This window comes from Sphingomonas sp. (assembly GCF_017304635.1).
In the GTDB taxonomy this organism is placed as follows: domain Bacteria; phylum Pseudomonadota; class Alphaproteobacteria; order Sphingomonadales; family Sphingomonadaceae; genus Sphingomonas.
Genome location: NZ_JAFKMA010000001.1, coordinates 449,197 through 899,181 on the forward strand (window position 1 = coordinate 449,197; position 449,985 = coordinate 899,181).

453 protein-coding genes, 10 tRNA genes and 4 pseudogenes (2 of these 467 cut by a window edge) are annotated in these 449,985 nt (G+C 67.3%); 255 read left to right on the forward strand and 212 right to left on the reverse strand.

The features are described from left to right. On the reverse strand, positions 1-1,919 hold the 5' portion of the coding sequence (purL, locus tag J0I47_RS02235; protein WP_294044810.1) for a phosphoribosylformylglycinamidine synthase subunit PurL. Its footprint begins 295 nt before the window's first position; 1,919 of the gene's 2,214 nt are visible here — the first part of the coding sequence; its start codon is at positions 1,917-1,919; the stop codon falls past the left edge of the window. An 89-nt stretch (positions 1,920-2,008) separates the two neighbouring features. Here purL and J0I47_RS02240 point away from each other — a divergent pair, with 89 nt between their 5' ends. Then, positions 2,009-2,770 carry an energy transducer TonB gene (locus J0I47_RS02240; RefSeq protein WP_294044811.1) on the forward strand — a complete coding sequence of 254 codons (762 nt, stop codon included), beginning with the start codon at positions 2,009-2,011 and terminating at the stop codon, positions 2,768-2,770. A 70-nt stretch (positions 2,771-2,840) separates the two neighbouring features. Continuing rightward, on the forward strand, positions 2,841-3,536 hold the full coding sequence (locus J0I47_RS02245) for a hypothetical protein (protein WP_294044812.1): 696 nt from the start codon (positions 2,841-2,843) through the stop codon (positions 3,534-3,536). A 24-nt stretch (positions 3,537-3,560) separates the two neighbouring features. Here J0I47_RS02245 and J0I47_RS02250 read toward each other — a convergent pair whose 3' ends face one another. The 6 genes from J0I47_RS02250 to aroQ all read right to left on the reverse strand — a co-directional run bounded on the left by J0I47_RS02250 (position 3,561) and on the right by aroQ (position 8,499). Next, complete coding sequence (locus tag J0I47_RS02250; protein ID WP_294044813.1) at positions 3,561-3,899, reverse strand: arsenate reductase family protein; 339 nt, start codon at positions 3,897-3,899, stop codon at positions 3,561-3,563. Next, entirely contained in the window at positions 3,896-5,122 is a 1,227-nt protein-coding gene (locus J0I47_RS02255; RefSeq protein WP_294044814.1) for an MFS transporter, read from the reverse strand. The genes J0I47_RS02250 and J0I47_RS02255 overlap by 4 nt, the downstream gene beginning before the upstream one ends. Before the next feature lie 373 nt (positions 5,123-5,495). Beyond that, complete coding sequence (locus tag J0I47_RS02260) at positions 5,496-5,990, reverse strand: DUF983 domain-containing protein (protein WP_294044815.1); 495 nt, start codon at positions 5,988-5,990, stop codon at positions 5,496-5,498. A 60-nt stretch (positions 5,991-6,050) separates the two neighbouring features. Beyond that, positions 6,051-7,418 carry an acetyl-CoA carboxylase biotin carboxylase subunit gene (gene accC, locus J0I47_RS02265; protein ID WP_294044816.1) on the reverse strand — a complete coding sequence of 456 codons (1,368 nt, stop codon included), beginning with the start codon at positions 7,416-7,418 and terminating at the stop codon, positions 6,051-6,053. A 111-nt stretch (positions 7,419-7,529) separates the two neighbouring features. Then, complete coding sequence (accB, locus tag J0I47_RS02270) at positions 7,530-8,015, reverse strand: acetyl-CoA carboxylase biotin carboxyl carrier protein (protein ID WP_294044817.1); 486 nt, start codon at positions 8,013-8,015, stop codon at positions 7,530-7,532. Positions 8,016-8,064: 49 nt separating this feature from the next. Then, positions 8,065-8,499, reverse strand: a complete 435-nt coding sequence (gene aroQ, locus J0I47_RS02275; protein ID WP_294044818.1) for a type II 3-dehydroquinate dehydratase — start codon at positions 8,497-8,499, stop codon at positions 8,065-8,067. 63 nt (positions 8,500-8,562) lie between these two features. Here aroQ and thiS point away from each other — a divergent pair. The 26 genes and pseudogenes from thiS to J0I47_RS02405 form a co-directional block, all read left to right on the forward strand. After that, positions 8,563-8,778, forward strand: a pseudogene (gene thiS / locus J0I47_RS02280) (sulfur carrier protein ThiS); the annotation flags it as partial. Between the two features lie 113 nt (positions 8,779-8,891). Further along, positions 8,892-9,692 (forward strand): bifunctional sulfur carrier protein/thiazole synthase protein, encoded by an 801-nt coding sequence (locus J0I47_RS02285; RefSeq protein ID WP_294044819.1) that lies wholly within the window; start codon positions 8,892-8,894, stop codon positions 9,690-9,692. Positions 9,693-9,718: 26 nt separating this feature from the next. Continuing rightward, positions 9,719-10,540, forward strand: a complete 822-nt coding sequence (locus J0I47_RS02290) for an alpha/beta hydrolase (protein WP_294044820.1) — start codon at positions 9,719-9,721, stop codon at positions 10,538-10,540. A gap of 94 nt (positions 10,541-10,634) precedes the next feature. Then, positions 10,635-10,817, forward strand: a complete 183-nt coding sequence (locus tag J0I47_RS02295) for a CsbD family protein (protein WP_294044821.1) — start codon at positions 10,635-10,637, stop codon at positions 10,815-10,817. Between the two features lie 184 nt (positions 10,818-11,001). Then, the gene (locus J0I47_RS02300) at positions 11,002-11,922 is read left to right on the forward strand and encodes an SMP-30/gluconolactonase/LRE family protein (RefSeq protein WP_294044822.1); all 921 of its coding nucleotides are present in this window, start codon (positions 11,002-11,004) and stop codon (positions 11,920-11,922) included. Beyond that, a complete protein-coding gene (locus J0I47_RS02305; protein WP_294044823.1) occupies positions 11,915-12,364 on the forward strand; it encodes a GNAT family N-acetyltransferase in 450 nt (149 codons plus the stop codon). Before J0I47_RS02300 ends, J0I47_RS02305 begins: the two co-directional genes overlap by 8 nt. Then, positions 12,361-13,017 carry an HAD-IA family hydrolase gene (locus J0I47_RS02310; RefSeq protein WP_294044824.1) on the forward strand — a complete coding sequence of 219 codons (657 nt, stop codon included), beginning with the start codon at positions 12,361-12,363 and terminating at the stop codon, positions 13,015-13,017. Before J0I47_RS02305 ends, J0I47_RS02310 begins: the two co-directional genes overlap by 4 nt. Before the next feature lie 258 nt (positions 13,018-13,275). Then, complete coding sequence (locus tag J0I47_RS02315; RefSeq protein ID WP_294044825.1) at positions 13,276-13,983, forward strand: CoA transferase subunit A; 708 nt, start codon at positions 13,276-13,278, stop codon at positions 13,981-13,983. 42 nt (positions 13,984-14,025) lie between these two features. Next, on the forward strand, positions 14,026-15,075 hold the full coding sequence (locus J0I47_RS02320; RefSeq protein WP_294044826.1) for an HAD family acid phosphatase: 1,050 nt from the start codon (positions 14,026-14,028) through the stop codon (positions 15,073-15,075). Beyond that, positions 15,072-15,398 carry a DUF5076 domain-containing protein gene (locus J0I47_RS02325; protein ID WP_294044827.1) on the forward strand — a complete coding sequence of 109 codons (327 nt, stop codon included), beginning with the start codon at positions 15,072-15,074 and terminating at the stop codon, positions 15,396-15,398. The genes J0I47_RS02320 and J0I47_RS02325 overlap by 4 nt, the downstream gene beginning before the upstream one ends. After that, positions 15,398-16,045, forward strand: coding sequence for a 3-oxoacid CoA-transferase subunit B (locus J0I47_RS02330; RefSeq protein WP_294044828.1), 648 nt, complete (start codon positions 15,398-15,400; stop codon positions 16,043-16,045). Before J0I47_RS02325 ends, J0I47_RS02330 begins: the two co-directional genes overlap by 1 nt. A 53-nt stretch (positions 16,046-16,098) precedes the next feature. After that, a complete protein-coding gene (locus J0I47_RS02335) occupies positions 16,099-16,776 on the forward strand; it encodes a ferritin-like domain-containing protein (RefSeq protein ID WP_294044829.1) in 678 nt (225 codons plus the stop codon). Positions 16,777-16,861: 85 nt separating this feature from the next. Beyond that, a complete protein-coding gene (locus tag J0I47_RS02340; RefSeq protein WP_294044830.1) occupies positions 16,862-17,821 on the forward strand; it encodes an NAD(P)-dependent oxidoreductase in 960 nt (319 codons plus the stop codon). Positions 17,822-18,304: 483 nt separating this feature from the next. Beyond that, a complete protein-coding gene (locus tag J0I47_RS02345) occupies positions 18,305-19,306 on the forward strand; it encodes an NADPH:quinone oxidoreductase family protein (RefSeq protein WP_294044831.1) in 1,002 nt (333 codons plus the stop codon). 154 nt (positions 19,307-19,460) lie between these two features. Further along, positions 19,461-19,784 carry a DUF1476 domain-containing protein gene (locus tag J0I47_RS02350; protein WP_294044832.1) on the forward strand — a complete coding sequence of 108 codons (324 nt, stop codon included), beginning with the start codon at positions 19,461-19,463 and terminating at the stop codon, positions 19,782-19,784. Between the two features lies 1 nt (position 19,785). Then, positions 19,786-20,016 (forward strand): BolA family transcriptional regulator, encoded by a 231-nt coding sequence (locus J0I47_RS02355; RefSeq protein WP_294044833.1) that lies wholly within the window; start codon positions 19,786-19,788, stop codon positions 20,014-20,016. 10 nt (positions 20,017-20,026) lie between these two features. Continuing rightward, positions 20,027-20,356, forward strand: coding sequence for a Grx4 family monothiol glutaredoxin (gene grxD, locus J0I47_RS02360; RefSeq protein ID WP_294044834.1), 330 nt, complete (start codon positions 20,027-20,029; stop codon positions 20,354-20,356). Positions 20,357-20,425: 69 nt separating this feature from the next. Next, positions 20,426-21,658, forward strand: a complete 1,233-nt coding sequence (locus J0I47_RS02365; RefSeq protein ID WP_294044835.1) for a glycosyltransferase — start codon at positions 20,426-20,428, stop codon at positions 21,656-21,658. Between the two features lie 399 nt (positions 21,659-22,057). Beyond that, positions 22,058-22,426 carry a BlaI/MecI/CopY family transcriptional regulator gene (locus J0I47_RS02370; RefSeq protein WP_294044836.1) on the forward strand — a complete coding sequence of 123 codons (369 nt, stop codon included), beginning with the start codon at positions 22,058-22,060 and terminating at the stop codon, positions 22,424-22,426. After that, positions 22,423-24,072, forward strand: coding sequence for a M56 family metallopeptidase (locus J0I47_RS02375; RefSeq protein ID WP_294044837.1), 1,650 nt, complete (start codon positions 22,423-22,425; stop codon positions 24,070-24,072). The genes J0I47_RS02370 and J0I47_RS02375 overlap by 4 nt, the downstream gene beginning before the upstream one ends. 135 nt (positions 24,073-24,207) lie before the next feature. Further along, on the forward strand, positions 24,208-25,077 hold the full coding sequence (locus J0I47_RS02380; protein WP_294044838.1) for an MBL fold metallo-hydrolase: 870 nt from the start codon (positions 24,208-24,210) through the stop codon (positions 25,075-25,077). Next, positions 25,059-25,769, forward strand: coding sequence for a DUF4230 domain-containing protein (locus J0I47_RS02385; protein WP_294044839.1), 711 nt, complete (start codon positions 25,059-25,061; stop codon positions 25,767-25,769). The genes J0I47_RS02380 and J0I47_RS02385 overlap by 19 nt, the downstream gene beginning before the upstream one ends. 57 nt (positions 25,770-25,826) lie before the next feature. Continuing rightward, on the forward strand, positions 25,827-26,549 hold the full coding sequence (locus J0I47_RS02390; RefSeq protein WP_294044840.1) for a hypothetical protein: 723 nt from the start codon (positions 25,827-25,829) through the stop codon (positions 26,547-26,549). A gap of 31 nt (positions 26,550-26,580) precedes the next feature. Further along, positions 26,581-27,579: a quinolinate synthase NadA gene (gene nadA, locus J0I47_RS02395; protein ID WP_294044841.1), complete on the forward strand. Its 999-nt coding sequence runs from the start codon at positions 26,581-26,583 to the stop codon at positions 27,577-27,579. Positions 27,580-27,584: 5 nt separating this feature from the next. Beyond that, on the forward strand, positions 27,585-28,961 hold the full coding sequence (locus J0I47_RS02400) for a glycoside hydrolase family 47 protein (RefSeq protein ID WP_294044842.1): 1,377 nt from the start codon (positions 27,585-27,587) through the stop codon (positions 28,959-28,961). 50 nt (positions 28,962-29,011) lie between these two features. Beyond that, positions 29,012-29,668 carry a glycoside hydrolase family 19 protein gene (locus J0I47_RS02405; protein WP_294044843.1) on the forward strand — a complete coding sequence of 219 codons (657 nt, stop codon included), beginning with the start codon at positions 29,012-29,014 and terminating at the stop codon, positions 29,666-29,668. Here J0I47_RS02405 and J0I47_RS02410 read toward each other — a convergent pair. Further along, positions 29,665-30,189 carry a DUF1697 domain-containing protein gene (locus tag J0I47_RS02410; protein WP_294044844.1) on the reverse strand — a complete coding sequence of 175 codons (525 nt, stop codon included), beginning with the start codon at positions 30,187-30,189 and terminating at the stop codon, positions 29,665-29,667. The two genes, J0I47_RS02405 and J0I47_RS02410, sit on opposite strands and share 4 nt — an antisense overlap. 63 nt (positions 30,190-30,252) lie before the next feature. On the opposite strand from J0I47_RS02410, the gene nadC reads away from it, so the two are divergent. Then, entirely contained in the window at positions 30,253-31,098 is an 846-nt protein-coding gene (gene nadC, locus J0I47_RS02415) for a carboxylating nicotinate-nucleotide diphosphorylase (protein WP_294045836.1), read from the forward strand. A 62-nt stretch (positions 31,099-31,160) separates the two neighbouring features. Further along, entirely contained in the window at positions 31,161-31,868 is a 708-nt protein-coding gene (locus tag J0I47_RS02420) for a ribonuclease T (RefSeq protein WP_294044845.1), read from the forward strand. A gap of 176 nt (positions 31,869-32,044) precedes the next feature. Here J0I47_RS02420 and J0I47_RS02425 read toward each other — a convergent pair whose 3' ends face one another. Together J0I47_RS02425 and J0I47_RS02430 are read right to left on the reverse strand one after the other, a co-directional pair. Continuing rightward, positions 32,045-32,464 (reverse strand): DUF4112 domain-containing protein, encoded by a 420-nt coding sequence (locus J0I47_RS02425; protein WP_294044846.1) that lies wholly within the window; start codon positions 32,462-32,464, stop codon positions 32,045-32,047. Positions 32,465-32,472: 8 nt separating this feature from the next. Continuing rightward, positions 32,473-33,948, reverse strand: a complete 1,476-nt coding sequence (locus J0I47_RS02430; RefSeq protein ID WP_294044847.1) for an ABC transporter substrate-binding protein — start codon at positions 33,946-33,948, stop codon at positions 32,473-32,475. 184 nt (positions 33,949-34,132) lie between these two features. On the opposite strand from J0I47_RS02430, the gene J0I47_RS02435 reads away from it, so the two are divergent. The 4 genes from J0I47_RS02435 (at position 34,133) to J0I47_RS02450 (ending at position 38,273) form a co-directional block, all read left to right on the forward strand. Beyond that, the gene (locus J0I47_RS02435) at positions 34,133-35,092 is read left to right on the forward strand and encodes a DUF459 domain-containing protein (RefSeq protein ID WP_294044848.1); all 960 of its coding nucleotides are present in this window, start codon (positions 34,133-34,135) and stop codon (positions 35,090-35,092) included. A 2-nt stretch (positions 35,093-35,094) separates the two neighbouring features. Further along, positions 35,095-36,387, forward strand: coding sequence for a GDSL-type esterase/lipase family protein (locus tag J0I47_RS02440; RefSeq protein WP_294044849.1), 1,293 nt, complete (start codon positions 35,095-35,097; stop codon positions 36,385-36,387). Positions 36,388-36,534: 147 nt separating this feature from the next. After that, complete coding sequence (locus J0I47_RS02445) at positions 36,535-37,941, forward strand: MBOAT family protein (RefSeq protein WP_294044850.1); 1,407 nt, start codon at positions 36,535-36,537, stop codon at positions 37,939-37,941. A gap of 14 nt (positions 37,942-37,955) precedes the next feature. Beyond that, positions 37,956-38,273, forward strand: a complete 318-nt coding sequence (locus J0I47_RS02450; RefSeq protein WP_294044851.1) for a hypothetical protein — start codon at positions 37,956-37,958, stop codon at positions 38,271-38,273. Between the two features lie 111 nt (positions 38,274-38,384). Here J0I47_RS02450 and J0I47_RS02455 read toward each other — a convergent pair whose 3' ends face one another. Continuing rightward, positions 38,385-38,936: a cell wall hydrolase gene (locus tag J0I47_RS02455; protein WP_294044852.1), complete on the reverse strand. Its 552-nt coding sequence runs from the start codon at positions 38,934-38,936 to the stop codon at positions 38,385-38,387. A gap of 338 nt (positions 38,937-39,274) precedes the next feature. Between J0I47_RS02455 and J0I47_RS02460 the strand changes: the two genes are divergently transcribed. Then, positions 39,275-39,360 (forward strand) — tRNA-Leu (locus J0I47_RS02460). A 135-nt stretch (positions 39,361-39,495) separates the two neighbouring features. Here J0I47_RS02460 and J0I47_RS02465 read toward each other — a convergent pair. The 5 genes and pseudogenes from J0I47_RS02465 to aroA all read right to left on the reverse strand — a co-directional run bounded on the left by J0I47_RS02465 (position 39,496) and on the right by aroA (position 46,312). Further along, positions 39,496-39,774, reverse strand: coding sequence for an integration host factor subunit beta (locus tag J0I47_RS02465; protein ID WP_294044853.1), 279 nt, complete (start codon positions 39,772-39,774; stop codon positions 39,496-39,498). A gap of 152 nt (positions 39,775-39,926) precedes the next feature. After that, positions 39,927-41,550: pseudogene (locus J0I47_RS15755) on the reverse strand (30S ribosomal protein S1). Between the two features lie 254 nt (positions 41,551-41,804). Further along, entirely contained in the window at positions 41,805-44,189 is a 2,385-nt protein-coding gene (locus J0I47_RS02480) for an HAD family hydrolase (RefSeq protein ID WP_294044856.1), read from the reverse strand. A gap of 75 nt (positions 44,190-44,264) precedes the next feature. Continuing rightward, positions 44,265-44,906, reverse strand: a complete 642-nt coding sequence (gene cmk / locus J0I47_RS02485; RefSeq protein ID WP_294044857.1) for a (d)CMP kinase — start codon at positions 44,904-44,906, stop codon at positions 44,265-44,267. Between the two features lie 62 nt (positions 44,907-44,968). Continuing rightward, positions 44,969-46,312, reverse strand: coding sequence for a 3-phosphoshikimate 1-carboxyvinyltransferase (aroA, locus tag J0I47_RS02490; RefSeq protein ID WP_294044858.1), 1,344 nt, complete (start codon positions 46,310-46,312; stop codon positions 44,969-44,971). 99 nt (positions 46,313-46,411) lie between these two features. Between aroA and J0I47_RS02495 the strand changes: the two genes are divergently transcribed. From J0I47_RS02495 to J0I47_RS02505, 4 genes are all read left to right on the forward strand, one after another. Beyond that, positions 46,412-46,726, forward strand: coding sequence for a TIGR02300 family protein (locus tag J0I47_RS02495; protein WP_294044859.1), 315 nt, complete (start codon positions 46,412-46,414; stop codon positions 46,724-46,726). A 99-nt stretch (positions 46,727-46,825) separates the two neighbouring features. Next, positions 46,826-46,901, forward strand: a tRNA-Ala gene (locus J0I47_RS02500). Positions 46,902-47,203: 302 nt separating this feature from the next. After that, positions 47,204-47,311 (forward strand): hypothetical protein, encoded by a 108-nt coding sequence (locus J0I47_RS15760; RefSeq protein WP_366809653.1) that lies wholly within the window; start codon positions 47,204-47,206, stop codon positions 47,309-47,311. A 206-nt stretch (positions 47,312-47,517) separates the two neighbouring features. After that, positions 47,518-49,227, forward strand: coding sequence for a hypothetical protein (locus tag J0I47_RS02505; RefSeq protein ID WP_294044860.1), 1,710 nt, complete (start codon positions 47,518-47,520; stop codon positions 49,225-49,227). 265 nt (positions 49,228-49,492) lie between these two features. On the opposite strand, the gene J0I47_RS02510 is transcribed toward J0I47_RS02505, so the two are convergent. After that, a complete protein-coding gene (locus tag J0I47_RS02510) occupies positions 49,493-51,679 on the reverse strand; it encodes a M3 family metallopeptidase (RefSeq protein WP_294044861.1) in 2,187 nt (728 codons plus the stop codon). Positions 51,680-51,876: 197 nt separating this feature from the next. Between J0I47_RS02510 and J0I47_RS02515 the strand changes: the two genes are divergently transcribed. The 6 genes from J0I47_RS02515 to J0I47_RS02540 all read left to right on the forward strand — a co-directional run bounded on the left by J0I47_RS02515 (position 51,877) and on the right by J0I47_RS02540 (position 60,600). After that, a complete protein-coding gene (locus tag J0I47_RS02515; protein WP_294044862.1) occupies positions 51,877-52,935 on the forward strand; it encodes an alpha/beta hydrolase fold domain-containing protein in 1,059 nt (352 codons plus the stop codon). A gap of 155 nt (positions 52,936-53,090) precedes the next feature. Continuing rightward, positions 53,091-55,442 (forward strand): TonB-dependent receptor, encoded by a 2,352-nt coding sequence (locus tag J0I47_RS02520; protein WP_294044863.1) that lies wholly within the window; start codon positions 53,091-53,093, stop codon positions 55,440-55,442. Positions 55,443-55,534: 92 nt separating this feature from the next. Then, positions 55,535-56,557 carry a substrate-binding domain-containing protein gene (locus tag J0I47_RS02525; RefSeq protein WP_294044864.1) on the forward strand — a complete coding sequence of 341 codons (1,023 nt, stop codon included), beginning with the start codon at positions 55,535-55,537 and terminating at the stop codon, positions 56,555-56,557. 206 nt (positions 56,558-56,763) lie between these two features. Continuing rightward, the gene (gene treF / locus J0I47_RS02530; RefSeq protein WP_294044865.1) at positions 56,764-58,296 is read left to right on the forward strand and encodes an alpha,alpha-trehalase TreF; all 1,533 of its coding nucleotides are present in this window, start codon (positions 56,764-56,766) and stop codon (positions 58,294-58,296) included. Then, a complete protein-coding gene (locus tag J0I47_RS02535) occupies positions 58,293-59,318 on the forward strand; it encodes an alpha/beta hydrolase fold domain-containing protein (RefSeq protein WP_294044866.1) in 1,026 nt (341 codons plus the stop codon). Before treF ends, J0I47_RS02535 begins: the two co-directional genes overlap by 4 nt. Before the next feature lie 10 nt (positions 59,319-59,328). Then, the gene (locus J0I47_RS02540) at positions 59,329-60,600 is read left to right on the forward strand and encodes an MFS transporter (RefSeq protein WP_294044867.1); all 1,272 of its coding nucleotides are present in this window, start codon (positions 59,329-59,331) and stop codon (positions 60,598-60,600) included. Here the strand turns inward: J0I47_RS02540 and J0I47_RS02545 are convergent. From J0I47_RS02545 to J0I47_RS02560, 4 genes are all read right to left on the reverse strand, one after another. Next, on the reverse strand, positions 60,597-61,550 hold the full coding sequence (locus J0I47_RS02545; RefSeq protein WP_294044868.1) for a Gfo/Idh/MocA family oxidoreductase: 954 nt from the start codon (positions 61,548-61,550) through the stop codon (positions 60,597-60,599). The genes J0I47_RS02540 and J0I47_RS02545 overlap by 4 nt on opposite strands. A gap of 19 nt (positions 61,551-61,569) precedes the next feature. Beyond that, positions 61,570-62,637: an MBL fold metallo-hydrolase gene (locus tag J0I47_RS02550; RefSeq protein ID WP_294044869.1), complete on the reverse strand. Its 1,068-nt coding sequence runs from the start codon at positions 62,635-62,637 to the stop codon at positions 61,570-61,572. A 66-nt stretch (positions 62,638-62,703) separates the two neighbouring features. Next, complete coding sequence (locus J0I47_RS02555) at positions 62,704-65,598, reverse strand: glycosyl hydrolase (protein ID WP_294044870.1); 2,895 nt, start codon at positions 65,596-65,598, stop codon at positions 62,704-62,706. Between the two features lie 18 nt (positions 65,599-65,616). Continuing rightward, positions 65,617-66,147 (reverse strand): cell division protein ZapA, encoded by a 531-nt coding sequence (locus tag J0I47_RS02560; RefSeq protein ID WP_294044871.1) that lies wholly within the window; start codon positions 66,145-66,147, stop codon positions 65,617-65,619. Positions 66,148-66,157: 10 nt separating this feature from the next. Between J0I47_RS02560 and J0I47_RS02565 the strand changes: the two genes are divergently transcribed. Both J0I47_RS02565 and J0I47_RS02570 read left to right on the forward strand, forming a co-directional pair. Further along, entirely contained in the window at positions 66,158-66,319 is a 162-nt protein-coding gene (locus J0I47_RS02565) for a hypothetical protein (protein WP_294044872.1), read from the forward strand. A 95-nt stretch (positions 66,320-66,414) separates the two neighbouring features. Then, positions 66,415-66,579 carry a hypothetical protein gene (locus J0I47_RS02570; protein ID WP_294044873.1) on the forward strand — a complete coding sequence of 55 codons (165 nt, stop codon included), beginning with the start codon at positions 66,415-66,417 and terminating at the stop codon, positions 66,577-66,579. Between the two features lie 22 nt (positions 66,580-66,601). Here the strand turns inward: J0I47_RS02570 and J0I47_RS02575 are convergent, their stop codons facing one another. Continuing rightward, positions 66,602-67,894 (reverse strand): MFS transporter, encoded by a 1,293-nt coding sequence (locus tag J0I47_RS02575; RefSeq protein ID WP_294044874.1) that lies wholly within the window; start codon positions 67,892-67,894, stop codon positions 66,602-66,604. A 162-nt stretch (positions 67,895-68,056) separates the two neighbouring features. Between J0I47_RS02575 and pgsA the strand changes: the two genes are divergently transcribed. The 3 genes from pgsA to J0I47_RS02590 are packed head-to-tail and all read left to right on the forward strand — an operon-like array spanning position 68,057 to position 69,293. Beyond that, positions 68,057-68,608, forward strand: coding sequence for a CDP-diacylglycerol--glycerol-3-phosphate 3-phosphatidyltransferase (pgsA, locus tag J0I47_RS02580; RefSeq protein ID WP_294044875.1), 552 nt, complete (start codon positions 68,057-68,059; stop codon positions 68,606-68,608). Continuing rightward, positions 68,608-68,859: a molybdopterin converting factor subunit 1 gene (gene moaD, locus J0I47_RS02585; protein WP_294044876.1), complete on the forward strand. Its 252-nt coding sequence runs from the start codon at positions 68,608-68,610 to the stop codon at positions 68,857-68,859. Before pgsA ends, moaD begins: the two co-directional genes overlap by 1 nt. Further along, positions 68,856-69,293 (forward strand): molybdenum cofactor biosynthesis protein MoaE, encoded by a 438-nt coding sequence (locus J0I47_RS02590; RefSeq protein ID WP_294044877.1) that lies wholly within the window; start codon positions 68,856-68,858, stop codon positions 69,291-69,293. Before moaD ends, J0I47_RS02590 begins: the two co-directional genes overlap by 4 nt. On the opposite strand, the gene J0I47_RS02595 is transcribed toward J0I47_RS02590, so the two are convergent. Next, complete coding sequence (locus tag J0I47_RS02595; protein WP_294044878.1) at positions 69,290-70,189, reverse strand: hydrogen peroxide-inducible genes activator; 900 nt, start codon at positions 70,187-70,189, stop codon at positions 69,290-69,292. The genes J0I47_RS02590 and J0I47_RS02595 overlap by 4 nt on opposite strands. Continuing rightward, positions 70,186-70,956 (reverse strand): sulfite exporter TauE/SafE family protein, encoded by a 771-nt coding sequence (locus J0I47_RS02600; RefSeq protein ID WP_294044879.1) that lies wholly within the window; start codon positions 70,954-70,956, stop codon positions 70,186-70,188. The genes J0I47_RS02595 and J0I47_RS02600 overlap by 4 nt, the downstream gene beginning before the upstream one ends. 138 nt (positions 70,957-71,094) lie before the next feature. On the opposite strand from J0I47_RS02600, the gene epsC reads away from it, so the two are divergent. Further along, complete coding sequence (epsC, locus tag J0I47_RS02605) at positions 71,095-71,772, forward strand: serine O-acetyltransferase EpsC (RefSeq protein WP_294044880.1); 678 nt, start codon at positions 71,095-71,097, stop codon at positions 71,770-71,772. 24 nt (positions 71,773-71,796) lie between these two features. Next, positions 71,797-72,141: a DUF2794 domain-containing protein gene (locus J0I47_RS02610; protein ID WP_294044881.1), complete on the forward strand. Its 345-nt coding sequence runs from the start codon at positions 71,797-71,799 to the stop codon at positions 72,139-72,141. Positions 72,142-72,199: 58 nt separating this feature from the next. On the opposite strand, the gene J0I47_RS02615 is transcribed toward J0I47_RS02610, so the two are convergent. From J0I47_RS02615 to J0I47_RS02650, 8 genes are all read right to left on the reverse strand, one after another. Continuing rightward, positions 72,200-73,237: a hypothetical protein gene (locus J0I47_RS02615; RefSeq protein WP_294044882.1), complete on the reverse strand. Its 1,038-nt coding sequence runs from the start codon at positions 73,235-73,237 to the stop codon at positions 72,200-72,202. Between the two features lie 77 nt (positions 73,238-73,314). Beyond that, complete coding sequence (locus tag J0I47_RS02620) at positions 73,315-73,503, reverse strand: hypothetical protein (protein WP_294044883.1); 189 nt, start codon at positions 73,501-73,503, stop codon at positions 73,315-73,317. 88 nt (positions 73,504-73,591) lie between these two features. Continuing rightward, positions 73,592-74,491, reverse strand: coding sequence for an SDR family NAD(P)-dependent oxidoreductase (locus J0I47_RS02625; protein ID WP_294044884.1), 900 nt, complete (start codon positions 74,489-74,491; stop codon positions 73,592-73,594). Positions 74,492-74,616: 125 nt separating this feature from the next. Next, positions 74,617-74,982, reverse strand: coding sequence for a hypothetical protein (locus J0I47_RS02630; protein ID WP_294044885.1), 366 nt, complete (start codon positions 74,980-74,982; stop codon positions 74,617-74,619). 98 nt (positions 74,983-75,080) lie between these two features. Further along, positions 75,081-75,773 carry a phosphate regulon transcriptional regulator PhoB gene (phoB, locus tag J0I47_RS02635; RefSeq protein ID WP_294044886.1) on the reverse strand — a complete coding sequence of 231 codons (693 nt, stop codon included), beginning with the start codon at positions 75,771-75,773 and terminating at the stop codon, positions 75,081-75,083. Next, positions 75,770-76,459, reverse strand: a complete 690-nt coding sequence (gene phoU, locus J0I47_RS02640) for a phosphate signaling complex protein PhoU (RefSeq protein ID WP_294044887.1) — start codon at positions 76,457-76,459, stop codon at positions 75,770-75,772. Before phoU ends, phoB begins: the two co-directional genes overlap by 4 nt. Before the next feature lie 63 nt (positions 76,460-76,522). Further along, positions 76,523-77,554, reverse strand: coding sequence for an ATP-binding protein (locus J0I47_RS02645; RefSeq protein WP_294044888.1), 1,032 nt, complete (start codon positions 77,552-77,554; stop codon positions 76,523-76,525). Between the two features lie 13 nt (positions 77,555-77,567). Then, positions 77,568-78,212, reverse strand: a complete 645-nt coding sequence (locus tag J0I47_RS02650; RefSeq protein WP_294044889.1) for an HAD-IA family hydrolase — start codon at positions 78,210-78,212, stop codon at positions 77,568-77,570. 93 nt (positions 78,213-78,305) lie between these two features. Between J0I47_RS02650 and glmU the strand changes: the two genes are divergently transcribed. The 5 genes from glmU (at position 78,306) to J0I47_RS02675 (ending at position 83,757) form a co-directional block, all read left to right on the forward strand. Continuing rightward, entirely contained in the window at positions 78,306-79,658 is a 1,353-nt protein-coding gene (glmU, locus tag J0I47_RS02655) for a bifunctional UDP-N-acetylglucosamine diphosphorylase/glucosamine-1-phosphate N-acetyltransferase GlmU (RefSeq protein WP_294044890.1), read from the forward strand. Between the two features lie 45 nt (positions 79,659-79,703). Then, positions 79,704-80,069 carry a ribbon-helix-helix domain-containing protein gene (locus tag J0I47_RS02660; protein ID WP_294044891.1) on the forward strand — a complete coding sequence of 122 codons (366 nt, stop codon included), beginning with the start codon at positions 79,704-79,706 and terminating at the stop codon, positions 80,067-80,069. A gap of 4 nt (positions 80,070-80,073) precedes the next feature. Then, positions 80,074-80,451, forward strand: a complete 378-nt coding sequence (locus J0I47_RS02665; protein WP_294044892.1) for a PIN domain-containing protein — start codon at positions 80,074-80,076, stop codon at positions 80,449-80,451. A 15-nt stretch (positions 80,452-80,466) separates the two neighbouring features. Further along, positions 80,467-82,290 (forward strand): glutamine--fructose-6-phosphate transaminase (isomerizing), encoded by a 1,824-nt coding sequence (gene glmS, locus J0I47_RS02670; RefSeq protein ID WP_294044893.1) that lies wholly within the window; start codon positions 80,467-80,469, stop codon positions 82,288-82,290. A gap of 81 nt (positions 82,291-82,371) precedes the next feature. Next, on the forward strand, positions 82,372-83,757 hold the full coding sequence (locus J0I47_RS02675) for a cytochrome P450 (protein WP_294044894.1): 1,386 nt from the start codon (positions 82,372-82,374) through the stop codon (positions 83,755-83,757). On the opposite strand, the gene dapE is transcribed toward J0I47_RS02675, so the two are convergent. Next, complete coding sequence (gene dapE, locus J0I47_RS02680) at positions 83,754-84,866, reverse strand: succinyl-diaminopimelate desuccinylase (RefSeq protein WP_294044895.1); 1,113 nt, start codon at positions 84,864-84,866, stop codon at positions 83,754-83,756. The genes J0I47_RS02675 and dapE overlap by 4 nt on opposite strands. A 44-nt stretch (positions 84,867-84,910) precedes the next feature. Here dapE and J0I47_RS02685 point away from each other — a divergent pair, with 44 nt between their 5' ends. Continuing rightward, the gene (locus J0I47_RS02685; protein WP_294044896.1) at positions 84,911-85,378 is read left to right on the forward strand and encodes a cupin domain-containing protein; all 468 of its coding nucleotides are present in this window, start codon (positions 84,911-84,913) and stop codon (positions 85,376-85,378) included. On the opposite strand, the gene J0I47_RS02690 is transcribed toward J0I47_RS02685, so the two are convergent. The 8 genes from J0I47_RS02690 to rpmH form a co-directional block, all read right to left on the reverse strand. Next, positions 85,370-86,038 carry a glutathione S-transferase family protein gene (locus tag J0I47_RS02690; RefSeq protein ID WP_294044897.1) on the reverse strand — a complete coding sequence of 223 codons (669 nt, stop codon included), beginning with the start codon at positions 86,036-86,038 and terminating at the stop codon, positions 85,370-85,372. The two genes, J0I47_RS02685 and J0I47_RS02690, sit on opposite strands and share 9 nt — an antisense overlap. A gap of 38 nt (positions 86,039-86,076) precedes the next feature. After that, complete coding sequence (locus J0I47_RS02695) at positions 86,077-87,186, reverse strand: zinc-binding dehydrogenase (RefSeq protein ID WP_294044898.1); 1,110 nt, start codon at positions 87,184-87,186, stop codon at positions 86,077-86,079. A gap of 65 nt (positions 87,187-87,251) precedes the next feature. Further along, positions 87,252-88,592, reverse strand: a complete 1,341-nt coding sequence (locus J0I47_RS02700; protein ID WP_294044899.1) for a M28 family peptidase — start codon at positions 88,590-88,592, stop codon at positions 87,252-87,254. Positions 88,593-88,715: 123 nt separating this feature from the next. After that, positions 88,716-89,348 carry a ribosome biogenesis GTP-binding protein YihA/YsxC gene (gene yihA, locus J0I47_RS02705; RefSeq protein ID WP_294044900.1) on the reverse strand — a complete coding sequence of 211 codons (633 nt, stop codon included), beginning with the start codon at positions 89,346-89,348 and terminating at the stop codon, positions 88,716-88,718. A 2-nt stretch (positions 89,349-89,350) separates the two neighbouring features. Then, entirely contained in the window at positions 89,351-91,054 is a 1,704-nt protein-coding gene (yidC, locus tag J0I47_RS02710) for a membrane protein insertase YidC (RefSeq protein ID WP_294044901.1), read from the reverse strand. A 25-nt stretch (positions 91,055-91,079) separates the two neighbouring features. Then, positions 91,080-91,304, reverse strand: a complete 225-nt coding sequence (gene yidD, locus J0I47_RS02715; RefSeq protein WP_294044902.1) for a membrane protein insertion efficiency factor YidD — start codon at positions 91,302-91,304, stop codon at positions 91,080-91,082. Positions 91,305-91,451: 147 nt separating this feature from the next. Further along, positions 91,452-91,775 carry a ribonuclease P protein component gene (gene rnpA / locus J0I47_RS02720; protein WP_294044903.1) on the reverse strand — a complete coding sequence of 108 codons (324 nt, stop codon included), beginning with the start codon at positions 91,773-91,775 and terminating at the stop codon, positions 91,452-91,454. An 80-nt stretch (positions 91,776-91,855) separates the two neighbouring features. Further along, positions 91,856-91,990, reverse strand: coding sequence for a 50S ribosomal protein L34 (gene rpmH / locus J0I47_RS02725; protein ID WP_135983209.1), 135 nt, complete (start codon positions 91,988-91,990; stop codon positions 91,856-91,858). Between the two features lie 323 nt (positions 91,991-92,313). Between rpmH and J0I47_RS02730 the strand changes: the two genes are divergently transcribed. After that, on the forward strand, positions 92,314-93,822 hold the full coding sequence (locus J0I47_RS02730; RefSeq protein ID WP_294044904.1) for a YifB family Mg chelatase-like AAA ATPase: 1,509 nt from the start codon (positions 92,314-92,316) through the stop codon (positions 93,820-93,822). A 47-nt stretch (positions 93,823-93,869) separates the two neighbouring features. Then, positions 93,870-93,954 (forward strand) — tRNA-Leu (locus tag J0I47_RS02735). A 29-nt stretch (positions 93,955-93,983) separates the two neighbouring features. Here J0I47_RS02735 and J0I47_RS02740 read toward each other — a convergent pair. The 6 genes from J0I47_RS02740 to J0I47_RS02765 form a co-directional block, all read right to left on the reverse strand. Then, entirely contained in the window at positions 93,984-95,741 is a 1,758-nt protein-coding gene (locus J0I47_RS02740; protein ID WP_294044905.1) for a family 43 glycosylhydrolase, read from the reverse strand. A 42-nt stretch (positions 95,742-95,783) separates the two neighbouring features. Further along, positions 95,784-97,148 carry an ATP-binding protein gene (locus J0I47_RS02745; RefSeq protein WP_294044906.1) on the reverse strand — a complete coding sequence of 455 codons (1,365 nt, stop codon included), beginning with the start codon at positions 97,146-97,148 and terminating at the stop codon, positions 95,784-95,786. 4 nt (positions 97,149-97,152) lie between these two features. After that, the gene (locus J0I47_RS02750) at positions 97,153-97,872 is read right to left on the reverse strand and encodes a response regulator (protein ID WP_294044907.1); all 720 of its coding nucleotides are present in this window, start codon (positions 97,870-97,872) and stop codon (positions 97,153-97,155) included. A gap of 118 nt (positions 97,873-97,990) precedes the next feature. Continuing rightward, complete coding sequence (locus J0I47_RS02755) at positions 97,991-98,518, reverse strand: EF-hand domain-containing protein (RefSeq protein WP_294044908.1); 528 nt, start codon at positions 98,516-98,518, stop codon at positions 97,991-97,993. Between the two features lie 138 nt (positions 98,519-98,656). Beyond that, entirely contained in the window at positions 98,657-99,433 is a 777-nt protein-coding gene (locus J0I47_RS02760; protein WP_294044909.1) for a thioesterase family protein, read from the reverse strand. Then, positions 99,433-100,971 (reverse strand): class I adenylate-forming enzyme family protein, encoded by a 1,539-nt coding sequence (locus J0I47_RS02765; protein ID WP_294044910.1) that lies wholly within the window; start codon positions 100,969-100,971, stop codon positions 99,433-99,435. The genes J0I47_RS02760 and J0I47_RS02765 overlap by 1 nt, the downstream gene beginning before the upstream one ends. Before the next feature lie 74 nt (positions 100,972-101,045). Between J0I47_RS02765 and J0I47_RS02770 the strand changes: the two genes are divergently transcribed. Then, complete coding sequence (locus tag J0I47_RS02770; protein ID WP_294044911.1) at positions 101,046-101,657, forward strand: glutathione S-transferase family protein; 612 nt, start codon at positions 101,046-101,048, stop codon at positions 101,655-101,657. Continuing rightward, positions 101,654-102,451: an SDR family oxidoreductase gene (locus J0I47_RS02775; RefSeq protein ID WP_294044912.1), complete on the forward strand. Its 798-nt coding sequence runs from the start codon at positions 101,654-101,656 to the stop codon at positions 102,449-102,451. The genes J0I47_RS02770 and J0I47_RS02775 overlap by 4 nt, the downstream gene beginning before the upstream one ends. Here the strand turns inward: J0I47_RS02775 and J0I47_RS02780 are convergent. Both J0I47_RS02780 and J0I47_RS02785 read right to left on the reverse strand, forming a co-directional pair. Then, positions 102,423-103,670: an MFS transporter gene (locus J0I47_RS02780; RefSeq protein ID WP_294044913.1), complete on the reverse strand. Its 1,248-nt coding sequence runs from the start codon at positions 103,668-103,670 to the stop codon at positions 102,423-102,425. The genes J0I47_RS02775 and J0I47_RS02780 overlap by 29 nt on opposite strands. Positions 103,671-103,950: 280 nt before the next feature. Continuing rightward, positions 103,951-104,655 carry a DNA alkylation repair protein gene (locus tag J0I47_RS02785; RefSeq protein ID WP_294044914.1) on the reverse strand — a complete coding sequence of 235 codons (705 nt, stop codon included), beginning with the start codon at positions 104,653-104,655 and terminating at the stop codon, positions 103,951-103,953. 49 nt (positions 104,656-104,704) lie between these two features. On the opposite strand from J0I47_RS02785, the gene J0I47_RS02790 reads away from it, so the two are divergent. From J0I47_RS02790 to J0I47_RS02800, 3 genes are all read left to right on the forward strand, one after another. After that, a complete protein-coding gene (locus J0I47_RS02790) occupies positions 104,705-105,919 on the forward strand; it encodes an acyl-CoA dehydrogenase family protein (protein WP_294044915.1) in 1,215 nt (404 codons plus the stop codon). 114 nt (positions 105,920-106,033) lie between these two features. Continuing rightward, entirely contained in the window at positions 106,034-107,107 is a 1,074-nt protein-coding gene (locus tag J0I47_RS02795) for an acyl-CoA dehydrogenase family protein (protein WP_294044916.1), read from the forward strand. Between the two features lie 212 nt (positions 107,108-107,319). Then, the gene (locus J0I47_RS02800) at positions 107,320-110,046 is read left to right on the forward strand and encodes a TonB-dependent receptor (protein WP_294044917.1); all 2,727 of its coding nucleotides are present in this window, start codon (positions 107,320-107,322) and stop codon (positions 110,044-110,046) included. Positions 110,047-110,404: 358 nt separating this feature from the next. On the opposite strand, the gene J0I47_RS02805 is transcribed toward J0I47_RS02800, so the two are convergent. Beyond that, positions 110,405-111,643 carry a TetR/AcrR family transcriptional regulator gene (locus J0I47_RS02805; RefSeq protein ID WP_294044918.1) on the reverse strand — a complete coding sequence of 413 codons (1,239 nt, stop codon included), beginning with the start codon at positions 111,641-111,643 and terminating at the stop codon, positions 110,405-110,407. A 164-nt stretch (positions 111,644-111,807) separates the two neighbouring features. On the opposite strand from J0I47_RS02805, the gene J0I47_RS02810 reads away from it, so the two are divergent. The 6 genes from J0I47_RS02810 to J0I47_RS02835 all read left to right on the forward strand — a co-directional run bounded on the left by J0I47_RS02810 (position 111,808) and on the right by J0I47_RS02835 (position 117,460). Continuing rightward, positions 111,808-113,091: an acyl-CoA dehydrogenase family protein gene (locus J0I47_RS02810; RefSeq protein ID WP_294044919.1), complete on the forward strand. Its 1,284-nt coding sequence runs from the start codon at positions 111,808-111,810 to the stop codon at positions 113,089-113,091. Positions 113,092-113,204: 113 nt separating this feature from the next. Continuing rightward, entirely contained in the window at positions 113,205-114,287 is a 1,083-nt protein-coding gene (locus J0I47_RS02815; protein WP_294044920.1) for a Zn-dependent alcohol dehydrogenase, read from the forward strand. A gap of 115 nt (positions 114,288-114,402) precedes the next feature. Next, positions 114,403-115,491, forward strand: a complete 1,089-nt coding sequence (locus tag J0I47_RS02820; RefSeq protein ID WP_294044921.1) for a phosphotransferase family protein — start codon at positions 114,403-114,405, stop codon at positions 115,489-115,491. Beyond that, positions 115,473-116,237 (forward strand): SDR family oxidoreductase, encoded by a 765-nt coding sequence (locus J0I47_RS02825; RefSeq protein ID WP_294044922.1) that lies wholly within the window; start codon positions 115,473-115,475, stop codon positions 116,235-116,237. The genes J0I47_RS02820 and J0I47_RS02825 overlap by 19 nt, the downstream gene beginning before the upstream one ends. A gap of 123 nt (positions 116,238-116,360) precedes the next feature. After that, entirely contained in the window at positions 116,361-117,161 is an 801-nt protein-coding gene (locus J0I47_RS02830; RefSeq protein ID WP_294044923.1) for an SDR family oxidoreductase, read from the forward strand. Continuing rightward, positions 117,158-117,460, forward strand: coding sequence for a putative quinol monooxygenase (locus J0I47_RS02835; RefSeq protein ID WP_294044924.1), 303 nt, complete (start codon positions 117,158-117,160; stop codon positions 117,458-117,460). Before J0I47_RS02830 ends, J0I47_RS02835 begins: the two co-directional genes overlap by 4 nt. Before the next feature lie 18 nt (positions 117,461-117,478). On the opposite strand, the gene J0I47_RS02840 is transcribed toward J0I47_RS02835, so the two are convergent. The 6 genes from J0I47_RS02840 to J0I47_RS02865 form a co-directional block, all read right to left on the reverse strand. Then, complete coding sequence (locus J0I47_RS02840; protein ID WP_294044925.1) at positions 117,479-118,390, reverse strand: acyl-CoA thioesterase II; 912 nt, start codon at positions 118,388-118,390, stop codon at positions 117,479-117,481. Positions 118,391-118,490: 100 nt separating this feature from the next. Further along, the gene (locus tag J0I47_RS02845; RefSeq protein WP_294044926.1) at positions 118,491-119,618 is read right to left on the reverse strand and encodes an acyl-CoA dehydrogenase family protein; all 1,128 of its coding nucleotides are present in this window, start codon (positions 119,616-119,618) and stop codon (positions 118,491-118,493) included. Between the two features lie 117 nt (positions 119,619-119,735). Beyond that, positions 119,736-120,920 (reverse strand): acyl-CoA dehydrogenase family protein, encoded by a 1,185-nt coding sequence (locus J0I47_RS02850; RefSeq protein ID WP_294044927.1) that lies wholly within the window; start codon positions 120,918-120,920, stop codon positions 119,736-119,738. Beyond that, positions 120,917-122,242 (reverse strand): amidase family protein, encoded by a 1,326-nt coding sequence (locus J0I47_RS02855; protein ID WP_294044928.1) that lies wholly within the window; start codon positions 122,240-122,242, stop codon positions 120,917-120,919. The genes J0I47_RS02850 and J0I47_RS02855 overlap by 4 nt, the downstream gene beginning before the upstream one ends. Before the next feature lie 142 nt (positions 122,243-122,384). Then, positions 122,385-124,418, reverse strand: coding sequence for a 3-hydroxyacyl-CoA dehydrogenase NAD-binding domain-containing protein (locus J0I47_RS02860; RefSeq protein ID WP_294044929.1), 2,034 nt, complete (start codon positions 124,416-124,418; stop codon positions 122,385-122,387). A gap of 122 nt (positions 124,419-124,540) precedes the next feature. After that, entirely contained in the window at positions 124,541-125,764 is a 1,224-nt protein-coding gene (locus J0I47_RS02865; RefSeq protein ID WP_294044930.1) for a serine hydrolase domain-containing protein, read from the reverse strand. Positions 125,765-125,886: 122 nt separating this feature from the next. On the opposite strand from J0I47_RS02865, the gene J0I47_RS02870 reads away from it, so the two are divergent. The 3 genes from J0I47_RS02870 to J0I47_RS02880 all read left to right on the forward strand — a co-directional run bounded on the left by J0I47_RS02870 (position 125,887) and on the right by J0I47_RS02880 (position 128,648). Continuing rightward, positions 125,887-127,632 (forward strand): class I adenylate-forming enzyme family protein, encoded by a 1,746-nt coding sequence (locus J0I47_RS02870; RefSeq protein ID WP_294044931.1) that lies wholly within the window; start codon positions 125,887-125,889, stop codon positions 127,630-127,632. Between the two features lie 90 nt (positions 127,633-127,722). Beyond that, positions 127,723-127,857 (forward strand): hypothetical protein, encoded by a 135-nt coding sequence (locus tag J0I47_RS02875; RefSeq protein WP_294044932.1) that lies wholly within the window; start codon positions 127,723-127,725, stop codon positions 127,855-127,857. 65 nt (positions 127,858-127,922) lie between these two features. Then, positions 127,923-128,648 (forward strand): Crp/Fnr family transcriptional regulator, encoded by a 726-nt coding sequence (locus J0I47_RS02880; RefSeq protein ID WP_294044933.1) that lies wholly within the window; start codon positions 127,923-127,925, stop codon positions 128,646-128,648. An 80-nt stretch (positions 128,649-128,728) separates the two neighbouring features. On the opposite strand, the gene glpK is transcribed toward J0I47_RS02880, so the two are convergent. After that, complete coding sequence (gene glpK, locus J0I47_RS02885; protein WP_294044934.1) at positions 128,729-130,210, reverse strand: glycerol kinase GlpK; 1,482 nt, start codon at positions 130,208-130,210, stop codon at positions 128,729-128,731. A gap of 54 nt (positions 130,211-130,264) precedes the next feature. Here glpK and J0I47_RS02890 point away from each other — a divergent pair, with 54 nt between their 5' ends. After that, positions 130,265-131,443, forward strand: coding sequence for an AI-2E family transporter (locus J0I47_RS02890; protein ID WP_294044935.1), 1,179 nt, complete (start codon positions 130,265-130,267; stop codon positions 131,441-131,443). Positions 131,444-131,516: 73 nt separating this feature from the next. Continuing rightward, positions 131,517-131,593: transfer RNA gene (locus J0I47_RS02895), tRNA-Asp, on the forward strand. Positions 131,594-131,698: 105 nt separating this feature from the next. On the opposite strand, the gene J0I47_RS02900 is transcribed toward J0I47_RS02895, so the two are convergent. The 6 genes from J0I47_RS02900 to J0I47_RS02925 form a co-directional block, all read right to left on the reverse strand. After that, positions 131,699-131,968 carry a type II toxin-antitoxin system RelE/ParE family toxin gene (locus tag J0I47_RS02900; RefSeq protein WP_294044936.1) on the reverse strand — a complete coding sequence of 90 codons (270 nt, stop codon included), beginning with the start codon at positions 131,966-131,968 and terminating at the stop codon, positions 131,699-131,701. Then, complete coding sequence (locus tag J0I47_RS02905) at positions 131,956-132,132, reverse strand: antitoxin (RefSeq protein WP_294044937.1); 177 nt, start codon at positions 132,130-132,132, stop codon at positions 131,956-131,958. Before J0I47_RS02905 ends, J0I47_RS02900 begins: the two co-directional genes overlap by 13 nt. A 24-nt stretch (positions 132,133-132,156) precedes the next feature. Then, positions 132,157-132,387, reverse strand: a complete 231-nt coding sequence (locus J0I47_RS02910) for a DUF2842 domain-containing protein (RefSeq protein WP_294044938.1) — start codon at positions 132,385-132,387, stop codon at positions 132,157-132,159. Positions 132,388-132,397: 10 nt separating this feature from the next. Then, the gene (locus J0I47_RS02915) at positions 132,398-132,958 is read right to left on the reverse strand and encodes a 5-formyltetrahydrofolate cyclo-ligase (protein ID WP_294044939.1); all 561 of its coding nucleotides are present in this window, start codon (positions 132,956-132,958) and stop codon (positions 132,398-132,400) included. Positions 132,959-133,252: 294 nt separating this feature from the next. Further along, on the reverse strand, positions 133,253-133,471 hold the full coding sequence (locus tag J0I47_RS02920; protein ID WP_294044940.1) for a cell division protein ZapA: 219 nt from the start codon (positions 133,469-133,471) through the stop codon (positions 133,253-133,255). A 53-nt stretch (positions 133,472-133,524) separates the two neighbouring features. Continuing rightward, positions 133,525-133,698: a hypothetical protein gene (locus J0I47_RS02925; RefSeq protein WP_294044941.1), complete on the reverse strand. Its 174-nt coding sequence runs from the start codon at positions 133,696-133,698 to the stop codon at positions 133,525-133,527. Positions 133,699-133,855: 157 nt separating this feature from the next. On the opposite strand from J0I47_RS02925, the gene gap reads away from it, so the two are divergent. From gap to J0I47_RS03090, 33 genes are all read left to right on the forward strand, one after another. Then, on the forward strand, positions 133,856-134,863 hold the full coding sequence (gap, locus tag J0I47_RS02930) for a type I glyceraldehyde-3-phosphate dehydrogenase (RefSeq protein WP_294044942.1): 1,008 nt from the start codon (positions 133,856-133,858) through the stop codon (positions 134,861-134,863). Next, entirely contained in the window at positions 134,863-135,405 is a 543-nt protein-coding gene (locus tag J0I47_RS02935; RefSeq protein ID WP_366809673.1) for an MOSC domain-containing protein, read from the forward strand. The genes gap and J0I47_RS02935 overlap by 1 nt, the downstream gene beginning before the upstream one ends. After that, positions 135,402-136,592 carry a phosphoglycerate kinase gene (locus J0I47_RS02940; protein WP_294044943.1) on the forward strand — a complete coding sequence of 397 codons (1,191 nt, stop codon included), beginning with the start codon at positions 135,402-135,404 and terminating at the stop codon, positions 136,590-136,592. The genes J0I47_RS02935 and J0I47_RS02940 overlap by 4 nt, the downstream gene beginning before the upstream one ends. Further along, complete coding sequence (locus tag J0I47_RS02945) at positions 136,592-137,851, forward strand: putative 2OG-Fe(II) oxygenase (protein ID WP_294044944.1); 1,260 nt, start codon at positions 136,592-136,594, stop codon at positions 137,849-137,851. The genes J0I47_RS02940 and J0I47_RS02945 overlap by 1 nt, the downstream gene beginning before the upstream one ends. 44 nt (positions 137,852-137,895) lie before the next feature. Next, the gene (locus J0I47_RS02950) at positions 137,896-138,804 is read left to right on the forward strand and encodes a fructose bisphosphate aldolase (RefSeq protein ID WP_294044945.1); all 909 of its coding nucleotides are present in this window, start codon (positions 137,896-137,898) and stop codon (positions 138,802-138,804) included. After that, on the forward strand, positions 138,804-139,478 hold the full coding sequence (locus J0I47_RS02955; RefSeq protein WP_294044946.1) for an O-methyltransferase: 675 nt from the start codon (positions 138,804-138,806) through the stop codon (positions 139,476-139,478). The genes J0I47_RS02950 and J0I47_RS02955 overlap by 1 nt, the downstream gene beginning before the upstream one ends. A gap of 212 nt (positions 139,479-139,690) precedes the next feature. Next, entirely contained in the window at positions 139,691-140,389 is a 699-nt protein-coding gene (gene thiE / locus J0I47_RS02960; protein ID WP_294044947.1) for a thiamine phosphate synthase, read from the forward strand. A gap of 34 nt (positions 140,390-140,423) precedes the next feature. Further along, positions 140,424-140,987, forward strand: coding sequence for an elongation factor P (gene efp, locus J0I47_RS02965; protein WP_294044948.1), 564 nt, complete (start codon positions 140,424-140,426; stop codon positions 140,985-140,987). A 125-nt stretch (positions 140,988-141,112) separates the two neighbouring features. Next, complete coding sequence (locus J0I47_RS02970; RefSeq protein ID WP_294044949.1) at positions 141,113-141,925, forward strand: inositol monophosphatase family protein; 813 nt, start codon at positions 141,113-141,115, stop codon at positions 141,923-141,925. Positions 141,926-142,004: 79 nt separating this feature from the next. After that, on the forward strand, positions 142,005-143,198 hold the full coding sequence (locus J0I47_RS02975; RefSeq protein ID WP_294044950.1) for a GGDEF domain-containing protein: 1,194 nt from the start codon (positions 142,005-142,007) through the stop codon (positions 143,196-143,198). A gap of 136 nt (positions 143,199-143,334) precedes the next feature. Beyond that, positions 143,335-143,709 (forward strand): NADH-quinone oxidoreductase subunit A, encoded by a 375-nt coding sequence (locus J0I47_RS02980; RefSeq protein WP_294045840.1) that lies wholly within the window; start codon positions 143,335-143,337, stop codon positions 143,707-143,709. Further along, a complete protein-coding gene (locus J0I47_RS02985; RefSeq protein ID WP_294044951.1) occupies positions 143,706-144,275 on the forward strand; it encodes an NADH-quinone oxidoreductase subunit B family protein in 570 nt (189 codons plus the stop codon). Before J0I47_RS02980 ends, J0I47_RS02985 begins: the two co-directional genes overlap by 4 nt. Next, positions 144,272-144,586, forward strand: a complete 315-nt coding sequence (locus tag J0I47_RS02990) for a hypothetical protein (protein WP_294044952.1) — start codon at positions 144,272-144,274, stop codon at positions 144,584-144,586. The genes J0I47_RS02985 and J0I47_RS02990 overlap by 4 nt, the downstream gene beginning before the upstream one ends. After that, the gene (locus J0I47_RS02995) at positions 144,583-145,605 is read left to right on the forward strand and encodes an NADH-quinone oxidoreductase subunit C (protein WP_294044953.1); all 1,023 of its coding nucleotides are present in this window, start codon (positions 144,583-144,585) and stop codon (positions 145,603-145,605) included. Before J0I47_RS02990 ends, J0I47_RS02995 begins: the two co-directional genes overlap by 4 nt. Then, positions 145,598-146,833, forward strand: coding sequence for an NADH-quinone oxidoreductase subunit D (locus J0I47_RS03000; protein ID WP_294044954.1), 1,236 nt, complete (start codon positions 145,598-145,600; stop codon positions 146,831-146,833). The genes J0I47_RS02995 and J0I47_RS03000 overlap by 8 nt, the downstream gene beginning before the upstream one ends. Beyond that, positions 146,830-147,075 (forward strand): hypothetical protein, encoded by a 246-nt coding sequence (locus tag J0I47_RS03005; protein WP_294044955.1) that lies wholly within the window; start codon positions 146,830-146,832, stop codon positions 147,073-147,075. Before J0I47_RS03000 ends, J0I47_RS03005 begins: the two co-directional genes overlap by 4 nt. Then, positions 147,068-147,733, forward strand: a complete 666-nt coding sequence (locus J0I47_RS03010) for an NAD(P)H-dependent oxidoreductase subunit E (protein ID WP_294044956.1) — start codon at positions 147,068-147,070, stop codon at positions 147,731-147,733. The genes J0I47_RS03005 and J0I47_RS03010 overlap by 8 nt, the downstream gene beginning before the upstream one ends. Next, positions 147,730-147,918, forward strand: a complete 189-nt coding sequence (locus J0I47_RS03015) for a hypothetical protein (RefSeq protein ID WP_294044957.1) — start codon at positions 147,730-147,732, stop codon at positions 147,916-147,918. The genes J0I47_RS03010 and J0I47_RS03015 overlap by 4 nt, the downstream gene beginning before the upstream one ends. Further along, positions 147,915-148,079, forward strand: a complete 165-nt coding sequence (locus tag J0I47_RS03020; RefSeq protein WP_294044958.1) for a hypothetical protein — start codon at positions 147,915-147,917, stop codon at positions 148,077-148,079. Before J0I47_RS03015 ends, J0I47_RS03020 begins: the two co-directional genes overlap by 4 nt. A gap of 82 nt (positions 148,080-148,161) precedes the next feature. Next, positions 148,162-149,466, forward strand: a complete 1,305-nt coding sequence (gene nuoF / locus J0I47_RS03025; RefSeq protein WP_294044959.1) for an NADH-quinone oxidoreductase subunit NuoF — start codon at positions 148,162-148,164, stop codon at positions 149,464-149,466. 14 nt (positions 149,467-149,480) lie between these two features. Continuing rightward, the gene (locus tag J0I47_RS03030) at positions 149,481-150,179 is read left to right on the forward strand and encodes a hypothetical protein (protein WP_294044960.1); all 699 of its coding nucleotides are present in this window, start codon (positions 149,481-149,483) and stop codon (positions 150,177-150,179) included. 12 nt (positions 150,180-150,191) lie between these two features. Further along, complete coding sequence (nuoG, locus tag J0I47_RS03035; RefSeq protein ID WP_294044961.1) at positions 150,192-152,207, forward strand: NADH-quinone oxidoreductase subunit NuoG; 2,016 nt, start codon at positions 150,192-150,194, stop codon at positions 152,205-152,207. After that, entirely contained in the window at positions 152,204-153,259 is a 1,056-nt protein-coding gene (gene nuoH / locus J0I47_RS03040) for an NADH-quinone oxidoreductase subunit NuoH (RefSeq protein ID WP_294044962.1), read from the forward strand. Before nuoG ends, nuoH begins: the two co-directional genes overlap by 4 nt. Next, positions 153,256-153,741: an NADH-quinone oxidoreductase subunit NuoI gene (gene nuoI / locus J0I47_RS03045; protein ID WP_294044963.1), complete on the forward strand. Its 486-nt coding sequence runs from the start codon at positions 153,256-153,258 to the stop codon at positions 153,739-153,741. Before nuoH ends, nuoI begins: the two co-directional genes overlap by 4 nt. A gap of 132 nt (positions 153,742-153,873) precedes the next feature. Continuing rightward, on the forward strand, positions 153,874-154,488 hold the full coding sequence (locus J0I47_RS03050) for an NADH-quinone oxidoreductase subunit J (protein WP_294044964.1): 615 nt from the start codon (positions 153,874-153,876) through the stop codon (positions 154,486-154,488). Next, entirely contained in the window at positions 154,485-154,790 is a 306-nt protein-coding gene (gene nuoK, locus J0I47_RS03055; RefSeq protein ID WP_294044965.1) for an NADH-quinone oxidoreductase subunit NuoK, read from the forward strand. Before J0I47_RS03050 ends, nuoK begins: the two co-directional genes overlap by 4 nt. A gap of 103 nt (positions 154,791-154,893) precedes the next feature. Then, positions 154,894-156,951, forward strand: a complete 2,058-nt coding sequence (gene nuoL / locus J0I47_RS03060) for an NADH-quinone oxidoreductase subunit L (protein WP_294044966.1) — start codon at positions 154,894-154,896, stop codon at positions 156,949-156,951. Then, positions 156,948-158,495, forward strand: a complete 1,548-nt coding sequence (locus tag J0I47_RS03065) for an NADH-quinone oxidoreductase subunit M (RefSeq protein ID WP_294044967.1) — start codon at positions 156,948-156,950, stop codon at positions 158,493-158,495. Before nuoL ends, J0I47_RS03065 begins: the two co-directional genes overlap by 4 nt. Beyond that, positions 158,495-159,940 carry an NADH-quinone oxidoreductase subunit NuoN gene (gene nuoN, locus J0I47_RS03070; RefSeq protein ID WP_294044968.1) on the forward strand — a complete coding sequence of 482 codons (1,446 nt, stop codon included), beginning with the start codon at positions 158,495-158,497 and terminating at the stop codon, positions 159,938-159,940. The genes J0I47_RS03065 and nuoN overlap by 1 nt, the downstream gene beginning before the upstream one ends. Beyond that, on the forward strand, positions 159,907-160,659 hold the full coding sequence (locus tag J0I47_RS03075) for a biotin--[acetyl-CoA-carboxylase] ligase (protein ID WP_294044969.1): 753 nt from the start codon (positions 159,907-159,909) through the stop codon (positions 160,657-160,659). The genes nuoN and J0I47_RS03075 overlap by 34 nt, the downstream gene beginning before the upstream one ends. A 103-nt stretch (positions 160,660-160,762) precedes the next feature. After that, the gene (locus tag J0I47_RS03080) at positions 160,763-161,539 is read left to right on the forward strand and encodes a type III pantothenate kinase (protein WP_294045841.1); all 777 of its coding nucleotides are present in this window, start codon (positions 160,763-160,765) and stop codon (positions 161,537-161,539) included. 95 nt (positions 161,540-161,634) lie between these two features. Next, positions 161,635-163,275 carry a ribonuclease J gene (locus J0I47_RS03085; RefSeq protein ID WP_294045843.1) on the forward strand — a complete coding sequence of 547 codons (1,641 nt, stop codon included), beginning with the start codon at positions 161,635-161,637 and terminating at the stop codon, positions 163,273-163,275. A 9-nt stretch (positions 163,276-163,284) separates the two neighbouring features. After that, positions 163,285-163,560, forward strand: coding sequence for a DUF1467 family protein (locus tag J0I47_RS03090; RefSeq protein WP_294044970.1), 276 nt, complete (start codon positions 163,285-163,287; stop codon positions 163,558-163,560). An 86-nt stretch (positions 163,561-163,646) separates the two neighbouring features. Here the strand turns inward: J0I47_RS03090 and J0I47_RS03095 are convergent, their stop codons facing one another. After that, on the reverse strand, positions 163,647-165,455 hold the full coding sequence (locus J0I47_RS03095; RefSeq protein WP_294044971.1) for a hypothetical protein: 1,809 nt from the start codon (positions 165,453-165,455) through the stop codon (positions 163,647-163,649). A gap of 82 nt (positions 165,456-165,537) precedes the next feature. On the opposite strand from J0I47_RS03095, the gene J0I47_RS03100 reads away from it, so the two are divergent. The 4 genes from J0I47_RS03100 to J0I47_RS03115 are packed head-to-tail and all read left to right on the forward strand — an operon-like array spanning position 165,538 to position 169,505. Next, positions 165,538-165,828 carry an Hpt domain-containing protein gene (locus J0I47_RS03100; protein WP_294044972.1) on the forward strand — a complete coding sequence of 97 codons (291 nt, stop codon included), beginning with the start codon at positions 165,538-165,540 and terminating at the stop codon, positions 165,826-165,828. A gap of 40 nt (positions 165,829-165,868) precedes the next feature. Then, positions 165,869-167,050 (forward strand): hypothetical protein, encoded by a 1,182-nt coding sequence (locus J0I47_RS03105; protein WP_294044973.1) that lies wholly within the window; start codon positions 165,869-165,871, stop codon positions 167,048-167,050. Positions 167,051-167,085: 35 nt separating this feature from the next. Continuing rightward, positions 167,086-168,141 (forward strand): DUF2336 domain-containing protein, encoded by a 1,056-nt coding sequence (locus J0I47_RS03110; protein WP_294044974.1) that lies wholly within the window; start codon positions 167,086-167,088, stop codon positions 168,139-168,141. Then, positions 168,138-169,505, forward strand: coding sequence for a HAMP domain-containing sensor histidine kinase (locus J0I47_RS03115; RefSeq protein WP_294044975.1), 1,368 nt, complete (start codon positions 168,138-168,140; stop codon positions 169,503-169,505). Before J0I47_RS03110 ends, J0I47_RS03115 begins: the two co-directional genes overlap by 4 nt. 2 nt (positions 169,506-169,507) lie before the next feature. Here the strand turns inward: J0I47_RS03115 and J0I47_RS03120 are convergent, their stop codons facing one another. Genes J0I47_RS03120 through gltX form a run of 3 tightly spaced genes read right to left on the reverse strand, consistent with a single transcriptional unit; the run spans position 169,508 to position 172,459 of the window. Further along, positions 169,508-169,696, reverse strand: coding sequence for a hypothetical protein (locus J0I47_RS03120; protein ID WP_294044976.1), 189 nt, complete (start codon positions 169,694-169,696; stop codon positions 169,508-169,510). Continuing rightward, positions 169,696-170,970, reverse strand: a complete 1,275-nt coding sequence (locus tag J0I47_RS03125) for a citrate synthase (protein WP_294044977.1) — start codon at positions 170,968-170,970, stop codon at positions 169,696-169,698. Before J0I47_RS03125 ends, J0I47_RS03120 begins: the two co-directional genes overlap by 1 nt. A 19-nt stretch (positions 170,971-170,989) precedes the next feature. Continuing rightward, a complete protein-coding gene (gene gltX / locus J0I47_RS03130) occupies positions 170,990-172,459 on the reverse strand; it encodes a glutamate--tRNA ligase (protein WP_294044978.1) in 1,470 nt (489 codons plus the stop codon). An 883-nt stretch (positions 172,460-173,342) separates the two neighbouring features. Here gltX and J0I47_RS03135 point away from each other — a divergent pair. Further along, entirely contained in the window at positions 173,343-175,091 is a 1,749-nt protein-coding gene (locus J0I47_RS03135) for a ComEC/Rec2 family competence protein (RefSeq protein ID WP_294044979.1), read from the forward strand. On the opposite strand, the gene J0I47_RS03140 is transcribed toward J0I47_RS03135, so the two are convergent. The 7 genes from J0I47_RS03140 to J0I47_RS03170 are packed head-to-tail and all read right to left on the reverse strand — an operon-like array spanning position 175,002 to position 180,189. Continuing rightward, on the reverse strand, positions 175,002-175,436 hold the full coding sequence (locus tag J0I47_RS03140) for a PaaI family thioesterase (protein WP_294044980.1): 435 nt from the start codon (positions 175,434-175,436) through the stop codon (positions 175,002-175,004). The two genes, J0I47_RS03135 and J0I47_RS03140, sit on opposite strands and share 90 nt — an antisense overlap. Further along, positions 175,429-176,097 (reverse strand): transcriptional repressor LexA, encoded by a 669-nt coding sequence (lexA, locus tag J0I47_RS03145; protein ID WP_294044981.1) that lies wholly within the window; start codon positions 176,095-176,097, stop codon positions 175,429-175,431. Before lexA ends, J0I47_RS03140 begins: the two co-directional genes overlap by 8 nt. Before the next feature lie 55 nt (positions 176,098-176,152). Next, positions 176,153-177,343: a gephyrin-like molybdotransferase Glp gene (glp, locus tag J0I47_RS03150; protein ID WP_294044982.1), complete on the reverse strand. Its 1,191-nt coding sequence runs from the start codon at positions 177,341-177,343 to the stop codon at positions 176,153-176,155. After that, positions 177,328-177,795 carry a cyclic pyranopterin monophosphate synthase MoaC gene (moaC, locus tag J0I47_RS03155; RefSeq protein WP_294044983.1) on the reverse strand — a complete coding sequence of 156 codons (468 nt, stop codon included), beginning with the start codon at positions 177,793-177,795 and terminating at the stop codon, positions 177,328-177,330. Before moaC ends, glp begins: the two co-directional genes overlap by 16 nt. 26 nt (positions 177,796-177,821) lie before the next feature. Continuing rightward, positions 177,822-178,616: an indole-3-glycerol phosphate synthase TrpC gene (trpC, locus tag J0I47_RS03160; protein ID WP_294044984.1), complete on the reverse strand. Its 795-nt coding sequence runs from the start codon at positions 178,614-178,616 to the stop codon at positions 177,822-177,824. Beyond that, positions 178,613-179,608, reverse strand: a complete 996-nt coding sequence (gene trpD / locus J0I47_RS03165; protein WP_294044985.1) for an anthranilate phosphoribosyltransferase — start codon at positions 179,606-179,608, stop codon at positions 178,613-178,615. Before trpD ends, trpC begins: the two co-directional genes overlap by 4 nt. Beyond that, positions 179,605-180,189: an aminodeoxychorismate/anthranilate synthase component II gene (locus tag J0I47_RS03170; protein WP_294044986.1), complete on the reverse strand. Its 585-nt coding sequence runs from the start codon at positions 180,187-180,189 to the stop codon at positions 179,605-179,607. Before J0I47_RS03170 ends, trpD begins: the two co-directional genes overlap by 4 nt. Before the next feature lie 129 nt (positions 180,190-180,318). Here J0I47_RS03170 and J0I47_RS03175 point away from each other — a divergent pair, with 129 nt between their 5' ends. Further along, positions 180,319-180,780, forward strand: a complete 462-nt coding sequence (locus J0I47_RS03175) for a hypothetical protein (protein WP_294044987.1) — start codon at positions 180,319-180,321, stop codon at positions 180,778-180,780. Between the two features lie 132 nt (positions 180,781-180,912). Here the strand turns inward: J0I47_RS03175 and J0I47_RS03180 are convergent, their stop codons facing one another. Then, on the reverse strand, positions 180,913-182,424 hold the full coding sequence (locus J0I47_RS03180) for a chorismate-binding protein (protein WP_294044988.1): 1,512 nt from the start codon (positions 182,422-182,424) through the stop codon (positions 180,913-180,915). Between the two features lie 5 nt (positions 182,425-182,429). Beyond that, entirely contained in the window at positions 182,430-184,403 is a 1,974-nt protein-coding gene (locus J0I47_RS03185; RefSeq protein ID WP_294044989.1) for a peptidylprolyl isomerase, read from the reverse strand. A gap of 138 nt (positions 184,404-184,541) precedes the next feature. On the opposite strand from J0I47_RS03185, the gene tpiA reads away from it, so the two are divergent. Both tpiA and J0I47_RS03195 read left to right on the forward strand, forming a co-directional pair. Further along, positions 184,542-185,297, forward strand: a complete 756-nt coding sequence (gene tpiA, locus J0I47_RS03190; RefSeq protein ID WP_294044990.1) for a triose-phosphate isomerase — start codon at positions 184,542-184,544, stop codon at positions 185,295-185,297. 61 nt (positions 185,298-185,358) lie between these two features. Further along, positions 185,359-185,652 (forward strand): hypothetical protein, encoded by a 294-nt coding sequence (locus J0I47_RS03195; RefSeq protein WP_294044991.1) that lies wholly within the window; start codon positions 185,359-185,361, stop codon positions 185,650-185,652. A 30-nt stretch (positions 185,653-185,682) separates the two neighbouring features. On the opposite strand, the gene J0I47_RS03200 is transcribed toward J0I47_RS03195, so the two are convergent. From J0I47_RS03200 to rimO, 4 genes are all read right to left on the reverse strand, one after another. After that, a complete protein-coding gene (locus J0I47_RS03200; RefSeq protein WP_294044992.1) occupies positions 185,683-187,065 on the reverse strand; it encodes a M17 family metallopeptidase in 1,383 nt (460 codons plus the stop codon). Continuing rightward, positions 187,062-188,465: a serine hydrolase domain-containing protein gene (locus J0I47_RS03205; protein ID WP_294044993.1), complete on the reverse strand. Its 1,404-nt coding sequence runs from the start codon at positions 188,463-188,465 to the stop codon at positions 187,062-187,064. Before J0I47_RS03205 ends, J0I47_RS03200 begins: the two co-directional genes overlap by 4 nt. 176 nt (positions 188,466-188,641) lie before the next feature. Next, complete coding sequence (locus J0I47_RS03210; protein ID WP_294044994.1) at positions 188,642-189,628, reverse strand: hypothetical protein; 987 nt, start codon at positions 189,626-189,628, stop codon at positions 188,642-188,644. Between the two features lie 69 nt (positions 189,629-189,697). Continuing rightward, the gene (gene rimO, locus J0I47_RS03215; protein WP_294044995.1) at positions 189,698-191,026 is read right to left on the reverse strand and encodes a 30S ribosomal protein S12 methylthiotransferase RimO; all 1,329 of its coding nucleotides are present in this window, start codon (positions 191,024-191,026) and stop codon (positions 189,698-189,700) included. A gap of 171 nt (positions 191,027-191,197) precedes the next feature. On the opposite strand from rimO, the gene J0I47_RS03220 reads away from it, so the two are divergent. The 4 genes from J0I47_RS03220 (at position 191,198) to J0I47_RS03235 (ending at position 193,576) form a co-directional block, all read left to right on the forward strand. After that, positions 191,198-191,680: a DOMON-like domain-containing protein gene (locus tag J0I47_RS03220; RefSeq protein ID WP_294044996.1), complete on the forward strand. Its 483-nt coding sequence runs from the start codon at positions 191,198-191,200 to the stop codon at positions 191,678-191,680. Then, positions 191,677-192,873 carry a DUF1343 domain-containing protein gene (locus J0I47_RS03225; RefSeq protein ID WP_294044997.1) on the forward strand — a complete coding sequence of 399 codons (1,197 nt, stop codon included), beginning with the start codon at positions 191,677-191,679 and terminating at the stop codon, positions 192,871-192,873. The genes J0I47_RS03220 and J0I47_RS03225 overlap by 4 nt, the downstream gene beginning before the upstream one ends. Positions 192,874-193,010: 137 nt before the next feature. Then, positions 193,011-193,154, forward strand: a complete 144-nt coding sequence (locus tag J0I47_RS03230; RefSeq protein WP_294044998.1) for a hypothetical protein — start codon at positions 193,011-193,013, stop codon at positions 193,152-193,154. A 74-nt stretch (positions 193,155-193,228) separates the two neighbouring features. Continuing rightward, positions 193,229-193,576 (forward strand): PilZ domain-containing protein, encoded by a 348-nt coding sequence (locus J0I47_RS03235; protein ID WP_294044999.1) that lies wholly within the window; start codon positions 193,229-193,231, stop codon positions 193,574-193,576. Positions 193,577-193,589: 13 nt separating this feature from the next. Here J0I47_RS03235 and J0I47_RS03240 read toward each other — a convergent pair whose 3' ends face one another. From J0I47_RS03240 to J0I47_RS03250, 3 genes are read right to left on the reverse strand one after another with little or no spacing between them, the layout of a single operon-like run. After that, on the reverse strand, positions 193,590-194,768 hold the full coding sequence (locus J0I47_RS03240) for a VWA domain-containing protein (protein WP_294045000.1): 1,179 nt from the start codon (positions 194,766-194,768) through the stop codon (positions 193,590-193,592). 44 nt (positions 194,769-194,812) lie between these two features. Next, positions 194,813-196,258: a hypothetical protein gene (locus J0I47_RS03245; RefSeq protein ID WP_294045001.1), complete on the reverse strand. Its 1,446-nt coding sequence runs from the start codon at positions 196,256-196,258 to the stop codon at positions 194,813-194,815. A 43-nt stretch (positions 196,259-196,301) separates the two neighbouring features. Next, positions 196,302-196,859, reverse strand: a complete 558-nt coding sequence (locus tag J0I47_RS03250) for a CHAP domain-containing protein (RefSeq protein ID WP_294045002.1) — start codon at positions 196,857-196,859, stop codon at positions 196,302-196,304. 259 nt (positions 196,860-197,118) lie between these two features. Between J0I47_RS03250 and J0I47_RS03255 the strand changes: the two genes are divergently transcribed. After that, the gene (locus J0I47_RS03255; RefSeq protein ID WP_294045003.1) at positions 197,119-198,048 is read left to right on the forward strand and encodes a PEPxxWA-CTERM sorting domain-containing protein; all 930 of its coding nucleotides are present in this window, start codon (positions 197,119-197,121) and stop codon (positions 198,046-198,048) included. A gap of 81 nt (positions 198,049-198,129) precedes the next feature. Here the strand turns inward: J0I47_RS03255 and J0I47_RS03260 are convergent, their stop codons facing one another. Beyond that, positions 198,130-198,987 (reverse strand): MoxR family ATPase, encoded by an 858-nt coding sequence (locus tag J0I47_RS03260; RefSeq protein WP_294045844.1) that lies wholly within the window; start codon positions 198,985-198,987, stop codon positions 198,130-198,132. 123 nt (positions 198,988-199,110) lie between these two features. Then, on the reverse strand, positions 199,111-199,773 hold the full coding sequence (locus tag J0I47_RS03265; protein ID WP_294045004.1) for a hypothetical protein: 663 nt from the start codon (positions 199,771-199,773) through the stop codon (positions 199,111-199,113). A 119-nt stretch (positions 199,774-199,892) separates the two neighbouring features. Here J0I47_RS03265 and J0I47_RS03270 point away from each other — a divergent pair, with 119 nt between their 5' ends. Beyond that, positions 199,893-201,584: a M20/M25/M40 family metallo-hydrolase gene (locus J0I47_RS03270; protein WP_294045005.1), complete on the forward strand. Its 1,692-nt coding sequence runs from the start codon at positions 199,893-199,895 to the stop codon at positions 201,582-201,584. A gap of 111 nt (positions 201,585-201,695) precedes the next feature. On the opposite strand, the gene rpoD is transcribed toward J0I47_RS03270, so the two are convergent. The 3 genes from rpoD to J0I47_RS03285 are packed head-to-tail and all read right to left on the reverse strand — an operon-like array spanning position 201,696 to position 206,086. Next, positions 201,696-203,729, reverse strand: coding sequence for an RNA polymerase sigma factor RpoD (gene rpoD / locus J0I47_RS03275; RefSeq protein ID WP_294045006.1), 2,034 nt, complete (start codon positions 203,727-203,729; stop codon positions 201,696-201,698). 18 nt (positions 203,730-203,747) lie between these two features. After that, entirely contained in the window at positions 203,748-205,607 is a 1,860-nt protein-coding gene (dnaG, locus tag J0I47_RS03280) for a DNA primase (RefSeq protein ID WP_366809683.1), read from the reverse strand. Between the two features lie 26 nt (positions 205,608-205,633). Further along, positions 205,634-206,086, reverse strand: coding sequence for a GatB/YqeY domain-containing protein (locus tag J0I47_RS03285; protein WP_294045008.1), 453 nt, complete (start codon positions 206,084-206,086; stop codon positions 205,634-205,636). 109 nt (positions 206,087-206,195) lie between these two features. On the opposite strand from J0I47_RS03285, the gene carA reads away from it, so the two are divergent. From carA to J0I47_RS03305, 4 genes are all read left to right on the forward strand, one after another. After that, complete coding sequence (gene carA / locus J0I47_RS03290; protein WP_294045009.1) at positions 206,196-207,359, forward strand: glutamine-hydrolyzing carbamoyl-phosphate synthase small subunit; 1,164 nt, start codon at positions 206,196-206,198, stop codon at positions 207,357-207,359. A gap of 355 nt (positions 207,360-207,714) precedes the next feature. Beyond that, positions 207,715-211,038 carry a carbamoyl-phosphate synthase large subunit gene (carB, locus tag J0I47_RS03295; protein ID WP_294045010.1) on the forward strand — a complete coding sequence of 1,108 codons (3,324 nt, stop codon included), beginning with the start codon at positions 207,715-207,717 and terminating at the stop codon, positions 211,036-211,038. Positions 211,039-211,119: 81 nt separating this feature from the next. Next, the gene (gene greA, locus J0I47_RS03300) at positions 211,120-211,596 is read left to right on the forward strand and encodes a transcription elongation factor GreA (protein WP_294045011.1); all 477 of its coding nucleotides are present in this window, start codon (positions 211,120-211,122) and stop codon (positions 211,594-211,596) included. 8 nt (positions 211,597-211,604) lie between these two features. After that, on the forward strand, positions 211,605-212,234 hold the full coding sequence (locus tag J0I47_RS03305; protein ID WP_294045012.1) for a rhomboid family intramembrane serine protease: 630 nt from the start codon (positions 211,605-211,607) through the stop codon (positions 212,232-212,234). 7 nt (positions 212,235-212,241) lie between these two features. Here the strand turns inward: J0I47_RS03305 and J0I47_RS03310 are convergent, their stop codons facing one another. From J0I47_RS03310 to J0I47_RS03330, 5 genes are read right to left on the reverse strand one after another with little or no spacing between them, the layout of a single operon-like run. Beyond that, entirely contained in the window at positions 212,242-212,469 is a 228-nt protein-coding gene (locus J0I47_RS03310) for a DUF4170 domain-containing protein (RefSeq protein WP_294045013.1), read from the reverse strand. A gap of 38 nt (positions 212,470-212,507) precedes the next feature. Beyond that, positions 212,508-212,981 carry a hypothetical protein gene (locus J0I47_RS03315; RefSeq protein ID WP_294045014.1) on the reverse strand — a complete coding sequence of 158 codons (474 nt, stop codon included), beginning with the start codon at positions 212,979-212,981 and terminating at the stop codon, positions 212,508-212,510. 2 nt (positions 212,982-212,983) lie between these two features. After that, complete coding sequence (locus J0I47_RS03320) at positions 212,984-213,295, reverse strand: hypothetical protein (RefSeq protein ID WP_294045015.1); 312 nt, start codon at positions 213,293-213,295, stop codon at positions 212,984-212,986. After that, positions 213,292-213,645, reverse strand: coding sequence for a phage holin family protein (locus tag J0I47_RS03325; protein WP_294045016.1), 354 nt, complete (start codon positions 213,643-213,645; stop codon positions 213,292-213,294). Before J0I47_RS03325 ends, J0I47_RS03320 begins: the two co-directional genes overlap by 4 nt. Before the next feature lie 17 nt (positions 213,646-213,662). Then, positions 213,663-214,136, reverse strand: a complete 474-nt coding sequence (locus J0I47_RS03330) for a hypothetical protein (RefSeq protein WP_294045017.1) — start codon at positions 214,134-214,136, stop codon at positions 213,663-213,665. Positions 214,137-214,266: 130 nt separating this feature from the next. On the opposite strand from J0I47_RS03330, the gene eno reads away from it, so the two are divergent. Then, positions 214,267-215,544 (forward strand): phosphopyruvate hydratase, encoded by a 1,278-nt coding sequence (eno, locus tag J0I47_RS03335; RefSeq protein ID WP_294045018.1) that lies wholly within the window; start codon positions 214,267-214,269, stop codon positions 215,542-215,544. Positions 215,545-215,825: 281 nt separating this feature from the next. Continuing rightward, positions 215,826-216,068: a septum formation initiator family protein gene (locus J0I47_RS03340; RefSeq protein WP_294045845.1), complete on the forward strand. Its 243-nt coding sequence runs from the start codon at positions 215,826-215,828 to the stop codon at positions 216,066-216,068. On the opposite strand, the gene J0I47_RS03345 is transcribed toward J0I47_RS03340, so the two are convergent. Further along, the gene (locus J0I47_RS03345; protein WP_294045019.1) at positions 216,024-216,902 is read right to left on the reverse strand and encodes an alpha/beta hydrolase; all 879 of its coding nucleotides are present in this window, start codon (positions 216,900-216,902) and stop codon (positions 216,024-216,026) included. The two genes, J0I47_RS03340 and J0I47_RS03345, sit on opposite strands and share 45 nt — an antisense overlap. A gap of 128 nt (positions 216,903-217,030) precedes the next feature. Between J0I47_RS03345 and J0I47_RS03350 the strand changes: the two genes are divergently transcribed. Then, the gene (locus J0I47_RS03350) at positions 217,031-218,779 is read left to right on the forward strand and encodes a DUF885 domain-containing protein (RefSeq protein WP_294045020.1); all 1,749 of its coding nucleotides are present in this window, start codon (positions 217,031-217,033) and stop codon (positions 218,777-218,779) included. Between the two features lie 92 nt (positions 218,780-218,871). Here the strand turns inward: J0I47_RS03350 and J0I47_RS03355 are convergent, their stop codons facing one another. Next, positions 218,872-220,269 carry an MFS transporter gene (locus J0I47_RS03355; RefSeq protein ID WP_294045847.1) on the reverse strand — a complete coding sequence of 466 codons (1,398 nt, stop codon included), beginning with the start codon at positions 220,267-220,269 and terminating at the stop codon, positions 218,872-218,874. Between the two features lie 27 nt (positions 220,270-220,296). On the opposite strand from J0I47_RS03355, the gene J0I47_RS03360 reads away from it, so the two are divergent. From J0I47_RS03360 to J0I47_RS03375, 4 genes are all read left to right on the forward strand, one after another. Further along, a complete protein-coding gene (locus J0I47_RS03360) occupies positions 220,297-220,494 on the forward strand; it encodes a hypothetical protein (RefSeq protein ID WP_294045021.1) in 198 nt (65 codons plus the stop codon). A 45-nt stretch (positions 220,495-220,539) separates the two neighbouring features. After that, positions 220,540-222,876, forward strand: a complete 2,337-nt coding sequence (locus tag J0I47_RS03365; RefSeq protein WP_294045022.1) for a GH92 family glycosyl hydrolase — start codon at positions 220,540-220,542, stop codon at positions 222,874-222,876. A 52-nt stretch (positions 222,877-222,928) separates the two neighbouring features. Next, the gene (locus tag J0I47_RS03370; protein WP_294045023.1) at positions 222,929-223,258 is read left to right on the forward strand and encodes a hypothetical protein; all 330 of its coding nucleotides are present in this window, start codon (positions 222,929-222,931) and stop codon (positions 223,256-223,258) included. A 63-nt stretch (positions 223,259-223,321) separates the two neighbouring features. Continuing rightward, complete coding sequence (locus J0I47_RS03375) at positions 223,322-224,038, forward strand: phosphatase PAP2 family protein (protein WP_294045024.1); 717 nt, start codon at positions 223,322-223,324, stop codon at positions 224,036-224,038. 38 nt (positions 224,039-224,076) lie between these two features. On the opposite strand, the gene J0I47_RS03380 is transcribed toward J0I47_RS03375, so the two are convergent. From J0I47_RS03380 to J0I47_RS03390, 3 genes are all read right to left on the reverse strand, one after another. Next, the gene (locus J0I47_RS03380; protein ID WP_294045025.1) at positions 224,077-224,364 is read right to left on the reverse strand and encodes a hypothetical protein; all 288 of its coding nucleotides are present in this window, start codon (positions 224,362-224,364) and stop codon (positions 224,077-224,079) included. A gap of 115 nt (positions 224,365-224,479) precedes the next feature. After that, positions 224,480-225,028: a hypothetical protein gene (locus tag J0I47_RS03385; protein ID WP_294045026.1), complete on the reverse strand. Its 549-nt coding sequence runs from the start codon at positions 225,026-225,028 to the stop codon at positions 224,480-224,482. Between the two features lie 120 nt (positions 225,029-225,148). Further along, the gene (locus J0I47_RS03390; protein WP_294045027.1) at positions 225,149-227,470 is read right to left on the reverse strand and encodes an ATP-dependent helicase; all 2,322 of its coding nucleotides are present in this window, start codon (positions 227,468-227,470) and stop codon (positions 225,149-225,151) included. Positions 227,471-228,002: 532 nt separating this feature from the next. On the opposite strand from J0I47_RS03390, the gene J0I47_RS03395 reads away from it, so the two are divergent. From J0I47_RS03395 to J0I47_RS03430, 8 genes are all read left to right on the forward strand, one after another. Continuing rightward, positions 228,003-228,638, forward strand: a complete 636-nt coding sequence (locus tag J0I47_RS03395; RefSeq protein ID WP_294045028.1) for a CerR family C-terminal domain-containing protein — start codon at positions 228,003-228,005, stop codon at positions 228,636-228,638. After that, positions 228,635-229,834: an HlyD family secretion protein gene (locus J0I47_RS03400; protein WP_294045029.1), complete on the forward strand. Its 1,200-nt coding sequence runs from the start codon at positions 228,635-228,637 to the stop codon at positions 229,832-229,834. The genes J0I47_RS03395 and J0I47_RS03400 overlap by 4 nt, the downstream gene beginning before the upstream one ends. A gap of 1 nt (position 229,835) precedes the next feature. Next, on the forward strand, positions 229,836-231,440 hold the full coding sequence (locus tag J0I47_RS03405) for a DHA2 family efflux MFS transporter permease subunit (RefSeq protein ID WP_294045030.1): 1,605 nt from the start codon (positions 229,836-229,838) through the stop codon (positions 231,438-231,440). Beyond that, positions 231,440-232,948: an efflux transporter outer membrane subunit gene (locus J0I47_RS03410; RefSeq protein WP_294045031.1), complete on the forward strand. Its 1,509-nt coding sequence runs from the start codon at positions 231,440-231,442 to the stop codon at positions 232,946-232,948. The genes J0I47_RS03405 and J0I47_RS03410 overlap by 1 nt, the downstream gene beginning before the upstream one ends. A gap of 424 nt (positions 232,949-233,372) precedes the next feature. Continuing rightward, positions 233,373-234,674 (forward strand): EAL domain-containing protein, encoded by a 1,302-nt coding sequence (locus J0I47_RS03415; protein WP_294045032.1) that lies wholly within the window; start codon positions 233,373-233,375, stop codon positions 234,672-234,674. 45 nt (positions 234,675-234,719) lie between these two features. Then, positions 234,720-237,149 (forward strand): ATP-binding protein, encoded by a 2,430-nt coding sequence (locus tag J0I47_RS03420; RefSeq protein WP_294045033.1) that lies wholly within the window; start codon positions 234,720-234,722, stop codon positions 237,147-237,149. A gap of 54 nt (positions 237,150-237,203) precedes the next feature. Next, positions 237,204-237,590 (forward strand): response regulator, encoded by a 387-nt coding sequence (locus J0I47_RS03425; protein ID WP_294045034.1) that lies wholly within the window; start codon positions 237,204-237,206, stop codon positions 237,588-237,590. 52 nt (positions 237,591-237,642) lie between these two features. Further along, entirely contained in the window at positions 237,643-238,533 is an 891-nt protein-coding gene (locus J0I47_RS03430) for an aldo/keto reductase (protein WP_294045035.1), read from the forward strand. A gap of 19 nt (positions 238,534-238,552) precedes the next feature. Here J0I47_RS03430 and J0I47_RS03435 read toward each other — a convergent pair. Next, a tRNA-Cys gene (locus J0I47_RS03435) sits at positions 238,553-238,626 on the reverse strand. A 164-nt stretch (positions 238,627-238,790) separates the two neighbouring features. Between J0I47_RS03435 and J0I47_RS03440 the strand changes: the two genes are divergently transcribed. The 9 genes from J0I47_RS03440 to J0I47_RS03480 all read left to right on the forward strand — a co-directional run bounded on the left by J0I47_RS03440 (position 238,791) and on the right by J0I47_RS03480 (position 250,256). Further along, on the forward strand, positions 238,791-239,456 hold the full coding sequence (locus J0I47_RS03440) for a protein-L-isoaspartate O-methyltransferase (protein WP_294045036.1): 666 nt from the start codon (positions 238,791-238,793) through the stop codon (positions 239,454-239,456). Positions 239,457-239,470: 14 nt separating this feature from the next. Next, positions 239,471-240,976: a TolC family outer membrane protein gene (locus J0I47_RS03445; protein WP_294045037.1), complete on the forward strand. Its 1,506-nt coding sequence runs from the start codon at positions 239,471-239,473 to the stop codon at positions 240,974-240,976. 75 nt (positions 240,977-241,051) lie between these two features. Further along, complete coding sequence (locus J0I47_RS03450; protein WP_294045038.1) at positions 241,052-241,582, forward strand: DUF2497 domain-containing protein; 531 nt, start codon at positions 241,052-241,054, stop codon at positions 241,580-241,582. A gap of 59 nt (positions 241,583-241,641) precedes the next feature. Next, positions 241,642-243,687 carry a S9 family peptidase gene (locus J0I47_RS03455; protein WP_294045039.1) on the forward strand — a complete coding sequence of 682 codons (2,046 nt, stop codon included), beginning with the start codon at positions 241,642-241,644 and terminating at the stop codon, positions 243,685-243,687. A 177-nt stretch (positions 243,688-243,864) separates the two neighbouring features. After that, positions 243,865-244,545, forward strand: a complete 681-nt coding sequence (locus J0I47_RS03460) for a hypothetical protein (protein WP_294045040.1) — start codon at positions 243,865-243,867, stop codon at positions 244,543-244,545. A gap of 5 nt (positions 244,546-244,550) precedes the next feature. Beyond that, on the forward strand, positions 244,551-245,153 hold the full coding sequence (locus tag J0I47_RS03465; RefSeq protein ID WP_366809693.1) for a L,D-transpeptidase family protein: 603 nt from the start codon (positions 244,551-244,553) through the stop codon (positions 245,151-245,153). A gap of 50 nt (positions 245,154-245,203) precedes the next feature. Beyond that, entirely contained in the window at positions 245,204-245,734 is a 531-nt protein-coding gene (locus tag J0I47_RS03470; protein WP_294045041.1) for a CAP domain-containing protein, read from the forward strand. Between the two features lie 44 nt (positions 245,735-245,778). Next, a complete protein-coding gene (locus J0I47_RS03475; RefSeq protein ID WP_294045042.1) occupies positions 245,779-248,607 on the forward strand; it encodes a valine--tRNA ligase in 2,829 nt (942 codons plus the stop codon). 167 nt (positions 248,608-248,774) lie between these two features. Continuing rightward, positions 248,775-250,256 carry an MATE family efflux transporter gene (locus tag J0I47_RS03480; protein ID WP_294045043.1) on the forward strand — a complete coding sequence of 494 codons (1,482 nt, stop codon included), beginning with the start codon at positions 248,775-248,777 and terminating at the stop codon, positions 250,254-250,256. Here J0I47_RS03480 and J0I47_RS03485 read toward each other — a convergent pair whose 3' ends face one another. Beyond that, entirely contained in the window at positions 250,257-251,153 is an 897-nt protein-coding gene (locus tag J0I47_RS03485; RefSeq protein WP_294045044.1) for a YegS/Rv2252/BmrU family lipid kinase, read from the reverse strand. It lies immediately after the preceding gene. Positions 251,154-251,230: 77 nt separating this feature from the next. Here J0I47_RS03485 and hemB point away from each other — a divergent pair, with 77 nt between their 5' ends. Genes hemB through J0I47_RS03500 form a run of 3 tightly spaced genes read left to right on the forward strand, consistent with a single transcriptional unit; the run spans position 251,231 to position 253,280 of the window. Then, positions 251,231-252,220, forward strand: a complete 990-nt coding sequence (hemB, locus tag J0I47_RS03490) for a porphobilinogen synthase (RefSeq protein WP_294045045.1) — start codon at positions 251,231-251,233, stop codon at positions 252,218-252,220. Further along, on the forward strand, positions 252,217-252,759 hold the full coding sequence (locus J0I47_RS03495; RefSeq protein ID WP_294045046.1) for a GNAT family N-acetyltransferase: 543 nt from the start codon (positions 252,217-252,219) through the stop codon (positions 252,757-252,759). The genes hemB and J0I47_RS03495 overlap by 4 nt, the downstream gene beginning before the upstream one ends. Then, positions 252,756-253,280, forward strand: a complete 525-nt coding sequence (locus J0I47_RS03500) for a GNAT family N-acetyltransferase (protein ID WP_294045047.1) — start codon at positions 252,756-252,758, stop codon at positions 253,278-253,280. Before J0I47_RS03495 ends, J0I47_RS03500 begins: the two co-directional genes overlap by 4 nt. Positions 253,281-253,283: 3 nt before the next feature. On the opposite strand, the gene J0I47_RS03505 is transcribed toward J0I47_RS03500, so the two are convergent. Continuing rightward, positions 253,284-253,778 (reverse strand): hypothetical protein, encoded by a 495-nt coding sequence (locus J0I47_RS03505; RefSeq protein WP_294045048.1) that lies wholly within the window; start codon positions 253,776-253,778, stop codon positions 253,284-253,286. An 84-nt stretch (positions 253,779-253,862) separates the two neighbouring features. Here J0I47_RS03505 and J0I47_RS03510 point away from each other — a divergent pair. The 8 genes from J0I47_RS03510 to J0I47_RS03545 all read left to right on the forward strand — a co-directional run bounded on the left by J0I47_RS03510 (position 253,863) and on the right by J0I47_RS03545 (position 262,521). After that, a tRNA-Arg gene (locus J0I47_RS03510) sits at positions 253,863-253,939 on the forward strand. Between the two features lie 26 nt (positions 253,940-253,965). Further along, positions 253,966-254,646 (forward strand): ribose-5-phosphate isomerase RpiA, encoded by a 681-nt coding sequence (gene rpiA / locus J0I47_RS03515; protein WP_294045049.1) that lies wholly within the window; start codon positions 253,966-253,968, stop codon positions 254,644-254,646. 85 nt (positions 254,647-254,731) lie between these two features. Next, complete coding sequence (gene tkt / locus J0I47_RS03520; protein ID WP_294045050.1) at positions 254,732-256,813, forward strand: transketolase; 2,082 nt, start codon at positions 254,732-254,734, stop codon at positions 256,811-256,813. Positions 256,814-256,893: 80 nt separating this feature from the next. After that, positions 256,894-258,006, forward strand: coding sequence for a transaldolase (gene tal, locus J0I47_RS03525; protein WP_294045051.1), 1,113 nt, complete (start codon positions 256,894-256,896; stop codon positions 258,004-258,006). A 110-nt stretch (positions 258,007-258,116) separates the two neighbouring features. After that, complete coding sequence (gene gnd, locus J0I47_RS03530) at positions 258,117-259,103, forward strand: phosphogluconate dehydrogenase (NAD(+)-dependent, decarboxylating) (RefSeq protein ID WP_294045052.1); 987 nt, start codon at positions 258,117-258,119, stop codon at positions 259,101-259,103. A gap of 24 nt (positions 259,104-259,127) precedes the next feature. Further along, the gene (locus J0I47_RS03535) at positions 259,128-259,937 is read left to right on the forward strand and encodes a Cof-type HAD-IIB family hydrolase (protein ID WP_294045053.1); all 810 of its coding nucleotides are present in this window, start codon (positions 259,128-259,130) and stop codon (positions 259,935-259,937) included. After that, positions 259,934-260,683, forward strand: a complete 750-nt coding sequence (locus J0I47_RS03540; RefSeq protein ID WP_294045054.1) for an HAD-IIB family hydrolase — start codon at positions 259,934-259,936, stop codon at positions 260,681-260,683. The genes J0I47_RS03535 and J0I47_RS03540 overlap by 4 nt, the downstream gene beginning before the upstream one ends. Positions 260,684-260,832: 149 nt before the next feature. Beyond that, positions 260,833-262,521: an MFS transporter gene (locus J0I47_RS03545; RefSeq protein ID WP_294045055.1), complete on the forward strand. Its 1,689-nt coding sequence runs from the start codon at positions 260,833-260,835 to the stop codon at positions 262,519-262,521. Here J0I47_RS03545 and J0I47_RS03550 read toward each other — a convergent pair. The 6 genes from J0I47_RS03550 to J0I47_RS03575 all read right to left on the reverse strand — a co-directional run bounded on the left by J0I47_RS03550 (position 262,518) and on the right by J0I47_RS03575 (position 268,186). Further along, the gene (locus J0I47_RS03550; RefSeq protein ID WP_294045056.1) at positions 262,518-262,961 is read right to left on the reverse strand and encodes a DUF6628 family protein; all 444 of its coding nucleotides are present in this window, start codon (positions 262,959-262,961) and stop codon (positions 262,518-262,520) included. The two genes, J0I47_RS03545 and J0I47_RS03550, sit on opposite strands and share 4 nt — an antisense overlap. Before the next feature lie 66 nt (positions 262,962-263,027). Then, positions 263,028-264,347, reverse strand: a complete 1,320-nt coding sequence (locus tag J0I47_RS03555; RefSeq protein ID WP_294045057.1) for a bifunctional folylpolyglutamate synthase/dihydrofolate synthase — start codon at positions 264,345-264,347, stop codon at positions 263,028-263,030. Between the two features lie 108 nt (positions 264,348-264,455). Continuing rightward, positions 264,456-265,313 (reverse strand): acetyl-CoA carboxylase, carboxyltransferase subunit beta, encoded by an 858-nt coding sequence (gene accD, locus J0I47_RS03560; RefSeq protein WP_294045058.1) that lies wholly within the window; start codon positions 265,311-265,313, stop codon positions 264,456-264,458. Continuing rightward, a complete protein-coding gene (gene trpA, locus J0I47_RS03565; protein ID WP_294045059.1) occupies positions 265,310-266,110 on the reverse strand; it encodes a tryptophan synthase subunit alpha in 801 nt (266 codons plus the stop codon). The genes accD and trpA overlap by 4 nt, the downstream gene beginning before the upstream one ends. 103 nt (positions 266,111-266,213) lie before the next feature. Then, positions 266,214-267,452, reverse strand: coding sequence for a tryptophan synthase subunit beta (gene trpB, locus J0I47_RS03570; protein WP_294045060.1), 1,239 nt, complete (start codon positions 267,450-267,452; stop codon positions 266,214-266,216). 95 nt (positions 267,453-267,547) lie between these two features. Beyond that, positions 267,548-268,186: a phosphoribosylanthranilate isomerase gene (locus J0I47_RS03575; RefSeq protein ID WP_294045061.1), complete on the reverse strand. Its 639-nt coding sequence runs from the start codon at positions 268,184-268,186 to the stop codon at positions 267,548-267,550. A 37-nt stretch (positions 268,187-268,223) separates the two neighbouring features. On the opposite strand from J0I47_RS03575, the gene J0I47_RS03580 reads away from it, so the two are divergent. Then, a complete protein-coding gene (locus J0I47_RS03580) occupies positions 268,224-268,760 on the forward strand; it encodes an AAA family ATPase (protein WP_294045062.1) in 537 nt (178 codons plus the stop codon). Here J0I47_RS03580 and pyrF read toward each other — a convergent pair. The 4 genes from pyrF to J0I47_RS03600 all read right to left on the reverse strand — a co-directional run bounded on the left by pyrF (position 268,757) and on the right by J0I47_RS03600 (position 272,962). Continuing rightward, entirely contained in the window at positions 268,757-269,431 is a 675-nt protein-coding gene (gene pyrF / locus J0I47_RS03585) for an orotidine-5'-phosphate decarboxylase (protein WP_294045063.1), read from the reverse strand. The two genes, J0I47_RS03580 and pyrF, sit on opposite strands and share 4 nt — an antisense overlap. After that, on the reverse strand, positions 269,428-269,742 hold the full coding sequence (locus J0I47_RS03590) for a hypothetical protein (RefSeq protein WP_294045064.1): 315 nt from the start codon (positions 269,740-269,742) through the stop codon (positions 269,428-269,430). The genes pyrF and J0I47_RS03590 overlap by 4 nt, the downstream gene beginning before the upstream one ends. Before the next feature lie 230 nt (positions 269,743-269,972). Continuing rightward, on the reverse strand, positions 269,973-272,270 hold the full coding sequence (locus J0I47_RS03595; protein WP_294045065.1) for a patatin-like protein: 2,298 nt from the start codon (positions 272,268-272,270) through the stop codon (positions 269,973-269,975). Then, complete coding sequence (locus J0I47_RS03600; RefSeq protein WP_294045066.1) at positions 272,267-272,962, reverse strand: endonuclease/exonuclease/phosphatase family protein; 696 nt, start codon at positions 272,960-272,962, stop codon at positions 272,267-272,269. Before J0I47_RS03600 ends, J0I47_RS03595 begins: the two co-directional genes overlap by 4 nt. Positions 272,963-273,026: 64 nt before the next feature. Here J0I47_RS03600 and J0I47_RS03605 point away from each other — a divergent pair. After that, positions 273,027-273,386 (forward strand): annotated as a pseudogene (locus tag J0I47_RS03605) (ribose-phosphate pyrophosphokinase); the annotation flags it as partial. Positions 273,387-273,393: 7 nt separating this feature from the next. On the opposite strand, the gene J0I47_RS03610 reads toward J0I47_RS03605, so the two are convergent. The 5 genes from J0I47_RS03610 to J0I47_RS03630 all read right to left on the reverse strand — a co-directional run bounded on the left by J0I47_RS03610 (position 273,394) and on the right by J0I47_RS03630 (position 276,199). Continuing rightward, a tRNA-Thr gene (locus J0I47_RS03610) sits at positions 273,394-273,469 on the reverse strand. A gap of 17 nt (positions 273,470-273,486) precedes the next feature. Further along, a complete protein-coding gene (locus J0I47_RS03615; RefSeq protein ID WP_294045067.1) occupies positions 273,487-274,353 on the reverse strand; it encodes a hypothetical protein in 867 nt (288 codons plus the stop codon). Further along, positions 274,337-274,678, reverse strand: a complete 342-nt coding sequence (locus J0I47_RS03620) for a hypothetical protein (RefSeq protein ID WP_294045068.1) — start codon at positions 274,676-274,678, stop codon at positions 274,337-274,339. Before J0I47_RS03620 ends, J0I47_RS03615 begins: the two co-directional genes overlap by 17 nt. Continuing rightward, positions 274,671-274,886, reverse strand: coding sequence for a hypothetical protein (locus J0I47_RS03625; RefSeq protein WP_294045069.1), 216 nt, complete (start codon positions 274,884-274,886; stop codon positions 274,671-274,673). The genes J0I47_RS03620 and J0I47_RS03625 overlap by 8 nt, the downstream gene beginning before the upstream one ends. After that, complete coding sequence (locus J0I47_RS03630; protein WP_294045070.1) at positions 274,883-276,199, reverse strand: replication-associated recombination protein A; 1,317 nt, start codon at positions 276,197-276,199, stop codon at positions 274,883-274,885. Before J0I47_RS03630 ends, J0I47_RS03625 begins: the two co-directional genes overlap by 4 nt. 280 nt (positions 276,200-276,479) lie before the next feature. Between J0I47_RS03630 and J0I47_RS03635 the strand changes: the two genes are divergently transcribed. The 3 genes from J0I47_RS03635 (at position 276,480) to J0I47_RS03645 (ending at position 277,902) form a co-directional block, all read left to right on the forward strand. Beyond that, on the forward strand, positions 276,480-277,013 hold the full coding sequence (locus J0I47_RS03635; protein WP_294045850.1) for a PadR family transcriptional regulator: 534 nt from the start codon (positions 276,480-276,482) through the stop codon (positions 277,011-277,013). Between the two features lie 182 nt (positions 277,014-277,195). Then, a complete protein-coding gene (locus tag J0I47_RS03640) occupies positions 277,196-277,510 on the forward strand; it encodes a DUF2218 domain-containing protein (protein WP_294045071.1) in 315 nt (104 codons plus the stop codon). Between the two features lie 53 nt (positions 277,511-277,563). Next, positions 277,564-277,902 carry a hypothetical protein gene (locus J0I47_RS03645; protein ID WP_294045072.1) on the forward strand — a complete coding sequence of 113 codons (339 nt, stop codon included), beginning with the start codon at positions 277,564-277,566 and terminating at the stop codon, positions 277,900-277,902. 185 nt (positions 277,903-278,087) lie between these two features. On the opposite strand, the gene J0I47_RS03650 is transcribed toward J0I47_RS03645, so the two are convergent. From J0I47_RS03650 to J0I47_RS03695, 10 genes are all read right to left on the reverse strand, one after another. Then, positions 278,088-278,492 carry a SufE family protein gene (locus J0I47_RS03650; protein ID WP_294045073.1) on the reverse strand — a complete coding sequence of 135 codons (405 nt, stop codon included), beginning with the start codon at positions 278,490-278,492 and terminating at the stop codon, positions 278,088-278,090. Between the two features lie 141 nt (positions 278,493-278,633). Then, positions 278,634-278,879: a hypothetical protein gene (locus tag J0I47_RS03655; protein ID WP_294045074.1), complete on the reverse strand. Its 246-nt coding sequence runs from the start codon at positions 278,877-278,879 to the stop codon at positions 278,634-278,636. Between the two features lie 21 nt (positions 278,880-278,900). Continuing rightward, positions 278,901-279,164: a hypothetical protein gene (locus J0I47_RS03660; protein WP_294045075.1), complete on the reverse strand. Its 264-nt coding sequence runs from the start codon at positions 279,162-279,164 to the stop codon at positions 278,901-278,903. Between the two features lie 13 nt (positions 279,165-279,177). After that, positions 279,178-279,303 (reverse strand): hypothetical protein, encoded by a 126-nt coding sequence (locus tag J0I47_RS03665; RefSeq protein WP_294045076.1) that lies wholly within the window; start codon positions 279,301-279,303, stop codon positions 279,178-279,180. An 11-nt stretch (positions 279,304-279,314) separates the two neighbouring features. Further along, entirely contained in the window at positions 279,315-279,584 is a 270-nt protein-coding gene (locus J0I47_RS03670) for a hypothetical protein (RefSeq protein ID WP_294045077.1), read from the reverse strand. An 11-nt stretch (positions 279,585-279,595) separates the two neighbouring features. Then, entirely contained in the window at positions 279,596-279,907 is a 312-nt protein-coding gene (locus tag J0I47_RS03675; protein WP_294045078.1) for a hypothetical protein, read from the reverse strand. Between the two features lie 27 nt (positions 279,908-279,934). After that, a complete protein-coding gene (pspC, locus tag J0I47_RS03680) occupies positions 279,935-280,312 on the reverse strand; it encodes an envelope stress response membrane protein PspC (protein ID WP_294045079.1) in 378 nt (125 codons plus the stop codon). A gap of 1 nt (position 280,313) precedes the next feature. Next, a complete protein-coding gene (gene pspB, locus J0I47_RS03685; RefSeq protein ID WP_294045080.1) occupies positions 280,314-280,580 on the reverse strand; it encodes an envelope stress response membrane protein PspB in 267 nt (88 codons plus the stop codon). A 1-nt stretch (position 280,581) separates the two neighbouring features. Then, positions 280,582-281,250, reverse strand: a complete 669-nt coding sequence (gene pspA / locus J0I47_RS03690; RefSeq protein ID WP_294045081.1) for a phage shock protein PspA — start codon at positions 281,248-281,250, stop codon at positions 280,582-280,584. Between the two features lie 80 nt (positions 281,251-281,330). Further along, positions 281,331-281,498 carry a hypothetical protein gene (locus tag J0I47_RS03695; protein ID WP_294045082.1) on the reverse strand — a complete coding sequence of 56 codons (168 nt, stop codon included), beginning with the start codon at positions 281,496-281,498 and terminating at the stop codon, positions 281,331-281,333. A gap of 147 nt (positions 281,499-281,645) precedes the next feature. Between J0I47_RS03695 and pspF the strand changes: the two genes are divergently transcribed. Then, on the forward strand, positions 281,646-282,656 hold the full coding sequence (pspF, locus tag J0I47_RS03700; RefSeq protein WP_294045083.1) for a phage shock protein operon transcriptional activator: 1,011 nt from the start codon (positions 281,646-281,648) through the stop codon (positions 282,654-282,656). Between the two features lie 93 nt (positions 282,657-282,749). After that, positions 282,750-283,361, forward strand: coding sequence for a superoxide dismutase (locus J0I47_RS03705; protein WP_294045084.1), 612 nt, complete (start codon positions 282,750-282,752; stop codon positions 283,359-283,361). 137 nt (positions 283,362-283,498) lie between these two features. Here J0I47_RS03705 and J0I47_RS03710 read toward each other — a convergent pair whose 3' ends face one another. From J0I47_RS03710 to mtaB, 3 genes are read right to left on the reverse strand one after another with little or no spacing between them, the layout of a single operon-like run. After that, the gene (locus tag J0I47_RS03710) at positions 283,499-284,215 is read right to left on the reverse strand and encodes an inner membrane-spanning protein YciB (protein ID WP_294045085.1); all 717 of its coding nucleotides are present in this window, start codon (positions 284,213-284,215) and stop codon (positions 283,499-283,501) included. After that, a complete protein-coding gene (ftsY, locus tag J0I47_RS03715) occupies positions 284,212-285,147 on the reverse strand; it encodes a signal recognition particle-docking protein FtsY (RefSeq protein ID WP_294045086.1) in 936 nt (311 codons plus the stop codon). The genes J0I47_RS03710 and ftsY overlap by 4 nt, the downstream gene beginning before the upstream one ends. Further along, a complete protein-coding gene (gene mtaB, locus J0I47_RS03720; RefSeq protein WP_294045087.1) occupies positions 285,144-286,472 on the reverse strand; it encodes a tRNA (N(6)-L-threonylcarbamoyladenosine(37)-C(2))-methylthiotransferase MtaB in 1,329 nt (442 codons plus the stop codon). The genes ftsY and mtaB overlap by 4 nt, the downstream gene beginning before the upstream one ends. Between mtaB and J0I47_RS03725 the strand changes: the two genes are divergently transcribed. Beyond that, on the forward strand, positions 286,471-287,049 hold the full coding sequence (locus J0I47_RS03725; RefSeq protein WP_294045088.1) for a DUF924 family protein: 579 nt from the start codon (positions 286,471-286,473) through the stop codon (positions 287,047-287,049). The genes mtaB and J0I47_RS03725 overlap by 2 nt on opposite strands. Here the strand turns inward: J0I47_RS03725 and J0I47_RS03730 are convergent. Then, on the reverse strand, positions 287,024-288,622 hold the full coding sequence (locus J0I47_RS03730) for an EAL domain-containing protein (protein WP_294045089.1): 1,599 nt from the start codon (positions 288,620-288,622) through the stop codon (positions 287,024-287,026). The genes J0I47_RS03725 and J0I47_RS03730 overlap by 26 nt on opposite strands. A gap of 244 nt (positions 288,623-288,866) precedes the next feature. On the opposite strand from J0I47_RS03730, the gene ffh reads away from it, so the two are divergent. The 3 genes and pseudogenes from ffh (at position 288,867) to rimM (ending at position 291,567) form a co-directional block, all read left to right on the forward strand. Continuing rightward, a complete protein-coding gene (gene ffh, locus J0I47_RS03735; protein WP_294045090.1) occupies positions 288,867-290,345 on the forward strand; it encodes a signal recognition particle protein in 1,479 nt (492 codons plus the stop codon). Positions 290,346-290,416: 71 nt separating this feature from the next. Further along, positions 290,417-290,803 (forward strand): annotated as a pseudogene (rpsP, locus tag J0I47_RS03740) (30S ribosomal protein S16); the annotation flags it as partial. 272 nt (positions 290,804-291,075) lie between these two features. After that, on the forward strand, positions 291,076-291,567 hold the full coding sequence (rimM, locus tag J0I47_RS03745) for a ribosome maturation factor RimM (RefSeq protein WP_294045091.1): 492 nt from the start codon (positions 291,076-291,078) through the stop codon (positions 291,565-291,567). On the opposite strand, the gene J0I47_RS03750 is transcribed toward rimM, so the two are convergent. Next, a complete protein-coding gene (locus tag J0I47_RS03750; RefSeq protein ID WP_294045092.1) occupies positions 291,557-292,486 on the reverse strand; it encodes an NAD(P)/FAD-dependent oxidoreductase in 930 nt (309 codons plus the stop codon). The genes rimM and J0I47_RS03750 overlap by 11 nt on opposite strands. Positions 292,487-292,515: 29 nt before the next feature. Here J0I47_RS03750 and trmD point away from each other — a divergent pair, with 29 nt between their 5' ends. Together trmD and rplS are read left to right on the forward strand one after the other, a co-directional pair. Continuing rightward, positions 292,516-293,253 (forward strand): tRNA (guanosine(37)-N1)-methyltransferase TrmD, encoded by a 738-nt coding sequence (trmD, locus tag J0I47_RS03755; protein WP_294045093.1) that lies wholly within the window; start codon positions 292,516-292,518, stop codon positions 293,251-293,253. Between the two features lies 1 nt (position 293,254). Further along, positions 293,255-293,647, forward strand: coding sequence for a 50S ribosomal protein L19 (rplS, locus tag J0I47_RS03760; RefSeq protein WP_294045094.1), 393 nt, complete (start codon positions 293,255-293,257; stop codon positions 293,645-293,647). A gap of 239 nt (positions 293,648-293,886) precedes the next feature. Here rplS and J0I47_RS03765 read toward each other — a convergent pair whose 3' ends face one another. Continuing rightward, a complete protein-coding gene (locus tag J0I47_RS03765) occupies positions 293,887-295,332 on the reverse strand; it encodes a hypothetical protein (RefSeq protein WP_294045095.1) in 1,446 nt (481 codons plus the stop codon). Between the two features lie 265 nt (positions 295,333-295,597). Here J0I47_RS03765 and J0I47_RS03770 point away from each other — a divergent pair, with 265 nt between their 5' ends. From J0I47_RS03770 to J0I47_RS03795, 6 genes are all read left to right on the forward strand, one after another. After that, positions 295,598-297,838: a DPP IV N-terminal domain-containing protein gene (locus J0I47_RS03770; protein WP_294045096.1), complete on the forward strand. Its 2,241-nt coding sequence runs from the start codon at positions 295,598-295,600 to the stop codon at positions 297,836-297,838. A 188-nt stretch (positions 297,839-298,026) separates the two neighbouring features. Then, entirely contained in the window at positions 298,027-299,388 is a 1,362-nt protein-coding gene (locus tag J0I47_RS03775; protein ID WP_294045097.1) for a DUF418 domain-containing protein, read from the forward strand. 67 nt (positions 299,389-299,455) lie between these two features. Further along, positions 299,456-300,484, forward strand: coding sequence for an aspartate-semialdehyde dehydrogenase (locus J0I47_RS03780; RefSeq protein WP_294045852.1), 1,029 nt, complete (start codon positions 299,456-299,458; stop codon positions 300,482-300,484). Between the two features lie 31 nt (positions 300,485-300,515). Beyond that, the gene (locus tag J0I47_RS03785) at positions 300,516-300,761 is read left to right on the forward strand and encodes a hypothetical protein (protein WP_294045098.1); all 246 of its coding nucleotides are present in this window, start codon (positions 300,516-300,518) and stop codon (positions 300,759-300,761) included. Next, the gene (locus tag J0I47_RS03790; protein ID WP_294045099.1) at positions 300,758-301,168 is read left to right on the forward strand and encodes a type II toxin-antitoxin system VapC family toxin; all 411 of its coding nucleotides are present in this window, start codon (positions 300,758-300,760) and stop codon (positions 301,166-301,168) included. The genes J0I47_RS03785 and J0I47_RS03790 overlap by 4 nt, the downstream gene beginning before the upstream one ends. A gap of 31 nt (positions 301,169-301,199) precedes the next feature. After that, positions 301,200-301,634 (forward strand): GFA family protein, encoded by a 435-nt coding sequence (locus J0I47_RS03795; RefSeq protein ID WP_294045100.1) that lies wholly within the window; start codon positions 301,200-301,202, stop codon positions 301,632-301,634. A gap of 3 nt (positions 301,635-301,637) precedes the next feature. On the opposite strand, the gene J0I47_RS03800 is transcribed toward J0I47_RS03795, so the two are convergent. The 3 genes from J0I47_RS03800 to J0I47_RS03810 are packed head-to-tail and all read right to left on the reverse strand — an operon-like array spanning position 301,638 to position 304,768. Continuing rightward, positions 301,638-303,230: a DHA2 family efflux MFS transporter permease subunit gene (locus tag J0I47_RS03800; protein WP_294045101.1), complete on the reverse strand. Its 1,593-nt coding sequence runs from the start codon at positions 303,228-303,230 to the stop codon at positions 301,638-301,640. After that, on the reverse strand, positions 303,223-304,326 hold the full coding sequence (locus J0I47_RS03805) for an HlyD family secretion protein (protein ID WP_294045102.1): 1,104 nt from the start codon (positions 304,324-304,326) through the stop codon (positions 303,223-303,225). The genes J0I47_RS03800 and J0I47_RS03805 overlap by 8 nt, the downstream gene beginning before the upstream one ends. Continuing rightward, complete coding sequence (locus J0I47_RS03810) at positions 304,319-304,768, reverse strand: MarR family winged helix-turn-helix transcriptional regulator (RefSeq protein WP_294045103.1); 450 nt, start codon at positions 304,766-304,768, stop codon at positions 304,319-304,321. Before J0I47_RS03810 ends, J0I47_RS03805 begins: the two co-directional genes overlap by 8 nt. Positions 304,769-304,852: 84 nt before the next feature. Between J0I47_RS03810 and J0I47_RS03815 the strand changes: the two genes are divergently transcribed. The 5 genes from J0I47_RS03815 to J0I47_RS03835 all read left to right on the forward strand — a co-directional run bounded on the left by J0I47_RS03815 (position 304,853) and on the right by J0I47_RS03835 (position 309,600). Further along, a complete protein-coding gene (locus J0I47_RS03815; RefSeq protein WP_294045104.1) occupies positions 304,853-305,296 on the forward strand; it encodes a GFA family protein in 444 nt (147 codons plus the stop codon). Further along, on the forward strand, positions 305,277-306,038 hold the full coding sequence (locus J0I47_RS03820) for an alpha/beta fold hydrolase (protein WP_294045105.1): 762 nt from the start codon (positions 305,277-305,279) through the stop codon (positions 306,036-306,038). Before J0I47_RS03815 ends, J0I47_RS03820 begins: the two co-directional genes overlap by 20 nt. A gap of 54 nt (positions 306,039-306,092) precedes the next feature. Next, positions 306,093-307,919: a M2 family metallopeptidase gene (locus J0I47_RS03825; protein WP_294045106.1), complete on the forward strand. Its 1,827-nt coding sequence runs from the start codon at positions 306,093-306,095 to the stop codon at positions 307,917-307,919. Beyond that, positions 307,913-308,626: an SIMPL domain-containing protein gene (locus J0I47_RS03830; RefSeq protein WP_294045107.1), complete on the forward strand. Its 714-nt coding sequence runs from the start codon at positions 307,913-307,915 to the stop codon at positions 308,624-308,626. The genes J0I47_RS03825 and J0I47_RS03830 overlap by 7 nt, the downstream gene beginning before the upstream one ends. Before the next feature lie 353 nt (positions 308,627-308,979). Further along, the gene (locus tag J0I47_RS03835) at positions 308,980-309,600 is read left to right on the forward strand and encodes a hypothetical protein (RefSeq protein ID WP_294045108.1); all 621 of its coding nucleotides are present in this window, start codon (positions 308,980-308,982) and stop codon (positions 309,598-309,600) included. 16 nt (positions 309,601-309,616) lie between these two features. Here J0I47_RS03835 and J0I47_RS03840 read toward each other — a convergent pair whose 3' ends face one another. The 3 genes from J0I47_RS03840 to J0I47_RS03850 form a co-directional block, all read right to left on the reverse strand. Beyond that, positions 309,617-311,068, reverse strand: a complete 1,452-nt coding sequence (locus tag J0I47_RS03840; protein WP_294045109.1) for an AMP nucleosidase — start codon at positions 311,066-311,068, stop codon at positions 309,617-309,619. Between the two features lie 56 nt (positions 311,069-311,124). After that, complete coding sequence (locus tag J0I47_RS03845) at positions 311,125-311,469, reverse strand: hypothetical protein (RefSeq protein ID WP_294045110.1); 345 nt, start codon at positions 311,467-311,469, stop codon at positions 311,125-311,127. 200 nt (positions 311,470-311,669) lie between these two features. Next, positions 311,670-312,152, reverse strand: a complete 483-nt coding sequence (locus J0I47_RS03850) for a peroxiredoxin (protein WP_294045111.1) — start codon at positions 312,150-312,152, stop codon at positions 311,670-311,672. Between the two features lie 109 nt (positions 312,153-312,261). Between J0I47_RS03850 and J0I47_RS03855 the strand changes: the two genes are divergently transcribed. Beyond that, complete coding sequence (locus J0I47_RS03855) at positions 312,262-312,822, forward strand: YqgE/AlgH family protein (protein ID WP_294045112.1); 561 nt, start codon at positions 312,262-312,264, stop codon at positions 312,820-312,822. Between the two features lie 83 nt (positions 312,823-312,905). Here J0I47_RS03855 and J0I47_RS03860 read toward each other — a convergent pair whose 3' ends face one another. Beyond that, positions 312,906-313,250 (reverse strand): hypothetical protein, encoded by a 345-nt coding sequence (locus J0I47_RS03860; RefSeq protein ID WP_294045113.1) that lies wholly within the window; start codon positions 313,248-313,250, stop codon positions 312,906-312,908. Positions 313,251-313,391: 141 nt separating this feature from the next. On the opposite strand from J0I47_RS03860, the gene ahcY reads away from it, so the two are divergent. The 7 genes from ahcY to J0I47_RS03895 all read left to right on the forward strand — a co-directional run bounded on the left by ahcY (position 313,392) and on the right by J0I47_RS03895 (position 319,629). After that, positions 313,392-314,813, forward strand: a complete 1,422-nt coding sequence (gene ahcY, locus J0I47_RS03865) for an adenosylhomocysteinase (protein WP_294045114.1) — start codon at positions 313,392-313,394, stop codon at positions 314,811-314,813. A gap of 250 nt (positions 314,814-315,063) precedes the next feature. Beyond that, entirely contained in the window at positions 315,064-315,597 is a 534-nt protein-coding gene (locus tag J0I47_RS03870) for a TadE/TadG family type IV pilus assembly protein (RefSeq protein ID WP_294045115.1), read from the forward strand. A 1-nt stretch (position 315,598) separates the two neighbouring features. Next, positions 315,599-316,144, forward strand: coding sequence for a TadE/TadG family type IV pilus assembly protein (locus J0I47_RS03875; RefSeq protein WP_294045116.1), 546 nt, complete (start codon positions 315,599-315,601; stop codon positions 316,142-316,144). A gap of 67 nt (positions 316,145-316,211) precedes the next feature. After that, positions 316,212-317,468, forward strand: coding sequence for a pilus assembly protein TadG-related protein (locus tag J0I47_RS03880; protein ID WP_294045117.1), 1,257 nt, complete (start codon positions 316,212-316,214; stop codon positions 317,466-317,468). A gap of 226 nt (positions 317,469-317,694) precedes the next feature. Next, on the forward strand, positions 317,695-318,330 hold the full coding sequence (locus J0I47_RS03885; protein ID WP_294045118.1) for a squalene/phytoene synthase family protein: 636 nt from the start codon (positions 317,695-317,697) through the stop codon (positions 318,328-318,330). Positions 318,331-318,369: 39 nt separating this feature from the next. Then, entirely contained in the window at positions 318,370-318,861 is a 492-nt protein-coding gene (locus J0I47_RS03890) for an EF-hand domain-containing protein (RefSeq protein WP_294045119.1), read from the forward strand. 78 nt (positions 318,862-318,939) lie between these two features. Next, complete coding sequence (locus J0I47_RS03895) at positions 318,940-319,629, forward strand: DUF3617 family protein (protein WP_294045120.1); 690 nt, start codon at positions 318,940-318,942, stop codon at positions 319,627-319,629. Between the two features lie 50 nt (positions 319,630-319,679). Here J0I47_RS03895 and trmFO read toward each other — a convergent pair whose 3' ends face one another. Continuing rightward, positions 319,680-320,987, reverse strand: a complete 1,308-nt coding sequence (trmFO, locus tag J0I47_RS03900; RefSeq protein WP_294045121.1) for a methylenetetrahydrofolate--tRNA-(uracil(54)-C(5))-methyltransferase (FADH(2)-oxidizing) TrmFO — start codon at positions 320,985-320,987, stop codon at positions 319,680-319,682. A gap of 80 nt (positions 320,988-321,067) precedes the next feature. On the opposite strand from trmFO, the gene J0I47_RS03905 reads away from it, so the two are divergent. Both J0I47_RS03905 and J0I47_RS03910 read left to right on the forward strand, forming a co-directional pair. Beyond that, a complete protein-coding gene (locus J0I47_RS03905; protein ID WP_294045122.1) occupies positions 321,068-321,751 on the forward strand; it encodes a lysoplasmalogenase family protein in 684 nt (227 codons plus the stop codon). Then, on the forward strand, positions 321,726-322,157 hold the full coding sequence (locus tag J0I47_RS03910) for a DUF488 family protein (protein WP_294045123.1): 432 nt from the start codon (positions 321,726-321,728) through the stop codon (positions 322,155-322,157). The genes J0I47_RS03905 and J0I47_RS03910 overlap by 26 nt, the downstream gene beginning before the upstream one ends. 92 nt (positions 322,158-322,249) lie before the next feature. Here J0I47_RS03910 and J0I47_RS03915 read toward each other — a convergent pair whose 3' ends face one another. Together J0I47_RS03915 and gyrA are read right to left on the reverse strand one after the other, a co-directional pair. Then, entirely contained in the window at positions 322,250-322,600 is a 351-nt protein-coding gene (locus J0I47_RS03915; RefSeq protein ID WP_294045124.1) for a DUF952 domain-containing protein, read from the reverse strand. Next, on the reverse strand, positions 322,597-325,365 hold the full coding sequence (gene gyrA, locus J0I47_RS03920) for a DNA gyrase subunit A (protein ID WP_294045125.1): 2,769 nt from the start codon (positions 325,363-325,365) through the stop codon (positions 322,597-322,599). Before gyrA ends, J0I47_RS03915 begins: the two co-directional genes overlap by 4 nt. 127 nt (positions 325,366-325,492) lie before the next feature. Here gyrA and J0I47_RS03925 point away from each other — a divergent pair, with 127 nt between their 5' ends. Further along, a complete protein-coding gene (locus J0I47_RS03925; protein WP_294045126.1) occupies positions 325,493-325,648 on the forward strand; it encodes a hypothetical protein in 156 nt (51 codons plus the stop codon). Here J0I47_RS03925 and J0I47_RS03930 read toward each other — a convergent pair. From J0I47_RS03930 to purM, 4 genes are all read right to left on the reverse strand, one after another. Further along, on the reverse strand, positions 325,645-326,262 hold the full coding sequence (locus tag J0I47_RS03930; RefSeq protein ID WP_294045127.1) for a hypothetical protein: 618 nt from the start codon (positions 326,260-326,262) through the stop codon (positions 325,645-325,647). The two genes, J0I47_RS03925 and J0I47_RS03930, sit on opposite strands and share 4 nt — an antisense overlap. Next, positions 326,259-326,636, reverse strand: coding sequence for an MmcQ/YjbR family DNA-binding protein (locus J0I47_RS03935; RefSeq protein WP_294045128.1), 378 nt, complete (start codon positions 326,634-326,636; stop codon positions 326,259-326,261). Before J0I47_RS03935 ends, J0I47_RS03930 begins: the two co-directional genes overlap by 4 nt. Beyond that, entirely contained in the window at positions 326,633-327,145 is a 513-nt protein-coding gene (gene purN, locus J0I47_RS03940; protein WP_294045853.1) for a phosphoribosylglycinamide formyltransferase, read from the reverse strand. Before purN ends, J0I47_RS03935 begins: the two co-directional genes overlap by 4 nt. A gap of 63 nt (positions 327,146-327,208) precedes the next feature. Next, a complete protein-coding gene (gene purM, locus J0I47_RS03945) occupies positions 327,209-328,315 on the reverse strand; it encodes a phosphoribosylformylglycinamidine cyclo-ligase (RefSeq protein ID WP_294045129.1) in 1,107 nt (368 codons plus the stop codon). 63 nt (positions 328,316-328,378) lie between these two features. Between purM and J0I47_RS03950 the strand changes: the two genes are divergently transcribed. Genes J0I47_RS03950 through J0I47_RS03965 form a run of 4 tightly spaced genes read left to right on the forward strand, consistent with a single transcriptional unit; the run spans position 328,379 to position 333,923 of the window. Beyond that, positions 328,379-329,626 (forward strand): heavy-metal-associated domain-containing protein, encoded by a 1,248-nt coding sequence (locus J0I47_RS03950; protein WP_294045130.1) that lies wholly within the window; start codon positions 328,379-328,381, stop codon positions 329,624-329,626. Next, positions 329,623-330,249, forward strand: coding sequence for a DnaA/Hda family protein (locus J0I47_RS03955; RefSeq protein WP_294045131.1), 627 nt, complete (start codon positions 329,623-329,625; stop codon positions 330,247-330,249). The genes J0I47_RS03950 and J0I47_RS03955 overlap by 4 nt, the downstream gene beginning before the upstream one ends. Continuing rightward, positions 330,246-332,420 (forward strand): RNA degradosome polyphosphate kinase, encoded by a 2,175-nt coding sequence (locus tag J0I47_RS03960; protein WP_294045132.1) that lies wholly within the window; start codon positions 330,246-330,248, stop codon positions 332,418-332,420. The genes J0I47_RS03955 and J0I47_RS03960 overlap by 4 nt, the downstream gene beginning before the upstream one ends. Positions 332,421-332,426: 6 nt before the next feature. Then, entirely contained in the window at positions 332,427-333,923 is a 1,497-nt protein-coding gene (locus J0I47_RS03965; RefSeq protein WP_294045133.1) for a Ppx/GppA family phosphatase, read from the forward strand. A gap of 9 nt (positions 333,924-333,932) precedes the next feature. Here the strand turns inward: J0I47_RS03965 and rnd are convergent, their stop codons facing one another. Then, positions 333,933-335,102, reverse strand: coding sequence for a ribonuclease D (rnd, locus tag J0I47_RS03970; RefSeq protein WP_294045134.1), 1,170 nt, complete (start codon positions 335,100-335,102; stop codon positions 333,933-333,935). Between the two features lie 254 nt (positions 335,103-335,356). Here rnd and J0I47_RS03975 point away from each other — a divergent pair, with 254 nt between their 5' ends. The 6 genes from J0I47_RS03975 (at position 335,357) to J0I47_RS04000 (ending at position 341,542) form a co-directional block, all read left to right on the forward strand. Further along, the gene (locus J0I47_RS03975) at positions 335,357-336,043 is read left to right on the forward strand and encodes a PEPxxWA-CTERM sorting domain-containing protein (protein WP_294045135.1); all 687 of its coding nucleotides are present in this window, start codon (positions 335,357-335,359) and stop codon (positions 336,041-336,043) included. A gap of 324 nt (positions 336,044-336,367) precedes the next feature. Then, positions 336,368-337,042 carry a PEPxxWA-CTERM sorting domain-containing protein gene (locus J0I47_RS03980; protein WP_294045136.1) on the forward strand — a complete coding sequence of 225 codons (675 nt, stop codon included), beginning with the start codon at positions 336,368-336,370 and terminating at the stop codon, positions 337,040-337,042. Positions 337,043-337,262: 220 nt separating this feature from the next. Next, positions 337,263-339,098: an aspartate--tRNA ligase gene (aspS, locus tag J0I47_RS03985; RefSeq protein ID WP_294045137.1), complete on the forward strand. Its 1,836-nt coding sequence runs from the start codon at positions 337,263-337,265 to the stop codon at positions 339,096-339,098. A 37-nt stretch (positions 339,099-339,135) separates the two neighbouring features. Next, positions 339,136-339,909 (forward strand): polyphosphate kinase, encoded by a 774-nt coding sequence (locus J0I47_RS03990; protein WP_294045138.1) that lies wholly within the window; start codon positions 339,136-339,138, stop codon positions 339,907-339,909. Between the two features lie 9 nt (positions 339,910-339,918). Beyond that, positions 339,919-340,185 carry a DUF6356 family protein gene (locus J0I47_RS03995; protein ID WP_294045139.1) on the forward strand — a complete coding sequence of 89 codons (267 nt, stop codon included), beginning with the start codon at positions 339,919-339,921 and terminating at the stop codon, positions 340,183-340,185. Positions 340,186-340,195: 10 nt separating this feature from the next. After that, on the forward strand, positions 340,196-341,542 hold the full coding sequence (locus J0I47_RS04000) for an FAD/NAD(P)-binding protein (protein WP_294045854.1): 1,347 nt from the start codon (positions 340,196-340,198) through the stop codon (positions 341,540-341,542). 367 nt (positions 341,543-341,909) lie between these two features. Here the strand turns inward: J0I47_RS04000 and J0I47_RS04005 are convergent, their stop codons facing one another. Then, positions 341,910-342,539 carry a carbonic anhydrase gene (locus J0I47_RS04005; protein ID WP_294045140.1) on the reverse strand — a complete coding sequence of 210 codons (630 nt, stop codon included), beginning with the start codon at positions 342,537-342,539 and terminating at the stop codon, positions 341,910-341,912. 65 nt (positions 342,540-342,604) lie between these two features. On the opposite strand from J0I47_RS04005, the gene lipA reads away from it, so the two are divergent. After that, on the forward strand, positions 342,605-343,528 hold the full coding sequence (lipA, locus tag J0I47_RS04010) for a lipoyl synthase (protein ID WP_294045141.1): 924 nt from the start codon (positions 342,605-342,607) through the stop codon (positions 343,526-343,528). After that, on the forward strand, positions 343,528-344,004 hold the full coding sequence (locus J0I47_RS04015; protein ID WP_294045142.1) for a type II toxin-antitoxin system RatA family toxin: 477 nt from the start codon (positions 343,528-343,530) through the stop codon (positions 344,002-344,004). The genes lipA and J0I47_RS04015 overlap by 1 nt, the downstream gene beginning before the upstream one ends. On the opposite strand, the gene J0I47_RS04020 is transcribed toward J0I47_RS04015, so the two are convergent. The 3 genes from J0I47_RS04020 to J0I47_RS04030 are packed head-to-tail and all read right to left on the reverse strand — an operon-like array spanning position 343,947 to position 346,137. Next, complete coding sequence (locus J0I47_RS04020; protein ID WP_294045143.1) at positions 343,947-344,468, reverse strand: CinA family protein; 522 nt, start codon at positions 344,466-344,468, stop codon at positions 343,947-343,949. The genes J0I47_RS04015 and J0I47_RS04020 overlap by 58 nt on opposite strands. Then, the gene (locus tag J0I47_RS04025; RefSeq protein ID WP_294045144.1) at positions 344,465-345,004 is read right to left on the reverse strand and encodes a hypothetical protein; all 540 of its coding nucleotides are present in this window, start codon (positions 345,002-345,004) and stop codon (positions 344,465-344,467) included. The genes J0I47_RS04020 and J0I47_RS04025 overlap by 4 nt, the downstream gene beginning before the upstream one ends. Positions 345,005-345,015: 11 nt before the next feature. Then, positions 345,016-346,137: a bifunctional 2-C-methyl-D-erythritol 4-phosphate cytidylyltransferase/2-C-methyl-D-erythritol 2,4-cyclodiphosphate synthase gene (locus tag J0I47_RS04030; RefSeq protein ID WP_294045145.1), complete on the reverse strand. Its 1,122-nt coding sequence runs from the start codon at positions 346,135-346,137 to the stop codon at positions 345,016-345,018. 78 nt (positions 346,138-346,215) lie between these two features. Between J0I47_RS04030 and dusB the strand changes: the two genes are divergently transcribed. From dusB to hflX, 7 genes are all read left to right on the forward strand, one after another. Then, the gene (dusB, locus tag J0I47_RS04035) at positions 346,216-347,214 is read left to right on the forward strand and encodes a tRNA dihydrouridine synthase DusB (RefSeq protein ID WP_294045146.1); all 999 of its coding nucleotides are present in this window, start codon (positions 346,216-346,218) and stop codon (positions 347,212-347,214) included. Further along, positions 347,183-348,265 carry an ATP-binding protein gene (locus J0I47_RS04040; protein WP_294045147.1) on the forward strand — a complete coding sequence of 361 codons (1,083 nt, stop codon included), beginning with the start codon at positions 347,183-347,185 and terminating at the stop codon, positions 348,263-348,265. Before dusB ends, J0I47_RS04040 begins: the two co-directional genes overlap by 32 nt. Next, positions 348,262-349,704 (forward strand): nitrogen regulation protein NR(I), encoded by a 1,443-nt coding sequence (gene ntrC, locus J0I47_RS04045; RefSeq protein ID WP_294045148.1) that lies wholly within the window; start codon positions 348,262-348,264, stop codon positions 349,702-349,704. Before J0I47_RS04040 ends, ntrC begins: the two co-directional genes overlap by 4 nt. Positions 349,705-349,766: 62 nt before the next feature. Next, on the forward strand, positions 349,767-352,028 hold the full coding sequence (locus tag J0I47_RS04050) for an ATP-binding protein (protein ID WP_294045149.1): 2,262 nt from the start codon (positions 349,767-349,769) through the stop codon (positions 352,026-352,028). Next, on the forward strand, positions 352,025-353,395 hold the full coding sequence (locus J0I47_RS04055; protein WP_294045150.1) for a sigma-54 dependent transcriptional regulator: 1,371 nt from the start codon (positions 352,025-352,027) through the stop codon (positions 353,393-353,395). The genes J0I47_RS04050 and J0I47_RS04055 overlap by 4 nt, the downstream gene beginning before the upstream one ends. Before the next feature lie 90 nt (positions 353,396-353,485). Beyond that, the gene (gene hfq / locus J0I47_RS04060; protein WP_294045151.1) at positions 353,486-354,013 is read left to right on the forward strand and encodes an RNA chaperone Hfq; all 528 of its coding nucleotides are present in this window, start codon (positions 353,486-353,488) and stop codon (positions 354,011-354,013) included. Beyond that, positions 354,010-355,299 (forward strand): GTPase HflX, encoded by a 1,290-nt coding sequence (hflX, locus tag J0I47_RS04065; protein WP_294045152.1) that lies wholly within the window; start codon positions 354,010-354,012, stop codon positions 355,297-355,299. The genes hfq and hflX overlap by 4 nt, the downstream gene beginning before the upstream one ends. A 9-nt stretch (positions 355,300-355,308) precedes the next feature. On the opposite strand, the gene J0I47_RS04070 is transcribed toward hflX, so the two are convergent. From J0I47_RS04070 to J0I47_RS04120, 11 genes are all read right to left on the reverse strand, one after another. Next, positions 355,309-355,548, reverse strand: coding sequence for a hypothetical protein (locus tag J0I47_RS04070; RefSeq protein WP_366809718.1), 240 nt, complete (start codon positions 355,546-355,548; stop codon positions 355,309-355,311). A gap of 85 nt (positions 355,549-355,633) precedes the next feature. Beyond that, a complete protein-coding gene (mazG, locus tag J0I47_RS04075) occupies positions 355,634-356,419 on the reverse strand; it encodes a nucleoside triphosphate pyrophosphohydrolase (protein ID WP_294045153.1) in 786 nt (261 codons plus the stop codon). A 39-nt stretch (positions 356,420-356,458) separates the two neighbouring features. After that, positions 356,459-357,061 (reverse strand): TIGR02281 family clan AA aspartic protease, encoded by a 603-nt coding sequence (locus J0I47_RS04080; RefSeq protein ID WP_294045154.1) that lies wholly within the window; start codon positions 357,059-357,061, stop codon positions 356,459-356,461. Next, entirely contained in the window at positions 357,058-357,828 is a 771-nt protein-coding gene (locus J0I47_RS04085) for an MBL fold metallo-hydrolase (protein WP_294045155.1), read from the reverse strand. Before J0I47_RS04085 ends, J0I47_RS04080 begins: the two co-directional genes overlap by 4 nt. Then, positions 357,825-358,604, reverse strand: a complete 780-nt coding sequence (locus tag J0I47_RS04090) for a TatD family hydrolase (RefSeq protein ID WP_294045156.1) — start codon at positions 358,602-358,604, stop codon at positions 357,825-357,827. The genes J0I47_RS04085 and J0I47_RS04090 overlap by 4 nt, the downstream gene beginning before the upstream one ends. Then, positions 358,601-360,130 (reverse strand): methionine--tRNA ligase, encoded by a 1,530-nt coding sequence (gene metG, locus J0I47_RS04095; RefSeq protein WP_294045157.1) that lies wholly within the window; start codon positions 360,128-360,130, stop codon positions 358,601-358,603. Before metG ends, J0I47_RS04090 begins: the two co-directional genes overlap by 4 nt. A gap of 18 nt (positions 360,131-360,148) precedes the next feature. Next, positions 360,149-361,105 (reverse strand): DNA polymerase III subunit delta', encoded by a 957-nt coding sequence (locus J0I47_RS04100; protein WP_294045158.1) that lies wholly within the window; start codon positions 361,103-361,105, stop codon positions 360,149-360,151. Continuing rightward, complete coding sequence (tmk, locus tag J0I47_RS04105; protein ID WP_294045159.1) at positions 361,102-361,731, reverse strand: dTMP kinase; 630 nt, start codon at positions 361,729-361,731, stop codon at positions 361,102-361,104. Before tmk ends, J0I47_RS04100 begins: the two co-directional genes overlap by 4 nt. Before the next feature lie 15 nt (positions 361,732-361,746). Beyond that, positions 361,747-362,904, reverse strand: a complete 1,158-nt coding sequence (locus J0I47_RS04110) for a D-alanyl-D-alanine carboxypeptidase family protein (RefSeq protein WP_294045160.1) — start codon at positions 362,902-362,904, stop codon at positions 361,747-361,749. 32 nt (positions 362,905-362,936) lie between these two features. Beyond that, the gene (locus J0I47_RS04115) at positions 362,937-363,788 is read right to left on the reverse strand and encodes an SPOR domain-containing protein (RefSeq protein ID WP_294045161.1); all 852 of its coding nucleotides are present in this window, start codon (positions 363,786-363,788) and stop codon (positions 362,937-362,939) included. Continuing rightward, complete coding sequence (locus J0I47_RS04120; RefSeq protein ID WP_294045162.1) at positions 363,772-364,791, reverse strand: lytic transglycosylase domain-containing protein; 1,020 nt, start codon at positions 364,789-364,791, stop codon at positions 363,772-363,774. The genes J0I47_RS04115 and J0I47_RS04120 overlap by 17 nt, the downstream gene beginning before the upstream one ends. 120 nt (positions 364,792-364,911) lie before the next feature. Between J0I47_RS04120 and J0I47_RS04125 the strand changes: the two genes are divergently transcribed. Then, positions 364,912-365,001, forward strand: a tRNA-Ser gene (locus J0I47_RS04125). A gap of 101 nt (positions 365,002-365,102) precedes the next feature. On the opposite strand, the gene J0I47_RS04130 is transcribed toward J0I47_RS04125, so the two are convergent. The 13 genes from J0I47_RS04130 to rpsB form a co-directional block, all read right to left on the reverse strand. Continuing rightward, positions 365,103-365,444: a PilZ domain-containing protein gene (locus J0I47_RS04130; RefSeq protein WP_294045163.1), complete on the reverse strand. Its 342-nt coding sequence runs from the start codon at positions 365,442-365,444 to the stop codon at positions 365,103-365,105. Positions 365,445-365,541: 97 nt separating this feature from the next. Next, positions 365,542-365,772, reverse strand: a complete 231-nt coding sequence (rpmE, locus tag J0I47_RS04135) for a 50S ribosomal protein L31 (protein ID WP_294045164.1) — start codon at positions 365,770-365,772, stop codon at positions 365,542-365,544. 96 nt (positions 365,773-365,868) lie between these two features. Further along, entirely contained in the window at positions 365,869-366,363 is a 495-nt protein-coding gene (gene fabZ, locus J0I47_RS04140; RefSeq protein ID WP_294045165.1) for a 3-hydroxyacyl-ACP dehydratase FabZ, read from the reverse strand. Continuing rightward, on the reverse strand, positions 366,360-367,001 hold the full coding sequence (locus J0I47_RS04145; RefSeq protein ID WP_294045166.1) for an OmpH family outer membrane protein: 642 nt from the start codon (positions 366,999-367,001) through the stop codon (positions 366,360-366,362). Before J0I47_RS04145 ends, fabZ begins: the two co-directional genes overlap by 4 nt. Continuing rightward, positions 367,001-369,781, reverse strand: coding sequence for an outer membrane protein assembly factor BamA (bamA, locus tag J0I47_RS04150; protein WP_294045167.1), 2,781 nt, complete (start codon positions 369,779-369,781; stop codon positions 367,001-367,003). Before bamA ends, J0I47_RS04145 begins: the two co-directional genes overlap by 1 nt. 87 nt (positions 369,782-369,868) lie before the next feature. Further along, positions 369,869-371,002 (reverse strand): RIP metalloprotease, encoded by a 1,134-nt coding sequence (locus J0I47_RS04155; protein WP_294045856.1) that lies wholly within the window; start codon positions 371,000-371,002, stop codon positions 369,869-369,871. Next, positions 370,999-372,156 carry a 1-deoxy-D-xylulose-5-phosphate reductoisomerase gene (locus tag J0I47_RS04160; protein WP_294045168.1) on the reverse strand — a complete coding sequence of 386 codons (1,158 nt, stop codon included), beginning with the start codon at positions 372,154-372,156 and terminating at the stop codon, positions 370,999-371,001. The genes J0I47_RS04155 and J0I47_RS04160 overlap by 4 nt, the downstream gene beginning before the upstream one ends. Then, a complete protein-coding gene (locus J0I47_RS04165; RefSeq protein WP_294045169.1) occupies positions 372,153-372,959 on the reverse strand; it encodes a phosphatidate cytidylyltransferase in 807 nt (268 codons plus the stop codon). The genes J0I47_RS04160 and J0I47_RS04165 overlap by 4 nt, the downstream gene beginning before the upstream one ends. Positions 372,960-372,966: 7 nt before the next feature. Then, positions 372,967-373,698, reverse strand: coding sequence for an isoprenyl transferase (locus J0I47_RS04170; protein ID WP_294045170.1), 732 nt, complete (start codon positions 373,696-373,698; stop codon positions 372,967-372,969). A 152-nt stretch (positions 373,699-373,850) separates the two neighbouring features. After that, entirely contained in the window at positions 373,851-374,408 is a 558-nt protein-coding gene (gene frr, locus J0I47_RS04175) for a ribosome recycling factor (RefSeq protein ID WP_294045171.1), read from the reverse strand. A 10-nt stretch (positions 374,409-374,418) separates the two neighbouring features. Then, positions 374,419-375,141, reverse strand: coding sequence for a UMP kinase (gene pyrH, locus J0I47_RS04180; protein WP_294045172.1), 723 nt, complete (start codon positions 375,139-375,141; stop codon positions 374,419-374,421). 237 nt (positions 375,142-375,378) lie between these two features. After that, on the reverse strand, positions 375,379-376,317 hold the full coding sequence (gene tsf, locus J0I47_RS04185; RefSeq protein WP_294045173.1) for a translation elongation factor Ts: 939 nt from the start codon (positions 376,315-376,317) through the stop codon (positions 375,379-375,381). 84 nt (positions 376,318-376,401) lie between these two features. After that, positions 376,402-377,211: a 30S ribosomal protein S2 gene (gene rpsB, locus J0I47_RS04190; RefSeq protein WP_294045174.1), complete on the reverse strand. Its 810-nt coding sequence runs from the start codon at positions 377,209-377,211 to the stop codon at positions 376,402-376,404. A gap of 461 nt (positions 377,212-377,672) precedes the next feature. On the opposite strand from rpsB, the gene J0I47_RS04195 reads away from it, so the two are divergent. Beyond that, on the forward strand, positions 377,673-377,894 hold the full coding sequence (locus J0I47_RS04195; RefSeq protein ID WP_294045175.1) for a hypothetical protein: 222 nt from the start codon (positions 377,673-377,675) through the stop codon (positions 377,892-377,894). Here J0I47_RS04195 and J0I47_RS04200 read toward each other — a convergent pair. Together J0I47_RS04200 and J0I47_RS04205 are read right to left on the reverse strand one after the other, a co-directional pair. After that, the gene (locus J0I47_RS04200; RefSeq protein WP_294045176.1) at positions 377,842-378,684 is read right to left on the reverse strand and encodes a phosphatidylcholine/phosphatidylserine synthase; all 843 of its coding nucleotides are present in this window, start codon (positions 378,682-378,684) and stop codon (positions 377,842-377,844) included. The two genes, J0I47_RS04195 and J0I47_RS04200, sit on opposite strands and share 53 nt — an antisense overlap. Then, complete coding sequence (locus J0I47_RS04205) at positions 378,681-379,400, reverse strand: phosphatidylserine decarboxylase (RefSeq protein ID WP_294045177.1); 720 nt, start codon at positions 379,398-379,400, stop codon at positions 378,681-378,683. The genes J0I47_RS04200 and J0I47_RS04205 overlap by 4 nt, the downstream gene beginning before the upstream one ends. 292 nt (positions 379,401-379,692) lie before the next feature. Between J0I47_RS04205 and J0I47_RS04210 the strand changes: the two genes are divergently transcribed. The 3 genes from J0I47_RS04210 to J0I47_RS04220 all read left to right on the forward strand — a co-directional run bounded on the left by J0I47_RS04210 (position 379,693) and on the right by J0I47_RS04220 (position 383,667). Then, positions 379,693-380,913, forward strand: coding sequence for an NADP-dependent isocitrate dehydrogenase (locus tag J0I47_RS04210; RefSeq protein WP_294045178.1), 1,221 nt, complete (start codon positions 379,693-379,695; stop codon positions 380,911-380,913). Beyond that, entirely contained in the window at positions 380,910-381,851 is a 942-nt protein-coding gene (locus tag J0I47_RS04215) for an acyl-CoA thioester hydrolase/BAAT C-terminal domain-containing protein (RefSeq protein WP_294045179.1), read from the forward strand. Before J0I47_RS04210 ends, J0I47_RS04215 begins: the two co-directional genes overlap by 4 nt. 61 nt (positions 381,852-381,912) lie before the next feature. Beyond that, positions 381,913-383,667, forward strand: a complete 1,755-nt coding sequence (locus tag J0I47_RS04220; RefSeq protein WP_294045180.1) for a cation:proton antiporter — start codon at positions 381,913-381,915, stop codon at positions 383,665-383,667. Here J0I47_RS04220 and alaS read toward each other — a convergent pair. Genes alaS through J0I47_RS04235 form a run of 3 tightly spaced genes read right to left on the reverse strand, consistent with a single transcriptional unit; the run spans position 383,664 to position 388,191 of the window. Next, positions 383,664-386,306 carry an alanine--tRNA ligase gene (gene alaS, locus J0I47_RS04225; protein WP_294045181.1) on the reverse strand — a complete coding sequence of 881 codons (2,643 nt, stop codon included), beginning with the start codon at positions 386,304-386,306 and terminating at the stop codon, positions 383,664-383,666. The genes J0I47_RS04220 and alaS overlap by 4 nt on opposite strands. Then, positions 386,303-386,893 (reverse strand): site-2 protease family protein, encoded by a 591-nt coding sequence (locus tag J0I47_RS04230; RefSeq protein ID WP_294045182.1) that lies wholly within the window; start codon positions 386,891-386,893, stop codon positions 386,303-386,305. The genes alaS and J0I47_RS04230 overlap by 4 nt, the downstream gene beginning before the upstream one ends. A gap of 35 nt (positions 386,894-386,928) precedes the next feature. Next, positions 386,929-388,191 (reverse strand): Xaa-Pro peptidase family protein, encoded by a 1,263-nt coding sequence (locus J0I47_RS04235; protein WP_294045183.1) that lies wholly within the window; start codon positions 388,189-388,191, stop codon positions 386,929-386,931. 73 nt (positions 388,192-388,264) lie between these two features. Between J0I47_RS04235 and J0I47_RS04240 the strand changes: the two genes are divergently transcribed. Next, a complete protein-coding gene (locus tag J0I47_RS04240; protein WP_294045184.1) occupies positions 388,265-389,578 on the forward strand; it encodes a dicarboxylate/amino acid:cation symporter in 1,314 nt (437 codons plus the stop codon). Here the strand turns inward: J0I47_RS04240 and J0I47_RS04245 are convergent. From J0I47_RS04245 to recA, 3 genes are all read right to left on the reverse strand, one after another. Then, the gene (locus tag J0I47_RS04245; RefSeq protein WP_294045185.1) at positions 389,569-390,195 is read right to left on the reverse strand and encodes a glutathione S-transferase; all 627 of its coding nucleotides are present in this window, start codon (positions 390,193-390,195) and stop codon (positions 389,569-389,571) included. The two genes, J0I47_RS04240 and J0I47_RS04245, sit on opposite strands and share 10 nt — an antisense overlap. Then, positions 390,192-391,040 carry a class I SAM-dependent methyltransferase gene (locus tag J0I47_RS04250; RefSeq protein ID WP_294045186.1) on the reverse strand — a complete coding sequence of 283 codons (849 nt, stop codon included), beginning with the start codon at positions 391,038-391,040 and terminating at the stop codon, positions 390,192-390,194. Before J0I47_RS04250 ends, J0I47_RS04245 begins: the two co-directional genes overlap by 4 nt. Before the next feature lie 220 nt (positions 391,041-391,260). Beyond that, complete coding sequence (gene recA / locus J0I47_RS04255) at positions 391,261-392,313, reverse strand: recombinase RecA (protein WP_294045187.1); 1,053 nt, start codon at positions 392,311-392,313, stop codon at positions 391,261-391,263. Between the two features lie 210 nt (positions 392,314-392,523). Here recA and J0I47_RS04260 point away from each other — a divergent pair, with 210 nt between their 5' ends. Next, entirely contained in the window at positions 392,524-393,543 is a 1,020-nt protein-coding gene (locus J0I47_RS04260; protein WP_294045188.1) for an adenosine deaminase, read from the forward strand. Beyond that, positions 393,543-394,058, forward strand: coding sequence for a phosphoribosyltransferase family protein (locus J0I47_RS04265; RefSeq protein WP_294045189.1), 516 nt, complete (start codon positions 393,543-393,545; stop codon positions 394,056-394,058). The genes J0I47_RS04260 and J0I47_RS04265 overlap by 1 nt, the downstream gene beginning before the upstream one ends. On the opposite strand, the gene J0I47_RS04270 is transcribed toward J0I47_RS04265, so the two are convergent. The 5 genes from J0I47_RS04270 to dapA all read right to left on the reverse strand — a co-directional run bounded on the left by J0I47_RS04270 (position 394,055) and on the right by dapA (position 400,478). After that, positions 394,055-394,399 (reverse strand): response regulator, encoded by a 345-nt coding sequence (locus tag J0I47_RS04270; RefSeq protein ID WP_294045190.1) that lies wholly within the window; start codon positions 394,397-394,399, stop codon positions 394,055-394,057. The two genes, J0I47_RS04265 and J0I47_RS04270, sit on opposite strands and share 4 nt — an antisense overlap. 12 nt (positions 394,400-394,411) lie before the next feature. Then, complete coding sequence (locus tag J0I47_RS04275; RefSeq protein WP_294045191.1) at positions 394,412-396,811, reverse strand: ATP-binding protein; 2,400 nt, start codon at positions 396,809-396,811, stop codon at positions 394,412-394,414. Positions 396,812-396,969: 158 nt separating this feature from the next. Then, positions 396,970-398,979, reverse strand: a complete 2,010-nt coding sequence (locus J0I47_RS04280; RefSeq protein WP_294045192.1) for a M13-type metalloendopeptidase — start codon at positions 398,977-398,979, stop codon at positions 396,970-396,972. A gap of 97 nt (positions 398,980-399,076) precedes the next feature. Further along, on the reverse strand, positions 399,077-399,562 hold the full coding sequence (smpB, locus tag J0I47_RS04285; protein ID WP_294045193.1) for an SsrA-binding protein SmpB: 486 nt from the start codon (positions 399,560-399,562) through the stop codon (positions 399,077-399,079). A gap of 31 nt (positions 399,563-399,593) precedes the next feature. Next, the gene (gene dapA / locus J0I47_RS04290; RefSeq protein WP_294045194.1) at positions 399,594-400,478 is read right to left on the reverse strand and encodes a 4-hydroxy-tetrahydrodipicolinate synthase; all 885 of its coding nucleotides are present in this window, start codon (positions 400,476-400,478) and stop codon (positions 399,594-399,596) included. Between the two features lie 91 nt (positions 400,479-400,569). Between dapA and J0I47_RS04295 the strand changes: the two genes are divergently transcribed. The 5 genes from J0I47_RS04295 to J0I47_RS04315 all read left to right on the forward strand — a co-directional run bounded on the left by J0I47_RS04295 (position 400,570) and on the right by J0I47_RS04315 (position 404,851). Continuing rightward, on the forward strand, positions 400,570-402,549 hold the full coding sequence (locus J0I47_RS04295; RefSeq protein WP_294045195.1) for a lytic transglycosylase domain-containing protein: 1,980 nt from the start codon (positions 400,570-400,572) through the stop codon (positions 402,547-402,549). Between the two features lie 109 nt (positions 402,550-402,658). Then, positions 402,659-403,150 carry a transcription elongation factor GreB gene (gene greB / locus J0I47_RS04300; RefSeq protein ID WP_294045196.1) on the forward strand — a complete coding sequence of 164 codons (492 nt, stop codon included), beginning with the start codon at positions 402,659-402,661 and terminating at the stop codon, positions 403,148-403,150. Further along, complete coding sequence (locus J0I47_RS04305; RefSeq protein ID WP_294045197.1) at positions 403,147-403,905, forward strand: NYN domain-containing protein; 759 nt, start codon at positions 403,147-403,149, stop codon at positions 403,903-403,905. The genes greB and J0I47_RS04305 overlap by 4 nt, the downstream gene beginning before the upstream one ends. Positions 403,906-404,005: 100 nt before the next feature. Next, positions 404,006-404,386, forward strand: a complete 381-nt coding sequence (locus tag J0I47_RS04310; protein ID WP_294045198.1) for a DoxX family protein — start codon at positions 404,006-404,008, stop codon at positions 404,384-404,386. 186 nt (positions 404,387-404,572) lie between these two features. After that, a complete protein-coding gene (locus J0I47_RS04315; RefSeq protein ID WP_294045199.1) occupies positions 404,573-404,851 on the forward strand; it encodes an acylphosphatase in 279 nt (92 codons plus the stop codon). On the opposite strand, the gene J0I47_RS04320 is transcribed toward J0I47_RS04315, so the two are convergent. Both J0I47_RS04320 and ettA read right to left on the reverse strand, forming a co-directional pair. Beyond that, positions 404,841-405,596, reverse strand: a complete 756-nt coding sequence (locus J0I47_RS04320; protein ID WP_294045200.1) for a methyltransferase — start codon at positions 405,594-405,596, stop codon at positions 404,841-404,843. The two genes, J0I47_RS04315 and J0I47_RS04320, sit on opposite strands and share 11 nt — an antisense overlap. Positions 405,597-405,679: 83 nt before the next feature. Further along, entirely contained in the window at positions 405,680-407,359 is a 1,680-nt protein-coding gene (gene ettA / locus J0I47_RS04325; RefSeq protein ID WP_294045201.1) for an energy-dependent translational throttle protein EttA, read from the reverse strand. 236 nt (positions 407,360-407,595) lie between these two features. Between ettA and J0I47_RS04330 the strand changes: the two genes are divergently transcribed. From J0I47_RS04330 to J0I47_RS04350, 5 genes are all read left to right on the forward strand, one after another. Continuing rightward, on the forward strand, positions 407,596-408,234 hold the full coding sequence (locus tag J0I47_RS04330) for an FxDxF family PEP-CTERM protein (RefSeq protein WP_294045202.1): 639 nt from the start codon (positions 407,596-407,598) through the stop codon (positions 408,232-408,234). 103 nt (positions 408,235-408,337) lie between these two features. Continuing rightward, positions 408,338-409,738 carry a M20/M25/M40 family metallo-hydrolase gene (locus J0I47_RS04335; protein ID WP_294045203.1) on the forward strand — a complete coding sequence of 467 codons (1,401 nt, stop codon included), beginning with the start codon at positions 408,338-408,340 and terminating at the stop codon, positions 409,736-409,738. A 7-nt stretch (positions 409,739-409,745) separates the two neighbouring features. Beyond that, positions 409,746-409,991, forward strand: coding sequence for a hypothetical protein (locus J0I47_RS04340; protein ID WP_294045204.1), 246 nt, complete (start codon positions 409,746-409,748; stop codon positions 409,989-409,991). Between the two features lie 59 nt (positions 409,992-410,050). Further along, positions 410,051-410,127: transfer RNA gene (locus J0I47_RS04345), tRNA-Pro, on the forward strand. Positions 410,128-410,175: 48 nt separating this feature from the next. After that, a tRNA-Ile gene (locus tag J0I47_RS04350) sits at positions 410,176-410,252 on the forward strand. A 9-nt stretch (positions 410,253-410,261) separates the two neighbouring features. Here J0I47_RS04350 and J0I47_RS04355 read toward each other — a convergent pair. Together J0I47_RS04355 and J0I47_RS04360 are read right to left on the reverse strand one after the other, a co-directional pair. Continuing rightward, positions 410,262-411,248, reverse strand: coding sequence for a polysaccharide deacetylase family protein (locus J0I47_RS04355; protein WP_294045205.1), 987 nt, complete (start codon positions 411,246-411,248; stop codon positions 410,262-410,264). A 1-nt stretch (position 411,249) separates the two neighbouring features. Continuing rightward, positions 411,250-412,848, reverse strand: coding sequence for a HAMP domain-containing sensor histidine kinase (locus J0I47_RS04360; protein WP_294045206.1), 1,599 nt, complete (start codon positions 412,846-412,848; stop codon positions 411,250-411,252). Positions 412,849-413,025: 177 nt separating this feature from the next. Here J0I47_RS04360 and J0I47_RS04365 point away from each other — a divergent pair, with 177 nt between their 5' ends. Further along, positions 413,026-413,487 (forward strand): Lrp/AsnC family transcriptional regulator, encoded by a 462-nt coding sequence (locus J0I47_RS04365; RefSeq protein WP_294045207.1) that lies wholly within the window; start codon positions 413,026-413,028, stop codon positions 413,485-413,487. A gap of 51 nt (positions 413,488-413,538) precedes the next feature. Here the strand turns inward: J0I47_RS04365 and J0I47_RS04370 are convergent, their stop codons facing one another. Then, positions 413,539-414,813 carry a hypothetical protein gene (locus tag J0I47_RS04370; protein WP_294045208.1) on the reverse strand — a complete coding sequence of 425 codons (1,275 nt, stop codon included), beginning with the start codon at positions 414,811-414,813 and terminating at the stop codon, positions 413,539-413,541. A gap of 246 nt (positions 414,814-415,059) precedes the next feature. Here J0I47_RS04370 and J0I47_RS04375 point away from each other — a divergent pair, with 246 nt between their 5' ends. Beyond that, positions 415,060-415,386: a hypothetical protein gene (locus J0I47_RS04375; RefSeq protein WP_294045209.1), complete on the forward strand. Its 327-nt coding sequence runs from the start codon at positions 415,060-415,062 to the stop codon at positions 415,384-415,386. A gap of 34 nt (positions 415,387-415,420) precedes the next feature. Then, complete coding sequence (locus J0I47_RS04380) at positions 415,421-415,567, forward strand: hypothetical protein (RefSeq protein WP_294045210.1); 147 nt, start codon at positions 415,421-415,423, stop codon at positions 415,565-415,567. Between the two features lie 24 nt (positions 415,568-415,591). Here the strand turns inward: J0I47_RS04380 and J0I47_RS04385 are convergent, their stop codons facing one another. The 4 genes from J0I47_RS04385 to J0I47_RS04400 all read right to left on the reverse strand — a co-directional run bounded on the left by J0I47_RS04385 (position 415,592) and on the right by J0I47_RS04400 (position 418,463). Then, positions 415,592-415,990: a GNAT family N-acetyltransferase gene (locus tag J0I47_RS04385; RefSeq protein ID WP_294045211.1), complete on the reverse strand. Its 399-nt coding sequence runs from the start codon at positions 415,988-415,990 to the stop codon at positions 415,592-415,594. Further along, positions 415,980-416,402 (reverse strand): nucleoside-diphosphate kinase, encoded by a 423-nt coding sequence (ndk, locus tag J0I47_RS04390; RefSeq protein ID WP_294045212.1) that lies wholly within the window; start codon positions 416,400-416,402, stop codon positions 415,980-415,982. Before ndk ends, J0I47_RS04385 begins: the two co-directional genes overlap by 11 nt. 78 nt (positions 416,403-416,480) lie before the next feature. Next, a complete protein-coding gene (locus tag J0I47_RS04395) occupies positions 416,481-416,921 on the reverse strand; it encodes a DNA polymerase III subunit chi (RefSeq protein ID WP_294045213.1) in 441 nt (146 codons plus the stop codon). Between the two features lie 81 nt (positions 416,922-417,002). Continuing rightward, complete coding sequence (locus J0I47_RS04400; RefSeq protein ID WP_294045214.1) at positions 417,003-418,463, reverse strand: leucyl aminopeptidase; 1,461 nt, start codon at positions 418,461-418,463, stop codon at positions 417,003-417,005. A gap of 195 nt (positions 418,464-418,658) precedes the next feature. Here J0I47_RS04400 and lptD point away from each other — a divergent pair, with 195 nt between their 5' ends. From lptD to rsmA, 4 genes are all read left to right on the forward strand, one after another. Next, positions 418,659-420,857: an LPS assembly protein LptD gene (lptD, locus tag J0I47_RS04405; protein ID WP_294045857.1), complete on the forward strand. Its 2,199-nt coding sequence runs from the start codon at positions 418,659-418,661 to the stop codon at positions 420,855-420,857. Positions 420,858-420,937: 80 nt separating this feature from the next. Then, entirely contained in the window at positions 420,938-422,287 is a 1,350-nt protein-coding gene (locus J0I47_RS04410; RefSeq protein WP_294045215.1) for a peptidylprolyl isomerase, read from the forward strand. Positions 422,288-422,300: 13 nt separating this feature from the next. After that, positions 422,301-423,302, forward strand: a complete 1,002-nt coding sequence (gene pdxA / locus J0I47_RS04415; RefSeq protein WP_294045216.1) for a 4-hydroxythreonine-4-phosphate dehydrogenase PdxA — start codon at positions 422,301-422,303, stop codon at positions 423,300-423,302. Next, positions 423,299-424,120, forward strand: a complete 822-nt coding sequence (gene rsmA, locus J0I47_RS04420) for a 16S rRNA (adenine(1518)-N(6)/adenine(1519)-N(6))-dimethyltransferase RsmA (RefSeq protein WP_294045217.1) — start codon at positions 423,299-423,301, stop codon at positions 424,118-424,120. The genes pdxA and rsmA overlap by 4 nt, the downstream gene beginning before the upstream one ends. Here rsmA and J0I47_RS04425 read toward each other — a convergent pair. Genes J0I47_RS04425 through guaB form a run of 3 tightly spaced genes read right to left on the reverse strand, consistent with a single transcriptional unit; the run spans position 424,113 to position 427,307 of the window. After that, positions 424,113-424,625, reverse strand: a complete 513-nt coding sequence (locus J0I47_RS04425; protein ID WP_294045218.1) for a tetratricopeptide repeat protein — start codon at positions 424,623-424,625, stop codon at positions 424,113-424,115. The genes rsmA and J0I47_RS04425 overlap by 8 nt on opposite strands. A 35-nt stretch (positions 424,626-424,660) precedes the next feature. Continuing rightward, positions 424,661-425,839, reverse strand: coding sequence for an RsmB/NOP family class I SAM-dependent RNA methyltransferase (locus J0I47_RS04430; RefSeq protein ID WP_294045219.1), 1,179 nt, complete (start codon positions 425,837-425,839; stop codon positions 424,661-424,663). A gap of 10 nt (positions 425,840-425,849) precedes the next feature. Further along, positions 425,850-427,307 (reverse strand): IMP dehydrogenase, encoded by a 1,458-nt coding sequence (guaB, locus tag J0I47_RS04435; RefSeq protein WP_294045220.1) that lies wholly within the window; start codon positions 427,305-427,307, stop codon positions 425,850-425,852. 139 nt (positions 427,308-427,446) lie between these two features. On the opposite strand from guaB, the gene J0I47_RS04440 reads away from it, so the two are divergent. Beyond that, positions 427,447-428,427 carry an SPFH domain-containing protein gene (locus J0I47_RS04440; protein WP_294045221.1) on the forward strand — a complete coding sequence of 327 codons (981 nt, stop codon included), beginning with the start codon at positions 427,447-427,449 and terminating at the stop codon, positions 428,425-428,427. Next, on the forward strand, positions 428,424-428,873 hold the full coding sequence (locus tag J0I47_RS04445; RefSeq protein WP_294045222.1) for an NfeD family protein: 450 nt from the start codon (positions 428,424-428,426) through the stop codon (positions 428,871-428,873). The genes J0I47_RS04440 and J0I47_RS04445 overlap by 4 nt, the downstream gene beginning before the upstream one ends. A 308-nt stretch (positions 428,874-429,181) precedes the next feature. On the opposite strand, the gene J0I47_RS04450 is transcribed toward J0I47_RS04445, so the two are convergent. Genes J0I47_RS04450 through J0I47_RS04460 form a run of 3 tightly spaced genes read right to left on the reverse strand, consistent with a single transcriptional unit; the run spans position 429,182 to position 431,708 of the window. Continuing rightward, on the reverse strand, positions 429,182-429,550 hold the full coding sequence (locus J0I47_RS04450) for a hypothetical protein (RefSeq protein WP_294045223.1): 369 nt from the start codon (positions 429,548-429,550) through the stop codon (positions 429,182-429,184). A gap of 54 nt (positions 429,551-429,604) precedes the next feature. Further along, entirely contained in the window at positions 429,605-430,045 is a 441-nt protein-coding gene (locus J0I47_RS04455) for a hypothetical protein (RefSeq protein ID WP_294045224.1), read from the reverse strand. A gap of 46 nt (positions 430,046-430,091) precedes the next feature. Then, positions 430,092-431,708 carry a phosphoenolpyruvate carboxykinase gene (locus J0I47_RS04460; protein ID WP_294045225.1) on the reverse strand — a complete coding sequence of 539 codons (1,617 nt, stop codon included), beginning with the start codon at positions 431,706-431,708 and terminating at the stop codon, positions 430,092-430,094. Positions 431,709-431,873: 165 nt separating this feature from the next. On the opposite strand from J0I47_RS04460, the gene J0I47_RS04465 reads away from it, so the two are divergent. The 7 genes from J0I47_RS04465 (at position 431,874) to J0I47_RS04495 (ending at position 437,071) form a co-directional block, all read left to right on the forward strand. Further along, positions 431,874-432,581 (forward strand): response regulator transcription factor, encoded by a 708-nt coding sequence (locus tag J0I47_RS04465; protein WP_294045226.1) that lies wholly within the window; start codon positions 431,874-431,876, stop codon positions 432,579-432,581. Further along, a complete protein-coding gene (locus tag J0I47_RS04470; RefSeq protein WP_294045227.1) occupies positions 432,550-434,136 on the forward strand; it encodes an ATP-binding protein in 1,587 nt (528 codons plus the stop codon). The genes J0I47_RS04465 and J0I47_RS04470 overlap by 32 nt, the downstream gene beginning before the upstream one ends. Then, positions 434,133-434,552, forward strand: coding sequence for an HPr kinase/phosphorylase (locus tag J0I47_RS04475; protein WP_294045228.1), 420 nt, complete (start codon positions 434,133-434,135; stop codon positions 434,550-434,552). Before J0I47_RS04470 ends, J0I47_RS04475 begins: the two co-directional genes overlap by 4 nt. Then, entirely contained in the window at positions 434,549-435,469 is a 921-nt protein-coding gene (gene rapZ, locus J0I47_RS04480) for an RNase adapter RapZ (RefSeq protein WP_294045229.1), read from the forward strand. Before J0I47_RS04475 ends, rapZ begins: the two co-directional genes overlap by 4 nt. A gap of 11 nt (positions 435,470-435,480) precedes the next feature. After that, a complete protein-coding gene (locus tag J0I47_RS04485; RefSeq protein WP_294045230.1) occupies positions 435,481-435,888 on the forward strand; it encodes a PTS sugar transporter subunit IIA in 408 nt (135 codons plus the stop codon). Next, positions 435,888-436,157 (forward strand): HPr family phosphocarrier protein, encoded by a 270-nt coding sequence (locus J0I47_RS04490; RefSeq protein WP_294045231.1) that lies wholly within the window; start codon positions 435,888-435,890, stop codon positions 436,155-436,157. Before J0I47_RS04485 ends, J0I47_RS04490 begins: the two co-directional genes overlap by 1 nt. A gap of 116 nt (positions 436,158-436,273) precedes the next feature. Then, positions 436,274-437,071, forward strand: a complete 798-nt coding sequence (locus J0I47_RS04495) for an RNA methyltransferase (RefSeq protein ID WP_294045232.1) — start codon at positions 436,274-436,276, stop codon at positions 437,069-437,071. Positions 437,072-437,073: 2 nt separating this feature from the next. Here J0I47_RS04495 and J0I47_RS04500 read toward each other — a convergent pair whose 3' ends face one another. Then, a complete protein-coding gene (locus tag J0I47_RS04500) occupies positions 437,074-438,426 on the reverse strand; it encodes a DNA recombination protein RmuC (protein ID WP_294045233.1) in 1,353 nt (450 codons plus the stop codon). A 178-nt stretch (positions 438,427-438,604) separates the two neighbouring features. On the opposite strand from J0I47_RS04500, the gene J0I47_RS04505 reads away from it, so the two are divergent. Further along, positions 438,605-438,757 (forward strand): hypothetical protein, encoded by a 153-nt coding sequence (locus J0I47_RS04505; RefSeq protein ID WP_294045234.1) that lies wholly within the window; start codon positions 438,605-438,607, stop codon positions 438,755-438,757. A 6-nt stretch (positions 438,758-438,763) separates the two neighbouring features. Here J0I47_RS04505 and def read toward each other — a convergent pair whose 3' ends face one another. Then, the gene (gene def, locus J0I47_RS04510; RefSeq protein WP_294045235.1) at positions 438,764-439,288 is read right to left on the reverse strand and encodes a peptide deformylase; all 525 of its coding nucleotides are present in this window, start codon (positions 439,286-439,288) and stop codon (positions 438,764-438,766) included. Between the two features lie 57 nt (positions 439,289-439,345). Next, positions 439,346-439,942, reverse strand: coding sequence for a recombination mediator RecR (gene recR / locus J0I47_RS04515; RefSeq protein ID WP_294045236.1), 597 nt, complete (start codon positions 439,940-439,942; stop codon positions 439,346-439,348). 53 nt (positions 439,943-439,995) lie between these two features. On the opposite strand from recR, the gene fmt reads away from it, so the two are divergent. Together fmt and truA are read left to right on the forward strand one after the other, a co-directional pair. Beyond that, complete coding sequence (gene fmt, locus J0I47_RS04520; RefSeq protein WP_294045237.1) at positions 439,996-440,952, forward strand: methionyl-tRNA formyltransferase; 957 nt, start codon at positions 439,996-439,998, stop codon at positions 440,950-440,952. Continuing rightward, positions 440,949-441,689 carry a tRNA pseudouridine(38-40) synthase TruA gene (gene truA / locus J0I47_RS04525; RefSeq protein WP_294045238.1) on the forward strand — a complete coding sequence of 247 codons (741 nt, stop codon included), beginning with the start codon at positions 440,949-440,951 and terminating at the stop codon, positions 441,687-441,689. Before fmt ends, truA begins: the two co-directional genes overlap by 4 nt. Positions 441,690-441,698: 9 nt before the next feature. Here the strand turns inward: truA and J0I47_RS04530 are convergent, their stop codons facing one another. From J0I47_RS04530 to J0I47_RS04555, 6 genes are all read right to left on the reverse strand, one after another. Beyond that, the gene (locus J0I47_RS04530; protein WP_294045239.1) at positions 441,699-442,880 is read right to left on the reverse strand and encodes a class I SAM-dependent RNA methyltransferase; all 1,182 of its coding nucleotides are present in this window, start codon (positions 442,878-442,880) and stop codon (positions 441,699-441,701) included. Further along, entirely contained in the window at positions 442,877-444,289 is a 1,413-nt protein-coding gene (locus J0I47_RS04535) for an NAD(P)H-hydrate epimerase (protein ID WP_294045240.1), read from the reverse strand. Before J0I47_RS04535 ends, J0I47_RS04530 begins: the two co-directional genes overlap by 4 nt. Further along, on the reverse strand, positions 444,286-444,681 hold the full coding sequence (locus tag J0I47_RS04540) for a hypothetical protein (protein ID WP_294045241.1): 396 nt from the start codon (positions 444,679-444,681) through the stop codon (positions 444,286-444,288). Before J0I47_RS04540 ends, J0I47_RS04535 begins: the two co-directional genes overlap by 4 nt. A gap of 67 nt (positions 444,682-444,748) precedes the next feature. Next, a complete protein-coding gene (locus J0I47_RS04545) occupies positions 444,749-445,567 on the reverse strand; it encodes a 4-(cytidine 5'-diphospho)-2-C-methyl-D-erythritol kinase (protein ID WP_294045242.1) in 819 nt (272 codons plus the stop codon). Then, positions 445,564-447,201 (reverse strand): tetratricopeptide repeat protein, encoded by a 1,638-nt coding sequence (locus J0I47_RS04550; protein WP_294045243.1) that lies wholly within the window; start codon positions 447,199-447,201, stop codon positions 445,564-445,566. The genes J0I47_RS04545 and J0I47_RS04550 overlap by 4 nt, the downstream gene beginning before the upstream one ends. After that, on the reverse strand, positions 447,170-448,828 hold the full coding sequence (locus J0I47_RS04555; RefSeq protein ID WP_294045244.1) for an electron transfer flavoprotein-ubiquinone oxidoreductase: 1,659 nt from the start codon (positions 448,826-448,828) through the stop codon (positions 447,170-447,172). Before J0I47_RS04555 ends, J0I47_RS04550 begins: the two co-directional genes overlap by 32 nt. Positions 448,829-448,948: 120 nt before the next feature. On the opposite strand from J0I47_RS04555, the gene J0I47_RS04560 reads away from it, so the two are divergent. Together J0I47_RS04560 and J0I47_RS04565 are read left to right on the forward strand one after the other, a co-directional pair. After that, entirely contained in the window at positions 448,949-449,668 is a 720-nt protein-coding gene (locus tag J0I47_RS04560) for a uracil-DNA glycosylase family protein (RefSeq protein WP_294045245.1), read from the forward strand. Beyond that, positions 449,665-449,985 carry the start of a lytic transglycosylase domain-containing protein gene (locus J0I47_RS04565; RefSeq protein ID WP_294045246.1) on the forward strand. It continues 1,422 nt past the right edge of the window, so 321 of the gene's 1,743 nt are visible here — the first part of the coding sequence; its start codon is at positions 449,665-449,667; the stop codon falls past the right edge of the window. The genes J0I47_RS04560 and J0I47_RS04565 overlap by 4 nt, the downstream gene beginning before the upstream one ends.

The following is a 449,985-nucleotide window of genomic DNA, read 5'->3' on the forward strand; positions in this document are numbered from 1 at the left end:
ATTTCCGCGAGCGTCACCGCCAGCCCGCCATCGGACACGTCGTGGCACGCGGTCACCAGCCCCTCGGCGATCGCGGCGCGGACGAACTCGCCGGTGCGGCGCTCGGCCTTGAGGTCGACCGGGGGCGGGGGGCCGTCCTCGCGGCCATGCACTTCGCGCAGCCAGATCGACTGGCCGAGATGCCCGCCGCGCTCGCCGACCGCGAAGATCGCGTCGCCGGTGCCCTTAAACGCGATCGTCGCCGATTGTGACCAGTCGTCGAGCAGGCCGACGCCGCCGATCGCGGGGGTCGGCAGGATCGCGGAACCGCCACCGGTCGCCTTGGACTCGTTGTAGAGCGACACGTTGCCGCTCACGATCGGGAAGTCGAGCGCGACGCACGCCTCGCTCATGCCCTCCAGGCAACCTACGATCTGGCCCATGATCTCGGGCCGTTGCGGGTTGGCGAAGTTCAGGCAGTTGGTCACCGCCAGCGGCTTCGCACCGACCGACGAGAGATTGCGCCAAGCCTCTGCGATCGCTTGGCGACCGCCCTCGACCGGATCGGCGAAGCAATAGCGCGGGGTGCAGTCGGTGGTGATCGCCAGGCCCTTGCGGGTGCCATGCACGCGCACCACCGCGGCGTCGCCGCCCGGGCGCTGGACGGTGTCGGCGCCGACCTGCGAATCGTATTGCTCCCAAATCCAGCGGCGGCTGGCGATGTCGGGCGAGCCCATCAGTTTGAGCAGGTCCGCGGCGAGGTCGGTCGTCTCCGGCACGTCGGTCAGCTCGGCCGGCTTCGGCGTCGGGACGTGCGGGCGATCGTAGAGCGGCGCTTCGTCGGCGAGCGGGGCGAGCGGGATGTCGGCGACGACATTCCCCTGCCATTTCAGGATCATGCGACCGGTATCGGTCACCGTTCCGATCACCGCGAAATCGAGCTGCCACTTGCGGAAGATCGCCTCCGCCTCGGCCTCGCGGCCGGGCTTCAGCACCATCAGCATGCGCTCCTGGCTCTCCGACAGCATCATCTCGTACGGCGTCATGCCGGTCTCGCGCTGCGGCACGTCGTCCATCACGAGTTCGATGCCGACCCCGCCCTTCGACGCCATCTCGACCGACGAGGAGGTCAGGCCGGCCGCGCCCATGTCCTGGATCGCGACGATCGCATCGGACGCCATCAGTTCGAGGCACGCCTCGATCAGCAGTTTCTCGGTGAACGGATCGCCGACCTGTACGGTCGGGCGCTTCTCCTCCGAGTCCTCGCCGAAATCCGCGCTTGCCATCGTCGCGCCGTGGATGCCGTCGCGCCCGGTCTTGGAGCCGACATAGACGATCGGATTGCCGACCCCGCTGGCCGCCGAATAGAAGATCTTGTCGGTCTGCGCGACGCCCACCGTCATCGCGTTGACCAGGATGTTGCCGTCATAGGCGGGGTGGAAATTGACCTCGCCCCCGACCGTCGGCACGCCGACGCAATTGCCGTAGCCGCCGATGCCGTGGACCACGCCCGCGATCAGGTGGCGCATCTTCGGATGATCCGGTCGCCCGAAACGCAGCGCGTTCAGGTTCGCGACCGGCCGCGCGCCCATCGTGAACACGTCGCGCAGGATGCCGCCGACTCCGGTCGCCGCGCCCTGATAGGGTTCGATGTAGGAGGGGTGGTTGTGCGACTCCATCTTGAAGATCGCCGCCTGGCCGTCGCCGATGTCGATGACGCCAGCATTCTCGCCCGGCCCGCAGATCACCCACGGCGCCGTCGTCGGCAGCTTTTTCAAGTGGATACGGCTGGATTTGTAGGAGCAATGTTCGGACCACATGACCGAGAAGATGCCCAGCTCGGTCAGGTTCGGCTCGCGCCCCATCGCGTGCAGGACGCGATCATATTCCTCTGGGGACAGGCCGTGGTCGGCGACGATCTGGGGCGTGATTCCGGTCATGCGCGCGCGATAGCGGGGTGGGGCGCTCTCGTCACCTACCGCACGCGCCAGCAAGCGTCTGTTCAGCCGATTCATGCGTTGGCAGGCCGATGATCGTCCGCTCCCCCGCCGAACGCGCGCGCGGTGCCGCCATCTCGGCGGCGCTGATGGGGGGATTGTTATGGGCGCTGATCGCCGGGCTGGCGGTGCGGCTCGGCCCGCTGCCGGTCGAGCGGCCGGGCGTGCTGATGGGCCTGACTCTGCCGCCGCCGCAACCGCCCAAGCCGCGCGAGCCGATGCACAGCGATCGCGCGCCGAAGCGCGAGGGCGCGGCGGCCCCGCCCGCGCTGAAGGCGACCGCGACCGAAGTGACCGCGCCCAAGCCACTGCTGCCGCCACCCCCGCAGCCGATCGCGGCGGCGCCGGTCGCGAATACGGGTGCCGCTCCCACACAGGGTGCGGCGCCGGTCGCCGGTCCCGGGACTGGCGCGGGCGGCGAGGGCAACGGCTTCGGCGCGGGCGGCGAGGGTGACGGTCCTGGCGGCGGCGGCGAAGGGCGCGACACCCCGCCGCGGCGGGTCGGCGGGCGGATCAAGCCGGGCGACCTGCCCGACGATCTCGCCTACAACCTGACCTCGGGAGTCGATCTGGTGGTGGGCGTAAAATATGCCGTCGAGGAGGACGGCCACGTCGACGAATGCCGCGTCACGCGATCGAGCGGCAATCGCGAGCTCGATACGCTCACCTGCCAGCTGATCGAGCAGAAATTCCGCTACCGCCCGGCGCTCGACGAGAATCGGCATCCGTTCAAATCGTACATCGTCGAGAACCACACTTGGAACTTCGAGGACGTGCGCGAGCGGCGGCACTGAATCCCGGTACAGGGAACTCCGCGTGCGTAACGATCGTTGGGGCGGCGCTTCACAGATTGGGAGATGTATCATGCGTTCCAAGACACTGCTCGCTTGCGTGTCGGCGCTGGGGCTGACGCTGACCGCCGCCTCGCCGGCGTTTGCCGAGGGCAAGACCGATCGCGCGCGCCAGGCGATCGCGGAGGCGCAGGCCAAGGTCGACGCCGCGTCCCGGCTCGGCACCGCCGCGACGGCGCCACGTACGCTGGCCGATGCGCAGGCCGCGCTGCGGGCGGCGCAGGACGACCTGAAGGGTAGCCACAAGGAACAGGCGATCGCTGACGCCCAGCGCGCCTCGCAACTCGCCGACACCGCGATGAACGAAATGCAGCGGATGCGCGCGGAGCATGCGCGCGACGATCGCGCCGCCGCCGATGCGCAGACCCAGGCCGCGCAGGCCCAGGCCCAGGCGCAGCAGGCGCAGGCTCAGGCGGCCGACGCCAACGCCCGCGCCGCCGCCGCGCAGGATGCCGCCGCCGCTGCCCAGGCCGATGCCGCCGCCGCGCGCGCCGCGCCGCCGGTGATCGTCCAGACCCCGGCGCCGGCGCCGGACCCCGCGCCGACAACGACGACCGCGACGACGACGACCGAAACGGTCGCGCCGGCCACCCGCACCGTCACGCGCGTCGTACCGAAGCGCCGTGTCGTCCATCGCAAGGTCGTTCGCGCTGCGACGCCGGCCGCCGCGACCAAGACCACGACGACGGTCACGACCCACACCAACTGAGTCGCGACGCTCGGCCGGGTTCGTTCAGAGAATCGAACCGACCCGGTCGGGCGGCCGGCCGATCACGACACCCTTGTCGGTTGCGATCAGCGGGCGCTCGATCAGGATTGGATCCGCCGCCATCGCGGCTAGCACGGCCTCGTCGCTCGCCCCGGCCAGCGCCTTCGCGCCGTCCTCCGTCTTGCGCAATCCGTCATGTGGGCTGATCCCGCCGCGAGCATAGAGCGCGGCCAGTTCTTCGCGGGTCGGCGGGTGCTTGAGATACTCGATTACCGTCACCTCGACCCCCGGCTTCTCGTGCAGGATCGCCAGCGCCTCGCGCGATTTCGAGCAACGCGGATTGTGCCAGATCGTCGCTTTCACTTCGCCTCCTCCGCCAGGAAGTCGACATCGGTGCGCTCGGGCCCGACCGCCGTCCACACGACCAGCACGACCGCGGTGATCCCCGCGACGATCGCCAGCGCCAGCCCGTAATTACCGCCGTGCGACTCGGCGATGCCCGCCTGGATCGGGCCGTTGCGCGACGCGATCAGGTTGCCGAGCTGATAGGCGAACCCCGGGAACATGCCCCGCACCAGCGCCGGCGACAGTTCGTTGAGGTGGACCGGCACGATCCCCCACGCGCCCTGCACCGCGACCTGGATCAGGAACGCGCCGAGCGCCAGCATCACCGGCGTCGCCGCGAACGCCCAGAGCGGGATGATCGGCAGAGCGAGCAGGCTGGCGACGATGATCGCGCGCTTGCGCCCGATCCGTTCCGACCAGACGCCGAACCCGATCCCGCCGACGATCGCCCCGACATTGCCGATCATCGCCAGCAGCCCGACGGTGTGCGTGTCGAACCGGTGCTGCTCCTTGAGGAAGGTCGGATAGAGGTCCTGCGTCCCGTGGCTGAAGAAGTTGAAGCACGTCATCAGCACGACGAGGTACAGCGCGATCCGCCAGTTGGCGGCGAGCTCGCGCAACGGGTTGGCGGGCTTTTCGTGCCGACGCCGCTCGAACGCCGGGCTCTCGTCGACGTGCAGGCGGATCAGGAAGACCAGGATCGCCGGCGCGATGCCGACCATGAACATGCCGCGCCAGCCGATATGGTCGAACAGCAGGAAGTAGATCAGGCTGGCGAGGAAATAGCCCGACGGATAGCCCGATTGCAGCAGCCCGGAGACCGGTCCGCGCAGCTTCGCCGGGATCGATTCCATCACCAGGCTGGCGCCGATGCCCCACTCGCCGCCCATGCAGAACCCGAACAAGGCGCGGATCACGAACAGGCTGGTCAGGCTCCACGCGAAGGCGGATGCGAACGAGAAGATCGAGAACAGCAGAATGACGATCATCATGATCGGCCGTCGCCCGAACCGGTCGGCCATCCAGCCGAACGCGAACGCGCCGAACGGGCGGGCCGCCAGCGTCAGGAAGGTCGCTTCCGATACCGCCTTGATATCGGTGCCGAATTCCTTGGCGATCGCCGACAGCATGAACACGAGCAGGAAGAAGTCGAACGCGTCGAGCGTCCAGCCGAGATAGCTCGCCCAGATCGCGCTGCGTTGCCTGGGCTGGAGCGTCTTCAGGTCGGCGATCAGCGTCATTCGGGCTCCCCGGCTTGCGCGGAACGTGGCGAAGTTGACGCGCAACCGCGCCTGTCAGGCGTTGCGCGCGCACCGGTCGACCACGGCGGCTCCGCGAGGATGACCGACATCATCCTACATTGCCAGCGCGTTCGTGGTGGGGGGAGAGAGGCCGGGGAGACGGAAGGGCGGAGTTGGGGCAATGTGGAGCGCTTCGCTCGCGACCCAACATCGATAGGCGCCACACCGGCGGAGGCCGGGGTCCAGTTGGCAAGGCTCTCGTGATGAAGTGCATCGCGTCGTTACGATCGTCCCCCAACTGGGCCCCGGCCTTCGCCGGGGTGGCGGTATCGTTCGCGTCGGCCGCGCGACCAACACATTCCCCCACCGCTCCTCAATCCTCGCGGTCGGTCCCCGCCTCGGCATCGCCGTGGAGCTTGCTCCACAGCCCCTCGGTCCCGGCCTCGGTGCCGCGGTTGACGAATTGCGAGGCGACCAGCCAGCCCTTGATCGGCGCGAGCGGCAGGATGCATCCCGCCGCCATGATCGGCGCGGAGGTGACGAGGTGCACCCAAAGCGGCGGGTCGAACGCGACCTGGATCCACACCACGACGAAGATCAGCGGCAGCGCGACCAGGCACAGCGAGAAGAAGGCCGGCCCGTCGTCGGGCGCGGCGAAGCGGTAATCGAGCCCGCACACGTCGCAGCGATCAGCCAGTTTCAGCCACGATCGGAACATCCGTCCCTCGCCGCAGCGCGGACACCGCCCGCGCCAGCCGCAGTTGAAAATCCAGCGCAGCCGATCGCCACCCGACGCGAAATGCGTGCCGGGCCAGTCGCGTTGCGTGCCGGCCGTGTCGGCGTGATCCGGCGTGGGTGTCGTGGACATGCGGTAATCGACCCCGGCGGACAGCGATGTTGGAGGATCGTTGGATGAAAGTTGGACGGATCAGCCGCCCGCGTCGTTCGGATCCTGGCGCGCGAGCCATTCTTCCAGCCACTTGATCGTATAGTGCCCCTCCTGAAACTCGGGGTCCTCGATCAGTGCCTGGTGGAGCGGGATGGTGGTCTTCATCCCCTCGACCACGAACTCCTCCAGCGCGCGGCGCAGGCGGCGGATCGCCCCGGCGCGGGTGGTGCCGTACACGATCAGCTTGGCGATCATCGAATCGTAATAGGGCGGCACGCGGTAGCCGGCGTAGAGCCCGCTATCGACGCGCACGTTCATGCCCCCCGGCGCGTGGAACATCTTCACCAGACCGGGGGAGGGGGCGAAGGTGCGCGGGTCCTCGGCATTGATGCGGCATTCGATGGCGTGGCCGCGAAACTGCACGTCCTGCTGCCGCAGCGTCAGGCCATGGCCTTCGGCGACGCGAATCTGTTCGCGCACCAGGTCGAGCCCGGTGATCGCCTCGGTGACGGGATGCTCGACCTGGAGCCGCGTGTTCATCTCGATGAAGTAGAACTCGCCGTCTTCCCACAGGAACTCGATCGTGCCGGCGCCGCGATAGCCCATGTCGGCCATCGCCTTGGCGACGATCCCGCCCATCCGTTCGCGCTCCTCCGGCGTGATGACCGGGGAGGGGGCTTCCTCCAGCACTTTCTGGTGGCGGCGCTGGAGCGAACAGTCGCGCTCGCCCAGGTGGATCGCGTTGCCGTTGCCGTCGCCGAACACCTGGAACTCGATGTGGCGCGGATTGCCGAGATATTTCTCCAGATAGACGGTGGCGTCGCCGAACGCGGCCTTCGCCTCGCTCCCCGCCTGCTGCATCTGGGTTTCGAGTTCCTCGGGCGTGTGCACGACCTTCATGCCGCGCCCGCCGCCGCCCGACGCGGCCTTGATGATGACCGGATAGCCGGCGGCGTCGGCGATCGCCTTGGCCTCCGCGATGTCGCTGATCGCGCCGTCCGAGCCGGGGACGAGCGGCAGGCCGAGCGCGCCGGCGGTGCGCTTCGCCTCGATCTTGTCGCCCATCGTGCGGATATGCTCGGGCTTGGGCCCGACGAAGATGATGCCGTGCGCCTCGACGATCTCCGCGAACTTGGCGTTTTCCGACAGGAAGCCGTAGCCGGGGTGGATCGCGTCCGCGCCCGAAATCTCCGCCGCGGAGATGATGTTGGCAATGTTGAGGTACGATTCGCCGGCGGGCGGCGGCCCGATGCAGATCGCCTCGTCCGCCAGTCGCACGTGCATCGCGTCGGCATCGGCGGTCGAGTGCACCGCGACCGTCCGGATGCCCATTTCGTGGCACGCGCGATGGATGCGCAACGCGATCTCGCCGCGATTGGCGATCAGGAGTTTCTTGATTTCAGGCATCTTGATTTCCTAGGCCGCGCCGGCCCGCTCCCCCACCCGACCGCCCACAGGATAAACTGGTTGGGCGGTCGGATGGGGGAGCGGGCCGGCGCGGCGCAAAACTTGAGACTCTTACTCGACGACGACGAGCGGTTGGTCGAACTCGACCGGCTGGCCGCTGGTCACCAGGATCGCGGCGACGGTCCCGGCGGCGGTCGCGGTGATCGGGTTCATCACCTTCATCGCCTCGATGATGAGGAGCGTGTCGCCGGCCGCGACCTTCTGCCCGACCGTCACGAACGGCTTCGCCTCGGGATTGGGCGCCAGATAGGCGGTGCCGACCATCGGCGACTTGACCGCATTGGCCGTGCTGGCCGGGGCCGGCGCGCCGGCGTCGGCGGGCGCGGTCGCCGGTGCCGCGGCGGGGGCCGCCGCCGGTGCCATCGGGGCGGGAGCATAGGCGACGGGAGCCGCCACCGCCGCCGCCTTGCGCGCGACGCGAACCTTGCGGTCGCCGTCCTCGACCTCGATCTCGGTCAGGTGCGTGTCGTCGAGCAACGTCGCCAGCTGGCGCACCAGTTCAACGTCGATCCGCATGCTGTCGTTGTTATCTGCCATGCAACCCCCATCGGCCTTCATTCGGGCCAAGTCAAAGTCGCGCCCTGTGTCAGAGAGCGGCGGCGGCTTCAAGCGCGAGCATATAGGACAGCGCGCCGAATCCGGAAATGGTTCCGCGCGCCGCGCGCCCGACGAAGCTGACGTGGCGGAAGTCCTCGCGCGCCAGCGGGTTGGACAGGTGCACCTCGATCACCGGCACCGAAATCGCCCTGATCGCATCATATAACGCCACCGATGTATGGGTCAGCGCGCCGGCATTGAGTAGGATCGCCTTGACGCCCCAGCCCTGCGAATCGTGCAGCCAGTCGACCAGGTGCCCCTCATGGTTCGATTGCCGCATGTCGACGACATAGCCGAGCTCCTTCGCCCGCACCGTCAACCGCTCGGCAATGTCGTCGAGCGTGTCGGCGCCATAGATGTCCGGCTCGCGCGTGCCGAGCAGGTTGAGGTTGGGGCCGTTCAGGACGAGGATCGTTTCGGTCACCTTTGGCCTTTCGGGTGTGGCGCAATCGATCGCGCCCCTATATCGCGGTTCGTGATGAATACCATGCACACCGACGGCACCGTCTCGATCACGGTCAATGGCGAGCATCGCCGGGTGGCGGCGGGGCTGAGTCTCGCGCAGCTGGCGGCCGAGCTCGGGCTGGTGCCGGAAAAGGTCGCGGTCGAACGCAATCTGGAAGTGGTGCCGCGCTCGACGCTGACGCAGGTCATGGTCGAGGATGGCGACGAGATCGAGATCGTCCACTTCGTCGGCGGTGGGTAGACGGATCGCCGTGCTCCTGCGGAAGCAGGAGCCTAGGGTTTATCGCGGGCCGACCGTTATTAGGCCCTGGGTTCCTGCTTTCGCAGGAACACGAGAAGTGGATGAAGCGCATGAATATCGCCACCCCCGTGACCGCGAACGCCGACGATAGTTGGAGCGTCGCCGGGCGCACGTTCCGCTCGCGGCTGATCGTCGGCACCGGCAAGTACAAGGACTTCGCGCAGAACGCGGCGGCGGTCGAGGCGTCGGGGGCGGAGATCGTCACGGTCGCCGTCCGCCGTGTCAACGTCAGCGATCCCAAGGCGCCGATGCTGACCGACTATATCGATCCCAAGAAGATCACCTATCTGCCCAACACCGCCGGCTGTTTCGATGCCGACAGCGCGGTCCGCACGCTGCGGCTGGCGCGCGAGGCGGGGGGCTGGGACCTGGTCAAGCTGGAAGTGCTGGGCGAGGCGCGCACGCTCTACCCCGACATGCGCGAGACGCTGAAGGCGACCGAGACGCTGGTCCGCGAGGGGTTCAAGCCGATGGTCTATTGCGTCGACGATCCGATCGCGGCGAAGCAGCTGGAGGAAGCCGGCGCGGTCGCGATCATGCCGCTCGGCGCGCCGATCGGGTCGGGGCTCGGCATCCAGAACCGCGTGACGATCCGCCTGATCGTCGAGGGCGCGGGCGTGCCCGTGCTGGTCGATGCCGGGGTCGGCACGGCGTCGGACGCGGCGGTGGCGATGGAGCTCGGCTGCGACGGCGTGCTGATGAACACCGCGATCGCCGAGGCGAAGGATCCGGTGGCGATGGCGCGCGCGATGAAACTGGCGGTGGAAAGCGGGCGTTTGGCGTATCGCGCCGGCCGCATGGGCCAGCGCCGCTATGCCGATCCGTCGAGCCCGCTGGCCGGGCTGATCTAGGGCGGCATTGTCAAGAGGACGGGCCGATGCGCCGATTGCTGCCGACGATTGCCGCGCTGGCGCTGGCCGCGTGCCACCACAGCGACAAGTTCGACAATCCCAACGCGATGGTCAACGACAGCGCGCCGGTGAAGGCAACCGCGCCGCAAGCCGTCGAACTGAAGGCGGCGGACGGCAAGCCGGTGTTCGGCATCTATTATCCGGTGACCAACCCGAAGGCGCTGATCCTGCTGTTCCACCAGGCTGGATCGTCGAGCGGCGAGTATAAGGACATCGCGCCGCGGTTGCAGCGCGAGGGCTATGCGAGCCTGGCGATCGACCAGCGGATCGGCGGCAACCTCTATGGTCCCAACCGGACGATGGCGGCGGCGGGCGTCCGTCCGCAATCGGCGACGAGCGGTCCGGACCCCGATTTCCTGTCGGCGCTTCCCGACCTGGAAGGCGCGCTGGCCTGGGCCAAGGACAAGGCGGCGGGCGCGCCGATCGTGCTGTGGGGATCGAGCTATTCGGCGAGCGAGGTGTTCCTGCTCGCCGCCTCCTCGTCGGCCAAGGGCGCGGTGAAGGCGGTGCTCGCCTTTTCGCCGGGCGAATATTTCAACGACAAACTGATGGTCGAGCATGCCGCGGCCAAGGTCAGCGTGCCGGTGTTCGTCACCTCCGCCAACACCGTCGGCGAGATCGACGAGGCCAAGCCGATCCTCGCCGCGACCAAGAGCCTCGACCGCCTGCAATACGTGCCGCAGGCGGGCGTGCACGGTTCATCGACGCTCAACGCCAACAAGAACCCGGGCGGCGCCGACGAGAATTGGCGCGCCGTGCTCGGCTTTCTCAAACGTCAGTTTCCTTGACCTGCATCAGGAACTTACGCCGCATCGGTCCGTTTTCTGTTGCGCTGCCGGAACGCGATCGCCCCCGACGCGCGGCAGGAAAAGGATATTCGAAATGGGTGAACTGACCGACAAGATCAAAGGCAATATCGACGAAGCCGTCGGCAAGGTGAAGCAGGCGATCGGCGGCCACCAGGGCGACAGCGAACTGCACGACGAGGGCGTCGCGCAGCAGGGCAAGGGCAAGTTCGAGCAGCTCAAGGGCAAGGTCAAGGGCGCCCTCGGAGATGATATCTGACGAAGCGCGCACGCGCCCAGCCTAGCTGGGCGCGAGACGCGCAAGTCCGGCCGGCGGGGCGCCAGCCCCGTCCGACGACGCGGCTCCGCCGCGGCGCTAAGGTCTAGCGATGGGCCGTCCTACCGGACGGCCCTTTTCTTTATCCTCCCACCGCGCCATGACGTCACGCGGAAGAGGATACCCGATGTTCGAATACGAAATCGTCGCCGACGGCTTGCGCTTCCCCGAAGGCCCGGTCGCGATGGCCGACGGCAGCGTCGTGCTGGTCGAGATCGCCGCCGGCCGCATCACCAGCGTCCGTCCGGACGGGACCAGGGAAACCGTCGCCGAGCCCGGCGGCGGGCCGAACGGCCTGGCGATCGGACCGGACGGCAAGCTCTATTGCTGCAACAATGGCGGGTTCAACTGGCACGATGCCGGCGCGTATCTCGCGCCGCACGGCCAGGCCGACGATTATTCGGGCGGGCGGATCGAGCGGATCGACCTCGCGACCGGCGCGGTCGAGACGCTGTACCGCGACGGCGACTTCGGCTGCGTGTTGCGCGGGCCCAACGATATCGTGTTCGATGACGCCGGCGGCTTCTGGTTCACCGACCACGGCAAGAACCGCCCGCGCGAACGCGACATCACCGGCATCTTCTACGCCAAGGCGGACGGCAGCCACCTGGCCGAAGTGATCTTCCCGAGCGAGAACCCCAACGGGGTCGGCCTGTCGCCCGATGGCAAACGGCTCTACGCGGCGGAAACCTATACGTGTCGGCTGATGGCGTTCAACGTCGTCGCGCCGGGCCAGGTCGACGGCACCGCCGGGCCGGGCGGCCCCGGCATCCCACTCTATCGCCCTGCCGGCTACAAGTTCTTCGATTCGCTGGGGGTCGAGGACGGCGGCAACGTCGCCGTCGCGACGATCGGCGAATGCGGCATCACCGTGATCTCGCCCGCCGGCGAACTGGTCGAGTTCGTCCCCACCGACGACATCTTCACCACCAACATCTGCTGGGGCGGGGCAGATATGATGGACGCCTACATCACCCTCTCCGGCACCGGGCGCCTGGCGAAGATGCGCTGGAAGCGGCCGGGGTTGAAGCTGCAGTATAATGGCTGAGTTCTCTTATCGCCCGTTGCGACGGGACGAGATGGATGTCGCCGCGGACCAGCATCGTCTAGCCGGGGAGCTGATTCCCGGGTTCGACCTGTCGCTGCACAGCGCGCAGGACACGCGCGCTTTCTATTGCGAAACGGTCTTCACCGGCGGTCCGGTGTGGGGCGCGTTCGACGGCGACACGCTGGTCGGGCACATGGCATTGAAGCCCGGCTGGATCGATCATCTCTACGTCGATCCGGCACATCACGGCAGAGGCATCGGCCGCGCACTGATCGCACTGGCGCAAGACGCGGCGGCCGACCTGCAACTCTATACCTACGCCGCCAATGCGCGGGCGCGGCGCCTGTACGAGACGGCGGGGTTCGTCGTCGAAGAACACGGCTTCGATCCCGAGCATGGCAACCGCGTGCCCAACGTCCGCTACCGCTGGCGGCGGGCATGACGCGCGATACCGTCATCTTCGACTTCGGCGGGGTCGTCACCTCGTCGCCGTTCGAGGCGTTCAACCGGCTGGAGGCGGAGCGGGGCCTGCCCCGCGACCTGATCCGGCGGATCAACGCGGCGGACGGCGACGGCAATGCCTGGGCGCGGTTCGAGCGGGCGGAGATCGATGCGGCGGCGTTCGATGCGCTGTTCGCCGCGGAGGCGAGGGCGCACGGCCACGACCTGCGCGGCGACGACGTGCTCGCGGTGCTGGCCGGCGACATCCGCCCGGGCATGGTCGCGGCGATCGACTGGCTGAAGGCGAACGGCTACCGCGTCGGCTGCATCACCAACAACGTCCCCACCGGCGAGGGCGCGGGGATGGCGCGCACGGCGGAGAAAGCGGCGGCGATCGCCGCGATCCTGGCGCGGTTCGACCATGTCGTCGAATCGTCGAAGGTCGGCATCCGCAAGCCCGATCCGGCGATCTACCGGCTGGCGTGCGAGGCGCTGGGCGTGGTGCCGGCGCAATGCGTGTACCTCGACGACCTCGGCATCAACTGCAAGCCCGCCGCCGCGCTCGGCATGGCGGCGATCAAGGTGACAGGCGAGGGGCAGGCGCTGGGTGAACTGGCGGCGGCGCTGGGGCTGGCGGCGGGGACGTTGCGCTGAGGCCGGGTGGCGGTTTCGCGCGGCGCCGCTCGGCCACGCAAACCTCGTCACCTCGGACTTGAGCCGGGGTCCAACTTCTACCTGATCCTTCTGCGCAAAAAGCGGGACCCCGGCTCAAGGCCGGGTGACGGGAGAGGGGGTCGGTTTGGTCGAATACGGCTCCGGGCGGAGCGGGACCGGCTCGGCAGATGATCGGGCGGAACCGGCCGGCATCGCCCCCTTGCGCAGCGGCCTCAACCAACGGCATAGCGTCGGGCCATGAAGAAGCTCTATCCCGATGCCGCCGCCGCGCTCGATGGCGTGTTGTTCGACGGCATGACGATCTGCGCCGGCGGGTTCGGCCTGTGCGGCATTCCCGAGCGGTTGATCGACGCGATCCTGGCGGCGGGGACGACGGATTTGACGATCGCCAGCAACAATGCCGGGATCGACGGCGAGGGGCTCGGCAAGCTGCTCCGCTCGCGGCAGGTCCGGAAGATGATCTCGTCCTATGTCGGCGAGAACAAGGAGTTCGAGCGGCAGTATCTGGCCGGCGAGCTTGAGGTGGAATTCTGTCCGCAGGGGACGCTGGCCGAGCGGTGCCGCGCAGGTGGGGCGGGCATTCCCGGCTTCTATACCAAGACCGGCGTCGGCACGCAGGTGGCGGAGGGCAAGGAAGTCCGCAGCTTCGACGGCGAGGACTACATCCTCGAACGCGGCATTCGCGCCGACCTGTCGATCATCAAGGGGTGGAAGGCGGACGAGGCCGGCAACCTGGTGTTCCGCAAGACCGCGCGCAACTTCAACCAGCCGATGGCGACCGCCGGCAAGGTCTGCGTCGCCGAGGTCGAGGAAGTGGTGCCGGTCGGCAGCCTCGACCCCGACCAGATCCACCTGCCCGGCATCTACGTCAACCGCCTGATCGTCGGCGCGCCCTACGACAAGAAGATCGAGTTCCGCACCGTCCGCGAGCGTGTCGCGGCATGAGGCGGCTGGAGCCTTGTCGTGACGGCGGCACGCGTCCGTAAGATGAAGCCGATCGTAATCCTGGCGGGATTGGCGTCCAGCCTCGTGCTGAGCGGTTGCGTTGCCGCGGCGGCTCCTGTCGTCGCAGCCGGTGCGATCGGGCAGAAGGGGTTGCACCACAAGCGCAGTCGCCAGCCGCTGCCGACCGCGGCAGCGTCCGCACCGCCGTCGTCCGCCGTTCCAGCCTCCGGAAGCGTGCCGCCGGGGATGCAATACCTTTACGGATCGGGTGAAGCGGCGGCGATCAGCACGCAAGCCTATCTCGGGCTGGCCGATTTCCTGCAGGCGCGGGCGAGCGACTTCGCGGTCGGGCACCCGGTCAATTCGGTGGTGCTGGCCCCTGACGCGACGTTGGCCGCCCCGAAGTTCCTGACGTGCACGTCGGGCCAACGGCCGGCGGTCGTGCTCGATATCGACGAGACGGCGCTCTTGAACCTGGGCTACGAAGCCGACGACAGTCAGCGCGGTGGCCCATACGATCAGCGTCGCTGGGATCGTTGGGAGGCGAGCGGCATGACCGCGGTCGAGCCGGTGCCTGGCGCGGTGGAAGCCCTGCGGTCGGCGCGCGCGGCTGGCGTGGCGGTCATCTTCAATTCCAATCGGTCGGCCATGAACGCCGCGGCGACGAGCTGGGCGCTGACGATCGCGGGGCTCGGCCCGGCGGTGCACGGCGACACGCTGTGGCTGAAGGGCGATGCCGGCTCGACTGGCAGCGGCAAGGACGCGCGGCGCTGGGCGATCTCCGCCAGATATTGCGTCATCGCGATGGTCGGCGACCAGCTCGGCGATTTCAGCGACCTGTTCAACGCGGCCGATATGACGCCGATGCAGCGGCGCCAGGCGATCGCGCTGCCGCTGGTGCGGATGCTGTGGGGGCATGGCTGGTTCGTGCTGCCCAACCCGGTCTACGGCACGGGTCTGAAGGGCAATATCGACGACGTCTTCCCGAAGAACCGCCGCTGGATCGATCCCGGCCCGCCGATGGCCGTCGCGCCGACCCAGCCGCCGGCGACCGTCCCCAACCCGACCGCCGGAGCGCCGACCCCGAAATGAGCGCCAACGACAATCCGGTCGCGATCGACCTGATGCCCTTCATCGATTCGCTGCGCGGCGCGCGCGAGTTCCTGCGCATCTGGGCGACCGAGGACGGCCGGCTCAACTGCTTCGTCAATCCGCGCGGGCTCGGGGCCGACCCGGCGCTGTTCGGGGTGGCGCTGCGCGACAGCATGACGCACGCCGCGGCCGCCTGGTCGCGCGCGACCGGCATTCCGGAGGACGAGGCGCTGGCGCGGATCCGCGAAGGCTTCGACCAGGACGCCGACACCCCGACGAACGACTTGCCGCCGCCGGTGGTGGTGGCGCGAAAGGACCATTGATGGCTTGGACTCGCGACGACATGGCCGCGCGCGCGGCGAAGGAACTGCGCGACGGATATTACGTGAATTTGGGGATCGGCATCCCGACCCTGGTCGCCAACCACATCCCGGCCGGCGTCGAAGTGACGTTGCAGTCGGAGAACGGCATGCTCGGCATCGGCCCGTTTCCGTTTGCCGGGGAGGAGGATCCCGACCTCATCAACGCCGGCAAGCAGACGATCAGCCAGTTGCCGCAGTCGGTCTATTTCGGGTCGGAGCAGAGCTTCGCGATGATCCGCGGCGGCCATATCGACCTGACCGTGCTCGGCGCGATGGAAGTGGCGGAGAATGGCGACATCGCCAACTGGATGATCCCCGGCAAGATGATAAAGGGGATGGGCGGTGCGATGGACCTGGTCGCCGGGGTCAAGAAGATCATCGTGGTGATGGAACACACGTCGAAGAACGGCGACCCGAAGTTCATCCCGAGCTGCACGCTGCCGCTGACCGGCAAGAACGTGGTCGACATGGTCATCACCGACCTGGCGGTGTTCCAGCGCCCCGACCACCAGTCGCCGTTCCGCCTGATCGAACTGGCCCCCGGCGTGACCGCGGACGAAGTCGCGGCGAAGACGACGGCGCGGTACGAGGTGCCGGTCGCCGCGTAAGTACTTGATCGAACGCATTGTCGGCGGGCGCGGCGGGGCCTAGGCTTGCGCGCATGTTCGCCGCGTTCCGCCGCCGTTACCTCGACGTCCTGGCGTCGATCTATATCTATAACGAGCATCGCGGGTACACCTCGATCGACCGCGTGCTGGAGGCGGTGCGCGTGCGCTGTCCCGACGACGCCACCTTCATCGCCGCGATCGAGAAGCACCGCGCCGACGAGCGCAAGCATTACACGATGTTCCGCCGCTGGTTCGAATTGCAGGGCAAGATGCCGCTCCAGGTCGATCGCGCGCTCGGTCATATCGACCGCTTCGTCGAGATCGTGTTCCGCCAGACGATCGACGAGCTCGACACGCAGCAGGTGATCGACTCGCCCGACATGTTCGAACGCCTCTGCCGCGTCATCATGCTGACCGAGATGCGCGGCATGTGGCAGGTCGAGAAGCTGCTCCGATCGCCGCTCATCAAGGGCGATCCGGTGATGATGCGGATTTTTCGCATCGTCGAAAAGGACGAGCCGAGCCACTGGATGCCGTATCGCGACTGGCTGATCCGCACCGGTCGCCGCCAGGCGAAATGGAGCGAGCGGCTGGCCGACTTCTGGATCCACCGCGAATTGCTGTTCCTGAAGATCCCGGTGCTGTTCCTCAACCCGTGGCTGCCGCGCCGCACTGACTGGGCCGACGCGCTGGAGAACGAGCCGGCACCGCGACCGCTGGCGGTGGCCTGACAAAGCCGTCGCCGCGGCGTAGGCCGGGGCACCATGTAATGATGCAGCCAGCGGCCCCGGCCTGCGCCGGGGCGACGGAGGAACGATGCGCGTATTACTGACCGGGTCGAGCGGGTGGCTCGGGCGGCACCTCGCGCCGCTGTTACGCGAGCGGGGCGACGAGGTGACCGGGATCGACATCGCGCCGGGGCCGGATACGCACGTGGTCGGGAGCATCGCCGACCGCGCGCTGGTCGAGCGCACCGTGCTGAGCCACGGGATCGACGCGGTGGTCCATGCCGGCGCGCTGCACAAGCCGGACATCGCGCGCTATGCCCGCCAGGCTTTCGTCGATGTCAACGTGACCGGGACGCTCAACCTGCTCGAGGAAGCGGCGGCGGTGGGGGTCGAGCGGTTCGTCTTCACCTCGACCACCTCGCTGATGATTAGCCAGGCGATCCGCGACGAGACGGCGGATGCGCCGGTGTGGCTGGATGAAGACAGCGGGCCGCTCGAACCGCGCAACATCTACGGCGTGACCAAGCGCGCGGCGGAGGAACTGTGCCGGCTGTTGCATGGCGAGACCGGGATGCCGGTCGTCGTCCTGCGCACCGCGCGCTTCTTCCCGGAGGAGGACGACACGCATCGCACGCTGTCGGGCGAGAACATGAAGGCGAACGAGTTCCTCCATCGCCGGCTGACGGTCGAGGATTGTGCGACGGCGCATGTCGCGGCGCTCGACGCGGCGCCGCGGGTGGGGTTCGGCACCTATATCGTGTCGGCGCCGACGCCGTTCGCGCGGGCGGATGCCGGTGCGCTGAAGGCGGATGCCGCGGCGGTGATTGAGCGGCTGTTTCCCGACGCGCGCGAACTGTACGCGCGGCGCGGCTGGTCGCTGCCGGCGAGCGTCGGGCGGGTGTACGACGCCAGCCGGATCGAGCGCGAGATCGGGTTTCGCTGCGCCGGCGACTTCGCTGCGGTGCTGGCGGCGCTGCGCGAGGATCGGCCGCTGCCGTTCGCGCACGATGCCGATTACGTGTCGCCGGCGCTCGGGCGGGTCGGCTAACCCCTCGGGGAGTCGCGATAAACCAACGCTTGGGCGGAAGTGCGGCTATCGCCACCTGTCCCGCTCTGGTACAAGGTGCGTGTCGAATGGTGCGGGAAGCGTATCGTCGGCCGGGGAGTCTGGGGGTCGGGCATGAAGCGGGTGCTGCTGTTGCTGGTGGTGGGTTCGGTGCTGAGCGGCGTCGCCGCCTATGCCGCGATGGCGCAGCCGGTCGTGGTGGATCGCGCCGCGGGTTGACGTTCACGCGGATCGATTGACGCGGATGCCACCACCCCGGCAAAGGCCGGGGCCCGGTCGGGTGACGCGGGTCACCTCGTGCTGCGCTTCGTCACGTCGACCTTTCCATCTGGCCCCGGCCTTCGCCGGGGTGGGTGTCGTAAGCGGGTGATCCGCCTTCCGTTATTTCCACCACCTCCAGGACTGGACGCGCCCGCCGCTTCGCTGGCAAGGATACCGCGGTTTCGAATCCGTGGGAGAGTGACGATGCGGGGCTTGTTGTCGAAGGCGCCGGGCGGTCCGGACACGCTGGTGATGGACGAGCTGCCCGATCCGGTCGCGGGGCCGGGCCAGGTCGTCGTCGCGGTCAAGGCGTGCAGCATCAACTATCCCGACGTCCTCATCATCGAGGACAAGTACCAGATGAAGCCGCCGCGCCCGTTCGCGCCGGGCAGCGAGATTTCGGGCGTGGTCGACAGCGTCGGCGAGGGCGTGACCGACTTCGCGCCGGGCGACCGCGTGCTGTGCACGACCGGCGCGGGCGGGCTGGTCGAGAAGATCGCGGTGCCGGCGTCGTCGCTCTACCCGTTGCCCGAGGGGCGATCGTTCGAGGAGGGGGCGTCGCTGCTGCTCACCTACGCGACGACGATCCACGCGCTGCTCGACCGCGGGCATCTGAAGGAGGGGCACAACCTGCTCGTGCTGGGCGCGGCGGGCGGGGTCGGGCTGGCGGCGATCGAGCTCGGCAAGGCGTTCGGCGCGCGCGTCGTCGCGGCGGTCTCGAACGAGGAAAAAGCGCAGGCGTGCCGTGACGCGGGTGCCGACGAAACCATCGTCTATGGCCGCGCACCGTTCGACAAGGACCAGTCCAGGGCGCTGGCCGAGGAGTTCAAGGCGCAGGCCGGAAAGGCCGGCTACGACGTGATCTACGATCCGGTCGGCGGCGACTATGCCGAGCCGGCGTTGCGCTCGATCGGCTGGGAAGGGCGGTATCTGGTGGTCGGCTTCCCGGCCGGCATCCCGCGATTGCCGCTCAACCTGACCCTGCTCAAGAGCTGCGACGTGTGCGGCGTGTTCTGGGGCGCCTTCGCCGCGCGCGACCCGCAGGCCAACCGCGCGCATGTCGACCGCCTGTTCCGCCTGTGGAAGGACGGCCGCATCGCCCCGCGCGTGACCGAGGTGTTCCCGTTCGACCAGGGCGGCGCGGCGATCGCCAAGATGGCGTCGCGCGGCGCGATCGGGAAGCTGGTGGTGAAGGTGGCGGACTAGGTCGCCGCCCCGGCGAAGGCCGGGGCCGCCGTGTCGCTCACGCTCCGCCCATCACCGAGCGGCCCCGGCCTCCGCCGGGGCGACGGCTAGCCTCTTCCCAACGCCTGCCCCGCGACCTATCTCCGTCCCGCAACAACCGCCTCAGGGAGCCAGCATGACCACCTTCGACGATCGCGAGCGCGCCTTCGAGACCAAGTTCGCCCGCGACGAGGAGATGGCGTTCCGCGTCACCGCGCGGCGCAACAAGCTGCTCGGGCAATGGGCGGCGGGGCTGATGAAGCTGACGCCAGAGGAGACCGACGCTTATGCCAAGGCGGTGGTCCAGGCCGAGTTCGAGGAAGCGGGCGACGAGGACGTCGTGCGTAAGCTGCTCGGCGACCTGACCGCGGCCGGCACCGACGTCGACGAGGCGGCGGTGCGCAAGGCGCTGGAGGAACAGGCGATCGAGGCGCGCCGCCAGTTGCTGGAATCGCAGTGACATGCCGATGGCCGCGACCGAGATCGAGGCGATGATCGTCGCCGCCATCCCCGATGCGCGGGTCGAGATCACCGACCTGGCCGGGGACGGCGACCATTATGCCGCGCGCGTCGTCGCCGGCAGTTTCCAGGGTGTTTCGCGCGTCGAGCGGACCCGCCGCGTCTATGCCGCGCTCGGCGGACGGATGGGCGGCGAACTCCACGCGCTGCAACTCACGACAGCAGTAGAATGAGGATTTGACGATGAGCGACGCGACCCACGATCGCATCGACGGACTGGTCAAGGAGCATGACGTGCTCCTGTTCATGAAGGGCAGCCCGCTGTTCCCGCAATGCGGCTTTTCGAGCCGCGCGGTGGCGATCCTCGACCATCTCGGCGCCAAGTATGACAGCGTGGATGTGTTGCAGGATCAAGAGGTTCGCCAAGGTATCAAGGCGTACAGCGACTGGCCGACGATCCCGCAACTGTACGTCAAGGGCGAATTCGTCGGCGGCTCCGACATCATGATGGAGATGTACGAGAGCGGCGAGCTGGCGCAACTTTTCCAGGAGGCCGGCGTTACGGCAGCGTAACTGCCACAAGGGGTCTCTATGCTTCTCAACGCCGACAAGATGCGTCGCCCGGGCGCAGGCGGACCGTTGATGTTGTGCGATCTGACGCAAAGCTACGCGCCGACGGGCGGTGGCGGGATCAGCACCTATCTGCGCGAGAAGCGCGATTACGTGCTGACTCACACGCCGCACCACCTGCTCCAGATCGTGCCGGGGCCGGTCGACAAGATCACGGTCAACGGCCGTCACGTCTTCGTCCAGGTCGGCGCGCGTCAGGTGCCGGGCAGCCCCAATTACCGCTTCATCCTGCGCACCAACGTCGTGCGCGAGGTGCTGGCGACGTACCGCCCCGACGTGATCGAATCGCTGTGCCCGTGGGTGCTGCCGTGGACGGCGATCCACCATCGCCGGCAATTCCCGGAGACGACTTTGGTCGCCGGCTACCGCACCGACTTCCCCAACGCGCACATCTATCGCGTCGGCGAGGCGAAGTTCGGGACGACGGTCGCGAGAGCGCTGCGACACCTGAGCTATGCCTATGCGCGGCGGACGTATCGTGAGTTCGACTGGGTCTACACGCTGAGCGAGGATGCGCGGGCGGCGCTCGGGCGGCTCGCCATCACGCATACCGACGTACTGCCGCTGGGCGTCGATATCGACATGTTCAGCCCGGCGAAGCGCGACCCAGCGTTCCGGCGCGAATTGGGGCTGGGCGGCGATGGCCCGCTGCTGATCTATTCGGGCCGCGTCGACAACGAGAAGCGCGCCGACCGGCTGGTCACGATGTTCAAGCGCCTGCCCACCGATCTCGGCGCGGCAATGGTGATGGTCGGCGACGGCAAGCTGATGGACAAGGTCCGCCGCATGTCGAGCGGACTGCCGGTCGCGTTCCTGGGCTTCGAACAGGATCGCGGGCAGCTGGCGCGGGCGCTGGCGTCGTCGGACATCTACGTGTCGGCGATGGCCGACGAGACGTTCGGCGTGTCGGTGATCGAGGCGCAGGCGTGCGGCCTGCCGGTGGTCGGCGTGGCGTCGGGCGCGATGCCCGATCGCGTGCCGGCCGGACTGGGGCTGCTCGGCCCGGTCGACGACACGCGCGCGATGGCGGCGAACGTCCAGCGCCTGTGGGCCGAGGATCACGACGCGGTGGGCGCGGCGGCGCGGGCGCATGTCGAGACCAATTTCAGCTGGCGGCGGACGTTCGAGCGGCTGTTGGGCGACATCTATCCCAAGGCGATGCGCGAGTCGGCGGAGCGGCTTGCCGGCGCGCGCGTGCGCCAGACACAGGGTGCCTACGATCCGGCGCTGATGCCGGCCGAGTGATCGTTGCTGAAAGGGCCGGGTGAGGACGAACCGGCGCGAGATCGGGGGGAGAGCGCCGGTCCGTCCTGCTGAAGCGTTTCACCGCTTGGGCATCGTCAGCGTTGCAGCCGCCGTGCCAGATCGCGTCGATCGCGGATTCCTGCGGGTGTCGGTGGTTAACGGCTGAAGGCGAGTGGTGCGGGTTGTAAAATCCGCCGACGGTTTGGGCCGGGTCCTCGGCGCTCATCGCTCGTCGTGCTTCTGCGAAGAGCAGGATTCGAGGGCATACGACAGTGCCCCGGTGTCCTGGGCTCCTGCTTTCGCAGGAGCACGATTAGCGTACTGAGCACCCGACGACAATCCAGTTGACTACACCCGTAATCAATGCGATTACGAACGTAGTCATCTGGAGAGCGAGTCGTGGCCGAACGAATCAGCGATGCCGAACATGCGGTGATGGAGGTGCTGTGGGACAAGAGTCCGCTCACCGCGCAGGAAGTCGCCGAGCGCGTGCCCGCCGAACGCGACTGGAGCGCCAACACGGTCAAGACGCTGCTCGGCCGGCTGCTCGCCAAGAACGCGATCGCGCATGAGGAGCAGGGGCGGCGGTATCTCTATCGGCCGCTGGTCGAGCGCGAGGATTATGTCGCGGGCGAATCGCGGCGGCTGATCGACCGGCTGTTCGGCGGCAAGCTGACCCCGCTAGTCGCGCACCTGGCCGAACGCGACGAACTGACCGCGCAGGACATCGCCGAGATCGAAAAGCTGCTCAAGGAGCTGAAGGCATGATCGGCTGGGCTATCGAGACGCTGATCGCGACCACCCTGCTGATGGTGCTGGTCATGGCGATCCGGCAACCGGTGCGGCGCAATTTCGGCTCGGGCGTCGCGTACGCGTTGTGGCTGTTGCCGGCGGGGCGGCTGTTCATGCCGCAACTGCCGGGCGATTCGCAGCTGACCCGATTGGTGGAGCCGATCGCGCAGCAGGTCGGGCAGGGGCCGGGCTACACGGTCGGCCTGCTCAACCCGGCGACGCTGCCGCCCGCGGTCGCGCAGCATGCGACGACGGCGAGCGCCGCGATCGGTCGCCACGGTTTCGAGGTCGCGGTGGTGCCGCCGACCGCGGTCGAACACGGCACGACGATCGGGATGCTGCTGCTCGGCCTGTGGGCGGTCGGCGCGACGGCGTTCCTGCTCTATTACGTCGCCGCGCACCTGCGCTTCCGGCATAGCGTCCTGCGCGGCGCCGGCCCCGATCGCGGCAAGGTCGGCGGCGTGCACGTGATCGAAAGCGACGCCGCGCACGGTCCGCTCGCATTCGGGGTTTGGCGCAAGTACGTCGCCTTCCCGCGCGACTTCGCCGACCGCTACGACGCCGACGAGCGCGAGTTCGCGTTGCTCCACGAGCTCGGCCATCATCATCGCGGCGACCTGATCGCCAACTGGGTCGCGCTGGCGCTGCTCGCGGTGCACTGGTTCAACCCGATCGCCTGGCGCGCCTATCGCGCGTTTCGCGCCGATCAGGAGATGGCGAACGACGCCCGCGTCTTGGCCGGGCGGTCGGCGGTCGAGCGTCATGCGTATGCCTGCGCCATCGTCAAGGCCGCGCACCCCGCCTTCGGGTCGGTGTCGGCGACGTGCCACCTCAACACCATCAAGGACCTGAAAGGGAGACTGAAGATGCTGACCACCGGACGCCATTCGCGCGCTCGTCTGGCGACGGGCGGCATCGCCGTCGCCGCGTTGACGCTGGCCGGACTCGGCCTGACCGCGAGCGGCAGCGCCGCCGCTGGAACCGTCCGGGCGGGGGTCGAGAAGGCGACCGGCCTCGACTTCGCCAAGCTCGACGCCAGGCTGCAAAGCGCGCCGCCGGCCCCGCCCGCGCCGCCGAGCGACGTCGAGGTGAGCGACACGCCCGACACGCCTGCGGCACCGGGCAAGCGCTACAAGATCGTCCGCGTCGGCAAGGACGGCAGGACGACCTCGACCGAATGGGTCGTCCGCCCTGCCGTGCCGATGCCGCCAATGACGCCGATGACGCCCATGACACCGATGGCGGCCATGACGCCGGTCCCCCCGGCAACTCCGGCGGTGCCCTACATGCCGAACATCCCCGAAGTCCGCTCGGCCAATTGTCCGGGCAGCGGCCCGGCGGCCGATCGCCAGATGGTGCTCAACCGCACCAAGGGCGACAAGCAGATCATCCTCATCTGCCAGAACCGGATCGAGCGGGCGGCGCAGCGCGGCGCGGAGATGGCGGCCAATTCGAAGGATATCGAACGCAACGCCTATACCCAGGCGCTAGCCGGGCTGCGCGCGGCGCGGGCGCGGATGGCGAACGACCCCAAGATGACCGGCGAGGCGCGCAGCGACGCCCTGGAAGGCATCGACGAATCGATCAAGGAGCTTGAGGACGACCTGGCCCACGCCGATTGATCGCCAGAGCGCGCGGTCGATCGCTGGGGCGGTCGGCCACGCGCTTGCCGGGGCGGCGCGTCTTTCCCTTGCGCGCGCCGCCCCGTCCCTTTTCCCTCTCTTGCGATCGTTCGTCGGAGCGGCCATCTCGCCGGCATGAGCGATCAGCAACCCGGCGTGCCGCAGGTCCTGGAACCGCTGGTGACGCGGGTCCTGGCCGACAACCCGTCGCCCTTCACCTTCACCGGCACGCAGACGCATCTGGTCGGCACCGGCGACCTGGCGGTGATCGATCCGGGCCTCGCCGACGCCGCCCATATCGACGCGCTGATCGCCGCGATCGCCGGGCGGCCGGTGACCGCGATCCTGGTCACCCATACGCATCGCGATCACAGCCCCGGCGCCGTGCCGCTCAAGGCCGCGACCGGCGCGCCGATCGTCGGGTGCGCGCCGCTCGCGCTCGACGATCTCGGGCCCCGCGCCGATGCGAGCTTCGATGGCGACTACGCGCCCGACCGTGTGCTGACCGAGGGAGACAGCGTGGCGGGCGACGGCTGGACGCTCGCCGCGATCGCGACGCCGGGGCATACCAGCAACCACCTCGCCTTCGCGCTGCCCGAGGCGCAGGACGGACAGGGTGCGTTGTTCAGCGGCGATCATGTCATGGGCTGGTCGACCACGATCGTCTCGCCGCCCGACGGCGACATGGCCGCCTATATGGCGAGCCTCGCCAAGCTCCAGGATCGCCATGACGCGATCTACTACCCCGCGCACGGCGATCCGGTGACCAATCCGCAGCGGCTGGTGCGCGGGATGATCGGCCACCGCAAGCAGCGCGAGGGGCAGATCCTGCGGCTGCTCGCGGCGGCCCCGCAGACCGTGCCGCAGATGGTCGCGCGCATGTATGTCGGGATCGACCCGCGCCTGTTTCCGGCGGCGGAGCGTTCGGTGCTGGCGCACCTGATCGATCTGGCAGCGCGCGGACGAGTGAACGAGGAAGGCGAGGCGTGGCGCGAGAGCATGTAGGACGCGGCGATGCCGCCAATTTCCTGGTCAAGGTCGGCGGCGGGCTCGCGCTGGTGACGCTGTTCCTGCTCGGCGGGCTGTGGCTGGTCTCGGCCTATATCAAGCGAACGGTCGATCCGAGCCCGGTCACGATCGCCTCGGCCAGCGTGCAGGGCCTGCGTGAACAGAACAAGCTGTCGGCGTTCCAGGCGAGCTTCGTCGCGGTCGTGACCTCGAAGCAGACGCAACTGGGCTTGTCGACCGACCGTACGATCATCATGCCGGGGACGGTCGATTATTCGGTCGATCTCGCGAACCTGCGCCAGCGCGACGTGGTGTGGGACGCGAAGACGAAGACGCTGGGCGTGACCTTGCCGCCGGTCACGGCGTCGCCGCCGCGGATCGATCTCAACGCGGTGCGCTATTACGGGCATAGTGGCATCCTCGGCACGTTCACCAGCGCCGGCGAGAAGCTCGACGCGATCAACCGCGATGCCGGGCAGAAGGAACTGACGCACCAGGCGCTCCAGCCCGAAACGATGAAGCTGGCCCGCGACGCCACCCGCCGCGCGGTCGAACGCAGCTTCGCGCTGCCGCTGAAGGCCGCCGGCATCACCGCGACCGTCCGCGTGCGTTTCGCCGACGAAGGCGTGAACGACGAGGTGTGGGACATGTCGAAGCCGATCGACGGCGTCGATTATAGCGGCCGCTAGCGAAGCTCCGCGTTTTTTGGTACGATAGGCCATCGACATTTCCGGGGGGGAAATTCGATGGCCACGCTCGCAGACACCACGATCCGCCCGATCGAACGCGATCGGCTGTTCTTCTTCGTCATGTCGCTCGCGATCGCCGCGGTGGTGGTCGGCGGGTTCAGCCTGCAACTGGTGGAGGGGCGATCGACCTTCGCCTCGCCATGGTGGGTGCACGTCCATGGCGTCACCTTCATGGGATGGCTCGGCATCTATCTCACGCAGAACTGGCTGGTCTGGCGCAACGACACGCTCGCGCACCGCAAGCTTGGCAGGATCGCCGCTTTCTATGTCGGCTGGATGGTGCTGATAGGGATCGGCGCGAACACGATGGCGGCGGTGCATCACCGGATACCCCCCTTCTTCGAGCCCAACACCTTCCTGGTGATGGACTGGCTGACCGTGCTGGTGTTCGCCGGGCTGACCTGGGCGGGCGTACGCTTTCGCGAGCGGACCGACTGGCACCGGCGACTGATGCTGTGCGGCGCGATCCAGGTGATGACACCAGGCGTGGGGCGGCTGCTGCCGCTGCCGCTACTGACCCAGACGCAGCAATTGTGGACGATCTGGGCGTGCCTGGTGCCGTTCATGGCGGCGGCGGCGATCTACGACTGGCGGACGCGCGGGCACGTCCATGTCGCCTATGCGTGGGGGTTCGGCGCGATCACGCTGGCGGTCGCCGTGATGCGGCCATTGGCCTTCACGCCGCCGATGCTCGCGCTGACGCACTATCTGACCGCTTGATCGCCGCGTCCCGTGGGGCCATGTCGGCCCGATGGAACAGCATCCTTCGCTCAAGGGCGTCGACATCCGGGCCGAGATCGAGCGGCTGCGCCGCGAGCGCAACGCGGTGATCCTGGCGCATTACTACCAGAAGCCGGAAATCCAGGACCTAGCCGATTTCGTCGGCGACAGCCTCGACCTGTCGCGGAAGGCGCAGGCAACCGAGGCCGACGTCATCGCCTTTTGCGGCGTCCGCTTCATGGCGGAAACGGCGAAGATCCTGAGCCCGCAAAAGATCGTCGTGCTGCCCGACATGAACGCCGGATGCAGCCTGGAGGACAGCTGCCCGCCGGAGCAGTTCGCGGCGTTCCGTAGCGAACATCCGGACGCGATCGCGCTGACCTACATCAACTGCTCGGCGGCGGTGAAGGCGCTTTCCGACGTGATCGTCACCAGCTCGTCGGCCGAGAAGATCCTGAGCCAGATTCCGAAGGACCAGCCGATCATCTTCGGGCCCGACCGCAACCTCGGCGGGTACCTCGCGCGCAAGACCGGGCGCGACCTGATCCTGTGGCCGGGCGTGTGCATCGTGCACGAGGCGTTCAGCGAAACCGAATTGCTCAAGCTGAAGGCGCAGTATCCTGGGGCGCCGGTCGCCGCGCATCCCGAATGCCCGCCGGTCATCCTCGACCATGCCGATTATGTCGGATCGACCAGCGGCATCCTGGAATTCGCCAAGAGCTTCGACGGCGACACGCTGATCGTCGCGACCGAGCCGCACATCATCCACCAGATGGAAAAGGCGCTGCCGGGCAAGCACTTCATCGGCGCGCCGGGGGCGGACGGCAACTGCAACTGCAACATCTGCCCGTACATGGCGCTCAATACGATGGAGAAGCTCTACGTCGCGTTGCGCGACCTCGAGCCGCGGATCGAACTGGAGGAGCAGTTGCGTCTCAAGGCGAAGAAGAGCCTCGACGCGATGCTGGCGATGGCGAGCGGGACGGTGGGGCTCGGCGACCTCGGCCCGCGCAAGGTGACGGGGGACTGAGCCGCGTGACGGTGCGCCTGTCCCGTCGCGAGGCCGTCGCGGCGCTGGCGGCGACAGTCGCCGCGCCGGCGTTCGCGGCCGATCCCGACATCGACTGGGCGGCGCTGGCGACCGACGTCAAGGCCGAGATGGCGTGGGCGTGGGGCCAGTATCGCGAGCGCGCCTGGGGCAAGGACGATTTCCTGCCGGTGTCGGGCGGGGCGAAGAGCTTCCCGCTCAAGGACCATCACCTCGGCCTGTCGCTGATCGAAGCGATGGACACGTTGTGGGTGATGGGGCTGGATGCCGAGTTTGCCGATGCGCTGGACTGGGTGAAGACCAGCCTCGACTTCGATGTCGATGGCGACGTGTCGGTGTTCGAGACCAACATCCGCCTCGTCGGCGGGTTGCTGTCGGCGCATCATGCGAGCGGCGATCCGGTGGTGCTGGCGAAGGCGCGCGATCTCGCCGACCGGCTGCTGCCCGCGTTCAAGACACCGACCGGGATGCCGTACCGCTTCGTCAACCTGAAGACCGGCGCGGTGCGCGATCCCGCGACCAACCCGGCCGAGACGGGGACGATCATCGCCGAATTCGGCACGCTCAGCAAACTGACCGGCGACCGCAGATATTATCGCGCCGCCAAGCGTGCGATGGAGGCGATGTACCGGCGGCGGTCGAAGATCGGCCTGCTCGCCGACAAGATCGACGCGACGACCGGACAATGGCTCAGCCGCCGCGCGACGGTGGGGCCGCCGTCGGACAGCTTCTACGAATATTGCTGGGACGGCTGGGATCTGTTGCGCGACCGTGGTTGCAAGGCGATGTACGAGACACTGACGCGCGCGATCCTGCGCTATCAGCCCGCGACGATCGGTGATCGTCTGTGGTTCGTCGATGTCGATTTCGAGACCGGCGCGCGGCTGTCGACGGAGCAGGACGAACTGGCGAGCTTCTATGGCGGGTTGCTCGCGCAGGGCGGCGCGCACGAGCAGGGCGCGGCCTATATGCGGGCCTGGGCGAGCGTGCAGGACCGCTACGGCATCCTGCCCGAGGGATACGATCCCGCGACCGGCCAGCCGACTGTCCTGACCAACGCGCTGCGCCCCGAACTCGCCGACGCGGCGTTTACCCTGTGGCTGATCGATCGCGGCGCCGAATGGCGGATGATCGGCCGCCAGCATTTCCTCAACATGAAGCGCTGGAACCGCGCCAAATACGGCTATACCGATTTGGCCGATGTCGTGACCAAGAAGCAGGCGGATCACTGCCCGGGCTATTGGTGGTCCGAACAGATGAAGTATTACTACCTGCTGTTCAGCGATACGCCACGGTTCGATTACAAGAACAACTATCTCTCGACCGAGGGTAACGTGCTGCGCGGGTTCCGGCGCGGGTTGTAATGTAGGGTTTCGTGTCCCACGCCCCCTCGCGATTTTCGAAGGGAGGGAGCATGACCGTTACAGCCGCCGCCATCGTCGCCCGGTTCGCACCGCGCGCGCTGCCCGCTTATGCCGCGGCGTTTCGCGATCCCGGCGGGTTGTTGGCGACGGCGGGGATCGCGACGCCGCTCCGCCTCGCGCATTTCATGGCGCAGGCGATGGAGGAGACCGGCGCGCTGACCGTGGCGGTGGAGAACGGCAATTATTCGGCCGGCGCGCTGGCGCGGATGTGGGATTCGGGGAACTGGCACCGCTATTTCGCCGATCGCGACGCCTGTATCGCGATGGCCGCGACGTGCCGGCGCGACGGTGGGGAGACGCTGTTCAACCTCGTCTACGGCAATCGCATGGGCAACGGCCCGCCGGCGAGCGGCGACGGCTGGCGGTTCCGCGGGCGCGGCGTGCTGCAGACGACGGGGCGCGGCAACTATGCGACGTGCGCGGCGCGCTGGGGCATCGACTTCGTCGCGCGACCGGAGCTCGTCGCGGCGGCCGAGCATGCGCTGAAACCGGCGATCGCGGAATGGACCGACAAGAACGCCAACGCCGCCGCCGACCGCGACGATATCGAGCGCGTGACGCTGCTGGTGAACGGCGGGCGGATCGGGCTGGTGGCGCGGCGGGCCTGGCTTGCGCGCATCAAGCCGTTCGTCGGGATCGCGAGCTAGTCCTCGTCCAGCGCCGCCGCCATGTCGGCGAGCTTCGCGATCGTGTTCATGTTGCGCGCGGTGCCGGCCTTGGCGGCGGGGACGACCAGCTTCGACTGCCCCATGCCGTGGTCGGTGTAGCGGATGTAGATTTCGCGTTTGCCCACCGCGATTTCCTCGCCGTCGACATGGCGCGCGTCGGCGGCGGCGTCCTTCGGCGGTTTCTCGTCGAGCAGCACCGCGACGACGCGGTTGCCGGGCGCCTTGGCGAACGGATTGGCGTCGCGGATCGCGGCGAGCTCCTTGGCGGTGCGCACCATCACCGGCACGGCCTTGCCCGCATAATCGGCGAGCGCCTTTTCCAGCGCGGCCTTGACCGCCGTCTCGCTCTTGCCGCTGGTGAAGGCGACGTTGCCGCTGGCGATGTAGGTCTTCACGTCCGCGAATCCGGCATCCTCGCACATCCTGGTCAGCTCGCTCATCGGCAGCTTGCCGGTGCCGCCGACGTTCACGGCGCGCAGGAAGGCGGCATAGGCGGGCATCGGTCGTCTCCTCGCGGGCTGGCGGCGCAGCTTGCTTCATGGCAGGGCGGGGCGATGACGCAAATGGCTTTCGACCTGCCCGGTTTCGACCTCGACGGCTTCGTCCGCGCGACGCTGGCGGAGGATCTGGGGGCGGGGGGCGACATCACCTCCGCTGCGGTGATCCCGGCCGACGCGCGGTTCGCCGGGGTGATGGACAGCCGCGACGCGATCGTCGTCGCCGGCCTGCCGATCGCGGCGGCGTTCTTCCGCGCGCTCGACCCCGATGTCGTGATCGAGCTGCTGACCAGCGACGGCCAGCGCGTGGCGGTGGGCAGCGACCTGATGCGGCTGTCGGGCATGGCGCGCGGCATGCTGACGGCGGAGCGATCGGCGCTCAACACGGTCCAGCATCTGTCGGGCATCGCCACGCTGACCCGCGCCTATGTCGATCGCATCGCCGGGACGGGGGCGATCCTGCTCGACACGCGCAAGACGATCCCCGGGCTGCGCAGCCTCGAGAAATACGCCACTCGGATGGGCGGGGCGACCAACCATCGCATGGGGCTGTGGGACGCGGCGATGATAAAGGACAATCACGTCGCCGTCGCCGGATCGGTCGGCACCGCGGTCGAGCGCGCCAAAGCGGCCGGGATCGCTCGGATCATCGTCGAGGTCGATCGCGTCGACCAGATCGAACCCGCGCTGGCGGCCGGGGCGACTCACCTGCTGCTCGACAATATGGACCCGCCGACCCTGCGCGGTGCGGTGACGTTGGTCGGCGGGCGCGTGCCGACCGAAGCGTCGGGCGGCGTCACGCTGGAGACGATCCGCGCGATCGCCGAGACCGGCGTCACCTATATCAGCGTCGGCCGGCTGACGCAGTCGGCGCCCGCCGCCGATATCGGGCTCGATTTCCAGCCGCGCTGAACGTTGCGTGGCGACGCCTCGCCCGGCTAAGTTATCGATGCAATCGCAACGGAGGACGGGTGATGAAGACAGGCTGGCTGGCGGGAGCGATCGCGATGCTGACGCCAGGCATCGCCACGGCGCAGGCCTTGGTCTGCACGCCGCCCGCGAACCCGCCGCGCCCGGTGCCGGACCTGCCGAGCGCCGACCAGCCCGCCCGCAACCTGCCGATCGGCAGCTACACGCTCGCGATCACCTGGGCGCCGCAATTCTGTCGCAACGGCGGGTTCAGCCCGGCGGCGCGGTTCCAGTGCGGCGGCGGCAATCGTTTCGGCTTCACGCTGCATGGCCTGTGGCCCGACGGGCTCGGCAAGGACTGGCCGCAATATTGCGCGGCGACCCCGATCCTGCCGCCCGCGACGATCCGCCGGACGATGTGCGCGACGCCGTCGGCGCAACTCGTCCAGCATGAGTGGGCGAAGCACGGCACCTGCACCGGCTGGCGCCCCGACGCCTATTTCGCGAAGTCGACCGGACTGTACGCGAAGCTGCGCTATCCGGACATGAACCGGCTGTCGCGCGGGCCGCTGACGGTCGGGCAGTTCGCCGATGCGTTCGCGCGCGCCAATCCCGGCGTGCCGGCGAACGCGATCCGGGTGACGGCGCATGACGGCTGGCTCGACGAGCTGTGGCTCTGCCTCGACACGAAGCTGCGCTACGAGCGCTGCAAGGCGGGCACCGGTGGGCTGGCCGTCGATGCGTCGCTCAAGATCTGGCGCGGGCGGCGCTAGGGCCGATCGACATCCGACGGTTGAGATAGCCGTTCCGCAACCACCCCGTCACCCCGGCCTAGTGCCGGGGTCCACCGGGCGGCTTTCCATGAAAAGAGGATCGAGCGATGCGCCGGCGGCACCGTGGACCCCGGCACAAGGCCCGGGGTGACGGAGTGTGCTATTGTCCAGCCGTTCTAACCGTCGACCGTCACCGTCGCCGGGTGATGCTTGTCGAGATGCTTGCGGATGATCCGCAGGTTGCGCGTGTTCGAGCGGAAGAAATAATCGGGGATCACGCCGACGACCGGGATCAGCCCGAGCAGGAAGTCGATCCCGACATTGCCCATCATCCGCGCCATCTGCGTCTTCGACATGCCGAGGTTGCGCGCTTCCCACACCATGTACGCGCCGAGCGCCGCGCCGATGACGTCGCCGCCGACCGGGATCGCGTCGAGCAGCACGTCGAGGCCGATCCTGCGCTTCAGGAACGGCAGCTTGACGAGCCCTTCGAGCAGATGTTCGAGCGCGACGACGCGCTGGCGCACGGCGGCGGGGCCTTTGCCGATCGGCAGGCGGTCGAGCCCCAGCGGGGGCATGCGAGTGGTGTTGGCCATGATCCCCGTCAGTTGGTGTCGTTGCGCAGGTGATTCAACGGGTGCCAGCCGCGCGCGTTCCCTTGCCATTGCTTGAGCCGGAGCGAGACCAGCGACCAGCGGAACGGCGTCGCGATCGGAATGAAGGCGACATCGTCGGCGAGCAGCCGGTCGGCCTCGGTAATGTGCGTCGCGCGCTGTGCCATGTCGGGCGCGTCGCGCGCCGCCTCCAGCGCGGCGGTGGCCTGCTCGCTGCACGGCTGGCAGGCGGTCGCGAGATACCAGCGCGCGCTGTCATAGGGCGCGACCGCATCGACCAGCCGAAGGTCGGCCGCATCGCTCATGCCGACGCGTTGCGGGACGATGCCGATCAGGATCAGCCGCGCGGCGAGCTGGCCATAGAGCAGGGTCGCGCCGGGGCCGGTGGGCAGGGAGATGCGCAGCACGATCGGCTCGGGGTGTTGCGCGCGATAGGTCGCGACCTGCTGGCGGGCGGCGGCGAGCCGCGCGTCGGCGGTGCCGTTCGCCCAGGCCGGTGCGGCGGGCGCGGCGGCGGCGTCGAGCTTGTCGGGCAGCAGGCGCTCGACCGGCTGGCCCCAATCGGGGGCGATGGCGGCGATCAGCGCGGTGCGGTCGATCGCCGCCGCGATCGCGCCGCGGCCGGCGGGATCGATCAGGAAACCCTGGCGGTCGACGATCGCCAGCCCGAACAGCCCAGCGGTCGCATCGAGCTTGATATTGTTCGGCGCCGTACCCGCACGCGTCACCAGCGGCCAGTCGGCCAGCGTCCCGCCCGCGACATAATCCGATTGCTTGCCGACGAACCGCACGATCGCGCGCGACGCGCCTTCGCCGATCAGCCGGACGTCCTGCTCGGGCGCGGGGGCGGCGATGTCGTCGTCGGGCGATCGGTCGAGGTCGGCGACCGGACGCAGCAGCCGGCCGACCGGGTCGCCGTCGCGCACGATCCGGAACGGTCCGCTGCCGCCCGGCGGGTTGGCGCGCAGGATCGCGAGGTCGGGTTGCGCGAACAGCTTGAGCAGGTCGGGTCGCGGCCGCGTGAGGCTGACCTCGACCACCCGCTCGGTCATCGGCTTGATCTCGTCGATCGCGGTCAGGAAGGGTTTCAGCGGGTTGCGCGAGTCGGGGCCGATCGCGCGGCGCAGGATCAAAGCGACGTCGCTCGCCGTCACCGGGTCGCCGTTCGCCCATGCCGCCTCGCGCAGGCGGAAGATATAGGTGCGGCCGTCGTCGATCACGATCCAGCGTTCGGCGAGCCCCGGCTCGACCTGCCCGGCAGCGTCGAACCGCACCAGGCCCTGCGCGGTCGCGTCGATCAGCATGCGGTCGGGCATGTCGGCGGAGCGGTGGTTGAGGTCGACATAGCCGGGCGCGCTGCCGATCGCGCTGACCACGACCGGTCCCTTGTCGGGGCGCGGGCTGCACGCCGCCATTGCCAGCGCCGCCAGCAGCGGCAGGAAGCGAAGGAAGGGCGGGCGGGCCATGTCGCTTCCTGCCACCGCGCCCCGCGTCGCGCCACCCATGGCCGCCCGGGCAAAAGAATTTTTGGGCCACCCGGCGGCCATATTTACAGCCGATTCGCCGCCGCATAAAGGTCGCTACGAGGGGCTCCTCCGACAGGGTGGAAATGGGCATCGCCGTGGCGGTGGAAGGTCGAGCTATATGCAAATGAGCCAATTCCTGCGCGAACGCGCGGCGTGGATCGGGACGGTCGATCGCGCGATCGTGCTGCTGCTCGGCGTCGCGGTCGGGAGTGCGATCGGCCTCGCCTTCGCCGGCGGCGCGGGCAGTGCGGCGGCGGTCGCGCCCGTCTCCGCTCCGGAAGTCCGCCAGCTCGCCGCGAGCAAGCCGGCACCCGCCGATGCCGAGGCGAATCTGGTGACGGAATGCGCGCCCTGCTTCGGCCTGTCGCAGCAATTGCAGCGCACGGCGGCGCAGGGCGGTCGTGTCCGCGTCGGCGTGTTCGGCGACAGTTTCGGCAAGGGCGTCTGGTCGGGCGTGTTGCAGCAACTGCCGGCGAAACAGGGCTATGACGTGACCGATTACGGGCAGGAAGCGATCGGCTTCACCCGGTACAAGAGCCTGAACCTCGAAAAGCATCTGGCCGACCAGCTGCGCGGCGGCGACGTCGATATCGCGGTGGTGTCGTTCGGCGCCAACGATGCGCAGGGCATCATCACGCCCGAGGGGCATTATGCGCCGTTCATGGGGCCGTTGTGGCAGCAGACTTTGGCCGGGCGGCTTGATCGCTATATCGGCATCCTGCGCCAGCATAAGGCGCTGGTCTATTGGGTCGGCCTGCCGCGGATGCGCGACCCGGCACTCGATGCGCAAGTCACCCAGATCAACGATTTCTATCATCGCGAGATGAACCGGCTGGGCGTGCCGTTCCTCGACAGCCGCCCGGTCGCGTCCGACGCGCACGGCCAGTTCGCGCCCTACCTGATCGACCCGCGCGACGGTCAGCGCACGCTGATCCGCGCGACCGACGGCATCCACATGTCGATGACCGGCTATATCTGGATCACTCGCGATCTGGTCGAACGGATCCGCCGCTACGTGACGCAGGTGCGCGAGGAGGCGGGCGTGGCGGCCCCGGTCCAGCCGACGAAGAAGAAGGCGGCCTGAGCGTGCGCGCGATCCTGGCGGGGGTGGCGCTGGCGTGCGGCGTGGCGGTGGCCGGGCCCGCCGTGGCGCGCTGCACGGGTCCGACCTGCAACTTCGATACGTTGAAGCCGGTGTTCAAGCGGCTGGCGGCGGCGCGGGGCGGGCAGGGGCCGGGCGTCCATATCCTCCAGATCGGCGACAGCCACACCGCGGGCGACGTGACGCCGGGGGCATGGCGCGACCTGATGCAGGCGCGGTTCGGCATCGCCGGGCGTGGCGTGCTGGCGCCGGGGCGGCCTTATGACGGCTATCTGACGCACGGCGTCACCGCGACGATGGCGCCGGGCCAATGGTTGATCGGCGCGACCTTCGGCAAGAATTCGGCGGCGTCGCGCCCGCTGCTCGGCGTGTCGGGGTTCAGCCTGACCGCGACGCGCGCCGGCGCGACCATGGCGTTGAGCGCGGACAGTGCGGCGATGGCGTTCGATCGCTTCGTCCTGTGCGCGATCGGCGGGCCGGGGGCGGGCGGGGTGACGGTGCGGTTCGATGGCGGCCTGCCGCTGCATTTCGACTTCACCCAGGCGCAGGTCGGGCCGGCGTGCCAGACGCTCAACGAGATCGCGCCGCGTACCCGCGTCGAGGTGACGACCGACCTGGCCGGGCTGACGCTGACGTCATGGGCGACGTTCCGCGACAATGTCGGCGGCGTGGCGGTGTCGAACGTCGGCGTGGTCGGGTCGCAACTCATGCACTTCGCGCGCGCCGACGATGCCGTGATCGCGGCCGAGCTGGCGGCGTACCGGCCGGACCTGATCGTGCTGGCGTTCGGCACCAACGAAGGCTTCACCCCGCGGTTCGATCCGGTCGCGTACGAAGCGACGGTGCGGGCGCAGATCGCACGGTTGCGGCGGTTGTCGGGGGACGTTCCGATCCTGTTGCTCGGCGCGCCCGACGCGCTCAGCCGCAACGCCGCGTTGCGGTCGAACGCCGACGGCGCGCCGGTCGAGTGCGAAAGCGGGCTGGCGGCGGTAGTGTCGTCGGCGACGACGGTGCAGCCGGTGCCGAGCGGCAAGCCGGCGTTGTTCGCGCCGCCTGCGCTCGCCGAAGTGCGCCGCATTCAGCGCAAGGTCGCGGGCGATCTGGGCGTCGCTTTCTGGGACTGGCAGGCGCGGATGGGCGGGGTGTGTAGCGCCAAGGGCTTCGTCGAGCGCGCCGACCCGTTGATGCGCGGCGACTATGTCCACTTCAAAAGCGGCGGCGGGCGCGTGATCGCGCAGGCGCTGATGGACGACCTCGACGCGGCGGGGATGAAGTAGGCGTGTATAAAACCGCCTCGCCCTCACCCTTCCGCGCCTTCGGCGCTCCCTCCCTCTCCCAATGGGAGAGGGAAGGGGCCCGCGACGCGCAGCGTCGTGGGAAGGGTGAGGGTGATCTGAATAAAGCTGGCGGGGAGCCGGCTTAGTATGCTGTTCCCGACGCTGACCTTCGGTCTGTTTTTCCTCGTCACGTTCGCGGTCGTGTGGGCGGCGCCGTCGAACGAGTGGCGCAAGCTGCTGCTGCTCGTCGCTAGCTGGTATTTCTACGGCGCGTGGGACTGGCGGTTCGTGCCGTTGCTGATCCTGTCGGCGCTCGGCAACTGGGCGGTCGGGCGCGCGCTGGCGAGCGAGCGGACGCACGTCAAGAAGTCGATCCTGCTGGCGGGCGTGGCGCTGAATCTCGCCGTGCTGGCGTTCTTCAAATATTTCGATTTCTTCGTCGATCAACTCGCGGGCACACTGACGCTGCTGGGGTTCGAGCGCGACATCCCGATGTTGCAGGTGATCCTGCCGATCGGCATTTCGTTCTTCACCTTTCAGGGGATCAGCTACGTCGTCGACGTCTATCGTGGGCGGGTGCCGGCGGCGCGGCTGCTCGACATCCTATTGCTGATGTCGTTCTTCCCGCACCTCGTCGCCGGACCGATCGTCCGCGCCGCCGACCTGGTGCCGCAGTTCCAGGCGAAGCCGAAGCTCGACCGATCGATGGTGTCGATGGCGCTGCTGCTGATCGTGTGGGGATTGTTCAAGAAGGCGGTCGTCGCCTCGACGCTGGCGGTCGATTTCGTCGATCCGGTGTTCGCCGATGCGACGTCGCATTCGGCGATCGACCTCGTCATCGCCGCATACGGCTATGCGGTGCAAATCTATTGCGACTTCTCGGCCTATTCGGACATGGCGATCGGGCTGGCGGCGTTGTTCGGCTATCGCTTCCCGCGCAACTTCAACCAGCCGTATCGCGCGCGGTCGTTGCAGGATTTCTGGCGGCGCTGGCACATCAGCCTGTCGCAATGGCTGCGCGATTATCTGTATATCGAGGCGCTGGGCGGCAATCGCGGCGGCGAGCTCAAGACCTATCGCAACCTGATGCTGACCATGCTGCTCGGCGGGTTGTGGCATGGCGCGAACTGGACGTTCGTGATCTGGGGCGGCATCCATGGCGGCGCGCTGGCGATCGAGCGGTGGTGGGGCGAGCACAAGACGGCGCGCAAGCCGCTGTCCGATCGCGCGCGGCTCATCCTCACCTTCCACGTCGTCGTGCTGGCCTGGATCTTCTTCCGCGCGCCGAGCTTCGGGGATGCGATGACCTATCTCGGCGGGATCGTGATGCCGTGGCGCGCGACCTGGGCGGTGACCGCGACGCCGCTGGTGATCGCGCTGATCGGCCTTGGCCTCGCGATGCATGCGGCGCCGCAGCGCTGGCTGAGCGATGGCGCGATCCGGTTGCAACGGATGCCGGCGTGGCAGGTGGCGGCGGTGGTCCTCGTCCTGATGCTGACGATCGACGCGATGCGGTTCGAGGGCGTCGCGCCCTTCATCTATTACCGGTTCTGAGGGAGCCTGCGACGATGCACGATTTCCCGGTCGACCTGCCCGACGCCCCGCCGCCGGCGCCGCGCGACCTGCGCTGGACGGCGAGCATCATCGCGCTGGTCGCGGTCGGCCTGCTCGCGACCAATGCGATCTCGCTGTCCGAATGGGCCGGCGAGCTTCCGCCGAGCGAGCGCGTCGTGCGCTTCGTCGCGGTGGTCGACACCTGGCGCGCCGTCACCGACCGCACCGGCCTCGCCGCACCGCGCGCTGGCATGCACGCGGTGTGGAAGAAGCTGGAGAGCGCCCGCTTCCCGGGTCAACCGCCGGCCGCGGCGACGAGCACGACCGGCTGAGTCATTTTTGACCAGGCGGCGCCGGCCCGCTCCCCCACCCGACCGCCCATAGAATAACCTGATTGGGCGGTCGGGTGGGGGAGCGGGCCGGTGCCGCAACCGCGTTAGCCCTCAACGATAGAAGATATGATCGCCGAGCGTGCCGACCCGCGCGCGCGAGCGGAAAAAGCGTGGCGGCGTCGAATTGGCGGCGTGGTAGAACAGCGCGCCCGGCACGACCGGCGGGCTGACCTTGCCCAGCGCATCGCGCGCGGCGGCGACCGCGCGGTCCCATTGCGGGCTATGGCGATCGGGGTTGTAGGCGTCGGCGTCGAAGAACTGGCCGGGCTGGTCGACCACCGCGCAGGGCGTGCGGCCGAAGCGGTCGCCGACGGTGGTGCGCATGACGATCAACTGCGCGACCGCGAGTTGCCCGCGCTCGGGCTGGTTGGCGGCTTCGTGGCGAACGACCTTGGCGATGCATTCGACCGAGGCTTCGTCGATGGCGGGGGCAGGGGCGACGATGGCGGGCTCGACCTTGGCGAGCGTTCCGACGTCGTCGGCATCGGCGACCGTCGCGGAAGATGCGAGTGCTGCGGCGACGGGGGTCGCGGGGCGCAGCGCGGTCGTCGAGGAGGATGCCAGCGTCGGAACCATCGCGGCACCGGCAAACGAGATCAACATCAGGCGATTGAACGAAAGCACTTGGAACTCGAAACGGGCGCAAGGCTCGTCGTCGCGCGAAACACACTACCGGCGCTCGGATTCACCCCACGTCTTGCCGCCCGGAAGCTGTTGCGCTTCGGTTTATTGTCCGGGCCGGCCGTATTGGATGCGCCGCCTAATCGTTACGCTGGCGGCAAATGGCAAAGCGGAGTCGGTGAACCGAGCTTGGCGGGGGACGAGTCGAGCCACTTTTGCCGATTTGGCGTTTTAGGGCGCGGCGTTTCCCGGCCAATGCGCGACTCGCGACAGGCTTCGCTTGCGTCGCGCGAGATCGCTTGCCATGCGGAGAGCCGTACGCGGACGTGGCGAAATTGGTAGACGCACGGGACTTAAAATCCCTCGCCCATCGGGTGTGCGGGTTCGAGTCCCGCCGTCCGCACCATCGATAGAGTTGAGAAGTATCGGCGAAGGCCGTCATGCGTAGATCGCATGACGTCGGACAGGGTCGGCTGTGCCGACCTGCCGGCCGGCCTCCAGCGAGTCCTGACGTAAGTGTGCTTACGCCACGCCGCCTCGGCTAGACATTCAGCCGGGCGCGCATTTCCTTGCCGGGCTTGAAATAGGGGACGCGCTTGGCGTCCACCGCGACGGTCTCGCCGGTGCGCGGGTTGCGGCCGGTACGGGCGTCGCGCGCGCGGGTGGAGAAGGCGCCGAAACCGCGCAGCTCGACTCGGCCGTCCGCCGCGAGCCGCTTGGTGATTTCGTCGAAGAAGGTGGCGACGATCGCCTCGATGTCGCGCAGCGCCAGATCGGGATTAGCGTCGGCCAGTTGCTGGATCAGGCTGGAACGGATCATCTCTACCCCCTTCGTCCGGCAATCAGGGCGCCGGTCGCGGCTCACTCGAGGGCTGATCTAAATCAAAATCCGTCGAGGCAATAGGGCCAATCCGACACTAATGATAGGAAAACGGGTAGCGTCGGTGAAAACGCTACCCGTTTTGGGACAATTTACTTCTTGGTTTCGCGTGCCTTGAGCGCCTCGCCCAGGATGTCGCCGAGCGACGCACCCGAGTCCGACGAACCGTATTGCGCGACCGCCTGCTTCTCTTCGGCGATCTGCATCGCCTTGACCGAGAAGGTCGGCTTCTTCGACCGGTCGAAACCGGTCACCATCGCGTCGAACTTCTGGCCGACCTGGAACCGTTCCGGACGCTGCTCGTCGCGATCGCGACCGAGGTCGGTGCGCTTGATGAAGCCGGTCGCGCCGTCCTCGCCGACCTGCACCTCGAGGCCTGCGTCGCGGACTTCGAGCACGGTGACGGTGACGATGCTGTTCTTGTTCAGCTTCTCGCCCGATGCCGCCGCGGCGACGGCGCCCGACGGGCCACCACGCTCGAGCTGCTTCATGCCGAGCGAGATGCGCTCCTTCTCGGCGTCGATGTCGAGCACGATCGCCTTCACGACCTCACCCTTGCGGTGCAGGTTGAGCGCGTCCTCGCCCGAAATGCCCCAGGCGATGTCCGACATGTGGACCATGCCGTCGACATCGTTGTCGAGACCGATGAACAGGCCGAACTCGGTCGCGTTCTTGACTTCGCCCTCGACGGTCGAACCGACCGGGTGCGCTGCCAAGAAGGCTTCCCACGGATTGGCCTGCGCCTGCTTCAGGCCCAGGCTAATGCGGCGCTTGTCCTCGTCGACCTCGAGCACGACGACATCGACTTCCTGCGAGGTCGAGACGATCTTGCCCGGGTGCACGTTCTTCTTGGTCCAGCTCATCTCGGAAACGTGAACCAGGCCTTCGATACCCGGCTCGAGCTCGACGAACGCACCGTATTCGGTGATGTTGGTCACGCGGCCCGACATCTTCGCGCCGACATGATACTTGGCGGCGGCGCCGTCCCACGGATCGCTCTCGAGCTGCTTCATGCCGAGCGAGATGCGCTGCGTGTCCTTGTTGATGCGGATGATCTGGACCTTGACGGTGTCGCCGATGTTCAGGACTTCCGACGTTGACGACGCCGTCGATGATCTGGCCCTCGTGCAGGCTCTGGATCAGGCCCGACCGCTGCTCGGCGCGAGTCTCCTCGAGCACCGCGCGGCGCGACACGACGATGTTGCCGCGCTTGCGATCCATCTTCAGGATCTGGAACGGCTGCGGGATGTCCATCAGCGGCTGGACGTCGCGAACCGGACGGATGTCGACCTGCGAGCCGGGCAGGAACGCCACGGCGCCGTCGAGATCGACCGTGAAGCCGCCCTTGACGCGGCCGAAGATGACGCCGTCGACGCGGGCGCTCTGCGTGAACTCGGCCTCCAGCTTGTCCCACGCGGCTTCGCGGCGCGCGCGGTCGCGCGACAGCATCGCTTCGCCATGGACGTTCTCGACGCGGTCGACATAGACCTCGACTTCGTCACCGACCTTCAGGTCGGCCTTCTGGCCCGGCGCGGCGAACTCGCGCAGCGGCACGCGGCCCTCGGACTTCAGACCGACGTCGATGATCGCCATGTCGTTTTCGATGCCGGTGACGGTGCCATGCACCACGCGGCCTTCGAAGCCGTCGGCGTCACCCAGGGTCTGTTCGAGCAGTTTCGCGAAATCGTCGCGCGTCGGCGTAGCGGCAGAAGCCATAAAGAGACTGTTCCTAATCAATGTTTCCGGCCAACCGGTTGTCTCCGGTGGTCTTGGCCAAAACGCCCTGTCGGCCGCATGCCGGCAGGACATCCGGGCGAGCGTGGCAGCGGAGGGGGACTCTACGCGTCGAAATGCGAAAAGGGCGCGATGGGCTGGCCACCGCGCCGACCTCCGCGAGAACCTGCTCGCCGGACTCGCGCGCCCATAGCGCCACAGGGTCGGAAAGGCAAGGCGAAGCGCCGTGCCCGGGGTCAGGCGACGGCGCGCAGTTCGACGGTCGGCTTGCGATCGAGGATCGGGCGGAACACGAGCGACAGTACCATCGGCTTGTCGCCCGCCGGCGGCATCACGATCAGGACACCGTTGGGGGCGGCATGGAACAGGTTCGGCGCGACTTCCTCCATAGCATCGACCCCGCCGCGCACCGCGATGGTCGACGCGGCGTGACCCTTCTGCAAATCGGCAAGCGACAGGTAGCCGCATTCCTCGACCTGCAACCACTCCCATTGCCGGCCGAGCTGGATCGCGATCGTCGGCCGCTGCGCTCCGATTGGCACGCGGAGGTGATAGTAACCGTCGGTGGTCGGGAAGGCCGCGAAGTCCATCACCGTGTCGCCGTCGCTGCTCGCCAGGATGACGGGGACGTCGACCCCGCCGACTTCGAAATCGCTGGTGCGCAGGTCGAGCCGGAAGCGCGACGCGGCGAAGCTCGCCAGGCTGACCGGCAGGCCCTGCGACTGTAGCTCGGCCGACAGGAATTGCGGCATCTGGTCGCTGTAGAACGGCAGTCCTCGTCGCCGGAGGCCGGCACGGCCGCGATCGGTGTCGACCAGCACGTCGGTGACCGCGACCCCCATGTTGAAGTCGAAGTCGAACCGCTGGAAGACCGACACTTCCCCCGCATTGGGCAGGAACGCCAGCCGCGCCAGCACCGCCGCCGCGGCGCGGCAGCGGCTGTCGAGGTCGTCGGCCGCGGGCGGCGTCAGGATCGCGGCGCATCCTTGCCTGACATAGTCCATGCACGCCGCCTGGATGGCATCGCGAGTCGCGTTGTGCGTGGCCTTGCGATCGACCTTCTCGCGCACGGCCTCGCCCGTCGCGGTGAAGTCGATCGTCGAGCCCATCTCGACGTTGCACAACTGCTCCAGCGCGACGATCGACAGCGACAGCGCGTGCAGCGTGCGGAAATCGTAGTTGCGCAGGTCGATCATGCCGCGCTTGTCGAGCCCCGAGCGGCGCTTCTCGCGCAGGAAGACGTAACGGCCGATCACCGACACGCCCATCGCTTCGGCCAGCACCGGGGTGACCAGGTTCTGGACCGTGCCGTTATAGCCGGTGTCGACCAGCATCACCGTGTCGCCGGGTTCGATCCCGACGCTGCGCATATGCGCGACCATACGATCGAGGAAGGCGGCGCGGCGCGCGAAAATCTTGCGCCGGATACCGGCGTCGCTGCGCACCCGTTTGGCCAGCGCGGCGCTCTGCTTCTCCTTGTCGGTCTTGGTGTCGGCCTTCAGGAAGCGGGCATATTCGTTCTCGAACAGCATGAGCTGGCGCGCGAGCGAGGCGATCGGCACCGCGCCGGTCCATTCGTCGAGGTGACGTTCGAGTGCGGCCTCGTCGGAAAGGGCGGCGCGCAGCGCGACGAAACGACTGAGGTCGACCTTGCGGGCGCCGATCTCGGGATAGAGCTTGTCGAACACCTGGAACGGCAGATAGCCATCGCGCATCACGAACAGCGGCTTGACCGGCTTGCCCGCCGCGGCGCTGGCCGCATCGAGTTCCGCCTTCACCCAATGCGCATAGGTCGTCATCGCCGGGCCCATGACGTCGTGACCCAGTACGTAGGTCGGGTCGTCATGGCGGCGCAGCGCGACCGCCGCGCGATGCGGCTGACCGGTGGGACGCGTGATCCCGCAGGCCGGATCGAGGATTCGCGCAGTCGCATCCTCCATGCGGAGCCGCGAAGCGGTCTCGGCGTCGAACTGCTCGAGGTGCACGCCATGAATGCCGTGGGCGACCGCTCCGAGATAGTCGGCGGCATGGTTGTCGCCGAGGTGCAGCACCTTGTCGCCCGTGACGCCCAGCGTCTTCAGCACGTGCGCGAACAGTCCGTCGCACTTGCCCTCGCCATGGCTGTTCGACACGAACACATGGTCGATCATCGCCATGACCTCGTCGCCCGCAGCCGCGGCGATGTGCGCCCGCAACTGGGCCTCGGTCAGGTACATGTCCGACACGATCACGATGCCGAGACCCCGCCGCCTGGCCTCGCGCATCAATGCCACGGTCGGTGCGAAAGCGAAGGCATGACGGCGTTCGATCGCCAGTTCCGCCGCGACCGCGTCGGCGATGTCCGCATCGTCGGGGTCGGCCATCATCTCGCGATAGATGTCGGCGAGCCCGATCTCGCGAACCTTGCGATGGAGCCACGCGCTGCGCCGCGCCCGCGCCTCCGCCCACATTCGCGGCTCGACGCCGCCGCCCTGCGCCGGCAGTTCGGCGAACACGTCCGTCGGCGCATGCGTGTTGCGCCAGATCAGCGTGTCGAAGCAGTCGAGCGACAGGATTTCGATCCCGGCGGGCGCGTGGTCGAGCAGGGTGGCGACGTCGTAAGCGCGGATCGCGTGCAGCATGATGGGCTCCGAAGAAACGGTGCCGTTCTGCTGTGTTTTGGTTATCGGGCCGTTAACGATGCCCGCCGACGATCGTCAGTGGCCGGCGCGGGCCTTCAGCGCGACTTGCCGCTCGACCAGTTCGATCGCGCGTTTCACTGCCGACTCGATCGACAGGAAGCTGGTGTCGAGGATGCCGGCATCCACCGCCATCACCAGCGGGGCGGCGTCGCGGCCGGTGTCGCGCAGGTCGCGCGCGCGGATGTCCGCCAGCACCTTGTCGAGGCTGATCGTCGAGCCGCGCGCCTTCAATTCGGCATGGCGGCGGCGCGCGCGAATCTGCGGCGTCGCCTTCACGAACAGCTTGGCGTCGGCGTTGGGCGCGATCACCGTGCCGATGTCGCGTCCGTCGAGCACGGCGCCGCCGGGTTGCGTCGCGAACTTGCGCTGGCGCTGGAGCAGGGCGGCGCGGACGAGCGGATGCGCGGACACGATCGACGCGCGCTGGCCGGCATCGTCGCCGCGCAGCACCGGATCGTCGAGCAGCGCATCGTCGAAATTGCTCGCGGCGACGGCATCGGCCTCGACCGTCGGGTCGAGCTCCAGCCGACGGACATTCTCCGCCACCGCGCGATACAGCAGGCCGGTGTCGAGGTGCGGCAGCGTGTAATGCCGGGCGAGCGCCCGGGCGACGGTGCCCTTGCCGCTGGCGGCGGGGCCGTCGACGGCGATAATCATGCGGTGAACTCCATTTCGGGTAGTCTAGGCGAGCGCGTGGCCGTGCGCCAGCCGATCGCGCGTCAGGCCGTGCCGTTCAACGCGTCGAGCGTCGCGAAGAAGGTCGGATAGCTCGTCGCGACCGGGGCGACGTCGTCGATCGTGACGGGTGCGCGCGCGACCAGCCCAGCGACCGTCATCGCCATCGCGATGCGGTGATCGAGCAGGCTGGCGATCGTCGCGCCGCCGGGGATCGGATCGCCGCCGGTTCCGGTGATGGCGAGGCCGTCCTCATACTCCTCGACCGCGACGCCGCACGCGCCGAGTGCGGCCGCCATCGCGGCGATGCGATCCGACTCCTTGACGCGCAATTCGTGGGCGCCGCGCGCGACGGTGCGGCCTTGCGCCAGCGCGGCGGCGACGAACAGGATCGGATATTCGTCGATCATGCTCGGCGCGAGGTCGGGCGGCACCTCGATCGCGGTCAGGGGGGCGTGGCGGACGATCAGATCGGCGACCGGCTCGCCGCCGACGGTGCGCGCGTCGACCTCGGTAATGTCGGCGCCCATCATCCGCAAAGCGCCGAACAGCCCGGCGCGAGTCGGGTTGAGGCCGACATTGGCGATCGTGACCTCGCTGCCCGGAACGATCGACGCGGCGACCGCCCAGAACGCGGCGGAGCTCGGATCGCCCGGCACCACGATCTGCTGCGGTTTCAGTTCGGCCTCGCCGCGGATCGCGATGACGCGACCGCGATTGGTCGCCTCGACGGTCAGGTCGGCACCGAACCCGGCGAGCATCCGCTCCGAATGGTCGCGCGTCGCGACCGGTTCGATCACGCGCGTGATGCCGGGCGTGTTGAGCCCAGCCAGCAGGATCGCCGACTTCACCTGCGCGGACGCGACCGGCAATATATACTCGATCGGCACCGCGGGGCTCAGCCCGCGGACCATCATCGGCAGGCATTGTTGGTTCCTGGCGCCGGGGCTGGCGGTGACGTCCGCGCCCATCAGCGACAGCGGCTCGATCACGCGGCCCATCGGTCGCTTCGACAGCGAGGCGTCGCCGGTAAAGGTCGCGGTGATCGGATGGCTGGCGACCAGCCCCGCGAGCAGCCGGGTCGACGTCCCCGAATTGCCCATGTCGAGCGCTGCATCCGGCTGTAGCAGGCCACCGACGCCGACCCCCCACACGCGCCACGTGCCGTCCTCGCCCCGTTCAATCGTCGCGCCCATCGCGCGCATCGCGGCGGCCGTCGCCAGCACGTCCTCGCCCTCGAGCAAGCCCTCGATCCGGCTCTCCCCGACCGCGAGCCCGGCGAACATCAGCGAGCGGTGGCTGATCGACTTGTCGCCCGGTACGGCGATGCGACCGCGCAAGCCGGTGCTGGCCGAAACGGTCGAGGGGCGGGGCAGGGGATGCGGCATGGCGCGGGGCTTTGACAGCCCCCTTGCGCTATGGCAAGGCGCGCGCCACTTCGGGATCGACGATCCGAAAATCGCATAAATCGAAAGGTACTGGGCGGCATGGTCAAGCCGGAATGGGGCACGAAGCGTACGTGTCCGAAATGCGGGACGCGTTTCTACGATCTGGGCAAGGAAGACCCGGTGACCTGCATCAATTGCGGCACCGCGTTCCAGCCGGAAGCGATCCTGAAATCGAAGCAGCCGCTGCCGTTCGAGGTCATCAAGGCCGACAAGCCCGAGAAGGACGATAGCGACCTCGAGGGCGAGGATCTGGACATCGGCGAAGAGGGCGAGCCCTCGGCCGACGACGAAGTCGATCTGGGCGGCGACGACGATCTGGGCGTCGAGACCGGCGGCGACGACGACGAGCATTGAGGGCGACGGGCCGGTTCGTGCCGGCCCGCGAAAATACAAGCGAAACCCGCTTGTCATGGGCGCTGGCTCCGGTTAGGGGCGGCGCCTTCCCGGAAGTGTGGGGCCGTAGCTCAGCTGGGAGAGCGCTGCAATGGCATTGCAGAGGTCAGGGGTTCGATCCCCCTCGGCTCCACCATTCAAGTGAAAAATGCGTGAGAAACGTCCGCTTTTTCGGTGGATTGCGGTCGATATCCCAAATTTCGTCCCCCAGCACGGAGAAGCTTCGGCCGTTGGCTGATCGATCCGACCAGATGTCGGTTGAGGCAAGCCTGTAGGGCGGACCAGCGCGACCGCGTTTGCCAGCGGCGACGAACTTCTCCGCGACGGTGCGTAGGGGGCGGCGTCGTTGTGCTACGAGCAATTCGCCTTGTCCGGCAGCCCGGGTAATCGGCTCGGCAGAGCTAACCCGCGGCATTCTTCGGGGCGCCCGATCGCTTTTTGCGTCTTCCCACTGTCATAGAGCGCACGGGATCGAGTGCTGCCACGATTTATCGAATGACCCGACCCGGCGAGTTTTCAACACTGGCGGCCATGGTCTCTAGATGACGGCGCCGCTCCGGCTCGTTTCGAAGCGAACGCCGATCTGGCCTTGTCGAAAAATGCATGGCGAGCAGGTGAGCGCCAGCCACATCTGACGCGACCGGGCGTGCGGAGCAGGGCGGCCCACACTCTAATGGCGATGCTCGCTCCTCGCCATTCATATTCCAGTCACGCGCGATACCCATCATGTCCGAACCAGGGGGGAAATATCGATGTCAGTATATCGCCTGGCCGCGCTGACCACGCTGCTGACGATCGGTGCCGCACCCGCATCAATCGATACGACCGTCGCGTATGAACTGTCGCCGGAGATGAAGGACGGCGCCATCACCGCCCTGAACGTGGCCGTTCGGTTGCGCGCCGATCGCTCGGGTACGACCACGCTGGACTGGATGGGCAGCTGGGCTGGCGACGACCGGCTGGGCCGCTGGGCGCGCGACATCACGGTCGAGGGCGGAACGGCGACTCCGGCGCCGCATGGCGGTCGAGTCGTCCGGTCGGCACCTGGCGCACGTCTGACCATGCGATATCGGATCGTCTCGGCCTATGCCGCCGATCCGACAGTGGAGGATAGCGAGCAGAGCCGCCCGGTCATCCGTCCCGATTGGTTCTATGCGGTCGGCGAGACGCTCTACGCCCGCCCGGTCGATGGTCAGGATCGACCCGCTCGGTTCGCTTGGAAAGGGCCAGTCGGGATCGGATTCGCATCTGATACGCAGCACGAGCGCGGGCTGAACGGTACGCCGCGTAGCGTCGGCGACATCAGCGAAAGCATCGCGATCGGCGGGCGTAAGCTGTCAGTCGCCACCATTACGCTGAACGGCGATCTTGTCCGGGTCGCGCACATCGGTCGCTTCGGTTTCGACGGCGCGAAGTTCGATGCGCTCGCGCAGCGGATCGTCAGGACCGAGCGTGCTTTCTGGCGCGACGAGCGTGCGGGCCCCTTCCTCATCACCGCGATCCCGCTCACCGCGAAGCCGGGTTTCCGCGGGTTCGGCGGAACGGGTCGGAGCGACGCCTTCGCAACCTGGATCGACCAGGGTGCCGACCTGTCCGACATGGCCGCGTTGCTGGCGCACGAATATTTCCATAGCTGGAACGGCCGACAGCTCGGGCGGTTCGCGGACGGTGCGGCTGCGCAAGCCTATTGGTTGAGCGAGGGATTCACCGATTTCTACACTCGCCGGTTGCTGCTTCGCGCCGGGCTCTGGTCGCCCGAGGACTTCATTGCTGATTGGAACCGGATGCTGCGCGCCTATGCCGCCTCGCCGTGGCGACAGGTCGGCAACGTCGCGGCTGCGGCCAAATATTGGAGCGGCGATTATGCTGCCGAAAAGCTGCCGTATCAGCGTGGATCGCTGCTGGCCGCGTTCTGGGACCACGCGCTGCGTACGCGTGGGCTCGGCAGTCTCGACGAGGTGCTACGCGCGCAAAGGGCCCGGGTAGCGGCATCGAGTCCGCGACCCGAGATCGTCGCCGCCTTCGTCGCCGAGATGGCGCGGGCGGGGCTGGTGGTCGGTCCCGACGTCGAGCGTTATGTGACTGAAGGGGTGCCAGTGCTGTTGCCCGCCGATGCGTTCGGGCGCTGCGCGCGGGTCACGACGGCTGACGTGCCGAAGTTCGAGCGCGGTTGGGATAGCGACGCGACAGCGAAGGCGGGCAACGTCCTGACGGGCATCGATCCCGCCTCGAACGCTTACGCCGCGGGTCTTCGCGACGGCATGAAGATCGTGAAGCGGATCGCCGGGGAACCGGACAATTCGGCCGTCGACTATGTGCTTGAAGTCGAGGATGGAGCCACCGTCCGCCGCTTCACTTTCCGGCCGGCCGGACGCACGATGCTGCGGACGCAGCAGATCGAACTCGACGCGGCGCGGTTCGCGGCCGAGCCGGCCGCCTGCGCGCGGGCGCTGTCGGGCTAGCAATGTGGCGATGACGATGTCGCTTCGCTCGACGGGCAGGTAAAGTGAGAGCCGCGCGATGGGGAAGCGGAAAAGAGCACGCTGCACCAGGACGGACTTGAGCGAACCAACTCAGGCGTCCGATTATCAGAGGTCGGGCCGTTGACCGGCGTTCGGCCAGGCGCCCGAACGTCGGTCTTTCGGGGTGGACGGTATCAATCGCGATAGCAGCCTTTCACCTAGCGTCGCCAATCGACCACCGTCAGCCGTCTGCATCGACGGCGCGCTATTTCGCGCCAGCCCGCTCTCCACCCTCGGGCGCCAACCCGTGAAAGCGCAGCATCGGCCCGACGTCCGGGTCGTGCCCGGTGAAGTTCCGGTACATCACGTTGAGGTCGATCGTGTTGCCGCGCGACAGCACCAGGTCGCGGAAGCGCTGCCCGTTGGCGCGGGTCAGCCCGCCATGCGTCTCGAACCAGTGGAACGCGTCATGGTCGAGCATCTGGGTCCAGATATAGGCGTAATAGCCGGCCGAGTATCCGTTGCTCCAGATGTGGAGGAAATAGGGCGAGCGATAGCGCGGCGGGACGTCGGCGGCATCGAAGCCGCCCGCCGCCAGCGCCTTCGCCTCGAACGCGTCGGCATCCTGGCGCGGCGCCGTGACCGACAGCGAGTGCCAGTCGAGGTCGAGCTTGGCCGCCTCCACCGTCTCGCCGAAATCGAACCCCTGGTTGAACGTTCGCGACCGGACGATCTTGTCGACCAGATCCTGCGGGATCGCCGCGCCGGTCTGATAGTTCACCGCATAATGCCTGAGCACGCTCGGCTCGAGCGCCCAGTTCTCGTTGAACTGCGACGGGAATTCCACCCAGTCGCGCGCGGTCGCGGTGCCCGATAACGTGGGGTAGGTCTGCGCGGCGAAAAGGCCATGCAGCGCGTGGCCGAATTCGTGGAACATCGTGGTCACGTCGTCGAAGCTGATGAGCGCAGGCTTGCCCGGCGCGGGCTTGGTGAAGTTGGCGACGTTGTAGATCACCGGGGTGGTACCCCGCAGATAGGACTGGTTGACTAGGTTCGACATCCAGGCGCCGCCCGACTTGTTGTCGCGCTTCCAGTAATCGAAATACATCAGACCGAGGTGCTCGCCGTTCGCCTCGAACACCTCGAACACGCGCATGTCCGGGTTCCAGGTCGGGATGTCCTTCCGCTCCTTGAAGGTGACGCCGTAGAGCCGGTTAGCGGCATAGAACACGCCGTCGGTCAGGACCTTGTTGATCTCGAAATAGGGCTTCAGCGCATCGCCGTCGAGCGCGTAGCGCTGCTTGCGGATCTGCTCGGCATAGAATTGCCAGTCCCACGGCTCGGCCTTGAACGACGCGGTACCGGCGGCCTTCGCCTGCGCATCGATCATAGCCTGGATGTCGGCATATTCGCGGTGCTGCTCGGCGGAGATTGCCGGGGCGAGGCGATCGATGAAGCCGATCGCCGCCTCGGGCGTCTTGGCCATCTGGTCGTACAGCGCATAAGCGGCGTAGTTCGGATAGCCGAGCAATGCCGCCTGCTTGGCGCGCAACTCGGCGAGTTCGGCGATGATGCCGCGCGTGTCGTTGGCGTCGTTGTGGCTGGCGCGCAAGATGCTGGCCTTGAACAGCGCCTCGCGAGTCGCGCGATTGGTCAGCGACGCCATCGGCGGCTGCTGCGTCGTGTTCTGCAGGGGCAGGACATAGCCGGTCAGGTTGCGCGCCTTGGCCGCTTCGGCCGCCGCCGCGATCGCATCGTCGGACAGGCCGGCCAGCGCCGCCTTGTCGTCGAAATGCAGTGCGCCGGCCTTGGCGGCGGCGAGCAGCTTCTGGGTATAGGCGGATTGCAGCGTGCCGAGCCGCAGGTTGAGCGCCTTCAGTTGCGCCTGCTTGGCCGGGCTCAGCAGCGCGCCGGAATGGACGAAGCGATCGTAATAGACCTGGAGCAGCTTGGCCTGTTCGGTGTCGAGGCCGAGGCTCGCTTGCCGGTCGTGCAGGCTCTTCACGCGGGCGAACAGCCGCGCGTCGAGGAAGATGAAGTCGTTGTGCGCGGCCAGCAGCGGCGCCGTCTTGGTATCGACCGCCTGGAGCGTGTCGTTGGTGTTCGCGCCGTTGACCGCCGAGAAAGCGAGCAACGCGCGCTCCAGCAGCAGGCCCGAACGCTCCATTGCGCCGAGCGTATTGTCGAAAGTCGGCGCCGCCGCCTGGTTGGCGATCGCGGTCACCTCGGCCTTTTGCTGGGCCATGCCGGCAAGGATCGCCGGCAGATAATCGCTGTCCTTGATCCGGGAAAAGTCCGGCGCCTGGAAGGGCAGGGTAGATGGCTTGGCGAAGGGGTTCGAGGCGGGCAGCGCCGCAATCGCAGCGGATTTGGCCTGTCGCGTTGTCGGTGCGGCAATCGCGCCTGCGACGAGCGCCATGCTGGTACCTGCGATAAGGAGAGGACGGATCATGATGCGCTCCAAAAAACGATATGCCACTGCATCCATCTGCCGTCGAACTTTCGCAAGCCGGAAAGGAGGCGTCCGGCTGCGCTGGCAGACCCTATTCACAGCTCCTCGAACCGATCCTCAGGCGGTTGTTATCGATATCAATTGCCGCTATCCCGGTCGTCGTCGCATGAATTGCGGCGAAGCAGCGGAGGGGGATCGTGAGCGTTAGGCGGAAACTGGCTGCTGGTGTTCTGGCGGTGCTGGCCTGTTTCGGAGGGACGCTGGCTGCGGGGCAGTCCGTGGGCTCGAAACCGGTCGTCGTGCCGAGTTTCGAATTACCCTATTCGAGCTTCAACCCGCCCGAGACCATCGCGCTGTTTGAGAAGATGCGGTCCCTGCCGAGGCTGCCCGCAAACGCGACGCCGGCCGACGCGCGCAAATTCTATGCCGTGGTCAATGAGGATCGCGTGCGTCGTATGCGGGCGATGTACGACGTGAAGGTCAGCGATGTGACGATCGGCGGCGTGCATGTCCAGCGTGTCGTGCCGACCGCCGGCGTCGCTGCGGCCAACAGGGGACGGTTATTAATCAATCTGCACGGCGGCGCTTTCATGTGGGGCGCGGACAGCGGTGCACTGGCCGAGGCGATCCCGATCGCCGCGGTCGGTCGGATCGAGGTGCTGACGGTCGATTACCGCATGGCGCCCGAATACAGGTTTCCAGCGGCGACCGAGGACGTCATCGCCGTCTACCAGCAACTTCTGACCAGATATTCGCCCAAGGCGATCGGCATCTATGGCTGCTCGGCGGGCGGCTTCCTGACGGCGCAGTCCGTCGCGTGGATGATCGACAAGAAGATTCCGGTGCCTGGCGCGATCGGGACATTCTGTGCTTCGCTGGTGGGGCTTGACGGCGATTCGGCCTATTTCGCGGTCGCCGCAACGGGCGTGGTGCCGAGTGCGGCGACCATGCTCGGTATTGGCTCGATGCCCTATTTCGCGGGCACGCGGGCCGACGATCCGCTGGTCGTTCCGGGGGTGTCGCCCGCGATCGTGGCGCGGTTCCCGCCGACCCTTCTGATTACGGGGACGCGAGATTTCGCGATGAGTTCGGTCATTCACAGTAATGAGTTGCTGCGTGCCCAGGCTGTCAAGACCGAGTTGCGTGTGTGGGACGGCATGCCGCACGCTTTCTTTGTCGATCCCGAAGCAGCCGAATCAAAGCAGGCCTACACGGCGATCGTCGAGTTTTTCGCAGCCACGCTTGCCGCCCGATAAGCATCGAAAAGCATCTCGCGTCGCCACCTGACACCAGATGATATCGATGTCAATTTTCTGTTGTTACCGATGTCAATGCGCCGTAATGAGCGATCAGCGCTCCGTTCGAAGGGCGTCGTAGCAACCGCCGCTGGTCGGCGTTCGGGAGAGGAAACATGTCGAATCGGATCACCGTTCTGCTCGTCACCGGATCGTGCTTGGCGATGACGACCGCGGTGAGCGCGCGCGCGCAGACCACGCCGGATCAGGCGACGTCCGCCGCCGACGGCGACGCGGATCAACAGGGCGGCGATATCATCGTCACCGCGCGCCGCGTGTCGGAAAGTCAGCAGAACGTCCCGATGTCGCTGACCGAGGTGACCGGCGCCGAATTGCGCGAAAGGGACGTGAATACGGTCACCGACCTGCAAAAGCTGGTGCCGTCGCTGACCGTCAACACCGGCCTCAGCCGCAACAACACCAGCTTCGCCATTCGCGGCCAGCGCGGTGGGTCGATGACCGCCGGGCTCGGCGGCGGTCCGTCGGTCGTACCGTATTTCGCGGAAGCGCCGGTCTATGCTTCCGGCCCCGGCCTGTTCTTCGACCTGCAGAACGTCCAGGTGCTCAACGGACCGCAGGGGACGCTGTTCGGCCAGAATACGACCGGTGGTGCGATCCTGTTCGAACCGGCGCGCCCGACAAACAAGGTCGAAGGCTATATGATGGGGACCTACGGCAGCTACAGCCGCCTCGACGTGGAAGGCGTCGTCAACATCCCGATCATCGCCGACAAATTACTGTTCCGCGGCGGCATCCAGCGCCAGACGCGCGACGGCTTCACGCACGACGTCGTGTCGAAGCGCGACTATGACAATCGCGATTCGACCGTCTATCGCGCCAGCCTGACCGCGCGACCGTTCGACTGGCTCGAGAACTACACGGTCGGATCGCTCTATGTGTCGAACGAGCAGGGGCCGGGCGTGGTCCTGCTCGCCGCGAACACGTCGAACCCCGCTCTCCTGCTCGGTCCCGCTATCGGTGCCGCGCTCAACACCCGGCGCGCGCTCGGACTGGATGTGCGTCACGTCATCCTCGACGCGCAGACTCGCGACCGGGTGCGCACCAGCTCGATCGTCAACCGCACGACGATCGATCTGGCCGGCAACCTGAAGCTCACCAATATCGTGAGTTACGGCCGCTATCAGACGGACAGCGCCCGCGACGACGACGGCACGCCGCTGCCGATCCAGAACTCGAACGGCTCCTACATTCCGGGGTCGTGGAACGTCGACATCCTGCAATTCACCGAGGAATTGCGGCTGACGGGCGATTTCGGTCCGCTCAACATCCAGACCGGCGGCTATTACGACCGCACCTCGCCGGGCGGGATCAACAGCTACACGCAGGAACTCCAGACGGTCGCGACGACCAACCAGACCAACGCGGAACTGCGTGGCAAGTCGCGCGCGCTGTTCGGGCAGGTCGGGTTCGACATGGGCAAGATCACGCCGGCGCTTCGGGGCCTCAACCTGACCGCGGGCTATCGCTATACCTGGAACGACTTCGCGGTCGGCATCGACCTGTTGGTCTATCCCGGCGTCATCTCGTTCCCGCCACCGACGCCCAAGCCCGGCGATCTGTGCCAGCTGCCGTTCGGTGCAGTCTATCCGAATTGCCATCTGTCCGCCGCGGGTTCGACCTCGGGCGATTCGTTCGCGTTCGGTGCCGACTACAAGGTCACCGACAAGGTCCTGGTCTTCGCGAACTACAAGAAGGGCTACAAGCCCGGCGGCATCAACCCGATCCTGATCGGGCTGGGCGGCACGGTCAATTCGATCGGCTTCCTGTTCAAGCCGGAAACGGTGAAGACGACCGAAGTCGGCATCAAGACCGAATGGGCGGCCGGCGGCGTGCGCGGACATTTCAATGCGACCGGCTACATCAACAAGTATAACGACATTCAGGCCAACGTCCCGCTGCTGATCGGCGCGCTGACGACCGGCGGCACGGGCAATGCCGCCAAGGCGACGATCCAGGGTGTCGAGCTGGAGGGCGACGTCCGGTTCGGCCGGTTGTTCGCGATCAATGCCGGCTATGCCTATACCGATGCGCATTACGATCGTTACGTGCTGCCGACGACACCGCCGACCGACCTGACCAGCCTGCCGTTCGTCTACACGCCGAAGAACCAGTTCAACGTCAGCGCCAACCTGACATTGCCGCTGCCGGAGTCGGTGGGCGAGATCAAGCTGAGCGGCAACTATGCGTGGAAGGGACGGACCTATGTCGGCGATACCGACCCGACCCAGCCGTTCAGCTATATCGACGCCTATGGCCTGCTCGGTGCGCGGATCGACTGGAACAACGTTCTCGACAACGGCCATGTCGACCTGTCGTTCTTCGCCACGAACCTGACCAACAAGACCTACCGCACCAACGTCATCCAGCAGTATAACGCGACCGGCTATTCCACTGCGATCTTCGGCGAGCCGCGCATGTACGGCATGTCGTTGCGCGCGCGGTTCTAGAAGGCGCGCTCGGCCGGTCGCGCGTCCACGATGCGCGGCCGGTGCCGGCATGCACTCTTGGCGGCGCGACGGATTTGGCTAGAACCTCCGGCATGACCGACCACGCATTGGCATCCGAACTTGGTGGACAGGGGCGCCGCATGACGATGGACGACCTGGCCGAACTTGCCGGCGTGTCCAAGATCACGGTGTCGCGCGCGTTGAAAGGCAGCGCATTGGTTCGCGCGCCGGTGCGTGAGCAAATCCAGCAATTGGCGCGCAAGCACGGCTATCGACTTAACACCGCGGCGCGCAACCTCCGGCTGCGGCGCCACCACAGCATCACCGTCGTGATAAACATGATCCCGACCGCCGACCGGACGATGTCCGACCCGATTTTCCTTGGGCTCGTCGGCGGCCTGCTGCAATGCCTGACCTCGGCGAATTATCGGCTGGTCCTCACCACCGCCGAACAGTTGCTTGCGTCGGGCAACCATGATTCGGACGGGATCATCTTCCTGGGGCAGGGAACCGACGATGCCTTGCTCCGTCAGGTGAGCGAGATGGGGTTGCCGTTCGTTGTCTGGGGCGCGCGCCGCGCACGGGACGGCGACTGGTTGACGATCGGCAGCGATAATCGATGCGGGGGCATGCTGATCGGCCAGCATCTGGCGAGTCTCGGTCGGCGGGACGTCCTGTTCCTCGGGGACGAGGCGCATCAGGAGGTCGCCGATCGTCTGGTCGGCCTCGAGAACGGCTTGGGCGATGCGACGACGATTACGACGCGCGAGTGCGAGTTCGGGATGCTGGCAGGACGCGCGGCCGCCGATGCGGCGATCGAGGCGGGTTGGCACGGCGATGCGATCGTCGGGGCGAGCGACATGATCGCGCTCGGCGCGACGGATGCGCTCAGGGCCCGTGGGGTTGCGGTGCCAGGGGACGTGGCGGTGGTCGGGTACGATGGCATTCACGCGGCGGCGAACGCCGCGGTACCGCTGACGACGGTACGGCAGGATTGGGAGCGGGCCGGGGCATTGCTCGGCGAGACGATGCTCGCCTGGGTCGAGGGGGCGCCGCCGCCGCCCGACCCATTGCCGGTCGAACTGATCGTCCGCGCGTCCACCAGACAGGACTGACCGCGAATATTGCCATCGGGCGCAATATGATTTGCTTTTGATATCGATGTCATCCAGAGTATCCGGACACGTCGGCGCCGGTAAATCGGCAGCGTTCTGAGCGGGCTACGCAAGTGTGCGCGGGCTGGAGGGGAATCGAATTTGCGTTGCACGCCGCCTGTTGCCGATCGTTTGACCACCATCGTTCGCTGCATGGGTGAAGCGCGATGAACGATCGGTCGCCGTTGCCGCTGGACGCATCTCCGCCGGGGCCGGACGAATTGTTCGGTGACCTGTTCGTGAAGGTGCAGACGCGTCGGTTGTTCGCCGATGGCAAGACGTTTCCCGATATGGAGCCACGCCGGGATCCCGCCAGCATCATGACGGCGTGGCAGGCGGAGCGACCCGACACCGAAGACGCGATCCGCTCGTTCGTCATGGCGCACTTCGCGTCGCCGCCGCCGCCCCGGCTCGATCCGCCGGACCATCAGGCGACGATCGGCGATCACATCGCGGCCTTGTGGGACGATCTCGTCGTTACCGGTCAGGCGCGGGGCCCGTGGTCGTCGGCGCTTGCGCTGCCATCGCCCTACGTCATTCCCGGCGGGCGTTTTCGCGAGATTTATTACTGGGACAGCTATTTCACGATGCTGGGGCTGGCGATCGACGGGCGCGACGCGCTGGTCGAATCGATGCTCGACAATTTCGTGTCGCTGATCGAGCGGTTCGGGCATATTCCCAACGGTACGCGATCCTATTTTCTGTCGCGGTCGCAACCACCATTCCTCGCGCTGATGACCGACTTGTCGCGCGATCCGGCGCCCGACGTCCATCGCCGACGGCTGGCCGCGTTGCGCCGCGAACATGCTTACTGGATGGCCGGCGAAACGGCCCTGACCGCGTCCGGCTCAGCCGCGCATGTCGTGAGATTGCCCTGCGGTACGATCCTGAATCGCTATTGGGATGCGTCGGACACGCCACGGCCGGAATCGTACGCCGAGGACGTGGCGGTCGCCGCCGACGTTCGGCGTCCGAGCGGCGAGGTGTATCGCGATCTCCGCGCCGCGGCGGAAAGCGGGTGGGATTTCAGTTCGCGCTGGCTGCGCGACCCCGCTGACCTCGGGTCCATCGAGACGACCGCGATCGTGCCGATCGACCTCAACTGCCTCCTCTATCTGAGCGAACGGCACATCGCCGCCGAATGCGATGCGCTGGGCGATGCCCAAGGGGCGGCCACGTTCACGGCGCGCGCCGATCGACGTGCTGCCGCGATCGAACGCTATTGCTGGATCGAAAACGAGGGACGCTTCGGCGACTGGCATTGGATCGATGCTCGACCGGTCGCGGGCGCCACTGCGGCTACGCTGTACCCGCTGTTCGCCGGCATCGCGACTGGCGATCAAGCCGCAGCGACCGCGACTATGGTGGAGCGTGACCTGCTCGCGCCGGGCGGGCTGCGCACCACGACGGTCGTGACGACGCAGCAATGGGATCGGCCCAACGGCTGGGCTCCACTGCAATGGATCGCGGTGGCGGGGCTGCGGCGCTACGGCCATGACGAACTGGCGGACATGATCGCCGACCGCTGGCTGGCGACGGTCGAGGGATTTTACGACGAGACCGGCGCGCTGTTCGAAAAATACGACATCGAACATGGCCGCCCGGCGGGAGGCGGCGAATATCCCAACCAGCAGGGGTTCGGCTGGACCAACGGCGTGGTCAAGGCGCTGATCGACGATCGAGCGAAGAGGAGAGGATGATGGCCGATGCTTGGATGCCGCGCTGGGCGCTCGTGCTGCCGCTGATCGCGATGTCGGGCTATGCCGCGGCGCAATCGACCTCGACGGCGCCGGTACCGACACCGACTGCGCCGCCGACGATGCAGCCTTTGCCTCCGACCTTGTCCGATCAGGCGCGTAGCGTGCTGATGAGCGGCAGTACCGACAACCCGAACAAGATGCCGTCGATCGCCGAGCAGCGTAAATTCATCGACCAGTACCAGCAGACGTTCGGGGCGCTGCAGCGCAAGAAATATGCGGTCGACATCGCCGAAAGCACGATCGCCGGGGTCAAGGTCCGCCTCATCCGCAAGGCGGGGACGCCGACCACGTCCAAGCGCGTGTTCCTGAACCTGCACGGCGGCGGGTTCATCACCGACTCTGGCTCGCTGACCGAGAATATTCCTATCGCCGCGCTGACCGGTGTTCCGGTGGTCGCGGTATTGTATCGTCAGGCGCCGGAAAACCCCTTTCCGGCGCAAGTCGACGACGCGCTCGCTGTCTATCGCGAACTGCTCAGGACGCATGCGGCGAAGGATATCGGCGTCTACGGTACGTCCGCCGGCGCGATCCTGGGGCCCGAACTGATGATGCGGATCCGCGCCGAGAAGCTGCCGATGCCGGCTGTGCTCGGCGTCTTCTCGGGCGATCTCGATTTCTCCCGGCGCGGGGACTCGATCACGGCAAGCAAGACCAACGAATCCATGGCGGGCCTGCTCAATACTTTTTATCTGAAGGGCCATCCCGCCACCGACCCGCTGGCGTCGCCGATCCTGGGCGATCTGAAGAGCTTTCCGCCGACGATGTGCATGACCAGCTCGCGCGATCTGCTCCAGTCGGGAACAGCGAATTTCTGCCTCGCGCTGGAGGAAGCCGGCGTCGAGAACAGATTGGTGTCGTTCGACGGCCTGCCGCACGCCTTCTGGGCATATATCGACGCGCCCGAATCCGACGGCGCGTTCGCCATCCAGGCTCGTTTTCTGTCGAGTCATCTCGGCAGATAGGGCACCCGCGATGGACCGCCGCCACTTGCCGATCGTCGGCGCGATCACGCTGACGTTCTTCCTGTTCGCCATCCTGATGAACAGCGTCGGGGCGGTGATCCTGCAATCGGTGCTGACGTTTCAGGTGCCGAAAACGCAGGCGGCGCTGTTGGAGGGGTGCAAGGATCTGTCGGCGGCGGGCGCCTCGTTCGTCGTCGTCCTGCTTCTCGCGCGGCTGGGCTATCGGCGCGGCACGGCGCTTGGACTGCTCGCGGTCGCCGCGGCGTGCTTTGCGGTGCCGCTGACACCGGCATTCTGGCTGCTGGAATTGCAGTTCGTGGTCGTCGGCGCGGCATTCGCGATCGCCAAGACCTCGGCCTATGTCATCGTCGGGTTGATTACCGTCGACCGCAAGCAGCATGCCAGCATGACCTCGGCGCTGGAAGGCGTCTTCATGATCGGCGTGCTGTCGAGCTACTGGCTGTTCAGCGCGTTCATCGACCCGTTCGATCCGGCGCGACCGACCTGGCTCGGCGTCTATTGGGTGCTCGGGGTGGCGTCGCTGATCGTCGCGGCGGCGATCGCGCTCGCGCCGCTCGACGAGCGGCTGGCGGCGAGCGAAGCCGAAAGCGCGGGCGAACAATGGCTGTGGATGCCGCGGCTGCTCGCCAGACCGTTCGTCATCGCCTTCATCGTCTGCGCGTTCATCGACGTGCTGGTCGAACAGAGCATCGGCAGCTGGCTACCAACCTTCAATCGCGAAGTCATGAACTTGCCCGCGGCTCTTGCGGTGCAACTCGCCAGCCTGTGGGCGATGGGTCTGGCGGTCGGGCGGCTGGTGGCGGGGCTGACGCTGCGGCGCGTGCCCTGGGTCTGGGTTACGGGGGTCGGCATGGCGCTCTCAGTCACGATCCTGGCCGTGGTCGTGCCGTTGACGCAACCGAGCGTGGCGGGGCTGCGTTTCGGGTGGCTCGATCTGCCGCCCGCGGCGTTCGCGGTGCCGGTGGTCGGCCTGTTGCTCGCGCCGATCTATCCCGCCTTGTGTTCGTCGGTGCTGAGCGGCTTGCCGCAGAACCGACATGCGGCGATGACCGGGCTGATTCTCATTTCGTCGGCGCTGGGCGGGACGATCGGATCGTTCATCACGGGGCACATTTTCGCCGCGCTGAGCGGCAAGGCGGCATTTCTGGCGATCCTGCCCCCGCTTGCGCTGCTGATGGTCGCGACGATCGTGTTCGACCGGATGCTGCGTCGTACCGAACCGCCGTCGATCGAGCCGGTATCGCCCGACCTCGTCGGCTAACCCCGCGCCATCGCGCGGCAGGCGTCGATCGCCACCATATTGGCAATCGCATCGACGCCGCCCGTCACTGGCGTCGCATCGCCCCGCAGTACCCGCACGATGTGATCGAGTTGGGCGTCATAGGTCGTCGGCTCGGTGGCGGCGACCTTCACCCGACGACTTGCCGCTGTCTCGATGACGATTTCCCCGCCATGATGCGGCGCCACGAAATGCCGAAAATGGATCGAGCCATCGCGCCCGCTGAGTTCCAGCCAGCATTCGGGGCCACTGGTCATCGAACAGTTTACCGTCGCCGGCACACCGCGAAAATCGAGCGCGGCGGACAGCCTGGCGTCGACGCCGCGGCGAAATTCGCCATGCGCCGCGACGACGTCCGGCTCGCCCTGAAGCAGGGAGCGAAGCGCGTGGACCCCATAGCACCCGAGATCCATCATCGCGCCGCCACCCAACCGGGGATCCCAGCGGAGTTGATCCGGGCGGTCCGCAATCGCCACGTTGAACGTTGCGATGGCGCTGGACACCGGCCCGATCGTGCCGTCCGCGACCAGATCGATGGCGTGCTGGAACAATGGGTGGAAGCGATAGTGAAACGCCTCGATCACCGGCAACCCGGCTTCATCCGCCATCGCGGCAATCGTCCGGGCGTCATCGGCATCCATCGCAAACGGCTTTTCGAGCAATACCGGCTTGCCGGCATCGAGGGCCAGCCGGACAGCATCGACATGCGCCGCCGGGGGCAAGGCGCAATAGACCAGATCGACATCATCGCGCGCGACCAGTGCGGCATAATCCACCGACACCGCCGGAATGCCATGATCGACCGTATACCCCCGCGCCCGGTCGGGATCGCGCGCGGCAACGGCCGTCACCGTGATGTCGTCGCGCTTAGCGGCGGGTTTGATGACTGCATTCGGCGCGATCGCCGACGCGCCCAGCAAGCCGATTCTCATGCTTGGCGGTCTAGCTCGATCAGGGCCGCCCGAACATCAGGCGGCGATAATTGTCCGTCGCGAACGGAAGCGCCTGTACCTGGGTGTTGTCCGCCACGTTCAGCTCGACCTGCTGATATCCCTTGAGCACGTCCATATACGCGCGGTCGAGCACCATGGTGCCATGTCCCGGAAGCAGCACATCCCAGCGCACCGTGGTTGGCCAGAAACCGTAAAAGGCCAATTTGCGCAGCGACGCGAGATACGCGCTCGCATCGGAAAAGGTCGGCGGGTTGGCTCCCAGCCGATAGTCGAACAGGATCGTGTCGCCGCCGAACAGGACGTTCTTGTCGCCGATCTTCAACCAGTAGCAGGTCGATCCGGGCGTGTGGCCCGGCACCTTGATCGCCACGAACGTCTTGTTGCCGAGCTTCAACTCTTCGCCGTCATCAACCGGCCAATCGACCTTCAGCGTCGGATACTCGCCCTTTGTCAGTGCCGGAAACGCCCATTTGCCGGTGTACAGCGTCCCCTTTTCGACCGCCGGCACGTCGTCACGCCCCACCAGGATCTTCGCGCCCATCTTCTGGAAGGCCGCGTCGGCCATCGAATGATCGAAATGCGCGTGGGTGTTGATGACCCATTTGACCCGGCTGGCCGAAAACCCGAGCATCTCGATATTCTTGACGATCGCCAGCACGTTCATCGTGAGACCCGGATCGACCAGTACCAACCCGTCCGCGCCGGCATCGATCAGGTAGACCAGATTGGGCTCGCTGTTGACCAGATAGACGTCGGTCATGATCCGCGCCGGTAGCGGCAGGAGCGCGGGAATCGGCGGGGTATCGAGTTTGTAGCGCTTTAACGCGTCGCCGATCGCGAATTCGCTCGGCCACGGTTCCGCGATCGGCAGCCGTTTCGCGAGTTCCCGGCGTTGCCATGTGTAGCGATCGTAGATGACCGTCTGACCTTCTTCGGTGGTCTGCGTGGTAAGTGTTGGGATGTCCTTCGCGACCGCGGACGGCGGCGCACCCTGATCCCCGTTGGCCGCCGCACCCGTCGTCAATGCCGCCATGGCGGAGATTGCCAGGACCAGTGATCTACGCATTCGGCCGTCCTCCCGATCGTATTGCCGCCACGACTATGGCAGATGATGACATCGATACCACCCAATTCAATCTTCGCGAACGAGGCGAAGCGGACCGTGCAGTCCGGTCGGCAGCGGTGCCGCCCGCACCACCGGAAATCCGGGTATGGTCCAGTCATGCTGGATCATCGCGTTGCGGGGGGTATTCCGGACGGTGATGACGAGTTGATTCTCGCCCGGACGGAGCATGCCCGTGACGTTCCAGCGATACGGGCGGAAGAGGCGGACGGACAAAGGCTGACCGTTCAGCGACCCCTCCGCCACGTCGAAGACCGCGCCCAGATTTAGAAAGAGGCGCCGCGCGGTCGCCGTTGCGCGGTCGACCGAAAAGGACGCGTGATAGGCGATCGTGCCGGAGAAGTGCCGAAACCGTGGATCATCGGCCAGGTCAACCAGTCGCGGGAGGGTCAGCTGGAAGCTCACCTGCTTGTCCGGGGCCACCAGACCTGTCGCGCTAACGTTCCAGCTTCGCGGCATCAACGGCACCTCTTCGCCACGCGACGTAGCGACCGGATCTCGCGCCATGGCGGGAGCGCCGGCCCCGAAGGCGAGCAGGGAGGATCCGAACGGCTCCAGGCCGATCGTCACCTCCCATGCGTCGCCGACGCGAACGTGAAGAGGTGTCGTGGCGGTGCCCGTCCACGCGTCGAGCAGCGCGGGCGGGCCGTCCGCTCGGACGCGGCACGTCACATCGATGTGCGTGTCGCCGGTGTTGCGCAGGAAGTAGCAGTCGCGCCCCGCAATACGGCGGTGGACGAATGGGACGCCTGGTCCTGCGAAGTGCAGGTTCGGCGGAACCGCCAAATCTGCAAGCGCCGCCGCTACCGCACCGGGCGTCGCGACGAACCGACAATTGGGCTTTGCGCGCAGGTCCGCCATCGCCTCGCGGATGCGGATTGAGCGCACCTCGTGATCGCGATAGCCGATCGCTTCATCCGGCGGCGTGCCGACGAACACGATCGGCACGCCGGCATCGCCCAGCCGTCGGACGGTCTGCGCGAGCGTCTCGGAAGTCCGGTGCTGGTCGACCAGCACGAGCGCCGCGAAGTCGGCGCCGCCACGTGACCGGAAGCCGCGGCCGGCGGTGATCGCCGCGACGAGCGACGCCTCGTTGATATGGTCGAAATCGAAGCCGTTCGCGAGCAGCGCCGCGTTCACCGCCGGCTCCGGATCCGGCGGCAGGAATTCCTGGTAAGGCAAAGCAGCCTGATAGAGCGCGACGGGTGCGACTCGCTCGCCTTGCTGCATCACATATTGGACGCGGGCGATGTAACGGTTGATGAGGGGCAAGTCCCGCCAGAACGGATTGGCGGCATTCCAGGCGTCCGAGAAAAGCACCCCGAACGGCAACCAGCGCGGGCCGACCGCGAACGGATTCTTGGGCTGCGCGGGATGGTCGTAGAGATACCCGTGATACAGGATCTGGTTCACGCCTGCCGTGAACAGTTCGTCGGCGGTGCGCTTGATCTTCTCCGGCGTGGTTTCGAAGGCCTGGCCGGCCCAGACGAAGCTTTCCGAGGAGACGAGGCGGCGGCCCGCCAGGCGCGCCGCCGAAGACGCCATCTTCAGAAAATCGAAGCGGCCATGATCCCAGAGCGTCTCGGTCTCGGGTATGTCGGCCAGCCCGTAGGCCGCAATCAGGTCGACCGGCGCACCATGCGCCTGCACCTTGGCCCTGACGCCATGCGCGTGGGCCCATTGGGCGAACGGCTCGAAAAAGTTCTCGAGCATCAGCGCCGAAACCGTATCCCAATAATCGTGCCGGACGCGTTCGGCATCGACGCCGTCGAACTCGGGCAGGCCGTGAAAGCCCTGATTGGCGACGCCGCGGCCGGGCTGGCGCAGGATGGGCAGCCAAGGGGTCAGATCGTAGCCGGCGCGGGCCCGGAACGCTTCGAGAAAGTCGCCGCTCCAATAGAGTTCCGGGTGAAGCTCCAGGCTGTCGCAGAAGATCGCGCGGACTATCTTACCGAAATTCGATCCGAACGCGGCGCGCGCTTTGTCGCCGATCGCCGCGGCATAGGTTGCGAAGGCGGCCTTGCTGAAATGGTTGAGGATCAGCTTGGGCCCGATCGTCGCGGTCCCGCCGGTGCGCTCGCCGCATGCGAACTGCTTGAATACGAAGATTTGCCATTCCCCGTCTGGAACGGCCCAGTCGAGCGTCCCGTCGGCGCGGATCTTGTCGGTAAGGACCACCGCCGACTCGACGTCCAGCTTGCCTGGCGTCAGGACGCGGCTGCTCGCCGGACCGTGGTCCGGATCGAGCCTGGGCTCACTGCCGCACACGGCCACGACCGCGATCAGCCGTTCTCGCGCGGCAAGACGGTCGTGCCAGCCCGGCGGCAACGTTTCGTTGGTCCAGGGTGCGAGCATCGCTGCGGTCGCCTGCGGAAGGCTGAGCTTGCCGGCCGTGGCGAGCGGGCCGCGTAGCGAGGTCCGCGCTTGCTTTAGTTCGAGCAGCGCCAGTTCGGGCGTAACGTCCGCGATGCCGCCGAACGGCCATCCGGAGCCGAAAGTATAATCGAGTTGCATGTCACGCGCAGCGGCGATCGCGCCAGCGTCGCTGAGATGCGCCGCATATTCAGGAGAGCCATAACCGAACACGCGTGCGCCGGCCTCGCCATCGGCGCCGAGCATGAAGCTGAACGGCTGGATTTCGGCACCCGCAAACCCCGCGTCGGCCATCGCGCCGAGATCGCGGACCAGACCTGCATGATCCACATCGGTACCAGGCCACCACCAGCGAGCCCAGGGTCCAAATCGACGGGGAGGGTTGCTGAACTGGTCCAGGAAGCGGGAACGGGCGGGCGATCGAGTTAGCGCGGCGCTAGTGTGAGCCGCGGCGGAGATCGCGGCCAGGCCAGTCGTCACGAGTAGATCGCGCCTGGTGACGGATACATTTCCCCCCAATCGCGAACGCATCCCCGACCACTCCGTCGATCATTGTTCCGTCCGAAATGATATCGATGTCATTGAAAAAGTCAACGGGCGGACGTGCCAGTGCAATGTCATCGCAAGACGGATGGGGAGGGCGCTGCCGCCCACAACACCGCCGGCCCAGGGAACGCGGACGTCTCGGGGTGACGCGAAGGCTGCTGAGCGCAACGACGCGCTCGGCCCGCCGCCAGTCGCGGGGCGGTGTTCGGCCGCATACAGGCTGTCGGCCAGCATCAGCGCGACCAGCAGCATCGTCCGTTCGGCGTTGAGCCCGCCCGACGCGCGATTGGCCGGCGCCCAGCGCTGGTCGAGCATCTCGCCAGCGCTCCACGCCTGTTGCGTCTGGCGAGGCTCGAACCCGCAATGCGCGATGCCGCGGACATCGAGCCCCGGTATCGTCACATACTCGGTCGGAACCGTGTAGGCGACGATGCGGCTACCGTTGCCGGCCGCCTTCATCTTCGCGACCAGTGCGTCCTGCTGGTCGTGAGAGACCAGCGAATCCTGCGCATTATGGATCGTTACCAGCGGCACCGGGGACGACGTGGCCGAAGCCGCCGCTCACGTCGCGGTCAACGACGCCAAGGTCGCGCTCGGCGAGCGTGGGGCGGTGTGGTGGGACGATGGCGCGCCCGACTACAATCGCCATCTCGCGCGGACGACACCCTATGCCGGCTGGTATCGGGCGCTGACGCAAGCCGGTTAACCGTTAACGCCAAGCATGCGGCGTCTCGATTGCGGACGGTGGTTAACCCTTCTTTACGATAGCCATGATCGTGAACGGCGCGTTAACTTCGCGCCATGAATGACGCATTCGCCCTCCGCCCGCGTGGCCGCAGCCACCACTTCCGCCACCGCCTCGCGCTGCGGACCGAACTGGCGCGGACCGACGACGACCATGACTGGAAGCTGTTCCTGCTGAGCTTCGCGGCGTTCTTCGTCTGCTTCTACACGTTCATCGCCTGAACGGGCGCGCCGCGCCGGCGGCCTAGTCGCAGGCGCGGTGAAGCTTCTGGGCGATCCAGGCCGCGACCGGGCACATCGCCGCGACGAGGTAGAGCATCGTGGTCGACCCGACGCCCGCATGCGCGAGTAGGAACACGACCGCCGATCCGACCGCCATCGCCGCCGAGTTGACGGCATTGTTCGCCGCCACCGTCCGCGCCGTCTCGTCCTTGGTCACCGTCGTCGTCAGGAACGCGTAGAGCGGGACGACGAACATCCCGCCGAACACCGCGATCCCGATCAGCGAGGCGATCACCGCCCAAGCGTGCGGGATCGCCAGGAACTCCCAACTGTCGTAGAGATGCCCCGGCGTCGCCGCCGGCCAAGTGCGGCACAGCAACGCGAACACGATCACGAACCCGCCCATGATGAGCACCGTCGCCGGTCCGTATTTGGCCGACGTGTGCCCGCGCAGCAGCGAGTTGATCGCGACCGATCCGATCGCGATGCCGATCGAGAACAACGCCGTCAGCACCGTCGCGACATGCGGGTCCGCGGTCAGCACGTTCTTGGTCAGTGGGGTGAAGATCACGATCAACACGATCCCCATCGTCCAGAAGAAGCTGATCGCGCAGATCGCCAGGAACAATCGGGGCACGTGCAGCGTGCCGGAGATCAGCCGCCACGACGACGTGAAGGGGTTGTAGTTGATCTTGAGTTCCGGCCCCTGGCGCGGCGCCGGCGGCACGCGGCGCGCGGCGACCCAGCCGGCGGCGGCGATGACGAGCGTGCCGATCACGGCATAGTCGATCGTCAGGAAGCCGGCCACGACGGTGCCGGCCAGGATCGCGATATAGGTCGCCGATTCGACCAGCCCGGTGCCGCCCAGCACCTCGTCCTCCTTCAGATGCTGCGGCAGGATCGCGTATTTGATCGGCCCGAAGAAGGTCGAGTGCACGCCGAGCGCCGCCACCGCGCTCAGCATCAGGGCCATCGCGATCTGGTAGTGCGCACCGTGCCGCGCGAGCAGCAGTCCGGCTCCGCCGACCAGCATGATACCGATTTCCGCCGTCTTGACGATGCGAATGATCTTCGCCTTGTCGTGGGCGTCGGCGAGCTGCCCGGCCAGCGCCGACAGCAGCACGAACGGCACGATGCTGAACACGCTGGCGAGCCCGTTGAAACTCTGCTCCGCCGCCGGATCGTTGTAGATCTGGTACACGACGACGAGCACCATCGCCTGCTTGAACAGATTGTCGTTGAAGGCGCCGAGAAACTGCGTGACGAACAGGGGCAGGAACTGGCGCTGCTTCATCAGACCCAGCGCATTATTCATGATTCGCGGAAGCCGCCTCGTATCGTCGTACCAGCCCGTGCCTTAGCCGAGGCGCACCGCCGGGGACAATGGTTGTTCGGGGCCGTGCGGTGCCGTTCGGAAAAGCCGGGTTTGCCGCGCCGCCCCTTTTCGTCGGTGCGCGAGCGGTGCTAGGGCAGGGCGATGTGGACGCTGCCTAACCTCCTGACATTGTCGCGGATCGTCGGCGTGCCGGTGCTGGTCGCGTTGCTGTGGTGGCCGAACTGGGCGGCGGGGTATCTGATCGGGTTCGCGCTCTATGCGCTGATCGCGATCACCGATTACCTCGACGGCTATCTGGCGCGCGCGCAGGGGACGGTGTCGAAGCTCGGCGTGTTCCTCGATCCGATCGCCGACAAGATCATGGTCGCGGCGGTCGTCCTGATGCTGGTCGCCAACCACGATATCGGCGGCTGGCACCTGATCGCGGCGATGATAATCCTGTTGCGCGAGATCATGGTGTCGGGCCTGCGCGAGTTTCTGGGCGGGATCCAGGTGTCGGTGCCGGTGTCGAAGCTGGCGAAATGGAAGACGACGCTGCAACTGGTGGCGCTCGGCGCGCTGATCCTGGGCGGCGGGGTGCCGCACTGGCCGTGGGTGCACAGCGTCGGGCTGGCGGCGTTGTGGGGCGCGGCGGTGCTGACGCTCGTCACCGGCTGGGACTATCTCCGCGTCGGCCTGAAGCACATGGATTGATGCAGATCCTGTATTTCGCCTGGGTGCGGGAGCGGATCGGCGTGGGGCAGGAGGTGGCGGCACCGCCGGCCGACGTCGTGACCGTTGCCGACCTGATCGACTGGCTGGCGGCGCGGGGCGGGGGCCATGCCGAGGCGCTGGCCGAGCCGGCGAAGCTGCGCGCGGCGGTCGACCAGGCGTTCGTCGCGCTCGACGCGCCGATCGCCGGCGCGCGCGAGGTGGCGATCTTTCCGCCGGTGACGGGCGGATGATCCGCGTCGTCGTGACCGGCGAGGCGATCGATATCGCGGCCGAACTCGCGTCGCTGGAGACGACGGGCGGCGGCGCGGTGGCGAGCTTCACCGGGCTGGTGCGTGACGACGGCGGGGTCGCGGAGCTGTTCCTCGAACATTATCCGGGCGCGACCGAAGCGGCGCTGGCGCGATTGGCCGAGGAAGCGGTCGTGCGCTGGTCGCTCATGGGTGCGACCGTCGTCCACCGGGTCGGCGGCATGGCGCCGGGCGAGCGGATCGTGTTCGTCGGCACCGCCGCCCCGCATCGCGCGGCGGCCCTGGAGGCGTGCAGCTTCCTGATCGACCGCCTGAAGACCGACGCGCCGTTCTGGAAGCGCGAGACGCGCGGCGATGCCGCGAGCTGGGTCGGCGAGCGCGGCAGCGATCACACCGCCGCCGGTCGCTGGCGCTAACCCGCCGCCTGCATCACCTCCGCCAGCAACCGGAAGTCGCGTTCGCGGGGCGAGGCGCGGCGCCAGACCAAAGCGATCGTCCGCATCGCATGATCGGCGGCCAGCGGGCGGGCGGCGACGCTGGTATGGTCGAGAATGCCCGCCTCGACCGCCATTTCGGGCAGCATCGTGACGCCGAGGCCGTTGTCGACCATCTGGACGATCGTGTGGAGCGAGGTGCCGAGCATCATCGCCTGCGCGCCGAGTTCGGGCCGGTTGCATGCAGCCAGCGCATGGTCCTTCAGGCAATGCCCGTCCTCGAGCAGCAGCAGCCGCGTCTCGTCGATGTCGGTCGCGGCGATCGCCGGCGGCGGCTCGGGCAGTTCGGCTTGGGGAAAGGCGACGAACAGGCGGTCGTCGAACAGCGGTGCCGCGGTCACCTCGCCGCAGGCATAGGGCAGCGCCAGCAGCACGCAGTCGGTACGGCCGTTGTGCAGCCCCTCGCACGCCATCGCGGTGGTTTCCTCGCGCAGGAACAGCTTGAGGTCGGGATAGTCGCGGCGCAGCGCCGGCAGGAAGCGGGGCAGCATGAACGGCGCGATCGTCGGGATGACGCTCATCCGCATCTCACCCGACAAGGGACGTCCGGCGGCGCGCGCCATGTCGCCCAGTTCCTCCGCCTCGCGCAGCACGCGCCGCGCCTTGTCGACGATGCGATCGCCGAGCGGGGTGAAGCGCACGACGCGCCGCGTGCGCTCGACCAGCGTCACGCCGATCAGCGTCTCGAGCTCGCGCAACCCCGCCGACAGGGTCGATTGCGTGACGAAGCACGCCTCCGCCGCGCGGCCGAAATGGCCGTGATCCTTCAGCGCGACGAGATATTGCAACTGCTTGAGCGTCGGCAGGTAGGTGCTCATTTCGATAGTACCTGCCAGATCGAGAAGGCGCTGGTCAGCGTCAGCACGGTGCCGACGATCGCCATCAGCCCCCGCGCCGGCACGCGCTTCGCCAGCAGTCCGCCGATCGGGGCCGCGACCAGCCCGCCGATCAGCACCCCCAGCGTCTGAAGCGTGAACGCGGCGAACCCCAGGCTGAGGATGAACGCGGCGGAGATGGTCGTCGTCAGGAAGAACTCGCTGGTGTTGACCGTGCCGATCGTCTGGCGCGGGGCGGATCCCTGGACCAGCAGGTTGCTCGTCACCACCGGTCCCCAGCCGCCACCGCCCGCCGCGTCGAGGAACCCGCCGACCAGCCCGAGCGGCTCGATCACCTTCGGCTCGCGGGGTTCGACTCGCCCGCGCCACGCGCGATAGAGCAGATACAGGCCGATGATGCTGAGATACGCCATCACGAACGGCCGCGCGACCGCGGCGTCGATGTGCGACAGGACATAGGCGCCGATCGCCCCGCCGATCATGCCGGGGATCACCAACCGCGCGAACAGCCGCCAGTCGACGTTGCGGTGGACGACATGGCTGACGCCCGACGCGGCGGTGGTGAAGGTCTCGACCGCATGGACGCTGGCCGAGGCGAGGGCGGGGGGCATGCCCACCACGGTCACCAGCAGCGTCGAGTTGATGAGCCCGAACGCCATGCCCAGCGCCCCGTCGACCAGTTGCGCGGCAAAGCCGATCGCGATGAACGGCAGCATCGCCTCGATCGTTTCCACCGACAGATCGATCATCGCGCATTCGCTCCGGTTGGGCCGGGCGTCCGATCAAGACCGTCCGGTTTTCGGGCGATGCCCGCGTTCATCGCCATGGGCAACGCTGGAAATCGCATCCGGCTGCGCCTAGATGATCGGGACAAGGGGAATGCAGGAATGCCCGGCCGGATCATTGCCTATCTCGATTCGATCCGGGCGCGCGATCCGGCGCCGCGCTCGCGGCTGGAAATCCTGCTCTATCCCGGCGTCTGGGCGCTGGCGTTCCATCGTGTCGCCAATCGGCTGTACCGGGCGCGGTTCTTTTTCCTGGCGCGCTGGGTCAACCACTGGGCGCGCTTCTTCACCGCGATCGATATCCATCCGGGGGCGGAGATCGGGCGGCACCTGTTCATCGACCATGGTTTCACCGTGATCGGCGAGACGGCGGTGATCGGCGACAACGTCACCATCTACCAGTGCGTGACGCTGGGCGGGACCAATCCGGCCGACGGCATCGCCGGCAAGCGGCACCCGACGATCGAGGACAATGTCATCATCGGCTCGGGCGCGCAGGTGCTGGGGCCGATCACCGTCGCGCCGGGCGCGCGGATCGGGGCGAACGCGGTGGTGACGAAGGACGTGCCGGCGGGTGCGGTCATGGTCGGCATCCCGGCGCGCGCGACGATGGTCGAGGGGCGGGGCGAAGCGCCGTTCCTCGCCTACGGCACGCCGTGCAGCGAGCAGTTCGACCCGGCGACCCAGCGGCTGGAACTGATGCGATGCGAGATCGAGAGCCTGCGCAAGCAACTCGACGCACTGCTCGCCGAACAAGAGGACCGGCGCGATCGTGCCTGATCGCGAAAGGACGGCGGCTGCCTGATGGGAACGGTCACGCCATTCCCGGTGCCGGGACGACAGCCGAGCCAGATCGGGTTCGACCGCGTCGAGCTGACCCGCATCCTCGATCTCTACGGCCGGATGGTCGCTGCCGGGCACTGGCGCGATTATGCCATCGAACTCGGTCGCGACGCCGCCGTCTTCGCCGCCTTCCGCCGCACCGCCGAACGCCCCGAAGTACGGATCGAGAAGTGGCCGGAACTGCGCAATAAACAGGGGATGTGGGCGCTGGTCAACGAAGCCGGCACGGTGCTGAAACGCGGCCACGATTTGGGACCGGTGCTGGCGCCGATCGAGCGCCGGCTGATGAAGCTGATCGAGGATTAGGTCCGGCAAAACGGGCCGGCGGAACGTGTCCGCCGGCCCGTATCGTCACCCGGCCGGACTAAGCGGCCAGCGCGGCCTGCTGCACCGGCGGCAGGCGGTCGGCGAGGCCGCCGAGCGTGCCGACGACGCGGCGGCGGATCGGCTGCCAGAACGCCGACAGCGTCAGCAGCGCCGAGCCGATCACCAGCGCGGTGAACGCCAGCGACAGTTCGATCGCCCCGGCCTGGCGGAGCAGCATCGACAGCGCATAGACGACGTAGGCCAGGCTCGACACGAGCAGCGCGCGGCGATCGATCGCCAGTGCGACGAAGGCGAAGGCGACGTACAGCGCCAGCACGATCACCGCCTGCGTCGCGCCGATCTCGCCGCCGAACACGCCGAGCATGTGGAAGACTGGATGCGCGATCATCGGTGCGGCGGCGAGGTGGAGCCAGAAGGCGACGTCGCTGCGTCGCGTCCGGCGTTCGCGGTCCGACGTGTCCCACGCCATCGCCAGCGCGAAGACGCCGATGCCGCCGGCCAGGATCATCGGCGACAGGAAGCGCTGCGGGTCCGCATGCGTGATCGCGAACACGATCCCGATTGCCGTCGCGACCACGGCAGCGGCGCCGACCGCTACCGTCACCGGCACCATGAAGCGGCGCCAGTGGAGCCAGGCCGCGCCGGCCGTGATGAGGGCGATGCCCGATCCGACCATCGCGTTGGTGGTGTCGCTCCAGTGCGGGTCGAGCTCGACCAGCGCGCCGATCATCGTCGCGGCGACTCCGCCGACAAAGGCGACGAGCAGGATGATGCTCGGCAACGCCATCCGTCGCACGCGGGTGAAATACTCCGCCAGCCCCCAGGCCGCACCGGCAACCGCCGCGCCGGCGAGCGCGTGGTTCACCCAGTCGCCGAGCTGCGCCAACGCGCCGAGCAGCAGCGCGATCGCGATCGCGACGAAGATGTCATTGAACCCGGTCAGCAACCGGAAGCTCTCTTCGTCGACCACCGGCGTCGCACGCGCTGCGGCGACATGCTGGCGGAAGGCGTCGGCCGTGGCGAGGGGCATGACCCCCGCCGCGACCGCGCCTTCCAAATCCGTTTCACTGTACATGGCATTCCCTCCTGACGGGATTGCCATACCATAAGTGAGTTAGTGTATCAATACACCAATCCAATCTCCGATCGGCGTCAGCTCTTGGTGGGAGCGTCGATCTTCACGTTGGCGTCGATCGTCTTGCTGTTGCCCATCAGGCCCTGACCGAACACCAGGAACGCCACTACCGCGATCGCGATCAGCACGATCGCGAGCAACGCGACCATCCCCGCGCCGCCGCCGCCATCGGTCTGGATGATCGTGGTCTTGCCGTCGTCCGCCATGTTACGCCTCCTTTTACTTGCGCAGGTGAAACGACGCGCGAGCAAGGGAGGTTCCCGTCCCATTACGGGACGGGAGCGGTGTAAGGCCTTAGCCGGCCATCACTTTCTGCATGATCGTCGCGCCCTGTTCGCTGCCCGATTGCGGCACGATCTCACCGGTACGGTCGATGATTTCCGCCCAGTGCGCGGCGATACCCTCGGGCGACAGGTCGTCGCCGGTGAGCAGCTTGCCTTGGGTGAGGGTGACGTACGCCGCCTGGAACACGCCAGCGCCGGCGCCGACGATCATGTTCGCCGGGGCGTCCTCCGACACCAGATAGAGCGCGGCCGGCGCGACCTTGTCGGGCGAAAACGCCTTGAACGCCTGTTCGGGAAACAGATCCTCGGTCATCCGCGTGCCGGCGGTCGGGGCGATCGTATTGACGCGGATGTTGTACTTCGCGCCTTCGAGGCACAGCGTCTTGGTCAGCCCGGCGAGACCCAGCTTGGCGGCGCCGTAATTGGCCTGGCCGAAATTGCCGTAGAGGCCGGTCGAGGACGAGGTCATCAGGATGCGGCCATAGGCCTGCTCGCGCATCAGGTCCCATACCGCCTTGGTGCAATTGGCCGACCCGTTCAGGTGGACGTCGACGACGAAGCGGAAATCGGCCGGCTCCATCTTGGCGAAGCTCTTGTCGCGCAGGACGCCGGCATTGTTGATGAGGATGTGGACGCCGCCCCAGGCTTCCTTGGCCTTGGCGACCATCTCGACCATCTGCTCGTATTCGGTGACGCTGCCGCCGTTCGACATCGCCTCGCCGCCGGCCGCCTTGATCTCCTCGACGACCTTCAGCGCGGCGTCCGAGTGACCGGTGCCGTCGCGCGAACCGCCCAGGTCGTTGACCACCACCTTCGCCCCGCGCGCCGCCAGCGCGAGCGCATATTCGCGGCCGAGACCGCCGCCGGCACCAGTGACGATCGCTACCTTGTCATCGAAACGGATGGTCATTCACGCGCTCCTCAATATCTTCGGAGCGCTTCCTGACGAGATCGGCCGGTGCACGCAAGCTAGTCGGGCAAAAGAAAACCGGCGCGGAGACACGCTCCGCGCCGGCTTCAGGCTCGTACGGTCGATCAGCGTGCGCGCGGAGTCGAATGCATCCGCTCGCCGCGGCCGTTCGAACGTTCCATGCAGTGATCGGTCACGGTGCGCGAGCACATCGGCACCTTGCCGTCGGCCGGCATCGCCGCGGCGTCGGGCAGGGGCTGCACGACCGGCGACGGCGGCGCCATCGTCATCGTCGCCGGCGGAGTCGCGGCGGGCGCCATCGGCATCGGCGCGGTGGTCGTGGCCGGCGGCATCGGAGCCGGCGTGGCGGTCGCCGGGTCGGCCGGGGGCGGGGTCGTCGGCATCGTCTGCGCCGGGGCGGGCGGAGGGGTGTCCTGCGCGAAAGCCGGCATCGCGATGGCGGCGGCAGCGGCGAGTAGAACGAGCTTCATCCTGATCTCCTGTGTTCGGCACACGTCAAGGCGTGTCGCGGGCCAAACGCGCTAACCGCGATTTGGCTCCCTCGTTTCGCAGGCGATTCTAATCCCGGTCAAGCCCCGGTATCGAGCGCGTAGCCGGCCGAACGCACGGTGCGGATCAGGTCCGGACGGTCGGCGCCGTTGATCGCCTTGCGCAGCCGCCGGATGTGGACGTCCACCGTCCGGCTCTCGATATCGCTGTCATGGCCCCACACCGCGTCGAGCAGGCGCTCGCGGCTGAATACCCAGCCGGGATGCTCGAGGAAATGCTTGAGCAGGCGGAATTCGGTCGGGCCGAGCTGGATCACCTCGCCGCCGCGCCGCACCTTGTGGCCGACCGTGTCCATCTCGATGTCGGCATAGGTCAGCTGCTCCCCGGCCAGCGCCGGGCGGACGCGGCGCAGCACCGCGCCGACACGCGCCACGAGCTCGCGCGGGGAGAACGGCTTGGTCACGTAATCGTCGGCGCCGGTCTCCAGCCCGCGCACGCGATCCTCCTCCTCGCCGCGCGCGGTCAGCATGATGATCGGCACGTTCGCGGTCTCGGGCATGCGGCGCAGGCGCCGGCACACTTCGATCCCCGACAACCCCTCGACCATCCAGTCGAGCAGCACGATGTCCGGCGTCGTCTCCTTCGCCAGCAGCAAGGCTTCCTCGCCGTCGGGCGTGTGCTTGACGTCGAAATCCTCGCGCTTGAAATGATAGACGAGCAATTCCGCGAGGGCGGCGTCGTCCTCGACCAGCAGCATGCGCGCCCGGCTCATATCCTATCCCCCGTCTTGACGCGTTCGGGCATCCGCATGCCCGTCGCGGCGAAATAGACCATTTCGGCGATGTTGGTGGCGTGGTCGCCGATCCGCTCCAGATTCTTGGCGACGAACAACAGGTGCGCGACCTGGCCGACCGTCGCCGGATGCTCGGCCATGTAGGCGACCAGGCGACGGAACAGCCCGTCGTAGAAATCGTCGAGCATGCGGTCGCGTTCGACGACCAGCACGGCGCCGTCGGCATCGCGCGCGGCGAAGGCGTCGAGCACGTCGTGCACCATCTCCGCCGCGATCCGCGCCATCGCCGGTACCGACGCCAGCGGCTCGATCGGCGGCCCGCCGTCGACCAGCGCGACTCGCTTGGCGATGTTCTTGGCATAATCGCCGATGCGTTCGATCACGCCGGCGATCTTCAGCGCGGCGACGACGTCGCGCAGGTCGCCATCGGCCAGCGGGCTGCCGGCGATGACCGCGACCGCCAGCGCCTCGACCTCGGCCTGTAGCGCGTCGATCGACTGGTCGGCGGCGCGCACCTGTGCTGCCAGTTCGCTGTCGGCGCGTGACAGCGCATTGATCGCGTCGTGGATCGCCCGTTCGGCCAGCCCGCCCATCTGGCTGAGCATGCCGCGCAGCTCGCCAATGGCATCGTCGAAAGTATCGGCAAAGATCGGACCGGCGGCCACGGCGTACCCTCATTGAGACTCGGACGCCCGTTCCGGCGCCGCGCCGCCAATGTGACGCCGGCGTTACCCTTTGATGACAGCGGGCAAAAGGATCGTGACGACGGTGCCGCGCCCCTGCTGGCTGGCGATGTCGAGCCGACCGCGATGCCGTTCGACGACGTGCTTGACGATCGACAGGCCGAGCCCGGTGCCGCCGACCGCGCGACTCCGCCCCGAATCGACGCGATAGAAGCGCTCGGTCAGCCGCGGGATGTGCTCTGGCGCGATGCCTTCGCCCTCGTCGCCGACCGACAGCCGCACCATGCCGGCGGGATCGCGCCACAGCCGGACGGAGACGGGGGTGCCGGCGCGGCCGTACTTCATCGCATTGCCGATCAGGTTGTGCAGCGCCTGGCTCAACTGCGCACGGTCGCCGGCGACCGCCGGGACGCCCGGATCGCACGAGCAATGCACGTCGGCGGCGCGCGGATCGTGAGTCTGCACCAGTTCGGCGCAGACTTCGTCGACCAGCCGGGCGAGGTCGACCGACGTATCGGGCGCGCGATATTTCTCCGCCTCGATCCGGCTGAGCGAGATCAGGTCCTCGACCAGCCGCTGCATCCGCCGCGCTTCGTCGGCCATGACCTTCAGGAAACGCTGGCGCATGCCGGGATCGTCGCCGGCATCCTCCCCCAGCGTTTCGGCGAAGCCCAGGATCGAGGCGAGCGGCGTGCGCAATTCGTGGCTGGCATTGGCGACGAAATCGACGCGCATCCGCTCGGCGGCGTAGCTGCCGGTCTGGTCGATAAGGTGGACGACGCGGCGGCCGTCGGGCACGTCGGTGATCCGCATCTCCCAGCGCTGGTCGAGCGTACCGAGCCCGACCAGGTTGATCGGCCCCGACGACCCTTCGCCCTGCGGCGCCGTCAGCCGCTCGGCGGCGGCGGGGTGGCGGATCGCGAGCCGGACGTCCTGCCCGACGATGTGGTTGCCCAGCACCTTGCGCGCGGACGCGTTGGCGACCTCGACCCGGCCGGCGGCGAGGACCAGCACCGGTTCGGCGATCCCCTCCAGGACTGTGGCGATATCGGGCGTTGGCAGGTTGAGTCGCGACATATGGACGTTCCTATCAGCGGGCGGCCAGACGTTCGAGCGTCGGGATCAGGTCGGCATAATCCGTGAACACCGCGTCGGCGTCCGGCACCGCGCCGAACGTCGCGACCGGCACGCCGGCGGCCTTTCCGGCACGCACGTCGTAAGCCGAATCGCCGACGAACGCGGCGGAACCACCGCCGCATCGTCGCACCATGTCACGGATCGGCGCCGGATCTGGCTTCATGATGCCACCCAGGCTGTCGCCGCCGATCACGCAGGCGAACCGGTCGAGCAAGCCCAGCTTGCCGAGCAGCAGCCGCGCTGCGCTCTCGCGCTTGTTGGTAACGACCGCCAGCGTCACGCCGCGCGCCGCCAAGCCCGCCAGCGCCTTCACGACATGCGGATACGGCCGGGTGCGGTCGGCGATGTGCGCGTCGTAATAGGCGGTCTGCACCGGCAGGAGCGTGTCGAGCTCGGCATCGCCGCCGGTCGCCAGCAACGCCCGTTGCAGCATCCGCCGCCCGCCGCCGCCGATCAGTGTGCGAACCGTCCCCACCGTCAGCGGCGCGCGTCCGATCGTCGCCAGCACATGGTTCACCGACGCGGCCAGGTCCGCCGCGCTGTCGACGAGCGTGCCGTCGAGGTCGAACCCGATCAGGGCAAAGGGAAAATCGGCCATCGGTCTGTCGCGTGGCGCTCCGCTCTGGCGTTGGCAAGTCCGTCGTGGCAGGGCCGCGGTATCAGCCAGACGGCCCGAAAAAACAGGAACGCCATGACGACCGATATCGCCGCGATCATCCTCGCCGCCGGCATGGGCACGCGGATGAAGTCCGACCTGCACAAGGTGCTGCACCCGATCGCCGGGCGACCGATGCTGCTCCATCTGGTCGATGCGTTCGACGCGGCGGGCGCGCGCGAGAAGGTCGTGGTGGTCGGCGCACGGCGCGAACAGGTCGAGGCGGCGGTGGCGCCGCTGGGCGCCAGGATCGCGCCGCAGGACGAGCAACTCGGCACCGCGCATGCCGCGCTGATGGCGAAGGATGCGCTGGCCGGGTTCGACGGCGTGGTGGTCGTCGCGTTCGGCGACACGCCGTTCCTAACCGCCGCGACGATCGCGCGGATGGTCGAGCGGCTGGCGGGCGACGACGCCCCCCGGGTCGCGGTGCTCGGCTTCCGCCCGGACGACGCCAAGGCCTATGGGCGGATCATCGCCGACCGCGACGGCGCGATCGCCAAGATGGTCGAGTTCAAGGACGCCTCGGACGACGAGCGCGCGGTGACTCTGTGCAATTCGGGCGTGACGGCGGTTCGCGCCGCCGACCTGTGGCCGCTGCTCGAACGCGTCGGCAACGACAATGCGGCGGGCGAATACTACCTGCCCGATATCGTCATGCTGGCGCTGGCCGATGGCGACCGCGCGGTCGTGGTCGAGACCGATGCCGACGAGGTGATCGGCATCAACAGTCGCGCCGAACTGGCCTACGCCGAGGCCCGCTGGCAGACGGCACGGCGCGACGCGGCGATGGCGGCTGGCGTCACGCTGATCGCGCCGGAGACGGTGTGGTTCGCCTACGACACGGCGATCGGCCGCGACGTGACAATCGAGCCCAACGTCTTCTTCGGCCCCGGCGTGACGATCGCCGATCGCGTCACGATCCATGCTTATTCGCACATCGAGGGCGCGCAGGTGGGCGAGGGGGCCGAGGTCGGTCCCTATGCTCGCCTGCGTCCCGGCGCGGTGCTCGGCGAGAAGTCGAAGGTCGGCAATTTCGTCGAGGTGAAGAAGGCGACACTGGGCAAGGGCGCGAAGGCCAACCACCTGACCTATCTCGGCGATGCCGAGATCGGCGCCGGTGCGAACATCGGCGCGGGCACGATCACCTGCAATTACGACGGCTTCTTCAAGTACCGGACGGTGGTCGGCGAGGGCGCCTTCATCGGATCGAACTCGGCATTGGTCGCGCCGGTGACGATCGGCGCCGGCGCGATCGTCGGTGCCGGCTCGACCGTGACGCAGGACGTCGAGGCCGACGCGCTGCGGCTGGTGCGACCGGATCAGGCGACCAGGCCCGGCTGGGCGAAACGCTTCCGCGAGATGATGGCGGCGAAAAAGGCGGCGAAGTAGCGCTCGGCTTGACATGATATCATGATATGATATCAATATATCATCATGACGCGTATTCTCGCCGATTTGCCGGATGACGACCTCAAGTGGCTCGACCAGCGTGCAGCCGAACTGGGCAAATCGCGTGCGTCGGTGCTGCGTGACGCCGTGGCGACCTACAAGGCGCAACCGCGAGACGACGATATGAGTTGGATCGACCAGGGTTTCGGCTTGTGGGCCCGGCATGGCATTACGATCGATCCACGTGAGTATGAACGGCGTCGGCGGGCCGAATGGACGCGGCCCTGGGACGACGATTATGAAGAGGTCCGCAACGAATCTCCCGACCTGTTCGATGCCGAGGATGATCGTCAGCGACAAATCTATCTAGACATGCTGGCCGGCAAGTATCCCGATCCGAAGCGGCCTTGACTCGGTGAGCGGGTTTACGTTCGATGCGAACATCGTGATCGACGCGCTGGCGGGATATCCGCCGGCCAGGGCCGAAATTCAGCGCGCGGCTGCGGGTTCACGCCCCTGGATCAGTCGGATGGCGTGGATCGAGGTGCTGTCGAAGGGCGACGAGTCGATCGTCCGCGACGCGATGGCGTTTCTGTCGCGCTTCGGGCTCGACGAGATTGACGACGAAGTCTCGCGCCGGGCCGCCGCGCTCCGCCGGGAGCGGCCAAGATTGAAATCGCCGGACGCGATCATCCTGGCGACGGCACAAATTCGCGGCCGCGTGCTTATTACCCGCAATACCAAGGATTTTCCGGCGCAGATGCCGGGTATTCGTGTCCCTTACGTCTTTTAGGAAAGCCCCTCAGTCATGTGCGGAATCATCGGTATCGTCGGTAAGGAAGAGGTCGCGGATCGCCTGGTCGAGGGGCTGCGGCGGATGGAATATCGCGGGTACGATTCCGCCGGCGTCTGCACGGTAAAGGACGGCCAGCTGATCCGCCGCCGCGCCGAGGGCAAGCTCGCCAATCTGGTCGCGGTGCTCGCGACCGATCCCGCGCCGGGGCATACCGGGATCGCGCATACCCGCTGGGCGACCCACGGTGCGCCGACCACGTCGAACGCGCACCCGCATGCGACCGGCGAAGTGGCGCTGGTCCACAACGGCATCATCGAGAATTTCAAGCCGCTGCGCGAGGCGCTGATCGCGCGCGGGCGCGTGTTTCAGAGCGAGACCGACACCGAAGTCGTCGCGCACCTGGTCAGCGGGCATGTCGAGGCCGGCGCGTCGCCCGAGGATGCGGTCAAGGCCGTCCTTCCCGAATTGCGCGGCGCGTTCGCGCTGGCGATCGCGTTTCGCCAGCATGACGACATGCTGATCGGCGCGCGGCTCGGCTCGCCGCTGGTGGTCGGCTATGGCGACGGCGAGACCTATCTCGGCTCCGACGCGCTGGCGCTGGCGGGTCTTACCCAGAACATCGCCTATCTCGAGGAGGGTGACTGGGTCGTCGTCCGCAAGGACGGCGCGCAGATCTACGACGTCGACAACAATCCGGTCACGCGCGAGATCACGCGGTCCGGCGCGACGTCGGCGATGATCGAGAAGGGCACGTACCGCCACTTCATGCAGAAGGAGATCTTCGAGCAGCCGATCGTCGTCGCCCAGACGCTGCGCTCGTACCTGCGCGGGGTGGAGCGCACGGTCGGCCTGCCGCAGATGGATTTCGACCTGTCGGCGGTGAAGCGCATCACGATCGTCGCGTGCGGCACCAGCTTCTATGCCGGCATGGTCGCCAAATACTGGTTCGAGACGTTCGCGCGGATGCCGGTCGACATCGATGTCGCCAGCGAGTTCCGCTATCGCGACCCGGTGCTGGAAGAGGGTGGCCTGGCGCTCTTCATCAGCCAGTCGGGCGAGACCGCCGATACGCTCGCGGCGTTGCGCCACGCCAAGGCGGCGGGGCAGAAGATCGCCGTCGTCGTCAACGTGCCGACCAGCACGATGGCGCGCGAGGCCGACCTGCTGTTGCCGACGCATGCCGGGCCGGAGATCGGCGTCGCCTCGACCAAGGCGTTCACCTGCCAGCTCGCGGTGCTCGCCGCACTCGCCGCGCATCTCGCGCAGGTCAAGGGGCGGCTGACTCGCGCGGAAGAGGAAGCGATCGTCGATCAGCTGACCGAGACGCCGGCCGCGCTCAACGCCGCGCTCGACCACGACGCGGAAATCGCGGCGATGGCGCCGCTGATCGCGCCGGCGCGCGACGTGCTCTATCTCGGGCGCGGTCCCGACTATCCGCTGGCGCTGGAAGGCGCGCTGAAGCTCAAGGAAATCAGCTATATCCACGCCGAAGGCTATGCGGCGGGCGAGATGAAGCACGGCCCGATCGCGCTGATCGACGAGAATGTGCCGGTCATCGTCATCGCCCCATCCGGCCCGCTGTTCGAAAAGACCGTCAGCAACATGCAGGAAACGCAGGCGCGCGGCGGCAAGATCGTGCTGATCTCGGACGCCGAAGGGATCGCGCTGGCGGGCGACGGTTGCCTGGCGACGATCGAGATGCCGAAAGTTCACCCGTTGATCGCGCCGTTGGTGTATGCGGTGCCGGTGCAGTTGCTCGCCTATCATGTGGCGGTAGCGAAGGGGACGGACGTGGATCAGCCGCGCAATCTGGCGAAGTCGGTCACGGTCGAATGATGCACGTCTTCGCCATCGCCGCCATCGTCGTCGCGACGATGGTCGGTCTCAAGATCGCGGGGCGGAACGGCGATCAGCTCGATGACGAGTAACGGGCCGCTCGCGCACACCTTCAAGGCCAACCCGCACTGGCTGCCGCGACAGCCGGAGCGGGGGCTCCATCATATCCCGGGCAGCAAGGGCCTGCCGTTCATCGGCAACACCTTCCCCCTGCTGCGCGACCCGCGCGCGTTCAATCGCCGCATGGTCGAGCATTACGGCATGGTCTATCGCAACCGCGCGCTGGGCAGCACCAGCGTGCAGTTGCTCGGGCCCGACGCCAACGAACTCGTGCTGTTCGACCGCGACAGACTGTTCTCGTCGGAACAAGGCTGGGGGCCGGTACTCAACCTGCTGTTCCCGCGCGGGCTGATGCTGATGGACTTCGACAAGCATCGCGCCGACCGCAAGACGTTGTCGGTCGCGTTCAAGCCGGAGCCGATGCGGCACTATGCGACGCAGCTCGACGCCGGCATCGCCGCGCGGCTGCCGAGCTGGCGGGGCGAGATGAAATTCTACCCGGCGATCAAGAAGCTGGCGCTCGATCTTGCCGCGACCAGTTTTCTCGGCGTCGATCTCGGCGAGGATGCCGATCGCATCAACCAGGCGTTCGTCGACGAGGTGCAGGCGAGCGTGTCGCCGATCCGCTCGCCACTCCCCGGCACGTCGATGCGCAAGGGCGTCCGCGCACGGGCCTATCTGATCGACTGGTTCAATCGCGAGATTCCGGCGCGGCGGCATGGCGCGCGTGGCGGCAACGGCATCGATTTCTTCTCGCAATTCTGCCGCGCGACCGACGAACAGGGCGAGCCGCTGTCGGCCGATGCGATCGCCGACCATATGAACTTCCTGATGATGGCGGCGCACGACACGATCACCTCGTCGGCGACGACGCTGGTTGGACTACTGGCGCGGCATCCCGAGTGGCAGGAGCGGCTGCGCGATGAAGTCCGCGCGCTCGACCCGCAGGTGCCGCTGGTCGATCAGCTCGATCGGCTAACGCTGACCGATTACGCGTTTAAGGAAGCGTTGCGCCTGATGCCGCCGGTGCCGTCGATCCCGCGCCGCGCGCTGCGCGATTTCTCGTTCGGCGGGTTCGACATCCCGGCCGGCACCGGGGTCGGGGTGAACGTGATGTTCACGCACCACATGCCCGACATCTGGCCGGAGCCGCACCGGTTCGACCCGCTGCGCTTCACGCCGGAAGCGTCGAAGGGGCGGCATCGTTTCGCCTGGGTGCCCTATGGCGGCGGCGCGCACATGTGCCTGGGGCTGCACTTCGCGCAGATGCAGGTGAAGCTGCTGATGGCGAACCTGTTGCGCACCTATCGGATCGAGAGCGATCCCGGCGCGGGCGAGGCGTGGCAGATGTTCCCGATCCCACGGCCCAAGGACGGTCTGCCGGTGCGGCTGGTCGCGCTGGCCTAGATCGCCCGCGCGATCACGTCGGCGTAGATGTCGACCAGCATCGCGAGGTCGGGCAATGCGACCGCCTCGTCGGCCTGGTGCATCGTCGCGTTGACCAGGCCGAATTCCACCGTCGGGCAGAGCTGCGACAGGAACCGCGCGTCGCTGGTGCCGCCGGTGGTGGAGAGCATTGGGCGGATGCCGGCGACTCGTTCGATCGCGCCGGCCACCAGATCGGACAGCGCGCCCGGTTCGGTCAGGAACGCCTCGCCCGAAATCCGCGCGGTGACGTGAGCCCCGGGGGCGTGCGCGTGGACCGTCCGCTCGATCAGCGCGACGAGATCGTCCCCGCGTTGCTCGTCGTTGAAACGGATCGACAGGCGCGCCGATGCCTTGGCCGGGATCACATTGGTCGCGGGATTGCCGACCGTCAGGTCCGTCACCTCGATGTTCGACGGCTGAAACCAGTGGTTGCCCGCGTCCAGCACCAGCGCATCGATCGCCGCCAGCGCCGCGACCAGCTTCGGGATCGGATTGTCGGCCAGGTGCGGATAGGCGACATGACCCTGCCGCCCCGGCAGCTCGATCCAGATATTGACCGACCCGCGCCGCCCGATCTTGATCGTGTCGCCGAGCCGCGCGGCCGAGGTCGGCTCGCCGACCAGGCACAAATCGGGCGCGATTCCGCGTTCCGCCATCCGATCGATGATCGCGCGCGTGCCGTAGGTCGCGGGGCCCTCCTCGTCGCCGGTGATAAGCAGGCTGAGCGTCGGGCCGTCCGCCACGTCGGCCGCCGCCGCGGCGAAGGCGGCGATCGCGCCCTTCATGTCGACCGCGCCGCGCCCGTGGAGCAACTCGCCCCGCACCGCCGGCTCGAACGCCCCGCTGGTCCAGCCGTCGCCGGGCGGCACCACGTCGAGATGGCCGGCAAAGGCGAGGTGGCGGCCGGCGCCCCGGCGGAGCGCGATCATGTTCTCGACCGGCCCATCGGGCGCCTCGCCGACGACGAAGCGGTCGATCTCGAACCCGATCACGCTCAGCGCCTGCGCCAGCACGTCGAACACCTGGCCACGCGCCGGGGTCACGCTTTCGGCGGCGAGCAGCGCCTTGGTCAGATCGACGACGTTCATCGCGACCGCCTACGCGGCGGCGACGATTTTTGGTAGAGGGGGCCATGCCCAAGCTCGACCTGACCGCGATTCCCCGGACCAACGCCACCGGCTATCCCGACCCGTTCGACCATGCGGTCGCCGGCCGCTGGTACCGCCGCCTCGCGCCGCCTAGCGGGCTGACCAACATGGGCGTCAGTCATGTGACGCTGGAACCGGGTGCCTGGTCGTCGCAGCGCCACTGGCATGCGGTCGAGGACGAGTTCGTCGTGATCCTGTCGGGGGAGGCGGTGCTGGTCGACGACGACGGCGAAACGGTGATGCGCGCCGGCGACTGCGCGAGCTTTCCGGCGGGGGAGCGCAACGGCCATCACTTGCAGAACCGCACCGACCGGGACTGCGTGTTCATCGCGGTCAGCGCCGGGGACGACGCCACCGATCGCGGCGACTATCCCGATATCGACTTGCAGTTCACGCCCGAGGGTTACGAGCACAAGGACGGCACGCCGTACCCGACGACGCGCTTACCCTAATTCGGGCTGCTCGAACTTCTCGATCACCCAATCCTCTTCCTGCGCGGCGGCGATCCAGTCCTGCAGGAAGGGGTGGTTGAGCACCGCCTCGACATACGGCACCGCGAACCGCGCGATCGGCAACTGGTAGGTGACGATCCGCGTGCACACCGGCGCGAACATGATGTCGACCGCGCCGAACTCGCCGAACAGGAACGAGCCCGCACCGCCGAACCGCGCGCGCGCCTGCGCCCAGATCTCCATCAGCCGGTGCAGCTCCGCCAGCACGTCGTCGTCGGGACGCTTGGGCGGATAGACCTGACGAATGTTCATCCCGCACTTGCTGCGAAGCGCCTGGAAACCCGAATGCATCTCCGCCGCCATCGACCGGGCCATCGCCCGCGCGGCCTCGTCGGCTGGCCAGAACTTCGTATTGCCGGTGCGGTCGTTGAGGAATTCGACGATCGCGAGCGAATCCCAGACGACGACGTCGCCGTCCCACAGGATCGGCACCTTGCCCGACGACGGCGCGAACTCGTCGCCCTGGCGGCGCTTGTCCCAGTCGCCGTCGTACAGCGGCACGACGACTTCCTCGAACGGCAGGCCGGATTGCTTGCACGCCAGCCAGCCGCGAAGCGACCAGCTCGAATACGCCTTGTTGCCGATGATGAGCTTGAGCATGGACCGGCGATAGCCGCCGGCCCGCGCCCTCGCAAACGCTACTTCGACGGGTTGATGAGGTACTTTTCGCCGGTCGCCTTGCGCTGCCAGGCGCGGATCGTGTCGGGTTCGATCGCCTCCGCCAGCGAGATTTCGCGGGTGTAGCCGCTGGCGAAGGTCGTCAGGATCTCGTCGGTCACTCGCTTGCGCAGCCGCGCGACGGTCTCGGCGCCCGCCTTCATCAGGAACGGGGTCAGCAGGAACCCGCCCACGCCCCAGGCGAAGCCCATGTTCGGCGCGAGCGTCGTCGGCGACAGATCGAGCCGGCCGTAGATGTAGACCTGCTTGTGCACCGGCGAACCGTACCCACCGGTCGGCGGCGTCTTGCGCACCAAAGCCGCCTCCATCGCGCCGAGGATATGCCCGGCAAGCGGCCCGCCGCCGATCGCGTCGAACGCGATCGTCGCGCCGGTCTCGAACAAGATGTCGGTCAGGGTCGCGCGGAAGTCCGGCCTGGAGGAATCGACGATATGCTTCGCGCCGATCTCGCGCAGAATCTGCGCCTGGTCGTCGTTGCGGACGATGTTCACCAGATCGACGCCATCGGCGATGCAGATCTTGTTGAGCATCTGGCCCAGGTTGGAGGCGGCGGCGGTGTGGACCAGTGCGGTGTGCCCTTCGGCGCGCATCGTCTCGACCATGGCCAGCGCGGTCAGCGGATTGACGAAGGCCGACGCGCCCTGCGCCGGGGTGACGCCATCGGCATAGACCAGCACGCTCTCGGCCGGGACCTTGCGGAACTGCGTGTACATCATCCCGCCCAGCACGCCGACGACCTTGCCGATCAGATGTTCCGCGCCGTCGCCGGCCGCGACGACGGTGCCGGCGCCTTCGTTACCGGCCGCCAGCGACTTGCCCGCGCGCGCGGCGACCATCGGCATCATCGCCTCCGGGATACGCGCGGTCGTGACGTTGCCGTCGCTCGCCAGCGTCGACACGTCGGCGGGACCAAGTAGCAGCGGCTGGTCGCTCGGGTTGATCGGGCTCGCCTCGATCCGCACGACGATCTCGCCCGGGCCCGGGGTGGGGACCGGCACCGGATCGAGCGACAGGCGCAGTTCGCCCTCCGGCGTAATCAGCGAACGCAGTTCCAGCGCGGTGTCGCTCATGTCGATCCTCTCCGTTTTTTCGAAAGCCGGGTATGCGCTATCGCGACGCCCGGCGATCGGCAAGATCAGTGCGGGCGGCCGTTGGCCGTCCAGCGCGGCGTGAAGTCGCCATCGGCCAGCAGGCGGATCGGCTTGACCAGCGAATTGATCGCCGCGGTCATATACCCGATGTCGAGATTCTCGACCGTGTCGCTGGCGTCGTGATAGGTCGGCACCACCGCCCAGCCGGACAGCGTGTGCGCGACGATCCCTTGCAACGCGAGCGAGTAATTGTCGGACCGCTGGAAGAAATTCTCGTCGGGATAGGGGTCGCGCGCGACCAATGCGCCCTGGCTCTGCATCATGCCGAACAGGGTGGACCGTTCCGCGCCGGTCATCATCAGCGCGCCCTTGGGCAGCTTGGGATCCTGCGCGCCGATCATCTCGAACTCGATATTGGCGACGATGCTGGTCAGCGGCACGGGCGGGTGCATCCCGAACCACGTCGAGCCGAGCCCGCCGATCTCCTCGCTGCCATAGGCGACGAACAGGATGCCGCGCTTGGCCGGCCCCATCGCCGCGAAGGTGCGGGCGAGTTCGATCACCGCGACGGTGCCGGACGCGTCGTCGTTGGCGCCGGGCATGATCGTGCCGTCGGGCTTGACCCCGAGATGATCGAGATGCGCCGACAGCAGGATGATCCCGGCCTTGGGGTCGGTGCCGGGAAGGTAGGCGATCGCGTTGGTCGTGGTGCCCTTCTCCGCGGTGAACGGGACGTCGAGCGTCACCATGTCGCCGGCGTGGATCGCGGCCAGCGCCTGGGCGGGGAGCGTCGCCAGCGCGACACTCGGCGTCCGGCTGCCCCCGGCCAGCGTCGTGCGGATCTGCGGACGGCCACCGATCGCGCTCAGATAGCGGCGAGTCATGTCGCTCTCGCCGGTCAGGATCAGCTTGACCTTGCCCCGCGCCGCGCGGCGCACCTGGCCGAGCTTGTCGGCGGGACCGGTATAGACCAGCACGTCGGCATCGGCGGGCGCGGCGTCGCCGGGGTTGCGCAGGACGGCGGCGGTGCCCCCGACGCGTCCGCCATCGGTCATCAGCACGCCCACGCCGGTGATCTTCGCGCCACCCACCATCAGCACCGGATCGCCGGTCACCGTGCTGCGCCCGAGCGGCGCGATCTGGAGGTAGCCGTCCATTCCGGGGGCAGGCTTCAAGCCCGCCTTGACGAACCGATCGGCGACCCATTGCGCCGCGCGCGCCTCGTCGGCGGTGCCGCTGCCGCGTCCGCGCATCTCCGGCCCGGCCAGCGCCTTTTCGGCCGCAAGGACGTCGGCACCGGTGATCGGCGCGGCGGTCTGCGAGTGGACCGCCGCGAGGGGAACGAGAGCCAGCGCCACACCTGCGAACAACGCGATACGTTTCATGCCTTCGTCACCCCGGATTTGTCCCGGGGTCCACAGCGCCCCGCCAGTTGACGTGTGCGGCACCTTGGATGCCGGAACAAGCCCGGCCCGACGGATAAAATTGGCTAACCGAACGGCTTAGGCTCAGCCGATCGCCTCGATCACGGCGGCGCGGAGCTCGGGGATGCCGACGCCGGTCTCGCTCGACGTCGCCAGGATGTCGGGATGCGCGGCGGGGCGCTTCTTCGCCTCCTCGGCGGTGCGTGCGGTCACCTCGGCGAGCTCGGTCGGCTTGATCTTGTCGCCCTTGGTCAGGACCAGGCGATAGCTGACCGCCGCCTTGTCGAGCATGTCCATGATCTCGCGATCGACGTCCTTCAGCCCGTGCCGCGCATCGATCAGCACCAGCGTCCGCTTGAGCACGTCGCGCCCGCGCAGGTAATCGTTGACCAGGAAGCGCCACTTCCTGACCACATCCTTCGGCGCCTTCGCGAAGCCGTAGCCCGGCATGTCGACCAGCCGGAACGCGAGCGGATCGCCCACGTCGAAGAAGTTGAGCTCCTGCGTCCGTCCCGGCGTGACCGACGTGCGCGCCAGCGCCTTGCGCCCGGTCAACGCGTTGAGCAGCGACGACTTGCCGACGTTCGAGCGGCCGGCGAACGCCACCTCCGGCACGTCCGCGCCGGGCAGGTGTTGCAGCGCTGGTGCCGATTTCAGGAACGCGATCGGCCCCGCGAAGGTCTTGCGCGCCGCCTCGATCGCATCGTCGTCGAACATTGCTATTTCTTCACCGGCTTCATCAGTTCGGGATGGCGCGCGTACAGCACCTTCTGCTGGAGCACGGTCAGCAGGTTGCTGGTGATCCAGTAGACCTGCAAGCCCACCGCGAACGGCGCCATCACGAACATCAGCACCCACGGCATGAACGCGAAGATCTGCTTCTGCGCCTCGTCCATCGGCGCCGGGTTCATGCGGAATTGCAGCCACATCGAGATGCCGAGCAGCACCGGCACGACGCCGATCGCGATGAAGTGCGGCGGCGTGAAGTTGAGCAGGCCGAACAGGTTGAGCGGCGTCAGCGGGTCGGGCGCCGACAGGTCCTTGATCCAGGCGACGAACGGCTGGTGCCGCATTTCGATTGTCAGCATCAGCACCTTGTAGAGCGAATACATGATCGGAATCTGGATCAGGGTCGGCAGGCAGCCCGCGAGCGGATTGACCTTCTCCTCCTTGTACAGCTTCATGATCTCGGTCTGCTGGCGCTGCTTGTCGTCCTTGTAGCGTTCCTGGAGCGCCTTCATCTTCGGCTGGATCGCGCGCATCGCCGCCATCGAGGCGAACTGGCGCTGCGCGATCGGGAAGATCAGCGCGCGGATCGTCAGCGTCAGCAGCATGATCGCCACGCCGAAATTGCCGACCATGTGGAACAGCCAGTCGAGATAGGTGAAGATCGGCTTCTCGATCACCTCGAACCAGCCCCAGTCGATCGCGCGGCCGAACAGCGGCACCTTGGCCTGATCCTCATAATGGTTGAGGACGCGGACTTCCTTCGCGCCGGCGAAGAAACGGCTGGTTTCGCTGAACTCCTTACCGGCCGGCAGCGTCGTGCGATTGCCGACAACGGTCGCGGTGTAATCCTTGCCGCCGCTCGACGTGTAGGAGCCGGTGAACGGCACGCGTTGATCGGGAATGAGGGCCGTAAGCCAATATTTGTCGGTAAAGCCTTCCCACCCACCGGTGGTCGTGACGGCGGGCGTACCCTTGTCGACATCCGACCAGTTGATCGAATAATCGGCGCCGCCGTTGTGCATCCACATCGGGCCGACCTGGATCGTCCAGCTGTCCGGGTCCTTCGACTTGTCGGCGCGCATCACCATGCTTTTGGTCGCGACCTCGACCGGCGCGCCGCCGGCATTGGCGACGGTCTGCTTGACGGTGAACATATACTGGTCGTCGACCGACAGCTCGATCGCGAAACGCTGTCCCTGCGCGTTGGCGGTGGTCAGCGTGATCGGCTTGCCCGGCGCCAGCACCGATCCTTGCGCGGTCCACACCGTATTGTCGTTCGGCACCGCGCCGCCGATCCCGTCCCAGCCGAAGCTCGCGAAATAGGCGTCGGCCGCGCCGGCCGGCGAGAGCAGGCGGATCGGCGGCGAATTCCTGGCGATCGTCTCGTCATACTTCGACAAGACGAGGTCGTCGATCCGCGCGCCCTTCAGGTTGATCGACCCTTTCAGCGTCGGCGTCTGGATCGGCACGCGCTGGCCGGCGCTCTGTTGCAGCACCGTGGTCAGGTTCTGGAGCGTCGCCGCGGTGGTCGGCGCCGGTGCGGTCGTGTTCGGCTGGACCTTGGTCTTGCCGCCCTCGATCTTGGTCACCGGCGGGTTGGCCGGGAAGAACCAATGCGTGACGAACTGCGATCCCAGCAGGATCAGCACCGCCAGGATCGCGAAGGTGATGAAGTTGCGATTGTCGTTGGTCACGCCTGGGCAAACCTTATCGAGGAAATCAGGGCACGGGGTCGGGGCCGAACCCGCCCCAGGGATGGCACCGCCCGATCCGCTTCATCGCCAGCCACCCGCCCTTGAGCGGCCCATAGCGGCGAAGCGCGGTGATTGCATAGGCGGAACATGACGGCTGGTAGCGGCAGCTCGGCGGCAGGATCGCCGACGGGCCGATCTGCCACAGCCGGACGAGCTTGATGAGGAGCCAGGTGACGACGCGGCGAAACATGTCAGCTCGACCTCCCAACCGGCGTCATCCCCGCGAAATCGGGGATCCATCTCGCATCGATGCCAGTCAGCGCAACAGAGGTCTTGTGAACGGCCCGCGCCGGAGCTGGGTCCCCGCTTTCGCGAGGATGACGGTGAGGGGAAAGCATCATCTTTGCGTCTTCGCCAGCGCCTTGGCGAGATCGCGCTTGAGCTGCGCGAACTCGCGGGTCAGGCCGTCGCCGCGCCCGATCAGGACATGGTCGGCCCCGGCCACGCCGCTGACCGGCAGCACCTCGCGCGCCAGCGCACGGAACCGCCGCTTGATGCGGTTGCGCACCACCGCGTTGCCGATCTTCTTGGTCACCGTATAGCCCACGCGCATCGTCGGATCGCCGTCGTCGCGCGGTTTCACCAGCAGCACGAAGCCGGGCATCGGCGCGCGCCGGCCGCTGTTCGCCGCCAGGAAATCCTTGCGCCTGGTCAGCGTCACGACAGCGCCAGAAATGAGACCAGCCCGCGCTCCCGGGGGAGGCGGGCCGGCATCGTCACCCGGCATTGCCGAGTCGGGGGTTACGCCGACAGCTTCTTGCGGCCGCGCGCGCGGCGGGCACGGATCACGTTGCGGCCGCCCACGGTCGCCATCCGCGCGCGGAAGCCGTGCCGGCGCGCCCGCACCAGGTTGCTCGGCTGAAAAGTCCGCTTCATCGCTCATTCCCTGATCGTCTGAATTGAAAAGGGCCGCCACGCGGACGGCCTCGGTCGCGGGGCGCATAAGCGAGGCCGTTGCCGAAGTCAACGCGAGAGCGGTTCCGCGATCCGTCGCGGATGGCCGCCGCCGGGCCGGCTTGCAATGTAGGAAACGAGCTGAAATCGCCGCCGGCGTGTCCTGACGAACCGGACGGGGCGTTTGCTCGCGGGGAACCGCTACCCCCGTCAAGTTTGTCAAGTTTGGGACGGACCGAGATACCTGACGACTGTTCCCAACCCGCGACAAGCTGGTAGGGATAAGCGGGGTTCGGGGGGATTGCATGGCCACGTTGGTCTCGACGGTCGCGTATCTGGGGTTGGAGGCGCGCGGTGTCGAGGTGCAGTGCAGCCTGATCGCCGGGCTGCCCAACTTCACCGTCGTCGGGCTGGCCGACAAGGCGGTGGCGGAAAGCCGCGAGCGGGTGCGCGGCGCGATCGCCGCGATGGGGCTGTCATTGCCGCCCAAACGGATCGTGGTGAACCTGTCGCCGGCCGACCTGCCCAAGGAGGGCACGCATTTCGACCTGCCGATCGCGCTGGCGCTACTGGGTGCGATGGGCGTGGTCGATGCCGAGACGCTGAGCGAGTTCGTCGTGGTCGGTGAGCTTGGACTCGACGGGCGGATCGCGCCGTCGCCGGGCGTGCTCCTTGCGGCGCTGCATGCGGCGGAGGAGGGGAAGGGGCTGGTCTGCCCGGCGGCGCAGGGGGCGGAAGCGGCGTGGGCGGGATCGGTGCAAGTCGTGGCGGCGCCCGATCTCTTGTCGCTGCTCAACCATCTCAAGGGCAACCAGCTGCTCGGCGCGCCGCAGCCGGGCGAGGCGGCGGCGCCGGGATTCGGGCCTGACCTCAAGCAGGTGAAGGGACAGGAAACCGCCAAGCGCGCGCTGGAGATCGCCGCGGCCGGCGCGCACAACCTGTTGATGGTCGGGCCACCGGGGGCGGGCAAGTCGCTGATGGCGTCGTGCCTGCCCGGGATCTTGCCGCCGCTCGATGCGGCCGAGGCGCTCGAAGTGTCGATGGTGCAGTCGGTCGCGGGGACGCTGGAGGGTGGGCGGATCACGCGGACGCGGCCGTATCGCAGCCCGCATCATTCGGCGTCGATGGCGGCATTGGTCGGCGGCGGCCTGCGGGTGCGGCCGGGCGAGGTGAGCATGGCGCATCTCGGCGTGCTGTTCCTCGACGAGCTGCCGGAGTTCCAGCGCGCAGTGCTCGATTCGCTGCGCCAGCCGCTCGAGACCGGTACCGTCAGCGTCGCGCGCGCCAATGCGCACGTCACCTTCCCGGCGCGGGTGCAGCTGGTCGCGGCGATGAACCCGTGCCGCTGCGGGCATCTCGGCGATGCATCTTTGGCCTGCGCGCGGGCACCGAAATGCGCGGCCGATTATCAGGCGAAAGTGTCGGGGCCGTTGCTCGACCGCATCGACCTGCACGTCGAGGTGCAGGCGGTCAGCGCCGCCGACCTCGTCCTGCCGCCGCCGGCCGAGGGCTCGGCGGAGGTGGCGCAACGCGTCGCGGCGGCGCGGGCGATCCAGACGGTGCGGTACGACGGACATGCCGCACGCACCAATGCCGAGGCGGACGGCGACCTGCTGGACGCAGTGGCGATGCCCGACGAGGCCGGCCGCACGTTGCTGGCGCAAGCGTCGGAGGCGATGCGGCTGTCGGCGCGCGGCTATACCCGCATCCTGCGCGTCGCGCGGACGATCGCCGATCTGGCCGGTGCCGACCAGGTCGGGCGTGTGCATATCGCCGAGGCGCTCAGTTATCGCCGGCGCGCGCCGACCAATTAGGGCGTTGCCCGAAGCGGCGGCCTCGTCTAGGCACCGCCGGCTACTGCGCGGGTGTGGTGGAATTGGTAGACGCGCCGGACTCAAAATCCGGTTCCGCAAGGAGTGTCGGTTCGAGCCCGACCACCCGCACCAGTGGCCAAGCGAAGCGACGGGGCAGGCGGCTACATCCCCTTCGTTGCGCTCAACCCCGACACCCCGCTCGCGTTGAATGCCTCCACGGCGACGTAGTAGGGCTGCCCCACGGTCAGCGCGCGCAGGTCGAGCGTGGTCCCCTGGTCGGCCCAGCGCTGGTACGTCTGGACCAGCCGGTCGGGCGCGATGCCCCAGCGAATGTTGTAGCCGACCGCACCGGGCACGGCCGCCCAGCGGATCGTCGCGTCACGCTGGTCGGCGTGACGCTCGGCGCTCGCCAGCATCGGGGTCGCCGGCGCGCGACCATCGGTCGTCCCGAACACGCGCAGGTCGGCGATCGCGAGATACGCCGCGCCGACATGGCTGTGGACATAGCGGACGTAGCGCAGCCGCTCCGGCCGGGCGAGCTCGACATAGGCGTTGGGCCGGTCGCGGCGCGGGGCATCGGTCCCGCCGATCCGCCGCCACGTTTTGCCGTCCGCCGACCCCATCAGGGTGAACTCGGTATAGATGTCGGGCGCGTCGCCGAAGCGGCCAGCCTTGTAGTCGGCGAAGTCGACCTGCACCGCCCGCACCGTCGCGACCGCGCCGAGGTCGACCGTCAACGTCTCGCCCGGGCGATTGGCGGCGGCGACCCAGAAACTGCGCGGATCCTCGTCGGTCGTGCGGCTCGCCGCGAACTCGCCCAGTGTCGAGGAGGCAACCGCCGGCTTGCGATACGACAGCAGCATCCAGCCGGTGAATGCACCGGTCGCGGCGACGTGGGGGAAATCGCCGAACCGCGTGTTGGCCGCCATCTGTCCGTCCGGATAGAAGGTTACCGGCCACAACCCGACGCGCCGCTCGAACGGCCAGTTGTAGCCGATCCACGGCGTGCCCGTCAGCCAGTAGCGGCCGGCATTGTCGCGAAACGTCGAGCCGTGCCCCGCGCCGGTGACGAACCCGCCGGGCTTGTACGCGACGGGGTTCCAGGCGGCATAGGTGAAGTCGCCGAGCGGGCTGGCGCCGACGTAAGCGCCGGTCGCGTAGACGTTATATTCGGTGCCCGGCGCGGCGTACTGCAGATAATATTTGCCGGCGTGGCGCGTCATCCACGCGCCCTCGATGAACGGCTTGATGGCGCTGGTGTGATCTTGGCCGAACCGTTCCCAGCCGTGCCGGGCTGGGTCGAGCGCGATCAGCGGCTTGGCCGTGCCGCGATACGCCATCGCCTGCTTCGGATCGAGTTCGATGCCGTAGAGCGGATAGACGTTCGACGAGTTCCAGTAGAGATACCATTTGCCGTCGTCGTCGCGGAACAGGTCGGGATCCCAGGGCCCGGGGGGCAGGCTGTCGGCCGGCGGATGCGGATCGCCTTCGTACGCACCGTTCGGGATCGGCGGCATCAGCCGCGTGAGAAAGTCGAGCTTGCCGGTATCGGGCGCGTCGCTGACCAGGATAGGCCCCGGACGCATCGTCGACGGCTTGACGTAGAGCCGCTTGCCGTCGCTCTCCACCGCTGGCGCGACGAGTCCGTCGAACGGCCAGCGGCTCGGCTTGATGAAGGTCCAGTGGATCAGGTCGGTCGAGCGCCAATAGCCCTCGGCGAGCGTCAGGAAGAGGTAATAGACACCGCGATGGTTGACGACCGCCGGGTCGGCGCCGGTGCGGTACGAGATGCCCTCGCGTTCCTGCTCGAAATTGTAGCGATAATCGAGATCGACCGGATTGGCATAGGTGGTCTGGCGCGCCGCGGCGGGCATCGCGGCCAGAGCCAGAAGAGCGAGGAGAGGCAGGCGGCGCAGCATCGCCGATGACTATGCCCCCGCCCGCCGCGTCGCGCCAGCGCTTCAGCGCGGCAGGGTGATCGTCGCGGCGAGCCCGCCATCTGGGCGGTTGGCGAGCACGATCTCGCCGCGCGCCTCCCGGACGATGGCGCGGGCAAGCGCCAGGCCGAGGCCGATCCCGCCGGTTTCCTTGTTGCGCGATCCCTCCAGCCGAGTGAACGGCTCGAACACTTCGCCGATCCGCGCTTCGGGGATGCCGGGGCCGCGGTCGGCGACGGTGATCGCCGCTTCGGTCGCGGTCGCGGCCAGCGACACGTCGGCCTCGCCGCCATATTTGACCGCATTCTCTATGAGATTGCGGACCGCGCGCCGCATCAGCGAGGGGCGGATGCGGATCGGCAGGCGGTCGGCCTCGACGAACTCGACCGGGCTGCCCAAGTCGCGGAAGTCCTCGACCACCGCATCGACCAGCGCGGCCAGATCGACCTCGGTCGCCGCCTCGCTCGGCCGCCCGAGCCGCGCCAGCGACAGGATATCGTCGAGCGTGCGGTTCATCTCGTCAATCGTGTCGGCCATCTTTGCTCGGTCGTCCTCGTCGTCGACCGACTCGATGCGCACGCGCAACGCGGCGAGCGGCGTGCGCAGGTCGTGCCCGATCGCGCCGAGCATGCGATCCTTCTCGTCCAGCATTCCGGTCACGTTGGTGCGCAGCGCGTTGAACGCGGAGGTCACGGCGCGCACGTCCTGCGGCCCTTCCTCCCTCACCGCCTGCGAGTCGTCGCCCGGCCGGAACGAACGCGCCGCGCGGGCCAGCGTCCGGAGCGGTTGCGAGATGCGCCGGCCGATCCACAGCACCGGCAACAGGATGACGCCGTACAGGATCAGCGTCTGCGCGATCAGCCGCCAGACGATGAAGCCGTCCATCGTCTGCCACGGCACGCTGGTCGACACCCAGCCGCGCCCCGGCTGCTCGACCGCGATCAGCAGCTCCGAGCCGGCGTTGCGCAGGCGCTCGGCGCGGAAGCGGTTCATATGCGCGAACCGCGGGTCGTTCGCCGGAATCTTGCGGATGCCGGTCAGCACCTGCGCAGGGCGGATGCCGACTTCGGCGAGGTTGTGCTTGAGAGCGTCCTCGATCTCCATCCGACGCTGCATGCCCGCGGTAATCGGATTGTCGCGCAGGATCGCGGTGCGTCCGCGGTCGAGCCGTTCCTGCTGGATGTCGGGTTCGCGCTGGCGCTCGTTCGGCGGGGCGTTGATGACGTCGACGATCCGCGCCGCGATCGGCCCGGTGATCTGGTCCAGCCGACCCTGTCGCCGTTCTCCCAACAGCAGGCCGAAATTGATCGCTTGCGCGACGAACAATGCCGCCGCCAGCAGGATCGCCAGCTGGCCCGCCAGGTTCCGCGGATAGAGCTTGACCGCCACGGCGTTACAGCCGGGTGACTTCGGTCGCCAGCGTGTAGCCGCCGCCCCACACCGTCTTGACGATTTCCGGATTCTTCGGGTCGGCCTCGATCTTGCGACGGAGGCGGCTGACCTGATTGTCGATCGCGCGGTCGAACGCCATCGCCTCGCGGCCCTGCGTCAGGTCGAGCAACTGGTCGCGCGTCAGCACCTGTCGCGGCCGCTGCACCAGCGCGAGCAGCAGATTGTATTCGCCGGTCGACAGCGGCAGCGACACGCCCTCACGATCGATCAGCGCGCGCTCGCCCGATTTCAGGACCCAGCCGGCAAAGGCGTAGCTGCCGCTTTCCGGCGCGTGCTGGCGCGTCCCGCTGGCGGCGGCGCGGCGCAGGATCACCTTGACGCGAGTCGCCAGTTCACGCGGGGAAAAGGGCTTGGTGACATAATCGTCGGCGCCGATCTCCAGCCCGACGATCCGGTCGGTTTCCTCGCTCCGCGCGGTCAGCAGGATGACCGGCGTCTCGCTCGACGCGCGGATGTGGCGGCACAGGCTCAGCCCGTCCTCGCCCGGCATCATGATGTCGAGGATGACGAGGTCGATCGCGTAGGCGGCCAGCCGCGCGCGCGCCGCTTCGGCATCGCCGGCCTGCGTCACGCGGAACCCCTGCTTGGTCAGATACTGCGCCAGCGGCTCGCGAATGGACCGCTCGTCATCGACCAGCAGGAGGTGGGGGATGTTGCTCATGGGTGGATCGCCGCGCACGCGTCAGCCTCTCTCCAAATACGCGCGGAGGCAAGGCGGGAAAGACAAGCCGGGCGGACGAGGAGGGGCGTCCGCCCGGCAACCGGAACAGTAAGGGGGATTACTGCCCGGTATCCGGGGCAGGGGCGGGAGCCGGCGGGGGCGGCGGCGGCATGGCGCCACCATCCGCCGGGGTTCCGCGCCGGCCATGCCTCTGTCCCATTCTGTCACCCATCGCGTCGCGCACCGCCTGGCGTTCCGCGGCGTCGATGACTCCGTCGTGATTCGCATCGACGCGATCGAAGCGTCGTGCCGCCTGCGCGCGGAACTCCGCCCGGTCGACCACGCCGTCGCCATTCGTGTCGAGCCGCGCGAACATGCGGTCGCCCCGATCGGGGCGGCCCGAAGGCGCCGGTGCCGCGCCGTCGGCGGGCGGCGGCGCCATCCGGCGCATCGCGGCAAGCTCGGCGGGCGTCAGTTTGCCGTCGTGATTGATATCGAGCCGGTCGAAACGGGCATCGGCGCGCGCCATCGCCTGGTCGCGAGTCTCGACGCCGGTCGGTTCTGGCGGCATCGGCGCGGTCTGGGCGATGGCCGTGGTGGCGAAGGTCGCGCCGGCCAGCAGCGCAGCAAGAAGGGTGCGGTTCACGGAGATTGGTCCCTCGAACGAAGTGGGCAGGGGCCATCCCCGCCGATGCTGGCTGCTATCGCCGCTCTGTGTCGCCGCGCGGTGTCAGTCCACCGCGATTGTGTCGCAATTTGTCGCGGTTAGGCCGATCGCGGCGCCTCACGCGAAGATCGCGACGCTTTGCATCTGTTCGGCGATCGGCTCGCCGGCGGCGTTCCAGATCCGCATTTCCTGGCTCGAATTGCCGCCCCGGGCATAGGCGCTGTCGGCGCGCAGCAGCCACCAGCCGTCGGTCGTGGTCGGTTGCGGACCGAGGATGTTGAGCTGCCACGTCATCGAACTGACCGGGGCCGGCCCGCCGACCAGTTTCAGCGCGGCCGGCGGCAGACAGTCGGCGACCGCGATCAGCTCGACCATCGGATCGATCCCGTCGCGATCGTTGAGTCGCACCCAGCGCAGCCACTCCGCCGGCCCGACCGTCGCGTCGCGTCGATCGAGCAACTCAAAATTCTGCGCGAACATCACGGCGGAATTGCCTTTGAAGGTGGTGTCTCCGGGCTGCGGCGGGGCGAAGTCGGGCGCGCGACCGACCTGGTGATCGACCTTCGATTCGACGGCGTTCATGAAGACGAACGTGGCACGCAGGCCCAGGCCCGCCCCACTCTCGACATCGGCCTGAACGAACGCCGCGTTACGGCCGCGGCGAAGGCGGCTCGCGCGGATGGTCACCGTGCCCGACAACGGGCCGATGAACGCGACCAGCGCCGACCGCAACGGCGGCAGGTCGGTGTCCGACAGCTGTGCCGCGTGCAACGCCAGCGCCGCGGACAGTCCGCCATAGCTCGTCCGCCCCTGCAGCCAGCTATCCGGGATCGCCCCACGCCAACCACCGTCGATCGGCTCCAGCGCGTCGATGATCTGTTTGAGCCCGGACATCAGTCCCCCTCTTCATGCGGCGCCAGCCGGTCGCGCAGCTCGCGTTTCAGCACTTTGCCGATGGCGCTGCGCGGCAGTTCATCGATCGCGTGCAGCGCCGACAGCCGCTGCGTCTTGCCGAGCTGGCCGTTAGTCCAGGCCATGATGTCGGCGGCCGACGCGTCGATCCCGGTGTGGGGCACGTAGAAGCCGACGGGGGTCTCGCCCCATGCCTTCGACGGAACCCCGATCACGCTGCAATCGGCGACGGCGGGATGGCGGCGCAGCACCGCCTCGAGATCGACGGGGTAGATGTTGAACCCGCCCGAGATGATGAGGTCCTTCTTGCGGTCGAGCAGGGTCAGGAAGCCGTCCGCATCGAACCGCCCGATATCGCCGTGCCGGATATACCGGTTGCCCACCGCATCGTACCATTCGCCATCCGTGGTCGCTTGCCTGCGGCCGTGATAGCCGGTCATCATCGCCGGTGACCGCCCGACCACTTCGCCGACTTCGCCCTGAGCGATTTCGTTGCCGTCCTCGTCGATCAGCCGCATGTCGTGACCGGGCAGGGGCTTGCCGACCGTGTGCAGCTTGTCGGGAAACTCGGTCGCGTTGAGCCCGGTCGAGGCACCGCCCTCGGTCATACCGTAATATTCGACCAGCAGGCCGGGCCAGCGCTTCACGACGTCCGCCTTGAGGGCCGCCGAGAATGGCGCGCTGGTCGAGGTCTTCAGGCGGAAGCTCGACAGGTCGAACCGGTCGAAATCGGGCAGCGCCATGATCCGCTGGTACTGCACCGGCACCAGCATCGCGTGCGTCGCGCGATGGCGCTCGGCGAGTTCGAGGAACGTGCGCGCGTCGAACTTCTTCATCAGGACGGCGGTGCCGCCCCAGCCGAGCGTCGGCAGGAAGCTGACCAATGTCGTGTTGGAGTAAAGCGGGGTAGAGGTCATCGTGACCGCGCTGTCGAATCCGCTCGCGGCGTTGCGGCCGATATGCGCCCAGCGCATTGCGTGGCTCTGGACGATGCCCTTCGGCGCGCCGGTGGTGCCCGACGAATAGATGATGTTGAAGCCATGCTCGGGTGCGATCGTGACGGGGGCCGGCGTCGCGCCCTCGGGTGCCAGCCATGCGGCGAAGTCGTCGCTGTCGAGCCGGACTTGCCGCGCCGCGATCGGCTGGCCGGCGACCGCCGCAGCGTTGTCGGCATCGACGAACACGATCGGCGCGCCGCAATCGGCGATCATCGCCGCCAGCGCGGCCGGCGTCGACGACGGTGCGAGCGGTGTCGCCACGCACCCGGCACGCAACGTGCCCATGAACACCGCAACATATTCGATCGAGGCGGCGGCGACGATCGCGACCGACTGGCCCTGCGCCACACCATCGCGCTGCAACGCCGCGGCGATACGGTCCGTCAGCGTGTCGAGTTCGGCATAGGTCAGGCTCGCGCGCTCGTCGGCGACGGCCACCTTGTCGCCACGCTCGCGGGCATGATCGCGCAGGAGGTCGGGCAGCGTGGCGAAGTCGCTGGTCAGCAGGTCGGTCGCGCTCATGGCAGGGCTGGCTAGGCGAACGTCGCCGCGAATGCCATACGCAATATTCGAAAACGGGAATCGAGAGGGTTTCGATGCTGTTCTACAACGCCCCCAATCCGGCGCCGACCCCGCGCCGCGTGCGCATCTTCCTGGCGGAGAAGGGGATCGCGGTGCCGATGCAGGACATCTCGATCATGGGCGGCGAACTGAAGTCGGACGCGTTCCTGGCGGTCAATCCGCTCGGCCAAGTGCCAGCGCTCAAGCTCGACAGCGGCGAGGTGTTGACCGAGACGGTATCGATCTGCCGGTATTTCGAAGCGCTGCATCCGACGCCGCCGATGTTCGGGACCGATCCGCTGGAGATGGCGCGGATCGACATGTGGATCCGCCGGGTCGAGTTGCGGTTCGGCTCCCCGCTCGCGATGATCTGGGTCCACACACACGCCTTGACCGCCCGCCTGTTCCAGCAATTCACCGAGTTCGGCGAGAGCAATCGACCCAAGGTCGCGGACGCGATGCGCTTCATCGACGATCAGCTGGCGGGACGCGAATACCTGGCGAGCGATGCTTTCTCGATGGCCGATATCTGCCTGCTGACGATCGTCGATTTCGCCGGGTTCGTCGGCACCGCCGTACCCGACGAGCTGACCAACCTGACGGCGTGGCACGCGCGCGTATCGGCGCGTCCGAGTGCCCGGGCATGAGCGCGGCGATGGACGGACGGGTCGCGATCGTGACGGGCGGCGGCACCGGGATCGGCGCGAGCGTCGTGCGGATGCTGGCCGAACGGGGCGTGCGCTGCGTGGTCAACTATGCGTCGAGCAGGGCCGATGCTGAGGCGGTCGCGACCGAAGCGGGTAATGGCTCGATCGCGGTACAGGCGGACATCGTCGAGGATGCCGCGTGCCGCGCGCTGGCCAAAGCAGCGGTCGACGCGTTCGGGCGGATCGACTTCCTGGTCAACAATGCCGGCCGCACCAAGTTCGCCAACCACGAGGATCTCGACGCGCTCGACGCGGAGGACTTCGTCGACATCTACCGCCTCAACACGATCGCCGCGTTCCAGATGGTGCGTGCCTGCGCGCCGGCGATGCGCGAGCGGGACGCGAGCGCCGTCGTCAACGTGGCGAGCGTCGCTGGGCTGTACGGCATGGGGTCGTCGGTCGCCTATGCCGCGTCGAAGGGCGCACTCATCACCCTGACCAAGAGCCTGGCGCGCGTGCTGGCGCCGGCGATCCGGGTCAATGCGGTGGCGCCGGGCTATGTCGGGACCGGCTGGTTCGAGAAGCGGCTGGGGGCGGAGGGGTTCGAGAAGCTCAACGCCACCATCGCCGGCCGCGTGCCGATGGGCTTCGCGACCGGGCCGGACGACGTCGCCGGGCCGATCGTCCAGCTGATCGATCCGATCGCCCGCGCGATCACCGGGGAGGTCACGCTGATCGATGCCGGCGGGCATCTCGACATGGCGCTTACTCGGCGGCCGGGGAAGGAGAGCTAGCGCGCGGCGCGGCGTCGGATGCCGGCACGCGGTCGAGCACTTTCCACACGATCACGCCGAGCGCGATCGTCACCAGCACCGCCGCCAGCAGGAAATTCGCCCCTGGAAAGCCGTGATCGACGCCGGTCGCCAGCGCCTGCGTCAGCAACAGCGGCCCAAGGATCGACGAGATGCTGCCCATGCTGCCGATCCCGCCCTGCAACGCGCCCTGGTGTTTCGCGTCGACCATCCGCGACAGGAGCCCGTTAAACGCGGGAAACACGAAGCCCTGAAACGCGCTGACGGCCATCAGGACGTAAGCCTGCCACCCTGTCGAGGCGAAGGCGAAGAGATAGAAAGCGAGGCCCGCCGAACACATCCCCGCCACCATCGCCCGCCGCTCGCCGAAGCGCCGGATGACGGGGCCGGTCAGCATCCCCTGCACGCACGCCATGATGACGCCGACGAAGGCGAGGCTCCAGCCGATCGCCTTGGCGTCCCAGCCCAGCCGCATCGCCGCCCAGAACGACCAGGTCGACGGATAGACCATATGCGCGAGCTGCCAGACGAACCACGCGGCCAGCAGCGGCGCGGCGTTGCCGGCGTGGAACAACGGGCGGAAAGCGCCGATGATGTGCGCGTCGTGCAGGTGGAACGGGCGGCGATTCTCGACCGCCAGAGTCTCGGGCATCAGGAAATACATCGTCGCGGCGTTGACCAGCGCGAGGACCGCGGCGGCGATGAACGGTGCGCGCGACCCGAACTCGGCCAGCAACCCGCCGATCGCCGGGCCGACGATGAAGCCGATGCCGAACGCCATGCCGATCAGCCCAAACGTCGCGCCGCGCTTCTCGGGCGGGGTCACGTCGGCGATCACCGACCCGGCGGGGCCGTAGACTGCACCCGCCGCCCCCGCGATCGCGCGGCCCAGGAACAGCCAGCCGAGCGTCGGCGCCCATGCCATCAGCGCATAGTCGATGCCGAAGCACAGCATCGACGTCATCAGGATCGGCCGCCGCCCGAACCGGTCGCTGAGGTTACCGAGCACCGGTCCGGCGAAGAACTGCATGACCGAGAACACGACCAGCATGTACCCCGCGACGCGCGTCGCCTGTTCGAGGCCGATGTGACCGAGTTGCGTGATGAGTTGCGGGAAGATCGGCATGACGATGCCGAACCCGATCGTGTCGATCAGCACCGCGGCGAGCGCGATCGGTACCGCGCGATTATCGAACGTCACGAGCCCACATCCCCCGCCCAAAGGTCACGAGAATCGCACCCTTTCACGCGAGGCCGGATGGTGGCGCGGGAAGGGGGGCTCTCGATCACCGTTTCTTTCTTCCGCCGCCGACGGGATGCCGGTGGTGGTGACGGCCCCCTATAGCGGGGTTTGTCGGGCAGGGGAAAATTGGGTGATCGAGCGGGCGATTTCGACCCGTCCCGTCATTGCGAGCGGAGCGAAGCAGTCCAGGGTAGCGGGCGACGCGCTGGATTGCTTCGCTGCGCTCGCAATGACGAGGCTAGGCGACGTGTTTCAACGCCTCGCGCCGACTTAGAGCGCTTATCCGATCGGCGTTGGCGGTGATGTAGCGGGTGACTTCGGCGGGATCGGTGCGGGCGTATTGGCGCAAGGCCCAGCCGATCGCCTTGCGCAGGAAGAACTCGCGACTTTCCAGCGACGGTTCGATGCACGCATAGAGCAAATCGAGGTCGGTCGCCGCCTTGGCCGGCAACTGGCACAGGATCGCGCTCCGCCGCTTCCACAGGTCGGCGTCGTTCGCCCAGTCGCGCATCGCCGCCGTCATCGCCAAGCGGTCGTTGCGCAACAGTCCCCACAGCCGATGCCCGGCGAGTTCGTCGATATAATCCCACCATGCACCGTCGACGATCATCGCCTCGTACAGCGGCAGCGCGGCGATCGTCTGGAACGGCCGCGCCGCGGCGACGCCGGTCAGCGCGATCGCGGCATAGCGTTCCTCGCGGAATGCCGCCTGCCGCCACAGCGTCAGCACGTCGGCCTGCCACGCCGCAATGTCGGGCCAGTCGATCTCGGCGAACACCGCACGCAACGCACCCTGTCGCGGCACCGCCGGCACGCCCAGGAACGGCATCGCCGATTTCATGTAGGCCTGCATCGCCGGTGCCCTTGCAGGCTCGGCGACGGCGGCCAGCGCGTCGCGGACACGTCCGGCGAGGGGCTTTTCGGCGGGGCGGGTTTGTGTCACAGCTTCACCATACCCGACATTCAGATTCGGTGAAGAGGAGAGGATTGCCATGGCGACCGCCGCCGCAATGGAGCGCCCCGCGGACGCGCTCGACGATTTCCGCGCCGAGGTGCGCGACTGGCTCGCCGCCAATTTCCCGCCTTCGCTGAAAGGCAAGGGCAATGCGCTTGCCAGCGTCGAGGGCCCGACCCGGGAAACACCCGATATGACCGCGTGGCGCGAAGCGATGGGCGCGAAGGGCTGGGGCGTGCCGACCTGGCCGAAGGACTATGGCGGCGGCGGCTTGAGCCGCGCGCAGGCCAAGGTGCTGGGCGACGAGATGGCGCGGGTCGGGGCGTGGAACCCGATCGGCGGCATGGGCGTGATGATGTTCGGCCCGACCCTGCTGGAGTATGGCAGCGAAGCGCAGAAGCATGAGCATATCCCGCCGATCGCCAAGGGCGAGATCCGCTGGTGCCAGGGCTATTCGGAGCCGAACGCCGGATCCGACCTCGCCAACCTCCAGACCTTCGCCGAGGACAAAGGCGACTATTATATCGTCAACGGCCAGAAGACCTGGACAAGCGGCGGGCAGTGGGCTGACAAATGCTTCTGCCTCGTCCGCACCGACAAGTCGGACAAGCACAAGGGCATCAGCTTCCTGTTGATCGACATGGATGCGCCGGGCGTCGAGGTGAAGCCGATCAAGATGATCTCCGGCATGTCGCCGTTCTGCGAGACGTTCTTCACCGATGTGAAGGTGCCGAAGGAGAATCTGGTCGGCCAGGAGGGGCAGGGCTGGACGATCGGCAAGCGGTTGCTCCAGCACGAGCGCACCAATTTGTCGGGCGGCGGCGCGCGGTTGCAGATGGCAGGGCCGAGCCTCGCCGACCTGGCGAAGCAGCATGTCGGCACCGACGAATCCGGTGCGATCGCCGACAAGGACCTGCGCGCGCGGATCGCCAAGTGGGAGATGGACTGGCGCACCTTCCAGCTGACCGCAATGCGCGTGATGGCGGAATCGAAGGCGGTCGGCGGAGTCAGCGAAGTGTCGTCGATCCTCAAGACGGTCGGCACCGAGCTGGGCCAGGAACGCGCCGAACTCATCATCGAGATCAAGGGGTTGCAGGGGCTCGGCTGGGAGGGGGAGGGCTTTTCCGACACCGACCTGCACGACGTCCGCGCCTGGTTGTTCGGCAAGGCGACGACGATCTACGGCGGCTCGACCGAGGTGCAGAACAACATCATCGCCAAGCGGATCCTGGGGATGCTGGATCATCAGTGAGGGGTGAGGGAGCAGGGAGCAGATGCCCTGAACACCTGCTCCCTGCCTCCTGCTCCCCCAATCAAATACAACGAGCGCATTGAGTTGCAGCGCTAGCCAACAGGGTAACCAACAATGGCCGTACTCAGCGAAGAACAGACGATGTTGCGCGACATGGCGCGCGAGTGGACGTCGAACGAAAGCCCGGTGACTGCGTGGCGCAAGGTGCGCGATGGCGATGCCGCGGCTGGGTTCGACGCGGCGGTCTATGGCGAGATGGCCGAGATGGGCTGGGCTGGGATCGTCATCCCGGAAGCTTATGGTGGGTCGGACTTCGGCTGGCTCAGCCTGGGGCTGGTGATCGAGGAACTGGGCAAGACGCTGACCGCGAGCCCGCTCGCGGCGAGCGCGATCGCGGCATCGGCGATCGTGCTCGGCGGGAGCGAGGCGCAAAAGGCGGCGTGGCTACCCCGGATCGCGAGCGGCGAACTGGTCGCCACGCTGGCGGTCGATGAAGGCCCGCGCCACGATGGCCGCGCTGGCGGCACAGCGGTCACCGGCGGCAAGCTGAGCGGCACCAAAACGTTCGTCGCGGAGGGCGATGGCGCCGGACTGTTCGTGGTCGCGGCGAGCGACGGCCTCTATCTGGTCGATGGTGCCGATGGCGGCGTGTCGCGCGCGCGCCGCCACCTGACCGATTTCCGCAGCCATGCCGACGTGACCTTCGACGGCGCGGCGGCGGAGAAGCTGGCGAAAGGTGGCGATGGCTTGCTGGACAAGGTGCTCGACCGCGCCCGCGTGCTCGCGGCGGCGGAGATGCTGGGCATGGCGGGGCAGGGGTTCGAGACCACGCTCGCCTACCTCAAGCAGCGGGTGCAGTTCGGCCAGGTGCTGGCGACGTTCCAGGCGCTGCAACATCGTATGGCCAATCTCTACAGCGAGATCGAACTGATGCGCTCGGCGGTGGAAAGCGGGCTCGCCGCGATCGACGGCGGCGGCGACACGCGTCAGGCGGCACTCCTCGCCAAGGTGAAGGCGAACGAGGTCGGCCACATGATGAGCCGCGAGATGATCCAGCTCCATGGCGGGATCGGCATGACCGACGAATATGACGCCGGCTTCTACCTGAAGCGGATGCGCGTGCTGGAGGCGATGTGGGGCAACATCGCCTATCTGCGCGACCGGTTCGCGACGCTCAACGGATATTGAGTACGCGCGATCCGACAACGTTGATGACGTTTTTCGTGGTTCGGGTTTGGTTCGCCCCGGCCCTATAGCGGCATGGCATTTACGCCACAGGTGGCGTCCCGTCTTGTTTTGCAACGCGAACAAGGCTTGACGGTCGCGTCAAGCCTGTGCCTATTCGATGCGTGGGTATGGCGCCGGAGGAAAAGCGCGCCCGCCCGAAGGGGAGATGCAGGATGACCAAGACCCGTTTGCTGTGCGCGTGCGCGCTATCGGCCGTGACGATCGCCGTGGCAACCCCCGCCGTCGCGCAATCGACCCAGAGCGCCCCCACCGCGCCGGTCACGACGCCGACCGAGGAACAGGATACCAGCAACGACATCGTCGTCACCGCCCAGGGCCGCGCGCAGCAGCTGTCCGACGTGCCGGTCGCGGTTTCGGCGGTCAACGCCGATACGCTCGCCAAGTCGGGCGCGACCGACATCCGCGCGCTCAACCAGATCGCGCCGTCGCTGCTCGTGTCGTCGACCGGCAACGAATCGAACGGCTCGGCCCGCCTGCGCGGCATCGGCACGGTCGGCGACAATCCGGGTCTCGAAAGCTCGGTCGCGGTGTTCGTCGACGGCGTCTATCGCTCGCGTTCGGGCATCGGCCTGAACGAACTCGGCGACATCGACCGGATCGAGGTGCTGCGCGGGCCGCAGGGCACGTTGTTCGGGCGCAACGCGTCGGCCGGCATCATCAGCATCTATTCGAAGAAGCCGGCGTTCGATTTCGGCGCGGGTGGCGAAGTCACCTACGGCAATTACAATTACTGGCGGTTCGCGGGCAACGTGAACGTGCCGCTGAGCGAGACGGTCGCGGCGCGCGTCGACGGCGTCTACGTGTCGCGCGACGGCTTCTACAAGAACCTGACCGATGGCTCGCGGGTCAACGACCGCAACCGCTATTTCGTCCGTGGCCAATTGCTGTTCCAGCCGTCGAGCCAATTGTCGTTCCGCCTGATCGGCGACTACACGCACCGCGACGAGGCGTGCTGCACCGCCGTCTATATCAACGAGACGGTGGCGCCGGCGAACCAGAACCTGCTGACCAACGCCAACACGATCATCCCGGTGCTGACCGCGCTGGGCCAGCCGACCGCGGCGTTCAGCAATCCCTATTCGCGCAACGTCTATCTCTCGCCGGGCCGCTCGTCGGCGGGGCGGACGGTCGATTGGGGCGTGTCTGGCGAGCTCAATTACGAGTTCGGTGGAAACACCAAGCTGACCTCGATCACCGCCTATCGCGGGTATGAGAATTACCAGGCGTCGGACACCGACTATTCCTATGTCGACATCCTGTACCGCGCGCCCGGTCGCGACGCCGGCGCGCGCCAGTTCAAGACGTTCAGCCAGGAATTGCGGCTGCAGGGGCAGACGCTCGGCGGCAAGCTCGACTGGCTGATCGGCGGTTATTACGGGCACGAGGACCTGCAAGTCCGCGACAACCTGAAGTTCGGCTCGCAATATGGCCGGTTCGCGACGTGCCGACTGGCCGCAGCGGTGTTCGGATCGTTCAGCGCGGGCAATCCCGATTGCCTCGCGCCGACGACGCTGGCGGCGTTGCGCGCGAACCTGATCCCCACGTTCGGCGCGCTGGGCGCCGTCGTGGCCGGCGGGTTCGATCGCCTCGACAGCGTCAACAATGTCGGCCAGACCGGATCGGTGCTCAATCAGAAGGAGCAGAATTACGCCTTCTTCACGCACAACATCTTCGAGGTTGCGCCGGGCCTGAAGCTGACGGTCGGCCTGCGCTACACGCACGAGAGCAAGAAACTGAACGGTACGTTTGCCAACAACAATACGGCGTGCCCGGCGCAGCAGGCGGCGTTGCTGCCCTATCTCAACCTGTCGCCGGCGTTGTTCGGCGGCCTGCTCGGTCTGACCTGCCAGGGCAATTCGACCAGCGAGCTGAACGGCGTCAGCGTCAACGGCAGCCGGTCCGAAAACCGCCTGACCGGGACCGGGATCCTGTCGTACAAGGTCAACCCGCGCCTGCTGGTCTATGCGAGCTACGCGCGCGGCTACAAGGCGGGCGGCTTCAACCTCGATCCGTCGGCGTTGAAGAACCCGATCCCGACTTTCGCCTCGGTCGGCGGCGCGCAGGCGGTGGCCGGCAACCTGCAATTCGCGCCGGAGACCAACGACGCGCTCGAGCTCGGCGCGAAATATTCGTCGCGTGCGTTCAGCCTGAACATCGCCGCGTTCCGTCAGCTGTTCAGCAATTTCCAGCTGAACACGTTCAATGGGTCGGTCTTCCTGGTGCAGAACATCGATGCGTGCTCGACCAGCCTGAATGGGGCGGATCGCGACACCAGCGCGAGCACCGGCGCCTGCACCGGCAAGACGAAAGCCGGCGTCGTGTCGCAGGGCGTCGAGCTAGAAGCGGTCCTCAATCCCTCGCGCTATTTCAGCGTCAATGCCGGTTTCACGCTGGCCGACACGCGGTACCGCAACAACTTGGTCGGCAACGCCGCCGGGGTGCCGCTCGATCCGGCGCTACGCATGCTGCCGGGGAACCAGATGTCCAACGCGCCGCGCACGGTGACGACGATGGGCGTGTCGTGGACGCCGCCGATCGGCGACACCGGGCTGAGCGCGCTGTTCTACGTCGATGGGCGCCTGACGAGCGATTTTAACACGGGCTCCGACCTGTTCCCGCAAAAGGCGCAGGACGGCTATTTCGTGATGAACGCGCGCGTGGGCCTGCGCGGCAAGGACGATCGCTTCTCGATCGAATTGTGGGCGCAGAACCTGCTCAACACGAACTACACGCAGGTCGCATTCAGCTCGCCGTTCCAGGCGGGGGCCAGCACCGCGACGTTCACGCCCGACTCGCGCTATCCTGGCGGGGCGCAGATCTTCTCGGCGTTCCTGGCGGAGCCGCGGACGTACGGGATTACCTTGAGGGGCAAGTTCTAGGCTAGCGGCCGCGAAATAGCGTCGCTATTCCGCGCCCGGCCACGCCGGGCCGAGAGCCCGGCTGGCGATGCGCAGCATCGGCCGACGGCGCGGATTTACTCCGCGCCGGGCTGGTTCGTGGGTGGGAGCGGCTGTCAAATATGCCCGAAACTCCGGCCTAGAGCCGGAGTTTCGCTCTTTCGTATCGGACGCAGGAAGAAGCGGGACCCGGATCAAGTCCGGGGCGACGAGGGTAATTCAAAAGCGGGTGCTCTGCGGTGACGCTTCGTCGCCCCGGCGAAGGCCGGGGCCGCCGGGTTTTTGTTGGCGAACCCTCGAACCACATATAGCGGCCCCGGCCTCCGCCGGGGCGACGATTTCAGCCGACTATGCCGTCGTCAAAAAGCCCGAATGCCAGCGTCGAGGCGTAATATTTCACCGCGCGGTCCCGCGGCATCGTGCTCGCCCATTTGCGCATGTCGAACGCCGCGTTTTGCAATGCCATCAGCGACTGCGCGACGATCATCGGGTCGACCGGGCGGAGCGATCCCTCGGCCGCACCATCGGACAGCATCCCGGCATAGCGCCGCGCGATCCGGTCCGACCGGTCGATCATCGCGCGCCGCACCGGCGTCGGCAGGCCGTTGAGCGCGGTGGTGCGCAACAGCGGCCCGCGCTCCGAGAATTGCACATCGAGCAAGGTCGCGACGATGCTCGACAGACGGTGCCACCAGTCGCCGCCGGCGGTGTCGCCGGCTTGCTGCACCTCGACGATCATGTCGAAGCTGCGCTTGAAGCACTGGATGATGAGGTCGTCCTTCGCGTCCAGATGGTGGTAGAAGCTGCCCTTGGTGACGTTCAGTTCCGACGCGATCCGCTGCACGCTGGCACCGCGATAGCCGAGTTCGTTGGTCAGCCGGGTGGCCGCGCGCAGGAACGCCTCGCGCCCCGGTTCCGCTTCCTCATGCTCGACGTCGAGCAGGGTCGGCTCCCAGCGCGCGCCCGGTCCGGCGAAACCATGGCGGAACATGTCCATCAGCCGCGCCTCGACTCGGTCGAACTGGTCGAGGTCGTAGCGTTCGATCCAGGCCGGAATCCAGAACGTATTCTCCAGCAGGACGTGCGCGCGCGCGCCGTTCAGATCCTTCTGCCGGCGATCGGCGGGCTCGCCCCACAGCGCGCGCGTGCGGCGGAACACGTCGCGCCAGCCGGCCATCAGCCGGCCGAGCATCGGCTCCTCCATCGCGCGCAGGTCGGACAGCGAGGCGAGCGCGCGCTCGTCATGCTCGCGAATCCGTGCGTACCGCACCATGTTGAGCGCGACGTAGCGGGCGACCCGCGCCTCTGCGGTCGGCTCGGCATGCGCGGCGTCGAGCATCTCGCCCAGCACTTCCAGCGTGTGTTCGAAACACGCCTGCGCCAGATCTTCCTTGCGCTTGAAATAATAGGTCACGCTGGTCGTGTTCAGCCCGACCCGCCGCGCGACGTCGGCGAAGGTCATGCCCTTCGCGCTCTGCTCGTTGATCGCTTCGGACGCGGCGGCGAGGATGGCGTCGCGCTTGGCGCGGAATCGCTTGGTCCGGACTTCTTCGACGTCGGCGATTTCTACGTGCCCCATCGGTCGATCCTAACAGGTTCGAAGGACAGGACCAGCGGTTTCATAATCGTGACGGCTGCATCTTTTCGTTTTTTCGTTCACATATCAAAAGGACGCGAGAACGGCTTTACCGAAAATGCGGTACGGTATACCCGACTCGCCTACAGCCACAGGAGAGCGATGCGATGGACTTCACGTTGAGCGAGCGCGAGACCTATTTCCGCGACCGGGTGAAGGCGTTCATCGACAAGGAAATCGCGCCCCGCAACCACCTCTATCACGAGCAATCGCACGAGGGGGATCGCTGGAAGGTGCTGCCGGTGATCGAAGAGGTGAAGGCGATCGCCAGGGCGCAGGGGCTGTGGAATTTCTTCATGCCGCCGCATTCGGGCCAGACTCACGTCGACGACAGCTTCGAGTTCGAAGGGACGCAGCTCACCAACCTCGAATACGCCCTTTGTGCGGAAGAGATGGGCAGGATCGGCTGGGCGTCCGAATGTTTCAACTGCTCGGCACCCGACACCGGCAACATGGAAGTGTTCCACCGCTACGGCACGCGCGAGCAGAAGGAGCGCTGGCTCAAGCCGCTGATGAATGGCGAGATTCGTTCCGCCTTCCTGATGACCGAGCCGGCGGTCGCCTCGTCCGACGCGACCAATATCGAGACCAGCATGGTCCGCGATGGCGATCACTACGTCATCAACGGGCGCAAATGGTGGTCGTCGGGCGTCGGCGATCCGCGCTGCGCCGTCGCGATCGTGATGGGCAAGACCAATCCCGACAACAAGCGGCACCAGCAGCAGAGCCAGATCCTCGTCCCGATGGACGCGCCCGGCGTGACGATCGAGCGGATGCTGTCGGTCTATGGCTACGACCACGCGCCGCACGGGCATGGTCAGGTGCTGCTGGAGAATGTCCGCGTGCCGGTCGAGAACATCCTGCTCGGCGAGGGGCGCGGCTTCGAGATCGCGCAGGGCCGGCTCGGGCCGGGGCGCATCCATCACTGCATGCGCACGATCGGCACCGCCGAGACCGCGATCGAGGCGATGGCCAAGCGCCTGCTGAGCCGCGTCGCATTCGGCAAGCGGATCGCCGACCATTCGATTTGGGAACAGCGCATCGCGCGCGCGCGGATCGACATCGAGATGACCCGGCTGCTCTGCCTCAAGGCCGCCGACATGATGGATAAGGCCGGCAACAAGTCGGCCCAGCTCGAGATCGCGATGATAAAGGTGCAGGCGCCGACCATGGCGTTGCAGATTCTGGACGATGCGATCCAGGCGCATGGCGGCGGCGGCGTCAGCGACGACTTCCCGCTCGCGCACCAATGGGCGGCGATGCGAACTTTGCGCTTCGCCGACGGGCCGGACGAAGTGCACAACCGCGCGATCGCCCGGAACGAGTTCGGCAAATATGGCGACTATCGCACCGACCTGCCGTCGAGCGGGGATATCGGGGTCAGCCGCTAACGCTTATCCGTCATGCCGGACTTGTTCCGGCATCCACCGCGCAGCAATTTCCACCGAAGCGGATGGCACGGTGGACCCCGACACAAGGCCGGGGTGACGAAGGGAAGAGCAAGTTGAAGGCAGCCGTTTTGTTCGAGGCGAAGCAGCCGCTCGAAATCCGCGACGTCGACGTGGCCAAGCCTGGCCCGCACGAGGTGCTGATCCGGACAGCCGCATGCGGCGTATGCCGCTCCGACCTGCATTTCGTCGATGGCGCCTATCCGACGCCGCTGCCCGCCATCCCCGGCCATGAAGCAGCCGGCATCGTCGAGGCGGTCGGCAGCGAGGTCCACACGGTCAAGCCGGGCGACGCGGTCGTGACCTGCCTGTCGGCCTTCTGCGGCCATTGCGAGTTCTGCGTGTCGGGCCGCATGTCGTTGTGCGTCTCGGCCGAGGTGCGACGGCAGCAGGGCAGCGAGCCGCGCCTGTCGATGGACGGCGCGCCGGTCCATCAGATGCTCAACCTGTCGGCCTATGCCGAGATGATGCTGGTCCACGAACATGCCTGCGTGCGCGTTGATACCGACATGCCGCTCGACCGCGCGGCGCTGCTCGGCTGTGCGGTCACGACGGGGGCGGGGGCAGTGTTCAATTCGAGCCCGGTGACGCCAGGCGAGACCGTCTGCGTGGTTGGCTGCGGCGGGATCGGCCTGGCCGCGGTCAACGCCGCCAAGATCGCGGGCGCGGGCAAGATCATCGCGCTCGACCCGGTGCCGGAGAAACGCGCCCTGGCCGAAAAGCTCGGCGCGACGCACAGCTTCGATGCGACCGCCGACGGTACGGTCGGCGAGGTAGTCGAGCTGACCAAAGGCGGTGTCCATCATGCGATCGAGGCGGTCGGGCGCGAGGCGTCGGCGGAAACCGCGGTCAAGGTGCTGCGGCGCGGCGGCACCGCGACGATCCTCGGCATGATGCCGCTCGGCAGCAAGGTCGGGCTGTCGGCGCTCGACCTGCTCGGCTCGAAGAAATTGCAGGGCGGGCTGATGGGCGGCAACCGCTTCCCGGTCGATATTCCCCGGCTGGTCGATTTCTACCTGCGCGGGCTGCTCGACCTCGACTCGATCATCGCCGAGCGGATGCCGCTGGAGCGGATCAACCATGCGTTCGACGAACTGCGCAAGGGCGATGCTGCGCGTAGCGTGATCGTGTTCGGATGATGCCGACCGGCCCTCGTCATCCCCGCGCAAGCGGGGACCCATCTCCCGACCGTTGCGCTGGGTGGGACGGGCACGAGATGGGCCCCCGCTTGCGCGGGGGTGACGGGAGGGTTTTATGACGACGGCGCATCCCGACGACGCCCCCAAGACGGTTGCGGTCGACGAGAGGAACGCGCTCGACCTCGACCGGCTGGCCGCGTGGATGGCGGCGAACGTTGCCGGGTTCGCCGGCCCGCTCGACTACACCAAGTTCGCCGGCGGCCAATCCAACCCGACCTACAAACTGAGCGCGGCATCGGGCGACTATGTCCTCCGTCGCAAGCCGTTCGGCAATCTGCTCCCCTCGGCGCACGCCGTCGATCGCGAATATCGCGTGATCGCGGGGCTGTACCCGACCGGCTTCCCGGTCGCGCGGCCCTATGGCCTGTGCACCGACCCGGCCGTCATCGGCACCGACTTTTACGTCATGGGTTTCGCCGACGGGCGGAGCCTATGGGACGGGACGCTGCCCGATTACACGCCGGCGGAGCGGACCGGCATCTACAACGCGATGTGCGACACGCTCGCCGCGCTCCACAACACCGATCATGTCGCCGCAGGGCTCGGCGAATATGGCAAACCCGGCAATTATTTCGAACGCCAGGTCGCGCGCTGGACGAAGCAGTACAAGCTGGCCGAAACCGAACACATGCCGGCGGTCGAAAGCCTGATCGAGTATTTGCCGCGCACGATTCCCGAGCAGACACGCAGGTCGATCGTCCATGGCGACTACCGCATCGACAACATGATGTTCCACGCGACCGAACCGCGCGTGATCGCGCTGCTCGACTGGGAACTGTCGACGCTGGGCGATCCGCTGGCCGATTTCAGCTATTTCCTGATGAGCTGGGTGACCGTGCCGGAGGGACGGTCGGGCATCCTGGGCAAGGCCGGCGGCGACAGCGGCATCCCGACGATCGACGACATGGTCGCGCGCTACTGCGCCGCGACGGGGCGCGACGGGGTGCCCGACCTCAACTGGTACTTCGCCTACAACCTGTTCCGGCTGACCGGCATCGTCCAGGGCATCAAGAAGCGCATCGTCGAGGGTACCGCGTCCTCGGCGCAGGCCGGGATCGCTGGCCGCATCGCGCCTTCGCCAACGGCCCCGGCCTTCGCCGGGGTGACGAGATGGGAGGAGAGAAAATGTCGCTGTTCGACCTGACCGGCAAGATCGCGATCGTCACCGGATCGTCGAAGGGGATCGGCAAGGCGTCGGCGTTCGAACTCGCCGAGCATGGCGCGAAGGTCGTCATCTCGAGTCGCAAGCAGGACGCGTGCGACGCGGTCGCGGCGGAGATCAACGCGACATACGGCGACGGCACCGCGATCGCGGTCGCCGCCAACATCTCCGACAAGGCGGCGCTGCAGTATCTCGTCGACAAGACGCGGGCGGCGTTCGCGCGGATCGATGTGCTGGTCTGCAACGCCGCGTCCAACCCCTATTACGGCCCGCAGGCGGACATCAGCGACGAGCAGTTCCGCAAAATCCTCGACAACAATATCGTGTCGAACCATTGGCTTATATCGATGGTCGCGCCGGAGATGCGCGAGCGCCGCGACGGCGCGATCATCATTGTCTCGTCGATCGGGGGACTTCGCGGATCGCCCCAGATCGGCGCCTATTGCATTTCGAAAGCGGCCGACATGCAACTCGCGCGCAATCTCGCGCACGAATATGGCCCCGACAATGTCCGGGTGAACTGCATCGCGCCGGGCCTGGTCAAGACCGACTTCGCTCGCGCGCTGTGGGAGGATCCGGCGCGGCAGAACGCGGCCAACCGTTCGGTCCCGCTCCGTCGCATCGGCGAGCCGGCGGACATTGCCGGCGGCGTCGTGTTCCTGGCGTCGCGCGCGGCGGCGTTCACCACGGGCCAGACAATCGTGATGGATGTCGGCGTGACGATCTAGATTGTCCGTCATCCCGACCTCGTGCCGGGATCCACCATGCCGCGAGCGTGGGACGAGAGTTTCAACGGCGGGCCAAGCCGCCCGGTAGATGCCGGGACAAGCCCGGCATGACGGAGGATGAAAATGGCAAGGTTTACCGACAAATCGATCATCGTCACCGGCGCGGGCTCGGGTATCGGCCGCGCCACCGCCCTTCTGTTCGCGCGCGAAGGCGGGCGGGTGATCGTCGCCGACCGGACCAAGGGTGCGGAGGAAACCGCGCGGATGATCCTCGACGCCGGCGGCCAGGCGGTCGCGATCGAGATCGACGCAGGGCTTGAGGATGACGTCGTCCGCACCGTCGATCTGGCGGTCGAGCGGTTCGGTGGGCTCGACATCATGTTCGCCAATGCCGGGATTTCGGGCGGCGTGGCCAACATCTTCGACACCGATGTCGAGCTGATCTCGGAGGTGTTGCGCGTCAACCTGATCGGCCCGTACCTCGCGATCAAGCACGCCGCGCCGAAAATCGCGGAGCGGGGCGGCGGCGCGATTGTGCTGACCGCCAGCGTCGCCGGCATCCGTTCCGGCGCAGGCTCGCCGGCCTATTCGGCATCGAAGGCTGGGGTCATCAACCTGGCGATGACCGCGGCGCAGCAGCTGTCGGGATCGAACGTCCGCGTCAACGCGATCTGCCCCGGTTTGACCGAGACCGGCATGACCAAGCCGACCTTCGATTATGCGCGGGATGCTGGCAAGATGGACCGGGTCGGCCGGCTTAACCCACTGCGGCGTGGCGCGCAGCCCGAGGAACTGGCCGAAGTCGCCGCCTTCCTCGCCAGCGACGCCGCGAGCTACGTCAACGGCCAGGCGATCGCGGTCGACGGCGGCCTGTCGTCGAGCCACCCGGTGACCAAGCAGGAATATGGACGGACCGCGGTATGACCTTGCTCATCATGGGAACGGTGCGCATCCCCAACGGCGCGCTCGATGCGGCGCGGCCGGCAATGGTGGCGATGCTGGCGGCGAGCCGCGCGGAGGATGGATGCCTGGCGTACAGCTACGCGCAGGACGTACTCGACCCGCGCGTCATCCATGTCAGCGAGCGGTGGCGCGACCGCGCCGCGCTCGACGCGCATTTCACGACACCGCATATGGCGGCGTGGCGCGCGCAATTCGCGACGCTCGGCATCACCGACCGCGACCTGACGCTATACGAAAGCGACGACGGCGCGCCGATCTGACCGCGCCGCCGGCGGGGATCAGTCGCGTGGCGTGCGCCTGCGGATCAGCCCTTCCTGCGCGGTGCTCGCGATCAGGCGGCCGTCGCGCGTGAAAATGCGCCCGCGGTTGATGCCACGGCCATGCCCGGCCCACGGCGCGTCCATCGCGTAGAGCAGCCACTCGTCGGCGCGGAACGGCTCGTGAAACCACATGGCGTGGTCCAGGCTGGCGGTCTGCATCCCCGGCGTCATCCAGTTGACGCCGTGTGGCATCATGCTCGTCGCCATCAGCCCCATGTCGCTGGCATAGGCCAGGACGGCGCGGTGCATCGCCGGGTCGGCGTCGAGCGGCGCGACCGCACGGATCCAGGTGTAGTTGACCGGCTCGCGCACGTCGGGCGCGACCCAGTTGCGCGGATAGAGTGGGCGCACCTCGATCGGGCTGGACCAGCGCAGGAACCGCTGGCGATGCTCCTCGGGCAAGTCCTTCGCGGCGTCGACGCGCAGTTCGGCGTCCGATTTCAGGCCCTCGGGCGGGGGAATGTTGGCGGGGAACGCGTCCTGGTGATGGAAGCCGTCCTCGGCGACCTGGAAGCTGGCGGCGAGGTTGAGGATGGGCTGGCCGTTCTGGGTCGCGATGACGCGGCGCGTCGCGAAGCTCCGGCCGTCGAAATCGCGCACGACGCGATATACGATCGGCAACGCGTCGTCGCCGGCGCGCATGAAATAGGCGTGGAGCGAGTGCGCCGCCTTGCCCTCGGTCGAACGCTGCGCCGCCTGGAGCGCCTGGCCGATCACCTGCCCGCCGAACACGCGCCCGCGACCACCGGGCAGCCGCGCGCCGCGATACAGGTCGGTATCGAGCTCCTCGACATCGAGCAGGTCGACCAGCCCGGCGACGAGCTGCTCGGGCGTGCGCGGCGGGCGAGGGGTTGGGTCTTCTTCGGCCATGCTGGTTCCTTAGCAGCGTTCCAGCGAAAGCAGGAACCCAGAGCCACAGGCGGCGTCGCTGGTAACCCTGGGCTCCTGCTGTCGCAGGAGAACGGGCGGCTCAATACCCCGCCGCGCGCGCCAATCGGTCGGCGTGGTAGTTCGCGTCGCCGAACATCTCGGCCAGTACGCGCTGGCGCTTCATGTAGAAGCCGATATCATATTCGTCGGTCATGCCGATGCCGCCGTGCATCTGCACGCCTTCCTGCACCCCCAGCATCGCGGCGAGCGACGCCTGCGCCTTGGCGACCGATACCGCCTCGTCGGCCTGGGGCGAACCGGCGTCGAGCAGTTGCTGCGCTTTCAACGTCGCGGCGCGGGCGACCTCGAGCTCGGCATAGAGGTGCGCCGCGCGGTGCTGGAGCGCCTGGAACGTGCCGATGACGACGCCGAACTGCTTGCGCTGTTTCAGGTAATCGACGGTCAGGTCCATCGCGCCGCCGCCGACGCCGAGCAATTCGGCCGCCGCCCCCGTGCGCCCGGCGCGGAGCAGGCGGTCGAGTGGATCGCGGCCGGCATCGACCTCGCCGATCACCGCGTCGGCAGTGACCTCGACATTGTCGAACGCGAGCCGTGCCGCGATGCTCGAATCGGCCAGCCGCTCGGCTTCGGCGGTCAGGCCGGCGGCGCTCTTGTCGATCGCGAACAGCGTCACGCCGTCGCGATCGTCGGCCGACCCAGCGGTGCGCGCGGCGACGATGATGAGGTCGGCGACATGGCCGTGCGTCACGAACTGCTTCTTGCCCGACAGACGGAAGCCGTTGCCCGACCGCTCGGCCGTGAGCGATACGGCGTCGCGGAACTTCGGCCCCTCGTCGATCGCCAGCGCGGCGACGGTCTCACCCGCGACGATGCCGGGGAAGTAGCGCGCCGCCTGCGCGGTGCCCTTCAGCGCTTCGACCGCGGCGACGGCGGTGGCGAGGAACGGGGACGGCGACAGGTTGCGGCCGATCTCCTCCAGCACCACGCCCGCCTCGACATGGCCGAGCCCGAGCCCGCCCTGATCCTCGCCGATCAGGATGCCGGTGAAGCCCATTTCGGCGAACTGCTTCCACAGGTCGCGACTGAACCCGGTGACGTCGTTTGCGTCGCGCAAGTGCCGCATATGCTGCACGGGCGCGTGTTCGGCGACGAAATCCTTCGCAGTATCGCGCAGCATCGCCTGTTCGTCGTTCAAATACAAAGGCATCCATCGTTCCTGTTCGTCGCCCCGGCCTTGGGCCGGGTTCCACCGAGCCTCTCGACCAAAGCACCGGTGGATTGAGTGGACCCCGGCACAAAGTCGGGGTGACGGCTATTGTCTTGATTACCGGTCCGGCAATTCCAGAATCCGCTTCGAGATGATGTTGAGCTGGACCTCGCTGGTTCCGCCCTCGATCGAATTGGCCTTAGTGCGCAGCCATGCACGCGGGGCACGGCCGCCGTCGGAGCGTTCGCTCTCCCATTCGACCGCATCCGATCCGCCGGCCGCCATCTCCAGCTCGTGGCGCGACTTGTTCAGTTCGGTGCCGTAATATTTCATCATGCTGGGCTGCGCGGGATGCGCCTTGCCCGCCTTGAGATCGTCGATGAACTTCTCCGACATCGCGCTGAAGGCCCGCGCGCGAACTTCGTGCAATGCGATCTGGCCGCGCAGGATCGGGTCGGCGAGGCGGCCCTGCGCGTCGAGCCCGAGCCGGTCGAGCGCGGTGCCGACCAGCGTCCCGCCGCTCGACAGGCCCAGCCCCATGCCGGAGATCATCTCGCGCTCGTGCCCGAGCAGGTATTTGGCGACGTCCCAGCCCTTGTTGAGCTCGTGGACCAGGTTCTCCTTGGGCACCGTCACATTGTCGAAGAACGTCTCGCAGAACGGCGAATAGCCACTGATGAGCAGGATCGGCCTGGTCGAGACGCCGGGCGAGGCCATGTCGAACAGCAGGAAGCTGATCCCGGCCTGCTTGACCGACTTGTCGGTGCGGACGAGGCAGAAGATCCAGTCGGCCTTGTCGGCGTAGCTTGTCCAGACCTTCTGCCCGTTGACCAGGAAATGGTCGCCCTTGTCCTCCGCGCTGGTCGCCAGCGCGGCAAGGTCGGACCCGGCATTGGGTTCCGAATAGCCCTGGCACCAGCGGATTTCGCCACGCGCGATCCTGGGCAGATGCTCCTTCTTCTGCGCCTCGTTGCCGTATTTCAGCAACGCCGGGCCGAGCATCGAGATGCCGAAGCTGTTGAGCGGGTTGCGGCATCCCATCGCGCGCATTTCCTCGCGCAGCACCTTGCTTTCGGCCGGGCTCAGCCCGCCGCCGCCATATTCCTTGGGCCAGTCGGGCACGGTCCAGCCGCGCGCGCCCATCGCGTCCATCCACGCTTTCTGCGCCGGGCTCAGCATCGACTGGTCGCGGCCGCCCCACACGGCGTCTTTCTCGCTCCGCATCGGCTCGCGCATCTCCGGCGGGCAGTTCGCCTCCAGCCACGCGCGGGTTTCCTGGCGGAAGGTATCGAGGTCGCTCATCGCATTACTCCATGCGCCAGCCGTGCGACGGCGATGGCGGTGTGGTCCTGATAGGTGTCGGCGATCGCCTGCACGCCGATCGGCAGGCCGTCGGGGTCGGTGGCGATTGGGAAGCTGGTCGCGGGCAGCATCGGGAAGGTCGCGAGCCCGGGAAAGGCGAACTGCGCGCCGAACGGGGTCGGCTCGCCGTTCACCGTGACCATCCGCTCCGGGATCGGGGTTGCGTCGTGCGGAAAGGCGGTGATGCCGAGATTGGGCGCGATCACCGCGTCATACTGCGCGAACAGCCGCGCCCAGGCGCGCTTGTTGCGGGCCTGGCGGTCGCGCAGGTCGAACCACTCGATCAGCGTCGCCGGCGGCGTCCCCTCGGGCGGCTGCCCACGCATGATCGTGATGTTGAGCATCTTCCAGTAATCGCGGTGCTGCGCGACGAGATCGGGCAGCAGGTCGCTGTGCCGGTCGACCATGACGCCCGCCGCGTGGAGCGCATTCGCCAGCCGGTCGATCGCCTCTGCCATCGACGACGCGACGGGGGCGAGCGGATGACCGTCCAGCACCAGCACGCGCCAGCCGCTCGGCGAGCGATCAGCGGCCTGCGCCAGCGGATGATCGGCGAGGATGTCGAGCGCCAGCGCCAGGTCGTCCGGATCGCGCGCCATCGGGCCGATCACCGACAGTTCGCCCGGCGCGCCGTCGGTGCCGGGGAAATAATGCCCGTCGCGGGAGAGGGCACCGAACGTCGGCTTGTGCCCCCAGACGCCGTTGAATGCGGCCGGCACCCGGATCGACCCGCCGATGTCGCTGCCGAGTTCGAGCGGCACCATCCCCGCCGCCAGCGCCGCCGCCGCGCCGCCCGACGACCCGCCCGCGACGCGCTCGGGATGATGCGGGTTGTTGGTGCGGCCATAGATCGGATTGTCCGATTGCAGGTCGGCGAGCAGCGGCGGCACGTTGGTCTTGCCCAGGATGACCGCGCCGGCACGCTTCAAGCGGCGCACCGCCTCGGCATCGGCCTGCGCGACGAAATCGCGCGCGGCCTCCAGTCCCCAGGTGGTCCTGAGCCCGGCGACGTCGAAACTCTCCTTGACCGTCATCGGCACGCCGAGCAGCGGTCCGGTCTCGCCAGCCGCCAGCCGGCGGTCGGCCGCGCGCGCTTGTTCCCGCGCCCGGTCGAAATCGCGCACGACGACCGCGTTGATCGGTCCGTCGCGCGCCTCGATCCGGGCGATCGCGGCCTCCGTCTCGGCGAGCGCGCTGGTCTCGCCGGCGCGGATCGCCGTGGCGATGGCGATGGCGGAGCGTTCGGTCATCGCGACGGTCATCGCACTAATCCCACCGTCACCCCCGCGAAAGCGGGGGCCCAGCTTCTGCGGTCGCGACAGCCACGACCGGTGTTTGCCGGGCGAGCCAGGAAGCTGGGTCCCCGCGTTCGCGGGGATGACGACGTTTGAAGGGCAGGGGGCGTCAAAACCGCTCCCCCGCCTCGGCCTTGCGGCGGAGCAGCGGGGCGACCTCGACGCCGTTCGCTTCCAGCCCGGCGACCACCTTGTCGAGCCCGACCGTGTTCGCCCAGAACATCGGCCCGCCGCGATAGACCGGCCAGCCGTAACCGTAGATCCACACCGTATCGATATCCGACGCGCGCTGCGCCATGCCCTCGTCGAGGATCTTCGCGCCTTCGTTGACCATCGGGTAGAGCGTCGCGGCCAGGATGTCGTCGTCGGTGAAGTCGCGCTTCGCCTGGTTCGATTTCGAGCGGAATTCCTCGATGATCTCGGCGACTTCGGGCGAGGGGGTGGGGTTCCGCTTCTCGTCGTAATCGTAGAAGCCCTTGCCGGTCTTTTGCCCCCAGCGGCCTTTCGCGGCGAGCGCATCGCGGATGCTTTCGATCCGGGTCGGGTCGCGGTGCCAGCCGATATCGACGCCGGCCAGGTCGCTCATCTGGAACGGTCCCATCGGCATGCCGAAGTCGACGATCGCCTTGTCGATCTGGTCGGGCCGCGCACCTTGCATCAGCATCGCGTTGGCCGGGCCTTGGCGCTGCGACAGCATGCGGTTGCCGATGAAGCCGGGGCACACGCCTGACACCACCGCCACCTTGCCGATCGGCTTGGCCAGCGCCATCACCGTGGCCAACACGTCGGGCGCGGTCTTCGCGCCGCGCACGACCTCCAGCAATTTCATGACGTTGGCCGGCGAGAAGAAGTGCATGCCGATCACGTCCGCCGGCCGCTTGGTTGCGGCGGCGATCTCGTCGACATTGAGGTAGGAGGTGTTGGACGCCAGGATCGCGCCCGGCTTGGCGATCGCGTCAAGCTTGCCGAACAGCTCCTTCTTGACGTCCATATTCTCGTAGATCGCCTCGATGATGAGGTCGCAATCCTTGAGCGCGTCGAGGTCGAGCGTCGGGGTCAGCAGGCCCATCAGCTGATCGACCTTGTCAGCGGTAAACCGGCCCTTTTTCGCCGAATTGTCGTAGTTGCGGCGGATCGTCGCGACGCCGCGGTCGAGCGCGTCCGGCGCGGTTTCGACGATCGTCACCGGGATGCCGGCCTGGAGGAAGTTCATGCTGATGCCGCCGCCCATCGTGCCGGCGCCGACCACGCCGACCGACTTGATCGAGCGGAGCTGCGTGCCCTCGGGAATGTCGTCGACCTTCGCCGCCTGCCGCTCGGCGAAGAACATGTAGCGCTGGGCCGCCGATTGCGTACCCATCATCAACTTCATGAACTCGTCGCGCTCGAACACGATGCCTTCCGCGAAGGTCGAGCCGTCGGCGGCCTTTTCGATGCAGCGGATGTTCGCGGCCGGCGCGTCGAAACCGCGGAACTTGCGGGCGTTAGCGGCCTTGAATGCGGTGACCGCGTCCGGGTCGGGCGTCGCGGTCTGCTCCGAGGCGCGGGGCAGGGGGCGCTTGGCCGCTACCTCGCGCGCGAAGGCGACCGCATCCGCTTCCAGCGACTCCTCACCGACGATCCTGTCGATCAGCCCGGCGTCGTGTGCGCGCTTGGCCGAGATCGGATTGCCGATCGCGGTCATCTCCAGCGCCAGCGCGACCCCGGCGATGCGCGGGATGCGCTGCGTGCCGCCGGCGCCGGGCAGCAGGCCGAGCTTCACCTCCGGCGTGCCGATCTTCGCCGACGGCACCGCGACGCGATAGTGGCAGCCGAGCGTGACCTCGCACCCGCCGCCGAGCGCGGTCCCGTGGATCGCGGCGACCACCGGCTTGTCCGACGCCTCGATCATGTCGATCACGGTGCCGAGGCCAGGGCCCTTCATCGGCTTGCCGAACTCGGTGATGTCGGCGCCCGCGAAGAAGGTGCGGCCGTCGCAGCGGATCACCATCGCGGTGATGCTGGCATCGGCGGTACCCTGCTTGATCGCCGCCTCCAGCCCCTCGCGCACCGCCGCGCCCAGCGCGTTGACCGGCGGGTTGTTGGAGATGATGACGAGCACGTCGTCGTGGCGTTCGGTGCGGATGGGGCTGGTCAATGTCATCTCCTGTCATCGTCATCCCCGCGCAGGCGGGGATCCATTTTCGCTCGGCTCGGTAAGAGCCACGCCGTTAGCCAGAATGGATTCCCGCCTGCGCGGGAATGACGGCGTTGTGTATTTCGGTGCTAGGTCAGCGCGGCATAGATCAGGGTCTTCAGCTCGCGGCGGATCGGGTAGAGGCTCGACGGGCTCAGCTGCGTCATGAACACCATGTGCAGCCGCTCGACCGGGTCGATGAAAAACGCGGTCGAGAACATCCCGCCCCAATAATATTCGCCGACCGACCCCGGGATCATCGTCTTCGCCGGATCGAGGTTGACCGCGAAGCCGAGCCCGAAGCCGACGCCGGCATTGGTCGCTTCGCTGAACAGCGACCGCGACAGCGAGGCGAGATCGGCCCCGCCCGGCAGGTGATTGACCGTCATCAGCTCGAGCGTCTTGCGCCCGATCACCCGCGCGCCCTCCAGCTCGCCGCCGTTCAGGCACATGCGGCAGAAGCGGTGATAGTCGAGCGCCGTCGAGACGAGCCCGCCGCCGCCCGACAATTGCGTGGGCTGGCGGGACCACGCGCTCTCGGCGCCGCGATCGTACATCACGCGACCCTTGCCAGGCGCGAAGGTGTAGCAGTCGACCAGCCGGTCGGTCTTGTCGGCGGGGACGACGAAGGCGGTGTCCTCCATCCCCAGCGGCTGGAAGATGTGCTCCGCGAAATAAAGGTCGAGTGGCTGGCCCGACACGCGCTGGACGACGGCGCCGAGCACGTCGGTCGACAGCGAATAGTTCCACGCCTCGCCCGGCGAGAATTCGAGCGGTAGTTCGCCGAGCGCCGCGACCAGCCCGTCGAGGTCGAGATTGCCATGCCACGCATCGATCTTGCCCGCGCGATAGGCGGCGTCGATGTTGCCGCGGTTCTGGAAGCCGTAGGTCAGTCCCGACGTGTGGCGCAGCAGGTCGAGCATCCGCATCGGTTCGGCGGTCGGCTTGGTCGCGAACGGCACGCCGGCCCCGCCGCCATTATAGACGCCGATATTCTTGAATTCGGGCAGGACGTGGTGGACCGGCGTGTCGATTGCGACCTTGCCTTGTTCGACCAGTTGCATGAACGCGATCGAGGTGATCGGCTTGGTCATGCTGGCGATGCGATAGATCGAGCGGTCGTCGACCGGCGCCGGACCGTCCGCGCGCGCCGCGCCCTGGCTGGAGAAATGGACGATCTCGCCATCGCGCGCGACCAGTAGTTGGGCGTTCGCCAGCTTACCCGAATCGAGGTACCGTTCCTTCAGGAACGGGTCGATGCGCGCCAGCCGACCAGCGTCGAAGCCATGCGATTCGGGCGCCGTCATCAGCATCGCGTGTCCATACCCTCGTTTCTAATCCGCGACCTCTATTGCCTTGAGCGCGGCGTGAATCAACTCTAACGTTACGCCAAATCCGGCAAACCGGAATCGCCGAAGAGACGAATGGAGAGGCTGTGTCGACCAACCCCGTGATCGCGCTGGACTCGAGCTGGCCGAAGGTTTCGCTGAAGGACGCGACCGCCGCGCTGACCGCGCCGGGGACGAAGTTCGAGATGGCGACGGTGACGATCCGCGGCGTGCCGACTCGCGTGTGGAAGAATGCGCCGCACGATATCGGCCAGCTCGTCGACCTGTCGCGGATGCATGGCGACCGGGTGTTCGTGGTCCATGACGACGAGCGGGTGACGTACGCGGCGTCGTACCGCGCGATCGCGACGCTGGCGCGTGCGCTGGTCGACATGGGGGTGGGGAAGGGCGACCGCGTCGCGTTCGCGATGCGCAACCTGCCGGAATGGCCGGTGATCTTCTTCGCGATCACCACGATCGGCGCGATCGCGGTGCCGCTGAACGCGTGGTGGACCGGCGGCGAGCTGGAATACGGGATCAACGATTCGGGTGCGAAAGTCCTGCTGGTCGATGCCGAGCGCTACGATCGGATCGCGTCGCATCTGGCGGCGACCCCGGCGGTCGAGCGCGTCATCGTGACCCGCGCGCCACAGCCGATCGCGGGGACGATCGCGCTGGAGGACATCATCGGCGGCCCGAAAGATTGGGCGACGCTCCCCGCCGACGACCGTCCGCGCATTGCGATCGACAGCGATGACGATGCCACGATCTTCTACACCAGCGGGACGACCGGCAATCCGAAGGGCGCGCTGGGCACGCACCGCAATCTGATGACCAACATCCTGTCGGGCGCGTTTTCCGCCGCGCGCAGCTTCATCCGGCGCGGCGAGGCGATCCCCGATCCGACGCCGCGCACGATGCTGACGGTGATCCCGATGTTCCACGTCACGGCGTGCTCGGCCGGGCTGATGGGGATGCTGGCGAGCGGCAGCACCACGATCTTCATGCGCAAATGGGACCCGATCCGCGCGATGGAGATCATCGAGCGCGAGAAGGTCCACTTCACCGGCGGCGTGCCGACGATCGCGTGGCAGCTGCTCGAACATCCCGACCGGCATCTTTACGATCTCTCCTCGATCGAGGCGATCGGCTATGGCGGGGCGCCGTCCGCGCCCGAGCTGGTGAAGAAGATCTACGAGGAATTCGGCGCGTTGCCCTCGAACGGCTGGGGCATGACCGAGACAATGGCGACGGTCACGGGTCATTCGGCGGAGGACTATCTCAACCGCCCGACCAGCGCCGGGCCGCCGGTCGCGGTCGCCGACCTGGAAATCCGCGCCGACGACGGCGTCACCGTGCTGCCGATCGGAGAGGTCGGCGAATTGTGGGCGCGCGGGCCGATGATCGTGAAGGGCTATTGGAACAAGCCGCAGGCGACCGCCGAGACCTTCGTCGACGGCTGGGTCCGCACCGGCGACCTGGCGCGGCTGGACGAGGAGGGGTTCGTCTACATCGTCGATCGCGCCAAGGACATGGTGATCCGCGGCGGGGAGAACATCTATTCGTCCGAGGTCGAGAACGCGCTGTACGAACATCCCGCGGTGACCGACGCCGCGGTGATCGGCGTGCCGCACCGGTCGCTGGGGGAGGAACCGGCGGCGGTCGTCCATCTGGCACCCGGTACCAGCGCCAGCGAGGCGGAACTCCAGGCATGGGTGCGCGAGCGGCTGGCGGCGTTCAAGGTGCCGGTCGCGATCCGCTTCGCGCCCGAAACGCTGCCGCGCAACGCCAATGGCAAGATATTGAAGAAGGACCTGAAGGGCCTGTTCGCCGACCGCGCCGTAGCCGCCTGACGCGCCCAGTTAACCCTCTCTCGGTGACATGGCCCGGAACCATGCTCCGGCGGCCGTCGTTCTGGCGGCGGAACAGTAAGGAGGAGTATCATGTCCGAGATCCGCACCGAGGAAAACGCCAGCGTCGCGCGCACGAGCTTCAACGTGGCCAACGTCATCATCGCGATCGCCATTCTGTTGCTGGTGCTCGGCGTGCTGAAATATTTCGGCGCCTCGCCGTTCTAGCCGCCCGGTCCGCCTAGCGTGAAAAGCATTGCCGCGCGTAACGATTTCGCCGTAGCGTCGCGGCGATGCTGACTGACAATTTCCTGAAGGGCCGCCGTCGTCGCGAGATGAGCGCCGAAGAGCGCGCAGCACTCGAATCGGTGATGGGCGATCCGGTCACGCTGCCGCGTCGCCGGATCGTGGCGCGGCGTGACGAGGTGGTCGCCCAATCGACCTTCCTCGTTTCCGGCTTCATGTGCCGGTACATGGACAGCCTGGACGGGCAGCGGCAGCTCGTCAGCATCCAGACCTCGGGCGATTTCGTCGACCTGCACGGTTACCCGCTGCAACGGCTCGATCACGACGTCGCGACCTTGAGCGAATGCGTCGTCGCCTATGCGCCGCATGACAAGCTGACCGAACTCATCGAGGCGTTTCCCCACCTCGGACGGTTGCTGTGGTTTTCGACGATGGTCGATGCGGCAATGCATCGCGAGTGGATCTTCCGGCTCGGCCGGCTCGACGCGGTCGGGCGAGTCGCGCACATGCTGAGCGAGACCTATTGCCGGCTCCATTCGGTCGGGCTGGTCAAGAACCACAGCTTCGACTGGCCGCTGACGCAGCAGGATTTGGGCGAGGCGTGCGGGCTGACCGGCGTCCACGTCAACCGCACGCTGCGCGTCCTGCGCGAGGCGGGGATGGCGGAAGTGTCGGACCATGTCGTGACGGTGCTCGACTACGACCGGCTGGCATCGGCCGGCGAGTTCGATTCGGACTATCTGTACCTGAACGACCACACGCGGACGCCGTAGCGGGGCTGGCGGCTGGTTCGTCCTAGGCCGCGCGGGAGCACGCTTCTTAGAACATCAGGGGTTGGACGGGCTCTTGTCGCCTAGTCGGCCGCCGCGACTACCGACTTCACCGCTCGCTGCCAGCCGTCGAGGCGCTTCTGCCGCGCCGCCGCGTCCATTGTTGGTGCGAACGTCGTTACCGCGCCGCGCATCGCGCTCGCCGCGTCCAGATCGGCGAACAGACCGCAGCCGACGCCCGCGAGCATCGCCGCGCCCAGTGCCGTCGTCTCGATGAACGCGGGCCGCTCGACGCTAACGTCGAGCAGGTCGGCCAGGTCCTGCGCCATCCAGTCGTTGGCGACCATGCCGCCATCGACTCGCAGCGTCGTCCAGTCGGTGCCGTCGGCGGCGAACGCCGTCTTCAGGTCGTGCGCCTGATGCGCCATCGCCTCCAGCGCCGCCCGTGCGATATGCGCGCGCGTCGCCGAAAAGCTCAGCCCCGACAGCGCCGCGCGCGCATCGGCCTCCCACCACGGCGCCCCGAGTCCGGACAAAGCGGGGACCAGATAGACCCCGGCATTGTCGGCGACCGACCGCGCCAGTTCCTCGGTCTCCGCCGCGGTCGCGATCAGCTTCACCGAATCGCGCAGCCACTGGACCAGGCTGCCGGCGACGAACACCGACCCCTCCAGCGCGTAGTGCCGCTTGCCGCCAAACTGCCACGCCACCGTCGCGAGCAGGCGATGGTCGGAATGGGGCACGTTCTCGCCGCACTGCGCCAGCACGAACGCGCCGGTGCCGAACGTCGCCTTGGTATCGCCGGGCGCGAGGCACGCCTGGCCGATCGTCGCCGCCTGCTGGTCGCCTGCCATGCCGCAGATGGGAATCGCCGCGCCAAACAGGGTGGTTTCGCCATAATGCCCCGCGCAATCGACGATCTCCGGCAGCGCGGCGCGCGAAGCGCCGAATAGCTCGATCAGCTCGTCGTCCCATCCGCCATCGAGCGCCATCAGCGCGGTGCGGCTGGCGTTGGTCGCGTCGGTCACGTGCACGCCGCTGCCGCGCTCGCCCGCGGTCAGCTTCCACACCAGCCAGCTGTCGATCGTACCGACCGCCAGCCGATCGCCCGCCTCGCGCAGCTGCGGCCATTCGCCCATCGCCCAGCCGATCTTCGATCCCGAGAAATAGGGATCGAGCAGCAGCCCGGTGCGCTGCTGCACCATCGCCTCGTGCCCGGCCTGCTTCAGCTGGCGACAGATCGCGGCGGTGCGGCGGTCCTGCCAGACGATCGCGGGCGCCAGCGGCTCGCCGGTCGTCTTGTCCCAGAACACGATCGTCTCGCGCTGGTTGGTGATACCAATCGCGGCGATCCGCTCGGCCCCGCCAGCCTTGTCGACCATCGCCCGCGCACAGGCGAGCGTGCGGTCCCAGATCTCGCTGGCGTCATGCTCGACCAGGCCCGGGCCGGGATAATGCTGCGTCAGGTCGGCGGACTGGCTGCCGAGGCAACGGCCGTCGGGCGTGAACAGCATCGCGCGGGTGGACGTCGTCCCCTCGTCGATGACCAGCAGAATCTCTCCCATCGCGCCACGCTAGCCGGGATTACAAAGCGCGCCAATGTCGCTACCACCGGCAGGATGGACGATACGACGACGACACCGCCGACGACCGACGCCGTGCCGGACGAATTGCCGGTGGTCGACGATCGTCGCGACCGGTTGCTCGCCGGGCTGACGCTGATCGCCGGCGTGGCGCTGGTCGTCGGGTTGCCGTTCGCGTTGAAGGCGGGGGCGGAATTCTTCCTGCCGGTCACGATCTCGCTGGTGATCGCGATCGCGCTGATCCCGGTGCTCGAATGGTTCGAGCGGCGGCGGTTGCCGTCGTGGCTGGCGGCGCTGACCTGCGTGCTCGGCTTCCTGATCGCGGCGAACGTCGCGCTGGCGGCGATCGTCGTCCCGGCGATCGAGTTCTTCCGCAAGCTGCCCGAGCGGATCGACCGCATCCAGACCAACCTGGCGCCGCTGATCGACCTGTACGCGACGCTGCAGAAGTACCTCAATCGCACGATCACGCATCTGGCCAATACCGGCCCGGTCAAGACGCCCGCCACCACTGCCGTGGCGCCGCCCAGCTCGCTGCTCGAACTCGCCGCGACCTCGGCGCCCACCGCGATCGTGCAGGTCATCTTCGGCATCCTGGTCGTGTTCTTCTTTCTGGCCGGGTGGACGCGGGCGCGACGCAAGACGATCACCAGCCGCACCAGCTTCGACGGCGCGATGGCGACGGCGCGCGTGATCCAGGACGTGGTCGACGACGTGTCGGCGTATCTGGGCACGATCACCCTCATCAACCTGGTGCTGGGCGGGATCGTCGCGGCGGCACTGTGGACGATCGGCATGCCGTACCCGCTGATGTGGGGCGGCATCGCGGCGTTGCTCAACTACGTGCCGTATTTCGGGCCGATCGTGGCGGCGTTGCTGCTCGGACTGGGCGGGCTGATGACGTTCAGCGACATCTGGGTCGCGCTGATCCCGGCGGCGATCATGATCGGGTGCCATCTGGTCGAGGCGAACGTGGTGACGCCGCTGATCGTCGGGCACCGGCTGACGATCAATCCGGTGCTGATCCTGATCTCGCTGAGCTTCTGGAGCTGGGTGTGGGGGACGCCGGGCGCGGTGCTCGCGGTGCCGCTGCTCATCATCATCCAGACCGTGATCGGCGCGGCCGGCAAGCCCGACATCGCCGGCTTCCTGTTCGAACGCGGCACGCTGGTCCGCGAGCAGAAAAAGCCGCGGTTCGGGCTGCGGCGGAATTAGGCGAGATTAGTTCCGGAACCGTTGTTGACAGGCCGGCGACCCTCCCGTAGTGGCCGCGCCTCACGCTTCTCAAGCGGGTGTAGCTCAGTTGGTTAGAGCGCCGGCCTGTCACGCCGGAGGTCGCGGGTTCGAGCCCCGTCACTCGCGCCACAGCGTCGTCCGAAAGACGCGCTGGCGAAGCCATCGCGCATTCGGACAAGCTCGGCCGGCCTCGCTGCAAGCGAGGTCCGACGACGCGGCTTCGCCGCGGCGCCGCTAGCGTAACTGGCGTCCGTGCCGAATGCTCGCGATATATGCGACCTCGTCCACGACGAAATACCGCAGCACATATGGCGGCACGCTGACCAGTTCGCGAAACCCGTCGCCCGCCGGGCGCCCACGATTGGGAAAGTCGCACAGGCTCTCGCCGGCAGCATTCAACCGCCGGGCGATGTCGTTCGCGGCGTCCATGTTGAATTGCCCGATATAGGCGCGGATCGCATCGATACTGGCCAGAGCGTCGGCCAGCCAGATTACGCGAGCCATTCGGGCGGGATCGGCGTTTCCTCCGGCGTGCCCCATTTGAGCAGCCATTCGCGAACCAACTCATGCGGAACGCCTTTGCCGGCGGCGATATCGGCCAGCGCCCGGCGATCCGATTCGGCCTGCGCCTGTGCACTCATGCGGAAGATGTCGGGCTCGACCTTCATGCCGGACTTTCTATCATGCGCTCGTCACGATTTCCACCGCCCGGTCTCCATCCAGCTCAGCATCCGCCGCATCGGCAGCAGCCACAGCCACGCCACGCCGGCCGCGACGTAGAACGCCAGTTGCAGCACGCCCGGCCATGTCCCGACCCAGCGCGACAGGCTGGCGACGGCGACGCACCACACCACCAGCATCGCGACGATCGCAAGCATGCCGACCGGCTTCTGCCAGCGGGGCGTCGGCGCGTTCGCATTCATCGAGGGAAGCTCATCGCAGCATCAATCCTTGTTCGGTCACGATCGCGTGGAGCGGCACGTCCCACGCGTCGACGGGCAGCGCATCGACTTCCTGCACGCTCCACGCGACGCCCAGCCGCCATGCGTCGGGAAACAGCGCGAAGGCGCGGTCGTAATGGCCAGCACCCTGGCCGAGCCGGTTGAGCGACGCGTCGAATGCGACCAGCGGGGTCAGGATGATGTCGGGTGCGAGCGCGGGGGCCGCATGGTGCGGCTGGTGCAGCCCGAATGCGCCAGGGACCAGATCGTCCTCCGCGTCCCAGGCGAGGAAGCGCATCGGCTCGGCGCGGCTGACGACGTGGGGGAGGGCGACGGCGCAGCCGGCGGCGACGGCCGCGCGGGCGAGCGGCGACGGGTCGGCCTCGCTGCCGAGCGGGACGTAGGACGCGATCGTGACGCCGTGGCTGAGGCGCTCGCGCAGGGCATCGGGAACGGGGATAGTGGGAGCTTCGATCGCCACGAAGACGTCGCGCGCAGCGCGGATTTGGGCGCGGAGGAGGGACTTGGCGGTGGCGGTGCGGGGGGAAGTCATGCGAGCCGGCCGTATCGAAGAGGCGCGCCGCGGCGAAGCCGCGTCGTCGAAGCTCGGCTGAGGCCGAGCCCGGCCGCGCTAGCGCGTCTTGGCAGCAGCTTCGCTACCGCTCCGCGCGCGGCGCGGTGGCGGGACCACCATGGATCGGTGGCCGGGTTATCCTCTGACGCACGGTACGTCAGGTGGGGACCATGTACGTCGGACCAGGATCCGGGCAGGGACAGCCCCCATGGATGATGAATAGCCTCAGGGATAATAAAGGCTCGTATCGGGCAGTACCCGCCGCCGGACAATCTAGGCGTCCGGCGCCGGTTTCTCAAGGGTGTCGGCGATCCCCTCGAGCCGATCGGCCAGCGTCGCGAGATAGGCGGCGCTCGGCCCGCCGCCAGTCGCGGGGCGGTGTTCGGCCGCATACAGGCTGTCGGCCAGCATCAGCGCGACCAGCAGCATCGTCCGTTCGGCGTTGAGCCCGCCCGACGCGCGATTGGCCGGCGCCCAGCGCTGGTCGAGCATCTCGCCCGCGACAGGTGACGTTGTGGCGGCGGTCCCCGATCGTCAGCGTGACCTCAGCCATGCTTCGCCCCCAGCGCGTCGAGCGCGGCGATCGCTTCGCCGACCCGCCCACGCAACGCGTCGTGGCGTTGCCGCAGTTCCGCGGTCGCACGATCGCGCGCCGCGACCGCTCGCTCGATCCGCGCCAGCGCGGCGTCGATGCGATCGGTGGGGGAAGCGTCTGTCATAATCCTGGAATAGCACGGGGCAGGGGGGCGGCAAGATCGATTCGCCGCGCGCGCGATGCGTCCCGGCGGTTGACGCGATGGCCGCGCATCCCCAAAGGCTCGCGGCGACCGCCGGCCCCCAATCGCGCGCGTGCCGGCAGCAGGAGGAGCACGACACATGGCGGTGAAGGTAGCGATCAACGGGTTCGGGCGGATCGGGCGGCTGGTCGCGCGCGCGATGCTGAAGCAGCAGGACAGCGGGCTGGAGCTCGTCGCGATCAACGACCTGGGCGACGCCAAGTCGAACGCCTTCCTGTTCAAGCGCGACTCGGTCCACGGCAAATGGGACGGCGAGGTGTCGGCCGACGGCAACGACCTGGTGATCGACGGCAAGCGCATCCGCGTGACCGCCGAGCGCGACCCGGCCAAGCTGCCGCACAAGGAACTGGGCGTCGACCTGGTGCTCGAATGCACCGGCTTCTTCACCGATCGCGACGCTTGCCAGAAGCATATCGATGCCGGCGCCAAGAAGGTGCTGATCTCCGCGCCCGGCAAGAATGTCGACCTGACCGTCGTCTACGGCGTCAACCACGACAAGCTGACCGCCGACATGACGATCGTGTCGAACGCGTCGTGCACGACCAACTGCCTGGCGCCGGTCGCCAAGGTGCTGAACGACACGTTCGGGATCGAGCGCGGGCTGATGACGACGGTCCATGCCTACACCAACGACCAGAAGATCCTCGACCAGATCCATTCCGACATGCGTCGCGCGCGCGCCGCCGGCATGTCGATGATCCCGACCACGACGGGCGCCGCGCGCGCCGTCGGCGAAGTGCTGCCGGAGTTGAAGGGCAAGCTCGACGGTTCGGCGATCCGCGTGCCGACCCCCGACGTGTCGCTGATCGACCTGACCTTCACGCCGAAGCGCGACGTGACGAAGGACGAGGTCAACGCCACGCTGAAGGCGGCGGCCGAGGGGCCGCTGAAAGGCGTGCTCGATTACACCGACGAGCCGCTGGTCTCGATCGACCTGATGGGCGCGCCCGCTTCGTCGACCGTCGACAGCCTGGAGACCGCGGTGCTCGAAGGCAAGCTGGTCCGCGTGGTCAGCTGGTACGACAATGAATGGGGCTTCTCCAACCGCATGGTCGACACCGCCAAGGCGATGGCGGCGCTGATCTGATGGCCACATCCGTCGCCCCGGCGCAGGTCGGGGCCGCTAAGTTGGAGGGCGATGCGCTCGGCCACGCAGCGGTCCCGGCCTGTGCCGGGACGACGGGAATAGTGGCCGGCATCGCCCGCCACGCGCGGCCGAAGGCGCCGATGGAGCTGATCGACCATGCGACGATCACCTTCGCCGGCGGCGTCCAGGGCGACTTTCGCGGCGCGATGAAGGGCAAGCCGTACAAGCGGCAAGTCACCCTGATGGAGGCGAGCGACTGGGCGACCGCGCAGGCGCTCGTCGGGCACAACATCCCCTGGCAGGAACGGCGCGCCAATCTGCTGGTCGAGGGGCTGGACTTGCCGCAGACCGCCGGTGCCCGGCTGCGCGTCGGCACCGCGTTGCTCGAGGTCACGGTCGAGACCGACCCCTGCGAGCGGATGGAGAAACTGGCCGAAGGATTGCGTGCGGCGCTCACTCCGGACTGGCGCGGCGGCGTCTGCACGAAGGTGGTCGAGGAAGGCGCGATCGCCGTCGGCGACACGATAAGGATCGAGGAATGAGCAGGACTTTTCGGACGCTGGACGATATCGGCGACATCGCCGGCAAGCGTGTGCTGGTGCGCGAGGACCTCAACGTGCCGATGGCCGACGGGGCGGTGACCGACGACACCCGGCTGCGCGCCGCGGTGCCGACCGTCGCCGAACTCGCCGACAAGGGCGCGCGGGTGATCGTGCTCGCGCATTTCGGGCGGCCCAAGGGCCAGCGCAGCCCCGACATGAGCCTGGCGCTCGTCACCAAGCCGTTCGAGCAGGTGCTGGGGCGCCCGGTCCGCTTCATCAACAGCGACGGCGCGGCGGACGCGGTGGCGACGCTGAAGGACGGCGATGTGGCGATCCTGGAGAATACGCGCTTCTTCGCGGGCGAAGAGAAGAACGACCCGGAAGTGATTGATATGCTGGCCGCGCTCGGTGACCTCTATGTCAACGATGCCTTCTCCGCCGCGCACCGCGCGCATGCCTCGACCGAGGGGCTGGCGCGCACGCTGCCGGCCTTTGCCGGGCGGCAGATGGAGGCCGAGCTCGACGCGCTCGACAAGGCGCTGGGTAGTCCGGAGCACCCGGTCGCGGCGGTGGTCGGCGGGGCAAAGGTGTCGTCGAAGCTCGACGTGCTCAAGCATCTGGTCGACAAGGTCGATCACCTCGTCATCGGCGGCGGTATGGCCAACACCTTCCTGGCGGCACGTGGGGTCAATGTCGGCAAGAGCCTGGCGGAGCATGATCTGACCGGCACGGCGGAGGAAATCTTCGACGCCGCCGACCGCGCTGGCTGCACGATCCATCTGCCCTACGACGTGGTGGTCGCAACCGAGTTCCGCCCCAATCCGCCGACGCGCACCGTCAACGTCCACGAAGTCGCGCCCGACGAGATGATCCTCGACATCGGCCCGGCGGCGACCGAAGCGCTGGGCGACGTGCTCAAGAATTGCCGGACCCTGGTGTGGAACGGCCCGCTCGGCGCGTTCGAGACGCCGCCGTTCGACGTCGCCACGATGAGCCTGGCGAAGACCGTCGCCGCGCTGACCCGCGACGGCTCGCTCGTCTCGGTCGCCGGCGGCGGCGACACTGTCGCGGCGCTCAACCAGGCCGGCGTCGCGGGCGACATGACCTTCGTTTCCACCGCCGGGGGTGCGTTCCTGGAATGGATGGAGGGCAAGGAACTGCCGGGGGTGAAGGCGTTGACGCGATAGTGTCCAGCCGTGCGGACCTGGCGTTCGCAGCCCTGCGCGCCGGTGACGATGCACGTGCCCTGTTTACTGCTGCGATAGCGGCCGATCCCAGCAATCCGCAATTGCGGATCGGCGAGGCGGAAGCGCGATTTGCGGCCGGGGAAACTGAGCCATGGGCGTGCCTCGACCCCCTGCTAGCTGCGCAACCGGAGTGGCTGGACGGACAAAATCTCCGCGCGGCGCTTCGTTGGGAAGGCGGGTGGGGACCTGCGTTCGCCGATGGTTTTCGGACGGCTATTGCGCGACGGCCCGATCACGCCGGTCTGTGGAATGCGTATATCACGATACTTGCCGGCGTTGGCGATCATGACGGGGCCGCGAATGCCGCGCACGATGCGCAGGCGCGGTTCGATGCGCCGATCCTGCGCTTGATCGAGGCTTCTCATGCCGGCTTGGCCGGCGATGTGCCAAGGGCCGATCGCCTCCTAATGTCTCTGCCGGAAGACCTGCCGGGACGAGCGCTCGTCGACGTCCGCCAAGCGTTGCGCCACGCGAAGTTCGATACCGCCGAAAGCCTGCTCGCGACCGCGAGAAACGAAAGTCCGGCCGATTTCGGTACATGGGCTTTGTTCGACATCGTATGGCGGCTGCTGGACGATGCGCGTGCGGACTGGCTGTCACGACAGGAAGGCTTGATCGCGACCGTCGAATTGCCCCTGTCGTCGGGCGATATCGAAGAGCTGTCATCGACACTGCGCACGCTCCATCGGCAACGTGCGCAGCCGGTCGGTCAGAGCGTGCGGGGCGGCACGCAGACTCGCGGTCCCCTGTTCGATCGGCGCGATCCTGCCATCCAGCATCTGCATCGCGCAATCCAGGACGGGGTCGATCGTTATCGCGCGAATCTTCCCGGACACGACGACGAACATCCGTTGCTGCGACATCGCGACCGCCGCCTTCTCGCCCGGGGTGGCTGGTCGGTACGGCTGCAGGGTTCGGGACATCACGTTTCGCACATTCATCCCGGCGGTATTCTGAGTTCCGCTTGTTATCTGGTCGTACCCGCGCTCGATGCCGAAACGCAGGAAGGTTGGTTGGAATTGGGTGCGCCGCCGCGTGACCTGATGGTGGATCTACCGCCGCTCGCGATCGTCGAGCCCAAACCCGGTCGCCTCGTCCTCTTTCCGAGTTACCTGTACCACGGCACGCGTCCGTTCGGGGCGGGCGAGCGGTTGACGGTGGCATTCGACGCGGTTGCGGAGGGCCGATCCGCTGTCTAACAGCCCGCCATCACATACGAATGCATGAAAACAAAGGGGAAGCCATGAACACCGCCAAGATCGCCGCCGGGCACGGTTTCATCGCCGCGCTCGACCAGTCGGGCGGGTCGACGCCCAAGGCGCTGAAGGGTTATGGCATCGAGGCGGACGCCTATTCGAACGATGCCGAGATGTTCGACCTGATCCACCAGATGCGCGTACGCATCATTACTTCGCCCAGCTTCACCGGCGACAAGGTGATCGGCGCGATCCTGTTCGAGCGCACGATGGATGGAAATATCGGGGATGGCGACGCGGCGGGCGTTGCCGTGCCGCAGGCGCTGCATGATCGCGGCGTGGTGCCGTTCCTCAAGATCGACAAGGGGCTGGAGGACGAAGCGAACGGCGTCCAGCTGATGAAGCCGATGCCGGGGCTCGACGACCTGCTGGCGCGTGCGGCGAAGCTCGGGATTTTCGGCACCAAGGAGCGCTCGGTCGTCAACGCCGCCAACCGCGACGGCATCGCCGCGATCGTCAAGCAGCAGTTCGAGGTTGCCGAGCAGGTGCTCGGCCACGGCTTGGTCCCGATCATCGAGCCCGAGGTCAATATCAAGAGCCCCGACCGCGCCGACAGCGACGCGATCCTGGCCGACGAGCTGAAGAAGGCGCTCGACGCGATGCCGGGCGACAAACAGGTGATGCTGAAGCTGTCGCTACCCGCGGTGGGCGGGACTTATGAGCCGTTGATCCACCACCCGCGCGTGCTCAAGGTCGTGGCGCTGTCCGGCGGGTTCCACCGCCCCGAGGCGTGCGCCGAACTGGCGAAGAACAAGGGCATGATCGCGAGTTTCAGCCGCGCGTTGCTCGAGGATCTGCGCCACCAGATGACCGACGCCGAGTTCGACGCCGCGCTCGCCGAGGCGATCGACCAAATCTACGTTGCCTCGACCGAGAAGACGCCGGACGCGAAGTGATGGTCGAGCGCACGCAGCCGCAGGATGCCTGCTGGGCGGCGGTCGATGACGATATCGGTGAGCGATTGCTCGGCGCGGATGCCGTGTTGAGCGGGGCGCTTGCCGCCAATGCCGCGGCCGGATTGCCGGACATCGACGTTTCGCCAGCGCAGGGGCGGATGCTGCACCTGTTCGCGCGGATGGCGAGGGCGCGGGCGATCCTGGAGATCGGGACGCTGGGCGGTTATTCGACGATCGAACTGGCGCGGGCGCTGCCCGGCGGTGGGCGGCTGGTGACGCTGGAGATCGATCCGCACCATGCCGAGGTCGCGCGGGCGAACGTCGCGGCCGCAGGGCTGGGCGATCGCGTCGAGGTCGTCACCGGGCCGGCGCTCGACAGCCTGGTCGCGCTCGACGGACCGTTCGATTTCGTGTTCATTGACGCCGACAAGCAGAATAATGCGGCCTATGTCGAGCACGCCATCCGGCTGTCGCGGCCCGGCACGACGATCGTCGTCGACAACGTGATTCGCGAGGGCGGTGTGCTCGATGCGGAGAGCGCCGATGGTCGTATTGTAGGCACGCGCGCGCTGTTCGATCTGGTGGCGGGGCACCCGCGGCTGACCGCGACGGCGGTGCAGACGGTCGGGGTCAAGAAGTGGGACGGGTTCCTACTCGCCATCGTCGACGCCTGACCGCCGGACGCGCCAACTTCCGAAGCGTCTGATGCGGAAATTTTACGTTTTTCGGCCGGAATCGCCGCTCGATTGGGGGCGGCGTCACTTTCGGACCATGGTTGCACACGGCTTTTCGGCATCCGCCGCTATTCGTTTCGGATGCGAAACGTAGACAGCGAGCCCGTGGTTGTGCGTGACAACTTCGCCAACTTTGGCGATGGCGGTGGACGATGACCGACGACGACCAACTCGACCCCCTCGATCCCGATTTCGCGACGTCGTTCAGGCGCGACGATCGCCGGCCGGCCGGCCAGCTCTATCTCATCTCGCCGCTCGACGTCGGCGGCGGGTTCGCCGACCGGCTGGCGCGCGCGCTCGACGCTGGACCGGTCGCGGCGTTCCAGTTCCGGGTGAAGCACATCGACCAGCACGAGGCGGCACGGCTGGCCGAGCCGCTCCAGCGTGTCTGTGCCGACCGCGAAGTCGCCTTCATCGTCAACGACAGCGTCAGTCTCGCCAAGCGGCTCGGCGCCGACGGCGTCCATCTCGGCCAGGGCGACGGCGACCCGCGCGAAGTCCGCCACATCCTCGGTCCCGACGTCCAGATCGGCGTGACGTGCCACGACAGCCGTCACCTCGCGATGGAAGCGGGGGAGGCGGGCGCCGATTACGTCGCGTTCGGCGCTTTCTACCCGACGACGACCAAGGACACGACGCACCGGCCGGACCCGTCGATCCTGAGCTGGTGGGCGACCTTGTTCGAGCTGCCCTCGGTCGCGATCGGCGGGATCACGCCGACGAACGTCGCGCCGCTGGTCGCGGCCGGTGCCGACTTCCTCGCCGTGTCCAACGCCGTGTGGGGCGGGGACGAGGCGGCGGCAGTGCGCGCGTTCGCCGCCGTGCTTGCCGGAACGGGGGCGTCCGGCTAAGGGCCCCGCTTTCCCTATTCGCAGGTACATCGTCATGAAGATCAGCGGCGTGGACATTCGTCCCGGCAATATCATCGAATATGAAGGCGGCATCTGGCGCGCGGTCAAGATCCAGCATACGCAGCCGGGCAAGGGCGGTGCCTACATGCAGGTCGAGATGAAGAACCTGCGCGACGGCCGGAAGAACAACGTCCGCTTCCGCTCGGCGGAGACGGTCGAGCGCGTGCGGCTCGATACCAAGGATTTCCAGTTCCTGTTCGCCGACGGCGACAGCCTGGTGTTCATGGACAAGGAAACCTACGACCAGACGACGCTGCCGCGCGACCTGCTCGGCGACGCCGCCGCGTTCCTGCAGGACGGCATGGACGTGGTGATGGAGCTGTACGACGAGGAGCCGATCAGCGTGCAGTTGCCTGACACGATCGAAGCGACGATCGTCGAGGCCGATGCGGTGGTGAAGGGGCAGACCGCCTCGTCGAGCTACAAGCCCGCGATCCTCGACAACGGCGTCCGCATCATGGTCCCGCCGCATATCGCGAGCGGTACGCGGATCGTCGTCGACGTGTACGAGCAAGCTTATGTCCGCCGCGCGGACTGAATAATTCCCCTCCCGCTTGCGGGAGGGGGTAGGGGTGGGCTCACGCTCACCATCGAGACCACCGCAAGCGGCAGGCCGGGCGCCCACCCCCGACCCCTCCCGCAAGCGGGAGGGGAGTAAGACAATTGCCCAGCCATTCCGGCCTCTTCACCGTCATCGAGCGTGCCGCGCGCAAGGCGGCGCCGCGCCTGCGGCGTGACTTCAACGAGGTCCAGCAGCTCCAGGTGAGCCGCAAGGGGCCGGCCGACTTCGTGTCGATGGCCGACAAGCGGGCCGAGCAGACTCTGGTCGAGGAACTGCGCAAGGCGCGGCCCGACTGGGCGATCCTGGCGGAGGAGGGCGGCGAGACCCCGGGCGATCCGAACAAGCCGCGCTTCATCATCGATCCGCTCGATGGCACGACCAACTTCCTCCACGGCCTGCCGCATTTCGCGATGTCGATCGCGGTCGAGGAGCCGCTGGCGTCGGGCAAGCGCGAGGTGACGACCGCGCTCGTTTACCAGCCGCTGACCGACGAGAGCTTCTGGGCGGAAAAGGGCAAGGGCGCGTGGTTGCAGGACCAGCGCTTGCGCGTGTCCTCGCGGCGCGACCTGTCGGAATCGCTGATCGCGACCGGCATCCCGTTCCTGGGTCATGGCAATTTCGCCGAGTGGAGCCGCATCTTCGGTGCGATCGCGCCCGAAGTCGCCGGCATCCGCCGCTTCGGCTCGGCCGCGCTCGACCTTGCCTGGGTCGCGGCGGGGCGGTTCGACGGATATTGGGAATCGTCGTTGCAACCGTGGGACGTCGCGGCCGGCATGCTGCTGGTCAAGGAAGCGGGCGGGTTCGTGACCGATTTCCGCGGCGGCGACCGCGCCATGGAGCGCAGCGAGTTCCTCGCCGCCAACGACGCGCTGCATTCGCGGTTGCACAAGCTGATCGCCGGCGCGCTGCGCTGATCGTCGGGCATTGGCCCGCGCAATCGGGGTTTTGCGAGCAATAACGCCGTCTTAACCGCGTCGGGTCTATCGCGACCGGATGGCCGCGCGCGCCCCATCCCTGTCCGTCGACGACGCGCCACTTAAAGCGCGGATCGACGCGATCTACGCGATCGTGTTTGCCATGATCGCGATGGATACGCTGGGCTCGGTGATGGTCGCCGACCTGATCTGGCGGATCGACGGGCCGCGATCGACCCTGTTGTGGATGAGCGCGAACGGCGCCGTCATCGCCGCGCGGGTCGTGATGGCCGCCGCCTATCGCCAGGGTCGCTGGCCGTCGATGACGACGGCAATGTGGGCGCGGTCGCTGGTCATCCTCAGCGCACTGTCGGGCATCCTGTGGGGTATCGCCGCCGGGCTCATCATCGCGACCGGCTCCGACAATCAGGTGATGTATGTCGTCTGCGTCGCGCTGTCGGGGCTGACACTGTCGATCGCGCACGTACCGTACTGGCCGGTCTATGCCGTGTTCGAGGCGCCGATCATGGCCGCCGCCAGCCTGGCCTTCGCGATCGGCGAGCGGCCCGGCCACTGGCAGCTGTCGGGTGCCGCCGCATTGCTCGGCATCGTCATGATGTGGACCAGCCGCCGGCTGGCGCGGCAAGTGTTGCAGGCGCACGAACTGGCCACCGCCAACCAGGCGCTGGTTGAATCGCTCGGCCAGCGCGGGCGTGAGCTGGAGCGGGCGTGCGACGCGCTGGAGCGGGTGAGCCGGACCGACCCGCTGACGGGGCTCGCCAATCGCCGGTCGCGCGACGATCGGCTCGCCGACGAATGGGCGCGCGCGGTGCGCAGCGGCGGGTCGCTTGCGGTGGTCGCGATCGACGTCGATCGCTTCAAACGCTTCAACGACACGCACGGCCATGCCGCCGGCGACCAAGCGCTGCGCGCGGTCGCCGAGATGCTGCAATCGGGCATCCGCAGCCCGATCGATCTGGCCGCGCGGCAGGGCGGCGAGGAGTTCATGCTGATCCTGCCCGGTGTCGACCTCGCCGGCGCCACCTCGATCGCCGAGCGGGTGCGTGTGCTGGTCGCGCATTGCCACGACGATCCCGCGTTCGATCTGCCGGAGAAGGTCACGATCAGTCTTGGCGTCGCGGCGATGCACCCGGCGGCGGCGCGATCGGTCCACGAACTGACGATCGCCGCCGACGCCGCGCTGTACCAAGCCAAGCTCGGCGGGCGGAACCGCTACGAGGTCGGCGTCGTCGCCACCACCAACGCCGCCTGACCCCGCCGCGCGGGCGGCGGACGAACCTGCCCAATCGCCTTTAATTGCGAGTCATTCTCACCGCTCTCCACCCTTGCCCCACCGGGGGGTGCGTCCTAGAGACGCGCCAAGCGTTTCGCGCCTCGTGAGAAAGCCATTGGTCGACCTGTCGCAATATCTTCCGATCCTGTTGTTCCTGGGGATCGCGCTCGTTCTGTCGAGCGCCTTCGTGTTCCTGCCGATGATCGCCGCGCGCTTCACCGGGGCGCATCGGCCGAATCCGGAAAAGCTTAGCGAATATGAGTGCGGTTTCCCCGCGTTCGAGGATCCGCGCAGCCAGTTCGACGTACGCTTCTACCTCGTCGCGATCCTGTTCATCGTCTTCGACCTCGAAGCGGCGTTCATCTATCCCTGGGCGGTCAGCGTGTTCTCGCTCGGCTGGACGGCGTGGATCAGCATGATGGTGTTCATCGCCGAACTCGCGCTGGGCCTGGTCTATGCGTGGAAGAAGGGGGCGTTGGATTGGGAATGAGCGACATTCTTCCCCATTCCGGTCCGGTCGAGCTGCCCGTCGGTGGCGGCGGCCAGGCGGTGGTGCCGCCCGATCAGGCGTTCTTCGACGGACTGAACGGCGAACTGACCGACAAGGGCTTCCTGGTCACCTCGACCGAGGAACTGTTCCAGTGGGCGCGGACGGGCTCGCTGTGGTGGATGACGTTCGGGCTCGCGTGCTGCGCGGTCGAGATGATCCACGTCAACATGCCGCGTTACGACCTCGAACGGTTCGGTGCGGCACCGCGCGCATCGCCGCGCCAGTCGGACGTGATGATCGTCGCGGGCACGCTTTGCAACAAGATGGCGCCGGCCTTGCGCAAGGTCTACGACCAGATGTCGGAGCCGAAATACGTCATCTCGATGGGCAGCTGCGCGAACGGTGGCGGCTATTACCATTACAGCTACAGCGTCGTGCGCGGCTGTGACCGCATCGTACCGGTCGACATCTACGTTCCCGGCTGCCCGCCGACCGCCGAGGCGTTGTTGTACGGCATCATGCAGTTGCAGCGGAAGATTCGCCGCGTCGGGACGGTGGAGCGGTGAGCACGCGCGGGCCGATCTGGCGCTCGATCCTGTGGGTCGAGCAATTCCTGCCGAAACCGACGCCGGCTTTGCCCGAATCCGAACGGGCGGCGGCGCGGCGTCGCGCGGCCTTCGTGCCGCTGATCGCCTTTCCTGCGATCTTCGTCCCGAGCCTGCTGCGCAACCGGCATGAGCTCGGCACGCTGCTGCGGCAGAACATGGTGGCGGTGCAGCAGGCGTTCCTGGGTCTGGCCGTCATCTGTGCGCTGGCCGTGATGGTCGCCGCCATAGTGACGTTGCGTCGCGAGCGGCGGCGGGAGCTTGGTCGATGAGGGCGCCGGCCCCTGCCTACGCCTCGAACGATGGCGTGATCGACGCGGCGGGCAAGGCGCTTGGCGCGCGCGTGCTGTCGAGCCTGGAGGCGGTCGGCGAAGTGTCGTTCACCGTCGATCGCGAAAGCCTGATCGAGACGATGACGCTGCTGCGGGATGCGCCCGGTCTCGAATACCAGCAGCTGATGGAGATCGCCGGGGTCGATTACCCGGACCGGCCCGACCGGTTCGACGTAGTCTATTGCCTGCTCAGCCTTACCCGCAATCACCGCATCCGCGTCCATGTCCAGACCGACGAGGTGAAGCCGGTGCCGTCGGTGACGGGTATCTGGCCGGTCGCCGGCTGGCTCGAGCGCGAAGTATACGACATGTACGGCGTGCTGTTCGAGGGCAATCCCGATCTGCGCCGCATCCTGACCGATTACGGCTTCGTCGGGCATCCGCAGCGCAAGGACTTTCCGCTGACCGGCTATGTCGAACTGCGCTATTCGGAGGAGACCAAGCGCGTCGCCTACGAGCCGGTGCAACTGGCGCAGGATTTCCGTACGTTCGATTTCATGAGCCCGTGGGAAGGCGCGGAATACGTGCTGCCGGGCGACGAGAAGGGGCTGGCGCTGCCCGAGGCGAAGGGCGCGCCGACGCCGCTCAAGGCCGACGCGATCCAGAAAGCGGACGCCGCCGAGACCGCGAAGGCGCAGCCCGCGACGCCCAAGACCACCGACAGCCCGGCCCAGACCGGCGCCGGCAAGGACAGCCCCGACGGTGCGCCCACGCCGGCCAAGGCGAAGGCCAAGCCCAAGAAGGGCGGCGACGCCGCGCCGCCGCCGCCGACGGATGGCAAGTCGGCGAACGCCGCGCCCGACAAGAGCGCCGACGTCGCCGCTGCGCCTGCGGCCGGTGAGGCGCCGAAACAACGCAAGGTTGCTGCGAAACCGCGCGTGAAACCCGATGCCGCGACCGCTACCGAACCGGCCAAGCCGGCGCGGGCGCGCAAGAAGCCGGAGCCCAGGAATGGCTGACCAGCTCGACAAATTGCTCGATCGTACCGATGCCGAGGATCCGACCACCGGCGACGTCACGATCCAGAACTACACGATCAACTTCGGCCCGCAGCATCCGGCGGCGCATGGCGTGCTGCGGCTCGTCATGGAGCTCGACGGCGAGATTATCGAGCGGATCGACCCGCATGTCGGCCTGCTCCATCGCGGCACCGAGAAGCTGATCGAGTACAAGACCTACGCACAGGCATTGCCCTATTTCGATCGGCTCGATTATTGCTCGCCATTGTGCATGGAGCACAGCTTCGTGCTCGCGATCGAGAAGCTGCTCGACCTCGAAGTGCCGGTCCGCGCGCAGTACCTCCGCGTGTTCTTCGCCGAACTGACGCGCATCTCGAACCACATGCTCAACCTCGGCAGCCACGTCATGGACGTCGGCGCGATGACGCCCAACCTGTGGCTGTTCGAGATCCGCGAGGATTGCCTCAATTTCTTCGAGCGCATGTCGGGCGCGCGGATGCACCACAATTACCTGCGGCCGGGCGGGGTGCATCAGGATGTGCCGCTCAAGCTGCTGACCGACATCGCCGACTGGCTCGACACACGCCTGCCGCGCCTGTTCGAGGATGCGATCTCGCTGGTCGCCGACAACCGCATCTTCAAGCAGCGCAACGTCGATATCGCGATCGTTGCCCGTGAGGACGCGGTGAAGTGGGGCTTCTCCGGCCCGATGATCCGCGGATCGGGCATTCCGTGGGATCTGCGCAAGTCGCAGCCCTATGATGTCTACGCGAAAATGGACTTCGAGGTGCCGGTCGGCACGCGCGGCGACTGCTACGATCGCTTCATGGTGCGCGTGGAGGAAGTCCGCCAGTCGGCGCGGATCATGCGCCAGTGCCTCAACGAAATGCCCGGCGGCCCGATCGCCAGCGACGACCGCAAGGTGGTGCCGCCGAAGCGCGCCGAGATGAAGCAATCGATGGAAGCGCTGATCCATCACTTCAAGCTCTACACCGAAGGCTTCCATGTCCCCGCCGGCGACGTGTATGTCGCGACCGAAAGCCCCAAGGGCGAGTTTGGCGTGTACCTCGTCGCCGACGGCAGCAACAAGCCGTACCGCTGCAAGATCCGCCCGACCGCGTTCAGCCACCTCCAGGCGATGGATTTCATGTCGAAGGGCCACATGCTCGCGGATACGACCGCGATCCTGGGCGCGATCGACGTGGTGTTTGGGGAGTGCGACCGGTGATCTTCTTCAAATTGAGCGAGCAAGAACGGAAAAACGCGACAATTGCGCTGACGTTCATGGTGGCGCCTGTCGTACTCATCTCCCGCACCATCGCCGCATCGCATGGCACTACCATTGCGACAGTCTTCGTCGCTGCCATGGCCATCGTCGGCGCTTTGATCGGCGTGCAAATCCACCTGTCATCGCGGCAAGATGCGGCGGCCAGTGCGTCAAGCGTGGATCAGGACAGCATCGATGGCTGAGGCCCCTCAAATCCCCGACGAAGCCGAGGTCCGCGCGCGCTGGGGCGATTTCGCGTGGAACGACGCGAGCGGCGTCAAGGCGAAGGAAATCCTCGGCCGCTATCCGCCGGGGCGGGAGCAATCGGCGTCGCTGCCGCTGCTCGATCTCGCCCAGCGCCAGGTCGGGACGGAGACCAACACGCAGGGCTGGCTGCCGGTCCCGGTGATCGAGTTCGTCGCCAAGCAGATCAACGTCGCCTACATGCGCGTCTACGAGGTCGCGACCTTCTACACGATGTTCAACATGGCGCCGGTCGGCCGCTATCACGTTCAGGTGTGCGGCACGACGCCGTGCATGCTGAGCGGGTCCGACGACGTGCTGGCGGCGTGCAAGAACCACGGGCTGGTCAAGGGGCGGACGACGCCGGACGGGCTGTTCACGCTGACCGAGGTCGAGTGCATGGGCACTTGCGCCAATGCGCCGATGGTCCAGATCAACGACGATAATTACGAGGATCTGGATTACGATCGCACGATCACCGTGCTCGAGGCGCTGGCGCGCGGCGAGACGCCGGCCGCCGGCTCGACGATCGGCCGCCGCGCGAGCTGTCCCGAGGGTGGGCCGACCACGCTGAAGGCGATGGTCGATGAGAACCACGATTATCGGGGGCAGTGGTGATCCGGCAACGCGAACTTGGAACGGTGTTGCTCGTCATCGGCCTGGCGATGCTGGGCGTGGCGATCGCGCGCAGTGTGTTGTGGCATACGTCGGTCGGGCGGTCGATCGTGATCGCCAGCCTGTTCGTCGGGCTCGGCTTCGCGGTGCGCCGCGGGCTGCTGGCGAAGACGGAGGCGCGGCGATGACCGGCAATCCGCTCATTACCGTGCTGGCGATCGTCGGCGGGCTCGTCCTGCTCGGCATCGTACTGAAAGTCGCGTTCGCGCTGATCGGGCTCGCGATCACCGTCGGCATCGTGCTGATGCTGGTCTATTTCATCAAGAACATGGTGGGGGGACGGCCATGAGTCCCGCGATCATCGCCGCGCTCGTCTGCTCGTTCTGCGGCGCGTTCGTGTGTATCCTCGCCGCCAAGAAGCGGAGCCGTTGATGCTCGCGGACAAGGATCGCATCTTCACCAACGTCTACGGTTTCCAGCCCTGGGGGTTGGCTGCGGCGCAGGCGCGTGGGGATTGGGACAACACCAAGAAGCTGCTCGAGATCGGCGCCGACACGATCATCGACCGGATCAAGGCGTCGGGCCTGCGCGGGCGCGGCGGGGCGGGGTTCCCGACCGGCACCAAGTGGGGCTTCATGCCCAAGGAGCCGCGGCCGGATCGTCCCAACTTCCTGGTCATCAATGCCGACGAGTCCGAGCCCGGATCGTGCAAGGATCGCGAGATCATCCGTCACGATCCTCACAAGCTGCTCGAAGGGGCGCTGGTCGCCGGTTTCGCGATGCGTGCGCGGGCAGCCTACATCTACATTCGTGGCGAGTATATCCGCGAGGCGGAGACGTTGTTCGCCGCGATCGCCGAGGCGTATGATGCCGGCTTGCTCGGCAAGAATGCGTGCGGGTCGGGCTACGATTTCGACGTGTTCTGCCATCGCGGGGCGGGGGCGTACATCTGCGGCGAAGAAACCGCGATGCTCGAAAGTTTGGAGGGCAAGAAAGGCCAGCCGCGGCTGAAGCCGCCGTTCCCGGCCGGTGCGGGGCTCTATGGTTGCCCGACGACGGTCAACAACGTCGAATCGATCGCGGTCGCCCCGACGATCCTGCGGCGTGGGCCGGAATGGTTCGCGAGCTTCGGCGCGGAGAACAACAAGGGCACCAAGCTCTTCCAGATCAGCGGCCATGTGAATAAGCCGTGCGTGGTCGAGGACGCGATGAGCATCCCGTTCCGCCAACTGATCGAGGAACATTGCGGCGGCATTCGCGGCGGGTGGGACAATCTGCTCGCGGTGATCCCGGGCGGATCATCGGTGCCTCTGGTCCCGGCGGCGCAGATCATGGACTGCCCGATGGATTTCGACGGGCTGAAGGCAGTCGGCTCGGGTCTCGGCACCGCGGCGGTCATCGTCATGGACAAGTCGACCGACATCGTCCGCGCGATCAGCCGCATCAGCTATTTCTACAAGCACGAAAGCTGCGGACAGTGTACCCCGTGCCGCGAAGGCACCGGCTGGATGTGGCGTGTGATGGAGCGGCTGCGCACCGGCGACGCCGACGTGTCGGAAATCGACACTCTGTTCAACGTGACCAAACAGGTCGAAGGTCACACCATCTGCGCGCTGGGTGACGCCGCGGCCTGGCCGATCCAGGGCCTGATCCGCCACTTCCGCCCCGAGATCGAGCGCCGCATCACGGAACGCGCCGGCGGCGATCTGGCGCCGATGCAGGAGGCGGCGGAGTGAATCGACCGATTGTTATGGGTATCCTCCAACTCGCCGCAGGGCTCGCGGGGATGACGGCAGCTAACCCTTCGCTCGGCCAAGACCGGCCGACTGGATCGATGCTGCAAGTACGCCCCGTGGCAATCGCGCCCGAACGACTGGGTGAGATGCAAGTCGAGTTCGGTCGATGCATCTATGGCAGCAATCCCCGCGCCGCCGCAGCCTTGTTGACACACAGCGACGCGTTTGCCGCCGATCTCAAGGCCGCGCGCATCAACGATCCCAGGATATCGTTCGATACGGACCGTTGCCTCCGTCAGGAACGGCGCGACGATGAGCCAAACCTCGATGTCGCGATCACACCGCTCGGCGTACGTGCGATGTTGCTTGAGCCCGCTTATCTCGAGGCGTACCGTCATCCCCCGGTGTTGGCGGCGGGTGCTGTTGAAGCGCTGCCGCGTCAGTTCGTGTCGACCGGCGATCAACTCGTCCGGGCACGCCAGTTAGCCGTTTTTGCCGATTGCGTTGTCTTTCACGATCTGACCGGGGCCGATGCGCTAGTGCGTACGATGCCCGGCACGCCGTCGGAGGTCGCTGCCGCAAGAGCGCTCGCGCCGTCGCTGGGCGCCTGTCTGGCGCAGGGGCAGCGCTTCAGCCTTGCCGCCAAGAATGTTCGCGCCGTCGTTGCCGACGGCCTGTGGACCCGCTTCGTGCGGGCAACCCCGGCGCAATAGGAAGATCGAGCAATGCCCAAGCTCAAAGTAGACGGGATCGAGGTTGAAGTGCCGCAAGGAGCCACCGTGCTCCAGGCGTGCGAGGCGGCGGGGAAGGAAATCCCGCGCTTCTGCTATCACGAACGCCTCAGCATCGCCGGCAATTGCCGGATGTGCCTGGTCGAGGTGAAGCCCGGGCCGCCCAAGCCGCAGGCGTCGTGTGCGCTGCCGGCGGCGGACAATCAGGAAATCTTCACCAACACGCCGATGGTCAAGAACGCGCGCGAAGGCGTGATGGAGTTCCTGCTCATTAACCATCCGCTCGATTGCCCGATCTGCGATCAGGGCGGTGAGTGCGACTTGCAGGATCAGTCGGTCGCCTATGGCCGCGGCGCCACGCGCTATACCGAGAACAAGCGCGCGGTGACCGAGAAATATATGGGGCCGATCGTGAAGACGGTCATGACGCGCTGCATCCAGTGCACGCGCTGCATCCGCTTCGCCGAGGAAGTGGCTGGGGTCGAGGAAATCGGCGCGATCTATCGCGGCGAGGACATGCAGATCACTAGTTACCTCGAACAGGCGGTGACGAGCGAATTGTCGGGCAATGTGGTTGATCTGTGCCCGGTCGGCGCGCTGACCAGCAAGCCGTATGCGTTCGAGGCACGGCCGTGGGAGTTGAAGAAGACGTTGTCGATCGACGTGATGGACGCGGTCGGCACCAACATCCGGCTCGACAGTCGCGGGCGGCAAGTGCTGCGCGCGCTGCCTCGCGTCAACGACGACGTCAACGAGGAGTGGGCGACCGACAAGACGCGGCATGCGGTCGATGGTCTCGTGCGGCGGCGGCTCGACCGGCCGTATGTGCGGCGCGACGGCAAGCTGGTCCCGGCGAGCTGGGACGAGGCGTTCGCAGCGATCGCGGCGGTGAAGGCCGGCGACAGCGTCGCGGCGGTGCACGGCGATCTGGTCGATTGCGAGACGATCTTCGCAGCCAAGGCGCTGGTGCAGGCGATGGGCGGCTCGCTGCTCGAAGGACGCCAGACCGGCATGGACTATGACACGTCCAGCCTCGCGGCGGTCAATTTCAACACGACGATCGCGGGTGCCGAGCAGGCCGACGCGGTCCTATTGGTCGGCACCAACCTGCGCTGGGAAGCGCCGCTGGTGAACACGCGCGTGCGCAAGGCGATCAAGAAGGGCGCGAAGGTCTTCGCGATCGGGCCTGACGTCGACCTGACGTACAAGGTCGAATGGCTGGGCAACGACTTGTCGCTGCTCGGCAAGTTGCCGCAGGTGGCGGCCGACGCGTTCGCGGCGGCCAAACGTCCGATGGTGATTGTCGGCGGCGCGGCGTTGAAGAACGGGCAGGGCGCGAGCCTGGCGCTCGCCAAGTCGCTGAATTTGGTACGCTCGCTCGAGGACGGGAGCGCGTGGAACGGCTATAACGTCCTGCACTTCTCGGCGGCGCGGAACGGCGGGCTGTTGCTCGGCTTCGCGCAGGCGGGCGGGATGGCGGACCTGTACGCCGCGAACCCCAAATTGGTGTTCCTGATGGGCGCCGACGAGGTCGATTTCGGCCAGCTCAAGAAGAGCTTTACGGTCTATGTCGGGCATCACGGCGACCGCGGCGCGCACCATGCCGACATCGTCCTGCCGGGGGCGAGCTATGCCGAGAAATCGGGAACGTTCGTCAATCTCGAAGGGCGTGTGCAGCGGGGCGAGCGCGCGGTGTTCCCACCGGGCGACGCGCGTGAGGACTGGACGATCCTGCGCGCGCTGTCGGACCATCTCGGCGTGACGCTGCCGTTCGACAGCCTGGACGAACTGCGCGCGCAAATGGCGCTCGACACACCGGCGCTGGGGAAGCTCGGGCTGATCGCCCACGACTGGAACCCGCCATCGCTCGACACGGCGGGGTCGGGCGAGATCACCTATCCGATCAAGGACTTCTACCTGACCAACGCGATCTGCCGCGCGAGCCCGACGATGCAGCAATGCTCGGCCGAACTGCTCCACGGCGGTGATCTGGCGGAGGCGGCGGAGTGACCTCTTGGTTCACCTATCTCGGGCTGCCTTATGGCTGGGCGTGGTTCGTCGCGACGATCATCGACATCCTGGTGATCGCGCTGCCGCTGATGCTGGCAGTCGCGATGATAATCTATGCCGATCGCAAGATCTGGGCGGCGATGGCGCTGCGGCGCGGGCCGAACGTGGTCGGGCCGCTCGGCCTGCTGCAATCGTTCGCGGACGGGCTGAAGGTCTTCCTGCAGGAAACGATCATCCCCAGCGCCGCGAACAAAGCGTTGTTCCTGATCGCGCCGATCATAACCTTCACCGTCGCGCTGATCGTGTGGGCGGTGGTGCCGTTCCAGGCGGGTGTGGTGCTGGCGAACATCAATGTCGGGCTGCTTTACGTGCTCGCGGCGTCGAGTCTGGGCGTCTACGGCATCATCATCGCCGGCTGGGCGTCGAACTCGAAATATCCGTTCTATTCGGCGCTCCGCGCTGCGGCACAGATGGTCAGCTACGAAGTGTCGATCGGATTCGTGCTGATCTCGGTCGTATTGTGGTCGGGCAGCTTCAACCTCGGCGCGATCGTCGAAGGGCAGCGGGCGATCTACTCCTGGCTGCCGGTCAACGGCTATGCGTTCAACTGGCTGCTGTTCCCGATGGCGGTGGTGTTCTTCATTTCGTCGCTGGCCGAGACGCAGCGCGCGCCGTTCGACCTGACCGAGGCGGAAAGCGAGCTCGTCGCCGGCTACCAGACCGAATATTCGTCGATGAGCTTCGCCCTCTACTGGCTCGGCGAATATGCCAACGTCATCCTGATGTGCGCGCTCAACGCGATCCTGTTCTGGGGCGGGTATCTGCCGCCGTTCGACTGGGCGCCGCTCTACGTCTTGCCGGGAATCATCTGGCTGTTCATCAAGATGCTCTGTTTCTTCTTCGTGTTTAGCTGGGTGAAAGCGACCGTCCCGCGCTACCGCTACGACCAGCTGATGCGGCTGGGGTGGAAGGTGTTCCTGCCGCTGTCGCTGATCTGGGTGTTTATCGTGTCGGGCTGGCTAATGTGGACCCGCGTGGGAGTCGGTTCATGAGCGTCGGTCAATTCATCAAATCGTTCACGCTGTGGGAATTCGTGAAGGCGCACGCGCTGACCTTCAAGTATTTCTGGAAGCCCAAGGCGACGATCAATTATCCGTTCGAAAAGAACCCGATCTCGCCACGGTTCCGCGGCGAGCATGCGCTGCGGCGTTATCCGAACGGCGAGGAACGCTGCATCGCGTGCAAGCTGTGCGAGGCGATCTGTCCGGCGCTGGCGATCACGATCGAGGCCGAACCGCGCGAGGACGGCAGCCGCCGCACCACGCGCTACGACATCGACATGACCAAGTGCATCTATTGCGGGCTGTGCCAGGAAGCGTGCCCGGTGGATGCCATCGTCGAGGGGCCGAACTTCGAATTCTCGACCGAGACGCGCGAGGAGCTGATCTACGACAAGGCGAAGCTGCTCGATAACGGCGACCGCTGGGAACGCGCGATCGCCGCGAACCTTGCCGCCGATGCACCGTATCGGTAGGCGGGCGGCAACAGTGGGACGTTCGATGATTCACCTTCAATCCGTCATCCCGGCGCCAGCCGGGATCGCTGATGGCAAGGGCGCGGTAGCCAATATGGCGGCCACGGCCTTCGCCGGGGCGACGGTGCGCGCATGATCCAGGCAATCGCCTTCTACCTGTTCGCCGCGATCGTGATCCTGTCGGGGGCGCTGACGATCACGTCGCGCAATCCGGTGCACAGCGTGCTGTGGCTGATTCTGGCGTTCTTCAACGCGGCCGGGCTGATGCTGATCGCGGGGGCCGAGTTCATCGCGATGCTGCTGGTGATCGTCTATGTCGGCGCAGTCGCGGTGCTGTTCCTGTTCGTCGTGATGATGCTCGACATCGATTTCGCCGAATTGCGCGCGGGCTTCGTCCGCTATGCCGCGATCGGACTGGCCTTCGCGGTCGCGTTGGCGTGCGAGATCTTCATCGCGATCGGCGCGTGGTCGGCGGGCGGGCTGAAGCTCGATCAGCGGATCGCGCCGATGCCGGAGGCGCACGTCTCCAACATCCGCGCAATCGGGCAGCTGCTCTATTCCCGCTACCTCTACGTGTTCGAAGGCGCGGGCCTCGTCCTCTTGGTCGCGATGATCGGCGCGATCGTGCTGACCCACCGCCAGCGCGGCGGGGTCAAGGGCCAGAAGATCAGCCGCCAGGTTTCCCGCCGGCCGCAGGACGCGACGCGCAACGTCAAGCCGCCCGTGGGGCAGGGGGTGGAGCTGTGATCGGCCTGACGCACTATCTGGTGGTCGCCGCCATCCTGTTCGGGATGGGGGTGATGGGCCTGATCGCGAACCGCAAGAACCTGATCGTCATGCTGATGGCGATCGAGCTGATCCTGCTCGCGGTGAACCTTAACCTCGTCGCTTTCTCGGCGTACCTGCACGATTTGGTCGGCCAGGTGTTCGCGATGTTCGTGCTGACGGTCGCGGCGGGCGAAGCGGCGATCGGGCTCGCGATCCTGGTCATCTATTTCCGCGGCCGCGGCACGATCGCGGTCGACGACGTCAACCGGATGAAGGGATGATGGTTGTGAGGTTCGTCATCCCGGCGAAGGCCGGGATCGCTGGCGGCAAGCGCGCGCCATCCACCGCGACGGCGCCGGCCTGCGCCTGGTCGATGGTCGTCGCATGATCCAGCTCATCGTCTTCCTGCCGCTGCTCGCGGCCGCCGTCGCCGGGCTCGGCAACCGCACGATCGGCAACGTGCCGGCGAAGGTCGTGACGACCGGCGCGCTGTTCGTGTCGTGCGCGTTGTCCTGGCCGATCTTCATCCATTATCTCGGTGGCGCCGATCCGACGATCGCGCCGGTCCTGACCTGGATGAAGTCCGACGCGCTCGACGTGCAATGGGCGTTGCGCGTCGACAGCCTGACCGCGGTCATGCTGGTCGTCATCACCAGCGTTTCGGCGCTCGTCCACCTCTATTCCTGGGGGTATATGGACGAGGATCCCGACCAGCCGCGCTTCTTCGCGTATCTGTCGTTGTTCACCTTCGCAATGCTGATGCTCGTGACCGCGAACAATCTGGTCCAGATGTTCTTCGGCTGGGAAGGCGTTGGCCTCGCCAGCTACCTGCTGATCGGATTCTGGTTCAGGAAACCCAGCGCCAATGCCGCGGCGATCAAGGCGTTCGTTGTCAATCGCGTCGGCGACCTGGGCTTCATGCTCGGCATGTTCGGCACGTTCCTGGTGTTCGGCACCGTGTCGATCCCGGAAATCCTGGCGGCGGCGCCCAGCCATGCCGGATCGACGATCGGCTTCCTGGGCCATCGTTTCGACACGATGACGGTCTTGTGCCTGTGCCTGTTCGTCGGCGCGATGGGCAAGTCGGCGCAGCTCGGCCTGCACACCTGGTTGCCTGACGCGATGGAGGGTCCGACCCCCGTCTCGGCGCTGATCCACGCCGCGACGATGGTGACCGCCGGCGTGTTCATGGTGTGCCGCCTGTCGCCGATGTTCGAAACCAGCGAGACCGCGTTGACCTTCATCGTCACGATCGGCGCCGCCACCTGCATCTTCGCCGCGACGATCGGCACGGTGCAGAACGACATCAAGCGGGTGATCGCCTATTCGACCTGCTCGCAGCTCGGCTACATGTTCTTCGCGGCGGGCAGCGGCGCGTACGGCGCGGCGATGTTCCACCTGTTCACGCACGCTTTCTTCAAGGCCTTGCTGTTCCTGGGCGCGGGATCGGTGATCCATGCGATGCACCACGAGCAGGACATGCGGTTCTATGGGGGCCTGCGGAAGTCGATCCCGGTGACGTTCTGGGTGATGCTGCTCGGCACGCTGGCGATTACCGGCGTCGGTATTCCCGGCATCTTCGGCCTGCCGCAGATCGGGTTCGCCGGGTTCCATTCGAAGGACGGTATCCTCGAGCTGGCGTTCGCCTCCGGCCGCGGTACCGGGGCGTTCTGGGTCGGCGTGCTCGCGGCGCTGTTGACCAGCTTCTATTCGTGGCGGCTGATGTTCCTGACCTTCTGGGGCAAGCCGCGCTGGGCGCAGTCCGAGCATATCCAGCACGCGCTGCACCATCATGAGGACGAGGCCCACTCGACCCATAGCGACACCGCGCACGAGGATGTGCACGCAACCGATGCGCACGACCTGCCCACCGGCACCGGCGGCTATCACCCGCACGAAAGCCCGGTGTCGATGCTGATCCCGCTGATCCTGCTGAGCGTCGGTGCAGTCGCGGCCGGGTTCGTGTTCCACGGCTTCTTCATCGAGCCGGCATCGGGTGAGGAATATTGGCGCGGCGCGATCGCATTCAACGAACATCTCTATCATGCCGCGCACGGCGTGCCGGTGTGGGTCAAGCTGTCGGCGACGATCGTGATGCTGCTGGGGCTGTGGACCGCGTGGATGAGCTATATTCGCCACCCGAGCTTCCCGGCGAAGTTCACGCAAATGTTCCGCGTGCTCTACGCGTTCCTGCTCAACAAATGGTATTTCGACGAGCTCTACGACAAATTGTTCGTCCGTCCCGCCTTCGCGCTCGGTCGCCTGTTCTGGAAAGCTGGGGATGAGGGCACAATCGACCGGTTCGGGCCGAACGGATCGGCCTGGGTCGTTGGCCTCGGCAGCCGCGTCGCGGCGCGCGTGCAAAGCGGATATCTCTACACTTATGCCTTCGTCATGCTGATCGGCCTGACCGCCGCCGTTACCTGGGCGATCACGCGATGAGCGGCTTCCCGATCCTGTCGGTGATGCTCGCCGTGCCGATGGCGGCGGCGATCGCGTGCCTGTTCACCAGTGCCAGCAACGCGCGCTGGTTGGCGCTGGCGGCAACGTTGGTCGACCTCGCGCTCGGCGTCGTGCTGTGGAGCAATTTCCAGATCGGCGGGCCGCAATGGCAGTTCGTCGAGCACGTGCCGCTGACCGGCACGTTCGGCTGGTCGCTCGGTATCGACGGCTTCGCGCTGCTGCTGATCGAGCTCAGCGTCTTCCTGATGCCGATCTGCATCGGCGCCAGCTGGCAGGCGATCGAGAAACGCGTGCCAGAATACATGGCGGCGTTCCTGCTGACCGAAGTGCTGATGATAGGCACGTTCGCGGCGCAGGATTTGTTCCTGTTCTACATCTTCTTCGAAGGCGGTCTGATTCCGATGTTCCTCATCATCGGCATCTGGGGCGGGGCGAACCGGATCTACGCGAGTTACAAGTTCTTCCTCTACACGTTGTTCGGTTCGGTGCTGATGCTGGTGGCGATGCTGTGGATGGTCCACCAGGCGGGGACGACCAGCATCCCGGTGCTGCTCAACCATGACTTCCCGGTGCAGGCACAGACATGGCTATGGCTCGCCTTCTTCGCGTCGTTCGCGGTGAAGATGCCGATGTGGCCGGTCCATACATGGTTGCCCGACGCGCACGTGCAGGCGCCGACCGCCGGGTCGGTAATCCTGGCCGGCGTGCTGCTGAAGCTCGGCGGCTATGGCTTCCTGCGCTTTTCGGTGCCGATGTTCCCCGAAGCGTCGGCGAGCCTGACCTGGCTGGTGTTCGCGCTGTCGGCGGTGGCCGTGATCTACACCTCGCTGGTCGCGTTGGTGCAATCCGACATGAAGAAGCTGATCGCCTATTCGTCGGTCGCGCATATGGCGATCGTGACGATCGGCCTGTTCGCGTTCAATCGCCAGGGGATCGAGGGCGGAATGATGGTGATGCTGGGCCACGGCCTGGTATCGGGTGCGTTGTTCCTATGCGTCGGTGTGATCTACGACCGGCTGCACACGCGCGAGATCGACCGCTACGGCGGGCTCGCGATCAACATGCCGCGCTATGCCTTGTTCTTCATGCTGTTCACGATGGCCTCGGTCGGGCTGCCCGGCACGAGCAATTTCGTCGGCGAGTTCCTGAGCCTGGCCGGCACCTATCAGGTGTCGACCACCATCACCCTGCTTTGCACCACCGGCATCATCCTGGGCGCGGCCTACATGCTTTACCTCTACCGCCGCGTCGTGTTCGGCGAAATCAAGTCCGACGACGTCGCCGCGATGCCCGACCTGAACGCGCGCGAGCTGTGGCTGCTGGCGCCGATCGCGGTGGCGGCGCTGTGGATGGGCGTCTATCCCGAAAGCTTCCTGGCGCCGATGCGCGGGGACGTGAAGGTGTTGCTCGACCGGATCGATCGCGCGAAGCCCGCGGGCGATGCCGCGCCGACGGCCGGCAAGCCGACCGCGGTCAAGGCCGCGACGGCGCACGCCGCTGAAACCGGCGGGGAGGCCAAGTGATGGGCTGGGCGCTTTCCCTTCAGGCGACGTTGCCCGAACTCGTTCTGTCGGTTGGATCGCTGGCGCTGATGCTGGTGGCCGCCTGGGGCGGACAGGGCGCGACGCGCGCGGTCGGTTGGACCGCGATCGCCGTGCTGATCGGCGCGGGGATTTCGCTGGCCGGGCCGGCGTCGAGCGCAGGATCGGTGTTCGGCGGCCTTTATCGCGCCGATGCGTTCGCGGCGTTCGCCAAGGTATTGATCTACATCGCCGCCGCCGTGTCGATCGTGATCGCACCGCGCTTCTTCGATCGCAACGACGGCGACGCGTTGCATCCCGAATATCCGGTGCTGATCCTGCTGTCGTCGGCGGGCATGGGTATGATGGTGTCGGCGGGCGACATGCTGACGCTGTATGTCGGGCTCGAGTTGCAGAGCCTTGCCGCATACGTGCTCGCGAGCTTCATGCGCCGCGACCAGCGGTCGGCCGAGGCGGGGCTCAAATATTTCGTGCTGGGCGCGCTGGCGAGCGGCATCCTGCTCTACGGGATCAGCCTCGTCTACGGGTTCAGCGGCACGACGCTGTTCCCCGGCATCGCCACCGCCTTCGCCGGCGCGCATTCGCTGGGGCTGACGTTCGGGCTGGTGTTCGTGTTCGCCGGCCTCGCGTTCAAGATGTCGGCGGTGCCGTTCCACATGTGGACGCCCGACGTATATGAGGGCGCGCCGACGCCGGTGACGACCTTCTTCGCCTCGGCGCCCAAAGTCGCGGCGGTAGCGCTCGGCGTACGCGTCGCGATCGAGGCGATGGGACCGGCGGTCGACCAGTGGCGCCAGATCGTGATCTTCGCGAGCCTCGCCTCGATCATCTTCGGCGCAGTCGCTGCCGTCGGACAGCGCAACATCAAGCGGCTGCTGGCTTATTCGTCGATCAACAATGTCGGCTTCCTGCTAGTCGGTCTTGCCGCCGGTACGGCCGAGGGTGTCGCGTCGGTGCTCCTATATCTGACCATTTACGTCGCGATGACGCTGGGCGGGTTCCTCGTCGTGCTGCAGATGCGCGATGGCGACGGCCGCCCGGTCGAGAGCATCGAGAGCATGGCCGGCCTGTCGCAGAACAGCCCGGGGCTGGCAGCGGCAATGGCGATCTTCATGTTCAGCCTCGCCGGCATCCCGCCGCTGCTCGGCTTCTTCGCCAAGCTGGCCGTGTTCCAGGCGGCGGTGAATGCCGGGCTCTATCCGCTCGCGGTGGTCGGCTTCGTCGGCTCGGTGATCGGCGCCTTCTATTATCTGCGCGTCATCAAGGTGATGTATTTCGATCCCGCCGCGCCGGCCTATCAGCGCAGCAACGCGGTGGTCGAATATGCGATCATCGCGGTCATGGCGGTGTTCATTTCGCCGCTCGGCTGGTTTGCATTGCGCCTGATCGGGTTGTGGACGGCGGCGGCGGCGAAGGCGCTGTTCTGATCGCCGACCCGCGCGAAGGCCGCGTCCGCACGGTTGCGGAAACCGGATCGACCAATGCCGATATGATCGCGCTCGCCGCGAACGGGCTGGAGGAAGGCGTATGGCTACGCGCCGAGCGCCAGACGGTCGGGCGCGGGCGGCAGGGGCGAGCGTGGGTGTCGCCGGCCGGCAACCTCTATGCGAGCACATTGGTCCGCGTCCGGCCGAGCGATCCGCCCGCCGCGACGCTGGCGCTGGTCGCCGCCGTGGCACTGCAGGAGGCGGTAAGCGCGTATCTGCCCGGCCTCGCCGCCATCAAATGGCCCAACGACCTGCTGATCGACGGCGCCAAGCTGTCGGGTATCCTGCTCGAACGTGCCGGGACGGCGGTGGCGGTCGGGATCGGCGTCAATCTGGCGCACCATCCGGACGACACCGATCGCCTCGCGACCAGCCTGGCCGCGCAGGGCGCGGCGGTCGGGCCGGCGGATTTCATCGAGACGCTGGCCGACGCCTTCGCACGCTGGGTAGAGCGCTGGCGCGGGGAGGGGATCGACGTCGTCCGCCGCCGCTGGATGGAGCGCGCGCACCCCTCGGGCACCCCGCTGACCGCGCGCCTGCCCGATGGCGCGGTATTCGACGGCTTGTTCGAGGCGCTCGACGTCGAGGGTGCGCTTATCCTGCGCTTGGCGGATGGCACGCGGCGTGTCATTCACGCCGGCGACGTGTTTCTGCTGTGACATCGCTTCCGTTCGTTTCGAGCGACGTCGAGAAACGGCAGCGCGCGCGAACCTCGGCGTGTCTCGACGTCGCTCGACACGAACGGATTGGAGCTTGAGTTCGATGCTGCTTGCGGTCGATGCCGGCAACACCAATATCGTCTTCGCCCTGTTGGATGGGCGTGAGGTCAAGGGCCGCTGGCGGATCGCGACCGATCCGCGACGCACCGCCGACGAATATGCGGTGTGGCTCAGCCAGTTGCTCAGTCTGGAAGGATATGACCGCAGTGACGTGACTGGCGTAGTGATCTCGACCGTTGTCCCGCGCGCGACACACAATTTGCAGGTGCTGGCGGAGAAATATTTCAAGACGACCGCGTCGATTGCCGGCCAGGCGCCGCTCGAATACGGCATGGCGATCGACGTCGCTGAGCCGCAAAGCCTGGGTGCCGACCGCGCGGTCAATGCGATCGCGGCGCACGCTCTGCACCAGGGCGACCTGATCGTGATCGACTTCGGTACCGCGACGACGGTCGACTGGATCGACTATCGCGGTGCCTACAAAGGCGGGATCATCGCGCCGGGCATCAATCTGTCGCTCGACGCGCTGGTCAACGCCGCGGCGAAGCTGCCGCGGATCGCGATCGAGGCGCCGGCCGACCCGACCGTGATCGGCCGCGATACGGTCAGCCAGATGCAGATCGGCATCTATTGGGGCTATATCGCGATGATCGAGGGGTTAGTCGCTCGGATGAAGGCGGAAGTTGCGCGGCCCGTCATGGTCGTCGCGACGGGGGGCTTGGCGGTTCTGTTCGAGAAGCATACCGCGATCTTCGACCATGTGGAGTCGGATCTGACCATCCAGGGGCTCGCGATGATGTGGGAACGCGCCGGGAAATAGGCGCCACCCCGGCGCAGGCTGGGGTCGCTGGCGGCTCTTCCCTCTAATAACTAAGCGGTCCCGGCCTGCGCCGGGACGACGGAATGGAAGATATTTTGATACCCAAGAACGAACTGCTTTTCGTCGCGCTCGGTGGGTCCGGCGAGATCGGCATGAACGTCAACCTGTACGGTTGCCAGGGCAAATGGCTGATCGTCGACATGGGCGTGACCTTCGCCGACCCCGCCTATCCTGGCGTCGACCTGATCCTGCCCGACCTGCAATTCATCGAGGAGCAGCGCGAGAATCTGGTCGGCATCGTCCTGACGCATGGGCATGAGGATCATATCGGCGCGCTGCCGTACCTGGCCGACGAACTCGACGTGCCACTCTATGCGACCAAATTCACCGCCGGGCTGATCCGCGGCAAGCTGGAGGAGGAGGGCATCGCCGATCGCGTGCCGCTCCATGTGATCGAGCCGGGCCGGCCGATCGATCTCGCGCCGTTCAGCGTGCGGTTCGTGCCGCTGGCGCATTCGATCCCCGAAGCGAGCGGGCTCGCGATCGAGACGCCGTTCGGCACCGTGTTCCACACCGGGGACTGGAAGCTCGACGACAGCGACGCGGTGATGGGCCGTCCATCGACTCCGGCCGACCTGACCGCGATCGGCGATGCCGGCGTGCTGGCGCTGGTGTGCGATTCGACCAACGTGTTCAACGCCGACCCGTCGGGCAGCGAGGCTAGCGTGCGCGACGGGCTAGTCGCCGCGATCGGCAAGGCGCGAGGGCGGGTGGTCGTCACCACCTTCGCGTCGAACGCGGCGCGGTTGCAGACGCTGGCGGAGGTCGCGAAGCAGACCAGGCGCAAGCTGTGCGTGACTGGGCGCTCGCTCGACCGCATCGTCACCGTTGCGCGGGCGACCGGCTATTTCCGCAAGTTCCCCGATCCGATCAGTCCGGAAGCGGCGATGGGCCTGCCCGGGCGCGACGTGCTGATCGTCGCGACCGGCGGCCAAGGCGAGCCGCGCGCGGCGCTGGCGCGGATCGCTGAGGGGACGCACACAGTCAAGCTGAGCGCGGGCGACACCGTGATCTTCTCGTCCAAGCAGATTCCGGGCAACGAGCTTGCGATCGGGCGCATCCAGAACCGGCTGGCCGCCGACGGCGTCGAGATGGTGACCGAGCGGCAGGAGCATGTCCACGTCTCCGGTCATCCCGGTCGCCCCGAACTCGCGCAGATGTACGGCTGGATCCGCCCGCAGATCCTGGTGCCGGTGCATGGCGAGATGCGGCACATGATGGAGCAGGCGCGGTTCGGCGTCGCGAGCGGCATCCCGCAGGCGATCGTCCAGAACGATGGCGAAATCGTGCGACTGGCGCCCGGTGCGCCGGAAAAGCTCGGCCATGCCCAGGTCGGGCGATTGATGCTCGATGGCGACGTCATCCTGCCCGCCGACGGCGCGACGATGAACGAGCGCCGGCGACTGGCGAGCTTCGGCCAGATGTCGGTCGCGGTCGCGATCGATCGCGTTGGGCGGCTGGTCGGCACACCGCAGTTCAAGTTCCAGGGCGTGCCGGTCGAGGAGGATCGCGACGCGTTCCGCGACGAGGCGGTCGACGCGGCGGCGGACGCGGTACGCAGCCATCGGGGCGGACGTGATGATCTGCTCGAGAAGTTGCGGCTGGCGGTACGCCGGGTCGCGACGCGCTGGACTGGCAAGAAGCCGGTGGTCGACGTCCTGCTGATCGAGGCGTAGAGCCGTTCCATGCGCTGGACCTCGCTGCTCGCGATCTACTTCCTGTTCTGGTCGTTCTCGGTATTCCTCGTGCTACCGTTCGGCGTGCGCACGACGCATGAGGCGGGCGGCGAGCTAGTCCCAGGACAGGCGGAGAGCGCACCGCACGAGTTCAGCCTGAAGCGAGTCGCGATCCGGGTGACGATCGTCGCAACGATCCTGTGGGGATTGTTCGTGTTGAACTATGTGTTCGGCTGGGTGTCACCGGAGATGCTCGACATGTTCGATCCGGCGAACGCGAGTTGAATGCGTCATTACGAACGTAGTGACGCAATCCAGGATATATCGCTAAACGCTGTATTGCCGCGCGACGCTCGCGATGACGACAGCGATCAGCGCAACCGCTCGATCGCCTGGGCCAGCGCGACGTAGAGTTTACCCATGTCCGACGACAGCAGCACGACGCCCATCGGCGCGCTGTCGCGTTGAGCGAGAACGGCGCGAAGCATCGCTTCGAAATCGTGGATGTAGCGGTTGATCTGCTCGCGCGCGGTGGGATCGCCCTCATAGGCGGTAGTGACTGCGCGGATGTCGCCCGTATCAAGCAGCTTGACCGCGCGCCGGCTGAACGTGCCGCGCTCGCCCTTGAGATACGCGGCCCACGACGAATCGAGCACATCCTTGGCATAGATGCCCGACAGGTCGATTGCCGCCGATTGCAGCGTTTCGGTCAGCTGCGTTACGCGCCGCGCGAAGCCGTCGGCGTCGTGGGTGTCGGCCAGCCGCGCGTCGATCTCGTTCGAGGCATCGGCCAGCGCGAGCATCTGCTGGTTGAGCTGATCGGACGCCTGCACCGCGGATGCAGCGGCGATTTCCTGCGCCTCGGCGATCGCGCTCAGGCTCTCTTCTAGCGCCTGACGGCCGGCCTCCTCGATCGATCCGGTCGCGTCGGGCACGATCTTCGCTATCGCTTCGCGCGCGTGATCGGCGGCGGCGTTGGCGGTGTCGCGGATCCGCATCAGGCTTTCAAGCAGTTGCGGCGCGGCCTCGCCGGCAAAGCGCTGGGCGGCGTCGTTCGAATCGGCGATCGTCTGCGTCATCGTCGCGATCCGCGCCTCGCCCTCGGCGATGGTCGCGGCGACTTGGTTCACCACCGTCTCGATCGCGGTGATCCGCTCCGCCAACGCCGCGGCGCTGTCGGTTGCGGTGCGGTCGAGCGTCGCCTGATTGGTCGCCACCATCGCCTGCATCGCATCGCCCTGCGCGGTGATGCCCTTGCGCGCTTCGTCGACTGCGCTGGCGGTGCGGTCGAGCAGGCCGTCTACCGTGCTCGACATGCCCGCGGTCACACTTTCGAGCCGGGCGGCGGCGGTCTCGCTGGTCGCTTCCATCCGCGCGATATTGGCGGCGAGCCGTTCGGCTGCGCCGCTGGTCAGCGCATCGGCCTCGCGCCCGCGTTCACCGAGCGCGACGATCTGCGAGTCGAGCGCGGCGGCGTGCTGGCTCGCGGTCAGCCCGGTCGCTTCGATCCGCGCGATGAGCGCCTCGGTATCGGTATGCGCGCGAGGCAGCGAGGCCAGCACGACCTGCAGCTTTTCCTCCGCGGTGCGCGCGGCGGCGTCGAGGCTGGCGGCCTGACGCTCGGCATCGGCGATCTGTTCGGCCATGCCGCTGGCGGCGGCCATCATCGTCGTGACTTGCGAGCCGAGCGCGGCGCGGTTTGCGTCGATCGTCCGCGACATCGCCGCGACGACATTTTCCAGATGCTCGGCCTCGACGCGCATCGCCTGCGCGGTCGCCTGGAACCGCCGCGCCGCGACCGCGCTCGACCGGTGTGCGATCAGCCACAGCACGCCGAGCAAGATCAGCGGGATTGTCGCCAGCGCGATCGTCTGCGCCAGCGCGAAGAAACCGGCGCTGAGCGGCGGCGCCACGAACCAGCCGTAGAATCCGACCCAGCCGATCGCGACCAAGATCAGCAGGCCGGCGAACACGCGTTCCCACGGGAAAGTCCGCGGTTCGTCCGCGACGTCGTCGGTCAGGTCGAGCATCGCGGGCTCCGCATACAGTTCCGCGACCGGCGTGGCGACGGGTGGCGCGATGGGCGTGCCGATCGCGGTGGCGGCGGGAAAGACGATCGGATCGCCGTCCGGGATCACGTCGCTGAGACGTAGGTCGATAATGTCCGAAGCCCCCTTCATGACAGCATGTTTACCATGAAATCGCCGAGCGCAAAGCGATTACGCAACGATTGGTTAAGCCGCGCCGGACTAGGGCGGCGGCATGGCCTATGACCCCGGAGCGATCGATGCGACCCTGGCGGCGGCGGTGGGTGACGATGCGTCGCTGATCGCCGAACTCCGTATTGCCTTTGTCGACGGCGCTGAGCGCGCGATCGAGGCACTGGAGACCGCGACCGACACCGATGGCTGGACGTCGTCGGCGACGCGGCTGAAGGGGCTGGCGGCGAGCTTCGGCGCGGTCCGCCTGATGGCGCTGGCCGGACAGGCGGCGGAGCATCCCGGCGACGCCGATGTCGTCGCCAAGCTGCGCCGCGCGGTCGCTCGCCTCTAACCTTTTGCGTTGACGGCCAAGTCGCCCTAACAGCCTCGCGATGATTGCGGGGTTGCTGTTCGCGACGGCTGAGGCGTCGGATCGCCATGATGCGCTGGCGGCGACCTTGCCGATCGGCGGGGTGACGCTGGTCGAGTTCCAGGCGCGATTGCTCATCGCGGCGGGCGCGACGCAAATCGTCGTCGTCGTGTCGCGGATGACGCCCGAACTGCTCGGCGCGGTCAACCGCATCGGGCGGCGCGGCATCGCGATCGATACCGTACGGACGCCGGGCGAGGCGATCGCCAAGCTGCACCCGCTGGCGCGCGTGGTCTGGCTGGCCGACGGACTGGTGACGACAGGTGCGGTGGTCGAGGCGATGGCGGCGCGCGATCACGACACGCTGCTGGTGTCGGCTAAAGGCGAGGGGCTTGAGCGGGTCGGGCCCGACGCGGTATGGGCGGGGATCGCGACGATCGATGCGCAGCGGATCGCCGATGTCGCCCGGCTGCCGACCGATTACGACTTCGCCTCCGCCCTGCTGCGGACGGCGGCGCAGCGCGGTGCCGAGCATGTGACGTTGCCCGACAGCGCGGCGCGCGCCGGGCACGGTATCGAGCGCGATTCGCGGATGCTGGCGGCGAAGGGGCGCGCGGCGTTGATCGCCGCGCTGGGCGAGCGGGCCAACTGGGTCGATCGCTACCTGATCGCGCCACTCGCGAAGGCCGTGCTGCCGCCGCTGATCGCGCGGAGCGTGCCGGCGTTCGTGATGGTCGCGATCGCAACGGCGGCAGCGTTGGTGGGGCTCGTCGCGCTGGCGCTGCGTTGGTCGGTGACGGGTCTGGTGTTCACGATCGTGGCGCTGGCATTGTTCGCGCTGGGCGATACGCTCGGCTGGCTACGCGACGAGGGGCGGTTGCGCACCGCGGTACGCTGGGCGGGACCGGGCGTGGTTGGGGCGAGCGTGCTGGCGTTCGGGTGGCAGGCGAGCGCGGAGGCGACGACCGCGATGGTGCTGGCGATCGCGCTCGTCATCGCCGCCGCGCTGGCCGAGCGGGCGGCGTCGGCGGTCGCACGGCGGCTGTGGTGGGCGGTGCCGGCGGCCTATCCGCTGATCCTGCTGGTGGCGGCGATCCTCGGCCGGCCCGCTATCGGGCTGGTGGCGGCGGGACTATATGCGGCGGCGACGCTGGGCACGGCGATCGAGCGGTTGCGCGCGCGGCTCGCCGGCGCGACTGGCTAACCTCGCCTTAAGGACAGCCAGGCTAACGATAGCGCATGTCGATCGAACGCGACATTGGTGACGGCGTGGAAAGCGCCAGTCCGCTGCTCGCGCGCGCGACGGCCGCGGCGACGCATGGCGCGCACCGGCTGGCCGGATCGATCGACGATTTCTTCACCCCCGATGATGCGCGGCTCGACGAGCGGACGCGGACCTTGGCGGCGAGGTCGCTGGCAGCGATGGTCGGGTTGGTCGAGCGCGACGTGCGGCGGCAGGCGGCACGGGCGTTCGGCGATGGCGGCCCAGGTACGCGCGTTGCGGAGGGGGCGCCTGTCCTTGACCGCCTGATCGCGGCGGGCGTTGTGCGGGACCCGGCACTGATGCACGAGTTGCTCACGCGCGTGCGGCTCGACCTGCTCGGCGACGGACTGACCGATGCCGCCACCGATGAGCGTGGCGCGGCGAGCCTGCTGACGCGATTGGCCGCGAGCGGCGATGCCGCGGTTGCGCAGGCGGCGATGGCGGTGATGGCGAGCGCCGCCCGTCGGCGGGGATTCCTCGACGGCAACCGGCTAGATACGACCGAGCTGCCGGCCGAATTGCACCATCGCCTGGTCTGGTGGATCGCAGCGGCGATCCGCGAGCAACTCGGCGACAGCGGCGCCGACCGGGCGCTGACCGACGCGGCGCTCCGTCACCTCGCGCAGTATGACGAGAGCGACCGGCTCGAAGCGGCGGCGGAGCGGCTGGTCGTGGCGATCGATGCGAAGCCCGCCGAGCTTCCGGTGCTGCTGGTCCACGCGATCGGCGGGCGGCACGTCGTCCTGTTCGCAGCGTTGCTTGGCGCGGCACTTCGGATCGACCTGTCAACGATGCGCGAGATCGTGAGCGAGCGCGACGCCGCCCTGTGGCTGGCCTTGCGTGCGGCGGAGCTCGACCGCACCACCGTTGCGCGGATCGGGCTGGCGCTGGCACCCGACGCCGAGACGTTCGCCGATCAGCTCGACGAGATCATGGCGGTCGATCCGGCGGCCGCGCGGCAGGCGCTGGCCCGCTACGCGCTGCACCCGGATCTGCGCGCGGCGCTGACCGCGATCGAAGCGGCGCGATGAGCGACACCGTTCGCGGCATGGTCGATCCCGCCGGCCGCCTGGTCGGCGCCGAGCCGGCGCTCGAAGCCCTGAACGCGCGTGCGGGCGGTACGCTCGGCGAGGCATTCGCGATCCCGCAGGTCGCGGTGCTCGCGCGATTGGCGCACCGGCTTGGCATCACCGTATCGCGCCACGTCACCGCGGCCGACGGGCCCGACGAGATCGAACTGTGGGTACGCGCGCTGCCCAAAGCGGACGGCGTCGCGCTGGAGATCGCCGGCTGGCGCCTGCGCCCGGCCTGGGTGCCTGCCGAATCGGCGCGGCGCGAGCGCGACCTGTTGCTCGGCGATGCCGACTGGTCGTGGGAGACCGACGCCTCGTTGTCGATCACCGCGATTACGCCGAACGCGGCGCAGCACGGCATCGTCGTCGCCAGCCTGCTCGGCCAGCCGATCGACGCGCTGATGACGCCTGAGGTGGACGAGCATGGCGGCATGCCGCTTTATGCGTTGCTGCTCGGGCATGGGCCGTTCGACGACGAGCCGGCGACGATCCGCATGACCGGCGCTCGCGTGCTGCTGTCGGCGCGGCCACGGCTCGACGCCGGCGGTACCTTTGCCGGCTACATCGGCGCGGCGCGGCATGCCGAAGTCGCGCCGGCAACGCCCGAGCCGGCGGTCCATCGCGGCACCGTCCATCCCGACGCGCTGACCGCGGCGTTCAGCGCACAGCTCGACCGCGCGCTTCGCGGGCCGCTCGATCGCATCATCGCCAATGCCGACAGCATCAACGCGCAGACCGACGGCCCGATTCGCCAGGACTATGCGGACTATGCCGCCGATATCGCGAGCGCCGGGCGGCATCTGCTCGGGCTGGTCGACGACCTCGTCGATCTTCAGGCGATCGAGCGGCTCGACTTTGCGCCGGCGGCGGAGCCGATCGACCTTGTCGATCTCGGCCGCCGCGCCGCCGGATTGCTCGCGGTGCGCGCGGCCGAGCGTGGCGTGCGGATCGACGTACCACAGGATATCGACCGAGCGCCGGCGACGGGCGAGTTCCGCCGCGTGCTTCAGATCCTGCTCAACCTGATCGGCAATGCGGTCCGCTATTCGCCGGAAGGCGGGATGGTCTGGGTCCGCACGCATCGCGATCGCGACAGCGCGGTGGTGATCGTCGCCGACCAGGGTAAGGGCATCGCCGTCGGGGACCAGGCGCGCATCTTCGATAAGTTCGAACGCGTCGATCCGAGCGAGCCGGGCGGTAGCGGGCTAGGCCTGTACATCGCCCGCCGGCTGGCGCGCGCGATGGGCGGCGACCTCACCGTCGATTCGGCGCCGGGGCAGGGCGCGCGGTTCGTCTTGCGATTACCGGCGCAGGCCGGCTGATCCTAACGCCGCCGGCTCCATAGCATCAGCATCGCGCCGAACAGCGCGATCACCGCGCCCCACACCATCCAGATACGCTGGTCGAGCATGAAGCTCGACGCCGGCCAGTGCACCACTCCCGCGCCTTGCAGGAAGAACAGCATACCGAACGCAACGCACAGAATGCCGACGAAGCGAAACGCCCGGCGCATCAGCGCTGGTCGACGGGAACGTAATCGCGCTGGGTCGGGCCGGTGTAGAGCTGGCGCGGGCGACCGATCTTCTGCGCCGGATCGGAGATCATCTCGTTCCACTGCGCGACCCAGCCGACCGTGCGGGCCAGCGCGAACAAAGCGGTGAACATCGTCGTCGGGAAACCGATCGCCGACAGGATCACGCCCGAATAGAAATCGACGTTGGGGAACAGCTTCTTCTCGACGAAATACGGATCGTTGATCGCCATTTCTTCGAGTTGCAGCGCGACGTCGAACACGGGGTCGCTGACGTTCATCGCCTTGAACACCTCACGCACGGTCTGCTGCATTACCGTCGCGCGTGGGTCGTAATTCTTGTAGACTCGGTGGCCGAAGCCCATCAGGCGGAACGGGTCGTTCTTGTCCTTGGCGCGCGCGATGAACTCGGGGATGCGGTCGGGGGTGCCGATCTCGCGCAGCATGTTGAGCGCGGCTTCATTGGCGCCGCCATGCGCCGGGCCCCACAGACAGGCGATGCCGGCCGCGATGCACGCAAACGGATTGGCGCCCGACGAGCCGGCGAGGCGGACGGTGGAGGTCGACGCGTTCTGCTCATGGTCGGCATGGAGGATGAAGATGCGGTCGAGCGCCTTTTCCACCACCGGGTTCACGACATAGGGCTCGGCCGGCACGCCGAACGTCATGCGCAGGAAATTGCCGGTGTAGGACAGGCTGTTGTCGGGATAGAGGAACGGCTGGCCGACGCTGTACTTGTATGCCATCGCCGCGATCGTCGGCATCTTCGCGATCAGCCGGTGCGAGGCGATCATCCGCTGGTGCGGGTCGTTGATGTCGCTCGAATCGTGATAGAAGGCCGAAAGCGCGCCGACCACGCCGCACATCACCGCCATCGGGTGCGCGTCGCGGCGAAACCCGCGATAGAATGTCGCTAGCTGCTCGTGCAGCATCGTGTGGCGCGTGATCGTGGTCGTGAACGACGCGAGCTCCGCCTTCGACGGCAGTTCGCCGTTCAGCAGCAGGTAGCTGACTTCCATGAAGCTCGACTGCTCGGCCAACTGACCGATCGGATAGCCGCGGTGGAGCAGCACGCCCTCGTCGCCGTCGATATAGGTCAGCGCGCTTTCGCAGCTGGCGGTCGAAGTGAAGCCGGGATCGTAGGTGAACTTGCCGCTGTCGGCATAGAGCTTGCGGATATCGATAACGTCGGGTCCGACGGTGCCGGACATGACGGGATAGTCGTGGTCGCCGAGTTTGATGGTCATGTCGGTCATCATACTTTTCCTTCGAAACTCACGCGGTCGCGTCGGCGATCCGGCCCAGGCTTTCCTCGCGGCCCAGCAAGGCGAGCACGTCGAAGATGCCGGGTGAGGTGCGCTTGCCGGTCAATGCCGCGCGTAGCGGCTGTGCGACCTGCCCCAGCTTGATCCCGGCGTCCTCGGCAACCTGCCGAACCGCATTTTCGAGGACCTCCGTATCCCAGTCTTCGACGGCGTCAAGCGCAGTGTGCACCTGCGAAAGGATGGCGCGTGCATCACCCTGCAACAACAGCGCCGCATCCTGGTCCATCGGCAGCGGTCGCGCATGGAAAAGGAAGGCCGCGCCCGTCGCGAGCTCGTTCAGATTCGCCGCGCGCGGCTTCAACACCGGCATGGTGCGTTGCAGCAGGTCAAGGTCGGGCGGGGTCAGGTCGAGCGGGATACGATCGGCTACCAGCCGAGTCAGCCGCGCATCGTCGGCCTCGCGGATGTAATGGCCGTTGAGGTTCTCGAGCTTCTTGAGGTCGAAGCGGCTGGGCGACTTCCCGACGCCGGCCAGGTCGAACCATTCGATCGCCTGGTCGCGACCGATAATCTCGGCATCGCCGTGGCCCCAGCCGAGCCTAAGCAGGTAATTGTCGACCGCCTCCGGCAACAACCCCATCTCGTCGCGATAGGCATCGACGCCCAGCGCGCCGTGCCGCTTCGACAGCTTGGCGCCATCCGATCCGTGGATCAGCGGGATGTGCGCGTAGCTCGGGTCGGGCCAGCCCCCCTCTATTTCATCTAGCGCGCGATAGATCGGCAATTGCCGGAACGCGTTGTTCAGATGGTCGTCGCCGCGGATGACATGCGTGACGCCCATGTCGTGATCGTCGACCACGACCGCGAGCATATAGGTCGGCGTGCCGTCGGAGCGCAGCAGGACGAGGTCGTCGATCTCGCTGTTCTGGACGGTGACTTCGCCTTGGACGAGGTCGTGGATCGTCGTCGCGCCCTCGGTCGGTGCCTTCAGGCGGATGACGTGCGGGGCTTGTGGGTCGTTCGGCACTTGGTCGCGCCATGGCGAGCGGATGCGCAGCGGCTTCTTCGCCGCTTCCGCCTCGGCACGCATCTGGGCAAGCTCGTCCTGCGTCAGGTAGCAGCGATAGGCGGCGCCTTTCGCGACCATCGCCATCGCGACTTCGGCATGGCGGTCCGCCCGCGCGAACTGATACGTCTCCTCGCCGTCCCAGTGCAGGTCGAGCCAGCGCATGCCGTCAAGGATCGCGTCGATCGCCGGCTGGGTCGATCGTGCGCGGTCGGTATCCTCGATCCGCAGCAGGAACTTGCCGCCATGGTGCCGTGCGAACAGCAGGTTGAACAGCGCGGTCCGCGCGCCGCCAATGTGCAGAAACCCGGTCGGCGAGGGCGCGAATCGAGTGACGACCGCTGCTCCGGCGGACGCCGTGGCCGAAGGAACGGGTGCGCCGGCGGGCGACCCGGGATCAGAACTTGCGCTCAACCGCGCGTGCTCCCAAGCTGAAGAACATATGGCGACGATCGCCGAGGGGGGCTCTAGCACGCGCGGTTCGTGGCTTCAAACGCGAGCCGCGGCGGGTCGGCGTGCGTTCGATGCACTCGAACGCTGGCTGGAGGCGGAGCGCGACCAGTTGCCACTGTGGGTGCCGGTAGCGCTGGGGCTGGGGATCGCGGCGTGGTTTGTCCTGCCGCAGCCGGCAAAATGGATCGCGGTGATATGTGCGGCTGGGGCGGTGTCGCTGGCGGCCGTCGCGATGGGGCGGCACGGGCGAGCCGGGCGCGCGCTGGCGATTGGCGGGGCGTTGGCGGCGCTGGGCGTCGGGTTGGCGTGGTGGCGCGCGACGAGCGTCGCCGCGCCGGTGCTAGGGCGGCCGGCGATCGTGCGGCTGACTGCGCGAGTCGAGAGCGTCGAGGCATTGCCGGCGCGGGACATCGTACGGCTGCGGCTAGCGCCGATCAGGGCTGAGGCGATCGGGTCAAGGGTTCCGGGGGTAGCGTCGGGCTCGGCTGCGTTCGATAGGGGCGCGTCGAACGCGAGTGCTTCTCCCAATTCGGACGTTTCAGGTGCTGTTACCACTCCTTTCACCCAGACATTCAATCCCGTCAGCGCATCGAGCCCAGCGGTCACCCCAACCACCACAATACCCCGGCGAACGCCGGGGCCCAGTCGGGACGGCGGATGTGATAAAACGCTGCCCGAGGTCACTGCCGTCCCCCAACTGGGCACCGGCGTTCGCCGGGGTGGGGCATATGCAAGCGGCATCCCGTGCCAATCGTCGGTCACCCCGTTCCCAACGCAACCTGACCCGCGCTCAACGCAAAACGCCACACGCTCCGCTCCCACTACTCCCCGCTCCCCACCCCCGATGCCTCCGCGCGTCCGGCTCAACCTCGCTACCGCCGATGCGCCCGCTGGACTTGGACCCAACGCCGTCATCACGCTCCAGGCCCGGCTGATGCCGCCCAACGCGGCGACCGTGCCCGGAGCGTACGACTTCCGCCGGGTCGCGTGGTTCGACGGGCTTGGCGCGACCGGCAAGGGGATCGCGCCGGTCACGGTGGTCACGCCGGGCGAAAAGTCGAATGGCCTGCGCGCGGCGCTGGCGGCGCATATCGAGGCGAAGTTGCCGGGCAATGCCGGCGGCATCGCCGCGGCGCTGGCGGCGGGCGACGAGGGCGCGATCGACGAGGGCGCGTCGAACGACATGCGCCGGTCGGGCCTCGCGCACCTGTTGTCGGTCAGCGGGTTGCACATCACCGCGGCGGTCGGGTTCACGATCTGGCTGGTGACGCGGTTGCTGGCGTTGTGGCCGTGGCTGGCGTTGCGCACGCGCATCCCGGTGATCGCGGCCGGCGCGGGCGCGTTGGCGGCGATCGGCTACACGCTGCTGACCGGCAGCCAGGTGCCGACCGCGCGGTCGTGCATCGCCGCGCTGCTGGTGCTGACGGCGATGGCGATGGGGCGCCAGGCGATCACGCTGCGGCTGGTCGCGGCCGGCGCGTTCGTCGTGATGCTGCTGTGGCCGGAGGCGATGATCGGGCCGAGTTTCCAGCTCTCCTTCGCCGCCGTCGCCGCGATCGTCGCGCTGCACGAGCAACCGACCGTGAAAGGCTGGTTCGAGAAGCGCGACGAAAATTGGTGGCGAAAGACGGTGCGCGAACTCGCCTCGCTGCTGTTGACCGGGCTCGTGGTCGAAGTCGCGCTGGCGCCGATCGCGCTGTATCATTTCCACAAGGACGGATTGTACGGCGCGGTCGCCAACATCGTCGCGATCCCGCTGACCACCTTCGTCATCATGCCGGCCGAGGCGCTGGCTTTGGTGTTCGACGCGGTCGGGCTGGGGGCGCCGTTCTGGTGGGTGACGGGCAAGGCGCTCGCGCTGTTGCTGTGGATCGCGCATCGAGCGGCGACGGCGCCAGGGTCGCTGGCGATGCTGCCGGCGATGCCGAGCGGGGCCTATGCGCTGATCGTGATCGGCGGAATCTGGGTCGCCTTGTGGCAGACGCGGGTGCGGCTGGCCGGGATCGCGCTCTATTTAGTGGGCGCGGTTTGGGCATTGACCACGCCGCCGCCCGACCTGCTGGTGTCGGGCGACGGCCAGCATCTCGCGGTGCGCACGCCCCAGGATCGCGTCGCGATGCTGCGCGACCGCGCGGGCGATTATGCCAAGCAGGTCATGAGCGACAATGTCGGGATCGACGGCGACGCATTGCCGCTGTCGGAGCAGCCCTTCGCCAGTTGCAGCCGCGACGCATGCCTCGCAACTCTGACCGCCGGCGACCACTCGTTCCGTCTCCTCGCGACTCGCAGCCTCTATCAGCTACCGATCGACCAGCTCGCCACCGCCTGCGCGGCGTCGGACATCGTCGTCAGCGACCGCCGCCTCCCGCGCACTTGCACCCCGCGCTGGCTCAAGCTCGATGCCCCGGTCCTGCGCCGCACCGGTGGCGTCGCGATTAGCCTGGTGAGCGGTCGCATCGTCACCGTTCGCGACCTCGACGACGAGCATCCTTGGATGACCGCCTCAATCGATGCGACGCGGCAAGCCTTTGGTCGGGACGACTCGCGCCGAGGCGGTCGCCGTCGCGACGATCCGACCGTCGCCGTCCCGTAGTTCGCCTTCCAGAAACGCGATCGTCTTGCCGAGTTGCACCAACCGACCGTCGCCAATCAACCGCCCCGGCCGTGCCGGTGCCAGGAACCGCACCGACAGGTCGATCGTCGCGCAATAGGTGGCACCGTCGGTCTTCACCAATACGGTCGGGCCGAGCGTATCGTCGAGCATCGCCGCCACGAACCCACCCTGGACGTTGCCGCCCGGATTGCAGAAAGCGGGCTTGGCATCGAACGCGATCCGAACCGTTCCGTTCGCTCCGTCCGTCGCGATCAGTTCCCAGCCCAGCGTTTCCGCGCATGGTGGCTTGGGAAACCGATCGAAGACGCTCGATCCGTCAATCATACCGCCGCAACAGCCCCGCGAGCCGGCCCTGCACGCGCACCTGTTGCGGGGCGTAGCGTTGGGGGTCGTAGGCGCGGTTGGCGGGGTCGAGGCGGACCATCGCACCTTCGCGGCGGAAATATTTGAGCGTCGCCTCGCTGTCCTCGATCAACGCCACGACGATCTCGCCGTCGCGGGCGGTCTCGGTCCGGCGGATCAGCGCGTAGTCGCCGTCGAGGATACCGGCCTCGACCATCGAATCGCCCGCGACTTCCAGCGCATAATGCTCGCCGCTACCGAGCAGCGCCGCCGGCACCGCCAGCATCGACGACCCCTCGAACGCCTCGATCGGGACGCCCGCCGCGATCCGGCCGTGCAGCGGAATCTCGATCACGTCGTTGGCGGGTTCGGGCAGGGGGCGGAAAATGTCGGGCTTCGGGTTCGGCGGAGCGGCGCGCTTCTCGGCACGCTCCGGCATCTTGAGCACTTCGAGCGCGCGCGCGCGATTGGGCAGGCGGCGCAGGAACTGGCGCTCCTCCAGCGCCGAGATCAGGCGATGCACCCCCGACTTCGACTTGAGGTCGAGCGCCTCCTTCATCTCCTCGAACGATGGCGACACACCGGTTTCGGCGAGGCGATCGTTGATGAAGCAGATCAGCTCGTGCTGCTTCCTGGTAAGCATGCGGTCCTCCCGTCAAGAACAGACGTGGAACCAATATGGAACACGTGTGGATAAGTCAAGCGAGGGGGATGACGGGTACGGTGTCGCCCACGGTGGCGGCCGGGGCGTGCGACGGGCGGACCACCAGGCAGTCGGCGCGGGCCAGCGTCGCGAGCATCGAACTGTCCTGGATGGTGGCGAAAGTTACGCGGCCGTCGGTCATCCGGGCGCGAAGGTAGTCCTCGCGGTGATCGTTGGCGGCGAGCGGCTCGGCGAGGGTCGCCGGAAGTTGGCGGGGTAGGGGATTTTCAGCCCCCGCCATCGCCGAAATCAGCGGAAGTAGGAATAAAATCGCTGTGACATATGCCGAAACGGGGTTGCCGGGCAGGCCGAGCACGACCGCCTCACCGAGCCGTCCGGCGAGCATCGGCTTGCCCGGCCGCAGCGCGATCCGCCAGAAGTCGATGCTGCCCCCGGCGGCCTCCAGGGCCGGGCGGACGAGATCGTGGTCGCCGACCGACGCGCCGCCGGTGGTGACGATGATGTCGGCGCGCGCACTTGCGAACGCGGCGGTCATTGCGTCGAGGCGATCAGGGACGATGCCGAGCTGGACGATATCGACCGGCAGGTCGGCGAGCAAAGCGGCGATCATCGCGCTGTTGCCCTCGGGCAGCGCGAGCGGGTCGGACAGAGGGGCGCCGGCCGCGACGAGCTCGTCCCCGGTCGCGGCGATCGCGACGGTCAGCCGGCGGTTGACGGTCAGCGCGCCGTGTCCGCCGGTCGCCGCCAGCGCGATCCGCGCCGGAGTCAGCCGCTCGCCCGCCGCGATCAGCGTGTCGCCGGCCGAAAAATCGAGCCCCAACCGCCGCACGTTGCGCCCGCGTTGCGCGGGCCTGTCGCCGGCGAGCATCAGGCGCTCTCCGTCGCGCGCCGCTTCTTCCTGCACCAGCACGGTGTCCGCGCCCGCCGGCATGCCCGCGCCGGTGAAGATTCGCGCCGCCTCGCTTGGCCCGATCGGCCCGGCGAAACTGCGCCCAGCCGCGCTTTCGCCGACGACGCGCCACGGCCCGGGCAGGTCCGCGAAGCGGATCGCATAGCCGTCCATCGCCGACACGTCCGCCCCCGGCTGCGACCGCCGCGCGACCACCGCCTCCGCCGCCCAGCGTCCCGCCGCGGCGGCGAGTGGCACGCTTTCGCTCGCCACACGCGGCGCCATCGCGAACAGCCGTGTGCGCGCCTCGGCGACGGAGATCAGGGCGCCAACCATTCGCCCGACTTCCCCCCGCTCTTCGACAGCAGGCGCACGCCGTCGATCGTCATGGCTTTGTCGATCGCCTTGGCCATGTCGTAGATCGTCAGCAACGCGACCGAGACGGCGGTCATCGCTTCCATCTCGACCCCGGTCTTGCCGGTCGTGGTGACGGTCGCGGTCGCGGTCACGCCGGTGTCGTCGGCGGCGAAGTCGAGGCTCGCGCTGGTGATCGGCAAGGGGTGGCAGAGCGGGATCAGGTCGCCGGTGCGCTTGGCCGCCAGGATGCCGGCGATGCGCGCGGCGGCGATCACGTCGCCCTTCACTACCGTGCCGTCGCGGATTGCGGCGGCGGCGTCGCGTGACATGGCGATGCGGCCGGTTGCGACGGCGCGGCGTTGCGTGTCGGGCTTGGCCGAGACGTCGACCATCCGCGCGGCGCCGGTTTCGTCGAGATGGGTGAGGGGCATGGCGACGGCCTTATATACTTCGTGAACTACGCTTCGCCCAACAGCGCCCGCGTCGCCGCCGCGATATCGTCGGCGCGCATCAGTGTTTCGCCGACCAGGAAGCAGTTCACGCCGTGCTGGCGCATCGCGGCGATGTCGGCCGGATCGCTCAGCCCGCTTTCCGCGACCACCGTCGTCCCTAGCGGCATCCGCCCGACCAGCTCGTATGTCCGCTCGAAGCTGACGGTGAAGTCACGCAGATTACGGTTGTTGACCCCGATCAACCGCGATTGCAGCACGCGCAGCGCCCGGTCGAGCTCGTGCGCGTCGTGCACCTCGACCAGCACGTCGAGCGAACAGTCGGTCGCCGCCGCCTCGATCTCCGCCATCCGCGCATCGTCGAGCGCGGCGACGATGATGAGGATCGCATCCGCCCCCAGCGCGCGGCTTTCGTGCGCCTGCCACGGATCGATCATGAAGTCCTTGCGGAGGAGCGGCAGCGGGACGGTGTGATTGACGAGCGTCAGATACTCGTCGTCGCCCTGGAAATATTGCTCGTCGGTCAGCACGGAGAGGCAGGTCGCGCCACCCGCCAGATAGGCGAGGGCGTGCGCGGCGGGGTCGAAATCGGCGCGGATGACGCCCTTGGAGGGACTCGCCTTCTTGATCTCGGCGATCAGCGCGGGGGCGGTTTTCGCCTTCGCGTCGAGCGCCGCCTTGAACCCGCGCGGTGCGTCACGATCGTGAATCGCCGCTTCCAGGCGGGCGAGCGAGGTCGTCGCCTTCTTTGCGGCCACCTCGGCGCGCTTGGTTTCGAGGATACGGGCGAGAATGTCGGTCATCGGTAGGCGATCCAGGCGTCGAGGAGTTGAGCGGCGCGACCGGCATCGATCGTTTCGGCGGCGAGGCTGGCGCCGTCGGTCAGGTCGTCGACCGTGCCGGCGACGACCAGCGCGGCGGCGGCGTTGAGCAGCACCGCGTCGCGATAGGCGCCGGCCTCGCCGTCGAGCAGGCGGCGCAGCGCGGCGGCGTTGTAGGTAGGGTCGCCGCCATGGATCGCGGCGATCGGGTGGCGCGGCACGCCGGCATCCTCCGGCGCGATGCGATCCGGAAAGTCGAGCTGGCCGACCGCGATGGTGATCGTCGCGCCGGCGCCGGACACTTCGTCGAGGCCCTCCTCGCCCGACACGATCAGCCCGGCCTCGGTACCGAGCGCGCCCAGCGCCTCGGCATAGGTCGGGGCGTAATCCGGCCGCGCGATGCCGATCAGCTGGCGGCTGACATGCGCGGGGTTGGCGAGCGGACCCATCAGGTTGAAGATCGTGCGTTTGCCGATGCGGCGGCGGATCGGAGTGATCCGCTTCATCGCCGGGTGATGGTTGGCGGCGAACAGGAAGCAGATGCCGAGATCGTCGAGCGTCGCCTGCGCCAGCGCTCCGGCGCGTTCCATGTCGAGGCCGAGTGCCTCCAGCGTGTCGGCGGCACCGGCCTTGCTGGAGGCGGCGCGGTTGCCGTGCTTGGCGACCGGCACGCCGGCGGCGGCGACCACCAGGCTGACCGCGGTCGAGACGTTGAGCGTGTGGTGCCCGTCGCCGCCGGTCCCGCACACGTCGATCGCATCGGCCGGCGCGTCGATCGGGATCAGGCGTTCGCGCAAGGCGCGCGCGGCTTCGGCGATCTCGATGCTGGTCTCGCCGCGGTCGCTGAGCGCGATCAGAAAATCGGCGATCGCCTCCGCGCTGGTCTTCGCGTCGAGGATGTCGGCGAACGCCTGGCGCGCCGATTCGTGGCTCAGCGGGGTCGACGGATCGGGGAGGAGGGCTATGCTGGTCACGCGACTGCCTTCGCTTCCAGTCCCGCCACCCTCAGGAAATTCGCCAGCATCGCATGGCCATGCTCGGTCGCAATGCTCTCCGGGTGGAACTGCACGCCGTGGATCGGTAGGTTCGCGTGGCGGAAGCCCATGGTGAAGCCGTCGTCCGACCGCGCGTTGACGATCAACTCGGGCGCGGCATCCTCGACCACCAGCGAGTGATAGCGGGTCGCGGCGAAGGGCGAGGGCAGGCCGGCGAACACGCCGCTGCCGTCATGGCTGATCGGCGAGGTCTTGCCGTGCATCAGCCCGCCGCGCACCACACGTCCTCCGAAATGCTGGCCGATCGCCTGATGCCCCAGGCACACGCCGAGCAGCGGCCTGGCGGCATCGGCGCACGCGGCGACCAGGTCGAGGCTGATCCCGGCCTCGCTCGGCGTACAGGGGCCGGGCGAGATCAGCAGTGCGTCGGCACCGCTCGCCAGCGCCTCGCTTGCAGACAGCGCATCGTTGCGCTCGACGCGGACTTGCTGGCCCAGCTCCATCAGGTAATGGACGAGGTTCCAGGTGAAGCTGTCGTAATTGTCGATGACCAGGATCATGGCTCGCGGGCGCTAGCGGTTCCGGCGGGCGACGACAATCGCATTGCGCGCCACGATTTCGCCGGATTGTTGCAGGATCGTTCCTTTCAGAGGGGCGTTGAAGACACGAATCGAAAGGCTCCTTCCGTCATGATACGCACCGCCATTGCCCTCGCGCTGATCGCCCTGCCGGTCGGCGCCATCGCGCAGAGCCAGTCCACGGCCGCGAGCGGTACGTCGGCGCAGAGCCAGACGATGGGCCAGACGGGCCAGCCCAAGCGCATCCGCTCGGTCACGCTGACCTCGCCCGACCAGAAATGCCCGGCGTCGAGCGGTGACGAGGTGGTCGTGTGCACGACGCTCGACAATCCCTATCGCATCCCAAAGGAACTGCGCGATCGCGGGCCGATCCCGAGCAATCGCCAGGCCTGGACCAACCGCGTCGCCGCCGACGAACAGAGCGGGCGCGAGGCGGCCGGGTTGCCTGACACCTGCTCGCCGGTCGGCAGCGGCGGCCAGACCGGCTGCGCGCGTGCGGCGGCGCGGGCGTTCAAGGCAGAAAAGCGCGTGAAAGGGACCGACCAGGATCCCAACGCGCCGGATGGTCAGTGATTTTTATCCTTCCCCACCAGGAGGTGGCGGCAGGCGTAGCCTGACGGGAGGGGGGGATAGCGACCGCTATTGTCGCGTATCCGCCACCTTCGGTCATTTTCAGCGATACCTCACGCCCTGTCGGGGAAGATGTTACTGCCCGTAATGTACTTCGCCCGCGCGCGCGACGGCTTCGCGAGCGGCGGCAAGGAGCGCGCCGGCTTTCGCCTCGCACTCGCGCTGTTCGTAGTCGGGGGTCGAGTCGGCGACGATGCCGGCGCCGGCCTGGACGTGCATCACGCCGTCCTTCACCACTGCGGTCCTGAGCACGATGCAGCTGTCCATGTTGCCGTCGGGCGAGAAATAGCCGACGCCGCCGGCGTACGCGCCGCGCGCTTCCGGTTCCAGTTGCGCGATGATCTCGCACGCGCGGACCTTGGGTGCGCCGGAGACGGTGCCCGCCGGAAACCCCGCGAACAGCGCGTCGAGCGCGTCCTTGCCCGCGTCCAGCCGCGCCGTCACGTTGGAGACGATGTGCATGACGTGGCTGTAGAGCTCGACCATGTAGCTGTCGGTCACTGTCACGCTGCCCGGCGCGGCCACCCGGCCGGCATCGTTGCGGCCGAGGTCGAGCAGCATGAGATGCTCGGCGCGTTCCTTCGGGTCGGCGAGCAGGGCGGTGCGGTTCGACTCGTCCTCGGCCGGGGTCGCGCCACGCGGACGCGTGCCGGCGATGGGACGGATCGTGACCTCGCCGTCGCGCAGGCGAACGAGGATCTCGGGGCTCGAGCCCGCAAGCGCGAAGCCGGGCAGGTCGAGGAAATAGAGGAACGGCGAGGGGTTCACGCGGCGCAGCGCGCGGTACAGCTCGACCGGCGGCAGCGCGAACGGCGCGGTGAAACGCTGCGCCAACACGACCTGAAAGATGTCGCCCGCCGCGATATACTCCTTCGCGCGCAACACCATGTCGCGATAGGCGCCCGCGGGCAGAACGGGGGTGAAGGCGGGCTCGGCGACGTCACTGGCGCGCGGGCCGGGGGGTGCCACCGGTTGCGCCAGCCGCGCGGCGGTCGCGTCGATCCGCTCTTCCGCCAGCGCCAGCGCGCGGTCGGGGTCGAGCCCGCTGTCCGGCCAGAGCGGTGCGACAAGGTAAAGCTGGTCCGTCAACCGGTCGAAGATCACGACGACGGTCGGCCGCACGAACACCATGTCTGGCAGGCCGATGCCGGGCCCGGCGGCGCGCGGCAGGCGCTCGACCAGCCCGATCGTCTCATACCCGAAATAGCCGACCAGGCACGCCAGCGCGCGGGGCAGTTCGGCGGGCACCTCAGGCATTCGGCAGGAAGCGACCAGATCGCGGAACGCCGGCAGCGTCGCCTGCTCGCACGGCACGAACGCGGCTCGATCGGTCAGCCAGTGACGGTTGACCTCGGCGCGCTCCCCCTCGGCACGGAACACCAGGTCGGGGGCCAGCCCGATCAGGCTGTGCCGCCCGCGCACCGCGCCACCCTCGACCGACTCGAGCAGGAAATCGCCGCGTTCGGGCTCGATCAGCTTGAGCGCGGCGCCGACCGGCGTCTCGGTGTCGGCGACCTGCCGCCGCCACACCAGCGCCGGACGCCCGGCGGCGAGCGCGGCGCGGGCCGACGCCGTGCCCTCGGTCATCGCGCCTATTGTCCCGACGCGTCGCCGTTCGCGCCGACCAGCGACGCGCGCACCTTGGCGATCGCGGCGTCGTTGCGCTTGACGCCAACCTGGTCGCGGACAGCGCGGACGAACTGCTGCGAATATTCGTCGCCCAGCGCGCGGGCGAGGTCGCCGCGCATCTTCTCGATCACCGCCGGCTGGCTGCGCGCGTCGCCGCGCGTGAACGAGTCGGCGACGACGACGAACCAGCCGCCCTTGTACGGCGCCTGCAGCATCTTGGCGGTGTGGACCGGCATCGAGAACAGCAGGATCAACGGCTGCGGTGCGCGCTGCGCGGTCAGCAGTTGCGCGCGATTGCCCGTCAGCGGCTTGGTCCCGTCGAGGCTGAGCTTGGTCTCGGCCAGCGCCTGGGCGAGCGGCATGCCCTTGTTGACCTTGTCGGTCACGTCCTGCGCGACGATGCGGCCGTCGCGGACCTGGCGGTCGATGATGAAGTCCTTCTTCACCTGTTCCGCCACCTCGGCGAGCGGCTTGGGCGTCGCCGGGATCACCTTGTCGAGCTTGGCGAGGATGAAACTGCCGTCCTGCGCGGAGGGCACCATCTGCGGGTCGGCGTCGGGCTGGCTCGCAAAGCCTAATGCGGCGAGGCCGGCGAGCTTCTGGTCGGGCTTGGCCGGCGGCGTCGCGGCGGTCGGATCGTTACCCTGCGGGTCGACCGCCGGCGTGGTCGCGAGCGACAGGCCGAGCTGGCGCGCGATATCCTCGATCGGCGTGTTCTTCGCGATCAGGTCGGAAATCTTTTCGTGCAGGTCGTTGATCGCGACGACGGCCTTCTGCGCCGACAGCGTCTTGACCAGTTCCGGCTTGGCCTGGTCGAGCGACTTGCCCGGCACGTGCGTGATCTTGTCGACCCGGACGACCGCCCAGCCGAGCGGAGTCTGGATCGGCCCCAGGATCGCGCCGTCGGCGGCGGCGAAGACCTGGTCGGCGACGGCGGACGACGTCTGCGTCGCGTAGGCCGTCTTGGTCTGCGCGGTCAGCGTCGCGGCATCGAGCCCGATCGCCTTGGCCGCGGCGTCGATCGCGGTGCCCGCCTTGACCTTGGCGGCGAGCGCGTCGGCCCCGGCCTTGTCGGCGACCACCACCTGGCGGATGTCGCGCGTCTCGCTGGGGGCGAACTTGTCCTTCTGCGCGGTATAGGCCTGCGCGACCTCGGCATCGCTCGGCGCGGATTTCGCCTGCGTGCCTGCGAATGTGACCTCGGCATATTTCACCACGCGCCGCTCCGGCACCGTGTAGCGCGCGATGTTGCGGGCGTAATAGTCCTTCGCCTCGGCATCGGTCACCGGCGCGCCCTGCGGGATCGCACGAGTCGAGATGAAGGCGATCGTCCCGGTCCGCTTCTCCAGCAGCATCGAGGCGTAGGGCGTCGCGAAATTGGCCGCGACCGGCGTCGTGCCGAGCGATTGCGGCACCAGTGGGCCGATCACCAGCCGCGCGGTCAGGTCGCGGCCGAGCTGGTCGTGGACGTCGCGGTCGGTTAGCCGCTGTTGCTGGAGCACCTGGAGGTAGGCGTTCTTGTCGAACTTGCCGTCGAGCCCGCGGAACGCCGGGATCTGCGTGATCTCGCTGTCGATCAGGCTCTTGCCGACGCGAATCCCCAGGCTGTCGGCGAACGACACGAGCGCGAGCGCGTTGATCTTCTGCGCCAGCGGCTGGTCGAACCCGCCCTTGGCGATGAACTCCGCCATCTGGAGTTGCGGATATTGCTGGCGATTCTGGTCGTACAGCCGCTGCGTGTCGGTCTTGGCATCGTCGGCGGTGATCGTCTGCTTGCCGACCGTCACCAGCGTGTCGCCGCCGCTGCTGCTGCTCAGCGCGCCGCGGCTGCCGTTGATGTCCGACAGGCCGAACGCCAGCGCGATCACGCCCAACGCGACGAAAGTGATAATCACGCCGACGCGCGATTTGAGGAAGCCGCGAAAGATGCCGAGCATTGAAGGCCGATCGATTGCAAACGGGAACAGGAAGCGCTCGCTTTAGGGGCCGGTTCGCGCGGCATCAAGCGGCAGCGCTTGGCGGGCGGGGGTGGCGCGGCTATCGCGGCCGCAAATCATAAGCGGACGGAGGACGATGTGGCACGGCGCAAGCTGATCGCGGGCAACTGGAAGATGAACGGCACGCTGGCGAGCCTGGCCGAACTGGACGGTATCGCGGCGGCGGCGGTCGCGAATCCCGGCGTCGACGTGTCGGTCGCGGTGCCGGCGACGTTGATCGCGCCGGCGCATGCACGCGTGCCGAACCTCGCGGTCGGCGCGGAGGACGTGCACGAAGCGGACAGCGGCGCGCACACCGGCTGTATCTCCGCGCCGATGGTGCTGGAGGCCGGCGCGAGCTTCACGATCGTCGGCCATAGCGAACGGCGCGGCGACCAGCACGAAACCAGTCACGATGCCTTCATGAAGGCGGCCGCCGCGCACCGCCACGGTCTCGGCGTGATCCTGTGCGTCGGCGAGCTGGAGGCCGAACGCGCCGCCGGCCGCGCCGAACGCGTGGTGCAGGCGCAGATCGAGAAATCGCTGCCCGACGACGCGCATGCTGACTGGTTGACGCTCGCCTACGAACCGCGCTGGGCGATCGGGACGGGGCGGACGCCGACAATGGACGACATCGCCGCGATGCATGCGATCGCGCGCGCCAAGCTGCGCCAGATGATCGGCGACACCGCGCTCGACATGCGGATCCTGTACGGCGGCTCGGTGACGGGCGACAACGCCGCCGAGATTCTCAGCCTCGACAATGTCGACGGCGCCCTGGTCGGCGGTGCGAGCCTGACCGCCGCGAAGTTCGTGCCGATCATTGAGGCGGCGGCGAGGGTGGGCGGCAGGTAGCGACCCAGTTGAAGACGTTGCGGTACTTCGGGCATTACGCGCCCGGAGAGGGTAGCAAAGCGTGACCGACGAGCAGTTGAGCCGAACACTTGCAATGACCATCGCTGAACTTGAGCGCGATGGTGAGTTGGTTGTCACATCCCCGAGCATCGAGCCACTCGCCGACCGTTTAGCAGAGGCAGCGCTTGGGGTTGTCCCTAATACCAGCTTGTCGCTTACCGAAATTTTGGGCGTGCGCAGCTTGATCTTGCATGCCGTGGCCGACAAGTGCTTCTTCGATTGGGAGATGCCCACCTTGACCGGCTTCACGGCGAACGAGTTCGAGCAGATCGCTGCCAAATTGCCGCGCGATTGAGCAAACGTCAGCTTCCCACCCACAAGCAGCCTATCCGAACCGCGCCTTCAGCATCGCCCAGCTTGCTCGCAGGCCGTAGGCTTCGCCGCCCTTCGGTCGGCCGGGCTTGGCGGTGGGGCGCCAGGCGAAGGTGTCGAGGTGGGCCCAAGGGACGCCGGCGGGGGCGAAGCGGCGGAGGAACAGGGCGGCCGTCACCGCGCCGGCGAAGCCGTTGTCGGGCGAATTGACGAGGTCGGCGATGTCGGACTTGAGGTAATCGTCGTACCCGTCCCACAGCGGCAACCGCCACAACGGATCGCGCACCCGCTCGCCCGCCGCGAGCAGGTCCGCCGCCAGCGCTTCGTCGTTGACGAAGGTCGCGGGCAGGTCCGGCCCCAGCGCCACGCGCGCCGCCCCCGTCAGCGTCGCGAAATCGATCACCAGCGCCGGCTTACCCTCTTCCGCTTTGGTCAGCGCATCGCCGAGCACCAACCGCCCTTCGGCATCGGTATTGGTGTTCTCGACCGTCAGGCCCTTGCGCGTCCGCAGCACGTCGCCGGGACGGAAGGCATCGGCCGAGATCGCATTCTCGACCGCGGGAATCAGCAGGTGCAGTCGCACCTTCAATCGCGCGCCCATGACGAGGCTCGCCAGCGCCAGCGCGTGCGCCGCGCCGCCCATGTCCTTCTTCATCAGCCGCATGCCCGATGCCGGTTTGATGTCGAGGCCCCCGCTGTCGAAGCATACGCCCTTGCCGATCACCGCGACGCGCGGATGCTTCGGATCGCCCCATTCGAGCTCGATCAGCCGGGGCGCGCGATGCTTCGCGGCAGCGCGGCCGACCGCGTCGATCATTGGATAGCCCTTGGCGAGCGCATCACCGCGCGTCACGGTCAGCGTGGCATCGTGCGCCTTCGCCAGCTTCTCGGCCTCCACCTCAAGCTCCGCCGGGCCCATGTCGGACGACCCGGTATCGACCAGGTCGCGGACCAACGCGGTCGCCTGCGCCAGCCGCACCGTCTCGTCGATGCTCGCCGGATCGCCGGTCAGCAGGATGCGCGGGGCGGCGTCCTTCGCCTTGGCGTAGCGGTCGAAGCGGTGCTGTGCGAGCAGCCAGCCGAGCCCGGCCGCGCCGACCTCACCCGATTTCAGGCGATAGATGCCTTCGGGCAGTTTCTCCGGCTGCGACGCGATCCGCCACGGCGACGCGATATCCTCGTCGCACACCAGCAACGCCGACCAGTCCTCCGCCGCGTCGCCTGGCACGATCGCCTTGTCGCCCGCCTTGCCGGTCACCTTCTGCGCGGTCAGCAGGCTACGGATGCGCGGCGGCTGCGCCTTCAGCCAGTCGGCGAAAGCGTCGGGATGGACGACCTCGATCGTGCGTGCCGGCTGGCCGCGATCGGGCTGGAGCAGGGCGGCGAAGTCGGTCACTGGCCGCTCGGCGTCACGAGGAACTGCTCGATCTTGCCGGTCGCGGGATCGAAGAAGGTGCTCAGCCGCAGCGTGCGGTCGGGATATTTGATCGCGAATCCGCGAATGACATAGCCGCCGCGCAGGCTGGTCTTGCCCGCCTGAGCGAAGCTCTGCGGCTCGCCGAGCGGGGCCAGGCTGGCTCGGTAGTCGGCGATCGCGGTCGGGGTGAAATAGTAATTGGCGTCGTCGGTCAGCATCGCGCGATCGACCGTGCCGGCGCGGAGTTGGTCGAACACCTGGCGCGCCTTCGCCGCCGCCTGCGCATCGTCGCCCGTCGCCGGCGCGTTGGCCAGCGCGGGCAGGAAGGTGAGCGCCAGCTTGCTCGCGATCTGCGACGCCGCGCCGGCCGACCAGGAATTGGTCAGCACGACGAACGCCGCCTTGTCCTGCGGGAAGACGATGTTCTCCGAGATGAAGCCGACCGCTTCGCCGCTGTGCTCCACATACGGCCGGCCGTTCTGCAGGCCCGAAAACACGCCGAGCCCGTAATGCGTGTCGGTGCCGTCGGTCAGCTTGATCGGGGTTTCCTGGGTCGTCCAGTCGGCGCGCGTCAGCACGGTCCGGTCGATCCTTGCGATATCCCATTTGGCGAGGTCGGCGGCCGACATCGACAGTTCACCGGCGGCATAGAGCCAGCCGGAGGCGGCGGGTTTCTCCGGCCGCACCGGGCCGAGCGCGTAGCGGCCATAGCCTTGCGGGAAGGCCGGGCCGATCGCCTTGTCCTGGTCGATCGCCTTCATGCCCAATGGCTTGAACACCTTGTCCTGAAGGTAGGCGAGCAGCGGCTTGCCCGCAGCCTTCTCCACGATCAGCCCGGCGACGACATAGCCGGTGTTCGAATATTGCCACTGCGTCCCCGGCGCGAAGTCGAGCGGCTTCTTCGCCCAGTGATCGAGGATGCCCTGCGGCGTCACTGGTTTCGCCATCGCGGCGAAGCTGTAATCCTGCGGCCAGTAATCCTGCAGCCCCGACGTGTGGCTGAGCAATTGCCGGATCGTGATCCTGTCGCCGTCGGTGATCCCCGGCACCCATTTGGCGACGTTGTCGTCCAGGCTCAACTTGCCCTCGTCCGCGAGCAGCAGGATGGCGGTGGCGGTGAATTGCTTGGATATGGAGGCGATCTGGTACGGGCGAGCTGCGTCGGGCGTGGCCAGCGTCTCGGACTGCTTGCCGTACGCTTTCGCCAGCACGATCTTGCCGTCGCGCACGATCGCGATCGAGGCGGAGGGGACGCCGGTCTTCGCCAGCACGTCACCGACGATCGCATCGACCCTGGCGGTGTCGGTGGGCGTCAGGTCCTGGGCGAGGGCGGGCGGGGCGACGAACGCGAGCAGCGCGATCAGATGGCGTGGCTTCATGGTGGCGCACCATAGCTGCGCGCGTCGGGGGCGCTAGTCCTCCGACGAAACCTGCCTTTTCACGACTACCCGGGCGAATGCCGGGGCCCAGTTGGGAGGAGCAGAGTAAGTGAGCGATGCACCCACCATCATCGTCTCCCACCTGGGCCCCGGCGTTCGCCGGGGTGGAGTAACTTTTAGCGCCGCTTGCGACCGTGCGGCGGCGGTCGGACAACTCGCTGCAACGTCACGCCCTCGACCGGCGCACAGCGCATCATCGCCAGGTCGATCATCGCCAGCAGCCGCGTCCGCGCATCGCCCAACCCCTCCGGCGTGATGCCGCGCTCCTGCGTCTCGAAGTTGACGTAGGGCAGGCCATGGAACAGCGCATAGTTGGACAGCGACCCGTCGCTCGTCACGACATGCTCGAACTGGATGTTCGCGTCGGCCTCGGCCAGTGCCCGCGCGCAGAAGCCGTCGGCGGGCGATCCTTGCGCCGGGTAGGAGACGATCGCGACGCTGTCGGTATCATCGAACGGCCATCGCGCCGACACCGACGGGCGCGGCGAATAGACGTCGTTGCAGAACAGCACCGAAATCTCGCCCCGCCCGGTATTGCCGGAAGGCGGCGGGCCGCAGCCATATTCGCTCGCGTCGAAGCCCGGCTCGTTGGTGTGCAGCGCGACGATCAGCCGTGGCGGGTGCCCGAGCCCGGCCAGGATCTCGTCGGCATAGGCCGGTGTCGCGTCCCAGAAGTTGCGGTTGGGGTCGACGTCCTTGCCGTAATCGACGTCGCCGTTGCCGCGCGAATCGGGGCCGGCGATCGAACGCGCTTCCTCGATCGCGACGACCTCCCCGCCATAGGCACGCACGGCGTAGATCGCGGCCTGGAACGCGGCATTCTCGTTGTCGTGCGGCACGAACCACAGCGGTCCGGCGGGATGGCGCAGGTTGCGGATACGATAGAATCGCCAGAAGGTCCGCCCGTCGCGGAACTCGATCCGCGTGACGTTCAGGTCGGTCCAGAGTTGAGGATCGGCGAGACGGACGAAATCGGCGTTGGCCATCAACAGCGGATCGATCGCCGACACGATGCGCTGCGCCGGGGCCGCAGCGGGCGCGGTCGCCGCCGTTACCGGAAGCGGCGCGAGGAACCAGGCGAGGATGGTGAGCGCACGCTTCATCACGGCGCGCGACCCTAAAGCAGCGGCGCGCGCTCGGCGAATCCTACGCTCGTCCGAATCCGGGACAGGTCAGGCCGGTACGCCATAGAGGTCATGGTCGTCGGCATCCTCGACCAGTACCGGGGTGATGTCGCCGACCGTGAGGTGCGCGGCGTCGCGCAGGAAGACTTCGCCGTCGATCTCCGGCGCGTCGGCCTGGCTGCGCCCGGTGGCGCCGCCGTCCGCGTCCACCGCGTCGATGATGACGGGCAGGGTGCGGCCGACCTTGGCCTGGAGCTTGGCGGCGCTGATCGCGGCGGTCCGTTCCATGATCCGGGCGTAGCGCTCTTCCTTGACCTCCTCGGGCACCGCGTTCGGCAGGTTGGTGGCCGCCGCGCCTTCCACGGGCTCGAACCGGAACGCGCCGACGCGGTCCAACTGCGCCTCGTCGAGCCAGTCGAGCAGATACTGGAAATCCTCCTCGGTCTCGCCGGGAAAGCCGACGACGAAGGTCGAGCGGATCGCGATGTCGGGGCAGATTTCGCGCCAGCGATGGATGCGCTCGAGCACCTTCGCCTCGTTGGCCGGGCGCTTCATCAGCTTGAGCACGTTGCGGCTGGCATGCTGGAACGGAATGTCGAGATAGGGAAGCAGCAAGCCCTCGGCCATCAGCGGGATGACCTGGTCGACATGCGGGTAGGGGTAGACGTAATGGAGCCGCACCCACGGTGCGATCTTGCCGAGTTCGCGCGCGAGGTCGGTCATGTGCGCGCGAACTTCATGCCCCTTCCACATGCGCGGATGATGCTTGATGTCGACGCCATAGGCCGACGTGTCCTGGCTGATGACGAGCAGTTCGCGCGTCCCCGCCGCGACCAGCTTCTCCGCCTCTCGCAGGATCGCGTCGGGGCGGCGCGAGACGAGGTCGCCGCGCAGCTGCGGGATGATGCAGAAGGCGCAGCGGTGATTGCAGCCCTCCGAAATCTTCAGATAGCTGTAATGGCGCGGGGTGAGCTTGAGCCCGCTCTCGGGCACCAGATTGAGGAACGCGTTGGGCGGCATCGGCGCCGCATCGTGAACCGCGCCGACGACCTGCTCGTATTCGTGCGCGCCGGTGATCGCGAGCACTTGCGGGAAGCGCGTGCGGATGGCGTCGGCTTCCTTGCCCATGCAGCCGGTGACGATGACGCGGCCATTCTCCGCGATCGCCTCGCCGATCGCCTCCAGGCTTTCCTCCTTGGCGGAATCTAGGAAGCCGCAGGTGTTGACCAGCACGACGTCGGCGCCGGCATAATCGGGCGACATCTGATAGCCGTCGTTGCGCAGCTTGGTCAGGATGCGCTCGCTGTCGACCAGGTTTTTGGGACAGCCGAGCGAGACCATGCCCACGCGGGGCGGGGAGGGAAGGACAGTAGCCATGGGGAGCGGCGCACATAGCGCGTTTCGAGAAATTTTCCAGCACTTGCCTTTTGCCGCCCAGCCGCCGAGGCAAGGGATCAGAAGCGGGCCGGTCGCAGCGCGAACTCGGCCGTCGCCGGGGAGACGCGAATGGTGAATTGGCGGCTGAAGCCCCATCCCGATTTTCCGAGCATGGCGCTCGATGCCGTCGGCGTCTCGATCGACCGTCGCGGCGACGTGTTGTCCCTGCGCTATATGATCGAAGGCGATGTCGAACGCGTGCGCTGGCCCGAACCGGCGGCCCCGGCGCGTGCGGACGAATTGTGGCAGCACAGCTGTTTCGAAGCATTCGTTCAGCCGGTCGGGCGCAGCGGATACGTCGAATTGAACTTGTCCCCCTCGGGACGCTGGGCGAGCTATGCGTTCGACGGGCGGCGAGAGGGTATGCGCGATGCCCTCGTCGTTCCCGTCACGGCCTGGGCGATGCCGGTGCTGACGGCGACGGCAGACCTGCGCGAGATTGGCGGCGCGGATTGGCGGATCGGGCTGACGATGGTGGTCGAGGCGATCGACGGAACGAAGAGTTTCTGGGCGTTGACGCACGCGCCCGGGCCGCCCGATTTCCACAACCCAGATTGCTTTATCGCGACGCTCCCGGCACCTGACGGCCCATGAAATTCGGTATCGACCGGCTGCTTGCCGACCCCGACCTGCGCAAGCCGCTCGCCGGCAAGCGCGTGGCGTTGCTCGCGCATCCGGCGTCGGTGACGGCAGACCTGACACACGGCCTAGACGCGCTGGTCGCGGCGGGGCTCAACGTGTCGGCGGTGTTCGGGCCGCAGCATGGCGTGCGCGGCGACTTGCAGGACAACATGATGGAGTCGCCGGACTTCACCGATCCGACCTACGGCATGCCGGTGTTCAGCCTGTATGGCGAGGTGCGGCGGCCGACAGGCCAGTCGATGGGTACGTTCGACGTGATGCTGGTCGACCTCCAGGATGTCGGGTGCCGCATCTATACTTTCGTGACGACCTTGCTCTACGTGCTCGAAGCCGCCGCCGCGCACGGCAAGAGCGTGTGGGTGCTTGATCGCCCCAATCCGGCCGGACGACCGGTCGAGGGGCTGACGCTGCTGCCCGGGTGGGAAAGCTTCGTCGGCGCCGGGCCGATGCCGATGCGGCACGGCATGACGCTGGGCGAGATGGGGCAGTGGTTCATCGAGCAGTTCAAGCTCGACGTCGACTATCGCGTGATCGCGATGGAGGGTTGGGCGCCCGACGCCGCGCCCGGTTTCGGCTGGCCGTCCGAGCGACCGTGGATCAACCCCAGCCCAAACGCCGCCAACGTCAACATGGCGCGCGCCTATGCCGGCACCGTGATGCTCGAGGGCACGACGCTGAGCGAAGCGCGGGGGACGACGCGCCCGCTCGAACTGTTCGGCGCACCCGACATCGATGCGAAGGCGGTGATTGCGGAGATGCGGCGGTTCGCGCCCGACTGGCTGGCGGGGTGCACCCTGCGCGACATCTGGTTCCAGCCGACCTTCCACAAGCATGTCGGCGCGCTTTGCTCGGGCGTGTTCATCCATGCCGAGGGCGCGGCCTACGATCATGCGGCGTTCCGGCCGTGGCGGTTGCAGGCGTTGGCGTTCAAGGCGATCCGCGCGCTGTACCCCGGTTACGACCTGTGGCGCGATTTCCCGTACGAATATGTGTTCGACAAGCTGGCGATCGACGTCATCAATGGCGGGCCGGGCTTGCGCGAATGGGTCGACGATGCCGGCGCGCGACCCGGCGACCTCGACGCGCTGGCGATTCCCGACGAGGCGGCGTGGGTCGAGGCGCGGCGACCGCACTTGCTCTATTGAGCGGGGTTTCTCGCCGTAAAACTCACCTGCATCAACGCTTTGTCGTACGACTCTGGCGACTGGTCCCAAAGCGGGTTCCATTGCGGCGTCATGGTGGCAGGTCGGCCGGGCAGGGGATTCGGGTCGGGGACCGAGCCATGGAATCGGATATTCGTTTTTACGCGCGCCGGCTGGCGCAGGAACAGGTCGCCGCGCGCACCGCGCTGACGTTGGAGGCACGCAACCGCCGGCTGGCGCTCGTCGCCAAGTTCGAGGCGAAGCTGGCGCAGCTTTGCGCGTGAATTCCACCATTTAGGATGTTTCGGCCGGTACGGTCTTAATAAGGTGGTGAGCTTTTCCGGGTAGAAACCCGGGCATGTCCGACGATTCCGCCCCCGAGCGCTCCAAGCGCGACAGCATCTTCCGCATGGCCCGGATCGTGGTGCCGGAAACGGGCGCGACGATCACCAGCCGCATCCGCAACGTCTCCGACACCGGCGCCTGCATCGATGCGGTCGAGGGGATCGCGGTGGGGCAGACGATCGAGGTGACGATCGGCAAGGACGCGCCGGTCATCGCTCGCATCGCCTGGACGTCGGAACGGCAGTTCGGCATCGCCTTCGATCGCGACGACCCGCTCGATCATGTCGTCCAGTTCCAGAGCGGCGGCTTGATCGCCAAGGCCGGATGGATGGCTGGGATGCGCGACCGCTATCGCCCCTGATCGGGGCGCGACATCAGCGCTTGCGCGTCAACTCGCGCATCGCATCGTCCAGGCCACCCAGCGTCAGCGGGTACATGCGGTCGTTCATCAACTCGCGCACGATGCGGATCGACTGCGAATAACCCCATTGCTCTTCCTTGATCGGGTTGAGCCAGATCGCCGCCGGATAGGTCGTCGTCAGCCGGTGCATCCACACCGCGCCCGATTCCTCGTTGAAATGCTCGACCGAGCCGCCGGGATGGGTGATCTCGTACGGGCTCATCGACGCGTCGCCGACGACGACCAGCTTGTAGTCGTGGCCGAACTTGTGGAGCACGTCCCACATCGGCGTCCGCTCGGCGAAACGGCGGCGATTGTCCTTCCACACACCCTCGTACGGGCAATTGTGGAAGTAAAAGAACTCCATGTTCTTAAACTCGGACGTCGCCGCCGAGAACAGTTCCTCGCACAGCTTCACCCAGGGATCCATCGACCCACCGACGTCGAGGAACAGCAGCAGCTTAACGGCGTTGCGTCGCTCCGGCCGCATCCGGACGTCGAGCCAGCCCTGCCGTGCGGTGCCGTCGATCGTGCCGTCGATGTCGAGTTCGTCCGCCGCGCCCTCGCGCGCGAAGCGGCGGAGACGGCGGAGCGCGATCTTGATGTTGCGCGTGCCGAGCTCGCGCGTATTGTCGAGGTTCTTGAACTCGCGCTGGTCCCAGACCTTGATCGCCTTGCCGTGGCGCGATTCGCCGCCGATCCGCACGCCTTCCGGATTGTAGCCCGAATTGCCGTAGGGGCTGGTGCCGCCGGTGCCGATCCACTTGTTACCGCCCTGGTGGCGCTTTTCCTGTTCTTCCAGCCGCTTCTTCAGCGTCTCCATGATCTCGTCCCACGAACCGAGCGATTCGATCTTCGCCATCTCCTCGGGCGTCAGGTATTTCTCGGCGATCGCCTTCAGCCAGTCGGCGGGGATGTCGGCATTCTGCGTGCCGTAGCTCGTCGCGATGCCCTTGAAGACCTTGGCGAAGACCTGGTCGAAACGGTCGAGCAGTCCTTCGTCCTTCACATAGATCGCGCGGGACAGGTAATAGAAATCTTCCGGCGTCCGCGCGATCACGTCGCGGTCGAGCGCTTCGAGCAGCAGCAGATGCTCCTTCATGCTCGCGGCGATGCCGGCGGCGCGAAGCTCGTCGAGGAAGTTGAAGAACATGGCCCGATGCTAAGCGCGCGCGGTCCGAAACGCCAGCCGGCCTGCTATCGCGCGGCCGGCTTTTGTGAGGGCGGCGGGGTGGCGCCGTTCGGCGCGGGCGCGCGTTCGTATAGTGCCCAATGCGTGCCCGACAGCCCTACCGCATAGGCGCTTGCGATCGGACGATAGGCGCCACGGCAACGCGGCGGGGGATCGTCGAACGTCTCCCCCTTGAAGCGATCGACGAACAGGAACGGCGCGGCGGGACATCCGGCCTCGACCACCATCAACGGATAATGCGCGTGAGCCGCGGCGACGCGAAGCATCGCCAGCCCGGTCGACCGATCGAGCAGGACCGTCGTGCCGCCCGGCGCGCGCGCCGCGAGCGCGGTTATCGCCTTCGTGGGATCGCCGCGCTGGTTGCGGATCAGGGCCGCATCCTGCCACAGCCCGCCGCCTAGGATCGCGACGATTGCGCCGGCGCTGGCGATCCGCTGCCACCCGCCACGCGCGATCAGCGTGGCCGTCGTCTCGGCGAGCAGCAGTAACAGCGCGATCGCCGCCAGTAGATAGTAGCGCGGATGCCCGACATTGCCGGCGTGAAGGATGGCCAGCGCCAGGGGAAACGCCACGATGGCGAGCCAGTAGAACGGTGTCAGCCGGGCACCGCCCCTGTGGGCCAGCAGGACGACGACGAGCACGATCGGCAGCAGCCACAGCGACACGATCGGCCAGCCGATCGTATATCCCACCATCTCGATCTGGGCATGAAGGAAGAGCAGCACCGTGAACGGCGCATAGCTGCCGAACTGGAACCCGGTCGGACTGGCCAGCGCCGCCCCGGCGATCACGGCGAGCACCGCCAACAGGGCGATCAATGCCGGGGCGAACAGGCCGAACGTCAGCTTGGCCGCCGTTACCGGGCTCGTCCGCGCGCCTTCCGACAGAAACGCCCAGCCGATTAGTGCGACGCATCCGAACACCATCGTCAGTTGCGACAGTGCGCCCAACGCGAAGCACAGCGCCAACCGCTGGCGCGTGCGATCGAGCGGCGCATCCGACAGCCAGTGCGACACCAGCAGGACCGCGACGAGCAACGCGAGCGACATCGGCGCATAACCGCGCGCCTCCGACCCCATCGTCACGACCATCGGCGAAACCGCGAACAGCAACGCCGCGACCAGCGCCATACCCTTGCTGCGCTGCGCGAAGATCGCGGCCGCAACCACGATCGCCGTCGTTCCGGTCGCGATCGACAGGCCGCGTTGCAGCACCGGCGCCGCGTCGTAGCCGACCAGCAGCAGCCACAGCGAATTGAGGTGATGATTATTGTCGTGATTGATGTTCAGGAACACCCCGAGAGGGGTCCGCGCCTGATGCGCCAGCTCCGCCGACCACGCCTCGTCCAGCCACAAGCCGCCCTGTGCGGCCGCCACGCGCAATGTCAAGCCGAGCAGGACAACCGCCGCAAGCAGCATGCCGTAGCGGCGGTTGATGATCGACCCTCCCACGATCGCGCGGGTCTAGCAGCGCGCTGTCACGTTGGCGATGGGCTCAGCGGGCGTAGGCGTCGATCAACGCGCCGACGTAATCGGGCTGGGTGCCGGTCAGTTCGCGAGCGGCATGAGTCCGGCGGTCGGGGTAGATGAAGCCGTTGACGCGATAGGTCGTGCTGCCCAGTCCGTCGCTGTCGCGATACCAGACGCGGACTTCGCTCCAGTCATTGTCCGAGCTGACGTCGAACAACGTCACGTCCTGTTCGGCATGGCCGCGCTCACCGTTCTGGCGCGACCAGTTGGCGTGGGTCAGCATGACGACGCGGCGTTCGACGATGCGGCTGACGACGGCGACATGGCCGAGCGGCAGGCGCGCCTGCTTGGCGAAGGCGATGACGGCGCCGACCTTCGGCTGATCGCCGCGATCGTAGCGGCCCTCGGCCTGGTCCCACCACGTCCAGGCGTCGCCATAAATCTGGATGCCGGACGCGGCTCGCGCGAACGGCACGCACTGGCCGACATAATCGAGCAGCGAACTCGCCGCCGCCGGCGCGACCGCGACCAGCGCCAGCGCAGCGCCGACGATCCCGCCAAGATGTCGAATGGAATACCTCATGCCCGTCGGCCGTCCTACCGCCGACAGGCTGAGCGAAGCGTGAGCGAATATGGTTAACGCGGCGGTAACCAGCCCGCGTTCGACAGTCGGTGGTCAGTAAAAAGCGTGGTGTCGCAGGCTACCCGCTTCGAGCGAGCGGCCAATTCGTCTCAAAACGGAACAAGATTGAGTCACCATGCTTGCCATGATTAATAATCGATTTATGAATACCTTAACGATCGGCCAGGGTGGGACCGATCGATAATAGGGGAGTTCAGCGATGAGCATTTTTTCGCGCGCGTCGGCGGTGACGGCGTTCGTCATGGCGACTGCCGCCACGCCGGCTTTAGCCGCCACGGTCTACAATACCAGCCTGCAGAACCTGAACGGCGCCGCCGGCACCAGCACCTACACGACGACGACTAATGCCTCGGGCACCACGACCACCGTCGTCGGGCCGGGCCCGAATGCCGACGCCAATCGCGCGCATGGCATGCCGGTGCTCAACAGCTGGTATCAGGACAATGTCGGTGCCGGGACGACGGTCGGGATCACGACCAACTATGCCCGCAACGGCAACGGATCGGCCTATTTCAACCAGACCCAGGCGCAGACCGGCAAGGCCGACCTGCAATATTATTTCGGCTCCAACGGCGCCGTGTCGCCGATCGCGCTGTCGAGCCTGACGAGCTATTCGTATGATTACCTGCGCGATGCGTCGTCGACCGCGACCAATTACCTGACGCCGGTGCTGCGGCTCAACATCCTGAAGGACGGGGTGTTCGCCGGCACGCTGATCTGGGAAGCGGCGTACAACCTCGGCACCGGTCCGTCCGCGACCAACACCTGGCTGACCGGGTCGGGCGACCTGAACACCGGACTGTTCTGGACCAACAATGCCTTGCTCGGGCCGACGAATGCGACTGCGGGCGGGACCAAGACGCTGGCGCAGTGGATCGCCGACAATGCCGGGTCGCAGCTCAGCGTGTACGGCATCCAGGTCGGGTTCGGCTCGGGCTGGGACGGCACCTTCACCGGCGCGGTCGACAATGTGAACGTCGCGTTCGGCCAGACCGCGTACAGCAGCAACTTCGAAGTCGCGACCGCCGCCGTGCCGGAGCCGGCGACCTGGGCGATGATGATGCTGGGCTTCGGCGCGATGGGCGCTGCGCTGCGCAGCCGCCGGCGTGCCAAGGTCGTGTTCGGCTGAGATCGGCCTGATCGAACGAAGAGGGGCCGCCGGGCATGATGTCCGGCGACCCCTTTCTTTTTGCGTGAAACTCCTAAGCGATCAGCGCGGCGCGCCGCCCTGTTGCCGCTTGGCCATGAAGGCGAGGCGTTCGAACAGCATCACGTCCTGCTCGTTCTTGAGCAATGCGCCGTGCAAGGGGGGGATCGCCTTGGTCGGGTCGCGGTTCTGGAGCACGTCGAGCGGCATGTCCTCGTGGAGCAGCAGCTTGAGCCAGTCGAGCAGTTCGCTGGTCGACGGCTTCTTCTTCAGCCCCGGCACCTCGCGCACGTCGTAGAAGATGTCCATTGCCTTGGAGACGAGGATTTTCTGGATACCGGGAAAGTGGACGTCGACGATCGCCTGCATCGTCTCGCGGTCGGGAAACTTGATGTAGTGGAAGAAGCACCGGCGCAAGAACGCGTCGGGCAGTTCCTTTTCGTTGTTCGAGGTGATGACGACGATCGGGCGCTCGGCCGCGCGCACCGTCTCCTTGGTCTCGTAGACATGGAATTCCATACGATCGAGTTCCTGGAGCAGGTCGTTGGGGAACTCGATATCGGCCTTGTCGATCTCGTCGATCAGCAGGACGGGGACCTGGGGGCTCGTGAACGCCTCCCACAATTTGCCCTTACGGATGTAGTTTTTGATGTCGTGGACGCGCTCGTCGCCGAGCTGGCCGTCGCGCAGGCGGGCGACAGCGTCATATTCGTACAGGCCCTGCTGCGCCTTGGTGGTCGATTTGATGTTCCACTCGATCAGCGGCGCGTTCACCGCCTTGGCGATCTCATAGGCCAGCACGGTCTTGCCGGTGCCGGGCTCGCCCTTGACGAGGAGCGGGCGGCGGAGCTGGACGGCGGCGTTGACCGCAACCTTCAGGTCGTCGGTCGCGACATAGCTCTGCGTGCCTTCGAAGCGAATCATTACCGTCCCCGATTTTCGAAACTCGGGTTTGGTTTTGGTCAGCTACTGGATGAAAGGCAAGGGTAGCGGCGCGGCAAAGCCGCGCCATCGGCCGGAAGCGCTGCTCCGCCGCGCCGAACCTTAGTGCCGGTCTCTTGCCGACTTGCGCGCTTCGGCCAGATCCCACAACGCGCGATGCTGGGCGAGCAATTGCTGCGCGCCGAAGCTCATCGCGCGTTCGATCGCCGGGGCGGACGCCAGTTCGGCGGCGAGCGTCGCGGTATCGATATCGCTAGGCAGTGACGATGCCGGGATCGGCGATCCGGCCCGCGTCGCGGCGGCGTCGAGCACGCCGCGCACCGCGCGCCAGTCGAGCACCAGCGCCATCGCCGCGCCGACCGCACAGCCCGTGCGATCGGACTGAGCGAGCATGTCCAACGCATGCTGCTGATGCGTGACGGCGGCTTCCGACTCGGCCTGCCCCGGCGTCGAGGGGATCGGACCGGCGGCGGCGGTCAGCCGGGCGAGCAGCGCGCGTTCCTCCGCGAAGGCGGAGGCGGCTTCCTCCAGCCATGCCTCGGCGGCGGGAGTCGGTCCGTGCGCCAGCGCATGGTCGATCACTCCCGGCTGGCGGCCGTGGAGCGCGCACAGCAGATGGACGGCATCGGCCAAGTCGCGCGTCGGCGCGCTGCGCTCACCCATCATGGCGACGAAGGGATGGCGCGCCGAACCGTCGGCGTCGGCCAGAGCGGTCAGTACGCTCCAACTGGCACTCTGGCGATCGAACTGGGTGTCCACCGGCATGTTTCCTCGACGCGGCTGATGAGTCACGATCCGGGGGATGTAGTCGGGCAGCGTAAAGACCGGGTTTACAGCGGTCCGATTTGCGATACCCCTTTGTTTCAGAACGGGAGAGGAAGCCGATGCGGGGATGGTGGGCGCTGCTGATCGCGGCGGTGGGGGCAATCATCCTGGCGATCGTCGCGACGACTCCGCCGGGGCCGGTCTCCGCGGCTGCGTCGGTCGATGCCTTCTCCGCCGAACGCGCGATGGCCGACATTCGCGCGATCAGCCAGGCGCCGCGGCCGACCGGGAGCGCCGAGAATGCCAAGGCGCGCGACTATCTGGTCGGGCGGTTGCGGTCGATGGGGCTGACGGTCGCGACCACGCAGTCGCAAATGGATGCGGAAGGTGCAGAGCGGCTGGCGGGGTGGAGCAAGTCGTCGGTCATGCCGCCGCTGACCAACATCGTTGCGGTCTTGCCCGGGCGCGAGCGCAGCCTGCCCGCCGTCCTACTGATGGCGCATCACGACAGCGTGTGGGGATCGCCGGGCGCGGCCGACGATGCCGCCGGGGTCGCCTCGGCGCTGGAGACGGTCCGCGCGATCGCGGCGCAGGGCCAGCCGCCGCGCGACCTGATGGTACTGCTGACCGATGGCGAGGAACTGGGGCTGGAGGGGGCCAAGACCTTCTTCGCGAGCGACCCGCGGCGCGGGCATGTTGGCGTGATCGTCAACATGGAGACGCGGGGCGGCGGCGGGCGGACGCAGATGTTCGAGACCGGCGCCGACAATGGCGCGATGATGCGGCTGTTCGGCGAGCATGTCGCGCGCCCGGTCGCGACCTCGCTCAGCGTGTTCATCTACAAGAAACTGCCCAATTCGACCGACTATACCGTCGCGAAGAACCAGGGCGTACCCGGATTCAATTTCGCCTTTATCGGCCGGCCGGCGCTCTATCACTCGCCGATGGCGACGCCGGAGCGGCTCGATCAGGGCGCGGTGCAGGACATGGGGCGGCAAGTGCTCGACCTGACCCGCGCGCTGCTGACGGCGCCGGCGCTGCCGGACAAGGCGCCCGACGCGGTGTTCTTCGACGCGTTCGGTCTCGTGTTCGTAAGCTATGCCGCGCCGATCGGCTGGGTGATCCTGGCGTTCGGTATAGCGGGCTATGCAGCGGCGGTGTGGGGGCGCGGGTCGGCAAGCGACGTCCTGCGCGGGGCGGGAGCGTTGCTGGCGCTGATCGTTATCGCCGGGCTTGCGCTGTACGTCGTCAACCTGGTGTCGGGGGCTGGGGGCAAAACGAATTATTACGACCGGCTGGCGGCGATCCCGCGACTGGAAGCGCAGGCCCTGCTGGTATGTCTGGCCGTGTTCGTCGCGATGCGGCGGTGGTTGCCGTCGCGGATCGGCACGGTCGCGGGAGCGGCGGTGCCGTTGCTGGTGGTTGCCGTGTTCGCGCAGGCGACCGCGCCGACCGCCGCCTATCCGCTGGCGGTGCCGCTGATGTTCGGCGGGATCGCGGTGGCGGTCGAGCGGTTTGCCGGGCGCATGGTCGGCGTCGTCGCGATCGTCGTCGCGGCGATGCTGGGCGTCGGGTACATGCTCGGCTTCGGCTGGTTCCTGCTCGAAGCAGTGGGGCCGAAGACACCGATGATCGCGGCACTGCCGCTTGCGATCAGCGCAGTGCTGTTATTGCCGCTGATCCCAGCGATCGACCGCCGCCGCGCAACGCTGGCAAGCGGGGTGCTGATGGCGGGCGCGGTCGTGATCGCGCTGACGGTGCTGCTCGACCCGATCGCGCCGAGTGTTGCGGTATACAGCAGCGATCATTGAGGCCCGTGCGTCACGGGAATAAATCCCGTGACGTGGAACGGGTCGCTGCGCGCCCGTCCGCCGGACATCGGCGAGTCAGAAATTAGCTCACGCTAATTCCCGCTGCCTCCGTCACTGATCCAGGAACGACCGCATCTTGCGCGACCGGCTCGGGTGCTTGAGCTTGCGTAGCGCCTTGGCCTCGATCTGGCGGATGCGTTCGCGAGTCACGCTGAACTGCTGCCCGACTTCCTCCAGCGTGTGGTCGGTGTTCATCCCGATCCCGAACCGCATGCGCAACACGCGTTCCTCGCGCGGGGTCAGCGACGCCAGCACCCGCGTCACCGTTTCTTTCAGGTTCGCCTGGATCGCGGCGTCGACCGGGATCACCGCATTCTTGTCCTCGATGAAGTCGCCCAGGTGCGAATCCTCTTCGTCGCCGATCGGCGTTTCGAGGGAGATTGGCTCCTTCGCGATCTTCATCACCTTGCGCACCTTTTCGAGCGGCATGCTCAGGCGCTCGGCCATTTCCTCAGGCGTGGGCTCGCGGCCTTGCTCGTGCAGGAACTGGCGGCTGGTGCGGACCAGCTTGTTGATCGTCTCGATCATGTGGACCGGTATGCGGATCGTGCGCGCCTGGTCAGCGATCGAGCGCGTGATCGCCTGGCGGATCCACCACGTCGCATAGGTCGAGAACTTGTAGCCGCGGCGATACTCGAACTTGTCGACCGCCTTCATCAGGCCGATATTGCCTTCCTGGATCAAGTCGAGGAACTGCAAGCCGCGGTTGGTGTACTTCTTCGCGATCGAGATCACGAGGCGGAGATTGGCCTCGACCATTTCCTTCTTCGCGATCCGCGCCTCGCGCTCGCCCTTCTGGACCATGTTGACGATGCGGCGGAATTCGCCGAGCGCCATGCCGGTCTGCTGGCTGATCTCGCTGATCTCGGTACGGATGCGGTCGACCGCCGCGCTCTCGGCGCCGGCGAACGCCGCCCACTTCTTGTCGACGCCGCCGACCGACGCCAGCCACGTATCGTCGAGTTCGTGCCCGACATAGCGGTTGAGGAAGTCGGCGCGGCTGACCTTGTGCCGCTCGGCCAGGCGCAGCATCTGGCCGCCGAGCGCGGTCAGGCGGCGGTTGAACGAATAGAGCTGGTCGACCAGATACTCGATCTTCGCCTGGTGGAACTGAACGCTCTCGACTTCGGCGGTCAGGTCCTCGCGCAGCTTCTGGTACTTGCGCTCGTCCGTCGCCGACAACTCGCCGCCCGCGCCCATCTGGTCGAGGCGCGTGACCTGCATCTTCGAGAACTTCTTGTAGATCGCGGTGATGTTCGCGAACCGCTCCAACGCAATCGGCTTGAGCTGTTCCTCCATCTGCGCGAGGCTCAGCGTGTTGTCCTCGTCGTCGTCGTCCGAGGGACGCGGCGCACGACGTTCGGTCATGTCGTCCTCGTCCTCGTCGGCCGACGCCTCTTCCTTGACGTCTTCCTCTTCCTTGAATGACGGCCCTGCGGCGCTTTCGCTGATCTCGCCCGAATCGTCTTCCTCGGCGCTGGCGACCTGCTCGGCCGACGGACCCTTTGACAGCATCGCGTCGAGATCGAGGATCTCGCGCAGCTGCATCGTGCCTTCGTTCAGCGCGGTCGACCAGTCGATGATCGCGTTGAACGTGATCGGCGACTCGCACAGGCCCAGAATCATCGTGTCGCGACCCGCCTCGATCCGCTTGGCGATGGCGATCTCGCCCTCGCGGCTCAACAGCTCGACGGCACCCATCTCGCGCAGGTACATGCGGACGGGATCGTCGGTGCGATCGACCGTCTCCTTCTTCTTGGTCTCGAGCGCGGGCGCGTTCTCCTCCGACGAATCGACCGGATCGATGTCGTCCTCGTCGGCGCGCTGCTCCTCGCCGTCCTCGCCCGCCTCGTCGTTCTCGACGACGTTGACGCCCATTTCATTGAGCGCCGCCATCACGTCCTCGATCTGCTCCGAGGACATCTGGTCTTGCGGCAGCATCTCGTTGAGCTGGTCGACGGTGATGTAACCGCGCTTCTTGGCGCGCGCGACCAGCTTCTTGATCGACGCATCGTTGAGATCGATCAGCGGAGCGTCGCCCGTCTCGGTCGGTTCAGCCACTTCCGCCATGTTCGTCTTCGCCATCAAAACACCTTTTATGAGCTACACTACCGGCGTTTCGTCTTCCGGAAGTAGCGCGTCTCGAAACAAACGCTCCATGTCCTGCTTGGTTTTCACCAAGCCAACATAGTCGTCAAAATCTTGATCCGACCACTCGTTCAGGCGGCTCTGCGCATCCGCAATGTCAGCCTCAAAAGCCGGCCCATCAACCAACGCGTCGATCGCCAGCGTCAATTCCCTCTCTGCAACAGCTTTATCGCTTTGCGGATTGAGGAATGAAAACGCAAGCGTGAGCGCATCCATCTGATTCAGGACGTCAGCGAGGCCTTCGCCTTTTAAAATGGCTCTAAGTTCGTCGGTTTCAAGGGTTGGCCGCGATAGGACTGCGTCGAGCATCGCTATGCGCGTGAGACGTAGTTTAGTCGCGTTGATCGGGAGTCGTTGAACCGTCTCAGCTTTGGGCGCGATTAGATCCGGATGGAGGATCAACCCTTTGATGACGCTAGGTATCATGGTGACTTGATCGATGCCGAACTGCGCGATGGCACGAACGCGCGGGGCAATTGGTCTGGTTGACGGCCGGCTCTTGAAAGAATGGAAGCTCTCGCTTGGCCGTTCGGGGTGAAAATAATCCCAGACACGACGATTAAAAGTGGCGAGATACTCACTTTTGAGATCTTCGTCCTTGATCTGCCGAGCGTGATCGCGAAGCCTTTTACCCAAGCTTGCGCGTTCCTCTGGCGTGTGAAGAGGGGTCGTTCCCAATTCGTGTTGCCAGACTACGTCAACTAGGGGCTTAGTGTTTTGGAGCACTCGCTCGAAGGCGTCTGCGCCCCGGGCTCGAAGCAAATCGTCCGGATCTTGTCCCTCAGGAAGAGACGCGAAACTCAGGCTTCGACCAGGATGTAAGTCGGGAAGCGCGCGGATCGCAGCGCGGATCGCCGCTTTCTGACCTGCGGCGTCGCCATCGAAGCACAGGATAGGCACGTCCGCCAGCCGCCACATGCGTTCGAGCTGTGCCTCGGTCACTGCGGTGCCGTTCGGCGCGACCACATCGGCGAACCCGGCCTGCGTCAGCGCGATCGCGTCCATATAGCCCTCGACCACGATCAGGCGGTCGGTCTTGCGCGACGCCGGCCCAGCCTTGTCGAGATTGTAGAGCGTGCGCCCCTTGTCGAAGAGCGGCGTGTCGGGAGAGTTGAGATACTTCGGTTCGCCCGCGCCGATGATGCGTCCGCCGAAGGCGATGACGCGGCCACGCGGATCGCGGATCGGGATCATCAGCCGCCCGCGAAAGCGATCGTACGGCTCCTTGCCCTCGACCTTGATGAGCAGTCCGGCCTCGATCAGCAGTTCGTCGCCGAAGTCCTTGAGCGCGGTGCGCAGCTTGCCCCGCGCGTCCGGCGCAAAACCGAAATTGAACGCGCGCCGGGTGGCGTCGGAGATTTGCCGGCGCGTCAGCAGGTCGCGCGCCTCGGCACCGTCCAACCCGCCGAGCTGTACTTCGAACCAGTCCGCCGCCGCCTGCATCGCCTCGTGCAGCCCCTTGGCGCGCTCCGCCCGCACGACCGCCTGGCGATCCTGCGCCGGCATCTCCATGCCCGCAGATTGCGCAAGTTCCTTGACCGCATCGATGAACGGCAAGCCCCGCTGCTCAGTCATCCAACGGATCGCATCACCGTGCGCCGAACAGCCGAAGCAGTGGTAGAAGCCTTTGTCGTCGTTGACGTAGAAGCTCGGCGTCTTCTCGTTGTGAAAGGGGCAGCACCCCTTGAACTCGCGCCCCGCCTTGGTGAGCTTGACCGACTTGCCGACCAGCGCCGACAACAGCGTCCGCGCGCGGAGTTCGTCTAAAAAGGCTGGGGAGAGACTCACGCGTGTAGAGTAACACACATGCACCATGGCATGCGCATTGGCAATCGAGTTGGCTAGCTCAACGCCGCCTTCACCAGACCGCTCGCCTTGCTCATGTCGAGGCTGCTCGCGTGACGGGCCTTCAACTCGGCCATCACGCGGCCCATGTTCTTCATACCGCTCGCGCCGAGGTCGGCCTTGATCGATTCGATCGCGGCTTTCGTCTCGTCCTCGCTCATCTGAGCCGGCAAAAATCTTTCGATCACCGCGACTTCGGCGGCTTCGGCGTCGGCGAGTTCCTGGCGGCCGCCCTTCACGTACATCTCGATCGATTCGCGGCGCTGCTTGACCATCTTCTGCAGCACTTCGACCACCAGCGCGTCGTCGTCTGTTGTGGTCGTCTTCGTCCGCTCCTCGATGTCGCGATTCTTGATCGCCGACTGGATCAGGCTGATCGCGTTGCGGGATTCCTTGTCGCCGGCCTTCATGGCGGCGATCTGGGCGGCTTTGATGTCGTCACGGATCATGATGGAGGGTCACATAGCGACTGACTCCGGTTGACGCGAGGGGGGAGGGGGTCTACCCGCCGCGACTTAGCGACATCGCTGCCCAAACCAACGGAGTGCCCGCCGCATCATGGCCGACGCCACGACTTTTCGCGCGCCTGACGGAGCTACAGGTGTCCTCGTTCTGTCGAGCGGCGAGGTCGTCTGGGGCCGCGGTTTCGGGGCGGAGGGACAGGCGGTCGGCGAGGTCTGCTTTCACACCGCGATGACCGGCTATCAGGAGATCATGACCGACCCGAGCTTCGCCGGGCAGATCATCACCTTCACCTTTCCCCATATCGGCAATGTCGGCGCGAATGCCGACGATATCGAGGCCGACCTGCCCCACGCGCTCGGCATGATCGTGCGCGAGGACGTGACCGCCCCGTCCAACTTCCGTTCGGTTGAGCGGCTCGAGGAATGGATGAAGCGGCACACGCGCATCGGCCTGTCGGGGATCGACACTCGCGCGCTGACGCGGCGGATCCGCAGCGGCGGCGCCCCCAACGGCGTGATCGCACATGCCGCGGACGGCAAGTTCGATGTGCCGCTGTTGCTCGACATGGCGCGGGCGTGGCCGGGGCTGGAGGGCATGGACCTGGCAATCGCAGTCACCGCCGAGGCCGATTACGGTTGGGAAGGCGGCGTCTGGCGGCTGGGTTTCGGCTATGACGGCGCCGGCGCGGAGGCCGATCGCCCCCATGTCGTCGCGATCGATTATGGCGCCAAGCGCAACATCTACCGCAATCTGGTCGAGGCCGGGGCCAAGGTCAGCGTCGTCCCCGCGACTGCGACGTTCGATCAGGTAATGGCGCTCCAACCCGATGGCATCTTCCTGTCGAACGGCCCGGGCGATCCCGCGGCGACCGGCGAATATGCCGTGCCGGTGATCCGCCAGCTGCTGGAGACGGGCAAGCCGCTGTTCGGCATCTGCCTGGGGCACCAACTGCTCGGGCTGGCGGTCGGTGCTAAGACGACCAAGATGTTTCAGGGCCATCGCGGCGCTAACCATCCGGTTAAGCGCCTGAGCGACGGTGCGGTCGAGATCACCAGCATGAACCACGGCTTCGCGGTCGAACGGGACTCGCTGCCCGCCAACGCGCGCGAGACGCACGTGTCGCTATTCGATGGGAGCAATGCGGGGTTGGAGCTGACGGATCGGCCGGCGTTCAGCGTGCAATACCACCCCGAGGCGAGCCCGGGCCCGCAGGACAGCTTCTATCTGTTCGAGCGGTTTGTGGGGTCGCTGGGATGACACTCATTTATCAGCAGTTCGCAGACAAATTGCTTCTAGGAATTCTGCGAAACGAGGACAACGGAATACGAAATGGCTCAGATCTGGAGTTGGTCTGCAAGGCGAACAATCTGCCATTTGACGATAGTTGGCTGACCAAATTCATAAATGAGAGCAATAATCATCTGGGGTCAGGTGCAGGGTGGGATCGGACGTACTCCTTTGAGCTTAACGCTCAAGGCCGGGCAAGGGCTGAACTGATCCGGCAGGATATCGAAAGTAGAACTCTCCGAGGACGATTCAAGTCGATCAGTCGCAGTGACTGGATTGCACTTGGAGCGTTTGTCGTTTCTCTCTTTGCACTGTTCAAAAAGTAATGCCCAAACGCACCGACATCTCCTCGATCCTCGTCATCGGCGCGGGGCCCATCGTCATCGGTCAGGCGTGCGAGTTCGATTATTCGGGCACGCAGGCGATCAAGGCGCTCAAGGAAGAGGGCTATCGCATCGTCCTGGTCAATTCGAACCCGGCGACGATCATGACCGATCCCGACCTGGCCGACGCGACCTATGTCGAGCCGATCACGCCGGCGGTGGTCGCCAAGATCATCGAGAAGGAGCGGCCCGACGCGGTCCTGCCGACGATGGGTGGGCAGACCGCGCTCAACACCGCGCTGGCGCTGTTCAACGACGGCACGCTGGCAAAGTTCGGCGTCCAGATGATCGGCGCCGACGCCGCGGCGATCGACAAGGCCGAGGACCGGCTGAAGTTCAAGGACGCGATGACGAAGATCGGGCTCGAAAGCGCTCGCTCGACGATCGCACATACCGAGGCGGAGGCGCTGGCCGGGCTGGAGAAGGTCGGGTTGCCCGCGATCATCCGGCCGAGCTTCACGCTCGGTGGGACCGGCGGCGGCGTCGCCTATAATCGCGACGAGTTTATCGAGATCGTCCGCAAGGGGCTCGACGCCAGCCCGACCACCGAAGTGCTGATCGAGGAATCGCTGCTCGGCTGGAAGGAATATGAGATGGAGGTGGTCCGCGACCGCGCGGACAATGCCATCATCATCTGCTCGATCGAGAATATCGACCCGATGGGCGTCCATACGGGCGATTCGATCACCGTCGCGCCGGCGCTGACGCTGACCGACAAGGAATACCAGATCATGCGCAACGCATCGATCGCGGTATTGCGCGAAATCGGCGTCGAAACGGGCGGTTCCAACGTCCAGTTCGCGGTCAATCCGAAGGATGGCCGCCTGATCGTCATCGAGATGAACCCGCGCGTCAGCCGGTCGTCGGCGCTGGCGTCGAAGGCGACCGGCTTCCCGATCGCCAAAGTCGCGGCGAAGCTGGCGGTCGGCTATACGCTCGACGAGATCGAGAACGACATCACCGGGGCGACCCCGGCAAGCTTCGAGCCGACGATCGATTATGTCGTGACCAAGATTCCGCGCTTCGCATTCGAGAAGTTCAAAGGCGCGCAGGCCGTGCTGGGCACCGCGATGAAGTCGGTCGGCGAAGTGATGGCGATCGGCCGCAACATCCACGAATCGATGCAGAAGGCACTGCGCGGGCTGGAGACGGGCCTGTCCGGCTTCAACATCGTCGATCGCCTGGTCGGCGCGCCGCGCGACGAGATCGAGGCGGCACTCGCCTCGCCGACGCCCGACCGGCTGCTGGTCGCGGCGCAGGCATTGCGCGAGGGCTTCACCGTCGCCGAAGTGCACGCGATCGCCAAATACGACCCTTGGTTCCTGGAGCGGATCGCCGAGATCATCGCGGCGGAGAACGAGGTGCTGGCGAACGGCCTGCCGCAGGATGCGGCGGGCATGCGGCGGCTGAAATCGATGGGGTTCAGCGACAAGCGGCTCGCGTATCTGGCGGTGACGTCGGTCGGCCTGCGCGATCGCTTCCCGGCGCGATCGGGGCTGATCCACGAAGCGGTCAAGGCGATGGCCGGCGGCGTCAACGAGGAGGAAGTGCGCGCGTTGCGCCACAAGCTCGGCGTGCGGCCGGTGTTCAAGCGGATCGACACCTGCGCGGCGGAGTTCGATGCCCGGACGCCGTACATGTATTCGACCTATGAAGCGCCGAGTTTCGGTGAGCCGGAGAACGAGGCGGGGCCGAGCGATCGCCGCAAGATCGTCATCCTCGGCGGCGGGCCGAACCGGATCGGGCAGGGGATCGAGTTCGACTATTGCTGCTGCCACGCCTGTTTCGCGCTGGCCGATGCCGGGTTCGAGACGATCATGGTCAATTGCAACCCGGAGACGGTGTCGACCGACTACGACACGTCCGACCGGCTCTATTTCGAGCCGCTGACGGCCGAAGACGTGCTCGAGATCCTGCATGTCGAGCAATCGCGGGGCGAGCTGGTCGGCGTGATCGTCCAGTTCGGCGGGCAGACGCCGCTCAACCTCGCCCACGCCCTGGAGAAGGCGGGCATCCCGATCCTGGGCACCAGTCCCGATGCGATCGACCTGGCGGAGGATCGCGAGCGGTTCGCCGCCCTGGTCAACCGGCTCGGTTTGCTCCAGCCCGCCAACGGCATCGCGCGCAGCCGCGACGAGGCGGTCGCGGTGGCGGAGCGGATCGGCTATCCCGTACTGATGCGGCCGAGCTACGTGCTCGGCGGGCGGGCGATGGAGATCGTCGACGGCACGCAGCAGCTCGACGACTATATCCAGACAGCGGTGCAAGTGTCTGGCGATTCACCGGTTTTGATCGACCAGTATCTGCGCGACGCGATCGAGGTCGACGTCGATGCGATCTGCGACGGGACCGACGTGGTAGTCGCCGGCGTGCTCCAGCATATCGAGGAAGCCGGCGTCCATTCGGGCGACAGCGCTTGCTCGATTCCGCCTTATTCGCTGCCGGCCGAGGTGGTCGCCGAGATCGAGCGCCAGGCCGAGGCACTGGCGCGTGCGCTCAACGTCGTCGGGCTGATGAACATCCAGTTCGCGGTCAAGGACGGGCTGGTCTATCTGATCGAGGTCAACCCACGCGCCAGCCGCACGGTGCCGTTCGTCGCCAAGGCGATCGGATCGCCGATCGCGAAGATCGCCGCGCGCGTAATGGCGGGGGAGAAACTCGCCAACCTGCCCGCGATTGATCGCGACATCGGCTATTATGCGGTCAAGGAAGCGGTGTTCCCGTTCAGCCGCTTCCCCGGCATCGATCCGGTCTTGTCACCCGAGATGAAATCGACCGGCGAAGTCATGGGCATCGATCAGGATTTCACCGCGGCGTTCGGCAAGGCCGAGCTCGGCGCGGGCACCGTGCTGCCCGAAGGCGGCACCGTGTTCGTGAGCGTGAAGGACGGCGACAAGCCGGTGATCCTGCCGGCCGCGCGAATGCTCGGCGACTTCGGCTTCACCGTCGTCGCGACCGGCGGCACCGCCGACTTCCTCGAAGCGAACGGCGTCACGGTGGAACGCGTCAACAAGGTCGCGCAGGGGCGTCCGCACATCGTCGACCGGATCATCGACGGCGGCATCGACATGATCTTCAACACCACCGAAGGGTGGCAGTCGCTGAAGGATTCGCAGCCGATCCGTGCCTCGGCTCTCGCGCAGAAGGTACCGTACTTCACCACGGCCCCGGCCAGCGTCGAGGCCGCCCGCGCGATCGTCGGCCTCGCGACGCGCTCTCTTGAAGTCCGTCCGCTGCAGTCTTATCATTCGCACTCGCACAATTGATCCCCACATAGAGCAAGGAAGGTGCGGGCGGCCCGATCTAAGGCCGCTTGGGACAGGGATTTTGACGAAGGATCAGGGGTTATGGCGACCGTCGAGAAGATGCCGATGCTGCAAGTGGGCTATGAAAAGCTCACCGCGGATCTGCGTCGTCTGAAAGAGGAGCGGCCGCAGATCGTCGAGGCGATCGAGGAAGCGCGCGCGCACGGCGATCTGTCGGAAAACGCCGAATATCATGCGGCCAAGGAGCGCCAGGGTCAGATCGAGGCGTCGATCGCCGACATCGAGGACAAGTTGAGCCGCGCACAGATCATCGTGCCGAGCGAATTGTCGGGCGACAAGGTCGTGTTCGGCGCGACCGTGACGCTTATGGACGAGGACGACAAGGCGATCACCTATCAGATCGTCGGCCAGACCGAGGCGGACGCGAAGACCGGCCGCATCAGCTACAATTCGCCGCTCGGCCGCGCGCTGATCGGGCGGAGCGTCGGTGACGAGGTCGAAGTGACCGTGCCCGCCGGCGACCGCTGGTACGAGGTCAGCAGGATCGAGTTCGTCTGAGCCGCGCAATGGACTGGCGCGACACGCCCGCGACCGTGGCGCTGGTCGCGCTAACTACGATCGTATCGGCAGTGTTGCTGCTGTTCGGTGGCGATCAGGCGGTGGTGGCCGGCGGGTTCATTCCCGCGCATGTCAGCCGCGTGGTGACGCCGGAGCAACTCGGCCCGGTGCCGGTGTTCCTGACCCCGCTGACCGCGACGTTGCTGCATGGCGGCTGGCTGCACCTGTTGTTCAACATGGTGATGCTCGGTTTTTGCGGGCGCGAGACGGAGCGGGCGCTGGGCTGGGCCAACGTGCTGCTGCTGTACCTGCTCGGCGCCTACGCCGCCGCGACGGGGCAGTGGTTGCAGGATTCGAGCAGTCTGGCCCCGATGATCGGTGCGAGCGGTGCGATCTCGGCGTTGGTCGCGTCCTATTCGCTGCTCTACGGTCGTCATCGCGCGAGGGCGCTGGGGCCGGTGCCGGCATGGATCGTCCAGGCGGTTTGGCTCGGTGCGGCGTGGACCGGGATCAACCTGATGCTCGGCTTCACCAACGCGATGGGCCAGCCGATCGCGATCGGCGCGCATATCGGCGGGTTCGTCGTCGGGCTGCTGCTCGCGCGGCCGTTGCTGCAGTGGCGCTACCGGCGGGCGTAATGACGGTCTAGTTGCCGGCCTGCAAATTCGGGTCGGGTTCGAGCAGGCGGTGGAGGTGCACCACCACGAACTTCATCTCGGCATCGTCGACGGTGCGCTGCGCGGCGGCGCGCCATGCTTTCTCCGCGCTGGCGTAATCGGGAAAGATGCCGACTACGTCGATCGACGATTCTTCGAAATCGAGACCCTGGGGATCCTTGACGCGGCCGCCGAACACGAGATGAAGCTTGCTCATGCCCGGCGCCTTAGCCGCGCTTCCGCCGGCGATAAACCCTATTTGGCGGTGCGAGCCGCGGGTTTCGCGGGCACAGTCTCTGTCGCGGCGTCGCGCTGCTTGAGGGCGGCATTGCCGGCAGCGGCCAGCGCCCCGGCCGCCTGATCGACCAGCTTCGACACCTGCGCGCGCGCGGCGTCCTTGCTGAGCGGCAGCGTGGCGAGTTCGGCCTTGGCCGCCTCGCGCGCGGCGCCCACGGCCTCCGAGGCGGCATTGGTCAGCCGGCGTCCGGTCGCACCGAGCAGTTCGTCTTCGCGCTTCGTCTTCGGCAGCAGCGCACCGATCACCAGCCCGATCGCGATCCCAGCACCCACCGCGGCGAGCGGGTTCGCCTCGGCCGCTTTCCGTGTCTCGTGCAGCGCGTCGTTGGCGGCATCGCGCGCCGTGGAGAGGGCGGTTTCCACGCGGCCGGCGGACTTGGCGCCGGCATTCTTTGGATCGGTGTGGCGGGCGTCGAGCGGTTCGGCAGGCATCGTTACTTCCTTCTGCTTCGAATGGGGTCAGGTTTGGCCTTGCCGCGCCCGAACAGGCGAGCGAGCGGCTTGCGCGTGAAGAATGCGGCGATCGCGGCGACCACGCCGATCGCCGGCAAGGGATGCTCCTTGACGGTTTCGACGCTCGAACGCGCGAGGCCGGTCCCGGTGTCCTTCAATTTTTCGGTCGCGGTGCGTGCGAGCGAGCCCGGCGACAGGCGCTCCTTCAACGTGGCGGCCGTCGACAGCAGTCGCCGGCGGGCTAGGTCGGCCTTCGCCTGGGCCGCCGCGACGTCGGGAGTCGGATCGGTCATCGGCCAGCATCCCTATCGCTCGAGAAAGCACGCCGCGCCTCGACGAAGGCGATCCAGCCGAGCAGCGCGACGATCAACAGCCCGACGACGACGACGATCGTCGTCGCCCAGCCGGGCCCGACCCGTGGCGCCAGCGTCATCACCAAGCCGACCAGCAAGGCGACGAGCAACGCCTGCGCCAGTACCAGCGCCGCGATCGCCAGGATCGCCGCGTTGCGCGCCTCACCCAGTCGCGGCGCCAGCTTGGCGCGATAGAGATCGACCTCGGCGCGGGCATATTGCTTGCCCTCGTCGACCAGCCGGCCGACGAGTGAACCGATGCTTTCCTCGGGCGATGGTCCCCCGTCCATGCGCGGCTCCGTCGGGGTCAGGCGGACTTCGATTCCGGGCGATCGGCAGGCTTGGCGGGGGAGGGCGCCTCCAGCCCGGCCTTGACGAGCCGCGCCAGCACGAAGCCGATCGCCGCAGCGGTGCCGATCGCGATCGCCGGGCTCTTCTTCGCCAGCTCGCGCGCCTCGTCGATGATGTCGTCGACCGACTTCGCTTGGAGCGATTGCGAGAAGTTGCCGACCGCCTCCGCCGCCGTGCGGGCATATTGGCCGTATTGCTCGCCGACCTTCTCGTCGACCGTCCCGGCCGCGTCGTGGAGCATCCGGGCCAGATCGTCGAGCGCGTCGCCCGCGCGCGACTTGCCGTCCTCGGCCACGGTCTTCGCCCGGTCGCCGGCATCGTTGGCGAACTTCACGACGTTGTCTTTCAGCGACTGCATGGTGGCGCCGCCATTGGTCGCACTGCCGCCGGTCGCGCCGTCGGTGTTCGAAGTGTCAGTCGTATCGGCCATGTCGCATGATCCTTTTTGTACCTCGGCACGACAACCCGGCGTCGCGTCCTCGGTTCCGTTGCCGCCGCGGGCCGAACCCGATAGAGGCCCGCACGAACCCGCTCCTCCAGCAATCTAGGAAGATCGTTCCATGACCGCAATCATCGACATGCATGCCCGCCAGATCATCGACAGTCGCGGCAATCCGACGGTGGAGGTCGAGGTGATGCTGGAGGACGGCAGCTTCGGCCGTGCGGCGGTGCCCTCGGGCGCTTCGACCGGCGCGCACGAGGCGGTCGAGCTGCGCGACGGCGACAAGAGCCGGTGGTCGGGCAAGGGCGTGCAGAAGGCGGTCGATGCCGTCAACGGCGAGATCGCCGACGCGATCCTGGGCATGGATGCCGAGGACCAGGCCGACGTCGATGCTGCGATGATCGCGCTCGACGGCACGCCGAACAAGGCGAGGCTGGGGGCGAACGCGATCCTGGGTGTGAGTCTGGCGACGGCGAAGGCGGCGGCTGACGCGCGCGGCCTGCCGCTCTATCGCTATGTCGGCGGCGTCAACGCGCACGTCCTGCCGGTGCCGATGATGAACATCATCAACGGCGGCGAGCATGCCGACAATCCGATCGATTTCCAGGAGTTCATGATCGTGCCGGTCGGCGCGTCCAACCTGTTCGAGGCGGTGCGCTGCGGGTCGGAGGTGTTCCACACGCTCAAGAAGATGCTGCACGACAAGGGGCTGTCGACCGGGGTCGGCGACGAGGGCGGGTTCGCGCCCGACATCGCCAGCACCACCGACGCGCTCGATTTCATCATGCGCGCGATCGAGGGGGCGGGGTACACGCCCGGCGACGACGTGATGCTCGCGCTCGACCCCGCCTCGACCGAATTCTTCGAGGACGGCAAGTACAACATCTCGGCCGAGGGCAAGGTTCTGACCCCGCACGAAATGGCCGCTTATTACGGCGACCTCGTCGCCAAATATCCGATCTTCTCGATCGAAGACGGCATGGCCGAGGACGATTTCGAGGGGTGGAAGGCGCTGACAGACCTGATCGGCGAGAAGTGCCAGCTGGTCGGTGACGATCTGTTCGTGACCAACCCCAAGCGGCTGGCGGACGGGATCGAGCGCGGGCTGGGCAATTCGATCCTGGTCAAGGTCAACCAGATCGGCACGCTGACCGAAACTTTGGCGGCGGTCAGCTTGGCACAGCGCTCGGGCTACACCGCGGTCATGTCGCACCGCTCGGGCGAGACCGAGGATGCGACGATCGCCGACCTGGCGGTCGCGACGAACTGCGGTCAGATCAAGACCGGCAGCCTGGCGCGGTCTGACCGGTTGGCGAAATACAACCAGCTGATCCGGATCGAGGAAGAACTCGGTGACATCGCAGTCTACGCCGGACGGAGCGTGTTGCGCGGCTGATCCTGCCGTCCGTCACTGCGAGCGGAGCAAAGTGATCCAGCGTCCCGTGCGCTGCCTTGGATTGCTTCGCTGCGCCTCGCAATGACGATGGTTCCCGATGCCGGACTCGCTTCGGCGCGGAACCGACTCGGCTCGGCGAAACATGGTTAAAAAGCGGTTGATCGCGCAAAAGCCTTCGCCCACAACGACTACCCATAATGACCCGCCGCAGTCAGACTCGCCAGACCACGTTCCAGACCGTGTTTCGTCGTGCGGCGTTCCCGGCGCTGGCGCTCGGCGTGATGACGTTTTTCGGCATTTACGCAGTGGTCGGATCGAACGGCGCACTGGCTTATGGCGACTATCAGCGCGCGTTGAAGAAGCGCGAGGCCGACCTGGCGATGCTCAAGCAGCATCAGGCGGTGCTCGCCAACCGTGTCCAGTTGCTCGACCCGACGAAGGTCGATCCGGACATGGCCGACGAGCTCACCCGCCGTCAGTTAAACGTGGTCAACCCCAACGAGGTTGTCGTTCCCCTGAAATAACGGACGGTCGCCGCGTTCGCCCAGGAATGCGAGCAAGTCCTGCATGAAGCGGTCGCTTTCCGTCACGGTCAGGCCGTGCGGCGCGCCGTCATATTCGATCAATTGCGCATTCGCGATGCCCTTCGCCGCCTGACGCCCGGTCGCATCGATCGGCACGGTCTTGTCGCTGGTGCCGTGCACGACCAGAGTCGGTACGCGGAACGCGCCCAGGTCGCCGTGGAAATCGGTGTGGCCAAACGAATTCGCGCAGGCGAGGATCGGCCGCAATCCGGCCTGCATCGTCGTCCGCCACGCCCATTGCAGCGTCTCGTCGCTGACCGGGCTCGACAGCATCCCGGCGCCGAAGAATTGCTGGAAGAACGTCGTCCAGAATGCGAAGCGATCCTTCTTGATGCCCTCGGCGATCGCCTGAAGCTGCTCTTCGGGGACGCCATCGGGATTGTCGTCGGTCTGGAGCATGTACGGTACGACCGACGAAATCAGCCCGGCGCCGATCACGCCCTTGCCGCCATGGCGGCTCATGTAGCGCGCGACCTCGCCGCCGCCCATCGAGAAGCCGACGATCGTCGCATCCTCGGCACCGGTTTCCTTGAGCACGTCGGCCAGATCGTCGGCGAGCGTGTCGTAATCGTAACCGTTCCACGGCTGGTCCGAGCGCCCGAATCCGCGCCGGTCATAGGCGATCGCGCGATATCCGGCCTCGGCCAGCGCGAGCGACTGCGCATCCCAGCTGTCGGCCGACAGCGGCCAGCCGTGAATCAGAACGACCGGGCGGCCCGATCCCCAATCCTTGACATACAGGCGCGTGTCGTCGCGTGTCGTGACATAGGGCATGGCTTCAGCCTTTCATTGCAGGGGTTTAGGTCTGCCCAGAACGGCTCGCCGCGATGGCCGTTCCGCCGGGCTAGCGCAGACCGTCACGTTATGGCAGCACGTCGTCCGCATTGCCGCTGGAGAGAGTGATGAACGCCAAGCTGTTAAGCGCGGTCGCGCTGGTCGCGCTGACCGCCTGCAACGGGCCCGCCAAGCAGACGACCACGACGACCACGACCAAGTCGACGAGCACGACGGTGACCCCGGCCAAACCGTGGGCGGCGTTCCGCGATGGCTTCATCGATCAGGTATTCAAGCTTGACCCGGCCTTCGCCGTTTATGAGGGGAAGCACGATTATGACGGCGGCATTCCGGACTGGAGCCCGGCCGGGCTGAAGGCGCAGTCCGATTTCTACCACAAGGCGATCACCGACGCGCAAGTCTATGACAAGACGAAGATGTCGAAGCAGGACGCGTTCGAGCGCGATTACCTGATCCAGGTCGCGCGCGGGAAGCTGTTCTGGCTCGACGATGCCGACCAGTCGCACCACAACCCGGCTTATTATGTCGGCGGCGGGCTCGATCCCAACGTCTATATCGCGCGCAACTATGCCGATGCGCCGACGCGGATGAAGGCGATCATCAAATTCTTCCGCCAGATTCCCTCGGCCGCCGCGAACATTCGCACCAATCTGAAGACGCCGATGCCGGCGAGCTTTGTCAAATACGGCGTCGCCGGGTTCAAAGGGTTTGCCGATTACTATACCGGCGACGCGAAGAAGGCGTTTGCGAGCGTCCGCGACAAGGCGCTGCAAAAGGACTTCGCCGACGCGTCGACCGCAGCGTCTAAGGCGATGGCCGACCTCGCGACGTGGTTGGAGGGGCAGCAGGGAAGCGCGACGCAGGACTTCGCGCTGGGCGCCGATCGCTTCCACCGCATGTTGGCGGAAACCGAGGGCGTCGACATCCCGCTCGAGCAACTGGAGGCGGCAGGTCGCGCCGATCTCAAGAAGAACCAGGACTCGCTGAAGGACGCCTGCGCCAAATACGCGCCGGGCAAGTCGATCGAGGCGTGCGTCGCCAAGATGTCGGCCAACAAGCCTCCCAACCTCGATCCCGTCGCCGAGGCGCGGCGCCAGATCCCGATGCTGCGGCAGTTCGTGCTGGCCAACGATATCGTCACGATCCCCGGCACCGAACAGGCGCTGGTCGAGGAAAGCCCGCCGTACAACCGGCAGAACTCCGCCTATATCGATCCGCCGGGACCGTTCGATAAGGGCATTCCGTCGATCTACTACATCTCGCCGCCCGACCCGAGCTGGCCGAAAGCGAAGCAACTCGGCTTCGTGCCGGGCAAGGCCGACCTGATGTTCACCTCGGTCCACGAAGTGATGCCGGGGCATTTCGTCCAGTTCCTCCACGCCAATCGCTCGCCGTCGCTGTTCGGCCAGCTGTTCGTCGGGTACGCCTTTGCCGAGGGCTGGGCGCATTATGCCGAGGAAATGATGTGGGACGCCGGCCTCGGTCATGGAGATCCCGAGACGCATATCGGCGAGCTGTCCAACGCGCTGTTGCGCGACTGCCGCTTCCTGTCGGCGATCGGAATGCATGCGCGCGGGATGAGTCAGGCGGATTCGTTCAAGATGTTCCGCGAGCAATGCTATCAGGACGAGGGCAATGCCGACCAGCAGGCAGCACGCGGGACGTACGATCCGGCGTATCTCAACTACACTCTCGGCAAGCTGATGATCCGCAAGCTGCGCGAGGATTGGGTGGCGACACGCGGCGGGCGCAAGGCGTGGAAGCAGTTCCACGACGCGTTCCTGTCGTTCGGCGGCCCGCCGATCCCGCTGGTCCGCGCGGCGATGATGGGGGGCGAGGCGAAAGCTGTATTCTAAGCTGCGTGCTCCTGCGAAAGCAGGAGCCCAGAGTTATTGACGACATCGCTATTGGCTCTGGGCTCCTGCTTTTGAAGGAGCATGGAACGCGGTTATCGCGCTTGTTTCAATGTCGGAACTTCGTCCTGCACCTCGGCCCGCTGCGGGTTGCGGATCGACGGGCGCAGGCGTGACAGGCTGCAAAGGCCGGCTACCACCGCCAGCCCGACCGACACGAACGGCGGTACGTTGCCCGATCCGATGCCGAGCGCGAGCAGGGCCGCGACGACGGTCGCCCCGGTCGTTTGTCCGCAGAGCCGCACGGTCGAGATCAGCCCGCCCGCCGCTGCCGCCCGCTCACGCGGGGCGCTGCCGATGATGAGGCGGGCGTTGGGCGGCAGGAACGTGCCGAACCCCGACCCGCACAACGCCATCCGCCAGGCGATGTCGAAATAGCTCGGATGCGCCGGCAGCAACGCGATCAGCAGTAATGCGGTGACGCTGATCGTCATCCCGATTCCACCGAGCAGTCCTGCGGGAATGCGGTCGGACAGCCATCCGGCGAGTGGCGCGACGATCATGTTGGTCAGCGGCCACGGCGCGATCGCCGCGCCGACTTGCACCGCGGTGAACCCGAATTCGTGTGTCAGCCGGAACGGCGTCGATAGCAGCAGGGTCATCGACGCGATGAACGCGGTGTAGGCGCCGATCACCGACAGCGCGATGACCGGCCGTGCCAGCAGGTCGAGCGGCAGGATCGGATTGGTGTCACCCTTTTCGCGCCGCACGAAATAATAGCCGACCAGCGCACCGGTCAGCACGATCGCCGCGGAGATCACCGGGCTGTTGCCGTGCACCGCGCTCTCGGTGCCGCCGATGACCAGCCCGAACATCGCCGCGCACATGACCGCGCCGAGCACGTCGAAATGCGCATGACGTGGCGGCGGGTTGGGCAAGGCGCGGCCGAGGATTAGGCTGAGCAACGCGAACGGGATCGCGCAGGCGAATACCCAGGGCCACGGCGCCACGCCGAGCACGAGACCGCCGATCGTCGGCGCGGCGGCCGCCGAACTCGACACGATTACCGAGTTGATGCCGAGCCCACGCCCCAATTGCTTCGCCGGATAGGTCGCGCGGATCAGCGCCGATGATACGCTGAGCGCCCCCGCCGCGCCGATCGCCTGCGCCGCACGCACGATCAGCAGGAACGGAAGGCTCTTGGCGAAGAAGCATAGCAACGTCGCGACCGTGAAGATCATCTGGCCGATCTGGTAGGTGCGCTTGAGCCCGATCCGCTCGCCGAGACCCGCGAACGGCAGCAGCAGCATGACGAGCATCAACTGATAGACGGTGACGATCGCCACCACCGAACTCTGGTCGGTATGCAGGTCGCGCGCGATCGTCGGCAGCGCGACGTTGGCGATGCCGCCGTCGATGATGATGAGCGCGGTCCCGCAGCACAACGCCCCGATCGCTGCATAACGGCGCGGAAGCGGCAAGCCATCGGTCATGCACGTTGCCATGCGCTCGCAATCGCCGTGCTGGCAACCGCCAAAGCGCGTGATTCGTTGACGCAAATCAATCTGATTCCAGCGGAACGTGCCGGACCCTCGCGTGTTGTGTCGCCATCGAAACAAAAAGGGAAAGGACGCGTGATGGGTAAGGGGTGCATCCTGTGGCTGCTGGGCGTGCCGATCCCGGTCATCATCCTGCTTTTGCTGATTTTCCATCATTGATCGACGTGGCTTGGCGACGGCGGAGCGGCGTGCTTTGATGTAGCGATGCTGCCACTCCTTCGCGCCGCCGTCGTCACGGTTTCCGCCGCCGGGCTGATCCTCTCGCCGCTCGCCGCCGCGGCGTCGGCCGACAAGGCGCCGATCGACGCGGTCGATCCGTTCATCGGCACGGCGGGAGAGGGGCACACCTTCCCCGGCGCGGTCGCGCCGTTCGGGATGGTGCAACTGTCCCCCGACACCGACGCCGACTGCGTCATCCGCAAATGTTACGGCCACGCCGCCGGCTATCGCCATGAAGACCCGACGATCGAGGGCTTCAGCGAGACGCACTTCTCCGGCGCGGGCCATTCCGACCTCGGTGATTTCCTGGTCATGCCGGTGTCGGGCGAGAGGGTGCCGACCGATCCCGGCAATCCCGCCAGACCGGGCAGCGGCTATCGTTCCCGGTTCAGCAACGCCAGCGAGGTCGCCAGCCCCGGCTATTACGCCGTCACACTGAGCGATGCCGGCGTCCGCGCGGAAATGACGGCGGGCACGCGGGTCGGTGTGCAGCGCTACACGTTCGGACGCGACAAGGCGGCGCACCTCGTGCTCGACCTGCGGTCGAGCATCTATAATTATCCGGGCAAGGTATCGTGGTCGTCGCTGCGGCTGCGCTCGGACGGCACGCTGACCGGCGGGCGCGAGACGCGCGGCTGGGCGCCGGGGCGGAAACTGTTCTTCGCGATGCGTTTCTCGCGCCCGCTGCTCGCACACGACTTCCGCAATCGCGAGACCGACGTGCCGTATCGCGGGTTCAAGGGGCCGGGCCGGTCGGGCAGCGACATCGCCGAGATCAAGGGCCGCGCCCTGGTCGCGCAACTCGACTTCGGCCGGCTGACGGTGCCACTCGAGGTCAAGGTCGCGCTGTCGAGTGTCGACGAGGACGCGGCGATCGCCAATCTGGCCAGCGAACCGGGCGACTTCGACGCGGTGCACGCCCGCACCCGCGCCGACTGGGCGAAGGCGCTGGGTGCCGTGGAGATCCAAGCACCGGCGCCGATGCGCACGTCGCTCTACACCGCGCTCTATCACGCGTTGATGGCGCCGAGCGTGTTCTCCGACGCCGACGGTCGCTATCGCGGACCCGACGATCAGGTGCACAAAGCGGACGGTTTCACCTTCCGCTCGACCTTCTCGCTATGGGATACGTTTCGCGCCGAGCATCCGCTGCTGACGCTGATCCAGCCGGCGCAGACGACAGTCGACGCGGTCCGCTCGCTGATGGCGAGCCAGGCGGAGAGCCCGTACGGCATCCTGCCGATCTGGCAGTTCGCGGGGCAGGAGACGTGGACGATGATCGGCTATCACGCCGTGCCGGTCATCGCCGATGCGTATCTGAAGGGGATCAAGGGCTTCGACGCCAACGCCGCGCTCGACGCGATGGTGGCGAGCGCGACCTATGCACCCTATGGCGGGCTCGGCGATTATATGAAGCTCGGCTACGTGCCGATCGATCGCGAGCCGGAGGCGGCGTCGAAGACGGTCGAATATGCCTTCGATGACTGGACGATTGCACGGATGGCGCGGAAGCTCGGCCGGGCCGACGTCGCTGCGACGTTCGAGAAGCGCGCCGCCTATTGGCGCAACAGCTTCGACGCGAAAACCGGCTGGCTGCGTGCGCGCAAGGCCGATGGCAGTTTCCGCACGCCGTTCGACCCGACCGCGATCAATTACGGGTCGGATTATACCGAGGGCAATGCCTGGCAATATTCGTGGTTCATGCCGCACGACCAGGGCGGGCTGATCCGCCTGCTCGGCGGCGACGCGCCGACGATCGCCAAGCTCGACGCGATGTTCGATTTCGACAATTCGAAGCTCGACTACAGCCATGCCGAGGATATCGCCGGGCTGATCGGCCAGTACATCCACGGCAACGAGCCCAGCCACCACGTCGCCTATCTCTATGCTTATGCCGGCGCGCCGTGGAAGACGCAGGCACGGCTGAAGCAGATCGTCGACAACCAGTACAAGCCGACGCCGGACGGCCTCGCGGGGAACGATGACCTCGGCCAGACGTCGGCATGGCTGATGTTCACCGCGCTCGGCTTCTATCCGGTCGCGCCGGGGAGCGGGGAATATGTCATCGGCCGTCCGTTCGTGAGTCGCGCGACGCTCAACCTGCCGAATGGCAAGCGCTTCACGGTGATCGCCGACGGAATGAACGACACCAACCGTTATGTCGGTTCGGTCAGTTTGAACGGCAATGCCCTGTCGCGCGTGTTCATCACCCATGACGAGATCATGGCAGGCGGCACGCTGCGCTTCGCGATGGCGGCGAGGCCGAACCTCATGTGGGGCAGGGATAAAAACGCTCGGCCCTATTCGATGAGCGGGTATTGAAACGAAACTCTTGTTGCATTGCAGCAAAAGTCTTACTTATCATCGCATGGATATGGCCGATCATCCCCAAGCCGCGCCCGCCGGGCCGACGCCGACCATTCTGGAGGCGATCGTGACGCGCCGTTGCGTCACCGCTTCGTACAACCGCCAGCCAGTGGTGCTGGCGCCGCACGTGCTGTTCAACAAGCACGACGCGCTCCATGTCGGCGCGGTGACGGTCGAACGCGGCGGGCAACCGCCGCGCGAACCCAAGCTGGGGGTGTTCAAGCTCGACGGACTGGGCGAGATCGCCATCACCGATCGCCCGTTTTCGATCAGCGAATTGTGGCAGCCCGACGACGAGCGCTTCGTCGGCAAGGCGTTGCTCGCGGTCGAGAACTGATCCCGCGGTCGCTCGAGCGATAGCCCGGTATCGCGCCGTCGCGTGCCGTGCCATCATGGCGCGATGAGCGAGGCGGTTTCCACCAATCCCGTATCACGCGGCCTGCGCTGGGCCTGGCCGGCGCTCGGGCTGTTCGTTGTCTCGCTGCTGTTGCTCGGCGGCTGGCTCGCCGATGAACTGATCGAGGGCGAGCATTGGTCGCTCGACACCGCGATCCTGCTGGCGTTGCGCCATCCGCACGATCTCGCGCAGCCGATCGGGCCGGGCTGGCTGTTGCAATCGACGGTCGATATCTCGGCGCTGGGTGGCGACACCTTGCTGTGGTTGTTCGGGCTCGCCGGTGGAGCGTGGCTGTTGTTCGCGGGCAAGCGAGCGGAGGCGGCGTGGATCGCGCTGTCGCTGATCGGGGCGACGGTCCTGAACGGAATGTTGAAAGCATGGATCGCACGACCGCGGCCCGAACTGGTGCCGCACCTGGTCCACGTCACCCATGCCAGCTTCCCGAGCGGGCACGCGATGGTGTCGGCGGCGATCTACCTGACGCTGGGGCTGATGCTGGCGGAAGGGATCGAGCCCAACGGCTGGCGCGATCGCGCGGCGCGAGTCGCGGTGGTCGGGTTCTTCGCGGCGCTGGCGGTGCTGATCGGGATGAGCCGCGTCTATCTGGGCGTGCATTGGCCGAGCGACGTGCTGGCCGGGTGGTGTTTCGGGACGGCATGGGCGCTGCTGGTGTGGGCGGCGAACCGCTGGTGGCACGGGCGGCGCGCCGCACCTAGCTAGGGAAGAGGGCGACCACCGGCCGCCCTCCCGTTATCCGATCAGCGATAGCAGACGCGGACCTGGCGATGATGACGCCACTCCCAATGGCAGCGCGACCTGTAGCCGTGCCCACGCCAGCCACGATGCCAACCGTAATGCCGCCCGCGATCCCAGCCGTAACGGCGTCCGTGGTCCCAGCCGCGATGGCGGTCGTTGTGCCAGCCGTTGTGGCGGCCATTGTCGTGGTGCCAGTCGCGCTGCGGCGCCGGCGCGGCGCTCGCCACGGTCGGCACCGCCGCGCTGGCCAGGCCGACCGCGAGGCCAGCGGCGATCAGAAACGTCTTCATCACATCCTGTCCTTTCGAGCCCGGGGAATGGGCATGCCCCGGCCTACGCCCGCGACCAGGCATGGTTCCTGAACGCGGTTGTAGGGTGGGGTACAGGGAGGATCTGCCGCGCTTTTTACGTCGAAGGATCGCGATGCTTCTTCCATCGCAGGAACAAGATCACGCTGAACGCACATTCGATCGCCCCGACGAGCAGGGCAACGCCAACCGGCAACATGGTCGGATGGAGCATACCTATAGCGGCGGCCAGCGCCAGCGCTCCACCAAGCACCCAATACACCGGCTCGCCATAGACAGATCGGAAAATGAAGTATCGCGCACCGATGGCGACGGCCACGGCGGAAAACACCATCGCGGGAGCCACCTGCAGCAGTGCGTAACCGGTCAGAATGCCAGCGAACAGTATCGCCGTGCTTTCGCTGGCCAGACGTTCGAGGGGGTTACCGTCGAACGCTTTGCCAGCCTTGAACAGCACGCGGCTGATGACGACCGATGCGGGAAATATCAGCATTCCGCCGAGGAACAGCGCGATGAAGGCGGACCGGATGCCATGCGATCTTTCCACCAACCCTGCCACCAGCCAGACCGCGCCAGACACGAAAACGCCAGGTGCGCCACCCACGTAGGAACGTGCCATGTCGCGTTGCGCCGAACCGATGTCCAAGAAAGCCCCCATTTGTAGTTTGCGAAGCCGCAATGCGCATGGCGTGTCGATTTTGCCAGCCCCGCCGGCACTCGACCTCCCCGATTTGAACGCGAGTCACCGTTACCACCTGTCGGGTCGTCAGCCGCCGCTCGTTCCAACGCTCACGAAACTATCCATCACCCGCTTCCGCCCGGCCTGTTCGAAGTCGATCTCGAGCTTGTTGCCCTCGATCTCGGCGATTTCGCCGTAGCCGAACTTCTGGTGGAACACGCGCATGCCCACGACCAAGTCGTCGCGGCCTTTGTTGCCCAGACTGATCGCGCTGGCGCGAGCTTCGACGACACGGGGGGCTTCGCGGGTGAAGGTGCGGCTGGTGAACCCGCCGCCGGGACCGGCGAAATCCACGCCCGCCGCGCGTTGCCAGCCGGGGCCGCGGCCGGTGCCGCGCGCCACGTCGGCGAAAGGGTCGGCGCGTTCGGACCAGTTGGCGCGCCACAGGCTCTCGCCGCCGGCCATGCTGCTCTCGCTCTCGATATGGTCGTTCGGCAATTCGCCGACGAAGCGGCTCGGGATGCTCGACGTCCACTGGCCGTAGATGCGGCGGTTGGCGGCGTGGATGATGATCGCGCGGCGCCGCGCGCGCGTGATCGCCACATACGCCAGCCGGCGCTCCTCTTCCAGGCTGGCGAGCCCACCCTCGTCGAGCGAGCGTTGCGACGGGAACAGTCCTTCCTCCCACCCGACCAGGAACACGGTGTCATATTCCAGTCCCTTGGCGGCGTGGATCGTCATGATCGTGACCTTGGCCTCGTCGGCGGTCGCCTCGTTGTCCATGACGAGGGAGACGTGCTCGAGGAACGCGCCGAGGCTGTCATACTCCTCCATCGCGCGGACGAGTTCGGTCAGGTTCTCCAGCCGCCCGGCGGCCTCGGCCGATTTCTCGGCCTGCCACATTGCGGTGTACCCGCTCTCGTCGAGCACCTGGCGCGCGAGGTCGGGGTGGGGGAGGTCCTGCGCCATCGTCCGCCAGCGCGCGAGGTCGCCGACCAGATTGCCGAGCGCGCGCCGGGCCTGCGGGGTCAGCTCGTCCGTATCGAGGATGCGCGCGGCGGCGACCGTCAGCGGCACCCCCTCGCCGCGCGCAAGCTGGTGGACCTTCGCGACCGCCTTGTCGCCGAGCCCGCGCTTGGGCACGTTCACGATGCGCTCGAACGCGAGATCATCGGCCGGCTGCGCGACGATGCGCAAGTACGCGAGCGCGTCGCGGATTTCCTGCCGCTCGTAAAAACGGAAACCGCCGACGATGCGATAGGGCAGGCCGATCGCGATGAAGCGGTCCTCGAACTCGCGGGTCTGGTGCTGCGCGCGGACCAGGATGGCGATATCGTCGAGCGACTTGCCGGTCCGCTGGCAGCTTTCGATCTCGTCGCCGACGCGGCGTGCTTCCTCCGGCCCGTCCCACACGCCGAGCACCTTGACCTTCTCGCCGGCGTCGAGCTCGGTCCACAATTCCTTGCCCAGCCGCCCGCTATTGTTGGCAATCACCGCACTGGCGGCGGCGAGGATGTGCGGGGTCGAGCGGTAATTCTGTTCGAGCCGGACGATCGTCGCGCCGGGAAAATCCTTCTCGAACTTCAGGATGTTCTCGACCTGCGCGCCGCGCCACGAATAGATCGACTGATCGTCGTCGCCGACGCAACACAGGTTGCGCCGCTCCTGTGCGAGCAGGCGAAGCCACAGGTACTGGACGCTGTTGGTGTCCTGATACTCGTCGACCATGATGTATTTGAAGCGGCGCTGATACTCCGCCAGCACCTCGCGATGCGTGCGCAGGATGACCAGCATGTGGAGCAGCAGGTCGCCGAAATCGCAGGCGTTGAGCGCCTTCAGCCGCTCCTGATAGGCGGCATAGAGTTCGCCCCCGCGCCCGTTGGCATAACGCTCGCTCTCGCCCGCCTGAATGTCGGACGGGACCAGCCCCTTGTTCTTCCACTCGTCGATCAGCCCGCCGAGCTGGCGCGCGGGGAAGCGCTTCTCGTCGATATCGGCGGCGGTGACGAGTTGCTTGAGCAAGCGAAGCTGATCGTCGGTGTCGAGGATGGTGAAATTGGGGTGTAGTCCGACCAGCTCGGCATGCCGGCGCAGCATCTTCGCACCGATCGCGTGGAACGTGCCGAGCCACGGCATGCCCTCGACTGCTTCGCCGACGATCGCGCGGACGCGCTCGCGCATCTCGCGCGCGGCCTTGTTGGTGAAGGTGACGCTCAGGATCTCGGACGGCCAGGCGCGGCGCGTGAACAGCAGGTGCGCGAGCCGCGCGGTCAGCGCGGCGGTCTTGCCGGTGCCCGCGCCGGCGAGGACGAGCACTGGCCCTTCGGTCGTCAGCACGGCCTCGCGCTGCGGCGGATTGAGGCCGCGGAGATAGGGTGGATCGTTGGGCAGGGTGGCGGGGTCGGTCACCGGCGAACAGGTAGGGAACGGAGGCGGTTAGGGCAACCTTTGGCGGGGATTGGCGCGGGTTAGCCGATGGTCAAGCCATCGGCCGGATCGAGCTTCGCTCGTCCGCCGGCTGTGCTCGGTGCTACAGCACCTGCGCAAAAAAACGGGGCGGCTCGGGAAAGCCGCCCCGCAGTTCGGGGAAGACTGGCCGACAGGGGGGAAGGGCCAGTCCCAGGTCGCGGCAAGCAAGGGGAGGATCGCCGCGACGCCTCTGCAGATAGGAAGCGTTTGTATCCGGACAATGCCCGGATTGTTGCAAATTGTCGCAATCGGCGAACGCGCCACTAGGAATTGACGGTCGTGGCGGCGACTGGGTCGGACGTCGCCGCAGGGTCAGTGAAGTACGGGTCGATTGGCGAGCGGTGAAAGACGCATATTGGACGCCTGCTCGGAACCATCGTTGCTCTCGCGCTTTTCCAGCCTCAGCAACGAAAAGTTGCAATGCAGCAAAAATCCGCTTGGCTTGTTCGTTCGAACGAATTAATTGGCGTGTATGGTCCAGCGCCGACTCCTAGAAATCGCCGTCGAGCAATTCGGCCAGCGTGGGCTGGAGGGGGCGAGCACGCGTGACATCGCGGCGGCGGCCGGGACGGCGATGTCGTCGATCACCTATCATTATGGCGGCAAGGACGGCCTGTACCTCGCCGCGGCGGATTTCGTGGCCGATCAGCTCGGCGCGGACGATGACAGCGAGGCGATCGAGGAGCAGACCGCGACCGATGATCCGGCGACGGCGCGCGCAGCGATCCATGCCATCGTCGTGCGTTTCCTCGACCGGATCAAGCAACGCGATGCCGATTCCTGGGCGCTGTTCATCATGCGCGAGCAGATGAACCCGACCGAGGCGTTCGAGCGCATCTACGCCGGCGCGATGGGCCGTCAGTCGCGGGCGATGGTGCAGCTGATCTGCATCGCGACGGGCGTGAAGGATGGCTATGCCGCCCGGCTCGCCGCGATTTCGCTGATCGGGCAGGTATTGGTGGTAAAGGCCGCCCGCGCGACCTGCCGCCGGCTGCTCGAATGCGACCAGCTCAACCCCGCCATCATCGACGACTACGCCGCGCGAGTCGCGGCCAATATCGACGCCATCCTCGATCGGATGATCGCCGAGCGACAGGAGCAAGCATGAGCGACGACAAGCCGCAGGACTGCGATTCGGCCGAGCACAAGGATGCGTCGGCGGGCACCGATCAGCACTCGCAGTCGAAGGACGCCGGGCAGGGTGACGGGCCGCGCGATGGCGAACAGGATTCGGGCAAGGACGCGGACGGTGCCAAGAAGACGCCGATCTTCCGCAAGCCCATCTTCTGGATCATTGCCATCGCGGTGGTCGCCGCGGTCGTGATCGGCGGCACGCTCTATTACCTCCACGCGCATCAGTTCGAATCGACCGACGATGCGTTCGTCGACGCGCACATCGTGCGGATCGCGCCCGAAGTGTCGGGGACGCTCGAACAGGTCGCCGACCTCGACAACCGCCACGTCCAGGCGGGGCAGATGCTCGCGGTGATCCGCCCGACCGGGCCGGAGGCGCAGCTCGCCGAAGCCAATGCCGGCGTCAGCCAGGCCCAGGCACAGGTCCAGCAGGCGCAGGCACAGGTCGTCGCCGCGATCGCCTCGCGCGATCAGGCGCGCTCGCAATCGCTGGCGCCGGTCGCGACGGCCGACAAGGCGGCGCAGGATCTCAGCCGTTATGAAAACCTCGCGCGGATCGATCGTTCGGCGGTCGCGTCGACTCAACTCGATCAGGCGCGGGCCAATTATCGCTCCGCCGCAGCGCAGGCCGCCGCCGCGCGGCGTCAGGTGACGAGCGCCGACGCCCAGATCGCCGTCGCGCGCAAAGCGGTCGATGCCGCCAATTCGGTCGTCTCCGCTCGCCGCGCGCAAGTCGCGCAGGCCAAGGTCACGGTCGGCGACCTCCGCCTGACCGCGCCGGTCTCGGGCCAGGTCGTCAACCGCTCGGTCAATCGCGGGTCGTACGTCGCGCCGGGCACGCAGATCCTGGCGATCGTCCCCGACGCGATGTGGATCACGGCCAACTTCAAGGAAACCCAGCTCCAGCGGATGCGTGTCGGGCAGGATGTCGCGATCAAGGTCGATGCCTTCCCCGATCTGAAGTTCCACGGCCGGGTCGACTCGATCCAGCGTGGCGCGGGGCAAGCCTTCGCGCTGTTGCCGCCGCAGAACGCGACCGGCAATTACGTGAAGGTCGTGCAGCGCGTGCCGGTGCGGATCGTGTTCGTGGTCGGCAAGGACGACCCCGATCCCCGCAACTATCCGATCGGTCCCGGCATGTCGGTCGTCCCGACGGTCAAGGTCCAGTAGGATGGCCAGCGCCGCCGCGAAGGCGGGGGCGGGCGGCTGGGACAACAGCCGCTCGGCCGCCGGGCCGTACAATCCCTGGTTGATCGTGGCGATGATCTCGCTGCCGACGTTCATGGAGGTGCTCGACACCTCGATCGCGAACGTCAGCCTGGACCATATCGCCGGCGGCCTGTCGATCTCGACCGACCAAGCGACGTGGGTGCTCACCAGCTATCTGGTCGCCAACGCCGTCGTCATCCCGATCTCCGGCTGGCTGTCGGACGCGATCGGGCGCAAACGCTATTTCCTGATCTCGATCGCGCTGTTCACCTTGTCGTCGCTGGCGTGCGGGCTCGCGCCCAATATCGGCACGCTGATCCTCGCGCGGGTGTTGCAGGGGGTCGGAGGCGGGGGCCTCGCGCCGGTCGAGCAGGCGATGCTGGTCGATACCTTCCCGCCCGAGAAGCGAGGCATGGCGATCGCGGCCTTCGCGATCGTCGTCGTGGTCGGGCCGGTGCTCGGCCCCACGCTCGGGGGCTACATCACTGAGGTCGCGAGCTGGCACTGGGTATTCCTCATCAACGTGCCGTTCGGCATCGTCGCGTTCTTCCTCGCCGACATCTTCGTCGACGAGCCGGAGCAGGTGAAAAAGGACCGCGCGAAGATGCTGGAGGGCGGTCTCCGGATCGACGTGGTCGGCGTGATCCTGGTCGTGCTCGGCCTCGGCTTCCTCGAACTGACGCTGGATCGCGGCGAACGCGAGGATTGGTTCGCGAGCGGGATGATCGTCACCACCGCGGCGATCTCAGCGATTTCCCTGGTCTCGCTCGGCTTCTGGGAATGGCGGCAGAAGAACCCGGTCGTGGACGTGAAGCTGCTCCGAAACCGCAACTTCTCGGCGACGCTCATCATCATGGCCGTCACCGGCCTGATCCTCTACGGCACGACCCAGCTGATCCCGCAAATGTTGCAGCAGGTGCTCGGCTACAGCTCGTTCGATTCCGGGCTGGCGCTAACCTTCGGCGGAATCGCGACGGTTATCATGGTGCCGTTTGCCGGCGCGATGGCCGGCAAGGTCGACGTGCGGATCCTGCTCGGCGTCGCGCTGCTGATCCAGGCCGGCGCGCTGTGGCACATGACGCATATGAGCGCCGACATCACCTTCTTCGACGCGGCCTTCGCGCGGACGTTGCAGGCGGTCGGATTGCCATTCCTGTTCGTGCCGATCAACGCCGCCGCCTATAACGGGCTTCCGCGCGAGAGTACGGCGCAGGCGTCGAGCATGCTCAACGTCGCGCGCAATGTCGGCGGATCGATCGGCATCTCGATGTCGCAGTCGTGGCTGGTCGGATCGATGCAGACGCGGCAGTCGCAGCTGGTCGAGAACCTCAACCCGCTCAATCCGAACTATACCGACTGGATGGCGCGCGCGAAGAACGTGTTCGCCGGCACCGCTGACCCGAACGCGATCCCGACCGGCGTGCTGTATCAGCAAGTGATGCGGCAGGCGGCGATGATGGGGTTCCTCGACGTGTTCCGCGCGCTGATGATCCTGGTGCTGGTGCTGACCCCGACGGTCCTGCTGCTGCGCGGCGGGCGGAATACGAGCGGAGGAATGGGACATTGATGATGAAGAAGACCGCCGCACTCCTGGCCTTGATGGGAACCGTTGCCGGCTGCACCGTGGGTCCGAACTACACGCCGCCGCAACTGGCGGTGCCGACGGCGTATAGCGGGCCGCAGGCGGCGATGCCGCCGGGCCAGGCGATCGATCCGGCGCGGTGGTGGGATGCGTTCGGCGATCCCGTTCTCGCTGGGTTGATCGATCGCGCGCTCAAGGACAATCCCGACATGGCGACCGCGGCGAGCCGGGTGCGCCAGGCCCGGCTCGGCGAGATCCAGGCGCGGGCGCAGTACAAGCCGCTGGTCAACGCCGACGCCAATGTGACCGACGTGCGGTTCAGCAAGAATGCCGGATTCTCGCAACTGGCGCGCGCGTTCGGCGGCGGCGGTTCAGGGTCGGGCAGCGGCAGCAGCGGCGCGACCGCCGGCGGCATCGCGCTGCCGGGGGACAGCATCAAGACCTTCGCGGTCGGCTTCGACGCCAGTTGGGAGCTGGACGTTTTCGGTGGCGGGCGGCGCGGGGTCGAGGGCGCGCTGGCGCGGACCGAGGCGGCCGAATGGAGCCGGCGCGACGCGGCGGTGACGCTGGCCGCCGAAGTTGCCGACGCCTATTTCGCGCTACGGCTCGATCAGGACCAAGTCGCGGTGCTGAACGGCGAGATCGAGCGACAGGCGCGGGCACTGCAGATTTCGGGCAACATCGCGAAGGTCGGGCTGGTCCCGGCGATCGACGTGACGCGGCAGAACGGCAACATCACCGCGACGCGCGCGCGGCTCGAGCCGCTGAAGGCAGACCTTGACGTGCGCAAGCATGCCTTGGGGACGCTGATCGGGCAGAATCCCGAGGCGTTGCTCGGCGAGTTGTCGACGGCGCTACCGGTCCTCGCGCCGTTGCCGGCGATCCCGACCGGGTTGCCGAGCGACCTGCTACGGCGACGGCCCGACGTGCGCGCGGCAGAGCGCAACCTGGCGGCGGCGACGGCGGATATCGGCGTGGCGGTGGCCGACCTCTATCCGAAGTTCAGCCTGACCGGGCTCGCGCAGTTGATCTCGACCACGCTCGGCAATCTGTTCACCGGCGACAGTCTTCAGTTGACGGGGACGGGGGCGGCGACCTTCCCGCTGCTCGACTGGGGACGACGCAAGGCGACGGTCGGCATGCGCAAGGAACTGCGCGAGCAGGCATATCAGGACTATCGCTCGACCGTGCTGACGGCGTTGCGCGACGTCGAGGATGCATTGTCGCGGATCGATGCCGAACGGCGGCGCAATGCCTTGCTGCGGCAGGCGCTGGGCGACGCCGATCGCTCGGCCACTGCCGACCTGTCGCGCTATCAGGCGGGGCTGGTTGCTCAGGACACCGTGCTCAACACGCAGATCGACGTGTTGCGGGCGCGCGAAAACCTAGCGGCGAGCGATGCCCAACTGCGGCAATATAGCGTTGCCCTGTTCAAGGCGATCGGTGGCGGCTGGTCGGAGACGATGGCAGAGCCGGCGCGCGGCGCGAACTGAGCAGCGTATTGGAACAACGATCGCCGCTAGCGACGTTAACGTTTCCGATTCGAAATGGTTAACAAATAGTTAATTTTGCAGTGCTTTTTCCGGCTGGTCTTACAGTCGCCGCCGCCGAACTGCTCGCGTAATCCAGATAAAGATCGGCCCGCCTCCGCTGGCATCCCGCTGAAAAAACGGAAAAACCGGCGGACGACGGGCCGTCTAATTCGCTTTTACCAGGGACGAACTGCGTCGCCGTGGAGCAGCGCGATGAGGAACGCGATCATTGCTTTTCTCCCGTGCACCCACCCCGGGGCACGCAATTTCCCTAATGGAAACTTAACCAAAAATCAATCGAGCCAGGTGATATCGACGTTGCCAAAACGACACGGAATTAGCGTGCTTAAGAGTTCCTTCAGCGCCTTTGCCTATTGCGGTAGTAATGGTACGCACGATTGATCCCCTGCTGGCCGCGGGCCGCACGGACGCACCGGCTGGTGAGCCGAGCGCGCCATGGAATGCGCAGGCGTTCGTCCAGATCACCAATTTCACCATGCTGCGCCGGCTGGTCGGTGTCGCGCGCGCCAACGATATCGCGGTGGACGTTGCGGCGCGGCTGACCGCGGCAGTACCGGGAGCAGCGGTCAACGTCCTTGGGCGACTGGTGATAGAGATCCAGACGTGCGTCGCTGGTGCGGATGAACTGAACGAACTGGCCAGCAACATCGCCGGCGCGTTCGCGCGGCCGCTCGATCTCGACGGCGAACAACATCTCGTCGAACTCGCGGTGGGCGTCGCGGCGGGGCCTCCCGGCCAGATCGACGACGTGCGCCTGGCAGAGGAAGCCGAGGAAGCGTTGGGCCAGTCGCGCAGCGAAGCAGCACCGGTGGTTCGCGACCTGTCGCAGATCGATCCGGCCAACGATCGCCATACCTTGCGCCGCGACTTGGTCGGTGCGGTCGATCGCGGCGAGATGTTCCTGCAATATCAGCCCAAGGTCCATGTCCGCCGTCAGGAAGTGGCAAGTGCCGAAGCGTTGATCCGCTGGCGTCACCCGACCCGCGGCCTGATGCTGCCGAACGACTTCATCCCGATCGCGGAGAATTCGCGCGCGATCGGACGGCTAACATTATGGGTCATCGAACAGGTCATCGCCGACCAGCAACAGCTGCGCGCCGATGGCGAAGACATCACGATCTTCATCAACATCTCCGGACAGTTGCTGAGCGACGCCGGGTTCGTGAAGCGCGCATGTCAATTGGTGACGGCGAGCAAGATGCCGTTCGGGTTCGAGATCACCGAAACCTCGGTCATCCGCGATCCCGTGAGCGCGATCGCCAATCTCAACACCTTCGCCGACCATGGCATTTCGATCGCGATCGACGATTACGGCGCGGGCCTGTCGAGTTTGGCCTATCTCAAGCAGTTACCGGCGAGCGAACTCAAGATCGACAAGATGTTCGTGCTGCAGCTGACGAGCAGCAACCGCGATCCCCTGATCGTGCGCTCGACCATCGACCTCGCGCATGCGCTGGAGATGGAAGTGACCGCGGAGGGTGTCGAGACGCCAGCGGCGCTGGCTTTGCTCAGCGTGATGGGCTGCGACATGATCCAGGGCTATCTCATCAGCCGTCCGCTCGAGATCGAGGCGTTTCGCCAGTATATGCGCGACCACAAGGATGCCGGACTGGTCGACGCCGCGCGCGCGAGTTTCCGCGCGTCCGCGTTCCGCCGCGCGGGGTAAGCGCTTAGCGCCGTCTTAACCTCGCATCGTGATGATGGTGTCACGATGCCGCGCCGAACGTTCACCTCTCTGATCTTGGCCATGCTCGGCATCGCGGCGTCGTCGGCTCAAATTCACGCGCAATCGGATGCGGCAGCCCGGGCGGACGCACTGATCGCCGCCGCGCGCGCGTCGATGGTCAGCGATCCCAAGGCAACGATCGCAACGGCTCGACAGGCCCGAGCGATCGCGGCGAAAGGCGGCGGCGGGAATGCCGCACAGGATATCGCGACATCGCAATGGCTCGAGGGGGAGGCGGACCTGCGGCTGAACGACCCGGGTGCTGCGAAATCTTTGTTGGAGGCAGCGTATGCAGCGGTCAAGGACCAGCCATCGTCGCGCCTGAAAGGTGACGTCCTGCGTTCGCGGGGCGGATATCATTGGGCGGTGGCGCAAGTCGCTCCGGCCCTGACGGACTATCAGGCAGCGTTCGAGATATATCGTTCCGTTGGCGACACACGTAGCCAAGCCGTCACCTTGCTCCTCATCGCGTTGCTCTATCAGGATGCGACCGATTACGCATCGGCACTCAAATATTATAATCAGGCGCTCGATACGTACCGCGGAGATCCTCAGCTTTTGGTGGGAATGTATAATAATCGCGGCAACATGTTCAAAGAGTTGGGGCGATATGCCGAGGCGCAATCGGATTTCGATGCTGCCCTAAAACTGGCGCGACAGCTGAACAGCGTCGTCATTCAAGGACAAGTGCTTCGGAACTTGGCGTGGATGCAACTTCGTGCCGGTAACGTCGATGCAGCCGATCGTCTGGTTGCCGAAGGCTTCCGGTTGCCGAGTGATCTCGATAGCGACGATTCCCGTCGGCTGTTCTGGTCGGTTGCGGCTCAGATATCGCTGCAACAGGGGCACTTCGATGAAGCGCGCCAACGCATCGAGCGCGCCTTCGATGGCGCGGGTGATACCACATCGACGATGGTCTGGTGGCAGGCGCACAAGACGGCGTTCGAAATCTACAAACGCGTCGGTGAGCCGGGGCTTGCCCTGCAACACCTCGAAGCGCTCAAGCAGATCGACGACAGCAGCAACAAGGTGGCGGCGTCGGCCAACACCGCGCTGATGGCGGCGAAGTTCGATTCGAACAATCAGCAGCTCAAGATCGCCAAGCTCCAGGCGGACGAAGCCAAGCGGACGTTGGAATACGAACGCGCGAAGGCGCGGACGCAGCTATGGATCTTCGTCGGATCGGGCGTGTCGGTCGTGGTGATCTTCGGCATGCTCGGCTTCGGGTTGGTCACGATCCGGCGCAGCCGCGATCAGGTGCGCGCGGCCAACGTCGATCTCGCCGCGACCAACGTGGCGCTGGGTAAAGCGCTGGCGGCGAAGACCGAATTCCTCGCGACCACCAGCCACGAGATTCGCACGCCGCTCAACGGCATTCTGGGCATGACGCAAGTGATGCTGGCCGACCAGAGGCTCGACAGCGCGATGCGCGACCGGATCGGCGTCGTCCACGGCGCCGGCGTGTCGATGCGAGCGCTGGTCGACGACATCCTCGATGTCGCCAAGATGGAGACGGGCAATCTGACGATCGAGCGCGCGCCGGTCGATCTGCCGGCGATGCTGCGTGACGTGTCGCGACTGTGGGAGGAGCAGGCGCGGGCGAAGGGGATTGCGTTCGAGCTCGACGTCGCGCAGGCGCCGGCGCGGATCGAGAGCGACCCGGCGCGGCTCCGTCAGGTCGTGTTCAACCTGCTGTCGAACGCGCTCAAGTTCACGCAGGCCGGCTCGATCCGCCTGACCGCGCAGGTCGTCACGGCCGACGCTGGCGAGCAACTGGCGATCGTGATCTGCGACACCGGCATCGGCATTCCCGCCGACAAGCTGGAGCTGATCTTCGAATCGTTCCGCCAGGCCGATGCCGGGACGACGCGCCAGTTCGGCGGGACCGGTCTCGGCCTGGCGATCTGCCGCAACATCGCGCGGGCGATGGACGGCGACGTCGCGGTCGCCAGTGCGCCGGGTGAGGGATCGACCTTCACGCTGACCGTGCCGCTGGTCCGGCTTGCGGAGGAAGTGTCGACGCCGGCCGACGCGAGTGAGCCGGCGTTGCTCATCATCGACAAGAACCCGATCAGCCGCGCCACGCTGAAGACCCTGTTCGCGTCGAAATTCGCCAATCTGAAGGTCGCCGGGTCGATCGACGAAGCGCGACAGCTGATCGACGGCGGCGGGGTCGGCCGCGTGCTGACCGACGAAGCGACGATCGCGATGGCCGGGTCGGCCGAGGACGGCGTTGCGGCGCTCGACGGCCCGCCGCTATCGCTCCTGTGGAGCCAACCCGATGAGAATACGACGGAACGTTTCGCCGCGCTGGGCGTCGATCAACTGATCGCCAAGCCGATCGCCAGCACCGCGCTCGTCCTCGCGATCGTTACGCGAGCGAAAAAACATGTTATTGCGCAACAGGCTGCTTGAGTTGATAGGGGCAGCAATGCACGATTCTATCCCGGGCTGGGGAGCCGACGGATTATGAACGTTCTCTTCATCGAGGACGATCCAATGAATCGCCGCGTCGTCGGCGATATGCTCGACGTAGCCGGCGCGACCATGGTCGAGGCCGAAAGCGGCGAGGTTGGACTGAAACTGATCGACGAGCGCGATTTCGACATGGCGCTGGTCGATCTCCGCATGCCGGGAATGGACGGCATCACCGCGATCCGTGCTATCCGGGCGCGCACCGATGCCAAGGCCAAGCTGCCGATCATCGTCGTCACCGCCGATACCGCGATCGACCTACGCGAGCGGTGCCTGGCGGCGGGGGCCGACGACGTGCTGTTCAAGCCGGTCGCGATGGACGCGCTGTTCGAGGCGATGGGCCGCATCCTGGCGGGCGGCGAGGGCGACGTCATCCTCTGACCGCGACCGGTGCGGCTTTCGGTCGCACCGCGCTCGTGCCAAGGATGCCGGGATGGTCGGCAAGCTTTCTCGCGAATCCCGCCCGCTCGGCAAGAGCGGCATCCTGGTGTCCCCGATCGCGTGGGGGATGTGGCGATTGGCGGGCGAGCCGGCCGACGCGCGGGCTCTGGCGGAAGCCGCGCTCGACGCCGGTATCACCCTCTTCGACACCGCCGACATCTACGGCGCGCAGGAGCAGGGCGGGTTCGGCGCGGCGGAGACGCTGTTCGGCCGGATACTCGCCGAAACGCCGGGGCTGCGCGACCGGATCGTGCTGGCGACCAAGGGCGGGATCGTCCCCGGCGTGCCTTACAATTCGAGTGCCGGCTATCTCGACCGCGCGATCGAGGCGTCGCTGCGCCGGCTCGGCGTCGAGCAGGTCGATCTGTGGCAAGTGCATCGCCCGGACCTGCTCGCGCATCCGCAGGAGCTCGCCGCGACGCTCGAACGCTTCGTGACCAGCGGCAAGGCGCGGGCGATCGGAGTATCGAACTTCACGCCGGCGCAGGTCGCGGCGCTCGAAAGCTTCCTCACCGTGCCACTCGCGAGCATCCAGCCGGAATTCTCGCCGCTTTACACCGCGCCGCTTTGGGACGGCACGCTCGATGCCGCGATGGCCCGCGACCATGCGGTGCTGGCCTGGTCGCCGCTCGGCGGCGGGCGGATCGCGCAGGGGCAGGGGGATGCCGCCGACCTGCTCGCGGCCAAGGCGGAAGCGTCGGGCGTATCTGTCGCCGCCGCCACTTACGCCTGGGCGATGGCGCATCCGGCGCGGATCATCCCGATCGTCGGCAGCCAGCGGGCCGAACGCATCCGGGAATCCGCCGACGCCTTCCGCGTCGAATGGACGCGCGTCGAATGGTATAAGGTGCTGGAGGCGGCGACGGGGCAGAAGCTGCCTTGACCATCATCACCGCCGCCTTTGGAGGCCCGACCGGGAATCGAACCCGGGTGCAAGGATTTGCAGTCCTCTGCGTCACCACTCCGCCATCGGGCCTCGACGTGCGGCAAGGCGCGGGGCTTTGCGTAAGGCACGCGGCCAAGTCAACCGCCACCGATAATTTCGTCATCGGGTTGGCGTCGGCGACCGCGCGCCATATAGAGGCGCTCGCGATACGAAGTGTATTGCGCAGATAAAACAGTTGTGCGATTGGGCTGGCTATGAACGATCCGGCAGCGGACATCCTTGGATACGACGCGATGCGCCACGCGATGGTGCAGAGCCAGTTGCGGACCAACGCGGTCAACGACCCGCGCGTGGTGACCGCGATGGCGAAAGTGCCGCGCGAGAAATTCGTACCCGCCGGCGTGCGCGCGCTGGCCTATCGCGACACCGCGGTGGCGATCGGCAACGGCCGGTCGATCAACGTGCCGATCGCGACGGGCAAGTTGTTGACCGAAGCGTACCTGACGCCGACCGACCGCGTGCTGCTGATCGGGGCGGCGGGCGGCTATACGGCGGCGGTGCTGGCCGAGCTGGTGGCGTCGGTGGTCGCGGTCGAGAGCGATCCCGATCTCGCGGCGCATGCCCGTACGGCGCTGGCCGGTACGACGGTGACCCTGGTCGAGGGGCCGCTTGAGCGCGGTTATGCCGAGGGTGCGCCGTACGATGTGCTGGTGATCGACGGCGCGATCGAGCAGGTGCCGGCGACGCTGACCACGCAGCTCGCGCCCGATGGCCGGATCGTGACCGGCCTGGTCGAGCGCGGCGTCAAGCGGCTGGCGTCTGGCCGCGCGATCAAGGGGGCGTTCGGCCTGCGCGCGTTCGCCGATATCGATTGTGTCGATTTGCCGGGCTTTGCCAGCCCGCGCGGTTTTTCGTTCTGAATTTGGGGGTTCCGATGCGCGTTTCCGTCCTGCTGGGTTGCGTCGGGCTTGCCGCCCTCGCGGCCGTGCCGGCGACCGCCGACACGCTGCGTGAGGCATTGCTCGCGGCCTATAAGAACAATCCGAGCCTCGCCGCGGCACGCGCCGGTGTTCGCGCGACCGACGAAAACGTGGCGATCGCCGAGGCGGCGGGGCGCCCCGGCGTGTCGGTCAACGGCAATTACACCGAGAATGCGCTCAACAGCGCCAACACCTTCCTGTCGCCGCAGCGCCAGGCGCAGGGTAACGCCCAATTGGTCGTGCCGCTTTATCAGGGCGGGCGCGTCGCTAACTCGATCCGCGGCGCCGAAACACGCGTCGAGGCGAGCCGCGCGCAATTGCGCGGGACCGAATCGGATCTCTTCGTCGGCGTCGTCGGCGCCTATATGGACGTGATCCGCGACGAGGCGATCGTCGGACTCAATCAGGAAAACGTGAAGGTGCTGGAGGTCAACCTCCAGGCGACGCGCGACCGGTTTCAGGTCGGCGACCTGACCCGCACCGACGTCGCCCAGTCGGAAGCGCGCCTGTCGGTCGCGCGCGGCCAGCTGGAAACGGCGCAGGCGCGGCTGATTTCGAGCAAGGAAAGCTATATCCGTCTGGTTGGCACGCCGCCGGGCAAGCTGGAGGATCCGCCCGCGCTGCCCAACCTGCCCGATTCGGCGGATGCAGCGGTCGATGTCGCGCTGAAGAGCAACCCGAACCTGCTGGCCGCCCAACGCAGCAGCGACGCGAGCCGGTTCGACGTCAGCGCCGCGCGGGCGTCGCGCCTGCCGCAAGTGTCGGGCGTCGTCGGCGGCAATTATTTCAACTATCTCGGCTCGTACGGCGCCGGCACCAGCCCGAAGCCGGGCCAGACCGGGTCGGCGGCCACGGTCGGCCTGCAATTCACGCTCCCGATCTATCAGGGCGGTTTGCCCGCCGCGCAGGAACGCCAAGCGCAGGAACGCCGCGCGCAGGCGCTGGAGACGGTGACCGATACCGAGCGCGCGGTGATCGCGCAGACGCGCTCGGCCTATGCGATCTGGAAATCCTCGCTGGAGGTGATCGCCTCGTCGCAGCGCGCGGTGGAGGCCAACAAGCTCAGCCTGGAGGGCGTCCGCGCCGAGAACAGCGTCGGCAACCGCACCATCCTCGACATCCTGAACGCCGAGCAGGAATTGCTCAACAGCCAGGTGACGCTGGTGACGGCGCAGCGCGATGCGTATGTCGCGGGCTTCGCATTGCTGTCGGCGATGGGTGAGGCGGAGGCGCGCGACCTCGGGCTCGACGGCGGCGTGCTCTACGACCCGCTGAGCAACTACAAGCGCACCAAGCGCAGCTGGAGCGATTTCGGCGGCAAATCGACCTACGTCCCGACCGGCACCAGCACGCGCGGCACCCCGGCGCAGGACGCCAGCCAGCAGCGTCCGCTCGACCCGAGCCTCAACGCGCCGGTTGACACGGCCCCCGATGCACCGCCAAGTGGGACGCGGAAATAGCCCGCGACGATCGCAGGCGATCCGGTTTGTCAGGGAAGCAGGCCGTTTATGGGGGACGTGAGCGCGGAACCGTCGATGGAAGATATCTTGGCCTCGATCAAACGCATCATCGCCGAGGATGCGGACGGCGGCGCGCACGTGCGCGCCCGTCGGCGTGCGGCGCCCCCCGTCGTCGATCTCGACGATCGCGACCATGACGAACGGCACGACGTGCTCGACCTGAACGAGCCGGCGCCGAGCCCGGTCCATTTCCAGCCCGAGCCGCCGGCGATTGAACCGATGCCGATGTCGCCCCCCGTTGCCGAAATGACCGACGCCATGCCCGCCGCCCCGACCAAGTCCGAATCGATCGCTCCCGCCGCCGCTGCGCCGGTGAACGAGACGATCGTGTCGCCCGCCACCGCGGAGGCGAGCCGCGCGCCGCTCGACACGCTGTCGAAGCTGGTCGAAAAGCCGGAGGCGCCCGCCGCCGACGGCATCACGCTCGACGCGATGGTGCGCGAGATGCTGCGCCCGATGCTGCGCGAATGGCTCGACAAGAACCTGCCGCCGATGGTCGAGGCGCTGGTCGCCAAGGAAATCGCCCGGATCGTCGCCGGGCGCTAAAGTGTGCGCGAACGGCGGCCGGTTGCCCGGCTCGCCCGCATCTGCTTTACCTCTGGGCCATGAAGAAGCTCCTGTTCCCGGGCGTTGCGCTCGCTTCGCTCGCCGTTCCGGCCGCCGCTCGCCAGTTGACGATTGCCGACGTAACGATGCTCAGCCGCGTGTCGTCGCCGGCGGTGTCGCCCGACGGCCACTGGCTGGTCTATCAGCAGCGCGAGACCGATCTGGAGCGTGATCGCGGCACCACCGACCTCTGGCGGCTGGACCTGACACGCAAGGGCGCGAGCCCCGAGAAGTTCGTCGCCGAGGCGAATGTGAACGAAGGCGCGCCGCAATTCTCCGCGGACGGGCGCTGGGTCTATTTTCAGTCGGACAAGGGCGGCGAGGACAATGTCTGGGTCGTCGCGGCAAGCGGCGGCGCGCCGAGTCAGGTCACCGACCTGAAAGGCGGGATCGGCGGGTTCAAGGTCGCGCCGACCGGCGACAAACTGCTGATCTGGGCCGATCGCTGGCCGGGCGCCGCGACCAGCGAACCGGCGATGGTCAAGAAGGCCGCCGATGCCGGCAACGGCCGCACCTACGATCAGTTGTTCGTCCGGCACTGGGCGAGTTGGTCGGACGGTACGCGCTCGCAGATCTTCGTGCTGCCGCTGGCGAACGGCAAGGCGAGCGGGTTCGGTCGCGCGATCGAAGGCGCGCTGGTCGGCGACACGCCGTCCAAGCCGTTCGGCGGCGGCGAGGAGATCGCCTGGAGCGCAGACGGCAAGACCGTCTTTTTCGCCCTGCGCGAGGCGGGGCGGATCGAGCCGTTGTCGACCAACCTCGACATTTTCGCCGCGCCGGCGGACGGATCGAGCGCGCCGGTCAACCTGACCGCCGCCAACCAGGCGACCGACACGCAGCCGAGCGTCTCGCCCGACGGTAAGTGGCTCGCCTATGCGGCGATGAAGCGGCCGGGCTACGAAAGCGACAAGCTGACGCTGATGATCCGCGATCTGGCGACCGGGCAGGTGCGCGCGCTGACCGACAACTGGGACCGCTCGATCGAGAGTATCGCCTGGTCGCCCGATTCGAAGACGATCTACGTGACCGCCGAGGACGTGCAGGAAAACCCGGTCTGGTCGGTGTCGCCGACGACGGGCAAGGTGACGCGACTGACGAAGCTGGGCAATGTCGGGAACGTCGTGCCGACCGCCAAGGGGCTGGTCTACACGCTGAACTCGCTGACGGCGCCCGACGATTTCTATGCGCTGGCGAGGGGCAAGGCGACGCGGCTGACCGACGTCAATGCCGACAAGCTGGCCGGGATCGAATGGCCGACCGTCACCAAGTTCAGCTTCACCGGTGCGAACAACGACACGGTCTGGGGCTATGCGGTCAAGCCTGCGGGCAGCAGCGGCAAGGTGCCGATCGCGTACATGGTGCATGGCGGGCCGCAGGGATCGAGCAACAACAGTTGGTCGTATCGCTGGAACCCGGCGCTGTTCGCCGGCGCTGGCTACGGCCTTGTCGCGGTCGATTTCCACGGCAGCACCGGCTACGGTCAGGCGTTCACCGACGCGATCCGCGATAATTGGGGCGGCTGGCCGCTTGAGGATCTGAAGAAGGGCCTCGACGCCGCGACCGCGAAGTTCGACTGGCTCGACAAGGACAATGCCTGCGCGCTGGGCGCGTCCTACGGCGGCTACATGATGAACTGGATCGAGGGGAACTGGCCCGATCGCTTCAAGTGCATCGTCCAGCACGACGGTGTGTTCGACGCCCGCGCCATGGCCTACGAGACCGAGGAACTGTGGTTCGACGAATGGGAGCATGGCGGGCATCCGTATTACGACGCGCCCGACGCGTTCGAGAAATGGAACCCGGTCAACCACGTGACCGCGTGGAAGACGCCGCAACTGGTCATCACCAGCGAGGGCGATTACCGCATCCCCTACACGCAGGGGATCGCTGCCTTCACCGCGCTACAGCGGCGCGGTATCCCGTCGCGCCTGATCGTCTTCCCCGGCGGCAGCCACTGGGTCACGGCACCCAAGGAGAGCCGGCAATGGTATCGCGAAGTGTTGGGCTGGCTCGACCAGTGGACCGGGAAGACGCCGGCCAGATAGCCCGCCTTATTCGTTAACTCGATCGCCCTGACTTGGCCGCCCGAGGCGTGCCAAACCGAGACGTTGCGCGCGCGCCACGGTTAACGCGAAAAAGAAACCATCTTTGCGGCTCGACGTTGAATTTAATCTAAAGCAAGCGTTAGGGGCGATGAACGTCATTCCCCATCAGGTTCAGTCATGAACACTCACGCTTTCGTGAACGGCCGGACCGTTTCGGTCGCCGCCGCGCTGCTGACGGCTGTCGCGTTGGGTCTCACCGGCGCGCAGACGCCGACGATGGCGGCTGCGCCCCCGTCCGAGATCGCCAAGCTGGCGGCGGCCGGCGGCGTCCCGGCGCTCGAGGCCATGCTGGATCTGCGATCGCCCGGATTCCGGATGCCGGGTGCGCTGACCCAGACCAAGCTGCGGCGGATCGCGACGATGGAGGAATATTTCGGACCGAAGCAGCGCGTGCTGAGCAAGGTTCGCACGCGCCCGATCGTTCCCGGCCGGGGCATGCCCAACCAACCCGATACGGTGAACACGGTCGATTACGTCACGCCCAACATGTCGCTCGTTCCGACCGAGGGCGTCGGTACGGAAACGCCGCCCGACGATGCGGTCGGAACGCGGTCGACGTTCGCCGGCGGCAGTTTCCAGCCAGGCGGGACGATGATCTTCGGCGGCGGGGGTGGCAGCGGCGTCGGTGGCGGCGGTGGTGTGAGTTCGGGCGGGGGCGGTGATCCCACGCAGGTCGTCACCAGCGCAGTGCCTGAGCCGGCGACGTGGTTGACGCTGATCGTCGGCTTCTTCGCGGTCGGATTTGGGCTGCGCAACGGTCCGGCCCGGCAACCGCGGCGTCGCGTCAGCTTTTCCTAATCATCGTGTCGACGCTCGTCCGGTTCGCGCTGCCGATGATGTTGGCGGCGGCTGCGGGCCTTTTCGTCTGGACCCGCATCGACAGTCCGCAACCGGCGCCATCTCCCGCAGCTTCGCCTGATCGCGCGCGAATCCGCTATCCGGCCGGCCAGCAACCCGTCGTCGCGCTGCCCAACGGCGAAAACCGCAAGATATCGAGCCTTCTCAACATCCGTCAGAAGATGAAGTTCGGCGACTATGTCTGGAACGACAAGGGCGTCGGCGGCGGAACCGTCTGGGTCCGTGTCGACCTGGCCCGGCAGACCATGTCGGTGTTCCGGGCGGGCGAGGAAATCGGCTCCACGGTCATCCTCTACGGCACCGACGGCAAGCCGACCCCGACCGGCGTGTTCCCGATCCTGGCGATGGCGGCACAGCACAGCTCCAACCTCTACGACGCCGAAATGCCGTATATGCTGCGGCTGACCGAAGACGGCGTCGCGATCCACGCCAGCCATGTGCAGTTCGGCGCGGCCACGCATGGCTGTATCGGCGTGCCGATCGATTTCGCGCGATTGCTGTTCGGTCAGGTCAAGCGCGGCGACCTTGTCGTGATCGTGCCGGCGTGACGTGGTTGATCGCCGCCTAACCATTGCCGGCAACCGGCAGGTTATTGCCGGTGTGTACGCCCGTCGCGATGGCGTGGCGTCTTCCTCTCCTCCTCGGGACATTGCTGGCATCGCCGCTGCTGGTCGGCGCGGCGGGTCTGGAGATCGGCTTCGACGCGCGCATTCTGGCCGCGCATAATCGCGAGCGGGCCGCGCTCGGCATCGCGCCGCTGCGGTGGGACCAGTCGCTCGCCGCCGACGCTGCAATCTGGGCGCGTCATCTCGCCGCGACCGGCCAGTTCGAACACGCGCCCGACGGCAAGGGTGCACCCGAAGGCGAGAATCTGTGGGCCGGTACCAAGGGCTATTACTCCGCCGAGGCGATGGTCGACGGCTGGGCCCGCGAGAAGCGCTATTACAAGCCCGGCCGGTTCCCCGACAACAGCACCACCGGCCGCGTCGCCGATGTCGGCCACTACACCCAGCTGATGTGGCGCGGCACCGGTCGCGTCGGCTGCGCGCTGGCGACGGGAGCGGTGGAGGATGTCCTCGTCTGCCGCTACGGTGATGCCGGAAACTATATCGGCGAGACGCCCTTCTAGCGACCGCTTCCGCTCGGGCGGCAGAGTGGCTACAGGCCCTCGCCATGAGCGAACTGCCCCAAGAGCTGCCGAAGACCTTCGACCCCGCCGAGATCGAGACTCGCTGGTACCGGCATTGGGAAACGAGCGGCCGTTTCCGCCCCGATCGCCCGGGCGCGGAGCCGTGGACGATCGTCAACCCGCCGCCCAACGTCACGGGGTCGCTGCACATTGGCCACGCGCTCGACAATACGTTACAGGACGTGCTGGTCCGGCATGCGCGGTTGAAGGGCAAGGACGCGCTGTGGGTGGTCGGCACCGACCATGCCGGCATCGCGACGCAGATGGTGGTCGAGCGGCAACTCAACGAGCGCCAGGACAAGCGCACCAATTACACGCGCGACCAGTTCGTCGATCTGGTGTGGCAGTGGAAGGCGGAGAGCGGCGGCGAGATCACGCAGCAGTTGCGCCGGCTCGGCTGCTCGATGGATTGGGCGAACGAGCGCTTCACGATGGACGAGGGCTTTTCGAAGGCCGTTCTGAAGGTGTTCGTCGACCTCTACAACCAGGGCCTGATCTATCGCGACAAACGGCTGGTGAACTGGGACCCCGGCCTCGGCACCGCGATCAGCGACCTTGAGGTCGAGACGCGCGAGACGAAGGGCAGCTTCTGGCAGATTCGCTATCCGCTGGCCGACGGCTCGGGCGCGATCACGGTGGCGACGACGCGGCCGGAGACGATGCTCGCCGACATGGCGGTCGCGGTGCATCCCGACGATGCGCGCTATAAGGCGATGATCGGGCAGCATGTGCGGCTCCCGATCACGGGCCGGCTGATCCCGGTAATCGGTGACGAACATGCCGATCCGAGCCTGGGCACTGGGGCGGTGAAGATCACGCCGGGCCACGATTTTAACGATTTCGAAGTCGGCAAGCGCGCGGGCATGAAGGCGGGCGAGATGCTCAACATGCTCGACGCCAAGGCGCAGGTGACGCAGACGGCGGACGGGCTGATCCCCGACGATCTGCTCTGCCTCGACCGTTTCGCTGCGCGCAAGCTGGTGGTCGAGCGGTTGAAGGCCGATGGATTCCTCGTGCCCTTCGTCGACAAGGAGGGCGCCGAACACGACGTCGAGCCACGCACGATCCAGACGCCCTATGGTGACCGCTCCGGCGACGTGATCGAGCCGTGGCTGACCGACCAATGGTATGTCGATGCCGCGACGCTGGCCAAGGGGCCGATCGAGGCGGTGCGCGAAGGTCGGATCAAGATCGTGCCGAAGAGCTGGGAAAAAACCTTCTTCAACTGGATGGAGAACATCCAGCCGTGGTGCGTCAGCCGGCAATTGTGGTGGGGGCATCGGATACCGGCTTGGTACTCATTCCTCACCCTCGATGGCGATCAAGCGACATTCAAAATTTCGCTGGGCTCGAACTCGGCGATCGAAGAGGAGACTGTATTCGTTTGCGCCAACGAGGATGAAGCTCGCGCGGCGATTGCGAAGCGATACGAAAGCTACTGCTCGGCTGAGGAAGTCGTATTTTACGATACGCCGGATGAAGCGCTGACCGCCCAACGCAAGGCATTCGACGAGAACCGTAGTGAAGTAGCTGTTTTCCGAGAGACGGACGTCCTCGACACCTGGTTCTCTTCCGCCCTCTGGCCGTTCGCGACGATGGGGTGGCCCAATGACGCCGACCCTACACTCCACGGCCGCTACCCGAACGACGTGCTGATTTCCGGCTTCGACATCCTGTTCTTCTGGGACGCGCGGATGATGATGCAGGGGATGCATTTCATGGGGGACGTGCCGTTCCGCACGCTCTACCTGCACGGCCTGGTCCGCGCTGCCGACGGGCAGAAGATGTCGAAGTCGAAGGGCAATGTCGTCAACCCGCTCGGGCTGATCGACCGCTACGGCGCCGATGCGCTGCGCTTCTTCATGGCGGCGATGGAGAGCCAGGGCCGCGACATCAAGATGGATGAGAAGCGGGTCGAAGGATACCGCAACTTCGCGACCAAGCTGTGGAACGCGGCGCGCTTCTGCCAGGCGAACGGGATCGGCGCGTCCACCACGCTGGAGGCGCCGGCGGCGACGCTGGCGGTCAACAAATGGATCATCGGCGAGACGATCGCCACGGTGCAGGCGGTCGATCTCGCGCTCGCCGACTATCGCTTCGATGGCGCCGCCAACGCGATCTACCAGTTCGCGTGGAGCCGGTTTTGCGACTGGTATCTGGAGCTCATCAAGGGCGCGATCGACGACGAGACCAAGGCGGTCGCGGGCTGGGTGCTCGACCAGATCCTGGTAATGCTCCATCCGTTCATGCCGTTCGTGACCGAGGAATTGTGGTCAAAGCTGGGCGCGCGCGATTACGACTTGATCGTCGCGAAATGGCCCATCGCCGACGCTCGCGCGATCGACCCCGAGGCTGGGCGCGAGATCGACTGGCTGATCCGGCTGGTGAGCGAGGTGCGGTCGAGCCGCACCGAACTTAACGTGCCGCCGGGGGCACGGCTGGCCGTGCATCTGCGCGAGGCGTTGCCCGCCACCGTCGCGCGGTACGACAGGCTGGCGCCGGCCATCGCCCGTCTTGCCCGGATCGATCTTGCCGAGGGGGAGGCGACGGGAGGCGCGGCGCAGGTCGTGATCGATGAGGCGACGTTCGTCCTCCCGCTCGAAGGCGTGATCGACCTCGCCGCCGAACGCATCCGCCTGACCAAGGCGATCGACGTGGCGGCGAAGGAGCGCGATTCGCTCGCCGGCCGGCTCAACAACCCGTCGTTCGTCGAGCGCGCCAAGCCCGATGCGGTCGACAAGGCCCGCGCCGACCACGCCGAACGCGCGGCGGAGGCGGAGCGACTGACGGCGGCGCTGGCTCGGTTGGGCTGAAGCGTCTTCTTCACCCCGGCCTTGAGCCGGGGTCCCGCTTGTTCGCCGAGAAAGAAGCGGGATGCCGGATCAAGTCCGGCATGAGGAAATTGGGGAAGGCTCCGCGCTCAATACGGCCGGTTCGGTAATGTGAGCGGCGGGTCTGTTTTCTCCATCATTCGTCTGCCATGGGACGAACGATGGATGCGCCGGCCGCCTCGACTTCTTCGCACCGCAATCGCCGCGACCTGACCGTCGGGCCGATCGGCAAGACGCTGCTCGCCTTCGCGCTACCGACGCTGGCGTCGAATATCCTTCAGTCGCTCAACGGCTCGGTCAATTCGATCTGGGTCGGGCGGTTCCTCGGCGAAAGCGCGCTGGCGGCGACGAGTAATGCGAACATCATCATGTTCCTGATGTTCAGCGCGGTGTTCGGGTTCGGCATGGCGGCGACGATCCTGATCGGCCAGTCGGTCGGGCGGCACGATATCGAGGCGGCGCGTCGCGCGTTCGGATCGGCGGTCGGGCTAGTGGTCGGCGCGGCGATAGTGATCGCGTTCGTCGGTTGGTTCCTGACGCCGCAGATCCTGCGCGTGTTGGCGACGCCGGGCGCGGCCCAGGGGATGGCGCAGGCGTATCTGCGCGTGATCTTCCTGGGCCTGCCGTTCACGATGCTGGGCGTGCTGATCCAGATGAGCTTGCGCGGCACCGGCGACTCGCTGACGCCGCTGTGGTTCATGGGGCTGAGCGTCGTCATCGACAGCAGCTTCAACCCGCTCCTGATCGACGGAATCGGACCATTCCCGAAGATGGGCATCGCGGGCTCGGCGACCGCTACCCTGCTCGCCGGGATCGTGTCGTCCGCCGGCCTGCTGATCTACGTCTATCGGAAGGACCTGCCGATCCGGTTGCGCGGGCATGAGTTGCGCTATCTGCTGCCGGAGGCGGCGCTGGTGCAGACGATCGTCGCCAAGGGCTTGCCGATGGGTGCGCAGATGCTGGTGATGTCGACCGCGGGGCTGACGATGGTCGGGCTGGTCAATCGCCAGGGCGTCGACACCGCCGCCGCCTATGCCGTGTCGCAGCAGCTATGGACCTACATCCAGATGCCGGCGATGGCGATCGGCGTCGCGGTGTCGAGCATGGCGGCGCAGAATATTGGTGCGGGCAAGTGGGACCGGGTCGGCGCGATCACGCGGGCGGGCATCCTCTACAACAGCGCGATCACGCTATTCGTCATCGGCGCGATCATCCTCTTCGACCGGCCGGTGATGGCGCTGTTCGTCGGCAGCGACAGCCACGCCATCCCGATCGCGCGGCACATTCAGCTGATCTCGTCCTGGACGTTCGTGATGTTCGGGGCGACGATGGTGCTGTTTTCGACCGTGCGTGCGAACGGGGCGACGGTGCCGCCGCTCATCATCCTGGCGATTTCCTTTTATCCGGTGCGCATCAACTTCGCGATCCTGGGGCAGAAGTGGTTCGGCGTGGATGCGTTGTGGTGGGCGTTTCCGCTCGGGTCAGTGGTGTCGCTGGTGCTGGCGGCGCTGTATTACCGCTATGGGCGGTGGCGCGAGGCGGTGCTGGCGGTGCCGCCCGAGCAGGGGCAGGCCGAAGAGCACGCCCATAGCGACGGCGAGCCGGCCGGACGGCTGCACCCGACCGGTTAGTCAGCGCGCCGGCGCTGAACCGCGCGGCACCATCACCTCGATCACGCCGACCGCCGCCTTCGCGACCACCGGCGTCCGCGCCAGCACCTCGCCGTCGATCGAGATCGGCAGCGGCGGGTCGGTCGCGATGTGCAATTCGCGTGCGTGGAAGTCGATCGTATCGTCGTGCCGCGACTTGTGGCCGGCGATGCTCGCCAGCCAGTTCTTGAGCAGCCGCCGCCGGGCATGGCCGCGCACAGCCTGCACGACGATCTCGCCCGAATCGAGCCGCGCATCGTCGATCAGCTCGGTCCCGCCGTGGAAGCGGCCGTTGGAGATACGCACCTCCACGACCTTGAGCCGCTGCGCTTCCGCACCATCGCCGACCACCAGCGTGAAGGGCCGGAACGCCAGGAACTCCCACGCCGCCCACGCCAGATAGCCGACGCGGCCGAGCCACTTCTTCAATCCGTGCGGGACCGATTGCGCGATCTGCGGCGCCAGCCCGATGGCGGCGCAATTGGCGAAATAGTCGCCATCGATCATGCCGAGGTCGATCCGCTTGCGCTCGCCATGGACGATCGCGTCCACCGCCCCGGCAATGTCGAGCGGCAGCCCGAGCGTGCGCGCGAAACTGTTCGCGGTACCGAGCGGGAGCACGCCGAGCACGGCATCGGTTCCTACCATCACGTCGACCAGCCCGCTGATCGTCCCGTCGCCGCCGCCCAGCACGATCAGTTGATGCCCACGGTCGAGCGCGGTTCGCACCGTCGCCTCGAGCCGCGAGGGGTGCTCGACCGCGAACGCCTCCACCGGGAACGGCGCTGCCGCCAAGGCGGACCGCGCTTTCTCGAACAGTCGTTCGCCGCGACGCGAGCGGGCATTGACGATCAGGGCGGCGGAGCGAAACGACGACATCGGCCCTAATAACTCGGCGAAACGATTTCGGCTCCGCAACGCTTGCGTGGCCGGGCAGGCGAGCGCATGTCGCGGCCATGTCGACCTTCCCCGCGCTTCGCCTGCGTCGTACTCGCGCCACCGGCTGGAGCCGTCGGCTGCATGCCGAAACCGTGTTGACGCCCGCCGACCTGATTTGGCCGCTGTTCATCGCCGAAGGGGAGGGCGTCGAGGAACCGATCGCGAGCTTGCCCGGCGTGTCGCGCTGGTCGGTCGACGGCATCGTCGCGCGCGCGAAGGAAGCACGCGATCTCGGTATTCCCTGTGTCGCGCTGTTCCCCAACACGCAGGCCGACCGCCGCAGCAATCGCGGCGAGGAAGCGCTCAACCCCGACAATCTGATGTGTCGCGCGATCCGCGCGCTGAAGGACGCGGTGCCGGAGGTCGGCGTGCTGACCGACGTCGCGCTCGATCCCTATACCAGCCATGGCCATGACGGCCTGCTCGACGACGGCGGCTACGTGCTCAACGACGAGACGGCGGAAGTGCTGGTCGGCCAGGCGCTCAACCAGGCGGCGGCGGGGGCCGATATCATCGCGCCGAGCGACATGATGGACGGCCGTATCGGCCTGATCCGCGACGCGCTGGAGGCGGAAGGGCACGTCAATGTCCAGATCATGTCCTATGCGGCTAAGTATGCCAGCGGTTTCTACGGTCCGTTCCGCCACGCGGTCGGCAGTAGCGGCCTGCTCAAGGGCGACAAGAAGACCTACCAGATGGATTCGGCCAATGCCGAGGAAGCGCTGCGCGAGGTCGAGCTCGATCTGGCCGAGGGCGCCGACAGCGTAATGGTCAAGCCGGGCCTGCCCTATCTCGATATCATCTGCCGCGTGAAGGCGGCGTTCCCGGTGCCGGTCTTCGCCTATCAGGTTAGCGGCGAATATGCGATGATCGAGGCGGCGGTCGCCGTCGGCGCGGCAGACCGCGACGCGGTGGTGCTGGAAACGCTGATGGCGTTCAAGCGCGCGGGTTGCTCAGGCGTGCTGACCTACCACGCGCTCCACGCGGCGCGGCTGCTGGCGCGATGAGCGGCGTCGTAATCGAGACCGAGCGGCTGATCCTGCGTCTGCCGCGCCCGGATGATCAGGAGGCGCTGTGCCGCATGTTCGCCGATCCGCTGGTGATGGCCGATCTCGGCCCGGTGAAGGACGAGGCCGCGACCGACGTGGCGCTGGCGAAGCATGATGCCGATCGCTGGGAAGGGTTGGGGTTTTGGGTCGTCGAGCATCGGGCGGACGGCGCCTTTCTCGGCTTTTGCGGATTGAAGCGCGGCGACGCGCACAATCCGATCGCCGGCGAAGTCGAGGCAGGCTGGATCATCGATCGGCCGCATTGGCGCAACGGCTATGCGCTGGAGGCGATGCGCGCGGCGATCGACTGGGGGTGGAGCAACACGTCGGCGGAGCGGATCGTGGCGATCACCTCCGCGGTCAACGACAAGAGCCAGCAACTGATGAGCCGGCTCGGCATGGCGCGCCTGCCCGACGGCGATTTCGAACACAGCCTGATCGCGCCGGGCAACCACCTGCGGTCGATGGTCACCTACGCGATCGACCGTCTGGCATGATCGAAACCGACCGCCTGATCCTCCGTCCCTGGCGCGAGGCGGATATCGGGCCGTTTCATGCGATGGGGCAGGATGCGGAGGTGATGCGCTATCTCGGTCCGCCGGTGACCGAGGACGAAGCGCGGCGGACCTATGAGCGGGTGAGCGCCTGTCAGGCCGAGCACGGCATCTGCTTCTGGGCGATCGAGCGGCGCGGCGACGGCGTGTTCCTGGGGTTTTGCGGGCTCAAGCCCGGTGCGCCGGTGCTGGCCGATCCGATCGAGATCGGCTGGCGATTGCGCCGCGAGGCGTGGGGACAGGGTTATGCCCGCGAAGCAGCGGCGGCGAGCATCGCCTGGGGCTGGGCCAATCTCGACGTGCCGACGATCACGGCGATCACCGTGATCGCCAACACGCGTAGCTGGGGATTGATGGAGCGGCTCGGCATGACGCGCTATCCCGACGAGGATTTCGACCATCCGAACGTGCCCGACGGCAACCCGCTCAAGCGGCACATCCTGTACCGCATCGCACGGCCGTAACGCTCACTTCTCGCCGAGCGCCGCCTTGATCGCGGCGATCCGCGCCGATTGCGCATCGAGTTCGGTCTGCGTCGTCGCCTGTGCGGCATCGAGCGTGGGGTAGGGCGGGTCGCCCGCCTGCGCGCGGTCGGTCGCCATCCGCTCGTAATCGCTGGCGAGGCCGAGCAGATCGCCATGCAACGCGTCGAGCTCCGCCAGCCCGGCCTGCGCGTTCAGCCACGCGTCACTGCCCTGTTCGATCGCGCCCCGTGCCTTGGTCGCATTATCGGCCTTGGTCGCGGCGGCGTCGAAGTCGCGTTTGTTCGTCGCCGCGGTCGCCGCCATAGTCGCCAGCTTCGCGTCGAGCGTCGCGTCGGGCGTCGCGGCGACCGGTGTCGTCACCGGCTCCTCGTCGGAGCGCAGTTCGACCGGGCGAACCGCCAGTGACGGATATTTCGACGTCTCCTGCGCGCAGGCAGAGGTGGCGAGCAACAGGGCGAGCGCGAGCGGGCGGTTCATGGCTCTTCGTCTAGGGTGGCGAATTGTGTCACGCAACGCACTTGCGCTCGCCGGATCACCTCTCTAAGGGACGCGCTCCAATGCGCGCCCGTAGCTCAGCTGGATAGAGCATCAGACTACGAATCTGAGGGTCGGACGTTCGAATCGTTCCGGGCGCGCCACTTTTCCCCAATGCGGAATTCGCATCATGCAGGACGACGACAAGTGGATCGCGGCGGAAGCGGCGGTCGGCGAGATCGTCGACGGCATGGCGGTCGGCATCGGTACCGGCACGACGGTCGCCTTCGCGATCGCGGCGATCGGCCGGCGGATCGGCGAATGGCCGGCCGTGCGCTTCTTTGCGACTTCGCAGGCGACAGTGCGAGCGGCGCGGGCGGTAGGAATCGCGATCGCCAGCTTCGCCGACGAATCGCGGCTCGACCTGGCGATCGACGGGGTGGACGAAATCGATCCGGCATTCCGTGCGATCAAGGGCGGCGGCGGTGCCCTGCTGCGCGAGAAGATCGTCGCGAGCGCCGCGCAACGGATGGTCGCGATCGCCGACGGGTCGAAGCGAGTCGCGGTGCTGGGCAAGGCGCCAGTCCCGGTCGAGGTGCTGCCGTTCGCGCGGTCGTTCGTCGCGGCCGAGGTCGAGCGGCTCGGCGGCGAGCCGACCTTACGAATGGGCCGCGACATCGCGTATCGCACCAACCAGGGCAATCTGATCCTCGACTGCCGTTTCGCCGAACTGCCCGATCCGGAACGGCTGGCGGTCGCGCTGCAGGCGATCCCCGGGCTCCTCGGCCACGGTCTGTTCCTCGATCAGATCGACGCCGCCTATGTTGCCACGGACGGGATCGTTACGAAATTGCAACGCCCCGCCGTCTGAGGGTGGAAAGCGTCGGACGCCGGTCATATAGGCTGGCCGCAACCTCCAGGCCCGAGCGGCGTTTCCCTGATCAGCGGGAGCTACCATGTCCGATACCGATACCCAGCAGCGCGACGTCGACCAGCTGAAGGAAGACGGCTCGATCGAGCGTCTCACGATTGACACTATCCGCACGCTATCGATGGACGCGGTGCAGAAGGCCAATTCGGGGCACCCCGGCACGCCGATGGCGCTGGCGCCGGTCGGCTACACGCTCTGGTCGCAGTTCCTGCGCTACGATCCGTCGAAGCCGGACTGGCCCAATCGCGACCGCTTCGTGCTGTCGGTCGGGCATGCGTCGATGCTGCTCTATTCGCTGCTGCATCTGGCGGGGGTCGAAGAGATCGACAAGGACGGCAGGAAGACCGGCAAGGCAGCCGTCAGCCTCCAGGATATCGAGGATTTCCGCCAGCTCGGGTCGAAGACGCCGGGCCATCCCGAATATCGCCACACGACGGGCGTCGAGACCACGACCGGCCCGCTGGGCCAGGGGTGCGGCAATTCGGTCGGGATGGCGATCGCCGAGCGCTGGCTCGCCGCGCGCTACAACAAGCCGGACTTCGACCTGTTCGACCACGACGTCTACGCGCTGTGCGGCGACGGCGACATGATGGAGGGCGTGTCGGCCGAGGCCGCCTCGATCGCCGGCCACCTGAAGCTCAGCAACCTGTGCTGGATCTACGACAGCAACCACATCTCGATCGAGGGTTCGACCGCGCTCGCGTTCGACGAGGATGTCGGCAAGCGCTTCGAGGCCTATGGCTGGAACGTCATCCATGTGAACGACGCCAATGACTGCGAGGCGATGGCGCAGGCGTTGGCGGCGTTCCGCAAGACCGACGACCGCCCGACCTTCATCGTCGTGCACTCGATCATCGGCTGGGGGTCGCCGCGCGCCGGCAGCGAGAAGGCCCATGGCGAGGCGCTGGGCGAAGAGAACGTCAAGTTGACCAAGCAGGCCTATGGCTGGCCCGACGACAAGAGTTTCTACGTGCCCGACGGCGTGGTCGAGCATTTCCACGGCGCCGTCGCCGATCGCGGCACGGCGTTGCGCGAGCAATGGGACAGGAACCTCGCCGGCTATCGCGACACCTGGCCCGATCTCGCCAAGGAGCTCGATCTGGTCATCGCCGACCAGCTGCCCGAGGGCTGGGACGCCGACATCCCGACCTTTGACGCGGACGCGAAGGGGATCGCCAGCCGCGATGCCGGGGGCAAGGTGCTCAACGCGATCGTCAAGAACGTGCCGTGGCTGATCGGCGGCGCGGCCGACCTCGCGCCCTCGACCAAGACCGACATCAAGAATGCCGAATCGTTCGAGGCGGGGAATTACGCCGGCGCCAACTTCCACTTCGGCGTGCGCGAGCATGGCATGGGCGCGATCGTCAACGGCATGGCGCTGTCGCACCTGCGCTCCTACGGTTCCACCTTCCTCGTCTTCCTCGATTACATGCGCGCGCCGGTTCGGTTGTCGGCGATCATGGAGATCGGTGCGACGTGGGTTTACACGCACGATTCGATCGGCGTCGGCGAGGATGGCCCGACGCACCAGCCGATCGAGCATCTCGCGACACTCCGCGCGATCCCCGGTCTCGACACGATCCGGCCGTGCGATGCCAATGAGGTGGCCGCGGCGTGGCGCGCGATCGTCAGCGACAGCAACCATCCGACCGCGCTGATCCTGTCGCGCCAGGCGCTGCCGACGCTCGACCGCAGCAAGTATGCGAGCGCCGAGGGGCTGGCGAAGGGGGGCTACGTGCTCGCCGACAGCGACGATCCGCAGGTCATCCTGATCGCGACCGGCTCCGAAGTATCGCTCGCGATCGCGGCGTACGAGCAGCTGAAGGGCGACGGCATCGCCGCGCGCGTCGTGTCGATGCCGAGCTGGTTCCGCTACGAGAAGCAATCGGACGCCTACAAGGAAAGCGTGCTGCCCAAGCACGTCACCGCGCGGCTGGCGATCGAGATGGCGGGCGAGATCGGCTGGGATCGCTATGTCGGGCTGGAAGGCAGGACGATCACCATGTCGACTTTCGGCGCCTCGGCCCCGCTCGCCAAGTTGCAGGACAAGTTCGGCTTTACGGTCGAGCATGTCGCCAAGGTGGCGAAGGAACTGGCGGCGCAATAGGCCGTCGCCCCGGCGGAGGCCGGGGCCGACGGATTGTCATAAGCGGCCCCGGCCTCCGCCGGGGCGACGAAGAGGAAGATATGGGACGGCTCAACGACCTCGAGGCGCTCGGCCAGGCGATCTGGCTCGATTTCATCGACCGCAAGCTGCTCGCCGAGGGCGGGTTGCAGAAGCTGGTCGACGAGGACGGCGTGACCGGCGTCACCTCCAACCCGTCGATCTTCCAGAAGGCGATGGGCGAGGGCGACGCCTATGACGACGAGCTGGCCCGATATGATGCCACGCATCCGGACGCGTCCGCGATGGCGCGGTACGAGCATCTCGCCGTTCGCGACATCCAGCAGGCCGCCGACGTGCTGCGCCCGGTCTACGACCGGCTCGACGCGAAGGACGGTTACGTCAGCATGGAAGTGTCACCCTACCTCGCCAACGACACCGACGAGACGGCGGCGGAGGCGGAGCGGCTGTGGCATGCGGTCGATCGCCCCAATCTGATGATAAAGATTCCCGGCACGCCCGCCGGCGTCCCCGCGATCGCAGCGACGATCGACAAGGGCATCAACGTCAACGTGACCCTGCTGTTCGGGATCGAGGCGTACAAGGCGGTCGCGATGGCCTATGTCGAGGGGCTGGAGAAGCGCGCCGCGCGCGGCGAGCCGATCGACCGGATCGCGTCGGTCGCGAGCTTCTTCGTCAGCCGGATCGACACCAAGATCGACGACGCGATCGATGCCGGCACCGGCGGCGAGGCGGCGAAGGCGCTCGCCGGCAAGGTCGCGATCGCGAACGCCAAGATGGCCTATCAATGGTATCTGGAGTTCGTCGCGTCCGACCGCTGGCAGCAGCTGGCGGCGAAGGGCGCGATGCCGCAGCGGCTGCTCTGGGCGTCGACCGGCACCAAGAACGCGGCCTATTCGGACGTGCTCTATCTCGACACGCTGATCGGCAAGGACACGGTCAACACCGTGCCGCCCAAGACGCTCGACGCGTATCGCGACCACGGCACGGCGGCAGAGACGCTGACGCAGGACGTGGACGAAGCGCGCAACGTGTTGGCGGAAACCGAACGGCTCGGGCTCGATCTGGACGGCGTGACCGACACGTTGGTCGAGGAAGGCGTCGCCTCCTTCTCCAAGGCGTTCGACGAACTGCTCGGCTCGATCGCGGCCAAGCATCCGGCTGCTGCAACCTAAATCAGCTTTCCTCCGTTCGTGCCGGGCCTGGCGAAGCACAAGCATATTCACTGCCCTTTCCCCGGACGCGATCCGGGGTCGGGGCGAACGGTTGGAAGGGTTGCGACGACATGAAGATCGGCATCATCGGCCTCGGCCGGATGGGCGGCAATATCGCGCGGCGGCTGATGCGCGGCGGCCATATTGTGGTCGGCTATGACCGCGGGCAGCAGGCGGTGGACGACGTCGTCAAGGACGGCATGATCGCGGCGACCGGGCTGGAGGACATGTCAGCGAAGCTCGACACGCCTGCCATCTACTGGGTGATGCTGCCCGCCGGCGACCCGACCGACCAGACGATCCAGGCGCTCTGCCAGCACGCGCGGCCGGGCGACGTCATTATCGACGGCGGCAACACCTTCTACCGCGACGACATCCGCCGCGCGAAGGACCTGACCGAAAAGGGCATCAGCTATATCGACGTCGGCACCTCGGGCGGCGTGTGGGGGCTGGAGCGCGGCTATTGCATGATGATCGGCGGGCCGAAGGACGCGGTTGACGCGCTCGACCCGATCTTCGAGACGCTGGCGCCCGGGCTCGGCACGATCCCGCGCACGCCGGGCCGGATGGCGCAGGAGGGCGAGGATCCGCGCGCCGAAAAGGGCTATATCCATACCGGTCCTGCCGGCTCCGGGCATTTCGTCAAGATGGTGCACAACGGCATCGAATACGGCCTGATGCAGGCCTATGCTGAAGGCTTCGACGTGCTGAAGGGCAAGAATTCGGACAAATTGTCCGAAGACGAGCGCTTCGACCTCAACCTGACCGACATCGCCGAAGTGTGGCGGCGTGGATCGGTGATCTCGTCCTGGTTGCTCGACTTGTGCGCGCAGCAGCTGGCGAAGGACATGGACCTGTCCAAGTTCACCGGCAGCGTCGCCGATTCGGGCGAGGGGCATTGGACGATCGAGGCAGCGATGGAGGAAGCGGTGCCGGCGCACGTGCTGACCGCCGCTTTGTTCGCGCGATATCGCAGCCGGGTCGAGCATACGTTCGGCGACAAATTGCTGTCGGCGATGCGGTTCGGGTTCGGCGGGCATGTCGAGATGCCGCAATGAGGGCGTCGCAATGAGGGCGGCACGATGACGATCCGGCTGGTCGTGTCGGACGTCGACGGCACGCTGGTGCGCAAGGACAAGTCGTTGAGCCCGCAGACCATCGCGGCGGTGCATCGGCTGCGCGCGGCGAACGTGCCGTTCACGCTCATCAGCGCGCGACCGGCGTCGGGCGTGCTGCCGCTGGTCGCGCCGCTCAGCATCGACCTGCCGCTCGCCGCGTTCAACGGCGGCGTGCTGTTCCGTCCCGACGGCAGCGAGATCGCGTCGCATCCGATCGAGCGCGCGGTGGTCGAGGGCATGTTCGCGCTGGCGGACGGCGTTGCGGTCGATCGCTGGGTGTTCGCCGACGGGCAATGGTTCGCCTCGACCGACCAGGGCGACCATGTCGCGCATGAGCGGATCGCGTCCAACCAGGCGCCGGTCGTGCGCCGGGACTTCACCGACCTCTACGACCGCGCCGACAAGATCACCTTCGTCAGCGACGATCGCCCGCTGCTCCGCGATCTCGCCGAGCGCGCCGGGGCGGCGTATGGCGACCGCGCGACGATCGCGCAGAGCCAGGTCTATTATCTCGACGTGACCGGCAAAGCGGCCAACAAGGGCGATGGCGTCGCCGCGTTGGCCGACCTGCTCGGCATCGCGCTCGCCGACACGGTCGTGCTCGGCGACATGGACAATGATCTGCCGATGTTCGCCCGCGCCGGCCTCGCCGTCGCGATGGGGCAGGCGCCCGACGCGGTAAAGGCCAAGGCCGATTTCGTCTCCAGCAGCAACGACGAGGACGGCGTGGCGCGCGCCATCGACACCTACATCCTGCCGAAAGTGACCCCATGAAGAAACTGATCGCGTTCGACCTCGACGGCACGCTGGCCCTATCCAAGCAGCCGCTCGACGACCGCATGGCGAACGCGCTCGCCGACCTGCTCGATGTCGCCAAGGTCGACATCATCTCGGGCGGCGACTGGCCGCAGTTCGAGAAGCAGGTCGTCGGCCGCATGATCGACCGTGCCAACCTGACGAACCTGTTCATCCAGCCGACGACGGGGACGAAGCTCTATCGCTATGTCGACGGCGCGTGGCAGGCGATCTACGCCGAGCTGTTCAGCGACGACGAGCGCAAGCACATCATCGCCGCGTTCGACCAGGCGATGCACGAGGAGGGACTCGACCAGGGCAAGACCTGGGGCGAGCGCGTCGAGGATCGCGGCAGCCAGGTGACCTTCTCCGCGCTCGGCCAGCAAGCGCCGCTGGAGGCCAAGGATGCGTGGGACCCAGACCATGCCAAGCGCAAGAAATTGCAGGCACGGTTGCGCAATCTGCTCCCCGATCTGTCGATCAACATCGGCGGTGCGACCTCGATCGACATCACGCGCAAGGGCGTCGACAAGCAATACGGCCTGCGCAAACTGCTCCCCGAAGCTGGTGTGAGCGCCGACGAGGTGCTGTTCCTGGGTGACGCGATCTTCCCCGGCGGCAACGATTATCCGGCGAAGGAAATGGGGCTCGACACGATCAAGGTCGAGTCGATCGAGGACACGCGCCGCGTGATCGAGACGATCGTGCTGGTGCTGAAGGATTAGGTAGCTTCTCTCTCTCATCGTCACCCCGGGGGTCATGCCCGGGGTGACGGCAGGTCGGGGTGTGCATCGGTGACGGCGGTTGCGCGCGCTCACCCTTTCCCTTCCGCCATTTGCGGCTAGTGTCGCGTTTTGGTGGGAGGAATGCACGAATGAGCGAAGCCGTGGCACGGCCGAAGGGCTGGCGAGTGTTCGCCGCGGCGCTCAGCACGCGCAAGTCGGCGACGATGCTGGCGTTCGGTTTCTCGTCGGGGCTGCCCAATGCGCTGCTGATCGGTACGCTGACCGCCTGGCTGGGCGAGGCGAAGATCAATCTGGCGACGATCGGCGTGCTGGCGTGGATCGGGCTCAGTTATTCGTTCAAGTTCCTGTGGTCGCCGCTGGTCGATCGCACGCGGCCACCGCTGATCGGGCGGATCGGGCGGCGGACGAGCTGGATCGTATTGTGCCAGGCGCTGATGATCCTGGGCCTGATCGGGCTGGCGAGCACCGACCCCGCCGCGCATATCGCGCGGTTCGCGTTGTTCGCATTCGCCGCCGCGATCGGATCGGCGACGCAGGACGTCGCGATCGACGCCTGGCGGATCGATGTCGCCGATGGCGCGACCCCGGTCGAGGTGCTGTCGTCGGTCTATCAGCTCGGCTATCGCACCGCGGCGATCGTCGGCGGGGCGGGGGCGCTGTTCCTGGCGGCGCGGATGCCATGGCCGAGCGTCTATCTGGTGATGGCCGGCCTGATGGCGGCGATGCTGGTGATCGCGCTGACCGCCCCCGACACCGAGCGCCCGGTCGACGACAAGGCCGACCTGCTGAGCGAACCCGGCGAGATCGAGCCGCGCACGCGTGCCGTCGCGCTGCTGGTCGTGGGCGCGAGTTGGGTGTGGGCGATCGTGACGATCGTCACCTTCATGGCGAGCATGCTGGCGCCGGTGCCGAAGGGCGGCAAGCTGCCGTCCGCATCCGATTTCATCAAGACGTTCGGGCCGTGGATCATCGTCGCGACGATCTTCGTGCCATTGGGCGTGGCGGCATTGCTCAACTGGCTGAAGGCGCGGGGCCAGGCGGTGCAGACCGCGCCGGATTCGGTCGTGTCGCCGGCGCGGACGGTCGCCAACCATCTCTATCGCGCGCTGGTCGCGCCGCTCGCCGACCTGACCGAGCGGATGCGCTGGGGCGTGCTGCTGGTGATCGCGCTGATACTCGCCTACCCGTTCTGCTACAATATCTGGGGATCGTTTGCGTACCCGTTCTACCTCGATTTCCTGCATTATTCGAAGGATGAGGTGGCGTTCGCCTCGAAGGTGTTCGGCATCGTGATGTCGATCGTCGGGGTCAGCCTGGGCGGCTATCTGTTCGTCAAGATCGGGCGGTTCCCGACCGTCCTGATCGGCGCAATCCTGCCGATCTTCGGCAATTTCATCTATGCCGACCTGGCCGATGGCGCGCCGCACATCGACGCCGTGCTGAGCATCACCCACCTCGACGCGCTTGCGGCGTGGGCGGGGAGCGACCAGCGAATGGCGCGGTTGCTGCTGACGATCTTCTACGAAAACATCTCGACCGGGCTCGCCGGGGCGGCGTTCGTCGCCTACGTGTCGGGCGTCGTCAGCAAGAAATATGCGGCCGTCCAGTACGCGCTGCTGTCGTCGCTGACCTTCCTGATCGGGTCGCTCGGCAAGGGGCCGGCGGGCGAGATGATCGACCAGTTGGGCTACGCCACGGTGTTCCGCTACGTGTCGATCGGCGGCGCGCTGGCGATCCTGTTCGTATTGCTCGAATGGTGGCGATCGACCCGCGTCGCCGCGGCCGCGGAGCCGGGCCATACCGGCGAGCGCGCCTAGCCGCCGATCGGCAGGCCCAGATCGGCGAACGCGGCCGACAGCGCGGCGGCGCTGGCCAGGATCGCATCGGCACGACGTTCCGCCATGACGTCCGCGAGCAGCAGCCGCGCCGTTTCCGGCCGCCGTTCGGCGTGACCGATCGCGGTCAGGATCGCGGCCTCCGCACTGGTCATTCGCTGGCAGCAGCACGGCGCGATCGGGATCGTCGTCGTGGCGGTGGCGGCGAGCTCGGCCATGAAGGCCCGGGCGAGGACGAGCGGCCGACGAAAGCTGGGGCCGAACGCCATCAGGTAGCGCTGCGCAACCGCGGCGTCCGCCAGGCCATGCGCCCCCATCCGCCGGATCGCGAGCAGCATGAGCCGGTCACCGGTCGCGTCGGGCAGGGCGTGCGGAAGGATCGCCGGAGCGGGGGCGGGGGCAGGCGCGGGCAGGGCGGTCATCGGGCGACTCCGTCGGTGGAGCGCCATCCTCGCATTCCGCTATTGATAGTCAATCGCAATAATGCGTCAGTCGGGGAACTCGTCGTTCGCGGCGAGCACTTCGCCCGCCAGATAGAGCGAGCCGAGGATCAGGACGCGGGCAGGGCCGCCGTCCTGCGCCAGCGCGCGCAGAGCGTCGGGCACGTCGGTCGCGGTGCTCGCACGCAAGTCGAGCGTCGCGGCGATCGCCGCCAGTTCGTCGGGCGCGTGATGCTCGTGATCGGGCACCGGCACGGCTATCAGGCGCTCGGCATACGGCGCGATCGGGGCGAGCAGGCCCAGCGGGTCCTTGTTGGCGAGCATCCCGACCACCAAAGTCCATCCCGCTCGGCCATGGTCGATCGTACCGAGCGTCGCAGCGATCGCACCGCCGGCCGCCGCATTGTGCCCCCCATCGAGCCACACCGCGCTTCCCGCCGGCAGCAATCGCATCAGCGGTCCGTCGCCGAGCCGCTGCATCCGTGCCGGCCAGCGTGCCGCGACGGCCGCCGTGGCCAGCGCCTCGGGCGGGATCGCAAGCGTGCGCTGGTGCCGCAGCATCGCGATCGCGAGCGCCAGGTTGCCCGGCTGGTGCGCGCCCGCCAGCCGCGGCAGCGGCGTCGTCACGCGCCCCGACGCGTCGCGATAGGTGACGTGATCCGCCTCCACCGACCAGAACCAATGCCCGCCCTCGGCGGCGACCGGTGCGCCCGCCGCGCGCGCCGCCGCGACCACGCGCGCCTCGACGCTGGCCGGGTAGCGCATCGTGACGAGCGGCACGTGCGGCTTGGCGATGCCGGCCTTCTCCGTCGCGATCGCTTCGATCGTGTCGCCCAGAAACGCCTGATGGTCGATGCCGAGCTGGGCGATCCCGGTGACGATAGGATCGGGGATGACGTTGGTCGCATCAAGCCGCCCGCCGAGCCCGACCTCGACGATACAGGCATCGGCTGGTGCGCGCGCGAATGCCAGGAACGCCGCCGCTGTCGTCACCTCGAAGAAGCTCGCCCCGATATCGCCACCGGCATCGAGCACCTCGGCCAGCAGCGGCGCGAGCGCGGCATCCTCGATCAGCTGCCCGGCCAGCCGGATCCGCTCGTTGAACCGCACCAGATGTGGGCTCGAATAGACATGGACGCGATACCCCGCCGCCTCGATAGCGGCGCGCAGGAACGCGCAGGTCGAACCCTTGCCGTTGGTTCCGGCGACGTGCAGCACCGGCGGCAAGCGGCGATGCGGATCGCCGACTCGCGCCAGCAACGCCGTGATCCGCTCCAGCCCGAGGATATCCGCCCCCGGCGACAGCGCCCACAGCCGGTCGAGCTGGTGCTGGACCGCGGGGTCGGCGGAGCGGGCGTGGTCGGGCATGGCGTTTAGGGTATCAGGGAGTAGGTAGCAGGGAGCAGGGAATGGGGTTGGGCATCGCCTCTCTTCTCTGCTCCCTGTTCCCTGCTACCTGTTCCCTGCTCCCTCAACTCACGCCGCCTTGCGCCGCTCGCACAGATAGCCGATCAGCCGCGACAGCGTCGCCTTCAGCTCGCCGCGCGCCACCACCATGTCGAGCATGCCGTGGTCGAGCAGATATTCGGCGCGCTGGAACCCCTCGGGCAGTTTCTCGCGGATCGTCTGTTCGATGACGCGTTGGCCGGCGAACCCGATCAGCGCGCCGGGCTCGGCGATCTGGACGTCGCCGAGCATCGCATAGCTCGCGGTCACGCCGCCGGTGGTCGGGTCGGTCAGCACGACGATATAGGGCAACCCGGCATCGTGCAGCATCTCGATCGCCACGGTCGCGCGTGGCATCTGCATCAGCGACAGGATTCCTTCCTGCATCCGCGCGCCGCCGGCCGCGGTGAAGATGATGTAGGGCGCGCGATACTCCATCGCCGCCTCCACCCCGCGCACGAACGCTTCGCCGACCGCCAGGCCCATCGATCCGCCCATGAACGCGAAGTCCTGCACGCCGATCACCGCCTGGCGCCCGTCGATCGTGCCGACCGCGTTGATGAGCGCGTCGTTCTCGCCCGTCGACGCACGTGCGGCCTTGATCCGGTCGACATAGCGCTTCTGGTCGCGGAACTTGAGCGGGTCCTCGGGCACGCGCGGCGCGGGCAGTTCGCGCGCCGATCCTTCGTCGAACAGCTGCGCGAAGCGCTCCGCCGGGCCGATCCGCTCGTGATGCGCGCAATTGGGGCAGACGTAGAGATTGTCGGCCAGTTCCTTAGCGAACACCATCTGCCCGCACCCCTTACACTTGTGCCAGAGGTTGTCGGGCGTCTCGCGCTTGGGGATCACGTAGGAGAGCGCGTTGCGGACGCTCGACAGCCAGCTCATGACAATTCCTTCCTAGCGGCGCGCACCGCGCTCGACAGGGTTTCGATATAGGCGCGAACGTGGCGCGGCGCATCCTCGCCATGGCGGCCGATCAGTTCGACGATCGCCGAGCCGACGACCACGCCGTCGGCGACGCGCGCGACCGCGGCCGCTTGCTCGGGCGTGCGGATGCCGAAGCCGACCGCGACGGGCAGGTCGGTCGCCGCCTTCAGTCGGGCGACCGCGTCCTCGATCGAGCCCTGCGCCGCCTGCTGCTTGCCGGTGATCCCGGCGACCGACACGTAATAGACGAATCCGCTCGCGCCATCGAGCACCTGCGGCAGGCGGGCGGCATCGGTGGTCGGGGTGGCGAGGCGGATGAGGTCGATGCCGGCGCCGCGCAGAGCCGGGCCGAGCGAATCATCCTCCTCGGGCGGGATATCGACGCAGATCACGCCATCGACCCCGGCCTCCTTGCAGCGATCTGCGAACCAGTCGGCCCCGCGCACCGTCATCGGGTTGGCATAGCCCATCAGGACCAGCGGCACGGTCGGATGGCGTTCGCGGAAGGCGGTCGCGATCGCCAGGATGTCGGCGGTGGTCGTGCCGGCCGCGAGACTGCGCAGGTTGGCGGCCTGGATCGCGGGACCGTCCGCCATCGGATCGGTGAACGGCATGCCAAGCTCGAGCACGTCCGCCCCACCCGCGACCAGCGCGTCGAGGATCGGCCCGGTCGCGAACCGGCCGGGATCGCCGGCGGTGACGAACGCGACGAGCGCGGGATGCGGTTTCGCGAAGGCGGCTGACAGGCGGGTCATCGGGCCAATCCCGTCATCCCGGCGAAGGCCGGGATCGCTGGATGACAGGTGTCGGCGCCCGCGACACAGCGGCCCCGGCCTTCGCCGGGGCGACGAGAAATACTCATATCGCCACCCCGAGCGCGTCAGCGACGGTGAAGATGTCCTTGTCGCCGCGCCCGCACAAATTGGCCAGGATCACCTGATCCTCGTCCATTTCCCGTGCCTTCTTCGCGACCGCTGCGATCGCGTGCGAAGGTTCGAGCGCGGGGATGATGCCCTCGGTCCGACACAGCAGCTGGAACGCGTCGAGCGCTTCGGCGTCGGTGACGGCGGTGTAGTCGACCCGGCCGATCTCCTTCAGCCAAGCATGCTCCGGCCCGATCCCCGGATAGTCGAGCCCGGCCGAGATCGAATGCGCCTCCGCGATCTGGCCGTCCGCGTCTTGGAGCAGATACGTCTTGTTGCCGTGGAGGATGCCGGGAAAGCCGCCCGCGAGGCTGGCGGCATGCTTGGCGTCGAGCCCTTCGCCCGCCGCCTCGACCCCCAGCATCTTCACGTCCGCATCGTCGAGAAACGGATGGAACAGCCCGATCGCGTTCGACCCGCCCCCGATCGCCGCGACCAGCAGATCGGGCAGGCGATCGATCCGGCTCAGCATCTGGGCGCGTGCCTCGCGCCCGATCACGCTCTGGAAATCGCGCACCAGCTCCGGATAGGGATGCGGGCCCGCCGCCGTGCCAATGATGTAAAAGGTGTCGTGGACGTTCGCGACCCAGTCGCGCAACGCCTCGTTCATCGCATCCTTCAGCGTGTTCGCGCCGCTGGTGACCGGCACGACCTCGGCACCGAGCAGCTTCATGCGGAACACGTTGGGCTGCTGCCGCTCGACATCCTTCGCGCCCATGTAGATCACGCAGGGCAGGCCGAACCGCGCGCAGACGGTCGCGGTGGCGACGCCGTGCTGGCCGGCGCCGGTCTCGGCGATGATCCGCGTCTTGCCCATGCGGATCGCGAGCAGGATCTGGCCGATGCAGTTGTTGATCTTGTGCGCGCCGGTATGGTTGAGCTCGTCGCGCTTGAACCACACCTGCGCGCCCTTGCCCGTCGGGGCGCTCTCCCGCAGCGCGGCGGTCAGGCGCTCGGCATAATAAAGCGGGCTCGGCCGGCCGACATAATGTTCGAGCAGGTCGTCGAACTGCGCCTGGAACGCCGGGTCGGCTTTCGCGCGGTCATATTCACGCTCCAACTCGAGGATCAGCGGCATCAGCGTCTCGGCGACGTAGCGCCCGCCGAACTGGCCGAAATGCCCGCGCTCGTCAGGTTGCGTGCGGAAGGAATTGGACATGGATTCAATGGTCATGCGATAGAACTTTCGAAAAGGGGCCGGGCGCTGCGACGAATGGTCGAGCGTTCAGCGCCATCGAAAAGCGCGGTCGAAGCGAGAGCTGGCCGGCATCAGCATGTCGCGACCGCTTTAAGGAACGCGGCGATCTTGTCCACATCCTTGACGCCGGGCGCGGTCTCGACGCCGGACGAGACGTCGACCAGGCGCGCGCCGGTGCGCCTGGCGGCATCCGCGACATTATCCGCATCGAGCCCGCCCGAAAGCGCCCAAGGCAGAGGATGGCGGAACCCGTCGAGTAGCGTCCAATCGAACCGCACGCCCATTCCACCGGGCAGCGCGGCCCCGGCCGGCGTCTTGGCGTCGTACAGGATTGCATCGGCGGCGCCGCGATAGGCGGCGGCTCGGTCGAGATCGGCGCGCGTCTTGACTGCGACCACCGCCCAAGCTTCCAGGCCCCGCCTGCGCAGCGCCACCACCCGCTCCGGCGCGGTCTGGTGAAGCTGGATCGCGTCGAGCCGTGCGCTGGCGACCGCCTGATCGACCAGTGCGTTGTCGGGATCGACGAACACTCCGACCCTGGCGATGCCGTCCGGCACGCGCGCCGCCAACCCGCTCGCCACGTCGAACGACACTGCGCGCGGCGAGGGCGGAAAGAAGACGAACCCGACATGGCTCGCCCCGCCGCCGATCGCCGCGTCGAGCGTTTTTGGCGTGGACAGGCCGCAGATCTTGGCGGTGACGCGAGACATGCGCGCGCTATAGCCCGATCCGATACGGGGGGAAGGGATGTCGGTCGATCTTGGCAAGGCGCGGCGGATCGCGGTGATCGGATGTTCGGGCGCGGGCAAGTCGACCCTGGCCGCGCGGCTCGCGGCGCTGACCGGGTTGCCGCCCGTGCATCTCGATCAGGAATATTGGCAGTCCGGGTGGACCGAACCGACGCGTGACGCATGGCTGGATCGGATAACGGCACACGTCGCGGACGATCGCTGGATCAGCGACGGCAATTACGGATCGAGCCTGACCGAACGTGCCCGACGAGCGGACGCCATCGTCTTTCTCGATTTTTCCACCGCGACCTGCCTGTGGGGCGTCGTGCGACGGACGATCCGGTATCGGAGGCACCGTCGCCCGGACATGCCGGAGGGTTGTCCAGAGCGGTGGGACTGGACGTTCCTGCGCTTCGTGCTCGCCTTCCGGCGCCGGCATCGGCCACGTCTTCTCGACTGTCTCGCGGAGGCCGGTGCCTGGGATCGGACGATCGTCTGCCGCACCCGCGCCGATGTGCGCCGGTTGCTGCGCTCGGTAGAGAAACGGATTTAGAGCGTCGCGCCGATTTCCCGCGCGGCGATGTCGGGGTCTTCGGCGGCGGTGATCGGCCGGCCGACGACGAGGATGGAGGCACCGGCGTCGAGCGCGGCGCGGGGGGTGACGACTCGCTTCTGGTCACCGACCGCGCCGTTCGCCGGGCGGACGCCGGGGACGACGAAGAAACCCTTCGGCCAGAGCTTGTGCGCCGCCGCCACTTCCGCGCCCGAACAGACGATGCCGTCGACCCCGGCGCTCATCGCCAATTCGGTCAGCCGCAGGACCTGGTCGTGCGCGCTGCCCGCCACGCCGGTCGCGGCGAGGTCGCTGTCGTCGAGGCTGGTCAACATCGTCACCGCGACCACCTTGGTGTTGAGCGGGGCGGCGGCCTTCGCATCCTCCAGCATCGCGCGCCCGCCACTCGCATGGACGGTCAGCACGGCGGGATCGAGGCCGTAGAGTGCCTGCACCGCCTTGCCCACGGTGTTGGGGATGTCGTGCAGTTTCAGGTCGAGGAAGATCGGCAGGCCGAGTTCGTGCATCTCGCCGACGCCGGGACGGCCGTTCGCCATGAAGAATTCGAGACCGAGTTTGATCCCGCCGACATGGTAGCGGACGCGTTGCGCGATCGCCTTGGCGCGCGCGAGGTCGGGCGTATCGAGCGCCACATACAGCCGGCTGGTCATAAAATCGGCGAGGCTGGCTTCGGATCGACCAAGACCGGCTCGACGGGAACGACGACCGGCGCGGGCTTGAGGTCGGCGATGATCCGCTCCGCCGTCGTCAGCCGCTGCATCAGCCGCCAGCGCTGCGCACGCAGATACAGCCAGGTCGGCACCAGCCCGACCAGGAAGGTCAGCAGCAGCAGGAACGGCAGGTTCACCTCGGCGACGAGCCCGCCCCACAGGTTGATCGTCACCCACGTCCAGTTGCCGAGCGTGAAGATCGCCGCGGCGAACGCCAACAGGCACCAGAGCAGGATCTTGAGGAACTGCATGACGCGAGAGGCTAGCGGGGTGGAGGCGGTTTGACCAGAGCGGGATGGGGCTTGTGGGCCGCGCACGTTTCACGCCGCCACCCCGGCGAAGGCCGGGGCCCAGTTGGGAAGGTTGCGGTAAGGGAGCACAGCGCTTCTTCATCAGCGTTCCCCATCTGGGCCCCGGCCTTCGCCGGGGTGGACTCAAACCGGGGTTTACCCAAGCGTGTCGGCGAGCTGCGCCGTCGTCCTTACCCCACTTCCTTGCGCAAAGCCGCGATCAAGCCCGGCACCGCCGCCAGCCGCGGTTCCTCCTCGTCCAGGATCGTGTGGAACGCGCGGCGCTTGATCGCGGCGACGCGGCCGGGCTTCATGCGGGCGCGGGGCGGGAGGGCGGAGACGATGATGTCGATCAGCCGCTCGACGCCATGGAGCCGCCCCCACAGATAGTCGTTCTCGCGATACGCCCGGCTGAAGAATGCGCCGAAGCTGTTGAACTGGATGCCTTTCAACGTCGCGGCCGCCCCACCGGCGCGGATCGCCTTCGCATCCTCCGGCGCGATGCGGTCGACCTTGATCGGGTCGAACTCGTCGAGCCCCTCACCCTGCAATAGCGGCAACGAGGCGACGTCGAAGAACGGGAAGCCGAGATAGGCGTAGAGCAACGGCCGCTTCACCTCGCGCGGCATCCCGGCAAAGGCGGCGGCGAGGTTGGCGTCGGTCTCGTCGTCGATCCGCTTGAGGTCGAGCGAACGCGCCAGTTTGTGGAGCAGGTCGGTCGCATCGCCGCGCAACGCCCGGACGTCGCGCTTCAGGTCCGCGTGCGTGTCGGTGCGCTTCGCCTCCAGATACGTCGCGAGCGCGTCGTAGACCGCGGTGCGCGCGGCGGCGAGGTCGGTTTCGGCGATCTCGTCCTCCAACTCGGTCAGCCGTCGCGCGACGAGGCGCAGGCGGCGGATGCGGAACCCCAGGTCGAACGAGCGCAGGAACAGGATCGCGCTCGGGCTCGCCTTGCCGGTGAAGGTCATGTCACCCGCCATCCGGTCGACAGCGGTGGTCACGGCGGCGCGGATACGGGCGAGGCGGTCGGCCCCGGTCTCGCCGCCGACCGCGCAGAGCAACGTCGCGATCAGGTCGATCACGCCTGCGATCTTGAGATGGCCGTAGCCGGCATAACCGTAGCCCGCCTTCGCGGCGGCTGCGTTCTGCGCCTTGCTCCGCCAACCGGCGAGGCGCGCGGCGGTCGGCGAATCGAGGAACAGGGTGAAGCCGAACAGTGATTCGATCTCCGCCTCGACCTCGGGCCGCATCGCGCGGGTGATGCCGCGCATCCGCTCGATCCGCGCGCTACGCCCCTGCAACGCCTCCAGATTGTCGCGGATCGGCTGTTGCCGGGGCAGTTCGGAAATCGCGCCGATGATCGTCTGGAAGAAACCGGGATGCTCGTGCGCGGTCGCGCCGGTCTGGAACCCCATGCCGGGCGAGGGGTCGATATAGACGAAGCGGCGGTCGATCTCGCGACGCGCCGGGCGTTCGCGCAAGGCTTCGATCGCCGGACGGAACGGGGCGTTGGCGAGTACCGACCCGTCGATCAGCACCGCCGCTTCCGCCGCGTTCGCCGCATGCTGGCGCGGCAGGATGCGGCGGAGGAAATCGTCGCGCGTCGGCCAGGCGGTCTCGCGATCGGCCAGCACACCGTCGAGTTCGCCGACCGAAAAGGGCGGGAAGGCGCCGGGAAAGCTCGACGTCGCGCGCGCGGCGAAGGTGAGCTCGGCGGTGTCGGCGAACGTGCCGCCGCCATGGTCGCTGAACGGGATGACGAGGCGATGCTCGGTCTCGATCACCTCGGCGGGCGAATTGAGTTCGAGCCGCTCGGGATGGCCGCGGAAATCGGTCACGGTCACGAACAGGTCGAGCGGCTGGCCGCCCGGGAGCAGGCGGCCGTCGGACGGCGTTTCCGCCATCGCGTCGAACGCATCGAGGATCAGGTTGAGGAACTGCGCGCCCCCGAACGGCGGCTCGAACCAGCGCGAACGGACGAAATGCGACAGCTTGCGCGCCACTTCCTCGCGCGCGTCCTGGCCGACCAGTTCGTCGACGCTGGCCGCGCCGCGCCGCTGCGCCATCCACGCGATCGGCAGCGCCCAGGCCTTGGAGAAGCGGTGGCTCGGCGCGGCGTCGGGGTCGATCAGCGCCTCGACATCGGCGGTGTCGAGCCACAGCTTCGTCAGCGGCTCCAGGCTTTGCCCGGTCGCGATCGCCTGCGCCAGGAAGATGCCATTGATCCCGCCAGCGCTGGCGCCGGCGATGATGTCGGGCAGGACGCGGAAGCGCAGGTCGGTCTGTTCGGCGATCTCCTCGAACAGTTCGACGAACACCGCTTCGGTCGAGACGAGCGGCGGGCGATTGTCGGCCCGATCCTCAGCGTTATATGCCCGGCTTGCCCGCGCCAGCCGCCAGATCTCCTTGGTGATGCCGTGCATGTAGACCGCCAGGCTGATCCCGCCGTAGCAGACCAGCGCCAGGCGCAGTTCCTTGTCACGCCTCACGCCGCCTCGACTCGCGCCCAGATCGGCAGATGGTCGGACGCGCTGCGCGAGGCGTGAGTCATGTGGACGCCGCAATCGGCGATGCGCAACTCGTGCGACGCCATGATCCGGTCGAGCCGCCCGACCGGCCGCCGCGCGTGGAAGCTCGGGCCCGTCGCCGCGATGTCGAACCGTTCGGCGAAATCCTTGAGGCACCCCGACCGCCGCGTCCATTCGTTCAGGTCGCCCATCAGGATCGTCGGCAACGCGCGCGCGCTCGCGTCGAGATGCGCGATGATCGCATCGGCCTGTCGCCGCCGCATCAGCCCCGACAGATCGAGGTGCATGCCGACCACGCGGAGCAGCGCGCCGCCGACGCGCAGGTCGGCCATCACCGCGCCGCGCGGCTCCAGCGTCGGCAGGTGGATCGCCTCGCAATCGACGATCTGCGTATCCTTGCGCACCAGCAGGACGTTGCCGTGCCACCCGCTCGAATGCTGGCGGGCGCCGAACGGAACCGCCTTCCACGGGCTGTGTTCGGCGAGGTGGTGCGGGGTCAGGATCGCCGCGCGCCGGCCAAATCTGCGGTCGGCCTCCTGCAGCGCGATCACGTCGGCGTCGATCTCGCGCAGGACTTCTAGGATGCGATCGGGGCTGCGGATGCGGTCGGTGCCGATCCCCTTGCGGATGTTGTAGCTCGCGACCTTTATCATTGAGCGTGCGTAACGCCTCCCGCGTGCTGCGAGTTGCACCGTAGCGCGCTATCGGTGGGCGGCAATGACCGACTCGACGATCGCGGACGTGGCGCGGGTGCGCGGAGTGCTGATCGATGCCGCGCGCGAGGGGCGGGCGGTGAGTTACGCCGAGATGCTGGGGCTGCTCGGCCACCGCTTCACCCGGCCGAAGATGCGGGCGCTGTGCCGGACGCTGGACGCGATCGACGAAGCGGGACGCGTGGCGGGCGAGCCGGAGCTCGCGGTGCTGGTGGTGCGCGAATCGGACCGCTTGCCGGGGCAGGGCTGGTGGGGCGGCGCGCGGGCGTTCGTGGCGGGCTATGACGGACCGTGGACGGGTCCGCGCGCGGCCGACTTCGTGCGCGCGCTGCAACAGGTCGCGTTCGATTACTGGCGGGATCGACAGGTCGTGGTGCCGGCTGCAGGGATCGAACCCGCGACATCCAGTTTACAAAACTGGCGCTCTACCAACTGAGCTAAGCCGGCCCGCGAGCGCTCATGCGTCAGGGAACGCCGAAGGTCCAGCCTTCGGTGCGTGCGATCTCCGCAGTCAGGCCGCTCGGCGACCACAATTCGGGCCGCCCGATCACGCGACGCAGCCACGCCGCCGCCAGCACCGCGTCGGTCGCATGGTCGTCGTAGCGCGCGAGCGGTGCGTGGCGCTGCGAGCCGAGCGCCGCCAGCGCCTCGTCCAGCGCCGCCGCCGTGCGGAGCTTGCTCCGCCCCTTGCGCAACCCCGCCGCCCGCGCCGCGATCGCAGTATAGAGCTCGACGATCAGCATGCCCTCCGGCGGCGGCGGATCGAACGGCCACACCGCCACGCGCCCGTCGAGCCGGTGGAGCAGCCGCATGCCGGCAAAGCTCGCCTTCGCCACCTGCGCCGCGCCGATCGCGTCGTACACCGTGGTCGTCTTGCCGAACCCCATCGCATTGTGCGCGGCCTCCGCCCGGCGGAAATGCAGGAAGTCCGCCTTGGTCCCGTCCGCCGCGCCGAGGTAGAAATGCGTCCCCCGCCGGCTGTCGAGGAACGAGGCGGCGCCCAGATCCTCGTCGGGGCTCTCGGCATCGACATAGGCCCAGAACGCGCGCGCCTCGGTCGCCACGCTCTCGCCCGGCAGATACGAGCCGCGCTCGACGAACGGCGCGCAGAAGCTCATGTCGAACCCGACCAGCATCGGCTCGGCGCGATGCGCGAGCAGCCAGTCGAGGACGCCGGTACGCGACCACACGCCCTCCGGCGGCTCGACCAGCACCGGCGCCGCATCGCCGCGTTCGCATACCGCCAGCGCGATGCCCTTGTGCCGCCGCCCCTTTGCGCCCGACCAGTCGATCGCGGCGAAGCGCGTGAAATGGTCAGGGACGCGGGCCAAACGCGGCTCGCTGCGCCTTCGCCGCACGGTCCCACCAGGCGCGCGTGACGACCGTCTTCACCCGCTCCGGATCGGATGACGCGTAGCGCACCAGCAGCCCGGGCCAGTTCTCATAATGCGGCGTCTGCCAGAAGGTATCCGGGTCGGTTTCGAGCAACACCGCCTTCTCATCATGCGGGCTCGGGACGTGGAAGCTGCCGGGCTCGCGGCCGGGCGAGACGAACGCCTTCTTGTTCACCTTCGGACACGGCGTGCCGTAGAAGCTTTCCATATACGTGTCGGGCAGCGTCAGCGCGAAGGCGACGACGTCGTCCCAGTTATTCAACGCCGAACCCTTCCGACCATGCATCGCGGTCGAGTTCGTAGCTCGCGATATGGAAGCAGTCTGGATGTTCGCGAAATCCTGCAAAAGTTAGCTTGCGATCAATCGCTGCTTTGGCGGCGGCATAGCTGCCATATACCCCGATCAGCTTGTCGTCGGTGTCCCCGCCGCTGATCGGGCGCGAATGCCATAGCAGAAACACATCTGTCATTCGCGACCCTTCCGCAACCCATCCCAATAGTCCAGCCGTTCGCGGATGCGCTTCTCGAACCCGCGGTCGGTGGGGGTGTAGAAGGTTTGCGGCGCCATCTCGTCCGGCCAGTAGTCGTCGCCCGAAAAGCCGTGCTCGGTATCGGGATCGTAGGTGTATCCCTTGCCGTAGCCGATATCCTTCATCAGCCGGGTCGGCGCGTTGAGGATGTTCTGCGGCGGCATCAGTGACCCGGTCTCGCGCGCCGATTTCCACGCCGCGCCCATCGCCTTGTAGCTCGCCACCGACTTAGGCGCCGTCGCGAGGTAGAGACACGCCTGGACCAGCGCCAATTCCCCCTCCGGCGAGCCGAGGAAGTCGTACGTGTCCTTCGCCGCGATGCACTGGACGAGCGCCTGAGGATCGGCCAGCCCGATATCCTCGATCGCCATCCGCACCAGCCGGCGCAGCACGTAGAGCGGTTCCTCGCCCGCCGTCAGCATCCGCGCGAGGTAATAGAGCGCCGCCTGCGGATCGCTCCCGCGTACCGATTTGTGCAGCGCGCTGATGAGGTTGTAATGCCCCTCGCGATCCTTGTCATACACCGCCACCCGGCGTTGCAGGAACGCGCCGAGCCCGGCGGGGTCGAGCGGTTCGGGCAGGTCGACCGCGAACAACGTCTCCGCCTGGTTGAGCAGGAAGCGGCCGTCGCCGTCCGCGCTCGCCACCATCGCGTCGCGCGCGGCGGCGGTGAGGGGAAGGGGGCGGCCCATCAGTTCCTCGGCACGATCGAGCAGCTTGCACAAGGCACCATGGTCGAGCCGGTGGAGGATCAGCACCTGCGCGCGGCTGAGTACCGCGGCATTGAGCTCGAACGACGGATTCTCGGTCGTCGCGCCGACCAAGGTGACGGTGCCGTCCTCGACATAGGGCAGGAAGCCGTCCTGCTGCGCGCGATTGAAGCGGTGGATCTCGTCCACGAACAGCAACGTCCGCTTACCGACGCGCGCATGCTCGCGCGCCTCCGCGAATGCCTTCTTCAGGTCGGCGACGCCCGAGAACACCGCGCTGATCGCGACGAACCGCAACCCGACCGCGTCGGCGAGCAGCCGCGCGATCGTCGTCTTGCCAGTGCCGGGCGGCCCCCACAATATCATCGACGACAGCCGTCCCGCCGCGACCATCCGCCCGATCGCGCCATCGGGTCCGGTCAGGTGCTCCTGTCCGACGACATCCGCCAGTTCCCGCGGCCGCAAGCGATCGGCAAGCGGCGCGTTGTCGTGGATCGGATCGGGCGCGGCGTCGGGTTCGAAGCCGGCGAACAAATCGGGCATACGGGGAAGATAGGGATTGTCGGCCCTACCGTCATCCCCGCGAAAGAGGGGATCCATCTCTTGCGGTAGCGGCAAACGCATCGGCGCGATGGCGAATAGGCCAAAAGATGGATCCCCGCCTTCGCGGGGATGACGGCACGGGAAAATAGATCGAGATATATCTTGACGCAATCGCTTTGCGATATATCTTAGCGCTATCGCGACACAGAAGGGACTCCTACGAATGTTCTATTATTTCGAAAATCGCGGCCGCCACGGCCGCTGCGACGACCGTCTCGCCATGCGCGGCGGCTGGGGTCACCACGCCCGCCATTGGGCTGGACGCGGCGAGCGTGGCCGCGGCGAGGGGCGGGCACGCCGCATGTTCGACGGCGGCGAGCTGCGGCTCGTGCTGCTCAAGCTGATCGCCGACGAGCCGCGCCACGGCTACGACCTGATCCGCGAGATCGAGCGGCTGACCGGCGGCGCTTACGCGCCGAGCCCAGGCGTCGTCTATCCGACGCTGACCCTGCTCGACGAGATGGACCTTATCGCCCAGAGCGCGAGCGAGGGCGCCAAGAAGGCGTTCGCCGTCACTTCGGCCGGCACCGCCGAGCTGGCGGAGAATAGCGAGTTGGTCGAGGCGCTGTTCGCCCGGTTGGCCGCGCTGGGCGCCGAGCGCGAAAAGGTCGACGTCAAGTCGGTCCGCCGCGCGATGGGCAACCTCCGCGAGGTGCTGATGAACCGGCTGAGCGCCGGCGACGCCAGCGACCAGACGCTGCACCAGGTCGTCGCGCTGATCGACGAAGCCGCCCAGAAGATCGAGCGGTTGTGAGCTCCATTCCCCTCTCCCTCGGGGAGAGGGGCAAGCCGCGCAGCGGCGCGGGGTGAGGGCTAAGTCGGAACGGCATCGACCCAGCCCTCAACCCCCCCCCCCCCCCCCCCCCCCCCCCCCCCCCCCCCCCCCCCCCCCCCCCCCCCCCCCCCCCCCCCCCCCCCCCCCCCCCCCATTTTCGCATGTCCGTATCCGCCACCGCCCGCGTTCCCACCGCGAGCGCCAGCAAATACCTCCAGCAACTCTGCAAGCACTGGCAGCACAACCTGGCCGTCGAATTCACCCCCGACCACGGCACCGTCATCTTCCCGAAGGACGCTCGCGGCACCGACTGGCCCGGCGACGCGCTGGTCACGTTGGATGCCGGCGATGCCGCCCTCGACGTTCGCATCGACGCCAGCGCCGACGGCCAGCTCGATGCGCTCAAGGGCGCCGTCGCCCGCCACCTCGACCGCTTCGCGTTTCGCGAGGCGCCGCTGACGTTCGATTGGCGGTAGGTGTCGGTAACGACCCAGTTGCGGATGTTCGCTGACGCTGTAACCTCCCGGGCATGCGGGAAACGCGCCTCCTGTCCGCCGAGGAGTTTGAGAGCTATTTTGCAGCTCCCATGCAGAACGTGACAGCCAACGCTGATCCTCAGATCGACATTTGGCCATACGTTGATAGTATAGACTTGGATGCTCTCGGTTTGCCCAGCATCAACGACGTTCATTACGTCTATCGCGATGCACACGATCGGTTCGATCAGGTTCTGATCGGCACAGGTCGTTTTAACACGCTGCTGGCAGTGGTGGTGGATCGTCGGCAATGTTCCATCGCGGGTCACCATCTACTCGACCTAAATGAGAGGTTCGGCGCGCGGGGCGTTCATCTGCGGACTGTCAGCTAACCACCTAATAGCCGCCGCTTGCAAAGTAGGAACTCGCCCGACCCCCCGGTGGGGCTGTTCGATATCGTAGGGGGTGTCGGGCCGGCGTGAAGAAGTTCGCTCGTGCGCGTCAACTTTGTCAACTTTGGACGTTCGCACCGACGCCGGTCGCGGCGGTAGCGATGGCGGTGTCCCGTCGCGCGCGCCTAGGCGTAGCGCTCCGCCGTCGCCTTGATGAGGGCGATCATGTTGGGAATGCCCTGGGTGCGATTCGAGCTGAGCTGGTTCTTGAGGTCGAACGGCGCCAGCGCGGCGTCGATGTCGGTGGCCAGGATCTCGGTGGGTGGGCGGTCCTGCACGGTCAACAGGACGAGGGCGATGATGCCCTTGGTGATTGCGGCATTGCTATCGGCGAGGAAGTGGAGCGTGCCGTCTGCCTGCGCCGTTGGATAGACCCAGACCGAGGCCGAACATCCGCGCACCAGTGTCGCCTCGGTCTTCAGCGCCTCCGGCATCGGCTCCAGCCCGCGGCCGAGGTCGATCAGCAGGCGATAGCGGTCGTCGGCGTCAAGGAAATCATATTCGTTGCGGAGGTCGGCGAGGGTAGTCATGCGGAACGCTATAAAGCGGTATCCGGGCAAACCAACCGCCCGTCACCCTGAACTTGTTGCAGGGTCCATCGTGCAGCCCGCGACGCGGGATATGGGGCACGATGGATGTTGGAAACGAGTTCAGCACGACGGACTGTATGACTACAAATCCACCCCCGACGCGATCGCCTCGAGCTTGCGGATGCGTTCCTTCAGGTCGGCGATCTCGATCCGGGCGCTGGCGTTGGGCAGGCTCGGGGCGTCGTGGCCGTGCTCGGCGGTCGCGATCAGCTCGCGTTCCTTGAGGGTCAGCCAGCCACGCCAGCCGGCCAGCGCCGCGGTGCAGACCATGCCGAGGCCGGCCAGGCTCGCGCCCGCCATGGTCAGATAGAGGTTGGGGTCGGTCATCGTGACGTCTCCGTTCGAAAGTCAGCGGCCGGTCGGGCCGCGGTCGCGGTTGCCGTCGCGCAGGGCCTCGATCTCGCGGTCGAGGTTGCTGGCGCCGTTGGTGTCGGTAATGACGCGCTCCAGGACGGCGATCCGCTCCTTGAGCTGGCGGACCTCTTCCTCGGCGCGGCGGGTTTCGATTTCCTCGGCGGTGTCGCTGCGGTCCTGTTGGTCGTAGCGTGCCTTCAGCACCCTGCCGATCATCACGATCGCGACGATCACCACCGTCATTTCGGCCCAGCCCATGGTCGTGCGCTCCTTATTCGGCCGGGTGGACCTGCGCGTCGCGCATCGCGCGGCGGCGGGGGCGGTCGACCCGTTCGGCCAGCCAGACGGCGATCGCCGCCGGCACCGCGACGATCGCGGCGAAGATAATCAAGCCCATGATGGATTCCCTCAGTTGAGCGGCGACGGTTCGTCGCGCAGCTTTTCGATTTCATCCGCGACGTCGATGCCGCGGTCGGTGACGATGCGTTCGAGGACGCGGACCCGCTGTTCCAGCCGTTCGGTCTGCGCCGCATATTGGGCGGCCTTCTCGGCGACCTTGTCGCCTTCGATCTCCAGCTGGCGGTGGCGGTAGGCGAACCAGGGCTTCACGAAGACGCCGCCGATGATCGCGACCAAGCCGCAGCTGATGCCCAGGACCGGGATGATGAAGGGGCTCATGACGCTTCCTTTCAGTCGCGGGTGCGGAGTTCTTCGATCTCGCGAGCGACGCGCTCGGCGGGATCGGTGGCGATGCGCTCGAGCACCCGGAGGCGTTCCTCGAGCCGGCCGATCTGGCCGGTCAGGCGCTCGTTCTCGCTCGACAGGAGCTCGATCTTGCGCTGCGCTTCCAGGTCGTCGCTGCCGCTGTCGTAGCGGCGGCCGCGGCGATGGTTGCGGTCTTCGAGTGGCAGGCCGTGCTTGGCCCGGATCGCCATCTTGATGATCCCGCCAAAGATACCCATGCCGATGATGGCGAGGACGAAGAGTTGGCCGTCGTGCATTGTCGTTCTCCCTGGCCTGCGCTCGGTTCAGCGCAGGCTGTCGATTTCGTCGGCCAGCCGGGTGTTGCGGCTGGTGTACATCGTCTCGATGTCGGCGAGCCGGCGGTCGAGATCGCGAAACTTCGAGCGGACTTCGGCGGTCGAGCGGCTCGGATTGGTACGCACGCCCTGCCAGAACTTGGCGTCGTCGGCGCTGTCGTAGAGCCCGAGCGGCTTGCACGGCGCGAGCCACGCGGTGATGAAGTAGACCGGGACGATCGTTCCGCCGGCGAACAGGGTCAGCGCGACCATGCCGATGCGGACCATGGTGACGTCGATCCCGGTATAGTCGGCAATACCGGCGCAGACGCCCAGGAACTTGCCGTTCTGCTTGTCGAGGTAGAATTTGGTGCGGCTGGCGGACATCTTAGTTCCTCCTGAGATAGTCGGTCGGGTCGGTCGCGAGCGGGGTGCTCGACTTCCAGTCCGGATGGTCGGCGGCGATGATGCGTTCGACCGTGGTGACGCGATCTTCGAGACGGCGGGCGAGGGTGTAGAGCTCGTCGAGCAGCTTCTCGTCCTCGTTGGTGATGCGCGGCGCTTTCTTCCACTGCGTGACGTAGTGGAGGACGATCCAGGGCAATCCGATGAACAGGATGCCGCAGACCATTACGGGGATGAGTACGTCCTCCATCTCACGACCCCTTGTTCATGCGCGCCTTGAGCGCGGCGAGTTCGGCATCGACCTTTTCGGACGCCTTCAGCTCGGCGATCTCTTCCTCCAGCGTCTTCGGCTGGCCGCCCAGGCTCAGCGCGTCGGCGCGGCCCTCGGCGAGATCGACGCGGCGTTCGAGCACGTCGAAGCGCGAGAACGCGTCCTGCGTGCGGCTGGCCGAGAACACTTCGCGCAAGCGGAACTTGTTGTTCGCGCTTTCCAGTCGCGTCGCGATCGACGCCTGGCGGTTGCGAGCCTCGCTCAGCTTCTTCTGCAGCTTGGCGATGTCCTCTTCCGACCCGCGCAGCGCGTCGTCGAGCACGGTGATCTGCTGGCTCAGCTCGGCGACCATGTCGGTCGCCTTCTGGCGCTCGACCAAGGCCGCCTTGGCCAGATCCTCGCGGTCCTTCGATAGCGCGAGTTCCGCCTTCTCGGTCCAGCTTTCCTCCAGACCGGTCAGCTTGGTGATGTGCCGGCGCATTTCCTTCTGGTCGGCGATGGTGCGCGCGGCGGACGCGCGGACCTCGACCAGCGTCTCCTCCATCTCGAGGATAATCATGCGGATCATCTTCGCCGGGTCTTCCGCCTTTTCGAGCAGGTCGGTGAAGTTGGCGGCAATGATGTCGCGGGTTCGCGAAAAGATGCCCATGGTGATGTCTACTCCTGATTACGCTGACTGGGTGGAAGCCGGGGCGGGCGGCAAGGGGGCGCCCGCCCCGGCCGTGGCCGTCACGCGCGCTGCGTGGCGGCAACCTGAGCCGAAGCGGTCTGCGTCAGGCCGGGGCCGAGTGCCGCCAGCATCAGCGAGGAACCGCTGACCAGCGTTGCCAGGACCACGACGAGCGTGCGACCGAGGTTCGAAACCGACTGCATTGTCTTCACTCCCTGATGCTTCATTCGCGCCGATGTCGGCGTTGTCCCATGCATTGCATCCGGCGTGCCAATTGCGAAAAGCCGCAGAAATCCGCCGTTTCTTGCCATACGCGATAGCGCGACGATGTTTACCGGTTGCCAACGGTTGGTGATCTACGCCAGATGTTGGCAATGGAGCGAACTACTCAAGTCATTGGCCAATCGGGTGCCTTTCTCGACGCGCTCGAACGCGCCAGCCGCGCGGCGGCGCTCGACCGTCCGGTGCTGGTGATCGGTGAGCGTGGGACCGGTAAGGAACTGGTCGCCGAACGCCTGCATCGCCTCAGTCCACGCTGGGACCAGCCGCTGATCGTGATGAACTGCGCCGCGCTGCCCGAAACCCTGATCGAAGCCGAACTGTTCGGGCACGAGGCGGGTGCCTTTACCGGCGCGACCAAGGCAAGGGCGGGGCGGTTCGAGGAGGCCGACGGCGGCACGCTGTTCCTCGACGAGCTCGGCACGCTCAGCATGGCGGCACAGGAGCGGCTGCTCCGCGCGGTCGAATATGGCGAGGTCACGCGGATCGGCGCGTCGCACCCGATCCGCGTCGACGTCCGCATCGTGGCGGCGACCAACGAGCATCTGCCCGACAAGGTCGAGAAGCATCAGTTCCGCGCCGACCTGCTCGACCGGCTGAGCTTCGAGGTGGTGACGTTGCCGCCGCTTCGCGCGCGTCCGGGCGATATCGGCGTGCTCGCCGAACATTTCGGGCGGCGCATGGCGGCGGAGATGGGGCGCGACTGGGAAGGGTTTTCGGCCGAGGTGGCGGCGGCGCTGATCGACTATCCGTGGCCGGGTAACGTGCGCGAACTGCGCAATGTCGTCGAGCGCGCGGTCTATCGCTGGGACCAACCGGGACCGATCGCCGCGATCGAATTCGATCCCTTCCAGTCGCCGCATCGACCGGGCGCGCTCGCCGTCTCCTCGATGCCCGCGCCGCAACGGACCGAGACGCTTGCCCCGCCGCCGCTCGATGCCGAGCCGGGCGATTTCAAGTCGCGCGTCGCTCGGTTCGAGCGCGACGTGCTGGCCAAGGCGCTTGCCGCCAACCGCTTCAACCAGCGCCACACCGCCGATGCGCTGGGCCTGAGCTACGACCAGTTGCGCCATGCGCTACGTCGCCACGACCTGTTGCCGAGTTGACCGACAGAATCGCTTGCGCAACGATACCGCCGGACCCATTTGACGGGGGCCTGCGTTTTGCGACGCGAACCCTTCACCGATGGAGATGCTCCGATGGCCTTCGAACTTCCGCCGCTACCCTATGACTACAACGCGCTGGAGCCGACCATCAACGAAGAGACGATGAAGTTCCACCACGACAAGCATCATAAGGCCTATACCGACAAGCTGAACGAGGGCGTCGCCGCCGATCCGAAGCTGGCGGGCAAGTCGATCGAGGACATCCTCGGCATGATCTCGTCGCTGCCGCCGCTGGTCCGCAACAATGGCGGCGGGTACTGGAACCACGATTTCTTCTGGAAGATCATGGCCCCGGCCGGGTCAAGCCGGCCGTCGGGCAAGTTGGCCGAGGCGGTCGACGCCTATGGCGGGCTCGACAAGCTGAAGGAGGATTTCAACACGAAGGGCGCAGGCCAGTTCGGTTCGGGCTGGGCGTGGGTGATCGCGGATTCGTCGGGCGCGTTGAAGGTAACGTCGACGCCGAACCAGGACAATCCGCTGATGGACGACGCCAAGGACAAGGGCACGCCGGTCCTGGGCAACGACGTGTGGGAGCACGCATATTACCTGACCTATCGCAACGACCGCGCCGCCTATTTGAAGGCGTGGTGGGATGTGGTGAACTGGGACGAGGCCGGGCGCCGCTACGACGAAGCGGTGGGTTGAGCCTCAACCCCTCTCCCATTGGGAGAGGGGCAAGCCGCGTCAGCGGCGCGGGGTAAGGGCAGGTCGACAGCGTTTCGACTTAATCCTCACCCTCGCCGCAGAAGCGGCTCTACCCTCTCCCGTCGGGAGAGGATTTCTCATTCCGGCGGCAGTTCCGTAATCGCGGCATCGCTCCCATTCTCCGCCATCAACCCGTGCCGCAGCATCATCGGCACATTCGCCGCAGCAAACAGCATCGTCAGCGGGATCGCGCCCCAGATTTTGAAGCCCGCCCAGAACGTGATCGGATCGCTCGCATTCGGTGCGGTCGCGCGCCACACTGCTTCGTTGAGCAGCGCCATGACGACGAAGAAGATCGCCCAATTGCGCGTCACCTTGCGCCATCCTTCCTCGCTCAGCCCCGGATACGCCGTGCCCAGCAGTTGCTGGAGCAGCGGGCGCCCGGTCAGCAGCCCGAACGCGAGTACGCCGGCGAACAGCAGGTACACGAAGGTCGGCTTCATCTTGATGAAGCTCGGGTCGTGGAAATGGATTGTCAGACCGCCGAACACGACGACCAGCACGCCCGAAATCCACAGCATCGGCGAGATCGACCCGAGCTTCACCTGCGCGACGATCATCGCGATAACTGTAGCGACGATGAAGCCGGCGGTCGCGCAGATGACGCGGGCGATGACGATCGCCTTCATCCGCTCCATCCCGTCGAGCCCGTTGGTGACGTGCGCGACGAGCTTCATCAGCGGCAGGTCGGGCGCGAAGAAGGTGATCGCGACGAACGTAAGCAGCGGCGCATAGTCGATCGCGAGGCGCAGGCCCGGTGATCCCTTGGGCGAACCCTTGGCGGCCCCGCTCATCGTACCAGCTCCTCGACGCCCGCGATGATCCGCGCGACTTCCTTCGGATCGAACGGGCGCAGGTCGTCGACCTTCTCGCCGACGCCGATCGCGTGGATCGGCAGGCCGTATTGCTCGGCCGCCGCGACCAGCACACCGCCGCGTGCGGTACCGTCGAGCTTGGTCATGACCAGCCCGGTCACGCCGGCCATCTCCTTGAATACCGCGATCTGGTTGAGCGCGTTCTGGCCGGTCGTTGCGTCGAGCACCAGGATCACGTCATGCGGCGCCGCCGGGTTGATGCGGCCGAGCACGCGGCGGATTTTCGCCAGTTCGTCCATCAGCTCGCGCTTGTTCTGCAACCGCCCGGCGGTGTCGACGATCAGCGCGTCGATTCCTTTCTCGGTCGCGCGCTTGACGCCTTCAAACACGATGCCGGCGGCATCGCCGCCCTCGGCACCCTTGACCAGATCGACCCCGACGCGGTCGGCCCAGGTCTGCAACTGCCCGATCGCCGCCGCGCGGAACGTGTCACCGGCTGCCAGCATCACGCCGTAATCCTGCTCCTGTAGAAGGTGCGCGAGCTTGGCGATGGTCGTGGTCTTGCCCGAGCCGTTGACGCCGATTACCAGGATCACCTGCGGGCGCGGAAACGCTTCGATCTCGAGCGGCCTGGCGACCTTGGCGAGGGTCTTCTCGATTTCCTCGGCCACGACCAGGCGGATGCCGAGTTCCTCCATGTTCCGCTCGAAGCTGCCCTCGGCGAGACGGTCGCGAATGCGCGTGGCGATGGCGGGGCCGAGATCGGCGGCGATCAGCGCCTCTTCGATCTCGTCGAGCGTCGCCTCGTCGAGCCGCGCGGTGCCGAGTCCCGCAAGGTTGCCGACCAGACGGTCCGACGTCCGCTTGAAGCCGCCGAGCAGCCGCTGGTGCCAGGAAGGGGAGGTGCTCATGCGGTCGCAGTCACTTCTATTTCATCGTCACCCCCACAAAAGCGGGGACCCATCTCGCTACCGTGTCCCGAAGTTGACGGCGCGGAAGCTGGGTCTCCGCTCTTGCGGGGATGACGGATATTGGCTGAGTCCAGTACGGCCTCAATGATCGAGCCGACGGGATAGGTCTTGTCGAGGGATACGTCGGCGAAGCTAGAGGAATGACCCCGATCGCCGGGCGCCTCGACCAATATTTCCTGTTTCGTGCCGATCAGGTCGTCGCGCCAGGCCGCCTTGCGCCGCCCCGCCGCCTCGCGCAACCGCGCGGCGCGGGCGCGGCGAAGCTCGGATGCGACCTGCGGCATGCGGGCAGCGGGAGTGCCGACGCGGGGCGAATAGGGGAAGATGTGGGCGTGGACGATGTCGCAATCGTCGATCAGCGCTAGGGTGTTGGCGGCCATGCCCTCGTCCTCGGTCGGGAAGCCGGCGATCAGGTCGGCCCCGATGGCGATTTCGGGTCGAATAGCCTTGAGATCTGCGACCAGCCGGACCGCGTCGGCGCGCGAATGGCGGCGTTTCATCCGCTTCAGGATCGTGTCGTCGCCGGCCTGGAGCGACAGGTGCAGATGCGGCATCACGCGCGGCTCGCAGGTCAGCAAGGCGAACAAGCGATCGTCGATCTCCGGCGCGTCGATCGACGACAGGCGCAGCCGCGGCAGCGCCGTGCGCGCGAGAATACGTTCGACCAGACTGCCGAGCGTCGGGCTCCCCGGCAGATCGTGGCCGTAGCTGGTCAGGTCGACCCCGGTCAGCACCACCTCCTGCTTGCCCGCCGCAACCATGCGCTCGATCGCGTCGAGCACCGCGCCCGCGGGGGCCGAGCGGCTCGGTCCGCGCCCGAACGGGATCATGCAGAACGTGCAGCGATGGTCGCAGCCGTTCTGCACCTCGACGAACGCGCGCGACTGGTCGATCGCGACGGCCAGATGCGGCGCGATCTCGGTGACGCGCGCCATGTCGCGGACGATCAATGTGTCGGATGCCGCCCAGGCATCCGCCGACAGCTTGTCGCTGTTGCCGATCACGCGATCGACCTCCGGCATCGCGGCGAACCCGACAGGGTCGATCTGCGCCGCGCATCCCGTCACCGCCAGCATGGCGCCCGGCCGCGCGCGCCGTGCCCGCCGGATCGCCGCGCGGGTCTGCTTGACGGCCGCGTTGGTGACGGCGCAACTGTTGACCACGACGACATCGCGATCCCCGAGCAATCCGCGGATCGTTTCGCTTTCGGCGATGTTGAGGCGGCACCCCAGGCTGATGACCTCGGGCTGCGGAAGGGACGACATGGCGGGTGATCTAGGGGAGGGCGCTGCCCAAGTCCACGATAAGGCGCGGGCGGTGTTGCGCTTCTGGCTGGAGGAGACGCCGGCGGCGAAGCGGTTCGCCAAGGATTCGGCGCTCGACGCGACGATCGCGGAGCGGTTCGGCGCGTGGCGTGACGACGTGCTGGCGAGCGGCGCGGCCGGGTGGACCGACGATCCGGTCGACCTGCTCGGCGCGATCGTCCTGCTCGATCAATTCTCGCGCAACATGCATCGCGGCAGCGCGCGGGCGTTCGAGGGCGATGGCCTTGCGCTCAGGCTCGCCAGGCTGGCGGTGGCGAATGGCTGGGATACCGGGATGAGCGGGCTGGAGCGGCAGTTCCTCTATCTGCCGTTCGAGCATTCGGAGGCACTGGCAGACCAGAACGACAGCGTCCGCCTGATGGCCGAGACCGGCGACGCGGAAGCGCTGCGCTACGCGGTCGATCATCGTGCGGTGATCGAACGCTTCGGCCGGTTCCCCTCGCGCAACGCCGCGCTGGGGCGACGGTCGACGCCGGAGGAGGAAGAGTATCTCAGCCAGCCAGGCGCCGGCTGGTAACGAGCTCGGTCTCGTCGTCGGACGCCGCGGTCAGCAACCGGCGCTCGGCGAGCAGGCGACGCGCATTTCCTTCCGACATCGGCCGCCCGAACACATGGCCCTGCCCGCGGGCGCAGCCCAGCGCGCGCAGCCGTTCCTCGGTCGCCTTGTCCTCGATCCCCTCGGCGGTGATCGACAGGTTGAGGCTGTCGCCCAGCCGCGCGATCGCGTTGACGATCGCCGCGCTTTCCGGGTTATCGGCCAGCGACATGACGAAGCTCTTGTCGATCTTGATCCGGTCGAACGGCAAGGCGCGCAGGTGCGCTAGGCTGGAATAGCCGGTCCCGAAATCATCGAGCGCCAGCTTCACGCCCTGGTTCTTCAGGCTGCCGACGATCGACTGCGCCAGCGCCATGTTCTCGAACAGCGCGCTTTCGGTAATCTCGACCTCGAGCCGATGCGGCGGGAAGCCAGTCTCGGTCAGCAGCTTGATGATCTTCTGCGCCAGCCACGCGTCGCGCAGCTGCCACGGCGACACGTTGACCGCCAGCGTCAGCGTCGGGTGCCAGTCGCGCGCGGCGACGAACGCCTGGCGCATGACCGCGATCGACAGATCGGCGATCATCCCGGTTTCCTCGGCGATCCCGACGAACTGCTCGGCCTCGACCAGCCCGCGCCCGGGATGCTCCCAGCGCGCGAGCACCTCGAATCCCGTCAGCCGCTCTGTGGTCAGGTCGATCTGCTGGTCGAAATAGGGAACGATCTCGCCGCGCGGCACGGCGAGGCGCAGCGCGCTTTCCATCTCGTTGCGCGCCTGCAACTCGCGCTCCATCGACAGGTCGAACCAGGCATGGCGATTGCGACCGCCGTTCTTGGCGGCATAGAGCGCGATGTCGGCCGAGCGCAGCAGCGCGTCGATCGTCGCGCCGTCCGCGCCGCTCTTGGCGATGCCGATCGAGGTGGTGATCGACAGCGTCAGCCCGTCGACCACGAACGGCTGCGCGAGCCGCGACACCAGCAATTCGGCGACTCGCTCGACGCTGTCGGGATGGCCGGCATCGAACAGCATCGCGCAGGCGAACTCGTCGCCGCCGAACCGCGCGGTCAGCGACTGGTCGGGCAGGATCGCCGCGATCTCCACCGCGATCGCGCGCAGCAACGTGTCGCCGACGGTGTGGCCGTGCATGTCGTTGACCGTCTTGAAATGGTCGAGGTCGAGCATCAGCACGGCCAGCGCCTTGTTGCGGCGCTCCGCGTTTAGGACCATCGCCGCGCCCTGCTCGGCGAGGCTGCGGCGGTTGAGCAGCCCCGTCAGCGGATCGGTCGCGGCCAGCACGGTCGCGCGTTCCTCGGTCGCCGACCGTTGCAGCAATTCGCGCGTCAAATCGCGGTGCCGCCGCCATCCGAACAGGATCAGTGCGACGTTGAGCAACATCGCGATGATGAGCGTCTGGTCGGCGTCGCCCTTGCCGGCCATGTAGTTGGAGACGACCATCGACAGCGCCGCGCTGCCGGTGCCGACGAACATCACGATCGCCGCGATCGTGATCGCACCCCCAATCACGTCGCGCCGTGCCGCCACCGGTTCGCTCATCCCCGCTCGTCCCCTTGGTCGCCACCGCGCATGCGGCAGGCCGTGCGGCGATTCTCGCACCGCCAGGGTCAAGAAGGGGTTAAGGCGCCGACCGGTTGCTTTTCGCGGCGAAGGCTGTATTGCGCCCGGCAGCCGTTCCCTTTGCGAACGCGAGATTGGCACCCCATGTGGTGACGCCGGCCGACGAGGTTTCGTCCGCCGGCGTATTTTGCGTTTCGAAGATCGGCAGAGGAGTGATTGGTTTATGTTCGACAGCCTGAGCGATCGTCTTGGCGGCGTCTTCGACCGGTTGCGCGGCCGTGGCGCGCTGACCGAGGCGGACGTGCGGGCGGCGATGCGCGAGGTGCGCGTGGCGCTGCTCGAGGCGGACGTCGCGCTGCCCGTCGCGCGTGATTTCGTCGAGACGGTCACCGAACAGGCGATCGGTCAGAACGTGCTGCGCTCGATCACGCCGGGGCAGCAGGTCGTCAAGATCGTCAACGACGCGCTGGTCGCGATGCTCGGCGCGGACGAGAGCGAGCTCAATCTGGGCGTGACCCCGCCGGCCGTCGTGATGATGGTCGGCCTGCAAGGGTCGGGCAAGACCACCACCACCGCGAAGATAGCCAGGCGCCTGGCGGGCCGCGACCGCAAGAAGGTGCTGATGGCGTCGCTCGACGTCAATCGCCCGGCGGCGCAGGAGCAGCTGGCAGTGCTCGGCACGCAGACCGAGGTCGCGACGCTGCCGATCGTGGCGGGACAGCAGCCGGTCGACATCGCGCGGCGCGCGCTCCAGGCGGCGAAGCTCCAGGGCTATGACGTCCTGATGCTCGATACCGCCGGTCGCCTCCACGTCGACCAGGCCCTGATGGACGAGATGCGCGCGGTCGCCGACATCGCGCAGCCGCAGGAAATCCTGCTCGTCGTCGACAGCCTGACCGGCCAGGACGCGGTCAACGTCGCCAAGTCGTTCACGGAGCAGGTGCCGCTGACCGGCGTCGTGCTGACCCGGATGGATGGCGACGCCCGCGGTGGTGCCGCCCTGTCGATGCGCGCGGTCACCGGCAAGCCGATCAAGTTCGCCGGCACGGGCGAGAAGCTCGACGCGCTGGAGGGCTTCCACCCGTCGCGCGTCGCCAGCCGTATCCTCGGCATGGGCGACGTCGTCTCGCTGGTCGAGCGCGCGGCGGAGGCGATCCAGCAGGAAGACGCCGAGCGCATGGCGCAACGGCTGCAAAAGGGTCAGTTCGACATGAACGACCTGCGCGGCCAGCTTCAGCAGATGAAGAAGATGGGCGGGATCGGCGCGCTGGCCGGGATGATCCCTGGCATGAAGAAGGCGCAGGCCGCGGTCGATCAGGTCGGCGGCGACAAGGTGCTGCTGCGGATGGACGCGATCATCACCTCGATGACGCCCAAGGAGCGCGCCAAGCCCGAACTGCTCAACGCCAAGCGCAAGATTCGCGTCGCCAAGGGCTCCGGCACCACCGTGCAGGACGTCAACAAGCTGCTCAAGATGCATCAGGAAATGGCCACCGCCATGAAGCGCATCAAGAAGATGGGCGGCCTGAAGGGCATGATGGCGATGCTGGGCAAGGGTGGAATGGGCGGTCTCGGCAACGCGATGGGCGGGCCCGAGCTCGGCGATGCGATGAACCAGATGGGCGGCTTGCCCGGCCTGCCCGGCACCGGCGCGAAGATACCGCCGGGGTTCCAGAATTTCATGAACGTGAAGAAGAAATGACGGCGACGCCGTCACCCCGGCGCTGGCCGGGATCCAGTCAACCAACGCTTTGAAGTAAGGAAGAAACTACCATGGCACTCAGCATTCGTCTTTCGCGTGGCGGCTCGAAGAAGCGCCCGTATTACCGCATCGTCGTCGCCGACGCGCGCAGCCCGCGTGACGGCAAGTTCATCGAGAAGATCGGCAACTACAACCCGCTGCTCGCCAAGGATTCGGATCAGCGCGTCCAGCTCGACGCCGACCGCGCCAAGCACTGGCTGAGCGTCGGCGCGCAGCCGACCGACCGCGTCGCGCGCTTCCTCGACGCGGCGGGCGTCCGTGAGCGTGCCGCCAAGAACAACCCGAATAAGGGCAAGCCGGGCGAGAAGGCCACCGAGCGCGCCGAGGAGCGGGCCGAGAAGGCCGCCGCCGCTGCCGCCGCTGCCGAGGAAGCGAAGAACACGCCGGCGCCCGAGCCGGAAGTGACCGCCGAGGAAGCCCCCGCCGAGGGCTCGAACGCGGAAGCCGAAGCGGTCGTCGCCGCCGAGGTCGAGGCCGCCACGGCCGAACCGACGCCGGAAGCCGAGGCCGTCGCCGAAGCGACCGCCGAGGAGACTCCGGCCGCCGAAGCGCCCGCCGCCGAAGCGCCGGTCGCCGACGCCAACGAAGCGACCCCCGACAGCGATGCCGGCGACGCCGCCAAGGCCGCCGAGAGCGAGAGCGCCCAGGCTCCGGCCGAGGGCTGAGCCGAATGTCCGACGCCCCCGTCACGCTCGCCGTCGTCACCGGCGCGCACGGCGTGACGGGGGAGGTCCGGCTCAAGGTGTTCGCCGACGATTTGACGGCGTTCAGGACCTTCAACGGCGGCGCGCTGACCGCCAGGTCGCTACGCATCACGCCGCAAGGTGCGATCGCGCGCTTTGCCGAGATCGCTGACCGCAATTCCGCCGAAGCGCTTCGCGGCACCGAACTCACCGTCCCCCGCTCGGCGCTGCCGCCGCTCGGCGAGGGCGAATATTACCATGCCGACCTGATCGGCCTTGCCGCCGTCAGTGATGCCGGCGAGCCGCTCGGCACCGTCGTCGCGGTCGAGAATTTTGGCGCCGGCGACGTCATCGAGATCGAACGGCCGCCGCTCGACGGTAAGGGCGGCAAACGCTTCATGGTGCCGATGCGCGCCGAGGCGGTTCCCGACTGGGACGCCGATCGGCTGGTCGTGACCGCGGCCTTCGCTACCGCCTGAGCGGCGCGCGTTCCGCCAGCAGGTTGCGGATCGCCGTCGCGGCGACGCCGGCCTCGCCCATCGCGTGGCTGATCTGGTCCAGCCCCTTGACCACGTCCCCCGCCGCGAACAGTCCGGGCACCGACGTGCGCTGGTGGCTGTCGACCTCGAGGCAACCCTCGTCGGTGGCATGAGCGCCGGCCGCTACCGCCAGTTCCGATCGGATCACCGAGCCCAGCGCCGGATAGATCGTGTCGAAGCGGCGCGGACCGGCCGCGGTCACGACGCCGATGCCGTCGTCGTGCGCCGTGATCGGCGTGCAGGGACCGTCGACATGCGCGATTCCCGCCTCGTCGAGCGCGCGGTGGCAGGCATCGTCGAGGTCGTGCGCGGCGCCCGGCGCGACCAGCGTCACATGCTTCGAGAAACCGCGCAGGAACAACGCCTCGCGCATGCCGTGGTCGCCCGTCCCGATCACGCCGATCCGCTGGTCGCTCGCCTCGTAGCCGTCGCAGATCGGGCAATAGCGGATCAGCCCCTTGGCCAGCGCCGCGTCGTGCAGGTCGCGCGGCATGTCGGGGCGGTTGTTGACGACGCCCGTCGCCAACAGCACCGTGCGGGCACGCGCCGTACGGTCGCCGATCCGTACGACGAAGCCGTCGCCATCGCGCTCGACCGCATCGACATGCGCTTCCTCACGCACCGCGCCGAACCGCTCCGCCTGGCGCCGCATCAGCAGCAGCAGGTCGACCCCCGGGATACCGTCGGGATAGCCGGCATGGTTGTTGGTCCGCGGGATCAGCGCGGCGCGGCTCGACCCGTTGTCGAACAGCCGGATGCGCAGGTGGAACCGCGCGAGGTAGATCGCCGCGGTCAGCCCCGCCGGGCCGGCGCCCACGATGATGCAATCGTCGGTCTCGATGCTGTCGGTCCTTGCCATTGCGGCTCCCAACGCCCCAGAGAGCGGGAATGTTCGCCGCGACCGTGCTCACGCTCTATCCCGAGATGTTTCCCGGGCCGCTCGGTCTGTCGCTGGCGGGGCGGGCGCTGGGGGACGGCAGGTGGTCGCTGGAGGCGGTCAACATCCGCGACTTCGCGATCGACAAGCATCGGACGGTCGACGACACGCCGGCCGGGGGCGGGGCGGGGATGGTGCTGCGCGCCGATGTGCTCGCCGCCGCGATCGACAGCGTGAGTGACAACGAACCTGGGGGCCGGCCGATCCTCGCCATGACGCCGCGCGGCAAGCCGTTGACGCAACAGCGGATTCGCGCGCTCGCCGCCGGCCCCGGGGCGATCCTGCTGTGCGGCCGGTTCGAGGGATTCGACGAACGCATCTTCGACGGACGCGACGTCGAGCAGGTGTCGATCGGCGACTATGTCCTGTCGGGCGGGGAGATGGGCGCGCTGGTGCTGCTGGACGCTTGCATTCGGCTGCTTCCCGGCGTAATGGGCGCGCCTTCCAGCGGAGACGAGGAAAGCTTCGAAAGCGGCCTCCTCGAATATCCGCATTATACCCGACCTCAGCAATGGGAAGGGCGCACGATCCCCGAAGTGCTGCGATCGGGGGATCATGCGAGGATCGCGGCCTGGCGTAAAGCGCAGGCCGAGGCAGATACACGGTCACGGAGACCGGATCTTTGGGAGCGCCATGTCGGTGCTCGGGTCCAGCCTCCCTCTGGCGCGCAGGCGAAGAAGGACGAATGACATGAACGTCATCCAGCAGATCGAAGCCGAGAACATCGCCAAGTTCGTTGAGGCGAAGAAGCTTCCCGATTTCCGCCCCGGCGACACGCTGAAGGTCGGCGTGAAGGTGGTCGAAGGCGACCGCACCCGCGTCCAGAATTACGAGGGCGTGTGCATCGCGCGTTCGAACAAGGGCATGGGGTCGAACTTCACCGTTCGCAAGATTTCGTTCGGCGAGGGCGTCGAGCGCGTCTTCCCGCTCTATTCGCCGAACATCGACAGCATCGAAGTCGTCCGCAAGGGCGCGGTGCGTCGCGCCAAGCTCTATTACCTGCGGGGCCGCACCGGCAAGTCGGCGCGCATCGCCGAGCGCCGCGACACGCGTCCGGCCAAGGAAACCGCCGCCGCCGAATAAGCGGCGGTTCGATCCGGTTTGAAGAGGGGCGCCGGCGCGATCCGGCGCCCCTTTTTCGTGGCCAAACTTGACAAACTTGACGGGGGTAGCGCTCGGCGGCGGCGTTGACGAAGGTGTCGCGCCTGCCGATCGTTCGAGGCGCGCGGGAGGCTTCCCGCGCTTCGGCGCGGTGGTCGGGATATCGGCGGGTTCAAAGAGCGCACAGCAAAGCTGGCACACCAAGTCCTACATTGGAAGGATCAGGCAGGATCGAGTGCTCGCCAGGCGACACACGCTACGAGTATCAGCAGCGGCGGCACGGCGGCTGCGATGAGCCGCGGCCGCGGCACGCGTGCACCGTCGAGCAGGTTCGACGCGACGATCAGCGCCGCGATCATCGCCGCGAGGATCGTCCACAGGTGGTACCGAAGTTCGGACGCCACCGAGAAAACCCCGTAGCCTAGCCCGTAGAGCAGCGACGACAGCGCCAATGGCACGAACACACGCGCCGACGGTGACGCCGACCCGGCGATCAGCACGCCCAGCGCGACCGCCATCCACAGGATCGGCCAGCCGAGCGGCGTCGCCGCGCTCCACACCGCCGCCGCATCGATCGCGCCGAGCAGCGGGCCCGGCGTCACGCGATAGCCCCAGTCGTTGGGCGGCGGGTCGATCTGCACCGGGCGTTCGGCCAGGTCGCGTGAGAACAACCGCGCGTTGATGTCGAAATGCGTCAGCCGGTGCTCGGCATAGGCGAAGGGGTGCGCCGCGATCTCGCCCGCCCACCAGCGATAGGGGCTGATGTGCTGCGCGGTGAAGGCATCGTCGACATTGTCGAACCCGATGTCGCACGGGGCCGCGCCCCACCAGGCATAGCGGTCCCATTTCGACGGATCGTAGCACGCGCTGACGATGCCGGCGGGGTCGTCGCTCGCATCGAAATCGGTGATCGGCGGGAACGCGAACTGGCCGCTGAAATGGGTGATCCCGCCCAGGTCGAAGATGACCAGCGACAGGCCGACGCCGCTCGGCTTCGCGCCGATCAGGCGATTGGCGACGGGGAGGGCGGCGACCATCACGGCGGCGCTGACCGCGGTCGCGACCAACAGCCGGCCACGCCCGCGCCACCACGCCCGCGGCAACAATGCGACCGCCAGCGGCACCGTCGCCAGGAAGGCGTTGAACCGCAACGTCGCCGCGAACACCAGCAATGCGAGCCCGGCGATCCGCCACACCGTCGCATGCCGCGACCCCTCGACCTGCGCCAGCGCGCCCGCCGCCGCGAGCAACGCGCCCGCCATCAGGCAATCCTTCAGCACTTCCCCGGTCAGCGCGAGCGGGAACGGCAGGAACCCGCAGGCCAGGATCAGCGCCGCCAACCCGCCACGCCCGCGCGCCCAAGCCCAACCCGCCAGCAAGGCGAGCCCGACCCATTCGAGCGTCAGTTGCACCACCAGCATCGGCGCCGGCCCGGCATGGATCGCGGTCAGTTGCCGCCACAGCCAGCCCATCGCCGGCGGATGCCAGTCGTCGAACTCCCCGGTCAGCGCCTGACCGTACTGCCGGATCGCATCCCACGTCATGAACCCGGGCCAGTAAGCGAGCGCGGTCAACGACGCGCCGAGAAGGGCGATGAGCGAGATGGCGAAGGGTGCGGCCGGTGGGGCGGTCCCGGGCTTCGCTGGGGAGACCTCGTCGGAAGTCATGCGGCGCCCCCGCAACTTACCGCCACCCCGGCGAACGCCGGGGCCCAGTCGGGAAGGTGGTCGTGATATGGTGGTTCGCCAGCCACTTAAGTCTCCCACCTGGACCCCGGCGTTCGCCGGGGTGATAACGATCGACGGTGGTGTCGAGTGCCTGGCTATTCGTCAAGCGCGCCGGTGTGTCGCCCCTTTACGGCACCGCGTCGCCTCGCGATAAGCACGCTTCGCCGGCGGTTCCGCGGGCAACGTAACAAGGGCGGGAGAGGATATGCGGACATGGTTGGTCGGGCTGGCGATGGCGGCGGCGCCGGTGGCTCTGACGGTGGTGGGGAGCGGCGCGATGGCCGCTGATGCCGCGGCGCCCGCGCACCTGACGCTCGACCGCATCTTCGGCAGTCCCGATCTGTCCGGGCCGCAGCCGCGCGCGCTGCGGCTGTCGCCGGACGGGCGGTTGCTGACCTTCCTGAAGAACCGCGCCGACGAGAAGGACCGCTTCGACCTGTGGGCGCGCGACACCGCGACCGGCGAGGAACGGATGCTGGTCGATTCGAAGAAGATCGGGTCGGGCGCGGAACTGAGCGAAGCCGAGAAGATGCAGCGCGAACGCGCGCGGATCGGCGCCGACAAAGGCATCGTCGCGTACAACTGGTCGCCCGACGGCAAGTCGATCCTGGTCCCGATCGACGGCGACCTCTACCTCGCGACGCTCGACGGGAAGGTGCGGCGGCTGACCGACACGCCTGGCGGCCAGCTCAACCCCGCGATCAGCCGCGCCGGCGGCTATATCAGCTTCGTCCGCGACCAGAATCTGTGGGTGCAGCCGCTCGCCGGCGGCGCGGCCCGCGCGCTGACGCAGGACGGCGCCGGCACCGTACACTGGGGCGAGGCGGAGTTCGTCGCGCAGGAGGAAATGGATCGCAGCGTCGGCTATTGGTGGTCGCCCGGCGACGCGCGCGTCGCGGTCGAGCGGTTCGACGAGGCACGGGTCGGCGTCGTCACTCGCGCCGCGATCGGTGCCAACGGGACCAAGGTGTTCGACCAGCGCTACCCGGCGGCGGGCACGCCCAACGTCGCGGTCGAATTGTGGGTGATCGACCCCGCGACCGGCGCCCGGGTCAAGGTCGATTTGGGCAGCGACAGCGACATCTACCTCGCCCGCGTCAACTGGACGCCCGACGGCAAGACGCTGCTGGTCCAGCGCGAGAATCGCGAGCAGACCGTGCTCGACGTGCTGGCGGTCGATCCGGCGACCGGCAAGTCGCGGATCTGGTTCAGCGAGAAGGCGCGGCCGAAGAGCTGGATCAACCTGACCGACGATTATCGCGTGCTGAAGGACGGCAGCCTGATCTGGAAGTCGGAGCGGGACGGCTATGCCCATCTCTACCACTTCGTACGCGGCAAGTGGGTGCAACTGACCAAGGGGCCGTGGGTGGTGACCGGGCTGGTCGGCCTCGACGAGGCGCGCGGCAGGATCTATTTCACCGGGACCAAGGACGACGTGCTGGAGAACCAGCTCTACGTTCTCGACATGGCGCATCCGGGGGAGCCGGTGCGGCTGACCGAGCGCGGTTGGGTCAATCGCGCGGTGATGGACGGGGCGGCGTCGCGGCTGATCGTCACGCGCTCCAACCAGAACCAGCCGGCGCAGACCTACCTCGCCGACACGGCCGGCAAGCGGCTGGGCTGGATCAACGAGAATGCGGTGAAGCCGGGGCACCCCTATTATCCGTACCTCGCCAATCATCGCGAGCGGACGTTCGGCACGATTAAGGCCGATGACGGCACATTGCTGTATTACGAGATGATTACCCCCAGGCTGGAGCCGGGCAAGCGCTATCCCGTGTTCTTCCAGCATTATGGCGGCCCGCACAGCCAGACCGTGACGCGCGCGTGGGAAAGTCCGCTCGAGCAATATATCGTCGACCAGGGCTATATCTTCTTCCAGATCGACAATCGCGGCTCGGCCAATCGCGGGACGGCGTACGAGGACCAGATCTATCACGCGATGGGCACGGTCGAGGTCGCCGATCAGCTCGCCGGGGCGAAGTGGCTGAAGGCGCAGCCGTACGTCGATCCGGCGCGGATCGGCATCTACGGCTGGTCGTACGGCGGCTACATGACGCTCAAGATGCTGGAGGCCGATCCGGGCGTCTATGCGGCAGGCGTCGCCGGCGCGCCGGTCACGCGGTGGGAATTGTACGACACCCATTACACCGAACGCTACATGGGCAGCGATCCGAAGGGGCGCGACGCCAAGGCCTATGCCGCGTCGAACGCAATCGACGGCGCGACCCGGATCGCCGATCCGCTGATGCTGATGCACGGCATGGCCGACGACAATGTCGTGCTCGACAATTCGACCGCCTTCGCCGCCCGGATGCAGGCGGCCAACCGCCCGTTCGAGATGATGTTCTATCCCGGCAAGACTCACGCCGCCGTGCGCGACGTCCATGTGTGGACGACGATCATGCGATTCTTCGACCGCACGGTGAAGAACGGCGCGCGGTAATCCACGAGGTCTCCTGCAAGAGCAGGAGCCCGGAGCCAAACAGTGCGCCGCCCGTGATCCTGGGCTCCTGCTTTCGCAGGAGCACGGGAATTAACGACGAATCCGCCCGCGCTAACCATCAATCCGCGCGTCGGACGCCTGGAAAGCGCGTAACTCCCGTCACTTGAAGTCACGTGACGAGGTCGACCATGGTTAACGCACGGCAGGACGGCGCGGGGATCGCCCCGGTGCAGGGGAAAGCGCGGATCGAGGTGCTCGACGTGCTGCGCGGGCTCGCGATCCTGGGCATCCTGTTCATCAACGTGCCGTACATGGCGGCGCCCGTCGCCAAGTTTGCCAGCGACGTCCGTTCGATCGGCTGGACCGGCGCCGACCAGGTCGCGTGGAGCATCCAGTATCTGTTCTGGTCGGGGACGCAGCGGTGCGTGCTGCAATTCCTGTTCGCCGCCGGCATGATGGTGATCGCGCAGAAGGCGATGACGCCCGAGGGGCCGGTCGCCGTTTCCGACCTCTATTATCGCCGCAACCTCTGGCTGCTCGGGTTCGGGCTGGTCGACGTGTTCGTGCTGCTATGGCCGGGCGATATCCTGCACATCTACGCGCTGGCCGCTCTGTTCCTGTTTCCGTTCCGCCGGCTGAGCCCCAAATGGCTGCTCGCGCTCGGTATGATCTGGCCGGTGATGGCGGCGGTGGGCATCCCCGAATACGGCGTGCGCGAATATGCCGAGCGCACCGCGCTGATCCAGCGCGTCGATGGCGTCGCGGCGAAGCTGCACGCTGGCGCCACGCTCCAGCCCGGCGACCGCGCGGCGATCGCCGACTGGCGCGACCAACTCGCGAAGATCGAACCGGGTGCGGCGACAGCACAACGCATCGCCGACGAGCAGCGCGCGCATGCCGGCGGTGTCGTGTCCTACGTCAAGCATCAGTGGAAGGTGTGGGAGGGGCTGGTCTCCGACTGGCTGGTCTGGGCCGTGCTGGAGGCGTGGTGCACAATGATGATCGGCGTCGCCTTGTGGAAATGGGGCGTGATCCAGGGGCGGCGCGACCGCCGCTTCTATCTGGCGCTGCTCGCGGGCGGCTATGGCATCGGCCTGACGCTGCGTGGCATCGGGCTGAGCGAGGAGCTGGCCTTCTCGCCCGGCGCCAAGACGATCTGGTTCACTGGCGAGTTCGCGCGGATCGCGATCGGGCTCGGCCATGTCGGCCTGGTCAATTTCGCGATGCAGACGCGTGCGGGTCGCGCCGTGCTGGAGCCGTTCAAGGCGACCGGGCGCATGGCCTTCTCGCTGTATTTCCTCCAGCAGTTCATCGGCATGTGGCTGCTGTTCTCGCCGTTCGGGCTGCTCAAATGGGGGCAGGTCGGCTGGGCGACGACGACCGGCATCGCGCTGGCGATCATCGCGTTCGAAGTGCTGCTCGCGAACCTGTGGCTGCGCGTCTTCACCAACGGGCTGCTCGAATGGGCGTGGCGCTCGCTGTCGTATCTGCGCTGGATGCCGCTGCGCCGCCCGCGCGCCGCCGACGCGGGCGTGCCCGCCGCCGCCTGATCGACGGTTCCCTTTCGCCGCCCGCTTCTCTACAGGCACTGCGCCGTAGTTAGGGAAGGGCGTGGACATGGGGTATCGGGTGGTCGTCGCGGGCGCGACCGGCAATGTCGGGCGGGAAATGCTCAACATCCTGGCGGAACGCGAGTTTCCGGCCGACGAGATCGCCGTGCTGGCCTCCTCGCGCTCGACCGGCGACGTGATCGACTTCGGCGACTCCGGCAAGACGCTGAAGGTCCAGAACATCGATCATTTCGATCCGGAGGGCTGGGACATCGCCCTGTTCGCGATCGGATCGGACGCGACCAAGGTCCACGCGCCGCGCTTCGCCGCCGCCGGCTGCACCGTGATCGACAATTCGTCGCTCTATCGCATGGACCCCGACGTGCCGCTGATCGTGCCGGAGGTGAACCCGGAGGCGATCGACGACTATCGCGTCAAGAACATCATCGCCAACCCGAACTGCTCGACCGCGCAGATGGTGGTGGCGCTGAAGCCGCTGCACGATGCCGCGACGATCACCCGCGTGGTGGTGGCGACCTACCAATCGGTGTCCGGCGCGGGCAAGGCGGGGATGGACGAGCTGTTCGAGCAATCGCGCAACATCTTCGTCGGCGACCAGGCCGAGCCGAAGAAGTTCACCAAGCAGATCGCGTTCAACGTGATCCCGCACATCGACAGCTTCCTCGACGACGGCTCGACCAAGGAAGAGTGGAAGATGGTGGTCGAGACGAAGAAGATCCTCGATCCGAAGATCAAGGTCACCGCGACCTGCGTCCGCGTGCCGGTGTTCGTCGGGCATTCTGAGGCGATCAACATCGAGTTCGCCGACGAGATCAGCGCCGCTGAGGCCAAGCGCATCCTGCGCGAGGCGCCGGGCGTGATGCTGGTCGATAAGCACGAGGACGGCGGCTACGTGACGCCGGTCGAATGCGTCGGCGAATACGCGACCTTCGTCAGCCGCGTGCGCGAGGATCCGACCGTCGACAACGGGCTGTCGTTGTGGTGCGTCAGCGACAACCTCCGCAAGGGCGCCGCGCTGAACGCGGTGCAGATCGCGGAGTTGCTCGGGCGGCGGCACCTGCAGAAGGCGGCTTGATGCAATGATAGCATAACGCTATCATTTCGACATGGGACAGGTCCTGATCCGCAACCTCGATGACGGACTGATCGCCGATTACAAGCAGGCGGCGGCGAGTCATGGCCGCTCGCTCGAAGCGGAACTTCGCGAGGCGCTGGCGACGATGCGTCCACGCCCGCGGCTGAGCAAGGCGGAACTGATTGCTTTGTCCGAGCGATTGCGGGCGAACACGCCGCTCGCCGCCGCGGCAAGCGACAGCACCCTGTTGATCCGCGAAGACCGTGACAGTCGATGACGGTTTTCGACGCGAGCGTGATCGTCAAGACGCTCACCGAGGAGCCCTTATCGGCCAACGCCATTTTGTCCGTCGCCAGCGAACCCCATGCGGTCGCGCCGGACATCCTGACGTTCGAGGTAGCTAGCGCTTTGTCGAAGAAAGGGCGCTATTTCGATCTTCCGCGGGAAAAGATCGACGATGCGCTCGCGGCTCTTCCCGACATGGTGTCGGAGCAGGTCGCGTCGACCTTCTTGCTCGACAAGGCGATGAGCCTGGCGCTTGAGTTGAAACACGCCTTCTACGACTGCCTTTATCTTGCGCTCGCGGAGGACCGCGACTGCGACCTGGTGACGGCCGACCAAAAGTTCGCTGCCGTCGTGACGGCGTCGCGCTATGCAAAACGCATCAGGCTACTGACCGAATGATCGCCAGTCGAACGAAGATGGAGCCCTCGGTTTGAGCATCACCGGCCGATGCCGCTGCGGCGCATGCACCTACGAAATCGCTGCGGATGATCTGCCGCGGGTCTACGCCTGCCATTGCCATATCTGCCAGCGTGCATCGGGTAGTGCGTTCAGCGTGCAGGCTTTGGTGCGCGAGGACAGGCTGCGCGTCGCCGGCCCAATCGTGATCCGGGAAATCACCACCGAGGATCGCGTTTCGATGCAGCGTTTCTGCGGCGAGTGCCTGGCTCGCGTCTACAATACCAACTCTGCCCGGCCCGGGATCGCGGTGATCCGCGCCGGAACGCTCGACCGGTCGGAGGAGCTCGCCTGCCGCGCGCACATCTTCACCGCGTACAAACAGGCATGGGTCACGCTCCCCGACGATGTGCCTCACTGGCCCGAGGCAGCGCCGCCCGACCAGTTCATCGCCGCGCTGATGCGCTGACGCTTACTCGGCGTGGACCACCGACACTTTGCCCTTGGGCCGACGTAGCAGCAGCACCAGCGGCAGCACCGCGACCGAGATCCACGCCATCAGGTAGAAATCGTCGATATAGGCGATCATCGCCGCCTGCTGGTTGACCATCGCGTCGGCCATCCCGAACACCGCGTCGGACGCCACGCCCAGCTGGTCGAGCTGGCTGACGTTGACGCCGGGGATCGTCTTTTCGGTGATGTGCTGGACCAGGTCGGCATGGCTCGTCTGGATGTTGCGCGCCAGGAACACGGTGACCATCGAGATGCCCGCCGACTGCCCGATCGAGCGGAACAGGTTGAGCAGGCTCGACCCGTCGGTGCGATAGCGCTGGTCGAGCGTCGCGAAGGCCAGGCTGTTGAGCGGCATGAACACCAGGCCCATGCCCAGCCCCTGGACGAAGCCGGCGATGATGACCGGCCAGAAATCCATCTCCAGCGACCACGCCGCCATCTGGCGCAGCGACCAGGCGAAGATGACCAGCCCGACCGCGATCATGATCCGCGTGTCGATCTTGCCCATCAACTGCCCCGCCAGCCACATCGTGAACAGCACGCCGACGCCGCGCGGCGCCATCATCATGCCGGTGTCGACGACCGGATAGCCGAACAATTGCTGGAGCATCGGCGGCAACAGCGCCATCGGCGCCATGGTCGAAATGCCGATGATGACCATGAACAGCATGCCCATGACGAGGTTGCGGTTCTTGAACAGATGGCGGTCGAACAGCGGCTTGCCCGCAGTGGCGAGGTGGACGACGGCGATCCACAAAGCGGCGACGGCGATCAGGCCCTCGATCACGATTTCCCAGCTGCTGAACCAGTCGGCGTTCTGGCCGCGGTCGAGCATCAGCTGGAAACTGGCGACGGCGATGCCGACGAACGCGAAGCCGATGAAGTCGAACTTGCGCTCGCCGCGCGGCCGCGACGGCAACAGGAACCACAGGATCGCGAAGGTCAGGATGCCGACGGGCACGTTGACGTAGAAGCACCACCGCCAGCTGAAATTGTCGGTCAGGTAGCCGCCGATCACCGGCCCCAGGATCGGCCCGACCATCACGCCCATCCCCCATACCGACATCGCCTTCGCCTGTCGCTCGGGCGGGTTGATGTCGATCATCGCGGTCTGCGACAGCGGGTTGATGAACGCGGCGGTGATGCCTTGCAGGATGCGGAACCCTACCATCTCGCCGAGCGACACCGCGGTGCCGCACAGCATCGAGGCGAAGACGAACCCGCCGACCGCGATCAGGAACAGGTTGCGGCTGCCCAGCCGCTCGCTCAGCCAGCCGGTCGCGGGCAACGCGATCGCGGTGGCGATGATGTAGCTGGTCAGGACCCAGGTGATCGTATCGCTGGTCGCGCCCAGCGCGCTGGTCATGTGCGGCAATGCGACGTTGGCGATCGTCGTGTCGAGGATCTGCATCACCATCGCGGCCATGATGCCGACGGTCAGCAGGCCCTTGTTCGATGCGGCGAGCAGCGGCTTGCCCAATGTCGGGGTCGCCGGCACCGCGGCCGGGCCGGCGCTCGACGCGTCACTGGCCGGCGCGGCGGTGCTAGCCATTGGGCTTGGTGTCGACCTTCACGTCGGTCGACAGCCCGGTGATGAGCGCGCGGCCGGTCTTGCAGGTGATCGCGACTCGCACCGGCACGCGCTGCGTCACCTTGACCCAGTTACCGTTCGCGTTCTGCGCCGGCAGGATCGATTCCGACGAGCCGGTGCCCGCGCCGATCGACTGCACGCGCCCGCACAGCTTGAGGCCGGGATAGGCGTCGAAGGTCATCTCGACCGGCTGGCCGACGCGCATGTTGGCGAGGTCGGTCTCCTTGAAATTCGCGGTCACCCACGGATCCTGCGTCACCAGGCTGAGCGCCGGGACACCGGACGGGGTGATGTTGCCGACCTGGAGCCGGCTGGTCTGGCTGACGATGCCGTCGTGCGGCGCGCGAACGACGGTGCGGCTGAGGTTGAGGAGCGCCTTGTCGCGTTCGGCCATGGCGACCTGCACCGCGGCGGGGACGCCCGACCCGGCCGTCCCGCTGCCGACCTGCGCCTCCGCCTTGGCGACCGAGGCCTGCGCCGTCGCCAGTCGCGACTTGGCGGCGGCGACCTGTTGCGCGGCGGCGTCGAACGAGGCGCGCGTCGTGAATCCCTGCTTCATCAGCACGGCCTGGCGGTTGTAGGTCGCCTGGGCGAGTTTGATGTCGGCGTTCGCGCTTGCGACGTCGGCGGCGGCGCCACCGGCATCGGTCGCCAGCGTCGAGACCTGGACGCGCGCGCTGGCGAGCGCGGCGTTCGCCTGCTCGACCGCGTTCTGATACGGTTGCTGGTCGATCACGAACAGCACGTCGCCGGCCTTGACTCGCTGGTTCTCCTTGACCCGCACCGCGACGATGCGGCCCGACACGTCGGGGCTGACCGAGACGACGTCCTGCCCGATATAGGCGTTGTCGGTCGACACGTAGCGGCCGCCGGTCAGGTAGAAATAGGCCGCCACGACGGCGATCAACAGCGGCACGGCGGCCATCAGCGCGAGGCGACCCCAGCGCCGCTTCTTCGGCGCGGGCGCCTCGACTTCCTCGATCACGTTGGCGGCGACGACGGGCGGCGCTTTCACATCGATCTTGCTGGTATCGATCTTGGGATCGGCATCAGCCATGGGCGGCCTCCGGCGTGGCGGGCGTGGGTGCGGCGAGGTTGCCGCGGATGGTGTCGAGCGCGTCGGCCAGCGCGTCGCGCCGGGCTTGCGGCAATCCGTCGAGCATCTGCTCGAACAGATCGTCCGCCATCGAACGCAGATCGGCGAGGATCGGTCCCGCCTTGTCGGTCAGGAACAATTGCCAGGCGCGGCGGTCGGCGGGATCGCGGCGCCGCTCGACCAGCCCCGATTCCTCGAGCCGGTCGATCATCCGGCAGAGCGTGATCGGCTCGACTTCGAGCAATTCGGCGAGCGCGCCCTGATTGACGCCCTCGTGCCGGCTGAGCGTGGTGAGGGTCCGCCATTGCGCACGGGTCGCGCCGACCTGACGCGCGCGCTCGTCGAACCGGCGGCGCATCAGGCGCGAAATGTCGCTGATAAGGAAACCGAGGGAATCGCTCATGGACACGCACATAATAAGCATGCTTATATAATCCAAGACCTGCCGCAGATATTTTTGCGCAGTGCAGCAATCGGGAGCGACCGGATGACCGAGACGATGACCGGCGGATGCCAGTGCGGACGGATCCGCTACAGCGTGGAGGTGGACGATCAGGACGCGTATCTCTGTCATTGCCGGATGTGCCAGCGCGCCACCGGCGGCTTCGCCGGATCGCTCAAGCAGGTGAAGCACGACCGGGTGCGCTGGGAACGCGAGCCCGACCGCTATCGCTCGTCGCCGATCGCGCAGCGCGGGTTCTGCGCGGCATGCGGCACGCCGCTGACCTACGAAGGCGACGGGTCGGACGGGCTCGACCTGACCGTCGGCAGTTTCGACGATCCGTCGCGCTTCCGCCCGGTCGCCCATGCCGGGGTCGAGAGCCGCAACGACAACTGGCTGGAATTGCACGGCCTCCCCGAATATCGCACCGAGGACATTCCCCACATCACGGAAAAGTGGATCGCCGCCTGTGGCAAGCTCCCCGATTAAACCGAACTTCTTCGACAGTTTCGACGGCACGCGGCTGGCGTGGCGGGAAACGGGGGAGGGGCGTCCGGTCGTCCTGATCCACGGCTTCTTCTCCGACGCCGAGACCAACTGGATCCGGTACGGCCATGCCGAGGCGGTCGCAGCGCGGGGCTTTCGCGTCGTCATGCCCGACCTGCGCGCGCACGGATCGAGCGCGAAGCCGCACGATCCCGCCGCCTATCCGCCCGATGCGCTGGCGCGCGACGGGCACGCGCTGGTCGCGCATCTCGGGCTGAGCGACTACGACCTCGGCGGCTATTCGCTGGGCGCGCGGACGACGTGCCGGATGCTCGCGACCGGGGCGACGCCGCGGCGCGTGATCTTCTCCGGCATGGGGCTCGACGGCCTGACCCATGTCGAGCGCCGCGCCGGGCATTTCCGGCACATCCTGACCAACCTCGGCAACCACGAGAAGCACAGCCCGGAATGGTTCGCGGAGGCGTTCCTCAAGACGACCGACGGCGATCCGCAGGCGTTGCTCGGCGTGATCGACACCTTCGTCAGCACCCCGGCCGAGGAGATCGCGCGGTTCGCCTGGCCCGCGCTGTGCGTCAGCGGGGTGCAGGACCACGACAATGGCAGCACCGCCGCGCTCGCCGACGTGCTGCCCGACGCGCGCTATGTCGAAGTGCCGGGCAACCATATGAGCGCGGTGCTGAAGCCCGAACTCGGCCAGGCGATCGCCGACTTCCTCGCCGCTTGACCGCCGCGCCCCCGCGCGCGCACTGTCGCGCCAAAGTTCGAGGGGAGTCGTTCAATGATCCGTACCGCCATGGCGTCGGGCCTTGCGCTCGCGCTCGTCCTGACCGGTGCCGCCGCCCTTGCCGGTGGACCGGCCGCCGGCGCGCCGAGCGTGGCCGATGCCGATGCCTTCGTCGCCAAGGCGGAGAAGGAACTGAGCGACATGTCGATCCAGGGCAATCGCGCCGCGTGGATCAACGCGACCTACATCACCGACGATACCGACGCGCTGGCCGCCGATGTCGGCGCCCGCGCGACCGAATTGTCGGTCAAGCTGGCGAGCGAGGCGGCGAAGTACCAGAACGTCGCCGGCCTGTCGTTCGACACCAGGCGCAAGCTCGACCTGATCCGCAACGGCATCGTCCTGCCGGCGCCCTCGACACCGGGCGCGGCGGACCAGCTCTCCACGATCGCGACGCGGCTGCAATCGTCCTACGGCAAGGGCAAGGGCACGCTGAACGGCCAGCCGATCAACGGATCGGACATCGAGGCGGCGATGGGCACCACCCGCGATCCCGCCAGGCTGAAGGAGATGTGGACCAGCTGGAACGACAATGTCGGCGCGCCGATGAAGGACGATTACGCGCACATGGTCGTGATCGCCAACCAGGGCGCGAAGGAGCTGGGCTATGCCGATGTCGGCGCGATGTGGCGCTCCGGCTACGACATGACGCCCGAACAGTTCGCGGCGATGACCGATCGGCTGTGGAAGCAGGTCGAGCCGCTCTACAAGTCGCTCCACACCTATGTCCGCTGGAAGCTCAACGAAAAATATGGCGACGCCGTCCAACCCAAGACCGGCCCGATCCGCGCCGATCTGCTCGGCAACATGTGGGCGCAGGAATGGGGGAACATCTACGACATCGTCGCGCCGAAGGGGGCGGGCGACATCGGCTACGACACCGGCGAGCTGCTGAAGGCGAAGGGCTACGACCCGCTGCGGATGGTGAAGACGGGCGAAGGGTTCTATTCGTCGCTGGGGTTCGCGCCGTTGCCGGCGACGTTCTGGGAGCGATCGCAGATCGTCAAGCCGCGCGATCGCGAGGTGATCTGCCACGCCTCCGCCTGGGACCTCGACAACAAGACCGACGTGCGGATCAAGATGTGCACGAAGGTTAATGCCGACGACTTCGTGACGATCCACCACGAGCTCGGCCATAACTACTACCAGCGCGCGTACATGAACCAGCCGTTCCTGTACGAAAACGGCGCCAATGACGGCTTCCACGAAGCGATCGGCGATTTCGTCGCGCTGTCGATCACGCCGGACTATCTGGTGAAGATCGGGCTGCTCGACCCGGCCAAGGTGCCGAGCGCGGACAAGGATACCGGGCTGCTGTTGCGCCAGGCGATGGACAAGGTCGCGTTCCTGCCGTTCGGCCTCTTGGTCGATAAATGGCGCTGGGGCGTGTTCGACGGGTCGATCCAGCCGGCCAATTATCAGTCGGCCTGGGACAGATTGCGGCTGCAATATCAGGGCATCGTGCCGCCGGTGGCGCGCGATGCGACGCGGTTCGACGCCGGTGCCAAATATCACGTCCCGGCCAGCGTGCCCTACACCCGGTACTTCCTCGCGCGGTTGCTACAGTTCCAGTTCTACCAGGCGGCGTGCAAGCAGGCGGGATGGACCGGACCGCTCCACCGCTGCTCGTTCTACGGCAACAAGGCGGTCGGCGAGCGGCTGAACGCGATGCTGGCGATGGGCCAGTCGAAGAAGTGGCCGGAGGCGCTGCAAGTGTTCACCGGCACCCGCGAGATTTCGGGGCAGGCGATGGTCGATTATTTCGCGCCGCTCAAGACGTGGCTGGATCAACAGAACAAGGGGAAGCCGAGCGGATGGTGACGGGATCGATCGGGCTGGCGATGCTGCTGGCCGCGCAACCGGCGGCAGCGCCCGTCACGGTGGAGATCGTCGCGATCGGCCATTCGGAGACGCCGGCGACGCGGTTCGTGCTGCCGGTCGAGGTGACCGCGACGGCGGATACCGAGGACAAGGCGAAGGCGGAGGTCGCGCGGATCAAGGCGGCGCTGGTCCAGCAACTCGCGGCGATCGGCGTGACGCCGGTGCCTGAGGATGCGGGCGGTGCTTCGTCCAAATTCTCGGTCCCAAACCTTGGCGTCGCGGAGATCGACGACAAGACTCACAAGCCGCAGTCGAGCGACAGTTTCGGGATGGTCGGCGGGTCGCGGTCGGCGATCGATCGCGCGAAGGCGATCATCGCGCAGACGACGGGCGTCAGCGCCAACCAATCACCGACGACCGCGATCACCGACACTGCCGCCGCCGCCCGCGCCGCCAAGCGCGACGCGATCGCGAAGGCGCGGCTCGACGCGCAGACCTATGCCGAAGCGCTCGGTTATGCCGATGCGACCGTCGTCAGCGTCAGCGAGCGCGGCGATTTCGGCACCGTGTTCTCGTACGCGATGCAGAGCTTCGGCGCGTCGCTCGGCGGACGCATGCGCCCCAACATGTTCGGGGCTTCGCATGGCGACACCGTGCCGATGGATGTGGCCGTGACGGTGATGTTCCGGCTCGACGGGCGGAAGTAGGTCGGTTTACTCGAACCCCACCCCGGCGAACGCCGGGGCCCAGTCGGGGGAGCGCTGATTAGCTGCGTTGCTGGCAGTTACGCTGGCCAGCCCAACTGGACCCCGGCTTTCGCCGGGGAGGCATTGAAGATTCGAATGATACCGCGCTGCCTCAAATGAAACCGTCGTTGAGCGTCGATCTCCGCTTGGACGACGACTACAGATCGATCTCGTCGGTATCGCGCTGGCGGTTGCGGAAGGTGAAGAACGCCGCGACTGCGCCGAGCGCACCGGCGATCCCCGCCGCGATGCCGCCGCGCTTGACGTAGGTCATCGCCGGACTCGCCGATGGCGCAGACGCTGGAGGTGTCGGCTTGCTGGTGGTGGGCTTGGCCGTGGCAGTCTTGGTTGTGGCCGGTTTGCTAGTCGCGGTCGGTGCGGGCTTGGTGGCGGCCGGTTTCGCTGCGGCGGGCTTGGCCGTGGACGGCTTGGTATCCGATGACGCGGCACGCGGACGTTTGGCCGCCGGCTTCGCAGCGGTCGTCTTGGTCGAGGCGGTCGGCTTGGTCGATGCGGGCTTTGCGGTCTTGGCGGCGGCCGCGCGCTTGCGGGCCGGCGCGGGCGCGGGTGCGGCGGCAGCGGTGTCGGTCTTCATATCCTCCGCAGCGCTCACGGCCGGCGCCGCGGGGGCGGTCGATGCCGTCGTCGAGCCCTTCGGCCGGCCGCGCTTGCGCGGCGGTGTCGTCGTGGCGGCGTCGCCGGCGTTCTTCGCGACCGGCTTGGTCGCCGTCTTGCGCGCGGCCGGTTTTGCAGCCGGTGCCTCGGTAGGCGTGTCGACGGCAATGTCGGCGGCCGGCGTTGCAGTCGCGGCCTTGGCGCGAGGCTTGGCCGGCGCCTTGCGCGGCGTGGCGGTGGTCTTTTTGGGCGGCGTGGCCATGGTCATCCCCTGTAGTTCATCGGCCTTGAACGTCCCGACGGTCGTTTCGTTGCCGTGATAGCCCCGCCGCGCCGTCAGCGGAAGGGCGGCTCGTTGAACGCGCGCAGCTTGCGGCTGTGGAGCTTGGCGCCCTCCAGCCGCAATTGCTCGCAGGTCTGGATGCCGATCTGCATATGCTCGGCGATCGCGCGTTCGTAGAAGCGGTTGGCCTGGCCCGGCAGTTTGAGCTCGCCGTGGAGCGGCTTGTCCGACACGCACAGCAGGGTGCCGTAGGGCACGCGGAAGCGATAGCCCTGCGCCGCGATCGTCGCCGATTCCATGTCGATCCCGACCGCGCGGCTGAGCGAGAAGCGCAGGGCCGACTGCGTGTAGCGCAGCTCCCAGTTGCGGTCGTCGGTCGTCACGATCGTGCCGGTGCGCAGCCGGCGCTTGAGTTCCTCGCCCGACTGGCCGCTGATGATCTCCGCCGCGCGCGCCATCGCGACCTGGACTTCGGCAATCGCCGGAACCGGGATCTCGGGCGGCAGCACGTCGTCGAGCACGTGGTCGTCGCGCAGATACGCATGGGCGAGGACATAGTCGCCGATCCGCTGGCTTGGGCGCAGGCCGCCGCAATGCCCGATCATCAGCCACGCCTCGGGCCGCAGCACCGCGAGGTGATCGCAGATCGTCTTCGCGTTGGACGGCCCGACCCCGATATTGACCAGAGTGATGCCGGTATGGTCGTCCGCCATCAGGTGATAGGCCGGCATCTGGTGCCGCCGCCACGCGCCGGTATCGGCCATCGCCGCCTCGACATCGTCGCCCGCTCGCAACAGCACGCCGCCCGCGCCCGACACGGCGGTGAAGCGCGAGGCGTTGCCATGTTCGTCGGGGCCGAGCTGGTCGAACGCCCAGCGGACGAACTCGTCGACATAGCGGTGATAGTTGGTGAACAGGACGTAGCGCTGGACATGCTCCGGCGGCGTGCCGGTGTAATGCCGCAGCCGCGCGAGGCTGAAATCGGTGCGCAGGCCGTCGAACAGCGCCAGCGGCCGCGCCTCGTTGGGCGTCGGCAGGCCGTCGGCGATCTCGTCGCCGATATAGGCGAGCTCGGTCGCCGGGAACCAGCGCGCCAGTTCGACCGCCGACACCTGGTCCAGGCTCAGCGCGTGGCCGGGATCGAGTACGTAGGGGAAGGGGATTTCCTGCCGCCCCGGCACCGCCTCGACGGTGACGTCGTAATCCTCGATCAGCAGCGTCAGCTGTTCGGTGAGATAATCCGCGAAGATCGCCGGCTTGGTCACGCTGATGCGGTAATCGCCCGCCTCGCTCAGCCGCCCGAACGAGCGCAATGGGGCCGGGCGCTCGGCATCGCCGCGATAGGTCAGCCGGATTTCGGGATAGGCGAAGGAACCGTCGGTGCGCGAGGTGGCATCGGGCTTCGCGCCCGTGGTCAGATACGCGGTCAGCGCCTGTTGCAGGCGGTCGACCGAGGCGGAATAGAGCCGATCGAGTTCGGCGACGATATTGGAAGCCAGCGTCATCCACCACGGCTAAGCCACGGGGATGACGCTGGCAAGTCAGGGGGTGGGGGTCGGCCTCAGCCCTTCTTGGCCGCGGCCTTCGCCGGCGGCTTGCGCGGCGCGCGCGGCTTGGCCGGGGGTTTCGGCCCCGACTTCAGCTTGGTCGCGGCGTAGGCGCCGCCCGCGATCGTCGCGGCGGCCCCGGCGGCGATGCCGGCGGCGAGCTTCGGATTGTCCTTCGCCGCCTGGATGGTGCGGCCGAGCAGCGCGGACGCCTCCTCCTGCGCCTTCGCCAGCAGCGACTTCGCTTCCTCCTGCGCGCCTTCGATCAGCGATTTCGCCTGTTCGGCGGCGGCGTCGATCTTGGCATGTGCCTCGGCATGGGCGTCATCGACGGTGGTGTTCAGGTCGGTATCGGCCATCATCGTTCTCCGTAGAGTTGAAACGTCACGGCCACGAAACGCCAGGCTTTGCCCAACCGTTCCGTGGCCGCGACGGTTTGTTACGTTGGCGCGACGATCAGTCGCTTCGGGTGCGGCGCCGGCCCATTCCCCCACCCGACAGCCCACAGGTTAGAATAGCTGGGCGGTCGGGTGGGGGAATGGGCCGGCGCCGCGACCTGTCAGAGCTGCTCGAGCAGATGCTCGGCCGAGCTCACCTTGAATTCGCCGGGTGCTTCGACGTTCAGTTCCTTCACCACGCCGTCGTCGACGATCATCGAGTAACGCTGGCTGCGCTCGCCCATGCCGAACTTGCTGCCGTCGAAGCTCAGCCCGACCGCGCGGGCGAAGTCGCCATTGCCGTCGGCCAGCATCGTCACCTTGCCGCCGGTCTCGTTCGCCTTGCCCCATGCGCCCATCACGAACGAATCGTTGACGCTGGTGAAGGCGATCTCGTCGACGCCCTTCGCCTTCAGCTCCTCGGCCTTGTCGAGGAAGCCGGGCAGGTGGCGGGCGGAACAGGTCGGCGTGAACGCGCCGGGGACGGCGACCAGCGCGACCTTGCGGCCGGCGAAGAACTCGTCCGAGCTGACCGATTCCGGCCCGTTCTCGGTCGCCTTGACGATGGTGGTGGACGGAATCTTGTCGCCGACGGAAACGGTCATCGTGAATTCTCCCTTGGACGCGAAAAATGCGGTCGCCGCCGCACTTGGCACCTGTGCGGGTAATTTCAAGCAGTGACGAACCGCGATTCCGTCCGGTAGAAAGCAAGCCATGGAGAGCGCGCGCTTTTTGGTCGGGCAATTTCTGCTGGCAATGCCCGGCATCGGCGATCCACGCTTCGACCAGGCGGTGATCGCGATGTGCGCGCATGACGAGGAGGGCGCGGTCGGCATCGGGATCGGCGCGGCGATCGACGGGCTCAGCCTCCACGACGTGCTGGCGCAGGTCGAGATCGATCCCGGCGAAGCCCCCGACGCGCCGGTCCATTTCGGTGGCCCGGTCGAGCCGAGCCGCGGCTTCGTGATCCATTCGAACGACTGGGGCGGGCAGGATACGATCGATGTCGCCGGGCGCTGGGCGCTGTCCGGCACGCTCGACGTGCTGAAGGCGATCGCGGACGGGAAGGGGCCGCGCCGCTGGGTCGTGTCGCTCGGCTATGCCGGCTGGGGCGAAGGGCAGCTCGACGGCGAGATGCTGCGCCACGGCTGGTTCAACGTCCCCGGCGACGAGGCTTTGCTCTACGACCTGCCCGCCGCCGAGCGCTGGGCGGCGGGGTTCGCGAGCGCCGGAATCGACCCGCGCATGCTGGCGAGCGAAACCGGTCGGGCGTGAGCGCTGGCGGCTAAAGATGCCGCCACCCCGGCAGAGGCCGGGGTGGCATCAGGAGTTGGGTTGCTCGCCCATCGCGCCGGCCGTCATTTGCATTTCGCCATCGGCGCCTTGTTCATCGCCGTCGCGCCCTTCGCGGTCGCCGTCTTGGTCAGGGTCAGCGTGCTGCCGCTGCTGGCATAGGTGTCGGTGACGTCGCCGTCGGGGCGCGTATAGGTCACCGCCAGCATGCCCCCGCTCAGCGTCGCCGCCTTCAGCGGATAGTCGCGCGCGGTCGGGAAACCGTGCACCGACTTTGCGTCGAACCGCACGTACGGCGCCATGCAATCGGCGCCCCAGCTGCCGAGGAACTGCGCCGGCATGCCGCCGTCGCCACCGGCCCCGTGGCTGCACCCGGCCAGCACGACCGCCGCTAATCCCATCATCGCCATCCGCATCGTATTGCCTTTCCGACGAGCACCGCCCGAGCAGCTCCGTTCACCATATAAAGAAATCTTTATATTGCATTTGCATTCGCCCCGCCGAGCGGGTAGGGCGCGCGTCATCCATTCATCTGCCGGAGATTTTTTGCCGTGGCCAGCGTGCTCGACCGTTCGACCGATTACGTCGTCAAGGATATCAGCCTCGCCGATTTCGGCCGCGCCGAGATCAACATCGCCGAGACCGAGATGCCGGGCCTGATGGCGCTGCGCGAGGAATTCGGCGCGTCGCAGCCACTCAAGGGCGCGCGCATCACCGGCTCGCTGCACATGACGATCCAGACCGCCGTGCTGATCGAGACGCTGACCGCGCTGGGCGCCAAGGTGCGCTGGGCGACGTGCAACATCTTCTCGACCCAGGACCATGCCGCCGCCGCGATCGCCGCGTCGGGGGTGCCGGTGTTCGCGATCAAGGGCGAGAGCCTGGCCGAATATTGGGACTATGTCGGCTCGATCTTCGATTGGGGCACCTCTGAAAATGAGGGGGAGACCTGCAACATGATCCTCGACGATGGCGGCGACGCGACGATGTTCGCGCTGTGGGGCGCCAAGCTCGAGGCCGGCCAGTCGTTCGCCGAACCCGAGAATGACGAGGAAGTCGAGATGCAGCGCGCGGTGAAGGAATTCATCGCTCGCAAGCCCGGCTATCTCACCGAGACGGTCAAGGCCATCAAGGGCGTCTCGGAAGAGACCACCACCGGCGTCCACCGCCTCTACGCGATCGCCAAGAGGGGCGAGCTGCCGTTCCCGGCGATCAACGTCAACGACAGCGTGACCAAGTCGAAGTTCGACAACCTCTACGGCTGCAAGGAATCGCTGGTCGACGCGATCCGCCGCGGCACCGACGTGATGCTGGCCGGCAAGGTCGCCTGCGTCGCGGGCTTCGGCGACGTTGGCAAGGGGTCTGCCGCGTCGCTGCGCAACGGCGGCGCGCGCGTGCTGGTGACCGAGATCGACCCGATCTGCGCGTTGCAGGCGGCGATGGAAGGCTATGAGGTCGTGACGATGGAGGAAGCGGTGACTCGCGCCGACATCTTCTGCACCGCGACCGGCAATGCCGACGTCATCACCGCCGAGCACATGGCCGGCATGAAGAACATGGCGATCGTCTGCAACATCGGTCACTTCGACAGCGAGATCCAGATTTCGGGCCTGTCGAACTACAAGTGGACCGAGGTGAAGCCGCAAGTCGACCTGGTCGAGTTCCCCGACGGCAAGCAGATCATCATCCTGTCGAAGGGCCGCCTGGTGAACCTGGGCAACGCGACCGGCCACCCGTCGTTCGTGATGTCGTCGAGCTTCACCAACCAGACGCTGGCGCAGATCGAGCTCTACACCAAGGCGGACGAGTACAAGAACGACGTCTACGTCCTGCCCAAGCACCTCGACGAGAAGGTCGCCGAACTGCACCTCGAAAAGCTGGGCGTGAAGCTGACCAAGCTGAGCCAGAAGCAGGCGGATTATATCGGCGTACCGGTCGAAGGGCCGTTCAAGCCGGATCATTACCGGTACTGATTAGCGAAGTTCCAGACGACGGCCGCGCCTCCCGTTTTGGAGACGCGGCCGTTGGCGCGCGTAACAGGATCGGTCCTGCGCGCAACATCGTTTTGTGGAACCCCCCCTGAACGCACCGCCAGCCAGCAGCGCCGCAATTTTGCCTCCCGGCGCTAACCTAAATTTTACCTGACCTTGCCATGAGCAGGCAATGTGCGGTGGGGAATCTTCGTCCGACTCCAAGCGAGCCTGGCCGTTTCGCGGCTGGTCGTTGCCGGCGCAGACGCGCGGTAGTGCGGCGATCCAGTTCGCGATGGTCGCCGCGCCGTTCTTCGCGTTGCTGATCGCCGGGCTGGAAGTCAGCCTGGTGTATTTCGTCCAGGAAGGGCTGGAAACCTCGGTCGAAGCCGCGGCCCGCAGCGTGATTACCGGATCGGCGCAGAAAGCCGACAGCACCGGCGCCAGCACCGGCATGACCCAGGCGCAGCTTCAGGCGCGTTTCAAGCAGAACGCCTGCAATGCCCTGCCGGCGTTCATGCAGTGCAGCAACCTGTATGTCGATGTGCGTAGCGCGGGCAGCTTCTCGTCGCTCGACACGTCCATGCCGACCTTCACGTTCGGGTCGAACGGTCAGGTCACCAACACCTTTTCCTACAACCTCGGCGCCTCCGGCTCGATCGTCTTGATCCGGTTGATGTACATCTGGCCCGTCCGCACGGCGCCGCTGGGGTTCGACATCAGTAATCTGTCCAACGGGCAACGGCTGGTCGTGGCGACGTCGGTCGCCAAGATCGAGAATTACTGACGTGCGCAAGTGGCTTGCCTTGCCTTCGTTCGTCGATGATCGCCGCGGCGCTGCGCTCATCGAGTTCGCGCTGCTGCTGCCGTTCCTGGTCCTGGTCTATCTGGGCGGATTCACGCTGTCCGACGGCTTTTCGTGCAGTCGCAAGGTGACCATCGCGAACCGCGCACTGGCCGATCTGGTCGCGCAGAACGTGACCGGGGCGACGAGTGCGAACGAAGTCGACAGCGAGCTGGCGGCGTCGACCCAAGTTCTGGCCCCGTATTCGGCGGCGAACGTGACCCAGCGCGTGACGGAAGTCTATACCGACATAAAGTTGCAGTCGACCGTCGTCTGGAGCCGGGGCCTCAACACCACCGCCTACAAGGCGGGAGCCGCGGTGACGGTGCCGCTCAATTTGCGGGTGCCGGGACTGTACGTGATCTACGCCGAAATCACCTATGCCTACCAGCCGCCGGTGACGTTCAACGTCGTTCAGCCGTTCACCCTGACGAGCAACCTGTTCATGCTTCCGCGGAACTCCAACAGCATCACGTGCGGGGATTGTTGATATGTTTGCGGCACTCAGGAAGGGTCTAAGCGCTAAGCTGCTGCGGAACCGGCGCGGCAATGCGCTGATGATCTTCGGCTTCGCGCTGCCGCCGCTGATGTTCGCGCTTGGCATGGGCATCGACTATGCGCGCGCCATGCAGGCGCAGACGAAGCTGAACGCGATTGCCGACACGTCCGCGCTGCTCGCGGTCAGCAAGAGCATGTTGTCCATTCCGGACTCCACCGCGACGGTCAACGCGACGGCGATGTTCAACAGCCAGTCCCAGACGCTGACGGCGAGCGGCAATATCGTCGTCGACAGCCTGACGGTGACGACTCCGACCGACTCGAACGGGCGTAGAACCGCGACGGTCACCTATACGGGGCATTCGAACAATTTCTTTGCCGGCATTCTCGGCATGGCGTCGCTGAGCATCCACGGTACGTCGCAGACCACCAACGCGGCCGCGCCGAACATCGATTTCTACATGCTGCTCGATGTGTCGGGATCGATGGCGCTGCCGACGACGTCGGCGGGTCTCACGAAGGTCGCGAACAGCAACGGTCAGAGCTGCCAGTTCGCCTGCCATTCGACCAACGACATCAAGGGCACCAATGCGAGTGGTGGACAGAGCGATCTGTACGGCGTCGCGAAGTCCTACGGCTTGACGTTGCGCATCGACGACGAAGGGACCGCGGTTTCCAAGCTGACCGCCGATGCCCAGAGCACGCAGAGCAAGAACGGTGCGAGCTATCGCATGGCGATCTCGACGTTTCGTGGTTCGGGCGGTTTCGCGACGTTGCAGGCATTGACCTCCGACCTGACCACGGCGGCGACCAAGACCACCAACCTGACGCCGTACCTCTATTATTCGAACGGTTGTCCCACCAGCGCGTGCAAGTCGACCGAGGTCGGCTGGAACGACCGCGACAGCGCCAGCAGCGATGCGCTGACGCAGATCAACACGTTGATGCCGAACCCGGGGACCGGCGTGAACGGAAGCGCACCCCAGGCGATCATGTTCATCATCACCGATGGCATGCGCGACGAGTTGCGGTCCAACGGCCGGCCGGAAATCGCGATCGACACCACCAAGTGCGACGCGATCAAGGCTCGCGGCATCAAGATCGCGGTGCTCTACACCGAATATCTCGCGCAATCGCTCGCCAACGACGCGTGGTCGCAATCGAACGTGGCGCCCTATCTGTACCAGGTCGAGCCCGCGTTGCAGGCGTGCGCGTCCAACGGGCTCTACACGAAGGTGTCGACCGACCAGGACATCTACACGGCGTTGGATCAACTGTTCCAGAACGCGGTGGCGACGGCGAAGATCACGCAGTAACTTCGCCAGAGCCGTTTATCGCGACAGAAATCGGAGCAGGTCGTAAGCCACCAATCGTCACCGCCGCCGCGTCGATGCGTGGCGGTGACGATCGGTCGGGATCGTCGCCAAAACATCTTCGCCCGTTGCGTCATGCGCGGTACCAAGCGGCGGTGATGCGTGTCTCTTCTCTCGGACATCTGCCGGTCTGGCGCGCCAACCGTCTGACCATGGTTGGTCGGCCGTTGTGAGCGGCGATCCTCTCCGTAAACTCGCCATCGGCTACGCACCGCCGGAGGCGCGTGCGGGCCTGGCGGCGTTGCTCGCGCTGGACGATGCGCTCGGGCAGGTGTTGCGGACGACGCGGGAGCCGATGGTCGGGCAGATGCGGTTGGCGTGGTGGCGGGAGGCGCTGGCGCGGCTCGACGAAACGGCGGTGCCCGGCGAACCCGTCCTCTCGGCCTTGGCGGCGGCGGTGATCCCACGTGGCGTCTCCGGCGAGCGACTGGCGACGATGGTCGACGGATGGGAGGTTCTGCTGGCCGAACCGGGCGAGGTCGGGTTCGAGCGCCATGCCGTTGCGCGAGGCGCCGGATTGTTTGCCGCCGCGGCGCGCCTGCTTGGGGTCGAGGGGTTCGACGTGGTGGAAGCGGGAAAGGGTTGGGCGCTTGCCGATCTGGCCGGCAATCTGAGCGACCGGGCACTGGCGGCGGTGGCCCGAACGCTGGCGGCGCCGTTGTTGACGAAGGCCACGCGTCGTCGCTGGCCGCGACGCGCCCGGGCGCTCGGCGCGATGGTCCATGCCGCGCGGCTGGGTCTTGCCGGGCCGTTGCGACCGACGAGCGTGCTGCGGCTCGGCTGGCATCGCTTGACCGGGGGCTGACGCGGATTAGGCTGGGACGCAGGCGGCGGGAGAGTGGGGATGTGGCGGTATCTGGCGGGGGCGGGCGCGGCGTTGCTGCTGGTGGCGTCGGGCATGATCCTGCAATCGATGCGGCCCGGATCGCCGGCCGCCCTGGCGGCGATGCCGGCCAACGTCGCCGACCCCGCGTCGCCGGTCGCACAGGACGCGGTCGCCGTTCCCGAAGCCACCGAGGCGACGCGCGAGCAGAAGCGCTTCAACCGCTATGACAAGGATCGCGACGGCTTCATCACGCGCGACGAATATCTGCTCGCGCGGCACAAGGCGTTCGCCAAGCTCGACAAGAACGGCGACGGCGTGCTGCAATTCGACGAGTGGGCCGCGAAGAGCGAAGCCAAGTTCGCCACCGCCGACCGCGACAAGACCGGCAAGCTGAGCCCGGCCGAGTTCGCCACCACCGCGGTCAAACGCAAGCCGCGCAAACCCTGCCCGAAAATCACCGCCGCTCCGGCGCCGGCGGCCGAGGAGGGCAACAAGGACGACGACGGCTGAGGGCGCTTGCCGGGCGGGGATATATAAAAGGAAGTGGCATCGCGGCACACCGTTCCGCGCAAATAGGGGGGAGTTCGAATGCAGACCGACAGGAATATCGCGCTACGGCTCGGCGCCGTGTTGCTGGTGACGACCGCGCTGTTGAGTTGCAGCAAGAGCGGGGGACCGGCCCGGTCGTTCAACGAGCAACCGGCCGCGACGGATTTCTCCATCACGCCCGGCGAATATGAGACGACCTTCCGCGTGACGCAGGCTTCGCTGCAGGGCTTCCCGAAGGAGATGCAGGACGACCTGGCGCGGACGAAGGCCAAGCCCTACACCCAGCGCGGCTGCATGCCGATCGGTATCAGCCTGGAATCGGCATCGATCAAGAACCTGCGCTATGCCATTCCGAAGTTCGGCGGCTGCAACATCGGCGACATCTCGCAGGACGGCAGCTCGTTGCACGGTGCGCTCAATTGCGAGATCGCCAACCTGCCGCAAGGCCGCCCGGACTCGCCGCGCGCCCTGTCGATCAACGCCGACTGGTCCGGCGGCTATTCCGCCAATGCCTGGACGACGAAGTTCCATGCCGACTTCAAGGAGCCCGGCGGCTCGCGTCGGGGCAGCGCCGACGTGGAAATGACGGTGCGTCGCGTGGGTGACTGCCCGGCCGGCACCAATCCGTTCGAGCCGGGCTTTCGGCCGCAATCGATGAACATGACCGAGCAGACGAACGCGACCGACGCGATGTCCGCTCCAGCCGAAGACGCGACGCCCGCGAAATAACGGGCCGGTAGATCGATCGAGAGCGTGCGTCCGCGCCGGTCGTTGGCGAGCTACTTGCCCAGCCAACCGGCCAGCGCGACGCGCGCGCGATCGGTGTACATCTTCTTGCGGTCGGCCTTCTTCGTCCGCCCCGGAATCGGCGGCATCAGCCCGAAATTGACGTTCATCGGCTGATAGGTGTCGGCCGCCGCCGCGCCGGTGATGTGGTGGAGCAGAGCGCCGAGCGCGGTCTCGACCGGCGGCGGCGTCATGGCGTCACCGCGCAATTCGGCGGCGGCGAAGCGTCCTGCAAGCAGGCCGATCGCCGCGCTTTCGACATAGCCCTCGCACCCGGTGATCTGCCCGGCGAAGCGGATATTCGGCCGCGACTTGAGCCGCAGCGTCAAGTCGAGCAGTTCGGGCGAGCGGATGAACGTGTTGCGGTGCAATCCGCCCAGCCGCGCGAATTCGGCGTTCTCCAGTCCAGGGATCGTGCGGAACAACCGGACCTGTTCGGCATGCTTCAGCTTGGTCTGGAACCCGACGATGTTCCACAACGTGCCCGACGCATTGTCCTGGCGCAGCTGCACCGCCGCATAGGGCCAGCGCCCGGTGCGCGGATCGTCGAGCCCGACGCCCTTCATCGGCCCGAACCGCAGCGTCTCCGGCCCGCGCTCCGCCATCACCTCGATCGGCATACAGCCCTCGAAATAGGGCGTGTCCTTTTCCCAGTCGCGGAACTCGGTCTTCTCGCCGTCGACCAACCCCTGGACGAAGGCGTGGTATTGGTCCTTGTCGAGCGCGCAGTTGATGTAATCGTCGCCGCCCTTGCCCCAGCGCGCCTGGCGCCACGCGACGCCCATGTCGATGCTGTCGACATGCACGATCGGCGCGATCGCGTCGAAGAAGGCGAGCGCGTCGCTGCCGGTCGCCGCACCGATGCTCGCGGCGAGACCGGGGCCGGTGAGGGGCCCGGTCGCGACGATCGTCGGTCCCTCGGGCAGCGCATCGACTCGCTCGCGCACGATCGTGACGTTGGGATGCGCCGACAGCCGCGCGGTCACGCCGGCGGAAAAGCCATCGCGATCAACCGCCAGCGCCGACCCGGCCGGCACGCGATGCCGGTCGCCCTCGTCCAGGATCAGCGAGCCCAGCGCGCGCATCTCGGCATGGAGCAGGCCAACCGCATTGTTGTCGGCATCGTCCGAGCGGAAGCTGTTCGAACAGACCAGCTCGGCGAGCCCATCGGTATGATGCGCCGGCGTCGTGTCGCCGCCGCCGCGCATCTCCGACAGCTTCACCGTGAACCCCGCCTCGGCCAACTGCCACGCCGCCTCCGACCCGGCCAGCCCGCCGCCGATGATATGAATGTCGTGCATGCCGCACGGGATGACGGGGCGGGGCGGCAACGTCAATGCGCGGACTTGCCCGCCCGGCCGGATCGCGGCATCCATGACGGATGAACCCCGCGCCGCTCGGTCTGACGCATCGCTGGATCTACGTCCTCGCGCTGTTCGCGGGGGCATCGTACTGGCTGGCGGTTCCGCCCGGTCTGCCGCCGGCGGCCTTGCTGGCGTGGAAGGGGAGTGCCGTCGCGTTGCTGGCGGCGTGGGCGGCGGTGAATACGCAGGGGCGGGACGGGTGGACGATCGCGATCGTGCTCGCATTCGGGGCGATCGGCGACGTGTTGCTCGAGGCGAGCCAGACCGCGGGAGCGCTCGCGTTCCTGGCGGGGCACCTGACCGCGGCGGCGCTCTATTGGCGGTATCGTCGGGCGACGCGCTCGCCGAGTCAGACCGGGTTGGCGCTGGTGTTGCTGATCGCGACGCCGGTGATCGCATTCCTGTTGCCGAGCGATCGCGTCGCGGCGCCGGGCATCGCGATTTACGCGACCGGGCTCGGGCTGATGGCGGCGAGTGCGTGGGCGAGCCGGTTTCCGCGCTACCGCGTCGGGCTGGGCGCGGTGCTGTTCGTGGGGTCGGACCTGTTGATCTTCGCAAAGGCCGGACCACTGGCCGCGTCGCCGCTGCCGCACCTGCTGATCTGGCCGCTTTATGTCGCGGGGCAGGCGCTGATCGCGTTCGGCGTGGTGTCGACGCTGCTCAAATGGAAGAACGATGACGATCTACACCATCGGCTATGAAGGCGCGACGATGGACGATTTCCTGGCGGCGCTACGCCGGGCCGGGGTCGAGCGCGTGATCGACGTGCGCGCGCTGCCGCTGTCGCGGCGGCCGGGGTTCTCGAAGAGCTCGCTGGCGGCGACGTTGCAGGACGCCGGGATCGAGTATGTCCATCTGAAGGCGCTGGGCACGCCCAAGCCGGGGCGCGACGCCGCAAAGAAGGGCGACTGGCGGACGATGGAGGCGGTCTATGCCGGCCAGCTCGAACTGCCCGAGGCGCAGGCACAGGCGGCGCAATTGCGCGCGCTGGCGGCGGAGAAACGCTCGGCCCTGTTGTGTTTCGAGCGCGACCCGCAACATTGCCATCGCACGATGCTGCTGCGCGAGGAAGGCGAGGGGGCACCGGTCGTCGACTTGACGCCGTGAGGCGCGTGGCCGGCGTCGTTGTGAGCAATGCGCGGCGATATGCGCGTGGCTGGATTGCCGCGTCGCTCCGCTCCTCGCAATGACGGGGTGGGTCAGCCCGCGACGGGGAGCTTGACCGTACCGTCATCGTCGCGCTCGAGCGGGCCGTAGGCGATCACCGTTTCGAGCAGCAGCTTGCCGTAGATGTGCGGGAACAGCGCCCCGCCGCGCGATTCCTCCCATTTCAGGCTTGACCCGAACGACGTCAGGTCGATCGCGGCGACCCACAAGTCGCGTTGCCCGGCGAAATGCTTGTCGACCGTTTCGGTCAGTTGCTCGGCGGTCGAGAGGTGGATGTAGCCGTCCGCCTGATCGACCGGCGCGCCCGCGAACGTATCGGCCTCCAGCGCGCGCATCTGGTCGGCGGTCAGCACTTTGTAGGCGGTGGTGGGTCGGTCGGTCATTCGCCGCCCTCGGGTCCCGCCGCGCTGTCGTCGGCGGTGTTCGCCCCCGTATCCGGCGCCACCGCGCGGTCCTCGGCCAATGTCAGGTCGGCCTCGGCATCGCCTTCGGTTTCCTCGATCCGCGCGGCGGAGACGACATGCTCGTTATCGGCCACGTTGAACAGCCGCACGCCAGCCGAGCCGCGCCCGATCACGCGGAGATCGCCGAGCGACATGCGGATCAGCTTGGCCTGATCGGTGACGAGCATCAACTGGTGCCCCTTGGTCGCCGGGAAGCTGGCGACGACGGGACCGTTGCGCTTGATGTTGTCGATGTTGGTGATGCCCTGGCCACCGCGCCCGGTGCGACGATATTCGTAGGCCGAGCTGAGCTTGCCGTAACCGTTGGCGCAGACCGTCAGGATGAACTGCTCGCGCGCCTGCAACTCGGCGAAGCGGTCGACGGCGAGGTCGGGCTCGCCTTCCTTCTCCGCCTTCCACGGGGCGAAGCGGAGATACGCCTCGCGCTCCTCCGCGGTCGTGCCGACGCGGTGGAGGATCGACAGCGAGATGACCGCGTCGTCCCCATCCTTGTTTTGGCCCAGCCGCATGCCGCGCACGCCGGTCGAGGCGCGGCTCTGGAATTCGCGCACCTCGTCGCCGGCGAAGCGGATCGCCTTGCCCGCCCGCGTCGCCAGCAGCACGTCGTCGCCCGCATCGAGCAACGCCACGCCGATCAGCTTGTCGTCGGCATCCTCACCCTCGAACTTCATCGCGATCTTGCCGTTCGACGGCACGTTGGTGAACGCGTCCATGCTGTTGCGGCGGACCGATCCGTTGGCGGTCGCGAACATGACGTGGAGCTTGCCCCATTCCGCCTCGTCCTCGGGCAGCGGCAGCACGGTCGAGATCGTCTCGCCCTCGGCCAGCGGGAGCAGGTTTATCATCGGCCGCCCGCGCGTGTTCGCGCCGCCCTCCGGCAAGCGCCACACCTTCATTCGATACACGCGACCGAGCGTCGAGAAGAACAGCACCGGCGTGTGAGTCGAGGTGACGAACAACTCGGTGATCGCATCCTCGTCCTTGGTCGCCATGCCGGAGCGGCCCTTGCCGCCGCGACCCTGCGCGCGGAACGTGTCGAGGCTGGTGCGCTTGATATAGCCCTGCACGGTCACGGTGACGACCATGTCCTCGCGCTCGATCAGGTCCTCGTCCTCGATCCCGTCGGCGGCGGCGGCGATCTCGGTCCGGCGCGGCGTCGCGAATTGCTCGCGGACGTCGACCAGTTCTTGGCGCAGCACTTCGTAGAGCCGCTCGCGGTCGGCCAGGATCGCGAGCAGTTCGGTGATCGAATCGGCCAGCGTCTTCAGCTCGTCGCCGATCTCGTCGCGGCCGAGCGCCGTCAGGCGATGGAGCCGCAGGTCGAGAATCGCACGGACCTGCAAGTCGGACAGACGATAGGTGTCGCCGGTCACTTCCGCCTCGACCGCCTCGACCAGGCGGATGTACGGTGCGATCTCGGCGATCGGCCATTCGCGCATGAGGAGGGCGTTGCGCGCTTCGGTCGGGCTCGCCGAGCCGCGGATGATCCGCACCACTTCGTCGAGGTTGGTGACCGCGATCACCAGGCCCAGCAACAGGTGCGCCCGCTCGCGCGCCTTCGCCAGTTCGAACTTCGAGCGACGGGTGATGACCTGCTCGCGGAACTGGATGAACGCCTGGATGAAATCGCGCAGGTTGAGCAGCTCGGGCCGCCCGCCGCGGATCGCCAGCATGTTGGCGGGGAACGAGCCTTGCGCCGGAGTATGCCGCCACAGCTGGTTGAGCACGACGTCGGTGGTCGCGTCGCGCTTCAGTTCGACGACGACGCGAACGCCCTCGCGATTCGACTCGTCGCGGACGTCGCTGATCCCCTCGATCCGCTTGTCCTTCGCGGCCTCGGCGATCTTCTCGACCAGCGCGTTCTTGCCCTGCTGGAACGGGATTTCGGTCAGGACGATCGAGCGCTTGTCGCCGCGCCCTTCCTCGATCTTGTATTTCGAGCGGACGATGATCGACCCGCGCCCGCTCTCGTAGGCGGCGCGCGCGCCCGAGCGGCCGAGGATAACCGCACCGGTCGGGAAGTCCGGGCCCGGCACGATCTCCATCAGCTCCTCGGTCGTGATCGCGCCGTTTTCCATATAGGCGAGGCACGCGTCGATCACTTCACCGAGATTGTGCGGCGGGATGTTGGTCGCCATGCCGACCGCGATGCCGCCGGCGCCGTTGACCAAGAGGTTGGGGAAGCGCGCGGGCAGGACCGACGGCTCGTTCTCCGAACCGTCGTAATTGGGGACGAAATCGACCGTGTCCTTGTCGAGATCCTCCATCAGGAACGCGGACGGCTTCGCTAGACGCGCTTCGGTGTAGCGCATCGCGGCGGGCGGATCGGGGTCCATCGAGCCGAAATTGCCCTGGCCGTCGATCAGCGGCAGCCGCATCGACCAGTCCTGCGTCATGCGCGCCAGGGCGTCGTAGATCGCGGTGTCGCCATGCGGATGATATTTGCCGATCACGTCGCCGACGATGCGGGCCGACTTGCGATAGGGGCGGTTGTAGTAGAACCCGCTTTCTTGCGCGGAGAACAGGATGCGGCGATGGACCGGCTTCAGGCCGTCGCGCACGTCGGGCAGCGCACGGGCGACGATCACGCTCATCGCGTAATCGAGGTAACTCGTCTTCATCTCCTCGACGATGGAGATGGGGGAAATATCGCTAGGGTCGGCGAGGAGAGTCTCGTCGGTCAACGGTGACGCTTTCGACAGTGTTACGGGGTCGTGACTATCCTAGCGGAGCCGACCGCCGAAGACCACCCCGCAGACGCGACCGATCGGCGGTTCGCGCGAAGACGGTACGGTTCAGCCGGGCAAGGCCATGCAGGCATCCGCGACGGTCCTGGCGTTGCCGAGCGACGGCAACGTGCGGGCGCGGGCATTCTACGAAAAGCAGGGCTTCGTGCCCGTCGGCCAGCGTCAGTATCAGGTCGGCGCAACCCTGTGCGACGACGTCATCCACGCCCTGACGCTCTAGCTGGCCGGCTTGTCCGTCTTCCACAGCGCATCGATCCGCGTCTGCGAGCCGCCGCGTTCGTGCAGCCGCATGCCGCTGACGTTCAAGTCGCGACCGCGGACGAACGTGCCCAGCACGCCGTGCGCTTCCCACACGATGTCGAACACGCCGGTCGTGCTCATCGGCTTGTCGCCGTCCATATAGTTGACCGTCAGCAGGATCGGCAGCTTGCCGGTCTGGCGGCCGGGGCCGTCCTTCGTCGCCTTCAGCAGCGCCCCGCGATACCAGTCGCCGGCGATCGTCTGCGTCGCGCTCGTCTGCGTGCCGATGCCGAGATCGGTCGGGAACGTGACGCTGATGTCGCCGAGCTGATGGCGATCGTCGGCCGTCAGCACGACATCCTTGCCGCGCATCTTCCAGCGCACGTCGTAGCGCGATCTGTCCTTCGCTTCGGCTGCCTGCGTCGCCTGTTTGTCGGCCTCGTCCGCCTTGCGATCGTGCCAGCTCAGCCACAGGCTGATCGCCGCGATGATAAGTCCCGCGACCGCGACGAACTCGCCGAGGTTGAGCCAGCGACGGCGGGTAGCGGCCGCCTCGGCACGTTCGGCCGGGGTCGGGGGCAGGGGGTCGCTCACCGCCCGCCAGCCTCGAGCAGACGACGCGGCGCGACCATTTCCCAGCTGATCGCGATCCGCTCCTCGATCCGCTCCCAGTCGGTGGCGTCGCCGATCAATTCCATCCCGACCCAGCCGGACGGACCGAGATAGGGCGGCACGTGGTAGAAATCCGGGTCCATCTCGACCAGCATCGCCTGCTCCTCGCGGCCGCTGGTCTTGACTATCACCGCGGTGTGGCCGTCGTTATGATGGTTGTGCCAGACATAGGCATACACCTTGCCCTTCTCGATGAAGAAGGCGGGCGACCCGTGCGACAATTTCTCCGCCGCTTCGGGATAGGCCAGGCAGATCGCGCGGACGCGGGCGAGGTCGGACTCGTAATTGGGGCTCATCGCGCGGCGAACTCTGCCAGAATGCGGGGGTAAAGGCGATGCTCTTCCACGAGCACGCGCGCGGCAAGCGTGTCGGCATCGTCGCCGGGCAGGACGGGTACGCGCGCCTGGCCGAGCACCGCGCCGCCGTCGAGCTCCTCGGTCACGACATGGACCGAGCAGCCCGCCTCGGCATCGCCCGCCGCGATCGCGCGCGCATGCGTATCGAGCCCCTTGTAGAGCGGCAGCAGCGAGGGGTGGATATTGACGATCCGCCCGCGCCATTCGGCGACGAACGCATCAGAAAGCAGGCGCATGTACCCGGCGAGCGCGACGATCTCGACGCCGGCGTCACGCAGAGCGCCGGTCATCGCGGCCTCATAGGCGGGTTTGCCGATACCCTTCGGCGACAACGCGAACGTCGGAATCCCGTGCTCGCGCGCCCAGACGAGGCCGGGGGCGTCGGGTTTGTCGGAGGCGACCACCGCGACCTCGTACGCGTCGCCGGCATGCTCGACGAGCGCCATCATGTTCGACCCGCGGCCCGAAATGAGGATGGCGACCTTCTTCACCGCCACGCTGCCCCGGCTGAGCTACGCATGATGTGTGGACAACCAGTCGGCGCGCGCGCTCCACGTTTCGGTCGAGCCGCTGACGGTGCAGCCGCGCTCGCCGGTGACGATCTCGCCGACCGTGAAGACCGTCTCGCCCGCTGCTTCGAGCGCCGCGCGGACCGCGTCGGCCTGCTCAACCGCCACGATCGCGATCATGCCGATGCCGCAGTTGAAGGTCCGCGCCATCTCCTCCGGCTCGATCGCGCCCTGCGCCTGGAGGAACGCCATCAGCCGCGGCTGCGGCCAGCGATCGGCGTCGATGTTCGCATGCACGCCCGCCGGCAGCACGCGCGGGATATTCTCGAGCAGACCCCCGCCGGTGATGTGCGCGAGGCCCTTGATCTGCCCCGCCGCGATCAGCGGAAGCAGGCTCTTCACGTAAATCCGCGTCGGCGCCATCAGCGCGTCGATCAGGAGCGTGTCGGCGTCGAAGAGCGCCGGGCGGTCGAGCTTCCACCCCTTGTCCGCCGCCAGCCGCCGCACCAGCGAATAGCCGTTCGAATGCACCCCCGACGAGCGGAGGCCGAGGATGACGTCGCCCGGGGCGATGTCCTTCCCCGTCAGCACGCGATCGCGCTCGACCGCGCCGACGCAGAAGCCGGCGAGGTCGTAATCGCCGTCCGCGTACATGCCCGGCATCTCCGCCGTCTCGCCGCCGATCAGCGCGCAGCCGGCCTGGCGGCACCCCTCGGCGATCGACGCCACCACCGTCTCGGCGACGGCGTTGTCGAGCTTGCCCGTCGCGTAGTAATCGAGGAAGAATAGCGGTTCCGCACCCTGCACGATCAGGTCGTTGGCGCACATCGCGACCAGGTCGATGCCGACGCCGTCGTGCCGCCCGCTGTCGATCGCGAGCTTCAGCTTGGTGCCGACGCCGTCGTTTGCCGCGACCAGCAGCGGATCGGTGAACCCCGCCGCCTTCAGGTCGAAGAACCCGCCGAACCCGCCGAGCTCGGCATCGGCGCCCGCGCGCCGCGTCGCCTTCGCCAGCGGGCCGATCGCGCGGACCAGCGCGTTGCCGGCCGCGATCGAGACGCCGGCATCGGCGTAGGTATAGGGGCCGTTCGAGGTGTCGCTGTCGCTCATGCGAGCCGCCTAGCGACAACGTGCTTGGATTTCCACGCCTGCTTCGCCAAAAGGGCGCCCGTCATGCGCCGTGCCCGTCTTTTTTCCGCCTCGGGCGTCCTCGCGATGCTCGCGATCGTCGGCGCCGCCGGGATCGTCTGGGCCCAGGCGAGCGACACGATAGACATCAACGCGCCGAGCGATGTCGGCGGCAGCTTCGAGGTGGACGACGTCGCGGTCGACACGACCGGTCCGACCGCCGACGCCGCGCGTTTTGCGGGCTGGCGGCTGGCGCAGCGCAAGGCGTACATGATGCTCGCGCGCAAGATGGGCGAGGGCGCCGGCGCGCCGTCCGATTCGGTGCTCGACCAGATGGTGACCGGAATCGTCATCCAGGACGAGCGGATCGGCCCCAACCGCTATATCGCCAAGCTCGGCGTGCTGTTCAGCCGCGCCAAGATCGCCGGGCTGCTCGGCGCGAGCGGCGCCGGCATGCGGTCGTCGCCGATGGTGCTGATGCCGGTGATGGTGACGGGCGGTGCGGGCGTCACCTTCGAGCAGGACAATCCGTGGAGCCAGGCCTGGGCACGCTTCCGCGCCGACGACAGCACGGTCGATTACGTGCGGCCGGAGGGCAATGGGATCGACTCGTTGCTGCTCGATGTCGGCCAGGCGGAAAGGCGCGATCGCTATTGGTGGCGCAACGTGCTCGACCATTATGCGGCGGCCGACGTCCTCGTCGCGAGCGTCACGCTGGCGCGGCAGTGGCCGGGCGGGCCGGTGATCGGCACGTTCGAGGCGCGGCATGGGCCGGACAATCGCCTGCTCGGCCGCTTCTCGTTGAGCGTGCAGAGCGCGGACGGCATCACGGCATTGCTCGACACCGGCGTGAAGCGGATCGACGCGATCTATCAGGCGGCATTGCTCGGCGGGTCGCTCGGGATCGATCCGAGCCTCGCCTATATCGCGCCGCCGATGCCGACGCCGACCGCGACGCCGACCCCGGTCGAGACCGCCACCGCCGCCAGCGACACGCCGGTCGCGGGCGCTACCGCGATCATGATCCAGTTCGATACGCCCAGCGCCGCCGCGGTGGCCTCGGCCGAAGCGACGGTGCGCGGCATCCCCGGCGTCAGCGGTGCGTCGACCATCAGCCTGGCGATCGGCGGGGTGTCGGTGATGCGGCTCGATTATGTCGGCGATCCGGATGCCCTGCGATCGGCGTTGCAGGCACGCGGCTATGCGGTCGGGCGGAACGGCACGACGTTGCGGATGCGCCGCGCGAGCCTGCCGCCGCCCAACGTGCCGTCGGACGCCACGACCACCGGATGAGCCAGCTCGGCCTGCCGCTGGCGTGGCCGCCCGGTCCCGGCGACGACGATTTTCTGGTGACCGCATCGAACGCGCAGGCTTTCCACCTGCTCGAACGTTGGGCGACATGGCCGGTCAAGACCGCTTTGCTGGTCGGCCCGCGCAAGTCGGGGCGGAGCCTGCTGGCGCGGCTGTTCGCGACACGGAGCAACGGCAGCGTGATCGACGATGCCGACCGGCGATCGGAAAAGGACCTTTTCCACGCCTGGAACACCGCGCAGGCGGACCGGCGCCCGCAATTGTTCGTGGCGGAGACGGCGCCGCCTGACTGGCGCGTGTCGATCCCCGACCTCCGTTCGCGCCTTGCCGCCAGCCCGGTCGCGACCATTGGCCAGCCCGACGACGACCTGATGCACGCGCTGTTGCAGCGCCAGTTCGATCGCCGCCAGCTCGATGCGCGGCCCGACCTCGTGACGTGGCTGGCGAAGCGGCTCGAACGCAGCTTCGTCGCGATCGAACGCGCGGTCGATGTGCTCGATCAGGACATGCTCGAACGTCGCAAACGCTTGTCGATTCCGCGCGCGCGCGCCACACTGGCCGACGCGGGAATCATCGGTCCCGTCGACGAGCACGGACCCCAATGACTCGCCCCGCCCACCTCACCCGCCTGGCCCATCACGACGAAGACCCGTTCGAAAGCGGGGAGGGGGGCGAGCGCTTCTTCAACCGCGAGTTGAGCTGGCTCGCGTTCAACCGCCGCGTGCTGGAGGAGGCGTGCAATCCCGCGCATCCGCTGCTCGAACGGCTGCGCTTCCTGTCGATCTCGGGATCCAACCTCGACGAATTCTTCATGGTGCGCGTCGCCGGGTTGATGGGGCAGCAGAAGCAGGACGTCGAGCGCCGCTCGCCGGACGGGCTGACCACGCGCGAGCAACTCGCGGCGATAGTCGAGTCGGCCGATTCGCTGGTCGAGGATCAGCGCAGTATCTGGCGCGACTTGCGGCGCCAGCTCGCCGATGCCGGTATCCAGGTGCTCGGCTCGCGCCAGATCGACGACGCGGTGTCGCCGGAAGAGGCGGCGTGGCTGGAAGCGCATTTCCGCGACCAGATCTTCCCGATCCTGACCCCTCAGGCGCTCGACCCCGCGCATCCGTTCCCGTTCATTCCCAACAAGGGGCTGGCGGTGATCTTCGACCTGGTCCGCGCGTCGGACGGGGAGGCGATCCGCGAGCTGGTGATGCTGCCCGCCCCGATGGCGCGGTTCGTGCGGATGCCGGGCGAGAAGGCGCGCTACGTCGCGGTCGAATCGCTGGTGAAACGATTCTCGTCGATCATCTTCCCGGGCTATGCCGTCGCCGGCGCCGCAGAGTTCCGCGTGCTGCGCGACAGCGACATCGAGATCGAGGAGGAGGCGGAGGATCTGGTCCGCTACTTCGCCAACGCGATCAAGCGGCGGCGGCGCGGGCGGGTGATCCGGCTCGAGCTCGAATCGGGCATGCCCGAGGGGCTGGGCGCGGTGCTGCGCGACGAACTGGCCGGGGGCGACGCCTTCGCCACCGAAAGTGGTGCGTTCCTCGGCCTCCACGACCTTGAAGCGGTGATCGACGAGAATCGCCCCGACCTGAAGTTCGTGCCCTTCGCGCCGCGTTTCCCCGAGCGGATCCGCGAGTTCGGCGGCGACTGCTTCGCCGCCATCAAGGCCAAGGACATCGTCGTCCATCACCCGTACGAGACGTTCGAGGTGGTGATCGAATTCCTGAAACAGGCCGCCGCCGATCCCGACGTCGTCGCGATCAAGCAGACGTTGTACCGCGCGGGCAAACAGTCGGCGGTCATCAACGCGCTGATCGCGGCCGCGGAAAGCGGCAAGTCGGTGACGGCGGTGGTCGAGCTGAAGGCGCGGTTCGACGAGGAGCAGAACCTGCTCTGGGCCTCCGCGCTCGAACGCGCCGGCGTGCAGGTGGTCTATGGCTTCTTCGACTGGAAGACGCACGCCAAGGTGTCGCTGGTGGTGCGACGGGAGGCGGGCGAGTATCGCACCTACTGCCATTTCGGCACCGGCAATTATCACCCGATCACCGCGCGCATCTATACCGACCTCAGCTTCTTCACCGCCGATCCGGAGATCGGCCGCGACGCCGCCCAGATCTTCAATTACGTGACCGGCTATGTCGAACCGACGCTGTCGCTGATCGGCATTTCCCCGCGCGACCTGCGCCCGCGCCTGACCGCGTTGATCGATACCGAGATCGACAATGCACGTGCCGGCAAGCCAGCGGCGATCTGGGCGAAGATGAACTCGGTGGTCGATCCCGCGATCATCGAGAAACTGTACGAGGCGTCCAATGCGGGGGTCGAGATCGACCTCATCATCCGGGGCATCTGCTGCCTGCGTCCCGGTGTGCCCGGCATGTCGGAGAACATCCGCGTCAAATCGGTGATCGGCCGCTTCCTCGAACACAGCCGCATCTGGTGCTTCGGCAACGGCAAGGCGCTGCCCAACGATGGCGCGAAGATCTTCATCTCCTCGGCCGACTGGATGCCGCGCAATTTCGACCGCCGCGTCGAATACATGCTGCCGATCCTCAACCCGACCGTCCACGACCAAATCCTCGATCAGGTGATGGTCGCCAACCTGATCGACAACGAACAGAGCTGGGTACTCAATCCCGATGGCAGCTACGACCGGCTCGAGCCGGAGGGCAAGCCGTTCAACCTGCATCGCTATTTCATGACCAACCCGTCGCTCAGCGGGCGCGGCGCGTCGCTGGAGGGCAAGGCGGTGCCCAAGCTGTCGCTGGCGCGGCGGTCCTAGCGCGACATGGCGATGCTCCTGTTCAGCAAGCCGCGCAGCGAGGCGGCCATTGCCGAGCCGCGCACCGCGATCATCGACATCGGGTCGAACTCGATCCGCCTGGTCGTCTATCAGGGGCCGGCGCGGTTGCCGGCGACCTTGTTCAACGAAAAGGTGATGGCGGGGCTCGGCAAGGGACTTGCCGAAAGTGGACGGCTGAGCGACGAATCCATCGCCATCGCGGTCGCGACGCTCGACCGTTTCGCCGCTTTGGCGCGCGAGATCGAGGTGACCAGCCTGCGCACTGTCGCCACCGCGGCCGTCCGCGAGGCGGCGAACGGGCGCGTGTTGCTCGACGCGGCGGCGAAGATCGGCCTGCCGGTCGAGCTGATGTCGGGCGAGAAGGAAGCGATCGCCGCGGGCATGGGCGTGCTGTCGGCGATCCCGGAGGCGGACGGCATCGTCGGCGACCTGGGCGGCGGCAGTCTCGAACTGGTGCGCGTGAAGAAGGGCGAATTGCGCGACCGCGTGTCGTTCCCACTCGGCGTGCTGCGCGTTGCGGCTTTGCGCCAGAAGGGTAAGGGCGCGATCGATCGCCGCGTCGCCAAGCTGCTCGACCAGTCGGGCTGGGCGGGGAAGGGGAAGGGCCTGCCGCTCTACCTCGTCGGCGGTTCGTGGCGCAGCCTGGCGCGGCTCGACATGCATGCGACTCGCTATCCGCTGCCGATCATCCAGCAATATGCGATGACGCCCGACACGATCGCGCGGCTGGTGCGGACAGTCAGCCATGTCGGGAAGGGCGTGTTGAAGGAAGTGCCCGGCGTGTCGTCGCAGCGCGCGCCGATGCTCAACGATGCGGCGGCGGTGCTGGCGGCATTGCTCCGTCACCTAAAGAGCGAGCGGACGGTGGTGTCGAGCTTCGGTCTGCGCGAAGGACTGCTCTACGAAGCGCTCGACGCCGAGACGCGCGCGCAGGACCCGCTGATCGTCGCGGCGCGCGCCGATGGCCAACGGCTGGGCCGCTTTCCCGAACATGGCGACCTGCTCGACCGCTGGATCGCGCCGCTGTTCGAGGATACGCCGGCGATGAAGCGCTTGCGGCTGGCGGCGTGCCTGCTCGCCGATGTCGGCTGGCATGCCAATCCCGAGTTCCGGGCCGAACGCGGGATCGAGATCGCGCTGCACGGCAATTGGGTGGCGATCGACGCGCGCGGCCGGGCGATCGTGGCGCAGGCGCTGTGGACGTCGCTCGGCGGCGGCAACGACTCGCCGCCGGCCATCGCCGCACTGGCCACGCCCACCGATCTCAAGCGCGCGGTGCAATGGGGGCTGGCGATGCGGCTCGGCCAGCGGCTGTCGGGCGGGGTCGCCGGCCCGCTCGAACGCGCGCGACTGGGGGAGGACGGGTCGGCGCTGACGCTGCACCTGCCGGGCGACGACGCCGCGCTGTATGGCGAGACCGTGCAGCGCCGCCACGTCGCGCTGGCCACCGCCTGCGACCGAACGCCGGTGCTGACGCGCTAGGGTCTGACCCTAGGCTTCGGTCCGCGTCATCTTGAGCTTGCCGCCCTTGACCGCGAACGCCAGCCGACCCTCGACGAGGTCGAGCGCGTCGTGGCCGAACTGGTCGTAGCGCCAGCCCTCCAGGATCGAGAGACCCTGGCGTTGTCCGGCGGCCAGCGCCTCCAGTTCCTCCGACCGGGCGAGCAGCCGCGAGGCGACGTCGATGTCGCGGCTCCTGATCTTGAGCAGCAGCTTGAGCAGGTCGGCGACCAGCGCGCCGTCCTTGCCCAGTCCCGGCTTGCGGTCGTCGCGCGGCGGCAGTTCGGCATCGGTCATCGGCTTGGCATCGGCGATCGCCGCCATCAGCCGCCCGCCGATATCGTTCCCCGCCCACGTCGCCGACAGTCCGCGTACCTTCGCCAGATCGCCCTGTTTCTTCGGCGGGTGGCTGGCGAGATCGGCCAGCGTCTCGTCCTTGACGATGCGACCACGCGGCAGGTTCTTGCCCCGCGCCTCCGCCTCGCGCCACCGCGCCAGCGCCTTCAACCGGCCGAGCACCTCTGGCTTGCGCCCCGCGATCCGCACGCGCTTCCACGCCAGATCGGGATCGTTGGCGTAATTGGCGGGGTCGGCGATCCGCTCCATCTCCTGATCGAGCCAGGCGCCGCGCCCGGTCTTCTTCAATCGCGCCAGCATCTTGGGGAAGATCCGCGCGAGATGCGTGACGTCGCCGATCGCGTAATCGACCTGCCGCGCCTCGAGCGGGCGCCGCGCCCAGTCGGTGAACCGCGCGCCCTTGTCGATCGGGATCCCCAGCCAGCTGTCGACCAGGTTCGAATAGCCGATCTGCTCGCCTTGCCCCAGCGCCATCGCCGCGATCTGCGTGTCGAACAACGGGTGCGGCGTCTTGCCGGTCAGGTTGTAGATGATCTCGATGTCCTGCCCGCCGGCATGAAAGACCTTCAACACCTCTTCATTGTCGACCAGCAGGTCGAGCAGCGGCTGAAGATCGATACCCGGCGCCAGCGGATCGATCGCCGCCGCCTCGTTCTCGTCGGCGACCTGGATCAGGCAGAGTTCGGGCCAATAGGTCGATTCCCGCATGAACTCAGTATCTACCGCGACGAAATCGGCTTGCGACAGCCGGGCGCACAGGTTGGCAAGCGCGGAACTGTCGGTGATGAGCGGCAAGATGTGCATCGCGCAGCCTTAGCGGGAAAACCGGGCGGGGCAAGAATGTCGGAAGACTGCTCGCTGAGTCCAGAATTGACACATGGCGGCGGGTTTTTTTCTCAAGCGGGGGGATACATTTACGGCTGATTAACGTATTGGACTCGGCGGAGGGCTGGCCCGGATTCGTCCGGACAGGCCTTTAACATGGGTTCGCATCCAACACCCGGCGGCCAGCGGGAACAATCTGCCGATTGATGTAACCTTGTAAAAGGGGAATGAAAATGAAGCGTATTGGACTTCTGGCGCTGGCTTCGAGCTTCGCCATCGCTGCGGCGGCTCCGGCCCACGCGGGTATCTTTATCGCCTACTCGACCAATGGCGGCACGACCTGGAACCTCCTGGCGTCGGACGGTGGCACGCAGACCTCGACGGGTTCGGGTGCGGCGGGCTCGACCACCGTTGCGGCCGGCTATCAGTTCAACGTCGGTGCAACGGGCTATCCGTTCTCGGCGCAGCCGGACTTCCTGACCAACTCGATCAACGTCCAGTCGGCGGGCAACGGCGCGTCGACCCTGCTGGTCGCGTTCACGCAGACCAACATGAACTCGTTCACCGGCACGCTGGGGAGCTCGTTCACCGCGAACTCGCTGATGGGTTCGGCGCAGAACGTGACGATCTCTTCGTACTACAGCGCCAGCAACGCGCTGTACGGCGGCACGCTGCTGCAGTCGAAGAACTTCACCACGGGCCCGAGCACGTTCGTCGGTACCAACGCCCTCGCGCTGACGGGTCCGTTCTCGGAGACGACGCTGTACACGCTGAACTTCGGCGCGGGCAACGGCACGTTCAACTCGACCGCGCAGCTGACCGCGGTGCCGGAGCCGGCCACCTGGGGCATGATGATCATGGGCTTCGGCCTGATGGGTGCGGCTCTCCGCAGCCGCAAGACCAAGGTTGCTTTCGCCTAATAGCGACGAGCTTCTTCAAGGAGGGTGTCGGCCGAAAGGCCGGCACCCTTTTTTGTTGCGCCGACGATGTCGCATGGATTTCCGTCGCGGCGATGGCCCGCGCGTCGTTTCACCGCCCATTTCAATACTTTGAGCAGCGCCGTCCCGCGATGAGACACGTGTCATCGTAATGCAGGAAAACTTGCCGCGCTCCGGCGGGAGCGTTTACCTTTTGTAAACGTATCCCCTTCGGCGACGCCCGATCTCGATCGACGGCGACGCCTGGGTTCGACGAGCGGCGGGGACTGGCCCCGGTTGCGGTCGGGTTCGAACAAGGGGAAAGTAATGAAGCGTATCCTGCTCGCATCGTTGACGTCGAGCATCGCCATCGCGGCGGCCATGCCGGCCGACGCGACGATCTTCATCGGCTATTCGCTGAACGGCGGCGCCATCACGCAGCTGGCCAGCGATACTGCGACACCGGGCGCCACGCGCTACACGGGCGTCGTCGGCAATTATCTGTTCAACCTCGGCGTTCTCGGCACGCCGATGCTGACTCAGCCATCGCTCATGACTCAGGCGATGGTCACGCAGATCGACAATGGTCAGACCGGCCAGAACAACGTCGTCAGCATCTATTTCAGCAATACCGACCTCAGCGCCTTCAGCGGCGGCCTGATGAGTTCGTTCACGTCGAACCTGCTGTCGGGTTCGGCGCAATCGGTGATGATGTCGACCTATTACAATGCCGCCAACGCCGCCTATTCCGGCACGCTGATGAAGATGTCGACCTTCACCGGCCTCGGCGTTGCCCAAGGCGGACCGGCGATCAACGTGGCCGGTCCGTTTTCGACGACGGTCCGCTACGACGTGACGTTCGGTTCCGGCGCCGGCACGACCAACGATACCGTCAATCTCGTCGCGGTTCCCGAACCGGCCAGCTGGGCGCTGATGATCGTCGGTTTCGGGCTGATGGGCGGCGCGTTGCGTAGCCGCAAGACCAAGGTCGCGTTCGCGTAAACGGCGAGCGCGATCGTGTACGGGGAGGGCGCGGCCACGGCCGTCGCCCTCCCTTTTTCATGTCCCGAAGCCGAGCCGGATCGGCGCCGCGGTCGGCGCCACGGGTTGACAAATCGGGAGGGGCTGGGGAGAGCGCGCGCATCTGGGCCTCGTGCGAGCGACGGCCGATCGCGCGCGATGCGGCTTCGCTCGGGCGCAAGCACACGGAAATGTACGAGCCATGCACGCCTATCGCACCCACACTTGCGCCGCGCTGACCGCGGGAGATGTCGGCCAGGACGTCCGCCTGTCGGGCTGGGTGCATCGCAAGCGCGATCATGGCGGCGTGCTGTTCGTCGACTTGCGCGACCATTACGGCATCACCCAGGTCGTCGCCGACAGCGACAGCCCGGCGCTGCCGATCCTCGAATCGCTGCGCGCGGAATCGGTGGTGACGATCGACGGCACCGTGAAGGCGCGCGCGGAGGGCACGGCAAACGCCAACCTCGCCACCGGCGCGATCGAGGTGTTCGCGAAAAGCGTCACCGTGCAGTCGCCGGCCGCCGAACTGCCGCTGCCGGTCGCGGGCGAGGCCGACTATCCCGAGGACATCCGCCTCCGCTACCGTTTCCTCGACCTGCGGCGCGAGCGGTTGCACGCCAACATCATGCTGCGCAGCCACGTCATCTCGTCGCTGCGTCGGCGGATGATCGACCAGGGTTTCACCGAGTTCCAGACCCCGATCCTGACCGCCTCCAGCCCGGAGGGCGCGCGCGACTATCTAGTCCCGAGCCGCGTCCATCCCGGCAAGTTCTACGCGCTTCCCCAGGCGCCGCAGATGTTCAAGCAATTGCTGATGGTCGCCGGCTTCGACCGCTACTTCCAGATCGCGCCCTGTTTCCGCGACGAGGATGCTCGTGCCGATCGCAGTCCGGGCGAGTTCTACCAGCTCGATTTCGAGATGAGCTACGTGACCCAGGACGACGTGTTCGCCGCGATCGAGCCGGTGCTGCACGGCGTGTTCGAGGAATTTGCCGACTGGCAGGGCAAGGGCCGCACCGTGTCGCCGCTACCGTTCAAGCGCATCCCCTATCGTGAATCGATGCTGAAATACGGCAACGACAAGCCCGACCTGCGCAACCCGATCGTCATCACCGACGTGTCGGACCACTTCACCGGCTCCGGCTTTGGCCGTTTCGCGTCGATGGTCGAGGCCGGCGACGTCGTCCGCGCGCTGCCCGCGCCCGCGACGCATGACAAGAGCCGCAAGTTCTTCGACGACATGAACAGCTGGGCGCAGAGCGAAGGCTTCCCTGGCTTGGGCTATGCCACGCAGAAGGACGGCGTGTTCGGCGGCCCGATCGCCAACAACCACGGGCAGGAGGGGATGAAGGCGATCGCCGACGCGATGGGCCTGGGCCCCAACGACGGCATCTTCTTCGCCGCCGGCAAGGAAGCGCAGGCTGCCAAGCTTGCCGGGCTGGCGCGAACGCGCGTCGCCGAGCAACTCGGGCTGATCGACGACAAAAGGTTCGAGTTCTGCTGGATCGTCGATTTCCCGATGTTCGAATATGACGAGGATGCGAAGAAGGTCGACTTCAGCCACAACCCGTTCTCGATGCCGCAGGGCGAACTGGAAGCGCTGGAGAGCAAGGATCCGCTCGATATCCTGGCGTATCAGTATGACATCGTCTGCAACGGCGTGGAGCTGTCGTCGGGCGCGATCCGCAACCATCGGCCGGAGATCATGTACAAGGCGTTCGAGATCGCCGGATACAGCCAGGCGGACGTCGACACCAACTTCGCCGGCATGATTAACGCCTTCAAGTTCGGCGCGCCGCCGCACGGCGGGTCGGCACCGGGGGTCGATCGCATCGTCATGCTGCTCGCCGACGAGCCCAACATCCGTGAGGTCATCGTCTTCCCGATGACGCAGAAGGCGGAGGACCTGATGATGGGCGCGCCGAACTTCGCCACCAACAAGCAGTTGCGCGAGCTCAACATCCGATTGATCGAGCAAGACGATACGTTGAAGGCAAAAGCAGTAACGGGTTCAGTCGATCCCGCCGCGGGCTGAGGCTTGAGCATGGCGCGATCCGGGCTAGGGTCGCGCCATGACGATCGACCTCTCCGATTACGAAGCCGGCGCCACGTACGACGGCGATTACGACCACGACCTCGCCCATTTGCAGAAGCGGCTGGCGCACATCCAGGTCGCGCACATCGTTCATCAGCGGCGCGCGGTGGTCCTGTTCGAGGGCTGGGACGCCGCCGGCAAGGGCGGGATCATCCAGCGGATGACCGCCGAATGGGACCCGCGCAACTACAAGGTCTGGCCGATCAAGGCGCCGACCGAGGAGGAGCGCGCCCACCAGTTCCTGTGGCGCTTCTGGCAACGCCTGCCGGCGAACGGACATATCAGCGTGTTCGACCGCTCGTGGTACGGGCGCGTGCTGGTGGAACGCGTCGAGGAACTGACCCCCGAGACGGCATGGCGTCGCGGCTATGACGAGATCAACGAGTTCGAGGCGCAGCAGGCCGATTGGGGCACGACGATCGTCAAGCTGTTCGTCCATGCGACGCAGGCGGAGCAGGACGACCGGCTGAAGGCACGGCTCGACCATCCGTGGAAACGCTGGAAGACCGGCCTCGAAGACTATCGCAACCGCGCCAGACGTGCCGATTATCTCGAGGCGATGGACGAGATGTTCCGCCGCACCGACACGCGCTGGGCACCGTGGATCGCGATCGACGGCAATGACAAGAAGGCCGCGCGGATCGCCGCGCTGACGGCGATCGCCGATCGACTGGAAGCCCATGTCGACATGACCCCGCCGCCGCTCGACCCCGAATTGGAGAAGGTGGCGAAGAAGGCGCTGGGGTTGTAGGAAGGCGGCATGTTGGATCGCTATTTCCTTCGCCATCCGCGCAGCGTCGGCGAAAGCTATGGCGAGCATGCGGCCACGGCGTTCGGATTCGGCATCCGGATGATCGGCGGCGGCCTCGCGGCGATGGTGCACGCGGTCATCCCGGCACTGTGCACCCGGACCGCGTCGGCGACGGTCAAGCGGCTGTACGACCAGATGCGCGCGCGCCAGCCGGCCTTCGCCGAACAGCCGCCGGCGCATCGCGCGCCCGAATGGCAACTCGAATACGAAATCTGACGCGACCATGATGATCCGGCACGTCGCGATCGTCGGCGCGGGCTTTTCCGGCACGCTCCAGGCGATCAACCTGCTCCGCCACGACGGTCCGCGCGCGACCCTGATCGAACGAGCGGCGGAGCCGGGCAAGGGGCTCGCATACGGGGCGGCGCACCCCAGCCACGTGCTCAACGTCCGCGCCGGCAACATGAGCGCGCTGCCCGACGATCCCGGTCACTTCGTCCGCTGGCTGACCGAGCATGGCAAGGGCGATACGACCAGCTTCGCCGAGCGCGTGACCTACGGCGCATATCTCCGCGACATGCTCGACCAAGCGATCGCCGCGAGCGGCAACCGGCTCGAGGTGCGGCGCGGCGACGTCACCGACATCGCCTGCGACGACGGCGGCGCGCGGCTCACGCTGGCCGACGGCACGACGCTCGCCGCCGATGCCGCCGTGCTGGCGGTCGGCAACCTGCCGCCACACGATCCGCCGGGGTTCGGCGGCGCGCTGTCGCCCGACCGCTACAAGAGCGATCCGTGGGATCCCAGCGTGGCGACGGGGCTGGACGATGGGGATACCGTGCTGCTGATCGGTACCGGGCTGACGATGGTCGATATCGCCCTGATGCTGGAGGCGAGCGGCTATCGCGGCAGGATCGTCGCGCTGTCGCGGCGCGGGCTGCTGCCGCGCCGGCACGACGCGCCCGCGCCGGGGCCGGGCCTGCCCGAGCGTCCGACCGAGTCGCCCGCCGATCTGCTCCGCCGCGTGCGGGCGCGGGGCGAGGCGATCGGCTGGCGGGCGGCGGTCGACGAACTGCGCCCCTACACGCAGGCGATGTGGGCCAATGCCAGCGAAGCGGAGCGTGAGCGCTTCCTGCGCCACCTGCGCCCGTGGTGGGACGTGCACCGCCACCGCCTCGCCCCGCAAGTCGCCGACCGGCTCGAGGCGATGCGAGACCGCGGACAACTCGAAGCGGTGGCGGGCAAGACCATCGCCGCCGAGGAGACGCCGGACGGTATCGCCGTCACCTGGCGCCGGCGCGGGAGCGAGACGGTCGAGCGCACAATGTTCCGCCGGATCGTCAACTGCACCGGGCCGCAGGGCGACCTCACGCGGACGACCGAGCCTTTGCTCGCGACGCTGCGCGATCGCGGCGTGATCCGCGCCGATCCGGCGCGGCTGGGGATCGATGTCGATGGCTGCGCCCGGACGATCGCGGCGGACGGCCTGCCCAACGAGCGACTCTACGCGCTCGGTCCGATGACTCGCGGCGCGTTCTGGGAAATCGTCGCGGTGCCCGACATCCGCCAGCAGACGTGGAACCTCGCGCGGCGCCTGTCGAACGCGCAATGGGTGGGCGGCGAGGGGCTGTGAGGCGAGTCGCGGTGCCGCTCGCCATGTAGGATTTCGTCTGTCACGGCGCGTCGGATGACGGCGACGCCAGCGGATATCCAGGACCGATCGAGGTGGGGCGGCTCTGCTACCCTTCCTTTCCGTCATCCCCGCGCAGGCGGGGATCCATTAACGCTGACCGCGCCCGGTCGATCGCCACGGCATCGCATCTGGATCCCCGCCTGCGCGGGGATGACGAGAGGACTGAAACTGACGGCATTGATGAATGTCGATCCGGCCCAGGCGATGCGGTCCGGCCGCTACCCTCGTCAATTTCGTCAACTTTGGCGGCGCGCGATGACGCGCGAGGCCGATCCTTACCCCCGTCAATTTCGTCAAGTTTGGCCGGTCAGACCGGCGCGAACTCGCCCGATTCGTCCATCACGTGCAGCACGCCGTCGCGGATCGCGAAATACGCCCCGCGCAGCGCCAGCTCCCCCGCCGCCTCGCGTTCGGCGACGAACGGAAAGGTGCGCAGGTTGGCGATCGACACGCGCACTGTCTCCAGTTCCAGCGCGCGCGTCGCTTCGGGGCCGGTGCCGTGCTCGCAGACCACCTTGGCGCGGGCATCGTGCAGCATGTCGACCCAGTGCGCGACGAACCCGCCTTCGCCCGGGGGAGCGCCGTCGAACACGCCGGTCAGCGACGCCTGGACGCCGCCGCACGAGCCGTGGCCCATCACGACGATCTCCGGCACTTCAAGCTGGGTGACGGCGAACTCGACCGCCGCCGACACGCCGTGCCGCCCGCCGCCGGTCTCGAACGGCGGCACCAGGTTGGCGATGTTGCGCACCGTGAAGATCTCGCCGGGCACGGTGTCGAAGATCTGCGCGGGATCGACTCGGCTGTCGGAGCAGGCGATCACCATCACGCGCGGGTTCTGGCCTTCGCGCAAATCGGACCAGCGGTCGTGGTGCCGGCGATACTCGCTGGTGCGGAAGCGGTGATAGCCGTCGATGAGGTCGTTGAAGTCGGTCATGGCGCGGCTTTGCCAAGTGGCGAGGGGGGTGGCAAGGCGCGCTGCGCATCGCTATCTGCGGCGGCATGAACGAAATATCGCCCGTCCTGCGCGAACCGCGCGTCCGCAAGCCCGACTGGATTCGCGTGAAGGCGCCCGGTGGCAGCGCGTTCGCCGAGACGAAATCGCTGATGCGCCGGCTCAATCTGGCGACGGTGTGCGAGGAAGCGGCCTGCCCGAACATCGGCGAGTGCTGGACCAAGAAGCACGCGACGGTGATGATCCTGGGCGACACGTGCACGCGGGCCTGCGCGTTCTGCAACGTGAAGACCGGCATGCCACGCGCGGTCGACCCGCTGGAGCCCGAGCATGTCGCGGTCGCGGCGGCCGAGCTCGGGCTGGAGCATATCGTGGTGACGTCGGTCGATCGCGACGACTTGCCCGACGGCGGTGCGGCGCAGTTCGTCAAGGTGATCGAGGCGCTCCGCCGCAACACACCCTCGACCACGATCGAGATCCTGACGCCCGATTTCCGCAACAAGAGCGTGGCGGCAGTCGAGGCGATCGTCACGGCGCGGCCCGACGTCTACAACCACAATCTGGAGACCGTCCCGCGGCTCTATCCGACGATCCGGCCGGGCGCGCGCTACTACGCGTCGCTGCGTCTGCTGGAGAGCGTCAAGCGGCACGATCCGTCGATCTTCACCAAGTCGGGCGTGATGCTCGGCCTGGGCGAGGAGCGGCTGGAGGTGCATCAGGTGATGGACGACATGCGCTCGGCCGATGTCGATTTCCTGACGATGGGGCAGTATCTCCAGCCGACCCCGCGCCACGCCAAGGTGCAGGACTTCGTGACGCCGCAGGCGTTCGACGCCTATGCCGCGATCGCGCGTGCGAAAGGCTTCCTGCTGGTCGCGGCCTCGCCGCTGACGCGGTCGAGCTATCACGCGGGCGACGATTTCGCCAAGATGAAGGCGGCGCGAGAGGCCCAGCTCGCGCGTCGCGGCTGATGCCGCGCCACGCCGAAACGCGCCGGCTGCCCTACGCGCCGGAGCAGATGTTCGACCTGGTCGCCGACGTCGCGCGCTATCCGGAGTTCCTGCCCTGGGTCAGCGCGATCCGGGTGCGGTCGAATTCGACGACCGAGATGGTCGCCGACATGATCGTCGGCTTCAAGGGGCTGCGCGAGACCTTCACGTCGAAGGTGCGCAAGAGCCGGTCGGACAGCATTCATGTCGACTATCTCGACGGACCGCTCAAATACCTGACCAATGACTGGCAGTTCCGCGCGGCGCCGGGCGGGTGCGAGGTCGATTTCGCGGTCGACTTCGCCTTCAAGAACCGCGTGTTCGAGATGATGGCCGGGCAATTGTTCGGCCAGGCGCTGCGCAAGATGATCGGCGCGTTCGAGGAACGCGCGGCGATACTCTACGGCGCGGACGCCTCGGGCGGCATCAGAAGCTCCAGCGCGCACAGCGCCGCCTGAAGCCGCACTCCGCCGCGGCCGAGATCGCCGAAATCCCTGCGATCGGCGACCACTTCGGACGGATCGGCATCCCGCTCGGCGCGGGCGAAGACGACGGTCCCGACCGGCTTCTTGTCGCTGCCGCCTGCCGGCCCGGCAACGCCGGTGATCGCCACGGCCACGTCGGCCTGCGTTGCCTCCAGCGCACCCTGCGCCATCGACCAGGCCGTCGCGATCGACACCGCGCCGAACGTATCGAGCACGTCGCTGCTGACGTTGAGCAGGTCGCGCTTCGCCTCGTTCGAATAGGTCACGAGCCCGCCCAGCAGCACCTCGGACGATCCCGGTATCTCGGTGATCGCCGCCGCGACCAGCCCGCCGGTGCAGCTTTCGGCCAGCGCGACGCGGCGACCGATGGCGCGATTGCCCTCGACCACGCGGCGCGCGGCCTCGACGAGTTCGGCAGGGAGGATGGTATCGGTCACTTCGCCGCCGATATAGGGACGGCGGGGCAGATCGTGAACGGGGCGTCGTTGGCCTTGCCCTTGTCGCGCATCGCTTCCTGCGCGATCACGACGATCAGACTGGCGGTATTGGCCGGCGGCAACGGCGCGAGCTGAGTCGCGAGGCGATCGACCAGCACGCAATCGGCGGGCTTCATCTTGTCGGTCGCCATCTGCGCGATCATGGGCCCGATCATCGGTCGCAGCATCGCCGGGTCCACGCCCTTCATGTCGGCGCTACCGATCTTGGCGATCGCCAGGCTCGCCTGCGGCCACGCCGCGTCCGCCGCGACGCGATAGCGCCCGACCAGCGCGCCGAGGCCACCGCGCAGCGTCGCGTTCGGCGCGAGTTGCGCGGCGCACTTCTGACCCACCGCGTCGATCGCGTCGGGCGCCACGGCCAGGAACAAGGATTGCGCCTCGCTTTCGGTCAGGCACGGCGCCGTCGCCGCCTGCGCCGTCGTCGCGGCGATGCCGAGCCACAGCGTGGCAACTGTCGCGATCGTCTTCGTCCTCATCTGTTTCCCTCTCAAATCCGTATCGTCACGATGGCTTGTGCCGCGATTCCTTCGCCGCGACCGGTGAAGCCCAGCCGCTCGGTCGTCGTCGCCTTCACGCTAATTTGGTCGATGCTCAGCCGCAACAACGCGGCGATACGCTGGCGGATCGGCTCGCGCCACGGGCCGATCTTGGGCGCCTCGCAAATGATCGTCAGGTCGACGAAATCGATGATGCCACCCGCAGCCGTGACCAGCGACGCGGCATGTCGCAGGAACTGGCCCGATTCGGCGCCGCGCCACTGCGGATCGCTCGGCGGGAAATGCGTCCCGATATCGCCCGCCGCGATCGTGCCCAGCACGGCATCGGTGACGGCGTGGAGCGCGACGTCGGCGTCGCTATGCCCCGACAGACCCTTGTCGTGCGGAATCCGTACTCCGCCGAGCCACAATTCCTCACCCGCGACCAGGCGATGGACGTCGTACCCGCTGGCCGTGCGAACGCGCATCCTTGTCCCCAATCGAACCTCGGCGAGCGCAAGGTCGCCGGGATAGGTGATCTTGTCGAGCAACGGGTCGCCTGCCACCATCGCCACGGCCTGTCCGGCGTGGCGGAGAATCTGGGCGTCGTCGGTCGCCTCCTCATGCGACGGCCACGCATCGTGAGCCGCGACGATGGCGGCATAATCGAACGCCTGCGGCGTCTGCACGCGAGCCAGTGAAGAGCGATCGACGATGTCGCCGAGCGTATCGCCGGCCATCGCCAGCGTGTCGGCGACGGGGAGTACCGGGACTGCGCCGGGCGAACCGTCGAGGGCGTCGAGCAGCCGATCGATCACCGCCGTCGGCACCAACGGCCGCGCCGCATCGTGGATCAACACGCGCGCCGCGGTGCCGATCGCGACAAGGCCGTTCCGGACCGACTCGCGCCGGCTCGCGCCGCCGACCGCGGTTTCGCCGACGACCAGGGCTTCGTCGCCCGGCGCGACGACCGTCAGGACGCGGTCGATCCGCGGATGATCGGCGAGCGCACGCCGGCTGTGTTCGACAAGGGATAACCCGTTGAGCAACTGGAACTGCTTGGGCACATCGCCGCCCGCGCGCCTGCCCTTGCCGGCGGCGACGATCAACGCGACGGTATCGGTGGACCCCATGCCGCCGCGCCTAGCCAAGTCGCGCGCGCCTTGCCAGCGACAACGTCAACCGCTATGCGCTGCCCGATTTTTAGGCACATGACGAAACTCGCGCCCATTCAGGTCGGTCCGGTCCGGATCGAGACCCCCGTGATCCTCGCGCCGATGACCGGCGTGAGCGACCTGCCGTTCCGCCGGCTCGTCCGCCGCTTCGGCTCGGGACTCAACGTGACCGAGATGATCGCGAGCCAGGCCGCCATCCGCGAGACTCGCCAGTCGATCCAGAAGGCGATGTGGGACGCGATCGAGGAGCCGGTCTCGATGCAGCTCGTCGGCTGCACGCCCTACGAAATGGGCGAGGCGGCGAAGCTGGCCGAGGACAAGGGCGCGGCGATCGTCGACATCAATATGGGCTGCCCGGTACGCAAAGTGACGAACGGCGACGCCGGGTCGGCCCTGATGCGCGACCTGAAGCTCGCTGCGGCGATCATCGAGGCGTGCGTGAAGGCGGTGCGCGCGCCGGTGACGCTGAAGATGCGGATGGGCTGGGACCACGACCGCCTCAACGCACCCGAGCTCGCGCGGATCGCCGAGGATCTCGGCGTCCGGATGGTCACCGTCCACGGCCGCACCCGCAACCAGATGTACAAGGGTTCGGCCGACTGGGCGTTCGTCCGCTCGGTCAAGCAGGCGGTGAGCGTGCCGGTCATCGTCAACGGCGACATCTGCTCGGCCGTGGATGCGGTGTCGGCGCTCGAGCAATCGGGTGCGGACGGCGTGATGATCGGCCGCGGATCGTACGGCAAGCCGTGGCTGCTCGCGCAGGTGATGGCGTACCTGCAATCCGGCCGCGACGTCACCGAGCCGTCGATCGGCGAGCAATATGACGTGATCGCAGGGCATTACGCCGAGATGTTGGCGCATTACGGTAACGAGATCGGCGTCAACATGATGCGCAAGCATATCGGCTGGTACACCAAGGGCCTGCCCGGGTCGGCCGAGTTCCGCAACACGGTGAACCAGGAACCCGACCCGCGCCGCGTGCAGGCGATGCTCGCCGAATTCTATGCGCCCTGGCGAGCCCGCGCTGCTGCCTGAGGCGCTGACCGCGCCCAGTTTCGGCGAGTTGTTCGCCGGACTGCCGATCGCGATCCTGGTGGTCGATCCCGACGGCCTGGTCCGCAACGCCAACGGCGAATGCGAGCTGCTGCTCAACCTGTCGGAGCGGGCGATGCGCGGCCTGCCGCTGACGCACGTGCTGACGCCGCCGCCGGGCGCGGGCAGCGATGGCGAGGGGCGCGGGGTGTCGGCGTTCGATTACGATATCGGCACCGATCGGACCGGGCGGCTGCGCGTCGATTATATCGAGACCGCGATCGTCGATCGCCCCGGCTGGCGCGCGATCACGCTGCATCCCGCGGGCGGCGCGCGGCGCGTCGGGCAATCGGCGGAGCGCGGCGGCGCGCGCGCGGCGATCGGCGCGGCGGCGATGCTGGCGCACGAGATCAAGAATCCGCTGTCGGGCATTCGCGGCGCGGCGCAACTGCTGGCGGCGGAGGGGGCGGGGCACGAACTCACCTCGCTCATCACGACCGAGGTCGATCGCATCGCCGCGCTGATCGACAAGATGCAGGACTTCACCGGCCGCGCACTCGCGCCGCAGCCGCACAACATCCACGCTCTGCTCGACCACGCGCGCCGCGTGGCGGCGACCGGATTCGCCAGCGGTGTCGCGATCGAGGAGAGTTTCGACCCCTCGCTACCCCGCGTGCTGGTCGATGGCGATGCGCTGTTGCAGATCGTCATCAACCTGTTGAAAAACGCCGCGGAAGCGCTCGATGGCGTCACGGCGCCACGCATCCAGCTGCGTACCGCTTATCGTCACGGTCTCGCGGTCGATGCCGGTCCGGGCCAGCCGCGCCGTGCGCTGCCGATCGAGCTTTGCGTCGCCGACAACGGTCCCGGCGCGCCGGCCGACATCGCCGATCACCTATTCGAGCCGTTCGTATCGGGCAAGCCGGAGGGGCAGGGGCTCGGTCTCGCGCTGGTCGACAAACTGGTCCGCGATATGGGCGGCGTGGTGCAATATGCGCGGGAGGGCGTGCCGGAGATGACCGTGTTCCGTATCCTGCTGGCACGCGGCGAATGAGCCGCGGAGGCAACATTCTGATGCTGGACGACGATGCGGCGATCCGCACCGTCGTCGCCCATGCATTGCGCCGGGCGGGCCATCAGGTGATGTCGACCGCGAGTCTCGCCGAGTTCGACCGCGCGCTGCGCGACGTCACCCCGGACGTGGTGGTGACCGACGTCGTCCTGCCCGACGGCAACGGGCTCGACATGGTCGCGGGGCTCGCCGAAGCCTATCCGCAGTTGCCGGTGATCGTGCTGTCGGCGCAGAACACGCTGACCACGGCGGTACGCGCGACCGAGGCGGGGGCGTACGAATACCTGCCCAAGCCGTTCGACCTCGACGACCTAACGCGCGCGGTCACAGGAGCGCTGGCACGGCGCGGGAACGACGATGCGGTTGCGCTCGACGATGCCGATGCCGATGCCGCACTGCCGCTGATCGGCCGCTCGCCGGCGATGCAGGATGTGTACCGGGTGATCGCGCGCGTGATCTCGAACGACCTGACGGTGCTGGTCTCGGGCGAGTCGGGGACCGGCAAGGAACTGGTCGCGCGCGCGATCCACGACCTTGGCCGACGCGCCAAGGCGCCGTTCGTCGCGATCAACATGGCCGCGATCCCGCGCGAGCTGATCGAGGCGGAGCTGTTCGGTTACGAGCGCGGCGCCTTCACCGGCGCGCAGGCGCGGACCGCCGGACGGTTCGAGCAAGCGGCGGGCGGCACGCTCTTCTTGGACGAAATCGGCGACATGCCGATCGAAGCGCAGACCCGGCTGCTTCGTGTGCTGCAATCGGGCGAGTTCACCACGGTCGGCGGCGCCCGCACGATCAGTGCCGATGTCCGCATCGTCGCCGCAACCAACAAGGACCTGACGGCGCTGGTCCGCGGCGGACAGTTCCGCGAGGACCTGTTCTATCGCCTCAACGTCGTGCCGCTGACGCTGCCGGCGTTGCGCGAGCGGCGGCAGGATGTGACGTTGCTCGCACGCCACTTCCTAGACCGCGCCGTCGAGCAGGGATTGCCGCGCAAGGCACTGAGCACCGATGCGATCGCCGCGCTCGAGGCCCATGACTGGCCCGGCAACGTTCGTGAGCTCGAGAACATCATGCGACGCCTCGCCGTCCTGACGCGCGACGAGACGATCACGGCGAGCGACCTGCGCGACGTGTTGATGCCCGGTGCTGGCGGCACGATAGCCAGTGAGCCGGGCCTCGCCGCGGCGGTCCACGCGCGCATCGATCAGTTGGCGCGCGAGCATCCGGCCGGGATCGATGACGGTACGCTCTACGATCGCATCATCGCCGAGGTCGAGCGCCCGCTGATCGAAGCGATGCTCGCCCGCCATGGCGGCAACCAGTTGCGGGCAGCGCGAGCGATGGGGATCAACCGCAATACGTTGCGCAAACGGCTCGATACGCTGGGCATCCTGCCCGACGGCGCGCCGGACGGGGGCTGAGTCGCGACGACTTTCGCAATTATGTGTTTTCCTGGACACGCCGGCGTTGTAATCGTGCAACGATGAGCGGCGTGCCGACCCTTGGCGAGCGAACGGCGTGGCGCCGTTTGCGTGTCACACCGGCGGTCGAACTGTTTGTGCTGGCGGTGGCGATCGGTATCGGGATCGTCACCTATTTTGCGGTACGGGGCGGGGCAACGCGGCAGCAGCTGTTGACGCCGCCGCTGGTCGCGCTGCTGCTGATCGCCAACCTTGCGCCGCTGGTCGCAATCATCATCCTGGTCGGGCGGCGGATCGCGCGGCATCGCGCAGCGCGATCGGATGCGCGGGGCGAGGGTCGCTTGCACGTCCGCCTGGTCGCATTGTTCTCGATCATCGCGACCGTTCCGACCATTCTGGCCGTGCTCTTCGCGTCGGTGATGTTCCAGTACGGCGTCGAGTTCTGGTTGTCGGACCGCGTCGCCGCGGTGTTGACCAATGCGCGCGATCTCGCCCGCGAGTCTTACGAACAATCGCTGTCGCGATGGAGCAACGAGGCGGTCGCGACGGCAGGTGACATAGCGGGAAACTTCGGCTCCACCCTCAGTAAGACGACCGACCCCGCCGCTCTCGTCAAGGCGCACGAGGCCCAATATGGCCTGACGCTGCCCGACTACCTGCTGCAACAACTCTACAATCGCAATCTGTCCGAAGGCGCGCTGTTCACCGTCGATGGCAGCAACGTGCAATTCATCGCGCGCGTCGATCCCTATGGTGACGCCGCGCAGCAGATCGATCCGGTCGGGGTGTCGTCGGTGCTTCACGACGGCAAGCCCGTCATCACCGTGAAGGGCAATCGCATCCGGATGCTGAGCCTGGTCCCCGGCAGCAAGCAGGTCCTGCTATACGTCGGCAAGGTCAGCGACGGCAGCATCAGCGATCGCCAGACCAAACGTTTCACCGACGTCGTGACCGACTTCAAGGCGTTGCAGGCGCGCGCGCGCGCGCTGCAGTTGCAGTTCAATGCCGCCCTGCTCGTCGTCGCGCTGTTGATCGTCATCATCGCGGTGTGGATCGCGCTGGTCGTGGCGGATCGCCTGGTACGGCCGGTGGGCGAGATGGTCGGCGCGGCGCGACGCGTGGCGGCGGGCGACCTGACGGCGCGTGTGCCCGACCGGCATACCAATGACGAGATCGGCACGCTGGCCAGCGCGTTCAACGCGATGACCGGGAGGCTGGAACAGCAGACCGGAGCCCTCGAAAGCCGGCGCGCGCTGATCGAGGCAGTGATGTCGGGCGTGTCGGCGGGCGTCATCTCGGTCGGTGGCGACGGCGCGATCCGGCTCATCAACGCGTCGGCGGCGGAGTTGCTGCGGCTCGACGCGACGCAGGCGGTTGGCGCGACACTCGACGTCGTGTCGCCCGACCTTGCCGAAGCGATGGCGAGCGGCACGCGCGATTCGATCGTCCAACTCACCGCCGGCGGCGAGGCGCGCACGCTGGCGGTGCGGATCACCGGCGACGAGGACGGCCGCGTGCTCACGTTCGACGACATCACGCAGCAACTGCTCGACCAGCGCCGCGCCGCCTGGTCGGACGTCGCGCGGCGCATCGCGCACGAGATCAAGAACCCGCTGACCCCGATCCAGCTCGCCGCCGAACGCCTCCAGCGCCGCTACGGCAAGACGGTGGCGCCGGAGGATACCATCTTCGGCCAGTTGACCGACACGATCGTCCGCCAGGTCGGCGACCTGCGGCGGATGGTCGACGAATTCTCTTCGTTCGCGCGCATGCCCAAGCCGGTGTTCCACGAGGAATCGTTGATCGACCTCGCGCGCCAGGCACTGTTCCTGCACGAAGTCGCGCACCCGGCGATCCGCTTCACGCTCGACACGCCCGACAGCGCGCCGCTGGTCTGCGATCGCCGCCAGATCGGGCAGGCGCTGACCAACATCGTCAAGAATGCGGTCGAGGCGATCGAGGCGCGCGACGATGCCGCGGATGGCGAGATCGCCGTCACGCTGCGCACCGACACGCCCGACGCCAATCACCTGACGCTCGAGATCGCCGACAACGGCATCGGCCTGCCCGTCGAGCGCGACCGCATCGTCGAGCCGTACATGACCACGCGCGCCCGCGGCACCGGGCTCGGCCTCGCGATCGTGAAGAAGATCATCGAGGAACATTGCGGCACGATCGCCTTTGCCGATCGCCCGGGCGGGGGCACGGTCGTGACGATTGTGTTCGACACCGCCGCGCTGACCGCTTTGCTCGACACCGCGCCCGAGCCCGCCGCCGGAACCGGCGACGGCGCACTCGCCATTCTTACCAGGACAAGATCATGAGCCTCGACATCCTCGTCGTCGACGACGAGCAGGACATCCGCGAACTCGTCGCCGGCGTGTTGCAGGACGAAGGCTATGAGACGCGTGCGGCGGGCGACAGCGACGCCGCGCTCGACGCGATCGCGACGCGGCGGCCAAGCCTGGTGCTGCTCGATGTCTGGCTGCAAGGGTCGCGATTGGACGGCCTCGACCTGCTCGACGAGATCAAGCGGCGCGATCCGTCGATCCCGGTGCTAGTGATCTCGGGTCACGGCAATATCGACACTGCGGTCGCAGCGATTCGACGCGGCGCGGTCGATTTCATCGAGAAGCCGTTCAACGCCGACCGCCTGCTGCTGATGGTCGCCCGCGCGACCGAGACCGAGCGGTTGCGACAGGAGGTAGCGACGCTGCGCGCGGCGACCGGCCGCGACACCGACCTGACCGGGAGTTCGGCCGCGATCAACACTGTCCGCGCGACGCTGAAGCGCGTGGCGGGGACCGGCAGCCGCGTGATGATCGTCGGATCGGCGGGCGTCGGCAAGGAAGTCGCCGCGCGTCTGCTGCATAGCTGGTCGACTCGCGCGCAGGGGCCGTTCATCGTCGTTAGCGCCGCGCGGATGACGCCGGAACGCGTCGAAGAGGAGTTGTTCGGAATCGAGGAAGCGGGCGACCTCGTCCGTCCCGGCCTGCTCGAACAGGCGCATGGCGGGACGCTGTTCCTCGACGAGATCGCCGACATGCCGATTGCGACGCAGGGCCGTATCCTACGCGTCCTGACCGACCAGAGCTTCACTCGCGTCGGCGGCCAGCGCACGGTCAAGGTCGATGTCCGCGTCGTCTCGGCGACCGCGCGCGACCTGATGGCGGAGATCGCGGAGGGGCGGTTCCGCGAGGACCTCTATTACCGCCTCAACGTCGTGCCGGTGCTGATCCCGCCGCTGACCGACCGGCGTGAGGACATTCCGGCGCTGGTCGAGCATTTCGTCGCGCACTACGCCAACGAACGCCGCGTACCGACCCCCGAAGTCGCCGACGACGCACTGGTCGCGCTGCAAAGCTACGAATGGCCGGGGAACGTCCGCCAGCTGCGCAACGTCGTCGAACGCACCATCATCCTCGCGCCCGGCGATCGCATCGGCCGGATCGACGTCGACCTGCTGCCGTCCGAAGTGTTGGGCGGGGCGGGCGAGGGGGCGGGAGCCTCGGCGATGATGGGGGCGCCGTTGCGAGAGGCGCGCGAGACGTTCGAGCGCGAATATCTTCGCGTCCAGATCCGCCGCTTCTCGGGCAATATCTCGCGAACCGCGACCTTCATCGGGATGGAACGCTCGGCGCTGCATCGCAAACTCAAGCTGCTCGGCATCACCGATACGCGCGACGAGTGATTCGCGCCGCTGGACGTAACGGTACCGACATCATACATTGCCACGGCACGTACCAAGTGGGTGCGCGTTCGGACGCCGGGAACCGGCGCCGTGCGGGGCACGTCCCGCCAAGAGCAAGGACCGATAATGGCCGAAAAGCAGACTTCCCTCCAAGACCTCTTCCTCAACGCGCTGCGCAAGTCGAAAACTCCTGTCACGATGTTCCTCGTGAAGGGCGTCAAGTTGCAGGGCATCGTCACGTGGTTCGACAATTTCAGCGTGCTGCTGCGCCGCGACGGGCAGAGCCAGCTGATCTACAAGCACGCCATCTCGACCATCATGCCGTCGAACCCGATCGATATCGACGCGATCGTCGATGCGGTGGGCGAAGCGCAGAAGAAGACGCCGCTGTTGCAGGAGATTTTCCTCAACGCGGTGCGCAAGTCGGACGACAGCGTGACCATGTTCCTGGTCAACGGCGTCATGTTGCAGGGGCATATCGCCTCGTTCGACCTGTTCTGCATGCTGCTCGAGCGCGAGGGCATGGCGCAACTGGTTTACAAGCATGCGGTGTCGACCATCCAGCCCGCGCGTCCGCTGAATCTGGCTGAAGACTCAAGCGATTCAGACGATCATTGACCACCGGATTTGAACGCGATCGCGACGATTTCGCGCGGGGCGCCCGCGCGATCGTCGTCCTGCCCGACCAGGGCAATGCTCGCCGCGACGCCGATGCGCGACTGGAGGAGACCGCCGGTCTCGCCGCCGCGATCGGCGTCACGGTAGCAGAAAAGCTCGCCTTTCGCGTCCGCGCACCCAAGCCGGCGACGTTGATCGGCTCGGGCCAGGTCGAGCAACTCGCCGCGCAGGTGCGGATGGAGGAGGCGGGGCTGGTCGTGTTCGACGCCAGTCTGACGCCGGTGCAGCAGCGCAACCTCGAAACCGCGCTCGAAGCAAAGGTGATCGACCGTACCGGGCTGATCCTCGAAATCTTCGGCGAGCGCGCGGCGACCGCGGAAGGGCGGTTGCAGGTCGAATTGGCGCATCTCGATTATCAGGCCGGGCGGCTGGTGCGCAGTTGGACTCACCTCGAACGCCAGCGTGGTGGCTTCGGCTTCCTGGGCGGCCCCGGTGAAACGCAGATCGAGGCCGACCGCCGACTGATCCGCGACCGCATGGCACGGTTGCGCAAGGAACTCGACCAAGTCAGCCGCACGCGTGGCCTGCATCGCGATCGCCGCCAGCGCGCGCCATGGCCGGTGATCGCGCTGGTCGGCTATACCAACGCCGGAAAGTCGACGCTTTTCAATCGCCTGACCGGATCCGACGTCATGGCGGAAGACCTGCTGTTCGCGACCCTCGACCCGACGCTCCGCCAGATTTCGCTGCCCGGCATCGACAAGGCGATCCTGTCCGACACGGTCGGCTTCGTCTCCGAACTGCCGACTCAACTGGTCGCGGCGTTCAAGGCGACGCTGGAGGAAGTGGTGTCGGCCGACCTGCTGATCCACGTCCGTGATATCGCGCATCCCGACAGCGAAGCGCAGCGCGCCGACGTCGAGGCGGTGCTGGCGGAGATCGGCGTCGCCGAGACGACCCCGCGGTTCGAGGCGTGGAACAAGCTCGACCTGCTCCACGGCGAAGCGCGCGACGACGCGCTGACCGATGCCGCGCGGCGCGACGACGTCGTCCCCATTTCGGCGATCAGCGGGGAGGGGGTCGAGGACCTCCGCCGCAAGGTCGCCGCCAAGCTGACCGCCGGCCACCGCCGCTACACGATCACGCTCGATGCATCGGACGGGGCGGGGGCGGCTTGGCTGCACCAGCATGGCGAGGTGCTGGGACAGGATGTCGAGGGCGACCGCGCGACCTACGACGTCCGCATGGCCGAGCGCGACTGGGATCGATTCCAGCAGCGCGACTGAACAACCGCTTCAGGCGATGCGAAGGTGCCGTGCCATCTTCGCGCGGAGCAATCGCACCAGGTCCGGGTCCATGAACGCGTAATCGTCTGGTATGTCGAGGCAGACGATCCGCCGATCGCCGATCGCATCGCGGAAACGCGCCTGCACCTTGGTGCGATGCGCACGCTCCATCACGTAGATCGCATCCGCCCATTCGACGAGGTCCGCGGTCAGCGGTGTGTCCGCGTCGCGATTGGTGTCGGCGGACATGACCTCGATACCGGATGATCGGCAAAGACATGCTCGGCGGTCGGGCTGCGCGGCTTGTTCTGACTGCAAACGAAGAGAAGGCGTCTCACGCGGAAAGGGCGCCGGCTCGTTTCACACGCTGCCACAACGCTTCCTGCTCCTCGAGCGTGCGCGTGGCGAATGCCGTGTCGGCGGCTTCCATCGCGCGAAAACGGCGCTCGAACTTGTCGTTCGCGCCGCGCAATGCCGTTTCGGGATCGACGCCCAGCTTGCGCGCCCAATTGACGACGGCGAACAGCAGGTCGCCGATCTCCTCCTCACGCTCGGCATCGGTATGGGCGCCTTCGACTTCAACGACTTCCTCGTCGATCTTCCCACGCGGACCATCGGCATCGGGCCAGTCGAACCCGGTCCGTGCGGCGCGCTTCTGCAGCTTTTCCGCGCGCATCAGCGCCGGGAGGCCGACCGCCACACCAGCGAGCGCACTGACCGGCTGCGGATCGGCCGAGCCCTTTACGGCGCGCTCGTCCGCCTTGATCTGTTCCCACAGATGATGGCCGCCCTCGACCGCGTCGCCGAAGATGTGCGGGTGGCGACGCTCCATCTTGTCGCTGATCGCGGCGATCACGTCGCCGAGCGCGAACGCGCCGGCTTCCTCGGCCATGCGGCTGTGAAACACGACCTGAAGCAGCAAGTCGCCGAGTTCGTCCTTCAGGTTGTCCATGTCGTCGCGCGCGATCGCGTCGGCGACCTCGTACGCTTCCTCGATCGTGTACGGCGCGATCGTCGCGAACGTCTGCACCGTGTCCCATTCGCAGCCGCGCTCCGGGTCGCGCAGCCGCGCCATGATCGCAACGAGGCGGCCGATATCGACAGGGTGGTCCCCGCTCACCGTGCATCTCCTGGAACGATAATATACATTATGTAAAACTCATTGTGGATTAGGAGTGAGGATGAGCGTGCCCCCCTCGACCCGCCACGATTTGAGCTTGGACAGGAAACTCATACCCAACACGTCGGTATTGCCGAACTCGCTCGCGACCGCGGCCGGCGCATCGCGCGCGGTGATCGATCCGATCGTCAGCGTCGCGATCCGTGCCGGTTGCGCCGTGACCATGCCGTTGGCCGTGTCGAGCACCAGGGGCGGCCCGGATGCGTCGACCGCGACTTTCGCCGCGGCGGCGGTGTCGGTCGACAAACTGGTGTAGCTCGCGCCGCTGTCGACCATCAGCGATCGCTCGACGCCGTTGATGCCGGCGCGGACGTAGAAATGCCCGTCCTCCGCGATCGGGACGCGGACTTCGCCGCCGACGACCGACTGGTCGCGACCGAAGAACAATTCGTGCGCGCCCGACACCAGCCAGTCGTTGCGGTTGACCAGCGCGATCACGCCGAGTCCGATCGCGAAGATCCCGATCCAGGCCGCCGCCATCACGCCGATCCGCCCGATCGGCAATCGTCGCGCGAGCAACGCCGACAGCGGCAGGACCAGCAGCATGACGTAGAAGATCGCGTTCTCGGTCTGATCGTTCATCGGCCGACCTCGATTTCCAGTCCGTCATGCCCCGGCACGACGCCGGGCGGCAGCTCGGCGAGCAGCGTCGCATAGTCCATCGACTGGTCGAGATGCGTCAACACCGTCTGTCGGGGCGCGAGTTCGGCAATCCACGGCAAGGCCTGGGCGAGGTGCGGATGGCTGGGATGCGGTGCGCGGCGCAGGACGTCGACGATCCACACGTCGAGACCTTGATAAAGTGCATGCATGTCGGCTGTTAAATCATGGAAATCCGTCGCATATCCGATCACGCCGCCATCGGCCATGAACCGCAGCCCGGCCGAGGTGATGTTCGCATGCGGCTGATCGACCACCGTCAGCGCGATATCGCCGATCGTCAGCCGGTCCGGCAGCAAATCGAGCGTCGCGGTCGGCGGATAGCCATCCTTGCCTTCGAACACGTAGGCGAAGCGATCGCGCAACACCGCCGCCGTCTCCGCGCGCGCGAACCCACGGACGGGCGCTCGCATCGCGTGATAGATTTGCCGCAAGTCGTCGATGCCATGCGTGTGGTCGGCATGGTCGTGCGTCCAGATCACCGCGTCGACCTGATCGATTTCCGCGGCCAGCAATTGCTCGCGCATGTCCGGCCCGGTGTCGACCAGGATACGCGTCGTCGCGGTCTCGACCAGGATCGACGCGCGCGTTCGGCGATTGCGGGAATCCGCAGGGTCGCAGGCGCCCCAATCGTTACCGATCCGCGGCACGCCGGAGGATGTCCCGCAGCCGAGAATGCGGACCTTCACGCCAGCGTTTTCGCGAACAATCGGTGGAAATTGGCGCGCGTCGCCTCAGCCAGCGCCTCGGGCTCCTCCCCCCGAAGCGCGGCCAGAAAACGACACGTGTCGGCCACGAAGGCGGGCTCCCCCGTCTTCCCCCGGTTGGGCACCGGCGCTAGGAACGGCGCGTCGGTTTCGATCAGCAAGCGATCGAGCGGCAGGCGCTTGGCGGTCGCTTGCAGATCGGTCGCGTTCTTGAACGTCACGATACCGGAAATGGATATATAAAGTCCTAATTCCAATGCCTTGTCGGCAAACTCTCCACTCGCGGTGAAGCAATGGATGACACCCGGATAGGCGCCCTGCTCCATTTCGTCGCGCAGGATCGCGATCGTGTCGTCCTCGGCGTCGCGGGTGTGGACGACGATCGGCAGCCTGGTCTCGCGGCACGCAGCGATGTGCGCGCGAAAGCTCGCCTGCTGGCGGTCGCGGTCGGAATGGTCGTAATAATAATCGAGCCCGGACTCGCCGATCCCGACCACGCGCGGATGCGCCGCTCGCGCGATCAGCTTTGCCGTATCGATATGCGGATGCTGGTCCGCCTCGTGCGGATGGATGCCGACCGTCGCCCAGACATCCGGCTCGCGCTCGGCGACGGCGACGACGTCGTCCCATTCGCGTTCGCGGGTCGAGATGTTGAGCATCGCGACCACCCCGCGCTCCCGCGCACGGGCGAGCACGGTATCCTGCTGCTCGGCCAACCCTTTGTAATTCATATGACAATGGCTGTCGGCAAGCTTCACACCGCCATCTCCAGCCGCGGGAACACGCCGCTCGGCACCGGCAGCGCGATGCCGCTTTCGATCGGGCGATCGAGCGCGGCGAAGTCGCGAACGTCCGTCCCCTGCCCCAACAGGTCGAGCAGCTTGTCGGCACTCTCCGGCATCACCCAGCGGGTCATCAGCGCTAGGCGGCGGATCGCTTCGGCGGTGTAATAGAGGATCGTGTCGGCGCGCGCCGGATCGGTCTTGCGCACCGCCCAGGGCGCCTGGTCGGCGAAATACTGGTTGGCGTCGCGCGCCGCGGCCCAGATCGCCTCGAGCGCGGTATGGATCGCAAGCTCGCCCATCGCGGCGTGCATTCCGGCTTCGGCCGCCTTCACGCTCTCGACCAGTGCTTCCTCGGCCGCGGTCGGCTCCCCCGCCGCCGGCACCGCCGCGCCGTTCTTGGCGATGATCGACAGGCAGCGCTGGGCGAGGTTGCCGAGGTTATTGGCCAGGTCGGCATTACACCGCGTGACGATCGCCTCTTCCGAATAGCTGCCGTCCTGCCCGAACGACACTTCGCGCAGCAGGAAGTAGCGCAGCGGATCGACGCCGAAGCGATCGGCCAGTTCGATCGGGTCGGTGACGTTGCCCAGACTCTTCGACATCTTCTCCCCGCGGTTGAGCAGGAAGCCGTGTCCGAACACCTGCCGCGGCAGCGCGATCTTCGCACTCATCAGGAAAGCCGGCCAGTAAACCGCATGAAATCGCACGATATCCTTGCCGATCAGGTGCAGATCGGCCGGCCAGTATTTGCCGAGCGGACCGTCGAAATCGGGATAGCCGATGCCGGTCAGGTAATTGGTCAGCGCGTCGACCCATACGTACATGACGTGTCCGTCGCTGCCGGGCACCTTGACCCCCCAGTCGAAACTGGTGCGCGACACCGACAGGTCGCTGAGGCCACCCTCGACGAAACGCAGCACTTCGTTGTGCCGCGCTTCGGGCCGGATGAAGTCCGGGTTGGCGGCGTAATGGTCGAGCAGCGGCTGTTGGTATTTCGACAGGCGGAAGAACCACGTCTCCTCCGCAGTCCACTCGACCGGCGTGCCCTGCGGCGACAGCTTTGCGCCGCCCTCGCCCGCGACCAGTTCCTTCTCGTCGTAGAACGCTTCGTCGCGAACCGAATACCAGCCTTCGTAGCGATCGAGATAGAGGTCGCCGGCATCGGCCATCGCCTGCCACAGCGCCTGGCTGGCGGCATGGTGATCGGGCTCGACGGTACGAATGAAACGATCGTACGAGATGTTCAGACGATCATCCATCACCTTGAAATAGCCCGACATCTCATCGGCCAGCGCGCGCGTTTCGACACCGCGGTCTCGCGCGGCCTGGACCATCTTGAGCCCATGCTCGTCGGTGCCGGTCTGGAACCGCACGTCGCGGCCCGACAGCCGGTGGTAGCGCGCGATGGCATCGGCGGCGATCGCTTCATAGGCGTGACCGATATGCGGGCGACCGTTGGGGTAGCTGATCGCGGTGGTGATGTAATAGGGCTCGGCCATCGCCCTGCCCTAGCGGCGTCAGCCGGGATTCGCCAGCGATGCGACGATCCCGCTCATCTCGAACACCGTCCCCTGCGCATCGAGCGACAGGCCGAGCGCCGCGGCGGCGAGGTTGCGCGCGGCGTCGTGCGCGTCGAGCGCCTGGCGCAGCGCCGGCCCGCTACGTTCGCGCGCGCGGGCGGCGATGAAACGCGGGGCTCGGTCGAGGAACGCTTCGTAGCGCGTCTGCGCGGCCTTGAGCGCCAGCGAACTCGCCAGCTTCGAACGCACCGCGTTGCTCGCGTCGCCGCGCGCGAGGTCGGCCAGCGATCCGTCGATGCCGGCGATGTCGAGCCCGGCCATCGCCAGCGCCGCCGCCGGCGACCCCTCCCCCACGCGCACTAGCTCGGCGATCTCGCTCGGCACCGCGCCGGCGCCGGCCAGCGCCATCCGCATGTCGTCTTCGTCCAGCGGCTCGAACCGCAGCATCCGGCAGCGCGAGCGGATCGTCGGCAGCAACCGCGACGGCGCGTGGCTGACGAGCAGGAACACCGTGCCGGCGGGCGGTTCCTCGAGGTTCTTGAGCAACGCGTTCGAGGCGCCGGGGCGTTCGAGATCGTCGGCGGTGTCGATCAGGACGACCCGGCGATCCGAATAGGTCGGCTTGATCCCGAGGAAATGGTCGAGTTCGCGGACCTGATCGACCTTGATGCTGCGCGCGAGGCCCTGGTCGGGCTTCTTCTCGTCCTTGGGCAAGCGTTCGAGCAGCTTGAAGTCGGGATGCGCGCCGGCCTCCATCAACTGCCAGGTCCGGTCGCCCTCGAGCACGGCGAAGTCGCCGCGGCCGGCCAGCAATCGGCGCGCGGCGAGGCGCGCGAAACTCGCCTTGCCGATCCCCTCCGGTCCCGCGAAAATCCACGCATGATGCATCGCGCCGCTCGCGATCGCCTCGGAAAGAGCGTCCCGCGCTCGATCGTTACCGTACAATGGCGTCATGGCAGCAGGTCGGCGACCGCATCCCAGACTGCCTCGGCGACGGCATCGACCGACCCGCCGGCATCGACCAGCCGCACCCGATCCGGCTCGGCTTTTGCGAAGCGGCGGAAGGCGGCGGCGACATCATCGTGGAACGCGCGACCGCGCGCGGCGAAGCGATCGGCGGCGGCGCCGTCGCGTTGCGCGGCGCGCTCGGCCCCCACTTCCGGCGAAACTTCCAGCACCAGCGTCCGGTCGGGCAGCAGTCCGCGCGACCCGAAGCCGTGCAGCGCCAGCACCGCGGCATCGTCGATCCCGCCGGCCACACCCTGATACGCGCGCGACGAATCGATGAAGCGGTCGCACAGCACCCAGGTGCCGGCGCCGATCGCCGGGCGGATCGTCTTTTCGACATGATCGGCGCGCGCCGCGGCGAACAGCAGCGCCTCGCTATGCGCGCTCCAGCGTTCGATCGCGCCGTGCATCAGCAGTTCGCGGATCGCCTCCGCCCCGGGACTGCCACCGGGCTCGCGCGTCGTCAGCACCTCGACGCCAGCCGCGCGCAGACGATCGGCGAGCAGCCGGATCTGAGTCGACTTGCCCGCGCCCTCGCCGCCTTCAATCGACAGGAACCGTCCCGGCGCCATCGCCCGCGCGAGTCCTCAGCCGCCGAACAGCTGCTTCAGCCCCGCCCAGGCGCGTCCGAAGAACCCGGCCTGGCCGACGTCGCTCGCCGCCACCAGCGGAAAGCGCTGGTCGCTCTGGCCCGGCACCTTGACGATCAGGTCGGCGACGTGATCGCCCGCCTTGATCGGCGCCTTGAGCGGGCCGTCATAGACGACCGATGCGGTCATCGATGGGTTGCTGCCTGACGGCACCGTCACCGCCAGATTGTCCTGCGCGACCAGGCCGACATTGCTCGCCGAGCCGAGCTGGACGTCGGCGGTGGCGACCTGCCGCCCCTTCCCCACCACCGGCTTGCTGCTCCACGCGCCGAAACCCCATTTCATGAAGTTGATCGACTGTTCCTTGCGGCCGTTGAAACTGTCGAGCCCGGCCAGCACCATCACCAGCCGGCGCCCGTTCTGGATCGCCGATCCGGTGAAGCTGTAGCCGGCCTCCTCGGTATGGCCGGTCTTCAAGCCATCGGCGCCGGCGACATTGCCGAGCAGCGGGTCGCGATTGTCCTGCGTGATGTTGCTGCCGTTGCCGAGCTGCTTGCCCCAGGTGAAGTTCGGCAGCGAGTAATAGCGCCGATAGAGGTCCGGAAAGTCGCGGATCGTCGCCGACGCCAGCGTCGTGAGGTCGCGCGCGGTGACGTAGGTGACGCCGCCGTCGGGCCAGCCGTTCGAGGTGCCGAAATGGCTGTTGGTCATGCCCAGCTTCTTCGCGGCATCGTTCATCCGCTCGGTGAACGCCTGTTCGTTGCCCGACAGCCCCTCGGCCAGCACTACGCAGGCATCGTTGCCCGACAGCGTGACGATACCCTTCAGCAGATTGTCGACGCTGACATTCTCGCCCGCCGACAGGAACATGGTCGACCCCTGGCTGTGCCACTTGCGCCAGGTCTCGGGCTGGACGGTAATCATCTTCTGCGCGTTCAGCTCGCCGCGCTTTATCATGTCGAACACGACATAGACCGTCATCATCTTCGCCATCGACGCCGGCGGCATGCGGCGATCGGCATCCTTGGCGAACAGCACCGCGTTCGAGCTCAGGTCGACCATATAGGCGATCGGCGCCGGCGTCTGGAATTCGGGCGCGGCGAAGGCGGGGACGGTCAGCGACGCGGCGGCGAGGAGGAGGGCGAGCTTTTTCATCGAATCGAGTGGCTTCCGTGAGTGGAGTCGGATCAATTGTCGCGAACGACGCGGGCCTGGGCATAGCCCCGCTTGACGGCGGCGTCACGCGCTCGTGCGGCTTGCGCGGCGGTGACGTAGGGGCCGGTGCGGACGCGGTAGAGAGCGCCGGCGGGCGAGACGCTGCCGCCGATGCTGCGCGCGAGGGCATTGGCGCGGTCGGCGGTGCTGAACGCGGCGAGCTGGACGTAGAGGTGCGCGTTGGCGGTGGGTGGCGGTGACGGCGCGGCCGCTGGCTTGCGGACCATCGGCGGCCTGGCCGACGCGAGTGCCGGGCGTGCCGATGGCGTCGGCGCGACCACCGCTTTGGCGCCCTTCCCCGACCGTGTCGTCGCCGCGACCGGCTTGGCGGGCAGGCGCGTGCGCAGCCCCGCGAGCAACGCCGCCGGGGCGTCGAGCCGCGGCGATGGCGGGCGTCCATTGGCCAGGGCGTTCTGGTCGGCCGGCGACGGCGTGACGCGACGGATGCGTACCGCGCCGCGCCCCTCCAGCCCGATCGCGGCGGCGGCGGCCGGGGACAGCCATGCCAGCGTCCCGACCGGCGCATCCTCGCCGTCCGATCGCACCAGCGTCGTCCGCCCGCTGTCGAGCATCGTCACCTCGGCATAGCCACCGGCCGGGATACCGCGCAGCTTGGCGACGTAGGTGGCGGGCGCATCGGTCGCGACGGCGGCATAGCCGACCTCGTCGAGACGATCCGCGCCGCGATCGGACGTGGCGCTCGGCCCGGTCGACGGCGGCGGCCCGTCGCGCGCGTCGTCGGGACGCGGCGCGGTCTGGGCCGCGGCACTACCCGCGACCAGCACCGCCAGCGCGGCGACCCACATCCTATTGTTCGACGGCATCGGCCAGCAACCCCACGCTAATGGCGTAGAAATTGGAGCAATTGTAATCGAGAATCACGCGGTAATTGCCGGTCAGCAGATAGGCGGTCTGGCCCGGCCCGTCGGGCTCGATCAGCGTCGCCTGCACCGAATCCGCCGGCAGCGGCCGGCCGGCGGGCATCACGCCCAGCGCGCGCCATTCGGCGATCGAGCGCCAGCCGCTCGCGCGGGCGAACACGCGGGGACACCGCGGCGAGATCAGCCGGTTGGTCACCATGCTGCGGTCGAACCCGGCGGGCAGCGTCACCGCGACGCCCCAGGGCTGGCCGCGCCGCCAGCCAGCATTGTAGAAATAATTGCCGATCGACGCGAGCGTATCGGCATCGCTCGACCAGATGTCGGCGCGACCGTCGCCGTCGCCGTCCCGCGCCAGCCGCAGATAGACCGAAGGCAGGAATTGCGGCCCGCCCATCGCGCCGGCCCAGCTGCCGACCAGTTTCTCGCGCGGGATACCGCGATCGACGATCTTCAGCGTCGCGATGAACTCGTTGGCGAACAGGTCGCGGCGGCGCCCCTCATAGGCCAAAGTCGCCAGCGCGCGCGGCAGGTCGAACGTGCCCATCACCTTGCCGTAGCTGGTCTCGTGCCCCCAGATCGCGACCATGATCGATTCGGGGACGCCGGTCTCCGCCTCGATCCGCGCCAACCGCGGGCGCTGCGCGAGATATTTGTCGCGACCCTGCGCGATCAGCGCGGCGCCGAGATGCTGGCGGAGATAGGGCGCGAGCGGCGGGTTGGCGTTCGACGGATTGGCCGGATTGCCGCCGGGTTGCGCGCGGTCGAGCTCGATCACGCGCGGATTGAGCGTCAGGCCGGCAATGACCGAATCGGCCGTGGCGGGGCGCACACCCTGCGCGATCGCCTGCGCGCGCAAGGTCTGGAGATAGGACTGGAAACCGACCTCGTCGCTGCTTTGACCATGCGCACTTGCGCTCAGCCCGACCAGCAGGAGCGCGCCCGCCATTCCCTTGATACCGCCACAACCCCGCATCGTGCGACCGTGCCACAGCGACGCCGCCGCGGGAATCCCCGATCGTCGTACGGCTTGCACAAATCACCGCCCTTGCCCAAAGCGGGCCCGCGCGGAGAGGTGGCCGAGTGGTTTAAGGCAGCGGTCTTGAAAACCGCCGTGGGTTCACGCCCACCGTGGGTTCGAATCCCACCCTCTCCGCCAGCGCAGTGCGCACGTCGGCTAAAGCCGACGAGACGCGCCAGCGCGGCCGGCTTGGCACCGCCAAGTCCGACGGCGTGGCTTCGCCACGCTGCGCTCTCAACTCAGATAGCCCCCAACCCCACCAGTTCCTCGAACTGGTCCATCGTCAGCGGCGACACGAACTGGCACCCGGCCTGGAAATCGTCGGCCCAGCGCACCACCGCCGCGACCTGACCGATCCCGGGCAGCGTCAGCGAGATGGTGGTGTCTTTCTTGAGCGCCGAATAGCTGCTCAACCGCGCGCCTTCGGGCGACAGGTCGGTGATCCGGCAGGCCGTCCGGTCGAGCCCGCCGCGCACCAGCTTGGCGTCGAGCGACACCGTCGCGCGCGCGCTCTTGCGGAGTGGATGAGCGTCGGCTGGCGCGTAATCGGCACGGATATTGGTGGGCCTGGCTTCGATCATGTCGGCCAGCCTAAGCCGAACAAGCCTAACGCCGCGTTAAGCACGCAAAACCGCCGCGCGCCGGGGTCGGCGCGCGGCGGTCGTGGTGCCGATCGGCTTACTTCTTGGTGAGGTTGAGGCCGCCGAAACGCTTGTTGAAGCGCGCCACCTGGCCGCCCGCATCCAGCATCTGGCCGCGACCGCCGGTCCAGGCCGGGTGCGACAGCGGGTCGATCTCGAGCGTCATCGTGTCGCCTTCCTTGCCCCAGGTGGAGCGAGTCTGGTACTCGGTGCCGTCGGTCATCTTGACCGTAATCATGTGATAATCGGGATGCGTATCGGCCTTCACGGGTAATTCCTTTGATGTGCCGCCGGTTTCCGACCGGCCGCGAAGGGCGCGCGCCTAGCAGGCACGCGAGATATTTTCAACAGCATGGTGCAATCGTCAGTCGCTCGGCGGATCGGCGATCATCGCGGTGAATTCGCATTCGGTCGCGACCTCGCCGTCGAGCAGCGCCTTGCCGGCGAACTTGCATACGCGGCTGCGCTTCTGGACGAACTCGACCTCGAGCCGCAGCAGCACGCCGGGCTCGACCGGCTTGCGGAACTTCACCCCGTCGATCGACATGAAATAGACGAGCTTGCCGGAGCCGGCGAGGCCCAGGCTCTCGACCGCGAGCACGCCGGCGGCCTGTGCCAGCGCTTCGACCTGGAGCACACCCGGCATGATCGGCCTTTCCGGGAAATGCCCCTGGAAGAATTCCTCGTTCATGCTGACCGCCTTGATCGCGGCGATCGACCGGTCGGGGATCAACTCCTCGACCCGGTCGACCAACAGCATCGGATAGCGATGCGGCAGCGCCGCCATCACGCGCTTGATGTCAAGCGGGGCCCCCGCGGAAGCGGGGGTGGACGTCGCTGCCGGGGTGTCGTCGCTCACCGGGTGCGACGCGTGCCGGTCGGCGCCGGCGTCGGCGTGGTGACGGGCGCGGCGGGCGCCGCCGCCTGGCCAGCCTGGCCCGGCTGCCAGTTGGCGGGCGGGGTGATGCTGACCGCGGCGGTGTTCTTGTTCATCTCCGCCGTGATGTCGTCGGTGATATTGGCGGTGTTATCGGCCGTCAGCACCGCTTCCGGACGCACGACCAGCGAGATGCGCTTGGCGGCGAGCACATTCTTGAACGCGGTCTGCAGGCGCGGGCTGAGTTGCTCGATGACATAGGCACGAGCGCGCAGCGCGGGCAGTTCGGCGGTCGCGGCCTGCTGTTCCTGCTGCTGGATCGACGCGAAGTTCGGCGCGGCGCGCATGCGAGCGAGCTCCTGCTCGTCGAGCTGGCCGTCCTTGTTGGTGTCGAACACCTGCTCCTGCGGCCCCAGCGCCTTGCGGATCGATTCGGCCTGGTCGAGCTGCGTCTTGTAGGTCGTGCGGATCTGGTTGATCGCGTTGGTGAAGGCGACCGACTGCGTCAGCGCAGCCTGCGGATCGGCGACCGCGGCGGTCTGCGCCGAAGCCGACGACGCGGCGAGCATGCCGGTCAGCGCGATGGCGCCGAGGCCGAGCGAGGTGATCTTGATGGTCATCAGAATTGGGTTCCTACGTTGAAGGTCACAAGTTTGGTGTCGTCGCCCTTGTCGTGGAGCAACGCTTTCGCGATATCGATGCGCAACGGCCCGAACGGCGAATTCCAGTTCACCCCGAAACCGATCGAGATGCGCGGCCGCGGCGAGTCGCCGACGAACCGCTCCAGGTACGGGCCGTACGGCACCGAGTAATTGCTGTTGGCCGACGACCCGGCGCACGCGCCGCCGTACGTCGCCGAATAACCGGTCGCGCAGGTCGTCAACAGGCTGGGGTTCGTCGCGTCGGTCGACGGCACCTGGTACAACGGCACCTGCGTCCCGTTCACGGTCGCATATTGCTGCTGCTGGTACGGCTGAACGATGCCGTTGACGACCGGATAGCATGGCGTGGTCTGGCCGGTCGTGCAGGTCGTCGTCAGCTGCGGCCGACGCACGCCGAACACGGCGCCGACGTCCATGAAGATGCTCGGCCGCAAGCCCAGCTCGCGCACGCCGCCGCCGAGCGGCGGTTCGAGTTCGAACCGGACCAGGTAATAGGCCCGGCCGCCCAGCGCATCGTCGATGATCGAGTTCTTGTCGGTCGACAGCGTCTGCGTCGTGACGCCGGTCGTCGCGTCGGTGTTGGTGACGTACGGGATGCGCTGAACGCGCGGGCCGACGCCGCGGATGTCGAAGCCGCGAATCTGCGGCTCGCCCAAGTAGAAGCGGTCGGTGATGCGGATCGGATCGCTGCCGTCGGCCGGCGTGCTTTGCAGGCTCTTGATGTAGCCGGCCTCGCCATTGACCGAGAAGATCCAGCCCTTGCCGAGGTTCATGTACTTGCTCGCCTCGATACGCGAGCGGATGTAGCGGACGTCGCCGCCCAACCCGGCGACATCCTGGCTCAGCACCAGCCGCTTGCCGGCGGTCGGACGCAGGCGGCTGTTCAGGCTGTCATAGACCAGCGAATAGCCGATCATCGACGTCACGCGGTTGCCGATCGCGTCGCAGAGGTAGCGTCCGGCGACGAACGGGTTGCAGACGCCGTTGGTGAAATAGGTCGCCTGGTCCAGCCCGACCTTGTCGAACGTCAGCCCGTAGCGGCCGGACAGCGACCAATATTCGGTCAGCGGCACGCCGGTGCGCACCTGGAACCCGGTCGAGACCTGCGAATAGGTCGTCTGACGCTGGTCGCCGATATAGTTGAACGAGTTATAGTCGCGGCGGAAGATGTCGACGCCGACGGCGACGTTCTTGTCGAACAGATACGGCTCGGTGAAGCCCAGGCTGACCGACTTCGAATAGACCGAATAGTCGACGTTGGCGCGCAGTTCCTGGCCCTTGCCGCGGAAGTTGCGCTGGGTGATGCCGGCCTGGATGATGAACCGCTCGAGGCTCGAATAACCCGCCGACAGCGACAGTTCGCCGGTCGGCTTTTCCTCGACGTTCGCGTTGAGCACGACGCGGTCGGCGGCCGAGCCCTGCTCGTTCTTGATCTCGAACTTGTCCTGAAAGAAGCCGAGCGAATTGATGCGGTCGGTCGAGCGCTTGACCTGGAAGCTGTTGAAGGCGTCACCCTCCGCCAGACGGATTTCGCGGCGGATCACCTTGTCCTGGGTCTGGCGGTTGCCGGTGATCTCGATCCGCTCGACATAGGTCCGCTTGGCCTCGGCGATGTGGAAGTTGATCGCCATCGTCAGGTTTTCTTTGTTCGGCACGAACTCCGGGTTCACTTCGGTGAACGCGTAGCCGAACAGCCCGGCGGTCTGGCTGAGGCTGTCGACCGTGTCCTCGACCTTCTTGGCGTTGTACCAGTCGCCCTTCGTGATGCCGAGCGACGAGGCGAGCTTCTTGTTGTCGAAGTCGCGGATGTCGCTGTCGACGGTCACGTCGCCGAACTTGTAGCGCGGCCCTTCCTCGACCACGTAGGTGATGATGAAATCACGCTTGTCAGGCGTCAGTTCGGCCACCGCGGAGGTCACGCGGAAATCGGCATAGCCCTGCGTCAGATAGAACTTGCGCAGCTGCTGCTGATCGTAGGCCAGGCGATCCTGGTCGTACGACGTGTTCGACGAGAAGAAGCGGAAGAAGCGCGCCTGCTTCGTCACCATCTGCTGGCGCAGCTTGTCGTCGGAGAAGACCTGGTTGCCGATGATGTTGATCGCTCGGACCTTCGACTTCGGCCCCTCGTCGATCTCGAACACCACGTCGACGCGGTTCTGGTCGAGGCTGACCATCTTCGGCTCGATCCGCGCGGCGAAGCGGCCCTGGCGGCGATAGAGCTCGACGATGCGGCCGACGTCCTGACGGACGGCCGTGCGCGTGAAGATCTGGCGCGGCGCGAGCTTGATTTCCTTCGTGATCTTGTCCGACTTGAGGGTCGAATTGCCCTCCAGGATCACGCGGTTGATGATCGGGTTCTCGCGGATGCGCAGCGTGATGTCGCCGGTCTCCGCGCCGGCGATCGACACGTCGGCGAACAGGTCGCTCGCGTAGAGATCGCGGATCGCCTGGTCGAGCGTCTCGTTCGAATAGGCCTGGCCGACGCGCAGCTTTGTGTAGCTCAGCACCGTCTCGGGCTCGATCCGCTGCGATCCCTCGACGCGCAGCGAGTGGATCACGCGCTGCGGCGCGACCGCCGCCGGCACCGGCGCGGGAGTCGCCGGCGCGGCCGGGGTCGGCGCGGCCGCCGGCGCCTTGCGCGGCGCGGTCTGCGCCATCGCCACCGGCGACAGGATCGTCCCCGCCATCAACACCGCGGCGGCGCGCGTCCCGAACTTCGAAGCCTTGATAATCACCATTCCACCCCAGCCGGATAGCCACTTGCCGTCGCGTATGAACCGGCGCGCCCGCCCTGCCCCACTTGGGTCAACCGATCAACCCGGCCCTCACCCGATCAATCCCTTAAGGTGCTGCCAAAGCCCGACCTTGCCGAGATCGTTGAACGTCACGACTAGGAACAGCGCCAGGATCACCGCCAGTCCACCGCGGAACGCCCATTCCTGGATCTGCGGCGTCACCGGACGCCGCCGCACCGCCTCGATTGCATAGAACAGCAAATGTCCACCATCTAGCATCGGAACTGGCAACAGGTTGATGAACCCCAAATTAATCGAAATGAACGCGATCAGGCTGACGAAGTCGATCCAGCCCAGGCTCAATTGTTCGCCCGATACTTTCGCCATGCTGACGATACCGGACATGTCCTTGACCGAGCGCTCGCCGATCAGCAGCTGGCCCAGCGTCTCGCCGGTCATGCGGATCAGGTCGCCGACCTGGCCGATCGCCACGATCGGCGCCTCCAGCACGCCGACCCGCGCGAACCGTACTTCGCCCGGATGGACGCCGAGCACGCCGATATCCTGCGCGTTGCCGAACTTGTCGGTCTGGCGCGCGGTTCCGATGACGCCGTCCGCCGACAAATGCCGGCCGCCGCGATCGTAATCGACGCGGACCGGCTGGCCGGCGCGGATCACGACGTACATGCGCAGTTCGTCGAAGGTATCGACGGGGCGTCCGCCGATCGCGGTGATGCGGTCGCCGGGCTGCAAACCGATGCTCGCCGCCATCGTCCCCTGCTCGACCGAGCCGACCTGCGTCGTCGTCGTGCTGACGCCATAGGCCAGCGCGAACCCGGTCAGGATCAGCACCGCCAGCAGGAAATTGGTCACCGGCCCGGCCAGCACGACGATCGCGCGCTGCCACACCTTCTTCGACTGGAACGTCCTGGCGCGCTCTTCGGGCGGGAGCGCGAGCCACGCCGGATCGGTCAGCCCGGCCGGGCTCATGTCGCCGGCGAAGCGGACATAGCCGCCGAGCGGCAGCACCGACAGCTTCCACCGCGTGCCGCGCTTGTCGGTCCAGCCGGCGATCTCCGGCCCGAACCCGATCGAGAAGGCGTCCGCCTTGATCCCGAACCAACGCCCGGCGAAATAATGGCCGAGCTCGTGAAAGAAGACGAGCGGCCCCAGCATCAGCACGAAGGCGACGAGCGTGAGGATGATTCCGGGGCTCTGCATCAGGTCACGCAATCCTCTACACGTTCACCTGCGATCCTGCGTGCCCCCGCGTCGATCGCCAGGACCTCGTCCAGCGTTTCCGGCGCCGGCGGGTCGTACCGGTCGAGCGTATCGCCGACGATTGCGGCAATTTCGAGGAAGCCGATGCGACGATCGAGGAAAGCCGCCACCGCGACTTCGTTGGCGGCGTTCAGGATGGCGGGACGCGCGCCGCTTGCCTCCAATGCCTGACGCGCGAGGGCCAGCGCCGGGAACCGCTCGGCATCGGGTGCGGCGAAATCGAGGCGGCCGATCGCGACCAGATCCAGCGGTGCCATCGGCGTCGCGATCCGGTCCGGCCAGGCCAGGCAATGCGCGATCGGCACCCGCATGTCGGGCGGGCCGAGCTGCGCCAGCGTCGAGCCGTCGACATATTCGACCAGCGAGTGGATCACCGATTGCGGATGGATGACGATCTCGATCCGCTCGGGCGGCACCGGGAACAGCCGCGCCGCCTCGATCAGCTCCAACCCCTTGTTCATCAGGGTCGCCGAATCGACCGAGATCTTGGCCCCCATCGACCAATTGGGGTGCGCGACCGCCTGCTCCGGCGTGACGTCGCGCATCGCGTCGCAAGTCCAGTCGCGGAACGGGCCGCCGCTCGCGGTCAGGATGATGCGGCGGACGCGGTCGATCTGTCTGGGGTCGAGGCACTGGAAGATGGCGTTGTGCTCGGAATCGGCCGGCAGCAGCGTCGCGCCCGATCGCCGCGCCGCCGCCAGGATCACGTCGCCGGCCGACACCAGCGGCTCCTTGTTGGCGAGTACCACCGTGCCGCCCGCCTCGATCGCCGCCATCACCGGACCGAGCCCGGCGACTCCGACGATCGCCGCCATCGTCAGGTCGGCACCCGATCGCGCGGCCTCGCAGACCGCCCGCGCGCCACCGGCCGTGCCGATATTGGTGCCGCGCAACGCCTCGCGCAGCGCCGGCAGGCAGCTCTCGTCGGCGACCACCGCCAGTTCCGCGCGCGTCCGGATCGCCGCTGCCGCCAGTCGCTCGACGTCGCAATTGGCGGTCAGCGCCATGACGCGGAACCGGTCGGGCGAGCGCTCGATCAGGTCGAGCGTCGAGGTGCCGACCGATCCGGTCGCGCCCAGGACGGTGATCGATTTCATCGAACCAGCAGGACCAGCAACGCCGCGACCGGAGCCACCGGGACCAGCCCATCGAGCCGATCGAGCACGCCGCCATGGCCGGGCAGCAGATTGCCGCTGTCCTTCTTCCCCGCGCGCCGCTTCAGCCAGCTTTCGAACAGGTCGCCGCCCTGCGCAAGCGTGGCGAGCACCGGCGTCGTCAGCGCGAGCAGCAGGGGCAGGCCGGCGAACCCGTGCAGGAAAAAGGCGAACAATGTCGCCGCCGCCATCCCGCCGATCAGCCCCGCCCAGGTCTTGTTCGGGCTGACGCGTGGCGCGAGCTTCGGCCCGCCGATGAAGCGCCCGGCGAAATAGGCGCCGATATCGGTCGACCACACCAGCGCCAGCGTCCAGATCGTGTAGAGCAGGCCGATATGCCCCAGCCGGACGGTGTTCTCCTGCCGGATCAGCAGCAGCGCCAGCACCGGCACCCCGACATAGACCACGCCCCACGCCAGCCACGCCCGCCGCGTTACCGCGCCGACGAAGAAGAACGCCGCGAAGATCAGCCCGAGCGCCAGAAACCCCGGCCCCGCCGCGACCCCGGGCGTCATGATCGCCAGCGGCACGAACAGCGCGTAGAGCGCCAGCCGCTTCGGCCAAGACGGCGTGTCGAACAGGTCGGCCCACTCCGCCATCATCGCCAGCGCGATTACCGTCAGCAACGCCCAGAACACGATCCCGCCCAGGATCACCGCAACCAGCGCGACCGTGATGAGCGCCAGCCCGGTGACGACGCGTAGCACCAGTTCGGACGGTTGTCTGGGCTTGGCGGGATCTCTCACCGGCGGCTCACAACCCGCCGAAGCGGCGCTGGCGCTGGCCGAACGCCGCGACCGCCTCGCCCAGCGCGGCTTCGTCGAAATCGGGCCACAGCGTGTCGACGAACAGCAGTTCGGCATAGGCCGCCTGCCACAACAGGAAATTGGACAGCCGCTGCTCGCCCGAGGTGCGGATCAGCAGGTCGAGCGGCGGCAGGTCGGACGTTTCGAGCAGGCCCTCGATCGCCGCAGCGTCGATCTCCGCCGCCGCCATCGCGCCATCACGGACTCGCTCGGCCAGCACGCGCGTGGCCTTGGCCAATTCCGCCTGCGACCCGTAATTGAGCGCGATCACCAGCAGCGGACCCGTGTTGCTCGCCGTCCGCGCCATCGCGTCGTCGATCATCGCCACCGTGTCGGGCGAGAAGCGGCGGTAGTCGCCGATGATCCGCAGCCGCACGTTGTCACGGATGATCTCCGCCAGGTCGTTGCGGATGAACCAGCGCAACAGGCCCATCAGGTCGCCGACTTCCTCGGCCGGGCGGCGCCAGTTCTCCGACGAGAAGGCATAGAGCGTCAGCGCCTCGACCCCCAGCCGCCGCGCCTCGCGCGACACGCGGCGGACCGCCTCGACGCCCTGCTTGTGCCCGGCGAGCCGCGGCAGATGCCGCTTCTTCGCCCAGCGCCCGTTGCCGTCCATGATGATCGCGACGTGGCGCGGCAGCACGCCGCCGCCGATCGCGATCGCGGGATCCGCCGCCATGACCCTGCCCATCCGTCATTCCCGCAAAAGCGGGGACCCATCTCCGGCGGCGGTCCGACACGGCAACGGCCGTTGCAGGGCGGGCAAGCTCGGAAGCTGGGTCCCCGCTTTCGCGGGGCTGACGTTGATGGAGAGGGCGAACGCGCCGCGCGTCACTGGCCCAGGATTTCCTTTTCCTTCGACTGCGCGGCGGCGTCGATGTCGGCGATGGTGCTATCGGTCAGCTTCTGCACCTCGGTCTCGTGGCGCTTGCGCTCGTCTTCCGAATAGACGCCCTTCTTCTCGTCGGTCTTCAGGCTGTCCATTCCGTCCCGGCGGACGTTGCGGGCGGCGATGCGCGCCTTCTCCGCATAGCTGCCGGCGAGCTTCGCCAGTTCCTTGCGGCGTTCCTCGGTCAGATCGGGTATCGGCAGGCGCAGCGTGTTGCCGTCGTTGATCGGGTTGAGCCCGAGCCCGGCCGAACGGATCGCCTTTTCCACCGGGCCGATGTTCGACTTGTCCCACACCTGCACCGACAGCATGCGCGGCTCCGGCGCCGATACCGTCGCGACCTGGTTGAGCGGCATGTGTGCGCCGTACACCTCGACCGTGATCGGATCGAGCAACGCGGTCGACGCGCGACCGGTGCGCAAGCCGCCCAGGTCATGCTTCAGCGCCTCGACGCTGCCCGCCATGCGGCGCTCCAGGTCGGCCTTGTCGTAAGCGGCCATCGTCTCTCTCCTATCCGTTCCGTACCACCGTCGAAACGCCTTCGCCGCGCAGCACCGAGGCGAGGTTGCCCGGTTCGCGGATATTGAAGACGACGATCGGAATATCGTTGTCGCGGCACAACGCGATCGCGCTCGCGTCCATGACCTTGAGGTTGTCGGCGAGCACCGTGTCGTAGCTCACCGTGTCGTAGCGCTTGGCCGACGCATCCTGCTTCGGGTCGGCATCGTACACGCCGTCGACCGAGGTGCCCTTGAACAGCGCGTCGCACTTCATTTCCGCCGCGCGCAGGGCGGCGCCACTGTCGGTCGTGAAGAACGGCGAGCCGACGCCGGCGGCGAAGATCACGATCCGCCCCTTTTCCAGGTGCCGCATCGCGCGGCGGCGGATGAAGGGTTCGCACACGCTCGCCATCGGGATCGCCGACTGGACGCGAGTCTCGACGCCGATCTGCTCGAGCGCGTTCTGCACGGCCAGCGCGTTCATCACGGTCGCCAGCATGCCCATGTAATCGCCGGTCGCACGATCCATCCCGCGCGCCGCGCCCGCCATTCCACGGAAGATGTTGCCGCCGCCGACCACCACGCACAGCTCGTGCCCGGCATCGCGCGCATCCTTGATCTCGCCGGCGACGCGTGCGGTGACGGTCGGATCGATCGCCAGACCACCGCCCTCGCCCATCAGGACCTCGCCCGAGAGTTTCAGGAGGATGCGTTTATAGGCTGGCGCGGTCACATGATTCTCAAGCGGCTGAAGGGAGCGGCGCGGACCTTAGGCGGGGTGCGATTTTCGCACAACCAATTCCCTCTCCCATCGGGAGAGGGACGAGCGCCAGAGGCGCGGAAGGGTGAGGGCTAAGTCGAAACGCTTTCGACCCTTCCCTCACCCTGCGGCGCTACGCGCCTTGCCCCTCTCCCGACGGGAGAGGGGAAGAGCAGGTCGCCCCGCCCCTTCATCCGTTCGACGGCAGCCTTACGCCGGCTGCTTGACGCCCGAGGCGGCGGCGACTTCGGCGGCGAAGTCGCTCTCTTCCTTCTCGATCCCCTCGCCGAGCTGGAAGCGGACATAGTCGGTCAGCACGATCGGCGAACCGGCTTCCTTGGCGGCGGCGGCGATCACGTCCTGCACCGGGGTCTTGCCGTCCATCACGAACGCCTGCGTCAGCAGCGCGTTTTCCTTCAGGAACTTGTCGACCGGGCCGTTCAGGATCTTCTCGGCGATCTCCGGCGGCTTGCCGACGATCTTGTCGGCGTTCTTCTCGCGCAGCACCGCGCGCTCGCGCTCGACGATCGCGGGGTCGATGCCGTCCGCGTTCAGCGCCAGCGGGAAAGCGGCGGCGACGTGCATCGCGATCTGCTTGCCCAGCGCTTCGAGCTTGTCGGCGGGCGCGGCGCTTTCCAGCGCGACGAGCACGCCGATCTTGCCGAGGCCCGGCGCCTGCGCGTTGTGCACGTACGGCACGACCACGCCCTGGCTCACTTCGAGCTGGCGGGCGCGGCGCAGGTTCTGGTTCTCGCCGATCGTCGCGATGTTGTTGGTCAGCACTTCCTCGACGGTCTTGCCGTTCAGGTCGGCCGCCTTGATCGTCGCGATGTCGTCGCCCTTCGCCAGCGCGACCTGAGTCACGTCGCGGACGAACGACTGGAACTGGTCGTTCTTGGCGACGAAGTCGGTTTCCGAATTGACTTCGACCGCCGCACCCTTGGTGCCGCTGACGGCGACGCCGACCAAGCCCTCGGCCGCGGTGCGGCTCGACTTCTTGGCGGCGGCCGCGAGGCCCTTGGTGCGCAGCCAGTCCATCGCCGCGTCCATGTCGCCGGCGGTTTCGTTAAGCGCCTTCTTGCAATCCATCATGCCGGCGCCGCTCTTCTCGCGCAGGTCCTTGACCATCGCTGCCGTGATATCGGCCATCTCAAATTCCTCTATTTTGCATATGAACGCGGCGGGACAGAGCCGAATGCGCCCTGCCCCGCCGATGTTTCATTCCGGCGACGCTCAGGCGTCGAGCTGGCGCTCGGCCTCGGCGGCCATCTCGGCCTGCTGCGGCTCTTCCACGGTCAGCGCTTCCTCGACCGGCGCTTCGACCTGGGCGCCCAAGTCGACGCCACGGCGCGACTGCTGCTCCTGGCCGCCACGCGTCGCGGCGATCGCGACCGCCTCGCAATACAGGCGGATGGCGCGGGCCGCGTCGTCGTTCGCCGGCACCGGGAACGCGATGCCGTCCGGCGACACGTTCGAATCGAGGATCGCGACGACCGGGATGCCCAGCGTGTTGGCTTCCTTGATCGCCAGCTCTTCCTTGTTGGCGTCGATCACGAACATCACGTCGGGCACGCCGCCCATGTCGCGGATGCCGCCCAGCGACAGTTCGAGCTTGTCGCGCTCGCGGGTGAGTTGCAGCACTTCCTTCTTGGTCAGGCCGTGCGTGTCGCCCGATAGCTGCTCTTCCAGGCTCTTCAGCCGGCGGATCGAGTTCGAGATCGTCTTCCAGTTGGTGAGCATGCCGCCCAGCCAGCGGTGGTTGACGAAATGCTGGCCGGCCTTGCGCGCGGCTTCCGCGATCGGCTCCTGCGCCTGGCGCTTGGTGCCGACGAACAGCACCTTGCCGCCCGACGCGACCGACGACGACACGAATTCGAGCGCGCGCGCGAACAGCGGCACGGTCTGCGACAGATCGAGGATGTGAACGCCGTTGCGATCGCCGAAGATGTAGGGTTTCATCTTCGGGTTCCAGCGATGGGTCTGGTGTCCGAAGTGCGCACCAGTCTCGACGAGCTGCTGCATGGAGACGACGGGTGCCGCCATAGGGATAACTCCTTCCGGTTGAGCCTCTGGGAAGCGGATGACGCGAACGGCCGGTCGGCCGGTTGCGCACCGGGCTATGATGCTTCCCATGCGGTGTTGAGGGCGCGCCGTTAGCGGAGGTGCCGACGAAAGGCAAGTGAGGGCGATTTCGCGTGTTGAAACACCATCCGCTGCGGTGGGCGACCTCAACAGCTCGTCTCAACGGCTATTTGTTGCTCGGTTCGTCGTCATAATAGCACGCTTTATCGTTACGTTTATGTGACAATCCTTTGGTCAACGTTCGCATATGCTGCTGACCCACCCCCATACGGCCAACTTATTCCCGGTATGTTCTCGTTTTTCGCTTGACGGATAGAACATCAACAGAACATACAGCGATCATCAACAGGACACGGAACCAAGGGAAACGACAGGCCGTTGATTTCCCATCGGATGTCGTCCGATCGAAGGGGATTAACGCGATGATGATGCTGGCCATCCTGACATTCGCCGGTGCTTTTGCCGCCGCGGCTTTCGTCATCTACGCGACGGTGACGCCTTCGCTCGACAAGATCCGCCTGGCGCTGAGCGGCCAGGGCGTCGCGTCGATCCTGCCGCCGCTGCCTCCGCGCCGCGCCTCGACCCTGCGGGTTACGCCGAGCCGCCCGGCGCTGGCGCCGTCATACTGGCGCGCTGCCGCCTGACCTTCGCATAGCCCCGCACGCTGAGCGGGATGAGCGCGAGGTAGAAGACGCAGACCGCCGCCAGCGTATGCCAGGGCATCGAGATCAGCGCCGCGCCGACCGCGACGATTACCACCAGCGCCTCGAATCGGATCCGCCGCCGCAGCTTGATCGACGACCAGCCGTAGGTCGGCAGGCTCGACACCATCAGGATCGCGACGAACGCCACCCACGGCGCGACCAGCCAAGGCGAGCGCAGCCACTCGGCGCCGCTGATGAACCACAGATACATCGGCAGCATCGCCCCGATTGCGCCGGCCGGCGCGGGGATACCGGTCAGGTAGCCGGCCGCCTTGCGCGGCTGGTCGCTGGCATCGATCGCAGCGTTGAACCGGGCCAGGCGGAGCGCGGCGAACACCGCGAACAGCAAGGCGCAGACCCAGCCGAAGCGCGGCGAATCGGTCAGCGACCAAAGGTAGAGGATCAGCGACGGCGCGACCCCGAACGAGATCGCATCGCTTAGCGAATCGAGCTCCGCCCCGAACCGGCTGGTCCCGCGCAGCAACCGCGCGACGCGCCCGTCGACGCCGTCGAGCACGCCTGCGACCAGGATCATCGTCACCGCCAGTTCCCACCGGCTGGTGTCGATCGGCAGGCCGGAGCCGCCGGTCGGCACGCTCGCCGCCGCGATCGCGAACCGCACCCCGGTCAAGCCGGAACACAGCGCCAGCGCGGTCAGCGCGTTCGGCGTGATCGTACGCAGCGGCAGGCCCTGCTGCGCCCGCCGCCGCAACGTGCGCGGCGGCCTCATTGGGTGACGCCGCTCACCGCCTCGCCGCCGACGCGGCCGATGATCGTCTCGCCGGCGATGGTGCGCTGGCCCAGCGCGACCTGGCACGCCGTATCGGGCGGCAGGAATACGTCGACGCGGCTGCCGAAGCGGATCAGGCCGACACGCTGCCCGGCGGCGATCATGTCGCCCTCCTTCACGAACGCCAGGATCCGCCGCGCGACGAGACCCGCGATCTGGGTGAAGCCGATCAGGCGGCCGTCCTTCCCTTCGACGACGATGTGCTGCCGCTCATTCTCCTCGCTCGCCTTGTCGAGATCGGCGTTGAGGAACTTGCCGGAGATGTAGACGACCCGCCGGATCGTCCCCGCGATCGGCGTGCGGTTCACGTGGACGTCGAACACGCTCATGAAGATCGACACGCGCACCAGCGGCGCCTCGCCCAGGATGGCGAGTTCGGGCGGCGGCATCACCGGCTGGATCATCGTGACCAGCCCGTCGGCCGGCGCGATCACCAGATCGTCGCCGCGCGGCGTCACCCGGATCGGATCGCGAAAGAACGCCGCAACGAAGACGGTCAGGAAGACGAGCGGCCAGAACAGGACGTTCCAGATCAGCAGCGACAGCAACGCCGCCACCCCGACGATGACGACGTAGCGCGTCCCCTCGGGGTGCATGCTGGGGAATCGCCACTTGACGGTGGTCGTGCCGGTACCCGGCGGATCGATCGAAGGCATCGCCGGTCTCTACCCCCCTCGCCGCGGCGAGACAATGCGCTGTCCTACAGGCGCCGCGCTGGGATAGGATGCGCACGAACCGCTCTTTGACATCGCCGACACCGCTCCACGCCGCCGACGCTCGCGTTGTCACGGTATCGGCAACGCTCCTCGACCTCGCCGTCGAGCGTGACCTCATCGACCGCGCTACCCCCGTCAAGTTTGTCAAGTTTGGCCATGGTGCGCCCCGCTTGACCCCCCTCCCCGCTTCCTCCTAGAGCCACCGGCAAACCTCCCTTTCAGGAAAGCGAACATGGCCAAGATCAAGGTGAAGACGCCCGTCGTGGAGATCGACGGCGACGAAATGACGCGGATCATCTGGGAATGGATCCGCGAGCGCCTTATCAAGCCGTATCTCGACATCGAACTCGATTATTACGACCTCGGCATCGAACATCGCGACGCGACCGACGACCAGGTAACGATCGACGCCGCGCACGCGACGCAGAAATACGGCGTCGCGGTCAAGTGCGCGACGATCACCCCGGACGAGGCGCGCGTCGAGGAATTCAACCTGAAGGCGATGTGGAAGTCGCCCAACGGCACGATCCGCAACATCCTGGGCGGCACCATCTTCCGCGAGCCGATCGTGATCTCGAACGTGCCGCGCCTGATCCCCGGCTGGACCAAGCCGATCGTGGTCGGGCGCCACGCGTTCGGCGACCAGTATCGCGCGACCGACTTCCGCGTGCCCGGCCCCGGCAAGCTGTCGATCAGCTGGGTCGGCACCAACGGCGAGCGGATCGACAAGGACGTGTTCGACTTCCCGTCGTCGGGCGTCGCGATGGCGATGTACAACCTCGACGATTCGATCCGCGACTTCGCGCGCGCCTCGATGCACTACGGCCTCAACCTAAAGTGGCCGGTTTACCTGTCGACCAAGAACACCATCCTCAAGGCGTATGACGGCCGCTTCAAGGACCTGTTCCAGGAAGTGTTCGACGCCGAGTTCGCCGACAAGTTCAAGGCGGCGAACATCGTCTATGAGCATCGCCTGATCGACGACATGGTCGCCAGCGCGCTCAAGTGGAGCGGCGAGTTCGTCTGGGCCTGCAAGAACTATGACGGCGACGTCCAGTCGGATCAGGTCGCGCAGGGGTTCGGCTCGCTCGGCCTGATGACCTCGGTCCTGCTGTCGCCCGACGGCAAGACGGTCGAGGCGGAAGCCGCGCACGGCACCGTCACGCGGCACTATCGCCAGCACCAGCAGGGCAAGGCGACCTCGACCAACCCGATCGCGTCGATCTTCGCCTGGACCGGCGGCCTTAAGTATCGCGGCAAGTTCGACGACACGCCCGACGTCACCCGCTTCGCCGAGGAGCTTGAGAAGGTCTGCATCGAGACCGTCGAGAGCGGCAAGATGACCAAGGACCTCGCGCTGCTGATCGGCCCCGACCAGGCGTGGATGACCACCGAGCAGTTCTTCGAGGCGATCCGCGAGAACCTCGAAGCCAAGATGGCGAACTGGGGTTGATCCGCACAATGTTGCTCGCGGCAGCGTCGATGCTGCCGCAGGTATCCGCCGCCGCCCCCCCGGCGATGCAGGCTCCGAAGGCGCAGATGACAGCGCCGGGGCCTGGCGGTATACAGATCGAGCAACAGGGCGTGATCGGTAACTGGTACGCACCAGCCGTCGGTCAGGTGATGCCTGCGATCCTGCTGCTCGGCGGGTCGGAGGGAGGATTGAGCAGCGGAACCGACCGCATGGCGCAAGCCCTTCACACGGCTGGGTTCGCTGTCCTCCAATTGGCTTATTATCGCGCGCCGGGACAAAGCGACGCGCTGGCGCTGATCCCGCTCGAAACCTTCGACCACGCGTTGCACTGGATTGCCCATCAACCGGGCGTGGATGCCAAGCGGATCGGAATGGTCGGCGGCTCCAAGGGCGCGGAAGCCGCGTTGCTGGTCGCGGCGCGCCATCCGGAAGTTCGCGCCGTCGTCGCCGGCATGCCCTCGAGTGTCGCGTGGCCGGGCATCAATTGGACCGGCATCGAGAATCGCGCGTCGTGGACGGCCGCCGGCAATCCCGTACCCACATTGCCCTATGGTATGCCCGGTCCGAATGGGGTGCTGGACGTCTATGCCAACGGGCTGAAGAGCTTGGCAGCACACGCCGCTGCACGCATCCAGGTCGAAAGGATCGCGGGAAAAGTCCTTCTGGTGTGCGGGGAGAAAGACAAACTCTGGCCATCGTGCCCGATGGCTCAGCAAATCCGTGCCAGGCAACCGAGGGCGCAGGTTCTTGCCTATGCCGATGCTGGCCACGCGGTATTTGGCGTTCCGCTAGCACCGGACAGTCCAGCTCTGCCGTCGCTTGCACAATTAGGTGGAACAGCGGCGGGCAATCAGGCCGCGCGCATCGACGGCTGGCCGCGCGTGATTGCTTTCCTCCACGCGGCATTGGTGCGGTGACGGCGCGAAAAAACTAGCCTTCTGACCTGACAAACCCGCCCCGGCCTGCTTTGATGCAACCATGTCGGTCGGACTCGAAAACAAGGGCTTCAGCGACGCGCTGGTCATCCTGGGCGCGGCGGGGATCGTGATCCCGACCTTCGCGCGATTCCGGATCAGCCCGGTAATCGGCTTCATCCTGGTCGGCATGCTGGTCGGCCCGGCCGGGCTCGGCGCGCTGGTCGGGCAGTATCCGTGGCTCTACCACGTTACCATTTCCGACCCGCACGCGATCGAGCCATTCGCCGAGTTCGGCATCACGCTGTTGCTGTTCTCGATCGGGCTGGAACTGTCGCTGAAGCGGCTGTGGGCGATGCGCGGATCGGTGTTCGGAATCGGCGCGTCGGAACTGTTCGGGTGCGCCGCGGTGATCGGCGCGGCGTTGCTCGCGACCGGGAGCAGCTGGGGCGCCGGGCTCGGGCTCGGACTGGCGCTGGCCTTGTCGTCGACGGCTTTGGTCCTGCCGATCGCCGGCACCAGCAGTCCGGTCGGGCGTGCTGCCTTCGCGATGCTGCTGTTCGAGGATCTGGCGCTGGTCCCGATCATCTTCGCATTGAGTGCGCTCGGCGGGCGCGGCGGCAATATCGGATCGGTGCTGCTATGGGGCGCCGTTGCGATCGTCGCGATCTTCCTGGTCGGGCGCTTCCTGCTGCCGCGCCTGTTCGCGCAGGCTGCACGGACCAAGAGCCCGGAATTGTTCTTGGCGATCTCGCTACTGGTGGTGATCGTCGCCAGTCTCGCGACCACCGCCGCGGGCCTGTCGCCGATCGTCGGCGCGCTGCTCGCAGGCGTGCTGATCGCCGAGACCGAATATCACAGCGAGGTCGAGGTCATCACGGCACCGTTCAAGGGCCTCGCGCTCGGCGTGTTCCTCATCACCGTTGGCATGAGTCTCAACCTCGAGACGCTGCTCGCGCGCTGGGTCGATTTCGTCGGTGCGCTGGCGGGGGTGATCGCGGTCAAGGCGCTGGTCACCTTCCTGCTGTTGCGCGTGTCGGGCGCGCGGGCCGGCACGTCGGCGGAGACCAGCCTGCTGATGTCGAGCCCGTCCGAGACGACGCTGATCGTGCTCGGCACGGCGGCGGCGGCGGGGTTGATCGCCGGTGAAGATGCCGCATTCTGGCAGACGGTCACGGCGCTCGGCCTGACAATCACGCCCGCGCTCGCCGAGATCGGTCGCCTCGTATCGCGCCGGATCGAAGCACGCGACGAATCCGCCCCCGACCTGCAACTGACCGAGGAAGGCCCCGGCACCGTCGTGATCGGATTCGGGCGGGTCGGTCGGATGGTCGCCGACATGCTGATGGAGCACGGCCAGCGCTATGTCGCGGTCGAGGCGGACATCGATGCCGCCGCCGCCGCCCGACGTGAGGGCTATTCGGTGATCTTCGGCGACGTCGCACGAGTCGAGCTGGTCGACCGGCTTAACCTGGGCCGGGCGAAGGCGCTGGTGCTAACGATGGACGATCCCGTGTTGACCGTGCGGCTGACCAAGCGGGTGCGCGGTTGGGTGCCAACGTTGCCGATCATCGCCCGCGCACGGGACGCGAGCCACGCCGCGGAACTCTACCGGGCCGGCGTGACGGACGCGGTGCCCGAGACGCTCGAAAGTTCGCTGCAACTGTCAGAGGCGGTATTGGTCGACCTCGGCGTCGCGATGGGGCCGGTGATCGCCTCGATCCACGAAAAGCGCGACGAACTGCGCAAGGCGATCAAGGACGAGGCTGACCTCGACCGCGAGCCACGCATCCGGCGGGTGCGGCGCGCCGACGCCTAGCCGCCGAGCGCCGAGCGCACGGCCGCGACCGCCTCCGCGCCCTTCGATCCGTCCGGCCCACCGCCCTGTGCCATGTCGGGCCGGCCGCCGCCGCCTTGGCCACCGAGCGCCGCGACTGCCGTCCGCAGCAGGTCGACCGCGTTGAGCGTGCCGATCAAGTCGTCGGTCACGCCGACCGCGACCGACGCGCGGCCGTCATTGACCGCGACGATCACCGCCACGCCTGAACCGATCCGTTGCTTGGCGTCGTCGACCGCGCCGCGCAGGCCCTTCGGATCGAGCCCCTCGACCACTTGCGCGGCGAAGGCTATGCCATTGACCTGTTCCGGCCCGGCCGGAGCCGCGCCGCCTCCGCCACCCAGCGCGAGCGCCTTCTTCGCTTCGGCCAGTTCGCGTTCGAGCCGGCGCCGATCCTCGACCAGCGCCGCGACCCGTGCCGGCACCTCGTCGGGCGACGCCTTCAACGCCGCCGCCGCCTCGCGCAACTTTTCGTCTCTGCTGGCGAGATAGGCGCGCGCCGCCTCGCCGGTCAGCGCCTCGACACGGCGCACGCCCGACGACACCGCGCCTTCGTTCACCAGCTTGAACAGCCCGATCTCGCCGGTTGCGCGGACATGCGTGCCGCCGCACAGTTCGAGGCTGTAGGTGGCGTCGCCGTCGCGACCCATCGACACCACGCGGACCTCGTCGCCATATTTCTCGCCAAACAGCGCCATCGCACCTTCGGCGATCGCTTCGTCCGGGGTCATCAGCCGCGTCGCGATCGCGTCATTCTGGCGGATATAGGCGTTGACGTCGGCCTCGACCTCGGCGAGCCGCGCCGGATCGACCGCGGTCGGTTGCGAGAAGTCGAAGCGCAGCCGCTCGGGCGCGACCAGCGATCCCTTCTGCGCGACGTGCGTCCCCAACCGCTCGCGCAACGCGGCGTGCAGCAGGTGCGTCGCCGAATGGTTGGCGCGGATCGCGTTGCGGCGCTCGCCATCGACCGTCAGGTGCAGCGCATCGCCCAGCCTGATCGTGCCCTGCTCGATCTTGGCGCGGTGCGCCCACAGCCGGCCGAGATGCTTCTGCGTGTCGAAGATGCGGGCTTTCACGCTCCCGTTGCTGGCGATACCGGCATCGCCGACCTGGCCGCCGCTTTCGGCATAGAACGGCGTCTGGTTGAGGATGATGTCGACCTCGTCGCCCGCCGTCGCACTGTCGACCCGCGCGCCGTCCTTGACCAGCGCGATGACCTCGCCCTCGCCCTCTTCCGACGTATAGCCCTGAAACTCGGTCCCGCCCTGTTCCTCGACGAGGTCGTACCAGAGCTCGTCGGACGCCTTCTCGCCCGACCCTTTCCAGGCGGCGCGGGCGGCGCGCTTCTGCTCGGCCATCGCGGCGTCGAAGCCCTCGCGGTCGACCTGATAGCCCTGGCTGCGCAGTGCATCCTCGGTCAGGTCGTAGGGGAAGCCATAGGTGTCGTAGAGTCGGAACGCCGTTTCACCGGCCAGCGTGCCACCCTCGGCCAGTCCCGCCGTCGCCTCGTCGAGCAGCTTGAGCCCGCGGTCGAGCGTCTTGCGGAACTGCGTTTCCTCCTGTTGCAACGTCGCCTCGATCAGCGGCTGCGCCCGGACGAGTTCCGGATAGGCCGCGCCCATCTCCGCGACCAGTGCCGGAACCAGCCGCGCCATCAACGGCTCCTTCGCGCCGAGCAGGTGCGCATGCCGCATCGCGCGGCGCATGATGCGGCGAAGCACGTAGCCGCGCCCCTCGTTCGCCGGCAGCACGCCGTCCGCGACCAGGAAGCCAGACGACCGCAGATGGTCGGCGATCACGCGATGGCTTGCCATCTCGTCGCCGACCGCCTTGGTGTGCGTCAGCGCTTCCGACGCGGCAATGAGCGCCTTGAACGTGTCGGTGTCGTAATTGTCGTGGACGCCCTGCAACACCGCAGCGATCCGTTCGAGGCCCATGCCGGTATCGATCGACGGCTTGGGCAGGTTACCGACGATCTCGTTCGCCTCCTGCTCGAACTGCATGAAGACCAGGTTCCAAACCTCGACGAAACGATCGCCGTCCTCGTCCGGCGATCCCGGCGGACCGCCCGGGATATGGTCGCCATGGTCGTAGAAGATTTCCGAACACGGCCCGCACGGACCGTTGTCGCCCATCGCCCAGAAATTGTCCTTGGTCGGGATGCGGATGATGCGATGGTCGGGCAGGCTGGCGATCTTCTTCCACAGATCGAACGCCTCGTCGTCGGTATGATAGACGGTCGCGGTCAGCCGGTCCGGGTCGATCCCCCATTCCTGCGTCAGCAACCCCCAGGCGAGCCCGATCGCGCGCTCCTTGAAATAATCGCCGAACGAGAAATTGCCGAGCATTTCGAAGAAGGTGTGGTGCCGCGCGGTGTAGCCGACATTGTCGAGGTCATTATGCTTGCCGCCGGCGCGCACGCATTTCTGGCTCGACGTCGCGGTCGAATAGGGGCGCGTCTCCAGCCCCGTGAAGACGTTCTTGAACGGCACCATGCCCGCGTTGACGAACATCAGCGTCGGGTCGTTCTGCGGCACCAGCGGCGCCGACGGAACGATGGCGTGACCGTTGGCGGCAAAGTAATCGAGGAAGCTGCGGCGGATGTCGTTGGTCGAGGTCATGGTGGCGACTTAGGCGAGCCGCCTCCGCGGCTCAAGCTGTCAACCGCCGATCCGGACATCCGCCCCCTAAGTATCAAATATCGCCAAATCCGCATGCCGTCGCTGTGGTCGAAGGGGATCAGATTACTCAACCCCATGCCGATCGACACCAACATGAATGCTATCGCCATCGAGATGCCGACTGGTTCGTCATAGCGCCCGTACGACGATTGGTAAGTCGATGTATAAGCGAACATACCCACTACAACCGCCGTCGCGACATTAGCCACGGGGCCGGCCGCAGCGATCAGCGCATGCCTGACATTCGCGGAAATACGATCGAGATTGTAAGTCACACAACCACCGATGTCGCCATGTCCCGCACGTCTAACAATGCGCAGCCGGCGTGAGCGGACAGAAAACTCGAAGGGAAGCACGACAATTTTGTGGATCGTAGCGCCAAGCCGCCACGCCATGGCGGCATGGGCGAGTTCGTGGATCAGCACGGCCAGAAAGGTAACCAGGCTGGCGGCCATAACCCCGCCGACCCAGCCGAACGCCCAGCGATGCCCCTGCAACGCGCCGAGCGCGGCGAATGCCGTCAGCACGAGAACCGCCTTAGCGACCAAACGAAGACCGGCTCTCATCCGAACGGACGATCGATCGACGGCGGCGGCGCGCTGAACCATTGCGGCCCGGTCGCGGTCATGTGGAAGCAGTCCTCCAGCCGCACGCCGAACTTCCCCGGAATGTAGATGCCGGGCTCGTTGGAAAAGCACATGCCCTGCGCAAGCGGCGTAGTCTCGCCGCGCACCAGATTGACCGGCTCGTGCCCGTCGAGCCCGATGCCGTGCCCGGTACGATGCGAGCAGCCGGGCAGCTTGTAGCCGGGGCCGTAGCCGAAACTCTCGTACAATTTGCGGATCGCGACATCCACGCTGCCGGCCGGCGCGCCGAGCTTCGCCGCGGCGAAGACGGTCTGCTGACCCCGATGCACCTGGTCCCACACGGTGCGCTGCTCCTTGCTGGGGCTGCCTAACACGAACGTGCGCGAGACGTCCGACTGATACCCCTCGACCGTGCAGCCGCAATCCATCAACACGATCTCGCCCGCGGCGACCTTGTGCACCGCCTTCGTGCCGTGCGGATACGCTGCCGCTTCGCCGATCAGGACGAGGCTGAATTCGGGATCGCCGCCCAGTTTGCCGGTCGCCGCGTCCATCATCGCGCTGATGTCGCGCCCGGTCATGCCCGCCTCGACTCGCGGATGCACCCAGCGATAGGCGGCGATGGTGACGTCGGTCGCCAGCTGCATCAGCGCGAGTTCGGCCGGCGTCTTTATCATCCGGCACCCGCGCACGACGGGATTGGCCGATACGATCCGCGCGCCTGGCATGGCATGCGCCAGCATGTCGGGGATGAAGAATCGCACGGTCTCCTCGATCCCAACCGGACGACCAGCCAGCTTGCGATCGCGCAGGAACCCGGCGACCACCTTGAGCGGGTCCTCGTCCTCCTGCCACACGCGTACCTCGACCGGGATGGCGAGCGTCTCGCGCATCCGCAGTTCCTCGAAATAGGGCGAGACGATGCATGGCTCGCCCTCGACCGGCAGCACGGTGAGCATCGCGCGTTCGCTCCGCCCCCAACGGATACCGGTGAAATATACAAGCGAAGAGCCCGGCTCGATCAACACCGCCCCGATACCGTTCGCCTTCATCAACGCCTGCGCGCGATCGAGCCGGCGACGACGCTCGTCCGGGCCGATCGGGACCGCGCCTCTGGTCATGTCGCTCAAGGCGGCGAGATCGGGTTCAGCCGCTCGCGCTACAGCGGGGATCAACGGCACGGCGACGGCGGCCGCGAGCAAGGCGCGGCGGTTCAGGGCAGTCGACGGATCGGGCATCGCGGCACGATAGGGTGCTTGACCTGACGCTCGCAATCCCCTTCGCTCGCGCGCACTTGCGGGGAGAGCATGTGTGGCCAAGCGACTGACGACCTTCATCCTGATCGGGCTGGTGCTCGGCATCGCGATCGGCTGGGCGGTCAACGCGCATTACGACGACGGCACTCCGGCGGCAGCCGCGCACCTGAAGGCGATCGCCGGGTACATCACCATCGTCACGACGATTTTCCTCCAGCTTATCAAGATGATTATCGCGCCCCTCGTCTTCTCGACGCTGGTGGTCGGCATCGCGCACATGGGCGACACGGCGGCGCTCGGCCGGGTCGGACTCAAGTCGTTCGGCTGGTTTGTCGGGGCGAGCCTGTTGTCGCTGACGCTCGGCCTCATCCTCGTCCACCTGTTGCAACCCGGCCTCGGGCTGAACCTGCCGGTGCCGCCGGTCACGGAGAAAGCCGGCCTCGATACGGCAGGATTCGACCCGACCAAGATCGTCAAGCATATCTTCCCGGCCTCGATCGTCGACGTGATGGCGACCAACGAGATCCTGCCGATCGTGGTCTTCTCGCTGTTCTTCGGCGTCGCGATCACGGCAGTCGGCGAGAAGGCGAAGCCGATCGTGCGTGGACTGGAAGGCGTCGCGGCGGTGATGTTGCAAATCACCGATTACGTGATGCGGTTCGCGCCGTTCGCCGTATTCGCGGCGGTGTGCGCAGCGCTGGTCGAGCATGGACCGCGGGTGATCGGCAAACTCGCCTACTTCATGGGCAGCGTCTATGTCGGGCTCGGCACGCTGTGGCTGCTGCTCGGCATGATCGCGTTCCTGTTCCTGGGACGGCGCGTCCTCGACCTGTTGCGCTACATTCGCGAGCCGGCGTTGCTCGCTTTCTCGACTGCATCGTCTGAAGCGGCGTTCCCGCGCACGCTGGAGGCGCTCGACCGGTTCGGCGTGCCGCGGCGCATCTCCAGCTTCGTCCTCCCGCTCGGCTATTCGTTCAACCTCGACGGGTCGATGATGTACATGACGTTCGCGTCGCTGTTCATCGCGCAGGCCTATGGCATCCAGCTTACGCTTGGCACGCAGATCGGCATGCTGCTGATGCTGATGATTACGTCGAAGGGGATCGCCGGCGTGCCGCGCGCCAGCCTGGTCGTGATCGCCGCGAACCTATCCAACTTCGGTATTCCGGAGGCCGGCCTGCTGCTGGTGCTGGCGATCGACAATTTCCTCGACATGGGACGGTCGGCGACCAACGTGCTGGGCAATGCGATCGCCGCCAGCGTCGTCGCGCGCTGGGAGGGGCAGCTCGGTCCTGAGACCGCGCCCGAGGTCGAGCCGCCGCATGCGCCGAGCCACGGGCTTGCGGGCGACGCGCGTCCTCAAGCGTAGGCGTACGGCCCGCCCCGTTCCAGCGCGTGCTGGTAGGCGGGGCGAGCATGAATCTTCGCCAGCCACGCCATCGTCGCCGGCCGTGACGCGCCGAGCCCCGCCCGGCTGACCGCCGCTTCGAGCGGGAAGCTCATCATGATGTCCGCCGCCGACATCGCGTCGCCGGCGAACCATGGCCGCTGCGCGAGCTCGCTTTCGACATAATCGAGGTGGCGGTCGATCATCGGCTGGATTCGCCTGATCGCGGCCTTGCCCATCAGCGGAATGCGCGAGACCACCAGCATCACGAGCAAGGGCGGCATCAGCGACCCTTCGGCGTAATGCAGGAACTGACGATAGCGCAGCACGGCGTCGCGATGCGTCGGCGGGCCGAGCCGGCCGTCGGCCTTCTCGACCAGATACTCGCAGATCGCGCCGGTCTCGACGATCATCCTGCTGTCGTCTTCCAGCACCGGCGACTTGCCGAGCGGGTGAACGGCGCGCAATGCCGCCGGGGCCAGCATCGTCTTGGCGTCGCGCTGATAGTGTTTGATCTCGTACGGCAGGTCGAGCTCTTCGAGCATCCACAGGATACGTTGCGAGCGCGAATTGTTGAGGTGATGGACGATCAGCGTCATGCGGTGCCTCCCTGCTCGACGGCGTGACACGTCCAGACCCAGGCCGCCGCGGGAAAATCGACGGCGCCGTTCACCTCGCGACTGGCGAGAAAAGCGCGCAGCCGATCGCGGCCGGCCGCGCGCGCGTCGTCGTCGAGCGACGCGAGATGCATCGCGGACGGACCGATGCGGCTGAACAGCGCGAGTGCTTCTTCCACCGCATCCGGCCCCTCGCCCGCGCGGTAGCGATAGTCGACCGCCTGCGGCTCACCGCGCCAGCCGCTGGCCGTGAGGATTCGTTCGACTCGCGTCGGATCGGCGAAGGCAAACGGGCCCGGCGGCGGCTCGCTGCCGGCCGGCGGTGGCGGCGGTGGCGACCCACCGGCTGCGGCGACGGTCTCCGCCGCCCAGGGGTTGAGCGCGGGCGAGCGAAAACAGGAAAAGACGAATGCCGCATCCGGCGCAGCGGCGCGGCGGAACGCGCCGAACGCGGCGACCGGATCGTCGAAGAACATGACGCCGTGGCGTGAGCAGAACAGGTCGACACCGCGTTCGGTCAGGTCGGTCGCGTCGCCAGCCTCGAACCGCAGATTGGCGTGTCCGGCGCCGCGCGCGCGTGCGGCCTCTACCAGTTGCGGCGATATGTCGCGTCCGATCACCGTCAGCGACGGCCGCGCTTCGGCGAGCGCGATCGCCGTCGCCCCGGCTCCGCATCCGATGTCGATCGCCGTCCCCGACTTCGGCGCAACAGCGAGGATCGCCGCATCAAGCTTGGTCGCCAGGTTCGAAAAGCTCAGATCGGTCCGTCGCCATTCGCTTGCCCAGCTATCGCCAGTGCGGCCTGCCCAATCGCGCATTTCGGTCATCGCGTCCCTCCTGTCGCAGCCGGCATAGCATGGCGTAGCGGTGGAGCCCACGGCGACGCGATGGTGTGGACAACGTGCTACAACATGAAAGGCCCGCGACGCACGCGGGCCTTTCCGGGGATATGCGGCGGAAACGGGGGCTCGCCGCAGGACTTGAAAGCGTTAACGTGGATCAAGCCGGTTGGTTGCATTGCAGCAATATGACAACCGGCGTCGGCGATCAGAGGTCGTCATCCTCCGACGGACCCGCCATCATCTCCTCGGCGACGGCTTCTGTCCGGCTGCGGATCGCCTTTTCCAGGCGATCGGCCATGTCGGGATTTTCCCTGAGGAACGTCTTGGCGTTCTCACGACCCTGGCCGATGCGTACGCTGTCGTAGCTGAACCACGCGCCCGACTTCTCGACCAGCCCGGCCTTGACACCGAGGTCGAGAATCTCGCCGATCTTCGAGATACCTTCGCCGTACATGATGTCGAACTCGACCTGCTTGAACGGCGGGGCGACCTTGTTCTTGACCACCTTCACGCGAGTCGTGTTGCCGGTCACCTCGTCACGATCCTTGATCGCACCGGTGCGGCGGATATCGAGGCGGACCGAGGCGTAGAATTTGAGCGCGTTACCGCCGGTCGTCGTCTCCGGATTGCCGTACATCACGCCGATCTTCATGCGCAGCTGGTTGATGAAGATCACCATGCAGCGCGAACGACTGATCGAGCCGGTCAGCTTGCGGAGGGACTGCGACATCAGCCGCGCCTGCAGGCCGACATGACTGTCGCCCATCTCGCCCTCGATTTCCGCGCGCGGCACCAGCGCGGCGACCGAGTCCACCACCAACACGTCGATCGCGTTCGAGCGGACCAAGGTATCGGTGATTTCCAGCGCCTGCTCGCCCGTATCCGGCTGCGATACGATCAGTTCGTCGATGTTGACGCCCAGTTTCTTGGCATAGACCGGATCGAGCGCGTGCTCAGCATCGACGAACGCGGCGGTGCCGCCATGTTTCTGCGCCTCGGCGATGACGTGGAGCGCCAGCGTCGTCTTGCCCGAGCTTTCCGGGCCATAGACCTCGATCACGCGCCCGCGCGGCAGGCCGCCGACGCCGAGCGCGATGTCGAGCCCGAGCGACCCGGTCGAGATCGCCTCGACCTGCATCGTCTCCTTCGAACCCAGCTTCATCGCCGAGCCCTTGCCGAATGCGCGGTCGATCTGCGCGAGCGCGGCTTCGAGCGCCTTCGCGCGCTCGCCGGATGTCTTGTCGGAGCTCAATGCCATGGGAGAGTCGATGACCTTCAAAGATGCCGCCACTAGTTGCCTCCATCGCCTACCGCGAACCACGTCCGCGTCAATCACGTTCGATTGTGTATCGCGTTTGTTCTCTTGGAACAAGAGGCGAACGAAATATTTTCTGCTTTTGTTCTTTTGCTGTGCGCTGGCGTCACGAAGGGCCTTGCCCCCGACCCACGCTCACGCGATGCTCGGCCCATGACGGCCGACCTCGCCACCTTCATCACCGGTCTGCCCAAGGCCGAACTCCACCTTCATATCGAGGGTAGTCTCGAGCCCGAATTGATGTTCGCGCTGGCCGAGCGCAACGGTATCGCGATTCCGTTCGCGTCGGTCGAGGAGGTTCGCGCGGCCTATTCCTTCGCCAACCTCCAGGATTTCCTCGACATCTATTATGCAGGCGCGAGCGTGCTAGTTACCGAGGCCGATTTCCGCGACATGGCGATCGCCTATTTCGATCGCGCCGCCGCCGACGGCGTCGTCCATGCCGAAATCTTCTTCGACCCGCAGACTCACACCGATCGCGGCGTCGCGTTCGACACGGTGATGCGCGGGCTGCTGGCGGGCATGGCGGCGGCCGAGGCGACGCACGGCCTGACGTCGAAGCTGATCCTGTGTTTCCTCCGCCACCTGAGCGAGGAGGCAGCGTTCGCGACGCTGCGTCAGGCAGAGCCGTGGCTCGATCGCATCGCCGGGGTCGGCCTCGATTCGTCGGAGGTCGGGCATCCGCCGGAAAAGTTCGCCCGCGTGTTCGCCGCCGCGCGCGCCAAGGGGCTGCGGCTGGTCGCGCATGCCGGCGAGGAAGGACCGCCCGACTATGTCCACCAGGCGCTCGACCTGCTCGGCATCGACCGGCTCGACCACGGCAATCGCAGCCTGGAGGATCCGGTGCTGACCGCGCGGCTGGCACGGACGGGGATGACGCTGACAGTGTGCCCGCTGTCCAACGTCAAGCTGTGCAACGTTGCCTCGATCGACGCGCACCCGATCGACCGCATGCTGAAGCTCGGCTTGCGCGCGACGATCAACTCGGACGATCCGGCCTATTTCGGCGGCTATATCGGGGAGAATTTCCGTGCGGCGGCCGAAGCGCGCGGGCTCGACCGCGACGATCTGGCGACGCTGGCGCGCAATTCGTTCCTGGGCTCGTTCCTGAGCGACGACGAGGTCGCCGTGCACCTCGCCCGACTCGACACCTATATGGAGGGTCACGCCTGATGCCGGTCTTCACCCCGATCGCGCACGATACGTTCGTCGGACAGGTGCACAAGTTGGCCGCCGCGCTGGCCGAGAGCGAATGGACGCCGAGCTTCATCATCGGCATCGGTCGCGGCGGGCTCGCGCCGGCGGTCTATCTCAGCCACGCGACCGGTCTGCCGATGCTGTCGGTCGATCATTCGAGCCAGGTCGAGGATTTCTCCGACGCGCCGCTGGTGCGGCTGGCGGCGCGGACGCGCGACGGCGAGCGACTGCTGTTCGTCGACGACATCAACGATACCGGCGCGACGATCGGCAAGCTGCGCGCGGCGCTGGCGACGGCGGGAGCGGCGGGCGATCATGTCCGGTTCGCGACGTTGCTCGACAATGTCCGTTCGCAGGAGGTGGTCGAGTATCGCGCCGAGACGATCGACCGGCAGGTGCAGAAGGACTGGTTCGTGTTCCCGTGGGAAGCGGTCGCCCCGCAGGCGTCGCTGGATGCCGACGCGGCGGCCGTGCCGGAGCGGATCGCCTAGCCCAGCGCGGCCAGCGCCTTTTCCATGCCGTCCATCGTGAACGGCTTCGACAGCCGCGGTCGGTCGGCATGGCCGTCCACCACTTCGTCGCCGCCGCTCGACAGCACGAACGGAATGCCCTTTTCGGCGAGCGCATCGGCGACCGGCCAGCTCTTCTCGCCGCCCGACAGGTTGACATCGAGGATCACCGCATCTGGCGTCTCGTCGGCGATCGTCGCCAGCGCGGATTGCACGGTGTCGCAGGTGCCCACGCAGGTCTTGCCCAGGGCATCGACGAAATCCTCCAGCATCATGGCGATAAGGGGTTCGTCCTCGACGATCAGGATACGCTGTACTGTCATGCCGCGCTTCTGTCAGGCGGCGCGCGCGGCGGCAAGCACATCCCGTGCCGCTTCGGCAAGTTGCTGTACCGAAAAGGGCTTGGGCAGGAAGGCGACGTTGTCGAGGTCGATCGACTTGCGCAATTGCTCCTCGGCATAGCCCGACATGAACAGGATCGGCAAGTCCGGATGCTGCGCCCGCGCGTGGCGAACCATCGTCGGCCCGTCCATCGTCGGCATGACCACGTCGGAAATGAGTAGATCGGGCCGCTCGCCCGCCGCCAGCAATTCCAGCGCCGCCTCGCCATGTTCGGCGGTCAGCACCTTGTAGCCCTGTCGCGCCAGCGCGCGTTCGGCGACGGCGCGGACCATGTCCTCGTCCTCGACCAGCAGGATCGTGCCACTTCCCCACAGGTCGCTCGATTTCTCAGACCGCGCGGCGGTCGGCGCCTTGGCGGCGGGCGCGTCGGCGGTGTGGACCGGCAGGTAGATGGTGAAGGTCGCCCCCTGCCCCGGCTTCGAATCAGCGAAGATGTAGCCGCCCGATTGCTTGACGATGCCGTACACGGTCGACAGGCCGAGCCCGGTGCCTTTTCCCACTTCCTTGGTGGTGAAGAACGGCTCGAAGATCTTGCCGACGATCTCCGGCGGGATGCCAATGCCGGTGTCGCTGATCTCCAGCACCGAATAATCGGCGACGGGCAGGATGTCGTTGCCCATCTTGCGCACCTGCGCGGCGGAGACCGCACGGCAGGCGATGGTGAGCGTGCCGCCGCTCGCATCCTTCGCCAGCATCGCGTCGCGCGCGTTGACCGCCAAGTTGACGACGACCTGTTCGAGCTGCCCCGGATCGGCGCGGACCGGTCCCAGGTCGCGTCCGTGGCGGACCTCCAGCTTCACCGTTTCGCCCATCAGCCGTTTGAGCAGTTGCGACACTTCGGAGATCACGTCAGGTAGTTGCAGCACTTGCGGGCGCAGCGTCTGCTGGCGCGAGAAGGCAAGCAACTGGCGGGTCAGGCTGGCGGCGCGGTTCGAGTTGGCCTTGACCTGCTGGATATCGTCATAATCGCTGTCGCCGGGCGAGTGGCGCATCAGCATCAGGTCGCAATGGCCGATGATCGCGGTCAGGATGTTGTTGAAATCGTGCGCGACGCCACCCGCCAGCTGGCCGACCGCCTGCATCTTGGTCGCCTGCGCCACTTCGCGCTTCAGCCGCGTCTCCTCGCCATTGTCTTTGAGGCTGAGCAGCACCGCGGCGTCGCCGAGCCCACGCGCGCCGGCGATCGTGAGCGCGACCGGTTCGTCGGGATGATCCTTCAGGCGGATGGCCATATCGGTGGTGTGCGTAGCGCCGTTGGCGAAGCGGCGGATGGCGTCGGCCACCGCCGCCTTGTCCTCGCGCACGACGAGGTCGCCGGGATAGAGCGGCGGGTGTAGCGGATCGACTTGCGCGGCGCGGACGAACGGATCGTTCATCTGCACGAACCGCCCGTCGCGATCCACGAGAGCGAGCCCGACCGGCAGCAGCGAGATCAGGCTTTTCACGTGCGCCGCCGCCGACGCGCCGATCGCCGGCCGCCCGCTATCCTCGTCGTCGAGCAACGCGACCAGGATCGGCGCGTCATCGCCTTCGAGGAACGGAATCTGGAGGATGCGCAGCGGATTGCCCTTGGTGCCCTCGCGCTCGAACCGGACCTGGCCGCTGGCGTCGGCGGTCAGAAACCGCGCGAAGTCGCGCCCGACGACGACGCTCTCCTCATGCCCCATCGACCGCTCGCGCAGTACGCGGTTGGCGGCGAGCAGCTTGCCGTCATGCGCGATCAGCGCCGCCATGATCCCGGCGGCGGCAAGGCGATCGCCGATCTGGCCCGCGATCATCGCCTGTACCTCGGTTGCGAGATCGAGGCCCTGCGCAGCATGGAACCGCCACACCAGCATGTCCTCGCTCTCGCCCGCCCGCTCGATCGCGACCGCCAGCGCGGCGCCGCGGCTGGACATGCGCGGCAATTCGGCCGAGCCGTCGCGCCACGCGGTGCGGCCGGCACTCGCCAGTTCCGCAGCGCCATTGCCGTCGAGCGGCAGGCCGGGCGGGGTCGGATATCCGCCGAACTGCTGTCGATAGCGATCGTTGGCGCAGATCAGGCGGCCGGCGCGATCGGTGACCGCGAGCGCGTCGTCGCTGGCGGCGGCAAGTGCCCGCGCGACGCTCCAGTCGGTGTCGGGGATCGCGTCATGGCCCGATCGCGTGAAACGCGACCAGGCGAACGCCGCCCCGACCAGCACCAGCATCGCCGCGGCGAACCCCGCCGCGACCGCCGCGCTGTGCAGCACCAGCAACGCCACCGCCGCCGCGCCGAGCCCGCAGGCACCGGCGACCACCAGCGCTTGGCGCTGGCCGGCATCGAGATCGGTGTTCAGGGGACGCGATGCCATCGGGGCATCCTTGGGGGCGGTCGTGCGATCAGGTCAAGCGCAACGAGGAAACGGCCGGGATCGGGAGTAAATCCCGATCCCGTCGGACGCGCCTGCGGCGCGCCGGCCGGCCGGGCGCGGTCTCGCCAGCAGCTACGCTGCCGGCGTGCCGCACCGGCTTACCAAATCCTGACCCGCGCGTCCGGCGCCAGATACAGCTTGCCCTGCGGCCCGACGCTGAACGCCGCGTACCACGGGTCCATGTTCCGGACGATGTCGGCACGGTACGGGTTCGGCGAGTGCGGATCGGTCAGCAACCGCTGGATCCGCGTCTTTTCGCGCATGTTCTGCCGCCACACCTGCGCCCAGCCGAGATAGAAACGCTGGTCGCCGGTCAGACCGCCGATCACCGGCGCCGGCTTGCCGCCAAGGGCCGCATGATAGGCGTCGTACGCGGTGCTGAGGCCGGCGAGGTCGGCGGAATTCTCGCCCAGCGTCAGCCGCCCTTTCACATGATAGCCCGGCAGCGGCTCGTACGCGTCGTACTGCGCCGCCAGCTTGTCCTCGAGCGCGTTGAAGCGCTTCACGTCCTCGTCGGTCCACCACTGGCCGAGCTTGCCGTGCAGGTCGTATTTCGCGCCCTGGTCGTCGAAATGATGGCTCATCTCGTGCCCGATCACCGCGCCGATGCCGCCATAATTGACCGCCATGTCGGCCTTCGGATCGAAGAAGGGCGGCTGCAGGATCGAGGCCGGGAACACGATCTCGACCATGCCGAAATTGGCATAGGCGTTGACCGTCATCGGGGTCATCCCCCACTCCCACCGCTGCAACGGCTTGCCGAGGTGCGACACGTCGTAGTCGTGATCCCACTGCTCGGCGCGGACCTTGTTGCCGAATGCGTCGCCGGCCGTGATCGTCAGGTTGGCGTAGCTGCGCCAGCGCGACGGATAACCGATCTTGGGCGTGAACGCGGCGAGCTTCGCATGCGCCTTCGCCTTCGTTTCGGGCGCCATCCAGGTCAGGTTATCGATCCGCCGGTTCATCGCGGTGATGATGTTCTTGACCAGCTTGTCGGCTGCCGCCTTCGTCTCGGGCGGGAAGTATTTCGCGACGTAGAGCTGCGACACGTCGTCGGACAACGCGCCGCTGGTGAACGAGACCGCGCGCTTCCACCGCACCTCCTGCTGCGGCGTGCCCGACAGTGTGGTGCCGTAGAACGCGAAGCGCTCCTGGTCGAACATCTGCGGCAGGACGTCGGCATAGCTGTCGAGCGTCCGTACCATCAACTGGTCCTTCAGCACCTCGATCGGCGTGTCGGCGACCAGCTTGGCGATGCCGGTGACCGCGCTCGGCTGGGCGACGATGAGACTGTCGACCGGCGTGCCGTTCGCGCGCAGATAGGCGGCGAAGTCGTAGCCCGGCGCCGATTGCTGCAACTGCGCGACAGTCATCTTGTTGTAGGTCTTGTCGGCATCGCGGCTGTCGATGCGCGTCCAGCTGACCTGCGCGATCTGCGTCTCGAACGCGACGATCGCGTCGGCGCGTGCATCGGCATTGGGTTCGCCGGCCAGCGTGAACAGCTTCGCCAGATGCTGCTGATACGCCGCCTTCACCGACGCCAGCTTGGGATCGGCGCTGAGATAATAGTCGCGGTCGGGCAGGCCCAGGCCGGACTGGCGCAGCCCGACGACATAGACTTCCGGGTTCTTCTCGTCCTGACCGACGCCCCAGCCGAGCGGGCCGCCGACGCCCATCCGGTTCGCCTGGGCGAGCAACGCGGGATAGCTAGCCTTGTCCGACAGCGCCTTCACCTTGCTCAGCCACGGCATCGCCGGCGCCAATCCCTTGGCGTCGATCGCGGCGGTGTCGAGATAGGTGGAATAGGCGGTGCCCATCTTCGATCCCGACACCTTCGCCTGGGCCTCCAGGATGCCGCGGGTCCGGTCGCGCGACAGGTCGGCGAGCATGTCGAAGGTGCCGTACGACGACTTGTCGGCGGGAATCGCGGTGTCCTTCGCCCAGGTACCGTTGGCGAAACCGTAGAAGTCGTCGCCGGGCGCGACCGACTTGTCCATTCCGGCATCGTCGAAGCCGAACGTGCCGATCTGGGGCCGGCCGGCCGATTGGGCGAGAGCGCCGCTGGCCAGAGCAGAGGCAGCGAGCAGGGCAAAGAATGCAGGTTTCATGGATGGACAGCCTTTCGCGGAACTGACGGCGTTCTACGCAGGCGACACGCCGAGTCAAACCGGTCGGCGGCGATTTTTCCGGTGTCGGGTTAGAGCCTTAGCGATTTTCGCGCAGGATACGACCGGCTTCCTTCTTCCAGTCGCGTTCCTTGATATGCTCGCGCTTGTCGTGCGCCTTGCGACCCTTCGCCAGCGCCAGCTCGACCTTCGCCCGCCCCTGCCCGTTGAAGTAGATCATCAATGGCACCAGCGTCATGCCCTCGCGCGCGACCGCGCCGTGCAGCTTGTTGATCTCGCGCGCGTGGAGCAACAGCTTGCGCGGCCGCTTGGGCTCGTGGTTGAAGCGGTTGCCGTGGCTGAACTCGGGAATGTTCGAATTGACCAGCCACACGCCGCCATCGGCCGACACCTCGGCATAGCTCTCCGCGATCGACCCCTCGCCGAAGCGGAGCGACTTCACCTCGGTCCCCGTGAGCGCGATCCCGGCCTCGTAGGTCGTGTCGATCGCATAATCGAACCGCGCACGCCGGTTCTCGGCGACGACCTTCTTCTTGTCGAACGTGGCAGGCTTGGGACGCGGCATCAGGCGGCGGGATGTAGTGGGCTGATGGCGGTTATGCCAGCCCTGCCCCCGCCATCGCCGCGTCGATCGCCGCACGGCTCGCCTCGCCGGGTTCAGTCATCGGCAGGCGGAGGTGGAGCGGCCAATCGGGTTTGACCTTGCCCAGCGCGTACTTGACCGGGCCGGGCGAGGCGTCGGTGAACATCGCGACGTGAAGCGCGAACAGGCGGTCGTGGAGCGCGAGTGCGGCCGCCGTATCGCCCTTCGCCCAGGCCGCCTGGAACTCGGCGCACAGCCGCGGCGCGACGTTGGCGGTGACCGAGATGCACCCCGTCCCGCCCATCGCGTTGAACGCCAGTGCGGTCTCGTCATTTCCCGACAACTGGACGAAATCGGCGCCGCAGCCGAGCCGCTGCTCCGTCACGCGTGCGAGCGATCCGGTCGCATCCTTCACCCCGATGAAGCGATCCGGGAACGCCTTGACGATCCGCGCCATCGTCGCTGGCTGGATGTCGGTCACCGTACGGCCTGGCACGTTGTAGAGCACGATCGGCAGGCTGGTCGCCGCCGCCACCGCGGCGAAGTGGCGGAAAATGCCCTCCTGGCTCGGGCGATTGTAATAGGGCGGCACCATCAGCGCGGCGTCGGCGCCGGCGGCCTGGGCGGCCTCGACGTTGCCGATGGCGACGCGGGTGTCGTTCGATCCCGCGCCGGCCAGGACCGGTACGCGTCCCTTCGCCTGTTCGACGCAGATGCGGACGATCGTGAAATGCTCGTCGAAGGTCAGCGTCGCCGCTTCGCCCGTCGTCCCGCACGGCACCAGTCCGGCCGACCCCTGCTCGATCTGCCAGTCGACCAGCGCGCGGAACGCGTCCTCGACGAACGCGCCGTCCGCCGCGAACGGCGTCACCAAGGCCGGGATCGATCCCGAAAACATCTGCTCACTCCTGCGACGCGGCGGGCATGGTTGACGCTTGTTGCCGCTTTACCGGCCTGACAGATAGGGCGCGATGTCCTATCCTGTCCACATGATCGCTCCCTGGATCAAGGCCGGCCTGCTCGCGGTCGGCGCGTCGGGCGTCGCCGCCGGCGTCGCGTTGCAGAATCAGGCGCCCGCTACCTGGGGCCAGTCGGTCGGCGCGGTGCCGAGCGACCCGGCCAACGCCACGCTGTCGGCGGCGATCACCGAATGGCGCTCGCTGCTGCAAACCAGCAACGGGCCGTTCGACAGTTATGCCCGGTTCCTGGTCGCGCATCCCGGCTGGCCCAACGATAGCCAGCTACGCCGCGCGGCGGAGGCGGCGCTGGCGAAACCGGGCTGGTCGCCGAGCCTCGCGGTCGCATTCTTCCGCCGCTACCCGCCGCAGAATGCGACGGCCTGGGTGCGGTTCGCGCAAGGACTGGCGGCGACGGGGGCGACAAGCGAGGCGAAGAATGCCGCGCGCACCGGCTGGACGATGGGTGCGCTGTCGCCCGACGACGAGGCGCTGGTACTGGCCAACTGGTCGGACGCGTTGAGCCCGGCGGACCACGACCTGCGGATGGACCAGTTGCTCTGGCAGGGGCAGACCAGCGCCGCGGCCCGCCAAATCCTGCTGACCAGCGCCGGCCGGCGGCCGCTGTTCCAGGCGCGGCTCGATCTGCGCACGTCCGGGTCGATGGCGGGGAGCGCGGATGCGATCGGCGCGGGTGATCCGGGCTATCTCGCCGACAAGGTTGCATGGCTGACGTCGTCGGGTGCCGCGCCGTCAGCGCGCGCATTGCTGGCGCAACCGCACCGCTTCACCAGCCGGCCGCTCGACGTCGATCGCTGGTACGACCTGTTGCTTCGCCAGGCGCGGGCGGCGGGGACGGCGGGCGACTACACCACGGCCTACGCCATCGCGAGCCAGGTCGATGACGCCTATCCCGCCGGCACCGACGTGTCGCTCCGGCCCTATGGCGAGCGCGATCCTTACACCGACCTCGTCTGGCTGGCGGGACAGACAGCATACAAGCGGCTGGCGCGGCCGGCCGACGCGGCGGCGATGTTCGTGCGCTATACCGGCGGCTCGCGCTCGACCGCGCTGAAGGCGAAGGGTTTCTACTGGGCGGGCCGCGCGGCGGAAGCGGCGGGTCAGGCGAACCAGGCGCGCGACTATCTCGCCCGCGCCGCCACGTATCGCGACCAGTTCTACGGCCAGCTCGCGTCGGAACGCCTCGGCCTGCCGCTGACCGCGCCGACCGACGCGATCGACCGCCCGGTCGATCCGGCGCAGCGCCAGGCGTTCTACGCCAGCGAAGTCGTGCGGGCGGCGCAGTTCCTCGGCGCGATCGGCGATCACGAGGGGCAGTCGGCGTTCGTCCGCCGCATCGCCGACGACGCGACCAGCCCGAGCGACCACGCGCTCGCCGCCGAGCTGGCCAAGAAGATACAGCGTCCCGACCTCGCCGTGATGGTCGGGCGCAGCGCGCTGCTCAACGGCGTCAGCGACTATACGCTGACCGGCTTCCCTACGTTCAACGTGCCGCCCAGCGTCGTCACCGGATGGAGCGTCGCGCATGGCATCATGCGGCAGGAAAGCCAGTTCGACCGCGCTCTCATCAGCCGCGTCGGCGCGCGCGGCGTGATGCAGCTGATGCCCGGCACCGCGCGCGAACAGGCGACGAAGCTCGGCCTGCCCTGGGACCAGGGGATGCTGCTGACCAGCACCGACTACAACATCCAGCTCGGCACCGCCTATTTCCAGCGGCTCTACAACCTCTACGGCAGTTATCCGCTGGCGATCGCGGCGTACAATGCCGGCGGCGGCAACGTGAACAAGTGGCTGGCGGCGAACGGCGATCCGCGCACCGGTGCGGTCGACTGGATCGACTGGATCGAGGCGATCCCGTTTGATGAGACCAAGCGCTACGTCCAGCACGTGCTCGAGAATGCGGTGGTCTACGACCTCATCAACCCGGCGCGCGCGACCTCGGTCGGGCCGGCGCGGCTGAGCTGGTATATCGGCAACAAGCAGCCGGGGTGACTTTCCGGCGTCATCCCCGCGAAAGCGGGGACCCATCTCCCGTGTGCGCCGGCCGGATATGACGGGTGATGGGTTCCCGCTTTCGCGGGAATGACGATAAGGGAAAGACGTGAGCAACGACCGCCCCAATTACATCACGCCCGCTGGCTATGCGACGCTGCGGGCCGAGTACGAGCAACTGCTGTCAGAGGAGCGGCCGAAGCTGGTCGAGGTCATCAGCTGGGCGGCCGGCAACGGCGACCGGTCGGAGAATGGCGACTATATCTACGGTCGCCAGCGGCTGCGCCAGATCGACCGGCGGCTGGGCTGGCTGGCGAAGCGGATGAAGGCGGCGAAGGTGGTCGATCCCGCCGCCGCGCCGGACCGGACGCGCGTTTTCTTCGGCGCGACCGTGACGATCGCCGACGAGGACGACAACAATCGCACGCTGCAACTGGTCGGCGACGACGAGGCGAACGCCGGGCAAGGCCGCGTCGGCTGGGGATCGCCACTCGCTCGCGCGCTGCGTGGGGCCGCGGTCGGCGACGTACGGCGGGTTGCACTACCCGCCGGTGAGCGCGAATATGAGGTCATGACGATTACCTACCCGGCGCCGCGATGACCGACGCCGTCCCGACCCGCAACATCGCGCTCCTGATCGATGCCGACAACGCCTCGTCGACGACGTTCGACCCGGTGCTGACCGTCCTCGCCGAGCTCGGGACGGTCACCGTGCGGCGTGTCTATGGCAACTGGTCGAAGCCCGCGTTGAAGGGTTGGGTCGACATGTCGCTGAAGCACGGCATCGAGCCGCAGCAGCAGTTCGACCTCACCAAGGGCAAGAACGCGACCGACATGAAGATGACGATCGACGCGATGGACCTGCTCTATCGCGGCAACGTCCAGGGATTCGGCATCATGTCGTCGGACAGCGACTTCATGCCGCTGGCGACGCGCATCCGGCAGCAGGGTCTGCCAGTCTATGGCTTCGGCACGTCGCGCACTCCCGCACCGTTCCAGCAGGCCTGTACCCGCTTCATCGACACCGGCGTGCTGCCGACGGAAGTAAACGCGCCGGTCGTTTCGCTCGAGGTTCCGCTCGCCGAATCGCTGCCGCCGCCGGTCGGTTCCACGTCGAGCGCGAAGACGGTCGATTCCGACCTGCTCAAGCTGCTGATCGACAGCTACGACAACGTGAAGCGGGACGAGCGTGGCTTCGTCAATCTGTCGACCATGGGCCAGCTCGCCGCGAACCGGTCCAGCTTCGACGCGCGCAACTATGGGTTCAAGCGGCTGTCCGATTTGATCGAGGCGGTGCCCAACTTCACGACCGAGCGGCGTGAGGGCGGACAGATGTTCGTGAAACGCATCCGTTGAACCGGCGTCCCTTACGGTAACGCGGTAACGGAGCGTTTCGTGTTCCGCTCTGGTGACGGCGCAACGCATCCGTTACGCCTGTAACGAACAGGAGAAATCGATGCCCATTCCCGCCAGCTGGTCGCCCCGTCTGCTCTCGCTGCTCCGCATCGTCGTCGGGCTCGGGTTCCTGTCGCACGGCGTGTCGAAGTTCTTCGGCATCCCGCCCTTTCCGATGCCGCTCAACCCGCTGCTGACCGCGGCCGGCGCGCTCGAACTCGTGGGCGGCGCATTGATCCTCATCGGCCTGTTCACGCGACCGGTTGCGTTTCTCCTCTCGGGGCAGATGGCGGTCGCCTATTTCATGGCGCATGCGCCCAAGGGCTTCTTTCCCGCCGCGAACGGCGGCGAGGCGGCGATGCTATACTGCTTCGTGTTCCTGTATCTCGCCGCGGCCGGGGCTGGACCGTGGAGCATCGACGCGATCCGCGATCGGGGTTGACGCGCTTTTCGCCGGCGCGACCGATCCGCGACGCAGACCGCCGCTCGGTTCATCGTATTTGCCGCTCCGCTCCCGCTAAGCCGCTCCGCCGGCGCGATAAACCGCGCGCGGTCGATCTCCGTCCCTACCGCGCCGCGATGCTAGCGTCGCACGCGACAGGGCGGGTCATGGTTTTGGGGATGGAAGATGGGGATCATGCAGCGGGTGGTGGTGACCGGTAAGGTCCATCAGGTGGGATTTCGCGACTTCACGGTGCGCCGCGCGCAGTCGCTCGGCGTGACCGGCTGGGTCCGCAACCGGCAGGACGGATCGGTCGAAATTCTGGCGTCGGGCGAGGACGAGGCGGTCGCCGCTTTGGTCGACGCCTGCCGCCAGGGACCGCCGCTCGCCCGGGTCGATCACGTCGAGGCGTATAACGAGGACGGGCAGACGGTGAAGGGGTTCACGAAGCGGTTCACGGCCTAATCGGCTTGACGAACTTCAGCGCATACTGGTCGGTATGGCCCTGCACCTTCTTGTCGAAAATTGGGAGCGTGTGATCGTCCGATGGACGCCGCAGGAAATTGCCCTCATCGACCAGTTTGAAGCCGACCGACGTCACTTCGCGGATCACCTTGATGCGCTCGATCCGGTGCAGCTTGGCGATCGCTGCATCGTCGGTTCCCGGCAGCGCTTCGTGATCGAGGATGAAGAAGATGCCTCCCGGCTTGAGCGCCGCGAAGACGCCGCGGTCGAACGCGATCGTGTCGACGACGCCGAACTGGGCGATCTTGAGGTCGTGATAGTTTTGCGTGACCCAGGCGAGGTCGAGTGGCTTGGGAAAATCCACCGTCCCGAACGGTCGGGCAGCGATCGAGACGTTAGCGTACTTACCGTCGGCGAGCAGCGCATCGTCGGCCTTGACCGCACCCTTCCAACGGTCGTTCTCGATGCCGTAGACATGGCCGCGCGGACCGACCACGCGGCTCAACATGCGAGTGAAATAGCCGCCGCCGGGGTAGAACTCGCCCACGGTCATTCCGGGCTTCACCCCCGCGAACACCAGCGTTTCAGCGGGTTTTCGGTTAGCGTCGGTGTCTCGCTCCGCCGCCGGCCTGGCCGGGTCGGCGACGGCGGTGGTGACGTAGGATCGTATCGCGGACGGTGCGGCATGGATCGCGACCGGCGCCGCGATCCCGAGCGCGAGAATGACGATCGGCAAACGGACCATGATGCCTCTCCTTCAGTGTGTTAGGAGATCATCACAGCCCGTGCCGGTTGTCAAAGCGATTGTCGGGCGCGGCTGACCGCGCCTCAGCGCGTCAGCTTCTTGTACGCCAGCGCGGTCGGGCGGTCGGCCGCATCGCCCAAACGACGGCGCTTGTCTTCCTCGTACGATTCGAAATTGCCCTCGAACCACTCGACATGGCTGTTGCCCTCGAACGCCAGGATGTGCGTGCACAGGCGGTCGAGGAAGAAGCGGTCGTGGCTGATGACCACGGCGCAGCCCGCGAAATTCTCGATCGCTTCTTCCAGCGCACCGAGCGTCTCGACGTCGAGGTCGTTGGTCGGCTCGTCGAGCAGCAGCACGTTGCCGCCGCGTTTCAGCATCTTGGCGATGTTGACGCGATTGCGTTCGCCGCCCGACAGTTTGCCGACATTCTTCTGCTGGTCGGCGCCCTTGAAGTTGAACGCGCCGACATAGGCGCGGGTCGACTGGTCGTGTCCGTTGACCTTCATGTAGTCGAGCCCGTCCGAGATTTCCTGCCAGACGTTCTTCGACGGATCGAGATGGTCACGGCTCTGGTCGACATAGCCGAGGCGGACGGTGGTCCCCTTCTCGATCGTGCCCTCGTCGGGCGTCTCGCTGCCGATGATGAGCTTGAACAGGGTCGACTTGCCTGCGCCGTTCGGCCCGATCACGCCGACGATGCCGCCGGCGGGCAGCGTGAACGACAGGTTCTCGAACAGCAGTTTGTCGCCATACGCCTTCGACAGGTTCTCGACCTCGATCACCTTGCCGCCCAGCCGCTCGGGCACCTGGATGACGATCTGCGCCTTGCCGGGCGTGCGGTTCTGTTGCGCTTCGACCAGTTGCTCGAACTTAGCGATACGCGCCTTCGACTTGGTCTGGCGCGCCTTGGCGCCCTGCCGGATCCACTCCAGCTCGTCCTTGATCGCCTTCTGGCGACCGGATTCCTCGCGATCCTCCTGCTCGAGCCGCTTCGACTTCTTCTCGAGATAGGTCGAGTAATTGCCCTCGTAGGGGAAATATTTGCCGCGATCGATCTCGAGGATCCAGTCGACCACGTTGTCGAGGAAATAGCGGTCGTGCGTAATCATCAGCACGGCGCCGGCATATTCCTTGAGGTGATTTTCGAGCCACTCGACGCTTTCGGCATCGAGATGGTTGGTCGGTTCGTCGAGCAGCAGGATCGACGGCTTCTGGATCAGCAGCCGCGTCAGCGCGACGCGGCGCTTCTCACCGCCCGACAGATTGTCGACCGGCGAATCCGACGGCGGACAGCGCAGCGCTTCCATCGCCAGTTCGAGCTGGCTGTCGAGGCTCCAGCCGTCGACCGCGTCGATCTTGCCCTGAAGCTCGCCCATCTCCTCCATCAGCGCGTCGAAGTCGGTATCGTCCTTCGGGTCGCCCATCTCGGCCGAGATCGCGTTGAAGCGATCGACCATGTCGGCGACGCCGCGCGCGCCGTCCTTCACGTTCTCCAACACCGTCTTGGTCGGATCGAGCTCGGGCTCCTGCTCCAGATAGCCGACGGTGATGTTCTCGCCCGGCCATGCCTCGCCGCTGAAATCCTTGTCGACGCCGGCCATGATCTTCATCAGCGTCGACTTGCCGGCGCCGTTCGGGCCGACGATGCCGATCTTGGCACCCTGATAGAATTGCAGGTTGATGTTGTTCAGCACCGGCTTTTGAGCACCGGGGAAGGACTTCGTCATGTCCTTCATGACGAATGCGTATTGGGCGGCCATAAGGGCGCGAAGCTCCGATTTGTGAGGCTGTGGGAAACGGTAGCCGCGATGTAGCGACGGGGCCGCCCGATGGCAATTGCCGCACAGGCGGCGCTTGTCCGGTCGCTAACGCGCCGGCCCGACGTCCCACCGCGAGACGGTCTCCAAACGCAACGGAAATTAAGCTTTACAGCAGATTAACAAGCGCCCATGCCGGCCGCCAAGCGGTAGTGGGCGTAACCTGAAAGGGGTTTTGTATGAAGGCGTTGATGATGGCTGCGGCGGCAGCGATTGCGGTGGCGAGTGCGGCACCGGCCTCGGCGGATATCGCCGATGGCAGCTTCGAGACTCAGGGTGCGGCGATGGCCGGCTCGAACTACTGCTATTTCGGACAGAGCTGCGCGGTGAACTCGCCGTGGACCGGCAATGCCAATGCCGGCCTGCAGAACGAGAATAACGGCGCCTGGCCCGGTGCGCCGACTCCGTCGGGCACCTATTACGCGTTCATCCAGAACACCGGCTCGTTCGGGCAGACCTTCTCGCTCAACGCCGGCACCTATGCGCTCAGCTGGCTGGCGGCGGGGCGCCCGGCGGGCTGCTGCCAGGGCAACCAGCAGTACAACGTGCTGTTCGACGGCAACGTGATCTATACCGGCTCGACCACGACCGGCCAGGCGTTCACGAACATCGGCAGCAACCCGTTCGTCGTCACGACGAGCGGCAATCACACGCTGACGTTCCAGGGCCTGTCGGCTGGTCCCGACAACACCGCGTTCATCGACAATGTCAGCCTGGCGGCGGTTCCCGAGCCGGCGACCTGGGCGATGATGATGCTGGGCTTCGGCATGGTTGGCTATGGCCTGCGCCGCCGTTCGGCGAAGGTCGCGTTCGCCTGATATCGACCCGGCGGGGGTGAGAGAGGCGGTGCGGGGCAACCCGCGCCGCCTTTTTCGTGGGCGCCCGATTGGCATCGCTGCATCGCGCGCTTAGGGTGGCGTGATGCAAAAAGTCCTCCTGGCCGGCGCACTTGGCGCCCTGCTCGCTTCCCCTGTCGTGGCCCAGCGCGCCATCCCGGATCCGGTCAAGGTCGACCCCGCCGTCGCCAAGGCCCGGGATGCGGCGCTGAAGGACGACGTCGCCTACGCCATCGTCGGCGACCTCACGACCGAAGTCGGCCAGCGTCTGGCGGCGACCGAGGCGGAGGCGCGCGCCCGTGCCTGGGCGGTCGTGCGGCTGAAGGCACTCGGCTTCAAGAACGTCCATATCGAGACGTACACGATGCCGGTCTGGGTGCGCGGTGAAGAGAAAGCGGAGATCGTCGCCCCCTATCCGCAGAAGCTGGTGATCGCCGCCCTCGGCCGCTCGGGCGCGACCCCGCTGGCCGGAATCACTGCACCGGTGGTCTATTTCCCGACCTTCGCCGATCTGGTCGCGGCGCCGGAGGGCAGCCTGCGCGGCAAGATCGCCTTCGTCTCCAACCAGATGCGCGCGACGCAGGACGGCAGCGGGTACGGCGCCTATGGCTCCGCGCGCTTCGTCGGCGCCGATGTCGCCGCGAAGAAGGGCGCGGCGGCGATCCTGATCCGCTCGATCGGCAGCGACCATGGCCGCTGGCCACACACCGGCGGGACCAACTGGTCGCCGGGCACGACGCCGATCCCCGCCGCCGCGCTGTCGGTCGCCGATGCCGAGCAGCTCGAACGCATCTTCGCGCGCACCCACAAGGTGTCGCTGCACCTGACGCTGACGCCGCGCAGCTTGCCCGACGCCGAATCGGGCAACGTCGTCGCCGAAGTCCCGGGCACTGACCCGAAGGCGGGCGCGATCGTGATCGGCGGGCATCTCGACAGTTGGGACCTCGCGACCGGGGCGATCGACGACGGCGCCGGCGTCGCGATCACGACGGCGGCGGCCAAGCGACTGCTCGACGCCCCCCGCCCCCGCCGCACGATCCGCGTCGTCTGGTTCGGGGCGGAAGAGCCGGGCGGGTTCGGCGGCGAGGCCTACGCCAAGGTGCACGCGAGCGAGAAATTCGCGATGGCCGCCGAATCGGACTTCGGCGCCGACAATGTCTGGCGGTTCAGCACCAATTTCCCCGACAGCGCGAAGGCGGTCGGCGACCGGCTGGCGGCGGCGCTCGCCCCGCTGGGGATCGTGCGCAGCCGCGAGGTCGCCGGCGACGGCACCGATGTCGGGCCGCTGTTCAAGCTGGGTACGCCGGCGGTCGACCTCAACCAGGACGGCACGCGCTATTTCGACTGGCACCACACGCCGGAGGACACGCTCGACAAGATCGATCCCGAGCAATTGCGCCAGAACGTCGCCGCCTGGACGACGATGTTGTGGATCGTCGCCAATGCGCGAGAGGATTGGGGCACCGTTACGCCCAAGGGTCGCTGAGATCACCATGGCACGATCGTCGCCCTTGATCGCACTGGCCGGACTGGCGCTGGCCGCCTGTTCGTCGAGCACGCCGCCGACCACCGAAAACGCCGCCAGGTCGGTCGAAGCCGATCTGGTCAACCAGGCCGCCGCGCTCGACGCCAACGTCAATGCCGAAGCCAACCGCGCCGCGGCCGCCGCCATCGCCGAGGCGACCGCGCAAGCGGCGGCGGCGGGGAACAGCAGCGACGCAGTAGTCAACGCGCAGTAGCACCCGCCACCATCGCGGTTGCGAGTTCGCGGCGGCTCCGCTATCGCCCCGCCTCCGGTCGGGGAGTGGCGCAGCCTGGTAGCGCATCTGGTTTGGGACCAGAGGGTCGCAGGTTCGAATCCTGTCTCCCCGACCAAGTCCGATCTCGATCGGATCGCCGAACGATGCGTTGCGTCCTAGGGTGGGGCCTGTAGCTCAATTGGTTAGAGCTGGCCGCTCATAACGGCTAGGTTGCGGGTTCAAGTCCTGCCGGGCCCACCAACTCCTCGCCTATCCCGCCGCGATCAGCGCATCGAGCCCGATCGGTTCGACACCCAGCCGGGCGAGTTCGGCGAGGACACCGTCCCACCACGACCAGAACCGGCGAAGATCCTCCGCATCCCGGACGTAGGATGTATGCCCCGGCACCAACGACGGCGAGTGGAACGCGAAGCTGAGGACGCGATCCCCCTCGCCCACGGCGATCCGGATCGCCGCGACGGCATCGCGCAGCGGAATGCCCTCTGGCGTCAGCGGGATACGCTGGAGCAGGTGCGTCCGCGCGAGCAGCGCGCGGCCCTTCGGTACCACACTCGCCGCGCGGTACAGCGCGTTGCCGCCCCGCCGCGCGGCGCCGGTGAACACCGTCGTCAACGGCAGTTCGATCACGCCCTCGCGCCGCCACGCCGCATTACCGATCGCGCGGAAATCCGGCCCGCTTTCGCGGCGATAGTCGAACCGGGGCCGCATCGAACTGTCGAGACGATAACCGCGCGACGCCAGCAGGCCGAAGCTGGCCGGCCCCAGCCCGTAGCGACCGGCGCGATACGCGGTCGGTCGCGCGCCGAACGCGCGTGCGATGGTATCGGTCAAAACGTCGAGCTTGGCCGCGTCCAACGCCGGCGGTAGGTTGCCGACGAAACTGTTGGGTGGCGTCAATGCTTCGTCGAACGGCGGGTTGACCCAGGGGTGAAGCTGCGTTCCGACGCTCGTGCCCCCGCCCAGCAACGGTCCGACCGTGTCGATCGCGCGCGCATCGGTCGCAACCGGGTAGTCTACCATCAGCGCCAGCGGGACACCGGCTGCGGCGAACCTAGCGTGCGCATCCGGCAGCGCGGCGATCGCGGACACCGATCGGTTGTCGCGCGACAACGGCCTGGCCCAGTCGAACTCCTCCTCAACGTCGACGAACACGATGAAGCGGGTGCCGAAATCGGGTCCCCACGCGATCAGCTCGGCCGGCGACGGCGGCCGGGGACGGAAGGGCGCGATCGCCATGTTAGATCGAGGAAAGCTGCCCCACTTCCCGATCCAACGCCGCCGGCAGGCGCAAAGTCAAGCGTTCGCCGCCGATCGCGAGCCCGCCGCCGAGCTCGCTCGCGAGGTTGCGCGCCAGCCGCAACGCGAAACCGACGCCCAGCGTCGTTCCGTCGTCGGGCTCGCTGGCGCTGGACGACAGCAACTCGTCCTCGCTCCGCCCAAGGAACGCGCGCGGCCGGTCGATCGCGATCGTCACCGCCTCGCCGTCGATACCGGCATCGACTGCCAGCCGCTCGCCACGCGCGCAGGCGCCGACGCTGAGCGACAGCAACCGGCTGACGATCCGCGACACGGCGATGGTGTCGCCATGCACCGCCAGCGGCTCCGTCCCGTCATCGACGTCGAGCGTCGCGCCACGCAGGCGCAGCAACGGCTCGAGATCGCCGGCCAGCCGCGCCAATAGCGGGCCGACAGCAACGGTATCGGGTCGCAGCTCGAGAGCACCCTGCTCGATCCGGGCGACGGTATCGACATCGTCGATCGCGTTGAGCAGATCGCGCGTATTGGTGCGAATGATCCCGGCCCGCTCGCGATAGACCGCCGGTGCCGGGCCGAGCACCTGGCCCTCGATCATCTCGGCGAAACCCGAAATCGCGTTGGTCGGGGTGCGCAGTTCATGAACCAGCGCGCGCAGCGCCTCGGCCGCCGGCGGGATCGGCCCGGCGCGCTCGTCGGATCGCGGGCGGCGGGCGACGCCGCGATAGCCGGTGAAGCGACCGTTGGCGGGATCGAACCCGGGGGTCGCCGAAATCTGCCAGTCACCCGCCGCCGCCGACACGCCCGGCACGACCAGCCGCGCATCGGCAAACGAGGCGCGGTGGCGGAATGCGCCGGCAACGACGCCGTCCGTCCGCGCGCCGATGCCGCCGAGCACGACGCCGATCAACGGCTCGCGCGGCGCCCCGTCGACCCAGCGGATCATGCCGCGCTCGTCGGTCTCGAAGCAGAAATGTCCGATCGGTTGCGCCGCCGCCAGAGCGGACGGGCCGCGATCGAGATCGCCGTGATCGCGCTGATACGCGTCGATCCGCGCCACCAAGTCGGCGATGGCGAACGCACCGGTCGGTTCGACCTCGACATCGTTGGCAGGTTCGGCGGGCAGCGTCGGGGTCAGATCGATCGTGACGCCTTCGGGCTGCGGCAGCGCGAAGTCGACCGCGCCATAGCTGTCGAGTGCGCGTCCGACCGATGCCGGCAAGTCGCGACGATGCCGCAACAGCCCACGCGACGTCGGGGACAGGCCGGGGATCAACGACAGCCACTCGGCCTCGCTCAGCCGCGCGACCGCGATGACCGGCGCGGCGATGGCGGGCGAATCTTCGGCGAACAGGGCGACCAGCGCGAGCGGCGGGTCACCGAAGGCGACGCTGCGCGCGCTCGCCGACCGGACGCCGGCGGGAATCTGCGACCGGATCGCCCGCAGCCGTTCGATCGCTGCGGCCGAATCGACGCGGCGCCGCGCGATCAGGTCGGTCAGCTGGCGCCACGCCGACTGCGCACCGAACGGAGTCGACGCATCGGCGGCCAGGACCGTGTCGAGACTATCGTCGAACCGCAACTTACCCCCTACTGGCGACGCACTCTGCACCGTCGCGTAACGATTCCTTAACCGTGGCAAACCGCGATTCAACGGTCCATTTTGGAGCGTCGCATAGTGGGACGATTGCGCGGCGATGAAATTATCTTATGACGGACCGTGCTGGCGCTGCGCCAAAATAACTGAAGGACGAAGAGGTTGGATCAGATCGATCGACGTATCCTGGAATTGCTGCAGGACGACGGCCGGATGACCAATGTCGAACTGGCCGAACGGGTCGGGCTGACCGCGCCGCCGTGCCTGCGCCGCGTCCGCGCGCTGGAGGAAGCGGGCGCGATCACCGGATATCATGCCGAACTCGACGCCGCGACGCTGGGCTATCCGATCACCGTCTTCGCGATGGTCAGCCTGCGCAGCCAGGCGGAGGCCGACCTCGCCGCGTTCGAACGCCATGTCGCGACCACTCCCGAAATCCGCGAATGCCACATGCTGAACGGCGAGATCGACTTCATCCTGAAGATCGTCGCCCGCGACCTGCGCGCGTTTCAGGACATCCTGACCACGCACCTGACCCCAGCGCCGAACGTCGCCAGCGTCAAGACGTCGCTGACGATCCGCACGTCGAAGCACCTGCCCGGCATTCCGGTCAACGCCGACTGACGAAAAGGGCGGCCGTCACCGGCCGCCCCATCGCTTGCCCCGAAGCGCGACTCAGCTCGTCGGCGGGTGGTCGAGCCAGGTCGACCAGAAGCCGGCGATGTCGCTGCGCGGTGCCGTCTTCACCAGATCGAACGCGGCCTTGGCGCCCACCTTGTCGCCCGACAGGGCCAACGCGATGCCCAGGTCGGTGTTCACCTGATCGGCGTTGACGCCGCCCTTGGTCAGCGACTGGCGATACAGTTCGACCGCCTTCGCATAGTCGCCGCGACCGAGATAGACGTCGGCGGTCTGCTGCGACAGCTGGCCGTTGGCGCTCGCGCCGGCCTTGGTCGCCAGCGCGGCCAGCGCCGAAGCCGACGAGATCTGGTTGGCCGCCGCCGTGCCCGTGGCGATCGCCGGCGAGCCCGCCGGGATCTTACCGTTGGCGCGCCCCTCGTCGACCACCGCCTTGGCCTCGTCGGGCAGGCCGCTGTTGAACAGCCGCTGGGCGAACGCCTCGTAGGTGTATTGGTCGGCCAGCGCGTGCGTCTGACGCATCAGTCGCAGCAGGTCGATCGTCTGATACTTGTCGAGCGTCACCACCGGCTTCTGCGAATAGCCGTAATAGGACAAGGCATCGCGCCACGACTTCGACGTCGGGATGCCGGCGACCCACCGTTGCAGCCACTTCACCGTGTCGCCGCGTAAATTTGCCTGGGCCGCATGCGCGAAGGCGTATTTGTACTGATCCTCGGTCATCGGCTTGCCCGAGGCGTAATATGCGTCGAGCTCTGAGAGCGCGCCCGAATTGTCGCCGGCATGCTGCTTCGCATCGACCAGCAGCAGCGGCAGGTTGGGATCGACCGAGCCGGCCGCCTTGGCGCGGTTCAGATTGTCGATCGCGACCTTGTACTGCTTCTGCAGATAGGCGAGCCGGCCGCGCTCATAGGCATACCCCGCGACCTTGTCCGCCGGCAGCTTGGGGTTCGCGAGCAGCGCGTCGAGCGGCCCGACCACGGTGCTCGGATCGTACACGCCGTTGGTGCCCTGCGCCTTGGCCGCGGCGCGGTTGGCGTTGAGTTCGTACCGCGCCAGCTGGGCGTAATATTTCTCGTCGTCGCTTTTCGCGAGCGACTCCATCTGGACCACGGCGACTTCCGACGCCGTGTCGTCCTTGGCGACGAAAGCGGCCTTTGCGCTGTTCAGCGCAGCACCGAACGCCGCGCTGACCTGCGGCCCGGCAGGCGCCTCTTCCTTCTTCTTGGCGAAGGCGGGCGGCGCGGCGACGACCGCTGCACCACCGGCCAGCATCGCCGCGGCGAGGGCGGCGGTCGAAATCCTCTTCATCGCAAAAACTCTCCGTAAAAGGGCAAGGGGGAAGCCCGTCGCAGCCCCTCTAATCGGCACGCAACGGACGTTCAAGGCGCGACCGCGGCGATGCCCGCCAACCGCTGAACGCCGATTGAACGGCGCGGTTGCGTATGGTGCCCCACCAGCGGAGGCGACATCATTACAAGCCGTCGTGCAGGCCCCGGTCTTTGCGTCCTGGACTCTGGCGCGGGAATGTCTCGTTTTCTACGATGATCGCAAAACATGGGGAAGATTCGTCGTGCTCGCTGTCTACCGGTTCTTGCTGCCTTTGCCGCTTCTACGGGGAGCGACGGCGCTGTCGTTGAACCCAATGGCGGCCGCAGCTATGCGGTGCGCGGCGGTGACGGTCACGACAGCTGCCAAGACGACGGAGATGCTCACGTTAAGGTTCAGGCGGGCGATTTCCTGCTGATCGCCGCGCACGCCGTTCCCGCTGGCCAGAACCTGACGAGCCGGACCAACGACCTGTCGGTGATGATGGCCGCTCATGCCGTGTCGGCGGCCGAACAGCCGGCGCTGCGCGCATCCTGCGAACGCGACTACACCTAGGCCGCTTGTCGGCCGATCCGTTCGCGCGCAACCGGTGTTGTCGTCGACGCGACGACCGGAGTCGCAGAAGGGCAGCAAGACGTCCGATGCCGCCAGCTACAAGCAATGGATCGACCGAATCGACGCGCGAATGACCGACAAGATGGTGCGCGATCGCGGTTTCGCGAACAATGACGCCTAATCAAGGCTATGTCGGCGATCAACTTTACGCAATGCCGGCATAGCCCCGAACATCCTCGACCGCTTGCCGCATCAGCGTCGGTCCCAGCCCGCCGCCATGCGTGAGCGACAGCGTGTAGATGCGGCGTAGTTCGATATCGTCCGGCCGAGTCTCGACGGACGGCAGGTCCGGCGTCGTCAGGACGGAATAGCCGACCGGCGCGGCACCACGATCGGCGACGGCGAGCGCCACCCGGCTCGCAGCGTCGGCGATCCAGGCGCGAAAGACGTCGGGCGCATTCGCCTTCGCACAATGCGCGACGATGTCGGCTCCCTCCAGGATGCCGGCAAACGTTTCGAGGAAACAGGCCGAGGCGACCAGCGCGAGCGATGCGGCATCCGCCGCGCCCGCTCGCGTCAGGTGCCAGCCGGGATCAGCCGACAATTTCTTCCGGCTTGAAGAAGTACGCGATCTCGATCGCCGCATTCTCGTCCGAATCCGACCCGTGGACGGTGTTCGCCTCGATCGATTCGGCCAGTTCCTTGCGGATCGTGCCGGGCTCGGCATTGGCCGGGTTGGTCGCGCCCATCACGTCGCGGTTGCGCTGCATGGCGTTCTCGCCCTCCAGCACCTGCACCACCACCGGGCCGGAGATCATGAAGTCGACCAGCTCGCCGAAGAACGGACGCTCCTTGTGCACCGCGTAGAAGCCCTCGGCCTGCTCGCGGGTCATGTGGATGCGCTTCGACGCGACGACGCGCAGCCCCGCCTCCTCCAGCATCTTGGTGACCGCGCCGGTCAGGTTGCGGCGGGTGGCGTCGGGCTTGATGATCGAAAACGTGCGTGAGACGGCCATGGCGGTCGCTCGCTCCTCTTGGTTGTGCTGGTGGAAAACTGGCGGCTCCCTAGGCGGGCCGGGCGCCGCGCGCAACCCTCACGCCGCCTTGGACCAGCGGCCGTTCTCGTCCTGCTTCCAGTAATTGCGCCGGGTATCGGCGCGATCGGCCAGCCCTTTCCACGCCTCGCGTGCCGCGGCGATGTGATCGGCGTCGAAGAAGTGGAAGGCACGGTCGAAACCCAGCGCCGCGTCGCGCCACTCACCGTCGATCAGCGCGACGTTGCGCGCGGCGTTGGCCGGTTCGGGTGTGGCGGCGATCAGCACGGGTTGCAGGTCGTCCTCCTCCCCGCCCGCCTGGGCATGCGGCAGAAAACTGTCGGGGGCGTAGCTCCACAACAGTCGATCGATCGCCGCCCGCTGTGCCGCGTCGCCGCTGACGATCAGCAGCCGACCGCCCCCCGCCACCACCTTCTCGGCGATCTGCGGCAGCGCACGCTCGAGCGGGGTGGCGGTCAGGTGGTAGAAATCGACCTGCATGTTGTTCCTGGCCCGTCGTCCCGGCGAAGGCCGGGGCGACTGGATTATCACATAGCGGCCACGGCCTATGCCGGGGTGAAGCTACGCTTCAAAATTATCCGCGACGAAACGGTCGAGCAGCCGTACGCCATAACCGGTCGCGCCCTTGTCGTGCGTCGCGCCGGGCTTGTCGGCCCAGACCACGCCGGCGATGTCGAGATGCGCCCATTTCACGCCCGCATCGACGAAGCGGCCGATGAACTGCGCCGCCGTGATCGACCCGGCGCCGCGCGGCCCGACATTCTTCATGTCGGCGATCGGCGAGTCGATCAGCTTGTTGTAGGTGTCCGACAGCGGGAAGCGCCACAACAGGTCACCCGTCGCCTTGCCCGCCACCAGCAGTTCGTCGGCCAGTCCGTCGTCGTTCGAAAACAGTCCGGCATGCTCGCTGCCCAGGCTGATAATCATAGCACCGGTCAGCGTCGCCAGATCGACGATCGTCTTCGGGCGATGCGTCTGCTGCACCCACGTCACGCAGTCGCACAGCACCAGCCGCCCCTCGGCATCGGTATTGAGCACTTCGATCGTCTGGCCCGACATGCTGGTCAGGACGTCGCCGGGGCGGATGGCATTACCATCCGGCATGTTTTCCACGAGGCCACAGACGCCGATGACGTTGGCCCTGGCCTTGCGGGTGGCGAGCGCCTTCATCGCGCCGACGACGGCGCCGGCGCCGCCCATGTCCCACTTCATGTCCTCCATGCCGGCGGCCGGCTTGATCGAGATGCCGCCGGTGTCGAAGGTCACGCCCTTGCCGACCAGCGCCAGGTCGGGATCGCCCGCGCTTTTTCCGTTCCATTTCAACGCCAGGAGGCGCGCTTCCCTGGCCGAACCCTGCGCCACGCCGAGCAACGCGCCCATGCCGAGCTTCGTCATGTCGTCCGGGCCGAGCACCGTGATCTCGAGCCCCAGCCTCTCGACCGACGCCGTCACGCGCTCCACGAAGGTCGCCGGATAGACGATGTTGGGTGGTTCCGAGACCAATGTACGGGTCAGGTCGAGCCCCGCCGTGACCGCTTCCTGTTGGATCCAGGAATCCTTCGCGTCGTCGGTTTGTGCGAGAATCGACACGTTTTCGAGCGTTCGCTTCTGCTTTTCGGGCAGTTTGGTGCGATACGTGTCGATCCGCCATGCCCGCTGCGCCAGCGCTCCGGCGAAGCGCGCGAGCGCCGCCGGCGCGGGGCTCGCATGGGTCACGTCGACCGCCGCATTCTTCGCCGTCGTCAGTAGCCGCGCGGTGACCGCGCCGCCCGCTTTCTCCCACTCCGCCTCGCTGCCGTCGCCGACACCGGTCAGCACGATACGGCGGATCGCGTCGCCGGCACCGGCGAAGGCCTCGACCGTCGCGCCGGCCTCGCCGTCGAACCGCGCGGCGGCGGCGGCCGCCTTCAGCACCGCAGCACCGCCTTGCGCGGACACGGCGGCGTCGAGCGCGCCCTTCGCGACGGGGAGGACGAGGACCTCGGCATCCTGGGGCAGCGTGGTGGAAAACTCGATCTTCATGAAATGCGAACCTCGGTTGATTAGCGCCAGACAATGGCTGGACGCTTCCTCCTAGGCCGCTATTGGCCGGGCTGCAAAGCGTTGCGGATGCCGCGCGGCGATGCGATACGGGTCAATGGGCGTCCCAACGTAGGGCGCCCGCGCAAAGGGTGGTTGGTGATCTTCACGCGTTCCGCATGTCTGGCCGGCTCCGCGATGCTGTTCGCGCTGGCGGCACGGCCGGCCCTGGCGCAGGACCTGCAGGATCGCCCGGTTCCGCCACCGCCGCCGTCCGACGCGCCGGCCCCGGCCAATTCGGACCAGGTGCAATTCTCCGCCGCCGCGCTGCAATACGACAACAACACCGACATCGTGACCGCGACCGGCGACGTCCGCATGTACCGCGAGGGGCAGAAGCTGCGCTCCGACCAGGTCGTGTGGAACCGCAAGACCGGCCAGGTCGTCGCGACCGGCAACGTCGCCGTCACCAACCCGCAGGGCGACATCGCCTATGGCGACAAGATCGAGCTGACCGATTCGCTGAAGGACGGCGTGGTCGACAACCTGCTGATCGTGCTCGAACAGGGCGGCCGGCTCGCCGCGGTCGAGGGCAAGCGCGACGAGGACGGCGTCGTGACGTTGAAGCGCGCGTCCTACACCGCCTGCTCGGTCACCGACTCGAACGGGTGCCCCAAGGAACCGTCGTGGAAGATCACCGCGATCCGCGTGGTGTACCGCCCCGATCGCCGCCGCATCTATTATACCGGTGCGCGCGTCCATCTGTTCGGTTTCGCGAGCATCCCGCTGCCGCGGCTGTCCAACCCGGTCGGCGACAATGCCGAGAGCGGGCTGCTGAGCCCGATCATCCGCTACACCGCCGCCAACGGTTTCGAGGTCGCCGATCCCTATTACATCCGGCTCGCGCCCAATCGCGGGCTGATCGTCGCGCCGCATATCTACAGCAAGGTCGCGCCGATGCTGCAGGGCAGCTTCGAGGCGCTGACCGACAAGGGCGCGTATCGCATCATCGGCTATGCGACGGTGTCGCCGCGTAACGATTTCCTCAATCCGACCGGGCCGAACACGACGGCGTTCCGCGGTTACATCGACGGCATCGGCAAGTTCCAGCTCGACCCGAACTGGTCGATCACCGGATCGTTGCGGCTGACCACCGACCGCACCTTCCTGCGCCGGTACGACATCTCCAACGACGATCGGCTGCGCTCGACCGCCAGTCTCGAGCGGATCGACGCCAACAGCTATCTCGGCATCACCGGGTGGTACGTCGAATCGCTGCGGCTGGGCGACAACCAGCGGTTGCAGCCGATCGCCCTGCCCGAGATCGACTATCGCCGCCGGATCGACGACGTGCTGGGCGGCCGCGTCGCCTTGCAGCTCAACACGCTCGCGATCACGCGTCCGGCGGGCCAGGACACGCAGCGCGCCTTCGCCAGCGCGCGCTGGGACTTGCGGCGGATTACGCCGTGGGGCCAGGAAGTCACGCTGACCGCCTATGCGCGCGGCGACGTCTATAATGCGAGCGACACGGCGGCGACGACGGTGGTCGCCTATCGTGGGCTGGAGGGCGTGCACGCGCGCGCGATCGGCGCGTTGGCGCTCGACATCAAATGGCCGCTGATCGGCGAGTTCCTGGGCGGTACGCAGCGGGTGACCCCACGCTTCCAGATCGTCGCCTCGCCCGGCACGCCCAACCTCAGCGTCCCCAACGAGGATGCCCGCGCGGTCGACCTGGAGGATTCGAACCTCTTCGCGCTCAACCGCTTTCCGGGATACGACCGGTGGGAGGATTCGACCCGCTTCACCTACGGCGTCGACTATGCGCTCGACCTGCCGGGCGTCGCGGTCGACGCCAATATCGGCCAGAGCTATCGCCTGACCTCGCGGCCGTCGATCTTCCCCAACGGTACCGGCTTGAGCGAGCGCGTGTCGGACATCGTCGGGCGGACGGAAGTGCGCATCCGCGACTTCGTGTCGGTCATCCACCGCTACCGGCTCGACAAGGATAATTTCGCGGTCCGCCGCAACGAGATCGACGCGACGATCGGGTCGAAGCAGACGTACGTCCTGCTCGGCTACCTCCGGCTGAACCGCAACATCGACCCGACGCTGGAGGATCTGCGCGACCGCGAGGAAGCCCGCGTCGGTGCGCGGGTCGGCTTCGGGCGGTTCTGGTCGATCTTCGGGTCGGCGACGATCGACCTGACCGACAAGGCGGAGGACCCGACCTCGATCGCCAACGGCTTCTCGCCGGTGCGGCACCGCCTGGGCGTGCAGTACGAGGACGACTGCCTCCGCCTGGGCGTGACGTGGCGGCGCGACTATCAGGATACCGGCGACGCCAGGGCGGGCAACTCGTTCCTGTTGACGCTGGCGTTCAAGAACCTGGGTCGCTAAGCAGGGGTTCATCCGGGATCGGGCAAGCGCGGGGCAGTTCGCTGGGGATGCGCCCATGCGCCATTGGGGTTTTTGACCACGTGACCAAGTTTTCGTTTCGATCGCGCGCGGCGCGAGTTGCTGCCGCCGCTGCGCTGATCGGCCTGTCGGTTCAGACCTGGGCGCAGACCGTCCCCGATGGCGAGGTGCCGCAGGCGGGGCTCGACATCCCGGCCAATCTGACGATCTTCGGCAAGCTCGACCCGAACATCCGCAAGCCGACCGCGATCGTCAACGGCACCGTCATTACCGGCACCGACGTCGATCAGCGCATGGCGTTCGTGTCGGCGATCAACAATTACCAGCTGAACGATGCCGAGCGCGACCAGTTCAAGCTCAGCGTGCTGCGCCTCCTGATCGACGAGACGCTGGAGATCCAGCAGGCGCAGAGCGAGAAGATCACGATCAGCCGCGAGAAGATCGACCTGGCCTTCGCGCGCATCGCGCAGCAACTGGGCAAGGACCCGGCGACCTTCGCCAGCTACCTCCGCTCGATCGGCTCGTCGGAGCGCAGCGTGCGCCGCCAGATCGAAGGCGAGCTCGCCTGGCAGTCGTACCTCCGCCGCACCGTCGACATCAACGTCAGCGATGATGAGGTGAAGGCGGTGATCGACCGCATGGCCGCGGCCAAGGGTACCGAGGAATATCACCTCCGCGAGATCTACATGTCGGCGACGCCCGAAAGCGCGGCAGCCGTCAACGCGAAGCTGCGCCAAGCGATGGAAGAGATGAAGGCGGGCAAGGCGCCGTTCGGCTATTATGCCCGCACTCTGTCGGAAACGACGACCGCACCGCAGGAAGGCGAATTGGGCTGGGTGCGTCCCGCCTCGCTGCCGCCCGAACTGGCGCAGGCGGCCGCCGAGATGCAGGTCGGCCAGTTGGCCGGGCCGATCCCGGTGTCCGGCGGTTTCTCGGTCATCTACATGGTCGACAAGCGGACCGTGATGGGCGCCGATCCGCGCGGCGCGAAGCTCAGCCTCAAACAGATCAAGATCGCCTTCCCCGCCGGCACGACCGAGGCGCAGGCGCAGTTGCGCGCCGCCGATTTCGGCAAGGCGATCCAGGGCATCAATGGCTGCGGCGCCGCCAACAAGGCGGCGGCGGCGATCGGCGCGCAAGTCGTCGACAACGACCAGCTGACGGTGCGCGACCTGCCGCCGCCGCTGCAGGACATGCTCCTGAAGATGCAGGTCGGCCAGGTCAGCCCGCCGTTCGGCTCGCCGACTGAGGGGATCAGCGCGCTGGTCCTGTGCGGTCGCGACGACGCACCGGCCGCGATGCTGCCCAGCGCCGAACAGGTGCAGGACCAGATGGTGCAGCAGCGCACCAACCTGCGCGCGACCAAGATCCTGCGCGACCTGCGCCGCGACGCGATCATCGAATATCGTTGAGGGTAGACGTTCCGTGACCTCGCTCCTGCCGCTGGCCGTCGCGATGGGCGACCCGGCGGGGATCGGCCCGGAGATCATTGCCAAGGCGTGGAATCGCCGCCGCGAGGAAAAGCTGCCGGCGTTCTTCGCGGTCGGCGACACGCGCGCGGTCGCGGCGGTGTGGGACGGCCCGGTCGTGCGGATCGGCTCGCCCGACGAAGCGGCGGCGGCGTTCGACGAGGCGCTCCCCGTGCTGACGACCGCAGATGCCGGCGAGATCGCCCCCGGCCAGCCCGATCTGGAGGGCGCCCGGTGTGCGCTCCATTCGCTCGAGCTCGCGATCGGGCTGACCCGCTCGGGTGCGACCGCGGCGCTGGTGACGGGGCCGGTGTCGAAGGCGCAGCTCTACGATATCGGCTTCACCCATCCCGGCCAGACCGAGTTCGTCGCCGAGCGCGTCGGCGTGTCATCGTCGGCGACGGTGATGATGCTGGCCGGCCCGACGCTGCGCGTGGTGCCGGCGACGACGCATGTCGCGCTGCACCGCGTGCCGGAGTTGCTGACGTCGGCGCTGCTGGTCGCGAAAGCGCGCGTGACCGAACGCGCGCTGGTTCGCGACTTCGGCATCGCGACGCCTCGTCTGGCCTTTGCCGGGCTCAACCCGCATGCCGGCGAGCAAGGCGCGATCGGTCGCGAAGAGATCGACATCATCGCTCCGGCGATCGAGACGCTGCGGGCCGAGGGCATCGACGCGACCGGTCCGCTGGCGGCCGACACGATGTTCCACGCCCGCGCCCGTGCGACCTATGACGCGGCGATCTGCTGCTACCACGACCAAGCGCTGGTGCCGCTCAAGACGCTGCATTTCGACGAGGGCGTCAACGTGACGCTCGGCCTGCCGATCGTGCGCACCTCGCCCGACCACGGCACCGCGTTCGGCATCGCTGGCCGGAACGTCGCCGAGCCCGGCGCGATGATCGCCGCGATCCGGCTGGCGGCGGAGTCAGCCGCGCGCCGCGCCGCGCTCAGCGCGTGACCCCGCCCGCTTTGCCGCCGCTGCGCGAGGTGATCGCGCGCCACGGCCTGTCCGCGTCGAAGGCGCTCGGCCAGAACTTCCTGTTCGACGGCCAGTTGCTCGCGCGGATCGCCGCGATCCCGGGCGATCTGACCGACGCCGAGGTGCTGGAGATCGGTCCCGGCCCCGGCGGCCTGACGCGGGCTTTGCTCGCGGCCGGCGCGCGCGTGACCGCGATCGAGCGCGACCGCCGCTGCATTCCGGCGCTCGCCGAACTCGGCGACGCCTATCCGGGACGGCTGCGCGTGATCGAGGACGATGCGCTCGCGGTCGACGCGCCAAGCCTGTTCGACGGCCGGCCGCACATCGTCGCCAACCTGCCGTACAATGTCGGGACCGCTCTGCTCGTCGCCTGGCTGACGACCGCCTGGCCACCCTGGTGGCGGAGCCTGACGTTGATGTTCCAGCGCGAAGTGGCGGAGCGGATCGTCGCGAGCGCCGGCGACGACGCCTATGGCCGGCTCGCGGTGCTGGCGCAGTGGCGGACGGCGGCGCGGATCGCGATGAACGTCCACCGCTCGGCCTTCACCCCGCCGCCCAAGGTCATGTCGGCGGTGGTCCATATCGAGCCGCGCGAGGCGCCGGCGGGAGTCGCCGTCGCGACGCTCGAACGCGTCACCGCCGCGGCATTCGGCCAGCGTCGCAAGATGCTGCGCCAGAGCCTGAAGGGCGTGCCAGGCGCGCTCGACGCGCTGGCGGCGCTCGGCATCGACGCGTCGCGTCGGGCGGAGACCGTCTCGGTCGCCGAGTTCGTCGCGATCGCCCGCGCGCTTACTTAGCGTCGCTGTCGGGCTTCTCCGGCACCTTGGTCGCGGGTTCGGCCGCGGGCGGCGGGCCCTTGGCGATGGTCGCGGTCAGCGAGGTGGCATCGGGACACGCCTTCTTTCCGCACAGCGTCTTGATGCGATCGAGATTCTCGCGTGCCGGACCCATCGCGCCCTTCGCGACCAGCGCCTCGCCCTGTCCGCGTAACGCGGCGGTGTCGTTGGGCTCGATCAACAGCGCCTCGCGATAGAGCCGGATCGCCTTGCCCGGCAGGCCCTGCCGCGTCGCCACCCCGGCCAGCGTTACGAAACCGGCGCGGTTGCGCGGATCGACCGCGAGCGCGGTCTCGATCAGGTCGGTCGCGCCCTCCAGATTGCCGGCCGCCGCAGCCGCCTGCCCCTGGCGGAGCAGCGCCATCGACCGCGGGTCGATTTCGGTATCGGCGCGCTGGCTATGGAGCGAGGTCGATACGCTCAGCGCGGCCAACGCGACGGCAAGGGCGGCGGGCGATAGGCGCATGATGGTCTCCACTCGGGGCACGGCCCAGCCGCCTATCATGGCCGGATCAGGCGTGCGACAAAAAAGCCGTCGGTGCCGTCGTGGCGCGGGGTGAGGCGACGGCCCGCGCCGCGCTCGAGCCCGGCCGCGATCGGCGCGTCGGCGTGCCAGTCGGGATGCCGCGCCAGGAAGTCATCGACTTGCCCCGCCCCCTCCTCGTCGAGCAGCGAGCAGACGATATAGACGAGCGCCCCGCCCGGCCGGACGAGCGTTGCCGCCAGATCGAGCAGGCGCCGCTGGATCGCGACCAGACGATCGATCCGGACCGGTGTCAGCCGCCAGCGCGCCTCCGGATTGCGCCGCCAGGTGCCGGTGCCGGAGCACGGGGCATCGACCAGCACGACGTCCGCCCGATCCTGCCAGTCGGCCAGCGCCGGCGCCTCGCGCTCCGGGTCGAGCAGCCGCGTCTCGACGATCGTCGCGCCGGCGCGGTCGGCGCGAGGGGCGAGCCGTGAGAGGCGCGCGCGATCGGTGTCGGTGGCGAGGATCATGCCCCCGTTGCGCATCGCGGCGGCCAGCGCGAGTGACTTGCCCCCCGCTCCAGCGCAAAGGTCGATCACCGCCATGCCCGGTGCGGCGTGCGCTGCGAGCGTCACCATCTGGCTGCCGGCGTCCTGCACCTCGACCAGTCCTTCACGGAATGCCGCGCTCTGCTCGATCGCGGTGCCGGACGGGAAGCGGAGCGCATCGGGCGCTCCCGGCACGCGAGCAGCACCTTCCGCGACGAACAGATCGTCACCGCCGCCGCGCAAGCGGTTCAGGCGCAGGTCGAGCGGCGCGCGGTCGATCAGCGCGGCGGCCTCGTCGGCGTCGATCCCGGATGCGGCCAGCCGATCGATCAGCCAGCTTGGCGCGACGCCCGTCGCGCTCCCCACTTCGTCGCCGGCGATCGGCGCCGGTCCGTGCGTCGATCCATCGAACGTCGCGGCGATCGCCGCGTCCTCGCGCGCCAGCCCGACCAGTGCGGCGCGGCCGGTATCGGGCATGTCGCCGGCACGCCGGATCGCGGCATAGACCAGCTCGCGCACCGCGCGCCGATCCTTCGATCCGGCATAGCGCCGCGTTGCGAAATAGCGGGCGATCAGCGTGTCCGCCGCCGCCCCACCTTCGCGCGCCGCCGCGATCACCTGGTCGAGGATCTCGATCGCCGCCTGCGTGCGCGCTGCCGGAGTCATCGTTCCGCGCTCATCGCGTCGGGTAGTTCGGCGCCTCGCGCGTGATCGTCACGTCGTGGACGTGGCTTTCCTGCAAGCCCGCGCCGGTGATCTGCACGAACCGCGCGCGCTCGCGCAGATCGGCGAGCGTGCGGGCGCCGGTATAGCCCATCGACGCGCGAATGCCGCCGACGAGCTGATGGATGACGTCCTTGGCCGGCCCCTTGTACGCGACCTGGCCCTCGATCCCCTCCGGCACCAGCTTCATCTGGTCCTTGATGTCGCCCTGGAAATACCGATCCGCCGAGCCGCGGCCCATCGCCCCGACCGAGCCCATGCCGCGATACGATTTGTACGCACGGCCCTGATACAGGAAGGTCTCGCCCGGCGCCTCGTCGGTGCCGGCGAGCAGCGAGCCGATCATGCAGGTCGAGGCGCCGGCGGCCAGCGCCTTCGCCATGTCGCCCGAGGTGCGGATGCCACCGTCGGCAATCACCGGCACGCCCGACTTCATCGCTTCCTCGGCGCAGTCCATCACCGCGGTCAGCTGCGGCACGCCGACGCCGGCGACGACGCGCGTGGTGCAGATCGAGCCCGGTCCGATCCCGACCTTGATCCCGTCCGCCCCGGCATCGATCAGTGCGCGCGCCGCTTCGGCGGTCGCGATATTGCCGGCGATCACCTGGACCGAATTGGACAGCCGCTTGGCGCGTTCGACCGCGCGGGCGACGTCGCGGTTGTGGCCGTGCGCGGTGTCGATCACGATCAGGTCGACCTCGGCATCGATCAGTTGTTCGCTCCGCGCGAATCCCTTGTCGCCGACCGTGGTCGCGGCGGCGACGCGCAGGCGCCCGGCGGCGTCCTTGGTCGCGTCGGGATAGTTGACCGCCTTCTCGATGTCCTTGACCGTGATAAGCCCGACGCAGCAATAGGCATCGTCCACCACCAGCAATTTCTCGATCCGCCGCTGGTGCAGGATCTTGCGCGCATCCTCGTGTCCGACGCCGCTGGTCACCGTCGCGAGGTTGTCGCGCGTCATCAGCTCGCTGACCGGCTGGCTGGGATTGCCGGCGAAGCGGACATCGCGATTGGTCAGGATGCCGACCAGCCTGCCGTCCGCCTCGGTCACCGGGATACCGCTGATCCGGTGGTGCGCCATCAGCGCCTGCGCCTCCCCCAGCGTCGCGGTCGGCGCGATCGTGATCGGGTTGACCACCATGCCGCTTTCGTAGCGCTTGACCGCGCGAACGGCGGCGACCTGCTCCTCGACCGACAGGTTGCGGTGCAGCACGCCGATCCCGCCCAGCTGGGCCATTGCGATCGCCATGTCGGCCTCGGTCACGGTGTCCATCGCCGACGACACGATCGGGATGGCGAGCCCGATGTCGCGCGTCAGCCGAGTCTCGGTTCGGGCCTCGCTCGGCAGCACGTCCGATTCCGCCGGAACCAGCAGGACGTCGTCGAAGGTCAGCCCGAGGCGGATGTTCATGGGGAGTGCCAATCTTGTCGAATCGAAGGTTGGCGAGCCATGTAACCAACACCCCCGCGCCGCGCCAGCCCGTGTCGCATTTCGCTATAACGGCGGCGGCGTTCTGCTAGGATGACGGCGACAATCCAGGGGGAGTTCGATGGGTCTCGTCATTGCCGCATTGCTCGCGTTCATCGTGCTGATCTACCTGCTCAGCAGCGTGAAGGTCGTGCGCCAGGGCTATCAATACACGATCGAGCGGTTCGGCAAGTTCACTTCGGTCGCGCATCCCGGCCTGACCATCATCATCCCGTTCTTCGACCGGATCGGCCGGCGCGTGAACATGATGGAACAGGTCCTCGACATTCCGGGGCAGGAGATCATCACCAAGGACAATGCGATGGTCGCGGTCGACGGCGTCGTGTTCTTTCAGGTGCTCGACGCGGCGAAGGCGGCGTACGAGGTCAGCGACCTGTACGTCGCGATCATGCAGCTTTCGACCACCAACCTGCGCACCGTGATGGGCTCGATGGACCTGGACGAGACGCTGTCGAAGCGCGACGAGATCAACACGCGGCTGCTCCAGGTGGTCGATCATGCGACCGAAGCGTGGGGCGTCAAGATCACGCGCGTCGAGTTGAAGGACATCCGTCCGCCCGCCGACATCGTCAATGCGATGACCCGGCAGATGAAGGCCGAGCGCGAGAAGCGCGCGACGATCCTCGAATCGGAAGCCGCCCGTCAGAACGAGATCAACCGTGCCGAGGGCCAGAAGCAGGCGCAGATCCTGGAGGCCGAGGGTCGCAAGGAAGCCGCCTTCCGCGACGCCGAGGCGCGCGAGCGCTCCGCCCAGGCCGAGGCGGCAGCGACCAAGATGGTGTCGGACGCGATCGAGGCCGGCAGCAGCCAGTCGCTCAATTACTTCATCGCGCAGAAATATGTCGACGCGGTCAGCCAGTTCGCCACCTCGCCCAATGCCAAGACGATCCTGTTCCCGGTCGAGGCGACTCAGTTGATCGGCACGCTCGGCGGGATCGGCGAACTGGCGAGGGATGCGCTGGCGGGCGGCGGCGGCGGCAATCGCCCCGCGCCCCCCGCTCCGCCGCGCGGCACAGTGCCGGTCACGCGGGGGCAGTCGTGACGCTCGCCGGCGTGGGGTTCAGCGTCGCGGCGCTGTGGCTGATCGCGGCGATGGTACTCGCGATCCTGGAACTGATCGCACCGGGCTTCTTCCTGATCTTCGCCGCGGCCGGCGCCGCGCTGACCGGGCTGGTGCTGCTGGCGACGCCCGACCTGCACGCCATCACCCAGGCGCTCCTGTTCGCCGGGTTCGCCGCGCTGGCGCTGGCGGTCGGCCGGCGCTGGTATCACCGCAGTCGATCCGTGCGCGTCGCGGCGCAGCTCAACGATCGTACCGCCAGGCTGATCGGCCGAACGGTCGAGGTGTGCGAACCGATCGTCGCCGGCGAAGGTCGCGTGAGGGTCGGCGACGGCGCCTGGAATGCCCGCGGCCCGGACATGCCGGCGGGCGCGCTGGTGCGGATCGTCGGCGCCAGCGGCAGCGTGCTGGCGGTCGAGCCGGCCTGAATACTTCCATATCGGAGGAAAGCGGCGTAGACCTTCCGGTCGTTAAAGGGTTCTTTTCGTACCCGGGCGCTAACCAAGGTGATTGCACCGGTGCGCCCGCAAGGGGGACGTGGGGGCATGGGAGGAATAATCACGTGGCTGGCCGCGCTATGGCGCCGCTTGATGGGGACGCCGCGCTGCGACAATCCGGGTTGCACGCCGGATCGGCCCTGCGACGATTGCCTATGGTACTGGTCGATCAAATGAGCGCCACGCCGTAGCGCTCATTCTCATCCATTTTGGCGGTAATCCGCCGGCGGACGAGCCGCCTATTCCTTGCCGCCGAACAGCCCGCCGAGCTTGCCCATCAGGCCGCCCTCGCCGCCTGCTTCGCCACCGCCGAACATGCCGCCCAGCTTGCCGAGGAAGCCGCCATTCTCGCCGTTGTTGAGGATCGACGAGAATTGCCCGAGCGCGCCTTCGCCGCCGATATGGCTCATGATCTGGCCGACCACCCCCGAATCGAGGCCGGTCTGCGCCGCCGCGGTATCGACCGTATCGCCCGGCTGGGCATGCGCCTGCGCCAGCGCGCCGACCGCCTGCTCCGCCTGTTCGGGCGAGATGCCGACCTTCTCCGCCAGATTCTTGATATCGACGTTCGAGCCGATCTGACCGAGGATTCCATCGAGCAACGACATGGTGCGATCCTTTGCGGGTGAGTTCGAGGGGCTGCTTAGACCGAAGCCGGCCTGCTAGGAAGGGCGATCGGGCGCGATATACCCCAAGCGGGCATCGACCGAGAACAGGCGATCGCGCGAGTAGAGCGACAGCGGCCAGTCGCGCCGGCCTTCCGGTGCGGCGAGCAGCGCATTGACCGTCGCGGCCAGCGGCAGGGCGGTGTCCAAGCGCGCAAGAAACGACCGCACCCCCGCCAGGTACGTCAGCGTGATCGTGTGATGATAGCCCTGGGTCGCGTCGTTCACACCGCCGACGGCTTCATTGTAGCGCGAGATGATTTCGCGAATCTCGTTATCGAGGTCGATGTCGGGGCGCTCGACGAGCAGCCAGGTGCATGCGGCGAGGTGCGCCTCGTGCGTCCATTCCTCGCGCGGCAGCGTGCGGGCGAGCAGACCCTCGCCGACGCGGCGGACGGCGTGGTCGTCGGTGAAGAAGCGAATGGCGTGGTCGGTCATCGGTCGGGCTTTCGGTGGAGAAGCCCGACCTTGAGGACCGGGCAGTTCAGGCGGCGGTGGCGGTCCGCGGCGCGGATTGTCGCACGCCTTCGTCGACATGGTCGGCGAATTGGGCGAAGTTCTCGACGAACTGATCGACCAGCCCCGCGGCCGTTTCGTCATAGGCCGCCTTGTCGGCCCACGCCTCGCGCGGATCGAGCAGCGCGCTGTCGACCCCCGGCACCGACACCGGCACCGCGAACCCGAAATAGGGGTCGGTGCGGTACTCGCCGTCCTTGAGACTCCCGTCGAGCGCCGCGTTGAGCAACGCGCGGGTCGCCTTGATCGGCATGCGCTTGATCCCCGGCATCGTCGCCTTGCCGCCCGACCAGCCGGTATTGACCAGCCAGCAATCGACCCCGCCCTTGGCGATCCGCTCCTTCAGCAGATTGCCGTAGACCGAGGGATGACGCGGCATGAACGGCGCGCCGAAGCAGGTCGAGAAGGTCGCGTCGGGCTCGGTCACGCCGATCTCCGTACCCGCGACGCGCGCGGTATAGCCCGACAGGAAATGGTACATCGCCTGGTCCGGGGTGAGCTTCGCAATCGGCGGCATCACGCCATAGGCGTCCGCGGTCAGGAAGATGATGTTGGTGGGGACCGGCCCCATATTCTCGGCGCTGGTGTTCGGGATGAAATCGAGCGGATAGGCGCCGCGCGAGTTTTCCGCGAGACTGGCGTCGTCCAGGTCGAGCTGGCGCGTGACCTGGTCCATCACGACATTCTCGAGCACCGTGCCGAACCGCTTGGTCGTCGCGAAGATCTCCGGCTCGGCCTCGGCCGACAGGCGGATCATCTTGGCGTAGCAGCCGCCCTCGAAGTTGAACACGGCGGTGTCCGACCAGCCATGCTCGTCGTCGCCGATCAGCGTGCGGCTGGCATCGGCCGACAACGTGGTCTTGCCGGTGCCCGACAGGCCGAAGAACACGGCGGTGTTGCTGCCGTCATGCGCCATGTTGGCCGAACAGTGCATCGGCATCACGCCCTTGGGCGGGAGCAGATAGTTGAGCAGGCCGAACACCGACTTCTTCATCTCGCCGGCGTAGCGCGTGCCGCCGATCAGGATCAGCTTCTCGGTGAAGTTGACCGCGATCACCGTCTCGGTCCGCGTACCGTGGCGTGCGGGGTCGGCCTGGAACGTCGGCAGGTCGATGATGGTGTAGTCGGCGACGAACCCCTTCAGGTCGGCCTCGTCCGGGCGCACCAGCATCGTACGGATGAACAGGTTGTGCCAGGCGAACTCGTTGACGATGCGGACGCGGACGCGATGGTCCGGCTGCGACCCGCCGTACAGGTCCTGGACGTAGAGCGTTTCCTTCTCGTGCAGCGCGGCGAGGAAATCGGCCTTCAGCGCGGCGAAATGCTCGGGCTTCATGCCGCGGTTGGTCTTGCCCCACCACACGGTGTCCTCGGTCTCGGCATCGCGGACGATGAACTTGTCCTGCGCGGAGCGGCCGGTGTGCTTGCCGGTCTCCACCACCAGCGGACCGTCGGCGCTCAGCTTGCCCTCGCCGCGTGCGACCGCGGCCTCGACCAGCCGTGCCGTCACCAGGTTCCAGTGCAGCGTCGCGCGGGTCTCGATACCCTGCGACTCGAGGCCGGCGTCCGGAATACGCTCGTTCAAACTCGCTCTCCCACTATCGTTATATGGCGCGCATACGTATGCGCCGTTGATTTTGCGCGCATAACCGGCCGCCGGGAGTCGGTCAAACACCCGAGATGGTTAGCGAGTTGAGCCTGTCCCATTCTTGCATTAGGCCGGTCGCCGCATGACCCGGGCCCCCTGCCGATGACCGCTTCGATCGCGCTGGTCGATGACGACCGCAACATCCTGACCTCGCTGTCGATCGCGTTGCAGGCGGAAGGCTTCCTGACGCGCGTCTATTCGGACGGCGAAAGCGCGCTGAAGGCGTTGATCGACAATCCGCCCGACCTCGCCATCTTCGACGTGAAGATGCCGCGGATGGACGGGCTCGAACTGCTGCGGCGGTTGCGCGAGAAGAGCCAGGTCCCGGTCATCTTCCTGACCAGCAAGGATGACGAGCTCGACGAGGCGCTGGGCCTGGCGATGGGCGCCGACGATTACATCGCCAAGCCGTTCAGCCAGCGCCTGCTGATCGCCCGGATCCGCGCCATCCTCCGCCGTACGGAAGCGCGCGTGGCCTCGCCCGAAGATGCGGTGTCGCCGGCAGAGGCGCTGATCGATCGCGGTCGGCTGCAAATGGACCCGGCGCGGCATCGGGTGACGTGGAACGGCGACAACGTCACGCTGACCGTCACCGAATTCCTGATCCTGGAGACGCTGGCGCAACGGCCCGGTGTCGTGAAGACGCGCAACCAGTTGATGGACGCGGCGTACCAGGACGACATCTACGTCGACGATCGCACGATCGACAGCCACATCAAGCGCGTCCGCCGCAAGTTCCGCGAGGTCGATAACGACTTCGACGCCATCGAAACGCTCTATGGCGCTGGCTACCGTTTTTCGGAGGAGTAGGAGCGAGCGCGACCCCGGCGACCTGTCGCTGCGCTGGTCGGGCAACGTATCGCTGACGACGCGCATTCTGGCGGTCAACATCTTCGCGCTGGCGATGCTGGCGGGCGGGTTCTTCTACCTCGATTCCTATCGCAGCCGCATCCTCGACAACCGGTCGGAGCAGGCCGGGCGCGAGGCGCGGCTGATCGCCGCCGCGATCAGCGCCGCCCCCGCCGCGGCGCGCGACGAAGTGGCCCTGCAACTGGCGCGCGACACCGGCACGCGTGTCCGGCTGTTCCGGACGGACGGCAGAGTCGCGATCGACACACGGGCGATGGGGTTGCGCAACGTGACCTTCCTCGACCCCGACAAGCAGGACTGGACCCAGCAATGGGCGCGCTACATCGACGTTGCGATCGACGCGGTGGTCGGCGCGCCGCGCCCGCCGCTCTATCGGGAACGGGCCGTCGGCGACGAGTGGCCCGACGTGCGCAACGCGCATCGCACCGACACCACCTCGACCACCGTCTGGCGCGCGCCCGACCGTACGCCGGTCATCACCGCCGCGGCGGGACTCGGCGACGGCGAGATCGTGATGACCACGGTCAACGCCCGCGACATCACCCAGACCGTCCGCAACGAACGATTGCGGTTGAGCATCCTGCTCGCGGCGGTCAGCCTGGTCTCGGTGTTCCTGTCGCTGTTCCTGGCGCGGACGATCGTGCGGCCGCTCCGCCGGCTGGCGCGCGCGGCGGTGCGGGTGCGGCTGGGGCGCGCGCGCGAAGTGGTGGTCCCCCGCCTGCCCTCGCGCCGCGACGAGATCGGGAGTCTCGCCCGGGCGCTGTCCGACATGAGCCAGGCGTTGCGCGCGCGGATCGACGCGACCGAGGCGTTCGCCGCCGACGTGACGCACGAGATGAAGAACCCCCTCGCCTCGCTGCGCTCCGCGGTCGAAGGGCTGGCGAACGTCAAGGACCCCGCCTTACAGGAGCGGCTGCTGGCGATCGTGCGCGACGACGTGCAGCGGCTCGACCGGCTCATCACCGACATTTCGGAGGCATCGCGGCTCGACGCCCAGCTCAGCCGCGCCAAGTTCGACGCGGTCGATATCCTCGGAATGCTGGCATGGCTGATCGCGCAGCGTACCGATCGCGGGGTCGAACGCGGTATCCGCTTCCGCTTCGACAACCGTATCCGCAGCGACGTGCAGGTGATGGGCGAGGCGACCCGGCTGGAACGCGTGTTCGAGAACCTGTTCGACAATGCCGTGTCCTTCTCCCCCGACGACGGCCTGATCGCGGTCAGCGCGGCGATCGAGCAGGAGATGCTGGTGGTGCGCGTCGACGACGAAGGACCCGGCGTCCCGACCGAGCAGCGCGAGGCGGTGTTCAGCCGCTTCCAGTCGATCCGGCCCGAGGGCGAGGCGTTCGGCAAGCATTCCGGGCTCGGCCTCGCGATCGGCCGGACCATCATCGAGGGACATCAGGGGACGATCATCGCCGAGTCGCGCGACGACCGCATCGCCGGCGCGCGCTTCGTCGTTCGCCTGCCGCTGGCGCAAGGCACGGCCGGATGAGCGAGACGCTGCATTTCAGCTGCGTCGCGATCGGCGGGCGCGGCGTGTTGATCGGCGGAGCGTCGGGCGCCGGCAAGTCGGACCTGGCGCTGCGGCTGATCGATCGCGGCGCGATGCTGGTGAGCGACGATTACACGACGCTAACCGCTTGCGACGGCACGCTGATCGCGAGCGCGCCGCCAAACATCGCCGGACGGATCGAGGTGCGCGGGATCGGGATCGTGTCCCTGCCGTATCTGGCCGAGGCGCCGGCTGCGTTGCTGGTGACGCTGGACGATGTGCCCGAGCGGCTACCCATGCCGGCGGTTCGTCCCATCGCCGGGCTGGACATTCGCGAAGTGGCGGTGGATGCGCGATCCGCGTCGGCACCGATCAAGGTCGAGCTGGCGCTGGCCGGTCTCGTCGAGGAACCATGACGCAAGCCAAGGAAATCCTGCTGGTCACCGGCCTGTCGGGCGCGGGCAAGTCGACCGTGTTGCGCACGCTGGAGGATCTCGGCTGGGAGACGGTCGACAATTTGCCGCTGCGCCTGCTCGACCGCCTGCTCAGTTCGCCGCCGCCGGAGGGGAGCGAGGACGGGCAGCGGCCGCTCGCGCTCGGCATCGGGGCGCGTACCCGCGACTTCGACCCCAACCGGATCGTGAAGCGTATCAAGCAACTGCGCGACGAGCATGGTTATGACATCGGCACGCTCTACCTCGATTGCGGCGGGGCCGAGCTGGAACGCCGCTATTCGGAGACGCGGCGGCGGCATCCGCTGGCGCTCGACCGCCCGGCCGGGGACGGCATCGCGCGCGAGCGCGAATTGCTCGAGCCGCTACGGCGCTGGGCCAACCGCCTGATCGACACGACCGACTTGACCGCCAACGAGCTCGCGCAGCAGGTGCGTTCGACCTTCGGTGGCGACGGGACAGGCGGGCCGACGCTCGCGGTGATGTCGTTCGGCTTTGCCCGCGGGGTGCCGCGCAACGCCGACCTGGTGTTCGACATGCGGTTCCTGCGCAACCCGCATTGGGAGCCGGCGCTGCGCCCCGGCACCGGGCTCGACCCCGACGTCTCCGCCTATATCGCGGACGACCCCGCCTATGAGGCCGCGGTCAGTCGGATCGAGGACCTGCTCCTGCTGCTGCTCCCCCGCTATCGCGCCGAGGGCAAGTCGTATGTGACGGTCGCGTTCGGGTGTACCGGGGGGAGACACCGCTCCGTCCACGTCGCCGAACGCGTCGCTCGACGGTTGCGCGACGCCGGGTTTTCGCCCACGGTCGCGCATCGCGATTTGGGCGCGGCGCCGCAGGACTCGCTGGAGGGTGCGCCGCGGACGGCTTTGGGGTAACAAGCAAGCGTATGATCGGCCTGGTATTGGTGACGCACGGGCGGCTGGCGTTCGAGTTCGTGACCGCGATGGAGCATGTCGTCGGCGCGCAGGCGCAGGTCGTGTCGATCGCGATCGGCCCGGAAGACGACATGGAGGCGCGCCGCGCGGACATCGCCAAGGCGATCGCCGACGTGGACGCCGGCAAGGGCGTGATCCTGCTGACCGACCTGTTCGGGGGCACGCCGTCGAACCTCGCCATCTCGTTGCTCGAGCGCGGGCGAGTCGAGGTGATCGCGGGGATCAACCTGCCGATGCTGATCCGGTTGGCGTCGGCGCGCAAGACGATGAACGTGGTCGACGCGGTGTCAGCCGCGCGCGAGGCGGGGCGCAAATATATCTCGGTCGCGTCCGAAGTGCTCGGCGCGGCGGCCGCCTGATGCCGGTCAGCCGCCAGGTTCAAATCACCAACAAGCGCGGCCTGCACGCGCGCGCCTCCGCCAAGTTCGTCACCCTCGCCTCGTCGCTGCCGGTTGAGGTGATCGTCGTGAAGGACGGCCCCGGGGTCACCGGCACGTCGATCATGGGGCTGATGATGCTCGGCGCGGCGATGGGCGACACGATCACGATCAGTGCCGATGGCGACGGTGCCGACGGCGCGGTCGGGGCGCTGTGCGAACTGGTCGAGGCGAAGTTCGGCGAGGACTGAGCGAGCGCAGGCGACATAGCGGAGCTATGTCGCCGATCAGCGCCGCTCCGGCCGGCATCATGCAACGATGGCCGACGGCGTGGCTTTGCCACGCCGACTTGCGCTAGGGGCGAGACATGGTTCGCCAAGTTACTGCCTTCTCGAACACGACCGTAAAGCGCGCCCGCTCGCTGCGCGACAAGAAGCATCGCCGTGCCGAAGGCCGCTTCCTCGCCGAGGGCCTGCGCATCCTGACGGAGGCGCGCGAGGCCGGCCACCTGCCGGAGCAGCTGTTCTTCACCGCCGATGGCGCGCGGCATCCGTTGGCGGCGGCGCTGATCGAGGCGACCGAGGCGGCGGGCGGCGAGGCGATCGAGACGAACCACGACATCCTGTCCAAGCTGTCGGGCAAGGACAATGCCCAGGCGCTGGTCGGCGTCTTCCCGGAGTTCACGACGCCGCTCGACGCGCTCCGCCGCACCGCCTCGCCGATCTGGCTGGTGGCTGAGCGGCTGCGCGATCCGGGCAATCTCGGCACGATTCTGCGGACCGGCGACGCGGTCGGCGCCGGTGGCCTGATCCTGATCGACGACTGCGTCGATCCGTTCTCGGTCGAGGCCGTGCGGGCGAGCATGGGCGCGTTGTTCACGGTGCCGATCGCACAGGCGCGTTGGGAGGAGTTCCTGCCGTGGTTGCGGTCGGGGCCGGGCCAGTTGGTCGGCCTGAGCCTCCAGACCGATGCGAGCTATCGCGAGGCGCCCTACACCTCGCCGACCTTCCTGCTGACCGGCAACGAAGCGCAGGGCCTGCCCGAGGCGTACGAAGCGGAATGCGATCTACTCGTGAAGCTGCCGATGCTGGGCAAGGCGGACAGCCTGAACGCCGCGGTGGCGACGGCAGTCATGGCGTACGAGGTACTCGCGCGCTACCGCTGACGTCAGCCCAGCGTTCCGCTCTCTTCGGCGCTCGCCGCCAGCTTTACCAGCGGGCGCGGGATCTGTTCGACGACCGGCGGCGATTCGATTGAACGACCAGCAGTGTCGATATTATAGTCCTCGAACCGCTTTGCTTGCGTGAGCACTTGCGTTTCCAGACTGCCGACGAAGGCGTTGTAAGCGTCGTTCGCCAGCCCGAGGTTGCGGCCGAGTTTAGCGACGTGGCCGCCCATCACCGACAATCGCGCGTAAAGCTCCTTGCCCAGTTCGGCGATCGCCCGCGCCTCGCCCGCCAGCTTCTCCTGTCGCCACACCGCCGCCACCGTCCGCGCGATCGCGATCAGGTTGGTCGGAGTCGCCAGCAGCACGCGGCGGTCGAACGCGAAGTCCCACAATGTCGGGTCCTGCTCCAGCGCGGCCGACAGGAAATGCTCGCCTGGCACGAACATGATGACGTAATCGGGCGCGTCGGCGAACTGGCTCCAATACGCCTTGGCGCCCAGCGTGTTGACGTGCGCGCGCATCGCCGCGGCGTGGCGCTGTAGCCCGATCGCGCGCTCGGCATCGTCGATCGCGCCGAACGCGTCTTGGTAATCGTTGAGCGACACCTTGGCGTCGACCACCAGCGCGTTGCCGCCGGGTACGCGAATGATGACGTCGGGGCGCAGTCGCGCGCCCTCGCCGATATCGACCGACACCTCGGCCTGGAAATCGGCATGCTCGCTGAGGCCGCAGCTTTCGAGCACGTTCCGCAACTGCTGCTCGCCCCAGCGACCGCGCGCTTTCGGCGCATTGCGCAACGCATTGACCAGCTTCGATGCTTCCGCGCGCACCGACTCCTGGCCGGTCCGCATCGCCTCGATCTGGCCGTGCAGCGCACCGAACGCATCGCGGCGCTCCGACTCGACCTTGGCGACGCCCTCCTCGTAGCGCTGGAGACGATCGTGGACCGGTTGCAGCAGCGCGCGCAGGTTCTGGCCGCTGGTCGCCTCCGATTCCCTGAAGCGCTGGTCGGCGCGTTGCAGGAACTTGGTCTGGGCATCGTCGAGCAGTCGCTGCCCGACTTCGGCGAACTGGCTGGCGAGCGCGTTCTTCGCTGCCAGCAGCTCGGTCTGGCGCGCCTCGAACGCCTTTTCGCGTTCCGCCGCCGTTGCTCGTTCGGCATCGAGCAGCCGCATCGCCGAGTCGCGCTCGGTCGTCACTTCGGCGAGTAGCCGCCGCGTCATATCGTGCTGATCGGCATGGACCTTCGCCGCCGCGAGCTCGGCGACACCATGGCGCGACGCGAACAGCCAGCCGATCGCGACGCCGGCCGCGAGTGCGACGATGATCGCGAGGATACCCGCGACGCTCATCGCCCCGCCCCGAAGTTGGCAAAAGTTGCGCGCAGGGGAGCGGCGGGAACGGCGGCAAATGGCATCGTCATGGCAGGGAACATAGATCGAACGCGCGGCCGGGGACAACCCCAATCGACCAAAGGCCGGATCGGGCCGTTACCTCTTGCTAACGATTGCAGCGTTATGATGCGCGACCATGAAGCTGTTCGTGCTCGCCCTGCTGTTCGTCGGCGTGATGTATGACGTGACCTATTGTCACGGCCAGCACATCACCGACATCCTGCGCCCGCTCGCCGGGATCGCGCAGGGTATCCGGACGGGCGGCAACATCTGGGGTGACGGCACCTAAGCCGGATCAGGCGGCCTTGCGCGCCTTGGCCAGCTTCTTCATCAGCATGTCGCGCTTCAATTTCGAGATGTGATCGGTGAACAGCACGCCGTTCAGGTGATCGATCTCGTGCTGGATGCACGTCGCCATCAGGCCGTCCATCTCCTCCTCGTGGTCCGCGCCGTCACCGTCGCGCCACTTGACCCGGCAGCGCGCCGGACGCTCGACCTCAGCATATTGCTCGGGGATCGACAGGCAGCCTTCGTTGTAGGTCGCGGTCTCGTCGCTGACCCAGAGCAGCTCGGGGTTCACGAACGCGACGGGCTTGCGTACCGGATCGCCGTCTTCCTCCTCGGGCTCCTGCAGATCGATCACCACCAGCCGCCGTTCGATGCCGACCTGAGTCGCGGCGAGGCCGATGCCGCGCGCGTCGTACATCGTCTCGAACATGTCGGCGAGCGTCGCACGGACGGCGTCGTCGATCGTGGCGACGGGTTCGGCGACGGCGCGCAGGCCGGGATCGGGCACTTCCAGGATGGTCAGGATGGTCATGGCCGCGCGCTATGGGAGGCGCGGCGGACCGTCAACCTCCCCCGACCGCGCGTGTCGTCACGCGACCGGCCGCCGCGCACGCAACGCCTGGGCCAGCGTGCCCTCGTCGAGATAGTCGAGTTCGCCGCCGACCGGCAGGCCGTGGGCGAGCTGGGTCAGCCGCACCGGGAACCGCTCGATCCGTTCGGCGATGTAATGCGCCGTCGTCTGCCCCTCCAGCGTGGCGTTCATCGCCAGCACGACCTCGTCGATCCCGCCGCCCTCGACTCGCTGGATCAGCCGGGCGATCGACAGATCCTCCGGCCGCACGCCGTCGAGCGCCGACAGCCGGCCGCCCAGCACATGGTAGCGGCCGGGGAACAGCCGCGAGCGTTCGAGCGCCCAGAGGTCGGCGACTTCCTCGACCACGCACAGGCTGCGCTGGTCGCGGCGCGGGTCGGCGCAGACGCTGCACGGATCGCTGGTGTCGATGTTGCCGCAGGTCGAGCAGGTCGCGAGCCGGCGGTCGACCGCCTCCAGCGCCGACAGCAGCGGCATCAGCGCGCCTTCGCGCTTCTTCAGCAGGTGTAGCACCGCGCGCCGCGCCGATCGCGGGCCCAGCCCCGGGAGCCGCGCCAGCGCCTGCGTCAGCGCGTCGATTTCCTGCGATGCCATGCGGAACAGATAGGGGGTTGCACCGCCCCCTGCCAAGCGGCGATGAGCGCGGCATGCGGATCATATTCATGGGAACGCCCGACTTCGCGGTGCCGACGCTCGATGCGCTGGTCGCGGCGGGGCATCGGGTCGTCGCCGCGTACAGCCAGCCGCCGCGCCCGGGCGGACGGCGCGGGCGCGAGTTGACGCCGTCGCCGGTGCAGGCGCGCGCGGAGGCGCTGGGCATCGCGGTGCGCACGCCGGTGTCGTTGCGCAATGCCGAGGCGCAGGCGGCGTTCGCGGCGCTCGGGGCCGACGTGGCGGTGGTTGCGGCCTATGGCCTGATCCTGCCGCAGGCGGTGCTGGATGCGCCGACGCACGGCTGCCTCAACGTCCACGGTTCGCTGCTGCCGCGCTGGCGGGGGGCGGCGCCGATCCAGCGGGCGATCCTGGCCGGCGATGCCGAGACCGGCGTCGGGATCATGCAGATGGAGGCTGGGCTCGATACCGGGCCGGTTCTGCTGGAGGGACGGACGCCGATCGCGAACAAGACGGCAGGTGAGCTGACCGTGGAACTGGCGCAGATGGGTGCTCGGCTGATGGTCGAGGTGCTGGCTGACCTCCCCGCGTTTCCGCCCCAGCCGCAACCCGACGACGGCGTCACTTATGCCGGCAAGATCGACAAGGCCGAACTTCGCCTCGATTTCTCGCAACCGAGCGAGCAGGTCGAGCGCCAGGTCCGCGCGTTCAATCCGCCGGGGGCGTTCTTCGAACTGAACGGCGAGCGTATCCGTGTGCTGTCTGCAGAGCCATATTCCCGCGAGAGCGGGAACCCAGGATTGCAAGCAACGCCGCCCGAGGCTCTGGACCCCCGCCTTCGCCGGGGAACGGTGGTGGACGATCGACTGACGATCCGATGCGGCGACGGCAGTAATTTGCGCCCCACCCTCGTCCAGCGCGCCGGGCGTGGCGTCATGACGCCAGACGATCTGCTCCGTGGTTTCCCCATCCCGCCCGGCACGCGGCTGTGACTCGGTTCGCGCTGACGGTGGAATATGACGGCCGCCCGTTCATGGGCTGGCAGCGGCAGGATCACGGCCCCAGCGTCCAGGGCGCGATCGAGCGCGCCGCGTTCGAGATCACCGGCGAGACCGTCACCGTCCATGCCGCCGGCCGCACCGACGCCGGCGTCCATGCGCTCGGCATGCGCGCGCACCTCGACGTGGCGCGTGCGATCACGCCGTTCCGGTTGATGGAGGCGCTCAATGCCCGGCTGCGGCCCGATCCGGTCGCGGTGCTGGCGTGCGAAGCGGTCGCGGAAGACTGGCATGCGCGTTTCTCGGCGCTGGCGCGGCATTACGAATATCGCATGGTCACGCGCCGCGCGCCGCTGACGTGGGAGAAGGGGTTGGCGTGGCGGATCGCCCGCGAGCTCGACGCCGGTGCGATGCAAGACGCCGCGCAGGTGCTGGTCGGGCGGCACGATTTCACGACGTTCCGCTCGGTGCATTGCCAGTCGGACAGCCCGGTCAAGACGCTCGACCGGCTCGATGTGGTGCGCGACGGCGACCGGCTGAGCGTGTTCGCGTCGGCGCGGTCGTTCCTGCATCACCAGGTGCGATCGATGGTCGGCTGCCTCGCGCTCGTCGGCGAGGGCAAGTGGTCTAAGCAGGACCTGCGCGCCGCGTTGGTGGCGGCCGATCGCACGGCATTGGGCTTCAACGCGCCGTCGGACGGGCTCTATTTCCTCCGCGCCGATTACCCTTAGCTTCTAGCCCTACCGGCTGAATCGCGCCGCCAGTTCGACATGCGTCGACCAGCGGAACTGGCCGACTGGTTGCACCCAGTCGAGGCGATAGCCACCTTCGCATAACATGCGAGCATCACGCGCAAAACTGCTGGGATTGCACGAGACATAGGCGATGACCGGCGTCTGCGAGGCGGCCAGCGCCGCCGCCTGCTCGCGCGCGCCGGCGCGGGGCGGGTCGAGCACGATCGCGGCGAACCGGTCGAGCTCGGCGGTGGTCAGCGGGCGGCGATAGAGGTCGCGATGCTCGGCGAACACCGCGCGTCCCGCCCGCGCGCTCGCCGCCTTGAGCGACAGGATCGCGTCGCGCGCCGCCTCCGCCGCATAGACCTTCGCATCCAGCGCCAGCGCGAACGTGCCGAGCCCGGCGAACAGGTCGGCGACCATGCCCGCGCCGCCCACCGCCTCGCGCACCGCGGCGACCAGCGCCGCCTCGCCATCCGCGGTCGCTTGCAGGAAGCTGCCCGGCGGCAACGGCACCGCGACGCCGCCCAACGTGATCGTGACCGGCTCGGGTTCCCACCGCGTCTCCGCACCCAGCCCGTCGTCGATCGCGAACCGGGCGACCGCATGCTGTTGGCAGAACGCGATGATCGCCTCCGCCGCCGCCAGCCCCTCCGCGCGTGCCGTCACCAGCAGGTCGGCGCCCTGGTCGCTCCACGTCATGTGGACGTCGCCGCGTCGCTTCAGTCCCAGCCGCGCCAGCAGCTTGCGAAGCGGCGCGACCAGCGCGAACAGTTCGGGGCGCAGGATGTGGCACTCGCGGATATCGACCAGCGCGTGGCTCTGCGCGGCGCTGAACCCGATGCGGATCGCGCCGCCGCCCGGCTCGGCGTGCAGCGTGGCGCGGCGGCGGGTACGCGGCGGCGACAGGATCGGCGCGCGGATGTCGGCGGTCAGGTCCTGCGCGGCCAGCGCGCCGGCGATGCGGTCGGTGACGAACTGCGCATAGGCGGCATCGTCGAGATGCTGGAGCTGACACCCGCCGCAAGTCGGGAAGTGCCGGCAGGGCGGCGTCTGGTGGTGCGGCCCGGGGATGACGTCGCCGCTGGTGGTGAGGGTATCGCCCGGTGCGGCCAGCGCGGCATGGCGGCCGTCCGCCGTCACGCCCTCGCCCCGCGCGGCGACGCGAACGATCGTGTCCCCACTCACAGCGCGGCTCGCACAGGCGACAGTTCGCGCGCAAGGTCATCGGCCAGGAATGCGCCACCCAGCCGCCGCGCCGCCTCGGCATGCATCCAGACGGCGGCGGCGGCGGGGTCACCGATCGCGATGCTCACCATCGCGGCGGCGACGGTGCCGGCCAGCACGTCGCCGGTACCGGCGGTCGACAGCCAGCGCCGGCGGTCGGCCGACACGAACGCCTCGCCATGTCGCGTCGCGACGACGGTATCAGGCCCCTTGAACACCACCGTCGCCCCGGCGCGCTTCGCCGCCGCCAGCGCCGCGTCGATCTTGCTGCCACGCCAGTCGCCGAACAGCGCCTGGAACTCGCCGGCATGCGGTGTCAACACGACATCGTCGTCGTCCCGCGCGGCGAACGCGGCGAACGCCGTGTCGTCGAGCAGGTGCAGCGCATCGCCATCGACCACCAGCCGCTCGCCGCTGGCGATCGCCGCCGCCAGCCGCTCGCGCGCTGTCTCGTCGCGACCGAGCCCGGGTCCGACCACCACCACATTGTTGCGCTTGCCGTGGATCACATCGCGCAGCGCGTGCGACGACCACGGCCGCCCTACGATCGCATGCGGCACGGCATCGGCATCGTCGTCGCCCAGTAGCGTGACATAGCCCGCCCCGCCATGCGCCGCCGCTGCCGCCGCCAGCCGCGCGGCACCGGGCATCCCGCCACCGATCACGACGACTAGCCCGCGCGAATATTTGTGATCGTCGACCTGCGGGCGGAGGAACCCCGGCCGCGCCATCACGTGCGCGATCGGATCGTCCAGCGTCAGGCCGAGGTCGATCACGCGAACCTCGCCACCATAGGGCGCCGCCGGCATCAGCAGGTGCGAGGGCTTCACCGCGCCCAGCGCCAGCGTGACGTCGACCGCACCGATCTGCTCCTCGGCGAACACGGCGCCGGTGTCGGTATCGACGCGGCTCGGCAGATCGACCGCGATCGACAGGCGGGCGGCAGCGATCGCCGTGCCGAGCGCGGCGGCCGTCGCGGCATCGGGCGCTCGCGACAGTCCGGTGCCGAACAGCGCATCGACCATGACGGGGGCCGGTTCGGCGTCGGCGAGGGCGGCGACCGGGCCGTCCCACGCCGCGCAGGCAGCACTCGCCGCTGCGCTCTTGGGCTCGCCCGTCGCCGCGACGCGTACCTCGACACCGTTCGCGCGTAGCACCCGCGCCGCGACATAGCCGTCGCCGCCATTGTTGCCGGGCCCGCACAGTATCTGCACCGCGGAACCCGCCGCGAGCCGCCGTACCGCCTCCGCCACCCCGGTGCCGGCGCGTTCCATCAACGTCTCGACGCTCGTACCGGCCGCGATCGCGCGCGCTTCGGCCGCGCGCACCTGCGCGGCAGTCAAGATCGGCTGGCCGTCGATCGGGATCACGGCTTGCCTTGCCCCTTGATCGTCGCGGGCAGGCGATAGCGGTCGCCGCCGATCGCGACTTCGATCTCGCCGTTGCCGACCACCGTGACCTTGGCGGCTTCCGCGCCATCGGCGGCCACCAGCCCGCGTCCGTCCTTGACCGCGAGCAGGCGGTGGAACCCGCCATCGGGATTGTGCACCGTCAGCACGAGGCCCTGCGCCGACTGGATACGGTCGAGCGTGCAGCTTCGCGATAACGCCTCGCTGCCCGCGACCGCGCAGACGATGCGGCCGTCATCCACAGCGGTCGCGTTGGATTCGGCCATGACGCGCGTGAACGCGGCGTTGTTGGCCGATTGGCGGTCGCACGCCGATACGAGCAGCAGCATGGCGGCACAGGAAAGGTATCGCATTTCCGGGCATCTAGCCGCTCATGCGCGGCCGGGATAGCGGCTCGGCATGTCGCGTTCGTCCGACCCCTCAGGTCAGCGTGGACGCGAGATACCACCAGTCCGGCCGATCCCGCGCGATCGCGGCGTGAGCGGCGTTACACGTGGCGGCATCGGCGAACAGAGCAAAGCACGTCGCGCCCGAGCCCGACATTCGCGCGAGCGTCACGCCCGGCTGCGCCTCCAGCCGCTCGACCACCTCGCCGATCACCGGGGCCAGCGTCCTCGCCGGCGCTTCGAGGTCGTTGCGCCCGCTCGCGACATCGTCGAGCGCGCCGCGATCCCGGCCGTCCCAGCATGCGAACACCGCCGCGGTCGAGACGCCGACGCGCGGGTTGACGAGCAGCACCGGGGTCCCGGCAAGGTCGGATGCCGGCCGCAGCACCTCGCCGCGCCCGCTGCCATAGGCGCTCCGCCCGATCAGGCAGGCGGGAACGTCGGAACCGAGGTCGGCCGCGAGCGCGATCAGTTCCGGCGCATCGGGCGCCACACCGCTCAGCCGCGCCAGTGCGCGGAGCGTCGCGGCGGCGTCGGCCGACCCTCCGCCGATCCCGGAGGCGACCGGCAGATGCTTGTCGAGGCCGATCGCCAGCGGCGGCAACGGCGCGATCCGCGCGGCGAACACATCGCGCGCGGCGAGGACGAGGTTACCGCCCTGCCCCGCCAGATCGCCGGCGAACGGTCCGGTGATCGTGAAGCCGTCGGCGGCGGCCGGCGCGACCGTCACGCTGTCGCCGTCGCGCAGCAAGGCGAACAACGTCTCGATGTCGTGATATCCGTCCGCGCGACGCCGCCGGACATGGAGTGCGAGGTTGATCTTGGCCGGCGCCGGCTCGACGATCGTCGTCACGATGCGAGACCGTCGCGCAGCTTCGTCTCGATCCGCAGCACCGCCGCGCCGTCGGCCACCACCAGCGCCGCGCGCCAGGCATAGCGCGCCTCGTACCGCCGCCCCGCCGCCCAATAGGCGTCGCCGAGATGCTCGGCGATCGACGAGTCGGCCGGCGCCTGCCGCGATGCCGTCTCCAGCAACGGCAGCGCGCGGGCACCGTCGCCCTGTCGCAGATACGCCCACGCCAGCGCGCCCGAAATCTCGGGCTTGTCGGGGGTCAGGGTGTTGGCGCGCTCGAGCATCGCGACGGCGCGGGGCAAATCCTCGCCGCGCGCGACCAGCGCCGCGCCGTAGGATGTCAGCGCCACTGCCTCGTTGCCGCCGAGCTTCACCGCGCGGTCGAACGCCGCGCGCGCCTGTCGCCAGTCTCCGGCGCTGTCGTTGGCGGTCGCGATCTGCAACCATATTTCCCACCCCGCATCCTTGCCCATGCGATCCCGCGCGCGGTCATAGGCAGCAATTGCCTCGCGCGGGTGGCCGTTATCGGCGAGCAGGTCGGCATAGACCTGCGCCGCGGTCGCGCTCGCCCCGGGCGCTTCGGCCAGCGCCTTGGCCGCCGCGAGCGATCCGGCATCGTCGCCGCTCGCGCGGAGCAGCCCGATATGGAGCTGCGCCGCCGGCCCGCGAAACGCGCTCGTCGGCGCCACCTCGCCCAGCACCGCCAGCGCGCGGCGGTACGCCTTCATCCGCCCGAGCGCGCGCGCCAATACCAGCCGCGCGCGATCGTCGCTCGGGTCGAGCAGCAGCGCGCTGCGCGTCAGCGCCACCGCCAGCGGGGCGGTGCGAGCATCGTCGAGGTCGGCGGCGACGCGGGTGAACAGGCGCGAGACGCCGAACGCGGCCGACGGTTTCGCGACCGGGATCGCGGCACGAAAGCCCGCGACCTCGACATCGTTCCCCGCGACCAGCTTCATCGCGATGTCGCTTTTGCCCTGCCCCGCCAGCAGTTCGGCGGCGGCATAGCGCAGGTCGAGTTCGCCGCTGCTGTCCGCCAGCAATGCCTGAAGGTCGGGCACCGCCACGTCGAAGCGGTTGGTCGCGATCAGCAGGAGGGCGCGGTTTTCGCGGACGACGCGCGCGAAGGCGCCGGTCTGTTTCGTCGCCACGAGCGTTCCGGCCGGGTCGACGGCGTTGCCCAGACTGCCCCACGCGGCGATCACCGGGGTCAGGAAATCGAGCGGGCCGTCCTTCATCGCCGCGAGTGCGCGGGCCAAAGCAGCGGTGTCGCCGCCATGGATCGCATCGGCGACGCGGAGCAGCGACACCTCGGCCGCGATCGCGCCATTCCCCGGCCGGCTCGTATCGAGCGCGGTCGTCGCCGCGCGCCGCGCCAGCGCCAGATCGCCCGCCGCCATCGCCTCGCGCCATGTCCGGGCCGCGATCGCGGGATCGTCGGGGGTGGCCGCCAACACGCGCGCATAGTCGCTCGCCGCCGCGCCGACTTCGCCCCGCGCTTCGGCCGCGCGAGCGCGTACGTACGCCGCGAAGCGCTCGATCTGTGCGACAGCGGGCAGCGACGCGACGGCCAGCGCCAGCGTCGCGGCGCTCAGCGCCAGGCGGCTACATGTTGGGATAGTTCGGTCCCCCGCCACCCTCGGGCACGACCCAGACGATGTTCTGCGTCGGATCCTTGATGTCGCACGTCTTGCAATGGACGCAGTTCTGCGCGTTGATGACAAACTTCGGATCGCCGGTTTCCTGACCGACGATCTCGTACACGCCGGCCGGGCAATAACGCTGCGCCGGCTCGTCATACATCGGCAGGTCGTAGGCGACCGGAATATCCGGGTCCTTCAGCGTCAGGTGGACCGGCTGGTCTTCCTCGTGATTGGTGTTCGACAGGAACACCGACGACAGCCGGTCGAAGGTCAGCACGCCGTCCGGCTTGGGATAGGCGATCGGCTGGACCTGGTCCTTGCGCCACAGGCTCTTGTGGTCGGGATGGTGCTTCATCGTGAAGGGCATGCGGATGCCCCAGCTTTCCAGCCACATGTTGATACCCGCCAGTACCGTCCCGAATCCCTCGCCGAACTTCTCGACCAGCGGCAGCACGTTGCGGACGACCGACAGTTCCTTCTTCACCCAACTCGCGTCGTACGCCTCGGTGTAGGCGGTCAGTTCGTCGCCTTCACGCCCCGCCTGGACGGCGGCGTAAGCGGCGTCGGCGGCCATCATGCCGGACTTCATCGCCGTATGCGTGCCCTTGATCCGCGGCACGTTGAGGAAACCGGCGGTGTCGCCGATCAGCGCGGCGCCCGGCATCACCAGCTTCGGCACCGACTGATAGCCGCCGTCGCTGATCGCGCGCGCACCGTACGACACGCGCTTGCCGCCCTCCAGGATCTCGGCGATCGCCGGATGCGTCTTCCAGCGCTGCATCTCTTGGAACGGCGAGAGATATGGGTTCGAATAATTGAGCCACGTCACGAAGCCGAGCGCGACCTGCCCGTTGGCCTGGTGATAGAGGAAACCGCCACCGTTCGATCCCGTCTCGCTGAGCGGCCAGCCCTGGGTGTGGATGACGCGGCCGGCGGCATGTTTCTCCGGCGCGATGTCCCACAATTCCTTGATGCCGAGGCCATAGACCTGCGGCTCGCAATCGGCGCGCAGGTCGAAGCGATCGACCAGTTGCCGCGTCAGATGCCCCCGCGCGCCCTCCGCGAAGAAGGTGTATTTGGCGTGGAGCTCCAGCCCCGGCTGGTAATCGGGCTTGTGATGCCCGTCGCGCGCGACGCCCATGTCGCCGGTCGCGACGCCTTTTACCGTCCCGTCCTCGGCATAGAGGATCTCGGCGGCGGCGAAGCCCGGGAATATCTCGACGCCCAGCTCCTCGGCCTTGCCCGCCAGCCAGCGGCATAGGTTGCCCAGGCTGCCGGTATAGGTGCCCTTGTTGTGCATGAAACCCGGCGTGAAGACGTGCGGCATGCCGAACTTGCGTTTCTTCGACAGCATCCAGTGCTGGTTGTCGTTGACCGGCACCTCGGCCATCGGACAGCCCTGCTCGCGCCAGTCGGGGATCAGTTCGTCGAGGCTGCGCGGATCGATCACCGCACCCGACAGGATGTGCGCGCCGACCTCCGACCCTTTTTCCAGCACGCACACGGACAGCTCGCCGCCCTGTTCGGTGGCCAGCTGCTTCAGCCGGATCGCCGCCGACAGGCCCGCCGGCCCGGCGCCGACGATCACCACGTCGTACGGCATCGACTCGCGTTCGCTCATCCCACTCTCTCCCCATCGCGTCGGCCGGACCGATCATCGCACGATGACAACGGTTTGTCGGAACATGCGGTGCCCGTGAATTGACCCCGCCGTCAACCTCGGCTGCTATGCAAAACGGGTATGGGGGCTGACCAGAATCACGATTGGCGGGCGAGCATCGCCAGTGCACTCGAATGGTGGCGGGATGCCGGCGTCGATTGCGAGCTCGATGAGGTGCCGCGCGACTGGCTGGCGCGCGCGCCGATCGCCGCGCCCGTTACCCCGGCGATCGCTGCCGCTGCTGTACCCGCATTGCCCGACACACTCGATGCCTTCGTCGCCTGGCGGATCGGCGAGGCCGCGCCCGAGGGTCGCTGGCCGGGCCGGCCGATGGCGCCGCAAGGCTCAGCCGCGAGCGGGCTGATGGTCGTGGTCGACATGCCCGATCGCGAGGACGAGGCGGCGGGTGCGCTGCTGTCGGGTGCGGCCGGGCGGCTGTTCGACCGGATGCTCGCCGCGATCGGGCGCGACCGGCAATCGATCCATCTCGCCAGCGTCGCGGTGAAGCGTCCGCCGGCCGGTCGGCTGGCTGACGATGTCGCGCAGGATCTCGCCGCGTTGCTCCGCCATCACCTCGCCCTTGCCCGGCCGAAACGCATCCTCGCTCTCGGCAATGCGGCGAGCCGTGCGATCGCGGGGTTGGATGTCGCCAGCGCCCGCGGAAATTTACACGCCGTTAACCATGACGGTGGGACAAGCGACGTCGTGGCGAGCTTCCATCCGCGCTTCCTGCTGGAACGTCCCGCCGCCAAGGCCGACGCCTGGAAAGACCTGAGACTGTTGATCGGGGGGTTCGAGTGAAGGTGACGAAATTGCTGGCCGCGACCGCGCTGGCCCTGACCCCGTTGCTTCCCGCCGCGGCGCATGCCGGCGAACCGGCCCCCAATCTGACCACCGGCGTAATGAGCCGCGGCATCCCTGCCTTGCTCGATGGCGAGCAGCGCGACGGCTATCGCGCGGTATTCAAATCGATCCACGACAGGAACTGGACCGACGCGCAGCTGCAACTGGCGCAGATGAAGCCCGGCCCGCTCCATTCGGTCGCGGAGGCCGAACTCTACATCGCCAAGGGCTCTCCCAAGGTGGACGACGCGGCGTTGCTCGCCGTGCTGACCGCC

Bases quoted from the DNA above. Each gene is read 5' to 3' on its own strand.
- J0I47_RS02240 (WP_294044811.1), top strand. From the start codon at position 2,009: ATGATCGTCCGCTCCCCCGCCGAACGCGCGCGCGGTGCCGCCATCTCG.
- J0I47_RS02245 (WP_294044812.1), top strand. From the start codon at position 2,841: ATGCGTTCCAAGACACTGCTCGCTTGCGTGTCGGCGCTGGGGCTGACG.
- J0I47_RS02255 (WP_294044814.1), bottom strand. From the start codon at position 5,122: ATGACGCTGATCGCCGACCTGAAGACGCTCCAGCCCAGGCAACGCAGC.
- J0I47_RS02260 (WP_294044815.1), bottom strand. From the start codon at position 5,990: ATGTCCACGACACCCACGCCGGATCACGCCGACACGGCCGGCACGCAA.
- accC (WP_294044816.1), bottom strand. From the start codon at position 7,418: ATGCCTGAAATCAAGAAACTCCTGATCGCCAATCGCGGCGAGATCGCG.
- accB (WP_294044817.1), bottom strand. From the start codon at position 8,015: ATGGCAGATAACAACGACAGCATGCGGATCGACGTTGAACTGGTGCGC.
- J0I47_RS02285 (WP_294044819.1), top strand. From the start codon at position 8,892: ATGAATATCGCCACCCCCGTGACCGCGAACGCCGACGATAGTTGGAGC.
- J0I47_RS02290 (WP_294044820.1), top strand. From the start codon at position 9,719: ATGCGCCGATTGCTGCCGACGATTGCCGCGCTGGCGCTGGCCGCGTGC.
- J0I47_RS02295 (WP_294044821.1), top strand. From the start codon at position 10,635: ATGGGTGAACTGACCGACAAGATCAAAGGCAATATCGACGAAGCCGTC.
- J0I47_RS02300 (WP_294044822.1), top strand. From the start codon at position 11,002: ATGTTCGAATACGAAATCGTCGCCGACGGCTTGCGCTTCCCCGAAGGC.
- J0I47_RS02305 (WP_294044823.1), top strand. From the start codon at position 11,915: ATGGCTGAGTTCTCTTATCGCCCGTTGCGACGGGACGAGATGGATGTC.
- J0I47_RS02310 (WP_294044824.1), top strand. From the start codon at position 12,361: ATGACGCGCGATACCGTCATCTTCGACTTCGGCGGGGTCGTCACCTCG.
- J0I47_RS02315 (WP_294044825.1), top strand. From the start codon at position 13,276: ATGAAGAAGCTCTATCCCGATGCCGCCGCCGCGCTCGATGGCGTGTTG.
- J0I47_RS02320 (WP_294044826.1), top strand. From the start codon at position 14,026: ATGAAGCCGATCGTAATCCTGGCGGGATTGGCGTCCAGCCTCGTGCTG.
- J0I47_RS02325 (WP_294044827.1), top strand. From the start codon at position 15,072: ATGAGCGCCAACGACAATCCGGTCGCGATCGACCTGATGCCCTTCATC.
- J0I47_RS02330 (WP_294044828.1), top strand. From the start codon at position 15,398: ATGGCTTGGACTCGCGACGACATGGCCGCGCGCGCGGCGAAGGAACTG.
- J0I47_RS02335 (WP_294044829.1), top strand. From the start codon at position 16,099: ATGTTCGCCGCGTTCCGCCGCCGTTACCTCGACGTCCTGGCGTCGATC.
- J0I47_RS02340 (WP_294044830.1), top strand. From the start codon at position 16,862: ATGCGCGTATTACTGACCGGGTCGAGCGGGTGGCTCGGGCGGCACCTC.
- J0I47_RS02345 (WP_294044831.1), top strand. From the start codon at position 18,305: ATGCGGGGCTTGTTGTCGAAGGCGCCGGGCGGTCCGGACACGCTGGTG.
- J0I47_RS02350 (WP_294044832.1), top strand. From the start codon at position 19,461: ATGACCACCTTCGACGATCGCGAGCGCGCCTTCGAGACCAAGTTCGCC.
- J0I47_RS02355 (WP_294044833.1), top strand. From the start codon at position 19,786: ATGCCGATGGCCGCGACCGAGATCGAGGCGATGATCGTCGCCGCCATC.
- grxD (WP_294044834.1), top strand. From the start codon at position 20,027: ATGAGCGACGCGACCCACGATCGCATCGACGGACTGGTCAAGGAGCAT.
- J0I47_RS02365 (WP_294044835.1), top strand. From the start codon at position 20,426: ATGTTGTGCGATCTGACGCAAAGCTACGCGCCGACGGGCGGTGGCGGG.
- J0I47_RS02375 (WP_294044837.1), top strand. From the start codon at position 22,423: ATGATCGGCTGGGCTATCGAGACGCTGATCGCGACCACCCTGCTGATG.
- J0I47_RS02380 (WP_294044838.1), top strand. From the start codon at position 24,208: ATGAGCGATCAGCAACCCGGCGTGCCGCAGGTCCTGGAACCGCTGGTG.
- J0I47_RS02390 (WP_294044840.1), top strand. From the start codon at position 25,827: ATGGCCACGCTCGCAGACACCACGATCCGCCCGATCGAACGCGATCGG.
- nadA (WP_294044841.1), top strand. From the start codon at position 26,581: ATGGAACAGCATCCTTCGCTCAAGGGCGTCGACATCCGGGCCGAGATC.
- J0I47_RS02405 (WP_294044843.1), top strand. From the start codon at position 29,012: ATGACCGTTACAGCCGCCGCCATCGTCGCCCGGTTCGCACCGCGCGCG.
- J0I47_RS02410 (WP_294044844.1), bottom strand. From the start codon at position 30,189: ATGCCCGCCTATGCCGCCTTCCTGCGCGCCGTGAACGTCGGCGGCACC.
- nadC (WP_294045836.1), top strand. From the start codon at position 30,253: ATGGCTTTCGACCTGCCCGGTTTCGACCTCGACGGCTTCGTCCGCGCG.
- J0I47_RS02420 (WP_294044845.1), top strand. From the start codon at position 31,161: ATGAAGACAGGCTGGCTGGCGGGAGCGATCGCGATGCTGACGCCAGGC.
- J0I47_RS02425 (WP_294044846.1), bottom strand. From the start codon at position 32,464: ATGGCCAACACCACTCGCATGCCCCCGCTGGGGCTCGACCGCCTGCCG.
- J0I47_RS02430 (WP_294044847.1), bottom strand. From the start codon at position 33,948: ATGGCCCGCCCGCCCTTCCTTCGCTTCCTGCCGCTGCTGGCGGCGCTG.
- J0I47_RS02435 (WP_294044848.1), top strand. From the start codon at position 34,133: ATGAGCCAATTCCTGCGCGAACGCGCGGCGTGGATCGGGACGGTCGAT.
- J0I47_RS02445 (WP_294044850.1), top strand. From the start codon at position 36,535: ATGCTGTTCCCGACGCTGACCTTCGGTCTGTTTTTCCTCGTCACGTTC.
- J0I47_RS02450 (WP_294044851.1), top strand. From the start codon at position 37,956: ATGCACGATTTCCCGGTCGACCTGCCCGACGCCCCGCCGCCGGCGCCG.
- J0I47_RS02455 (WP_294044852.1), bottom strand. From the start codon at position 38,936: ATGTTGATCTCGTTTGCCGGTGCCGCGATGGTTCCGACGCTGGCATCC.
- J0I47_RS02465 (WP_294044853.1), bottom strand. From the start codon at position 39,774: ATGATCCGTTCCAGCCTGATCCAGCAACTGGCCGACGCTAATCCCGAT.
- J0I47_RS02480 (WP_294044856.1), bottom strand. From the start codon at position 44,189: ATGCTGCACGCGATCCGCGCTTACGACGTCGCCACCCTGCTCGACCAC.
- cmk (WP_294044857.1), bottom strand. From the start codon at position 44,906: ATGATTATCGCCGTCGACGGCCCCGCCGCCAGCGGCAAGGGCACCGTC.
- aroA (WP_294044858.1), bottom strand. From the start codon at position 46,312: ATGCCGCATCCCCTGCCCCGCCCCTCGACCGTTTCGGCCAGCACCGGC.
- J0I47_RS02495 (WP_294044859.1), top strand. From the start codon at position 46,412: ATGGTCAAGCCGGAATGGGGCACGAAGCGTACGTGTCCGAAATGCGGG.
- J0I47_RS02505 (WP_294044860.1), top strand. From the start codon at position 47,518: ATGTCAGTATATCGCCTGGCCGCGCTGACCACGCTGCTGACGATCGGT.
- J0I47_RS02510 (WP_294044861.1), bottom strand. From the start codon at position 51,679: ATGATCCGTCCTCTCCTTATCGCAGGTACCAGCATGGCGCTCGTCGCA.
- J0I47_RS02520 (WP_294044863.1), top strand. From the start codon at position 53,091: ATGTCGAATCGGATCACCGTTCTGCTCGTCACCGGATCGTGCTTGGCG.
- J0I47_RS02525 (WP_294044864.1), top strand. From the start codon at position 55,535: ATGACCGACCACGCATTGGCATCCGAACTTGGTGGACAGGGGCGCCGC.
- treF (WP_294044865.1), top strand. From the start codon at position 56,764: ATGAACGATCGGTCGCCGTTGCCGCTGGACGCATCTCCGCCGGGGCCG.
- J0I47_RS02535 (WP_294044866.1), top strand. From the start codon at position 58,293: ATGATGGCCGATGCTTGGATGCCGCGCTGGGCGCTCGTGCTGCCGCTG.
- J0I47_RS02540 (WP_294044867.1), top strand. From the start codon at position 59,329: ATGGACCGCCGCCACTTGCCGATCGTCGGCGCGATCACGCTGACGTTC.
- J0I47_RS02545 (WP_294044868.1), bottom strand. From the start codon at position 61,550: ATGAGAATCGGCTTGCTGGGCGCGTCGGCGATCGCGCCGAATGCAGTC.
- J0I47_RS02550 (WP_294044869.1), bottom strand. From the start codon at position 62,637: ATGCGTAGATCACTGGTCCTGGCAATCTCCGCCATGGCGGCATTGACG.
- J0I47_RS02555 (WP_294044870.1), bottom strand. From the start codon at position 65,598: ATGCGTTCGCGATTGGGGGGAAATGTATCCGTCACCAGGCGCGATCTA.
- J0I47_RS02570 (WP_294044873.1), top strand. From the start codon at position 66,415: ATGAATGACGCATTCGCCCTCCGCCCGCGTGGCCGCAGCCACCACTTC.
- J0I47_RS02575 (WP_294044874.1), bottom strand. From the start codon at position 67,894: ATGAATAATGCGCTGGGTCTGATGAAGCAGCGCCAGTTCCTGCCCCTG.
- pgsA (WP_294044875.1), top strand. From the start codon at position 68,057: ATGTGGACGCTGCCTAACCTCCTGACATTGTCGCGGATCGTCGGCGTG.
- moaD (WP_294044876.1), top strand. From the start codon at position 68,608: ATGCAGATCCTGTATTTCGCCTGGGTGCGGGAGCGGATCGGCGTGGGG.
- J0I47_RS02590 (WP_294044877.1), top strand. From the start codon at position 68,856: ATGATCCGCGTCGTCGTGACCGGCGAGGCGATCGATATCGCGGCCGAA.
- J0I47_RS02595 (WP_294044878.1), bottom strand. From the start codon at position 70,189: ATGAGCACCTACCTGCCGACGCTCAAGCAGTTGCAATATCTCGTCGCG.
- J0I47_RS02600 (WP_294044879.1), bottom strand. From the start codon at position 70,956: ATGATCGATCTGTCGGTGGAAACGATCGAGGCGATGCTGCCGTTCATC.
- epsC (WP_294044880.1), top strand. From the start codon at position 71,095: ATGCCCGGCCGGATCATTGCCTATCTCGATTCGATCCGGGCGCGCGAT.
- J0I47_RS02610 (WP_294044881.1), top strand. From the start codon at position 71,797: ATGGGAACGGTCACGCCATTCCCGGTGCCGGGACGACAGCCGAGCCAG.
- J0I47_RS02615 (WP_294044882.1), bottom strand. From the start codon at position 73,237: ATGTACAGTGAAACGGATTTGGAAGGCGCGGTCGCGGCGGGGGTCATG.
- J0I47_RS02620 (WP_294044883.1), bottom strand. From the start codon at position 73,503: ATGGCGGACGACGGCAAGACCACGATCATCCAGACCGATGGCGGCGGC.
- J0I47_RS02625 (WP_294044884.1), bottom strand. From the start codon at position 74,491: ATGACCATCCGTTTCGATGACAAGGTAGCGATCGTCACTGGTGCCGGC.
- J0I47_RS02630 (WP_294044885.1), bottom strand. From the start codon at position 74,982: ATGAAGCTCGTTCTACTCGCCGCTGCCGCCGCCATCGCGATGCCGGCT.
- phoB (WP_294044886.1), bottom strand. From the start codon at position 75,773: ATGAGCCGGGCGCGCATGCTGCTGGTCGAGGACGACGCCGCCCTCGCG.
- J0I47_RS02645 (WP_294044888.1), bottom strand. From the start codon at position 77,554: ATGTCGCGACTCAACCTGCCAACGCCCGATATCGCCACAGTCCTGGAG.
- J0I47_RS02650 (WP_294044889.1), bottom strand. From the start codon at position 78,212: ATGGCCGATTTTCCCTTTGCCCTGATCGGGTTCGACCTCGACGGCACG.
- glmU (WP_294044890.1), top strand. From the start codon at position 78,306: ATGACGACCGATATCGCCGCGATCATCCTCGCCGCCGGCATGGGCACG.
- J0I47_RS02660 (WP_294044891.1), top strand. From the start codon at position 79,704: ATGACGCGTATTCTCGCCGATTTGCCGGATGACGACCTCAAGTGGCTC.
- glmS (WP_294044893.1), top strand. From the start codon at position 80,467: ATGTGCGGAATCATCGGTATCGTCGGTAAGGAAGAGGTCGCGGATCGC.
- J0I47_RS02675 (WP_294044894.1), top strand. From the start codon at position 82,372: ATGACGAGTAACGGGCCGCTCGCGCACACCTTCAAGGCCAACCCGCAC.
- dapE (WP_294044895.1), bottom strand. From the start codon at position 84,866: ATGAACGTCGTCGATCTGACCAAGGCGCTGCTCGCCGCCGAAAGCGTG.
- J0I47_RS02685 (WP_294044896.1), top strand. From the start codon at position 84,911: ATGCCCAAGCTCGACCTGACCGCGATTCCCCGGACCAACGCCACCGGC.
- J0I47_RS02690 (WP_294044897.1), bottom strand. From the start codon at position 86,038: ATGCTCAAGCTCATCATCGGCAACAAGGCGTATTCGAGCTGGTCGCTT.
- J0I47_RS02695 (WP_294044898.1), bottom strand. From the start codon at position 87,186: ATGAGCGACACCGCGCTGGAACTGCGTTCGCTGATTACGCCGGAGGGC.
- J0I47_RS02700 (WP_294044899.1), bottom strand. From the start codon at position 88,592: ATGAAACGTATCGCGTTGTTCGCAGGTGTGGCGCTGGCTCTCGTTCCC.
- yihA (WP_294044900.1), bottom strand. From the start codon at position 89,348: ATGTTCGACGACGATGCGATCGAGGCGGCGCGCAAGACCTTCGCGGGG.
- yidD (WP_294044902.1), bottom strand. From the start codon at position 91,304: ATGTTTCGCCGCGTCGTCACCTGGCTCCTCATCAAGCTCGTCCGGCTG.
- rpmH (WP_135983209.1), bottom strand. From the start codon at position 91,990: ATGAAGCGGACTTTTCAGCCGAGCAACCTGGTGCGGGCGCGCCGGCAC.
- J0I47_RS02730 (WP_294044904.1), top strand. From the start codon at position 92,314: ATGGCCACGTTGGTCTCGACGGTCGCGTATCTGGGGTTGGAGGCGCGC.
- J0I47_RS02740 (WP_294044905.1), bottom strand. From the start codon at position 95,741: ATGCTGCGCCGCCTGCCTCTCCTCGCTCTTCTGGCTCTGGCCGCGATG.
- J0I47_RS02750 (WP_294044907.1), bottom strand. From the start codon at position 97,872: ATGAGCAACATCCCCCACCTCCTGCTGGTCGATGACGAGCGGTCCATT.
- J0I47_RS02760 (WP_294044909.1), bottom strand. From the start codon at position 99,433: ATGTCCGGGCTCAAACAGATCATCGACGCGCTGGAGCCGATCGACGGT.
- J0I47_RS02765 (WP_294044910.1), bottom strand. From the start codon at position 100,971: ATGAGCGCGACCGACCTGCTGACCAGCGACTTCGCCACGCTGCCCGAC.
- J0I47_RS02770 (WP_294044911.1), top strand. From the start codon at position 101,046: ATGCTGTTCTACAACGCCCCCAATCCGGCGCCGACCCCGCGCCGCGTG.
- J0I47_RS02775 (WP_294044912.1), top strand. From the start codon at position 101,654: ATGAGCGCGGCGATGGACGGACGGGTCGCGATCGTGACGGGCGGCGGC.
- J0I47_RS02790 (WP_294044915.1), top strand. From the start codon at position 104,705: ATGGCGACCGCCGCCGCAATGGAGCGCCCCGCGGACGCGCTCGACGAT.
- J0I47_RS02795 (WP_294044916.1), top strand. From the start codon at position 106,034: ATGGCCGTACTCAGCGAAGAACAGACGATGTTGCGCGACATGGCGCGC.
- J0I47_RS02800 (WP_294044917.1), top strand. From the start codon at position 107,320: ATGACCAAGACCCGTTTGCTGTGCGCGTGCGCGCTATCGGCCGTGACG.
- J0I47_RS02805 (WP_294044918.1), bottom strand. From the start codon at position 111,643: ATGGGGCACGTAGAAATCGCCGACGTCGAAGAAGTCCGGACCAAGCGA.
- J0I47_RS02810 (WP_294044919.1), top strand. From the start codon at position 111,808: ATGGACTTCACGTTGAGCGAGCGCGAGACCTATTTCCGCGACCGGGTG.
- J0I47_RS02820 (WP_294044921.1), top strand. From the start codon at position 114,403: ATGACGACGGCGCATCCCGACGACGCCCCCAAGACGGTTGCGGTCGAC.
- J0I47_RS02825 (WP_294044922.1), top strand. From the start codon at position 115,473: ATGTCGCTGTTCGACCTGACCGGCAAGATCGCGATCGTCACCGGATCG.
- J0I47_RS02830 (WP_294044923.1), top strand. From the start codon at position 116,361: ATGGCAAGGTTTACCGACAAATCGATCATCGTCACCGGCGCGGGCTCG.
- J0I47_RS02835 (WP_294044924.1), top strand. From the start codon at position 117,158: ATGACCTTGCTCATCATGGGAACGGTGCGCATCCCCAACGGCGCGCTC.
- J0I47_RS02840 (WP_294044925.1), bottom strand. From the start codon at position 118,390: ATGGCCGAAGAAGACCCAACCCCTCGCCCGCCGCGCACGCCCGAGCAG.
- J0I47_RS02845 (WP_294044926.1), bottom strand. From the start codon at position 119,618: ATGCCTTTGTATTTGAACGACGAACAGGCGATGCTGCGCGATACTGCG.
- J0I47_RS02850 (WP_294044927.1), bottom strand. From the start codon at position 120,920: ATGAGCGACCTCGATACCTTCCGCCAGGAAACCCGCGCGTGGCTGGAG.
- J0I47_RS02855 (WP_294044928.1), bottom strand. From the start codon at position 122,242: ATGACCGTCGCGATGACCGAACGCTCCGCCATCGCCATCGCCACGGCG.
- J0I47_RS02860 (WP_294044929.1), bottom strand. From the start codon at position 124,418: ATGACATTGACCAGCCCCATCCGCACCGAACGCCACGACGACGTGCTC.
- J0I47_RS02865 (WP_294044930.1), bottom strand. From the start codon at position 125,764: ATGCTGATGACGGCGCCCGAATCGCATGGCTTCGACGCTGGTCGGCTG.
- J0I47_RS02875 (WP_294044932.1), top strand. From the start codon at position 127,723: ATGTCCGAGATCCGCACCGAGGAAAACGCCAGCGTCGCGCGCACGAGC.
- J0I47_RS02880 (WP_294044933.1), top strand. From the start codon at position 127,923: ATGCTGACTGACAATTTCCTGAAGGGCCGCCGTCGTCGCGAGATGAGC.
- glpK (WP_294044934.1), bottom strand. From the start codon at position 130,210: ATGGGAGAGATTCTGCTGGTCATCGACGAGGGGACGACGTCCACCCGC.
- J0I47_RS02890 (WP_294044935.1), top strand. From the start codon at position 130,265: ATGGACGATACGACGACGACACCGCCGACGACCGACGCCGTGCCGGAC.
- J0I47_RS02900 (WP_294044936.1), bottom strand. From the start codon at position 131,968: ATGGCTCGCGTAATCTGGCTGGCCGACGCTCTGGCCAGTATCGATGCG.
- J0I47_RS02905 (WP_294044937.1), bottom strand. From the start codon at position 132,132: ATGAAGGTCGAGCCCGACATCTTCCGCATGAGTGCACAGGCGCAGGCC.
- J0I47_RS02910 (WP_294044938.1), bottom strand. From the start codon at position 132,387: ATGAATGCGAACGCGCCGACGCCCCGCTGGCAGAAGCCGGTCGGCATG.
- J0I47_RS02915 (WP_294044939.1), bottom strand. From the start codon at position 132,958: ATGACTTCCCCCCGCACCGCCACCGCCAAGTCCCTCCTCCGCGCCCAA.
- J0I47_RS02920 (WP_294044940.1), bottom strand. From the start codon at position 133,471: ATGCTCGACCAGCGCTGGGCGCCGGCCAATCGCGCGTCGGGCGGGCTC.
- J0I47_RS02925 (WP_294044941.1), bottom strand. From the start codon at position 133,698: ATGACAGACGCTTCCCCCACCGATCGCATCGACGCCGCGCTGGCGCGG.
- gap (WP_294044942.1), top strand. From the start codon at position 133,856: ATGGCGGTGAAGGTAGCGATCAACGGGTTCGGGCGGATCGGGCGGCTG.
- J0I47_RS02935 (WP_366809673.1), top strand. From the start codon at position 134,863: ATGGCCACATCCGTCGCCCCGGCGCAGGTCGGGGCCGCTAAGTTGGAG.
- J0I47_RS02940 (WP_294044943.1), top strand. From the start codon at position 135,402: ATGAGCAGGACTTTTCGGACGCTGGACGATATCGGCGACATCGCCGGC.
- J0I47_RS02950 (WP_294044945.1), top strand. From the start codon at position 137,896: ATGAACACCGCCAAGATCGCCGCCGGGCACGGTTTCATCGCCGCGCTC.
- J0I47_RS02955 (WP_294044946.1), top strand. From the start codon at position 138,804: ATGGTCGAGCGCACGCAGCCGCAGGATGCCTGCTGGGCGGCGGTCGAT.
- thiE (WP_294044947.1), top strand. From the start codon at position 139,691: ATGACCGACGACGACCAACTCGACCCCCTCGATCCCGATTTCGCGACG.
- efp (WP_294044948.1), top strand. From the start codon at position 140,424: ATGAAGATCAGCGGCGTGGACATTCGTCCCGGCAATATCATCGAATAT.
- J0I47_RS02975 (WP_294044950.1), top strand. From the start codon at position 142,005: ATGGCCGCGCGCGCCCCATCCCTGTCCGTCGACGACGCGCCACTTAAA.
- J0I47_RS02985 (WP_294044951.1), top strand. From the start codon at position 143,706: ATGAGCGACATTCTTCCCCATTCCGGTCCGGTCGAGCTGCCCGTCGGT.
- J0I47_RS02995 (WP_294044953.1), top strand. From the start codon at position 144,583: ATGAGGGCGCCGGCCCCTGCCTACGCCTCGAACGATGGCGTGATCGAC.
- J0I47_RS03000 (WP_294044954.1), top strand. From the start codon at position 145,598: ATGGCTGACCAGCTCGACAAATTGCTCGATCGTACCGATGCCGAGGAT.
- J0I47_RS03010 (WP_294044956.1), top strand. From the start codon at position 147,068: ATGGCTGAGGCCCCTCAAATCCCCGACGAAGCCGAGGTCCGCGCGCGC.
- J0I47_RS03020 (WP_294044958.1), top strand. From the start codon at position 147,915: ATGACCGGCAATCCGCTCATTACCGTGCTGGCGATCGTCGGCGGGCTC.
- nuoF (WP_294044959.1), top strand. From the start codon at position 148,162: ATGCTCGCGGACAAGGATCGCATCTTCACCAACGTCTACGGTTTCCAG.
- J0I47_RS03030 (WP_294044960.1), top strand. From the start codon at position 149,481: ATGGGTATCCTCCAACTCGCCGCAGGGCTCGCGGGGATGACGGCAGCT.
- nuoG (WP_294044961.1), top strand. From the start codon at position 150,192: ATGCCCAAGCTCAAAGTAGACGGGATCGAGGTTGAAGTGCCGCAAGGA.
- nuoI (WP_294044963.1), top strand. From the start codon at position 153,256: ATGAGCGTCGGTCAATTCATCAAATCGTTCACGCTGTGGGAATTCGTG.
- J0I47_RS03050 (WP_294044964.1), top strand. From the start codon at position 153,874: ATGATCCAGGCAATCGCCTTCTACCTGTTCGCCGCGATCGTGATCCTG.
- nuoL (WP_294044966.1), top strand. From the start codon at position 154,894: ATGATCCAGCTCATCGTCTTCCTGCCGCTGCTCGCGGCCGCCGTCGCC.
- J0I47_RS03065 (WP_294044967.1), top strand. From the start codon at position 156,948: ATGAGCGGCTTCCCGATCCTGTCGGTGATGCTCGCCGTGCCGATGGCG.
- nuoN (WP_294044968.1), top strand. From the start codon at position 158,495: ATGGGCTGGGCGCTTTCCCTTCAGGCGACGTTGCCCGAACTCGTTCTG.
- J0I47_RS03080 (WP_294045841.1), top strand. From the start codon at position 160,763: ATGCTGCTTGCGGTCGATGCCGGCAACACCAATATCGTCTTCGCCCTG.
- J0I47_RS03090 (WP_294044970.1), top strand. From the start codon at position 163,285: ATGCGCTGGACCTCGCTGCTCGCGATCTACTTCCTGTTCTGGTCGTTC.
- J0I47_RS03095 (WP_294044971.1), bottom strand. From the start codon at position 165,455: ATGAAGGGGGCTTCGGACATTATCGACCTACGTCTCAGCGACGTGATC.
- J0I47_RS03100 (WP_294044972.1), top strand. From the start codon at position 165,538: ATGGCCTATGACCCCGGAGCGATCGATGCGACCCTGGCGGCGGCGGTG.
- J0I47_RS03105 (WP_294044973.1), top strand. From the start codon at position 165,869: ATGATTGCGGGGTTGCTGTTCGCGACGGCTGAGGCGTCGGATCGCCAT.
- J0I47_RS03110 (WP_294044974.1), top strand. From the start codon at position 167,086: ATGTCGATCGAACGCGACATTGGTGACGGCGTGGAAAGCGCCAGTCCG.
- J0I47_RS03115 (WP_294044975.1), top strand. From the start codon at position 168,138: ATGAGCGACACCGTTCGCGGCATGGTCGATCCCGCCGGCCGCCTGGTC.
- J0I47_RS03120 (WP_294044976.1), bottom strand. From the start codon at position 169,696: ATGCGCCGGGCGTTTCGCTTCGTCGGCATTCTGTGCGTTGCGTTCGGT.
- J0I47_RS03125 (WP_294044977.1), bottom strand. From the start codon at position 170,970: ATGACCGACATGACCATCAAACTCGGCGACCACGACTATCCCGTCATG.
- J0I47_RS03135 (WP_294044979.1), top strand. From the start codon at position 173,343: ATGCCTCCGCGCGTCCGGCTCAACCTCGCTACCGCCGATGCGCCCGCT.
- J0I47_RS03140 (WP_294044980.1), bottom strand. From the start codon at position 175,436: ATGATTGACGGATCGAGCGTCTTCGATCGGTTTCCCAAGCCACCATGC.
- lexA (WP_294044981.1), bottom strand. From the start codon at position 176,097: ATGCTTACCAGGAAGCAGCACGAGCTGATCTGCTTCATCAACGATCGC.
- glp (WP_294044982.1), bottom strand. From the start codon at position 177,343: ATGGTTGGCGCCCTGATCTCCGTCGCCGAGGCGCGCACACGGCTGTTC.
- moaC (WP_294044983.1), bottom strand. From the start codon at position 177,795: ATGCCCCTCACCCATCTCGACGAAACCGGCGCCGCGCGGATGGTCGAC.
- trpC (WP_294044984.1), bottom strand. From the start codon at position 178,616: ATGACCGACATTCTCGCCCGTATCCTCGAAACCAAGCGCGCCGAGGTG.
- J0I47_RS03170 (WP_294044986.1), bottom strand. From the start codon at position 180,189: ATGATCCTGGTCATCGACAATTACGACAGCTTCACCTGGAACCTCGTC.
- J0I47_RS03175 (WP_294044987.1), top strand. From the start codon at position 180,319: ATGATACGCACCGCCATTGCCCTCGCGCTGATCGCCCTGCCGGTCGGC.
- J0I47_RS03180 (WP_294044988.1), bottom strand. From the start codon at position 182,424: ATGACCGAGGGCACGGCGTCGGCCCGCGCCGCGCTCGCCGCCGGGCGT.
- J0I47_RS03185 (WP_294044989.1), bottom strand. From the start codon at position 184,403: ATGCTCGGCATCTTTCGCGGCTTCCTCAAATCGCGCGTCGGCGTGATT.
- J0I47_RS03205 (WP_294044993.1), bottom strand. From the start codon at position 188,465: ATGAAGCCACGCCATCTGATCGCGCTGCTCGCGTTCGTCGCCCCGCCC.
- J0I47_RS03210 (WP_294044994.1), bottom strand. From the start codon at position 189,628: ATGAAGCGTGCGCTCACCATCCTCGCCTGGTTCCTCGCGCCGCTTCCG.
- rimO (WP_294044995.1), bottom strand. From the start codon at position 191,026: ATGGCTACTGTCCTTCCCTCCCCGCCCCGCGTGGGCATGGTCTCGCTC.
- J0I47_RS03220 (WP_294044996.1), top strand. From the start codon at position 191,198: ATGGCGCTCGATGCCGTCGGCGTCTCGATCGACCGTCGCGGCGACGTG.
- J0I47_RS03225 (WP_294044997.1), top strand. From the start codon at position 191,677: ATGAAATTCGGTATCGACCGGCTGCTTGCCGACCCCGACCTGCGCAAG.
- J0I47_RS03230 (WP_294044998.1), top strand. From the start codon at position 193,011: ATGGAATCGGATATTCGTTTTTACGCGCGCCGGCTGGCGCAGGAACAG.
- J0I47_RS03235 (WP_294044999.1), top strand. From the start codon at position 193,229: ATGTCCGACGATTCCGCCCCCGAGCGCTCCAAGCGCGACAGCATCTTC.
- J0I47_RS03240 (WP_294045000.1), bottom strand. From the start codon at position 194,768: ATGTTCTTCAACTTCCTCGACGAGCTTCGCGCCGCCGGCATCGCCGCG.
- J0I47_RS03250 (WP_294045002.1), bottom strand. From the start codon at position 196,859: ATGAGGTATTCCATTCGACATCTTGGCGGGATCGTCGGCGCTGCGCTG.
- J0I47_RS03255 (WP_294045003.1), top strand. From the start codon at position 197,119: ATGAGCATTTTTTCGCGCGCGTCGGCGGTGACGGCGTTCGTCATGGCG.
- J0I47_RS03265 (WP_294045004.1), bottom strand. From the start codon at position 199,773: ATGCCGGTGGACACCCAGTTCGATCGCCAGAGTGCCAGTTGGAGCGTA.
- J0I47_RS03270 (WP_294045005.1), top strand. From the start codon at position 199,893: ATGCGGGGATGGTGGGCGCTGCTGATCGCGGCGGTGGGGGCAATCATC.
- rpoD (WP_294045006.1), bottom strand. From the start codon at position 203,729: ATGGCGAAGACGAACATGGCGGAAGTGGCTGAACCGACCGAGACGGGC.
- dnaG (WP_366809683.1), bottom strand. From the start codon at position 205,607: ATGGTGCATGTGTGTTACTCTACACGCGTGAGTCTCTCCCCAGCCTTT.
- J0I47_RS03285 (WP_294045008.1), bottom strand. From the start codon at position 206,086: ATGATCCGTGACGACATCAAAGCCGCCCAGATCGCCGCCATGAAGGCC.
- carA (WP_294045009.1), top strand. From the start codon at position 206,196: ATGGCCGACGCCACGACTTTTCGCGCGCCTGACGGAGCTACAGGTGTC.
- carB (WP_294045010.1), top strand. From the start codon at position 207,715: ATGCCCAAACGCACCGACATCTCCTCGATCCTCGTCATCGGCGCGGGG.
- greA (WP_294045011.1), top strand. From the start codon at position 211,120: ATGGCGACCGTCGAGAAGATGCCGATGCTGCAAGTGGGCTATGAAAAG.
- J0I47_RS03305 (WP_294045012.1), top strand. From the start codon at position 211,605: ATGGACTGGCGCGACACGCCCGCGACCGTGGCGCTGGTCGCGCTAACT.
- J0I47_RS03310 (WP_294045013.1), bottom strand. From the start codon at position 212,469: ATGAGCAAGCTTCATCTCGTGTTCGGCGGCCGCGTCAAGGATCCCCAG.
- J0I47_RS03315 (WP_294045014.1), bottom strand. From the start codon at position 212,981: ATGCCTGCCGAACCGCTCGACGCCCGCCACACCGATCCAAAGAATGCC.
- J0I47_RS03320 (WP_294045015.1), bottom strand. From the start codon at position 213,295: ATGACCGATCCGACTCCCGACGTCGCGGCGGCCCAGGCGAAGGCCGAC.
- J0I47_RS03325 (WP_294045016.1), bottom strand. From the start codon at position 213,645: ATGGACGGGGGACCATCGCCCGAGGAAAGCATCGGTTCACTCGTCGGC.
- J0I47_RS03330 (WP_294045017.1), bottom strand. From the start codon at position 214,136: ATGGCCGATACGACTGACACTTCGAACACCGACGGCGCGACCGGCGGC.
- eno (WP_294045018.1), top strand. From the start codon at position 214,267: ATGACCGCAATCATCGACATGCATGCCCGCCAGATCATCGACAGTCGC.
- J0I47_RS03340 (WP_294045845.1), top strand. From the start codon at position 215,826: ATGACGTTTTTCGGCATTTACGCAGTGGTCGGATCGAACGGCGCACTG.
- J0I47_RS03345 (WP_294045019.1), bottom strand. From the start codon at position 216,902: ATGCCCTATGTCACGACACGCGACGACACGCGCCTGTATGTCAAGGAT.
- J0I47_RS03350 (WP_294045020.1), top strand. From the start codon at position 217,031: ATGAACGCCAAGCTGTTAAGCGCGGTCGCGCTGGTCGCGCTGACCGCC.
- J0I47_RS03355 (WP_294045847.1), bottom strand. From the start codon at position 220,269: ATGACCGATGGCTTGCCGCTTCCGCGCCGTTATGCAGCGATCGGGGCG.
- J0I47_RS03365 (WP_294045022.1), top strand. From the start codon at position 220,540: ATGCTGCCACTCCTTCGCGCCGCCGTCGTCACGGTTTCCGCCGCCGGG.
- J0I47_RS03370 (WP_294045023.1), top strand. From the start codon at position 222,929: ATGGCCGATCATCCCCAAGCCGCGCCCGCCGGGCCGACGCCGACCATT.
- J0I47_RS03375 (WP_294045024.1), top strand. From the start codon at position 223,322: ATGAGCGAGGCGGTTTCCACCAATCCCGTATCACGCGGCCTGCGCTGG.
- J0I47_RS03380 (WP_294045025.1), bottom strand. From the start codon at position 224,364: ATGAAGACGTTTCTGATCGCCGCTGGCCTCGCGGTCGGCCTGGCCAGC.
- J0I47_RS03395 (WP_294045028.1), top strand. From the start codon at position 228,003: ATGGTCCAGCGCCGACTCCTAGAAATCGCCGTCGAGCAATTCGGCCAG.
- J0I47_RS03400 (WP_294045029.1), top strand. From the start codon at position 228,635: ATGAGCGACGACAAGCCGCAGGACTGCGATTCGGCCGAGCACAAGGAT.
- J0I47_RS03405 (WP_294045030.1), top strand. From the start codon at position 229,836: ATGGCCAGCGCCGCCGCGAAGGCGGGGGCGGGCGGCTGGGACAACAGC.
- J0I47_RS03410 (WP_294045031.1), top strand. From the start codon at position 231,440: ATGATGAAGAAGACCGCCGCACTCCTGGCCTTGATGGGAACCGTTGCC.
- J0I47_RS03415 (WP_294045032.1), top strand. From the start codon at position 233,373: ATGGTACGCACGATTGATCCCCTGCTGGCCGCGGGCCGCACGGACGCA.
- J0I47_RS03420 (WP_294045033.1), top strand. From the start codon at position 234,720: ATGCCGCGCCGAACGTTCACCTCTCTGATCTTGGCCATGCTCGGCATC.
- J0I47_RS03425 (WP_294045034.1), top strand. From the start codon at position 237,204: ATGAACGTTCTCTTCATCGAGGACGATCCAATGAATCGCCGCGTCGTC.
- J0I47_RS03430 (WP_294045035.1), top strand. From the start codon at position 237,643: ATGGTCGGCAAGCTTTCTCGCGAATCCCGCCCGCTCGGCAAGAGCGGC.
- J0I47_RS03440 (WP_294045036.1), top strand. From the start codon at position 238,791: ATGAACGATCCGGCAGCGGACATCCTTGGATACGACGCGATGCGCCAC.
- J0I47_RS03445 (WP_294045037.1), top strand. From the start codon at position 239,471: ATGCGCGTTTCCGTCCTGCTGGGTTGCGTCGGGCTTGCCGCCCTCGCG.
- J0I47_RS03450 (WP_294045038.1), top strand. From the start codon at position 241,052: ATGGAAGATATCTTGGCCTCGATCAAACGCATCATCGCCGAGGATGCG.
- J0I47_RS03455 (WP_294045039.1), top strand. From the start codon at position 241,642: ATGAAGAAGCTCCTGTTCCCGGGCGTTGCGCTCGCTTCGCTCGCCGTT.
- J0I47_RS03460 (WP_294045040.1), top strand. From the start codon at position 243,865: ATGAACACTCACGCTTTCGTGAACGGCCGGACCGTTTCGGTCGCCGCC.
- J0I47_RS03475 (WP_294045042.1), top strand. From the start codon at position 245,779: ATGAGCGAACTGCCCCAAGAGCTGCCGAAGACCTTCGACCCCGCCGAG.
- J0I47_RS03480 (WP_294045043.1), top strand. From the start codon at position 248,775: ATGGGACGAACGATGGATGCGCCGGCCGCCTCGACTTCTTCGCACCGC.
- J0I47_RS03485 (WP_294045044.1), bottom strand. From the start codon at position 251,153: ATGTCGTCGTTTCGCTCCGCCGCCCTGATCGTCAATGCCCGCTCGCGT.
- hemB (WP_294045045.1), top strand. From the start codon at position 251,231: ATGTCGACCTTCCCCGCGCTTCGCCTGCGTCGTACTCGCGCCACCGGC.
- J0I47_RS03495 (WP_294045046.1), top strand. From the start codon at position 252,217: ATGAGCGGCGTCGTAATCGAGACCGAGCGGCTGATCCTGCGTCTGCCG.
- J0I47_RS03500 (WP_294045047.1), top strand. From the start codon at position 252,756: ATGATCGAAACCGACCGCCTGATCCTCCGTCCCTGGCGCGAGGCGGAT.
- J0I47_RS03505 (WP_294045048.1), bottom strand. From the start codon at position 253,778: ATGAACCGCCCGCTCGCGCTCGCCCTGTTGCTCGCCACCTCTGCCTGC.
- rpiA (WP_294045049.1), top strand. From the start codon at position 253,966: ATGCAGGACGACGACAAGTGGATCGCGGCGGAAGCGGCGGTCGGCGAG.
- tkt (WP_294045050.1), top strand. From the start codon at position 254,732: ATGTCCGATACCGATACCCAGCAGCGCGACGTCGACCAGCTGAAGGAA.
- tal (WP_294045051.1), top strand. From the start codon at position 256,894: ATGGGACGGCTCAACGACCTCGAGGCGCTCGGCCAGGCGATCTGGCTC.
- gnd (WP_294045052.1), top strand. From the start codon at position 258,117: ATGAAGATCGGCATCATCGGCCTCGGCCGGATGGGCGGCAATATCGCG.
- J0I47_RS03535 (WP_294045053.1), top strand. From the start codon at position 259,128: ATGACGATCCGGCTGGTCGTGTCGGACGTCGACGGCACGCTGGTGCGC.
- J0I47_RS03540 (WP_294045054.1), top strand. From the start codon at position 259,934: ATGAAGAAACTGATCGCGTTCGACCTCGACGGCACGCTGGCCCTATCC.
- J0I47_RS03545 (WP_294045055.1), top strand. From the start codon at position 260,833: ATGAGCGAAGCCGTGGCACGGCCGAAGGGCTGGCGAGTGTTCGCCGCG.
- J0I47_RS03550 (WP_294045056.1), bottom strand. From the start codon at position 262,961: ATGACCGCCCTGCCCGCGCCTGCCCCCGCCCCCGCTCCGGCGATCCTT.
- J0I47_RS03555 (WP_294045057.1), bottom strand. From the start codon at position 264,347: ATGCCCGACCACGCCCGCTCCGCCGACCCCGCGGTCCAGCACCAGCTC.
- accD (WP_294045058.1), bottom strand. From the start codon at position 265,313: ATGAGCTGGCTGTCGAGCGTCCGCAACGCGCTCTCCTACGTGATCCCC.
- trpA (WP_294045059.1), bottom strand. From the start codon at position 266,110: ATGACCCGCCTGTCAGCCGCCTTCGCGAAACCGCATCCCGCGCTCGTC.
- trpB (WP_294045060.1), bottom strand. From the start codon at position 267,452: ATGACCATTGAATCCATGTCCAATTCCTTCCGCACGCAACCTGACGAG.
- J0I47_RS03575 (WP_294045061.1), bottom strand. From the start codon at position 268,186: ATGTCTCGCGTCACCGCCAAGATCTGCGGCCTGTCCACGCCAAAAACG.
- J0I47_RS03580 (WP_294045062.1), top strand. From the start codon at position 268,224: ATGTCGGTCGATCTTGGCAAGGCGCGGCGGATCGCGGTGATCGGATGT.
- pyrF (WP_294045063.1), bottom strand. From the start codon at position 269,431: ATGACCAGCCGGCTGTATGTGGCGCTCGATACGCCCGACCTCGCGCGC.
- J0I47_RS03590 (WP_294045064.1), bottom strand. From the start codon at position 269,742: ATGCAGTTCCTCAAGATCCTGCTCTGGTGCCTGTTGGCGTTCGCCGCG.
- J0I47_RS03600 (WP_294045066.1), bottom strand. From the start codon at position 272,962: ATGATAAAGGTCGCGAGCTACAACATCCGCAAGGGGATCGGCACCGAC.
- J0I47_RS03625 (WP_294045069.1), bottom strand. From the start codon at position 274,886: ATGACAGATGTGTTTCTGCTATGGCATTCGCGCCCGATCAGCGGCGGG.
- J0I47_RS03630 (WP_294045070.1), bottom strand. From the start codon at position 276,199: ATGCCCGATTTGTTCGCCGGCTTCGAACCCGACGCCGCGCCCGATCCG.
- J0I47_RS03635 (WP_294045850.1), top strand. From the start codon at position 276,480: ATGCGCGGCGGCTGGGGTCACCACGCCCGCCATTGGGCTGGACGCGGC.
- J0I47_RS03640 (WP_294045071.1), top strand. From the start codon at position 277,196: ATGTCCGTATCCGCCACCGCCCGCGTTCCCACCGCGAGCGCCAGCAAA.
- J0I47_RS03645 (WP_294045072.1), top strand. From the start codon at position 277,564: ATGCGGGAAACGCGCCTCCTGTCCGCCGAGGAGTTTGAGAGCTATTTT.
- J0I47_RS03650 (WP_294045073.1), bottom strand. From the start codon at position 278,492: ATGACTACCCTCGCCGACCTCCGCAACGAATATGATTTCCTTGACGCC.
- J0I47_RS03655 (WP_294045074.1), bottom strand. From the start codon at position 278,879: ATGACCGACCCCAACCTCTATCTGACCATGGCGGGCGCGAGCCTGGCC.
- J0I47_RS03660 (WP_294045075.1), bottom strand. From the start codon at position 279,164: ATGGGCTGGGCCGAAATGACGGTGGTGATCGTCGCGATCGTGATGATC.
- J0I47_RS03665 (WP_294045076.1), bottom strand. From the start codon at position 279,303: ATGGGCTTGATTATCTTCGCCGCGATCGTCGCGGTGCCGGCGGCGATC.
- J0I47_RS03670 (WP_294045077.1), bottom strand. From the start codon at position 279,584: ATGAGCCCCTTCATCATCCCGGTCCTGGGCATCAGCTGCGGCTTGGTC.
- J0I47_RS03675 (WP_294045078.1), bottom strand. From the start codon at position 279,907: ATGCACGACGGCCAACTCTTCGTCCTCGCCATCATCGGCATGGGTATC.
- pspC (WP_294045079.1), bottom strand. From the start codon at position 280,312: ATGTCCGCCAGCCGCACCAAATTCTACCTCGACAAGCAGAACGGCAAG.
- pspB (WP_294045080.1), bottom strand. From the start codon at position 280,580: ATGGAGGACGTACTCATCCCCGTAATGGTCTGCGGCATCCTGTTCATC.
- pspA (WP_294045081.1), bottom strand. From the start codon at position 281,250: ATGGGCATCTTTTCGCGAACCCGCGACATCATTGCCGCCAACTTCACC.
- J0I47_RS03695 (WP_294045082.1), bottom strand. From the start codon at position 281,498: ATGAAGCATCAGGGAGTGAAGACAATGCAGTCGGTTTCGAACCTCGGT.
- pspF (WP_294045083.1), top strand. From the start codon at position 281,646: ATGGAGCGAACTACTCAAGTCATTGGCCAATCGGGTGCCTTTCTCGAC.
- J0I47_RS03705 (WP_294045084.1), top strand. From the start codon at position 282,750: ATGGCCTTCGAACTTCCGCCGCTACCCTATGACTACAACGCGCTGGAG.
- J0I47_RS03710 (WP_294045085.1), bottom strand. From the start codon at position 284,215: ATGAGCGGGGCCGCCAAGGGTTCGCCCAAGGGATCACCGGGCCTGCGC.
- ftsY (WP_294045086.1), bottom strand. From the start codon at position 285,147: ATGAGCACCTCCCCTTCCTGGCACCAGCGGCTGCTCGGCGGCTTCAAG.
- J0I47_RS03725 (WP_294045088.1), top strand. From the start codon at position 286,471: ATGGCGGGTGATCTAGGGGAGGGCGCTGCCCAAGTCCACGATAAGGCG.
- mtaB (WP_294045087.1), bottom strand. From the start codon at position 286,472: ATGTCGTCCCTTCCGCAGCCCGAGGTCATCAGCCTGGGGTGCCGCCTC.
- J0I47_RS03730 (WP_294045089.1), bottom strand. From the start codon at position 288,622: ATGAGCGAACCGGTGGCGGCACGGCGCGACGTGATTGGGGGTGCGATC.
- ffh (WP_294045090.1), top strand. From the start codon at position 288,867: ATGTTCGACAGCCTGAGCGATCGTCTTGGCGGCGTCTTCGACCGGTTG.
- rimM (WP_294045091.1), top strand. From the start codon at position 291,076: ATGTCCGACGCCCCCGTCACGCTCGCCGTCGTCACCGGCGCGCACGGC.
- J0I47_RS03750 (WP_294045092.1), bottom strand. From the start codon at position 292,486: ATGGCAAGGACCGACAGCATCGAGACCGACGATTGCATCATCGTGGGC.
- trmD (WP_294045093.1), top strand. From the start codon at position 292,516: ATGTTCGCCGCGACCGTGCTCACGCTCTATCCCGAGATGTTTCCCGGG.
- rplS (WP_294045094.1), top strand. From the start codon at position 293,255: ATGAACGTCATCCAGCAGATCGAAGCCGAGAACATCGCCAAGTTCGTT.
- J0I47_RS03765 (WP_294045095.1), bottom strand. From the start codon at position 295,332: ATGACTTCCGACGAGGTCTCCCCAGCGAAGCCCGGGACCGCCCCACCG.
- J0I47_RS03770 (WP_294045096.1), top strand. From the start codon at position 295,598: ATGCGGACATGGTTGGTCGGGCTGGCGATGGCGGCGGCGCCGGTGGCT.
- J0I47_RS03775 (WP_294045097.1), top strand. From the start codon at position 298,027: ATGGTTAACGCACGGCAGGACGGCGCGGGGATCGCCCCGGTGCAGGGG.
- J0I47_RS03780 (WP_294045852.1), top strand. From the start codon at position 299,456: ATGGGGTATCGGGTGGTCGTCGCGGGCGCGACCGGCAATGTCGGGCGG.
- J0I47_RS03785 (WP_294045098.1), top strand. From the start codon at position 300,516: ATGGGACAGGTCCTGATCCGCAACCTCGATGACGGACTGATCGCCGAT.
- J0I47_RS03790 (WP_294045099.1), top strand. From the start codon at position 300,758: ATGACGGTTTTCGACGCGAGCGTGATCGTCAAGACGCTCACCGAGGAG.
- J0I47_RS03800 (WP_294045101.1), bottom strand. From the start codon at position 303,230: ATGGCTAGCACCGCCGCGCCGGCCAGTGACGCGTCGAGCGCCGGCCCG.
- J0I47_RS03805 (WP_294045102.1), bottom strand. From the start codon at position 304,326: ATGGCTGATGCCGATCCCAAGATCGATACCAGCAAGATCGATGTGAAA.
- J0I47_RS03810 (WP_294045103.1), bottom strand. From the start codon at position 304,768: ATGAGCGATTCCCTCGGTTTCCTTATCAGCGACATTTCGCGCCTGATG.
- J0I47_RS03815 (WP_294045104.1), top strand. From the start codon at position 304,853: ATGACCGAGACGATGACCGGCGGATGCCAGTGCGGACGGATCCGCTAC.
- J0I47_RS03825 (WP_294045106.1), top strand. From the start codon at position 306,093: ATGATCCGTACCGCCATGGCGTCGGGCCTTGCGCTCGCGCTCGTCCTG.
- J0I47_RS03830 (WP_294045107.1), top strand. From the start codon at position 307,913: ATGGTGACGGGATCGATCGGGCTGGCGATGCTGCTGGCCGCGCAACCG.
- J0I47_RS03840 (WP_294045109.1), bottom strand. From the start codon at position 311,068: ATGACGCTGGCTTCCAATATCGTCGCCGAACTCGATCGGCTCTATTCC.
- J0I47_RS03845 (WP_294045110.1), bottom strand. From the start codon at position 311,469: ATGGCCGATACCGACCTGAACACCACCGTCGATGACGCCCATGCCGAG.
- J0I47_RS03850 (WP_294045111.1), bottom strand. From the start codon at position 312,152: ATGACCGTTTCCGTCGGCGACAAGATTCCGTCCACCACCATCGTCAAG.
- J0I47_RS03855 (WP_294045112.1), top strand. From the start codon at position 312,262: ATGGAGAGCGCGCGCTTTTTGGTCGGGCAATTTCTGCTGGCAATGCCC.
- J0I47_RS03860 (WP_294045113.1), bottom strand. From the start codon at position 313,250: ATGGCGATGATGGGATTAGCGGCGGTCGTGCTGGCCGGGTGCAGCCAC.
- J0I47_RS03880 (WP_294045117.1), top strand. From the start codon at position 316,212: ATGATCTTCGGCTTCGCGCTGCCGCCGCTGATGTTCGCGCTTGGCATG.
- J0I47_RS03890 (WP_294045119.1), top strand. From the start codon at position 318,370: ATGTGGCGGTATCTGGCGGGGGCGGGCGCGGCGTTGCTGCTGGTGGCG.
- J0I47_RS03895 (WP_294045120.1), top strand. From the start codon at position 318,940: ATGCAGACCGACAGGAATATCGCGCTACGGCTCGGCGCCGTGTTGCTG.
- trmFO (WP_294045121.1), bottom strand. From the start codon at position 320,987: ATGCACGACATTCATATCATCGGCGGCGGGCTGGCCGGGTCGGAGGCG.
- J0I47_RS03905 (WP_294045122.1), top strand. From the start codon at position 321,068: ATGAACCCCGCGCCGCTCGGTCTGACGCATCGCTGGATCTACGTCCTC.
- J0I47_RS03910 (WP_294045123.1), top strand. From the start codon at position 321,726: ATGACGATCTACACCATCGGCTATGAAGGCGCGACGATGGACGATTTC.
- J0I47_RS03915 (WP_294045124.1), bottom strand. From the start codon at position 322,600: ATGACCGACCGACCCACCACCGCCTACAAAGTGCTGACCGCCGACCAG.
- J0I47_RS03925 (WP_294045126.1), top strand. From the start codon at position 325,493: ATGCAGGCATCCGCGACGGTCCTGGCGTTGCCGAGCGACGGCAACGTG.
- J0I47_RS03935 (WP_294045128.1), bottom strand. From the start codon at position 326,636: ATGAGCCCCAATTACGAGTCCGACCTCGCCCGCGTCCGCGCGATCTGC.
- purN (WP_294045853.1), bottom strand. From the start codon at position 327,145: ATGATGGCGCTCGTCGAGCATGCCGGCGACGCGTACGAGGTCGCGGTG.
- purM (WP_294045129.1), bottom strand. From the start codon at position 328,315: ATGAGCGACAGCGACACCTCGAACGGCCCCTATACCTACGCCGATGCC.
- J0I47_RS03950 (WP_294045130.1), top strand. From the start codon at position 328,379: ATGCGCCGTGCCCGTCTTTTTTCCGCCTCGGGCGTCCTCGCGATGCTC.
- J0I47_RS03955 (WP_294045131.1), top strand. From the start codon at position 329,623: ATGAGCCAGCTCGGCCTGCCGCTGGCGTGGCCGCCCGGTCCCGGCGAC.
- J0I47_RS03960 (WP_294045132.1), top strand. From the start codon at position 330,246: ATGACTCGCCCCGCCCACCTCACCCGCCTGGCCCATCACGACGAAGAC.
- J0I47_RS03965 (WP_294045133.1), top strand. From the start codon at position 332,427: ATGGCGATGCTCCTGTTCAGCAAGCCGCGCAGCGAGGCGGCCATTGCC.
- rnd (WP_294045134.1), bottom strand. From the start codon at position 335,102: ATGCACATCTTGCCGCTCATCACCGACAGTTCCGCGCTTGCCAACCTG.
- J0I47_RS03975 (WP_294045135.1), top strand. From the start codon at position 335,357: ATGAAGCGTATTGGACTTCTGGCGCTGGCTTCGAGCTTCGCCATCGCT.
- J0I47_RS03980 (WP_294045136.1), top strand. From the start codon at position 336,368: ATGAAGCGTATCCTGCTCGCATCGTTGACGTCGAGCATCGCCATCGCG.
- aspS (WP_294045137.1), top strand. From the start codon at position 337,263: ATGCACGCCTATCGCACCCACACTTGCGCCGCGCTGACCGCGGGAGAT.
- J0I47_RS03990 (WP_294045138.1), top strand. From the start codon at position 339,136: ATGACGATCGACCTCTCCGATTACGAAGCCGGCGCCACGTACGACGGC.
- J0I47_RS03995 (WP_294045139.1), top strand. From the start codon at position 339,919: ATGTTGGATCGCTATTTCCTTCGCCATCCGCGCAGCGTCGGCGAAAGC.
- J0I47_RS04000 (WP_294045854.1), top strand. From the start codon at position 340,196: ATGATCCGGCACGTCGCGATCGTCGGCGCGGGCTTTTCCGGCACGCTC.
- J0I47_RS04005 (WP_294045140.1), bottom strand. From the start codon at position 342,539: ATGACCGACTTCAACGACCTCATCGACGGCTATCACCGCTTCCGCACC.
- lipA (WP_294045141.1), top strand. From the start codon at position 342,605: ATGAACGAAATATCGCCCGTCCTGCGCGAACCGCGCGTCCGCAAGCCC.
- J0I47_RS04015 (WP_294045142.1), top strand. From the start codon at position 343,528: ATGCCGCGCCACGCCGAAACGCGCCGGCTGCCCTACGCGCCGGAGCAG.
- J0I47_RS04025 (WP_294045144.1), bottom strand. From the start codon at position 345,004: ATGAGGACGAAGACGATCGCGACAGTTGCCACGCTGTGGCTCGGCATC.
- J0I47_RS04030 (WP_294045145.1), bottom strand. From the start codon at position 346,137: ATGGGGTCCACCGATACCGTCGCGTTGATCGTCGCCGCCGGCAAGGGC.
- dusB (WP_294045146.1), top strand. From the start codon at position 346,216: ATGACGAAACTCGCGCCCATTCAGGTCGGTCCGGTCCGGATCGAGACC.
- J0I47_RS04040 (WP_294045147.1), top strand. From the start codon at position 347,183: ATGCGCCCTGGCGAGCCCGCGCTGCTGCCTGAGGCGCTGACCGCGCCC.
- ntrC (WP_294045148.1), top strand. From the start codon at position 348,262: ATGAGCCGCGGAGGCAACATTCTGATGCTGGACGACGATGCGGCGATC.
- J0I47_RS04050 (WP_294045149.1), top strand. From the start codon at position 349,767: ATGAGCGGCGTGCCGACCCTTGGCGAGCGAACGGCGTGGCGCCGTTTG.
- J0I47_RS04055 (WP_294045150.1), top strand. From the start codon at position 352,025: ATGAGCCTCGACATCCTCGTCGTCGACGACGAGCAGGACATCCGCGAA.
- J0I47_RS04070 (WP_366809718.1), bottom strand. From the start codon at position 355,548: ATGTCCGCCGACACCAATCGCGACGCGGACACACCGCTGACCGCGGAC.
- J0I47_RS04080 (WP_294045154.1), bottom strand. From the start codon at position 357,061: ATGAACGATCAGACCGAGAACGCGATCTTCTACGTCATGCTGCTGGTC.
- metG (WP_294045157.1), bottom strand. From the start codon at position 360,130: ATGGCCGAGCCCTATTACATCACCACCGCGATCAGCTACCCCAACGGT.
- J0I47_RS04100 (WP_294045158.1), bottom strand. From the start codon at position 361,105: ATGACGCCATTGTACGGTAACGATCGAGCGCGGGACGCTCTTTCCGAG.
- tmk (WP_294045159.1), bottom strand. From the start codon at position 361,731: ATGGCGCCGGGACGGTTCCTGTCGATTGAAGGCGGCGAGGGCGCGGGC.
- J0I47_RS04110 (WP_294045160.1), bottom strand. From the start codon at position 362,904: ATGAAAAAGCTCGCCCTCCTCCTCGCCGCCGCGTCGCTGACCGTCCCC.
- J0I47_RS04115 (WP_294045161.1), bottom strand. From the start codon at position 363,788: ATGCCGTCGAACAATAGGATGTGGGTCGCCGCGCTGGCGGTGCTGGTC.
- J0I47_RS04120 (WP_294045162.1), bottom strand. From the start codon at position 364,791: ATGGCGGGCGCGCTCCTGCTGGTCGGGCTGAGCGCAAGTGCGCATGGT.
- J0I47_RS04130 (WP_294045163.1), bottom strand. From the start codon at position 365,444: ATGATCGAAGCCAGGCCCACCAATATCCGTGCCGATTACGCGCCAGCC.
- J0I47_RS04145 (WP_294045166.1), bottom strand. From the start codon at position 367,001: ATGACCATCAAGATCACCTCGCTCGGCCTCGGCGCCATCGCGCTGACC.
- bamA (WP_294045167.1), bottom strand. From the start codon at position 369,781: ATGGTGATTATCAAGGCTTCGAAGTTCGGGACGCGCGCCGCCGCGGTG.
- J0I47_RS04160 (WP_294045168.1), bottom strand. From the start codon at position 372,156: ATGAAATCGATCACCGTCCTGGGCGCGACCGGATCGGTCGGCACCTCG.
- J0I47_RS04170 (WP_294045170.1), bottom strand. From the start codon at position 373,698: ATGGCGGCGGATCCCGCGATCGCGATCGGCGGCGGCGTGCTGCCGCGC.
- frr (WP_294045171.1), bottom strand. From the start codon at position 374,408: ATGGCCGCTTACGACAAGGCCGACCTGGAGCGCCGCATGGCGGGCAGC.
- tsf (WP_294045173.1), bottom strand. From the start codon at position 376,317: ATGGCCGATATCACGGCAGCGATGGTCAAGGACCTGCGCGAGAAGAGC.
- rpsB (WP_294045174.1), bottom strand. From the start codon at position 377,211: ATGGCGGCACCCGTCGTCTCCATGCAGCAGCTCGTCGAGACTGGTGCG.
- J0I47_RS04195 (WP_294045175.1), top strand. From the start codon at position 377,673: ATGATGATGCTGGCCATCCTGACATTCGCCGGTGCTTTTGCCGCCGCG.
- J0I47_RS04200 (WP_294045176.1), bottom strand. From the start codon at position 378,684: ATGAGGCCGCCGCGCACGTTGCGGCGGCGGGCGCAGCAGGGCCTGCCG.
- J0I47_RS04205 (WP_294045177.1), bottom strand. From the start codon at position 379,400: ATGCCTTCGATCGATCCGCCGGGTACCGGCACGACCACCGTCAAGTGG.
- J0I47_RS04210 (WP_294045178.1), top strand. From the start codon at position 379,693: ATGGCCAAGATCAAGGTGAAGACGCCCGTCGTGGAGATCGACGGCGAC.
- J0I47_RS04220 (WP_294045180.1), top strand. From the start codon at position 381,913: ATGTCGGTCGGACTCGAAAACAAGGGCTTCAGCGACGCGCTGGTCATC.
- alaS (WP_294045181.1), bottom strand. From the start codon at position 386,306: ATGACCTCGACCAACGACATCCGCCGCAGCTTCCTCGATTACTTTGCC.
- J0I47_RS04235 (WP_294045183.1), bottom strand. From the start codon at position 388,191: ATGCCCGATCCGTCGACTGCCCTGAACCGCCGCGCCTTGCTCGCGGCC.
- J0I47_RS04245 (WP_294045185.1), bottom strand. From the start codon at position 390,195: ATGACGCTGATCGTCCATCACCTCAACAATTCGCGCTCGCAACGTATC.
- J0I47_RS04250 (WP_294045186.1), bottom strand. From the start codon at position 391,040: ATGACCGAAATGCGCGATTGGGCAGGCCGCACTGGCGATAGCTGGGCA.
- recA (WP_294045187.1), bottom strand. From the start codon at position 392,313: ATGGCATTGAGCTCCGACAAGACATCCGGCGAGCGCGCGAAGGCGCTC.
- J0I47_RS04260 (WP_294045188.1), top strand. From the start codon at position 392,524: ATGACGGCCGACCTCGCCACCTTCATCACCGGTCTGCCCAAGGCCGAA.
- J0I47_RS04265 (WP_294045189.1), top strand. From the start codon at position 393,543: ATGCCGGTCTTCACCCCGATCGCGCACGATACGTTCGTCGGACAGGTG.
- J0I47_RS04270 (WP_294045190.1), bottom strand. From the start codon at position 394,399: ATGACAGTACAGCGTATCCTGATCGTCGAGGACGAACCCCTTATCGCC.
- J0I47_RS04275 (WP_294045191.1), bottom strand. From the start codon at position 396,811: ATGGCATCGCGTCCCCTGAACACCGATCTCGATGCCGGCCAGCGCCAA.
- J0I47_RS04280 (WP_294045192.1), bottom strand. From the start codon at position 398,979: ATGAAACCTGCATTCTTTGCCCTGCTCGCTGCCTCTGCTCTGGCCAGC.
- smpB (WP_294045193.1), bottom strand. From the start codon at position 399,562: ATGCCGCGTCCCAAGCCTGCCACGTTCGACAAGAAGAAGGTCGTCGCC.
- dapA (WP_294045194.1), bottom strand. From the start codon at position 400,478: ATGTTTTCGGGATCGATCCCGGCCTTGGTGACGCCGTTCGCGGCGGAC.
- J0I47_RS04295 (WP_294045195.1), top strand. From the start codon at position 400,570: ATGATCGCTCCCTGGATCAAGGCCGGCCTGCTCGCGGTCGGCGCGTCG.
- J0I47_RS04305 (WP_294045197.1), top strand. From the start codon at position 403,147: ATGACCGACGCCGTCCCGACCCGCAACATCGCGCTCCTGATCGATGCC.
- J0I47_RS04310 (WP_294045198.1), top strand. From the start codon at position 404,006: ATGCCCATTCCCGCCAGCTGGTCGCCCCGTCTGCTCTCGCTGCTCCGC.
- J0I47_RS04315 (WP_294045199.1), top strand. From the start codon at position 404,573: ATGGGGATCATGCAGCGGGTGGTGGTGACCGGTAAGGTCCATCAGGTG.
- J0I47_RS04320 (WP_294045200.1), bottom strand. From the start codon at position 405,596: ATGGTCCGTTTGCCGATCGTCATTCTCGCGCTCGGGATCGCGGCGCCG.
- ettA (WP_294045201.1), bottom strand. From the start codon at position 407,359: ATGGCCGCCCAATACGCATTCGTCATGAAGGACATGACGAAGTCCTTC.
- J0I47_RS04330 (WP_294045202.1), top strand. From the start codon at position 407,596: ATGAAGGCGTTGATGATGGCTGCGGCGGCAGCGATTGCGGTGGCGAGT.
- J0I47_RS04335 (WP_294045203.1), top strand. From the start codon at position 408,338: ATGCAAAAAGTCCTCCTGGCCGGCGCACTTGGCGCCCTGCTCGCTTCC.
- J0I47_RS04340 (WP_294045204.1), top strand. From the start codon at position 409,746: ATGGCACGATCGTCGCCCTTGATCGCACTGGCCGGACTGGCGCTGGCC.
- J0I47_RS04355 (WP_294045205.1), bottom strand. From the start codon at position 411,248: ATGGCGATCGCGCCCTTCCGTCCCCGGCCGCCGTCGCCGGCCGAGCTG.
- J0I47_RS04370 (WP_294045208.1), bottom strand. From the start codon at position 414,813: ATGAAGAGGATTTCGACCGCCGCCCTCGCCGCGGCGATGCTGGCCGGT.
- J0I47_RS04375 (WP_294045209.1), top strand. From the start codon at position 415,060: ATGGGGAAGATTCGTCGTGCTCGCTGTCTACCGGTTCTTGCTGCCTTT.
- ndk (WP_294045212.1), bottom strand. From the start codon at position 416,402: ATGGCCGTCTCACGCACGTTTTCGATCATCAAGCCCGACGCCACCCGC.
- J0I47_RS04395 (WP_294045213.1), bottom strand. From the start codon at position 416,921: ATGCAGGTCGATTTCTACCACCTGACCGCCACCCCGCTCGAGCGTGCG.
- J0I47_RS04400 (WP_294045214.1), bottom strand. From the start codon at position 418,463: ATGAAGATCGAGTTTTCCACCACGCTGCCCCAGGATGCCGAGGTCCTC.
- lptD (WP_294045857.1), top strand. From the start codon at position 418,659: ATGCTGTTCGCGCTGGCGGCACGGCCGGCCCTGGCGCAGGACCTGCAG.
- J0I47_RS04425 (WP_294045218.1), bottom strand. From the start codon at position 424,625: ATGCGCCTATCGCCCGCCGCCCTTGCCGTCGCGTTGGCCGCGCTGAGC.
- J0I47_RS04430 (WP_294045219.1), bottom strand. From the start codon at position 425,839: ATGACTCCGGCAGCGCGCACGCAGGCGGCGATCGAGATCCTCGACCAG.
- guaB (WP_294045220.1), bottom strand. From the start codon at position 427,307: ATGAACATCCGCCTCGGGCTGACCTTCGACGACGTCCTGCTGGTTCCG.
- J0I47_RS04440 (WP_294045221.1), top strand. From the start codon at position 427,447: ATGGGTCTCGTCATTGCCGCATTGCTCGCGTTCATCGTGCTGATCTAC.
- J0I47_RS04450 (WP_294045223.1), bottom strand. From the start codon at position 429,550: ATGTCGTTGCTCGATGGAATCCTCGGTCAGATCGGCTCGAACGTCGAT.
- J0I47_RS04455 (WP_294045224.1), bottom strand. From the start codon at position 430,045: ATGACCGACCACGCCATTCGCTTCTTCACCGACGACCACGCCGTCCGC.
- J0I47_RS04465 (WP_294045226.1), top strand. From the start codon at position 431,874: ATGACCGCTTCGATCGCGCTGGTCGATGACGACCGCAACATCCTGACC.
- J0I47_RS04470 (WP_294045227.1), top strand. From the start codon at position 432,550: ATGGCGCTGGCTACCGTTTTTCGGAGGAGTAGGAGCGAGCGCGACCCC.
- J0I47_RS04475 (WP_294045228.1), top strand. From the start codon at position 434,133: ATGAGCGAGACGCTGCATTTCAGCTGCGTCGCGATCGGCGGGCGCGGC.
- rapZ (WP_294045229.1), top strand. From the start codon at position 434,549: ATGACGCAAGCCAAGGAAATCCTGCTGGTCACCGGCCTGTCGGGCGCG.
- J0I47_RS04485 (WP_294045230.1), top strand. From the start codon at position 435,481: ATGATCGGCCTGGTATTGGTGACGCACGGGCGGCTGGCGTTCGAGTTC.
- J0I47_RS04490 (WP_294045231.1), top strand. From the start codon at position 435,888: ATGCCGGTCAGCCGCCAGGTTCAAATCACCAACAAGCGCGGCCTGCAC.
- J0I47_RS04495 (WP_294045232.1), top strand. From the start codon at position 436,274: ATGGTTCGCCAAGTTACTGCCTTCTCGAACACGACCGTAAAGCGCGCC.
- J0I47_RS04500 (WP_294045233.1), bottom strand. From the start codon at position 438,426: ATGAGCGTCGCGGGTATCCTCGCGATCATCGTCGCACTCGCGGCCGGC.
- J0I47_RS04505 (WP_294045234.1), top strand. From the start codon at position 438,605: ATGAAGCTGTTCGTGCTCGCCCTGCTGTTCGTCGGCGTGATGTATGAC.
- def (WP_294045235.1), bottom strand. From the start codon at position 439,288: ATGACCATCCTGACCATCCTGGAAGTGCCCGATCCCGGCCTGCGCGCC.
- recR (WP_294045236.1), bottom strand. From the start codon at position 439,942: ATGGCATCGCAGGAAATCGACGCGCTGACGCAGGCGCTGGCGCGGCTC.
- fmt (WP_294045237.1), top strand. From the start codon at position 439,996: ATGCGGATCATATTCATGGGAACGCCCGACTTCGCGGTGCCGACGCTC.
- J0I47_RS04540 (WP_294045241.1), bottom strand. From the start codon at position 444,681: ATGCGATACCTTTCCTGTGCCGCCATGCTGCTGCTCGTATCGGCGTGC.
- J0I47_RS04555 (WP_294045244.1), bottom strand. From the start codon at position 448,828: ATGAGCGAACGCGAGTCGATGCCGTACGACGTGGTGATCGTCGGCGCC.
- J0I47_RS04560 (WP_294045245.1), top strand. From the start codon at position 448,949: ATGGGGGCTGACCAGAATCACGATTGGCGGGCGAGCATCGCCAGTGCA.